Source organism: Cupriavidus sp. PET2-C1, assembly GCF_054515855.1.
Map to the genome: position 1 here is coordinate 1,017,826 of NZ_CM137259.1, position 450,776 is coordinate 1,468,601.

Sequence of the window (450,776 nt, forward strand, 5' to 3'; positions counted from 1 at the left end):
CGATGGTGGGCCGGTCGAGCGTGCGCGGCCTGTGGCTCAATATCGGCCACGGCGCGCTTGGCTTCACGCTGGCCATGGGCAGCGCGGGTTTGCTGGCCGATGGCCTGGCCGGGCGCAAGCCGGCCATCGATGACACGGATTTCGCCGCGATGCTGGCTTGATGGGCAGCGTTCCGGGGCAGTTTTTTCGTTTGCATTACCGCTGAGCAACACCGCTTCACGACCAGGCAGTACCTCGAGCCATTCCCACCCAAGGAGAAAACGATATGAAATCGCACGTCCCCTCCAACCGATTCTCCCGCTGCCTGCTGGCGGTTGCCATGCTGGCTGGCACCGCCGGCGCTGTCAGCAACGCGCACGCCGCCGACGGCGATACGCTGCGCAAGATCAAGGAAACCGGCGTGATCTCGCTGGGCTACCGCGAGTCCTCCATCCCGTTTTCCTATACCAACGGACGCGATGTGATGGGCTACTCGCACGAGATCCTGCTGCAGATCGTCGACAAGGTGAAGGCACAACGGCAAAACCCCAAGCTTGAAATCAAGCTGGTGCCGATCACATCGCAGAATCGCATTCCGCTGATGCAGAACGGCACCATCGACATCGAGTGCGGCACCACCACCAACAACCTGGAGCGGCAGAAGCAGGTCGCGTTTTCCAACAGCCTGTTTGTCTACGGGCTGCGCATGCTGACCAAGAAGGATTCGGGCGTGAAAGATTTCCCGGATCTCAAGGACCGCAACGTGGTGACCACCGCCGGCACCACGGATGAGCGCCTGCTGGTCAAAATGAATGGCGAGAAGACCATGAACATGAACCTGATCAGCGCCAAGGACCACGGGCAGTCCTTCCTGATCCTGGAGACGGGGCGCGCGGTGGCCTTCGTGATGGACGAGCCGCTGCTCTACGGCGAGCTGACCAAGGCCAAGAGCGCCAATGACTGGACCGTGGTGGGCACGCCGCTGCAGACCGAGAACTACGCCTGCATGTTCCGCAAGGACGATCCGTCCTTCAAGGCGCTGGCCGACGGCGTGATCGCCGACCTGATGACCAGCGGCCGTGCCGAGCAGTTGTACAAGAAGTGGTTCCAGTCGCCGATTCCGCCGCGCAACATCAACCTGAACTATCCGCTGTCAGCCGACATGAAGGATCTCTACGCCCATCCTAACGACAAGGCGTTCCAGTAAACAGGGCGGGGGCAGGGCAGGGCAGGGCGAATCGTTATTGCTGTTCGACGCGAAATTGCGCTAGGCTAAAAGCCGGCTTGCGCGCTTGGCGGACCAACGCCGGGCCAACGCTTGCCGGACCGTTGCGGACGCCGTTGGCGTCGGCTGTGCTGACTGGAGAACATATGCGATCGCTTCGTACTGGCTGTCTCAACGTCCTGTTCGCCGTTTCGCTGCTGGCGGCCGGCGCCGCCGCGCAGGCCGCCGACCTGCTCGATGCCGTCAAGCAGGCCGGCGTGCTCAAGATCGGGCTGGAAGGCACCTATCCGCCGTTCAACTACCGCGGCAGCAACAACCAGCTGGAAGGCTTCGACGTCGATGTGGCGAAGGGCGTGGCGGCCAAGCTGGGCGTCAAGCCGGAGTTTGTCACCACCGAGTGGAGCGGCATCATTGCCGGGCTGCAGGCCGGCAAGTTCGACGTGATCGTCAACCAGGTCGCGGTAACGCCGCAACGCAAGCAGGTCCTGGATTTCTCCACGCCTTACGTGTATTCGGCGGCGCAGCTCATCCAGCGCAAGGATGACAACCGGCAGTTCAAGTCCCTCGATGACCTGAAAGGCAAGAAGCTCGGCGTGAGCCTGGGCAGCAACTACAACGAACTGGCCAAGTCGGTGGCCGGCATCGACGTCAAGACCTATCCGGGCGCGCCCGAGTACCTGCGCGACCTGGCCGCGCAGCGCGTGGATGCCGCGCTGAACGACCGCCTGATGATCGGCTACCTGATCAAGACGTCAAACCTGCCGCTGCGGCCCGGCGCGATTGTGGAAGGCGGCAGTTCCGAGGTGGCGATCCCCTTTCGCAAGGACAATCCGAAGTTTGCGCAGGCCATCGACCGCGCGCTCGACGAGATGCGCAAGGACGGCAGCCTTGGCAAGCTGTCGGCGAAGTGGTTCGGCAGTGACGTGACCAAGCCGGCCAGATAAACGCGGGCACGCCTCCCGCCAGGGCTTTCCATGTCCGCTCTCCAGCTCGTTGCCGCATCGCTGCCCGTGCTGCTGCAGGGCATGCTGCTGACCATCAAGTTCGCGCTGCTGTCGATGATCTTCGGGCTGCTGATCGGCACCGTGGTGGCGTTGATGGGCATCAGCCACCAGCCCGTGCCGAAGGCCGTCGCGCGGGCCTACGTCAGCATCATGCGCGGCACGCCGCTGCTGGTGCAGATCTTCGTGGTGTATTACGGCCTGCCAGGCATCGGCATCGCGCTGGAACCCACCCCGGCGGGCGTGTTGACGCTGAGCCTGAACGTAGGGGCGTATCTCTCGGAGAGCATGCGCGGCGCCATCCTCGGCATCCCGCGCGGGCAGTGGCTGGCGGCTTACAGCCTGGGCCTGACGCAAGGCCAGACCTTGCGCTACGTGGTCGGCCCTCAGGCGCTGCGGCTGGCGGTGCCGAGCCTGTCGAACAGCCTGATCAGCCTGATCAAGGACACCTCGCTGGTGTCGGTGATCACGGTGACCGAGCTGCTGCGCACGGCGCAGGAGGTGATTGCCGCGACCTACCAGCCGTTACCGCTTTATCTTGCTGTGGCTGCTATTTACTGGATGCTTAGTACGGCGCTGGCGCATGTGCAGCGGTTGTTGGAGAGGCGGCTTTCGTTGCCGGGGAGGCATTAAGGGTGTGGGGGGGGATAGGTGGTTTTTGATTTGGGCGATGTTGGTTTTTGGGCCCAAGGGCCATGCGACATTGCGCTGCTGGGTTGGTTGCTGTTTATTTCAGCGGCGATGGTTTTTGGACCCAAGGGCCATACGACATCCCCCTGCGGGGGCTGCCGGTCACTCTTCTTTGCGTCGGCAAAGAAGACTAACGAGAAGAAAGCCGGTACGACTCACTCACATAGGTGACACTTGAGTTCAAGCACATAGGTGACAGTTTTCTACCCTGCATGGGCGAGCCTGGAAGGAGACGCCCATGCCCTGGAGCGAGCTGAGACCCATGGACCAACGAATTCTGTTCATCGCCGATCATCTGCGGCAGCTCGAGAGCGTCAGCGCCCTGTGCGAGCGTTATGGCATTAGCCGGAAGACCGGCTATAAGTGGATAGAACGGTACGACAGCGAAGGGCTGGAAGGCCTCGCCGAGCGCGGGCGCAATCGGCATTGCCAGGAGCGGTTGCCGGATGGGATTCGCCAGGCGATTCTGGAGCTGCGCACGCAGGGCGGCCTGGAGCAGGGCCCGAAGAAGATCCAGAAGCTGCTGGAAGGGCGTTTTGGCGCCGAGGCCGTGCCGTCGCGCACGACCATCTACAACGTGCTGAAGCAGGCTGGACGAATTGTCTCGCGGCGCGTGCGCCGCCGGGTGATGCCGCACGGCGGGGTGCTGAGGTCGGCGCACGAGCCCAACGGGCTGTGGAGCGCGGACTTCAAGGGGCAGTTTCTGACCGGGGATGGGCAGTGGTGCTATCCGCTGACGGTGATGGATCATGCGAGCCGTTATCTGCTGAGCTGCCAGGGCCTGCGCGGTACGCAGCTGGTGCCGACGCAGGCGGTGTTCGAGCGGTTGTTTCGCCGCTATGGGTTACCGGACCGGCTGCGCACGGACAACGGCGTGCCCTTTGCGAGCATCGGCTGTGGCGGGCTGTCGCGGCTGTCGATCTGGTGGCTGAAGCTGGGGATCATGCCGGAGCGCATAGCCCGCGGGCATCCGGAGCAGAATGGGCGGCACGAGCGGATGCATGGCACGCTCAAGCGCGCCACGGCCCAACCGCCTGCCACTACGTTGCGGGCACAGCAGCGGCGGATGGACGAGTTCCAACGTTTCTACAACGAGCAAAGGCCGCATGAAGCGCTGAACCAGAGCACACCGCAGAGCCGCTATGTGGAGTCAGGCCGAGCGTATCCAAAGCGGCTGATGCCAATGGAGTATGCGAGCTACGTCGAGCCCCACAAGGTGACGAGTGGTGGTTTGATCTACAAGGCTGGCAAGATCATTTATGTGGGGCATTTGCTCTATGGCGAAACGGTCGGACTGGAAGCAATAGGCGAAGGATTGTGGCGTGTCTACTTCGGCCCAATGGCATTGGGCCAAGTCGATGAACGCCAGGCCAGAAAAGGCTATCTAACCCTCAAAGTGTTACCTATGTGAGTGAACTCGTTTGTTACCCATGTGGTTGACTCGTACAGCCGACCCTGCCGGGCGCAGAGCAATAAGGCTATCTGGGCCTCGGTGGTTGCGTCGTACGGCCCTGAGTGCCGGCGGGCATCTGCCGGTACCGACTTGACCGGCCACGAACCGGCCAGCTTCCGGGATTCGTGGTGCGGCCCCCGGTAGCGGACATCACTTGCCTCAAGCCGTCTGTCGCTCGCGGCGTGACCGGCCACGAAGTTGCAAGCGCACCGGTTCCGTCGTGGGCGCGGTGGCACCGGGTTGATATGCCCGAGGCCCAGGCCACCGCGCCCGCCCCACCACGAAACCATTGACGGTCGATGTATCGTGGTGGTCCGCACCGGTAACGGCAGATTGGCGAACGGGCAAGGATTCCGCTACCGGGGGCCGCACCACGAATCCCGGAAATTGGCAGCGTAGTGGCCCTTCAAACCGGCACCGGCAGATGCCAGCAGAACTGCGGCCATACGACGAAACCAGCACCCCTAGCACCCGCGATTGCTCTGCACCCGGCAGGGTCGGTGTACGAGTCAACCACATGGGTAACAAACGAGTTCACTCACATAGGTAACACTTTGAGGGTTAGATAGCCTTTTCTGGCCTGGCGTTCATCGACTTGGCCCAATGCCATTGGGCCGAAGTAGACACGCCACAATCCTTCGCCTATTGCTTCCAGTCCGACCGTTTCGCCATAGAGCAAATGCCCCACATAAATGATCTTGCCAGCCTTGTAGATCAAACCACCACTCGTCACCTTGTGGGGCTCGACGTAGCTCGCATACTCCATTGGCATCAGCCGCTTTGGATACGCTCGGCCTGACTCCACATAGCGGCTCTGCGGTGTGCTCTGGTTCAGCGCTTCATGCGGCCTTTGCTCGTTGTAGAAACGTTGGAACTCGTCCATCCGCCGCTGCTGTGCCCGCAACGTAGTGGCAGGCGGTTGGGCCGTGGCGCGCTTGAGCGTGCCATGCATCCGCTCGTGCCGCCCATTCTGCTCCGGATGCCCGCGGGCTATGCGCTCCGGCATGATCCCCAGCTTCAGCCACCAGATCGACAGCCGCGACAGCCCGCCACAGCCGATGCTCGCAAAGGGCACGCCGTTGTCCGTGCGCAGCCGGTCCGGTAACCCATAGCGGCGAAACAACCGCTCGAACACCGCCTGCGTCGGCACCAGCTGCGTACCGCGCAGGCCCTGGCAGCTCAGCAGATAACGGCTCGCATGATCCATCACCGTCAGCGGATAGCACCACTGCCCATCCCCGGTCAGAAACTGCCCCTTGAAGTCCGCGCTCCACAGCCCGTTGGGCTCGTGCGCCGACCTCAGCACCCCGCCGTGCGGCATCACCCGGCGGCGCACGCGCCGCGAGACAATTCGTCCAGCCTGCTTCAGCACGTTGTAGATGGTCGTGCGCGACGGCACGGCCTCGGCGCCAAAACGCCCTTCCAGCAGCTTCTGGATCTTCTTCGGGCCCTGCTCCAGGCCGCCCTGCGTGCGCAGCTCCAGAATCGCCTGGCGAATCCCATCCGGCAACCGCTCCTGGCAATGCCGATTGCGCCCGCGCTCGGCGAGGCCTTCCAGCCCTTCGCTGTCGTACCGTTCTATCCACTTATAGCCGGTCTTCCGGCTAATGCCATAACGCTCGCACAGGGCGCTGACGCTCTCGAGCTGCCGCAGATGATCGGCGATGAACAGAATTCGTTGGTCCATGGGTCTCAGCTCGCTCCAGGGCATGGGCGTCTCCTTCCAGGCTCGCCCATGCAGGGTAGAAAACTGTCACCTATGTGCTTGAACTCAAGTGTCACCTATGTGAGTGAGTCGTACCTCGGCTTTCTTCTCGTTAGTCTTCTTTGCCGACGCAAAGAAGAGTGACCGGCAGCCCCCGCAGGGGGATGTCGTATGGCACTTGGGTGCAAGCGCCATCGCCGCTCAAAGAAACTCCGACCAACCCCGCAGAGCGACGTCGTACGGTTTTCGGATACCAGACGCCAACGCCAATCAAATCCAGAAAGCAAGAAAGCCAGCCGACGAGGCTGGCTTTCTTGTTTACCGCAAGGCCATCCAACTCACCCCTGAGCAATCCTCTGCTCAATATGCGCCAGCGCCTCCTCCACCTGATCCACCAAAATCAAGCAAAGATCCCCCGGCTGCAAATGCGACAACGCAGTATCGATAGCAAGGAACTCCCCGCGGATCTCTTCCACCGCGCTGGCGCGCTTTGCGCCCTCCAGGCCTTCGCGCAGCAGGGCCAGCACTTCGCCGTCCTCGCGTCCGCGCTGGCACTGGTCCTGGTACAGGATCACTTCGTCGAACACATCGCCAAGGATCTCCGTCTGGCGGCGGATATCGACGTCGCGGCGGTCGCCGGCGCCGCTGATCACCACCGAGCGGCGCTTGGCCGGCATGCCTTCGATGGCGTTGCACAGCGCCTGGATCGCATCCGGGTTGTGGCCGTAGTCGGCGATCAGCGTCGCGCCCTTGTAGTCGAACACGTTGAAGCGGCCGGGGGCGGTGGCTGCATCGTTGACGAAGGTCGCCAGGCTGCGGCGGATCACTTCCCAGTCGATGCCCAGTGCCCACGCCGCCGCGGTGGCGGACATGGCGTTCTCGACCTGGAAGCCGATCGAGCCGCCGCGCGTCAGCGGAATGCTCGACAGCGCGATGCGCACCTGGTTCTCGCCTTCGGCGGCCACGATATGGCCATCCTCGACGTACACCACGCGCTTGCCCTGCGCGCAGTGCGTGGCCATCACGGGGTTGTTGAGGTCGGCCGCGAAGAACGTCACGGCGCCCGGGCAGGCGTCGGCCATGCGCACCACCATGGGGTCCGCGGCATTGAGCACGGCCATGCCGTGCGGCGCCACATTCTGCACGATGACGCTTTTCAGCACGGCGAGGTCTTCCACGGTGCTGATAAAGGACAGCCCGAGGTGATCGCCTTCGCCCACATTGGTGACCACCGCCACGTCGCAGCGGTCGAAGGCCAGGCCTTCGCGCAGCAGGCCGCCGCGCGCGGTCTCGAACACGGCGGCGTCCACGTCGGGGTGCATCAGCACATTGCGGGCGCTGCGCGGGCCGCTGCAGTCGCCGGTGTCGATGCGCTCGCCCTTGATGTAGACCCCGTCGGTGCCGGTCATGCCGATGCGCAGGCCGCTGCCGGCCAGCAGGTGGGCAATCAGGCGGACCGTGGTGGTCTTGCCGTTGGTGCCGGAGACCGCCACCACGGGAATGCGGCCATCGTCGCCGTCACCGAACATCGTGGAGATGATGGCCTCGCCCACGGCACGGCCCTTGCCGTAGGAGGGTTGAAGGTGCATGCGCAGGCCCGGCGCCGCATTGACTTCGACGATGCCGCCGGCTTGTTCCTCGAACGGCTTGAGCACGGTCTCGCAGACCGCGTCGACGCCGCAGATGTCCAGGCCAACCATGCGCGCGGCCGCCACGGCGCGGGCTGCCATGTCGGGGTGCACATCGTCGGTGACGTCCGTCGCGCTGCCGCCGGTGGACAGGTTGGCGTTATTGCGCAGCACCACGCGAGTGCCCTTGGGCGGCACCGCATCCGCGGTGAGATGCTGCTTGGCCAGCGTGGCCAGCGCGATATCGTCAAAGCGGATCTTGGTCAGCGAGGTGGCGTGTCCCTCGCCGCGGCGCGGGTCGCGATTCACTTCCTCGACCAGTTGGCGCACGGTGTGCTTGCCATCGCCGGTGACCTGGGGCGGATCGCGGCGGGCTGCGGCGACCAGGTGGTTGCCCACCACCAGCAGGCGGAAATCGTGGCCGGGAATATAGCGCTCGACGATCACGTCGGAGCTGATCTCGGCGGCGACTTCATAGGCGGCGATGACTTCCTCGCGGGTGCGGATGCGCACCGCCACGCCCTTGCCCTGGTTACCGTCGCGCGGCTTGACCACCACCGGCGCATCGATTTCCTGCGCGGCGGCCCAGGCTTCGTCGGGGTCCGAGACGGAGCGGCCCATCGGCACCGGCACGCCGGCGGCATGCAGCAGCTTCTTGGTGAGCTCCTTGTCCTGCGCGATCGATTCCGAGACCGCGCTGGTCATGTCGGTTTCGGCCGCCTGGATGCGGCGTTGCTTGCTGCCCCAGCCGAACTGGACCATGCTGCCTTGCGTCAGGCGGCGATACGGAATGCCGCGTGCCACGCCCGCGTAGACGATGGAGCCGGTGCTCGGCCCCAGGCGCACGTCTTCGTCGAGCTCGCGCAGGCGATGCAGCGCATCGGCCAGGTCGAACGGCATGTCGTCGCGCGCGGCGCGGCACAGCGCGGCGGCCAGTTCCAGCGCCAGCCTGCCGACTTCTTCCTCGCTGTACTGCACTACCACCTGGTAGGTGCCGGGTTCGACGGTGGGTGCGGTGCGGCTGAAGCTGACCGGGCAGCCGGCCTCTGCTTGCAGGCGCATGGCCGCGCATTCGAGCGCGTGCGCCAGCGACACCACGCCTTCGTTGTCATCGGGCCGCAGCGGGCCGACCTCGGGAAAGCGCGCGCGCAGGCGCTCTTCAAAACCGGGCAGCTGTGCCAGCGTGTGGGCCTCGTCGGAGCATGAGACGATGGCTTCGATGGCGGTGTGGCGGCACCACAGGTTAGGGCCGCGCAGGGCCCGGATACGTGAGACTTCCATGAAATCAGTTTCCTTGCGGATCAGGCGCGGCGGCCCGGTTGGCCCATCCACTGGTGCACCAGGTCGATCGTCGGCAGGGTCGTCGCCTCATCGCATTGCAGGACCAGCAGGTCGCCTGCCACTACTTGCGCGAGCGCGGCCTCGATCGCCTGGCGGCGCGAGCCCTCGTCGATGATCTTGGTCACGCGGCGGCCTTCGTACAGGCCCTGCTTGAGCAGTGCGCGTGCCTCGGCGTCCGGCAACGCGCGCTTGACCGAGGTGTCTTCGCACAGGAAGACGCGGTCGAACGCGGCGCCCAGCACCTTGCCTTGCTTGACCATGTCTTCGTCGCGGCGCGGCGCGCCTGCGCCGTACACCACCACCCGGCGCTCGCTCGGGAAGCGTTCCAGCGATGCCACCAGCGCTTCCAGCGCGGGTGCATTGTGGGCATCGTCGATCACCACGATGGCACCGTTGCGCTCGAACAGCGTGAAGCGTCCGGGCACATCCACCTGGCCCACATCGAATGTCACCACGCCAGCACGGATCAGGTCGTTGGAGATGCCCAGCGCCCAGCCGGTGGCCACAGCCGCCAGCACGTTCTCGACCTGGAAGGCCACGCGGCCCGCATAGGTGAGGGGGATCGCGGCCACATCGGCCAGCGGCACCTCGCGGCTGCCGGTGGCGAGCACCACCTTGCCGTCGCGCACATAGACCGCACGGCGCCCCGCCGCGCGATGCGCGGCAATAGCGGGCAGGTCAGCCGTCATGCCGAAGAAGATCACGTCGCCATCGCACAGCTCCGCCATCTCCACGACCAGCGGGTCGCGCGCGTTGAGCACCGCCACGCCGCCGTCCAGCACCACGTCGACTTGCGTGCGCAGCACGTTGTACATCTTCTCGACTTCCTCGACGTAATACTGGCCAAGGTGGTCGGGCACATCGATATTGGTCACCACGCCGACCTGGCAACGGTCGTAGGCGAGGCCTTCGGACAGGATGGCGCCGCTGTCGTTCTCGAGCACGGCGGCATCCACCGCGCGGTTCATCAGGATGCGGCGGGCCGCGTCCCAATTGGCGCGGTCGCCGCCCTGCACCTGGCGGCGGTCCAGGTAGAGGCCGTCGCTGCAAGCCAGGCCGGTGTGCTTGCCCGAGAGCTGCAGCAGGCGCGCGACCAGCTTGGCCACCACGGTCTTGCCGTTGGTGCCGGTGATGCCGACCACGGGGATGCGGCCGTTGTCGTCGCCTTCGCCAGCCGGGAACAGGTGATCCACCACGGCACGGCCCACCGGACGGGCTTCGCCGTTGGAGGGCTTCAGGTGCATCAGCAGGCCGGGGCCGGCATTGACCTCGACAATGGCGCCGCGCTGCTCGGCGAGCGGCCGCGAAATGTCCTGCGCCACCAGGTCGACGCCGGCGATGTCCAGGCCCACGATGCGGGCGGCCAGCGAGGCATGGGCGGCCACGCTCGGGTGCACGCGGTCGGTAACGTCGAAGGCCACGTTGCCGTTGCGCTGGATCAGCACATGCTTGCCCTCGGGCGGCACGGACGTGGCGTCGAAGCCCTGGCGCTTGAGTTCCAGGCGGGCGGCCGAATCCAGCCGCACCTTGTTGAGCGGGTGGTCTTCGGTGCTGCCGCGGCGCGGGTCGGAATTGATCTGCGACTCGATCAGCTCGTCGATGGTCGACTTGCCGTCGCCGGTCACGCTGGCGGTCTCGCCCATGGCGGCGGCCACCAGGCGGCCGCCCACCACCAGCAGGCGGTGTTCGTTGCCCAGCACAAAGCGCTCGACGATGACGCCGCTGCCTTCATCGATGGCGACGCCGTAGGCGGTCTCGACTTCTTCGCGCGTGGTCAGGTTGGTGAACACGCCGCGGCCGTGGTTGCCGTCATAGGGCTTGACCACCACCGGCAGGCCGATGTCTTCGGCGGCGTCCCAGGCGTCGGCGGCACTTTCCACCAGCCGGCCTTCGGGCACGGGCACGCCGCAGGATTCCAGCAGGCTCTTGGTCAGGTCCTTGTCGCGCGAGATGCTCTCGGCGATGGCGGCGGTGCGGTCGGTCTCGGCGGTCCAGATGCGGCGCTGGCGGCTGCCATAGCCGAGTTGCACCAGGTTGCCCTCGGACAGGCGCAGCGCCGGGATGTCGCGGTCGTCGGCTGCGTCGACGATGCAGGCTGTGCTCGGACCCAGGCAGTGCTTGTCCACCAGGCGTCGCAGGTGATCCACCGTCTCCTTGACGTCGTAGGGACGGTCCTCGATGGCGGCCATCACCAGGTCGCGGGCGGCGAACAGGGCGGCACGGGTGACATCCTCGTGCCAGGCCCGCACGATCACCTTGTAGACACCCCGGATCGGGGTCTCGCGCGCCTTGCCGAAGCCACCGGGCATGCCGGCGAGGTTCTGCAGCTCAAGCGTGACGTGTTCCAGGATGTGGCCAGGCCACGTGCCTTCCTTGAGCCGCTGCAGGAAACCGCCGCGCTCGCCGATGCTGCAGCGATGCTCGACCAGCGAGGGCAGCCATGCCGACAGGCGCTCGTAGAACCCCGGAATCGTGTTGGAGGGAAAATCCTCCAGTTCCCCGATATCGACCCACGCCTCCAGCACAGGCCGATATGTCCACATATTCGGGCCGCGCAGCGACATGACATCGAAAATCTCAATGTCCTTCTTTTTCATTGATTTAGCTTGAGGCAGTGGGCGAGTGCCCGAGAAATAGAAGCCTAACCTTTCAGTAACGTTACAACGGTCAGCCGGTTGACTTTCTTGATTAAAAAGCGATTGTGCAATGCATCAGGGACGCCCGTGTGTTTGGCCTTATGTATACTGCGGGCAAATCGGCGGGCCGCCAGGGCGCGCCCGCGCTAAATTGTTTCAAGTTATGTCCATAGCCCAAGGACGCAGCATGCCGTACCAACGATGACCCAACCTTCCTTGCCCGTGATTGACAGCGACGCCCAGAACGAGCCGTGGCGTAACGAACTCGGCACCCGCCTGCAACCTGGCGAAGCCGTGCTTGCCTGGCTCGAAGTCGACCTTGATGCAAAGCTGCATTTTACCCAAGGCTGGGTACTTGTGACGGATCGTCGCTTGCTGGCGCGCATGCCGGGGCAAAAAGACTGGCAGGAATGGGCGATCCAGCCCGGATTATCGCTGCATCACGCCGATCATGCGGGAGTCGGCACGCTGGAGTTGCAAGACAACAGGCGATTGCTGGCCAGTTGGCGCTACACGCTGGGCCACAACCCGGCCGCGCTGCGCCTGATCGACCAGTTTCACGCACAGCGCGACCTGTCGGCCTCGGGCCGGGCGGGGCAGCTGGATCTGGATGCCGAAGCGGTCTGCCCGACCTGCAAGGCCCCGCTGCCCCCGGACGACGACCAATGCCCGCAATGCAGCCGTGACCTGGAAACGCCGTCGTCGACCTGGGCGCTATTGCGCCTGTGGCGGTTTGCCCGGCCGTACCGCTTCCAGTTGCTGGCCGGTTTCCTGCTGACGCTGTTGTCCACCGCCGCGACGCTGGTGCCGCCGTACCTGACCATGCCGTTGATGGACAACGTGCTGATTCCCTACCAGAACGGGCTGCCCATCGATTACGACCGGGTCAAGCTGTACCTGGCCGGCCTGCTGGGCGCGGCGCTGGTGGCGTGGAGCCTCGGCTGGGCTCGCACCTATCTGCTGGCGCGGGTGTCCGAGCGCATCGGCGCGGACCTGCGCACCACCACCTACGAGCACCTGCTGCGGTTGTCGCTGGAGTACTTCGGCGGCAAGCGCACGGGCGACCTGATGGCCCGCATCGGCTCGGAAAGCGATCGCATCTGCGTGTTTCTGTCGCTACATCTGCTGGATTTCGCCACCGACGTGCTGATGATCGTCATGACGGCGGCCATCCTGATTTCGATCAATCCGTGGCTGGCGCTGGTGACCTTGGTGCCGCTGCCCTTCATCGCGTGGATGATCCACCTGGTGCGCGACCGGCTGCGCCACGGCTTCGAGAAGATCGACCGGATCTGGTCGGAGATCACCAACGTGCTGGCCGATACCATTCCGGGCATCCGCGTGGTCAAGGCCTTCGCGCAGGAAAAGCGTGAAGTGGAGCGCTTCCGTGAAGCCAACCGGCACAACCTGGCCATCAATGACCGCGTCAACGCGGTGTGGTCGCTGTTCACCCCGACCGTCACGCTGCTGACCGAGATCGGCTTGCTGGTGGTGTGGATCTTCGGCATCTGGCAGGTCTCGCACAACGCGATCACGGTCGGCGTGCTGGTGGCCTTCCTCACCTATATCAGCCGCTTCTATACGCGCCTGGATTCGATGAGCCGCATCGTCTCGGTCACGCAGAAGGCGGCCGCCGGCGCCAAGCGCATCTTCGATATCCTCGATCACGTCTCGAGCGTGCCGGAACCCACGCGGCCGGTGCACCTGGAGCGTGTGGAGGGCGCCATCGAGCTGCGCGACCTGGGCTTTCGCTACGGCAACCGTGCCGTGATCCGCGGGCTTAACCTGTCGATCGCACCGGGCGAGATGATCGGCCTGGTGGGACACAGCGGGTCTGGCAAGAGCACGCTGGTCAACCTGATCTGCCGCTTCTACGATGTCTCCGAAGGCGCGATCCGGCTGGATGGTGTCGATATCCGCTCACTGCCGGTATCGGAATTCCGCAGCCATATCGGGCTGGTGCTGCAGGAGCCGTTCCTGTTTTTCGGCACGATTGCCGAGAACATCGCCTACGGCAAGCCGGGTGCTTCGCGTGAAGAGATCATCGCCGCGGCGCGTGCCGCCCATGCGCACGAGTTCATCCTGCGCCTGCCGCACGGCTACGACTCGCTCGTGGGCGAGCGCGGGCAAGCGCTGTCCGGCGGCGAGCGCCAGCGTATCTCCATCGCTCGCGCGCTGCTGATCAACCCGCGCATCCTGATCATGGACGAGGCCACCTCGTCGGTGGATACGACGACGGAGAAGGAAATCCAGAAGGCGCTGGACAACCTGGTGCAAGGCCGCACCACCATCGCCATCGCCCACCGCCTGTCCACGCTGCGTAAGGCGGACCGCCTGGTGGTAATGGATCGCGGACAGATCGTGGAAGTTGGCAACCACGATGAGTTGCTGGCGCGCGAAGGCGCCTACTACAAGCTCTACCAGGCGCAGGCCCGCAATGTCGATGCCGACGCGGATCTCACCTCCGCCGATGCGGTCAACGTGCAATAAGGATGGGAGCTCACATGCAGCAAGTCGATTTCAAGCTCTCCCGCAATGCCCTTGGCCGCCTGGTGATGACCACGGCGGATGGCGTTGTGCATGATGGTGTCGTTCCCGTGCGCGCCTTCCCCATCGCCGCGCCCGACGATGGCGTTGGCCTCGTCAGCACCGATGGCCGCGAGCTGGCCTGGCTGCCCCGCCTGGATACCTTGCCCGCCCCGGTGCGCGAGATGATCGAGGCCGAGTTGGCCAGCCGTGAGTTCATGCCGGAGATCCGCCGCATCCGTTCGGTGTCGACCTACGCCACGCCCAGCACCTGGGAGGTGGAGACGGATCGCGGCCTCACATCGCTGGTGTTGCGTGGCGAGGAAGACATCCGCCGCCTCGCCGGCTCCACGCTGCTGATCTCCGACAGCCACGGCATCCACTACCTGGTGCGCAACCTGGCCAGCCTGGACAAGGGCAGCCGCAAGATCCTCGATCGCTTTCTCTAGGCTGCGCTTCAGAGCTTGCCGGTGAAGATCACCCCGACCTGGCGGTCGGGGCGCATCGCAAACAGATAGATCTGGCCGGGCGTGGGCAAGCTGTGCGTGGTGGTGGGGTCGTAGTAGGCGATGCCGGTCATGGGTGTGTTCGCGTAGCGGCAGCTCGGCCCAGTCAGCTGCAAGGCGACGTTGTAGACCTTGCCCTGGCGCCGTGGCGTGGCGGTCCCGGTAAAGCTGCAGCCCGAGCCGCTGCCGTCGAGCGTGAAGCTGCCGCTGGCGTCGATGGTCAGCCTTACCGCGCCCGCTGTGATCCCGGTCGTGTCAATGACGTTCGACGTTCCGTAGTAAGTCCCCTTCAGGCCGTCGGTGGTCGCGATGAAGTTGTAGTCGGTGCTGTAGGTGGCTTTGACGACCGCGCTCTTGCCGTTGCGGTAGGTGACCTGCGCCTGGATCGACTTGCCGGGCACGTAGGCCGCCATCAGGTTCGCTGCAGTCAGGCTGTAGCCCGCCGCTTCCTGATTGAAATCCAGCCCGTTGTTATTGGTGGTGAGCGCGCCGCTGCCCGAACTGTAGTTGCCGGTCAGGACCCCGGTCGATACGTCCGGTATGCCCGCCGTCGCGTAGAAGGCGTAATAGACGTTCTCGTCCAACACCAGGATGTTGAACCGCTCGTTGGCGGCAGACGTGCCGATGTAGAAGCCAGAGCCAAGCGCGATGGTGTCGGGTGCCGCCGGAATCACTGGGGTCGTCGGGGTCGTCGGAGCCGTGGGTGTCGTGGGTGTGTCGGCGGGAGGAGTGCGCACGATCGCCAGCCCGTCACTGTTGTCGCCCGATCCGCCACAACCTGCGAGGGCCAGCGCAATGCTTGCAGCCCCAATCAGTTTCTTCATTTGTACTTTGCCCGTTCCGATGCGCATGGGCGCCTCTGGCGCCGCTTTTCGGTTGCCGAAAAAATCTCGACTGTAACAGATCATTACAATTTGCTGATGACCCTGCGCCTGGTGACCGGGCTGAGCGTGTTCGAGCGCGCAAAAAAAAGACGCCCACACAGGACTGGGCGGGCGCTGGAGGGCAACTCCGGACGTGAAGCACGAAGGCCCACGTCGGGAAGTCTGCCTCTGCAGAGGCAGCTTATGCACATGATGCAGGCTTGGGGGTGTTATGTGAATCGGACAAATCTTAATTCGGCGGAAATTGCCTGCCTTTCCCGCATTTTTTTGGTAGTGGGGGGGGCATTGCGCCGCCCTCATTATCAAAGCCGGAAAAAAGAAAACCCCGAGGATGTTTATCCTCGGGGTTTCGGTAGTCCCGGAAGTAACCGGGCCTGAATATTGGTGGAGCCGGCGGGAATCGAACCCGCGTCCGCAAGCCCTCCACAGAGAGTTCTACATACTTAGTCCTGCCATTTGATTTAACCGGTGCATCGCGGACGGACACGCTCTACAACGGCGAGTCACTAAATTTTCGTCCCTAGGTCCGTGACAAACTCAGGGCTTATCTGGCGTTAATGACCTCGCGTAGTCTTGCGACTCTAGCCCGCCAGCGAGCCAGTGCGAGGACGGCCGCAATTAAGCGGCCAGTGCGTAACGTTCGTCGTTAGCAGTTATTGCATTCCCATTGATTAACGAGGTGACGGGTCCTCGGTATGCCCTCCACTGCTTTGTAACCCACGTCGAAACCAGGTCGGCCCCTGCGTGAACTGTGTGAACAGTGTCAAGAAGATAGATTGTACCCCGTTGGCGGCTCCAGGTGTAAATGCCTGCCGTGCCGCCTCGCGCGTCAGCGCCGTGCGCCGGGGGCCAGCAGCGCGATCAGCTCGCTGGGATGGCGCACCAGGTAGTCGGCGCCCCATGCCTCGGGCGGTTCGCCATCGCCGCAGTAGCCGTAGGCAGCGGTGATGGTGATCATGCCGGCAGCCTTGCCGGCCTGGATATCGCGCACGTCATCGCCAACGTACACGCAGCGCCCGGGCGCCACGCCGCTGACTTCGGCGGCATGCAGCAGCGGTGCGGGGTGGGGCTTGGCATGCGCCGTGGTGTCGCCGCTAACCACGGCCGAGGCGCGCGGCGCCAGCCCGATGGCGGCGACCAGCGGCGCGGTGAAGCGCGTGATCTTGTTGGTGACGATACCCCACCGGATGCCGGCGGTTTCCAGCGCGTCCAGCACCTCGGCCATGCCATCGAACAGGCGCGTATGCACTGCGATGTCGGCCTCGTAGTAATCGAGGAAGGTGTCGCGCAGGGAGGGGAACTCAGGGTCGGCCGGGCTCTTGCCGAAGGCGGCGCCAATCAGGCCGCGCGCGCCGTGCGAGGCCACCGGGCGGAGTTTCTCGTAGTCCACGGGCGGCCGGCCATGCTCGGTGACGAGCCGGTTCGCGGCTGCGGCCAGGTCGGGGGCGGTGTCGGCGAGCGTGCCGTCGAGATCAAAGAAGACTGCGTCGTAGGTGCGCATGTTCAGGCGGGCCGGCGAAATGCCATCATATAGTTCACATCGGTGTCCCGGCCCAGCGAGTAGACCTGGGTCAGCGGGTTGTAGGTCATGCCGCGCATCTCGACCAGCTCGAGTCCGGTGTTGCGGGCGTAGCGGGCAAGTTCGGACGGCGTGATGAACTTGTCGTAGTCATGCGTGCCGCGCGGCAGCATCTTGAGCACGTATTCGGCGCCGACCACGGCCAGCAGATAGGCCTTGAGGTTGCGGTTGATCGTGGAGCAGAACACATAGCCGCCCGGGCGTACCAGCGTGGCACAGGCGCGCAGGATCGATTGCGGGTCGGGCACGTGCTCCAGCATTTCCATGCAGGTCACCACATCGACGCTGGCGGGCATGCGCGCCGCCAGCGCTTCGGCAGCGATTTCTTCGTAGGTCACGGTCACGCCGGACTCCAGGCTGTGCAGGTCGGCGACCTTCAGTGCCTTGGTGGACAGGTCGATGCCGCGCACCGTGGCGCCGGTGCGCGCCATGCTCTCCGCCAGGATGCCGCCGCCGCAGCCGATGTCGACCACGTCCTTGCCCTTGAGGCTGGCGATGCCGTCGATCCAGCCGAGCCGCAGGGGGTTGAGCTCGTGCAGCGGCTTGAACTCGCTTTCCGGATCCCACCAGCGATGGGCCAGCTCGCTGAACTTGTCGATTTCGCGCGCGTCGGCGTTCTTGCCGATCAAGGTGGTTTCAACGGTCGGATGGAGCGGGGAGGATATCTGCGTCATGGAGTTTGGCGCGCCACCAGGGCGGCAGCGTGAAGGCGGAGGGTATGCTGCGACTGTATCAAAAAAAAAGCCCAGCTTGCGCTGGGCTTTCTTTCATCGGAAAGGTTCCGATTAACGTGCGCTGCGGGTGCCGACCACTTCGACTTCCACGCGACGATTCGGCTGCTGGCACGAGATTTGTGCCTTGCGATTGCCCTTGCACGACTTCGGGTCAACCTTCAGCTGACGCTTGCCCTTGCCTTCCGTGTAGACACGGTTGGCTTCCACGCCCTTGCTGACCAGATAGGCCTTGACGGCTTCAGCACGGCGGATCGACAGGCGATCGTTGTACTTGTCCGAACCGAACGAGTCGGTGTGACCAACTGCGATAATCACTTCCAGGGTGATACCCGACAGCTTGGAGCTCAGGTCGTCCAGCTTGGCCTTGCCTTCCGGCTTCAGCACAGCCTTGTCGAAATCGAACAGGGTGTCAGCAGCGAAAGTGACCTTTTCGCTGGAAACAACCGGAGGAGCAACCGGTGCCACCGAGGGGGCAGCCGGAGCGACCGCCGGAGCCAGGGCGCCGTCGCACAGGGCGTTGGCGGTGGCCGGGGTCCACGAGCTGTCGCGCCAGCAGAGCTCGTTCGTGCCATTCTTCCACACGTACTCGCTCGTACCGTTGCCCCAGTTATCGTTCACAGCCTTCTTTTCGTAGGGGACGGACTGGGCTTGAGCGGATGCAGCCATTACTGCGGTAGCTGCAACGAGCGCGAGCTTGGCAAATTTTTTCATATTTCTCCTCTCAGGATGAGATCACCGCAGGGTTACTGCGAGCAAATGGACGGAAACTAGTCATACATTCTTCGGAGTATAACATTCTCGATGCGGTGTATGCTCCACTTCGAACAATGTCTGGCTCTTCGCTGGGGAATTGTGCCACAAGGGTCGTTTCCTAAGAAGTAAATATATTCGATTCCATCAATGGGTTTTAGGCCTGTGGTGTTTGTGCAACATGGCCCTTGCGATGCCCGCAAACCCTTGTCAGGCCGTGCTTGCAGGATTTTCGACTCGGCCTTGCGGGTGCTTTCCGGGCGCTGCCGAAGCCCCTGCCAAGGGGGGCGCCGCGGCTGCGGGAGAGGGCAGCCGCGCATGTTAGAATGTCACGTTGCCCACCTGTCAGACGCCGCTTCGGCGAATGGCGATTCACCTGGGTGCCTTCTGTTTAAATTCGCCGGATAACCCACGCCGCAATGGATCAATTCGCCAAAGAAACCCTTCCGGTCTCCCTCGAAGAGGAAATGCGCCGTTCCTATCTCGATTACGCCATGAGCGTGATCGTCGGGCGCGCGCTTCCCGATGTGCGGGATGGCTTGAAGCCGGTACACCGGCGTGTGCTCTATGCGATGCATGAGCTTAACAACGACTGGAACCGGCCGTACAAGAAATCGGCCCGTATCGTAGGGGATGTGATTGGTAAGTATCACCCCCACGGCGACACTGCTGTATACGATACGATCGTGCGGATGGCGCAGAATTTCTCGCTGCGCTACATGCTGGTCGATGGCCAGGGTAACTTCGGTTCGGTGGACGGGGATAACGCGGCAGCCATGCGTTATACCGAAATCCGCCTGTCCAAGATTGCCCACGAGATGCTGCTCGATATCGATAAGGAAACTGTCGATTTCGGGCCGAATTATGACGGCTCCGAACATGAGCCGCTGATTCTGCCGGCACGCATTCCGAATCTGCTGATTAATGGTTCGTCGGGTATCGCGGTGGGTATGGCCACCAATATCCCGCCGCATAACCTTAACGAAGTGGTCGATGGCTGCCTGCATCTGCTGCGTAATCCGCAAGCTACGATTGACGAGCTGATCGAGCTGATTCCGGCGCCGGACTTCCCGACCGCCGGCATTATCTATGGCATCCAGGGCGTGCGCGAAGGCTACCGCACCGGACGCGGCCGCGTCGTCATGCGCGCCAAGACGCACTTTGAGGATATCGACCGTGGCCAGCGCCAGGCGATCATCGTCGACGAGCTGCCCTACCAGGTCAACAAGCGCACCCTGCTCGAGCGCATCGCCGAGCTGGTGACGGACAAGAAGGTCGAGGGCATCTCCGATATCCGCGACGAGTCCGACAAATCCGGCATGCGCGTGGTGATCGAGCTCAAGCGCAACGAAGTGCCGGAGGTCGTGCTTAACAATCTATATAAGCACACCCAGCTGCAGGACACCTTCGGCATGAACATGGTGGCGCTGGTCGATGGCCAGCCGCGCCTGCTGAACCTGCGCCAGATGCTGGATTGCTTCCTGTCGCACCGGCGCGAGGTCGTCACCCGCCGTACCGTGTTCGAGCTGCGCAAGGCGCGCGAGCGCGGCCACGTGCTGGAGGGCCTGGCGGTGGCTCTCGCCAACATCGATGAGTTCATTGCGATCATCAAGGCGGCGCCCACCCCCCCCATCGCCAAGCAAGGGCTGATGGCCAAGGCCTGGGATTCCAGCCTGGTGCGCGAAATGCTGGCACGCGCTGAAGGCGACACCGCCGGCGGCCGGGCGTCCTACCGCCCGGACGGCCTGCCGGCCATCTTCGGCATGCAAGCTGACGGGCTGTACCGCCTGTCCGACTCGCAAGCCCAGGAAATCCTGCAGATGCGCCTGCAGCGCCTCACGGGCCTGGAGCAGGACAAAATCGTTCAGGAATACCGTGATGTCATGGCGGTCATCTCCGACCTGCTCGACATCCTGTCGCGCCCGGAGCGCATCAGCACCATCATCACCGACGAGCTGACCGCCATCCGCGCCGAGTTCGGCGACCTGCGCCGCTCGCACATCGAGCTCAACGCGACCGAGCTCGATACCGAGGACCTGATCACCCCGCAGGACATGGTGGTGACCCTGTCGCACAGCGGCTATATGAAGAGCCAGCCGATTTCCGAGTACCGCGCACAAAAGCGCGGCGGCCGCGGCAAGCTGGCGACCACCACCAAGGAAGACGACTGGATCGACACGCTGTTCGTCGCCAACACGCACGACTACATCCTGTGCTTCTCGAACCGCGGCCGGCTGTACTGGCTGAAGGTGTACGAGGTGCCGCAGGGGTCTCGCAACTCGCGCGGCAGGCCGATCGTCAATATGTTCCCGCTGTCCGATGGCGAGAAGATCAACGTCATCCTGCCAGTGCGCCAGTTCGACGCCGAGCACTTCATCTTCATGAGCACCGCGCGCGGCACCGTCAAGAAGACGGCGCTGACCGAGTTCTCGAACCCGCGCAAGGCCGGCATCATCGCTGTCGACCTCGATGAGGGCGACTACCTGATCGGCGCTGCCGTCACCGACGGCCAGCACGACGTGATGCTGTTCTCGGATTCCGGCAAGGCCGTGCGCTTTGACGAAAACGACGTGCGTCCGATGGGCCGCCAGGCCCGCGGCGTGCGCGGCATGAATCTGGAAGAAAGCCAGACGGTGATCGCCATGCTGGTGGCCCCGGCCGAGACCAGCGAGCAGGCCGTCGCAGTGGGCAGTGTGCTGACCGCCACCGAAAACGGTTACGGCAAGCGCACCCCGATCGCCGAGTACACTCGACACGGCCGTGGCACCAAGGGCATGATTGCGATCCAGACGAGCGAGCGCAACGGCCGGGTAGTGGCTGCCGCGCTGGTATCGCCGGAGGACGAGATCATGTTGATCACGACCGGCGGCGTGCTGATCCGTACACGTGTGTCTGAAATCCGCGAGATGGGGCGTGCCACGCAAGGCGTGACCCTGATCAACGTGGACGAGGGCACCAAGCTGTCCGGCCTGCAGCGAATCGTCGAAAGCGACGCCGACAACGGTGTGGCGGGCGACGAACTCGAAGAAGGCGCTGACGCGGTGGATGCGGCGGCTCCGGCTGCCGACGGTGAGCAGGCAGGTGCGCAGGACGGCACCGGCGCCGGCACGCCTGATACAGGATCAAATTCGTAAGTTGTTGCAACATTGACCCGTTATCCGGAACTCGATTGCCGGCTGCGGGACTAAAACGGACATATTTACAAGGGAGTCACAATGCTCAAAACCTATCGACGTATCGCTGTTCTGGCTGCCTTCGTACCGGCCATGATGTTGGCCAACGCGGCACATGCCCAGGACGCCGACAAGACCGCTGCCATCAAGGAACTGCTGACCGTGATGCAAGCCGACCAGGCCGTCAAGGGCCAGGCCGAGAACTGGCAGCAAGGCGCCAAGCAGGAAGCGCCCATGGTCCTGGAGCAGGTGCTGGTCGAGAACAAGACGCTCAACGACAAGCAAAAGCAGGCTGCTGTCGAGAAGCTCAAGAAGAACGGCGCGGTGCAGCGCATGGTCGATGGCGCCGGCACGGCGTTCACCACCGATGGCTTCAAGAGCGATGCCATGAAGGCCCACTACGACGCCTTCGGCAAGTACTACAGCGCCCAGGAAATCAAGGACCTGACCACGTTCCTGAAGTCGCCGACCGGCCAGAAGTTCATGGCTAACCAGGGCAAGGCGACCCAGGAAATCTGGGGCTCGATGATGCAAAAGTACGGCCCGCAAGTCGGCAAGTCGATGCGCGACGCCGCCGAGAAGGAAATCGCCGCCGCGGCGAAGTAATTCGCCGGCGGGCAGGCCGGGCGGGCGGGGCGCTGTCCTCGCCGCCCCAATCTGGCGCGGGTTTGATGGATAATGGCTGCTTGGGTAACACCGGCAGCCATTTTTCATTTCCATCCCGATCCATGAACGAACCCCAGAATCCAGCACTTGCCGCCATGATGCAGCGCGCCGTGGCAGAGCGTGTCTATAACTTCTCGCCCGGCCCGGCGGCCCTGCCGACCGAAGTGCTGCTGCAGGCAGCCGACGAGATGCTGTCATGGCACGGATCCGGCGTCTCGGTAATGGAAATGAGCCACCGCAGCCGCGAGTTCGAAAGCATCCAGGCCGAGGCGCTGGCCAACCTGCGCGAGCTGCTGCAGGTGCCGAAGAACTTCCGCATCTTGTTCCTGCAGGGCGGTGCCATCGGCGAGAACGGCATCGTGCCGCTGAACCTGATGCGCCGCGTGGACGCGGATCGTCCCAAGGCGGATTTCGTCGTCACCGGCACCTGGTCAGTCAAGTCCGAGCAGGAAGCGCGCCGCTACGGCGAGGTGAATATCGCTGCCACCAGCACCGCGCAAAAGTTTGCCCGCATCCCCGATGTGGCTGACTGGAAGCTGTCGGACGATGCTGCCTACGTGCACCTGTGCACCAATGAAACCATCGTTGGCGTGGAGTTCCAGGACGTGCCCGACATTGGCCAGCACCGCGACGGCGGGCCGGTCGTGGTCGCCGACGTCTCCAGCCACATCCTGTCGCGCCCGGTTGACTGGTCGCGCGTGCAGGTAGCCTACGGCGGCGCGCAAAAGAACATCGGGCCGGCTGGCCTGACCATCGTGATCGTGCGCGAAGACCTGCTGGGCCATGCGCATCCCCTGTGCCCGTCCGCCTTCAACTGGCGCCTGGTGGCTGAGCATGACTCGATGTACAACACGCCGCCGACCTATTCCATCTATATCGCCGGGCTGGTCTTCAAGTGGCTCAAGGCGCAGGGTGGGGTAGGCGCCATCGAGCAACGCAATATCGCCAAGTCGCACGCGCTGTACGAGTTCCTCGACCAGAGCGCGTTCTACCGCAACGAGATCGATCCTGGCAGCCGCTCGCGCATGAACGTGCCGTTCTTCCTGGCCGACGAATCCCGCAACGACGCCTTCCTTGCAGGCGCGCGCGCCAATGGCCTGGTGCAGTTGAAGGGCCATAAGTCGGTCGGCGGCATGCGCGCCAGCCTCTACAACGCCATGCCGATCGAGGGCGTTGCCGCCCTGATCGAGTACATGCGCGAGTTCGAGCGGACCGCGGCCTGATCCTTTGTTCGCTGCGGCATCGTTTGGCGATGCCGCGGCGGTGCCGATTCGGTTTTTTTCCAGGGCCATTTCCACTGCCGTTGGCACTGCGCAATGGTGTGGCGTAGCGGATTCATACAATGACAAATCAAGACAAGCAAGGTGCGCAGGGGGAGGCGCTGCAGGACAATGGCGCGGCCGAAAAGGCGCTGGGCGTCGAGCTGACGCCGCTGCGCGAGCAGATCGACACGCTCGACCGCGAACTGCTGGCGATGCTGAACCGCCGCGCGCAACTCGCCCTCGATGTGGGCGAGGTCAAGAAGAAGTACGGCGCGCCGGTGTTCCGTCCCGAGCGCGAGCTGCAGGTGATTCGCAAGGTGCAGGGGGCCAACCCTGGCCCCCTGCTGGACGACAGCGTGGCGGCAATCTGGCGTGAAGTGATGTCGGCCTGCCGCGGGCTGGAGAAGCCGCTCGAGGTGGCCTTCCTCGGCCCGGCGGGCACCTTCTCCGAGCAGGCGCTGTACGCGCATTTTGGCCACGAGGTCAGCGGCGTACCCTGCCCCAGCATTGACGAGGTGTTCCGCGCGGTGGAAGCCGGGACCGTTGAGTACGGCGTGGTGCCGGTGGAGAATTCCACCGAGGGCGCGGTCTCGCGCACGCTGGACCTGTTCCTGCAGACCTCGCTGAAAATCAGTGGCGAGATCGCGCTGAAGGTGCACCACAACCTGATGGCGTCGTCGCCCGATATGAAGGGCGTGACCGTGGTGCGCGCGCACGCGCAGGCGCTGGCGCAGTGCCAGCACTGGCTCACGGCCAACTACCCGCACCTGGAGCGCCAGGCGGTGTCGAGCAATGCGGAAGCGGCACGCATGGCCAGCGAGGATCCCACTGTTGCGGCCATCGCCGGCGAGTCGGCGGCCAATCGCTACCACCTGCATCTGGTGCGCACGCACATCCAGGATGATCCGCACAACCGCACGCGCTTCGCCGTGATCGGCCGCTACGAGACCGAGCCCTCCGGCAGCGACCAGACCTCGATGATCCTCTCGGTGCCCAACAAGGCCGGCGCCGTCTACCAGCTGCTTGCGCCGCTGGCCGACAACGGCGTGTCGATGTGCCGGTTCGAGTCGCGCCCCGCGCGCAGCGGCGCGTGGGAGTACTACTTCTACGTCGACGTCGAAGGCCACCAGAACGATGCTTCAGTGGCGCGCGCGCTGGAAGAGCTGCGCCGCAACGCGGCTTACTTCAAGGTGCTGGGTTCGTATCCGTCCAGCCGGTAACAGGATCGGCGATCCGCTAACAACGTCTCAGAGAAGGAATGAACATGGCAGAGCAGGGCAAGCAGTTCGGTCCCGAGTATGTGCGGGCGATTTCCCCGTACGTGCCGGGCAAGCCGATTTCCGAAGTGGCGCGCGAGTTTGGCCTGGACGAGTCCACCATCGTCAAGCTGGCGTCGAACGAGAATCCGCTCGGCATGCCCGAATCGGCCCGGACCGCCATCGCTGCCGCCGTGGCTGACCTGGGCCGTTATCCGGACGCAAATGGCTTCGCCTTGAAGGGCGCGCTGTCGGCCCGCTTCGACGTGCCGGCCGACTGGCTCACGTTGGGCAACGGCAGCAACGACATCCTGGAAATCGCGGCGCATGCGCTGGTCAAGCCGGGCGAGTCGATCGTCTATGCGGAGCACTCTTTCGCGGTGTACGCGCTGGCCACGCAGGAAGTCGGCGCACGCGCCATCGAGGTCAGGGCGCGCGACTACGGCCACGATCTCGACGCCATGGCCGCGGCCATCGCTCCGGACACGCGCCTGGTCTTTATCGCCAACCCCAACAACCCGACCGGCACCTTCCTGCCGGCCGCAGGGATCGAGGCCTTCCTGGCCCAGGTGCCGGCCGACGTCGTGGTGGTGCTGGACGAGGCCTACAACGAATACCTGGACGACGCGCAGCAGTACGATTCGATCGCGTGGGTCCGCAAGTATCCCAACCTGCTGGTATCGCGCACCTTCTCCAAGGCCTATGGCCTGGCCGGGCTGCGCATTGGCTACGCCGTGGCGCAGCCCGCGCTGACCGATCTGCTCAACCGCATCCGCCAGCCCTTCAATGTCAACAGCCTGGCCCAGGCAGCGGCGGTGGCGGCGTTGGGCGATGTGGCCTTCCTGCAGCGCAGCGCCGAGCTAAACCGTGCCGGCAAGGCGCAACTGGTGGCGGCGTTCGAGCGGCTCGGCCTGCAGTACGTGCCGTCCTCGGGCAATTTCGTGCTGGTGCGCGTGGGCCAGGACGATGGCGCCGGCGCGCGCGTCAACCTGGCGCTGCTCAAGCAGGGCGTGATCGTGCGGCCGGTGGGCAATTACAACCTGCCGCAATGGCTGCGCATCACCATCGGCCTGCCTGAGGAAAACGCGGCGTTTATCGTGGCGCTGGAAAAGGCCCTCAAGTAAGCGCTGTTGCAAGCAAGGCCCCGGCCCTTCGCGGGCCGGCGCCATGCCAGCTTGCGCAAAGGCGCAATGCCGGCGCCGCCCCCCGGCGGAGAAGTTACAATATCGGATTCCCGAACTTCCTCGCCTGGCAGCGTATCCCCGTGACCGTTCCTGCGTCCGCTCCATTTTTTCCTCGTGTCGTCATTGTCGGCGTCGGCCTGATCGGCGGCTCGCTGGCACTCGCGCTCAAGCGCGCGGGTGCGGTCGGCACGGTGGTCGGCGTCGGCCGCTCGCAAGCTTCGCTCGAGCGTGCGCTCAAGCTGGGGGTGATCGACGAGGCGGCCTCACTGGAAGACGCCGCCAAGGGCGCGAGCATGATCGTGCTGTGCGCGCCGGTGGCGCAGACCTTTGCGCTGCTCCATGCACTTGAGCCGCATCTGGAGCCAGCTACGATCATCACGGATGCCGGCAGCACCAAGGCCGACGTAATCATGGCGGCCAAGACCGCGCTGGGCGACAAGGCGGCCCAGTTCGTGCCAGCCCATCCGATTGCCGGGCGCGAGCTGCATGGCGTGGAAGCGGCGCTGGACGATCTCTATGTCGGCAAGAAGGTCGTACTGTGCCCGCTGCAGGAAAATTCCCGCATTGACGTAGTGGCCGTGCGCGCCATGTGGGAGACCGCGGGCGCCCAGTGCAGCGTGATGTCGGCCGTGCAGCACGATGCCGTGTTTGCCGCCGTCAGCCATTTGCCGCACCTGCTGTCCTATGCGCTGGTGGCCCAGGTGGCCAATGCCGAAGACGCGGCGCTCAAGCTCGATTTCGCCGGCGGCGGCTTCCGGGATTTCACCCGGATCGCGGCGTCGTCGCCGGAGATGTGGCGCGATATCTGCGTTGGCAACCGCGAGGCGATGTTGAGCGAGCTCAGCACCTACCAGGCCATGCTGGCGCATCTGAAGACCCTGATCGAAAACAGCAACGGCGAGGGCCTGGAGCGTATTTTCCAGCGCGCTAGCCAGGTGCGGCAGCAATGGGGCGCGCAGCGCGCGCCGGCTGTCAACGCCGAGCCCTGATCACCCACGCAACCCGGCGCTACACGAACGCCACGTCACCAACGAAAGCGGCGCGCCTTTCATCGAAAGCCGCCCGCCAACTAGCATGCAAACCATGGAACATCTCACGCTCGGCCCCTTCACTCGCGCTTCGGGCACGGTTCGCCTGCCGGGTTCCAAGAGCATCTCGAACCGAGTCCTGTTGCTGGCGGCGCTGGCCGAGGGCGAGACCCGCGTGTGCGACCTGCTCGACTCGGACGACACGCGCGTGATGCTGCAGGCACTGCGTACGCTGGGCGTGGCATGGCGCCATGAGGATGGCGCTTGCGTGGTGCGCGGCGTGGGCGGCAAATTCCCCAATAAGGCCGCCGAGCTGTTCATGGGCAATGCGGGCACGGCCATCCGCCCGCTGACCGCGGCACTGGCGCTGCAGGGCGGAAGCTACAAGCTGTCCGGCGTGCCGCGCATGCATGAGCGGCCGATCGGCGATCTGGTCGATGGTCTGCGCCAGATTGGCGCGAGCGTCGCTTACCTTGGCACCGAGGGCTATCCGCCCTTGCAGATTTCTCCCGCGCGGATTCGCATCGATGCGCCGATCCGCGTGCGCGGCGACGTGTCCAGCCAGTTCCTGACGGCGCTGCTGATGGCCTTGCCGCTGGCCGATGCGCCTGGCGACACCATCGAGATCGAAGTGGTGGGCGAGCTGATTTCCAAGCCCTACGTGGAGATCACGCTCAACCTGCTGGCGCGCTTTGGCATCGAGATCCGGCGCGAGGGCTGGTCACGCTTCATCCTGCCGGCACGCGCGGCATACCGCTCGCCGGGCGAGATTTTTGTCGAGGGCGACGCGTCCTCGGCCTCCTACTTCCTGGCTGCGGGCGCCATCGGCGGCGGCCCGCTGCGGGTGGAGGGCGTGGGCATGGCCAGCATCCAGGGCGACGTCAAGTTTGCCGAGGCGCTTAACCGCATGGGCGCTAACGTGATGGCCGGCGCCAACTGGATCGAGGTCCGCGGCACCGAGCGCGACGATGGCCGCTTGCATGGCATCGAGCTGGACTGCAACCATATTCCGGACGCTGCCATGACCCTGGCGGTGGCGGCCCTGTTCGCCGAAGGGCCCACCACGCTGACCAATATCGCCAGCTGGCGGGTCAAGGAAACCGACCGCATCAGCGCCATGGCTACCGAGTTGCGCAAGCTGGGCGTCGAGGTGGAGGAGGGTGCGGATTACCTGAAGGTGACGCCGCCGGCCCAATCCGCCTGGCAGACCCCGGCCGCCGGCATCGATACTTACGATGACCACCGCATGGCAATGTGCTTTTCGCTGGCCGCGTTCGGTCCGCTGCCGGTGCGCATCAACGAGCCTGGCTGTGTTGCGAAGACGTTCCCGGATTACTTCGAGGTGTTCGGGGCGGTGGCGCGCTGATCACGCCGCAAGTGGCAGGCCATCGCCGCCGCGCCCGGTTTGGGGCAAGGGCTCGTGCTTCGCCCCGGGTTCGCGCCGTTCCCAGTAGCGGTCGAAGAAGTAATGCGCCACAGTGTTGACTGCCGGCTCGATGAACGTCACGGCGCCGCTGACCGCCAGATTGCCGGTCAGCGCATAAGTGACGCCAAAGGCAATGACAACGTGCATGATGCCGAACGACAGGGTCTTGGCCATGGTAGATTGCCTCGCGAAGATGTCGGTTGTTTGCTAGTTGTTTGCTGTATGGGCCTGCGATTTTGTCGGGTGCCCGTCATGAACCCCATGCTAATGATTCTCAATTGATTTAAGAAATCAATATTTTGTTCTGTCTTAATAAACAATGACTATCGTCGACGTCATCACCATCGACGGGCCCACCGCATCGGGGAAGGGCACCGTAGCGCACAAGGTGGCCGACGCGCTCAGCTTCCATTTGCTGGACAGCGGTGCGTTGTACCGTCTGGTGGCGCTCGCCAGCGAGCGTGCGGGCATCGACATGCAGGATGTGGAGGGGCTGGCCAGCCTGGCTACCCGCCTCGATGTGAAGTTCGGGCCCGACCGTGTCTGGCTGCGCGGCGAGGAGGTCAGCCTGGCCATCCGCGCGGAAGCCACCGGCAACCGTGCTTCTGCGATTGCCGTCCACCAGCCGGTGCGCGACGCCCTGACGGCGCTGCAGCGCGGTTTTCGCAAGCTGCCCGGCCTGGTTGCCGACGGCCGCGACATGGGCACCGTGATTTTCCCGGATGCCCGGCTGAAGGTGTTCCTGACGGCAAGTGTCGAGGCGCGCGCTCGCAGGCGCTATAAACAATTGATTGATAAGGGAATTTCTGCTAATATCGAAGACCTTTTGCGGGACCTTGAGTCGCGCGACCAGCGGGATCGCTCCCGCGCGGCCGCGCCTCTGCGTCCCGCAGAGGATGCGCACTTGCTCGATACCTCCGACATGACGGTGGATCAGGCGGTGGCGCAGGTGCTGCAATGGTATGGCGCGCCGGGTTCCTGACCCGCGCCAGTCCAGCCGCTGCAACACCGAAGTGCCGGCAGAGCCTGCAAACGCAGATCCGCCGGTGTTGTTCAACCTGACCCCGCTGCCCGGTGCAGACTGAGCGCGATCCACGCGCCGGCCCGAGTACTGCGGATTGATACTCAAGTTTATGTCCGACCTGCAAACTAACGAATCCTTTGCCGCACTGTTCGAGGAATCCGTCGCCCGCTCCAATATGAAGGCTGGCGAAGTGATTTCCGCTGAAGTCGTGCGCATCGACCACAATTTCGTGGTCGTCAACGCCGGCCTCAAATCGGAAGCCTTTGTGCCGGTGGAGGAGTTCCTGAACGACCAGGGCGAACTCGAAGTGCAGGCCGGCGACTACGTCTCCGTGGCCATCGACGCGCTCGAGAACGGCTATGGCGACACCATCCTCTCCCGCGACAAGGCCAAGCGCCTGGCATCGTGGCTGAACCTCGAGAAGGCGCTGGAAGACGGCGAAATCATCTCGGGCACGGTCACGGGCAAGGTCAAGGGCGGCCTGACCGTCATGGTCAACGGCATCCGCGCGTTCCTGCCGGGCTCGCTGGTCGACGTGCGTCCGATCAAGGACACCACGCCGTACGAAGGCAAGACCCTGGAATTCAAGGTCATCAAGCTGGACCGCAAGCGCAACAACGTGGTGCTGTCGCGCCGCGCGGTTGTGGAAGCGACCCTGGGCGAAGAGCGCCAGAAGCTGATGGAAACCCTGAAGGAAGGCGCCATCGTCAACGGTATCGTCAAGAACATCACGGACTACGGCGCATTCGTGGACCTGGGTGGCATCGACGGCCTGCTGCACATCACCGACCTGGCATGGCGTCGTGTGCGTCACCCGAGCGAAGTGCTGTCGGTTGGCCAGGAAATCACCGCCAAGATCCTCAAGTTCGACCAAGAGAAGAACCGCGTCTCGCTGGGCGTGAAGCAACTGGGCGAAGATCCGTGGGTCGGCATCTCGCGTCGTTACCCGCAAAGCACCCGCCTGTTCGGCAAGGTGACCAACCTGACCGACTACGGCGCATTCGTTGAAATCGAAGCCGGCATCGAAGGCCTGGTCCACGTTTCCGAAATGGACTGGACCAACAAGAACGTCGCTCCGTCGAAGGTTGTCCAGCTGGGCGACGAAGTCGAAGTCATGGTTCTGGATATCGACGAAGACAAGCGTCGTATCAGCCTGGGCATGAAGCAATGCAAGGCCAATCCGTGGGACGATTTCAGCCGTAACCACAAGAAGGGCGACAAGCTGGGCGGCCAGATCAAGTCGATCACCGACTTCGGCGTGTTCATCGGCCTGCCCGGTGGCATCGACGGCCTGGTGCACCTGTCCGACCTGTCCTGGCAAGAAACCGGCGAAGAAGCCGTGCGCAAGTACAAGAAGGGCGACGAAGTGGAAGCCGTGGTTCTGGGCATCGACGTCGACAAGGAACGCATCTCGCTGGGTATCAAGCAGCTGTCGGGCGACCCGTTCAACAACTTCATCTCGGCTAACGACAAGGGTTCCCTGGTCAACGGCACGATCAAGACTGTTGATGCCAAGGGCGCTGTCGTGCAACTGGCTGATGACGTCGAAGGCTACCTGCGCGCATCCGAAATCTCGGCTGACCGCGTGGAAGATGCTCGCAACGTGCTGAAGGAAGGCGAACAAATCACCGCCCTGGTGGTGAACGTCGACCGCAAGTCGCGCAACATCAACCTGTCGATCAAGGCCAAGGACAACGTCGAGCAGCAAGAAGCCATGCAAAAGTTCGCTGCCGACACCGGCACGGCTGGCACGACCAACCTGGGCGCGCTGCTGAAGGCCAAGCTCGGCCAGGACAACCAGTAAGCATTGGTTCTTACGCCTGCTAGCGGATGCCCATGACCAAGTCCGAGCTTGTCGAAAAACTGGCTGCCCGGTTCCCGCAGCTGTTGCTGCGGGATGCGGACATCTCGGTGAAGACGATCCTCGACGCGATGTCCGAAGCGCTGGCTGATGGCCACCGCATCGAGATTCGCGGATTCGGCAGTTTTGGTCTGAACCGGCGTCCGCCGCGCGTGGGACGCAACCCCAAGTCCGGCGAACGTGTGCTGGTGCCCGAGAAACGGGTGCCGCACTTCAAGGCGGGCAAGGAGTTGCGTGAACGAGTCGATCGCAGCCCGGCGCTGCCGCAGGCAGGAAGCGGCGGCACTGGCGCCAATGCCAACGGAAGTCACGTTGGCAACGGCAATGCGAATGGCAGCACCCATGGTGGCAGCAATGGCCATGGCGCTGCCGCTGGTGCGGGTCATGTGACCGCGCCTGGCCAGGCGAAGCCGGCGGCCGCTGCCGGCAACGCCTTGCATGATGATGGCGGGCTGAAGCTGGCCCAGTCCTGAATCCGCTGCGTCTGGCTCGTGATGTGCCTGGATAGTCAAAAAAGCGCCCCTTATCGGGGCGCTTTTTCATTGTGCGAGCATACAAGACGTTACCGTTGGCGCGAGGCGATTCCGCTACAATGCCGGGAATCCACCGAGGGGGCGCCGCCCGCCGGCGTCCGCATCACCGGAGTCCGATTCATCCCATCTGCCGCATGAAGCCCGCATGAAACTTGTCGCCTGGATCATACGCATCGTCCTGTTTGCGCTGCTGTTCGTGCTGGCGCTGCGCAATACCGCCGACGTCTCGCTGCAGCTCTTTTTTGATGCCGTATGGCGCGCGCCGCTGATCCTGATCTTGCTGGCCGCGTTCGGGCTGGGCATCCTCGCCGCGCTCGCCGCGCTGGCGCCCGTGCTGATGCGACAGCGCATGGAGGCGGGCCGGCTGCGGCGTGCGCTGGGCGAGGCGCGCAGCCAGTCGGCGGAAAGTGCGCGCGACCCACAGGCCGCGGCAGGTTCCGGCATTCCTTACAACGTAGTTGGCCCGAAAGTCTGACCCATGATTTTTGAAACCTGGTGGCTGCTGGCGCTGCCGCTCATCTTCGGCCTCGGCTGGATGGCTGCCCGCTTCGATGCGCGCCAGCTGATGAGCGAGCAGGGCGCGCTGCCGCGCTCCTATTTCAAGGGGCTGAATTTCCTGCTCAACGAGCAGCCCGACCAAGCCATCGACGCGTTCATCGAGGTGGTGCGCCTGGACCCCGAGACCACGGAGCTGCACTTTGCACTCGGCGCTTTGTTCCGCCGGCGTGGTGAAACCGAACGCGCCATCCGCGTGCACCAGAACCTGGCTAGCCGCCAGGATCTTCCCGATGCCGAGCGCGAGCACGCGCTTTATGAACTGGGCCAGGATTTCCTGCGCGCCGGCCTGCTTGACCGTGCGGAGGAATCGCTGCGCCGGCTGATGTCAGGGCCGTATGCGGCCCCGGCCAAGCATGTGCTTCTGGAGCTCTACGAAGTCGAGAAAGAGTGGAAGAAAGCCATCGATGCGGCACGCGAGCTGCAGCCGCTGGAGCAGAAGGACTACAGCGTGCAGATCGCGCAGTTCTGCTGCGAACTGGCGCAGGACGCGCTGCAGCGCAAGCAGCCCGATGACGCCATCGGCTGGCTGCAGCAGGCCGCCAAGGAAAACCCCGCCAATGTGCGTGCGCCGATGCTGCTGGGCGATGTGGCCATGGCCGCGGGCGACGCGCAAGGCGCGCTTGGCCACTGGCTGGGCATCGAGAAACAGGATGCGTCTTACCTGCCGCTGGTGGCGGATCGCGTGGTCAAGGCGTACCGCCAGCTCGGCGACGATGGCCGGGCGCTGGAGTGGCTGCGCGGCCTGCTGAAGACGAACCTGGCCGCCGAGTTGCTCGATAGTGCCTATCGCGCCGAGCTGGAGCAGCATGGCGCGCATGCCGCGGCCGTGCTGATGCGCGAGCAATTGCGCCGGCAGCCGTCGTTGCAGGCCCTGACCAAGTATTTTGAGGCGCAGGCCGCCGAGGTTGCGCAAGCCAGCGTGGCTGTCACGGCCGATGCGGCTGATGTGGCTGACGCGGCTGATGGCGATCCGGCGGGCTCCGCCCACGATATCGAACATGAGCAGGAGGTGTCGGCGATTCGCGACCTGCTGCAGCACCGCACACGTAACCTGGCGCGCTATACCTGCCGCGAGTGCGGTTTCCGCGCCCGGTTGTTCTATTGGCAGTGCCCTGGCTGCAACCGCTGGGAAACCTATGCACCGCGCCGTTCCGAGGCGCTCGGCTGATGCTGGCGCCGATGTCGATGTTATTGCTTTAGCGTCGCACGCCAATCCCTATCTGGAGTACAAGTTATGAAAGTCACCATTATCGGCAGCGGCTACGTCGGTCTAGTGACCGGGGCCTGCCTGGCCGAACTGGGCAACGATGTGTTCTGCCTGGACGTCGACGAACGCAAGATCGCGATGCTCAATGCCGGCGGCGTGCCAATCTATGAACCGGGCTTGAAAGAGCTGATCCAGCGTAATCGCGAGGCTGGCCGGCTGACGTTTTCCACCGATGTGGCGGCCAGCGTGGAGCATGCCGACGTGCAGTTCATCGCCGTTGGCACGCCGCCCGATGAGGATGGCTCCGCCGACCTGCAATATGTGCTGGCGGCTGCCCGCAATATCGGCAAGTACATGACCGGCTTCAAGGTGGTGGTGGACAAGTCCACCGTGCCGGTCGGCACCGGCGATCGTGTCGCCGAAGCCATTCGTGAAGAGCTGGCCGCGCGCGGCCTCGAGGACCTGCAGTTCTCGGTGGTCTCTAATCCGGAATTCCTGAAGGAAGGCGCCGCGGTGGAGGACTTCATGCGTCCCGACCGTATCGTGCTGGGCTGCAATGCCGACGTGGCAGGCCGGCATGCCAAGGCGATCATGCGCCAGCTCTACGCGCCCTTCAACCGCAATCACGAGCGTACGTTCTATATGGACGTGCGCTCGGCCGAGTTCACCAAATACGCCGCCAACTCGATGCTGGCCACGCGCATCTCGTTCATGAACGAGCTGGCGAACCTGGCCGATGAAGTCGGTGCCGATATCGAGCTGGTCCGCATGGGCATCGGTTCCGATCCGCGCATCGGCTATAGTTTCCTGTACGCCGGTGCCGGCTACGGCGGCTCGTGCTTCCCCAAGGATGTGCAGGCGCTGATGCGCACCGCCAGCGCGCATGGCAAGCCCATGCGCGTGCTGGAAGCGGTGGAAGCGGTCAACGACGCGCAAAAGCAGGTGCTGGCCGACAAGGTCGTGCGCCGCTTCGGCGAGGATCTCACCGGGCGCACCTTTGCGATCTGGGGCCTGGCCTTCAAGCCCAATACCGACGACATGCGCGAAGCGCCGTCGCGGGTGCTGGCGCAAGCGCTGGTGTCGCGCGGCGCCTCGCTGCGCGTGCATGATCCGATCTCGATGGCCGAGGCCAAGCATGCGCTGGCCCTCGATCTCGCACACATCGACGGTGGTTTTGCACGCGTGCATTTCAGCGACGCGCAGATGGACACGCTCGACGGTGCCGATGCCCTGGTCATCGTCACAGAATGGAAGGTGTTCCGCAGCCCGGATTTCAATCAGATCAAGCGCCGCCTGAAGGCTCCCGTCATCTTCGACGGACGCAATCTGTACGAGCCCGAAGCCATGCAGGAAGCGGGCATCGAATATCATGCGATCGGGCGGCCGACCACGACGCGCTGAAACGCAACCCAACGGGAACGAAAAGCCAACGCCCCGGCTGACGGACCGGGCTGTGTTGCCAAGGATGTCCATGAGCAAGAACCATATTCCGCAGCAACAGATCAATCAATCGCGCATCCTGGTGGCGGGCGACATGATGCTCGACCGCTATTGGTTCGGCGATGTCGAGCGCATCTCCCCGGAAGCCCCGGTGCCGGTGGTGCAGATCAAGCGCAGCGACGAACGCCTTGGCGGCGCTGCCAACGTGGCTCGCAATGCCGCCGCGCTGGGCGCCCAGGTGGGCATGCTGGGCGTGGTCGGCGATGACGAGCCCGGCCGCACGCTGGAGGCGCTGCTCAGCGCCAGCCACGTGCAGCCCTACCTGCATCGCGACCCCAGCGTCAACACCACCATCAAGCTGCGCGTGGTGGCGCACCAGCAGCAGTTGCTGCGCGTGGACTTCGAGAACGCACCGGGACATGAAGTGCTGGCTGCGGTGCAGGATCGATTCCTGGCCTTGGTCAAGGAGTACAAGGTCCTGGTGCTCTCAGACTACGGCAAGGGCGGCCTGGCCCACGTGGGCCGCATGGTCGAGGCGGGCCGCGCCGCGGGCTGCCTGGTGCTGGTCGACCCCAAGGGCGACGATTACTCACGCTATCGCGGCGCCACGCTGATCACCCCCAACCGTGCCGAGATGCGGCACGTGGTGGGCGCCTGGAAGACCGAGTCCGATCTCACCATCCGGGCCCAGAACCTGCGGCGCGAGCTGCATCTCGAAGCGCTGCTGCTGACGCGCTCGGAAGAGGGCATGACGCTCTACACCGAAGCCGAGGTGCTGCACGTGTCGGCGCAGGCGCGCGAAGTCTATGACGTGTCCGGCGCCGGCGACACGGTGATCGCCACGCTGGCGACCATGCTGGGCGCGGGCGTGCCGCTCAAGGAGGCCGTGCAGCACGCCAATCGCGCTGGCAGCATCGTGGTGGGCAAGCTGGGCACCGCGGTTGTCACCTATCCTGAATTGTTCGGCGCGCCGGCGTAATGGCCGCGCTGCCTCCTGGCTCGTTTGAGCCCACACGACCATGACCATCATCGTAACCGGCGCTGCCGGCTTTATCGGCAGCAACCTCGTCAAGGGCCTGAACGAGCGTGGCGACGACAATGTCGTCGCCGTCGACAACCTGACGCGCGCCGACAAGTTCCACAACCTCGTCGACTGCGAGATCCGCGACTACCTCGACAAGAGCGAGTTTCTCGAGCGCTTCAAGCGCGGGGAGTTCGGCAAGGTACGTGCGGTGTTCCATGAGGGAGCCTGCTCCGACACCATGGAGACCGACGGCCGCTACATGATGGAGAACAATTTCCGCTACACGCAGGCGCTGATGGATGCCTGCCTGGAGCAGGGCACGCAGTTCCTCTACGCCTCGTCGGCGGCCACCTATGGCGCCTCGCAGGTGTTCAAGGAAGAGCGCCAATACGAGAAGCCGCTGAACGTCTACGGCTACTCGAAGTTCCTGTTCGACCAGGTGGTGCGGCGCAAGCTGCCGTCCGCGTTGTCGCAGATCGTGGGCTTTCGCTACTTCAACGTGTATGGCCCGCGCGAAGCGCACAAGGGCCGCATGGCCTCGGTGGCGTTCCACAATTTCAACCAGTTCCGCGCCGATGGCACGGTGAAGCTGTTTGGCGAGTATGGCGGCTATGTGCCGGGTGGCCACACCCGCGACTTCATCTCGGTGGAAGACGTGGTGAAGGTCAACCTGTTCTTCCTGGAGCATCCGGACAAGTCGGGCATTTTCAACCTCGGCACCGGCCGCGCGCAACCGTTCAACGACATCGCCGCGACCGTCGTCAACACGCTGCGCGAGGCCGACGGCCGGCCCCCTCTGACGCTCGACGAGATGGTGCAGGAGGGGCTGGTCGAATACATCAAGTTCCCCGACGCGCTGCGCGGCAAGTACCAGTGCTACACCCAGTCCGATGTCTCGCGCCTGCGTGGCGCCGGGTACAAGGATGCTTTCTACACCGTGGAAGAAGGCGTATCGCGCTACTGCCGCTGGCTGCTGCAGAACAAGGGCTGAGGTCGCAAAAACACGCGCGCCAAGGCGCCTTTTGTACGCCTTTCGCGCGTTGTGGAGACACCTCGGTAGCGTTGAGGTGAACTTTTGTTGCGGGGTGCGCCAAGCCGGCTGCGCGCTCCTATCCTGCGTGTTGCTTCGTCCAGCCAGGGCGAAGCGACCTTCATCAACGGATAGGAGAAACTCCCATGTTCAAGCCAACTCTGACGCGCGCGTCCAGGCAGGTCCTGCTGGCCGCCGCCGTCTGGTTCTCGCTCTCGGGCGCCGCGTTTGCGGCGGTCGATGTGAATACCGCCGATGAGGCCGCGCTGGTGTCGCTCAAGGGCATCGGGCCGGCCACGGCCAGCACCATTGTCAGCGAACGCAGCCGGGGTGGTCCCTTCAAGGATGCCGCGGATCTCGCCGATCGGGTCAAGGGCCTGGGGCAGAAATCCGTCGTGCGCTTGCAGGAGGCCGGCATGACCATCGGCGCCGGCGGCGCCGCGGCGCCGAAGGCCACGGTGGCTGCGGCGGCCCCGGCCAAGAAGGACGCCAAGACGGAGAAGCCGCCGGCCAAGGCCGTTCGCTAAGGCTGCCGCGGGCGTGCTGCGTGGCGCTCGCATCCAGGCTATCCGATCGTCGAAGCCCCGGCCGAGCCCGGGGCTTTTTGCCGCTCGTGCACCAGCACGAGGCTTCGGCGCTGGTATGGCTCGTGCTAATGCCCTGTGGCTTATCACGAATGCGGCCGCGCGGTATCATGCGGACGCTGTTGCGGCCCGAGCCGGCTGCGTGGCCAACAAAATCCAAGATCGCGCCGGACCTGCCCGCATACGGGACGGCCAGGCCAATAAAAAGGGAGCTGGACAATGGGAAATAACGAGGACGCGGGATTCCTGCCCAAGTGGCGGCTAAAGACCCACGGCGTGATTGCGCCCGATGAGCGCCTGCCCGCCGGCCAGACCCTGCTGGCAGGTATCCAGCACGTGGTGGCGATGTTCGGCTCGACCGCGATCGCACCGATCCTGATGGGCTTCAATCCCAATATCGCCATCCTGTTTTCCGGCATCGGCACGCTGATCTTCTTCCTGTGCGTGCGCGGCAGGGTGCCCAGCTACCTGGGCTCCAGCTTTGCCTTCATCGCGGTGGTGATCGCGGCGACCGGCTACGCCGGCAGCGGCCCCAACCCGAATATCCCGGTGGCGCTCGGCGGCATCATCGCCGCTGGCGTGTTGTACCTGCTGATCGGGCTGGTGGTGCAGGCGGTGGGGTATCGCTGGGTGGAGCGGCTGATGCCGCCGGTGGTGACGGGTGCCATCGTCGCGGCCATCGGCCTGAACCTCGCGCCGGTGGCGGTCAAGGCCGTGAGCGGTGCGGCCTTGGATACCTGGGTCGGGCTGGCGACCGTGCTGGCCGTGGGCGTGGTGGCGGTGCATGCGCCGGGCATGCTGCGTCGGCTGCCGGTACTGGTGGGCGGGCTGTTCGGCTACGTGCTGTACTACGTTTGCACCAACGGGCTGGGCATGGGCAAAGGCATCGATTTCTCCGGTGTGGCCGCCGCGGCCTGGTTCGGGCTGCCGGTCTTCTCCACGCCGGTGTTCCAGGCCAGCGCCATGCTGCTGATCGCGCCGGTGGCCATCGTGCTGGTGGCGGAGAACCTCGGGCACATCAAGGCCATCAGCGTGATGACCGGCCGCAATCTCGATCCCTATATCGGCCGCGCCTTCATCGGCGACGGCATTGCCACCATCATTTCCGCCGGCGGCGGCGGCACGGGCGTGACCACTTATGCCGAGAACATGGGCGTGATGGCGGTGACCAAGATCTACTCCACGCTGATCTTCGTGGTGGCGGCGGCGGTGGCGCTGGTGCTGGGCTTTTCGCCCAAGTTCGGTGCGTTGATCCTGACCATCCCCGGCCCGGTGATCGGTGGCCTGACCATTGTGGTGTTCGGCCTGATCGCCGCCACTGCCGGGCGTATCTGGGTGCAGAACAAGGTCGACTTCTCCAGTTCGCGCAACCTGATCACGGTCGGCGCCACGCTGACCGTGGCGGCTGGCGACCTGACCCTGAAGCTGGGCGGCATGACGCTGGGCGGCATCGGTACCGCTACGTTTGGCGCAATTTTGCTGTACCACGTGCTGGGCAGCGGCAAGGCCGAAGCCGAAGCCGAAGCCTGACACGCCGCGTCGGCAACGCGGGATTTGCGACTGGATTACAATGTCCGCCGACATTGGAATCCCGCTCACCATGGCCTACAAGACGATTGAAGACACCATCGGCAATACGCCGCTGGTGCAACTGCAGCGCATCCCCGGCGCCGCCGGCGCCCCGCGCGGCAACGTAATCCTCGGCAAGCTCGAGGGCAACAACCCGGCGGGCTCGGTCAAGGACCGGCCGGCGGTCTCGATGATTGCCCGCGCCGAATCGCGCGGGCGCATCAAGCCGGGCGATACGCTGATCGAGGCTACCTCGGGCAATACCGGCATCGCGCTGGCCATGGCAGCCGCCATCCGCGGCTACAAGATGGTGCTGATCATGCCGGAAGACCTGAGCATGGAGCGCCGCCAGAGCATGGCGGCCTACGGCGCGGAGATCATCCTGACACCGGTCAAGGGCGGCATGGAATACGCGCGTGACCTCGCGGACTCCATGGAGCGCGACGGCCGCGGCGTGATCCTGGACCAGTTCGCCAACCCGGACAATCCGCTGGCGCATTACGAGACCACCGGCCCGGAAATCTGGCGCGACACCGAAGGACGCATTACTCACTTCGTCTCTGCCATGGGCACCACGGGCACCATTACCGGTGTCTCGCGCTACCTGAAGGAACAGAACGCAGGGATCCAGATCGTGGGCGCGCAGCCGGCCGAAGGCTCGCGTATTCCCGGCATTCGCAAGTGGCCCGAGGCGTACATGCCGAAGATCTACAATCCGAAATTCATTGACCGTACCGAGCCTGTCAGCCAGGGCGATGCCGAGCACATGGCACGTCGCATGGCGCGCGAGGAAGGAATCTTCTGCGGCATCTCGGCTGCCGGCGCGCTGTGCGTCGCGCTGCGTATCGCCGAGGAAGTGGAGAATGCCACCCTCGTGTTCGTGGTGTGCGATCGCGGTGATCGCTACCTTTCGACCGGAGTGTTCCCGGCCTGATGCTGCCTTGCCCCCGCGCATTGAAAAAGCCCCCGCGAGCTCAGTCTTGCGGGGGCTTTTTGCTTATCGCGCTGCGGATACCGGCTCAGCCCATCGCTGCCTTGACCGCCTCGCCCAGCTGGTACACGGCCAGCGCGTAGAAGAAGCTGCGGTTGTAGCGCGTCAGTACATAGAAGTTGCGCAGGCCGAGCATGTAGTCGGTGGTTTCGCCGGGCGTGGGCAGGTCCACCACCAGCACGCCGGTTTCGCCTTCGCGTGCCGGGTCGATCGGCTCGTCCACGCGCAGGCCGGCCTTGAGCAACTGGTTGAGCGTGCGGGTGGGCCATGGCTCGCCATCCGCTGCAGCGGCGGCGATGCCGCGGCTGCCCTCGTCGGCGGCGATGCGCCAGACCACCGGGCGGCCCGGTTCCCAGCCGTGCAGCTGCAGGAAACGCGCCACGCTGCCGATCGCATCGGTGGCGCTGCCGCGCAGGTCGATGCGGCCGTCGCCGTCGTAGTCGATGGCGTATTCGCGCAGGCTTGTGGGCATGAACTGCGGAATGCCCACGGCGCCCGCGAAGGAGCCCAGCACCGAGAACACATCGGTGTTGGTGTCGCGGCACCACAGCAGGTAGTCGGCCAGCTGGTTGCGGAACAGCGTGGTGCGCGCTTCGCGGTTGGGCACGTCGGGATAATCGAAGGCCAGCGTGGAGAGCGAGTCGATGACGCGGAAGGTACCCATGTCGCGGCCATAGATGGTCTCGACACCGATGATGCCGACAATCACCGAGGCCGGCACGCCGAACTCGGCTTCCGCACGGCGCAGTGTTTCGCGATTTTGCTGCCAGAAGCGCACGCCCGCGTTGATGCGGATCGGCTCGATGAAGCGCGAGCGGTAGGTGCGCCAGCTTTTGCGGCCCGGCGTGGCGGGCGGCATGATCAGGCGCACCACCGTGGATGAATACACGGCCTGGCCGAACCAGCTTTCCAGCGTCTGGCGGGCAAAGCCGTGGCGTGCCACCATCTCATCGATGAAGGCGCGGCTCTTGGGATTGTCACGGTAGCGGCCCGGCTCGATTTCTTCTTCGCGCATGCTCACGCGGCGCTTGCCGGCGGCAAGCAGGGCGGGGGAGACGCCGCACAAGCTCAATGCGGCAGCGGAAAGCGCGGCGCCCAGAAGCGGGCGACGCAGGGAGCGCTGGGAGTCGGTCATGGTGTCCTTTGCAAGTCGCTGCGAGTATAGCGGATGGTGCCCGCGCGGCAGCTCGCTGGGTGGCTGGCGCGGCATGTGCTAACGTAACGAATGGAGACCACGATTAAAGCAATAAGACATGCCCACAGGCTATTACACGCATCCCGAGTTCCTGCTGCATGAGATGGGGCCTTTCCATCCGGAATGCCCTGAGCGCCTGCAGGCCATTGAGGATCACCTGATCTCGCACGGCATGGATGGCCTGCTTGACCGGCGCGAGGCGAGCGCCGCCACCGCCGAGCAGATCGGGCGCGTGCATCTTGCGCAGTACACCGCCTCGCTGGCCGCGGCCAGCCCTGCCAGCGGCTACCACCCGATCGATCCCGATACCCTGATGAACCCGCACACGCTCGCCGCCGCCGCCCACGCGGCAGGCGCCGCGGTGGCTGCCACCGATGCGGTGATGGCGGGCGAGATCGAGAATGCGTTCTGCTGCGTGCGCCCGCCGGGCCATCATGCCGAGCCGGACCGGGCCATGGGTTTCTGCTTCTACAACAACGTGGCGATCGCCGCGCGTCATGCGCTCGCCGCGCACGGGCTGGAGCGTGTGGCCATCGTCGATTTCGACGTGCACCACGGCAATGGCACCGAAGCCGCTTTCCGTGGCGACGCCCAGGTGCTGATGTGCAGCTTCTTTCAGCATCCGTTTTATCCCTACAGCGGCACCGAGCACATTGCCACCAATATGTCGAACATCCCGCTGCCGGCCTATACCAACGGCCTGGCGGTGCGCGAAGTGGTGGAGACGATCTGGCTGCCGCGCCTGAACGAGTTCAAGCCGCAGATGTTGTTTATCTCGGCCGGCTTCGACGCCCATCGCGAGGATGACCTCGGGCAGATGGGGCTGGTCGAGCAGGACTATGCCTGGATCACCGCCCAACTGGTCGACGTCGCGCGCGTCCATGCAAAGGGACGCATCGTCAGTTGCCTGGAAGGCGGCTATAACCTGAGCGCGCTGAGCCGTAGCGTGTATGCGCACCTCAAGGTGCTGCTAGAACGATAGGAGGCCCTGGCATGGCTGAAACCGATAACCGCCCCGTGACCTCGCTGGTGAACGAAAGCCTCGACGCCCCGGGCGTGCTGCGCCTGACGATGAACCGCCCGGAAGCGTTCAACGCGCTGTCAGAGGACCTGCTGGATGCGCTGTCCGCGGCGTTTGCCCGCGCCGGCGCCGATACCTCGGTTCGCGTGGTGGTGCTGGCCGCCGCCGGCCGCGCGTTCTGCGCGGGACATGATCTGCGCGAGATGCGCGCCAGCCCGTCGCACGACTACTATCGCCGCCTGTTCGACCGCTGCACCCGCATGATGATGGCGATGCAGAAGATGCCGCAGCCGGTGATTGCGCGCGTGCAGGGCATTGCCACGGCGGCCGGCTGCCAGCTGGTGGCGATGTGCGACCTGGCGGTGGCCGCCGATGTGGCTCGCTTTGCGGTATCGGGTGTCAACCTTGGCCTGTTCTGCGCCACTCCGGGCGTGGCGCTGTCGCGCAACCTGTCGCGCAAGCATGCCATGGAGATGCTGCTGACCGGCGACATGATCGACGCGTTGCAAGCCCGCGACCGCGGGCTGGTCAACCGCGTGGTGCCCGCCGATGCCCTTGACGCCGAGGTTGCACGCCTGGCGGCCAGCATCTGCGCCAAGCCGGCCGCCGCCGTGACCGCCGGCAAGGGCCTGTTCTACCGCCAGCTGGAGATGGGCATCGAAGCGGCCTATCAGCTCGCCGGGCAGACCATGGCTTGCAACATGATGGATCCGACGGCGCTGGAAGGCGTCCAGGCCTTCCTCGACAAGCGTCCGCCCTCGTGGAGTGATACTTAAATCGCTTTTTGGTGGTTTTTGTTGGGCTATATGCCCCTGGCGTATAAAGACATCGGCAAAAAGTCGTTTCTGGTATGAAGCGGATCGCTTAAAATGCGCGCTTCGCCCAAAAAAATAAAATGCGGCAACAGTGCTAGAGACAAACTCGCCTGTTGCCGTTTTCTTTTCACATGATCGAATTGCAAGGTCTTTCGCAGCGCTTCCCCGGCGGGTCGGGTGAGGTGCATGCGCTGCGGGACGTCAACCTGTCGATTGCGGCAGGTGAGGTCTTCGGCATCATCGGCCGCAGCGGCGCTGGCAAGAGCACGCTGGTGCGCGCCATCAACCTGCTTAACCGCCCTAGCGCCGGCCGCGTCTTCGTTGCCGGCCAGGAACTGACCGTGCTCGACAGCGGCGCGTTGCGCCGGGCACGCCGCGACATCGGCATGATCTTCCAGCATTTCAACCTGCTGTCGTCGCGTACCGTTTTTGATAACGTGGCGCTGCCGCTGGAGCTGGCCGGAAAATCCCGCAGCGAGATCTCCGACACGGTGCTGCCGCTGCTGGAACTGGTCGGCCTGACGGCGCTCAAGGATCGCTATCCCGCCCAGATCAGCGGCGGGCAGAAGCAGCGCGTGGGGATTGCACGTGCATTGGCCAGCAAGCCCAAGGTGCTGCTGTCGGACGAGGCCACTTCCGCCCTCGATCCGGAGACCACGCGCTCCATCCTGGAACTGCTCAAGCAGATCAACCGCGAGCTGGGCCTGACCATTGTCATGATCACGCACCAGATGGAAGTGATCAAACAGGTCTGCGACCGCGTGGCCGTGCTCGAAGCTGGCCAGGTGGTGGAAACCGGCCGGGTGATCGACGTCTTCCTGCGTCCGCAGCATGCGGTCACGCGCGCCATGATCGGCGACGTGATCGCGCAGGAACTGCCGCAAAGCGTGCTCAAGCGCGTGGAGAGCCGCCTCGGCAACGGGCGCGACCACGTCTATCGCCTGGCCTTCACCGGCGCGGGCGTGGACCAGCCGGTGCTGGCCCAGGCGATTCGCCGCTACGGGCTGGACTTCAATATCCTGCACGGGCATATCGACGAAATCCAGGGTCAGGCCTTCGGCTCGCTGGCCATCATGGCCACAGGCGACCTGGCCGACGTGAAGGCGGCAATGGAGTATCTGCAACAAGAAGGCGTGGTGGTGGAGGAGATCGAGCATGTGGTCTGAAATGTTTGACCTGTTCCTGACCTCGTTCAACGAGACGCTGCTGATGGTGAGCATCTCGGGCGTGGTTGGCGCGCTGTTTGGCGTGCCGCTGGGCGTGCTGCTGCACCTGACCAACCGCGGCGGCGTGCTGTCGCACCCGCTGTTCAACCGCACCATCGGCGTGGTGGTCAACGCCGTGCGCTCGATCCCCTTCATCATCCTGCTGGTGGTGGTGATTCCGTTCACGCGCTTTATCGTGGGCTCGTCGATCGGCACGACCGCAGCCGTGGTGCCGCTGACCATCGCCGCGATCCCGTTTATCGCGCGCCTGGTGGAAAGCGCGCTGCGCGAAGTCGACAAAGGCCTGGTCGAGGCCGCCCAGTCGATGGGTGCGAGCACCGGCCAGATCGTGATGAAGGTGCTGCTGCCCGAGGCCATGCCCGGCATCGTGGCCGGCCTGACCATCACCTTTGTCAGCCTGGTGGGCTACTCGGCCATGGCCGGCGCCATTGGCGGCGGCGGCCTGGGCGACCTCGGCATCCGCTACGGCTATCAGCGCTACATCACCGAGGTGATGGTGGCGGTGGTGCTGATCCTGATCGTCTTCGTACAAGCGGTGCAAAGCTTCGGCGACTGGCTGGTGCGGCGCATCAGCCATAAGTAACAAGTCGGCCCGGCGATCCGCCCGGCCATCTGCAAAGACATAGAGCCATCGAGAAAAAGGAAGTCAACATGCAACGTCGTAACTTGCTGCAATGGATTGTCGGCGCCGCCCTGGGTGCCACGCTGGCCACTGGCGCCGTGGCGCAGGAAAAGCCGATCAAGATCGGCGTCACCGGCGGCCCGCACGCCCAGATCATGGAGCAGGTGAAGAAGGTCGCGGCCAAGGACGGCCTGAATATCCAGCTGGTGGAGTTCAGTGACTATGTCCAGCCGAATGCCGCGCTGGCCGCTGGCGACCTGGACGCCAACAGCTACCAGCACCTGCCGTACCTGGAAGCGCAGATCAAGGACCGTGGCTACAAGTTCACCCACGTCGCCTTCACCGTGACCTTCCCGATGGGGGTGTACTCCAAGAAGATCAAGTCGCTCGACCAGATCAAGGACGGCGCGCGCGTTGGCGTGCCGAACGACCCCACCAATGGCGGCCGTGGCCTGCTGTTGCTGCAAAGCAAGGGCTTGATCAAGCTGCGCCCGGATGCTGGCCTGAAGGCCACGCCGCTGGACATCGTCTCCAATCCGAAAAAGATCCGAATCGTCGAACTGGACGCCGCGCAGCTCCCGCGTTCGCTGGATGACCTGGACGCCGCCGCCATCAATGGCAACTACGCTGAATCCGCCGGCCTGTCGCCCACCAAGGACGCGATTGCCATGGAAGGCCCCAAGGGTCCCTATGCCAACCTGATCGCCATCCGCGAAGCCGACAAGAACAAGCCCTGGGTAGCCAAGCTGGTCAAGGCCTATCATTCGCCGGAGATCAAGCAGTACGTCCAGAGCACCTTCAAGGATTCGGTGATTACCGCCTGGTAAGTTTGAAAAAACCCTCAAAAACCGTGTGCCGCAGGGCATCCTGCGGCACAATACGGCGAGGTTTTCACATTGCCGGGCTATGCCCGGCAATTCTTTACCGATAAAATAGTACGACCGTTCGAAAAATAAGAGTGCCACCCACCCGGTGGTTATAATGGCGGGCGAACCAAATTTCTGACTATCGACTATCAGTGGAGTGAGCGCATGAAAGTACTCGTCGCAGTCAAGCGCGTGGTGGATTACAACGTCAAGGTCCGGGTGAAGTCGGACGGCACGGGCGTGGATCTGGCTAACGTCAAGATGAGCATGAACCCGTTTGACGAAATCGCCGTGGAAGAAGCGGTGCGCCTGCGGGAAGCCGGGGTGGTCACCGAGGTGATCGCCGTGTCCTGCGGCGTGACCCAGTGCCAGGAAACCCTGCGTACGGCGATGGCCATTGGTGCCGACCGCGGCATCCTGGTGGAATCGAACGAAGACCTCCAGCCGCTGGCCGTGGCCAAGCTGCTCAAGGCCCTGGTCGACAAGGAACAGCCGCAACTGGTGATCCTGGGCAAGCAGGCCATCGACGACGACTCCAACCAGACCGGCCAGATGCTGGCTGCGCTGGCGGGCCTGCCGCAAGCTACCTTCGCCTCGAAGGTGGTGGTGGCCGATGGCCGCGCATCGGTGACGCGTGAAGTGGATGGCGGCCTGGAGACCCTGTCGCTCAAGCTGCCGGCGGTGGTGACCACCGACCTGCGCCTGAACGAGCCGCGTTATGTCACGCTGCCGAACATCATGAAGGCCAAGAAGAAGCCGCTCGACATCGTCAAGCCGGAAGATCTCGGCGTGGATGTGGCGCCGCGTCTGAAGACCGTCAAGGTCGTTGAGCCGCCCAAGCGTAGCGCGGGTGTGATGGTGCCGGACGTTGCGACGCTGGTGCAAAAGCTGAAGAACGAAGCCAAGGTCATCTGAGCGCGCCAGGAGATAAAACATGACTGCACTCGTTATTGCTGAACACGACAACCAATCCATCAAGGCCGCCACGCTGAACACCGTGACGGCAGCCGCCCAGTGCGGCGGCGATGTCCACGTGCTGGTGGCCGGCGCCAACGCCGCCGCTGCTGCCGCTGCCGCCGCGAAGATCGCCGGCGTGTCCAAGGTGCTGCTGGCCGACGCGCCGCAGTTCGCCGACGGCCTGGCTGAAAACGTGGCCGAGCAAGTGCTGGCCATCGCCAGCGACTACAGCCACATCCTGGCGCCCGCATCGGCCTACGGCAAGAACATCCTGCCGCGCGTCGCGGCCAAGCTGGACGTAGCCCAGCTGTCGGACATCACCAAGGTCGACAGCCCGGACACGTTCGAGCGCCCGATCTACGCCGGCAACGCGATCTCGATCGTTCAATCGTCGGACAAGGTCAAGGTCATCACCGTGCGCGGTACCGGCTTTGACGCTGCCGCAGCCGAAGGTGGTTCGGCCGCCGTGGAAAACCTGCCCGCCGTGGCCGACGCTGGCATCTCGCAATTCGTTTCGCGCGAAGTCACCAAGAGCGACCGCCCCGAGCTGACCGCCGCCAAGATCATCGTGTCCGGTGGCCGTGGCGTGGGTTCCGGTGAGAACTACACCAAGGTGCTGACGCCGCTGGCCGACAAGCTGAACGCCGCGATGGGCGCGTCCCGCGCTGCTGTCGACGCCGGCTTCGTGCCCAACGATTACCAGGTCGGCCAGACCGGCAAGATCGTTGCGCCGCAGCTGTACATCGCCGTCGGCATCTCCGGCGCGATCCAGCATCTGGCCGGCATGAAGGACTCCAAGGTGATCGTCGCGATCAACAAGGATGCCGAAGCCCCGATTTTCTCGGTGGCCGACTACGGCCTGGTTGGCGATCTGAACACCGTCGTGCCCGAACTGGTGGCGGCGCTGGGCTGATCCCCACTGCCCGGCACGGCGTTTGACGCGCCGGGCTCGATCAGGAAGTACTAGCCGTTCCGGGCCCGCCCGAGAACGGCTTTTTTATACATACCGGAGACATCGATGACCTACCGTGCCCCGCTCAAGGACATGCTGTTCGTGATGAACGAACTGGCTGATCTTGACGCAGTCAGCAAGCTGCCCGGCTTCGAGGACGCCACACCGGAGACGGCGCAGGCGGTGCTCGACGAGGCAGCCAAATTCAACGAACAAGTGGTGGCGCCGCTCAACCGCATTGGCGACACCGATCCGAGCAGCTGGAAGGACGGCGTGGTTACCACCACGCCCGGTTTCAAGGACGCGTTCCGCCAGTTTGGCGAAGGTGGCTGGCAGGGCGTGCTGCATCCGCAGGAATTCGGCGGCCAGGGCTTGCCCAAGTTGATCGCTACCGCCTGCAACGAGATGCTGAACACGGCGAACCTGTCGTTCGCGCTGTGCCCGCTGCTGACAGACGGCGCCATCGAAGCCCTGCTGACCGCGGGCAGCGACGCGCAGAAGGCCACCTTCCTGCCCAAGCTGATCTCCGGCGAATGGACCGGCACCATGAACCTGACCGAGCCGCAGGCCGGTTCGGACCTGGCCGCCGTGCGCACGCGCGCCGAGCCGCAGGGCGACGGTACCTACAAGGTGTTCGGCACCAAGATCTTCATCACCTACGGTGAGCACGACATGGCGCAGAACATCGTCCATCTCGTGCTGGCGCGCACGCCCACGGCACCCGAGGGCGTCAAGGGCATTTCGCTGTTCATCGTGCCCAAGTTCCTGGTGAATGAGGATGGTTCGCTGGGCGCGCGCAATGATGCGCACTGCGTGTCGATCGAGCACAAGCTGGGCATCAAGGCCAGCCCCACAGCCGTGCTGCAGTTCGGCGACCACGGTGGCGCCATCGGCACGCTGGTCGGCGAGGAAAACCGCGGCCTGGAATACATGTTCATCATGATGAACTCGGCGCGCTTCTCGGTCGGCATGCAAGGCATCGCCGTGTCGGAGCGGGCCTACCAGCAGGCTGTGAATTTTGCCCGCGAGCGCGTGCAAAGCCGTCCGGTCGATGGTTCCGCGCGCGAGGCTGTGGCCATCATCCATCACCCGGACGTCAAGCGCATGCTGATGACCATGCGCTCGCTGATCGAAGGCGCGCGCGCGGTAGCGTATGTGGCCGCGGCCGCGTGCGACACGGCGCACCAGCATGCCGACGACGCGGTGCGCAAGCAAAGCCAGGCGTTCTACGAGTTCATGGTGCCCATCGTCAAGGGCTGGAGCACCGAGTTGTCCATCGATGTGACCAGCCTCGGCGTGCAGGTGCACGGCGGCATGGGCTTCATCGAGGAGACCGGTGCGGCCCAGCATTATCGCGACGCCCGCATCCTGCCGATCTACGAAGGCACGACCGCGATCCAGGCGAACGACCTCGTCGGCCGCAAGACGCTGCGCGATGGTGGCGCGGTGGCCCGTGCGATCTGCACGCAGATCGCCGAGACCGAGGCGGCGCTGGGCAAGCATGGTGGCGCGGCATTCAGCGCGGTGCAGGCGCAACTGGCCAAGGGACGCGCCGCGCTGGAGACCGTGGTGGCGTTCGTCGTGGCCAATGCCAAGTCGGACCCGAATGCGGTGTTTGCCGGCAGCGTGCCTTACCTGAAGCTCTGCGGCATCGTGTTTTCGGGCTGGCAGCTTGGCCGGGCAATGCTCGCGGCGGACGCGAAGCGTGCCGAGGATCCGTCCTTCCACGACGCCAAGATCTCGACGGCGCATTTCTTCGCGGAGCACATCCTGTCGCAGGCATCGGGTTTGCGCGATGCCATCGTGGCGGGCGCGGCGCCGGTCAATGCGTTGAGCGAAGCGCAGTTCTGAGATCTTCCTGGTCCAGGCAAGAAAAAGGCGACCCGCGGGTCGCCTTTTTTACTTCCTCGAAACCGATGCGCGGATCAGGCCGCTGCGTGGCGCGGGGCGGAGTGCGTTCTTGCTGGCTTGAGATAGCGAGCCACCGAGAGATCGTCTGCGCGGATCGCCGGCGAGGTGCCGGACACCAGGTCAGACAGCAGCTTGCCCGAGCCGCAGGCCATGGTCCAGCCCAACGTGCCATGGCCGGTATTGAGCCACAGGCCCTTGACCTGCGTGGGGCCGACGATGGGCGTGCCATCCGGCGTCATCGGGCGCAGGCCGGTCCAGAAGCTGGCGCGGCTGACATCGCCCGCGCCCGGGAACAGATCCGTGACCACATGCTCCAGGGTGCGGCGCTTGGCCGGGTCGAGCGTGCGGTCGTAGCCCACGATCTGCGCCATGCCGCCCACGCGGATGCGATCGTCGAAGCGGGTAATCGCCACCTTGAAGGTTTCGTCGAGCACCGTGGAAACGGGGCTGCGCTCCGCATTGATCATCGGCACCGTGAGCGAGAATCCCTTGAGCGGGTATACCGGGAGGTTCGACAGGCCCGGCAGGAAGTTCTTCACGAACGGTGTCGACCAGCTGCCCAACGCCACCACGACCAGATCGGCCGTGACAGGCTCGCCGCCAACCATGGCGCCGGTAACGGCATCGCCCTTGGTCAGCAGCCCGTCGATGGAGCGGTTGTATTGGAACCGTACGCCCAGGCCTTCGGCCATGGCGGCGAGTTGCCGGGTGAACAGCTGGCAGTCGCCGGTTTCATCGTTGGGTAGCCGCAGGCCGCCGGTCAGCTTGTGGCTGACGGCGGCCAGGGCCGGTTCGCTGGCGGCGAGTTCCTCGCGCGATAGCAACTGGTAGGGCACGCCGGCTTGTTCCAGCACGGCAATGTCCTTGGCGGCACCGTCGAGCTGCTCGGCGGTGCGGAAGAGTTGCAGCGTGCCTTGCTGGCGGCCTTCGTAGGCGATGCCGGTATCGGCGCGCAGGGCGACGATGCAGTCGCGGCTGTACTCGGCCAGGCGCACCATGCGTTCCTTGTTGACGGCATAGCGCTCGGCGCTGCAGTTCATCAGCATCTGCCACATCCATTGCAGCTGGAACAGCGTGCCGTCCGGTTTGATGGACAGCGGTGCGTGCTCCTGGAACATCCACTTGATGGCTTTGAGCGGCACGCCTGGTGCGGCCCAGGGCGACGCGTAGCCCGGGGAGATCTGGCCGGCGTTGGCGAAGCTGGTCCCCAGCGCGGGCGCGGCCTCCCGGTCGATCACGGTGACCTCATGGCCGGCACGGGCCAGGTACCAGGCGCTGGTAACGCCAATTACGCCACTGCCAAGAACGAGAACGCGCATAGTCGGGGGCTCGCAACCAAGAAATAGAAGGGATAGAGTATTTACATCTATACTATTTAAATCTTGGCAGTCATAGTTATTGTAATTTGCAGAGAAACAGGAATAACTAATGAGAACGAGTCGTCAGCCCGTGCGCAGCCTGGACCGGCTGGATCGGAAGATTCTGGCCATGCTCCAGGCGGACGGGCGTATGTCGATGAAGGAACTGGCGGAAGCGGTCGGCCTGACCATCACGCCATGCATCGAGCGGGTCAAGCGCATGGAGCGTGACGGCGTCATCATGGGCTACTACGCGCGCCTGAATCCCGCACTGCTCGGCAGCGGCTTGCTGGTGTTTGTCGAGATATCGCTGGGCAACAAGTCCGGAAATATGTTCGAGCAGTTCCGCCGCGAGGTGTCGCGCATCCCTGAGGTGCTGGAGTGCCATCTGGTCTCGGGCGATTTCGACTACCTGATCAAGGCGCGGATCCGCGAGATCGGCGAATACCGCCGCCTGCTGGGCGACATCCTGCTGCAGTTGCCGGGCGCCGCGCAGTCCAAGAGCTACGTGGTGATGGAAGAGATCAAGGAAACGCTGGCGATCGCGGTCGACGAGAAGGCGCCGCATGCCTGAAGCCGCGCGGTCCTGCGCATCCGGTCTAGAACAGCGACAACTGTGGCGTGGCGCTCGCCCGGGAGAAATGCTCGGTGGTGAGCGGGTGGCGCTCAGCATTGAGCCCGAAGCGCTGGCAGGCCAGCTTGAAGCGCTTGCGCAGCAGTTCGGCAAAGATGCCGGTGCCGGTCATGCGCGTGCCGAACCGCGAGTCGTAGGCTTGCCCCCCGCGCATCTGCGCGACCAGGCTTTCGACGTGCCGGGCGCGCAGCGGATGGTAGGTGGCCAGCCACTCCGAGAACAGCTGCTCCACCTCGCGCGGCAGGCGCAGCAGGATATACGCCGCGGTTTTCGCGCCGGCCTTGGCGCCGGCTTCAAGGATGGATTCCATCTCCGGATCGGTCAGGCTTGGAATGACCGGCGCCACCATCACCCCCACTGGAATGCCGGCCTCGCTCAGCGAAGCGATCGCGGCCAGGCGGCGCGCCGGCGCGCTCGCGCGGGGCTCCAGCGTGCGGGCGATCTCGTTCCTGAGCGACGTGACCGACATATGGACCCGGACCAGGTTCTTGGCCGCCATGCGCTGCAGGATGTCGATGTCGCGCGTGACTACGCCCGATTTGGTCGTGATGGCCACCGGATGGTTGAATCGCTCCAGCACTTCCAGGATGCCGCGCGTGATCTTGAGATCCCGCTCGATGGGCTGGTAGGGGTCTGTATTGGCCCCCAGCGCGATTACCGTCGGTACGTAGTTGCGGTGAGCCAGTTCGGCCTCGAGCAAGGCGGCGGCGTTGTCTTTTGCGTACAGGCGGGTTTCGAAGTCGAGGCCCGGCGAAAGCCCCAGATAGGCATGGCTGGGCCGGGCATAGCAATAGATACAGCCATGCTCGCACCCGCGGTACGGATTGATGGACGCGTCGAACGGCAGGTCTGGCGACTGGTTGCGCGAGACAATGCGTTTGGCTTTTTCCGTGAAGACAATGGTCTGGATTTGGGGTGTCTCTGGCTCATCGAAGGCTTGGGACTCGTCGGCGACCCGTTCGCGGGTCCAGGCGTCGAACCGGCTGACGCCGTTCGAGCGCGCCGCCCGGCCTTTCAGCGGGCTGGAGGAAGGTGGTCGGGTCGGCACGTTGGCGGTCCTGCGGCTACGGTTTGTACTGTATATTTATACAGTACTTCGCATAGCCCGCCAAGCGGTGTTTAAAGCGGTGCTTATTTTGGGACGGGAGGCGTGGCCTCGGGGCTATCCCAGTAGGGTGGGGAGCCGAAGCGCGCAGCAAAGAAATCGATAAACGCGTGCGTCTTCGCGGGCACCTGGCGGCGGCTGGGATAGACCGCCCAGATCGACACGGCCGGCAGCACCGGGTAATCGGCGAGCACGCGGACCAGCGCGCCGCTGCGCAGGTAAGGGCCAACATCCCAGGTCGACTTCAGCGCCAGCCCCATGCCAGCCAGGATCGCATCCCGGATGACTTCGCCGTTGTCCGTGCGCAGGTTGCCGGCGACCGCTACCGCTGTCTTGCCCAGCGCCGTGTCGAACTGCCAGGAGGACTGGTCGCCCAGCACGATGCAATTGTGGTGGCGCAACTCTTCCGGATGCCGGGGCGTGCCGTGCGCGGCAAGGTAGCCAGGCGAGGCGCAAACGGCGCGATGGCTCGGGGCCAGGGGGCGTGCCACCAGGGATGAGTCCGGCAACGCGCCCATGCGCAATGCCACGTCGACGCCGGCCTCGACCAGGCCGATCACCTGGTCGGTCAGGCGCAGGTCCAGCGTCAGGCCAGGGTAGGCGGCGAGGAAGTCAGGGATGGCCGGCGAGACGTGCTGGCGGCCAAAAGAGGCGGGCACCGTGACCCGCAGCTGCCCCTGGGGCGCCTGCGCGCCGCGGCCCACCGATTGCGCGGCCTGGCCGGCCGTGTCGAGCAATTGCGCGGCATGTTCGAGGAAGCGTTCGCCTTCGCCGGTCAGGGAGAGGCGGCGCGTGGTCCGGTGCAGCAGCCGCGTGCCGAGCTGCTGCTCGAGCTGCGCCAGGCGGCTGCTGGCCGAGGAGGTGGACAAGCCGAGATCGCGCGCCGCGGCCGAGAGGTTGCCCAGCGACGCTGCGCGCACGAACACGGCGATGTCCAGCAGGTCGAAGTGCATCGGCGCTGGGGGCTGAGCCTGGGACCCGGGGCTTACTGCGACAAGGCGCGCGCGGCTTCGACCTGGGATTCGAAGAATGTCTGAAAACTGATGGCCAGGCCCGCCATCAACAGGCCGGTGCCGATCAGCAGGGACAGGATGACCAGGATCACGACGGGCCAGCCCGAACGGGTTGGCGTGCCATGCGGGTTGAAGCGGGCATCCCATTTGTCGTCGGGGCGCAGGCCATACACGATGGCCGCCAGGAAGGCGCTGATCACCGACGTGCCGCCGGCAATGGCAAAGGTCCAGTTCAGGGCCGGCGAGCCGGCGCCCGTCTGCATCGACATGACGCCGATGACCCCGGCGAGTGCCGCCAGCAGGTGCGCCCAGGCAAATTTATCGCGCAAGCCGCCCAGGTAGAAGCGATGCAGGCCCACGGTGCCGAGCAGGAAGGCCAGTGCGACCGTGACCAGTTTGGATTTGCCCTGAAGCGGCTTGGGGGCGGCGGTGGCTGAAACTTGGGTAGCGGCGGGCATGGGGCGACAGCTAGGTTAATGGCCGGCAGGGGCGGTCGGCCGGCGCAAATCAGGTGAGTGCCAGCCAGGCTGGCGCCGGCGCTCATTGTACGCTGGCATCTACCGTGGGCGGACACCGGCGGAGCCGGGTAGGAAGCTTTGCGGGTCGGACGAGGATGCCCGCGAGAGTTCGTTTCGCGGCATATCGTCGAGGAGGGGAGCAAGTAGACAGCAGCGCGTGATTGCCGCGGGCACGGCAATCAGCCGGCGGAGACTGTGAGGAGGCGGGGGCTGGCTTGCCTAGCGGCCGCCGTCTCGTCCGCGCGCTTGCCAGCCCGGGCCCATGCCGGAGCCGCGCTGCTCGCCGCGCCCGTTGTCGCCTTGCATATTGCGATCCGACTGCCGGTTGCGTTCATCGTCGCGTTCCTGTGGAGGCAAGGGGCGGCCATTCAGGCGGTCATCGGCGCGCGCGCGGGCTTCCATGCGTTCGATCTGGGCCCGCACATGGTCTTGCCGTTCCGCGCGTACACTCGCCATTTCCCATGCGCCGTGGCCTGGCGCATTGCTCACAATCCGGCCTTCGGGCCGGCTATGTTGCCAAAACGCGACCTGTGCATGGCTGACAGCATTGAGGCCGAGCAAGGAAACGGCCAACAGGAAGCCAGCCACCGAGTCGCGCAGGAGGGTGCGGGGGAGCATGCGGAATCCCAGTATCCTGTCGCGTGGTGAGGTTGTTCAAGGTATGGGTTCATGGTACGCACGCGTCTTCGGCGCGCCTATGCTAAAGCCGTTACCGGTGTAACGGATTGTTTCTCCAACGTCCCGGGAGACGGGCTGTATCCGGCGCGCGGAAAGGGTTCAAGGCGCGTAGCGGATGCGATAGACCGCGCCCGCCATGTCGTCGCTGACCAGCAGCGAACCGTCCGGGGCAACCTGGACATCGACAGGCCGGCCCCAGGGTTTGTCTCCCTGCAGCCAGCCTTGTGCGAACACCTCTTGGCGCACCACCTGGCCGCGCTCGTTCAGCACCACCCGGACGACGCGGTAGCCGACCGGCTTGGTTCGGTTCCAGCTGCCGTGCTCGGCAATGAAAATGCTATTGCGGTATTCGGCGGGGAATTGCGTGCCGGTATAAAAGCGCATGCCGAGCGCGGCGACATGCGCGCCCAGCTTTGCGGCTGGCGGCTCGAACTCGGAGCAGGCGCGCTGCTTGCCGAACTCAGGGTCGGCGACGCTGCCGGCGTGGCAGTACGGGTAGCCGAAATGCTGGCCCGGCCGGGTCAGGCGGTTGAGCTCGTCGTCGGGCACATCGTCCCCCAACATGTCGCGCCCGTTGTCGGTGAACCAGAGCTGGCGGGTGGCCGGGTGCCAGTCAAAGCCTACCGAATTGCGCACCCCCTTGGCCACGACCTGCAAGTCGGTGCCGTCCGGCTTCATCTTCATGATGTTGGCGTAACGGTTTTCGTCGGGCGCGCAGATATTGCAGGGCGCGCCGACCGGCACATATAGATAGCCATCCGGACCAAAGGCGATAAACTTCCACCCGTGATGCGTCTCGGAGGGAAAGCGATCGCTTACCACGACGGGTTTGGGCGGGTTGTCCAGGCGGGCGTCGATATCATCCAGCCGGACGATCCGCGAAGTCGAGGAGGCGTACAGCGCGCCGTCGCGGAAGGCCACACCCACCGGCATGGTCAGGCCGGTGGCGACAGTCTTCACCTTCGGGGCGGGCGCCAGCGGGTTGCGGATCGCATACACCTTGCCTTCGCCGCGAGTGCCGATGAAGAGCGTGCCTTCCGGCGACAGGGTCATGCCACGCGCTTCCGGTACCTCCGCGCTCAGCAATTCGATGCGAAAGCCTGGCGGCAGATGGATCTGATCCAGCGGCAGGCCGGCGTTGGCATCCGGGCTGAACCAGATCGTGGCCACGAACGCCGCGAAAGTGCTCGCGAGCAGGGTCCGGAAGCTGCGAATGTGAAGGTGAAACCGCATGGCGAGCTCTCCTGTCGGGCTTTTCGCCACGATGCCTGTGGCCGGGTGTCGAGTCAATCGCTCTAAGTGTTTGTTTGGCCTCGGAATTTGGTCTATACTCTTGCGTTTCGTGTTCGAACATCAAGTTTTCTGAGGAATCAAACCCATGGTCGTAATCCGTCTGGCTCGCGGTGGCAGCAAGAAGCGCCCCTTCTTCAATATCGTCGCTGCTGACTCGCGTAATCGTCGCGATGGCCGTTTCATCGAGCGTATTGGTTTCTACAACCCCCTGGCTTCGGCAAGCGAAGAAGGCCTGCGTCTGGTGCAAGACCGCCTGACGTACTGGACCGGCGTTGGCGCCCAGCTGTCGCCGACGGTTGCCCGTCTGGTCAAGCAAAACGCCGCCAAGGCTGCAGCCTGATTGTTGTGACGCGCGTTTCGCGACGCGTGGCAAACGACACGTGACAGAACGCAAGCAAGGCGCCCCGGCGCGGCGGCCGCTCAATGTGCCGCTCGAGCCCTCGGCCCGGCGCGAGGCCGGTGAGCAGGAAAAGCCCAGTCTGAAGCGCGGTGCAACCGGGTTGCCGGCTGCGCTGGCGTATACCGATAAGCTGCCGGACGACCTGATCGAGGTCGGTTATATCGGTGCGGCTTATGGGATACGCGGCTGGATCAAGGTCCAGCCGCATGCCGACGATGCAAGCGCGCTGTTGCACGCGCGCCGCTGGTGGCTGCTGAAGCCGCCGCCAACCGGCCTGGTTGGCGCGGCAGATGCCGTGGCCTCCGAGGCCTTGTGCGTGAAGATCGTGCAGTCCCGCGAGCACAGCGGTACCGTAGTGGCCCAGGCGAGCGGCGTGTCCGAGCGCAACCACTCGGAGGCGCTCAAGGGTCGCCGTGTCTGGATTCGTCGCGAGGATTTCCCCGCGCCGGATGAGAATGAATTCTACTGGGTCGATCTGATTGGCTGCGCCGTGTTCAATGAACAGGGTGAGTCACTGGGCGAAGTGTCCGGGCTGATCGACAACGGTGCGCACCAGATCCTGCAGGTGGCGCATGCCTTGCCCGATGGCAAGGCGGGTGAGCGCCTGATTCCCTTTGTCGACGCATTCCTGCGCTCGGTCGATATCTCGGCCCGGCGCGTGGTGGTGGACTGGGGCCTGGATTACTGAGCGCCCCGAGCTGGTGAAGGCAAGGGCGCTTGGCCGGCGATAGCCGGTGGGCGAGTGGTGGGCAAGTAAAGGGAGAGGCGGATGCAGTTCGACGTGATCACGCTGTTTCCCGAGATGTTCCGCGCGCTGACCGACTGGGGCATTACCAGCCGGGCGGCAAAGCAGCAGCGCTACACGCTGCGCACCTGGAATCCACGCGACTTCACCAGCGACAACTACCGTACCATCGACGATCGCCCCTATGGCGGCGGCCCTGGCATGGTGATGCTGGCCAAGCCGTTGGAAGATGCCATCGATGCGGCGTGTTCCGCCCAGCAGGCGGCCCAGGCCAAGCCGGAGGGCCAGGAGGCGCCGGTGCGGCCGCACGTAGTGCTGATGTCGCCGCAAGGCGCGCCGCTGACGCATCAAAAGGTGATGTCACTGGCACAGCGTCCCGGCCTGGTGATGCTGTGCGGACGCTACGAAGCGATTGACCAGCGGTTGATCGAGCGGCGGGTCGATGAGGAAATCAGCCTCGGCGATTTCGTGCTGTCTGGTGGCGAGTTGCCGGCCATGGCCGTGATCGACGCGGTGGTCAGGCATTTGCCGGGTGTGTTGGGCGATGCCCAGTCGGCGGTTCAGGACAGCTTCGTCAACGGGCTGCTGGATTGTCCGCACTACACGCGGCCGGAAGAATATGAAGGTGTGCGGGTGCCCGATATCTTGCTCGGGGGCCATCATGCCGAGATCGAGAAGTGGCGGCGCCAGCAGGCGCTGGCAAATACTGCGAAGAAGCGCCCCGATCTGATCGAGGCAGCGCGCAGTCAAGGGTTGCTGAGCCGGGTCGACGAGAAATTCCTGTCGACATGGCTGGTGAAAGAAGGGCGGGAGCTCGCTCCCGCCAAGTGAAACCCCATCCTCTGCCGGGGCCCAGGCCATGCCTGGGGCATACAACGTCGGCATGATGGACAAGGAGAAGAAACGATGAACATCATCGAGCTGATCGAGAAAGACGAAATCGCGCGTCTGACCGCGAACAAGACCATCCCCGCATTCGCACCCGGCGACACCGTGATCGTCAGCGTGAACGTGGTGGAAGGTAACCGCAAGCGCGTCCAGGCTTATGAAGGCGTCGTGATTGCCAAGCGCAATCGTGGCCTGAATTCGTCCTTCATCGTGCGCAAGATCTCGTCGGGTGAAGGCGTGGAACGTACGTTCCAGCTGTACTCGCCGCTGATCGCAGCGATCGAAGTGAAGCGCCGTGGTGACGTCCGCCGCGCCAAGCTGTACTACCTGCGTCAGCGTTCGGGCAAGTCCGCGCGGATCAAGGAAAAGCTGGCATACAAGTCGGCACCGGCCAAGGCTGCTGCCAAGGCTGCTGCTGCTCAGTAAGCCGCCAGTCGTCTCGATCGGCTTGCCGGTCGAGACTGCGCAAAAAGGGCACCTTCGGGTGCCCTTTTTGCATTTCCGCATGCCGCGTTTGCCGCGTCGCAGCACAAACGGTTTGGCCGGCTTCTGTCATACTCGCAACGATTATGCGTCCTGCCTTTGATCCCGAATCCCTCCCCATCGTCGCCACCGATACCCGGCACCCGCCGCTGGCCGACGTGCGCCTGCGCCCGGACTTCATCCGCCACCGGCTCCAGTCGCCACCTGCCTGGGACCCCGAGCTGACCGATGAGTCGCGCGTCTATGACCGCAGCCTGAAGCTGCGTGATGCAGCCGTGCTGGTGCCGTTGGTGGAGCGCGAGGATGGGCTGACCGTGCTGCTGACCGAGCGCAACGCCAACCTGAGCGCGCACGCCGGGCAGATCAGTTTCCCCGGCGGCCGCCACGAAGCGTTCGATATCGACCGGACGGCCACGGCGCTGCGCGAAACCGAGGAAGAGGTGGGGCTGGCGCGCGATTATGTGGAAGTGCTGGGTAGCTTGCCCGATTACATCACCGGCACCGGCTTCCATGTGAGCCCGGTGGTGGGTCTGGTCCGCGACGGTTTCACGCTGCGGCCCGATGCGCGCGAGGTTGCCGATGTGTTTGAAGTGCCGCTGGGTTTCCTGATGGACCCGTCGCATCACGAACAGCGCCTGTTTCGCTGGGTGGACGGCGAGCGGCTGTTCTACGCCATGCCGTTCCCGCGCGAGGATGGCGGCCACCGGTTTATCTGGGGCGCCACCGCTGGCATGCTGCGCAACCTCTACCACTTGCTGGCAGCCTGAGGGCCGCCAGCGCGCTCAGGCGGCAGCCGCCGCCGTCCCGGTGCCTCCTTCCCCGATGCAGTGCGGGCAGCTTTGGCCCACCACGTAGTGCGGGCTTTGCTGTTCCTCGGCGGTGACCACGGCGCGGCAGGCAAAACACTGCTTGGGGCCAGCCGGTTCCAGGTTGGGGTTCAGCGCGGTGCGGTAGTCGAAGACAAAGCAGTCGCCCTGATAGTGGCTGCCGCCCACTTCCTCGAAGTACTTCAGGATGCCCCCCTCTAGCTGGTAGACATGCTCGATGCCGGCTTCCTGCATGTGGATGGCGGCCTTCTCGCAACGAATGCCGCCGGTGCAGAACGACACGATGGTCTTGCCCGCGAACTCCGCCTTGTGCGCGGCAATGGCCGGCGGGAAATCGCTGAACTTGGCGATGTCGTAGTCGACCGCCTGCTCGAACGTGCCGACGGCGACCTCAAAGGCGTTGCGTGTATCCAGCATCACTACCGGGCGGCCGGCATCGTCGTGGCCCTGGTCCAGCCAGCGCTTGAGTTCGACCGGCGTCACCGCTGGCGCCCGACCGGCTTCGGGGCGGATCAGCGGCATCTTCATGGTGATGATTTCCTTCTTCTCGCGCACCAGCATGCGCTTGAAGGGCTGGTTTTCCGACAGGCTCTCCTTGGGCGCGATGTCGGCAAAGCGCGGGTCGGCGTGCAGCCAGCCAAGGAAGCCGTCGATGGCCTCGCGCACGCCGGCGAGGAACAGGTTGATGCCTTCCGGCGCGAGCAGGATCGTGCCCTTGAGCCCGTGTGCTTCGCAGCGCGCGCGCATTTCCGGGCGCAAGACCGGGATATCGTCCAGTGAGACGAACTTGTAAGCGGAGATGTTGACGATCTGCATAGGTGGCGCGCGACGGGACCGCGCCTTGCGAGCGCGCGGTAACTGCCTGATTGGAAAGGCGAAATTATAGCGCCTTGCAGGCCTCGTGCCGGGCTTTTCCGAGCGCCCGGCTCAGTCTTGCCATCGGGCACGTCGCGCAAAGAAGGCAGGCGCGGACATGCCGAGCCGGTACAATTACGGCCATGTCTGCACCTCGCTTCGTTCATCTCCGTCTCCATTCCGAATACTCCGTCGTCGACGGCATCGTGCGCCTGGACGATGCCGTCAAGGCCGCGGCCGCCGATGGCATGGGCGCGCTCGCCCTGACCGACCTGGCCAATGCCTTCGGCCTGATCCGCTTCTACAAGGAAGCGCGCGGCGGCGGCATCAAGCCCGTGGTCGGCGCCGACGTCTGGTTGACCAACGCCGACGATCGCGACAAGCCAACACGCTTGCTGCTGCTGGTCCGGGACCGGATTGGCTACCTTAATCTCTGCGTGCTGTTGTCGCGCGCGTGGCTTTCCAACCAGTACCGCGGCCGCGCCGAGATCGACCCCGCCTGGTTCGACGAAGCCGGCGAAGAGGGCCAGCCACTGGCCACCGGCCTGATTGCGCTGTCCGGCGCCATGGGTGGTGACATCGGCATGGCGCTGGCCAATGGCAACGATGCGGCCGCGGCGCAGGCTGCCGCGCATTGGGCAAAGGTGTTCCCGCAGCGCTTCTATATCGAGCTGCAGCGCGCCGGCCTGCCCGGTACCGATGCCTATGTGCAGCAGGCGGTGCAGTTGGCGGCCAGGATGCGCCTGCCAGTAGTGGCAACGCATCCGGTGCAGTTCATGACGCCGGACGATTTCACCGCGCACGAGGCGCGCACCTGCATCGCCGAAGGGGAGTTGCTGGCCAACCCCCGCCGCGTGCGGCGCTTCACCACCGACCAGTATTTCAAGACCCAGGACGAGATGTGCGCGCTGTTCGCCGACATCCCGTCCGCGCTGGAAAACGCCGTGCAGATCGCGCGCCGCTGCAACCTGACGCTGGAACTGGGCAAGCCGCGCCTGCCGTTGTTTCCTACGCCCGATGGCATGTCGCTCGACGACTACCTTGTGCACCTGGCCAAGGAAGGCCTGGAAAAGCGCATGGCGGTGCTGTTCCCCGACGAAGCCGTGCGCGAGGCCAAGCGCCCCGAGTACTACGCGAGGCTGGAGTTCGAGACCGGCACCATCATCAAGATGGGCTTCCCCGGCTACTTCCTGATCGTGGCGGACTTTATCAACTGGGCAAAGAACAACGGCGTGCCGGTTGGGCCGGGACGGGGCTCTGGCGCCGGTTCGCTGGTGGCCTATGCGCTCGGCATTACCGATCTGGACCCGCTCAAGTACGCGCTGCTGTTCGAACGGTTCCTGAACCCGGAACGGGTTTCGATGCCCGACTTCGACATCGACTTCTGCCAGCAGGGACGTGATCGCGTTATCACGTACGTGAAGGAGAAGTACGGCCACGCCGCGGTATCGCAGATTGCTACCTTCGGCACCATGGCCGCCAAGGCCGCGGTGCGCGACGTGGGCCGCGTGCTCGACCTGGGCTATGGCTTTGTCGACGGCATCGCCAAGCTGATTCCTTTCAAGCCGGGCAAGCTCGTCACCATCGAGGAAGCCAAGAAGGAAGAGCCGCTCCTGACCGAGCGCGAGAAGAACGAAGAAGAAGTGCGCCAGCTGCTGGAGCTGGCGCAGCGCGTGGAAGGCATGACGCGTAACGTCGGCATGCACGCCGGCGGCGTGCTGATCGCCCCGGGCAAGCTGACGGATTTCTGCCCGCTCTACACCCAGGGTGCGCAGAACGATGGCATGAGCGGTGTGGTCAGCCAGTACGACAAGGACGACGTGGAAGCCGCCGGCCTGGTCAAGTTCGACTTCTTGGGCCTGACCACGCTGACCATCCTGGACTGGGCCGAGCGCTATATCCGCAGGCTCGATCCGTCCATGGCGGACTGGAACTGCAGCCACATCCCGCTCGACGACAGCAAGGCATTCGACATCCTCAAGACGGCCAACACGGTCGCAGTGTTCCAGCTGGAAAGCCGCGGCATGCAGGGCATGCTGAAGGACGCCAAGCCTGACCGCTTTGAGGACATCATCGCGCTGGTGGCACTCTACCGCCCGGGCCCGATGGACCTGATCCCCAGCTTCTGCGCCCGTAAGCACGGCCGCGAGAAGGTGGAGTACCCCGACCCGCGCGTCGAGCCGGTGCTCAAGGAGACCTATGGCATCATGGTCTACCAGGAGCAGGTGATGCAGATGGCCCAGATCATCGGCGGCTACTCGCTGGGCGGCGCCGACTTGCTGCGCCGCGCCATGGGCAAGAAGAAGGCCGAGGAAATGGCCCAGCACCGCGAGCTGTTCCGCGAGGGCGCGGCCAAGAACGGCCTGACCGCGGAGAAGGCGGACGATACCTTCGACCTGATGGAGAAGTTCGCGGGCTACGGCTTCAACAAATCGCACGCGGCCGCTTACGCATTGCTGGCCTACTACACGGCCTGGCTCAAGGCGCACCATCCAGCCGCGTTCATGGCAGCGAATATGTCGCTCGCCATGGACGACACCGACAAGGTCAAGATCCTCTTTGACGATTGCAAGCTCAACAAGCTCCAGGTGCTGCCGCCTGACGTCAACGCCAGCGAATACCGCTTCGCGCCGACCGATGCCAAGACCATCCGCTACGGCCTTGGCGGCATCAAGGGCTCGGGGCAGGGCGCCATCGAGGACATCCTGCGCGCCCGCGAGGAAAAGCCCTTTGCCGACCTGTTCGATTTCTGCGAGCGCGTCGACCGCCGGCAGGTCAACCGCCGCACCATCGAGGCGCTGATCCGCGCCGGCGCCTTCGACAGCCTCAACGCCAATCGCGGCCAGCTGCTGGCCTCGGTGTCGCGCGCCATGGAAGCCGCCGAGCAGAAGGCCGAGTCGGCCAACCAGGTGTCACTGTTCGACCTGATGGCCGACGCCGGCGAATCGCACCGTCCCGCGCTGGTCGACGAGCCGGCCTGGGCGCCCAAGCGCATGCTGCAGGAAGAAAAGCAGGCGCTGGGCTATTACTTCTCCGGCCACCTGTTCGACGCCTATCGGGACGAAGTCGGCCGCTTCCTCAAGGGCACGCTGGCCGGCCTGGAAAAGGAAGTGCAAGGCAATGGCGGCGGCTACGGCCGCGACGTGCGAGGCAAGGTCATCGCCGGTGTCATCACCGGCATGCGCACCCAGATGACGCAGCGCGGCAAGATGCTGATCGTCTTGCTTGACGACGGCACCGGGCAGGTCGAGATGACGGTGTTCAACGAATTGTTCGATGCCAACCGCCATATGTTCCGCGAGGACGAGATGGTGATCGTGCAAGGCAACGCCCGTCACGACACCTTTACCGGTGGCGTGCGCTTCACCGCTGAATCGGTGATGGACCTGGTGGCGGCGCGCGCCAAGTACGCCGAGGCGGTCGGCCTGGCGTTCAACGGCAATGCCTCCACGGAACTGCTGCGCGAGTTGCTCACGCCCTACCTGGCGAGTGTGGCCAATGCGCCAGGCGTGCCGGTGCGCGTGAGCTACGCCACCACCGGCGCGCGCTGCGAGGCGGAGCTGGGACGGCAGTGGCTGGTCACGCCGTCCGACGATGCCTTGGCAAGCTTCCGCGCGGCCCTGTCGGGCGAGAACGTCCGCATGCTCTACGGCTGACCCGGGCTTGCCGGTCTGGGCGGCAACGGCATTGCGCCGCCCAGACCGGCATTGCTGCCGTCCATCCCGTCTTTTCATGGATTACACAAGCCCCGCATGGCCAAGCAACGCATCCTCTTCCACCTGACCCACTTCCTGCGCGGCGGCATCGAGACCTCGCTGGTGTCGCTGCTGGCCTCGCTGGATCGAGAGCGCTTCGAGATCGGCCTGACGCTGACCTATCCGACCGAAGCGCTGGAGACGCACTTCCGCGCCATGCTGCCGCCGGACGTCAAGATCCATATCCTCGCGCCGGAGGCCTGGCTCTCGCGCTGCCGGCAACTGAAAAAAGCCGGCAAGCTGGGCCCGTTGGGCAAGATTTATGAAGAAGTGCTGCTGCCGCCGCTGCGCAAGCCGCTGGTCAACCGGCGCTTTCGCGGCATCGCGCGGGACTATGACCTGGTGATCGACTACGACATGTCGCTGTCGCGGCTGACCGGTCGCCTGCCGGTGCCGATGATCGGCTACCAGCATTTCAGCGTGGCGCACCTGGAGCGCGAGAACCGCCGCAAGCTGCGCAAGCTGCGACGCCAGTGCCGTGAGCACTATGACCGCATCGTGGTGCTCAACGACAGCATGCTGGCCGACGCGCGGGCGCTGATTCCCGAGGCCGCCGGCAAGTTCATCCGCCTGTACAACGCCACCGACCTCGATCGCATCCGTGCGCTCGGCAAGGCGCCTTTCACGCCGCCGGCCCATCCGTACATCGTTTCGGTGGGGCGGCTGGAAGAAAGCCAGAAGGATTTCACCACGCTGCTGCGGGCCTACGCGGCGCTGGTCAGGGGCACGGGCTTGTGCGAGCGGCTGGTGCTGGTCGGCGACGGCGCTTCTCGCGGGCGCCTCGAAGCGCTCGCGCGCGAGCTCGGCATCAGCGAGCGCGTCAGCTTTGCCGGTTTCCAGGCCAATCCCTATGCATGGATCCATCATGCGCGGCTGATGGCGTTCAGCTCCAAGATGGAGGGGCTGCCCAATGTGCTTCTCGAAGGCATGGCGCTGGGCCAGCTGGTGGTGAGCACCGATTGCCCGGTGGGCCCGCGCGAGATCCTGGCCGAGGGCAAGGCCGGCCTGCTGACGCCGGTTGGCGATGTGCCCGCGCTGGCGGAGGCGATCCGCCGCGGGCTCGAGGACGCGCCGCTGCGCGCCAGGCTGCTGGCCTACGCGGCTGTCCACATCGAGCAGATGGGCTTTGGCCCTACCTCCGCGGCCTTCAGCGCTTGCGTCGACGATCTGCTGGGCGCGCCTCAGGCAGGGGCGGCAGCCCCTACCGTAGGGGCGTCTGCTGTTCGCTCTTCTGCTGCAGGTACCACAGCTTGATGTACTTGTAGTAGCTGGCCTGGCCATTCATCAGCGCCACACCGAGCCCCTGCGCGCCGTCCAGGAAACCGCGGCGCAGCAGGTAAGTGCGCAGGAACGCCCAGGCGCCATGCAGCACGGCGCTGGCGGGCGACGCCGTCTTGCCGCGCGCGAGGCCCTGCTGGGCGCCGAGGCTGGAGTATTTGTCGATCTTTTGCAGCACCTGCGAGAAATCGTCGTAGGTGTAATGCAGCAATGGCGAATTGAGCCTGCCGACTGGTGCATCGGCTACCACGCGCTCGTGCACGAGATCGTCGGTGAAGCGGGCGTGGCCACGGCGGAACAGCCGTGTGACGTAGTCGGGGTACCAGCCGCCGTGGCGGATGAAGCGGCCGCAAAATCGCGACAGCCTAGGTACCTCGTACGCATCGGACTGGCCGGACGCCACTGCGGCGAGAATTTCGTCGCGCAGCTCGGGGGTGACCCGTTCGTCCGCGTCGATGGAGAAGATCCAGTCGCCGTCGGCCTTGGATACCGCCAGGTTTTTCTGGACGCCGAAGCCAGGCCAATGCTCGGTTTCGAAGACCTCCGCGCCCAGGCTCCGGGCCAGCTCGACCGTGCCGTCCCGGCTACCTGAATCCACTATAATCGCGCGGTCGCACCAGGACACGCTTTCCAGGCACTCCCGGATGTTGTGTGCCTCGTTTTTTGTAATCAGTACGACTGAGATTTTCATAGAGCTTGTTTATGATGTTTCGTGCCGGAAAAGTGACCGCTTTTACCAATGCGCTAGTTCTGGCATTTCCAATCCTGCTGCTCTGCGTGCCGAAAGGCGCCGGTATTTTCCTGGGCGCCATCTTGCTGCTGGCGCTGATTGTCCATCGCGGCTTGAGGCCCATGTTTGCGCAATATCGCGCCACGCTGTACCCCATCGGGCTCGCTATTCTAGCTTTGGTGCTTGTCTTCCTGGGTTCCAAGCTCCATTTCAACGTTCCCTGGAACGTGATGGATAACCCTTCTCGCATTCTCCTGTTGTTGGTGACATGCCTGGTTATCCTCAAGATCGCGCCAGACCCGCGGCGGCTCTGGAGTGGCATCACAATCGCTTTGGCGATTAGCCTGGCGGTTGTCCTGTTCCAGCGCTGGGTTCTCGACGACCCACGGCCGTCGGCGTGGACCCAGGCCATCGCCTTCGGGAACATGGTTGCCGCATTGGGGTTGATTGGTTTCGTGCGGCCTGGGATCAGCCGCAAGGCGCATCTGATTGCCTGGCTGGATCTGGCGCTCGCCGGTTCGGTGCTGATTGTGAACGGCACGCGCGGAGCGTGGCTGGCCTTGTGTATCACGATGATCCCGCTGCTCTTTGTTCGTTACCCGAGCATGAGGCCGGGGAAGTTCTTTGGCGCCGTGGCGCTTATCGCCGCCTTGGCTGCGGGACTCTATCTGGCGCCTGGCAGCCCCGTCGCGCAGCGGGTTGACCTTGTGCGGGGACAGTGGGAGCAGTTCCAGCAGGGGAACACCGAGACTTCGGTAGGGGCACGGCTGAAGCTCTGGCAAATGGCGGTGGAATTGATCCACTTGCATCCCTGGCTCGGTGTCGGGGTCGGACAGTTTGCGCGGATTCCCCAAGCTTCCATCTTCTGCAAGGAGCATGGGTCGTCTGACGTTTGCACCCTTGAGCATGCGCACAACGATGTGCTCGAAGCGGCGGCGACAATGGGCATGCCCGGCATGCTGGCTTTGCTGGGCCTGTTCCTGGTTCCTGGTGTCCTGTTCTGGCGGCTGCTGCGCGTATGCTGCCGCAATGCCAACTCACTTGGCGTCAGCGTGTGCGCTTCCGGCATCGGCGTCGTCATGGCCAGCCTGATCAGCGGCCTGACCCAAGTGACGATGGCGCACCAGGCAAATATTGTTTTTTATGCCGGCGTCATCGGGCTGTTGCTCGGGCTGGCCGCGGTACAAGCAAAGTATCCCCGCGCCGACGGGGTGGAGAAAACGTGAAAGCCCAAGAACAAAATGCGCCCCCGGCACAGGAAGCCGACACCCTGAAGCGAGTCTGGTCCTACCTGCGTCCGGAAATGCGCGTCTTCATCGTTGCCATTATCGCGATGGCGGCTGTGGCTGGCGCCGAAGGGATCATGCCCAAGGTCGTCAATGACCTGCTCGACAACGGTTTCGGCGGCGCATATGCCGGCAAGCTCTGGCACGTGCCGGCCCTGCTGGTTGGCGTGGCACTGATACGCGGGGTGGCGCAGTTCGCCTCCGGCTACCTGCTCGCCCTGATCTCCAACCGGGTGCTGCTGAAAATGCGTATGCAGATGTTCGAGCGCATGCTGCATGCGCCCGCGCTGTTCTACCATCGCAATACTGCGGCGTCCCTGATCAATGCGGTGATCTTCGAAGTCAACCAGGTCATGCAGATCCTGACCGGCGTGCTGATCACACTGGTGCGCGATTCGCTCACCGTGTTGGCGCTGCTGGTCTATCTGTTCTATACCAACTGGAGCCTGACGCTGGTGGTGGCTGTGATCCTGCCGGTGATCGGTTTTGTCATGGCCAAGGTCAATCGCCGCCTGCGCCGCCTCAATCGCGATCACCAGGCGCTGACCAACACCGCGGCCTACGTGGTCGAGGAAGCAGCCGGTGGCTACAAGGTGGTCAAGCTGCATGGCGGCGAGGCTTACGAGACGTCGCGTTTCGCGGCCATGGCCGAGCGCCTGCGTGGCTATTCCATGCGCATGGCAGTGGCAGGCGGGCTGAATCAGCCCGTCACGGCATTCCTGGCGGCGCTGGCGCTTTCTGTCATCCTCACCATAGCGATGATCCAGTCGCAGACCAACCACACCACGGTGGGCAGCTTCACCGGCTTTGTGATGGCGATGCTGCTGCTGGTCTCGCCGCTCAAGCACCTGACCGACCTGAACCAGCCGCTGCAGCGCGGCCTGACTGCGGCCGAGATGATCTTCGGCCTGATCGATGAGCCGATCGAGCCGCAAGACGGCGGCCTGCCGCTCGAGCGCGCGCGCGGCGAACTGGTGTTCGAGAAGGTGGGCTTCCGCTACGGCGAGGCCGCCCGCCCGGCATTGGACAACATCAACTTCCACGTCAGCGCCGGTGAAGTCGTCGCGCTGGTGGGGCCGTCGGGCAGCGGCAAGACCACGCTGGTCAACCTGGTGCCGCGCTTCTTCGACCCGACCGAGGGCCGCATCTTGCTGGACGGCAAGACCATCGACGCGTTCTCGCTGCATGACCTGCGCCGCCAGATTGCTTTTGTCAGCCAGGACGTGGTGCTGTTCAACGACACGGTTGCCGCCAACGTGGCCTATGGCGTGCATCCGGCGGCGCAGATCGACATGGCGCGTGTCGAGCGCGCGCTGGCCGCCGCTTACCTGACCGATGTGATCAAGGGCCTGCCGCAAGGGCTGGAGACCAATATCGGCGACAACGGCATGAAGCTGTCCGGCGGCCAGCGCCAGCGCATGGCGATCGCGCGCGCGCTGTACAAGGACGCGCCGATCCTGATTCTCGACGAAGCCACCTCGGCGCTCGACTCCGAATCGGAGCGCCAGGTGCAGGCCGCGCTGGAAGCCCTGATGGTTGGCCGAACCACGCTGGTCATCGCGCACCGCCTGTCCACCATCGAGAACGCCGATCGCATCGTGGTGCTCGACCACGGGCGCGTGGCGGAGCATGGCACCCACGACGAACTGCTCTCGGCCGAGGGACTCTACGCCGGGCTGCACAGGATCCAGTTCGCCACGCAGTAAGACGGCGCAGCCGGCCAGATTTCCGCTGCCCGCGGCAGCTAGCGCGGGCGGTTCATGCGCAGTGCAAAGAGGGGAGCACCCCCGAAGGAGACCACCATGACCGCATCGCCGCCACTCAGCCGTTACCCGGTTCCCGCCATCGCTGATCTGCCCGAGGACATCCGGGCTCGCATCCTGGAAGTCCAGGACAAGGCCGGCTTCGTGCCGAACGTGTTCCTGACGCTGGCCCACCGGCCGGATGAGTTTCGCGCCTTCTTCGCCTACCACGATGCGCTGATGCTCAAGGAGGGCGGCCTCTCCAAGGGCGAGCGCGAGATGATCGTGGTGGCCACTTCGGGCGCCAACCAGTGCCTGTACTGCGTGGTGGCGCACGGCGCCATCCTGCGCATCTACGAGAAAAAGCCGACGCTGGCCGACCAGGTAGCCGTCAACTACCGCAAGGCCGACATCACGCCGCGCCAGCGCGCCATGCTCGACTTCGCCCTCAAGGTTTGCGAGGCCTCGGCCGAGGTTGGCGATGCCGATTTCGCGGCGTTGGCCAAGCATGGGTTCAGCCACGAGGATGCCTGGGACATCGCGGCCATCACCGCCTTCTTCGGCCTGTCCAACCGCATGGCGAACACCATCAGCATGCGGCCGAACGAAGAGTTCTACCTGATGGGGCGCGTGCCGAAGGCTAAGTAGCGCCTCTGGATGCGCACCCGCCTCCTTGTTCCACTTCTCTCGATCCGCCCGTCGCCTTGAATCCCGTCTCGCTCTTTTTTGCCCAGGCCTGCCTGGTGGTCGGTACACCGTTCATCCTGTGGCGCGGGCTGCGCATCGGCAGCATCGTGCCGCTGGTGGCCATGCAGATCGTGGGCGGCATCCTGCTCGGGCCGTCCCTGCTTGGCGCACTGTGGCCGCAAGGCTGGCAGGCCCTGTTCGGGCCGGCGCAGCTATCCGCGCTCTCCGGGCTGCAATGGCTGGCGGTGGTGCTGTTTGCCTTCCTCTCCGGCTTGCACATCGGCGGCGCGCAGCAGCCAGGGATACGGCGCATTGCGATGGCGGCCGCGCTGGGCAGCGTGCTGGTGCCGTTCGCGCTCGGCACGGCAGCCGGCGCCTGGCTGGCCTACGCCACGCCGGAAGCCGTAGGGCACGCGGCATCCGCCTGGCAATTCGCTTTCGCCGTGGGGGTTTCCATGGCGGTGACGGCGCTGCCGGTGCTGGGGGCGATCCTGCGGGAAATGAAGCTGTCCGACTCCGTGCCCGGCCAGCTGGCGGTCGGCTGCGCCGCCTTCAGCGATGCGGCTATCTGGCTGGTGCTGTCGGCCATCCTTGCCAGCGCGGGCCGTTCCTCAACCTATGACTTCCTGCGGCTGGCTTGCCTGGGCCTTGCCTACGTCGGTGCGATGCTGTGGCTGGTACGCCCGCTGCTGGCGCGCATGCTGCCACGGATGGCCGCCGTTGATGCGCGCCTGGCGCTGGTCGCGGTGCTGATCTTCGGCTCGGCGCTGATTTCCGAATCGATCGGCCTGCATTACATCCTCGGCGGCTTCCTCGCGGGCGTCGTGCTCCCGCGCGATGCGGCCGGCGAGCTCCGGCGCCAGCTCGAGCCCGCCACCGTGGTGGTCCTGATGCCGTTCTTCTTCCTGATGACCGGGCTGCGTACCGACATCGCCATCGGTGGCCAGGCGACGCTTCTGGTGTTCGCCCTGAGCACCATGGTCGCGGTGGCCGGCAAGGTGGTCGGGACCGCATTGCCGGCGCGCCTGGCCGGCCTGCCGCGGCGTGAGGCCTGGATGCTGGGCGCGCTGGTCCAGACCAAGGGGCTGATGGAAGTGGTCGTGCTGGGGATCTTGTTCGAAGCCGGGCTGATCGGCATGACGGCCTTCTCCGGCCTGCTGCTGATGGCGCTGGCCACCACCGTGCTGGCCAAGCCGCTGACGCGCGCGCTGTCGCGCCTGCGCGAGCGCTGAGCCGCGCTTGCCGTCAAGCGCCAGGCAGCGCTAGCGGATCTGCGCGCATGCGCCGCTGCGCGGATCGAACAGCACCGGCCACGCCTGCTCGTAGATGCCCGGGGTGCAATGCTGTTCGCAATGCGCATGCGCCAGCGTAACGCGCCGCGGGTCCTGCCAGACCATCAGCGTGCAGCCGCTGCCATCAATCGCTTGCAGTTCGATATGCGGGGTCTTGCGCACCTGGCGGAACTCGGTGAGATCGAAATGGCAGGAGCCATGCCGGCCCACCCACAGCTTCCAGCTCAGGCTGCGCACATCGTTGCTGGCCACCCGCATATGGGCATCCTCGCGAAAGCCGTCTTCCTCCGTGCGCTGGCAATCGGCGGCGATATCGATGTCGTGCGGGGGAATGGGCGTGGCGCGTTCCCGCGCCACGGGGCCGGGGGCCTTTTGTGTCTCGGGTGCGCGCGCAGCCGGCGGGGAGGGCGGAGGCAATGTCACCGTGCATGCCGCCAACGCGGCAGCTAACGGCCACAACAGCAAGCGCTTCTTCTTCATGGTGACTCCTTGCGCCCGGTGCCCGCGAGGCAATCTGACTGCCAGCACCTGTCTCCATATTTATAGAGGATGGGGCAAGGAAGGCGAGCACAAAGCGTGCGGACGCACACCGCACTCGCTACTTCGGCGCGGCGCCGCTGCCCTCCGAGGCAAGGGGGCCGGCAAGCGCGAGCTGACGGCGAAGCGCTTCCGTGGTGTGGCCCTGTCCGTCGGGGCGCCATCCGGGCGGCAGGAGGAGAAAACCGAGCATCGCACCCAGGCTGCGCGCTTGCGCCAGGTCCCGTCCAAGGTCGAGCCACTGCTGGAACTCGACACGCAGCGGATTGCGCGAGCGCATCGGGGTGACCAGCCCATAGCGGCACGGCACGTCGTCGCGCTCGGCCACGTAGGTGCCGAAGAGCCTGTCGAAGACGATCAGCACGCCGCCGAAGTTGGCATCCAGGTATTCGATATTGGCAGCGTGATGAACCCGATGCGCGGACGGCGTGTTCAGGACATATTCCAGCCAGCCGAGCCGCGGGATCCAGGCCGCGTGAATCCAGAATTGGTAGAGCAGGTTCAGCGACAAGGTCGCGATCACCACCTCGGGCGGAAAGCCCAGCCACACCAGGGGCGTGAAAAACAGCGTGGTGCCTGTCAGCTTGCCGGTCCAGCCAAGGCGGTAAGCCGTCGACAAGGTGAGCTGGTTGGGCGAGTGATGGACGGCGTGCGTGGCCCAGAAGAAGCGCACGCGGTGCGCCGCGCGGTGGTACCAGTAGTAGCAGAACTCCTGGCCGAAGAACAACGCCAAGCCCAGCAGCCAGCTATTGAGCACGATGGTTTGCAAGCGGTGTTCCCAGGCTAGCGCGAATACGGGCGCCGCCAGCGACAAGGGCAGGAAGACCAGGATCTTGCGCCCGGCCAGGTCTACCAGTGACAGCCACGCCTCATGCCAGTCGAACGTGCCGGGCTTGCGCCAGTGCAGCACCAGCGCTTCCATCAGGGACGCGCCGACCACCACCGGCAAGGCATAAAGCTGAAGGATTTCAAGACGGGTCATGACCGCTCCCGGAGCATGGGGGGATAGTATGCGGATGATTATATGAGCTAGTATCAGGTTTGCTTACTCGCGTTCCGGAGTCCCCGCCATGACCCTGCAAACCCGTGAAGACAACAGCCCTAAGCGGCGCCGGCCGATGCAAGCGCGGTCCCTGGAGAAGCTGGAACTCATATTTGAGTCGACCATCCGCCTCCTGGACAAGGAGGGGCTGGAGGGGTTGAGCACCAACCGGATCGCCGAGGTGGCCGGCATCAGCATCGGCACGCTCTACCAGTACTTCTCGAACAAGCAGGAAGTGATGGAAGCACTGGGGCGCCGGGAGATCGAGAGCGTGATGGAGCGCCTGGGCCTCTTGCTCAGCACGCCCGGCACGGCCGACCCCACGGCGCGCGCCAGGCTACTGGTGCGTGCATTGCTAAGTGCATTTGGCGGCCGTCACCGCGTACGCAAACTCTTGCTGGAGGTAGCGCTGGCTTCGGGCAGCAGGCACGCGCTGGAAGGCTCCGCGGCGCAGGTCGCGCAGTGGCTCAGCTCGGGCCATGCCGTCGACGTCGAGAACCGCGCGCTTGTCATGCGGCCGATGGCCGCCTTCGTCCTGACGCAGGCCGTCATGGGCGTGATGCGCAGCGCGCTGGCGGCGGACGAAACCCTGCTGGCCGATCCTGAACTGGAGGCCAACCTGGTGCGCTTGATCCGGGGATTCCTGAATGAGGGTGCTGCGCGGCATCAGGCAGCCGCGGGGGATGCCTGATGCCGTTGCTGATTACATCAGAATGATGTCGTACTGTTCCTGGTGGAATGTCGATTCCACCTGCAGCGAGATTGGCTTGCCGATGAAGTCGCCGAGCATGGCCAGATGCTGGCTTTCTTCTTCCAGGAACAAATCGATCACGTGCTGCGAGCCAAGGATGCGGAACTCGCGCGGGTTGAACTGGCGCGATTCGCGCATGATCTCGCGCAGGATGTCGTAGCAGACCGTGCGCGGCGTCTTGACCTGGCCCTTGCCCGTGCATACCGGGCACTGCTCGCACAGCACGTGCGCGAGAGACTCGCGCGTGCGCTTGCGGGTCATCTCCACCAGCCCCAGCTGCGAGAAGCTGTTGACGGTGATGCGGGTGCGGTCGCGCGACAGCGCGCGCTTGAGTTCCGAGAGCACCTGGTCGCGGTGCTCGGTGTTTTCCATATCGATGAAATCGATGATGATGATGCCGCCCAGGTTGCGCAGCCGCAGCTGGCGCGCGATGGTATGCGCCGCTTCCAGGTTGGTCTTGAAGATCGTGTCGTCGAAGTTGCGCGCGCCGACGTAGCCACCGGTATTGACGTCGATGGTGGTCATGGCCTCCGTCTGGTCGATCATCAGGTAGCCGCCGGACTTCAGGTCGACCCGGCGCGACAGCGCCTTCTCGATCTCGGCGTCGATATTGAAGAGGTCGAAGACGGGGCGCTCGCCAGTGTAGTGCGACAGGCGTGGCAGCACCGCGGGGGTGTACTCCTGGGCAAACTCGACCAGCTTCTGGAAGTTCTCGCGCGAGTCCACCTGGATCACGTTGGTGGCATCGTTGACGAAGTCGCGCAGCACGCGCTGGGCCAGGTTGAGGTCCTGGTAAAGCAGGTTGGGCGCGGGCAGCGTGGTGGCATTCTGGCGGATCGAAGCCCAGATCTTGCGCAGGTAGGCGATGTCGTTGCCGAGTTCTTCGTTGCTGGATTCTTCGGCGATGGTGCGCACGATGAAGCCGCCGCGCTCATCCGCCGGCACCAGCCCTTGCACGCGGGCGCGCAGCGCTTCGCGGTCGACCTCGCCCTCGATGCGCTGGGAGATGCCGATGTGCGGGTCCTGCGGCAGGTAGACCAGGGTGCGCCCCGCGATGCTGACCTGCGTTGACAAGCGCGCGCCCTTGGTGCCGATCGGGTCCTTGATGACCTGGACCATCAGGGCCTGGCCTTCGTAGAGTGTCTTTTCGATGGCAAGCGGCGCGGCGTTGGCGTTCTTGTCCGGATCGCGCGGGTGCCAGATGTCGGCGACGTGGAGGAAGGCGGCGCGCTCCAGCCCGATATCGATGAAGGCGGACTGCATGCCGGGCAGCACGCGCACGACCTTGCCGAGGTAGATATTGCCGACGAGCCCGCGCGACAGCGTGCGCTCGACGTGGAGTTCCTGCACGGCGGCCTGCTGCACGATGGCCACGCGTGTTTCCTGCGGTGTGATGTTGACGAGGATGTCTTCAGTCATAGTGGATGAAACTCGTCGCCGGCTGACCGGCCAGGTGGTTGTCCGCATTGTGCTGCCATGCTTCCCGCGGGCGCTGCCGTGGCCAGGGTGGCAGCAGCTTGAAGCGCGAACGGATGGGCGGCGGCGGGGTTCTCAGAACCGCAGATGGGCCTGTCTGAGCAGCGAAGCCGTCTCGAACAGGGGCAAACCCATGATACCCGAATAGCTGCCGTCGATTCGCTCGACGAACTCGGCGGCGCGGCCCTGGATGCCATAGGCACCGGCCTTGCCGGCGGGTTCGCCGCTGGCAACGTAGGCGGCAATCTCGTCGGCGGCCATGGTGCGAAAGCTCACTTCGGAAACCGACAGCGCGTGGCGCTGGCCGAGCGCGGAAACCACGGTTACCGAGGTCAGCACGCGGTGGGTGCGCCCGGACAGGGCGGCCAGCATGCGGGCGGCATCGGCGTCGTCGGCGGGCTTGCCGAGGATTTCGCCGTCCAGGCAGACGGTGGTGTCCGAGGTCAGGATGGGGGCGTCGGGCAGGGCGCGCCGCTCGCGCCGGCGCAGCGCGGCTTCGGCCTTGAGCGCGCATACGCGCTGCACGTAGTCGTCCGGGCTTTCACCCGGCAACACGACTTCCAGCGCCTCGGCGTCTTCATCGCCGTCGGCCAGCAGCAGTTCGTAGGCGACACCAAGCTGGGTCAGCAGCTCGCGCCGGCGCGGGCTCTGGGAGGCGAGATAGAGGAAGGTATGGGTCACGGCAGGGCAGTGGGGGTAGGGCATGCCAAATGCGGCTGCGGCGCATGCGCCGCTTCGGTCGCATTGTACCCTCGGCCTCGCCCGGCGCGCGACACGGGTGCGCCTGGTTTCAGGCGCGGTGGTAGGGGTGGTTCTGCGTGACCGACCAGGCGCGGTAGAGCTGCTCAGCCAGCAGCACGCGCACCATGCCGTGCGGCATGGTCAGGCTGGACAGGCGCAGCAGGGTTTGCGCGCGGGCCTTCAGGGCGGGATCGAGGCCATCGGCGCCGCCGATCAGGAAGGCGACATCGCCGCCTTCGCGCTGCCAGTCGCCCAGCTGGGCGGCAAGCTGCACCGTGGTGAGGTCGCGCCCGCGCTCGTCCAGCGCCACGATGCGGCATTGCTTAGGCAGCGCCGCCTCGATGCGGGCCGCCTCGCGTTGCATCACGGTGGTGGCGTTATTGCTCGACGAGCGCGTCTCGGGCTTGATCTCGCGCAGCTCGATGCGCAGCTCGGGCGGCATGCGCTTCGCGTACTCCGCGAATCCGGTCTCGATCCAGCCGGGCATCTTGTGGCCAACGGCCACGATCAGCAACTGCATGGCGGGAAGCGGGCCGGTCCGGCTCAGGCCGAGCGCGTGGCGCGCTTGCGCGCGACCGGTGCCTTGGCGGCTGCCGTCTTGGCCGGTGCCTTGGCGGCAGTCTTGGTCGCAGCCGTCTTGGTGGCGGTCTTGGTAGCGGTCTTGCGTGCCACGCCGGTGCCGGCTGCGGTCTTGCGCGGTGCGGCCGTCTTGGCCGGTGCCTTGCGTGCCGGCGCCGAGCCCAGCGCGCTGGTCAGGCGTTTTTGCACGGTCGGGGCGCGGTTGGTGGCGATGGCGTCCGGGTCCGTATCTTCGTGGCCAAGCGGCGGCGAAGGCTCTTTCATGCCTTCAGGCAGACGGGCCAATGCCGGGCGCAGGCCGGTGGCGCGGCGCGCGGTGCGCACGACCGGAGCCTCGTCTTCGTCCTCGCCGTCAATCGGCTCGCTGGCCTTGGCCAGGCCCTTCTTGGCCGTGGACAGCTTCAGACGTACCGGCTTGTCACCCCAGAGTTCTTCCAGGTTGTAGTACATGCGCAGCTGCGGCTGCATGATGTGGACGACGGCGTCGCCGCAGTCGACCAGCACCCATTCGCCCGTTTCCAGCCCTTCCACCGCAACGATATGGCCGCCGGCTTCCTTGACGGTGTCGCGGACCGAGGCGGCCAGCGCCTTGGTCTGGCGGTTCGAGCTCCCGCTGGCGATCACCACCCGGTCGAACAGCTCGGTCAGGTGGGTGGTGTCGTACACCTTGATGTCCTGCGCTTTGACATCTTCGAGGCCGTCGACGATGGCGCGTTGCAGTTTGCGAATATCCATGGTGCTTTTTTCAGTTCAGCTGAGATCGGTTTGGGGGCGGGCCGGGATGGGCAGATCCGACTGCGTCGGCCGATACAGGCCGCGGCTCGCGATGTAGTGTGCCACGCCGGACGGCAGCTGGTCATCTGCCTGTTGTCCGGCAGCCAGGCGTTGGCGTAGGGCGGTGGAGGAGAGGTCGACGGCGAGCGTCTGGTCGATCCACATGCGGCCGGAGGGCATGGATTGTATCAGGTCGGTGGACGCACGCCGTTGCGCGAGCTCCTGGCGCACCGGACCGTCCAGTTCCGCGAGGTCGAAACCGGGCCGTGTCGCCACGCAAAGATGGACGTGCGCAAACAGGGCTTGCCAGCCATGCCAGGTGTGCAGGCGCAGCAGTTGGTCGGCGCCCATGAGCCACGCCAGCGAGGCATCGGGGCCATAGTGCTCGCGCAGTTCATGCACGGTATCGACGGTGTAGCTGGGGCCGGCGCGGTCGACTTCCATGCGGCTGGCATGGACCAGCGCGCGCGTGTCGGACAACGCCTGCGCGGCCAGTTCGGTCATGGCGAGGCGGTCGGCGGCGGGGGTGACGTCGTCGCCTTTTTGCCACGATTGGCCGGTCGGGATCCAGACCAGCTCGTCGAGTTCGAGATGTTCGATGCAGAGGCGGGCGAGCGCCACGTGGCCGATGTGGGGCGGATCGAAAGTGCCGCCGAGAATGCCGAGGCGGTAGGGGCGGTTGTTCTTGGTCGGGCCTGCTGCGTCTGCCGCGTTGGCGGTGAGCGATCGTGCGATGTCGTGTGCCATGGGGTTGCCGTCAGGCCCACTCGCGCACGGGCAGGAAGTCCGTGTACAGCGCGGCCTCCGCGCTGCCCGGTTCCGGCTGCCAGTCGTAGCGCCAGCTGGCCAGCGGCGGCATCGACATCAGGATCGACTCGCTGCGGCCGCCCGATTGCAGCCCGAAGTGCGTGCCGCGGTCGAACACCAGGTTGAACTCGACATAGCGGCCGCGCCGGTAGGCCTGGAACTCCCGCTCGCGCTCGCCGTAAGCCGTGTCCTTGCGCGCTTGCAGGATCGGCAGGTAGGCGTCCAGGAAGGCGTCGCCGACCGATTGCATCATGGCAAAGCTGCGCTCGAAGCCGAGCGCGGAGAAGTCATCGAAGAAGATGCCGCCAATGCCGCGCGCTTCGCCGCGGTGCTTGAGGAAGAAATACTCGTCGCACCATTGCTTGAAACGCGGGTAGAGGTCATCGCCATAGGGGGCGAGGGCGTCGCGGCAGGTGGCGTGGAAGTGTGCGCAGTCGCCAGCGTCGCCGTAGTACGGCGTCAGGTCCATGCCGCCGCCGAACCACCACACCGGCTCGGCGCCCTCCTTCACCGCCATCAGGCAGCGCACGTTCATATGCACGGTAGGGACAAAGGGATTGCGCGGGTGGAACACCAGCGACACGCCCATTGCCTCGAAGCCCCGCCCGGCGAGCTCCGGCCGGTTGGCGGTAGCCGATGGCGGCAGCGCATCGCCCTGCACATGCGAGAAGCCCACGCCGGCCCGCTCCATCACGGCGCCGCCTTCCAGGATACGGGTGCGGCCGCTGCCGCGCAGGCGCTCGGTGGGCGGCTTCTCCCAGGCATCGGTCGAAAACGCCTTGCCGTCGATGGCGGCGACAGCGTCGGTGATACGGTCTTGCAGACCGAGCAGATAGGCACGGACTGCCTGGGAATCGATCATGGTATGCGGGCGGGTGAGCCGGAGCGGTGACGGCCGGGCAGGTCAGTCAACCTGCCCGGCCGTCATAGCGATGTCATGATTGTACTGGCTGAGGCAACGCCTGGCCGGATTCGGCAAATTCAGCACGAACCACCGTAAAAGGCGAAGAAACCGGAGCGAGCGGCCCATGGCAAGTACCGCAGGGCTCGCCATGGGTCGCGCGGTAGATGGATTCGTCCTTTACCGTTTGATGGCTCGGTAGCCGATGTCGGTACGGTACTGCATGCCGTCGAAGTGGATCTTCTCGGCCGCGCCATAAGCCGCGCGCTGTGCCGCCTTGACGGTATCGGCCAGCCCGACCACGCACAATACGCGTCCGCCCGTGGTCAGCAGCGTGCCGTCCGTGAGCGTGGTGCCGGCGTGGAAGGTCACGCTGTCGTCGGTCTCGGCCGGGATGCCGGTAATGGCATCGCCCTTGCGCGGCGCATCGGGATAGCCAAAGGCGGCCATCACCACGCCCAGCGCGGTGCGGCGGTCCCAGTCCAGTTCGATCTCGTCGAGCTTGCCGTTGACGGCGTGCTCCATCACATCGACCAGGTCGGTCTTCAGGCGCGCCAGGATCGGCTGGGTTTCCGGATCGCCCATGCGGCAATTGAATTCCAGCGTCTTCAGGTTGCCGTCGGCGTCGATCATCAGGCCGGCGTAGAGGAAGCCCGTGTAGGTGATGCCGTCTTTTTCCATGCCACGCACGGTCGGCATGATGATCTCGCGCAGCGCGCGGGCATGCAGCGCGGGCGTGACCACCGGGGCCGGCGAGTACGCGCCCATGCCGCCGGTATTGGGGCCGGCGTCGTGATCGAGCAGGCGCTTGTGGTCCTGGCTGGTGGCGAGTGCCAGGACGTTCTTGCCGTCCACCAGCACGATGAAGCTGGCCTCCTCGCCCTCGAGGAATTCCTCGATAACCACGCGTGCGCCGGCGTCGCCAAGGCGGTTGTCGGCCAGCATCATGTCGACCGCGGCGTGCGCTTCTTCCAGCGTGGCAGCAACCACCACGCCCTTGCCGGCGGCCAGGCCGTCCGCCTTGATCACGATCGGCGCGCCTTGCACGTCGATATACGCGTGCGCCGCGGCGGCGTCGTTGAAGGTCTGGTAGGCGGCGGTCGGGATGCCGTGGCGCTGCATGAAGGCCTTGGCGAAATCCTTGGAGGATTCCAGCTGGGCCGCCGCCTGCGTCGGGCCGAAGATGCGCAGGCCCTTGGCACGGAAGATATCGACGATGCCGGCCGCCAGCGGCGCCTCGGGGCCGACCACCGTGAAGCTCACGCCTTCGCGCTCGGCGAAGGCCGCGAGCACTTCCGGATCGGTCAGGGGAACGTTCTGCAGCCGCTTGTCGAGCGCGGTGCCGCCATTGCCCGGCGCCACGTACACCACCTGCACCTTGGGCGACTGGGCCAATTTCCAGGCCATCGCGTGTTCACGACCACCCGAGCCGACAACCAATACTTTCATGATCTACTGCCAGAAAAAATGACGCATGCGAAATGCGAAAAGCGGCAGCCATGGCTCATCGAACCGCGCTGCCGCCGTGAGGCGAGGCCTTACCCGATCCCCGCCTTACTCCTCGATCACCGCGTTGGTGAAGACTTCCTGCACGTCGTCCAGGTTTTCCAGGGCGTCGAGCAGCTTTTGCATCTTGATGGCGTCGTCGCCGGTAAAGCTGACTTCGTTTTGCGGCTTCATCGTGACATCGGCCATCTCGGCCTTGAAGCCCGCGGCTTCCAGCGCGGCCTTGACCGTGCCGAAATCATTGGGCGGGCACAGCACTTCGATCGAGCCGTCGTCGTTGGTGACCACGTCGTCGGCGCCGGCTTCCAGCGCGGCTTCCATCAGCTTGTCCTCGGGCGTGCCGGGGGCAAACAGGAACTGGCCGCAATGGGTGAACATGAACGCCACGGAGCCTTCCGCGCCCATGTTGCCGCCGTTCTTGGAGAAGGCATGGCGCACTTCGGCGACGGTACGGGTACGGTTGTCGGTCAGGCAGTCGACGATGATCGCCGCGCCGGCAAGGCCGTAGCCCTCGTAGCGGATTTCTTCGTAGTTGACGCCTTCCAGGCCACCCACGCCGCGCTGGATGGCGCGCTGGATGTTGTCCTTGGGCATGTTCGCATCCATTGCCTTGTCCATGGACAGGCGCAGGCGCGGGTTGGAATCGGGGTCAGCGCCGCCGAGCTTCGCGGCGACGGTGATTTCCTTGATCAGGCGGGTCCAGACCTTGCCGCGCTTGGAGTCAGCCGCGGCCTTCTTGTGTTTGATATTGGCCCATTTTGAGTGACCGGCCATGATTCTCTCCGAAGCGGAAAATGTTTGACGTGCGCGCCTTGGCTTTGCGCGCCGGCTGTGCCGGGCGGGCAACGGGTGCTCGCTGGCGGCGCGCCGGGTGGTTTATGTGTCTGTGAGCCGGCCTGGGGGCTGGCATAATCAGCCCAGCATTTTATCACGCGGCCCCGCCGCCGCCGGCCTCCCGATCACGGGAGCCGCCGGGAAGGGCGGGGACGGTCGCGGCGAAAGCGCCGCGCGGCTTGCCAACCAGAGAGACCATGGCCGAACCCATCATCATCGCCAAGAACGCCGAGCTGGAACTTGCCCTGCTGCCTGAGATGGGCAACCGGCACGGCCTGATCACCGGCGCCACCGGCACCGGCAAGACCGTGACCCTGCAAAGCCTGGCCCAGGGCTTCTCCCGGCTGGGCGTGCCGGTCTTCATGGCCGACGTCAAAGGTGACCTGACCGGCATTTCCCAGCCGGGCAAGCTCTCCGACAAGCTCAAGGCCCGCCTGGCCGAGCTCGGCCTGCCCGAGCCGGTGTGGGGCGCCTGCCCCACCACCCTGTGGGATGTGTTCGGGCAAAAGGGCCATCCCGTGCGCGCCACGGTCTCCCATATGGGGCCGCTGCTGCTGTCGCGCATGCTGGAACTCAACGACACCCAGCAGGGCGTGCTCAACCTGGTTTTCCGCATCGCCGACGCCAACGGGCTGCTGCTGCTCGACGCCAAGGACCTGCGCGCCATGCTGCAGTACGTGGGCGACAACGCCGGGCAGTTCACCACCGAATACGGCAATATCTCCGCGGCCTCGATCGGCGCCATCCAGCGCGGGCTGATGGCGCTGGAGTCGCAAGGCGCCGACGTGTTCTTCGGCGAGCCCATGCTCAACCTGGACGACTTCATCCAAACCGAGAACGGGCAAGGCGTGGTGAACATCCTGGCCGCCGACAAGCTGCTGAATTCGCCCAAGCTCTACGCCACTTTCCTGCTCTGGCTGTTGTCGGAGCTGTTCGAGAAACTGCCCGAGGCGGGCGATCTCGACAAGCCCAAGCTGGTGTTCTTCTTCGACGAGGCGCACCTGCTGTTCAACGACGCGCCCAAGGCCCTGCTCGACAAGATCGAACAGGTGGTGCGGCTGATCCGCTCCAAGGGCGTTGGCGTGTATTTCGTCACGCAGAATCCTGTCGACATCCCCGATACCGTGCTGGGCCAGCTCGGTAACCGTGTGCAGCACGCGCTGCGCGCCTTCACGCCGCGTGACCAGAAGGCCGTCAAGGTGGCGGCCACCACCATGCGGGCCAAGCCGGGGCTGGACCTGGAGAAGGCCATCGGGGAACTCGGCGTGGGCGAGGCGCTGGTGTCGTTGCTGGACGCCAAGGGCATTCCCGGCATCACGGAGCGCGCCTGGGTGCTGGCGCCCGGCAGCCGGATCGGCCCGATCACCGACGACGAGCGCAAGCAACTGCTGGCGAACTCGCTGGTGGCCGGCACCTATGAGCAGACCATCGATCGCGAGTCGGCCTACGAGAAGCTCAAGGGCCGCGCCGCCGCGCCTGGGTCTGCCCCCGCCGCTGGCGGCGGCGTACCCGCGCCCGTGCCCACGATTGGCCAGCCCGAAGCCCCGCCCGCGCAGGGCGGCGGCTGGCTGGAACAGGCGGGCGAGATCTTCGGCGGGCTGACCAAGGGCACCGGCAAGACCGGGCGCGGCGATTCCATCCTGGAGTCGATGGCCAAGTCGGCCGCGCGCACGGTAGGCTCGCAGGTCGGGCGCGAGCTGATTCGCGGCGTGCTGGGCAGCTTGCTGGGTTCGGGCAAGAAGAAGTAGGGACGCTGCCCCTAGGCGGCTCCGGCGGGCCACGCCCGGCGAGACAGGCGGGCGTGGCGCATTGCCACAGCATGGTATCGGCCAGCCGGTCCGTCAGCCGGTCCGTCAGCGATAGCGCCAGTGAGAGGGGCTCGCGCCTTAGCGGCGTTGCGCCGCTGCCTCGTCTTCCCGCATCTTGCGCAGGAACAGCCGGGTGAAGAACCAGCCCATGCCGATGATGAAGGCGATGACGGCCAGGCTCATCAGCCCGGTGGGGGTCGAAAACAGGATCTTCAAGGCTGCCATGTGGGTCTCCCAGTTCAGGCGAGGCACACCGGACGGTGTGCCGCTGCCGATAGTCTAGGGAGCGCCGCGGCCGGCGGGATTGAGGCCGGTCAAGCCGGGCGCAGACAGTGCCCGGCTTGCCAGGAAAACTCAGTTCTTGGTGCCGAACAGCCGGTCGCCCGCATCGCCCAGGCCCGGGATGATGTATGCGTGCTCGTCCAGGTGGCTGTCCAGCGAAGCCACGAACAGCTTCACGCCCGGATGTGCCTTCTGGAACACCTCCACGCCTTCCGGCGCGGCTACCAGCGCCACGAACGTGATCGCATCGTCCTTGACGCCGCGGCGCTTGAGCACATCCACCGCGTGCGCGGCGGAGTAGCCGGTGGCGACCATCGGGTCGCACAGGATAAAGCTGCGGTCTTCCACGTCGGGCAGGCGCACCAGGTATTCCACCGGACGGTGCTGGTCGTCGCGGTAGACGCCGATATGGCCAATGCGGGCCGAGGGAATCAGCTCGACCAGGCCGTCGCTCATGCCCACGCCGGCGCGCAGCACCGGCACGATGGTGAGTTTCTTGCCGGCGATCACGGGTGCGTCCAGCTCCACCAAGGGCGTCTCGATGCGGCGCGTGGTCAGCGGCAGGTCGCGCGTGATTTCATAGCCCATCAGCAGCGTGATCTCCCGCAGCAGCTCGCGGAACGTGCGCGTGGAGGTGTCCTTGTCGCGCATATGGGAGAGCTTGTGCTGGATCAGCGGGTGATCGAGGATGTACAGCTTGGGGAAACGCGGATCTTGCTTCATGGCGGGTAGTCGGCAGGAGTGGGCGCGAGGGCCCGTTGCAGCCGGATTGTAATGGATGCGGCGCCGCGCCCCCCGGCGATCCTCCCGCCGCAAGCGCGCAGCGCCGCATGCGCTCAATCCACCGTGATGCTGGCGCTCTTGGCAACCTTGCCGAATTTCTCGTACTCGGACAGCGTCAGCGACTGCAGGTCAGCCGCGCTCGAGCCCTTGGGATTGAAGCCCGCCTGCCCGAGTTTGTCCTTCACGTCGGCATTGCCCAGCGCCGCGAGAAAGGCGGCATTGAGTGCCTGCACCACCGGCGCGGGTAGCCCGGCCGGACCGTAGACGCCGAACCAGGGCTCGATGGCATAGCCCGCCAGGCCGGCCTCGGCCAGCGTCGGCACGTTCGGCAGCGCCGGCGAGCGGCTCTTGCCGGCCACCGCCAGCGCGCGCAGCTTGCCGCCCTGGATGTGCGGCAGCGAGGCGGGCAGGTTGTCGAACATCACCTGCACGTGGCCGCCCAGCATGTCGTTGATGGCTGGGCTGCTGCCCTTGTATGGCACATGGGTCAGGCCCGTTTGCGTCATCTGCGCGAACATCGCGCCCGCCAGGTGCATGGACGTGCCGGTGCCCGCGGTGGCGTAGGTCAGGCCGGGGTGGGCCTTGGCATAGCTGACCAGTTCGGCCACATTCTTCACCGGCAGGCTGTTGCTGACTTCCAGCACGATGGTCGAGGTGCCAAGCAGGCTGACCGCGGTGAAATCCTTGCGCGGGTCGAACGGCACGTGCTTGTAGATATGCGGGTTCAACGCATTGGTCGAGATGGCGCCGAAGCCGATGGTGTAGCCGTCCGGCGCGGCCTTGGCGACCGCCTCCATGCCGATATTGCCGCCAGCGCCGGGGCGGTTCTCCACGACCACGGGCTGGCCGAGTTTCTCCGCCACCTTCTGGCCGACCGTGCGCGCCACGAGGTCGGTGGTGCCGCCAGCGGCGTAAGGCACGATGAAGCGGATTGGCTTGACGGGGTAATCGGCCGCGTTGGCGGCCGAGGGCAGCCAGCCGCTTGCGAGCATGGCAACCGCGGCGGCTACCAGCAGCGGGCGGGCGGCGGTCTGCTTTTTGACTGGAACGGGAATGCGCGAGGAAAGAATATCGTGGGGTGCTGCCGTCATGAATGCTCCTGGTTTTTCTTATGCGGCGCGCGTTTGACGCGCCGACCGGCGAGCTTACGGCAGTTTCAGGCTGGCTGCCAGGGTTGCCAGTCAGGCAGGCTGGCTAGCCGGGCAACGGCATGGCGGCTAGATATTCTGCCCGCGCTGCGCCGCTGGCAGCGCCGGGCGCCCGAGCAGGCCGCGCACGCGCTGGGTATTGCGCTCGAACACCCAGTAGACGGCAAAGGCATAGGCATAGCAGCCCAGCAGGATCAGCGCGCCCAGGCCCAGGCTGCCAGCGCCGACAGGCAGGCGGACCTTGACCAGGGCCGCGGCGATGAACAGGGTCAGCGGGAAATGCGTCAGGTAGAGCGAGTACGAAAACCCGGACGCCAGCGTAGCCAGGTGCGACAAGCCGGCGTGGCCGATACGGATGCGGGTCGACAGCACGGCCAGCAACAGCACGAAGAAGCCCAGCGCAACGGCGGCATCGGCGTACGGCTTGTGCTTGGTCAGTGCAATGGCGGCCAGGAACACCAGCAGCGCCGGCAGCACCAGCCACTTGCGCCGCGCGATCGCTGCGATCTGCGCCAGCCTTGCTTCCAGGGCTTGCGCCAGCACACCCAGCAGCCAGAACAAGAAGCCTTCGACCAGGCCATGGAACAGGCCCATCGTGACCAGCGCCGCCAATAGGCACAGCAACGCCTGCGGCGTGCGGCGCAGGTGCCAGGCGCCGTATAGCGCAGGGAACCAGAGGTAGTACCAGAATTCGTTGGCCAGGCTCCACAACGGCCCGTTGGAGCCATAGGTCTGGCAGGCAAGGGTTTGCAGGAACGCCGCGTTGCAAACCAATCCCGCGACGCCGAGGTGATGCGAGATATCGATCTGCTGGGCCGCGTTGCCCTCGGTGCCCTGGTAGAACGGCCCCCACGCCAGGTGGATCCCGGCACTGTCCCAGAACAGCCCGAGCAGCAGCGCGGGCAGCAGTACGATCCATAGCCGCGTCATGCGGTCAGCCAGGTAGCTGCGCCAGGACCAGTCGCCACGCGTCATCTTGCGGCGCACGGTGCCGCCCACCAGGTAACCCGAGAGCAGGAAGAACACGATCACGCATTCGTGGCCGACGCTGCAAAGCGCATAGAACAACTGCAGCGCCACGCCGGCCGCGCCGCCATGCGGCCCGCTCGCGGCATAGTCGACGATGACCAGCGCCCGGACATGGCCAAGGCAGACCAGGCCCGCGGCCAGCGCCCGGATCAGGTCCAGTACATCGTATTGCTTGCTGCGGTCCGTGCCATCCACGACCAGTCTCCCGGTTCCGGCTCGCCAGGGCTGCGGTGGACACAAGGCGGCACGCAGCGCGGGACTCTCCTTGGCAGAGCTTAGCCGTGCGGCTACGGCGTGAAGGTGCGCCGTCCCACATAGCGAAAACCCGCGAAAGCCAGCGAAAGCCGAGGCACGGGAAGCAGGCGCCGCCGCCATCGGCACGGCATAGGTTGGGGCACGCGGGTTGGGGCACGGCGCCCAACACCTGTGCGCAGCACAATGTGCCTCGGATGCAGTTGCTTCTTTTCGAATACAATGGCTCGCGTCCCTGGCGGCCAGCCCGCGCCCAGCGGCGCGCGGCCCCACTATCCGGCTTCTCCCTTGTCTGCATCCCAACTTTCCCGCACCGTGCCTGCCGCCGAGCCGGCATCGCAGCGCGCCGGCCTGGCCGTGGCTGCCGTCGGCGCCGTCCTCTTTTCTGGCAAGGCGATCGTCGCCAAGCTGATGTACCGCTACCAGGTCGATGCGGTCATGGTCATCACCCTGCGCATGCTGTTTGCCGTGCCGCTGTTCATGGCGATCGGCTGGTGGCAGTCGCGGCGCCTGCCGGCGCTGTCCTGGGCCGATCGTGGCCGCATCGTGTTCCTCGGCATCATCGGCTACTACCTGTCCAGCTTCCTCGACTTTCTCGGCCTGCAATACATCACGGCCGGGCTCGAGCGGCTGATCCTGTTCCTGACGCCGTCCTTCGTGCTGCTGGCCAGCGCCGTGCTGTTCAAGCGGCGCATCAGCCTGCGGCAGTGGCTGTCCCTGGCGCTGGCCTATATAGGCATCGTGCTGGTTTTCGCGCATGATCTCGACGTGAGCGGCGGCCAGGTGTGGCTCGGTGCCGCGCTGGTGCTCGGCAGCGCACTGACCTACGGCATTTACCTGATCGCGTCAGGCGAATTGGTGCAGCGCATTGGTTCGTTGCGGCTGGTGGCCTATGCGATGTGCGTTTCCACCGCGTGCTGCGTGGTGCAATATCTGGTGCTGCGCCGGCCGCTGGCGGAGCTGCTGCAGCCGGCCCCCGTGATGTGGCTTTCGCTTGTCAATTCTGTGTTTTGCACGGTGCTGCCGGTGTCGCTGACGATGGTGGCGGTGGCGCGCATCGGCGCGCCGATGGCATCGCAGGCGGGTATGCTCGGACCGGTTTCCACTTTGTTCCTGGGCTTCTGGCTGCTGGGCGAGCCGATCACCGGCGTGCAGCTCGCCGGCAGCGCGCTGGTGATGGGCGGGATATATTTGCTGTCGGCGCGCAAGGTGGCCAAGAGCGGGGCTGCGGGCAAGGCCCGGGCTGCTCGTCGCGGCGGCAAGGCGATGGATACGCTGGACAACAAGCAGGCGGGTGGCCGCCTCGATGACACAAGGAGTCGATGAGATGGATCTAGGATTGCGCGGCAAGCATGCGCTGGTGTGTGGCGCCAGCAAGGGCCTCGGTTTTGCCTGCGCCGACGCGCTGGCTGCCGAAGGCGTGGATGTGGTGATCGTGGCGCGCGGCGCCGAGGCGCTGGAAAAAGCTGCGGCGGACCTGCGCGCGCGCCACGGCCGGCGCGTGATGGCGGTCGCCACCGACATCACGACCCCGGCTGGGCGAAAGCTGGCGCTGGACGCCGTCGCCAAGCTGGGCGACCTGGACATCCTCGTCAACAATGCCGGCGGCCCGCCGCCGGGCAATTTCCGCGACTGGGACCGCGACGCCTGGCTGGCAGCGATCGACGCCAACATGCTGACCCCGATCGAGCTGATCAAGGCCACGGTGGACGGCATGATCGCGCGCAAATGGGGCCGCATCGTCAACATCACCAGCGGCGCCGTGAAGGCGCCGATCGATGTGCTCGGCCTGTCCAACGGCGCGCGCTCGGGCCTGACCGGCTTTGTCGCCGGCCTGGCGCGCGAAGTGGCGCAGCACGGCGTGACGGTGAACAACCTGCTGCCCGGCCCGTTCAATACGGATCGCCTCTACAAGACCATGGAAGGCGGCGCCAGGCAGGCCGGCCTGTCGATCGAGGAAGTCTCCAAGCGCCGCGCCGCGCAGAACCCGAGCCGCCGCTTTGGCGAGCCGGCCGAGTTCGGCGCCACCTGCGCCTTCTTGTGCAGCCGCCACGCCGCGTACATGACCGGGCAGAACGTGCTCCTCGATGGCGGCGCCTACCCCGGCACGTTCTAAGAGGCCATTTCAAAAAGATTCTGGCGTCGTTGCGCGGCCTTGGCCGATCCAGTTGTACTGTCTGCGGCCGCGCGCCTAGCCAGAACCGCTTCGCTTCATTTTGAAACAACCTCTAAGCTGCTGCCGGACCCAACCCGCGGCGCGTGCGCGGCCTGGCGGCCGTGCCGGCGCCGCGGGCGTTTTCCGGCCGGGCCATGCCGGCCCGGCCTTTCTCTGATTGGCCAGGATGATGCCGATGACTCCCCCTCGTATTGCGCTGATTGCGCACGACCACAAGAAAGACGACATCGTGGCTTTTGCTGGCCGCCATCGCGATTTCCTGTCGCGTTGCGAACTGCTGGCCACCGGGACCACGGGCGGCCGCCTGAGCGACGAAATCGGCCTGACGGTGACGCGCATGCTCTCCGGCCCCTGGGGCGGCGACCTGCAGATCGGCGCGCAACTGGCCGAAGGCCGCGTGGGCGTGGTGATTTTCCTGCGCGACCCCATGACGCCGCAACCGCACGAACCCGATATCAATGCGCTGGTGCGCGCCTGCGATGTGCACAACGTGCCCTGTGCCACCAATGTGGCCACCGCGGATCTGTTGATCGCGGAGCTGCGGCGGATGTACCCGGAGTAAGCCGCGTCGGCCCGACGTATTTTCGGCATCAACACATAGCAACAGCTACCAACACATGGCAACACCCAGCAACTGGAAAAGGAGTGAGACATGAGCAAGGCTATCCGCATTTTCGAGACCGGCGGCCCCGAAGTGATGCAGTGGGTTGATGTCGAGGTGGGGGATCCCGGCCCCGGCGAGGTGCGCGTGCGCCACGAGGCGGTTGGCCTCAACTACATCGACGTGTATTTCCGCAGCGGGTTGTACAAGCAGCCGCTGCCGGGTGGCCTCGGCATGGAAGGCGCCGGCGTGGTGGAGGCGGTTGGCGCCGGCGTGGGGCACCTGAGCGTGGGCGACCGTGTTGCTTATGCCGGCCGTCCCACGGGCGCCTATGCGCAGGTGCGGGTCATGCCGGCCGATATCGTGGTGCGCCTGCCGGACGCGATCTCGTTCGAGCAGGGCGCGGCGATGATGCTGCAGGGCCTGACCACGCAGTACCTGCTGCGCGACAGCTACCGCGTGCAGGCAGGAGACACCGTGCTGCTGCACGCCGCCGCGGGTGGCGTTGGCCTGATCGCCAGCCAGTGGCTCAAGGCGCTGGGCGCCACCGTGATCGGCACCGCCGGCAGCGATGAAAAGGCCGCGCTGGCACGCGCGCATGGGTGCGACCACACCATCGTCTACACGCGTGAGTCCTTCGTCGACAAGGTCAAGGAAATCACCGGCGGCAAGGGCGTCGCCGCGGTCTACGACTCGGTCGGCAAGGACACCTTCAACGGCTCGCTGGATTGCCTGAAGCCGCGCGGCACCATGGTGGTGTTCGGCAATGCATCCGGCCCCGTGCCGCCGTTCGATCTGTCCGTGCTGGGCAACAAGGGCTCGCTGCGCATCACGCGGCCCACGCTGATGACCTATGTGGTCCATCGCGAACTGCTGGAGCCGATGGCGGCCGAGCTGTTCGAGATGGTGACCAGCGGCCGGGTGAAGATTGAAGTCCGCCAACGTTACGCGCTGGCGGATGTAGCGCAGGCGCATCGCGACCTGGAAGGCCGCAAGACTACTGGCACGACCGTCCTGCTGCCTTGAAGCGGCAGCCTGGTGCGAGCCGCCTGGCCTGCTAGCGGGCTCGTACCGTCTGGGCGCCGGCGCGCGCCTCGGCCTGCCGCAACACGTGCGCGGGCAGGCGCCTGAGGATGAAGTGCACCGCCAGCGGGATCAGCACCACGTCGTCGATCAGGCCCAGGCCGGGGATGAAGTCGGGAATCAGGTCAATGGGCGAAATGGCGTACAGCACCAGGCCCAGCGCGGCCGGCTTCAACCAGCGCGGGGCGTCGGGATGGCGCAGCGCGTACCACAGCAGGCGGCCGTCGCGCCGCACCAGGGTCCACAGTGCCGAAAATCGTTTCCACATGAGAGGCCTCCTTCACTTTCCACAAATGCCAAGCGGCGTGGCCGATTGCGCCACTCGCAGATAGCTTGGGCCAATCTTCGTCGCTTCAAGTTCCGCGGGGAGTTAAGGCGGGGGAGGGGGGCGCGAAGGACACCCAGTGGCGGACATCCAGTGACGGACGTGCAGGGCAGATGGCGAGGCGCGAGACGCACCACTCCACCGTGCCGGCAGCGCTGCGAGCGCAGGCTGCCGGCAACCGCTGAACCGGTGCTGGCGATCAGCCCGGGATCTTGCCTTCCACGCCTTCGACGTAGAACTTGATGCCGTGCAGGAAGCCGTCGTCGGCTGCCTGGTCCTTGGCCAGCTGTTCCTTGCCGGTGTTGTCCTTGAGCGGACCCTTCCAGATCGGAGCCGAGCCATCGGCGATGCCCTTCTTACGCTCTTCCACCAGCGCCTTCACGTCATCCGGCACCACGGCATTGAAGCCCTTCAGGTCGATCATGCCTTCCTTGACGCCCCACCACGTGGTGCCGTTCTTCCACTGGTTAGCCAAAACGTCGCCGACCACCTTGTTGTAGTACACGCCCCATGAGATCACCGAGGCGGCCAGGTGGGCCTTCTCGCCGAACTTGCTCATATCGCTGTCCCAGCCGAATGCGTACACGCCCTTTTCCTGCGCGGTCTGCACCACGGCGGCGGAGTCGGTGTTTTGCATCAGCATGTCCACGCCCTGGCCGATCAGCGTGGTAGCGGCTTCGCGCTCCTTGCCCGGATCGAACCACTTGTTCACCCACACCACCTTGACGGTGGCCTTGGGATTGACGCTGCGCGCGCCGATGGTGAACGAGTCGATGTTGCGGATCACCTCGGGGATGGGCACCGATGCCACCACGCCCATCTTGCCGGTCTTGCTCATCTTGCCGGCGACCACACCCGCCAGGTATGCGCCTTCATAGGTGCGCACGTCGTACTGGGCCAGGTTGTCGGCGTTCTTGAAGCCGGTGGCGTGCTCGAACTTCACGTCCGGGAATTCCTTGGCGACCTTGAGCATCGATTCCATGTAACCGAAGCTGGTGCCAAAGATGACCTTGTTGCCTTGCGCGGCGAGATCGCGGAACACGCGTTCGGCATCGGCGGCGGATTCGGGCACGTTCTCGACGAAGGACGTCTTCACCTTATCGCCGTATTTCTCTTCCACGGCCTTGCGGCCGGCATCATGGGCGAAGGTCCAGCCTGCATCGCCGACCGGGCCGATGTAGACGAAGGCGACCTTGAGCGGCTCGGCCTTTTGCTCGGCGACGGGAGCGGAGGCCGGAGCCGCGCTTTCCGCCGGCTTTTCGGCTTCTTTCTTGCCGCAGCCCGCGAGAGCCAGCACGGCGGTGGCAGCCAGTGCGGCAAGGGTTTTCCTGCGCGTGACGATCATGATTTCTCCTTGTAATGACCGGGGTACCGAGTACCGATGTTTTAACTAAGGTTGCAACTGTGGCTCTGAACAACGAGGGCTTTAAGCCTGAAGTCTCTGACGGACTTTATTAAAGCGAAACAAAAACGGAAAACACGGCGCAGCGCCGGGCAGGTTCGGCAACGGGATCGGTCAGGCGGCACCCGGGCGGAACGGCTTGCCCAACGAGGCCGGCATGTTCAGGCGGATCCACGCCGGATTGCGCGAGATCAGCGCCAGCACGACGATGGTCGCCGCATAGGGCAGCATCGACAGGATCTGCGAAGGCACCGATACGCCAATGCCCTGCAGGTAGAACTGCAGGATGGTGACGCCGCCGAACAGCCAGGCGCCGGCCCAGACGCGGCCCGGGCGCCAGGTGGCGAAGGTGGTCAGCGCCAGCGCGATCCAGCCACGGCCGGCCACCAGGTTCTCCACCCACATCGGCGTGTACACCAGCGACAGGTAGGCGCCGGCCAGCCCGCAGCAAGCGCCGCCGAACAGCAGCGCGCCAAATCGGATCAGGCGCACCGGATAGCCCAGCGCATGCGCGGATTCCGGCGATTCGCCGATCGCGCGCAGCGTCAGCCCGGCGCGCGTGCGGAACAGGAACCACATGATCGCGCCGCACAGGAACAGGCTGAAATACACCATCCAGTGCTGCTGGAAGAAGGCCGGCCCGAAGAAGGGAATATCGGCCAGGAAGGGAATCGACTTGGCCTGCGACGGCATGGCGAAGCCGACGAAGCGCTGGCCCATGAAGGCCGACAGCCCGGTGCCGAAGATCGACAGCGCCAGGCCGGTGGCCACCTGGTTGGTGGCCAGCACCAGCGCCAGCCACGAGAACAGCGTGGCCATCAGCATGCCGGCCAGCGCGCCGGCGGCAAAGCCGATCAGCGGCGACTGGGTCTGGTAGCCGACCATGAAGCCGAACGCGGCGGCGACCAGCATCATGCCTTCGGCGCCCAGGTTGAGCACGCCGGCGCGTTCGTTGATGAGCAAGCCAAGCGCCGCCAGCAGCAACGGCGTGCCGGCGTTGATCGCGGTGGCGATAAGAGGGGCGAGTTGTTCCATGTCTTGGGGGCTCCGCTCAGGCGGCCTTGGCGCGCCAGCGCAGGCGGTTGTCGATCAGCGTATCGCTGGCCAGCAGGAAGAACAGCAGCATGCCCTGGAACACCGAGCCCAGCGCCGAAGGCAGGCCCAGGCGCGACTGGGCCATTTCGCCGCCGATATAAAACAGCGACATGACGATGCCGCCGAACACGGTGCCCACCGGATGCAGGCGGCCCACGAAGGCCACGATGATCGCGGTGAAACCGTAGCCCGGTGAGATCGAGGGCAGCAGCTGGCCGATCGGGCCGGTCACCTCGAACGCGCCCGCCAGGCCGGCGGTGCCGCCGGAGATCATCAGCGCGCTCCACAGGGAACGGCGCGCCGAGAAGCCGGCATAGCGCGCCGCGGCCGGGGCGGTGCCGCCCACCTGCAGGCGGTAGCCCGCGAAGCTGCGGAAGATGAAGACGGTCATCAGCACCACCAGCACCAGCATCACCACAAAGCCCGCGTGCAGGCGCGAGCCCGACATCAGGTTGGGCAGCAGGAACTCGCTTGAGAACACCTTGGACTGCGGGAAGTTCATGCCGTTGGGATCCTTCAGCGGCCCGTTGACCACGTACAGCATCAATTGCTGCGCGATATAGGTCAGCATCAGCGACACCAGGATCTCGTTGGCGTTGAACTTGTCCTTGAGCACGGCGGTGAGAGACGCCCAGAACATGCCGCCGACCACGCCGGCCAGCGAGGCCAGCACCAGCACCACGGTGCCGTTCACGCCATTGCCGGGCACGTCGAAGTACAACACGGTGGCGCCGGCGAAGATGCCGCCGACGATGAGCTGGCCATCCGCGCCGATGTTCCAGATATTGGCGCGATAGCACACCGAAAGCCCGAGCGCGCACAACACCAGCGGCACGGTCTTGAGCAGCACCTCGCCGATGGCGCGGCGGTCCTTGAGCGGGTCGACCAGGAACACTTTGAGCGCGGCCACCGGATCCTTGCCGAGCAGCAGGAACAGCAGCGCGCCGAAGGCCAGCGTCAAGGCCAGCGCGATGAAGGGCGAGGCATAGGCCATGCGGCGCGAGGGCAGCCCGCGCGGTGCCAGCGACAGCGGCGAGCGAAGGAGGAAATCAGCCATGGAGCACCGCCTCCTCTTGTTCGCGCCGGCCGCCTGGCCCGCCTTCCCAAAGACCGCTCATCCACAGGCCCACCTGCTCTCGCGTGGCGTCCTGGGTCGGAATCGACGGCGACAACCGGCCCTTGGCGATCACGTGCAGGCGATCGCAGATGGCGAACAGTTCGTCCAGTTCTTCCGACACCACCAGCAACGCGCAGCCGGTGGCCTTGAGCGCCAGCAGCTCGTTGTGGATCTGCGCCGCGGCACCCACATCCACGCCCCAGGTCGGCTGGGCCACGATCAATACCTTCGGGCCGCTTTCGATCTCGCGGCCGACGATGAATTTCTGCAGGTTGCCGCCCGACAGGCTCTTGGCCAGCGCGTCCGCCCCGCTTGCCTTCACGCGGAAGCGCCCGATCACGGCCTGCGCCAGGCCGGCGGCGGCCTTGGGCGAAATCATGCCGCGCTGCACATAGGGCGCGGACTGGTGCGAGAGCAGGATATTCGCGGCCAGGCTCATGCCCGGCACGGCGCCACGGCCGAGGCGTTCCTCGGGCACGAAGGCCAGTCCGGCGCGGCGCCGCTGGCGCGCGTCCAGCTTGCCCACCGGCTTGTTATCCAGCGCGATGGCACCGCGCGCGGCGCGCACATCCTCGCCCGACAGCGCCGCCAGCAATTCCTGCTGGCCGTTGCCGGACACGCCGGCGATGCCAACGATCTCACCGGCGTGCAGGTCCAGCGAGATGCCGTCAAGCTCCGTCGCGAACGCATGCGAGCGCGGCAGCGAGAGTTCGCGCACCGCCAGCCGGCAGGCGCCGGGTTCGGTCTGCACGCGCGCCTCGCGCGGCGGCTCGCCGCCGATCATCAGGCGCGACAGCGAGGCCGCGCTTTCCTGGCGCGGATCGCACACGCCGGTGACACGGCCCATGCGCATCACGGTGGCGCTATGGCAAAGCTCGCGGATCTCGTCGAGCTTGTGGCTGATGTAGAGGATGCTGGTGCCTTCCGCCGCGAGCTGGCGTAGCGTGATGAAGAGGGTTTGCACCGCTTGCGGTGTCAGCACGGAAGTCGGCTCGTCCAGGATCAGCAGTTGCGGCTTGGCCAGCAGCGCCCGCACGATTTCCACGCGCTGGCGCTCGCCTACCGACAAGGTGTGCACATGGCGGTTCGGCTCCAGCGGCAGGCCATAGCGCTGGGCGGTTTCGCGGATCTGGTCGGCCAGCTGCTTCATATTGGTGCCCGCATGCGGGCTGCCGGCGGCCGCCTTGCCGCCCCGGGGCAGGCCAAGGGCGATGTTCTCGGTCACGGTCAGCGTATCGAACAGCGAAAAGTGCTGGAACACCATCGCAATGCCCAGGTTCCGGGCATCGTGCGGATTGTGGATCGCGGCGCGTGCACCGTTGAAGTGCATGTCGCCGGCGTCCGGCTTGACCGCGCCAAAGATGATTTTCATCAGGGTGGATTTGCCGGCGCCGTTCTCGCCGAGCACGGCGTGGATTTCGCCGGGGGCGACGACGAGGGACACGTCATCGTTGGCGGTCACGCCGGGGTAGCGCTTGCTGATATGGGCAAGCGCCAGCCTTGGGGTTGTGCTTAAGGTCACTGAGGCGGCTCGAGTTGTTATGGCAGCAACGTGGGTCAATGTTCGTTAATGTTTGTATCGGGCAGCACCTGCTGCAGTGCGTGGGGCAGGATCGCCGTTACGCATTGCAGCAACCATCACTGGGCGGTGATGCCGTTTATTAACCGTGGATTATATAAGTGTGTGGGGTTCGGACGACCTGATCAGGCCAGTTTTCTCGGCCCCACAACGGATACAAGCAGGTTGCAAGTCGCATGCCGGGCATTTGGGGCGGGTGAGCGGGCGGCCGGGCTGGCGGGGGGCGGCCGGCTTGGCCGATTGGCGCGAAACTGGCGTGAAGTTTGCGAAATGCGGGGAGTAGGGCGGGAGAGAGCGAGGGGCCGGGGCGGGGCGCCGCGGCCAATGCCGGAACGGGAGCGGCGCGATGCCGCCCCCGATGGCTCACAGCGTGTCAGGCGTCGTGGCTGACCGCGATCTGGTTGAAGCGGCCTTCGCGGAAATCAGCCAGGGTCTGGTAGATCTCCTCCTGGGTGTTCATCACGAACGGCCCATATTGCGCGATCGGCTCGCCCAGCGGCTTGCCCGCGATCAGCAGGAAGCGCGCATCGGCCGTGGCCGTGACATTGACCCCGTCGGCGCCGGCGGCGTTGTCCAGCACGCCCATGCGCTGCGCTTCCAGCACGGCGGCGTTGTTGCCCGCGCCGACCGCGATCTCGCCGCGATAGGTGTACAGGAAGGCGTTATGCCCTTGCGGCAGCGCTTGCGAGAAGGTCTGCCCCGCCGGCAGCGAGACGTCCAGGTAGAGCGGCTCCGTGACCGGGCGCGTGACCGCGCCAGCCACCCCGTGCGAGGCGCCTGCCAGCACGCGCACGGTGGCGCCGCCCGGCAGCGCCACCGTGGGCACGTCGGCGGCCGGCAGGTCGCGGTACCAGGGCGCCGTCATCTTGTCCGCGGCGGGCAGGTTCAGCCACAGCTGGAAGCCTTCCATGCGGCCGTCTTCCTGCTCGGGCATCTCGGAGTGCACCACGCCGGCGCCGGCCACCATCCACTGGGCGCCGCCGTTCTCCAGCAGGCCTTCGTTGCCGGCGCTGTCGCGATGGCGCATGCGGCCGGCCAGCATATAGGTGATGGTCTCGAAGCCGCGGTGCGGGTGGTCGGGGAAGCCGCCGATATAGTCGTCGCGGCTATCGGTGCCAAACGCGTCCAGCATCAGGAACGGGTCCAGGCGGCGCTGCAGGTTCTGCGTGAGCACGCGGGTGAGCTTGACGCCGGCGCCGTCCGAGGTGGCGATGCCGCGCACCACGCGGTCGACCGCGCGCGAGCGCTGCACGGTCTCCGTAGCGGTGGCCGGGACGGTGGGGGTGGTAGGGGTGGCAGTGCGTTGTTCCATGATCGATCTCCTGTTGGCTGGGGATGGCGGCAATGGCGCGCGGCCCCAAAGGCTACCCTCGTAATTTAAGGGTTTGGGCCAGAACCGGTAGAGGCCATCCGGGCAAAAGATTGTTCTGCCCATGGCACGGCCAGGCCCTTGCGATGCCTCAATTCTGGAACAACGAGAGTGACGCCGGAATGCCGGGCGAAGCCTGATAGATACGGCCAGAAAGCGGCGCGAAAGTGTGGAGAAAGCGTGATAGTGACAAGATCGCTGTAATTGGGTATAATAGCGCTCTCGTTGTCATCCGATGCTGCGTAATCAAGTCGGGTTGGCAGGGTCCGGGCAGGCGTGTTTGAGTGCCGCCCCATCCCCTTGCTTCCCCAAGCGTGGCACCGGCCGATTGATCCGGCGGCGCGTCGGAACCACCAAATTTGCGCTGCCACTGGCCTCCCGTTCCTGCACCTTGCAGCGGGTTGCGCCGCTCCCGGGACGCCCGCCCTTACCGGCACGGTGTCCTTTCAATTGGGTTTCCCGCTCTCCAGCGTGAAGCCCGGCGCCCGTCCACCGGCTCATCTGCCGGTCATGGCGGGCAAGGCAATCTAGTCAGGGCCGGCGGGCCCCCATTTGCACCCGCCTGAGCCCACTTTGTTCGTCCGTCAATCCGGATGTGGTTTCTCGTGCCCACATCTGGCATGCGGACAGAGGGGAATATGTCCAAGCAATCCGTACAGGCGCTGGCCTGGGGATGTCTCACGCTCGCCGCGCTGGCCGCTCTGGTCACCTGGATCGGCGTCGATGTCATCCTGCAATATCAGGACCGCCTGTGGTACGACGTTGCCGACCACCTGCGCCTGGTGGCGTGGTCGATGGCGCTGGCGCTGGTCACCGGCATCCCGGCAGGCATCGGCCTGAGCCGTCCGTGCATGCGCCGCTGGGCCGACCGCCTGATGCAGGTCTTCAATATCGGCAATACCGTGCCATCGCTGGCGGTGCTGGCACTGGCCCTGGCCGTGCTCGGCATTGGCGAGCGGCCCGCCATCCTGGCGCTGTGGCTGGCTTCGCTGCTGCCGATCGTGCGCAATACCTGCGAGGGCTTGCTCGGCGTTTCCCCGGCACTGACCGAGGCCGCGCGCGGCCTTGGCATGACCGCCATGCAGCGCCTGTTCCGGGTCGAACTGCCCAACGCGCTGCCGGTGATCCTGGCGGGCGTGCGCATCAGCCTGGTGATCAATGTCGGCACGGTGCCGCTGTCCTTCCTGATCGGCGCCAACAGCCTGGGCGAATTGATTTTCCCTGGCATCTACCTGAACAACCAGCCCCTGCTGTTGCTGGGCGCCGCGGCCACCGCGCTGCTGGCACTCGCCCTCGATGGCCTGTTTGCCGCTGCCGGTTATTGCTACCTGCGCCGCCGCGGGCTGGCGCGCTAAGGCGCGCAAGGGCGCACCGAACATGAAGGAGAACCCGATGCATTTCATCACAAGCGCGCTGGCTCGCGCGGGCCGCGCGGCCCGCGGCCAGGCACGCATGCTGGCGAGTGTCGCCGTGCTTGCCGCAGTGGCAGCCATGGCGCTGCCGGCGCACGCCGACACCGTTCGCGTAGGCGGCAAGAATTTCACCGAACAGCTGATCCTGTCGTCGATGACCACGCAGTACCTGCAGGCCAAAGGCCTCACCACCGAGCTCACCGCCGGCCTGGGCAGCACGCTGATGCGCCAGGCCATGGAAAGCGGCCAGCTCGACGTGGTGTGGGACTACACCGGCACGGCGCTGATCGTGTTCAACAAGGTCGAGGAAAAGCTCGGCGCCACCGAGAGCTACGAGCGCGTCAAGACGCTCGACGCCGCGCGCGGCCTGATCTGGCTCGATGCCTCAGGCATCAACAACACCTATGCGCTGGCGATGCCGAGAAAGCGTGCCGAAGCCGCTGGCGTGGCCACGTTGTCGGCCTTCGCCGAGAAGATGCGCGCCGCCGGCGAGGGCACCGCCCATCCGTTCGCGGTCGACATGGAGTTCGCCGCGCGTCCCGACGGGCTGGAACCGCTCAAGGGGCTCTACAAGCTGCCGTTCTCGCGCCGCGACGTGATCCAGCTCGATCCGGGCCTGGTCTACACCGCGCTGAAGAACGACCAGGTCGAACTGGGCCTCGTCTATACCACCGATGGCCGCGTCAAGGGCTTCGACCTGGTGCTGCTGGAAGACGACCAGCACTTCTTCCCCGCCTACAACGCAGTGCCCGTGGTGCGCAAGGCAACGCTGGACGCGCATCCCGAGCTCGCCGGCTTGCTCAACGCGCTGGCGGCCCAGCTCGACAACGCGGCCATGACCGAGATGAACTACAAGGTCGATATCGACCAGCAGCCGGTCGACAAGGTGGCGCAGGAATTCCTGCGCGGCCACGGCCTGATCTGAGGAGGGCCGCATGGACTTGCTGACTTACCTCCAACACAGCTGGCCGACATTGCTCAAGCTCACCGGCCAGCATCTGGCGCTGGTGGGTTCCGCGGTGGGCCTGGCGATCGTCGTCGGCGTGCCGCTGGGCATCCTGTGCGCGCGCTTCCGTTTTCTCGCCACGCCGCTGCTGACGCTGGCCACCATCGTGCTGACCTTGCCGTCGATCGCGCTGTTCGGGCTGATGATCCCGATCTTCGCGCGCTTCGGCCACGCGCTGGGCTACGTGCCGGCGGTGACCGCGGTGTTCCTGTATTCGCTGCTGCCGATCATGCGCAATACCTGCGTGGCGCTCGCCAATGTCGACGACGGCATCCAGGAAGCCGGCCGCGGCATCGGCATGACCACCTGGCAGCGCATGCGGCTGGTGGACCTGCCGCTGGCCGTGCCCGTCATCCTCGGCGGCGTGCGTACCGCCGTGGTGATGAACATCGGCGTGGCCACCATTGCCGCCATCATCGGCGCGGGTGGCCTCGGGGTGCTGATCCTGCAAGCGATCAGCCAGAGCAACATGAGCAAGCTGGCGATCGGCGCGGTGCTGGTCAGCGTGCTCGCCATCGTGGCCGATGCCTGCCTGCAGTGGTTGCAGCGGGCGCTGACACCGAAAGGAATTCGCTGAACATGATTGAACTCGACCAACTCACCAAGACCTTCAGGCAAAAAGACGGCGCCGAAGTGCGCGCCGTCGATGCGGTTTCGCTCACCGTGCCCAAGGGCGAGATCTGCGTCTTCCTCGGCCCCTCGGGCTGCGGCAAGACCACCACGCTCAAGATGATCAACCGCCTGATCCAGCCTAGCTCCGGCCGGGTGCTCATCGGCGGCGAGGACACCACCCGCCTGGACGAAGTCACGCTGCGCCGCAAGATCGGCTACGTGATCCAGCAGATCGGCCTGTTCCCCAACATGACCATCGAGGAGAACATCATGGTGGTGCCGCGCCTGCTGGGCTGGGACAAGAAGCGCAGCCGCGAGCGCGCGCGCGAGCTGATGTCGATGGTGCAGCTCGATCCCGGCAAGATGCTCACGCGCTATCCGCGCGAGCTCTCGGGCGGGCAGCAGCAGCGTATCGGCGTGATCCGCGCGCTGGCGGCGGATGCACCCGTGCTGCTGATGGACGAGCCGTTCGGTGCGGTGGACCCGATCAACCGCGAGAGCATCCAGAACGAGTTCTTCCTGATGCAGCGCCAGCTCGGCAAGACCGTGATCATGGTCTCGCACGACATCGACGAGGCCATCAAGCTGGGCGACCGGGTGGCCGTGTTCCGCGGCGGCAAGCTGGTGCAGTTCGACCATCCCGACGCACTGCTGGCGCGTCCGGCCGACGATTTCGTGCAAGCGTTCATCGGCCACGACAACACGCTCAAGCGCCTGCTGCTGGTGCGCGCCGGCGATGCCGCCACCATGGCGCAGACCTGCAGCCCTGGCATGCCGCTGGCGCAGGCCTTCGCCATCATGGACGAGGCCGACGTGCGCCACCTGCCGGTGGTGGACGATGCGCAGCGCGCGCTAGGCTACGTCACGCGGCGCGATGCGCGCGCGGGGCAGGGCATGTGCGCGGATGCGATGCGGCCGTTCGTGGCGACCGCCGCGTTCGACGAGCACCTGCGCATCGTGCTCTCGCGCATGTACCAGCACAACACCAGCTGGCTGCCGGTGGTCGATGCCGATGGTGTCTACCTGGGCGAAGTCACGCAGGAGTCGATCGCCGACTATCTCAGCTCGGGCCGCTCGCGCGGGAATGCACCGGTGATCCAGCCGCCGCAGGCGCCGGCTGCCATCGAGCGCATTGCGGCGTAATGTCCAGCTAGCCTGAGATGAAAAAAAGGGCCGGAATTTCCGGCCCTTTTCCATGCGCGCGCGAATTCAGTCGCGGGCCAGTTGCCCGTCGGTGAGGCGCCACACGTTCAGCGGATTGCCATCCTGCAGCGCGGGCGGCAGCAGTTCCGCCGGGACGTTCTGGTAGCACACCGGGCGCAGGAAGCGCTCGATGGCCGATGCGCCCACCGAGGTGGCGCGCGTGTCGGACGTAGCCGGGAACGGCCCGCCGTGCACCATGGCGTACGACACTTCCACGCCCGTCGGATAGCCGTTGAACAGTACGCGCCCCGCCTTGCGCTCAAGCACGGTCAGCAGGCTGCCGGCCTCGGCACGATCCCCCGCATCCGCTTGCACGGTGGCGGTCAGCTGGCCTTCCAGGCGGCGCGCCACCGCCAGCATCTCCTCGTGGTCGCGGCATACGACCAGTACCGAGGATGGGCCAAACACTTCGGCTTCCATGCGGTGGTCCGCAAGGAAACGCGCGGCCGTGGTTTCGAACAGCGCGGGGCGGGCCTGGTTGGGGCCGCTGGCGGCCTGGCCGCTGCCGATGCGGCGCAGCCCTTCGATATCGCTGAGCTGGGCCACGCCATTGTCGTAAGCCTGGCTGATTCCGGGCGTCAGCATGGTCGCCGCCGCCTTTTCCGCCAATGCCGCAATCGCGCCTTGGCGGAACACGTCCAGCGCCGGGCTTTCCACCGCCAGCAGCAGGCCGGGGTTGGTGCAGAACTGGCCTACGCCCATCACCAGCGAATCCACCAGGTTGCGGGCGATCTCCGCGCCGCGGGCGGCCAGGGCTGCCGGCAGCAGGAACACCGGGTTGATGCTGCTCATTTCCGCATAGACGGGGATCGGCTGGGGACGGCTGTTGGCCGTCTGCACCAGCGCCAGGCCGCCGCTGCGCGAGCCCGTGAAGCCCACGGCCTGGATCGACGGATGCGCGACCAGGGCCGTGCCCACGGCAACGCCCGCGCCCACCAGCAGCGAGAACACGCCTTCGGGCAGGCCGGCATCGGCCACGGCCTTCTGGATCACGCGCCCGACCAGCTCGGAGGTGCCGAGGTGGGCAGAGTGCGCCTTGACGACGACCGGGCAGCCGGCCGCCAGCGCGGATGCGGTATCGCCGCCCGCCACCGAAAACGCGAGCGGGAAATTGCTGGCGCCGAACACCGCCACCGGGCCGACCGCGATCTTCTGCAGGCGCAGGTCGGGGCGCGGCGGCGTGCGCTCGGGCAGGGCGGAGTCGAGCGTGGCGGCTTGCCAGCGGCCATCGCGCAGCACGCTGGCGAACAGGCGCAACTGGCCGGCGGTGCGGGCACGCTCGCCCTGCAGACGCGCAACAGGCAATGCGCTCTCGGCGTGGGCGCGCTCGATCAGCGTATCGCCCAGGGCTTCCAGGCCGCTGGCGATCGACTCCAGGAACTGGGCGCGGGTTTCCGGCGAGGTGTTGCGGTAGGTGTCGAACGCGGCCTCGGCCAGCGCGCAGGCACGCTCGGCCTCGGCGGCGCCGCCGCCGTGGAATGCCGGTGCCAGAACTTCACCCGTGGCGGGGTTGGTGGCATGGAGGATCTTGGTGGTGCCGCGCACTGCGCTGGCGCCGATCAGCATTTCGCCGGTGATGGTCATGAGCGTTTCCTGCTTTTCAACTGCGATCAAGTGGGCGCGCGCCGTAGCTTGCGCTTGAGGCGGCGGGGATGTGGCCCCGGGCTAACACGCGGGACGCATCAATGGGGATACAGCTACATCATCGTTTATTGTAAGACATCCTACAACATAGGCCGCTTGTCGGGCAAGCAGGAATTCCCGGATCCCGCCGGGATGCGCCGGCAGGCCGGCCCTAGCCGGCTTCCACCGCCGCCGACGCCTTGCGCAGGCGCTCGCGGCTGTTGGTCAGGTGCATGCGCATGGCGGCCTTGGCGCCTTCGGGGTCGCGCCGCTCGATGGCGTCAAAGATGTTCTCGTGCTCGATATTGACGCGCTCGAGGTACTGCTCCCGCTCCTGCGCGCTGACATGCAGCCGGCTGCGCGGGATCACCATGGTGCCGAGGTGGCCCATGATGTCCGTGAAGTAGCGGTTGCCGGTGGCGCGCGCGATCAGCAGGTGGAACTCGAAATCGGCACCAACGGAATCCTCGCCGCCCGCCGCCGTGCGCTTGAGCTCGTCGAGCGCGCCACGCATCGCCGTCAGTTGCTCATCGCTGCGCCGCGATGCCGCCAGGCTGGCCGCCTCGGCCTCCAGGCTGACGCGGAATTCCAGCATGGCCAGCACGTCCATGGCAGTGCCCATGGTGGCGGGGTCGATGCGAAAGGGCGAGCCGTTCTCAGCGCTGCGCGCCAGCACGAAGGTGCCGATGCCGTGGCGGGTTTCCACCAGCCCGCTGGCCTGTAGCCGCGACAGCGCTTCGCGTACCACGGTGCGGCTGACGCCGAGCGCGGCCATGATTTCGGACTCGGTCGGCAGCTTGTCGCCCGGCTTGAGCTGGCCTTGCTGGATGCGCTCGCTCAGGTTGCTCACCGCCTCTTCGGCAAGCGTACGGCCGCGCCGCCGCAGCGGGGGAGTGGAGGCAAACATCGGGTTTGACATGGTGATGGGCTGGGGCTTGACCGGATCGCAATAGGCTCATTATACTGCGTCGTAAGTTATATGACGACAGATAACAGGTGTCTCCCGCTGCATGGGCTGTAGCAGCCGCGTCGGGACCTGGCAAGCACCGCACACAAGGATCCGGCAGCAGCCGGCGCATCCAACCCGAGACAACCCGCAAGGGCCGGCAGCCAACGCGGCGAGCCGCTCTTCCTGCTGGAGTTCAACATGACCCAATCATCCCTTTGCGCCGCGCCCATGGCAGGCACGCCCGTGATCACCGAGCTGACCGTCGTGCCGGTGGCCGGCCACGACAGCATGTTGATGAACCTGTCCGGCGCGCACGGTCCGTTCTTCACCCGCAATATCGTCATCCTGAAAGACAGCGCGGGCAATACGGGCGTAGGCGAGGTGCCCGGCGGCGAAGCGATCCGCCAGACGCTGGAGGATGCGCGCGAACTCCTGGCCGGCCAGTCGATCGGCAACCACCAGGCGCTGCTCAATCGCGTGCGCACCGCTTTTGCCAGCCGCGACGCGGGTGGGCGTGGCCTGCAGACCTTCGACCTGCGCATCGCCATCCATGCGGTCACCGCGCTCGAGGCCGCGCTGCTCGACCTGCTGGGCAAGCATCTGGGCGTGCCGGTGGCCGCGCTGTTGGGCGAAGGCCAGCAGCGCGATGCCGTGGAGATGCTGGGCTACCTGTTCTATATCGGAGACCGTAACCGCACCACGCTCGGCTATCGCAGCGAGCCCGAGGCGGACAACGACTGGTTCCGCTTGCGCAATGAAGCCGCCATGAATGCCGAGGGCGTGGTACGCCTGGCGCAAGCTGCCTATGAGCGCTATGGCTTCAACGATTTCAAGCTCAAGGGCGGCGTGCTGCGCGGCGACGAAGAGATGGAAGCCATCCTGGCGCTCGCCGAGCGCTTCCCCAAGGCGCGCATCACCCTGGATCCCAATGGCGCGTGGTCGCTGGCCGAAGCCGTGCGCCTGTGCCGCGACAAGCATGGCGTGCTGGCCTATGCCGAAGATCCTTGCGGCGCGGAAGAGGGCTACTCGGGCCGCGAGGTCATGGCCGAGTTCCGTACCGCCACCGGCCTTCCCACCGCCACCAACATGGTCGCGACCGACTGGCGCCAGATGGGCCACGCGGTGCGCCTGCAATCGGTGGACATCCCGCTGGCCGATCCGCATTTCTGGACCATGCAGGGCTCGGTGCGGGTGGCGCAGATGTGCGCCGAGTGGGGCCTGACCTGGGGTTCGCATTCGAACAATCACTTCGATATTTCGCTGGCGATGTTCACCCACGTGGCCGCCGCCGCGCCGGGCCGCGTCACTGCCATCGACACCCACTGGATCTGGCAGGACGGCGAGCGCCTGACCAAGGCGCCGCTGAAGATCGAGAACGGCAAGGTGGCCGTGCCGACGGCGCCGGGCCTGGGCGTGGAACTCGATATGGAGCAACTCGCGCTGGCGCACGAGCGCTACAAGAACATGGGGCTGGGTGCGCGCGACGACGCCGTCGCCATGCAGTTCCTGATCCCGGGCTGGACCTTCAACAACAAGGCGCCCTGCATGGTCCGGTGAGCCGCATCTGCGGCCCCCCACGAATAAAAGAAAACCACCAAGAACCAGGAGACAACCATGAACAAACCTGATGGCCGGCCAGCTGCCGCGGGCACGCTTGCCGCACCCGCGCGGCGCAAGTTCGGCCGGCTCGCCGCGGCCATGCTCGCCGCCACGACGGCACTGGCCGCCGCAGGCGCCGTGACCAGCGCCGCGGCCGCCTCGCCGGCATGGCCCCAGAAGGCCGTATCCGTGGTGGTGCCATTCCCTGCGGGCGGCTCCACCGACACCATCGCGCGCATGCTGGCGGTGCCGCTCAATGAAAAGCTGGGCCAGCCGTTCGTGATCGACAATCGCCCCGGCGCCACCGGGGCCATCGGCGCGACCATGGTCAAGCGCGCACCTGCCGATGGCTACACCTTGCTGGTGGCGTCGATCGGCGTCTATGCCGTGAACCCGTTCCTGCAAAAAAACCTGGGCTATGACCCGGCCAAGGACTTCGACCTGCTGACGGTGGCCGTGCGCGCGCCCAACGTGCTGGTCACCAAGCCGGATTTCCCTGCGAAGAACTTGCAGGAGCTGGTCGCGTACATGAAGAAGAATCCGGGCAAGGTGGCCTTCGCCAGCTCCGGCGCCGGTTCGTCCGACCATTTGACCGCCGCGCTGTTCTGGCAGAAGTCCGGCACTGACGGGCTTCACGTCCCCTACAAGGGCGGGGCGCCGGCCATCTCCGACCTGCTCGCAGGCCAGGTGGACGTCTCGTTCCAGAACGTCAACGCGGTGCTGCAACATATCCGCAGCGGCAAGCTCAAGGCGCTGGCCGTGACCGGCGACAAGCGCTCGGCGGTGCTGCCGAACGTGCCCACCATGGCGGAGGGCGGCGTGAAGGACGTGGACGTGTATTCGTGGCAAGCCGTGGCCGCGCCGCGCGGGCTGCCGAAGGACGTCAAGGCCAGGCTGCATGCCGCGCTGGTCGGTTCGCTCAACGAGCCGCAGATGCGCCAGAAGCTGGCCGAGAACGGTTTCGAGGTGGTCGCCAATACGCCGGAGCAGTTCGAGCAGTTCGAGAAGCAGGAGCTCCAGCGCTGGAAGGGCGTGATCGAGGCGGGCAAGATCAGCATCGATTAGGCACGCGCGATCCATTCAGGCATTGCTCTTTGCCCCGCCAAAAGCGGGGCGTTTTTGTTTTGGCAGGCAGGTTTGGACGAGGGCCCGCGCGACCTGATAGGCTTGGGAAATCACGCTTGGACACGCCCATGCGCGTCCTGTGCTATCGCACCGCTGTCGCCCGCCATGATCCGCTTCTGCAAATCGCCCCTCTGCCTGCTGATCGAGACCAAGTCCCGCTGGCTGATTCCGCGCGGGTTCGATGGCTTCGCGCCGGGACCGCTGATCCTGGTGCGGCCCGGCGTGAGCCACGCGCTGATCGAGCATGAGAAGGTGCATGTGCGCCAGTTCTGGCGCTGGTGCGGCCTGATGGGCGTGCTCTACCTGGCGAGCCCGCGCTGGCGGCTGCGTTTCGAGCTGGAGGCCTACCGCGAGCAATTGAGGCACAGCGAGCCGGACGCCGCGCATCACTTCGCGCGCATGCTGGCCCGGCACTACCGGCTGGATATTACGCAGGAGCAGGCGTATCGCTTGCTGACGGCGCCGGTCGAGCCAGGCTGAGCCGGGCAGCGCGGACCGCTTCAGCCGAGATGGCTGCGCTTGTGGGTGATCAGCGCGAGCGCCACGATGCAAGGGTCATTGCGAGGAGGCCTGGCACTGCGGCGCCGTGCGGCGATGTCTTGAGGGGGGCTGTCAATCTAGTGCGTAACGGGGTGCGGTAATTTGGGGAAGCGTCTGAATCGTTGTGAGGATAACTCCGCACGCGTAACGAAGCGCCGGCTGTGCCGTGGAGAAAAGTCTGGCGGAAGCGGTGACCGCGAGAATTCAGGCCAGTGCAATCCAATCAAATATTAAAAAATTACTTAAATCAATTTATTGTCAAATATGTTAATGGTTGTCGGATTGGAGCCGGGGCCCTTCATATTCCACCAACCCGTTGTTTGCCGAGATGGTGCGCGATATCGTCGGGCTGTACCTGACCCCTCCGCTCAAGGGCATGGTGTGGGGAAGCATGGCGTGCCTGCTCCGCCACAATCGGGTGTCGCGGTAATCGCCAGCCACGTGGAAGTCACGGCGAGTCATGTGGCCGTGACGCCCTTGGCGATCACGACGGAGCCTAACGTGCATCAGGCTGGATCGTAAGGCCCTATAGGCCGAGGCTGCTCGTCCGTTTGCCTCGTTATCAACGTTCTTGGTGCTCTTTGATCACTTCTTGCGCTCGTGCAGCACGGAGGCATGGACGTGCCATTCATTGGGAGACACGCAACGTGAAATATGGGTTCGTGGGCGGGACCAATGGCGACGGCCGGCACACCGCAGCCGGTGGCTGTCTGAAATTCGCGACGTGCTGGACAAATATCCTGTCGGCCCGTACGAATGAGTGGCGGAGGCACACACAAATTGCTAAATTAAGCAGAGTCCGTCCGGAAGCACACATTAAAATTAGCCGGAAGAACTGGAATACAAAAAAATAAACGTACTTCGGGGTCAATCATGGGTCAGTCTTCTTGCCGAGAGCCGGCAGGCGCGTTGGTTGGTGCGCGTTTGTTTATCGCCGGTGAACCGAGGACGGCAACGGCTTTGCGCATGGTCAGCGCACAGTTGGGATTCACGCTGATTGAAGTGATGATCACGGTGGTCATCATCGCGATCCTTGCGGCCATCGCTTATCCCTCGTACACCCGATACGTGATCCGGAGCAACCGCTCCGCCGCCCAGAGTTTCATTCTTGGGGTGGCCAACCAGCAAGAGCAGTACAACCTCGACGCACGTCAATACGCTACCACCATGACGGCGCTCGGCTATGCCACCGTTCCCACGGAAGTCGCGAAGAACTACAACGTCACCGTGGCAGCCAGCAACGCTGCTACCCCGCCGACCTATCTCGTGACCGCCACGCCGACCGGCGCGCAGGCTACCAACGACACCGGATGCATGAATCTCACCATTGACCAGACTGGCGCCAAGGGGATCAGTGGCAGCGGCACCGTTGCCAGTTGCTGGTGAGTGTGGATCATGGAGGGAAAAATGTTGCCCAGCTTGGCAGAAGCGCGGCACGCGCGAAGGCACCCGCAACGGGGGTTCACCTTGATCGAACTGATTACCGCAGTGACGATCATCGCCATTCTGGCGGCGATCGCCACCCCGTATTTTCGAGATTTCATATTGGGGCAGCGGATCCGGGCGGCTGGCTATGATGTCGTCTCAGCACTGATCTACGCTCGCAGCGAGGCTATAAAACGCAATAGCGGTGTTACCGTCGCTGCAGCGACGGGCGGCTGGCAGAACGGCTGGACGGTCACAAGTGGCACCATCACGCTCAGCCAGCACGAGGCGTTGCAGGGGCTGACCATGACGGGCCCTGTGGCCGGGCTCGTCTACAACGGCAATGGCCGCCTCGCTGCCACGGTCAGTTCTTTTGGCATCAGTGCAGCCAGCTCCAGCGCACCGCAGCGCTGCATCAACATCGATTTGAGCGGGCTGCCAAGCAGCCAGGCAGGGAGTTGCTGATGCGCAGGCCGCCGCCAGAAGACCGCCAGTCGGGATTCAGCCTGATCGAGGCTCTCGTTACGCTGATCATCCTGCTGGTCGGACTGCTGGGCCTTGTGGGCCTGATGTTGACCAGCCAGCGCGCCGAGGCCGAGTCGTACCAGCGTACCCAGGCCCTGATTCTGCTGCAGGACATGATCGGCCGCATCAATGCCAACCGGTCGGTCGCCGGCTGTTATGCCTTCACCACCGATCCGGTCAACGGGCAGCCCTATCTTGGGACTGGCGCGGCCGCCGCGCCGGCGTGCTCCCTTGGTACCGTCCAGGCCTACACCATGGCCAACGGGGATCTTGCGACCTGGAGCAACCTGCTCGCCGGCGCGGCTGAAACCAGTGCCAGTGGCAGCGTCGGCGCCATGATCGGCGCGCGCGGCTGCGTCAGCTATGACAGCGTCAGCGGCGTCTATCTGGTTAGCGTGGCCTGGCTGGGCATGGGGAAGACGGTGGCGCCGGGCGCGGGCCTTGGCTGCGGCAAGGGGCTGTACGCTGACGAAACGCGGCGGCGGGTGGTCAGCGCAACGCTGCAGATTGCCAACCTGAACTGAGGCTCGACACATGGCAAAGTCAACCGCCTCACTACGATTGCGCTCCCGCCACGCGGGCTTTTCGCTGGTCGAACTGATGATCGCGATCGTGATCGGCCTGTTCCTGATGGCAGGTGTCGCGGCGCTGATCAGCCAGCAGAGCAGCACCCGCACCGAGCTCGACAAGTCCGCCCGGCAGATTGAAAATGGTCGCTATGCATTTACGCTGCTGGAGGACGATATCCAGCATGCCGGCTACTATGGCCAGTTTGGCGGCACGTTTGCGGCCCTGTCTGCCTTGCCGGATCCGTGCGCAATCGACACGACCAGCATTGGCAATGCCTTCGCCTTGCCCATGCAGGGTTACGACGCTCCAGCCACCGTACCGGCTCCGCTGTCGGCCTGCCTGCCGAATGCAAATCACGTAGCAGGGACGGATATCCTGGTGGTGCGCCGCCTGGAAACGAGCGACACCCTCCCAACGCTTGCCACTGCCGTAGCGGGCCAGGTCTATGTGCAAACTACCCCCACCGGTACGCCGGTGACGGCCGTCGGTCCGGACCCCACACCGGCAACCCCTTCCGTGTACACCCTGGTGCAAAACGACGGCGTCACGCCGGCCGCGCTGCGCCGTTACATCGAGCATATCTATTTCATCAGCCCGTGCAACATCTTGGCTGCTGGCGCCACCACCTGCACCGCGGGCGCGGATGGCGGCAAGCCGGTGCCGACGCTAAAGCGCCTGGAAATCGCAGTAGCTGGCGGCACGTCGAGTTGGGTCACGACGCCACTGGTCGACGGTATCGAGAACCTGCAACTGGACTATGGCGTCGACGCCGTTGGCGCGGGCGCGCCAGCCGTTCCCTTTATAACCACGCCAGCGCTGGCCGACTGGCCCAATGTCATGGCCGTGCAGGTCAACTTGCTGGCGCGCAACACGCAAGTGTCCGCCTTCGTCGACAGCACGTTGGCGGCGAAGACCTACAGCATGGGAGTGGCCGGCTCAGTAGGCCCCTTCTCGGACAATTTCAAGCGGCACGTCTACACCGGCGTCGTGCGCGTCATCAACCCCAGCAGCCGGAGAGAGTGAAGATGAGGCTTCGATCATTCCAGGGCAGGCTTCGCCAGGCTGGTATGAGCCTGGTGGTGGGGCTGGTCATGTTGATTGTCCTGACACTAATGGTGGTCTCGGCCGTGCGCATGAGCAAGACCAACCTGAAAGTTGTGGGCAACCAGCAAGCCAAAATCGAGGCTACGGCCGCCGCGCAGCAGGCGATCGAGAGAATCATCGGCTCGGTCAGCAATTTCTACACGCCCGCCGCGCAGACTTTCAGCATCGATATCAATAACGACGGCACGGCGGACTACACCGTCCAGACTGCTAAGCCGGCTTGCTTGCAGATGACCGCGGCGGACGGTTACAGCGTCGATTTCGCCGACTCTGCGCCGAAGGATACCTATTGGGATATCAGTGCGGTTGCAACCGACAATCGAACCGGCATCTCCGTCACGGTGCATCAAGGCGCCAGGGTGCGGATGAATTCGACGGCGACCTGTCCCTAGACAACAACTTGTATCGCCCCGGGGGGCCACCGTGAATATATTGAGACTGCTGAAGCTCATTCTGCTGGCCTCGCTGGCGCTAGTGTCGATCACCGGCCGCACAGATGACACCGATATCTTCAACCAGCCGCCAGGCGTGAAATCGCCGGCGCCGAACATCCTGTTTATCCTGGACAACACGGCCAACTGGTCGAAGGCCTCGCAGAAGTGGGTCGGATCGCCAACGCAGGGCCAGGCGGAACTGACGGCCATCAAGAACTTCGTGGCTGGCCTGACGAAGCCGGCCAATGTGGGCCTGATGATGTTGTCCCTGGCAAACAAGCGCGATGGCGGCTACCTGCGCTATGGCATACGCGATATGAGCGTGGCCGCCAATAACACTGCGTTGCAGAACATCGTTGGCGGCATCGATGTCAATGCTCCGGATGAAAAGATCGACCAGGCTTCCGGTGACTACGCCAACGCCTTGTACGAAGCCTGGCTCTATCTCAATGGTTCCAACAGTTGGGCGGGCATGGATCCGCTTGCGGATTACTCCGGCAACGCCGGAACCAGCAAGGATAATCTGACAACCTCCGCCACCGGCGGCTTGTCCTCGGGCTACGCCTACAAGGGCTCCGCCAATGGCTCGGCGTACAACAGCCCGATTGGCAGCAGCGGCTGTGCGCACACCTATATCATCTTCATTGGCAACAACCGACAGGGCCAGTTGCCGCCCGTGCCCGCCAGCACGGACCCGGCCGCTACCACGCTGGCGAAATACCCTGGGTATTCCACGATCTCGAATGTCCAGGCCGCCTGGGCACGCTTCCTGAAATTGCGCCCGGACCTCGGCGCCGGTAGCGCGGCCGCTGCGAATGGATCCGTGACCACCTTCACCATCGACGCTTACAACGCGCAGCAAAATACCGATTTCACGGCCATGATGAAGAGCGTCGCCGGCAATGGCGGCGGCGACTATTTCCAGGCCGGCAGTGATACCGCTCTGGCGGCGGCGTTGAGCAATATCCTGGCTCAGATCCAGGCGGTGAACTCAGTTTTCGCGTCGGTTTCCCTGCCGGTGTCGGTAAGCGTGCGTGGCACCTATCTGAACCAGGTGTACCTGGGCACGTTCCGCCCGGACGCCTATGCCAAGCCGAACTGGGTTGGCAACCTGAAGCAGTACCAGCTGGCTGTGGACTCGACCGGCAACGTGTATATGGCCGATAGCGTTGGCGCGAAGGTGCTGAGCAGCACAACGGGCTTCGTCAACCCAAATGTGATCAGCTTCTGGACCAATCCTTCAACCTTCTGGGATCCTAATTACTACGTGGATTCGCAGGGCGTGGGAGGCAGTTCGGATTCACCTGACGGCGACCTGGTGGAAAAAGGCGGCGTGGGGCAATACCTGCGCACCGCGTTTGCGAATAATCAGGCGAGCCGCAACGTCTATACCTGCACCGGCAGTTGCACGTCGGGTTCTTCCCTGTCTGGCACGCCATTCAGCACCAGCAATTCCTCGATCGTGGCCACAATGCTCGGCCTGTCGAGCGGGGCCAACACCGAGCCTGTCATCAATTGGGTGCGAGGGGGCAATACCCTGGCGGACGATCCCCTTGTCGCCAATCCTTCCGCCTCGCCTGTCTACAATATTCGTGGCTTCGCGCATGGCGACGTGCTGCACTCCCGGCCGGCTGTGATCAACTACAACCGCACTGCCGACGATATCGTGGTCTTCTACGGTGCCAACGATGGCATGTTGCATGCTGTCAAGGGTGGTCAGAGCAGTGCCGGCGGAACGGAGTTGTGGAGCTTCATCCCGTCCGAGCATTTCCCGAAGTTCGGCAGGATGTATAACCACTCGCCGTCGATTTCGAGTTCGGCGCCGAAGCCATACTTCGTGGATGGTTCGTCAACGGCCTATACGGAGTCGGACCCCACCACCGGGGCGGTCACCAAGGCTTATCTGTTCCTGACCATGCGTAGGGGCGGGAACTTCATCTATGCCCTGGATGTGACCAACCCAACCGCACCGAAGCTGCTGTGGAAGCATGGCGCCAGCGATACGGGTTTCGGTGAGTTGGGGCAGACCTGGTCGGACCTGCGCATCGCGAAGGTGAAGGCCAATCAGGGCAATCCAGTCGTTGTTTTTGGCCTGGGCTACGATACCGCCGCCAACGACACCATCGTGCAAGGCACCGCTACCCAGGGCCGCGGCGTGATGGTGCTGGATGCGGCCACCGGCAATCTGGTCTGGCAGGCCGGCCCGGCCGCGGCCACCGGCTCATCGGGCTTGAACGTGCCGGGTATGACCTACGCTATTCCCTCCAATGTCGCGATCTACGATTCCAACCGCGACGGATATATCGATCGTCTATACGCCGCCGATACCGGCGCCAACATCTGGCGGATCAACATCGGCGACGCCTCGCCGGCGAACTGGACCGTGACCAAGCTTGCCTCGCTCGGAGGAAGCAGTGCCGCTGCGCGCAAGTTCCTTTACGCGCCTGACATCGTGCCCGCCACCGCGCTGAACCCGACCGATAGCCTGCTGATCGGCTCCGGTGACCGAGAGCACCCGTTCGACACGACCATCCAGAATCGGTATTACATGATCAAGGATGACCACAGCCTGAATGCCGTGCGTTCGACCCCCATCACTGAAGGAGTGGCCGGCGCCACGACCGGCGTTGCCGGTCAGCTCTATGACGCCACCGCCGATCTGGTGCAAGTCGGCACCCCAGCCCAGATCGCTGCCGCCAAGCAGGCGCTATCGACGGCAAGCGGCTGGTATGTCACGCTCGGTGCGGGGGAGAAGGTTGTCAGCGGCTCCACTACACTGTCCGGCACGGTCATGTTTACCACCAACACCCCGGCTACCGCGGCTACCAATTCGTGTACGGGAAACCTCGGGGAAGCGCGGTACTACATGATGAACTATCTGACCGCCGCTTCCACCAGTGATCTCACGGGCGACGGTGGCTTGACGGCCGCAGATCGCTATCTAGTGCTAACCGGCGGCGGCTACGCGCCCACGCCGGTCCCGATCTCGGTCCAGATCGGCGGCAACACGTACCAGGCGGCCGTCAGCGGCACCAATGTATTCACGCCGTCCGGACCTACGTTGGGTCGTCGCTATCGTACTTACTGGCGGGGGATTATCGACTAGGGGCGGCGCTTGGCGCAGGTGGTCGGCTGTCGTACCCGAGTGCTCTCAGGCCCCGTTGTGATCTGCTTCCAGACCGACCCAGCGGCGGCCGAGCGGCAAGTTCGGTCGTCCGATATGTTTTCGGACGACGCCAATTTCAATCAAGCGGCGGGTTTTTATGGGCCCAATGGGAGCCGTTGCGGTCTTAGAGCCCGTTTGAAGCTTTCTGCGGATGTGGTTGAACGGTCGAACGTGGAAAAAAGCACATCGAGAGCGGCAAGATGATGTCATGCCAAATGGCAGCCAAATGGCTAAAAAAAGCCATTTAAAATCAATGATCTGGTCTGCAGAATTGGCGGAAGCGGTGAGATTCGAACTCACGGATGGGTCACCCCATCGGCAGTTTTCAAGACTGCTGCCTTAAACCACTCGGCCACGCTTCCGGAAAGGAATGGCAGGCATTGTAGCGCGAAGCCGGGAGATTCCGGCCCGAGCGGCATGCTGCCTTGGACGCCGGCACGACGGCCAGCGCCGCGCATTATAGCAAGTGCGGGGACGCGCGGCAGTATGCGGCGTGCAAAGTTGTTTTGTCGGTGTTCGTCGGACGCGATGGAACCTTCATTTCGTCCGACCGATCCTAATATGCGTGAGGGGGCGCATGCCGATGCGCCGCGCTCCCTCGTTCCACGCATTTGCAATCACTTGAGGAGAACAACTGATGAACGGCAAGACTCTGTTGAGCGTGGCGGCGGCCGCCGCGGTGGCTGGCTTGGCGGGTTGCGCGGCGCCCGGTGGTGGCTACGGCGGCGGCTATGGCGGTGGCTACGGTGCGCCGCAGCAAGCGGCGTACCAGGCACCGCCCCCGCCCCCAGGCACCAATACCTACCAGGCACCCGCGAATTCGGTGTTCTACGGCCGGGTGGAATCGATCGAGCCGGTGACGACGCAGCAAAACAGCTCGGGCCTGCTCGGCACGGTGATCGGCGGCGTGGCCGGCGGTTTGCTGGGCCACCAGATCGGCGGGGGCACCGGCAATACCATTGCCACCATCGGCGGCGCGGTGGCGGGTGGCGTGGCGGGCAACCAGATCGAGAAGCGCGCAGGCAGCAGCACCGATACCGTGTATCGCGTCAACGTGCGGCTGGACGATGGCCGCATGGCTACCGTGACGCAGCGCAACGTGAGCAATCTGCGCATCGGTTCCCGCGCCCAGGTGGCCAACGACATGGCGACGCCGTACTGACCGGCGTGCCTTCGCGCCGCGCACGCGAGCAAACGGCCACCCTCGGGTGGCCGTTTTGCTTGTGGCGGCGTGGTATCGCGATCAACCTTTCAGGAACATCTCCTGCAGGTCGTTCAGGAAGCGCCGCCCCAGTTCTGTTGGCTTGATGGTCGCAAGATCCGCTTCCAGCAGCCCTTTCTTTTCGGCGGCGGCCAGGTCGCGGCTGATGGTGTGCAGCGGCAGCCCGGTGTGGTCGAAGAACGTGCTGGCTGGCACGCCGTCAGTCAGGCGCAGCGCGTTCAGCATGAACTCGAAGGGCAGCTCGGCTGCGCCGACATCGTGCTGCTCCTGCACCGCGTTGCCGGCCATGGCCTGCGCCATATACGTGGCGGGATGCTTGTGGCGCATCTGGCGCAGCACCCGGTGCGGGAACGACAGCTTGCCGTGCGCGCCGGCCCCGATGCCCAGGTAGTCGCCGAAGCGCCAGTAGTTCAGGTTGTGGCGCGCTTGCCGGTGCGGCCGGGCGTAGGCCGAGGTTTCGTAGTGGACGTAGCCTGCCTGCGCGGTGCGCGCTTCGATCAGGTCCTGCATTTCATACGCGCTGTCGTCATCCGGCAGCGCCGGCGGGAACTTGGCGAACAGCGTGTTGGGCTCCAGCGTCAGGTGATAGAGCGACAGGTGCGTGGTGTTGAACGACAGCGCCGTCTCCAGGTCCTCGGCGCATTCCGCCAGCGTCTGGCCGGGCAGCGCGTACATCAGGTCCAGGTTGACGTTGTCGAAGTTGTCCAGCGCGATGCCGATCGCCGCGCGGGCCTCCGCGCCGCCGTGGATGCGGCCGAGCGCGGCAAGATGGCGGTCGTTGAAACTCTGGATGCCGATGGACAAGCGGTTGATGCCGCTGGCGCGATAGCTGGCGAAGCGCTCCGCCTCGAAGGTGCCGGGGTTGGCCTCCATCGTGATCTCCGCGTCGGCGTCCAGCGGCAACAGCGCGCGGATATCCGACAGCAGCCGGTCCATGCCTGCGGCCGACAGCAGGCTGGGCGTGCCGCCGCCGATGAAGACCGTGTGCACCTGGCGGCCCCATACCAGCGGCAGCGATTGCTCCAGGTCGGCGCGCAGCGCGTCCAGGTAGGCGTCTTCCGGGATGTCGTGGCTGTCCGCGGCGCCGGGCACGGCATGCGAGTTGAAATCGCAGTACGGGCACTTGCGCACGCACCACGGGATATGCACGTAGAGCGACAGCGGCGGGGAGCCGGGCAGCGCGAGCTGGCCCGGCTGCAGCCACAATGACTTGGTATCGGCGGGGGCGCTGGCGCCCGCGGACGCCAGGGGAACGATCGGGATCATGGGCAGCCAGTCCCGGGGCTGTCGGCCTGCAGGCGCTCGGTCAGCGCCCTGAGCGCGAGCGCGCGGTGGCTGACGGCGTTTTTTTCCTCGGCGCTCAGCTCGGCCGCGGTCTTGCCCAGGTGCGGCAGCAGGAAGTGCGGATCGTAGCCAAAGCCGGCGTTGCCGCGCGGCGTGTCGACTACCTCGCCGGCCCACACGCCCTCGGCGATCACCGGCCGCGGATCCTCGGCATGGCGCACCAGCACCAGCACGCAGTAGTAGTAGGCGTGGCGGTTGAGCTTGCCGGCCAGCTGCGAGATGAGGTGGGCGTTGTTGGCGGCATCGGACTTGGGCTTGCCCACGAGTTGCGCATAACGCGCGGAGTAGACGCCCGGCGCGCCATCCAGCGCGTCGACGCAGATGCCGGAGTCATCCGCCAGCGCGGGCAGGCCGGCCAGGCGGCTGGCGTGGCGCGCCTTGGTGAGGGCGTTCTCGACGAAGGTGGCGTAGGGCTCCTCGGCCTCGGCAATGCCGAGCTGCCCCTGCGGGATCACCTCGAAGCCGAGCGGCGCCAGCAGCGCGCCAAACTCGCCGAGCTTGCCGGGGTTGTTGGAGGCGAGGACCAGGCGTTGCATGGCGTTCACCGTATCAGGCCAGGCCTAGCGCGCGGCGCTGGTGCGCCACCAGTTCGGCAATGCCTTGCTCGGCGATGCGCGTCATCGCATCGAGATCGGCACGGCTGAACGGCACGCCCTCGGCGGTGCCTTGCACTTCGACAAAGCCGCCGCTGCCGGTCATCACCACGTTCATGTCGGTGTCGCAGCTGCTGTCCTCGGCATAATCCAGATCGAGCACGGCCACGCCATCCACCATGCCAACCGACACGGCGGCAACGAAGTCGCGGATCGGGCTGGCCTTGATCTGGCCGTTGCGCAGCATGGCGGAAACAGCGTCATGGGCGGCCACGAAGGCGCCGGTGATGGCCGCGGTGCGGGTGCCGCCATCGGCCTGCAGCACGTCGCAGTCCAGGTGGATGGTGAATTCGCCCAGCGCGGACAGATCGAACACCGAGCGCATCGCGCGGCCGATCAGGCGCTGGATTTCCTGCGTGCGCCCGGTCTGCTTGCCGCGGGCGGCTTCACGGTCCGAGCGCGTGTGGGTGGCGCGCGGCAGCATGCCGTACTCGGCGGTGACCCAGCCTTCGCCGCTGCCCTTCTTGTGGGGAGGCACCTTGGCCAGCACGCTGGCGGTGCACAGCACCTTGGTGTCGCCAAAGGCACTCAGGACAGCGCCTTCGGCGTGGCGGGTGTAGTGGCGGGTCAGAGCAATAGGGCGCAGCGCATCGGCTGCGCGTCCGCTGGGTCGCATGTGGAGGTTTTCTCGGAAATCGATTCAGGACCCGGATTTTAACGCCGCCGGGCTGCGCGTGCGCGTCCTGCCCCAACTCCTCCCGCGGGGGGAGTGCCAATTCCCGCGCCATTGCGGCGCGGGCGGTACTTTGGCCCGGGTTCAGCGCATGAAATTGCTGGTCTTGTCGATCGCCGCGCGAATCTCGGCGATGGAGCGCTCGATCTCCTCCTCCGAGAGCAGGTCGGTATCGCCGCCGTTGTTCTCCAGGATCGAGGTGGTGAACGTGTTGAGCGGCAGGGTCTCGGTGGCGACTGAGTCCTCGTTGGACAGGTGGGCGTCGAGCTCCCACATCATGGCGATGGCTGTCGTGTTGTCGGCGCCGTCGCCGGCGTTGTGCAGCGCCTGCTCGATCAGGTCCGGGATGGCATGCACCACGGACAAGTTGGTGACTTTCTCGACCAGCAGTTGCTCTTCGATGCTGCCCCACAACCCGTCGGAGCACAGCAGCGCCACGTCGCCCGGCTCCAGCCGCAGCGGGCCGCCGATATCGATCAGCGGCAGGTTGGGCGAGCCCAGGCAGTTGTAGAGCTTGTTGCGCTCGGGATGGTTGGCCACTTCCATTGGCAGCACGCGCTCCTGCTGCAGCAGGTTCTCGATCTTGGAGTGGTCGCGCGTGCGGGTCAGCAGGTTGCCCTTGCGCACCAGGTAGAGGCGCGAGTCGCCGGCGTGGGCCCAGTGGATCTGGCCGTTCTGGACCAGGCAGCAGACCACGGTGGTGCGCGGGACGTCGGCCAGCTGGTTGGCTTCGGCGTAGCGATGGATTTCCCGGTGGGCCAGCATGATGGTGTCCTGCAGGAAATCGGCAGGATTGCGGATCGAAGGCCGGGCCTGGGCCTGGAACTGGCGCGCCAGGGTCTGCAAGGCTTGTTGCGCGGCGACTTCGCCCAGCGCGTGGCCGCCCAGGCCATCGGCCAGCACCATCAGCAGGGCATCCCGCGTAAAGCAATAGCCCATGCGGTCCTGGTTGATGCGGCGGCCGCCTTTTCTGCTTTCCTGGTAGACGGAGAATCGCATGGTGGCTGTAGGAGTCGGTTCTTGAGAGACGGCGTCATCATCTGCGCGCTCCACCGGCACAGCGTGCGGGCGTGGCGCGAGGCGACGGTTCTCATCATAGTTGCAAATGGTGGCAGAAGGGGCGCACGGAAGGGGGGGGCACACGGCGCGGGGATGGCGCCATTTTGTTATTTATTCGCCGCTTGCGCCGGACTCCTTGGCCTGGATTGCCGCGGCTGGTTCCTCGCGCTTGCGCAGCAGCGTCAGGAACCGGCTTGCCAGGGGGCGCTCGGCGGCCGCGGCTGCGGGCGCGGCGGCCTGCTCGCCTAGCGCATTGGTTTGTTCGCGCAACTCCTTCTGCAGCCGGAACACGCTCTGCGGCCGCTCGGAAGGGGGCAGCCGCAGGCACCATTCGACCAGGTCCACCAGTCCGTTGGTATAGCTGGCGCGCAACCGCGTGATGGAGTCCGCCATGCGGTCGTCCTTTTCGCGCTGGTTGGCCTCCTGGGGCGGCATGCCGGCCATGCAGGCGTAGAGCGTGGCGCCAAGGCTGTAGATGTCGGTCCACGGGCCCAGCTCGGAATGCTTGCCGTAGAGCTCCGGCGCGGCAAAGCCCGGCGTGTACATGGGCTGGAAGCGCGCCGCTTCCATGGTCAGGATCTGGCGGGCGGCGCCAAAATCGAGCAGGATGGGCGATTCGTCTTCGCGCAGGTAGATGTTGCCGGGCTTGATGTCCAGGTGCAGCAGCTTGTGGATATGCACTTCGCGCAGGCCGCTCATCAGGTCGTGGAAGACCTTGCGGATGAAGTGTTCGCGCAGCACCTTGGCGCGGCCTTGCTGGCGCGCGTGCAGGATGTGTTCCTGCAGCGTCTTGCCCAGCTCGTAGTTCATCACCATGTAGACGGTGGAATTCTCGCGGAAGAAATTCACCACGCGCACCACGCTGGGATGCGAAATCTTCGCCAGCGAGCGGCCTTCCTCGAAGAAATACTTGAGTCCCAGCCGGAACGACGCCGCGCTTTCCTCGGGCACCACGGGGATCAGCTCGCCGGGCTGGCGGCGTGCCAGGGACGACGGCAGGTACTCCTTGATCGCGACAGGGGAGCCGGTCTCGTCGGTGGCAAGGTAGACGAAACTGAACCCCCCACTGGCCAACTTCTTTACAATACGGTAGTTGGACAGCAGCGTGCCGATGGGCAGCGGTGCGCTCTTTGGAGGTGATGCGCCCTTTGGCTCTGTCATAGGATTCGGGACCTTGATTGCCTCAGGATTGTCCTGACTAATCGAAGACTTGTAAAGAACACAATAGCGGCCATTTTGGCCTCTCTTTTCGGCGTTCAACCAGCCTGGTTGCGGGGCTGCCGGCTCCCCGGGCTGTTTGAACCCATGCGGCCAGATGGCCATTTCGCGAGACTACTTAATGATCCACAGCATGACAGGCTACGGCCTGGCGACGCGCCAGGCGCCGCTGACGGACGCGCAAGGCGCGCCCACCGGCAGGACCGCATCCGTTTCGGTGGAGTTCCGCACAGTCAATTCGCGATTCCTCGACCTGTTTTTCCGGGCTCCCGAAGAATGCCGCGCCTTCGAGCCGGCGCTGCGGGAAATGCTCATGGCGAAGCTGTCGCGCGGCAAGCTGGAATGCCGCATTAACCTGCAGCGCGCCGATGCCGGCGCCGGCGGCACCACGCTGGCGCTCAACGACGCCTTGCTGGCGCAGATCCGCTCGATCGAGGCCACGGTGGCAGCCACCTTCACGCAAGCCGGCTCGCTGCGCATGGGCGAGATCCTGCGCTGGCCCGGCGTGCTGGTGGAGCCCGAGTTGTCGCAGGACGCCCTGCGCGAGGCCGTGACGGGCGCTGCCAAGGAAGCGCTGGGCCAGTTGCTGGAAGCGCGCCGCCGCGAGGGCGACGCGCTCAAGGCCACGCTGGACGAGCGCATCGAAGCCATGCTGGCCATCGTCGAGCGCCTCACGCCCACCATCCCGCAGCTGATCTCCCATCACCAGGACAAGCTCACCGAGCGCCTGCAGGAGGCCTTCAACCTGGTCGCGCCCGGTGGCATGCCCTCGATGAGCCGTGACGAAATCGGCGAGCGCATCCGCCAGGAAGCCACGGTCTACGGCATCCGCATCGACATCGCCGAAGAGCTGTCGCGCCTGCAGGCCCACCTGAACGAAACCGGCCATATCCTCAAGAAGGGCGGGCAGGTTGGCAAGCGGCTCGATTTCATGATGCAGGAGCTCAACCGCGAAGCGAACACGCTGGGCTCCAAATCAGCGGCCAAAGAACTGGCCGATGCCGCCATGGAACTCAAACTGCTGATCGAGCAGATGCGAGAACAGATTCAGAACCTAGAATAATCATCATGAGTGAAACGTCGTCCCACGTCGCCATCGACACCGCCTACCCCGGCAACCTGTTCATGGTGGTGGCGCCTTCCGGCGCCGGCAAGTCCACCCTGGTCAACGCGCTGCTGGCGCAGGACCAGGCCATTCGCCTATCCATCTCGCACACCACCCGCGCGCCGCGTCCCGGCGAGCAGGATGGCCGCGAATACCACTTCACCACCGTGGACGCGTTCCGCGCGGCGCGCGATCGCGGCGAATTCCTCGAGTGGGCGGAAGTGCACGGCAACTACTACGCCACCTCGCGGGTGTGGATCGAGCAACAGATGGCCCAGGGCAACGATGTGCTGCTGGAAATCGACTGGCAGGGCGCGCAGCAGGTGCACAAGCGGTTTTCCAACGCCATGGAGATCTTCATCCTGCCGCCGTCGCTGCAAGCGCTTGAAGAACGCCTGAACAAGCGGGGCCAGGACGAGCCGAAAGTGATCGTGCGCCGCCTGCTGGCGGCAGGCAGCGAGATGGCCCATGCGTCCGAGTCGGACTATGTCATCATCAACGAGGTTTTCGAGCAGGCGCTCGAACAGCTTCGCAGCGTCATCCGCGCTACCCGTCTGCGTTTTTCATCACAAAAAGCGCGTCACGCCGACCTCTTCATCGAGCTCGGTATTCATTGATCCGGAGCGCGGCGGGAACGTTTCTTGCCGCGTGCTGTAAAATAGCCGGCATCGCATAAGGTTTTGTCCCGAGGTGGATTACATATGGCGCGTATTACCGTCGAAGATTGTCTGAAACACATCCCGAATCGCTTCGAGCTCGCGCTCGCGGCAACGTACCGGGCCCGTCAGCTGGTGCAGGGTCACACTCCCAAGGTCGAGGCCAAGGACAAGCCCACGGTTGTGGCGCTGCGCGAGATCGCCTCGGGCCAGATCGGCATCGAGATGCTCAAGAAGGTACCGACCTGATTTTCGGGCGGCGGTGGCCAGTCCTAGCAACGCGTACCTTTGCATTGAGACTCTGCTAACGTACCTGTTCGCGTACTTGCTTAACCAGCCAGATTACAGAAGCCGCCCACATGTCTTCCTCCCAGCCTTCCTCCCCTGTCGCGACGGCCAGCCCCACGGCCACGCCGGCGCGATCGCGCGGAGAAGCCACTGGTGACGCGAGTGGCGATGCAGTGCCACCCGTTCAGCGCAAGCGCGCCGTGCCCGGTCAGTCGACCGTGACGGCGCGTACCGGCGCTCCCAATCTTCCCGATCCGCTTGGCAACGATGTCGTTGGCGAGCGTGCCGTTGCCCCCGCAATGGGCGCAGGCAAGGCAAGAGCCGCCCAGGCCGCCGCCGAAAGTGAGCTGAGCGAGGCGCCGCAGGGCGCGGCGCCGGGCGATGCGCTCTTCATCGACGCGGTGCTGGCGCAGTCCTATCGTCACTTCTTCGGCCCGACCTCGCAACCCGCAGTGCCCCCACGCCAGCAGGTGATCTCGATCACCCGGCTGATGGAGAAGCTCGCTTATCTCAAGCCGGCGGATCAGGCGCACGTGCGCGAAGCCTTCCAGTTCTCGGACGAGGCTCACCTTGGCCAGTATCGCCAGAGCGGCGAGCCCTATATCACGCATCCGGTAGCGGTGGCCGAACTGTGCGCCGACTGGAAGCTCGATGTCCAATCCATCATGGCGGCGTTGCTGCACGATGTGATGGAAGACCAGGGCATCACCAAGAGCGAGCTGGCGGAAAAATTCGGCCCCAAGGTGTCCGAACTGGTCGATGGCCTGACCAAGCTGGACAAGCTCGAATTCCAGAGCCGCGAGCAGGCGCAGGCGGAGAGCTTTCGCAAGATGCTGCTGGCGATGGCGCGCGATGTGCGGGTGATCCTGGTCAAGCTGGCCGACCGCACCCACAACATGCGCACGCTTGATTTCGTGCCGCCGGAAAAGCGGCGCCGGATCGCGCTCGAGACCATGGAGATCTACGCGCCGATCGCGCATCGGCTCGGCCTCAACACCACGTACCGCGAACTGCAGGAGCTGTCCTTCAAGGTGGGTTCGCCGTTCCGCTATGCCACGCTGGAAAAGGCGGTCAAGGCTGCGCGCGGCAACCGGCGCGAGGTGGTCAAGCGCATTCTCGAAACCGCGCAGAAGGCGCTGGGCGACGCCGGCATCGTGGCGGAGCTGTCGGGGCGTGAAAAAACGCTCTACAGCATCTACCGCAAGATGCACGACAAGCAGCTGTCGTTCTCGCAGGTGCTCGACGTGTATGGTTTCCGCGTGGTCGTGGAAACCCAGATGCACACCTATATGGCGATGGGCGCGCTGCACGGGCTGTACAAGCCCATGCCGGGCAAGTTCAAGGACTACATCGCCATTCCCAAGATCAACGGCTACCAGTCGTTGCATACCACGCTGGTGGGCCCGTTCGGCACGCCGGTGGAGTTCCAGATCCGCACCCGCGACATGCACCAGATCGCGGAAGCCGGCGTGGCCGCGCACTGGATGTACAAGCATCAGGCCGACCAGGCCAACGATATCCAGCAGCAGGCGCACCAGTGGTTGCAGTCGCTGCTCGATATCCAGAGCCAGACCGGCGATTCGCAGGAATTTCTCGAGCACGTCAAGATCGACCTGTTCCCGGATGCGGTCTATGTGTTCACCCCCAAGGGGCATATCCGCGCGCTGCCGCGCGGCGCCACCGCGCTCGATTTCGCCTATGCCGTGCACAGCGACCTCGGCAACCAGTGCGTGGCGGTCAAGATCAACAACGAGCTGCTGCCGCTGCGCACGGAGCTCAAGAGCGGCGATATCGTCGAGGTGGTGACGGCGCCGTACTCCAAGCCCAATCCGGCGTGGCTGGCGTTCGTGCGCACCGGCAAGGCGCGCGCGGCCATCCGCCACTATCTCAAGACCACCCGGCTCGACGAAGCCATCCAGCTTGGCGAACGCCTGCTGGAGCAGTCGGCGCGACAGCTCGGCATCGAGCTCAAGGCGCTGCCGCAGTCGGTGTGGGACCGCATGGTGCAGTGGACCGGCAACAAGCACAAGGAAGACATCTTTGCCGACCTGGCGCTGGGGCGGCGCGTGCCGGCCGTGGTGGCCAAGCGCATGGAGATCCTGCTGCAGGAGCTGTCCGGCGATGTCGACAGCGCGCTGCTGGCGGCCGTGCAGACCTTCGCCGGCGAAGAAGCCCCCGCGGTGCCGATCACCGGCGATGAAGGCATGTCGATGATCTTCTCGTCATGCTGCCGGCCGATTCCCGGCGATTCCATCGTCGGCTACCTGGGCAAGGGCGAGGGTTTGCAGATTCACGTCCAGGATTGCAAGATAGCCAAGCGCCTGCACAGCAAGGACCCGGAGCACTGGATCGATGTGATGTGGGCGAAGAAGACAACGCGCTCCTTCGATGTGTCGATCAAGGTGATGGTGCGCAACGTCAAGGGCATCGTCGCCCGCGTGGCGGCCGACCTGACTTCGGCCGACGCCAACGTCGCGCACGTGGCGATGGAGCAGCAGGAGGGCGGCCATCAGGAGGCCACCTACATGCAGTTCATCATCCAGGTGCAGAACCGCCTGCACCTTGCCAACGTGATGCGGGCGCTGCGGCGCAACCCCGACGTCATCCGCATCTTCCGCGACCGCAACGACGGCTGACGCAGTCTTCCCGCACGCAAGCACTGAGCCCGGCCGAGCCGGGCTCAGTGCTTTTCCGGCTGCGCGGCGGCGATCGGTTCCGCCTGCTTCGTGGGATAGCTGACTTTCAGGATATCGATCTGCTCCACCCCGGCTGGCGTGCGCAGCGGCACCGTATCGCCTTCGCGCGCCTTGAGCAGCGCGCGCGCGATCGGCGAGATCCAGCTCACGTGGTTGCTGTCGAGGTCGACCTCGTCGGTGCCGACAATCGTCACGGTGGTTTCCTCGCCGGCCTGGTCGGCATAGGTGACGGTGGCGCCGAAAAAGATCTGGTCGTTGTCGCCCTGCAGGGACGGGTCCACCACCTCGGCCTTCTCCAGGCGCTTGGTCAGGAAGCGGATGCGGCGGTCGATCTCGCGCAGGCGCTTCTTGCCGTAGTGATAGTCGCCGTTCTCGGAGCGGTCGCCGTTGGATGCGGCCCACGAAACGATCTGGACCACCTCCGGGCGCGCCGTGTCGATCAGGTGCATCAGTTCATCGCGCAAGCGCTGGTAGCCTTGCGCCGAGATGTAGTTCTTGGTGCCAGGTGGCAGCGGGGTGGCGCCTTCGGGAAGGTCGTCGTCCTCGTCGCCGGGTGACTCTTTGACAAATGCCTTGTTCATGATCCGATCACATCTGCGGGGCTGTCATTATAGGAAGCGGCGGCCTGCCGGAGGGAAAAGCAAAAAAAGTGGGGCAGGGGGGTTCCCAAATTTCAAAAGTACGTTATAATTTCTTTCTCGAGTGCGGCTGTAGCTCAGTTGGATAGAGTACTTGGCTACGAACCAAGGGGTCGTGGGTTCGAATCCTGCCAGCCGCACCACTCATTGCGAAAAGAGCTTCCAGAAATGGAAGCTCTTTTTTCATTTGGGCTTCCGCCGTCGCCGTCGCTCTCGGTTCCTGGTCCGCCTGCTTCCAGATGCGGATCTGCTCATTCTACGGCGTTCCGCCGCGCGTCGACGGTAATCGCCGCGATTGAGACTTGTCTCATCGTGCGCCGAGCTTCCTCTCGCTAATCTCTATTCCGGTGCGCATTCTCGCGCGTTCATAACCGGATCGCTCTCTTGTTGCTGCTTCCCGATCTGCCGGGCCGAGCGATTGCGCTTTCCTCTGGAGCGTCTTGCGATGCGATCGTTGCCATGGTTTGTCTGTGCCGCCGTGCTCGCCGTCGTGGCCAGTGCCGCATGCCGTTGGCGCAAGCCGGGCGTGCCGCCAGCCGTGTTGCGGCCAGCGGCGGAGCGCGGGCCGGGCTTGCAAGCCCGTGTCCGTAGCCAGGCGATCGAGGGCAAGTCTGCGTCGGCCGCCGGCGAGCGCACGTGCAGTCTGCTGGTGGGCTTTTTGCACGACGCGCGGTTGACCCTTGATGTCAGCAACCTTGCCACCGGTGTGGACCCGCGCACACAGGCGTGCGTGCTGGCTACCGACTGGCATATCCATACGGCCGGCGAGGCGCGGGGCACGCTGGCGTGGCTGCTGGAGGAGGGGCATCGCGCGTTGTATCCGCAGGTCTGCCGGATCTTGTTCTCGGTGCCGCGCACGGCGCGCGAGCGTGAGATCGTGCTGCTCGATGATCGCTTCGATCCGGTGCGTCTTGCCCAATGCATCGACAATCTCGAGCGCGCCATGCCGGAACTGCGCGCGAGTCGCCTGCTCGGCTCGCGGGTCGATCTTGCGCGTGGCGTGCTGGCCTGGGACATGAGCCGCGCGATTCATGTCGCGCGGGCCGCCTACGACTGTGGCATGCAAACCGAGGCCCAGGCCTGGGCCGTGATCGAGCAGGCAGCGTCGCAGGTCTTCGCGCAGATGGCGTCCTGGCAGGAGGTCGCGGTGAGCTATCTGCTGGGCCGGGCCTGGTGCCGGTTTGCAGCGGCAGCTGGCGTTTGTCCGGCATTGCCTCGACGATTCGGATAGCCCCATGCGCGAGGTGCGCTATCACGCTGTGCACCATGGCGTGTAGGTGCGCGCCGTCTTGCGGGGCCGGTGCTGGCGGCCTAGGCTGGTTCAGGAGCGTGCGGGGGGCGCAAGCGCTATGCTTCTTGCTTGCGGCAAGAACCATGGGAGGATCCAATGAGCAATGCGGACTGGCGGGTGGAAGCCTATCGGGGCATGGACGTCTATGTCCTCGTATCGAAGCCGGGCGACGGCGGCGTCCCGGCTTTGGGCAAGGTTGCCCAGTGGGGGTACGAGGTGCGCGTCTGCCAGGAGGGCGCGGATCCCTCCGATGCCGGCGACATCGAGCGCTTGTCGGGCGACGGCGCGCAGTTTGCTACCCGGCACGCTGCCGAAGTCGCCGCGTTCGCTGCGGCCTATCAGCTTGTGGACAAGCTGGTGGGGCCGGTGACGGACTAGCGGGCAGTCGTCTTTGCCGTGCGGGAAATGCGGGAGTGCGCCATGGCGCGTGCTGCCGCGTGCCGGCGAAGGCGCCGCTGTGCGGGTGATTGTGAGATGCGCAATGTCGCATATCATGCTGTGATATGCCTTCTTCATCCATCTTTTGTTGTCGATAACGGTATCGAATGTCCTGCGGATCTACTCTGAAGCTGAAGCGCACGGCCTGTCCGGCGCGCGCGCAGCAAGAGGTGCATCATGTTGGCGTTCAACGGCTACAAGATCCGCCAGGAGGTTCAGTCCCTGCCCGAGGGCAAATGGGCCATCGTTATCGAGAGCATGCGCGCACGGGATGGCGCGCCCGATGGCGGGTTTTTCACGATGACGTCACAAAGCGATTGCAATGCGCGGCGGGATCCACCATAATCCGGCCTCTCGGACGCGGGGTGGAGCAGTTGGCAGCTCGTCGGGCTCATAACCCGAAGGTCGCAGGTTCAAGTCCTGCCCCCGCAACCAAAGACCTTTCTGGTCTCCGAAGCTAGTCTCCGGGCCGTCCTGGCCAAGTTCTGCAAATTCCCAAAAATACGAAACCCGAGCATTGCGCGGGACTGTTTTGCATTGCGTGCGCCATGGGTTCGCGCTGATCAGTGCCGCCAGCGGCCACCTCCGCTGCGGCCGCCTCGCGCGCCTCCCGCTCCCCTACCTCCCCAGCCACCGCCATGGTAGTAGCCGCGCGCCATGCCGGAGTGATAGTGATAGCCACCGTAGTATCGCGGCCCGCCCGCGTGGTAGCCGGGACCGCGATAGTAGCCATAGGCGCGATAGCCGCGATCGCGGTGATAGCCGCCGTAACCGTAGTAGAAGGCGGGGCCGTAGAAGCCGCCATAGTAGGGCAGCGCGTAGTCGTACCCATACCCGTAGGCGTAAGTGCCAGGGGGATAGGCTATGCCACCCTCGTAGAACCCGTAGGGATCGTAGGGGCTGTAGGGGTTGTAGCTGTCGTAAGGGTCGTAGTAAGGGTAGCCGGCGCATGCGCTCACGCACAGCACTGTCACTGCTGACAACAAGCGGGGCAAGGCGCGGTGCATGGGGCTCCGGGTTCGCCAACGGATCGCGCCCGGCGGGCGCCGGGCGATAACAATGAGAGACTGCGATCCGCTGAGCGGTTCAGTGTCGCGCTGGCTGGCGCCCGCACGGCGCCTGCCAGAGATTCAGGTGGGCGCCCGGGCCAGTTCGGCCGCGCGCGAAAACGTGTCTCGCACTTGCGGCTGGCCTTCGCGCGCCGCTGCCTCGGACCTGGCCGTCAAGCGCTCGATCAGCACGCTCAGGTTATTCCCCTGCGGGGCGGTCTTGCTTGCACCGCACTGACCGACGGCCTCGCGCACAACCTGTCCCAGTTCCTCGTTCACGTCCGCGCCATCGAAGGCGCTGATCGACAGGGCGGAAATCTGCTCGAGGTAGAGATTGACCAACGCTTCGTCGTGTACCGGTTCGGGCATTTCCGTCTCCTTGGCATTATGGACTGGGTCCAATCCATTGTAGTAGGCCGCATGCCTGACGCATGTCGGCACAAGGCCTACAGGGCGGCTCCCCTCCGCAGGGCTTGCGTCAGGTCAAGGCCAGTTGATACTGATAATGATTCCCATTTGTGTGATCAATGGCTTTCTCTTACAATCGGCGCTCGTCTGGGGCACGGCAAGGTGTCCCGGGCCAACCGTCTTGCCGAGGTAATCGAAATCATGATGCTGCAGATCCCCGATGTGCTGACAAAGGCGCAAGTTGCCCAATGCCGCGCCTGGATGGACGCGGCTGAGTGGACCGACGGCAACGCCACTTCCGGGCATCAGTCGGCACTGGCCAAGCGCAACCTCCAACTGCCCGAAGGCTCGCCGGTAGCGCGCCAGGCAGGCGACCTGATCCAGGATGCGCTGGGCGCCAATCCGCTCTTTATCTCGGCCGCGCTGCCGCTCAAGGTCTATCCGCCCTTGTTCAACCGCTACGAGGGCGGGCACGCGTTCGACAATCATATCGACAACGCGATCCGCCACCTGCGCGGCACCAACTTCCGCGTGCGCAGCGACCTCTCGGCAACGTTGTTCCTGACGGAGCCGGAAGACTACGACGGCGGCGAGCTGGTGGTGGAGGATACCTACGGGCAGCAACGCGTGAAGCTGCCGGCGGGGCATATGGTGCTGTACCCAGCCACCAGCCTGCATCACGTCAGCCCGGTTACGCGCGGCGCGCGCGTGTCGTCATTTTTCTGGATCCAAAGCATGGTGCGCGACGAGGGCCAGCGTTCGGTACTGTTTGAGCTCGATACGCAGATCCAGCGGGTCGGCCAGTCACTGGGACACAAAGACGCGGCCGTGGTGGGGCTTACCGGCGTGTATCACAACCTGCTGCGGCGCTGGGCCGACGCCTGAGCGGCGGCGTGGGCAATGAGGGGAACTGGGGAGGGAGCGAAGCGGGGAGGGGATGTTGAGGCAGGGTGCTTTGGCTTGATGCTTCAGCCTGATGCTTTGGCTTGATACTCGCGAATCGCCGGCATTGGCCAGCGATTCGCGATGCAGGGTGCAGCGAGGCTAACGGCGATCCCGGTGCTGCGGCGGCAACGGGACCATGGCTACACGTCGTCGCGCGGGCTTGAGCGCGCGCTGCATCGGCCAGAACACGTATTGGGTATGCGGATCCATCGGCTTGCCGAAGTAGGACACCCACACCTGCACGCCCTGTTCGGTTTCTGCAACGATGGCAGCCACTGCGCGGGCTGCGACTGCGGGAGATTTGAGCAAGGTGGCCAGCGCTTCGACACCTTGGACCACGTGGTGCTTGACACCACTGAACCATGCGTATTGACGCATGGCTGACAACAAACGCTCGGTCATGAACTCTGGTGTTTGGTTGGAAGTAAAGATCAGACCGGAGCTTACACGCTTTGTTCAGTGCTGATTGATGGGACCTGTCTATCGCTTACCCTGAGTCATCGGATGTCCCTGTCCCTGCCGGGTCCGGTGCCTTTCGTCATCGCGTCATTGCGTCAATGCGCTAGTGCCGATCGGCCGCCACATTGACAACGCAAGGGCCGAGGATTAGCGTCATCAACAGGACCATCCGACCCTTGAAGCCTTCCTGGGAGCTTGCCGATGACCGAAGACATGCTGCTGCAACTGATGGTGGAAGTCGAGAAGGAAGACCCCATCGACTATGCCGACCTGCCCTTCGACGACGCCACGCTGCGCGCGCTGGTGTGCCGCCTGGTGGCGCAGCGCTCCAGCGCCATGGAGACGGCCGGCATGCCGGTGGACGCGTTGCTGGCGACCATGTGGGCTTCCACCGCCAAGCTGGTGCTGGAGAACATGGTGCTCAACGCGCGCCTGCTGACGCTGCAGGGCTTGCCGGACGACGCCAACGCGCTGATCGAACGCATCGCCCGGCAATCCCGCGGCACGCCGTGAGGCGAGGCCGCCCTCCGGCCTCTTAGGCCGCTTGCGCCGCCGATCCTGAGCGATGGATCGGCGTGTGGCGTATCGCTATCATTCAGCAGGGCGCCTCCCATTTCGATACACTACGGGTTTTCGCCCCCGACACCGTCGCGTTGCCCGCGTATGCAACTGCGCGCGGTACTGCTGATATGGAGGATTTCGGGTGATCAAGTGGATAATCGTCGCGGCGTACCTGGGAGCGATCCTGTACGTGCATTTCCGTGGCAAGGTGAGGCTGCGCATCTGGCGCCAGTTGCTCGACCATTCGGCCCTGGTGGCCCCGGTCAACTGCTTCATGTATGTATTTTCCGGTGTGCCGCGCACACCCTACATCCCCGTCGAGCGCTTTCCCGAGCTGGAGAAGATCCGCGCCGCGTGGCCGGAGATCCGCGACGAAGGCCTGGCCCTGGCTGCCATGCGCAAGATCAAGGCGGCCGACAAGAACAACGATGCCGGTTTCAACTCGTTTTTCAAGTACGGCTGGAAGCGTTTTTACCTGAAATGGTATGAAGCCCGCCACCCGTCGGCCGAGGTCCTGTGCCCGCGCACGGTGGAGCTGCTGCGCGGCCTGCCGAGCGTGAAGGCGGCGATGTTCGCCGAGCTGCCGCCTGGCGGCAAGCTCAACCCGCACCGCGATCCGTTCGCGGGCTCGCTGCGTTATCACCTGGGCCTGGCCACGCCTAACGACGACCGCTGCTTTATCGAGGTCGACGGCGAGCGCCATAGCTGGCGTGATGGCGAGGGCGTGGTGTTCGACGAGACCTACCTGCACTGGGCGGAGAACAAGAGCGACAGCAACCGGCTGATCCTGTTCTGCGACATCGAGCGTCCGATGCGCTTCGGCTGGGCCGGCAAGGTCAACCGCTGGCTGGGCCGCAAGGTCATGACCGCGGCGAGCTCGCCCAACGAAGAGTCCGACCAGACCGGCATGATCAACCGCCTGTTCCGCTTTGTCTGGATTTGCGGCCAGTATCGCCGGCGTTTCAAGGCGTGGAGCCGGCCGGCTTACTACGTGGTCAAGTTCGGCCTGATCGCCGCCGGCGTGGCGCTGATCGTGTACCTGTAACGATCGAAAGCTCGAAAGCTGGAGAGCACGAATACAGAAGAAGAAAGGGCCGGCTGATGCCGGCCCTTTCTCTTGCCCATCGGCGAGGCCTATTGGCGGCGCCGCTCGCGCTCGTCGTCGAGCGCCTCGTAGTGGGCGCGCTTGGCCTGGTACATGCGGGCGTCGGCCAGCTTGACGGCGTCGCTCAGGCGGTCCGTTGCGCTGCAGCTTGCGGTGCCGATCGACAGGCTGAGCGCGGTGCCCGGATAGAACTGGTTGTTGAGCTCCACCACCTGGTGGATCTGCTCGACCACTGTGGCCACGCTGCGCTCGTCGCGCGCCGGCAGCAGCACCATGAACTCGTCGCCCCCGACCCGTGCCACGCAGACCTGGTCGCCCACGGCCTTTTTCAGCGCCTCGCCGGTGCGGCGCAGGAGCGCATCGCCGTCGCCGTGGCCGAGCTGGTCGTTGACCTGCTTCAGGCCGTTCAGGTCGACCGCGATCACGCTGACCGGCCACGGGCCCTTGCGGCCCAGCCGCGCGAGCTCGTCTTCGTAGTAGGCGCGGTTGTAGAGCTTGGTCAGTACGTCGTGCTTGCCGAGGAATTCGACATAGGCCTCGGCCTTCTTGCGCGCGGTGATGTCGGTCAGCGACACCAGCACCTGGTCCCATTCCGCCTCGTGGCCGGGAAACACCGACCACTGCATGAACACGTCCACGGCCCGGCCATCCAGCGCGTAGTTGATGACTTCGCGCTGCTGCCGGAGTTTCTCGTTCCAGAGGTCGATCAGCTGCTCGGCGAACTGGATGCGCATATTGTCGCGAAACACGTCGCCCAGGCGCGAGAGCAGCTCTTCCTTGGTCGACGCGCTGAACATCAGCAGGGTTTGCTGGTTGACGTCGAGCACGCGGATTTCCTGCATGCAGCGCGAAATGAAATCCGGATGCACGTTGAGGAAGGTGCGGAAATCCGAGATGCCCGCGCCGCGGACTTCATCGAGCAGCACCTTGACCGCGCTGAAATCCTCGACCCACAGCGAGACCGGCGAATGCTCGAACAGGCCCAGCGCGTATTGTTCGCTGCGGCGCAGCTCGCGTTCGGTGGCCACGCGCGCGGTGATGTCCTCGATCGACAGCAGCACGCGTTCCCAGGTGGCCTCATGGCCGGGCATGACGGTGGCATTCAGGCGGATGTCCAGCCGCTTGCCTTCCAGCGTGTAGTTGACGGTCTGGCTTGAAAAGCGCAATTCGCCGTCCCACAGCTGGCCGAGCTCCTCGACGTGCTGGTCGAACATTTCGTCGCGAAAGACGGTGTCCAGGTTATTGACGAGGTCGGTGAGGTCGGCGGCGCGGAAGAGGTCCAGCGTGCGCTGGTTCACGTCCAGCACGCGGATCCGTGCCGAGCAATGCGCGACTTCCTCCGGATTGGCGCGCAGGTGGCTGCGCAGGTCGGTCACGCCCCGCGCGCGCAGGGCCTGGAAGTGCTCGCGCACGGCGCTGAAGTCTTCCAGCCACAGCGAGACTGGCGCCAGCTGGAACAAGGCTCTGTATTCGTCGTCGATCCGCGGCGTGTCGGTCGTTGCTATCAGTGCGTCTTTTCCCAATCCCTATCCCCATCCCAATCCTGTTCGGCGCGGGCCAGTGGCTGGCACGCGTGTGGCACGGCTGGCTTTGTGCCGCCTCGGATTTACCGGGGCCGCCGCCATGCTCGCTACGAGCGATAGCATAGGGCAGCAGGGGAGGGAATGGGTGATGTGTGGCGTAAATACCCACACGTGGCGCAGGCCGTCGCGTCAGGCCTGGCGGGAGAGCTCGGCGATGCGCGCGGGTGCGTACCGGTGCTGCGTGTTCTCTTGCTCGGCGATCAATTGCAGCGTCGCCGCCTGCAACAGCGAGCCGGCGGTCAGGTGCGAGGCCAGGGTGCGCAGTTCATCGAGCTTGCCGCTGGCAGCGGAGTTGGCATGAGTCATCTCGGTCAAGGTCTGGACAGGAACCCGGCCGATGGTATCGGCAAGCCCGGGGGGCCTGCTTTGTCCCTGGTCATGCTCCGTGCGTGCGGCGTTGTCTTTGGTGTCCAGGCCAGCCCTGGCATCGGTGCGCGCCAGGCGATGCGCCGGGTCGGCGCGGCGGGCGGTGCAAAGGCGCAGGGCGGAGCCCACGGTGTCGATGGCGAGCGGAAGGGAGGGATGTGGCATCTGGTTCTCCTTGGGAGCGCGGCCTGCCGGTTTCGGCAATGTTCGCAAGAATGCCGGGCCGGTCCGCCGCTGCCTAGCGCGCTGCGATGAACGGCGCGATGCCAGGAGCGAATGGTGGCGCGAGGCGACGGATGTGGCGCGCCATGCCCGTCGCCTGCCATCCACCATCGGCCGCTATGGCCGCTATGGCGGCTACGGCTGGTCCGCCAGGCGCGCCACCACCGCAGCGAGCGTGCGCAACGCGCGCTCGATCTCTGGCGTGACCGGCGTGCCGCAATTGAGCCGCAGGAAATGGTCGAAGCGGTTGGAGTTGGAGAACATCACGCCGGGCACGACGCGGATGCCCGCCGCCATGGCCTGGTCGAACACAGCTTCGGACGGGACCGAGCCCGGCAGCTCGACCCACAGGTGCAGGCCGCCGTTCGGGTTGGAGGCACGCGTGCCGGCGGGAAACTCGGCGGCAATCGCCTGTGCCACCTGCGCACGCTGGCTGCGCAATTGCTCGCGCAGGCGCCGCAGGTGCCGCTCGTACGCGCCGGAACCCATGAACTCGGCCGCCGCCATCTGCGCCAGCAACTCGTTGGGCCGCGACTGGCTGTACTTGAGCATTTCCACGCGCGCCTGCCACTTGCCCGCGGCGATCCATCCCAGCCGCATGCCGGGCGCCAGGATCTTGTGCAGCGAGGCACAATGGATCACGCCGCCGCTGCGGTCCCAGGCCTTGAGGGCGGCCAGCGGCGCGTCCCCGTCCGCCAGGGCGGAGAAGCAATCGTCCTCGATCAGCGCGATGGCGCGCGCATCACACCAGGCCACCAGCTGCGCCTTGTTGGCGTCCGGCATGATGCTGCCCAGCGGATTCTGCAGGTTCGGCACCACCACCACGGCGCGGATGTTGTCGTAGGTCTGCGCGGCCAGCTCCAGCGCTTCAAGCGAGATGCCGGTCTGCGGGCTGCTGGGAATCTCCAGCGCGCGCATGCCCAGGCTCTCCAGGATCTGCAGCAGGCCGTAGTAGGTGGGCGACTCCACGGCAATCACGTCGCCGGGCTGTGCCACCGCGCGCAGGGCGAGGTTGAGCGCCTCGGTGCAGCCGTGGGTCACCAGGATGTCTTCCGGCGCGACCGTGATGCGCGAGAGCAGCGCGTTGCGCGCCAGCACGGCGCGAAAGGCCGGATGGCCGCCGGCGTCGGCTGCGCTGCCAAACAGCTGGGGGTGCAGGCGCAGCGCGCGCGCCGCCGCATTGCGCAGGCCTTGCGCCGGGTACAGCGCGGGCGCGCCGCAAGCGCCAGCAAAATTCACCGTGACCGGTTGCTGGCGCCCGCGCGCGGTGATGGCGGAGATGCGCTCATGGATGCCCACGTATTGCGCGGGGTCGGGCAGCGTGGCGGCAGGCTCTTCGATTGGCGCCAGCGGCTTGTGCCGGCGGTGCCGCACGAAGTAGCCCGAGCGCGGCCTGGCCTCGAGCAGGCCATCGCTTTCCATCTGCCGGCAGGCCTGCAGCGCGGTCGACAGGCTCACGCCGTGCAGCTCCATCAGCGTGCGCACGGAGGGCACGCGGTCCCCCGGCTTCAAAACGCCCGTTTCGATGGCGTGCAGGTAGTGATGGGCAAGTTGGCGGTAGAGAGGGGTGGATTCCATGCAGCATGGTGGCGCGGCGGCGGCCGGCGCAACAGATACAGATCAGGGTCTTCTGTATCGTAACAGATGGCCTGTTATGCCTCTGTTACGGTTCACAAGCTAGAGGCGTGTGCCTGTTTCGGCCCGATCTGCGTCGGTAGTCTGGAACCCTGTCAAAGCCAGGGAGCCGGCATCATGCAAGACTATCGTTCAGACCCGATCATCCCCACTGTCCAGAACGTCCAGCACGTCCAGCCCACGCGCGCCAAGCTGGCTGGCGCTGAGCCGCAGGCGCAGGTGCTCGACCTGGAAAGCGGCCGCGTGCTGCGCTTCCATGCCAAGGCCGGCACGACCCTGTGCGTGCTGGAGGGCGAAATCGAACTCACCGAGGCGCCGCGCTGGCTGGCCGGCACCGTGTGGCGGCAGCCGCGCCGCCTGCCTGCCGGCAGCGAGGTGGCGCTGTCGGCAGGCTGGGTGGAAATGCTGGCCTGGCAGGCGGCCACGCTGGGGCTGCAGGCACCCGCGGCCGGGCCCTGGTGGACCCGCTGGCTGCGGCCGGCGCAGGCATGAACAGAGGGCGCGCTACGAAGGGGATGAGCCAGCGCAGGCCTCGCGCGCACCTGGCCGGGACGGCCGCCCCGGGGTGGTCAGTCCTGCTGGCCGTGCGCGCTCAGCATGGCATGGGCCACCAGGTCCAGGGCGGGCCGCGTGTCGCCGTTCTTGTCGGTCCAGACCTTGGGCGTGAGGCTGCCTGACAGCGCGACCGATTCGCCATCCTCCAGCGCCAGCAGCCCTGCGCGCACCTTGTCGGCAAACGCGATGACATTGACGATGACGGTGTCGCCATCGTTGATCGCTGCCTTGAGCTTGGCGGTCACGTACTGGCTGCCGCCCTGGCCGGAACGTTCGCTGGCGTGGCCGTGGAGCCGGCCGCTGACTAGTGCGTCGATCATCTTTCTTCCTTGCTGGTTATCTTGCCGGGGTGCGGAAGATCTCACAATTTCGCGCGCTCGTGGCAGAGAATGCGGACCCTGGCGCTAAAAACGATAAAATTGCGGTCCGGCCAGCCCGACGCTCAACCAGAGTGCAGTCCGCGCCCCTTCCAGGGCCGACCCACCGGCCGCAGAATTCCAGGTTCCCATGCTACGTCTAAGTGAAGTCAAACTCCCGCTCGACCACGCCGAGAGCGATCTCAAGGCCGTGGTCCTCGCCCGCCTCGCCGAACTCGGTGTCAAGGCCGATGGCCTGACCGGGTTCACCGTGTACCGCCGCGCGCACGATGCCCGCAAGCGCTCCGATATCAAGCTCACCTACATCCTCGATATCGCGGTGAAGGACGAAGCCGCGGCGATCAAGCGCATGGCCGGCAAGCCGAACTGGAGCGTGACGCCGGACATGGCTTACCGCTTTGTCGCACAGGCGCCCGCACCGGGCACCACGCTGCGCCCGGTGGTGATCGGCATGGGCCCGTGCGGCTTGCTCGCCGGCCTGATCCTGGCGCAGATGGGCTTCAAGCCCATCATCCTGGAGCGCGGCAAGGAAGTGCGCGAGCGCACCAAGGACACCTTCGGCCTGTGGCGCAAGAGCGTGCTGAACCCCGAGTCGAACGTGCAGTTCGGCGAGGGCGGGGCGGGCACGTTCTCCGACGGCAAGCTCTACAGCCAGATCAAGGACCCGAAGCACTACGGCCGCAAGGTGCTCGACGAGTTCGTCAAGGCCGGCGCGCCGGAGGACATTCTCTATCTCGCGCGCCCGCACATCGGCACCTTCCGCCTGGTCAGCATGGTGGAGAAGATGCGCGCCGAGATTTTCGCGCTGGGCGGCGAGGTCCGCTTCGAGACCCGCGTCGAGGACGTGGATATCGAGGGCGGCAAGATGCGCGGCCTCAAGCTGTCCAACGGCGAATACCTGCAGGCCGACCACGTCGTCCTGGCGGTGGGCCACAGCGCGCGCGATACCTTCGAGATGCTGCATGAGCGCGGCGTGTTCATGGAGGCCAAGCCGTTCTCGCTGGGTTTCCGCATCGAGCATCCGCAGGGCATGATCAACAGCAGCCGCTTTGGCAAGTTCGCCGGCAACAAGCTGCTGGGCGCCGCGGACTACAAGGTGGTGCACCACGCCAGCAATGGCCGCGCGGTCTACAGCTTTTGCATGTGCCCGGGCGGCACGGTGGTGGCCGCGGCCTCGGAGCCGGGCCGCGTGGTGACCAACGGCATGAGCCAGTACATCCGCGCCGAGCGCAATGCCAATGCCGGCATCGTGGTGGGCATCACGCCGGAGGATTTCCCCGGCGGCCCGCTGGCCGGCATCGCCTTCCAGCGCCATTGGGAAGAGCGCGCCTTCGAACTTGGCGGGCGCAACTACAACGCGCCGGCGCAGCTGGTGGGCGACTTCATCGCGCGCCGGCCGTCCACGGCGATGGGCACGGTCGAGCCCTCTTACAAGCCGGGTGTCACGCCGACTGACCTGTCCACCGCGCTGCCCGACTACATCATCGAAGCCATCCGCGAAGCGCTGCCCGAACTGGACAAGAAGATTGCCGGCTTCGCCATGCATGACGCGGTGCTGACCGGCGTGGAAACGCGCACGTCGTCGCCGCTGCGCATCCGCCGCAAGGACAATTACCAGAGCATGAACGTGGAAGGGTTGTACCCGGCCGGCGAAGGCGCTGGCTATGCGGGCGGCATTTACTCCGCGGCCATCGATGGCATCGAAGTGGCCGAGGCGGTGGCGTTGAGCATCGTCAACGGCAAGCCAGCCTGAGCGAGCCCAGGCTGGCTTAGCGCCCGGCAGCCCGGGTTGCTTCGAGCCAGGCCGCCGCTCCCAGCCCGGCCGCGCGCCCGCTGGCAAAGCACGCGGTCAGCAGGTAGCCGCCGGTGGGCGCTTCCCAGTCCAGCATCTCGCCGGCGCAGAACACGCCCGGCACGGCGCGCAGCATCAATTGCGCGTCCATCGCCTCGAACGCGACGCCGCCCGCGCTGCTGATCACTTCATCGATCGGGCGCGCGCGCAGCAGGCGCAGGGGCAGCGCCTTGAGCGCTGCCGCCAGCCGCGCGGGGTCGGCAAATTCTTCCTTTGACAAGCATTCGCGCAGCAAGCCGGCCTTGACGCCGGTGATGCCCAGCTTGCTCTGCAGGTGGCTCGATAGCGAGCGCGCGCCGCGCGGGCGCTGCACCGCTTCGGCCACGCGTTCGGCCGGCAGGCCCGGCGCCAGGTCGAGATGGATCGTGGCCTCGCCGGTGGTTTCGAGCAGGTCGCGCATTGGTGCGCTCAGCGCATAGACCAGGCTCCCCTCGATGCCGCCGGCCGTGATGACGAACTCGCCCTGGCGATAGTGCTCCACGCCATCGCGCTCGCGCAGCCCGATGGCCACGGCCTTCAGCGGGTGGCCGGCAAAACGTGTGCGGAAGTGCTCGCTCCAGGCGACATCGAAGCCGCAGTTGGCGGGGCGCAACGGGGCGATGTCCACGCCGCGCGCTGCCAGCAGCGGCACCCATGCGCCGTCGGAACCCAGGCGTGCCCAGCTGCCGCCGCCAAGCGCCAGCACCGTGGCATTGGCCTGGACCAGCAGCTCGCCCTCGGGCGTGGCAAAGCGCAGCTGGCCCGACGCATCGTCCCAGCCCAGCCAGCGACGGCGCATATGGAACTGCACGCCGGCCTCGCGCAGGCGGTGCAGCCACGCGCGCAGCATTGGCGCGGCTTTCATGTCGGTGGGAAAGACGCGGCCCGAGCTGCCGACGAAGGTCTCGATGCCGAGGCCGTGCACCCAGCCGCGCAGCGCTTGCGGATCGAAGCCGGCCAGCAGCGGTGCGATTTGCGCGCTGCGCTTGCCATAGCGCCCGAGGAAGGGCTGCGCCGCTTCGGAATGCGTGAGGTTCATGCCTCCGCGCCCGGCCATCAGGAACTTCCGGCCCACCGAGGGCATGGCGTCATACACGTCCACGCGAAACCCGCGCGCGGCCAGTACCTCGGCCGCCATCAGGCCTGCGGGGCCGCCGCCGATCACGGCGACGCTGGCGGCGGGGAGGGAGGCGGCGGGTGCAGACATGGGTTGGATCCGGGGCAAGGCGGTCGATCACGCAAAGGGGCGCAAGGCAGGGTGCGGCGGATCGGATTATATAGGGCAGGGGCAACTGCTAAGATCGCCCCTTCCCTCGTGCCACTGGTCTCCCGCGCCTCTCATGCCCTTGCCGTCCCGCTTGTCGTTGCCTCTTCCCGCCGCGCGGGCCTTGGTTCTGGTCTTGCTGGTCGTGCTGGGCCTCGTGGCCGGCGTGCACCCGGCGCTCGCGCAGGAAACCGCGCAGGGGTTGCAGGAAAAGGCGATGAAAGGCGATTTCCTGTCCCAGCGCAACCTCTCGTACTGCCTGCAGTCCGGCTGCCTCGGGCTGGAGCGCGACCGCGTCAAGGCCTGCATGTGGCGCAAGGTGATCGTGCTGTCCGGCGAGCGCCACGTCACCGACCTGGACACCGCCAACCTGGAGTACGTCTGCGCAAAGCTGAGCACGGCCGAGCGCGATGCGGCCATGCGCCAGGCCGAGGCGCTGGCCAGGCAGATCTACGGGGCGCGCCGCTAAGCCCCTTTGCCCTTTGGCCTTTGGCCCGCCGGGGCGGGGGGGTAAAATGGCGGTTTAGCGCAGTCACGCATCGCCATGCCCACCGCTTCGACATCCACCCAGTCCATCGTAGGCGCCACCCAGCAATGGCTGGAGCGCGCGGTGATCGGCCTCAACCTGTGCCCCTTCGCCAAGGCGGTGCACGTGAAGCGGCAGATCCGCTATACGGTGAGCGATGCCACCGACACCGAGGGCGTGCTCGCCGATCTCGAAACCGAGTTGCGCACGCTTGCCGATGCCGACCCTGCCGAGATCGATACGACCCTGCTGATCGTGCCACGCGCGCTGGCCGAGTTTCTCGACTACAACGATTTCCTCTATTTCGCCGAGCGCTTGCTCAAGAGCCTGCGCCTGGCGGGCATCCTGCAGATTGCCAGCTTCCATCCGCATTACGAGTTCGGCGGCAGCGAGCCGGACGACATCGAGAACTACACCAACCGTGCGCCTTACCCCATCCTGCACCTGCTGCGCGAGGACAGCATCGCGCGGGCCGTGGCGGCTTTTCCCGATGCGTCGGATATCTACGAGCGCAACCAGGAAACCATGCGCCGGCTCGGCCACGACGGCTGGCGCAAGCTGATGACCGAGGCCGGCGGGACATAAAAAACGCGCCGTCGAAGCGGCGCGTTTCAGCTTGTGGACAGCAGCGCGCCGTTGGCATGGCGCGAGTCAGATTCAGCCGGCGGCAGCCGGCTCCTGCGTATAGAAGCGCGCTTCCATCTCTTCCAGTCCCAGCGTGCGCAGCACTTCGTTCAGCCGCTCGGCCGGGCGGCGGCGCGGCAGGTCCTTGTACTGCGCGATGATGAGCTCGTTCTTCATCGAATGCTCCCAGCCCACCAGCTCGGTCACGCTGACCTGGTAGCCGTGCGCCTCCAGCTGCAGGCAACGCAGCACGTTGGTCACCTGGCTGCCGAACTCGCGCGTATGCAGCGGGTGGCGCCAGATCTCGGTCAGCGGATTGCCGGCCAGCAGCTTGCCCTTGTTCTTGCGCAGCACGCCGGCCACCTCGGCCTGGCAGCACGGCACCACCACGATGTACTTGGCGCGCTTTTCCAGCGCGAAGCGGATCGCATCGTCCGTGGCCGTGTTGCAGGCGTGCAGCGCGGTAACGATATCGATGGTGGGCGGAAGCTGGTCAGACGTGATCGAATCCGCGACCGACAGGTTCAGGAACGACATGCCCTTGAAATCCAGCCGGCTGGCGAGCTCTTGCGAGCTGCGCACCAGTTCCTCGCGCGTCTCGATGCCGTAGATGTGCGACTGGTCGAGCTGCGCCTTGAAGAACAGGTCGTACAGGATGAAGCCGAGGTAGGACTTGCCAGCGCCGTGGTCGACCAGCGTCACGTCGGGGTGATCTTGCTTGAGGTCCTGCAGCAGCGGCTCGATGAACTGGAACAGGTGGTAGACCTGCTTGAGCTTGCGGCGGCTGTCCTGGTTCATCTTGCCGTCGCGCGTGAGGATATGCAGCGCCTTGAGCAGCTCGATGGACTGGCCGGGACGGATTTCGTGGGGGCTGGGCGCCGGTGCGGCGGGCGTCTTGGACGCCGGGGACTTCTGGGCCATCTGGGATGTCTGGAACCTGGGGAAAAGCGGTGAGGCGTGCGCCAAAGCCGGACGACGCTGCGCCGGTACAGCGGCAGTTTACCGAAAGTCGCGCCTGGCCGGGCGAGTGGTGCAACCGGCGCATGCCGGCGCCGCCTCGCCAGGCCCCCTGAACAGCCCCCTAAACAGAGCCCCCTAAACAGAGCCCACTAAAGCAGGCAGTAATCCACAGGTACGAGCGGCGGCGGCAGCGCGGTCTCGCCCAGCGCTTCCTTCATGGCGATTTCGATGGTGCGGCAGAGCGCATCGAGCGGCAGGTCGTTGGCACTGGTGCCGAACGGTTCTTCCAGCTCATCGCCCAGCGCATCCAGGCCGAAGAAGGTGTAGGCCACGATGGCCACCACGACGGGCGTGACGAAGCCGATGGTATCCACCAGGCCGAACGGCAGCAAAAAACAATACAGGTAGGCGGTACGGTGCAGCAGCAGCGTGTACGAGAACGGGATGGGCGTGTTGTGGATGCGGTCGCACGCCACCGCCGTGGCCATCATGGCCGACAAGGTGTCGTCGATGCCGGCGGCGAGGCAGGGCTCGACGCGGTGCTGCCGCACGCACTGGCCCAGGTCTTCGCCCATGCGCATCATCAGCAAGGCGGGCGCATTGGTGCTGCGCTGCAGGTCGGCGAGCTCCGCCGGGCGCAGCCACGCGGGGTCCAGGCCGGTGGCGGCGCTGGCGCCGCGCAAACGGTTGCGCAGCGTGTACGCGTAGGCAATCGTGCGGGAGATCATGCGCACGCGCGCGTCGCTCAGGCCCGCCGGTTTATGGCCGGCGCTGTCCGGCACGTTGTCCGCGATCAGGCTGAGGCATTGCCGTGCCAGGTTCTGGCTGCGCACCACCAGCTCTCCCCACAGCTTGCGCCCTTCCCAAAAGCGATCGTAGGCGGCGGTATTGCGAAAGCCCAGGAAGATGGCCAGCGGCAGGCCGATCAGCGTGAAGGGGATGGCCGTAAGCGTGACCTTGTGCTCGAAGAACGCGCCGTGGCTGAGCGTGACGGCGACCGCTACCAGCAAGTTCACCAGCAGCACGCGCCAGATGCGCGACAGGATCGAGCCTCGCAGGACCAGGAACAACCTCAGTCCCGATGGGCGGTCTCGCACAATCATCTGTGATCCTCTGGCATTGCGGCACGGCGTTCCGTCGATGGGCAGAAGTGTACATTTTTCGCCATGGCGGTGGGTTGCTGGCGGTGCTGCGGCTCAAGTTTCCGGCGAATCGGCCGATGGTGTTGTGTGCGCCAAAAGGGACCGAGATCCCGCAGCGCATCAATGACATCCCCGGCTTCAAGGGCCTGCCTGGCAGGCCACGGGCACCGGGCGGCCGCGCCATGGCGCAGCGGCGGCGCGGCACTGCCGAGGCCGGGATTGCGGACGACCCCGAGGACGGGGCGGAGCCGTCCGGACACGATCCATCATGGGAACAACCGAATGGAAAACCGGGGACAAGACACAGAGGCCGGCGGCTTGCAGATTAGCCTGGACGACAGCGCGCGGCAGCTGCGCGCGGCATATGCTGCCATGCCGGGCCGCATGGCGCCGGACCGCGCCGCGCTGCAAGAGGCGCTGGCCAGGGGCGGCTGGGCGGAGGCGAAACTGGATACCGCCGCAATCGGCGCCTTTCTCGCGCAATGCCAGCGCGCCATCGAGGGGACGCCCGTGGAGGCGCTGATTGGCGAACTGACCGACGGCTACTTCGATCTCAGCGTCAGCAGCGACAATCTGAGCGTGCGGCTCAACCTGCTGCCGCCGCAGGGCGGGCGCGAGGTGACACGGGACGATATCCGTGCCGCGCTGGCCGAGCGCGGCGTCAAGGCCGAACCGGACAGCGCGGCACTGCGTGGCGCGGTCGAGGCCGGCTATTGCGACGGGCTTGAGATTGCCACTGGACGCGCGCCGCTGCCTGGCACGCCAGCGCGCTTCGAGAGCCTGCTGGCCCCTCCCAAGCCGCTGGTGGCCGAGGACGAAAGCGGCCGCATCGACCTGCGCGACCTGGGCACGCTCTTGCTGGTGAATCCCGGCACGCCGCTGATGCGGCGCATCCCGGCCCGCCAGGGCAGCGACGGCATCGATGTCTTCGGCAAGGTCGTGCCCGCCGTGCCGGCCATCGATCCGCCGTTTGCGGACGGCCTGACCGGCGTGGCGCCGGATCCCGCCGATCCCGAGGTACTGGTGGCGGCGATCTCCGGCTCGCCGGCCGTGTTGGCGCAGGGCGTGTCGGTGAGCCCGGTGGTCGATGTGGAAGCGGTGGACATGCACTCCGGCAACGTCACCTTCGACGGCACGCTGCGCGTCAACGGGGATATCAGGACCGGCATGACAGTGCGCGTGACCGGCGACGTGATCGTCAGCGGCACCATCGAGGCTGCCCATGTGGAGGCGGGCGGCAATGTGGTGGTGAAAGGCGGCATCATTGGCAAGGCCGAGGGCACACATCAAGGCGCACATCAAGGATCACATCAAGGATCACATCAAGGCGCCGAGGGTGTCGCGCTGGCGCGGGTGACCTGCAAGGGCTCGCTGCATGCGCGCTTCATCGAAAGCGCGGTGGTCGAGGCCGGCACCGAGGTCAAGGTGGAAAGCGGCATCCGCCAGAGCGATGTCTCCGCCGGGCGCAGCATCATTGCCGGCAGCCCCAAGGGTGGCCAGGGCAACATCACCGGCGGGCGCTGCCGTGCGCAACTGGCTGTGCGTACCGCCACCCTCGGCGCCTCCGCCGGTACCGCCACGACCGTGCAGGTGGGCACCAATCCCTATGCCGAAGCCGAGAAGGCCGAGCTCGAGGCCCAGCGCCGCCAGTTGGAGGCGGAGCAGGCCAAGGTGCAGCAACTGGTCAGTTTTTTCGCCAAGAATCCCGAGAAAGCGGTGGGCGACCTGCGCGAGAAGGCGCGCGCCACGCTGTTCAAGCTCACCCGCGACTCGATTGCGCTCGATGCCAGGCTCGCCAAGCTTGCCGAGCAGCTTCGCCCGTCTCCCGAGGCGGTGATCGAGGTGAGCCGGCGCATTCACGGCGGTTGCAGCCTGCATATCGGGCAGAAGTCGATGAAGATCATGGAGGACAAGCCGGGCGGCCACATCCGGCTGGTGGAGGACCGCATCGCGCTGGTCTGAGTCCCCCTGCGTCCCGTCGCACGCCGGCCGCCGCGCTCTTGCGCGGCGGTTTTGCATGTGCCGCACGGAACACAATACGGAGCACGATGCGGAACACGTTACGTGACGCGTAACATGCCCTGGCCCCGCCCGGGCCGCGGCGCCCGAGCCTCCGCGCAAGCGCCAATCCCTTGCTCCACAAGGCGCAGCGGCCAGCCCGGCTCCGCCAGGCAGCCCGCGCCGGCGGCTGGCACGTGCCTTGCAAAGTAGCCTGTCAGGCGTCCCCGCTGGCGCCGTTCCAGAGAAAAACAACAGGAGGGATCATGGACATGGCACTCACCAGCCGGGCAGGCGTAGACAGCATCACCTCGCGAGGCATCTCGCCGGTCGTGCCATCGGCCATGTCGGCGCGGCAGGTTGCCAGGCTGCCGCTAGCGTCGCACGGCACGGCGCCGCTCAGGGCGGTGGTGATCGACGAATGCGCGCTGCTGCGCCTCGGCCTGGCCCGCATGCTGGAGAGCATGCCTGGCGTGGAGCAGGTGGACGGCGTGGATCCCGATGATCTCTCCATGCACGGGACGACGATCCGCGAGGCTGGCTTGCTGGTGTTTGGCATGCCGCAGGACGTGACCAGCGGCTGGCGCCTGCTGCGCAAGCTGCGCAGCATGCTGCCCGCCCAGCGGGTGCTGCTGCTGTCGGACAATATGTGGCTGCACATGCCGCCGCCGGAGATGGGCTACGGCATCTGCTGCTGCCTGCCCAAGACAGCAGCCCTTGTGACGCTGGAAGCCGCCATCAGCAGCATGCTCGAGGCCGAGGTGCTGGCCGCCTGAGCCGTGCTTCAATCCACTCCGGCTGCATCTGCCACGGCGGCGATCCTCTCCCGTAGCCAGAGGATTGCCGGATCGGCATGGTTGCGCGGATGCCAGGCCGCGAACAAGGAAAACCCGTTCGCCTCGACGGGCAGCGCAAAGGCGTCCAGCCGGTCGCCATAGCGTTGCGCCAGCCGGCGCGGCAGCGTGGCCACATAGTGGCTGTGGCTGAGCAGTTCCGGCACCAGGGTGAAGGTCTGCACCGATAGCACCACCTTGCGCCGCCGCCCCAGCGCCTCCAGTTGCTCATCCATGTAGCCGTGGAAGCTGCCGCCGCTGGTGGATACCAGCACGTGCTCCAGCGCGCAATATGCATCCAGGTCCAGCGGGCGCATGCCGCGCGGATGGTGCTTGCGCTGGACCATCACGAAGCGCTCGTCGAGCAGCTTCCTCGCTTTCATCGACGGCGCCACCATCCGCTCGGAGCCGATCAGCAGGTCCACTTCGCCCAGATCCAGCCTGGCGCCGATGGTGGCGGGATCCGCTGCCACGAATGCCATCTGCACGCCCTGGCCCGCCACCCCCGACAAGGTCTCCATCAGCCGTAGCCCGAGCACGGCAATGGCGTTGTCGCTGGCCGCCACCACAAAGCGCCGCGTATCGGTCAGCGGGTCGAACGCCGCCCGGTGGCGCACCACGGATTCCAGGTTCTTCAGGGCCGCATGCAGCGGCTCGGCCAATGCGTTGGCCAGTGCGGTTGGCGTCATGCCGCGGCCCGTTTCCGTGGGGATGAGCAAGGGATCGCCAAAGACATGCCGCAAGCGCGCGAGCTGGGTGGAAACGGCGGGCTGGGTCAGGTGCAGGCGCGCCGCGGCCCGCGTGACATTACATTCCGCCAGGAGCGTGTCCAGCGAGACCAGCAGGTTCAGGTCGATGCCTCTGAGATCAATCATGTTGATACGTCGGATATCAGTAATTGATTTCAAAGATAGGTGGGCGCTGCCTAGAGTGCAATCGTGCTCGCACATCGGCGCGCCATCTCATCGGAGGAGAACGACATGGAAATGAACACGGACATGAACCTGAACACGAGCATGAAGGCCTGGATGCTCGACCAGCCCGGACAAGCCCTGGCATTGCGCGACGTGCCTGCGCCGCAGCCGCGAGCAGGCGCAGTGGTGGTGCGGATGGAGGCGGTGCCGCTCCTGAGCTATACCCGTGCGTACCTGCAAGGCGCGCTGCCCTACGCCTATCCGCCGGGGCCTTTCAGCCCCGGCACCAACGGCATCGGGCGGATTGCCGCGGTGGGCGAAGGCGTGCAATCGTTGCAGGTTGGCCAGCGGGTCGCCGTGAATCCGCTCTGGCGCAGTAGCGAAGCCGGCCCGGAGCCCGAACAGGCCCTGATCGGGCTGACCGGCATCAGTGCTGGCAGCGCCGCCATGCTCGCCGCTTTCCCTCACGGCACGCTACGCGAGCTGGCCGAGATGCCGGCCTCGACATTGATTCCGCTGCGCGGACTCGACCACCTGAGCTCCGCGCGGCTGGCGGCGCTGGCCAAGTTCGTCGTGCCATTCGGCGGCCTGCGCCGCGGCAGGCTGCAGGCGGGCGAAACGGTGGCCATCAATGGCGCCAGCGGATACTTTGGCAGCGCGGCCGTGATGGCGGCGCTTGCCATGGGTGCTGCCAGGGTCGTCGCGCTAGGGCGGCGCGCCGCCTCGCTGGAACGGCTGGCCGCGCTTGGCGGCGGCCGGGTGACGCCGGTGATCCTGCACGGCGAAGCCGACGCGGACGCCGAGGCGATCCGCGCAGCCGCGGGCGGCCGGCTGGACCTGGCCTTTGACATGGTCGGGCAGGCGAGCGATGCCAGCGCCACGCTCGCCGCACTCAAGAGCCTGCGGCGCGGCGGTCGGCTGGTGCTGATGGGCAGCATGACGGTGCCGCTGCCGATTCCCTATGGCGAGATGCTGCGCAACAACTGGGAGCTGATCGGCCATTTCATGTACGAGAGCGCCGACTACCTTGCCTTGGTGGCACTGGCAGCTTCGGGTCAGCTAGCGCTGGATGCGGTGCGGTTGGAAACCTTTGCCTTCAGCGAACTGGAAAGTGCGATCGATGCGGCGGGGCGCATGGATGGGCTGGCATGCACGGTTGCGCTGCTTGGGGCGGGTGGGGTGTGACTGGGGGGCGGAGCGTCAACGCGTCAATGCGTCAATGCTACCGACAGTCAGAGAGGCATCTTGCAGCACTCCCAAGTATGAACCACGTTCACTTGTCTGTAAATCCAGACATGTAGCTATTCAGTATCGCAAATGGCAAGTCTATGTTGATCCTTCGTCACAACCGCTCCCCATCGGCAGCGGTTGCGGCGATCGACGAGGGAAGCGTCGATTTTCTGAAGCCTCAACATAAGACAGGAAGAACATGCCACAAACTGCTCACGAAGCGGTGACCTCGCCTATGGACCCGGCCGGCACCCGCTCCACGCCAACCCGGCTCAGCGCCATCGCGCTCGCCTCTCTGGCGCTGACCCTGGGCGCCTGCGGCGGCGGCGACGATCCCGTTGCCACCACCCCGGCGTCAACGACCCCGATAGCGGTCGCGGGCTGCGAACTGAACGGCACCACCGGCGGCGAAGCCGTGGTGCTGCCGGGCGACCCCAACGCGCCGGAGATCGCCACCGGCTATGCGCCCAAGAATACGGTCTATGCCAAGACCTATATGGCGGTGACCAACAACCCGGTCTCGACCAAGGCTGCCTGCGACGTGCTGAAGAACGGCGGCACGGCGGTGGACGCCGCAGTCGCGGCGCAGATGGTGCTGAACCTGGTCGAGCCGCAATCCTCCGGCATCGGCGGCGGCTCCTTCATCATGTACTACGACGCGGCCACCAAGCAGGTCACCGCTTACGACGGGCGCGAGATGGCGCCGGCCGCCGCCGACGGCAACTATATCCAATGGAAGTCCGCCGCCGACCAGACCACGCCGGCGCCTAACGCGACGCACAGCGGCCGCTCCATCGGCACGCCCGGCACGTTGCGCGTGCTGGAGCTGGCGCACGGCGAGCACGGCAAGCTGGCCTGGAAGGACTTGTTCTCGCCCGCCATCAAGCTGGCGACCGACGGGTTCCCGATTCCGCCCCGCATGGCTGCCGCGATCGCCTCGGCGGTCAGCAACCCGACGACGGCCCCGAGCATCAAGCGCGACGCCGAGATGGCCGGATACTTCCTCAATGCCGACGGCACCCCGCGCGCCGTCAACACCATCATCAAGAACCCGGCGCTGGCCAATGTGTTCACCTCGGTCGCCAGCGGTGGCGCGGATGCGTTCTACAAGAACGGCCCGATCGCCCAGGCTATCGTCGCCAAGATCCAGAACACTTACGGCGGCACCGCCACGCCGGGCCTGACCACGCTGGCCGACCTGGAGAGTTACGTCGCCAAGAAGCGCAAGGCGGTCTGCACGACCTATCGCGAGTACGAGATCTGCGGCATGCCGCCGCCGTCGTCCGGCGGCATCGCGGTGGCGCAGATCCTGGGCATCGTCGAGAACTACGAGATGTCGCGCTATGCGCCGTCGAACTTGGACAAGAACGGCGGCCGCCCGAACGTGCTCGGCGTCCACCTGATGGCCGAGGCAGGCAACCTGGCCTATGCCGACCGCAACAAGTATGTGGCGGACACCGACTTCATCGGCCTGCCGGGCGGCAGTTGGGAAAGCATGCTGAACAAGCCTTACCTGCGCAAGCGGGCGGACCTGATCAGCACGGTGGGCTCCATGACGCTGCCGGTCGCCGCGGGGGACCTCGGCGCTGTGCCGCTGGCCCCGTCGGTCATCAACGAGCACGGCACCACGCACCTGTCGCTGACCGACAAGTACGGCAACGTCGTCTCCATGACCACCACCATCGAGGCCGGCCTCGGCTCGTATCACTTCACCAACGGCTTCCTGCTCAACAACCAGCTGACCGACTTCAACGCGGCACCGGCCGACGCCGGCGGCGTGCCGATCGCCAACCGCGTGCAGCCGGGCAAGCGCCCGCGCAGCTCGATGGCGCCCACGCTGGTGTTCAAGCGCAATGCCGACGGCTCGCGCGGCGACTTCTACATGACCACCGGTTCGCCGGGCGGCGCCAGCATCATCCAGTACGTAGCCAAGACCCTGGTGGGCGTGCTGGACTGGAAGATGGACGCGCAGCAGGCCGTGTCGATGATCGACTTCGGTGGCTCAAACAGCGCCACCAGCGGCATGATGGTCGGCGGCGAGCATCCCAACGTGGATGCCACCAAGCCGGCCGGCGGCCTGGCCGGCGACAACGATCCGCTGGTCAAGGGCCTGCGCGGGCTCGGCCACGTGGTCAACGTGACGGCGCAGTCGAGCGGCTTGAGCGCGATCATCCGCACCACCGTGGGCGGGTCGACGGCGCTGGTCGGCGGGGCCGATCCGCGTCGTGAAGGCGTGGTGCTGGGCGATACGTTCAAGCCATAAGCCGGGGCGCAAGTGTTTGCGGAAATTTCTCCACATGCATTGGGAAGTGGCTGGTAGGCCGATGCGAGTTCGCTCGCTACAGTAACCACTTACCGCTCTCTCCCCGGGGGTGGTTTTCCCGAGAGGGCCTAATCCCTTGGTCCTCCTTCCGTGGCGCTGCATGCTCTTGCATGCGGCGCTTTTTTTTCCTCGCCTTCCCCACCGTCCCACCACGGCTTTCGCCTACCAGACCCGGATCTTGATCTGCAGCGAGATGCAGCCATCCACCTTCCCCCGCATCGTCGGCACGTAGATCAGGTTCGCGCCCACACGCCCATACTCGATGCTGATAACGGGTGCCGCCATCGGCGACCATCCACCGTTATTGACATCCGGATACCCCCGCACCGCGCCCGCCGCGGCACCGATCCGCACCGGGCCAAGATGCAAAGGCTGCCAGGTGACGGTCGCATAGGTGGAGTGAAAGCGCATGCTGTTGCGGTACTCGCCGGCCGACAAAGTGAAATCCTCGGTGATGCGGACATCCGCGCCGAAGCCCCAGTTGGCCGCGTTGTAGTGCGCCGCATGATTGAAGTGGTAAGAGAAAAACCCGGCGTTCAACCAGACCTGGGGGCTGAAGGCGGGCGCCGGCGTAGCCTGTGCCGAATCTGCCGGGGTGTCTGGCGGCGTGCTGTCATCCGCGCGAGCGGTGACGGCCCACAGGGATGCGCCTAGCGCAAACACCATCAGGAGCTTGCGCGGAAAAAGGCGATACCTCGCCGCGCCAGGAACTGGATAAGCATCCATGGCCGCTTCCTTGTCGATTGTCTTGGCTGGGAGCTGGCTGGACGCGACGCGAATCGGCGTGCGGGCGCAGCCATCCTGCGCGAGTCCGGCGTGGCGCCGGCGGCCCTAGGTGGCGGCGATGTGCATGATGTTCCCCGGTTGCGTGGCAAGTGCGAACGCGTGCCGCGTACTGCGCGGCCGCTTCGTCATCAGTCCCGGCGGCCATTGGATCGGCGGGCCGGTTTTGTATTTATCGTGTTACCAGTCTGGTGCTTCGGCGCGTGGGATTCAATCAATCGAAAGCCGTAAGCCTATCGAGGGGATTGGAGGGCAGCGGATATCAACCTTCCGGAAAAAACGGGACATTGCGCGAGCTTGCGCAGGCAGGCGGGGGCGGGAGGGTTGGTATGCCGCTGGCGGCTGCCAGGCGGCAGCGCCAGGGCATGGCGCAATCAGGCAAACACGCGTTTGACGATGCGGGCAGGCGAGCGCCGCGACAGAGGCTGCGGCGCTTGGGTCATACCGGAGACGCGCTGACGGAACTAGCCGGGCTGTGCGTCATCGCGCGCCAGGCCAGGTGCGCGGTGCCGGCGGGCGGCGCCGCACGCATGGCTTGCGCGCGCACATCCGGAAAATCCGATGGGTCGAGCCAGACCGACAGGAAGGCGCCCATCGCATCGAGCAGCGTGTCCGAGTTGATGCCGGTCGGCCCGCCCACCTTCGGGCAGATGACCAGGTGGGTGCCCTCGTGCGAATACACGCGCAGCGTCTTGACGAGATCCGCCGGCTGCAGGCGATGCTCCGTGCAGGGCACGCCCTGGAAGCCGAACGCCAGCAGGAATTCCTCTTCCTCGGCCTGCCCTGTGCAGAGAATCACCTTGGGACGCATGCGCTGGCGCTGCGCCGCGATAAAGCGGAAGCGCCCGCCCTGGCGGCAGAATTCCACATAGCGCCAGTTCGGGCTGAGGCACGGATTGCGGCGAAAGGTCTCGATCTGCGACAGGTCCATCTGCTGCGGCTTGGGCAGGGGGTAGAGATTGATCTTGAACTCCCAGCCACGCGGCGCGTAGAGGTATTGGTCGAAGTAGCTGCGCCAGTCCAGCCCCGGCATGGTTTCACGCAGCGTGGCCGCGCGCGTCGCCGCCATGATGCGGGCGAGGCGCTGGTGCGTTTGCCAGCGCGGCATGTCGTGCCGGTGGCGCTCGCGGAATGCGCTGTCCCAGGCAGGCGGCTCATGCACAGGCGCCAGCGAGGCACCCGGCGAAGACGCAAGCAGGTGCGGCTCCTTATCGCATATCCAGACAGCCGCGCCGATGTTCCCCCCCTCCATGCCGGCGTACGACGAGAAATACGCGTCCAACTCCTCGCTGCTGAAAACTGATGTCATTTGATCTCTCATTCGTCGTGGCCCGTCATGCAAGTCCCTGCCGGCGCGCGCGGCGCGCGACAGGGCTCCCCGAGTGGCAGCGGCATGGCGCCGCGCGCCCGCGCGTGAATGACAAGGACTAGCGCAATCGCCGTGCCATCTGGCCGAAGGCGCTAGCCGACGCGGCGCAGTGGTGGCGAGGGGCGGATGCGATCAGGTTGGAAGCCGCGCCAGATAAGGGGTTGCGGGCGATTTGCCTATGACGGGGAATAGGGCGGATGCCGTGGGACGCTGCGCGGGGGATGGCGCGGCAGTGTTACGCCGCTGTTACGCGTTACGTAACGTGGGCGGTGTGGGGGAACGCGGAGGGTATCTTGCGTATTGCGAGAACGCGTCGTCGTACGGCGTGGGATGACCGGGGTTCTATGGCTGTGCGCTGGTGGAGTCGATGGTGGCGACCGGGTATTTTCTGGCGTCGCGGAGGCGGGTGCCGCAGGGGAGCCGGTTCCGGGGCTTGTGCTGAATGCGCGGTCCCCGCATCGCCGGAAACAAAAAACCCGGAGAGCCTTTGTGGCTGTCCGGGTTTTTAACAATGCTGGTCAAACTTTGGAATTCTTATGGGAAGAGAGGAATCGAAAAACTTCCATAATCCGGCATGAAATAAGGGATCTAGTGGCGATAGGTGCGATTCATACCCCGTTGCATACCCCCAATTTCACGCAGTACCCCATAACGAGTGATTCTTTCGCCACTGTTGCCAAAGGTTGGCAAGGCGCCGTCAAACCCGAAGAGGGGCCGCGGGTGAAACACCTTTGCCAGAGGCATCGGACCGGGCTAGTTCTTGGAATGGGCAGCGGAAATTCGTGTCTAACTGCTCAGGCGCGCCAGGAGGCCGCGATGAGCACATGTATCAGAAACCTCACAATCTGCGTGGCCTTATTGCTGACCGGTTGCGTGGTAGTGCCTGCTTATGATGGCTATGGCTACCCGGCCTATGGCGCCTATCCCTACGAGCCTTACTATCCAGCCTACCCCTATGGCCCCTATTACAACTACGGTTGGTGGCCTGGAATTTATGGCGGTGCGGTTTTCTTCGGCGGCGGTGGCCATGGCGGGGGACGCCACGGCGGGCGCGGAGGTGGCCGCGGTCGCTGAGCCGTGTCGCTTCATTTCTTGCACGTCGCCATCACCCGCTCGTTCACGCCCAGCCGGTACAGCCTCGCGCCCACCTGAGTCAGTAAGGCCCGTCCCCTCGTTCTCCTGATCCGTTAACCGCTTCACCTGCTCCGCAGCGCGCTCGTCACGCCGGGTGCCCCTCAGATTTGAGGCTGCCGCTCCCCGCGGATATGATGGCGACTGAGGTGGCGGCGCTCTCGCCACGACGGATGGCGCCATGACCGCATCCCAGATGGAATCAACCGCGACTTCACAATGAAAACCCTCGGTATCGCTTTCTATTTCCTCGCTACTGCCGCGCTATCCGCTCAAGCAGTTGAAGCGCCTGACAGCCAATGGCAGCGCGTTGGGTTGTCGCTATCTGAGCTTGTTGGACGTGGTTACGGCATTGCCGCGGTTACGAGCGACTCGTCTCCAAATGGGGTATCAACCGAAACGTTCTTCCTTCAAAGGGGCGAAAGCGCATACAAATGCATCGAGGTTCATGCCATTGATTTCAAGGCAAAAAAGTCTGCAGCGCTTTTTGATTGCTTTGAACTCGTTACGCCCTACGCAACGCCTCGCGCCAAGTGAGGCGAGTACGCGGGACGGTGCGGGCCGTCTTGCGTCACCCTACGCGGCCTACCTGGACGCCCCCATCGCCGCCTTCAGCCTGACCTCATGCCCGGCGAGCAGCGCCAGCTCGGCCAGCGCCGCCATCACCATAGATTTGACGCTCTCACACATGGCCCGCGCGGATGGTGAGGGCCGTGCAGGCGGTGCCCCTACTTGAGACGGCCCGATGAATTGCCGTGTGCTCATCCTCTTCGCGGTTGCTCTCATCTCTGCTTGTACGGGGCCACCGGCGCCAAGTCTCTGTTCACCACAGAGGGATGCGCTGGGCAGGATCACCCGTAGCCATACGGCCGTCGCGGAATTCAAGCGGCTCAATCCCTGTCCGGCCAACGGCGTCCGCTCTGGGCCATGCCCGGGGTACGTTGTCGACCACGTCATCCCCCTCTGTCATTGCGGGACCGACGCGCCAAGCAATATGCAGTGGCAGACGGTCGAAGAGGCCAAGGTCAAGGACAGATGGGAGCGCACTATCTGCAGCGCGCCATCGTCGGCGCGCTGACGCCACTCCAGAAGGTCTGCCCTCGGCTGCAACCCCTCTGGGCCGGGCACGTCCCAAATGGGCCTGTTGCCCCGATGTCAGCGTTTCCAGACTATCGGCGCGGAGGCAGAGCAGGCGGCCACCTTGCCGGACCAGCTCCTGCTGGTAGTGAGCTTGATGAGCTGTTCGTTGACCGGCTCGATCTGCCGTTGCCGGCGCTCGGCCAGGCTGTTGGCCACGGTGGTAAGCGCTGCCTTGCACGCCGTCTCCGCCGCGCTAGATCGCACGGTGAACTGCTGATAGCGATAGTTGACCATGAGGGTGAAGCCGTCCGGAACGTATTCAACCGTGTATTCGGTGTCCATGTCATACGTCGACATCTGTCGGCTAGCAGATGGCGCGGGGGTAGTGCAAGCCGCTGATACCAGGCAGGCCATTGCTGCCAACACCTTCTTGTATTTCACAGCATGATCTCCATGGATTCCGTTGCAGGAAGCGAAGCGCATCTTGGCTTGTGTGCGAGTCTGGGGCTGGATGGTACCAAGGAATGGCGGCGCAGGAAGCCGGACGGATATGGGGGCGGCATGTTCCTGCAATGGCGGCTGGCGTCACCGCGGCATACCCGCTGTTAGACAATAGACGGAACTAGAGGAATCCAGAAACCGGCTACTGGATTGGGTTTGACGGTGATCCCGAACAATGAATCGCGTAAGACACGAGTGTCTAATAGGAGGGTGACGCGGTCGGGTCGCGTGGAAAAGAGACAGCAAGTTCACGCGCCGCGCCGGTTGTGCTCATGCGCCTCCCGGGGACCTGAATTTAGGCGTGTCGATTTGAGAATTTCAGTGAAAGGCCTCATAGAATCGCGCCCAGGCTGTACGAGGCAGCGCCTCTACGCCGAGATGGCCCGCACAACCGGTGCGGTTCCTCCATGGCGCTCGAGATTGAATGCCGAAACTGAACACGATCTATACGTCTTCCGGCCCGATACTAACCACCAAGAACAAGCCGGCGCGCAGAGCTGCCGTTGCGCAGCATAGCGAAGCCCAACACCAAGCCGCCACAAATGAGGCCAAGCCACCCGAGGCGCAATCCCAGGGGATTGTCTTGCTGCGGGATGGCTTCTCCCGTTTCAAGCAGCTCCAGCCGTTCCTGCCGGTCAGCCGCGAGACGTGGCGGAAATTGACCCGTGACGGCTTGGCGCCGGCACCCCAAAAATGGGGTGGACGCTGGGCAAAGTTTGCAAACGGCGGGCAACAAAAAACCCAGAGAGCGTTACGCTGTCTGGGTTTCTAGGCAATGCTGGTCAAACTTTGGGATTCTTATGGTGCCGAAGAGAGGAATCGAACCCCCGACCTTCTCATTACGAATGAGCTGCTCTACCGACTGAGCTACTTCGGCCCACCATCCGTCAACAACTGGATGAAGCCCGCAATCATAGCAGCGTTTTTTTTTGCTGGGAAGCCCCGGTGCAGAATTTTTGCCGGGAATCCCCGCGGGCGCGCCGCCGGGTGGCGGCGCGGTCATTTAGGCGGCGTCGTTGGCGGGCAGTGGCGCGGGCTCGGTGCGATGGCGGAACCGGAGCAGGTAGGCCACGCTGAGCACCGCCAGGAAGGGGATGCCAGTGAGCAGCGTCATGCGGAAGGCTTCGGTGAACAGGGTGGTCAGCATGATGGCCAGCAGCATGCCTGCGCCTAGCAGCGTGAGCACGGGGAAGCCGCGCATGCGGAAGGCCAGGGGGCGGTTGCCTGCGGCAGTCCATTGGCGGCGGAAGCGGTAGTGGGTGACGAAGATCATGAACCAGGTGAAGAGGGCGCCGAACATGGAGATGGCCATCATCAGCAGGAAGGCGTCGCCGGGGTAGAACACGTTGAGCCCGGTGGCCAGCGCGATGCCGATGCTGGAGAGCAGCAGCGCGCGCACGGGGATGCCGCGCTGGCTGACTTCGCCGAAGCTGCGTGGGGCTTGTCCTGCGCGGGCCAGGCTGAACATGGTGCGGGTGGTGATGTAGAGCTGGCTGTTCATGGCGGACAGCGCGGCGATCAGCACGACGAAGTTGATGATGGCGGCGGCGCCCGGCACGTGGATGGCTTCCATCACCTGGACGAAGGGGCTTTTTTGCGCGCCGGCCTGGTTCCAGGGGACGATGGCGAGCATCAGTGCGAGCGTGAGCAGATAGAACAGGCCGAGCCGGATCATGGTGGAGCGGAAGGCTTGCAGCACGGCGCGCTCGGGGTCCTGGGCTTCGCCGGCGGCGACCGCGATCATCTCGATGCTGAGGTAGCTGAAGATCGAGACGATCACCGCGACCCACATGCCCCACAGGCCGTTTGGCAGGAAGCCGCCGTGCGCCGTGTAGTGGTGGAAGCCGGCGCCGGCCGCGCCGCTGCCGGTGCTGCCGGGCGCGCCAAAGACGATGTAGGCGGCCACCAGGATAAAGGCGACGATGGCGATGATCTTGACCATCGAGAACAGGTATTCGACGGCGCCGAAGATGCCTACGCCGACCAGGTTGATCAGGATCAGCGCGGCGGAGAACGAGACGATCCAGAACCAGGCGGGCACCTGCGGGAACCAGTAGCCCATGTAGAGCGCCACGGCGGTGACTTCGGTGCCGACCGCGAGCACGATGGAGGCCCAGTAGGCGTAGCGCACCAGGAAGCCGGCGAGCGGGCTGACATAGTGCTCGGCGTACGCGCCGAAGGAGCCGGAGGTGGGGTGGGCTACCGTCATCTCGGCCAGGCAGCCCATCAGCAGCAGCGTGACCAGCGCGCCGATGGCATAGCTGAGCAGCACGCCGGGGCCGGCGAAGCCGATGGCAAAGCCGCTGCCCATGAACAGGCCCGTGCCGATGGCGCCGCCAATGGCGATCATCGCCAGCTGGCCGGGCTTCAGGGTGCGGTGCAGGCCTTTCTCGCGTTGGACAATTTGCTGGAAGCTGCTTTCCGCGCTCCCGCGTCCGTGGATCTGATTCATGTCTCCTCCTTGGTTTTTTACGCCGCGGCCGTGTTGCCTGGCAGTGTTGGCGACATTTCTCTCGTTCGGGTTTGCTGCATCCGCAGTCTAAGCCACGCGGGAGCGCGCTACGCAGGGAAGCGTCGCGCCAACGGTGCGGAAATTTCGCAATTTGTGCCTTCAGCCGTGCGCAGCGAGGTCACCGCCGAGCCCGAAGAAGCTTGCGGCATTGCCGCCGAGCAGGCGACGGCGGGCGGCCTCGGCAAGATCGCTCTCGCGGATCAGCGCGCCGACCTGTTGCTCGCCGAGCGGATAGGGGTAGTCAGAACCCAGCATCACCCGGTCCTCGCCCATCACGTCGACCAGCAGCTTGAGCGCGCGCGGGTCGAACACGGCGGAGTCCACGAAGAAGCGGTTGACATACGACGAGGGCGGGTGCGGGCAGTCTTCACGCACGATGTCGCGATGGCGCCAGGCGTTGTCGACGCGGCCGAGCAGGAAGGCGAAGCTGCCGCCGCCATGCGCGAAGCACAGCTTGAGCGAGGCCGGGATGCGCTCGAACGCGCCGGACAGGATCAGCGACAGGATGCCGAGCTGCGTTTCCGCCGGCATGGACACCAGCCACGGCAGCATCCACTTTTTCATGCGCGGGGCGCCCATCATGTCCCACGGGTGTACCAGTACGGGAATGCCTTCGTTGGCGCAGTGGATGAGGAAGGTGATCAGGCCTTCGTCGTCGAGATCGCGGTCGCCGAGGTGGTTGCCGATCTGCACGCCGACATGGCCGCCGGCCTTGGCGCGCGAGGCTTCGCGGCAGGCGGCGTCGATATCCTGCAGCGGCACCTGGGCCAGTGCCTTGAGCCGCGCGGGACGGTGCGCGCAGAGTGCCAGCGCGTAGTCGTTCATGCGCTGCGACCAGGGCACCGCGACGTCCGCCGGATAGCGGTAGCCGAACATCACGGGCGTGGCGCACATCAACTGGATGTCGACACCGCAGCGGTCCATTTCCTCGATGCGGCGCGCGGGGTCCCACAGCGCCGAGTAGACCGGGCGGAACGGCTGGTCGCCGGTCATGATCATGGCCGTGTCAGTGCCATTGGTCTGCAGCCAGGGCGCGGCGACGGGGTCAAGCGCAGCGGCCTCCTGGCGGGTGATGGGCGGGAAGAAGTGGCTGTGGATATCGACCACGAAACGGGCGCTCATTGTTGCGGCTCCTTGCTGGCCGGTGCTTGCGCGGCCGGTGCCGAGGCCCGGCCCGGATGCACCGTGCCGCATTGCCCGCAGCGGCGCAGCGCTGCGTTGTCGTAAAAGCCGGCAAACAGCGGCGGCAGGTCGGTGACGATGCTCTTGAGCTGCACCTCCACGCGGTGCACCAGCGCGCTGCACGCGGGGCAATACCATTCGAAGCCGTCCACCATGCCTTCGGGGCGCTGGCGCTCGATCACCAGGCAGCGGCTGTCGGCCTCCGGGCGTTGCGGGGAATGCCGCACGTGCGCGGGCAACAGGAACATGTCGCCCTCCTTGAGGTCGACGCGCTCGCGCTTGCCGCGGTCCATGATGTCCAGCCAGGCATTGCCCTTGAACTGGTAGAAAAATTCTTCGAGCGGATCGTCATGGAAATCCGTGCGCTGGTTGGGGCCGCCCACCACCGTGACGATGGTGTCGGCGTCCTGCCAGACCTGCTGGTTGCCCACGGGCGGCTTGAGCAGGTGCGCGTGCTCGTCCAGCCAGCGCGGGAAGTTGAGGGGCATGCCGTAGGTGAACATGGCGCGAGTCTCTTGTGCGGGTGAGGTTGCGGTTGCGATGCCGGGCTTGTCAGTGCATCAGCGCATCAATGCATCAATGCATCAGCGCGGCAGCGGCTGGTAGGCCACGGCCTTGATCTCGATGAGCAGATGCGGGTGCGGCAACTGGTGCACGGCTACGGTGGTGCGGGTCGGGCCGTCGTAGTCGAAGTAGTCGCCGTAGACCTCGTTGTAGCCGCCGAAATCGTTCATGTTGACGAGAAAGGTGGTGATCTCCACCAGGTCGGACAGATCGCAGCCGACGCTTTGCAGGATCTCGCGGATATTGAGGATCACGGCGCGCGTCTGCTCGCGGATGTCGAGCGCGGTCACGCCCATGGCGTCGGCGCTGGCGCCGGCGAAGCTGTTGTCCGCACGGCGCGAGCTGGTGCCCGAGACAAACAGGAAGTCGCCGGCCCGCTTCACGTGCGGGAAGCGGCCGCGCGGGATGGCCTTGCCGGTCAGGACTTTGGAAAGCGTGGTCATGCGTGGTCTCCGGTGGTCAGCGTGTGCTCAGTTCGACTTGCCCCAGCCCGCTCACGCGGGTGCGCACGTGGCAGCCGGGACGCAGCGGCTCGGCCGCGGTGGCAGCGCCGGCCATGATCAGCGAGCCGGCCGGCAGCACCATGCCGGCCTGCGCCAGCAGCTGCGAAGCCTGCACCAGCGCGCGCAGCGGGTTGCCGAGGATGGCCGCGGTGGTGCCGAGCTGCGCCGCGCGGCCATCGATCTCGAGCTGCACGCCGCGGTTGGCCAGCGTGCAGTCCGGGCGCGACCACGGCCCCACCACCAGCGCGGCGGACGAGCAGTTGTCGGCGACCACGTCGGCCAGCGAGAACTTGAAGTCGCGATAGCGCGAGTCGATGATCTCCATGGCCGGGGCCACCGCCTCGATGTAGCCGCCGGCATCGAGCAAGGTGAGCGGGCCGGCGATATCGCGCGATGTCAGGAAGCACACCTCGGGCTCGATGCGCGGATGGATAAAGGCATCGAGCGCGAGCACGGCGCCTTCCTCGCACAGCATGGCATCGGTGAGCTGGCCCCAGATCAGGCTGTCCACGCCCATCTGGACCATCTTGGCGCGGCTGGTGAAGCCGAGCTTGATGCCGATCGGTTGCTCGCCGCGCGCGTGGCGCAGCGCGATGGCGCTGGCCTGGATGGCGTAGGCGTCGGCGATGGAATAGGGCGTGGCTCCACCTGGCGGGTCGATGGCTTCACGCTGGCGCGCGGCGTCGTCGAGGCGGGTGGCGTACTGGGTAATCTGATCGGCAATCATGCGGCACTCGCGATCGGGTTGTTGGTGGGATCGGCGGCGGGATCGCGCTGGCGCAACAGGTCCAGCGCCACGTCCACGATCATGTCTTCCTGTCCGCCGACCATGCGGCGGCGTCCGAGCTCGACCAGGATGTCGACGGTGGCGATGCCGTAGCGCGCCGAGGCCGCCTCGGCGTGGCGCAGGAAGCTGGAGTACACGCCGGCATAGCCCAGCGCCAGCGTTTCGCGGTCGACGCGCACGGGGCGGTCCTGCAGCGGGCGAACCAGGTCGTCCGCGGCGTCCATCAGTGCGTAGAGGTCGGTGCCGTGCGGATACCCCGCGCGGTCGATCGCCGCGATAAAGACTTCCAGCGGTGCGTTGCCCGCACCCGCGCCCATGCCGGCGAGCGAGGCGTCCACGCGGTCGCAGCCGTGCTCCAGCGCCACCATGGAGTTGGCTACGCCGAGCGACAGGTTGTGGTGGGCGTGCATGCCGGTCTCGGTGGCGGGATCGAGCATTTGCTTGAACGCATCGAAGCGCTCGGCCACGTCGCGCATCGACAGCGCGCCGCCGGAGTCCACCACGTACACGCATTGCGCGCCGTAGGACTCCATCAGCCTGGCTTGCCGCGCCAGCGCCGCCGGCGTGGTCATGTGCGACATCATCAGGAAGCCCACGGTATCCATGCCGAGCTTGCGCGCGTACTCGATATGCTGGCGCGAGATGTCGGCCTCGGTGCAGTGGGTGGCGACGCGCACGGTACGCGCACCGGCATCGTAGGCCGCGCGCAGGTCGTGGATGGTGCCGATGCCGGGCAGCAGCAGCGTGGCCACGCGTGCGTGCTTGAGCTCCGCTGCCACCGCGGCGATCCATTCAAGATCGGTGTGCGCGCCAAAGCCATAATTGAAGCTCGAGCCGTTGAGGCCGTCGCCGTGGGCCACCTCGATGCTGTCCACGCGTGCCGCGTCCAGCGCGCGGGCAATGGCCACGGCTTGCGGCAGGCTGTATTGATGGCGGATGGCGTGCATGCCGTCGCGCAGCGTCACGTCCGACACGTAGACTTTCTTCATGGCCTTGCCTGCGGGATGTTGTGCTGCGGTCATTGCGTTGCTCCTTGCGCACGCGCCAGCTTATGCTCGGCCACGCGCTCGGCGGCGGCCAGCGCGGCGGACGTCATGATGTCGAGATTGCCGGCGTAGGCCGGCAGGTAGTGCGCGGCGCCTTCTACTTCCAGGAACACCGAGACCTTGAGGCCGGCCAGGCGGCCGATGCCCGGCAGCGTGAGCGGGCGGGCCGGGTCGATGCGCTCGAACTGCACTTGCTGCTTGAGCTGGTAGCCGGGCACATAGGCGGCCACCTGCGCCACCATGCGCTCGACCGAAGCGCGGATGGCGTCCTGGTCGGCATCGGCCGCGGTCAGGCAGAACACCGTGTCGCGCATCAGCAGCGGCGGCTCCGCCGGGTTCAGCACGATGATGGCCTTGCCGCGCGCGGCGCCGCCCACTTCCACGATCGCGTTGGCGGTGGTCTCCGTGAACTCGTCGATATTGGCGCGCGTCCCCGGGCCGGCCGAGCGGCTGGCGATGGACGCGACGATTTCAGCGTAGCGCACCGGCGCGACTTGCGACACGGCACGCACGATGGGAATCGTGGCCTGCCCGCCGCAGGTGACCATATTGATGTTGGGCGCGTTGAGGTGGGCGTCCAGGTTGACCACCGGCACCACATACGGGCCGATTGCCGCCGGCGTGAGGTCGATCACCTGGATGCCGTGCTTCTGCAGCACGGCATTGTGATGCATATGGGCGCCGGCCGAGGTGGCATCGAAGGCTACGCGGATGTCCGCGAAGCCGGGCATGCCAAGCAGCCCTTCGATGCCTTCATGCGTGGTGGGCACGCCGAGGCGCTGCGCGCGGGCGAGGCCGTCGGAGGCGGCGTCGATGCCGACCATGGCGCCGACTTCCAGGTGCCGGCCGTGGCGCAGGATCTTGATCATCAGGTCGGTGCCGATATTGCCGGAGCCGATGATGGCTGCGCGCAGGCGCGTCCGGGATGGCTTGCTTATGCTCGTGCTCATGCGGAGGGCTCCTTGTTGGCCGGGGCGAAGCGCGTGGACAGGCGTCCCAGCCCTTCGATCTCCAGGTCGAAGACGTCGCCGGCGGCAACCGGCACCATCGGGCCCAGCGCGCCGGTCATGACGATGTCGCCGGCTTGCAGCGGACGGCCCACGCGCACCATGGTGTCGGCCAGCCACAGCGCCGCGTTGAGCGGGTTGCCGAGGCAGGCGGCGCCGGTGCCGAGCGAAACCTGTTGGCCGCGGCGCTCCATCACCATGCCGCAGCCGATGAGGTCCAGGTCCGCCAGCTTGACGGGGCGCGAGCCGAGCGCGAACAGGCCGCTGGATGCGTTGTCGGCAATCGTGTCGGCCAGGCGGATATCCCAGCTGGCCACGCGGCTGCCGACGATCTCGGCAGCGGGCAGGGCGTAGGCGGTGGCGCGGATCAGGTCGGCGATGGTGTGGCGCTCATGCGGGAGCGGATGCGCCAGCACCAGCGCGATCTCGGCTTCGATCTTGGGCTGCAGCACACGGCGCAGGTCAATCTCCTCGCCCTCGGCCACGGCCATGTCGGCGAACAGCATGCCGAAATCCGGCTCGCCCACGCCCAGCTGTTGCTGCACGGCGCGCGAGGTCAGGCCGATCTTGCGGCCCACCAGGCGGCGGCCTTCGGCGAGCCAGCGCAGCGTGTTGATCTCCTGCACCTGATAGGCCGCCTGCGGATCGGTCTCGCCGATCAGCGTGCGCACCGGCGCGCACGGCGCATGCCTGGCATGCGCCTGCCACAGCAGGTCGGCGGCGGCGCGGATGGCGGCGCTGGCGTTGGATGATTGCTTGGTCTCGTTGGTCATGGCTCAGAGCTTGATGCAGATGTTCGCCACTTCCGAGTAGAAGTCGAGCGAGTGGCGGCCGCCTTCGCGGCCCAGGCCCGAGAGCCCGACGCCGCCGAAGGGCGTGCGCAGGTCGCGCAGGTACCAGGTGTTGACCCAGGTCAGGCCCACGCGCACCTGGCGTGCCACGCGGTGGGCGCGTGTCAGGTTGGTGGTCCACAGCGCGCAGGCCAGGCCATAGGCGCTGTCGTTGACGCGCGCGACGACTTCCTCTTCGCTGTCGAAGGGGGCGATATGGCAGACCGGGCCGAAGATTTCCTCGGTGACGCAGCGCGCGCTGTCGGGCAGGCCGGTCCAGATGGTGGGCATCACGTACGCGCCTTCGTCACGCGCATCGCCGAACAGCGGCACGTTGCCGCCGCAGACCACGGTGGCGCCTTCTTCCACCGCGAGGCGGAAATACGACGCCACCTTGTCGCGGTGGCCGCGCGAGATCAGCGGACCCATGTCCACGCCATCGTCGCCGGGGTAGCCGAGCTTGAGCGCTTGCGTGCGTGTCTTGAGCGCTGCCACGAAGGCGTCGAAGATCGGCCGCTCGACAAACACGCGCTCGGAGCACAGGCAAACCTGGCCAGCGTTGGTAAAGGACGAGCGCAGCACGCCCGCCACCGCGGCGTCGAAATCGGCGTCGGCGAACACAACCGCGGCGTTCTTGCCGCCGAGCTCGAAGGAGATTTCCTTCACGCCATCGGCCACCGCACGCATGATGGTGCTGCCGGTCCTGGACTCGCCGGTGAACGTGATGGCGTCGATGCCTTCGTGGCGGGTGAGGAATTCGCCGGAGGAGCCGCCGCCGAAGCCGTGCAGCAGGTTGAACACGCCGTGCGGCACGCCGGCCTGGTGGATGACCTCGGCCAGCAGCGCGGCTGAGGCCGGGGTCTCTTCCGATGGCTTGGCCACCACGGTGTTGCCGCACGCGAGCGCGGGCGCCACCTTCCAGGTCAGCAGCAGCAGCGGCAGGTTCCACGGCGAGATGATGCCGACCACGCCCACGGGCTTGCGCACCGTGTAGTTGAGCGCGCCGGCGCCATCCGCCGTGGGCGTCTCGTACAGTTCGTTGCCGGCGGTCTTGGCGAGGTCGGCGAAGGTGCGGAAGTTGGTGACGGCGCGCGCTACGTCCAGCGTGCGGGCCTGGTGCTCGGGGCGGCCAGTGTCTTCCACCTCCGCGGCCACGAACGCGTCGAAGCGGGCTTCGATGCCGTCGGCGATGCGGTGCAGCAGCGCGGCGCGCTGTTGGACGTCGAGTTGTCCCCAGGGGCCTTGCAGCGCGCGCCGCGCGGCTTGCACGGCGCGGTCCACGAGCGCCGCATCGGCTTCGCACACGTTGGCGACAAGGTGGCCGTCGACCGGGCAGGTGTCGGGAAAAGTGCCGGCGCTGGCGACGAACTCGCCGTCGATGTAGTGCCGGATGAGTGGAATGTTTTGCTTGGGCACGGGTTGGTCTCCGTGCTGCGCGGGGTGGGGGAAGGGTGCGCAGCGAGGACCAGTATATGGAGCGCCCCCCGGCCTTGCATAATGAAGAAGAAGGCCCCTGGTATTCCAAAATGGCATGTCTGGAAGCGGCCAGGGTGGCCGGCTTCGGGGCGCTCAGCGCGCTTGCGGCAGTGCGGCGGCTTCACGCAGGCAGGCGATGAAATGGGCGGCGGCGGGTGCGGGCGCGCGGTCCGTGCGCACCGAATAGCCGATGGTGCCAAAGCGCCCGATATCGCCCAGGTCGAGGATGGCCAGCAGCCCGAGGCGCACGAAATGATCGGCCACATCGCGTGCCATCAGGCCGATGGCGCCGAGATCCTGCATCAGGCCGATATTGGTCAGCAGCGAGAGCGACTCCACCAGGTTGGCGGGCACCTGCAGGCCGGCGTCGAGGAACAGGCGCTCGGCGGCCAGGCGCGCGGGGGATTCGTTCAGCGGCAGGATCCACGGATGCGCGGCCAGTTCGGCCAGGCGCAGGCCGGCGCTGGTGGCCAGCGGGTTGTCGCGCGCCACCACCACGCACATGGCGGTGTCGTACAGCGGGGTGTGCGTGAGCGCGAACATGCGGGCGAGCGGCAGGTCGCTCTCCGGCAGGCGGCCGATGACCAGGTCGAGCTCGCCGGTGGCAAGGGCGGGGAAGAGGCGGTCGGTGGGGGCTTCGCGCACCGTCACCAGGATGCCGGGGCGGCGCGTTTTCATCAGCGCGATGGTGCGCGGCAGCAGCCGGGCCGAGGCCGAGATCAGCGTGCCGACGATGACGTTGCCGGTGTCGCCCGAGCGGAAGCTGTTGAGCTCGTCGGTGAGGTAGCGCAGCTCGGCGATGACCGACTTCACGCGCTCGCCCAGCAACAGGCCGTAGCTGGTTGGCACCACGCCGCGGTTGGTGCGCTCGAACAGGGGAACTTCGAGATCTTCTTCCAGCTCCTGGATCGCCTTGGTGACGGCGGGCTGGGTCAGGCTCAGCTCGCGCGCTGCCCGCACGATGGAGCCGGACTGCAGCACGCGATCGAAGATCAACAGGGGCTTGAGCTTGAGGCGGCGCAGCATCACGTCGCTCAAGGTAACGGTGGGACGGCTGGACATGAGGCACATTGCTTTGACCGCCTGGTGGGGCGGAAGACCATGCGCCGATTATAGGGTGGGCACCGGTGCCGCCATATTGAGGTTTACCGCCGGCGCGGCTCGCGGGCCGCGCCGGTGTGCTTGCCGCCGCTTGCCGCTTACTCCGGCTGGATGCCGGCCGCTTCGATCACCGGCTTCCACTTCTTCTGGTCCTGCTTGATGCGCTGGGCGAATGCTTCGCGCGTCTCACCCAGCGGGAGGATGCCGGCCTTCTCCAGGTGCGCGCGGAATTCCGGCTCGGCGATGATCTTCTTCGCCTCGGCGCCAATCTTGTCCACGATCTCGGGCGGCATCTTCGAAGGGCCGACCAGGCCGTTCCACGTATCCACCTGGTGGCCGGGATAGTTCTCGGCGATGGTGGGCAGCGACGGCAGCTGCGCCAGGCGCTTGTCGCTGGACACGGCGAGCAGGCTGAGCTTGCCGGTGCCCGCGTACGGCATCACCTCGGACACGCTGGCGCTGTACAGGTCGATCTGGCCAGCCAGCACGTCGGCCAGCGCGGGCGCGCCGCCGCGGTACGGCACCATGGTGGCCTGCACGCCGGCGCGGCTCAGGAACAGCAGCGCGGAGAGCTGGGTCAGGCCGCCGTTGCCGGCGTGGCCCACGTTCAGCTTGCCGGGGTTTTCCTTGCCATAGCGCACCAGGTCCGCCACCGTCTTGAAGTTGTGCCGGGTGCTGGCGGCGAGGATGAAGGGGTTGCCGCCGACGTTGACGATGGGCACGAAGTCCCGCACCGGGTCGTAGCGGATCTTGTTGGTCATCGGGGCGGTGACGATCTGCGTCATCGTCGACATGAACAGCACATAACCATCGGCCGGTGCGCGCGCGACATACTCCGCCGCGATCAGGCCGCCCGCGCCGCCGCGGTTGTCCACCACGAAGGGCTTGCCAAAGGTCCTGCCCAGGCGCTCCGCAAGCAAGCGCGCAATCATGTCGGTATTGCCGCCAGGGGCGAACGGCACCACGATGGTGACCGGACGCGCGGGCCAGGGCTCCTGCGCGTGGACCACCGCGGGCAGGGCAGCCGCGAAGGCCAGCGCCAGGCTCGCGGCAAGGCGGCCGCCGAATTTGCCTGCGATGCCTCCGCGCGCCTTTGCCGTGCTGGCGGCTTGTGCGGGCAGCGCGCCCGCTGCCCGTTGCGTCCATGCGCAGTGGACGCTGTGTGTCTTCATCATGGGTCTCCTCCGTGGTGATTGCCGGCGTTCTTCGCTGGGGGAAGCGCCGCGCGGATTATTGTCGGAAATCTACTCGATGCGGCAGGCCTGCCCAAACGCGAGGCGGGGCAGCCGTGGGAACAGGCGCGCCGGGTCGCCCCGGCCGAGGTTGCACAGGAAATTCACGCGCCAGCGGCCATCGGGGAAGAAGGCCTGGTTGACGGCCCCGGCGTCGAAGCCCGAGAGCGGCCCGCAGTCCAGCCCCAGCGCGCGGGCGGCCAGGATCAGGTAGCCGCCCTGCATGGCGCTGTTGCGCATCGCGGTCTCCTGCGACAAGGCCGCGTTGTCGGCGAACATCTCGTACATCGCCGGGCGGTGCGGGAACAGGACCTCGGCCAGCGCATGGAACTGCGTGTCGTAGGCAACGATGGCGGTGACCGGCGCCTGCACGACCTTGTCCACATTGGCGGGCGCCAGCGCCGGCAAGAGCTTGGCCTTGGCCTCGGGCGAGCGCGCGAACACCAGCCGCATCGGGCAGCAGTTGGCGCTGGTCGGGCCTTGCCGCACGAGCGCGTACAGGCGCTCCAGCGTGGCGTCGCCGATGTCGCCCTCAAGCCAGCCGTTGTGGCTGCGGGCCGCCATGAACAGCGTGTCGAGCGTGGCGGTGTCGATCATGCGGCCTCCTCGCCGCGCCATGCGGTGGCGGTGATCTCCACGCGCATGTCCGGATGGGGCAGGGCGGCCACCGCCAGGCATGTGCGCGTGGGCACGGTGGCGGGGAAGTGGCGCGCGTAGGCGGCGTTGAAGATGTCGTAGTCGGCCATGTCGATGAGGTAGCAGGTCATGGCCACGCAATCGGCCAGGCCCATGCCTTCGCTGGCGAGCGCGCGCTCGATCTTGCCCAGCACGCAATCGGTCTGCGCGGCAACGTCGTACACGCGCGTGCCGTCGGCGGCCATGCTGACGCCGGCGCAGCCATCGGCCGTGCGTGCGCTCATGCCGCTGACATGCACATGCCGCCCGGCGCGGCGGCTGGCCGTGTAGCGCGCCAGCGGTGGCGGGTCCTGCTGCACCGGCGCGTTCATGCCGGCTGCGCCACGCCGCGCAGGGCCGGCATGGCGGTGGCCATGGCTTGCGAGAGCTGCAGGGCGGCATCGGCCGCGAGCGGCACCAGCGGCGGGCGCACCTGGCGCCAGCCCGTATCGCCCGCCAGCAGCGACAAGGTGTGCTTGACGGCAGCCACCATGGGGAAGCGCTCCGCGGTCTTGCGCACCGCGGTGATGCTGTCGTTCAGGCGCGCGGCCTCGGTCACCGAGCCATAGGCCAGCGCGATATCGCGCGCGTTGATGTTGTTGGTGGCGGAGATGCAGCCGGCGGCGCCCAGCGCCAGGCTGCGCAGCATCAGGATTTCCGAAGCGGGGAAGATCGACAGCATGGGGAAGCGCTCCAGCATCGCCACCACGTTGTCCCAGTCGCCGCTGCTGTCCTTCACGCCGGCGATATGCGTGGGGAAAGCCGCCACCAGCCGCTCGATCAACGGCAAGGTGATGGGCACGCCCGACATGGCGGGGATGTGATACAGCACGACGCGCAGCGCGGGATCGTCCACGCGCTGGATCAGCTCGCGGTAGTAGGCGAACACGCCGTCCTCCTGCACGCTCTTGAAAAAGAACGGCGGCAGCACCAGCACGCCCGCGCAGCCGCGGTCGATGGCATGGCGGGTCAGCGCTACGGCGTCTCCAATGGCGCAGCAGCCCGTGCCGACCAGCACGCGCTCACCGGGGATGCCGGCGTCGATCACGGCGTCGACCAGCGCCATGCGCTCCTCGAAGGTCTCCGAGCAGGCTTCGCTATTGGTGCCGGAAATCGCCACGCCCGCGCCGTCGGCCACCAGGCGCTGGCAGTGCGCGACGAAGGCCGGCAGGTTGATCGAGAGATCGTCATTGAAGGGCGTGACCACAGGCGCGAACACGCCGCGCAGTTTGTCTGCTGCCATGGGAAAGTCTCCTGTCTTGCTGTTTGTTATTTCTGTTTGTTATTTCGAGGCGGCGCGGTGCGTGACGACGGATTCGATGAAGCCGCTCAGCGCGTCGGCCAGCGCGGTATCGGCGCTGCCGAGATGCGCCACCACGGACGTATGGTTGTGGTGCTGCACCTGGACCACGCGCGGCGCGCGCCGCTGCACCTCGGCGACGCGCGCGGCGTACTGCAGGGCGTAGAGGTCGAGGTAGGGATTCTCATGCTCGGCAAACACCACCATCAGCGGCGCCGTCAGCCGCGGCGCAAACGCCATCGGCGCGCGTTGCTGCTGCAGCGCGCTGTCCGCGCCGTAGTAGGCGATGACGCCGCCGGCGTTGGGGTTGTCCGGCAACGTGTCGGCCTGCAGGCGCGCGCTGACCAGCACCGCGCCAGCCACGCCCGCGGCTTCGCCGTCGAACAGCGGATCGCTCAATGCGCTGGCCACGTGGCTGCCGCCGGCCGAATGGCCGATGAGCACGATGCGGTGAGCGTCGCCGCCGTAGGCGTCCACCGATGCGCGCAGCCATGCCAGCGCCGCCAGCACATCCTGCGCGCCGGCCGGATAGGGCGCCTGCGGCGCAAGCCGGTATTCCAGGTTCACGCCGACATAGCCTAGGCGCGCGAACAGGCGTGGCACGTTGGCGTAGATGTAGGGGCTGGCGTCCTTGTTGCCGCGCAGGAAGGCGCCGCCGTGCACGAACACCACCACGGGCAGCGCGCTGGCCGGCGTGGCATCGGGCGACAGGTAAAGATCGAGCTGCTGGCGTGGATCGCTGCCATAGGCCAGGCCCGCCACGCGCTGCACACCGTCGGCGGGCAGCGCTGCGTGGACAGCGTCATAGATCTCGCAGACCTGCTTGCGGTTGCCCTGGATGTCACGCGCCCAGTCACGCCCCAGCGCGCGCATGGCATCGCGCTGCGCGGGCGAGAGGCCTGGCAGGGCCTGGTCACTCAGCCGGCTCGGCGGACCCGCCGGGATGGCAGCCTGGCTCACGGCGCGTCTGCGGCTTGCGGGTCCGCGGGCTGGTCTTCGTCCTTGGCCGGTTGCTTGCCGTGCTTGGCGGCGAGCATGGCGGCGGGCGGGGTCACCACGAAGTGCGCAAGGCGATGGCGGTCGAAGGATTCGAGGTTGCGTTCCCAGGTCTGCGGCTCGTGCGCGGTGCCGGTGGCGATGCGCTCCATGTCGGTGTAGATCTCGACGTTGTTGCCGTCCGGGTCCTTGAACACCAGGAACCAGTTGCCGCCCGGCCCGTGCTGGCCGATGCCGCGCTCGATCACCACGCCGTGGCTGCGCGCCACGTCCACCGCGCGTTTCATCTCGTCCAGGGACTCCACGTAGTAGGAGAAATGCTCCAGGCCGGGGCGTGTGTAGCGCGGCAGGTCGTCGCGCTCGGCGCTGTCCTCGGGCAGGCGCGAGAGCGCCAGGTCGTGGTGGTCCTCGCCGGCGCGCAGGAAGACCATCTGGTCGGCGATGCGGTCCGAGACCTTGAGGCCCATCACTTCCGTATAGAAGCGGGTGGATTGTTCAAGGTCGCGCACCATCAGCACCAGGTGGCCCAGCTTGCGGGTACGTATCGGGTTCATGCCAGTCTCCTCCAGGTCGCCGTGGCGATGCGTGTGGGCGCAGTGTGCCTGCGCCGCCCGCGCATTGCCACGGCGGTGGTGTTCAACGCGCCGCCAGCGCCTCTTGCGCCTCTAGCGCCACTGCGTTCTCGATCGAGCCAATGCCTTCGACCCAGGCCACCATGTTGTCGCCGGGTTTCAGGAACACGCCGCGTCCCATGCCGACGCCATCCGGCGTGCCGGTGGCGATCAGGTCACCCGGCTGCAGCGTCAGGATGCGCGACAGGTAGGCGATCTGCTCTGCCACCGAGAAGATCATCTGCGAGGTATTGCCATCCTGCATGGTTTCGCCGTTCACGCTCAGCGACATGCGCAGGTTCTGCGGATCGGCGATGCAGCCCGCCGGCACTACCCACGGGCCCATGGGGCCGAAGGTGTCGAAGCTCTTGCCGCGGAACCAGTCGTGGGTGAAGGGATAGTCGGTGCGGCGGTTGAGGTCGCGCGCGCTGATGTCGTTGAAGACGGTATAGCCGGCGATGACCGATAGCGCGTCTTCCACCGATACGTGGCGGCAGCGCTGGCCGATCACCACGCCAAGCTCCACTTCCCAGTCGAGCTTGGCGGTTTCCGGCGGCATCAGCACGGTCGCGCCGGTGGGGATCACGCTGGTTTCCGCCTTCATGAAGGCATAAGGCTGGCTCTCACTGCGCGCCGCCAGCTTGGTGCCCATCTCATCGGCGTGGTCGTAGAAGTTCGACGCCACGCCAAAGATGCGGCCCGGCTGGTAGGGCACGGCGTAGGTGGCGGCCGCATCCACCGCGGCGAGCTTGCCGCTGGTTGCCAGCTGGGCCGCGCGGCCGGCCATGTCGGCCAGCAACGGAGCGTGTCGCGCCCACTGCGCAAACACCTGGTTCATGTCGCCGGGCAGGCTGGCGGGATCGAGCTCGCAAGCGCGTCCGAGCGCGGCCAGGTCGTACAGGGTATCTGCGACTACCAGGCCGGCGCGCTTGGCGCCGGCGAGTTCATAGGTTGCGAGGCTGTGCCAGTTCACCTTGTCTCCTTGTCATTTGTGTTCAGGATGGCGGAATGCACCGTTTTTCATTGCCATGCATTTCGATCTATGTGGATACTTTAAGTGTTACGTGTATACACGTCAACGCCTTCGTGATAATTTTGTTCAACACCGCTTCCAGGCGGATTCGAAGACGGAGGAGAAGAGAAGATGGCTAGCGGATTGCAGGGTGAACAACAGGCACTGGAGCAGATACTGGTGTTGACGCGACTGGCGCTGGACGCCGCGTGGCTGGCGGCGCAGGCCCCGCGCTATCGCTTCATGGCGTGGCACGAAGCCGGCGACGGCGCGCGTGCCAGCGCGCGCGCCGTGCTGACCAATGGCTCGACCGGCTTGTCGGCCGCGGAGCTGGCGGCGCTGCCGGCGCTGGAGCTGGTGGCGAGTTTCGGTGCTGGCTACGAGAACATCGACCTGGCCGCCGCAAGGGCGCGCGGCGTGCGCGTGTGCCATGCCCCCGACACCAACAGCCAGGTGGTGGCCGACCACGCGCTTACGCTGATGCTGGCGCTGTCTCGCGGGATTGCCGCGCTCGATCGCGGCGTCAAGTCAGGCCAGTGGGAAAGCCTGCGCGCGCCGCGCCCGGGCGTGCGCGGCAAGACGCTGGGCATCGTCGGGCTGGGCAATATCGGCGGCAAGCTGGCCGTGCTGGCGCAGGCCATGGGCATGCAGGTGGCCTACCTGCGGCGCAGCGCCCCGGCCGCAGCGCACTACACGCCGTATGCCGATCCGATTGCGCTGGCGGCCGCAAGCGATGTGCTCGCGCTGACCTGTCCGGGCGGCGCGGCCACGCATCATCTGGTCGACGCGGCGGTGCTGCGCGCGCTGGGGCCGCGCGGCCTGCTGGTGAACGTGGCGCGCGGCAGCGTGGTGGATACGCTAGCGTTGGTCGAGGCGCTGGCGCGCGGGGAAATCGCCGGTGCCGCGCTCGATGTCATCGAGACGGAGCCATCGGTGCCGGCGGCCTTGCGCGAGATGGACCAGGTCATTCTGACGCCGCACCTGGCCGGCCGCTCCCCGGAAACACGGGTGGCGCAGCACACGGCGCTGGCGGGCAATCTCGATGGCTGGTTCCTGCAAGGCGAGCCGATGCATCCGGTGGCGTTGCCAGCCTGAGCGCGTCCCCGCGGCGCGGGGACGCAAACGTTGCGGCGAGGCGCTTACAGGCCTTCGCGATCCGCCTTGAGGTCCGGGTTGCGCAGCGCCGGGCCGGCGTCGCCGCCGCTGCCTTCCTTGGAAGCGCCGCCCCAGCCGTGATCGGTCAGGTCGATGATGATGTCATGCGGGTCGCGGTACTTCACCTCGTAGAAGATGTTGCCCTTGACCGGCACTTCGCCCATGTAATAGCGGCCACCCGCTTCTTCCACGGTCTTGCGCGCCTCGGCGATGTCATCGACCCACACGCCGATGTGGTGCAGGCCGACGAAGTCCTTGCCGCGCTCTTCTCCGGCAGCCTCGTCGCTTTTGTAGTTCAACAGCGCAATGCTCATGGTCCCGTCCGTCAGGTAGACCCCGCGCGCTAGCGAGGAGTCGGTCTCACCGACTTTGCGAAAGCCGAATGCCTTTTGGTAGAACTCGGCCGCGGCCCAGGGATCGGGGACGGACAGGGCAATGTGGCGCAGTTTGCTGGTCATGTTTGTGCTCCTCGTTTGGCGATGGATTATCGGCACGGCGTAATTGCCGCTGGCCAATATGTATACACTCAATGCAAAGTGTATTCAATAGAAGTTGTGGGGAACATTTTTGGCGCTGCTTGATGAGGTGAAGGGCGTGCCGCGTATAATTGCGCCCATATCCGGGGCAATGGCTGCTTTGCGATGCCCCGAACCGGGGGCTCGCCATGCCGAACGCTTCGATCAAGGAACAGGACACAAGGACAACAGTGACCACCATTGCCGCCCAAATCAGCCAGAAGCTTGCCGATGAAATCATCGCCGGCACCTTGCCGCCCGGCGAGAGGCTCGAGGAACCCGCGCTGGCGGAGCGCTTCCAGGTGTCGCGCACGCCGGTGCGCGAGGCGCTGCGCCTGCTGGACGCGCGCGGGCTGATCGAGCTGGTGCCGCGGCGCGGCGGCGTGGTGGCCAATGTGGGCGCCGGGCAGCTGGCCGACATGCTGGAGGCGCTGTGCGAGCTGGAGTCGCTGTGCTGCCGCATCGCCACGCAGCGCATGAGCGCCATGCAGCGCCGCCAGCTGGAGCTGCTGCACGAGCAGACCGAGGCCGTGGGCGAGCGCCGCGATGCGCAGGCGTACCTGGAGCTCAACCACCGCTTCCACCAGCTGATCTGCCAGGGCACGCAGAACGAGACGCTGATGGCCGCGGTCGAGAACCTGCGCGACCGGCTGGCGCCGTTCCGCGCCGCGCAGTCCGGCGTGGAGCGCCGCTTCGAGACCTCGCACCGGGAGCACCAGAAGATTGTCGAGGCGATTCTCGCGGGCCAGCCGGAGGAAGCCTACCTGGCGATGCGCAGCCACACGACGCGCCTCACGCTCAACGTGATGGAGCTGATCGAGGCGCAGCGCGCCGGCGGTGCGGCCAAGCGCAGCTAGGCGCAAGCAGGCGCAGGCAGGCCGGCACCAAAGGCAGCAGAAAGGGCGCACCGCATCGTGCGCCCTTTCTTTATGCAAGACGGCCGCGCGCGGCCTTGCTTCAGAACTTATGCGTGATCCCCAGCCCCACGCCGGTGGCGGAGTCGCCCGGCCGCAGGCCCGGCACCGAATTGCCAGAGAGGTTGTAGCGCGCGGTCGCATGGTTCACCAGGCGCGTCCATGCCGCCCACAGTTCGGTCCGCTTCGACAGTGTGTACCCGTAGCCCAGCGCAACCTGCCAGGCGCCGGAATCCGTGCCCGGCAGGCCGATGCCGCCAATCGCCGCCTTGCTGTTGCCGTGGGCGTTGCCGCCCGCGGTGTACGACGCGCGGAACTCATGCGCGCCGATGGCATGCGTGGCCGCGACCTGCCACGCATCGCGCCGCACCGATTGCCCCGGCGCCGGCTCGTACGAGAGCCGTTCATAGGCGCCGCGCAGCCTGGTGCCGCCAAAGGCGTACACCACGCCGAGACGGTCCGCGTGGTCGCGCGAGCCGTTATAGAAGTAGTCGCCGTGATACTCATGCCCCCACGCCACGTACCAGCTCTTGTCCTCATAGGACAGCAAGCCGGACCAGGCGATCGGGTTGGTGGTGGGGGTGCGGTCCTCGGGCATCGACAGGGCCAGCCGTGCGGAGACGCCGCCCCAGTGCGGCGTGCTGTATTGCACCAGGTTTCTCTGGCGGCGGTCGAACGACTCCGGCGCGGCGCCGTTGGCGCCTGTGGTGAAGCCGTTGCCCATGATGGAGTTCGAGGCAAAGATGCCTGCGGTGAACGGGTCCACCTTGTACACGGAGACAAAACGCAGCGGCATTTCCCACTGCCCCATCAGGATCTGGCCCCACGGGCTGCGCAAGCCTACGCCGGTATTGCGGTCGCCGATCTGCGACGTGCCGGTGCCATCCATGCGCAGGTTGGTCTCGATCTGGAAGAAGGCCTCCAGCCCGCCGCCAAGCGACTCGCGGCCACGAAAACCCAGCACTGACAGATCGTTCGACAGGCGCGACACCGAAGCCGTACGGCCGTTGCCCGAGAGCCGCACCTGTTCCACGTTTTCCTTGATGAAGCCGTAAATCTGCACGCTGTCGCTCTGTGCCCGGGCGAGTTCGGGAAAAGCACCGGCAAGGGCAGCCAGCGCGGGCAGGGCGGCAAAGCGAGAGATGGCGCGCGCGGCGCGCCGGCCAGGGCAGGGCGTGGTCATGGTGTCTCCTTATTGTTGAAGTACAAATACTATCTGTTTGTAAACATACTGTAATATGTGTATACACTTAGTGATAAGTGAGTGCAAAAGAGTAAAAAGTGTGTGGTGGGGCGCATTGCTTGTGCGTAGCGCTATCAATGCGATGACAGCGGCATGGCTGTGGCTGTGGCGCGCGGAAAGAGAAAGAAAGAGAAAAGAAGGAGAAAGGAGAGGGCGAAGCAGGCAGGGGAGCAAGCGGGCAGATTCGCGCTTGCGCCGGACCCGGGCGAGTGTCATTCGCACTCGCCGGAGCGCGCCGGCGCAACGTGGATTTTTCAGCGTAAACGAGGCTGTTTTCTCATCGCATCGAGGCGGTGCGGAGGCACTCGTTCCGCCGTTTCCGGCCATAAATTAAAGGCATCCCGGAGGCGGAATATTTCATTTTCGCCGCATGCCAGCCCTCTCCATACTGCGGCTGAACACTGCGCAAGAAAGGCCCCGAACAAGTGGGTCGCGCATGACCAGGGCACCGGCAAGAGCCAGCCGGTGCAGCCAGCGCGCATGCCCACAGGCAAGTGCAGCGCGACGGCCAACCACAAAAGAGAAAGAGGAGAGGAGAGGAAATGAGAAGAGCTGACAAGGTGTCGTATGCCCGGGCCATGGTGTCCTGCGCGCTGGCAGTGGGGGGCGCGCAAGTCTGTGCCGAGGAGTCCTGGGTCAGGCTGTCAGGCTTCGTCGACATCAGCGTGGAGCGCCTCGCGCAGTCGGGCAAGGGGGGCTCGGTGTATCGCGTGTCCAGCGGCCAATTGAGTTCGTCGCGGATCAACTTCAGCGGGCAGGAAGTGCTCAGCAGCGACCTGAAGGCCATCTTCACCTACGAGCCGCAATTCTCGGCCGATACCGGCACGGCGGCGGCGCAGGCGCGCCAGTCATTCGTCGGGCTGCACAGCAACAAATACGGCGTGCTGACCATGGGCCGCCAGAACACGCCGTCATACTGGATCGCCGGCTATGCCGACCCAAGCTTCTCGGCGGACTACAGCATGGTCAGCAACATGCAGTTCTTCTACGCTGCCTACCGCGTGGACAATGCGATCCAGTACAACACGCCGCGCTTCTACGGATTCATGGGGCGCTTCATGGTGACCACCGGCCTGGAGGACACCACCCGGGCTGGCCGCTACCTCAGTACCGGCATCGAGTACCGCGACGACAAGCTCTACGCGGGCTTCGTCAGCGACCTGCGCTATACGCGCAATATCAACAACGCCGGCAGCGTGCCTTCGGCGCGCGACAACTACGCCTCGCTGGCCTACAAGTTCGGCGATTTCGAACCGACGCTGGTTTATCACACCTACAACGGCTACTACGCGTATCCGCCCTATGCGGACTTCCAGTCCAAAGGCTGGGATATCCAGATTGGCGCGCGCTATAGGCTCAACCCGTCGAACCGTTTCTACGCCAGCTTCGTCCATCGCAAGGACGACAACAATACCAAGCTGTCGGACGCCAACGGCTTCGTGCTGGGCTACATCTACAGCCTGTCCAAGCGCAGCGAGATCTACGCCACGTACGCCCACGTGCAGCACAAGCATGACAGCCCGATCCGCTATCCGGTCACGTTCTCGGCCTCGCCTACCAGCCAGCAGAACCCGTCCGGCGTGGCCATCGGCATTCGCCACGCGTTTTGAGCGCCCGGCCTGGACATGATGCGGCGGTCTTGGTCCGGCGGGTTGCGCCCTGCGATGGGCGCCGGCCGCGGCGGGCGAGGGCATTGTTAATAGAAAAGGGAAAAGGAGGAAGCCATGCTTCGAATCAGAACGTTCAGATCAATCCTGGCAACAGGGACAGCTTCAGCGGCCATATGCATGATGGCCTGCGCAAACGCGGACACGGTGCAGGCCACGGCGGCGCCTGGGGCATCCTCAACGAAGGGAGCGCAGGGAGCGCAGGGAACACCGGCAACGCCAGGCACGCCCAATGTGCAGGACCCCTATCTCGCCGCCTGGCTGCGGCTCACGCCCGATCGCTCCCCCGCGCCGCTCAAGCCGGGTGTCGACTACGGGATGGATCCGGCCACCGGACAGTTCGTCTGGCCGAAAGCGACGCCCGAAGTGCACAAGGGGCAGCGCTTCCCCGGTGAAATGACCACATGGGACAAGAAGAGCTTTGCCAAGAACGTGGAGGTTCTGGCCTTCTATCCCGCCGTGGGCTCACCCTTCCATGCCTGGAACAACATCGCCGACTTCGAGGGGCGCCGTTACCTCTACATTCATGACCGGGACTATCTGCGGATCATGGACATCACCGATCCCGCCCATGGCAAGGTGGTCTATTCCAAGGGCGGTGTCTGGGGACCGAAAGGGTCGAGTGAGAATTACGATCCGCGCAACGTCGACGACTACCTGGGTGGCGCGACCATTGCCTGGAGCAAGACACTGGGCAAGCCGGTGCTCGTCGCGTCATTTGAAATCGGACGCTATGGCCTGATGACTGACAAGACCCAGCAGCCTGACCAGGTCGCGGCGCAGCGTCGCTACAATTCGCTGAAAGGGTTCAAGGTCTTCGCCATGGATGGCCCGCTGCCAAGTCAATGGCGGCTGCTGGCAACCCGTACCACCGACTACAAGCATCCCGATGCGCCGATCGGGCAACAGCAGGGGTCCGGGTCGCTCGATTCGCCTGAATACCATGGCGGCAAGTACATGATCCTGGCGTCGGCACCGGATGACACGTATGGCCTGACCGAGTATCCCAATTATCTTTACTCGCCCGGCTATCAGGTCTGGGACATGTCCGATCCTGCGAATCCGACCTTTGTTTCCCAGATCTCGGTACCGGGGCAGATCCTCGGAAACGAAGCCCACGAGCAGGCTTATCTGATGAACCAGCGGGCTGGCAACCGTACCTCATGGATGGGAGCGCGCATTCCAATCTTCCTGCCCAAGCCATTGGAAGACGGCGGCAAGATCGGCTTCGGCGCGATGGGTGGCCTCGGTCTCTACTCGTTCGACCTTTCCGACCCGGCAAAGCCGAAGGTGCTCGGCAACGTCAATACGCCGCCCAGCTTTGCCGGTACCGAATACGACAACGCCGATGTCAGCCAGTATGCGCGCACGGGCTATGTCCTGACCGGCGGCTATCCGATGAACCGCGATTGCTATGAGCCATACAAGGACATTTTCGTCGTCGACGCACGCGATCCGTCTCACTTGAAGGTGGCCGGCAAACTGCCGCAGCCGAAGGTGCCGGAGGGTGCGGCATTCACGAGCTTCTGCCAGCGTGGCGGCAATTTCGGCCCGAAGCGGGCGAACTCCATCGGCCAGCCCGGCCAATGGCGTCAGGGCATCGTTCCCTATTCTTTCTACAATGCTGGCGTGCAGATTTTTGACGTCAGCCATCCGGAAAAGGCGACGATTGCGGGCTATTTCGTGCCCGCGCTGGCGGACGAGACGGAGTTGCCGAATTACACGCTCGGCAAGGGCGTATTCGCGATCTACACGGAGTACGACCGCAATATCATCTGGGCCTTCACCGAGAACGGCGCCTACGCGTTGTCGACGCCCCTGCTCGGCAAGCCGGTCCTGGGCGCGTCCGCTACGCCCTGGCCGTCGCGCAAAGTTGCCGCACGGGCGCGTTGAGCTGTTGCCAGCGCTCTGAGGCGCGCGTGAAGCGCTCCGACGAAACCGTAATAGACGCCATAAAAAAAGGGACGCCGCGGCGTCCCTTTTTTTTGTCGGTTCGATGAAGCCGCCAGCGATCAGCCGGCCGCTTTCTCTTCCTGGTGGTAGCGCGTGGCGCGTTCCACTTCATTCTTCGAGCCGAGGATCACCGACACGCGCTGGTGCAGCTTTTCCGGCTGGATGTCGAGAATGCGCTCATGGCCGTTGGTGGCCGCGCCGCCGGCCTGCTCGATCAGCATGGCCATGGGGTTGGCTTCGTACATCAGGCGCAGCTTGCCGGGTTTTTCCGGCTCGCGCTTGTCCCACGGGTACATGAAGATGCCGCCGCGCGTGAGGATGCGGTGCACGTCGGCCACCATCGAGGCGATCCAGCGCATGTTGAAGTTCTTGCCGCGCGGGCCTTCGTCGCCGGCCAGGCATTCGTCGATATAGCGGCGCACGGGCGGGGCCCAGTGGCGCATGTTGGACATGTTGATCGCGAATTCCTTGGTGTCTTCCGGGATCTTTACGTCCGACTGCGTCAGCACGAAGCTGCCGGCCTCGCGGTCCAGCGTGAACATGTGCACGCCGTTGCCAACGGTCAGCACCAGCGTGGTCTGCGGGCCGTACACGGCGTAGCCGGCGACGACCTGGCGGCTGCCGGCCTGCATGAAGTCGGTTTCAGTGACGGTCTGGCCCGGCTTGGGCATGTGCAGCACCGAGAAGATGGTGCCGATCGACACGTTCACGTCGATGTTGGACGAGCCGTCGAGCGGATCGAACAGCAGCAGGTATTCGCCCTTGGGATAGCGGTTCGGGATCTCGTAGATGCTGTCCATTTCCTCGGACGCCATGGCGGCGAGGTGGCCGCCCCATTCATTGGCGTCGAGCAGGACCTCGTTGGCGATCACGTCCAGCTTTTGCTGGGTCTCGCCTTGCACGTTGCCGGTGCCGGCCGAGCCGAGGATGCCGGCGAGGGCGCCCTTGCTGACGGAGTTGGAAATGGCCTTGCAGGCGCGCGCCACCACTTCGATCAGGAGCCGCAGTTCGGGCTCGATCGTGTTGTGCTTGCGCTGCTCCTCGACCAGGTAGCGGGTGAGGCTGATGCGACTCATGGGGATTCTCCTTGAATGGCCGCAATTCTACATGGGCGCCAGCCCGCCAGGCCAATGCCACCGGCCTGTGGGGTACTGTCGGCGGGGCCGGGGCGCGCTGCTGCCGGCCGCGCCCCGGCCAGCCCGGCGCTGCCTTACGGCGCCAGCGCCTTGCTCACGATCTCACGCACATCGCGGGACAGGTCGCTGGCCGCCGCCACCTGTTCCAGCGCGGCGCGCATGCGGTCGCGCAGCGGCAGGGCGTACTTCTGCCAGCGATCCATTACCCGCGCCAGGCGCGATGCCACTTGCGGGTTGATGGCGTCCAGCGCCAGCACCTGCTCGGCCCAGAAGGCGTAGCCCGAGCCATCCTCGGCATGGAACTGGGCCGGGTTGGCCGCGCAGAAGCTGAAGATCAGCGAGCGCGCGCGGTTGGGGTTGCGCAGGTTGAAGGCGGGGTGCTGCATCAGCGCGCGCACGGTGTCGATGGTGTGCTTGCCTTTGTGGCCGGCGCTTTGCGGCCCCACGGTGCCGCGCTGCGTGCCTTGCAGCGAGAACCATTTGTCGATCACCAGCGGGTCTTGCTCGAAGCGCTGGTAGAAATCGGCCAGCGCGGCCTCGCGGCCGGGGGCAAAGGTGTTGACCATGGCGCTGAGCGCGGCGAAGCGGTCCGTCATGTTGTCGGCGGCCTGGTACTGCGCTTCGGCCAGCGCCTGCATGGCGGCGTCGCCGCTGTCGGCCAGGTAGCCCAGCGCCAGGTTGCGCAGCGCGCGCTTGCCGGCGGATACCGCATCGGGGCTGTAGGCACCCGGCGTGGCGTTGGCCTCGAACGCGGCCAGCCAGTCGGCCTTGAGCGCGCGTGCCAGCGCCTCGCGCATGAACTGGCGGGCGCGGTGGATGGCGGCCGGATCGGCCACGCCCATGCGCTCGGCGAGGTAAGCCTCGGCCGGCAGCGTCAGGGCCTGCTCGCGGAAAGCGGGGCTGAGCTGCTGGTCGTTGAGCACGGTGCGCAGCGCGGCCACCAGCGCCGGGTCGAGCTCGAGCTCGCGGCCGGCCTGGCTCTGGGCCACCAGTTGCAGCAGCGCGCGCGTGGTCAGGCGCTGGCCGGCCTCCCAGCGGTTGAACGGATCGCTGTCGTGCGCGAGCAGGAAGGTCAGCTGCGCTTCGCTGTACTCGGCGTCGATGATGACCGGCGCGGAGAAGTCGCGCAGCAGCGACGCCAGCGGCGGCTCGGCGCCGCGCGGCAGGTTGACGAAGCGGAAGGTCTGCTCGGTCTCGGTGAAATCCAGCACGCGCGTGGTGGCGTCGGGCTGGCTTTCCCCCTCGAGCTGCAGCGCAAGGTCGGCGCCGCTGGCGTCGATCAGGCCAAGGGCGAAGGGAATGTGGAAGGGCAGCTTGTCCGGCGTGCCGGGGCGCGTCTCGATGCCGACCTTGGGGCTCGTTTGCGACAGCGTCAGCGCCAGGGTGCCGGTGGCCGCATCCCACGCGGTGCGCACCGCGACCACCGGTGTGCCGGCCTGGCTGTACCAGCGGCCGAACTGCGTCAGGTCGCGGCCATTGGCATCGGCCATGGCGGCGCGGAAGTCGTCGCAGGTCACGGCCTGGCCGTCGTGGCGCTGGAAGTACAGGTCCATGCCCTTGCGGAAACCGTCGCGGCCTAGCAGGGTCTGGTACATGCGCACGACCTCGGCGCCTTTCTCGTACACCGTCACGGTGTAGAAGTTGTTGATTTCCTCGTAGCTGTCGGGGCGCACCGGATGCGCCATGGGGCCGGCATCCTCGGGGAACTGCACCTGGCGCAGCATGCGCACGTCCTCGATGCGCTTGACCGCGCGCCCGGATTCGGAGCCCATCATGTCGGCCGAGAATTCCTGGTCGCGGAACACCGTCAGGCCTTCCTTGAGCGAGAGCTGGAACCAGTCGCGGCAGGTCACGCGGTTGCCGGTCCAGTTGTGGAAGTACTCATGCCCGACCACGGATTCGATATTGCCGAAATCGGCATCGGTGGCGGTCTCCGCGTTGGCCAGCACGTACTTGGTGTTGAAGATGTTGAGGCCCTTGTTCTCCATCGCGCCCATGTTGAAGTCGCCCACGGCGACGATCATGAAGCGCTCGAGGTCCAGCTCCAGGCCAAAGCGCTGCTCGTCCCAGCGGATCGAGTGGATCAGCGAATCCATGGCATGGCGCGTCTTGGGCAGATCCTGCGGCTCCACCCAGACCTGCAGCAATTTCTCCTTGCCGGAGGCGGACCGGATCCGCTCCTCGATGCATTCCAGCTTGCCGGCCACCAGCGCGAACAGGTAGGCGGGCTTCTTGAACGGGTCTTCCCAGACGGCTTCGTGGCGGCCGTCGGGCAGCTCGCGCTCGCTGATCAGGTTGCCGTTGGACAGCAGCACCGGGTAGGCCGCGCGCTGTGCGCGCAACGTGACCCGGAAGGTCGACATCACGTCGGGGCGGTCCAGGTAATAGGTAATCTTGCGGAATCCCTCGGCTTCGCACTGGGTAAAGAAGTTGCCGTTGGAAACGTAGAGGCCGGACAGCGACGTGTTGGCGGCCGGCTGGCAGGCGGTGACGATTTCCAGCGTGCCTTGCGCGGGCAGCTCGGGCAGCGTCAGGCTGTCGGGCGCCTGCTGCGCGCCTTCCAGCGGCTTGCCGTCGAGGCGGACCCCGACCAGCTCCAGTGCCTCGCCGGCCAGCACCAGCGGGCCGGGTGCCTGGCGCGTGAAGCGCAGGGTGTTGGTGACCACCGTGCGCGCCGGGTCGAGCTCGAGGGTGAGGTCGACGTGCTCAAAAGCGAAGGCCGGCGGAGTATAGTCTTTGCGATGGACGGTAACGGGCGTGTCGGTGCGCAGCATGAAGGGATCCTGTCCTCTGAGGGCCACTTGGGGCGGCATGGTCGCCATGGTCACGGCGGGCGGGCAGGGCGATGGCCGCTGCCGGGCCGCGTGCCACGGCACTGAAGAACCCATTGTAGCCAAGCGCGGGCGCCCCGGCGCGGGCGCGCGGCGCGGATGGCGGCGCGGGTGGCGGATTGGGGCGGAATTCCGCCGGCCCGGCCCGGTCTGAGTCACACAATGGACAACGTGGACAACGAATCGATGAGGGGCATGATGCCGAAACGATGGCTGGCGACGCTCGGGAAGCTGGCGAAGCTTGGTAAGGATTGGCGCCGGATAGCCGGCGAAGGCGGGCGTGGCGGCCGCCTGATGGCGAGCGCGGCGCTGCTCGGCGTGGCGCTGCTGTCCGGCTGCGCCAGCACCGTCACCACGGAGGTGACGGCCTTCCGCCAGGGCAACTGGCAGAACGATCCGCCGCGCACCTATGCCTTCGATCGCACCAGCGGCCAGGAGGCGCAGCTCGAGGACCAGACCTACGAGCAGTGGCTGGCGCAGGCGCTCTCCGGAATCGGCTTCGAGCAGGTGGCCCGGCCGCAGGCGCATTACCTGGTCAGCATGGAGTACGACAGCAACTCGCGGCTGATGCGGATCCAGGAGACCAACTACGCCGACCCGTGGGGCCCCGGCTTTTATCCCGGCCCTTACTGGGGGCCTTATTACCGCCCCTGGGGCCCGTACGGCTGGGGTGGCCCGGGCTACTGGCCGCCGGTGACCACGGTGCGCGATGTGCCGGTCACCCTGTCCACGCTGCGCGTATTCTTCAAGGATGCCGCCAGCGGCCGCCGGGTCTACCAGGTCACGGCGAACCACCGCGGCGAGGGTTCGTCCCTGCAGGCGGCGATGCCCTACCTGATCCGCAGCGCCTTCGTGCAGTTTCCGGGGGAGAGTGGCCGGCCACAGCGGGTGACATTGCCGCTGGACCCGAATGACAAGTAGCAACAAGTAGCAGGCAACAAGCAGCAAGCACGACATTGCCCGTGCGGCGGTAAAAACTGAATTGCCCGGCGAAAAGCCTTAAATCCCTGGATGCCCCACTGGGAGGGGCTTCGCGCCGGGCTTGGGTGAGCTAGAATGACGGCTCGATTTTTCGGCCCGAGCCGCCGGAGCCCGTCTTTGAAAGCTGCAATGGAAGATTCCGGCAAGCCACGCCGGATACGACCGGCGCGGCCTCGGCGGGCACTGGCAGGGCCACTTCCTGGACGAGCATAATGACCAGCAAGACCGGCGGTGATGCACCGCAACATGCCCCCAACAGTCCTGAAGCGCAATTGCGCCTGGCCGCGCTGGAATACCACCGCAGCCCGACCAAGGGCAAGATCCAGGTAAACGCGACCAAGGCGCTGTCCAACCAGCGCGATTTGTCCCTGGCCTACTCCCCGGGCGTGGCCTACGCCTGCGAGGAGATCGCCAAGGATCCCGCGATGGCCGCCGAGTACACCTCGCGTGGCAACCTGGTGGCAGTGATCACCAACGGTACCGCCGTGCTCGGCATGGGCGACATCGGTCCTCTGGCCGGCAAGCCGGTGATGGAGGGCAAGGGTTGCCTGTTCAAGAAGTTCGCCGGCATCGACGTGTTCGACATCGAGCTCGATGCGCACGACCCGGACAAGATCGTCGAGATCGTGGCCGCGCTGGAGCCGACGATCGGCGGCGTGAACCTCGAAGACATCAAGGCGCCCGAGTGCTTCTACATCGAGAAGAAGCTGCGCGAGCGCATGAACATCCCCGTTTTCCACGATGACCAGCACGGCACCGCCATCATCTCGGGCGCGGCGCTGCTCAACGGCCTGAAGGTGGTCGGCAAGGATATCGCCAAGGTCAAGCTGGCGGTTTCGGGCGCTGGCGCCGCGGCCATCGCCTGCCTGGACACCATGGTGAGCCTGGGCGTGACCCGCTCGAACATCTCGGTGGTGGACTCCAAGGGCGTGATCTATGTGGGCCGCGACGCCAACATGGAACCCAACAAGGCGCGCTACGCGCAGGAAACGTCCAACCGCACGCTGGCCGACATCGTCAACGGCGCTGACGTGTTCCTGGGCTGCTCGACCGCCGGCGTGCTGACCGCCGACATGGTCAAGACCATGGCCGACAAGCCCATCATCCTGGCGCTGGCCAACCCTGAGCCGGAAATCCGCCCGGAAGTGGCCAAGGCCGCGCGCCCGGACTGCATCATCGCCACCGGCCGCTCGGACTACCCGAACCAGGTCAACAACGTGCTGTGCTTCCCGTACATCTTCCGTGGCGCGCTGGATTGCGGCGCCACCAAGATCACGGAAGCCATGAAGCTGGCCTGCGTCAAGGCCATCGCCGACCTGGCCGAAGCCGAGCTGAACGACGCCGTTGCCGCCGCCTATGGTGGCCAGGAACTGAAGTTCGGCCCCGACTACATCATCCCGACGCCGTTCGACCAGCGCCTGATCGAGAAGATCGCGCCGGCGGTGGCCAAGGCCGCCGAGGAGTCCGGCGTGGCCACCCGTCCGATCAAGGACCTGGAAGCCTACCGCCAGCAGCTCACCCAGTATGTCTACCACACCGGCCTGATCATGAAGCCGGTGTTCTCGGCCGCCAAGGCCGCGCCCAAGCGCGTGGTCTATGCCGAGGGCGAAGAAGAGCGCGTGCTGCGCGCGGTGCAGACCGTGGTGGACGAAGGCCTGGCCCGTCCGATCCTGATCGGCCGCCCGCACGTGATCCAGATGCGCATCGACAAGGCCGGCCTGCGCCTGAAGGCCGGCACGGACTTCGAGCTGATCAACCCGGAAGACGACCCGCGCTACCGTGCCTACCACGAGGCCTACCACGCGCTGCGCGGCCGCGACGGCGTCACGCCAGACATGGCCAAGGTGGCGCTGCGCCGCTCCAATACGCTGATCGGCACCATGCTGATGCATATGGGCGATGCCGACGCGCTGCTGTGCGGCACCGTGGGCCGCTTCGAAGCCCACCTGGAGCATGTGCGCGACGTGATTGGCCTGGCGCCGGGCGCCAAGGTGTTCGCCGCGATGAACGCGCTGATGCTCGAGAAGTACACGCTGTTCATCACCGACACCTTCGTCAACGACGATCCCACCGCAGAGGAACTCGCCGCCATCACGCAGCTGGCCGCCGAGGAAATCGCGCGTTTTGGCCAGCACCCGAAGGTGGCGCTGATGTCGCACTCGATGTTCGGCTCGTCGGACCGCCCGTCGGCCAGGAAGATGCGTGCGGCCCAGGAGATCCTGGCCCGCGAGGCACCGCACCTGGAAGTGGAAGGCGAGATGCAGGGTGACGCCGCCCTGGTCGAGGACGTGCGCCGTCACTTCCTGCCGGGCACCAAGCTGGCCGGCAGCGCCAACCTGCTGGTGATGCCGACGCTGGATGCGGCCAATATCGCTTTCAACCTGCTCAAGATCACGGGCGGGCAAGGCGTCACCATTGGCCCGATCCTGCTGGGCGCGGCCAAGCCGGTGCACATCCTCAACCCGCAAGCCACCACCCGTCGCATCGTCAACATGACGGCGGTAGCGGTGGCGGAAGCCAACGCGGTACGCTGATCCGAGCGGCACGGCCGGCAAGCCGGCCGCCGCCCAATGAGAACGGGGCTCCTCTGGAGCCCCGTTTTTTTTGACCGGCTTGTGAAGCAGTTCCGCCGGCCCGGAAAACCTGTCCTGCGTCGATCCCGTTGCCGCTTCCCGTTGGCGCTATTGCAGCAGGTTGTACTGCTCGCGCATCACGACGATGATGGACTTGGCTGCTGCCAGCCGGGTTGGCAAATGGTCGTCCTCTTCGCGCGGGAAATCGACTTCCGCGCTCCAGTTGCAACCGGTGTGGTCGGGCTGGTGAACTCGCATGGCGTGCAGTTCGCACTCGCCGCACTCTGGATTGTTGTTGAGGAACTGGTTCAGGATGGCCATCAACTCCGACCGGGTCTTTGCATCACGCCGCATGAGTCACCTCGTCCGTTGCCGTCTTGTTGCCTGGAACCTAAATTTAGGCACGCAGGCGCAGGCCCGCCAATTGAATCGCCCTATTAAGCAGCGACTTTCGATCCCGAATTCCGGTAGTTTGTCTCTATCGCACCGCAGCAAATCCATGCCGCGTCGCGGTACCGGCGAAACCAGCGGCGTCCAATCCGGTCGAACCGCCATGGTGCGGCGCGCGCTGCCCGGCAGCGCGCGCGAGGCGTGCAACGCGCCACTGGTCCGGCGACGAGGCATCCTCTCGGCGCAAGGGCAATCTCGCGAACCTGGCGACCCCTGGCCATCCTCGCGGCCATCTCAAGGCAATCCCCAAGGCCATCCCGATGCTGAAGAATCTCTGGTACGTGCTGGGCCATTCAACGGATGTGCGTGCCGAGCCTGTCACGGTGACCGCGCTGGGCCAGAAGCTGGTGCTGTTTCGCGATAGCGCTGGCCTGGCCTGCGTGCTGTCCGACGTCTGTGCGCATCGGGGTGGCTCGCTCGGCCATGGCCGCGTGGTGGCCGGCGACGTGGAATGCCCGTACCACGGCTGGCGCTACGACGGCAATGGCATCTGCACGCATATCCCGGCCCAGCCGGGACTGCGGGTGCCCACCCGGGCGCGGGTGGACGCTTACCCGACGGTGGAACGCTTTGGCTGGGTCTGGGCCTTCCTGGGCGACCTGCCGCCGGCGGAGCGGCCACCGCTGCCGGATCTGTCCTGGGCCGAGGATCCCCGTTTCCGGCTGGTGCGCGGGCATTTCGACTGGGATGCCAGCTGGGACCGCGTGATGGAGAACGGCCTGGACTTTGCCCACGCGCCATTCGTGCATGGCACGGCTTTCGGCGACCCCGCGCATCCCGAGATCGACGACTTCGCGGTAGAGGCAGGCGACTGGCAGGGCGAAGCGCGCATGCGCATGTACCGCCCGCGGCGCCGTTCCTGGCTGGCGTGGCTCGCCCGCGGGGCAGACGGTGGCCGGGTGCCGGTCTACACCACGCCGGGCTATCACTTCTCCGGGCCGTGCACCACGCTGCGGCTACAGCCCCGTCCCGGCTGGGAGATCCGCATCGTCTCGGCGCACCTGCCGGTCGACGCCAAACGCACGCGCACCCTGTGGATGATGGGCCGTACCTTCATGAAGAGCGCGCTGCTTGACGCGCGCACCCGCCGCGGCAACCTGCGCATCTTCGAGCAGGATCACGCCGTGCTGTCCCGGGTTTGCCCCCAGCACACGCCCGACGACTGGCAGGAGGAGGTGTCGGTGCGCTCGGACCGCTTGCAGATCGCCTTTCGCAAGACGCTCAAGGCGCTCGAAGCGCGCGGCTGGGAAGTCGACCTGGCCCGCGTGGCCAGCGAGTTCGCGGGGCGCAAGGCCTGCGCGATTCCTTGCCCGGCACGGCGTGAATCGTCGGCCTGGGCCATCGCCGGCGTGCCGACCCGGGGAGGCGGCTGAGCCACACCGCCATGCAGCATGTGGACTAAATGACGAAAGCACCTACATGCTAATAATAATAACTATCATTACGATTTACAGGCCCGTATTTGTTCTGAAATAATCCAGCCCGACATCCCAGGCCACTCGCGCGCCACGTCCGCCACGTTCGCCGCCAGGGCCGGGAGGCTTATTTCTGGGTCAGCCATATGCCCTTCGCGGCATAGAGAACATCGGGAGCTTTACCTTGCCATCCGCATCACGCCGCCTGCGCCAAGCGCGCCCCGGGCGCTACCTTTGCATGCCTGCCGCAAGCCTGCGGCCCATCGTGGCGGCGCTCGCCGTTGCAGGTGGCCTGCCGTCGTTCGCGCTCGCGCAGGAGGCCGCTGCCGCAGGGAGCCTGCCGGCCGTCACCGTGCGCGCCGATGCCGCGCCCGACCAGTCGCCGCCCGCTTACGCCGGCGGCCAGGTGGCACGCGGCGGCCGGGTCGGCATCCTGGGCAACCAGGACATGATGGATGTCCCGTTCAGCATCACCGCCTACACCGCCGAGCTGATCCAGAATCAGCAGGCGCGCAGCATTGCCGATGTGCTGGCCAACGATCCGGGCATCCGCAGCAGCCTGGGCTTCGGTAATTTCTCCGAGACCTTCGTGGTGCGGGGCTTCCAGCTCACGGGCGACGATATCGGCTACAACGGCCTGTACGGCATCGCGCCGCGCCAGCTGGTCGCGGTAGAGGGGCTTGACCGGGTGGAGGTGTTCCGTGGCGCAAGTGCCTTTATCAACGGCGTATCGCCGGGCGGCACCGGCATTGGCGGCGGCATCAACCTGCAGCCCAAGTTCGCCAAGGACCAGCCGGTCACCCAGGCCACGCTGGACTACACCAGCGACGCGCAGGCAGGCGGGCACGTCGACATCGGCCGGCGTTTCGGCGACCAGAACCGCTTCGGCGTGCGCGTGAACGCCATGGCGCGCGGCGGCGACACCGCGATCGACAAGGAGAACCGGCAGCAGCGCCTGTTGACCACCGGGCTGGATTACCAGGGTGACAAGGTCAGGCTGTCGGCCGACTTCGGCTACCAGAAGCAGACCATCAACCAGGGTCGTTCGGTGGTCTACCTGAGCGGCACCACGGTGCCCGCCGTGCCGTCGCCCAGCGCCAACTATGCGCAGCCATGGAGCAACTCCATGCTGGAGGACACCTACGGCACGCTGCGCGGCGAGGTCGATATCGCGCCGCGCTGGACAGCCTATGCGGGACTGGGCGCGCACCACAGCAACGAGTTCGGCAACTACGCCTCGCCCACCGTGAACGGCTCCGGCTTCGGCGCGGCCACGCGCCTGACCGTGCCCTACAAGGCGGATACCACGTCGGAAGAAATCGGCGTGCGCGGCGCGTTCGAGACCGGTCCGGTCAAGCACCGGGTCAACCTGGCCTGGTCCGGCATGCAGGCCAGCAAGCGCGCTGCCTACCAGTTCTCCGGCAGCTTCCCCAGCAATATCTACGACGCCGTCGACGTGGCGCGGCCGCCCACCACGCTTGCGGGCGGCAACATGAATGATCCCGGCGTGACGGGCCGGACCAACCTGAGCAGCTTCGCGGTCTCGGACACGCTGTCCTTCCTGCAGGACCGTGTCTTGCTCACGGCCGGCGTGCGCCAGCAGAACATCAGCGTGCGCGGCTACAGCTACACCGGCGTGCAGACCGCGGACTACAACCAGTCCGCGACGTCGCCGGCGTTTGGCCTGGTGGTCAAGCCGATCCAGAGCGTCTCGCTGTACTACAACCACATCGAAGGCCTGGCGCAAGGGCCTACGCCGCCCACCTCCGCCATCAATCGCACGGAGGTCTTCGCGCCGATCAAGTCCAGGCAGGACGAGCTTGGCGTCAAGTGGGACGGTGGCAAGTTCGGCGCCACACTGGCGGTCTACCAGATCAAGCAACCGGTCGGCATCACCCAGGGCGGCGTGTTCTCCATCGCCGGCGAGCAGCGCAACCGCGGCGTGGAGCTGAGCGGTTTTGGCGAGCCGCTGCGCGGCGTGCGCCTCTTGGCCGGCATCGCCTATATCGACGCCAAGCTGACCAGCACCGGCACGCCGGCCAACGACGGCAACCAGGCTGTGGGCGTGCCCAACTACACGCTGAACGTCGGCGCGGAATGGGACCTGCCATTCCTCGCGGGCGCCACGGTCTCGGGCCGCTACCTGCAGACCGGCCGCCAGTACCTGGATGTGGCCAACCAGGTCAGCACCCCTTCCTGGAACCGCTTTGACCTGGGCGCGCGCTACCGTTTCAAGGCCGCGCAACAGCGCTACACGGTGCGGGCTTTGGTGGAGAACGTAGCTAACAAGGCGTACTGGGCATCCACCTACGGCGGCTACCTGACGCAGGGCGCGCCGCGTATCTTCAAGGTGGCGATGACGGTGGACTTCTAAGCGCAGCGGCCCGCGGGATCGGCAACCGCCTGACGCCCTCGTTTGCCCGGGGCGAACACCATCAGGCTGAGCAAGGCGAGGACCCACGCGCCAATCCCGCCATACAGCATCACCCAGCCAAAGCCATGGACCAGCGCCGCATGCAGCGCGGCGCCGGACGGGTCCAGGGCGGGCAGTTGCGCGAAGGCGGCACCGGGCGCATCCAGGTTGCCCGCGGCAATGCGCTGCGCCAGCGCGCGCAACTGCAACGTATCGAACGCCCCCGGAAAGGCACGCTTCAGATAGGCAGAGATCCCTGCGACCAGAATGAATCCCATCAACGCGATATTGACCGCCAGCGAGATCATCCGCGCGCTCATGTCGATGCCGGACGCCATGCCCGCGCGGCTGCTGGGGACCGAGCCAGTGGTGGTGTTGGTCACCGGCGTGTTGGTGATGCCCAGGCCGATGCCGGCCAGCAGCGAACCCGGCAGCAGGGTCAGCCAGCTTGCCTGCGCCAGGCTGCTGCCCAGCTTCATCAGCATGAAGCCCAGCCCGATCGTGAACAAGCCCAGGGGAATGACCATGCTGGCCCTGTAGCGCAGCGCAAGCCGCTCCCCCAGCGGCGGAAACAACAGCGTGGGCAGTGTGTAAGCCAGCAAGGACAAACCGGCGGCCACGCTGCCGTAGCCCAGGCCGCCGTGGAAATAAAGCGGCAGGTAAATCATGAATGGCCAGAAGCTGAAGTTCATGCCCATGGACCCAAGCAGCGCGCCCGAGAAGTCCCGGCTGCGGAACACCGAAACATCGAACATTGGATGCGGATTGAGCTTTTCCGCAAGCAGGAAGGCCACGAAGCTGGCCGCCGTCGCGGCCCCCATGCCGATCGCGGCGGCGCGGGAGACGCCGGCCTCCGGTCCCTGCGTGATCAGGTATGCCAGGCCGAAAACGGCCAGCGACAGCGTGACGATGCCCGCGATATCGAGCTTGCCCGCCTGCGGATCGCGCGACTCTTCCACGCCCGCGAATACCAGCGCCAGGGTCAGGACGGCCAGCAGGACGTGAACCAGAAACACCCATTGCCAGCTGGATACGGCAACGATCATGCCGCCAACGATGGGCCCGAAACCCAGGCCGATCCCGAACACGATGCCCCACGCGCCAAAGGCCTTGCTGCGTTCCTTGCCTTGCTGGAATTGATGCGACAGGATCGCCACCAGGCAGATCAGCATCGCGCCGCCGGCCATGCCCTGGAGAAACCGGCTGGCAATCAGCACCGCGGCGCTTTGCGCCAGGCCGCAGATCAGGGAAGCGATGCCGAACAAGGCAATGCCGAGAATGAACATGCGCTTGCGGCCAAAGCGGTCGGCCAGCGTGCCGGCCGCCATCAGCACCGTGGTGCAGGCGATGGTGTAGGCATTCATGATCCATTGCATGTCCCCGAAGCCGCCGTGCAGGACGTGCTCAAGGGTGGGCAGTATGACCGGCACACTGGAGATCTCCAGGCCGAACATCAGCGCGGCCAGGCAGACGGCGGCCAGTGCCATTTGGTTTTTACGGGAATGAGTGAGGCGCATCGATGGTGCTTTCCAGGCGAATCCGGTTGCGGGGAACGGATGGCGTCGTGTTCGACGCCGGTCTTGGCGCACATTGTGGGCGAGTCCTCGCTATGATAGAAATGATCTAATTTCTTCCGATTCATTAGCACTTATCATCAATACGGAGCCATGGATTTCGATCCGACACTGTTGCGGGCCTTTGTGGCCGTCAAGGAAACCGGCGGCTTCACGCGCGCGGCGCAGCGCCTGCACCTCACGCAGTCCGCGGTCAGCCATCAGATCCGGCGGCTCGAAGAGCAGGTGGGCCGGCCGCTGCTGTACCGCACGACACGCACGCTGACCCTGACCGAGGACGGCCACGATTTTCTCCAACACGCGGAGCAGATCCTGGCCTCGCTCGATGCGCTTTCGCGCCGGTTCCAGCCGTCTCCCGTTTGCGGCGTGGTGCGCTTCGGCGTGCCGGAGACCTTCCTGGGCGAGCGGCTGCCGCAACTGCTGTCGCGGTTCTCCCGGGCATTCCCCGCGGTGCGTCTCGATGTGAGCGTGGGCACTTACCTGGACTTGCGCGCGATGATCAAGGCCGGCGAACTGGATCTTGCCGTGGTGTTGTCGGCGCCCGGCGGGGAGGGCGGCACGGTGCTGCAGCACACGCAGTTCGTGTGGGCCGCCGCCCAGGCCTTCGAGATCGCACCGGATGCGTCGTTGCCGCTCGCGCTGTCGCCCTCGCCGTGCGTCAACCGGCAGGTAGGCGTGGCGGCACTGGAGGGCACCTCCATACCGTGGCACGTGGCGTTTACGTCGCCAAGCCAGGAGGGCATCCGCACGGCGGTGCTGGCAGGGCTCGGCGTCTCGGTGCAGATCCGCGGCGACCTCAAGGCGGGGATGAAAGTGGTGGATGGCCAGTACGGCCTGCCGCCGCTGCCGGCGGCCGATTTTGCGCTGATCTGGAGCGACGGCGAGAAGACGCCGGCTGCCCGCGAGTTCGGGCAATTGCTGGTGAGCCTGCAGGCGCCGCCGCCCAGGCAAGGTCTGCGGCACGGGAAGACCTAGTCCGGCACCTCGGGCCAGTGCCGCGCCGCCGCACAGGCGGGGCATAAAAAAACCCGCCGAAAGGGCGGGTTGGGCGGGTCGGGCGGGTCGGGCGCGTACCCGCTCCCGTTGACCAGGGGAAAGCGTCAGAACTTGTGGCGCAGGCCCACACCGAAGGTGTCGCCGTGCGACAGGTCGGTGATCTTGTCGTAGAAGTAAGCGGCGTAGACGTCGGTGCGCTTGGACAGGTTGTAGTCGTAGGCGACTGCCACCGTGTTGCGCTTGAAGTCCGCGACCGAGTTCTTGGTCTTGTCGTAGGCGTAGGACGCCAGGATATTGCCATTGCCGACCGGCACCGAAACGCCGACCTGGCCGTTGGTGTGCTTGATGTCGCCGTTGACGTTGTTGTTGATGTCGGACTTGATGTACTGGCCTTGCGCGAACAGCTTGACGATCTTGAAGTCGTAGCTCACGCCGGCCTGCACCGCATTTTGCTTGCTGAAGCCGACCAGCAGCGGGCTGGTCGACGCGGTCACGTCACCCGGCGTGCTGTCGAACTTGACTTGCTGGAAGGCCAGCGTGGCAGCGAACGGGCCGTTGAAGTACAGGACGTTGCCGCCCCACTTGTTCTGGCCGGTGGCGCCAGCTTTCTCGCCAAACGAGTAGATCACGTTGGCGGTCAGGCCGCCGAAGTTCGGCGTGGAGTACAGCAGCGAGTTGTTCCAGCCCGAATCGCCGATGATGCCCGGGTCGTTCACGCGGGCCGTGGAGGCGCCGAAATAGGTGTGGAACACCATCGGCGAGAACACGTAGGAGTCGACCAGCGGGTTGAACAGGATGGTCGAGACGAAGAAGGGCGTGGTGTTGCGGCCCAGCTTGATGGTGCCCAGCTTGTCGTTCTGCAGGCCCACGAATGCATTGCGGCTGAACATCGAGTCGCCGTTGAAGCGGCCCGAGGAGCCACTGTCGGTGCGGAAGAAGCCGTTCAGGTCGAAGATGGCCTTGGTGCCGCCGCCGAGGTCTTCGGTGCCCTTGATGCCCCAGTACGAGGTCTGCATGCCGCCCGAATTGGCGACATAGGCGCGGTTGGCGGCGCCGACGTTCTTGACGCCGCCGACGAACATGTCGGCCTGGCCGTACAGCGTGACGCTGGATTGCGCCATGGCTGCGCCGCTGAAAAGGGCTGCTGCCATCGCTGCCAGCTTGAGGGCCGGCTTGATCTGCTTATGCATTGTGGGTTTCTCCGTGGTTGATCCATTGCGTTCTTTGTGTACTGGGTCCCTGACGGGTTCTATTCGCTTTCTTTGCGCCATGAGCGCCGTGCGCTCTATGGGCTTTGTGCGTTTTATTGGTTCTGGTGCTTTTTTTGTGCCGGGCAGGCGCTGGACCTGGGCTCGGTCCGGCGCTTGCCCGTTACAGCAGCATGGGTAAGTCAGTGGTGAATCAGTGATAAATCAGTGGTAAACCAGTGATCACGCAGGGCTAACGAAACAGCTGCTTTTTTGGCTCAGCCGGATACTAAGTCGTTCAGGCGGAATTGCGCAATGCGGTGGATCTGATTGATGCAAGTTTGCAACTCTGCGGCTGGTTCGTTGTTCACGCGCCTTGCGAACTCGCCGATGATGCCGGCGCGGTCGTAGCCGCGCACCGCCAGGATGAAGGGGAAGCCGAAAGTCTCGTTGTACTGGCGGTTGAGCGACTGCAGTTGCTCGAACTCCGCCGCGGAGCACTGGTCCAGGCCGGCGCCGCTTTGCTCGCGGGTGGATTCGGCGGTCAGCTCGCCGCGCACGGCAGCCTTGCCGGCCAGCTCCGGGTGGGCGCGCACCAGCTTGATCTGGGCGGCATCGCCCGCGCCGTCCACGATGGCGCGCATGGCGTCGGCCAGCGCGGCAGCATGGGCGAAGGGGCGCTGCGTGGCGGCGGCCTGCGCCACCCACGCGGAGTGTTCATAGATGCCGCCGAGCGCCTGGATGAAGTCGGCGGCCGGCAGGGCGTTGAGTTGGTCGAGGGTGTAGGTCTGGCTCATGGTTCGGCTTATGGGTTCGGCTTATGCGTGGTTCTGTGCGGAGTAGGGATGGGTGTCGGCCCAGTGGCGCGCGATATCCACGCGCCGGCAGATCCAGACCTTGTCGTGGCCCTGCACGTAGTCGAGAAAGCGCTGCAGCCCGCGCATGCGGCCCGGGCGGCCCAGCAGGCGGCAGTGCATGCCGACCGACAGCATCTTGGGGCGGTCCAGCCCCTGCGGATCGCCCTCGGCGTAGAGCACGTCGAAGGCGTCCTTGAGGTACTGGAAGAACTGCTCGCCGGTGTTGAAGCCTTGCGGCGTGGCAAAGCGCATGTCGTTGGAGTCGAGCGTATAGGGCACCACCAGGTGCGGCTTGGTCTCGCCGTTGCTGACCTCCACCTCGGTCCAGAAGGGCAGGTCGTCGCCGTAGTAGTCCGAGTCGTACAGCAGCCCGCCGTGCTCCACCACCAGGCGGCGCGTGTTGGGGCTGTCGCGCCCGGTGTACCAGCCCAGTGGCAGCGATCCGGTCAGCTCCTTGATGATCTGCATGCCGATGCGCATGTGCTCGCGCTCGGTGGCTTCGTCCATGCCCTGGTAGTGGATCCAGCGCCAGCCGTGGCAAGCGATCTCGTGGCCGAGCTCGACGAACGCGCGGGTCAGGTCCGGATGGCGCTGCAATGCCATCGACACGCCAAAGATCGTCAGCGGCAGCCCGCGCTGCTCGAACTCGCGCAGGATGCGCCAGACGCCGGCGCGCGAGCCGTACTCGTACACGCCTTCCATGCTCATGTGGCGGTCGGGGTAAGCCGCCGCGCCGATGATCTCGGAGAGGAACTGCTCGGAGCCGGCATCGCCGTGCAGCACGTTGTTTTCGCCGCCCTCTTCGTAGTTGAGGACGAACTGCAGCGCAATGCGCGCGCCGCCCGGCCAGCGGGCGTGCGGCGGCTGGCTGCCGTAACCGATCAGATCGCGTGGATAGTTGTGGCTTGTCATCAGGGTCATGGTTCTTCAGGAAACTGTGCCGGCCGCCGCCGGCTGGACTTATTCCGTGCCGTGCGAGTTGGCCGCGGCGTTGCGCATGGCTTCTTCACGCGACTGGATGCCGTTGAAGAAGACGTTGAGCACGACTGCCACGATGGTGCCCAGCACGATGCCGCTGTGGGTGAACGGGTCGGTCCACTTGGGCAGGTACTGGAAGAAGGTCGGCGCCAGCGTCGGGATCATGCCGAAGCCGATCGAGATGGCGACGATGAACAGGTTGAAACGGTTGCGGTTGAAATCGCACGAGCCCAGGATGCGGATGCCGGTGGCGGCCACCATGCCGAACATCACGATGCCCGCGCCGCCGAGCACGAACTGCGGCACCGAGGCCACGATGTGCGCCATCTTCGGGAACAGGCCCAGGCCGATCAGGATGATGCCGCCGGCCACCGCCACATAGCGCGAGCGCACGCCGGTCACCGTCACCAGGCCCACGTTCTGCGAGAACGAAGTGTAAGGGAAGGTGTTGAACAGGCCGCCAATCACGGTGCCAAGGCCGTCGGCACGCAGGCCGCGGGTCAGGTCTTCGTTGGACAGGCGCTTGCCGGTGATGTCGGCCAGCGCGAGGAACATGCCGGTGGATTCCACCAGCGTGATCAGCATCACCACGCACATCGACAGGATGGCGGGCAGGTCGAAGGTCGGGATGCCGAAGTGCAGCGGCGTGATCAGCGCGATCGCGCTGGCGTCGTTAAGGCCTTCGAAGGAGACCTTGCCCAGCGCCATCGCCACCAGGGTGCCGATCACGATGCCAAGCAGCACCGCGCAGTTGGAGATCAGGCCGCGGCCGTACTTGCTCAGCAACAGGATCGCCACCAGCACCAGCGCCGCGATGCCCAGGTTGCCCAGGTCGCCATAGGCGAGGTTTGGCACATCCTTGACCACGCCGTCGATCACGGCACGGGTGGTGGGCTGGCCGCCGGCCGCCCAGTTGATGCCCACCCGCATCAGCGATACCCCGATCAGCGTGATCACCGTGCCGGTGACGACGGGCGGGAACAGCCCGAGCATGCGTCCCATCAGCGGCGCCACCAGGATGCCGAACACCCCCGCGGCAATCACCGCGCCGTAGATGCCCAGCAGGCCCACGTTGGGGTCGGAGCCGATGGCGATCATCGGCGCCACCGAGGCAAAGGTCACCCCCATCATGACCGGCATGCGGATGCCGAACTTCCAGAAGCCGAAAGCCTGGATCAGCGTGGCAAGGCCCGCCGCGAACAGGTCGGCATTGATCAGGAAGGCGAGCTGATCCTTGGGCAGCTTGAGCGCGCCGCCGATGATCAGCGGCACCGCGACGGTACCGGCATACATCACCAGCACGTGCTGCAGGCCGAGCGCAAGCAGCCGGCCCGAAGGCAGCCGCTCGTTGGTTTGGTCCGTTGTGACCGTGGTGCTAGCGCTAGTCATGAATGTGTCTCCTCTCCTTTGGATTTGATGGGAACGCTGCCGGGCGGGGTGGCTCTCGGTATGTGACTCCGGCTTCGCGCATCGTCGGGGACGCGTTTCTCATGAGCAGGAATCGGGCCTTGGCCGCAGATTGGCAGCGGGAACAACCTGCTAGGTGGAGTGACCCAGCACGCTGCGAAGATCGAAATTGCCCGGTTCATCGGGCTGCACGCGGTCGGCGCAGGCGCCGAGATGGTGCGCCATGCGGCTCTGGGCCAGGGCGGCATCGCCCTGTTCCAGTGCGTCGAGGATCTCTTCGTGTTCGTCGAAGGAGCAGGCGTTGTTGCCCGGCGCCTCGACGCTGGCGATCATCAGCGTGGTGCGCGACACCAGCCGGCGCATCATGGTGACCAGCAGCGCATTGCCCGAAAGCTCGGCCAGCGCGGTATGGAACTCGGCCGACAGGCGGATCCACTTGGGCCGCTCATTGGTGAGGAAGGCCTGGCGCTCGGCCTCCACCATCTTGCGCAGCGGCGCGATCACGCGCTTGACGTCGCGCATGCTGGCGAGCTTCTCCAGCACCGCGCGCTCCAGCATCTGGCGCAGCTCGAACATGTCGTGCGCCTCATCGGTTGAAGGGCTGGCGATAAAGGCGCCGCGGTTGGGCTCCAGGTCCACCATGCCGTCGGCGGCCAGGTGCGCCAGCACCTTGCGCACCGTGTGGCGCGCGGTGGCATAGATTTCGCAAAGCGAGTGCTCGGTCAGCTTGGTGCGCGGGGGCAGCCGGTGCTCCATGATCGCGTCATAGATCTCGTGATACATGCGCTCCTCGACGGAGCCCTTGCGGGCGGGCTTGATTTCGGTCGGGGCGGCGGTGTCATCGGCACCGGCGATCAGCTTGAGACTCTTGGACATCTTGGCACCAGCGTATCGGTGAGGAGGGGAGCAGCGCGCCGTCTGAGCGGGGTGAAGCAGAGTGGCGCGCCCCAAAAATTGTTGACAATTATTTGGTTAGCACGGCAATATTGTCAACAAAACCGAGCTAGGTTTTCGACAAGTCAGGGTAATTCCTGAGTTGCCATCCGGAGTGGTGCGAAGCATTGTCGCCATGCACCAGTCCAGCGCCGGGATGCGTTAGAAATACGTACCGAGCGGGCACCATTCCCACAAATGGTGCTAGTGAAGGCAGCGGCGCCTCTCACAACCCAAAGCCCTAAGGAATAACAGGATGGGACGCTTGACCACACATGTACTCGACACCGCAGCCGGCACGCCCGGCGCCGGCATGTCGATTACCCTGCATAAAATTGTCGACAATCGTAAGGAGACGCTGAAGACAGTCGTCACCAACCACGATGGCCGTTGCGACCAGCCCCTGCTGGATGGCGACACCATGGCGGTCGGGGTGTACGAACTCGAATTCGGCGCCGGCGATTATTTCCGCACCCAGGGCACCAAGTTGCCCGAGCCGGCATTCCTCGACGTGGTGACGCTGCGTTTCGGCATTGCCGACACCAGCGCGCATTACCACGTGCCGCTGCTGGTCTCCCCCTGGTCGTACTCGACCTACCGTGGCAGCTAAGCGCGGCAGCGGGCAATAAAGGAGACAAGACATGGAAGGCTATATCCTCGACTGGGCCAATCTGCTGCTGCGCTGGGTGCACGTCATCACGGCGATCGCGTGGATCGGTTCCTCGTTCTATTTCGTCTGGCTGGACAACAGCCTGACCCGTCCCGACGACCCCGACCTGCAGGAGAAAGGCGTGGGCGGCGAGCTGTGGGCGGTGCACGGCGGCGGATTCTACAACCCGCAGAAATACCTGAGCGCGCCCAAGACGCTGCCGGAGAACCTGCACTGGTTCTACTGGGAGTCCTATTCCACCTGGATGACCGGCTTCGGCCTGCTGGTGGTGCTGTACCTGTTCAACGCCAGCACGTTCCTGATCGACAAGAACGTGATGGACATGTCGCCGGGCGCGGCGATCGGGTTTGCGCTGTCGTATCTTGGCGTGGGCTGGGTGGTGTACGACTGCATCTGCCGCGTGTTCGGCAAGAGCGACCGCACCGTCGGCATCCTGGTGGCGATCTACGTGGCGCTGGCCGCGTTCGTGGCGTGCCACGTGTTCTCGGGCCGCGCGGCATTCCTGCTGACCGGCGCGATGATCGCGACCATCATGAGCGCCAACGTGCTGGTGTGGATCATCCCGGGGCAGCGCAAGGTGGTTGCCGCGCTGCGCGCGGGCGATCCGGTGGATCCGGTGCACGGCAAGAACGCCAAGCAGCGCAGCGTGCACAACACGTACTTCACGCTGCCGGTGCTGTTCGCCATGCTGTCGAACCACTACAGCATGACCTACAGCTACAAGTACAACTGGGCCGTGCTGGTGCTGATCATGCTGGCTGGTGTGCTGATTCGCCAGTTCTTCATCCTCAAGCACAAGGGCAAGATCAACGTCGCGTGGCCCGCTGCCGGCGTAGCCGTGCTGGCGGTGGTCGCGGTGATGATCGCGCCGGTGCCGCGTGAGGTGGTCGCCAGCAAGGACGGTGCAGCGCCCGCGCAGGTGAGCTTCACCAAGGTGCAGGAAGTCATCAACTCGCGCTGCATCCAGTGCCATGCCGCGGCGCCAAAGATGATGCCGAGCGCCGCCAAGGGCATCAAGCTCGATACCGCCGACGAGATCAAGGCGCATGCGCAGATGATCTACCAGCAGGCGGTGCAGCAAAAGGCCATGCCGCTTGGCAACGTCACGCAGATCACGGATGACGAGCGCGCGCTGCTGGGCCAGTGGTTCGAGGCAGGCGCCAAGACCACCAACTGATTCGATAGAGATCAACGGGCCCGGCCGAGAGGCGGGCCAATTACCGAGCATCGGTGATCGGCGGTCCGGTGGCTATGTTGTTGATGGCCGGAGGTCCGGACCGACGAGGGTTTGAGCGGGGCGAAAGCCCCGTTTTTTTGTTTACGAGTTGTGGATTGGGGGGGCTGGGGGGCATACGACATCGCCCTGCTGGGTTGGTTGCTGTTTCTTTGAGCGGCGATGGCTTTTGCACCCAAGTGCCATACGACATCCCCCTTCGGGGGCTGCCGGTCACTCTTCTTTGCGTCGGCAAAGAAGACTAACGAGAAGAAAGCCGACCCTGCCGGGCGCAGAGCAATAAGGCTATTTGGGCCTCGGTGGTTGCGTCGTACGGCCCGGAGTGTCGGCAGGCATCTGCCGGTACCGGCTTGACTGACCACGAACCTGCCAGCTTCCGGGATACGTGGTGAGCCCCCCGGTAGCGGACATCACGTGCTTCAAGCCGTCTGTCGCTCGCGGAGTGGCCGGCCACGAAGTTGCAGACGCACCGGTTCCGTCGTGGGCGCGGTGGCACCGGGTTGATATGCCCAAGACCCTGACCACCGCGCCCGCCCCACCACGAAACCATTGGCAGCCGATGTGTCGTGATGGCGCGCGCCGGTAACGGCAGATTGGCGAATGGGCACGGATTCCACTACCGGGGGCCCCACCACGCATCCCTGGCAATAGCAGATTCGTGGCCAGTCAAGCCGGTACCGGCAGATGCGAGCAGAACCGCTGGCCATACGACGAAACCAGCGTCCTGCGCACTCGCGATTGCTCTGCACCCGGCAGGGTCGGCTTTCTTCTCGTTAGTCTTCTTTGCCGACGCAAAGAAGAGTGACCGGCAGCCCCCGCAGGGGGATGTCGTATGGCCCTTGGGTGCAAGAACCATCGCCGCTCAAAGAAACAGCAACCAACCCCACAGAGCGATGCCGTATGCCCCCCAGCCCCCCCAAAAAACCTAACTAAAAATTAGCAATATAACTAGCAAGATTCTGAATATCCGCATCCGACAGCCCGCGAGCCACGCTAGTCATACTCCCCGCATCATTAGTCCGCTTGCGCGAGCGGAAGTCTTCGAGCTGCTTGACGATATAGGCATACTGTTGCCCCGCCACGCGCGGGATTTCATTCTGCCCGGCAAAGCCGCCGAGATGGCACGTGGTGCAGAGCACTTCCTCGGCCTTCTTCCTGCCGGCTTCCACTTTTTGCCCGTCGGCCTTGAACTGCGAGGCGATGGGTTTCTGCGCGGCAAAATATTCGCCCAGGTCGAGCATGTCCTCGCGCGACAGCGGCGCCGCCATCGGCGTCATCATCGGGTCGCTGCGCCGGCCTTCCTTGAAATCCTTTAGTTCCAGGTAGATGTAGCGCGCGGTCTGGCCGGCCAGCACCGGATAGAGTGGATTGCTGGCGTTGCCCATCGGGCCATGGCAGGCGACGCACGATTCGGCCTTGCGCTTGCCGGCGCCGGGATCGGCGTGCGCGTTGCCGGCGACGGCTGCCAGCAGCAGGCCCGCCAAAAGCGCCGGCCCCGGCAGCGCCAACTGCCGGGGCCGGGCCAGATAGGACAGATAGGCCAGATGGGACAGGATACGCATCCCTATTGCCCTATTACCCTATTGCAGCGCGAACACCAGCACGCTGTTGCCGCGCTTGAAGTCCAGTTGCGTATTGCCGCCGGCTGCCACCGCGATGTACTGCTTGCCGCCGACCATATAGGACACCGCTGGCGCATTCACGCCCGCGCCGCACTGGTACTCCCACAGCTTCTTGCCGGTGGTGGCGTCGAAGGCGCGGAACAGGCCGTTGCCTTCACCATTGAAGACCAGCCCGCCGGCTGTCGCGAGCACGCCGCCGATCAGCGGCTGGTCGGTCTTGTAGTCCCACACCACCTTGCCGGTATCGATGTTCACCGCGGAGAGCTTGCCCCACTGCGCTTCGCCCGGGATGGTCTTGAAGGCGCCGCCTAGCCAGAGCTTGCCGCCCGGGTAGGGCGAGGCTTCCACCTGGTACGTCATCGGCTGGTGCAGGTTGGCGGCATAGGCCATCCGCGTCTTCGGGTTGAAGGCCATCGGCGACCATTCCACGCCGCCATTGGCGCCCGGCAGCATGCGTGCGCCCTTGGCCGTGGGCAGGGTCCACATGTCTTCCTGCGGGATCATGGCTTGCGAGAAGCGGATAAGCCGGCCGTCGCGGCGGTCATGCACATAGACATGGCCGGTCTTGCCCCCGTGGATCACGCCGGGAATCATCTGGCCGTTCTTGTCGCGCACGTCGACCAGGATCGGCGGGCTGGCGGCGTCGAGGTCCCATACGTCATGGGCGACGTATTGCGAATGCCATTTGTAGGCGCCGGTATCCAGGTCCACCGCGACCATCGAATCCGTATAGAGGTTGTCTCCGGGGCGGATGGCGCCGTACAGGTCGGGCGAGGGATTGCCCACCACGAAGATCGCCATCTTGTTCTTGCGGTCGATTGCCGGTGGCATCCACACGCCGCCGCCGAGCGCCTTGTAGAAATCGCCGCCCTTGTCCGCGAGCTGTTTCTTCTCGGCTGCGATGTCGCGCTTCATGTCGCGCCCGGTGGCATCCTTGGTGGCCCACACGCCTTCATGGCCCTTTTCGGGGATGGTGTAGAAGGTCCACAGCAGCTTGCCGTCGATGGCGCTATACGCCTTGAGGAAGCCGCGGATGCCGTACTCGCCGCCATTGGTGCCGATCAGGATCTTGTCGTCCACCACTACCGGTGCCATGGTTTCCGAGTAGCCCAGTTCTGGATCGGCGATCTGCGTTTCCCACAGCAGCTTGCCGGTCCTGGCGTCCAGCGCAACCAGCTTGGCGTCGAGCGTGCCCATGAAGAGGCGGTCTGCGCTGACGGCCACGCCGCGGTTGTTCGGGCCGCAGCAGAAGGTCGTGATCGGCCCCATCTTGTGCTTGTAGTGCCAGAACTCCTTGCCGGTCACGGCATCGATCGCATAGACGTGGTTATAGGACGTGGTCAGGAACATCACGCCGTTGACCACGATCGGCGCGGTCTCCATGGATTCGAGCACGGCGGTCTGGAACAGGAACGCGGGTTTCAGCTTTGCCACATTCTTGGTGTTGATCTGGCTGCCCGGGTAGTAGCGCGTCTGCACGTAGGAGCCATTCGAAAGCACCCAGTCGTTGGCGTTGTTGCCGGCCGCGTCGAGCTGCGCCTGTGTCACTGGCGGCAAGGGCCGGGTCATGGCTGCGCCCGGGGTGGTCGCGCCGCCCTGGATGTCGTCCGCGCCGAAGGCTGCGGGAATGAGCGCGGCGGCCGCGGTAGCCAGTGCAAGTAACAGCAAGGGGAGGGGAGGGGTATGGCAGCGGGATGAGAGCATGGGAAGCTCCACTTTTGAATTTTTCGTGCCCCGGCTTTCCCAGGGCGAAAGGGCGTGCTTGTCGCACACTGTGGCGGCCCGGGTCACAAGCAGTATAGGCAAGAGTGCCGGCAAAACAACCCGCGTCGCGGCGCGCGTCAAACCGGTGTTCGCCGCGCTGCAGCATGCCTGTGGACGCGCCTTGAATTTGCGCGTCCTAACCTCCACACTTAGCTCCACATCCAGCTAGCAAAGGTGTCGCGATAGGGCTGGCAACATCGTCAACGGCAGCGGCGGGGGACGGACATGAACGGACGCACCGGGTGGCGCGCGGGGCTTGCCGCTGCGTTGCTATGCGGCATGGGAACACTGTGCCTGCCGGCCAGGGCCGAGGACGACATCAGCCTCAATGCCCGCCTGCTCGCGGCCGCGCGGGCTGGCGACATAGCGGCGGTGAGCGCGGCGCTGCAGCAGGGCGCGGCGGTGAATGCGCGCAACCGCATCGGCGATACGCCGCTGCTCACCGCGGCCAAGCGCGGGCTGACCGAGATGGCGCGCACGCTGGTCGAGCATGGCGCCGACGTCAGCCAGGCCAACGTGCAGGGCGTGACGCCGCTGATGGCCGCGGCCTTCGGCGGTTTTGATGAGATTGTGGCGATGCTGCTGGCGCGCCATGCGGAGCTGGCCGCCACGGATCGCGTCGACAAGACCGCCATGATCTACGCGGCCGGCGAGGGCCATGCCGGCGTGGTGCGGCAACTGCTGGATGCCGGCGTGGACGTCAACACCCTCTACGCCAACGGGCTCACCGCGCTGATGTGGGCGGCCGGCTACGACAAGGTCGATACGGTGCGCCTGCTGCTGTCCAGAGGCGCCCGGCCCGAGCTGCGCGACAACCGCGGGCTGACCGCTCGGGAGATCGCCGATCAGGCTGGCGCGAAGACGGTGGCCGGCTTGCTGAGCGCGCAGCATTGAAGATGCGGATTGCGGCCGCAACGGTACACGCTGTTGCGGCGTCTCGCCCTTCTCCCCCTCTTCCCCGCCTGTTAGACCAAAGTCCCATATCTGCCGTCAAGCAACTGGCATACGCTCAATCTAGCGGCGACTCAGGCCGGGTGCTGCGCTGCCTGTATGGGGAATGTCGCCATGAGCAAAGTCAAGCCCTTCGTCGCAGTGGTGGATGACGACGAATCGGTGCGCCGCGCCATCAAACGGCTTCTGCGCTCTGCCGGGCTGTCAGCGGACACGTTCAAGACCGGGGATGAGTTCCTGGATATGTTCGACGCCATACCGGCATACCGTCCGGATTGCATCGTGCTCGATATCCAGATGCCGGGCCTGAACGGGCTTGAGGTGCAACGGCGGCTCGCAGGCAGCGGCATCCCCGTCATCTTCATCACGGCACACGACGAGATCGGCGTTCGCGACCGGGCGCTGGCGGCCGGCGCAGCGGCCTATCTGCGCAAGCCGTTCGACGATGAGATCCTGATCAGGGTCGTGCGTGAGGCCATCCATCCAGCTCCCTAGCGTCGCGGCCGCCATGGCGGCTCAGCGGCTATTGGACCAAGGTCCCATTGTTTTCGTCCGTCCCGGATATCACTATGGATCAGACCCCGGAAGAATGCTCGGCGGGGCTGCGCCTTACACCATGTCGTCCTCTTATGCTTGGAGCATGCATCATGATCAAGACCCTTCGGCTCATTCTCGCGATCCCCCTCCTGCTGGTCGCGGTGGCCTGCTCAACCCAGCAGACTGCAACCGTCGGGAACAATCCGCAGCTCGAAGCCAGTGCGCGCAGTGCTCTGCAAAAGCTCAATGATACGAATCCCAAGACCAAGGATCTCCTGGCTCGCTCCAAGGGGGTTCTCGTGTTCCCGGACATCATGAAAGCTGGCTTGATCGTGGGCGCGCAAGGCGGCAATGGGGTGATGTTTAGCCCGGATGGCACGGCGCTGGGCTACTACAATGCTTCGGCGGTTTCGTATGGCCTGCAGGCGGGCGCCCAGACCTTCTCGGAGGCCATGTTCTTCATGACCGACTCAGCTCTCAACAATCTCAACGATCGTGACGGGTTGTCGGTCGGTGTCGGCCCGAGCGTGGTGGTGGTGGATGAAGGCATGGGCAAATCCCTGACTACAACCACGATGAGTTCGGACGTCTACGCCTTCATCTTCGGGCAGCAGGGGCTGATGGCCGGCATGGGCGTGCAAGGCCAGAAGATCACCAAGCTCAGCCGCTGACCCGGCAGACGATCATGCAACGCGCGCAGCGAACCGCAATTGGCCTGATGGTGTGTGCGCTGGCGTCAGCCGTCAGCGCGCAGCAGCCGATCATCTATCCCGCCAAGGGGCAGAGCCCGGAGAAGCAGAGCGCGGACACCGCGGCGTGCCAGCAGTGGGCCAAGCAGACCACGGGGGTGGACCCGGTCGCCATCGCACAGCAATCCAGCCAGCCTGGCGCGCCGCCACAGCAAGGCGGGCGCCTCAGGGGCGCGGCCGGTGGCGCAGCGGCGGGTGCGGCGATTGGCGCGATTGCCGGCAATGCAGGCAAGGGCGCCGCGATCGGGGCGGTCACCGGCACGGCGGCCGGCGGCGTGCGCCAGCGCCGCAAGAACGAGGCCGCGGCCGAGCAGCAGCAGGCGGGTCGGCAACAGGTCTCCCAGGAAATGGCGACATTCAATCGGGCGGTGGGGGCGTGCATGACCGGACGCGGATACACCGTTCAGTAGAGAACAGTAGAGAACGCAGCAGGCGTAGAAGAAAAAAGAAAAGCGCGGTCAGCTGGGGATCCAGACATGGCAACGAAACCGATTTCACCTCTGCGGATCGTAGCCGTCGGGCGTGTGCGCAGCCGCGCCTGGCTACGGTTCGCGTTTGCCAGTGCGACATTGCTGCTGCTTGCCGGTTGCCACAAACCAGCGAACGAGTTGCCGCGCCCGACCACCGAAGTGACGGTCATGACCGTCGCGCAGCGCGACACGCCGGTCGACTTCGAATTCACCGCCCAGACGCAAAGCTCGCGTGAGGTAGAGATTCGCGCGCGCGTCGACGGCTTCCTGGAGAAGCGCGTCTATACCGAGGGGCAACTGGTGCATGCCGGGCAGATACTCTTCATGATGGACGCCGCGCCATTCGAAGCGGCGCTGCAGTCTGCCAAGGGCCAGCTTGCGCAGCAGGAGGCCAGGCTCACTGTGACCAAGGCCAATCTTGCCCGCGTGGTTCCGCTCGCCGCCCAGAACGCACTCAGCCAGAAGGACCTGGATAACGCGACGGGCAACGAGAAGGAGGCGGAGGCTGCCGTCATCGCCGCCAAAGGCCAGGTGCGGACCGCCGAGCTCAACCTGAGCTACACGACGATCAAGTCCCCGCTCACCGGCTTGTCGAGCTTTGCGCGGCAGCAGGACGGCAGCTACGTGACCGCGGCGGCAACGGGCCTGCTGACCTACATCTACCAGCTTGACCCCATGTGGGTGAACTTCAGCATCTCCGAGAATGAGCTGCTGTCATACCGGGGCCAGGTTGAGAAGGGCCAGCTGCGGTTTCCTGCCGACAACGATTTCGAGGTGGCGGTCGTGCTTGCCGATGGCAGCGTGTTTCCGGCTCGCGGTCATATCAACTTCACCAACCCGGCGTTCAACACGCAAACCGGCACCTTCCTGGTACGGGCGTCGTTCGCCAACCCGCAAGGCACCCTGCGTCCTGGACAGTTCGTGCGCGCGCGGGTCTCGGGAGCGGTGCGCCCGAATGCGATCCTGGTGCCGCGCCGCGCGGTATTGCAGGGATCCAAGAGCCACTTCGTCTGGACCGTCGACAAAGACGCCAAAGGCCATCAACGGGTGGTGGAAGTCGGAGAGTGGCATGGCGATGACTGGTTCATCACCGAGGGCCTGAAGCCCGGTGAGCGGATCGTCGTCGATGGCGCCATTCGCGTGGTTGCCGATACGCCGCTGAAGATAGCCCAGGCGCCAGCCAAGAGTGCCGCCGCCGCGGAGCCGCGCAGCGAAGCGCAGAGCCTCTCGCAGCGCCGGTCTGCCCCTACCGCGACGAACTGAGCGGGCAGGCCAAATGAACATCTCTCATTTCTGCATCGACCGGCCGATCTTCGCGTCGGTCATCTCGATCGTGATCACGCTTGGCGGTGCGCTGGCCATGCTCAGCCTGCCCATCGCGCAGTATCCGGACATTACGCCGCCGCAGATCACGATCTCGGCGACGTACCCTGGCGCGACTGGCGACGTGGTTGCAAACAATGTCGCCGCGCCGATCGAGCAGCAGGTCAACGGCGCGGACAACATGATCTATATGAACTCATCGAGTTCATCGACCGGCAATTTTACGCTCAATGTCTTCTTCCAGATTGGCACCAACCCGGAGCTTGCGCAGGTCGATGTGCAGAACCGCGTGAACCTGGCGCTGCCGCAACTGCCTTCGTCGGTGCAGTCGCAGGGCATTCAGGTGCAGAAGAAATCCTCGGCGTTCATGATGGTCATTGCCATCTATTCGCCCACCGATCGCTACGATTCGACCTACATCGCCAACTACGCCAACATCTATGTGCTCGATGCGCTCAAGCGTGTGCCCGGCGCGAACCAGTCCAGCATCTTCGGCAACCCCGACTACGCCATGCGCATCTGGCTCAAGCCTGACCGCATGGCGCAGCTCGGCATCACGGCCTCCGACGTGCAGAAGGCCGTTGCCAACCAGAACCAGCAGTTCGCGGTCGGCAGCATCGGCCAGTCGCCAACCGGCGCGGCGGTCGAGCAGTCCTTTGCCGTCACCACCACCGGCCGCCTGAGCGATCCGGCCGAGTTCGAGAACATCATCCTGCGCGCGGCAAACGGCGAGGCGGCGATCGTGCGCCTCAAGGACATCGGCCGTGCCGAACTCGGCCGCAAGGACTACTCGATCCGCAGCAAGTTCCAGGGCAAACCGGCAACGGTCATTGCCGTCTACCAGCAGCCGGGCGCCAACGCGCTCGACGTCTCCAGCCAGGTGCGCAAGACGCTGGCGGAGATGAAGAAATCGTTTCCCGAAGGTCTTGAGTACAGCATCGCGATGGACACGACCGAGTTCACCCGCGCATCGATCTCGGACGTCATCCACACGTTCTTCGAAGCCCTCGTGCTGGTCGTGATCGTCGTCTTTGTATTCCTGCAGAGCTTGCGCGCCACGTTGATCCCGGTGCTGGCGGTGCCGGTGTCGATCGTCGGCACCTTCATGGGCATGCTCGCGCTCGGATTCTCGATCAACATGCTGACGTTGTTCGGCATGGTGCTGGCCATCGGTATCGTGGTGGACGATGCCATCGTGGTGATCGAGAACGTCGAGCGAAACATGAACGTCCACAAGCTGAGCCCGAAGGACGCCGCCAAACGGGCCATGGACGAGGTCTCCGGCCCTGTGGTGGCGATCGTGCTGGTCATGTGCGCGGTGTTCGTGCCGGTTGCCTTCCTCGGCGGCATCACTGGACAGTTGTACAAGCAGTTCGCTATCACCATTGCGATCTCGGTGGTGTTCTCCGGGGTGGTCGCGCTTACCCTGTCGCCGGCGCTGGCGGCATTGTTGCTCAAGCCCGGGCACCATGAAAAGAAAGGCTTCTTCAAGTGGTTCGAAAATGCCTTCGGGCGGATGACCGCAGGCTATACGCGCATGGTGAAGCTGATCATCAAGCGTCTCGTGGTGGCCCTGCTGCTGTTCGCGGGCATGATCGTGCTCGCGGTATTCATGATGCGGTCGATCCCGACTTCGTTCCTGCCGCCGGAGGACCAGGGCTATCTGCTCGGCGCGGTGATCATGCCGGATGCGGCGAGCCTGGATCGCACCAGCGCCGTCTCCCAGCACGTCACCGACTACTTCATGAAGCAGCCGGCCGTTAGCAGCGTCACGGTGGTCGACGGCTTCAGCCTGCTCGACAGCCAGAACAAGAACAACGCGGGGGCGTTCTTTATCGGTTTCAAGAGTTTCGACGAGCGCTATAAATTCGCCAACATCAAGACGCAAAATGCCCGTGCCGTGCTGATCGGCGCTTACGAAAACCTCTCCCAGGTCAAGGAGGGGATCATCCTGCCGGTCAATCCGCCGTCGATCCCGGGACTCGGTACGACCGGCGGCACCGAGATGTGGATCCAGAGCAAGGGCGATGCCAGCATTGCCCAACTCGCAGGCGTGGTGAACGACTTCATGGCCAAGGCGAAGCTGCGGCCGGAGCTCGCTCGTGTCACCTCGACGTTCAATGCGGCGTCCCAGCAGTTGCTGGTCAACGTGGACCGCGACAAGGCGGAAACCCTGGGGGTGCCGATCGAGGAAGTGTATAGCGCGATGCAGACCATGTTCGGCTCGCTGTACGTGTCGCAGTTCAACCGTTCGAGCCGGCTGTGGCAGGTCATCTTGCAGGCGGAGCCTTCGTACCGGCTCAAGCCCGAGGATATCGACCAGATTTTCGTGCGCAGCAGGACCAACAGCATGGTCCCGCTCAAGGCGGTGGTGACCACCAGCTTCGTCACCGGTCCGGACCTGGTGACGCGCTTCAATAACTTCCCGGCGGTCAAGATTACCGCTAACGCCGCGCCGGGCTACAGCTCGGGACAGGTTCTCTCCACGCTGGAATCGGTGGCTGACGAGGTAATGCCGCCCGACTACGGCGTGGGGTGGAGCGGCGAAGCCTACGAGGCCAGGCAGGCGGGCAGTACTTCGGGGCTGGTGTTCGTGTTCGGCATGATCATGGTGTTCCTGATCCTTGCCGCGCAATACGAGAAGTGGAGCTTGCCGGTCGGCGTGCTGATGGCGGTGCCGTTCGCACTCTTTGGCGCGTTGCTGGCCATCTTGCTGCGCGGCCTCGAGAACGATGTTTACTTCCAGATCGGCCTGACGATGCTGGTCGCGCTGGCTGCCAAGAACGCCATCCTGATCTTCGAGTTTGCTGTGCTCAACCGCGAGTCGGGTGAGTCGGTCTACGACTCCGCCGTCACGGCGGCGGCCGAACGGCTGCGCCCGATCGTGATGACCTCGCTTGCCTTCATCCTCGGCTGCGTGCCGCTGGCCATTGCGCTTGGCGCATCCGCCAACAGCCGGCACTCAATCGGCACCGGCGTCATCGGCGGCATGCTTGGCGCGACGGCGATCGCGGTGTTCTTCATCCCGATGTTCTACTACGCGCTCGAGTCCTTGTCGGCGCGATCCGGCGGGGGCAAGAAGACGCCGGGCCCGGAGGGCGGCGCGCCGCCGTCGGGCCCCGCCGGGGTGGGCTCGGGCGGCCCGGCGGCTACGCCGTCCGCCCGGCACGAGGGTGAATGACATGCGGATTTCGGCGCTTTCGCTCATCGCCTTGCTGACGCTAGGCGGCTGCCTGCTCGGGCCCAACTACCAGCGCCCGGCCGTCGACACGCCGCCTGCCTTCCGCTTTGCCGAGGCCGAAGCCAAGGATGTCGTCAATACGACGTGGTGGGTACAGTTCCAGGATCCCGTGCTCAACGACCTGATTACGATCGCGCTGGCCGAAAACAAGGATGTGAAGATTGCAGCGGCGCGCGTGGACCAGTTCCTCGGGCAGTTCCAGAGCACACGCTCGCAGCTGTTCCCGCAGGTCTCGGCGGGCGCCAACGCACAGCGTGAGCGCGTGCCCGCCGGCGCAGCGCTATTGCCGCCCGGGGCCGGGCCGGTCATCAACCAGTACCAGGCGACACTCTCCGCATCGTGGGAGCTCGATGTCTTCGGCAAGGTGCGCCGCCAGACGGAAGCCGCGCGGGCGAGCTTGCTGGCCAGCGAGGAGGGCCGGCGCGCCACCATCCTGACGCTGGTCGCCTCCGTTGCGTCCTCGTATGTGAACCTGCTGTCGCTCGATCGGCAACTGGAGATCGCCAAGGCGACCGTTGCCAGCCGGGCAGACTCGGTGCACGTCTTTCAACTGCGCTATGCCGGCGGGGAGGTGTCGCAGATGGAACTGGCGCAGAGCCAGTCGGAGTACGAGTCCTCGCTGTCGGCCATTCCGCAGATCGAGCTCCAGATCGCGCAACAGGAGGATGCGCTGTCCATCCTGCTGGGGCAGAATCCCCAGCCGATCCTGCGCGGCCGGGGACTGGACGACCTGGCCTTGCCCATGGTGCCGGCGGGCCTGCCCTCCGAACTGCTCACCCGCCGCCCGGATCTGCGGCAGGCCGAGCAGAATTTGATCGCCGCCAACGCGCTGATTGGCGCGGCGCGCGCGCTCTACTTCCCGTCGATCTCGCTGACCGGCGTGTTCGGCACGGCGAGCGGCCAGTTCTCGTCGCTCTTCACCGGTCCGGCCCGGTTGTGGTCCTACGCCGGTGCGGTGACGGTGCCGATCTTCACCGCGGGTAACATCGGCGGGCAGGTCAGGCAGGCCGAGGCGCAGCAGCAACAGGCGCTGTTCGCCTACCAAAAGGCGATTCAAGTGGCGTTCCAGGAGGTCGAGGACGCGTTGGCGGCGCTGCAGAAGACGCGCGAAAGGCTCGTCGTGCAGGGCCGCCAGGTCGAGGCGTTGCAGACCTACGCGCGGCTTGCGCGGCTGCGCTACGAGGGCGGCTACACGAGCTACATTGAAGTGCTGGACGCCGAGCGCAGCCTCTTCAATGCGCAACTGGGCTATGCGCAGGCGCAGGGCACGGTGTTTGCCTCGAGTGTCGCGCTCTACAAGGCGATGGGTGGCGGCTGGGTGGTCGACGCGGAACGCATGACCTCGGTGGCATATGGCGGCGGCGGCGCGCCCATGCGGCAAGGGGAGTCCGTCTCCAGATCCCGCGAGCCACAGCCATGACGACCGCGCGCCTGGTCGCCTGCCACGAGTGTGACCTGCTGCAGCGCGAAGCGGCGCTGCCGGGCGGCGCCAGCGCGCGCTGCCGCCGCTGTGGCGCGGAACTCTATCGGAGCCGGCCCGAGAGCGTAGATCGCGCGCTGGCATTCACGCTTGCGGCAATAGTGCTGTTCGTCGTGGCGAATGCGTACCCGGTGGTGGGATTGTCGGTCAATGGGGACCTTGTCCAGAGCACGCTGTTCGGCGCGGTTCGGATACTGTATCGCGACGGCATGTGGCCGCTGGCCGGTCTCGTGTTCGTCACCACGCTCATGATGCCGCTGCTGAGAATGGCGGCGATGGCGTATCTGTTGCTGCCACTGCGGCTGCATCGGCTCCCGCCGCGGCCCGACGTAGCGTTTCGCGTCCTGGAGATCGCGGCGCCGTGGGGCATGACCGAGGTCCTGATCCTGGGCATGCTGGTCGCTCTCGTCAAGCTCGCCCATATCGCTACCGTGGTGCCCGGCGTCGCGCTGTGGGCGTTCGGCGGGGTGATGCTTTTGCTTGCCGCAGCGACTGCCGCGTTCGATCCTCGCGACCTGTGGGCGCGCATGGGTGCGCAATCGGCCGAGCATGGAGAAGCCGGCGGCGTGAGCACGGCGCCGGCTGCCACTGCGGCGCGGGCGGGGCTTCTGGTTTGCCACGGCTGCGGGATGTTGTCGAAGCCGGCGCCTCATGCCCACGAAGGCAACTGCCCGCGCTGCGGTGCGCACCTGCACTTTCGCAAGCCGGCCAGCATCGCACGCACCTGGGCGTTCCTGGTTGCCGCGATGATCCTGTATATCCCGGCCAATATGCTGCCCGTCATGGACACAAGCTCGCTGTTCGGCGCGCAGCAAGACACGATCCTGAGCGGCGTGGTCTATCTCTGGACCTCCGGCGCCAAGCTGTTGGCGGCCGTTGTGTTCATTGCCAGCATCGCGGTGCCGATGCTCAAGATCATCGCGCTGCTGTTTCTCGTCATCTCGGTCCAGTTCCACTCGCCGTGGCTGCTTGAGCGCAAGGCGCGCATCTATCGGCTGGTAGAGCTGGTTGGCCGCTGGTCGATGCTGGATATCTACGTCATCACCCTGCTGGTGGCACTCGTGCAGTTCAGCGCGCTGGCGACGATCAAGGCAGGCCCGGCCGCGGTGGCGTTCGGCGCGGTGGTAGTGCTGACGATGTTTGCCGCGATGTCGTTCGACCCGCGCTTGATGTGGGACGCTGCGGAGAGGACACATGGTTGATCCTCCCGAGCGAAGCGACGAGCCGGGTCCACCGGATTTTCCCGAGGCGGTCGTCAAGCCGCGCTCGCGTTGGCGCCTGCAACTGGTCTGGCTGGTGCCGCTGATTGCGGTGATGATTGGCGGCTGGCTCGCGGTGCAGGCGGTCTTGCAAAAAGGCCCGACCATTACCATCAGTTTCAAGACCGGTGAAGGGATCGAGGCGGGCAAGACCAAGATCAAGTACAAGGACGTGGATATTGGCGTGGTCAAGAGCGTCGTGCTGTCCAAGGACCACGGCGGCGTTGTTGCAAGCGCCGAACTGGTCAAGGACGCTACCTCCCTGCTGGTCGACGACACCCGCTTCTGGGTGGTGCGGCCGCGCGTCTCCGGCGGCACCGTATCCGGGCTTGGTACCCTGCTGTCCGGCTCGTTCATCGGCACGGACGTCGGCACGCAGGCCAAGGAGCGGCGCGACTTCGTCGGCCTGGAGAGCCCTCCCGCCGTCGCAAAGGACGTCCCCGGGCGGGAGTTCGTGCTCAAAAGCGAGGACATGGGCTCGCTCGATGTAGGGACTCCGGTCTTCTTCAGGCGCTTGCAGGTCGGCCAGATTACCGCTTACACTCTCGACGCGGATGGCAATGGGGTCACCCTGCGCGTTTTCATCAATGCACCCTACGACAAGTATGTGCGGGCCGATACGCGCTTCTGGCATGCCAGCGGCGTGGACGTGTCGCTCGACACGAGTGGCGTGAAGGTCAATACGCAATCGATGGTGGCGATCCTCATCGGCGGCGTTGCGTTTCAATCGCCCCAGGATTCGGCGGACGGCACGCCGGCCGAGGCCAACACGGAATTCGATCTGTTCCACGACCGCACGGAGGCGATGAAGCGCCATGACAGGTTTTCCGATACCTACGTGCTGATCTTCAAGGAGTCGGTGCGCGGGCTGACGGTCGGTGCGCCCGTCGATTTTCGCGGCATCGTGGTGGGCGAAGTGACGGCGATCTATACACGTTTCGATCCGGTCAAGAAAGAGTTCAGCATTCCGGTCGAGGTACGAATCTATCCGGAGCGCTTCACTTCCCGCTACGAGTCGGGCAGAAAGGGCGGCAGGCTGACGGACGAACCTCACAAGCTCGCGGAGTTCCTGATCGAGCATGGTCTGCGCGGCCAGTTGCGAACCGGCAACCTACTGACCGGGCAACTCTACGTCGCGTTCGATTTCTTCCCGGCGGCGCCCAAGGCCAAGGTGGACTGGGACGCGAAGCCACCTGAATTACCGACCGTTCCCGGTGGCCTGCAATCGCTGCAGGACTCGGTGACGGATCTGATTGCCAAGCTCAACAAGGTGCCGTTCGATGGCATCGGCAAGGATCTGCGCAAGACCCTGCAGGATACGGATGGATTGCTCAAGACACTCAGTACCGAGGTGGCGCCGGAGGCGCGCGCCGCCATGGTATCGGCGCGCGCGGCGCTCGACTCGGCCAACAGCGCGCTGGCGCCGGACTCCACGCTGACGCAAAGCACCGCGGAGACGATGCGCGAGCTGTCGCGTACAGCAGCCTCGCTCAGGGCGCTCGCGGACTATCTCGAGCGCCATCCTGAAGCCTTGCTTCGTGGCAAGACGGAGGACAAAAAATGAGGCTCCCCATGCGATGGATGGCCACGGCGCTTGGGTTGGCCGTGCTTGGCGGCTGCGCGAGCTCGCCTCAGCCGACCCTCTATACGCTGACGCCCGGGCGGCCGCAGGAGCGCGCGGATGCCGACGTGCCGGTGGCCATCGCAATCGGGCCGGTGGCGGTGCCGGAGATGGTCGACCGCCCGCAACTGGTGCTGCGCGTTAGCGCGACCCAGGTCAGGCTCGACGAGTTCGCGCGCTGGGCGGAGCCGCTGAAGCGGCAGATTCCGGCCGTGCTTGCTGCCGACCTGGCACAACTCTTCCCGGGTGCGCTCGTGTCCAGCTATCCGCAGTGGGTCGAGCCCGGGGCGGCATACCTGGTGTCGGTCGACGTTCAGAAGTTCGACTCCGCGCCTGGCGATGCGGCGGCGATCTCGGTCACGTGGTCGGTGCGTCCGCCAAAGCAGGGTGCGCCGGTGAGCGGGCGCAGCGACGTGCAGGAGTCCGCCGGCGCCGCGGGGTATGACGCACTCATCGACGCGCATAGCCGGGCGCTGGCGGCTGTCAGCCGCGATATCGCTGGTGCGATACGCGCGGCACGTCGGCAGTGACCCCGTGGAAACGGCTGTAGCGCAGTTTGGTACTGCCAGCCTTCAAAGGCTTTTAGGGCTTGGTCTGACGTCGTCGCGTCGCTGTATAGAGGAGGACATGAACCACCTCGTCATCGCCTTGATCGTGTTTGCCTGTGTGTTCGGCAGTTCATTGCTGGGCATGTGGGGGCGCACCATGCTGCCCGAACACCACCTTAGCGATCAGTCCGTCAGCGTTGTCAAGATGGCGACCGGCCTGATTGCCACGATGGCGGCGTTGGTGCTTGGGTTGCTGGTATCGTCGGCGAAAGGCACGTTCGACACCGTGAGCAGCGAGCTTGTGCAGAATTCCGCCAGCGTCATTCAACTCGATCGCGTGCTGGCCAAGTACGGGACGGACGCGCAGGATATTCGCGTCTTGCTCAAGCGTGTCTACGCCGAAAGGATTCAGGTGCTCGACTCCGGGGACGCGGCGCAATTGGCAAAGCTCGGCAACGCCGAGGCAGTCAGCCAGCTGGAAGATTTTCAGCGAAAGGTCGAGTCACTTGCGCCGCGCGACGACGAGCACATTCAACTGAAGGCGAAGGCCCTTCAGATTGTCGATAGCGTGTTCGCGGCGCGGTGGCTCGTGTTGCTTCAGACCAAGGCTGCGATCCCTATATCCCTGCTGGTCGTTCTGGTGCTGTGGCTCTCCATTGTGTTCGGCACGTTCGGGCTGTTCGCCGACCACAACGGGACCATCGTTGCTGCTTTGATGATGTGCGCATTATCGACATCCGGGGCCATCTTCCTGATCGAAGAGATGAGCACGCCGCTCTATGGAATGGTCAGTGTGTCGCTTGCGCCCATGCACGACGCGTTTTCCCATCTTGGTTGGTAGCGCAGGAGGCGTCCCGGACGGCGCGATGCTGACCTACTCTTTAAGGAGGACGCGCTGGCACGCGGGGCTGTCGTGTGCAACAACGCAGAGTCGGCTGCCGGGTATAACCGGAACACGGGTAACAGCTTTACGTCCCAGAAGAATCAGAACGGCGTGACAACGACGCAGACGAGCAAGGGCGGGGAGGCGAAGACCAAGAATGGCAAGGGGGTCTATGCAAGCCCGGGCGGAAAGACCTGTGTCAAGACAGCTTGCCATCAGGGATGCAATTGACGATCGGAGGTTGGCGCGAGGCTTGCCAGGCCATGTCGTCATGTTGCCGTGGCTGTGGCGGCGCTCGGCGGCGGGTGAAGGAGCGGATGTGGAATGCCGGCCTTATCGCTGATACGCACCAGTTCGGCCAGCGAGTGCGCCTCCATCTTTTTCATCACGCGGGCGCGGTGGACTTTGATGGTCTTTTCCGCCGTACCCAGCTCACAAGCCATCTGCTTGTTCAGTCGGCCTTCGACGACCAGCGTGAGCACTTCCCGCTCGCGTGGTGTGAGGCGGTCGATGCGACTGTAGATGGCTTCGATCTCGAGGCGGCTCGCGCGTGCTTGCGAGGCGCGCCCCAACGCGGCTTCGATCGCGCTTAGCAGATCGCTGTCGCTGACCGGCTTGACCAGGAAGTCCGTCGCGCCGGCTTTCATCGCGCGCACGCTAGTCGGAATATCGCCGTGTCCGGTGAGAAAGACGATCGACAGCGGCCTGCCTGTTCCATTCAGCTCCCGCTGCAACTCTAGTCCGTTCAGGTCGGGGAGTTGCACGTCGAGCACCAGGCAGGCGTTGCAGTCGTTGGCCGCGTCGTGGTCGTGGTCGAGGAACTCGCGTGCAGTGCCGAATCCCTCGGCACGATAGCCTGCGCAGCGCAGCAGGCGGATTAGCGCCCGGCGTACCGCGTCGTCGTCATCCACCACGAAGACGGTTGGTGTGTTGTTGTTGTTCATGGGGATTCCCCCGTATGAGCGGGTTCCGTTTTCGCTGCGGCCGGCAACGTGAAACAGAAGGTGGCACCTTGGTCGCTATTATTCCGCGCCCAGATGCGTCCGCCGTGCATTTCAACAATGGAGCGGCTGATCGAGAGGCCGAGGCCCAGCCCTTCGCGCTTTGAGGTGAAGAATGGCTTGAAGATCTGCTCGAGCTTGTCCGCACTCACGCCGGGTCCGCGGTCCCGCACCGCCACGCGAACCATGTCGGCGCCTTCGCGGGTGGCGTCAACCACGACCACGCGATCTCGCGCCGGGCAGGATTCGGTTGCATGGAACGCGTTCAGCAACAGATTCAGTACAACCTGCTGCACCTGCACGCTATCGCCTAGAACGGACGGCAGCCTGGGCTCGGTGTTCAGGACCACGCGGATTCCGCGCGCGATCGCATCGCTGTGCACCAGCAGCGCTACGTCGCCGAGGACGCGATCGAGACTGAGGGGCGCGGCTTCGAGTTCACCTTTCTTGACCAGTGTCCTGATCCTGCGGATCACTTCGCTCGCGCGGTGGTTGTCTTCGACGAGGTCCTGCAAGATCTCGCGCACTTCGGCAAGGTTGATCGGCTGGGTGGACATGAAGCGCTGCGCCGCCTGCACGTTGCTCAAGATGGCCGTTAGCGGCTGATTCAGCTCGTGCGCGAGCGAGCTCGCCAGTTCCCCCAGCGTGGAGACACGCGTCAGATGGGCAAGCTCCTGCCGGTTGCGCTGCAATTCGTATCGCTCGGTCCGGTCGATGACAACGGCCAACATGAGCGGCTCCTCGTCGAACGAGGCGTCATTGACCGTGATTTCCACCGGGAACTCGGTGCCATCCTTGCGGCGCGCGAACTGGTCATGCGTGCCGCCTGCCTGCCGGGAAAACCGCACGGCCCCGGTGTCCCCCTGCAATCCTGGAACGAGCGCGTCGGCGCACGCGCCGATCAGTTCATCCCGGCAGTAGCCGAAGAGCTTTTCCGCGCCAGCATTGGCCAACAGGATCCGGCCACGCGGATCTGTCATCAGAATGGCAAACGGCAACGATGCCAGCATGTGGCGCACGCTTTCATCGTGCCGCGATTCTCGCGTGGCGTGGCGGGATCCTTGCAGTGCATCGCCGCGAGCCCCCTGCGGCCCTTCCCGTGGCTCGCGGCAGACGGCGCTGCGCTGGACGCGGCCAGGGGAGAGCATTGCCAGGCGTGCGCGTATGGGGCGCCAGCCCTGACGCCAGGACTGGCGAAACCTCGGTCCCTTGCCAGGTTGAGGCTGTCCCGCCGGCGAGTCTTCCGCCTGGTAGTCCCACGTTGCATCGGCGGTGCGGGCATGCAGGAATTCAAAACGCCTGCGCGCCGGGTGCGTCGCCCCTGCACTGGTTGCTGACGCCCCGTTGGCGCGCGTGCGCCGGAGTTGCAGCAGCAGCAACAGCAACAGCAATGCGATGAGTGCTGCCTCGAGAAGGGCTGCCGTGCGAATGATGGTCATGGCGCCGTGCTCCCAGTCAGTGGTTCGCGCGGAGTCACGCGAACCCGGCGCCGTCGGCAAGCCGGCGAGCAAATGAGCAATTCAGCGTGTATGCGGTTGCGTGAGGCGGATGCGCCATTGGTACGAGGTGCACGCCACCGCATATCCGCCCTAGGCTAATCGGCGAACCCCTCTTACATGCTTCCTTGCGGTCCGGCGCCTGGGTGGGTGAAGCGTCACTGGCAGGGCAGGCGACGCTACGGTCAAGTGGCATATAGGCAAAAAAAGTGTAGGCGCTGGCGTCCCTTTTGTAAAAGGCATAAGTCGCGCCACGCGCTCGCGCCGGTCGCGTCGCTGCCGGTGCTCGAGGTGATCTCGGGCGTGCACATCCTGACCGACCTGACGCTGGGCTTGGGGACGGTCGTTCACGACTATCTCGCCGAATGAAGTGTGCGTGGGGACCTTCATCGACATGCTGGGCGAGGCAACCATTCAGGGCGCATCGAGCGTCCCCGGGCTTTTCGGGTAGGTGACTACACCCCAGCTCAGCGCCACGCCGGCCACTTCGCGCAGCGGCTGATAGGTCCGCGCATCCACCACGTAGACGGCGTTCGAGCGGCCGCAGGCGATCAGCAGCCGCGTGTCGTCAGGGGTGAAGCTGAAGTGCCAGCAGCGTTTGCCCGTGGCGATGTTGGCGATGTTCTCATCGCTGTCGGCATCGAAGACCTGGATGGTGTCCGCCCGCGACGCGGCCACGAACAGGCGTTTGCCAGCGCGGTCGAAGGCGGCCCCGTAGGGCCCGCTGCGCGTCGGCACCGTGCGCAGGACGTGGTAGTCGGCCGCATCGAGCACCAGGAACGCGTTGGCCGACTCCAGCGTGACGATATAGCGCTGTCCGTCGGGGCTCACCTTGATGCCGCGCGGCCGCGATCCGGGAGGCGTCTTGATCAGGTTGAGGCGGTGGCCGCTGGCGCGCTCGTAGACCGAGACCGTATCGTCGCCCTCGTTGGTGACCAGCAGCAGGCGCGCGTCCGGCGAGAATTCGATGCCTTCGGTCTCCAGGCCGCTGGGGATTGCGCGCGTGACGCGCCAGTCCTTGAGGTCGATCACGGCGATCTGCGCCGGGACCGGTGCGTCGTCGCCAGCCTTGCCCGGCTCGCTGGGCTCATAGGTGACGAAAGCCTGCCCGCCGGATACGCGCACGAATTCCGGGTTCTTGCCGATCGGGATGCGCTTGACCAGTTGGCCATCGCGTGTGCCGATGACGGTGAGGTCGCCGGTTCCCTTGTTGGCGGCCAGCAGGTATCGTCCATCGGCACTGATGGCGATGCCGCGCGGGCCCTTGCCGCCGGTGTCGAGGGTGCTAGTGATTTCGAGGCGGTCGAGGTCGATCACCGCAATGCCGCCACGCTCGCTCGACACATAGGCCACGGCGGCCTGAGCGCCTCGCGGCGCCGAGCCTGGCGCGCAAGCGGCGCAGGCCAGCGCGGCGCACAGCGCCAGCATGGTCCGGCCTGGCTGGCCTGGCTGGCCACCTCCGTGTCTTGTCGCCATGCACGCCTCCCGCTTGCGTTGCTTGTGGTTGCTCGTGGTTGCTTGTGGTTGTTCCCGGCGCGATTCGATCCGGCTGCCTTTCATTCTTGGTGACGGCGCGGCAACTGCCAAGGGTTTCCTGCGCGCCCGCCGCCACTAGCGCCCGCTCCATTCATAGCGCACGCCCACCAGGAAGAGCCGCGGCGCGCCCGGTGCGGCGAAGCGCTCGATCGGCACCGCCGCGCCGGGCTGCAGCAGCGTGCCGCCGGGAAACACGTTGAGGCCCGCCTGCCCATAGGTTTCATAACGGCGGTCGAACACATTGTCGACGCGCGCGTAGAGCTGCCAGCGCGCATCGACCTGCCAGCTTGCCCGCAGGTTGAACAGCACGAAGCCGGCGGTGCGCGCCAGGCGCGGATCCTGCGCGCTCAGCGCGCCGTCTTCATTGCCGGCCACCGGGCGCGACGATGATACGACCATGGCGCCGCCGAGCGTGACCGACTCGGTTGCGCGCCAGTCACCGCTGAGCTTGAAGCTATGCAGCGGCACGCCGGCCATGCGCGTGCCGGGGCGCACGTTGACGGGCGCCGCGAACGGCGTCTGGATCTGGCCGTCCGCCTGGTAGGTGGATTGCAGGTAACTGTAGCTGGCGCGCAGCATCAGCGGGCCCAGCCGCTGGCGCAGCCCTAGCTCCAGCCCCTGGCTGCGGGTCTTGGGGAAGTTGGTGAAGTAGCCGAGCGGGCTGACCGGCGAGCGCTGGAACAGGATGTCATCGCGGTTGTCGCTGCGGTACAGCGCGAGCGTGAGGTCAGTGGCGTCCCCAGCCTTCCAGCGCCCGCCGAACTCCACCGTGCGCGATACCACCTGGCGCAGGTACGGATCCGCCTGCAGCCCGGTGGGCAGCTGGCAGGCGTTGGCCGGATCCGCGCAACCCAGCTCGATGGCGGTCGGCATGCGCGTGCCTTGCGAGGCTGAGGCAAAGACCGTGAGGCCGCTGCGCAACTGGTGCGAGAGCCCAAGCGAAGGATTGAGCTTCGAGAACGTGAAGCGTTCGTCGGACGCGTTCGGCAAGGTCAGCACCGTGTGCGTGCTCGCGGTGTTCCAGCGCGCGCTCGCGGTGAGGTAGCTGTGCGGCAGCAGCTTGACGGTATCGGAGGCATACAGGCTGACCGTGCTGGTGCGTCCGTCGAGCGAGGCGTTGGTGCTGGGCGTGGCGCCGGGGGCCGCTATTGCCACGCGATCATCGCTGAAGCTGGCGGGCTGCGTGTCCTGGCGATACGACGCGCGGCTCAGCGCAAAGGCGGCGCCCAGTACCGCGTTGTGGACGTCGCCCGTATGGGACCACTGCCCCGACAGCCCGTAGTCATGCGTGTTGATGGTCGAGGTATTGCGCACCGCGCTGGCCGGCGCGGCGCCCGGCTCGCAACCCGCATTGCCGGCATTGCCGGCAATGCGCTGGCAGCCAAGCAAGGTCTCTAGGTAATCGTCGCTGACATCGCCGGTGCTGGCCTTGGCGTGCCCCAGGCGAGCATAAGCCGTCAGCGCGACCTGGTCCTCGGCGTTGAGCTGGTGCGTGCCGTTGAGCGTGACCTGCAGCGAGCGCGTGCGGGTGAGGTCGGGCGCGGTGTAGATGGCATTGCGCTGGCCGCCATAGATGCTGTCGGGCAGCAGGCCATTGCCGGACAGGCTGCTGCTGCTGCCCAGCACGCTCACGCTCCATTGCGTATCGGTGGTCGAGCGGCCGACCTTGGCGAAGAGGTTGCCCAGGCTGTTGCCGGACAGCTGGCGCCAGCCGTCCTCGCGAAAGCCCGTACCCGCCACGAAGGCGTGCCAGCCATCGCCAAGCCTCTTTCCCGCGCTCACGTCGAGCCGCGCGCGGCCGTGGCTGCCGAGGCTCAGGTCGGCCTCCACGCCGGGATGCGTCTCGCCGGACTTGGTGGCCAGCGCCAGCGCGCCGCCAAGCGCGTTGAGGCCATAGAGCGGATTGCTGCCGGGCACCAGCGTGATGGTGCTGATGGCAGCCTCGGGAATCGTCGTCCAGTCGACCACATCGCCCAGCGCGCCATTTTGGCGTACGCCGTCCAGGTAGAGCGCGATGCCCTGCGCCGCGCCCAGGGTGGAGGACAGGCGGTAGCCGCGATAGAGAATGTCCTTCTGGAACGGGTTGCCCTGCACGTCGTTGATCACCACGCTGTCCATGGTCTCGCCGAGGAACGAGGACAGGTTGCCGGACTTGGCGCGCTCCATGTCGGCGTCCGTCGCGGTTTGCACATTGCCGGGAAACGCCTCGCGCGGGATGGAGAACGACGGCAGCGGCGCGGGCGCGACCACGGTGACCTCGCGCAGGTTGTGGACCTCGTCGCCAGGCGCGGCCTGCGGCGCCTGGGCGGCCACGCCCGCCGGTGCGCCCGCGGCCAGCACCGCCAGGGCCACCCGCGCCGCCCGCGCCACCTGTGCGCATGCGGCTGCCCTGCGCTGCTCGGCGGGCGCGAGCCTTGAGCGGCGCGGACAGGGGAGGGCGGGGGCCATTACCGTCTCCGTGGGGACAAGGACGCAAGGGCGGAGGATCGCGGGTGATGCAAGTGCTACTTACTGTAGTGCACAGGGTGGCAAGCGCCAAATCGATCACGCGGCGGCAGGGAGGCGGCGGCGCGCGCTGCATTTTTCGCCTAGAGTTTGAAGTTTGAAGGCATGCCAAGTGCACCGCACCCGCTTGCCGTGTTGCCGCACCATGAAATCTGATGTTCATCGGATCGAGGAGTCCGCCATGCCGTTTCCAGAGCGCATCGAAACCATCGACCGGCACCGCCGCCTGCTGACCGGCAGCGTGAGCCTAGCCTTGCTGGCGATGTGGCTGGGGATCTCGCCTTCGCGCTTGCGCGCGCAGACCAGCCGGGAAGGCACCCCCGTGCCCATCGGCGTGATCGGCTCGGGCCGCATCGGCGGCACGGTGGGCGGCCTGTGGGTGAAGGCAGGCCATCCCGTCCTGTTCTCCTCGCGCCACCCGGATGCACTCAAGCCGCTGGTCGAAAAACTTGGCCCGCTTGCCCGTGCGGGCACGGTGGCCGAGGCGCTGGCGTTTTCCGATGTGATTTTTCTCGCCGTCCCTTACAAGGCGCTGCCCGAGATATCGGCGGAGTATGGCAAGGCCTTTGCCGGCAAAGTGGTGGTGGATGCGACCAACGCGGTGCGCGCGCGCGATGGCGCCATCGCCGAAGAGGCGATGCGCAAGGGCATCGGCATCACCACCGCAAAGTACCTGCGTGGCGCGCGTATCGTGCGCGCCTTCAATTTCATGGGCGCCACCAACTTCGCCAATGAGAATCACCGGGCCGAGGGCCTGATCGCGGTGCCGATCGCCGCCGACGATCCAAAGGCCCTGCGCATCGGCGAGCAACTGGTGCGCGATGCCGGGTTCGAGCCGGTGGTGGTCGGCCGGCTTGCCACGGCCGACAGCTTCGCCCCGGGCGGGCCGCTGTTCCATCAGATCGGCTCGGCCGACGCCATGCGCGCGCGCATGGCGGCACAAAGCGGGAAGACGGTGGCGACGCCTAAGTAATCAGGTCGGCGCCGCCGGGCCGTCCCCGGCCACGGCGGCGCCGAATACTTCAGATGCCCAGTCCACAAAGACCCGCAGCCGGGCATTGAGATGCCTGTTCTGCGGATAGACCACGTGCAACGGATGCGTGGCGCGTGGCCAGTCGCGCAGCAGCGGCACCAGCGCGCCGCGGGCGATATGCGGCCGTGCCATGAACGAGAAGGTCTGGCCGATGCCAAGGCCGGCCAGCAGGCTGGTGAGGTGGGCGGTGCTCTCGTTTACCGCCACCGCGGTGCGGCCCAGGATCTCCAGGTGCGTGTCGCCACGCGTAAAAACCATGGGAGCGGCGCGCCCCGTGAGTGAGGAAAAATAGCCGACGAGGTGATGCGCGGTTTCCAGTTCGGCGGGATGCCGTGGCGTGCCGTTGGCCTGCAGATAGCCTGGCGTAGCGCAGGTTACGTAGTCCAGCTCCGCGATCCGCCGTGCCACGAGCGTGGAGTCCGGCAGCGCGCCGCCGCGCACCACGCAGTCCACGCCTTCCCCGATCAGGTCCACCGGCCGGTCGCTCACGCCCAGCTCCAGCTGGATCTCCGGATAGCGAACCCGAAACCCCGGCAAGGCGGGAATCAAGATGAGGTTGGCCAGCGACGAGCCAATGTCCACCCGCAGCCGTCCCCCGGGCCTGGCGCGTGCCTGCGCGGCAGCGGCGTCCATTTCCTCGACTTCGGCAATCAGGCGCGTGGCGCGTTCGTAGTACGCCGCGCCCTCGGGCGTCACCGAGACGCGGCGCGTGGTGCGCTGTAGCAGCTTGATCCCCAGGTGGCTTTCCAGACTCTGCACCAGCTTAGTCACGGTCGGCTTGGGCAGGTCCAGTGAGTCGGCCGCCTTGGCGAACGTGCCCGCTTCGGCAATCCGTACGAACACGCGCATGGCGAGGAGTTGGTCCATTGGCGTGCCTCCGGATTATTTACATACAGAAATTATAAAATGGAAAATAGCATATTTATTAGCGATTCGATTCCTTCTATCGTTCTCTCACGCACACAGCATCCCCACCGGATGCAAGCGGCCCGGAATCACTTGAATCCCTGAATCCCTGAATATCTGGAGAACGAAAATGAGCAAGACCCTCGAAGGCAAGATCGCACTCGTCACCGGCGGCACCAGCGGTATTGGGCTGGCATCCGCGCAGGCATTTGCCGAGGCCGGCGCCAAGGTATTCATCACCGGACGCCGGCAGGCCGAGCTGGATGCGGCCGTGGCGCAGATCGGCAGGGGCGCGGTGGGCGTGCGTGGAGACACCGCTAGCCTGGACGATCTGGACCGCCTGTACGCGCAGATCCAGCGGCAGTCGGGGCGGCTCGATGTGCTGTTCGCCAACGCGGGCGGCGGCGGCATGCTGCCGCTGGGCGCCATCACGCAAGAGCATTACCAGCAGATATTCGACAGCAATGTGAAGGGGGTGCTATTTACCGTGCAGAAGGCGCTGCCGTTGCTGGTCGATGGCGCATCGATCATCCTGGCCGGCTCCACCACCGGCAGCATGGGCACGCCTGCCTTCAGCGTGTACAGCGCGTCCAAGGCCGCGGTGCGCAACTTCGCGCGCAGCTGGCTGCTGGACCTCAAGCCGCGTGGCATCCGCGTCAACGTGGTCAGCCCCGGCCCGGTGCGCACGCCTGGCCTGGTGGGCCTCGCCGCTACCAAGGAGGAGCAGGAGGGTCTGCTGGCCTACCTGGCCAGCCAGGTGCCGCTGGGCCGCGTGGGCGAGCCGGCGGAAATCGGCAAGGCGGCGCTGTTCCTGGCCTCGGGCGATGCGAGCTTCATCAATGGGGTGGAACTGTTCGTGGATGGCGGCATGGCTCAGGTCTGAGCCACGCCGCCATGCGGCGGCGCTCCCGTGCGGGCTTAGCCGCGCCAGGCGCCCTTCATCCAGACCCAGCCACCGCCCTCGAAGCGCCAGACCCAGTGTCCGGGCACCCAGTAGGCGTGCGGCGCGGGGGGCGCAATCGTGATCTGTTCCACGATCACGGGCGGCATCGCCGGCACCGGCTGCTGGACCCAGCGGCCGTGCACCCAGAACCAGTCGTTGCCCTCCCACTTCCAGTGGCCTGGCACCCAGTTCCAGCCATAGGCAGGCGCGGGGCCGCGGTCTTCATGCACCGGCGGCGGCATGTTGCGGACCATCTGGTGGGGCGGCGCAGGCGGCGGCTGCCGTACTATCACGCGCTCGGTCACGCACCCGGCAAGGCTGCCGAGCACCGCCAGCGAGGCGAGCGCCGGCAGGGCGGCGCGGAGCAGGCGGCGGCGTGCGGGCGCATGGGGTTTGCTGATTGCCATTTTTTTTTGTCCTGTTGGAGCTGGTTTGCGCTCAGGCGTCGTCTAAGGGGCGGCCCCGGGTCGGGATGCGCAATGACCTTGGGACCGATACCTTGCTTAACGAGGCAAGCGCCGCGCGGCGGGACAAGTGCGCGGAAAGACTTTGTAATTGAGTATTACGCGCCCCAAAAGACAAACCGCAGCCAGGGTGGCTGCGGCAGGTGGCGGGTGATGGTGGATGATGGCCGGTTATGCCGGCACAGGCGCGTTGGCGCTGGTCTGCCGGCCGCGGAAGTCCGTCCAGCAGAGCGCCTTGAAGTCGTACAGCTTGCAGCGGCGCGCGGTATGGAAATACCAGCGCCAGGTGAAGTTCTGGATGATGATGCGGCCCGGCAGCGCATGCTCCAGCAGCGCCTGGGCGCGCTTGAGGCGGTATAGCGGCACGCTCATGTCCACGTGGTGCGCGGTGTGCTCCATGATGTGGTGCAGCGCCGCGCCGATGCCATAGCGAAAGCGCAGGTGCACGGTGGTGGAGACGAAGGGCTGGGCGCGCGCCCACATGGCCTTGGTGTCGTACCAGGCCACGCTGGTATGGGTGTGGTGCACGTAGAGCACGAAGCCCACGGTGAAATTCCAGACCAGGAACGGCAGCACGAAGCCCAGCCCGACCAGCATCGCCACCGACTGCCCGGTGGCGATGGCCAGCCACGCCAGCGCGCCGATCCAGGCCACGCCGAAGAGGGCCACCAGCGTGCAGTCCCACATGAAGACGGCGCGGCGCGTGGGCATCTGGCGGCGGCTGGGGAAGAACATCTTGAACCACCAGATCTCGACCAGGTAGTACAGGCCCGCGCCAAAGCCGGTGCGGTAGACCCGCTCCAGCGCGCGGCGCCAGCGCGGCAGGGCCTGGAATTCCTCGAGCGAGTAAGGCTGCCAGACGAAGTCGAAGCCCTTGAGGTTGGAGTAGCCGTGGTGGACCACGTTATGGCCCACTTCCCACAGGCTGTAAGGCGTGAGCGATGGCAGGAAGGTCAGCCGGCCCAGCCATTTGTTCAGGCCGCGCCGGGGCGTCAGGCTCTGGTGGCAGGCATCGTGGCCGATGATGAACAGGCGGGCGATGATCAGCCCCGTCGCCACGCTGGCGGCCAGCTTGGCGAGCCAGTGGGAGAACAGCACCACCCCGGCCAGCGCGGCCAGGAACAGCGCGGTGTCCAGCGCGAACAGCGCCAGCGCGCGCGGCGTGCTGCGCGCGCCAAGCGGGATCAGCCAGCCGCGGATGATCTTGCGCGAGGGCAGGGGGACGTCAGGGGAAATCGGCTCCGGAAAGGAAGCTTGCTGCGTGGCAATCATGCAAAAACCTTCAGTTGTCGAACGCGGGGTCGGGCTAGGCCCGAGACTGGCGATGCGCGGCCACAGGACGGGCCGATGGTGTGACAGCTTAGAAGGATTGCGTGACAGGGGTGTTGATCCGGGTCAAGCACCGGGTCAAGCCAGCAGGGCCGGACCCGGTGTCACCCAGCGGGAAGTGACGATTAGTGCGCGGCGGAGGCGGATGCGCTCGCCGGTTCGCCCATCACATACACCTCGCCAATGACGCGGTCGTCACCCAGCATGGCGAAGGCGAACAACTGTTCTTCCAGCGTTTCCGAGCGCTCGCTGCGGCGCGCGATCAGCGGCGTGGCCTGCGGGTCGAGCACGATGAAGTCGGCCTCGCAGCCGGGTGTGAAGCTGCCCACGCGCTCGCTCCAGCCCAGTGCATCGGCGGCGGCGCGGGTGGCCAGGTAGAACATGCGCAGCGCGCTCAGGTGGTAGCCGCCCATGCGCGCCACCTTGTGGGCGGCGTTCATGGTGCGCAGCATCGAGAACGAGGTGCCTCCGCCCACGTCCGTGGCAAGCGTCACGTTGAGGCGGTGCGCGTCGGACTGGTGGAAGTCATAGAAGCCGCTGCCCAGGAACAAGTTGGAGGTGGGGCAGTGCGCCACCGCCGCGCCGCTGTCGGCCAGGCGCTTGCGGTCGTCCTGGTCGAGGTAGATGGCGTGGCCGTACAGCGCGCCCGGGCGCAGCAGGCCGTAGTGATCGTAGATGTCCAGATAGCTGCGGGCTTGCGGGAACAGCTCGGCCACCCATTTCACTTCGTCGCGGTTCTCCGCCACGTGGGTCTGAATGAACGCGTCCGGGTAGGCCTTGGCCAGTTCGCCGCAGGCTTGCAGCTGTGCTTCGCTGGAGGTGGGCGCGAAGCGCGGCGTAATGGCGTACGACAGGCGGTTCTTGCCGTGCCAGCGCGAGATCAGGTCGGCCGAATCGCGCGCGCCGGACTCGGCGGTGTCGCGCAGGAATTCGGGGCAGTTGCGGTCCATCATCACCTTGCCGGTGACCAGGCGCAGGTTGCGGCGGTCGGCTTCGGCAAACAGCGCATCGGCCGATGCCGCATGCACGGTGCTCCAGGCCACGGCGCTGGTGGTGCCGTTGCGCAGCAGTTCGTCGGCAAAGAAGCCGGCCACGGCCGCCGCGTACTCCGGCTCGGCAAAGCGGCGCTCCTCGGGGAAGGTATAGGTCTCCAGCCAGTGCAGCAGGCCGGGCGAGGGCGAGGCGATGATGTCGGTCTGCGGGTAGTGCACGTGGGTGTCGATAAAGCCCGGCACGATCAGCTTGCCGCGGCGGTCGATCACTTCGGCGCCCGCCGGGATCTGGTCGGCCAGGTCGGCATGGTTGCCAACCGCGGTGACATGCCCGGCGGTGACGATCAGCACCCCGTCTTCCCAATACTGATACGCGTCGTCATGAAACTGGGGGTCGCGCAGGAAGTGCAGCACGCGGCCACGGATGGCGCGGGTGATGGATTGGGTGGGGGGCGTGGTCGTCATATCGATGTCTCGTCATGCGCCGGCGCGCGCATGGCGCGCCGGCATCTTGGTGTGAGCCGCGCTTCAGGCCGTGGAGGCCGCGGCGGGCAGGGGGGATTGCCAGAAGTGGTCGACTTCGGCGAGGAAGGCAGTCTTTTGCGAGGCGGGCAGGAACGATGCCTCGAAACTGTTGCGCGCCAGCTTGTGGCCATCGGCCGCGGTCAGCGGCATGGCTTCGAAAGTGGCTTCCCAGTTCGCGTTCATATAGCCGCCGAAATAGGCGGGGTCGTCCGAGTGCAGCGTGACCAGCACGCCGGCTTCCAGCAGGCGGTGCAGGGAGTGGTCGCGCAGGTCCGGGTAGACCTTGAGCTTCTGGTTGGACAGCGGGCATACCGTGAGCGCCACGCGCTCGCGGGCCAGCCGCTCGACCAGCGCCGGGTCGTCGATGGCGCGCACGCCGTGGTCGATGCGCTCCACCTTGAGGATGTCGAGCGCGTCGGTCACGTACTGCGCCGGGCCTTCCTCGCCGGCATGCGCCACCAGGTGCAGGCCGAGCTCACGGGCGCGGGCAAACACGCGGGCGAATTTCTCCGGCGGGTTGCCCTGCTCGGAGGAATCCAGCCCGATGCCGACGAAGCGGTCGCGGTAAGGCAGCGCGGCTTCCAGTGTGGCGAAGGCGTCTTCCTCGGAGAGATGGCGCAGGAAGCAGAGGATCAGGCTGCTGGAAAAATCGTACTGCGTGCGGGCCTGGGCGAGCGCGTCGGAAATGCCGTCGATCACTACATTGATCGGCACGCCGCGCTCGGTATGGGTCTGCGGGTCGAAGAAAATCTCGGCGTGGCGCACGTTATCGGCGACGGCGCGCTGCACGTAGGCCATCGTCATGTCGAAGAAATCGTCCTCGGTCAGCAGCACGCTGGCACCGGCGTAATAGATATCGAGGAAGGATTGCAGGTCGGTGAAGGCGTAGGCCTCGCGCAGGGCTTCCACGCTGGCGTACGGCAGCTTGACCTTGTTGTGCTGGGCCAGCCGGAAGATCAGCTCCGGCTCGAGCGTGCCTTCAATGTGGACGTGCAGTTCCGCCTTGGGCGTCTGGCGGATACGGTCTGCGAGCGCGGCATCGAGCGTCATGGGGTTCCTTTTGCGGTCTTGGTTTGCGTCGAGCTCGTCGCTTTGCCGCCGCGGCTGGCGCTCAGCGCGCCCAGATGGGCGAGGCGCTGGTCGCGAACCTGCAGCAACTGGGCGACGATGGCAACCGCAATCATAGCTGGAGCCTTGTCCGTAATGCCGCAGACGCCCATCGGGCACGTCATTTCCGCAAAGCGGGAAGGGTCAATCCCGTGCTCCGCCATGCGGTGCTCGAAGCGCGCGCGCTTGGTCTTGGAACCGATCAGGCCGAAGTAGGCGAAGTCGTCACGCCGCAGGATGCGCTCGCACAGCCTCTGGTCCAGCGCGTGGCTGTGCGTCATCACCAGGAAGTAGCTGCCGGCCGGCGCGTGGTCGACCACGGATTCGGGGATGTCAGTGGCTTCCGGGGTGACGTTGTCGGGCAGGCCGGCGGGGAACAAGGTATCGCGCTCATCCACCCAGTGCACCTGGCACGGCAGGTTGGCCAGCACCTTGACCAGCGCATGGCCCACGTGACCGGCGCCGAACAGCACCACGTGCAGCTCGTCCGGCACCAGGGTGTCGGTCCAGCCGCCGTCCGCCTGCAAGGCCACCGAGGGCAGCAGCGCCGGCGCCGCGGCGTGCTGCACCGGGCCGGTGCGCGGCACCGTGCGCATCAGCGCGCGTCCGGTGCCGAACGCGGCCTGCACCGCGTCCAGCCACGGCAGGTCGGCTTCGCCCAAGACCTCGAAGGCGAGCAGCACCACGCCGCCGCAGCATTGCCCCAGCGCCGGGCCCAGCGGGATGCGCACGATCTGCCGCGTCGCGTCGCGCTCGGCCAGCATGGTGCGCGCGATCTCCATGCCGCGCCATTCGAGATGGCCGCCGCCGATGGTGCCAACCAGTTCGTCGGCGGTCACCAGCATGCGCACGCCCGCCTCGCGCGGGGCGGAGCCTTTCACCTCGGCGATGGTGACCATCGCCACCGGCACGCCCGCGCGCACCCAGCGGGTGGCATCGGCGAAGCGGAAGGGTTTGAGGGGTGCGTCCTGCATGGTGATGCCTTTTTAGGTTGATGCTTTGGGTGAAGCGCGTTATCTCTGTCGATACTTCGTTGCGGCCTTCAGCGAGGATGGGCTGTGGGAGCCGGCGGTTTCTGCCAGCGCCCGCCCTCTCCCCCGACCCCTCTCCCGCAGGGCGGGAGAGGGGAGCGAACCGTTGGCCGGGCAAGCATCGACTGAGGCGTCGAAGCAAGCGGACCTTCTGTGTTCTCCCCTCTCCCGCTTGCGGGAGAGGGGTGGGGGAGAGGGCGGGCGCATCTGCACGGCGCTGTCTCCTACTGCACCAGCCGCACCGCGTCCACCGCATCCAGGATTGCCTCGCTCGTCGCGGGCGCCACCAGCGGCGGGTTCACCTTGTAGTCCCCCACGCTGGCCACCGCGTCGCGGATCGCGAAGAACACCGAGAACGGCAGCAGCAGCGGCGGCTCGCCCACGGCCTTGGAACGATGGATGCTGTCTTCCGCGTTGTCGTTCTCGAACAGCCGCACGTGGAAGTCTTCCGGGCAGTCGTTGACGGTCGGGATCTTGTAGGTGGAGGGCGCATGCGTCATCAGCTTGCCGTCCTTGTTCCACCACAGTTCCTCGGTGGTCAGCCAGCCCATGCCCTGGATAAACCCACCCTCTACCTGGCCGATGTCGATGGCCGGGTTGAGCGAGCGGCCGGCGTCGTGCAGCACGTCGGCGCGCAGCAGGCGCCATTCGCCGGTGAGCGTGTCCACCAGCACTTCCGAGCATGCCGCGCCATAGGCGAAGTAATAGAACGGCCGCCCTTGCAGCTTCGACTGGTCCCAGTACAGCTTGGGCGTGGTGTAGAAACCATCGGACCACAGCTGCACCCGCGCCACATAGGCTTGCCGCGCCAGGTCGCTGAAGTCCAGGCGCAGTTCGCCCGCGACCACCAGGTCGTCGCCGAACTGCACGCTGTGCGCATCCACGCCAGCCTGGCGCGCGGCAAATGCGGCCAGGCGCTCGCGGATCTGCCGCGCGGCGTCCTGCGCGGCCTTGCCGTTCAGGTCGGTGCCGGTGGAGGCGGCCGTGGCCGAGGTGTTGGCCACCTTGCTGGTATCGGTCGCGGTCACGCGCACGCGTTCGAGCCGGATGCCAAGCTCATGCGCCACCACCATCGCGACCTTGGTGTTCAGGCCCTGGCCCATCTCGGTGCCGCCGTGGTTCACCAGCACCGAGCCGTCGTTGTACACGTGCACCAGCGCGCCGGCCTGGTTGAAGTGGGCCACGTTGAAGGAAATGCCGAACTTCACCGGGGTGATGGCGATGCCCTTCTTCAGCACCGGGCTGGTTGCGTTGAACGCGCGCGTGGCTTCGCGGCGCGCGCGGTAGGCGCTGGTTGCTTCGAGCTCGTCGAGCAGTTCGTGGATGACGTTGTCTTCCACGGTCTGGCCGTAAGGCGTGACGTTGCGCTCGGTCTTGCCGTACAGGTTGGCGCGGCGCACGTCGAGCGCATCGCGGCCCACGGTGCGTGCCACGTTGTCGAGGATGTACTCCATGGCAAAGGCACCCTGCGGGCCGCCGAAGCCGCGGAAGGCGGTGTTGCTCTGCGTGTTGGTCTTGCCGCAGTAACCGTCGATCTGCACGTTCGGCAGCCAGTAGGCGTTGTCGAAGTGGCAGATGGCGCGGGTCATCACCGGGCCGGACAGGTCGGCCGAGAAGCCAGCGCGCGACACCATTTCCACCGACACGCCGTCGAGGCGGCCATCGGCATCGTGGCCGACTTCGTAGTCGAAGACGAAGTCGTGGCGCTTGCCGGTGATCATCATGTCGTCATCGCGGTCCGGACGCAGCTTGACCGGGCACAGCAGTTTCCAGGCAGCCAGCGCGGCGCAGCAGGCGAACATCGCCGATTGCGATTCCTTGCCGCCGAAGCCGCCGCCCATGCGGCGGCACTCCACCAGCACCTGGTGCGCGTGCCAGCCCAGCATATGCGCCACCGCATGCTGCATTTCGGTGGGATGCTGGGTCGAGCACCACACGTGCATGCCGTCGTTTTCCTTGGGCGCGGCGTAAGCGATCTGGCCTTCCAGGTAGAACTGCTCCTGGCCGCCCAGGCGGATGTTGCCCTTGTCCCGATGCGCGGCGGCGGCGATATGGCTGGCCGGCTCGCCGCGCGTGAGGTGCATCGGCGGCAGCACATAGCTGCCGGCCTGGTGCGCTGCCTCGGGCGACAGCACCGGCGCCAGGTCTTCATACTCGATCGCACCCAGGCGCGCGGCGCGGCGCGCGGCATCGTGCGAGGTGGCCACCACCACGAAGATCGGCTGGCCGATGAACTGGACCAGGCCATTGGCCAGGATCGGGTCGTCGTGGATGATCGGGCCGCATTCGTTGGCGGCGGGAATGTCCTCGGCGGTCAGCACCGCCACCACGCCCGGCGCGGCGCGCACCTTGTCGAGCGAGATCGACCTGACGCGGGCATGGGCGCGCGTGCTCATGCCGAGCGCGGCATGCAGCGTGCCTGCCAGTTCGGGGATGTCGTCGGTGTAGGTGGCCGTGCCGGCCACGTGCAGGTGGGCCGATTCGTGCGGGCGCGAGACGCCCACCTGCGGCGTCGAAATGGCGGTCCTGGTTTCGCTCGCGGTGTCGAGCAGGAAGGGTTCGGTTTGCTTGTTCATGCCGATCTCTCCTTACGCGGTAGCGGTAGCGATGGCCGCGCCCGCGCCGATGGCGCGGACATTGACGGCGGCGGCGGGCAGCGCGTCGGCGCGCGTTTCCAGCCAGAAGCGGTACAGCAGGTTGGCGGCGCCCCGGCTGCGGTAAGCGGCGGTGGCGCGCATGTCGGACAACGGGGTGAAATCCTGCGCCAGCGCGCTCATGGCGGCGCGGGCGGTGGCTTCCGTCCAGGGCTGGCCAAGCAGCGCGGCTTCGGCGTGCGCGCCGCGCTTGGGCGTGGCCGCCATGCCGCCAAAGGCCACGCGCGCATGCCGGATCGTGCCATCCTCGATGGTCAGTGCAAAGGCGGCGCACACCGCGGAAATGTCCTCGTCGAAACGCTTCGACAATTTATAGGTGCGCATGTGCTGAGGGCCCGTCAGCGGCACGCGCAGCGCGGCGACGAACTCGCCTTCGGCCATGGCGGTCTTCTGGTAGGCCAGGTAGAGATCCTCCAGCGGCATGGCGCGGCGCACGTCTGCGCGCTGCAGCACCACTTCGGTGCCAAGCGCGATCAGCGCGGGCATGGAGTCTCCGATCGGCGAGCCGTTGGCGATATTGCCGCCCAGCGTGCCGGCATTGCGGATCGGCAGGGAAGCGAAACGCTTCCACAATTCCTCCAGCTCGGGATGGCTGTCGTTAAGCGCGGCGTAGGCGCGCTCCAGCGAGACCGCCGCGCCGATTTCCAGGGCGCCATCGATTTCGCGGATGCCGTTCAGGTCAGCCACCTGGCCCACGTACAGCAGGTTGCCCAGTTCGCGGAACTGCTTGGTCACCCACAGCCCCACGTCGGTGCTGCCGGCCAGGATGCGCACGCCGGGCTCGGCGGCCTTGATGGCGGCAAAGGCCGAGGCGGTGCGGGGCGCGTAGAAGTGCTGGCCTTCGGCGCTGTAGTGGAAGGTGTCGTCGCGCTGCAGCGCGCGCAGCGTGTCGGCGATCTGGCGCGGGTCCAGCTTGCTGGCCTGCGGCGCCGGCAGCGCCATCATGCGCTGGCCGGCTTCGATGATGGGGCGGTAGCCGGTGCAGCGGCACAGGTTGCCGGTCAGGGCGTCGCAGATGGCCTCGCGCGCCGGGGCGCGGCCGGTGCCGGCGTCCTCGGACTTTTGCTGGTACAGCGCCCACAGCGACATCACGAAGCCGGGGGTGCAGAAACCGCACTGGGAGCCATGGCACTCCACCATCGCCTGCTGCACCGGGTGCAGCGCGCCGTCGGCCTGGCGCAGGTCTTCCACGGTGATCAGCGCGCGGCCGTCCAGCGTGGGCAGGAACTGGATACAGGAATTGACCGCCTTGAACTCGACCTGGCCGTTCTCGCCCAGTTCGCCCAGCACCACGGTGCATGCCCCGCAATCGCCTTCGGCGCAGCCCTCCTTGGTGCCCGTGCAGCGCGCGTCCTCGCGCAGGTACTGCAGCACGGTGCGGGTAACGGGGGCGTCTGCGACCTCCGTGACCTTGCCCCGGTGGTAAAAGCGGATGGTTTGCGTCTCCATGGTGTCTTCTCTCTTTGTGGATGGGGCCAAACATAGCACTGACGCCGATGATGCAATATTCGGCCCAGGTGATATGCCCCATCAAGCGGGGAGAGCGTTCAGGCGGCCGGCGAGGGCGGCGGCCACCGGATTTGACCAATGACGGGGTGCCTGACATACACTATGCGCCGTTCCCATTCCCCACGCCACCGGCCGCGAAGCGCGCCAGGCGCCCCCTCGCCATGCACGGACGCGACCATCTCGACACCTATTTGCTGCGGGTGCTGCACACCCTGCTCACCGAGCAGAGCGTGACCCGCACCGCGGTCCGCCTCGGCCAGTCGCAGCCTGCCATCAGCAATACGCTCAAGCGGCTAAGGGAAATCACGGGGGATGCCATCCTCGTGCGCGGCAAGAGCGGCATGGTGCCGACCGAACGCGGCCGCGAGCTGCTGCAGCTGGCCGAACAGAGCCTGGCGGCCATGGACCGCATCGCCCGGCCGCCCCAGCATTTCGACCCGGCCACCACTACCCGTACCTTCCACCTGGGCGCGCCGGACTACCTGGACGCCTTCTTCCTGCCCAACATCGTCGAGCGCGTGCGCCGGCTGGCGCCCGGCGCCAAGCTGTTCGTGCACCCGATGACGTCATCGAGCGACTTCCTCGACAGCCTGGAACAAGGGCAGCTCGACATCGTGGTCGGCAACTGGCTGTCGCCACCGGAACATCTGCATATTTCGCCGCTGTTCGACGATGAGGTGGTGTGCATGCTGGGGGCGCAGCATCCGCTGGCGCGCAAGGGGCTGACCCTCAAGCACTACCTGGAGATGCCGCACCTGGCGCCGGCGCCTTATGCCTCGATGCAGCGCAGCATGATCGACCAGGCGCTGGCCGAGCAGGGGTACAAGCGCAATATCCAGGTCACGTTGCCGTATTTCGGGCTGGTGCCGTATGTGTTGATGAAGACCGATATGGTGTTCACCACTGGGCGGCAGTTTGCCGCGCATTATGCGCAGTACCTGCCGCTGAAGATGGTGCCGTCGCCAGTGGCGTTTCCGCGGATGCGGTTTTATCAGCTGTGGCATGAGCGGTGTCATGCTGCGCCGGATGTGATGTGGATGCGGAGGATGATTGCGGAGGTGGCGGGGGAGTTGCCGGTATTGCCGGTTTTGGGGAGGGTGGGGGAGGAGTGATTATTGGGGGAGGGGCAAGGGTAGAACCGTTGGCTCTTGTTGCCTTGGTTGGGTTTTCTTTGTGCGGCGTTGGTTTTTGGACCCAAGTGCCATACGACATCCCCCTGCGGGGGCTGCCGGTCACTTTTCTTTGACCGGCAAAGAAAACTAACGAAAAGAAAGCCGCCCTGCCGGGGGCAGAGCAATCAGGCTTATGTGGGGCGGTGGTTGCGTCGTACGGCCCGGAGTGTTGGCTGGCGTGCCTTACCGGCCCGAAGGGCATCACAACTGCATGACCCATGGGTTACGTGGTGGTGCCCCTGATCGCTTTGCGCGGTGAGCGTTCGGGCATCTGCCGTTCGCGGTGCGTAGCACCACGATCCTGCCTGCTTTGGTGGTTTCGTGGTTTTGTCTCTGGCGGCTGGCACCGGGGTATTTGATGCCCTGCCGTACCGGCCCGAGCGGCACCTCGCTGTCACCCCCCTCTGGTTTCGTGGTGGGCACCGTGGCCCGTTCGCGAGGGTCGCGCTCGCACCTCACCGCGCTCGTCCTCCGAGACAAAACCACGAAACCAGTCACACCTGAAATGGCGCAGCACTTCGCCCCGCGAACGGCAGATGTGGGAATGGTCACCGCAAGCGAGGTCAGGGGCTGCACGACGTAACCCATGGGTCATGCAAGTTAGATGTCCTTTGGGCCGGTAGGATTCGCCAGCCAACACTCCGGGCCGTACGACGCAACCACCGACACTTGAAAGCCTTATTGCTCTGCGCCCGGCAGGGTCGGCTTTCTTCTCGTTAGTCTTCTTTGCCGACGCAAAGAAGAGTGACCGGCAGCCCCCGCAGGGGGATGTCGTATGGCTCTTGGGTCCAAAAACCAACACCGAAAAATCAAATCCAAAGCGTGAACAAGAGCCAACGGTTCTGCCCTTGCGCATAGACAAACACCCCCTCACTTCCCCTTAAAACTAGGAAAAAACAACTGCTCCCCTTCCACCCTATAAGCCGCAATCGTATCCTGCCCATCCTTAGACGTAATCCACTCCACCAGCTTCATCGCATCCGCGTAATTGGTACCAGGATGCTTGGCCGGATTCACGGCAATCACGCCATACGGATTGAACATCCTGGGATCGCCCTCCAGCAGGATCGCCAATCCGGTCTTGGCACGGTACGCGCCATAAGTGGCCCGATCAGACAACGTATAGCCCGGCATCTGCGCGGCCATGGTCAGCACCTCGCCCATCCCCAGCCCGGCATTCACGTACCACGGTTGCCCCTTGGGCTCGATCCCCGCCTGTTTCCAGTAGTCCTTCTCCATCACGTCGGTCCCGGAGTTATCCCCGCGCGAGATGAACTTGGTGCCGCCGGCGGCGATCTTCCTGAAGCCGGCCAGCACGTCCTTGCCGCCTTTTAGCCTGGCCGGGTCGCTGGCCGGGCCAACCACGATGAAGTCGTTGTACATGACGTCGCGGCGGTTGACGCCGTAGCCCGCCGCCATGAATTTGTCTTCCATCTTGCGGGCGTGCACCAGCAGCACATCGACGTCGCCCATCTCGCCCATCTTCATCGCCTTGCCCGAGCCCACGGCGATCACTTTGACGGTGACGCCGCTCTTTTGCTCGAACCTGGGCAGCAGGAATTTCAGCAGGCCGGAGTTCTCCGTGCTGGTGGTCGTGGCCAGCTTGAGTTCGCCGGCGAAGGCGCTGGTGGCGCCGGTGGCGCCGGCCACGCCAACCAGGCAAGCCAGTCCGATAGCGCACGCGGTGCGGTTCGAAATATGGCGTAAAAGGCCTTGCTTGCCGACCGCTTGCATGGATTCTCCTTGCCTTATGTTTTCAGAAACACAATTGCCACAAACTCATGAGATCGGTGAGAATGCGGAAAAATACGTGGAAATCAGCGTTTTGTATTCTCGGTGAACCACATCTCTAAAGTAAATATGAAAAGCGTTTCATATGACATTTCGCTTTGACCTGTTCCCGGTAGTCGCCGCGGACGACAATCCTCGCTCCAACGGCAAGGTGTTCCAACTGCTCAAGGCTGTGCGCGAGACGGGTTCCCTGCATCGCGCGGCGCGCGAGATCGGGTTGTCGTACCGGCACGCCTGGGGCGTGATGCGGTCTTGGGAGGAGATGCTTGGGCGCAGCATGCTCGACATGGAGCGTGGCCGGGGGGCGTCGCTGACGCTGTTTGGCGAGCGCTTGCTGCGTGCGGAGGGGCGCTTGCGCGATTCGATCGACCCGGTCGTGCAGAAGGCCATGATCGATTTCCTGGCGGACCTGGACGACGCGGCCCAGCCGCAGACCCGCATCCGCTTCTCCGGCAGCCATGATCCGGCCATGGAGGTCCTGGCGGGGGCGCTGCACGACGCGCCGGGCGGCCTGCAGCTCGACACCGTGTTCTGCGGCAGCGTGGAGGGCCTGATCTGCCTGCAGGAGCGGCAGTCCGAGCTGGCTGGCTTCTACGTCTCGCCGATCCAGAAGGCTGGCTCCGTGGCCCACGTGACGCTGCGCAAATGGCTGCGTCCGGCCGCCGTGCGCTTGATCCGGCTGGCCTGGCGCGAGCAGGGCCTGATCGTCGCGCGCGAGCTCGCGGGCGAGATCCACGGCCTGCGCGACCTGGCCCGTACCCGCGCCCGCTTCGTCAACCGCCAGCGCAGTTCCGGCACGCGCATGCTGTTCGACCAGTTGCTGGCCACCGAGGGGCTCTTCCCGGACCAGATCGTCGGCTACGAAACCCCCGAGTTCAGCAACGAGAAGGTGGCGGAAGCGGTGCACGCCGGCCATGCCGAGGTGGGGTTCGGCCTGCGCATGAATGCCGAGGCCCATGGGCTGGCCTTTGTGCCGCTGACGCGCGAGGCCTACTTCCTGGCGCTGCGCAAGAATGACCAGATCACGCCCTGGGCGCATGGCTTGCTTGCGCATCTGGCCGACCCGGCCTTCCGGCGCCGCATCGAGGCGCTTCCCGGCTACGCCATGGCCGAGCCCGATGGCATCCTGACGCCGCAGGAGGCACTTCCCTGGTATGGCCCCGACGGCAAGGAAGGCGGCTGACGCCGGCCGTGGGGGAGGGTGGGAACCCGGCTGTTTGAGCGCGCGCGTATTACACTGGTTGTATAGGCGGGGCTGCATGCCCGCCAGACAGACCCAGCAAGGAGCGCCATGCTAGAAACGGCCGCGTTGGCCGCGGGCTTGTCCTGGACCAGCGGATTCCGCCTTTACCTGGCCGTGTTCACGGCTGGCGCACTGGGCCGCCTGGGCTGGCTGCACCTGCCGCCCGGCCTGCAGGCGCTGGAATCGTGGTGGGTGATCGCGCTGGCCGCGGTGCTGGCCCTGGCCGAATTCGTGGCTGACAAGGTGCCGGGCTTCGATTCCTTCTGGGACAGCATCCAGACCTTTATCCGCATCCCCGCCGGCGCGATCCTGGCCGCCGCCGCCTTCGGGCAGCTCGATCCGCAATGGATGGTCGCCGCCGGGCTGATCGGGGGCACACTGGCCGGCACTGCCCATGCCGCCAAGGCTGGCACCCGCGCCCTGATCAACGTCTCGCCGGAACCGTTTTCGAATTGGGCTGCCTCACTGAGCGAGGACGTTGCCGCCAGCAGCGGGCTGCTGCTGGCTTTCTTCCTGCCCGTGGTGTTCCTGGTGGTGCTGGCCGTGCTGCTGCTGGTGGCGGCGTGGCTGCTGCCCAAGCTGTGGCGCGGCTTGCGCCATTTGCGTGACGCGTTGGCCAAGCGTGCTCCGGCGGCCTCGCCGGCGGGGCGTCAGCCCCGGCGCTGAGTGGCGGGATCGACCCTCGCTTTGCCCAATCCGGCCATAATCTGGCCCTGGTCCGGCGGATGCGCGCCGGGATCCACCCGCTGGTGTCCTGCCGCCGCGTCAATTGCGGCCTGCGGCCTGCCCGGCTGGCCGCCACCATGCATGTGCACGGACAAGAGATTAGAGATAAGAGATCAATGTCTTCAGAACCCGCCTCCCAGCACGTTCCCGCAGCAGCCACCGCAGCCGCAGCCACCGCAGCAACCACCACCATGGCCCTGGCATCGTCCGGCGCCCGCCCGACGCGCTTCTCGCCATGGCGCCAGGCTTTGCGCATGGCGCGGCGCGATTGGCGCGCCGGCGAGCTGAGCCTGTTGCTGTTCGCGCTGGTGCTGGCCGTGGCGGCGCTCAGCAGCGTGGGCTTTCTGGCTGACCGCATGCGCCTGGGGCTGGAGCGCGACGCGCGCCAGATGATCGCGGCCGATGTGCTGATCGTGTCCGACCAGCCGTTCGATGCCGTCTTCGCCAGACACGCCGCGCAGGCGGGCCTGGCCACCACGCAGACGGTCACCTTCCCGAGCATGGCGAGCGCGCACGCGCCGGGCAAGGCCGCCACAACGCAAGGGCAAGGGGCGGCTAGCGGGGCTCAGGCCGATGCCCCTTCGCAACTTTCGCAACTGGCTGCGCTCAAGGCGGTTGCCCCTGGCTATCCGCTGCGCGGGCAGCTCAAGGTGGCGGCCGGGCCCGGGGCGCCGGAAGCCGCCGCCACCGGCATTCCCGCCGAGGGGACCGTCTGGGTGGACGAGGCCTTGCTGGACTCGCTTGGTGTCGCCATGGGCGACACCATCCAGCTGGGCAGCCGCGCCTTTCGCATCGACCGCATCCTCACGCAGGAACTGGATCGCGGCGCCGGCTTCATGAATTTCGCACCGCGCGTGATGCTGCCGCTGTCTGACCTGGCCGCCACGGGGCTGGTGGGCTGGGGCAGCCGGGTCTCCTACCGCCTGCTCGTGGCCGGCCCCGATGCCGCCGCGCAGGCCTACCAGAAGTGGGCCGAGGCCGAGATCGACAAGCGCGCGCTGCGCAACACCCGGGTCGAGTCGCTGGAATCCGGCCAGCCGCAGATGCGCGCCACGCTGGACCGCGCCGAGCGTTTCCTGTCGCTGGTGGCGGTGCTGTCGTCGATGATCGCCGCGGTAGCCATCGCCATGTCGGCGCGCCGCTACATGCAGCGCCACACCGATGCCTGCGCTGTCTACAAGTGCATGGGCCTGTCGCGCCGCGAGATCCTGCTGGCTTTCGGGCTGGAGTTCCTGCTGCTGGGCGTGGGCGGCGCGGTGGCCGGCGTGGCGCTCGGCTACCTGGCGCACTACGGCCTGCTGCTCTCGCTGGGTAACCTGCTGACGGTGACGCTGCCGCAGCCTTCCGTCTTGCCGGCCGTGGTTGGGGTGCTGGCTGGCGTCGTCCTGCTGGCGGGTTTTGCCTTGCCGCCGCTGCTGGCGCTGACCCGGGTGCCGCCGCTGCGCGTGCTGCGGCGTGACGTCGGCGCGCCGCCGGTCTCGACCTGGGTCGCCTACGGGCTCGGCCTGGGCGCCTTCGTGGCGCTGCTGCTGGTGGCCGCGCGTGATCTCAAGCTGGGGCTGACCACCGCGGGCGGCTTTGTCGCCGCCGGCGTCGTGTTCGCGCTGCTGGCCCTGGGCCTGCTAAGCCTGCTGTCGCGGCTGATGCGTGGCGGGCGCCTGGCGCGCGGCAGCGTGGGCTGGCGCTTTGCGCTGGCGGTGCTGGAGCGCCGCCGCGGCGTGACGGTGCTGCAGACGGTGGCGCTGGCGGTGGGCCTGATGGCGCTGCTGCTGCTCGGCATGACCCGCAACGACCTGATCGCCTCCTGGCGCAACGCCACGCCGGCGGACGCGCCCAACCGCTTCGTCATCAATATCCAGCCGGACCAGCGCGCACCGCTGACCGGCATGCTGCAGCACGCCGGCATCGCCGACCTGCTGTACCCAATGGTGCGCGGCCGCCTGACGCATATCGCCGGCCAGCAGGTGCGCGCCGAGCGCTTTGCCGATGGCCGCGCCCGCAACCTGGTCGAGCGCGAGTTCAACCTGTCCTATACCGACGCGCTGCCGGCCGGCAACCGCGTGGTGGCGGGCAACTGGCTCGGCGCCGGGAAGGGCGGGGCCGGGGCCTCGGTGGAGGAGGGCATCGCCAAGACGCTGGGGATCCGCCTCGGGGACACCTTGCGCTTCGATGTGGCGGGGCAGTCGGTGGAGGCGCCGGTCACCTCGCTGCGCAAGCTGGACTGGGGCTCGATGCGGGTCAATTTCTTCGTCATCCTGCCGCCCTCGGCCATGCAAGGCTTGCCGCAAACCTATATCACCGCCTTCCACCTGCCGCCCGCGCAAGCCGCGCTGGGCAACCGCATGGTGGCGGCTTTCCCGAACATCACGGTGGTCAACACCGACATGATCCTGCGCCAGATCCAGGACGTGCTCGACCAGGTCATCGCCGCCGTCGAGTTCCTGTTCGTGTTCACGCTCGCGGCCGGCGTCACCGTGCTCTACGCGGCGCTGTCCGGCGCGCGCGACGAGCGCAAGCGCGATGCCGGGCTGCTCAAGGCGCTGGGCGCCTCCGCTGCGGTGGTGCGGCAGACCCAGTACGCGGAGTTCCTGGTGGTGGGCGGGCTGGCAGGCCTGCTGGCCAGCCTGGGCGCGATCGCGGTGGGCTGGGGCTTGTCGCAGTTCGTGTTCGATTTCCCCTACCGCTTCAACGGCTGGATCGTGCCGGCCGGTGTGCTTTCTGGCATGCTGTGCGCTTTCGCGGGCGGCTGGCTGGGCTTGCGCGAGGTGCTGCGGCAGCCCGCGCTGGCCACGCTGCGTGACGAGTGAAGCGTGAAGCGTGATACCACCTGAAGCCTGAACCATCTCTGAGTGTTTATGAGTACCGATTCCAAGCCTGAAAATGCGGCATCCACGGCATCCGATGCCGCCCCCGAAGTCACCGCCTATGCACTGATCGGCGGCGAGGCGCGCGTGCGCGAACTGGTTGACCGTTTCTATGACCTGATGGATCTGGAGGCCGAGTTCAAGGGCCTGCGTGCGCTGCATCCCGCCTCGCTCGACGGCTCGCGCGACAAGCTGTTCTGGTTCCTGTGCGGCTGGCTGGGCGGCCCCAACCACTTCATCGAGCGCTTTGGCCACCCGCGCCTGCGCGCGCGCCACATGCCGTTCGAGATCGGCACCAGCGAGCGCGACCAGTGGATGCGCTGCATGGCGCTGGCCATGCAGGACGTCGGCCTGCCCGAGGACCTGCAATTGCGCCTGATGCAGGCCTTTTTCGGCACCGCCGACTGGATGCGCAATGTGCCGCGTTGATGGCCAAGGCCACCTGACCCGCCATGGATGCCGGCCTCATGGCTGACGCGCATCCCAACCCCGCCGCGGACCTGCCTGCCGACGCCCGGCGCGTACTCGATTTCTGGTTCGGCACGCCTGGCTCGCCGGCATGGAACACAACACGCTCGGTGTGGTTCACCAAGTCCGCTGATTTCGACGCCACGGTCCGCGCTGCCTTCCTGCCACTGTGGGAAGCCACGCACGCGGGCGCGAACGCGAGCTGGGCGCAAAGCCCCGAATGCGCCTGCGCGCGCATCGTGCTGCTCGACCAGGTGCCGCGCAATGTCTTTCGCGACGGCCCGCGCAGCTTTGCCTCCGATGCGCAGGCGCTGGCAACAGCCCGGCAGATGGTGGCGAGCGGCGACGACCGCCTGCTGCCCACGGCATTCCACCGCATGTTCTGCTACATGCCGTTCGAGCATTCTGAAGCGCTAGCCGACCAGAACACGGCCGTGCAGCTGATGACGGCGCTGCGCGACCAAAGCCAGGGCGAGGTGGACGTGGTGGACTGGGCGCTCAAGCACCGCGCGGTGATCGAGCGTTTCGGGCGCTTCCCGCATCGCAACGCCATATTGGGGCGCAGGGATACGGCGCAGGAGAGCGCCTTCCTGCGGGAGCCCGGCTCGTCGTTCTGAGCCGGGCTCGCCGGACGCAGGAGGCCGGGGCGTAGCAGGCCAGCGTAGCGCAGCCGCTATCGCTATCGCGCCACGGGGAGCACCATCAGGTCTCCTCGCGTTTCTCCTGCCACTTGTCCACCAGCAAGCGCGGCGCGTTGGCGAGCTTGTCGAGGATGCCTTCGGGCGTAGGCGCCACATGCAGCAGGTCGTTGTGGACCTGCTTCAGGAAGCCTTCGTCCACGGCGTGCTGCATGAAGCCCAGCATGCTGTCGTAGAAGCCTTCCACATTGAGCAGTCCCACGGGCTTGGCGTGATAGCCCAGCTGCAGCCAGGTGAAGGTCTCGAACAGTTCCTCGAAGGTGCCGACGCCGCCCGGCATGGCGATGAATGCATCGGCGCGGTCTGCCATCATCTGCTTGCGCTCGTGCATGTTGCGCACCACGTGCAGCTCGGTCAGGCCGCGATGGCCGACTTCCTTTTGCATCAGCGCATCGGGAATGATGCCGATGGCGGTGCCGCCGTTAGCCAGCACGGCGTCGGCCACGGTGCCCATCAGCCCGACCTTGCCCCCGCCGTACACCAGTGCAAGGCCGCGCTCGGCCAGGGTCTTGCCCATGGCGCGCGCCGCGGCGGCGTACTCGGGGCGATTGCCGGGGCTGGAGCCGCAATAGATGCAAACGGACTTCACTTTTGCTCCTTTTCTGTTTGCGCCGCCTTGGCGGCGGCGTATTCCTGGGCTTGCTTGTCGAATGCCTGGCGGGCCTTGCCGCGCAGGTAAGGGGCCAGGATCGAGAAGATATGGTAGCTGGCGCCGTGCAGGTAGCCGCGGATCAATTCGGGGTCGTTGTACTGGCGCGGATGCTGCACGAACTGGAACGACAGCCAGTAGGTGGCGATCACCACGATATTGGTGCAGATGGCCTCGACCTGCTCGGCTGTGGCCTCCATCTCGCCGTCTTCCTGGAACTGCCGGCAGATCTCCATCGCAAAGCGCTTCTTCTGCTCGACGATGCGCTTGAAATTGGTTTCAAGCATGCGGTTGCGCGCCAGCAGATCATTGATGTCGCGGTACAGGAAGCGGTAGTTCCACAGGAACTCCGCCATGTACTGCAGGTAGCACCAGCTTTCGTCCAGCGTGGCCTTGTGATCGTCGGGCAACTTCAGGCGGCGCTCCATCTCCTGCTCGAACAGCACGAAGATGGAACTGATGATGTCGTCCTTGTTGCGGAAGTGATAGTAGAGATTGCCGGGGCTGATCTCCATGGCTTCCGCAATGGTGGTGGTGGTGACGTTGGGCTCGCCCACCTCGTTGAACAGGCGGAGCGAGACGTCCAGGATGCGGTCCCGGGTGCGGCGGGGACCGGCTTGCTGTTTGGGTTCCATAGGCGACCGGGCGAGCGGCAATTCGGTGAGTTGAAGGCGATTATAAGCAATCGCCGTTTGCCGCAAGGCCGCAAGCGCCTTTGGCCCCGTCCGCGCGCCGCCGTGCCGGGCTTGCGCCGGGCCTGTGCCGCTAGCCTGTCAGGCCGCCAGCGTGCGCAGCCAGGCCATCACGATCGGCCCCGCGATGGCCAGCCAGGTGCCGCCGCACAGCACCAGCGCCAGCATGACCGCCGCGCTGCCGAAGTCCTTGGCGCGCTTGGACAGGCTGTGCCGCTCCAGCGAGATCCGGTCGACCGCGGCCTCCACGCTGGAGTTGAGCAATTCCACGATTAGCACCAGCAGCAGGGTGCCCAGCAGCAGGATGCGCTCGACGATGCCGACCGGCAGCAGCAAGGCGCAGGGCGTCAGGATGACCACCAGCGTCAGCTCCTGGCGAAACGCGCTTTCTTCCAGCACCGCGTAGCGCAGGCCGGACACCGAGTTGATGCCGGCATGCCAGGCCCGCGCCAGGCCGCGGTTGCCCTTGTGGGGGTTTTGCTCAATCGTGTAGTCGCTGTTCGGCGAGTCCGGTGCCGGGGCCGGTGCCGGTGCTGAGGTGACGGTCTGCGGTGCCGGCGGGCGGTGCGGTTCGGACGGTGGGCGATGCGGTGGGCGATGCGGAGTCGGCATGTTCGGAAGAGGGGCGAGCAGTGGTGCCGGTCGTGCCGTTGGGAGTCGCGCGTACGGCCGGCAGCGGCTGCAGGTGAGTCAGGAACTGCTCGGAGGCGGCGCGCCACGAGAACCGTTCGGCATGGGCGCGAGCGGTGGCGCGGTCGATGCGCAGCGCTTCCAGGCAAGCTTCACGCAAATCTTCGTGCATCACCCCGGCGTCGCTCTGGCCGAGCACATCGATCGGCCCGGTCACCGGATAGGCCGCCACCGGCAGCCCGCTGGCCAGGGCTTCGAGCAGCACCAGCCCGAACGTATCGGTGCGGCTGGGGAATACGAAGACGTCGGCCGAAGCATACACCTTGGCCAGCTCCGGCTGGGTCAGTACGCCCAGGTAGTTGGCCGCCGGATAGCGCGCGCGCAGCGATGCCAGCGCCGGCCCGTCGCCCACTACCCACTTGGAGCCGGGCAGGTCCAGCGCGAGGAAGGCTTCTACGTTTTTTTCCACGGCGACGCGCCCCACGTAGAGAAAGATCGGGTGCGCCGTGTTGAGCACGTTGGCCTGCTGGGTGGTGAAGACATCGAGGTCGACGCCGCGGGTCCACAGCACGCCGTGGGTGATGCCAAAGCGATGCAGGTCCTGCAGCACCACCGGCGTGGGCGCCATCACGGCGCGCGCCGGGCCGTGGAACCAGCGCAGGAAGCGGTAGGTCCAGGCAAGCGGAATGCCGAAGCGTGCCTGCACGTACTCCGGAAAACGCGTGTGGTACGCGGTGGTGAACGGAAACTGCTCGCGGATCGCATAGCGGCGCGCAGCCAGCCCGAGCGGGCCTTCCGTGGCGATATGCAGCGCGTCCGGCGCGAAGGCGCGGATGCGCTCGCGGACCTTGGCGCCGGCGAACAGGGACAGTGCGATCTCCGGATAGGTCGGGCAGGGAATGGTGGTGAATTCCTGCGGCGTGATCAGCTCCACCGTGTGCCCCATCGCGATCAGTTCGCGGCGGGTGGACTTGAGCGTGCGCACCACGCCATTGACCTGCGGCTCCCAGGCATCGGTGACGATCAGGATCTTCATAGCAGCTCCTTGCGGCCAGGCCGCGTGGGTGGCCGGCCTCGGCGAGGCCACGGCCAACCCGTTGTACGGATGGCGGCGTGTGGGGCGGGTGCCGCGCTCAAGTCTCGTCAGGCCGTGGCGACGGCGCGGCGCCCAGCCGTGGCCGGCGCATCGAGCAGGGTGGTCCAGTAGACGATCTGCAATTCGCCGTCCTGCGTCTCCACCAGGGCGGAGAGGCTCTCCACCCAGTCGCCGTCGTTGCAGTAGAGCTGGCCGTCGACCTCGCGGATCTCGGCCTTGTGGATATGGCCGCAGATCACGCCATCGCAGCCGCGCCGGCGCGCCTCGTCCACCATCGCCTGCTCGAACGAATTGATGTAGTTGACCGCGTTCTTGACCTGGTGCTTCAGGTATTGCGACAGCGACCAGTAGGGAAAGCCCAGGCGCGCGCGGATGCGGTTGAAGTGCCGGTTGATGGCTAGGATCAGGGTGTAGAGCGAGTCGCCCAGGTAAGCCAGCCAGCGCGCGTGCTGCACCACGCCGTCGAACAGGTCGCCGTGCACCACCCACAGGCGCTTGCCCGCGGCGGTGACGTGGACGGCATCCTCGCGCACCGTGATATCGCCGAAGGCGAGGCCGTCGAACTGGCGCGCCACCTCATCGTGGTTGCCCGGCACGTAGATCACCTCGGTGCCCTTGCGCGCCTTGCGCAGCAGCTTCTGCACCACATCGTTGTGGCTCTGTGGCCAGTACCAGCCGCGGCGCAGCTGCCAGCCATCGATGATGTCGCCGACCAGGTAGAGCTGGTCCGATTCATTGTGCTTGAGGAAGTCGAGCAGGTAGTCGGCCTGGCAGCCGGCCGTGCCGAGGTGGATGTCGGACAGCCAGATGGCGCGGTAGTGGCGGGTGGGATGGGACGGATGGGGGGGCTGGGTGGTGGCTTCGGGGGGCGGGGCGCTGGCGGGAGAGGTGGCGCAACGCCCGGGAGGCCGTTGCTGCAAGTCGCTGGCCGGTGGCATGAAGGCGGCCAGTGCGGCAGGCAATGACATGGGCCGCGGCAGGGATTGCGACTCGGCGGTGCGGCTGCGCAGCAGTTGCGTGGCCTTGGCCAGATGTCCGCGGGCAGAACGAAGAGCTTGAACCATGGCGGCCTCGGTAGCGACGATGGCTGCATTGGGCCAGCGGCGCGTGACGAAGCCGTTAAGGAAACATGAACGTCATATGACTGTTGTGGGGAAGTTGGCTATTGCGTGGCTACTGCGTCGCTATCGCGTGGCTGGGGGGCTTTCAGCGGCTGGCGCTGTTGGCTCCTCAGGCCGCCGGCGCCACCGCTGACAACTGCGCCAGCGCCCGCAACACAGCCTGCGTGGCCACCGGATGCCGCAGCAGGCTGACATGCCCGATGCCGCTAAGCGCCACATGATGCGCTCCCTCCATCCAGGAGGTCCCCAGCGGGCCGGCAATCGAATCATGCCAACTGAAGATCGACACCAGGGCAGCGCGCTGGCGCGACGTTTCGCGCGCTGCCAGCGCGCGCAGCCAGGCGCTGGCGCAGCGCATCTGGCGGGAATTGAAGCCCCTGCCATAGCGGGCCAGCACGCAGCCGTGATGCGGCGTGCCCAGCGTGACGATGCCGCGGCAGGGCGGGGGCTTGCCGCGTCCCGCCAGCGCCGCGCGCGCGGCCAGGCCGCCCATGCTATGGCAGAGCAGCAGCGGCGGCTGGCCGGTGGTGGCGGCGATGCGCGCGATGGCAGCGCGTATTTCGAGGGCGTATTGGTCGATGTCGCCAAACACCGGGTCCAGGTCGATCGCCTCGCAGTGGTAGCCGGCCGCCGCCAGGGCAGGCTGCATGTCGAGCCAGACGGCGTGGTTGCAGCCATAGCCGTGCACCAGCAGCAGCGGCGGGCACGAGCCCGGGGCTTTGGCCGGGCGCAAGCGGCGGTGCGAGCAGAAGGGCTGCAGCCAGTTGAACATCCGGAACACGGCGGCGTATTCACGCAAGTAGCAGCCCAGCGCCTGCCATGGCGTCAACCGGGCTGGCCGCATGGCCAGCAGGGCGGGAGGGATGGGGGGGCGCGTCGCCTCGGGCTCGCCCAGGCCGAACAGCGTAAAGGCAAAGGCGCCGGCAACAGACAGCCCCAATATCGCCAGCACCACGCCAATGCCGGCCAGTAGGCCAACGGCGAGGGGCCACCCATGCAGAGCGTTGAGTTCAGCGGCGCAGCCTAGCGCCACGGCGGCCTGCAATGCCACCGCGATGCGGCGCAAGGCGGCAGCCGACAGGTTCATGGCTTGGGCGGGCGCAGGTCGGCCAGGCGGGTGCGGGCCAGGCGGTCATGCAGGAACTGCCGCCTCGGGTCGAGCAGAGCCAGCAGGATCCAAGCCAGCAGGCCAGCGCACAGTACGCCGACGAACGGGCCCTTGACCAGGCCGAGCGCGTGCCCGAGCGCCGCCGAAGGCGGCAGCCACAGCCATGCCAGCAGGTAGCGCAGCGTGGCCTGTGGCCAGCGCGGGGGCACGCCCGCGGCCGTCTCGACCCGCATGCGCCAGGTCTGCATGGCGAGCGTCTGTCCGTTGCGCTGCCAGAACCAGACGAAGTAGCAGCCCAGTATCAGGAAGCTCCAGCACTGCATCGTGAACGGGCCGTCCAGCCCAAGCTGTTGCAACGTCGGGCGCGCCAGCAGATAGACCCCCGTCGAGGCGCTGAGCACGCCGAACAGCAATACGCCTTCGTACAGCATGCAGGCGATGCGGCGGCGGATCGTCGGTGCCTCGGCCGGGCGCACGGGACTGGCCGGCGCGCCTGATGCGGCCGGCTTGGCGTTGGGTTTGGGCGTGGTCACGGCGGGCATGGCGATAAGGCGATAAGGCAATCAGGCGGTAGGGCCGGCACGCCGGAGGAAGGCAAGGCCGGGCCGCGAGAGCCGGGCCGCGAGGCAGCAAGCGAGCACGGCCGGGCCGGCGCAAGCGGCATTATGCCAAAGCACGGTTGGGGCGGGTAGCTTGCGTGGGAGGGCGCGGGGGCGAGCCAACCGGGCAACCGCGCGGCGGCTCAGCGGCGCACCGCCTCGTCAGGGTTGGCGGTAGCGCCCGTGCTGCTGGCCGTGGCCTCGGTGGCCGCCTCGCGCGGCGTGTCCACGGTCGGCACCAGTGCGCCGGCAGCGGCGCCTGGCATGGCAGCTTGGGACTCCGCCGCCGGCGTGCCGGCAGCGGGCGGGCGGGCGCGCGCGGCGGCCGACGCGGTGCCGGGTGCCTTCTTTTCCAGGTGCAGTTGCCGGGTGGTCTCGGCTGGCAGGCGCTTGCCGGAGGGCAAGGCGCTGACCGCGCCGGGGCGGCGTGGCACTTTTTCGGCAGCCGCCAGGTTCTTTTTTTGCTCTTCCGGCAGTTGCTGGTACTTGTTCCAGGCCTCGGCCTTCTTCTGGGCGGGCAGCGAACGCGTGATCTGGTAGTTTTCGCGCGCCAGGCGGCGTTGCTGGGGCGTCATCTTGACCCATTCGGTCATGCGGGTCTGCAGCCGCGCCTGTTCCGCGGGCGAGAACTTCTCGTATCGTTCCGCGATCTGCAGCCATTTGCGCCGGTTGAGTTCGGGGAAATTGTTCCACTCGCCTGCCAGCGGCGCGAGCACGCGCTGCTGGACGGCATTGAGCTCGTTCCAGTTCGGGTGCGCATTGGCGAGGCTGGCCGCGGGCGCGCCGCCGGGGTGGCCGCCCTGAGCCTGGCAAGTGGCCGGAACCAGCGACCAGATCGCGGCGGTGGCGGCCAGGCCGGCCAGCAGCAAGGCCGCCAACCGCCGGCGCGGTGCGTCGGGGATGATGTCAGCGCCGGCCATGCCTACTGACCGCGCTTGAGGAACACGTGGAAGCCCTGATCCGCGTACGCCGTCGGCGGGAGGTCGTCGAGCAGCATCGCTGCGTCCACATCCGCCAGCTCATCGACGCGCTTTTGCTGCTGCCAGTGGTAGATGCCCGCCAGCCCGGCGGCCAGCGCCACCAGCGTCCATACCAGCCCAAGGCGGCGCAGCCAGGAACCTGCACGGTGGAGTGCCGAGTCGTCCTCGTCGAAAGAGAGCGAGGGCATCCCGGCCGAGGCCAGTTGCGGCACGGCGACGGCGGCATGCGCTTTCTTGCGAGACAGCGCAATCCGCCGCGCGGCGGCAAGCCGATCGGTCACATTGTCCGGCAACGCATTCGCAGAGGCATCTAGTGCCGTGCGGATATCGTGTGCCAGGCGGCGTTCGTTGATTTCTTTTTCGTTTCTGGTGCTCATAGTCGGACCCCCCGCGCTCGCAATGCCTGCGCCAGTGTGTGCGTGGCACGGGAACAGTGCGTCTTGACGCTGCCTTCGGAGCATCCCATGACAGCAGCCGTTTCCGCGACGTCCATATCCTCCCAGTAACGCATCAGGAAGGCTTCGCGTTGACGCGTCGGCAGGCGCTGGATCTCCTGTTCGATGATGTGCATGGTCTGGGCGCGTTCCACCTTGTCGGCGCTGCTTTCCGCTGATTCGGAGCCGATTTCGGCCTCGAAAGTGTCGAGCAGGTCATTATCCTCGCCTTCGCGGTCGTCGCGCAGGTTGGAAAACAGGGTGACCCAGGTATTGCGTACTTTCTGGCGGCGGAACCAGTCGTGAATGGTGTTTTGGAGTATGCGCTGGAACAGCGGCGCGAGTTCGGCGGCGCTCTTGTCGCCGTATTTTTCGGCGAGCTTGATCATCGCGTCCTGGACGATGTCCAGGGCGGCTTCGTCGTCGCGCACCGCAAACACGGCCTGTTTGAAGGCACGCCGCTCGACGCTGGCGAGAAAGTCGGATAGTTCCTGATCGGTTGCCATGCAGGCGGGGTACAGACGGTGGGGCCTTGGCCGGTGGAAGTGCAGGGTAGGGCTTCTTGCACGTCCAAAATGGTGGGATGCTAGCAAATAACCCCCCCGGTGACCATCCTTGTTCTCTTTTGTGGTCATTCAGGCTCAGCGCGCGGCGGCGGAGTCTGAAGGGTGACGGGATGCCCCCTCGCTTAAAAAAGCCCGTAGACAAGCCCGAATCAATCCAGTATCGTCGCGGGTTCACACGACATCAGTGGTTGTCTCATTCGGCCGCTTATGAGGCGGTCTATCATGCAGACGCGCACCGCTTGAACCCGTGCCACAAGCCCGGCAGAGAGCATCCGAACAATTTTTTGCCGAAAATTGCAAAGGACTAAAATGAACATGCCCAGCGCGGAATTCCACGCAGACAGCAATTCATCCGCCGCACCCGAAATGATCGGGGCGGAGATTCTCGTTCACGCACTTGCCGAAGAAGGCGTCGAGTACGTCTGGGGCTACCCCGGCGGCGCAGTGCTGTATATCTACGACGAGTTCTACAAGCAAAAGAAGATCGAGCACATCCTGGTGCGCCACGAGCAGGCCGCGGTTCATGCCGCAGACGGCTATGCGCGTGCGACCGGCAAGGTGGGCTGCGCCCTGGTGACCTCTGGTCCCGGCGTCACCAATGCGGTGACGGGCATTGCCACGGCCTACCTGGACTCGATCCCGATGGTGATCATCACCGGTAACGTGCCGACGCACGCTATCGGCCAGGATGCTTTCCAGGAATGCGACACGGTCGGCATCACCCGCCCCATCGTCAAGCACAACTTCCTGGTCAAGGACGTCCGCGATCTCGCCGCGACCATCAAGAAGGCGTTCTATATTGCCGCAACCGGCCGTCCCGGCCCCGTTGTCGTCGATATTCCCAAGGACGTCTCGCGCAATGCCTGCAAGTACGAGTATCCCAAGTCGATCGACATGCGCTCGTACAACCCGGTGAACAAGGGCCATTCGGGCCAGATCCGCAAGGCGCTCGCGCTGTTGCAGGGCGCCGAGCGGCCGTTCATCTATGCAGGCGGCGGTGTGGTGCTGGCCAACGCCAGCGAAGAGCTGCGCCAGCTTGCCGCGCTGACCGGCCATCCGGTCACCAACACGCTGATGGGCCTCGGCTCGTTCCCCGGCACCAGCAAGCAGTTCGTCGGCATGCTCGGCATGCACGGCACGTATGAAGCCAACATGGCCATGCAGAACTGCGACGTGCTGATCGCCATCGGGGCGCGTTTCGACGATCGCGTGATCGGCAACCCGGCGCACTTCACCTCGCAGCCGCGCAAGATCATCCATATCGACATCGATCCGTCTTCCATCTCGAAGCGGGTCAAGGTCGACATTCCCATCGTGGGCCATGTCAAGGATGTGCTGCAGGAGCTGATCTCCCAGCTGCAGGCCAGCGACGTCAAGCCCAAGCGCGAGGCCCTGGCCAAGTGGTGGGAACAGATCGAGCAATGGCGTTCGGTGGACTGCCTCAAGTACGACCGCAACTCCGAGATCATCAAGCCGCAGTACGTGGTTGAGAAGATCTGGGAGCTGACGCACGGCGATGCCTTCGTCTGCTCGGACGTGGGCCAGCACCAGATGTGGGCCGCGCAGTTCTACAAGTTCAACGAGCCGCGCCGCTGGATCAATTCCGGCGGCCTGGGCACGATGGGCGTGGGCTTGCCGTACGCGATGGGCATCAAGAAAGCCTTCCCCGAGAAGGAAGTGGTGACCATCACCGGCGAAGGCTCGATCCAGATGAACATCCAGGAGCTGTCGACCTGCCTGCAGTACGACACCCCGGTGAAGATCTGCGCACTCAACAACCGCTATCTCGGCATGGTGCGCCAGTGGCAGGAAATCGAGTACGACAACCGCTACTCGCATTCCTACATGGACGCGCTGCCCGACTTCGTCAAGCTGGCCGAGGCCTATGGCCATATCGGCATGCGCATCGAAAAGACGGCCGACGTCGAGCCCGCCCTGCGCGAAGCCTTCCGCCTGAAAGACCGTACCGTGTTCCTCGATTTCCAGACCGACCCGACTGAAAACGTGTGGCCGATGGTCCAGGCCGGCAAGGGCATCTCCGAGATGCTGCTCGGCGCGGAGGACCTGTAATGCGACATATCATTTCGGTCCTGCTGGAAAATGAACCGGGCGCGCTGTCGCGCGTGGTGGGCCTGTTCTCGGCGCGCGGCTACAACATCGAGACGCTGACGGTGGCCCCCACCGAAGACGCCTCGCTGTCGCGCATGACGATCGTCACCAGCGGTTCGGACGACATCATCGAGCAGATCACCAAGCACCTGAACCGCCTGGTGGAAGTGGTCAAGGTGGTGGACCTGACCGAAGGCGCACACATCGAGCGCGAGCTGATGCTCGTGAAGGTGCGCGCGGTCGGCAAGGAGCGCGAGGAAATGAAGCGCACCGCCGACATCTTCCGCGGCCGCATCATCGACGTCACCGAGAAGACCTACACCATCGAGCTGACCGGCAACGGCGGCAAGCTGGATGCCTTCCTGGACGCCATCGACCGCGCCGCCATCCTCGAGACCGTCCGTACCGGCGGCTCGGGCATTGGCCGCGGCGAGCGCATCCTGAAGGTCTGAGCCTGATTGCAGTATCCAAGGGCGGCGCCGGTGCCGGCACTAGCCGGGCGGTGGCCGCCAACCCGACACACGAAAACGAAAGACTGAAGGAACCATCATGAAAGTGTTTTACGACAAGGACGCCGACCTCTCCCTGATCAAGGGCAAGAACGTCACCATCATCGGCTACGGCTCGCAAGGCCACGCCCACGCGCAGAACCTGAACGACTCCGGCGTCAAGGTCACCGTTGGCCTGCGCAAGAGCGGCGCATCGTGGAACAAGGCCGTCAACGCCGGCCTGCAGGTCAAGGAAGTGGCTGACGCCGTCAAGGACGCCGACGTGGTCATGATCCTGCTGCCGGACGAGCAGATCGCCGACGTGTACAAGAACGAAGTGCACGACAACATCAAGCAAGGCGCCGCACTGGCCTTCGCCCACGGCTTCAACGTGCACTACGGTGCCGTGATCCCGCGCGCCGACCTCGACGTCATCATGATCGCGCCGAAGGCTCCGGGCCACACCGTGCGCTCGACCTACGCCCAAGGCGGCGGCGTGCCCCACCTGATCGCCGTGCACCAGGACAAGTCCGGCGCCGCCCGTGACATCGCCCTGTCGTACGCTACCGCCAACGGCGGCGGCCGCGCCGGCATCATCGAAACCAACTTCCGCGAAGAAACCGAAACCGACCTGTTCGGCGAGCAAGCCGTGCTGTGCGGCGGTACCGTCGAGCTGATCAAGGCTGGCTTCGAAACGCTGGTGGAAGCTGGCTACGCGCCGGAAATGGCCTACTTCGAGTGCCTGCACGAACTCAAGCTGATCGTCGACCTGATCTATGAAGGCGGCATCGCCAACATGAACTACTCGATCTCCAACAACGCCGAATACGGCGAATACGTCACCGGCCCGCGCGTCGTGACCGAGGAGACCAAGAAGGCCATGAAGCAATGCCTGACCGACATCCAGACCGGCGAGTACGCCAAGAGCTTCCTGCTCGAGAACAAGGCCGGCGCCCCGACCCTGATCTCGCGCCGCCGCCTGACCGCTGAGCACCAGATCGAAGAAGTGGGTGCCAAGCTGCGCGCGATGATGCCCTGGATCGCAAAGAACAAGCTGGTCGACCAGTCGAAGAACTAAGCTGTACTAGACAGCTCGACGGCCCGCCGCTCCTGACGGCGCGGGCCGCAGCCGTTCAGTGTTCCGCACAATTCCCCCTCTCGAGGGGTTATTCAGGCGGGGGCTGAACGGCTTTTTGTTATCCTTGTCAGACTTTATCCACCAAGTAAGCATTGCATGAACTATCCTCATCCGCTGATCGCCCGTGAAGGCTGGCCGTTCCTGGCTGGCGCCTTTGTCATCTCGCTGCTGGTGCAGGTCAGCGCTGGCTTCTGGTGGGCCTTTCCGCTGTGGATCATTACACTGTTCGTGCTGCAGTTCTTCCGTGATCCGCCGCGGTCCATTCCCGCCCAGCCGAACGCTGTCCTGGCGCCTGCCGATGGCCGCATCGTGGTGGTCGAGAAGACCATGGACCCGTACGCGGGCCGCGAGGCGCTGAAGATCAGCGTCTTCATGAACGTGTTCAACGTACACTCCAACCGCGTGTCCGTGGACGGCAAGGTCGAGAAGGTCGAGTATTTTCCCGGCAAGTTCGTCAACGCCGACCTCGACAAGGCTTCGCTCGAGAACGAACGCAACGCCGTGGTCATCCGCCGTGCCGCGGACGGCAAGGTGGTGACCCTGGTACAGGTGGCCGGCCTGGTGGCCCGCCGCATCCTCTGCTACACCCGCGTCGGCGAGACGCTGTCGCGCGGCCAGCGCTATGGCTTCATCCGCTTTGGCTCGCGTGTCGACGTCTACCTGCCGGTGGATGCGCGCCCGCGCGTGACCATCGGCGAGAAGGTGTCGGCCTCGTCGACCATCCTGGCTGAGCTGGATTAATCCGGCGACGCCGGAACAGATCAGACCCACTGGAGAACAGGCATGGGTGCTTTCAACCGACGCAATAAGCGCGTTACCAATGGCAACGTGACCAACTTGCGTCCTTTCCGCCACAATCAGTTGCGTGGCAACGAGTCCGACAGTTTTGACGACGAAGCTGGGGACGATCACGACATCGAGTACGTGCGCCCGCGGCGTCGCGGCATTTACCTGCTGCCCAACGCGTTCACCACCGCGGCGCTGTTCGCCGGCTTCTTTGCCATCGTGCAGGCCATGAACATGCGCTTTGACAGCGCGGCCATCGCCATCTTCGCCGCGATGGTGCTGGACGGCATGGACGGGCGTGTCGCACGCATCACCAATACGCAGAGCGCGTTTGGCGAGCAATACGATTCGTTGTCGGACATGACCTCGTTCGGGGTGGCGCCGGCGCTGGTGATGTATGAGTGGATCCTGCACGACCTGGGCAAGTGGGGCTGGATTGCCGCCTTTGTGTATTGCACCTGCGCCGCGCTGCGCCTGGCGCGCTTCAATGCCAACATCGGCGTGGTCGACAAGCGCTTCTTCCAGGGGCTGCCCAGCCCGGCGGCGGCGGCGCTGGTGGCCGGCTTTGTCTGGCTGGTGATCGACAACAAGCTGCCGGTCAAGGACCTGTGGATGCCGTGGGTGGCGTTCGGCATCACGCTGTACGCCGGGCTGTCGATGGTCTCCAACGCGCCGTTCTATAGCGGCAAGGCGCTCGATGTGCGCTATCGCGTGCCCTTCGGCATGATGGTGCTGGTGCTGGTCTTGTTCGTGGTGGTCTCGACGGATCCGCCGGTGGCGTTGTTCGGCCTGTTCGTGGCCTACGCCATCTCCGGCTACCTGCTGTGGGGCTGGCATGCGCTGCACGGCAAGCCGGCCGAAATCCGCAAGGTGCGGGACGGCGGGAACGATCGATCCTGATCACAGGTTGGTAAAAAGGCGCTACGGCGCCTTTTTTTACATTTGTTTTCCAGGTTGCCGCATTGCCGTGGCGTTTGCCGTGGTTCACTGTAGCCTCGGTTGTATGTAGTCCCCCTTGTCGTCCACTTATCACATCACTGGAGGTTCTCATGGGCATGCTCGACTTCATCAAGGAAGCAGGAGAGAAACTGTTTGGCGGCAGCGCTGCACAAGCCGCTCCCGCGGCGGATCCGGCCGATGCGCCGGTGGCGGATGCCGATGCCGATGCGGCCAACCGCGCCGCCGGCGATGCCATCGAAGGCTACATCAAGCAGATGAACCTCGACGCCACCGGGTTGATGGTGCAGGTGGACGGCTCGCAGGGGCTGGTGACGGTGTTCGGCGTGGCGCCGGACCAGGCCACCCGCGAGAAGATCATCCTGTGCTGCGGCAATGTGCAAGGCGTGGACAAGGTCGACGACAAGATGTCGGTCAATGTCGACTCCACCGAATCGACCTGGCACACCGTGGTCAAGGGCGACACCCTGTGGGCGATCTCCCAGACGGCCTACGGCAACGGCGCGCTGTACACCGCGATTTTCGAGGCCAACGAGCCGATGTTGACGAATCCGGACAAGATCTACCCCGGCCAGAAGCTGCGCATCCCGCCCAAGGCCTGACGCCCGCCGCCCAGGGGGCATGGCGCTCCCTGGCCTGTTTTTCGGCTGTCGCCCGGATACGGCCTGATTGATGCATCCATATTGCACACACCTGGCTTCTCGGCTATAGTCGCTCACATGATTTCGCGCCAAGCCCTACTCGCCCGCACCATTCTAGGTGGCCTACTAGGCCGTCAGGTCGGGACGCGTTCGCGCTGAGGGAAGCCAAGCCCCTCGCGTAAAGTCACACAGGATTTATAAACGCCCCGGCCTGCATCACTGCACGCCGGGGCGTTTTGCATTCAGCACGAATACAGCAGCACAGCAAAACGAAACGGCGAATGCCGGGACATCCACCCGATTCGCCAAATACAAAAGTCAGCCCAGGAGCCCCAACCATGTCCGACAAACTCATTATTTTCGACACCACCTTGCGCGACGGCGAGCAGTCGCCCGGCGCCTCCATGACCCGCGAGGAAAAGATCCGCATCGCGCGCCAGCTGGAGCGCCTGAAGGTCGACGTGATCGAGGCGGGCTTTGCCGCCAGCTCCAACGGCGACTTCGAAGCGATCCGCTCCATCGCCCAGGTCGTCAAGGATTCGACCATCTGCTCGCTGGCCCGCGCCAACGACCGCGATATCGCCCGCGCCGCGGAGGCGCTCAAGCCGGCCAACTCCTTCCGCATCCATACCTTCATCGCCACCTCGGCGCTGCATATGGAAAAGAAGCTGCGCATGACGCCGGACCAGGTTTTCGAGCAAGCCATCCAGGCGGTGCGCTTTGCGCGCCAGTTCACCGACGATATCGAATTCTCGCCCGAAGACGGCAGCCGCTCGGACATGGATTTCCTGTGCCGCGTGCTCGAAGGCGTGATCAAGGAAGGCGCTACCACCATCAACCTGCCGGATACGGTGGGCTACGCCGTGCCGGAAGGCTACGCGGGCCTGATCCGCTCGGTGCGCGAACGCATCCCCAATTCCGACAAGGCCATCTGGTCCGTGCATTGCCACAACGACCTCGGCATGGCCGTGGCCAATTCGCTGGCGGCGGTCAAGCTCGGCGGTGCGCGCCAGGTCGAGTGCACCATCAACGGCCTCGGCGAGCGTGCCGGCAATACCAGCCTGGAAGAAGTCGTGATGGCGGTCAAGACGCGCCGCGACTACTTCGACATGGACGTCGGCGTGGATACCACGCAGATCGTGCCGGCTTCCAAGCTGGTGTCGCAGATCACCGGCTTCGTGGTGCAGCCCAACAAGGCCGTGGTGGGCGCTAATGCCTTCGCGCACGCTTCGGGCATCCACCAGGATGGCGTGCTGAAGGCGCGCGATACTTACGAGATCATGCGCGCGGAAGACGTGGGCTGGACCGCCAACAAGATCGTGCTGGGCAAGCTCTCGGGCCGCAACGCCTTCAAGCAACGCCTGCAGGAACTCGGCATCGAGCTGGAGAGCGAGGGCGAGGTCAATGCCGCGTTCACCCGCTTCAAGGAACTGGCCGACCAGAAGTCCGAGATCTTCGATGAAGACATCATGGCCATCGTTTCCGACGAGGCGCACGACGTCAACGAGCACTTCCGCTTTATCTCGCTGTCGCAGCACTCCGAGACCGGCGAGCGCCCGCATGCGCGCGTGGTGTTCAACATGGACGGCAATGAGGTGACGGGCGAAGGCGAGGGCAATGGCCCGGTCGATGCCACGCTGCACGCCATCGAGGGCAAGGTCGCCAGCGGCGCCGAGCTGGTGCTGTATTCGGTCAATGCCATCACCGCCGGCACGCAGGCCCAGGGCGAAGTGACGGTCCGCTTGTCCAAGGGCGGGCGCATCGTCAACGGCGTGGGCACCGATCCCGATATCGTGGCCGCCTCGGCCAAGGCCTACCTGGCCGCGCTGAACAAGCTGCACGACAAGGCCGTGCAGAAGATCAACCCGCAGATCTGATCCCGATCTGACCGGTAAGCCCGCGGCCTATCCGGCCGCGGGGCTTGAATCGGCCCGCCGCATTCCCATGAGGATGACGGCGGGCTTTTTGCATTTCCGTACCTTCAGCGGCGCCGGCCCGGCCCGTCCGCGAGCGGGTCTGGCGTGATCTGGGTCTGGCGCAGCACGCCGGCGTCGTCGAAATAGAAATGGAACATCGACGGCCAGTTGTCCTCATGCTTGAAGCGGTAAGACCACACTTCGCGCTTCATCAGCGGGTAATACTGCTTGGGCTCGCGCGGCTTGCCGAAGTGTTGCTCCACGTCCAGCTTGGTCCACACATCAACTTTCGCCTTGTAGAGCTCGCTGGTCTGCAGCATCTGCCGGAACATGGTCAGATGGCCGCTGCGGTCGAAGTCAGCCGCGTAGGATTGTTGCCCAAAGGGTTGCTTGGAGTAGATCCAGCGCTGCGTGCCGTCGGCTAGCTGGTAGGTATCGGTTGGCGTGCCGAAATGGGCTTGTACGGCGGCTTCTGGCGCGCCCACCATGTCCTGGCCGACTTTGACCGGTTGCAGCACCGAGCAGGCCGGCAGGACGGCTGCCGCTGCTGCTAGCACGAGCCACTGGGCAGCACGGCGCGACGATGAGGCGTTCATGACAGTTCTCTTGTTCAAATTCGTGAGGATATGGACCAAGAGTGTAGCGGCGCGCAGAAGTTGTGTGCGCCTCATGTGGCACGCGCCGGCTTTCTGAGGGTAAGCGCCGCCATGGCACCCCCATCCTCGCCCAATCTCCCGTTTTGCCGCGAATGCGATCCGATTTGCCTAGGCTGGGTCCCTGGCTTACCATGCAGCGCTTTGGCGGGAGATCACTCGATGTGGGCTAAACGATGGCTGGCGGGCTGTTTGCTGGCGGTGGCGGCGAGCGCCGGCGCGCAGGAGCCGATCCGTCTCGGCATGATCGAAGGGTTGTCCGGCCCCTTTGCCAACGCGGGCGACGCGGTGGTGCGCAACCTGCGGATCGCCATCGACCGCGTCAATGCGCGCGGTGGCGTCAAGACCGCGGAAGGCGCGCGGCCCCTCGAGCTGGTTACCTTCGATAGCAAGGGCAATGTCGACGAGAGCCTGATCCAGTTGCGCGCTCTGGTGGACAAGCGGATTCCCTTTGTCCTGCAAGGCAACAGCTCAGCGGTGGCTGGCGCGCTGGTCAGCGCGATCAACCGCCACAACAGCCGGCAGCCCGATGCCCGCGTGCTCTTCCTGAATTACTCGGCGGTCGATCCCACACTGACCAACGAGGGCTGCAGCTTCTGGCACTTTCGTTTCGATGCCAGCGCTGACATGCGCATGCAGGCCCTGACCGAAGTCATCCGTGCCGATGCCGGCGTGCGGCGCGTCTACCTGATCGACCAGGACTACAGTTTCGGCCATCAGGTGTCGCGTTCGGCACGGGAGATGCTGGCGGCCAAGCGGCCTGAGCTGCGCATCGTGGGCGATGAGTTCCACCCGATCGGCAAGATCAAGGACTTTGCCCCGTATATCGCCAAGATCAAGGCCAGCGGCGCGGATGCGGTGATCACGGGCAACTGGGGCAACGATCTCACACTGATGATCAAGGCCGCGCGCGAGGGCGGGCTGAACGCCAAGTTCTACACCTTCTACGGCAACGGGCTGGGCGCGCCGGCGGCCATGGGCGATGCCGGGGTAGGGCGTGTGCTCGCGGTGGCGGAGTGGCACCCCAACGTGGGCGGCGCGGCGTCGGACGCGTTCTACCAGGCGTTCCGTGCCCGTTACCCCGAGCCCAGGGACGACTACGTTCACCTGCGCATGCAGATGATGGTGGAGATGCTTGCCCGGGCCATCGAGCAGGCGGGCTCGACCGACGCCGTCAAGGTGGCGCGTGCGCTGGAGGGCATGCGCTACGTCAACGACTTCCATGATGCGACGATCCGCGCCGATGACCACCAGGTGCTGCAGCCGCTCTACGTGTCGGTGATGGAGAAGCAGGGCGGCGATGTGCGCTTTGACAACGAGGGGTCGGGCTATGGCTTTCGCACGGTGAGGAAGCTAAAGTCGGCGCAGACCATGTTGCCCACGACCTGCAAGATGGAGCGGTTCTAGCGGTTCCGGGCCGGCGTTGCCGCAAACGCCATCGCCGGCCCGTTTTCCGTTATAATCGCCCGCTGTCATAGCCAGCCGGTTGTCATAAACCGGCCCGGCGAGACAGTTGCCTGTATGTAAGACACGCACAAGGCACGACGCATGCGGCACATTTCGTGCTGTAGCGTTCGCAAGTGAAAAGGAAATCACCATGGCAGAAGCCCAAGTCAGCAACAAAACCGAAGTCATCAAGCAGTTCGCACGTGCCGCCAACGACACGGGTAGCCCCGAAGTCCAGGTCGCTCTGCTGACCACCCGCATCAACGAACTGACCCCCCACTTCAAGGCCAACATGAAGGATCACCACAGCCGCCGCGGTCTGCTGCGCATGGTGAGCCGTCGTCGCCGCCTGCTGGACTACCTCAAGGCCAACGATGCCGACCGTTATCGTTCGCTGATCGAGAAGCTCGGCCTGCGTAAGTAAGCAGCCAGGATCGTCCGGATGGCAGCACGAATGGATGCACTGCACGCCTTCGCGTGAGCCACTAATGCCTGCGTCAGCCTCGCTGATGCAGGCATTTTGTTTTTGCGGATGAAATGTCGCAGGTCCGGCCGCTGCCCGGTCGATGTCCGGTATTGCTGCAAGTGATTTTTGCTCTACTTGATGGTGCCATGACCCCGAGGGCTGGCACACGTTGCGCCAAGACGTGCAACGGAGTAAGTTACTGTGTTCTTTAGCTTTTTTTAGCATTTTTCAGTTTTTTTTACTGTTAATCCATACCGGAGTCGGGCAAGGAAGCGGGGCTTTGTGTCATTCCAGCGCGGTATCTGCCAAGGCAGATGCCACGTACCAGAACCAGGTATCGCACCAGGTATCGCGCTGGAATGGCATAGCACTTCCCTGTGACTGAGGCCGACGCTGATCCGGCAGTTCGCCCGCGGCTGCTAACGCGGGCGTTGCACAAGCGTGCAAGCACGAACAAAAGGAACGCTCATGACCATGTTCAACAAGATCGTCAAGGAATTCCAGTGGGGCCAGCACAAGGTGCGCCTGGAAACCGGCGAGGTTGCCCGCCAGGCTGGCGGTGCCGTGATCGTCGACATTGAAGACACCGTGGTGCTCGCCACCGTTGTCGCTGCCAAGTCGCCCAAGGCCGGCCAGGATTTCTTCCCGCTGACCGTCGACTACATCGAAAAGACCTACGCTGCCGGCAAGATCCCCGGTGGCTTCTTCAAGCGTGAAGGCCGTCCGTCGGAAAACGAGACGCTGACCTCGCGCCTGATCGACCGCCCGCTGCGCCCGCTGTTCCCGGAAGGCTTCTACAACGAAGTGCAAGTGGTCATCCACGTGCTGTCGCTGAACCCGGAAGTCCCGGCTGACATCCCCGCCCTGATCGGCGCCTCGGCTGCCCTGGCAGTGTCGGGCATTCCGTTCAGCGGCCCGGTCGGCGCAGCGCGCGTTGGCTACAAGGACGGCCAGTACCTGCTGAACCCGACCCGTTCGCAAATCGCCGCTTCGGAACTGGACCTGGTGGTTGCCGGTACCGAGCGCGCCGTACTGATGGTGGAGTCGGAAGCCCGCCAACTGTCGGAAGAGGTGATGCTGGGCGCCGTGGTCTACGGCCACGAGCAAATGCAGACGGCCATCAATGCCATCCATGACCTGGTGCGCGACGGCGGCAAGCCGGAGTGGGACTGGACCGCGGCACCGAAGAACGAAGCGCTGATCGCCAAGGTCGGCGAGATCGCCCTGCCGCTGCTGCAGGACGTCTACCAGCTGCGCCAGAAGTCGGCTCGCAGCCAAAAGCTCAAGGAAGTCTACGCCACCGTGGCGGCCAAGCTGGCCGAAGCCGGCGTGGAAGCCGACAAGGTCGAAGTGGGCAACGTGCTGTTCGACATCGAAGCCAAGATCGTGCGCAGCCAGGTGCTGTCGGGCGAGCCGCGCATCGATGGCCGCGACACCCGCACCGTGCGCCCGATCGAGATCCGCTCGTCGGTGCTGCCGCGCGCTCACGGCTCGGCCATCTTCACCCGTGGCGAAACCCAGGCGCTGGTGGTTGCCACGCTGGGCACCAAGGGCGATGAGCAGATCATCGACGCGCTCGCCGGCGAGTACCGCGACCGCTTCATGCTCCACTACAACATGCCTCCGTTCGCCACCGGCGAAACCGGCCGCGTGGGCAGCCCCAAGCGCCGCGAAATCGGCCACGGCCGCCTGGCCAAGCGCGCGCTGATCCCGGTCCTGCCGAAGGATGACGAATTTGCCTACACCATCCGCCTGGTGTCCGAAATCACCGAATCCAACGGCTCGTCGTCGATGGCATCGGTGTGCGGCGGCTGCCTGGCACTGATGGACGCAGGCGTTCCGATCAAGGCGCACGTGGCCGGCGTGGCCATGGGCCTGATCCTGGAAGGCAACAAGTTCGCCGTGCTGACCGACATCCTGGGCGACGAGGACCACCTCGGCGACATGGACTTCAAGGTCGCAGGTACCGACACCGGCATCACCGCGCTGCAGATGGACATCAAGGTCCAGGGCATCACCAAGGAAATCATGCAGGTCGCGCTGGCGCAAGCCAAGGAAGGCCGCCTGCATATCCTGGGCAAGATGCAGGACGCGATGGGCCATGCGCGCACCGAGCTGTCGGAGCACGCACCGCGCATGATCACCATGAAGATCCATCCGGACAAGATCCGCGAAGTGATCGGCAAGGGCGGCTCGACCATCCAGGCCCTGACCAAGGAAACCGGCACCACCATCGACATCCAGGAAGACGGCACCATCACCATCGCCTCGACCTCGACCGAAGGCATGGCCGAAGCCAAGCGCCGCATCGAAGGCATCACCGCGGAAGCCGAAGTGGGCAAGATCTACGCCGGCACCGTGCTCAAGCTGCTGGACTTTGGCGCCATCGTCAACATCCTGCCGGGCAAGGATGGCCTGCTGCATATCTCCGAGATCGTCAACGAACGCGTCAAGGACATCAAGGACTGGCTCAAGGAAGGCCAACACGTGCGCGTCAAGCTGATCCAGGCTGACGAGAAGGGCCGCCTGCGCCTGTCCCTGAAGGCCGCGCTGGCCGAAGAGGGCGGCAGCATCAGCCCGATCGCCAACACCAGCGAGGCACCTGCTGCTCCGGCAGCACCGGCCGCACCGACGACGCCTTCGGCTGATCAGCAACAGCAGTAAGCGTTTTACGGTGCCGGTGGAACGACGGTACCCGTAGCAGAAAAAGCGGCTGGCGATGTCCAGCCGCTTTTTTGTTTACACTCCCGCCAGTCCCACCCCATGCGGCCCGGCTGTTCGGCCCGCTGCATGGCGGGTGCCCAGATTGATCCCCCCGCCCTGCGTGCGCGAGCCCGCCGCATGCGCGAGGTCCCTAACCGCAAGGAGCAGCAATGCAAGCCATCGAAATCCGCGAGTACGGCGCCCCCGAAGTCCTGCAGCTGGCGCAACGGCCCGACCCCGTGCCCAAGGCCGGCGAGATCCTGATCCGCGTGGCCGCGGCCGGCATCAACCGTCCTGACGTGTTCCAGCGTACCGGCAACTACCCGGTGCCACCCGGCGCGTCCGACCTGCCGGGCCTGGAAGTGGCCGGCGTGGTGGCCGGCGGCGACCTGGCGCACCCCGACAACCGCTTCGGCCTGAAGCTGGGCGATCGCGTGTGCGCGCTGGTGCAGGGCGGCGGTTACGCCGAGTTGTGCGTGGCCCCCGCGGCGCAATGCCTGCCGGTGCCCGCGGGCCTGTCGGATGTCGAGGCGGCCGCATTGCCGGAGACGTTCTTCACCGTGTGGAGCAACGTATTCGATCGCGGCTACCTGGGCCGCGGCCCGCTGGGCAAGGACGAGACCCTGCTGATCCAGGGCGGCTCGAGCGGCATCGGCACGACCGCCATCCAGATCGCCAAGGCCCTGGGCCACAAGGTCTTCGTCACCGCCGGCAGCGCCGACAAGTGCCGTGCCTGCGAGGAACTGGGCGCCGACCGTGCCATCAACTACAAGGCCGACGACTTTGTCGCCGAGGTCAAGGCCCTGACCGGCGGCCGCGGCGCGGATGTCATCCTCGACATGGTGGCCGGCCCGTATCTGGCGCGCGAGCTGTCCTGCGTCGCCGACGATGGCCGCATTGTGATCATCGCGCTGCTGGGTGGCGCCAAGGCCGAGATCCCGCTGGGCGATATCCTGCGCCGCCGTATCACCGTGACGGGCTCCACGCTGCGTCCCCGCCCGGTCGCGTTCAAGGGCGAGATCGCGCAGGCGTTGCACCAGCACGTGTGGCCGCTGCTGGCCGCGGGCAAGATCAAGCCGGTGATCCACCAGACCTTCCCGGCCGCCCAGGCCGCCGATGCGCATCGGCTGATGGAGTCCAGCGAGCACATCGGCAAGATCGTCCTGACCTGGTAATGCCGCTGGTAGCGGGCTGATGGCCGAGTGTGGCCGAGTGCGGCCGGGGCCTCGCGCCCCAGGCCGATTTCGGGGCCCTTCTGTGGCGTAGGGCCTTGGCCCGCGCTACAATAGCCGGTTTGATTGAGAGGGGCGCCCTGTGAGACAAAAGCTCGTTATCGGCAACTGGAAGATGCACGGCAGCTTGGCTGCCAATGTGGCCTTGCTGGAAGCGATCAAGGCAGCGCCCGCAAGCGCGCGCCTGGCGGTATGCGCGCCGTTCCCGTATCTTGCGCAGTGCCAGGCGTTGCTGGCCGGGTCCACGGTGGCCTGGGGCGCGCAGGACGTGTCCGCCGAGGCGCGCGGTGCCTTCACGGGCGAAGTCGCGGCCTCCATGCTGGCTGAGTTCGGTGTTTCGTATGCCCTGGTGGGGCATTCGGAGCGCCGCAGCTACCATGGCGAGACCGATGCCACGGTGGCGGCCAAGGCGGTGCGCGCGCTGGAGTTCGGCATTGTGCCGGTGGTGTGCGTGGGCGAGAGCCTGGCGCAGCGCGAGGCCGGCGAGACCGAGGCCGTGGTTGGCCGTCAGCTCGGCGCCGTGCTCGAGGCCCTCTCGCTTGAGCAACTCGGCCGCATCGTGCTGGCCTATGAGCCGGTGTGGGCGATCGGCACGGGCAAGACCGCAAGCAGCGAGCAGGCCCAGGCCGTGCACGCTTTCCTGCGCGCCCAGGTGGCGGCGCGCGACGCAGGCGTGGCGGCTCGCATGGCCATGTTGTACGGCGGCAGCGTGAAGCCGGACAACGCGGCAGAACTATTTTCCATGCCCGACATCGACGGGGGCCTCATCGGAGGCGCCTCGTTGAAGTCGGACGATTTCCTCGCGATCGGCAACGCCTGAATGCCGGCCGCTCATAGGGTCTGATCAGGCAAGCGAATCGAACCAAATGGCAATTTTCAAAACTTTGTTGGTAGTGGCGCAGGTACTGTCCGCGCTTGGCGTGATTGGCCTGGTGCTGCTGCAGCATGGCAAGGGCGCTGATGTCGGCGCGGCGTTCGGCTCGGGGGCCTCGGGCAGCCTGTTCGGCGCCACCGGCTCGGCCAACTTCCTGTCGCGTACCACCGCCGTGCTGGCGACGCTGTTCTTCATCTGCACGCTGAGCCTGACGCTGATGGGCAACTACCGGCCGGCAGCTTCGCTGGGCGTGATGGGCTCCGCGCCCGCGGTGGCGCCGGCGGTGGCGGGGGCTTCGGCGCCTGCTGCTGCATCGGCTGCCGCGGCCTCGAATCCTTCTGCGCCTGCTGTACCGAAATAATCAACGAGCCTTGTGACTTATTCTTGAAGATTTTTGCTGTTGTGCATTGAACAAAACAAGAATCCTAGGTTAGAATACAAGGCTTGAAACGATCTCCCAGCGACGGGGCTCCAGCCAGGATAAAGTAGTATCCCAGCCAGAGTTCCGAAGGGTGTAAAAACCCAGGGCCCTGAAAAGCCCGGCGCGAGGCAATATTGTTTCTCCCCCAGCCGACGTGGTGAAATTGGTAGACACGCTATCTTGAGGGGGTAGTGGCGAAAGCTGTGCGAGTTCGAGTCTCGCCGTCGGCACCAAACAACTTGATCGGGGCATACATCCGGAGCGCATCCCGGATGTATGCCCCGGCCAGTCCGCAAGGCGGCGTCGTAATTTCTACGGAATGGCGCTTGGGGTGGGCAACAGGACGCCGCTTACCGCTGGTGCTGTTGACAACATTCCAGATAAGGCTGGCCGTACCTTGAATCTCGAAGCCTACTTCCCCGTCCTCATCTTCATCATCTTCGGTGTCGTGCTCGGCATTGCACTGATGTCGATTGGCCGAATTCTCGGTCCAAACAAACCTGATCCCGCGAAGCTCTCTCCGTACGAGTGCGGCTTCGAAGCGTTCGAGGACGCGCGCATGAAGTTCGACGTGCGCTACTACCTCATCGCTATTCTTTTTATCCTGTTCGATCTCGAGACCGCCTTCCTGTTTCCCTGGGGTGTAGCCCTGCGGGATATCGGCTGGCCGGGTTTCTTCGCCATGGGCGTGTTTCTGCTGGAATTCATCGTGGGCTTCGTCTACATCTGGAAAAAGGGCGCGCTCGATTGGGAGTGATGTGATATGGCAATCGAAGGCGTTCTCAATGAAGGCTTCGTCACGACTACCGCTGACAAGCTGATCAACTGGACCCGCACCGGGTCGCTCTGGCCGATGACCTTTGGCCTGGCGTGCTGCGCTGTGGAAATGATGCATGCTGGCGCCGCGCGCTACGACATGGACCGCTTCGGCGTGATTTTCCGCCCGTCGCCGCGCCAGTCGGACGTGATGATCGTGGCCGGCACGCTGTGCAACAAGATGGCCCCCGCGCTGCGCAAGGTCTATGACCAGATGGCAGAGCCGCGTTGGGTGATCTCGATGGGTTCCTGCGCGAATGGCGGTGGCTACTATCACTACTCGTATTCAGTGGTGCGTGGTTGCGATCGGATCGTGCCGGTGGATATCTATGTGCCTGGCTGCCCCCCGACGGCGGAAGCGCTGATCTACGGCATCATCCAGTTGCAGAACAAGATCCGTCGCACCAACACCATCGCGCGCAAGGGCTGACATGTCGAACCTCGATACTCTGAAGGCCGCGCTCGAAAAGGTACTGGGCAAGCGTATCCAGAAACTGGTAGAGGCGCTAGGCGAGATTACCCTTATCGTCAAGGCCGATGACTACCTGGAAAGCGCGCTGATGCTGCGCGACGATCCCGCACTGCATTTTGAGCAGCTGCTCGATGTGTGCGGCGTCGACTATTCCACCTACGGCGACGGCGCCTGGGACGGTCCCCGTTTCGCGGCCGTGACGCACCTGATCTCGATCAAGCATAACTGGCGCCTGCGCGTACGCGTGTTCGCGCCGGACGACGACGTGCCCGTGGTGCCCTCGCTGACCGACGTCTGGAACTCGGCGAACTGGTTCGAGCGCGAAGCGTTCGACTTCTACGGCATCGTGTTCGAAGGCCACAACGACCTGCGCCGCCTGCTGACCGATTATGGTTTTGTCGGCCACCCGTTCCGCAAGGATTTCCCGGTCTCGGGCTATGTCGAGATGCGCTACGACCCCGAGCAAAAGCGGGTGATCTATCAGCCCGTCACGATCGAGCCGCGCGAGGTCACGCCCCGCGTGATCCGCGAAGAGAATTACGGCGGCTTGCAGCACTGAGAACGCGCAATGGCAGACATCAAGAATTACACCCTTAACTTCGGCCCGCAGCACCCTGCGGCACACGGCGTGCTGCGCCTTGTGCTGGAGCTGGACGGCGAAGTCATCCAGCGCGCCGACCCGCACATCGGCCTGCTGCACCGTGCCACCGAAAAGCTGGCCGAGCAGAAGACCTGGATCCAGAGCGTGCCGTACATGGACCGCCTCGACTACGTGTCGATGATGGTCAACGAGCATGCCTACGTGATGGCCATCGAGAAGATGCTGGGTCTCGAGGTGCCGATCCGTGCGCAGTACATCCGCGTGATGTTCGACGAAATCACGCGCTTGCTGAACCACCTGATGTGGATCGGCTCGCACGCGCTCGACGTGGGCGCGATGGCGGTGTTCCTGTACGCCTTCCGCGAACGCGAAGACATGTTCGACATGTACGAGGCGGTGTCGGGTGCGCGCATGCACGCGGCCTACTACCGTCCGGGCGGCGTGTACCGCGACCTGCCGGACACGATGCCGCAATACAAGGCGTCGAAGATCCACAACGAGCGCGCCATCAAGGCCATGAACGAAGCGCGCTCGGGCTCGCTGCTGGACTTCATCGAGGACTTCACCAACCGCTTCCCGAAGTACGTCGACGAATACGAGACGCTGCTGACGGACAACCGGATCTGGAAGCAACGCCTGGTCGGCATTGGCGTGGTGAGTCCCGAGCGCGCGCTGCAGATGGGCTTTACCGGCCCGATGCTGCGCGGCTCCGGCATCGAGTGGGACCTGCGCAAGAAGCAGCCCTACGAAGTGTATGACCGCATGGACTTCCAGGTTCCGGTGGGCGTGGGCGGCGATTGCTACTCCCGCTACCTGGTGCGCGTGGAAGAAATGCGCCAGTCCAACAACATCATCAAGCAGTGCATCGACTGGCTGCGCCGCAATCCGGGCCCGGTGATGAGCGACAACCACAAGGTGGCACCGCCGTCGCGCGTGGACATGAAGTCGAACATGGAAGAGCTGATCCACCACTTCAAGCTCTTCACCGAAGGCATTCACGTGCCCGAAGGCGAGACTTACGCGGCAGTGGAGCACCCGAAGGGCGAGTTCGGCATCTATGCCATCTCCGACGGTGCGAACAAGCCGTATCGCCTGAAGATCCGTGCCCCGGGCTTTGCCCATCTGGCCGCACTGGATGAAATGGCCAAGGGCCACATGATTGCGGATGCGGTAACGATCATCGGTACGCAAGACATCGTCTTCGGCGAAATCGACCGCTGACGAGCTAACAAGAGCCGCCGGCCCCGGACGACGATCCGGGCGCCCCTGGCACGGACCCACAATCGATCGTGTCCGGTCACGGGAAACCCGCGGTGAGCCCAGCATGCCTTTGACATGCGGGCTGCAACGGCAGCGACGGCTGCAAACCTGCGGGATGCGCGCCATGTGGCGGCGCAGATCCGCAAATGACACGGCGTATTACAGCAACGACCATGCTATCAGCAGAAGCTCTCAAGGAAATCGATCGCGCGATCGCCAAGTATCCGGCTGACCAGAAGCAGTCGGCCGTGATGGCGGCGTTGGCCGTGGCGCAGGGCGAAGTGGGCTGGGTCTCCCCGGAAGTCATGCAGTTTGTTGCCAGCTACCTCGACATGCCGCCGGTATGGGTCGAGGAGGTTGCAACCTTCTACAACATGTACGACACCAAGCCGGTCGGCAAGTACAAGCTGACCGTCTGCACCAACCTGCCGTGCGCACTCTCCGGCGGCGAACGTGCCGGCGACTACCTCAAGCAAAAGCTGGGGATCGGCTACAACGAAACCACCCCGTGCGGCACCTTCACCCTCAAGGAAGGCGAGTGCATGGGTGCCTGCGGCGACGCACCGGTGATGATCGTCAACAATACCCGCATGTGCAGCCATATGAGCGACGCCAAGCTGGACGCGCTCGTCGACGAGCTCAAGGCCGCCGGCAGCACTGCAGCCAAGGGAGATAAGTAACATGACCTCTCTGCACGACCGCCATATCAAGCCGCTGATCCTGGCTGGCCTCGATGGCAGCAACTGGCACCTCGACGACTACGTCAAGCGTGGTGGCTACCAGCAGCTCAAGCGCATCCTGACCGAGAAGATCACGCCCGAGCAGGTGATCGCGGACGTCAAGGCCTCCGGCCTGCGCGGCCGTGGCGGCGCGGGCTTTCCCACCGGCCTGAAGTGGAGCTTCATGCCGCGTCAGTTCCCCGGCCAGAAATACCTGGTCTGCAACACCGACGAGGGCGAGCCCGGTACCTTCAAGGACCGCGACATCATCCGCTACAACCCGCATGCGCTGATCGAAGGCATGGCCATCGGTGCGTACGCGATGGGCATCACCGTGGGCTACAACTACATCCACGGCGAGATCTGGAACGAGTACAAGATTTTCGAGCAAGCCCTCGAAGAGGCACGTGCCGCCGGTTTCCTGGGTGACAACATCCTGGGCTCGGGCTTTGACTTCCAGCTGCACGCCCACCACGGCTACGGCGCCTACATCTGTGGCGAGGAAACCGCGCTGCTCGAATCGCTGGAAGGCAAGAAAGGCCAGCCGCGCTTCAAGCCGCCGTTCCCGGCCAGCTTCGGCCTGTACGGCAAGCCGACCACCATCAACAACACGGAAACGTTTGCCGCGGTGCCGTTCCTGTTGTCGATCGGGCCGGAAAACTACCTGAAGATGGGCAAGCCGAACAACGGCGGCTCCAAGATCTTCTCGATCTCCGGCGACGTCGAGCGCCCCGGCAACTACGAGATCCCGCTGGGCACGCCGTTCGCGACCCTGCTGGAACTCGCCGGCGGCATGCGCGGCGGCAAGCGCATCAAGGCAGTGATCCCGGGCGGCTCGTCCGCGCCGGTGGTGCCGGGCGACATGATGATGGCGTCCGACATGGACTATGACTCGATCGCCAAGGCCGGCTCGATGCTGGGCTCGGGCGCGGTGATCGTGATGGACGAGACGCGCTGCATGGTTCGCTCGCTGCTGCGTCTGTCGTATTTCTACTTTGAAGAATCGTGCGGCCAGTGCACGCCGTGCCGTGAAGGCACCGGCTGGCTCTATCGCATGGTGAATCGTATCGAACACGGAGAAGGGCGCCAGGAAGATCTGGACCTGCTCAATAACGTCGCTGAAAACATCATGGGCCGCACTATCTGCGCGCTTGGTGATGCGGCAGCGATGCCGGTCCGCGGCATGCTCAAGCACTACTGGAAAGAGTTCGAATATCACGTCGAACACAAGCAGTGCATGGTTCCGGCCTACTCTTAAGCGTGGCAGAACATGGTTGAACTCGAGATCGACGGCAAGAAGGTTGAGGTTGCTGAAGGCAGCCTGGTGATGGAAGCCGCCCGCCAGCTGGGCACCTACATCCCGCACTTCTGCTACCACCGTAAATTGTCCATCGCGGCGAACTGCCGCATGTGCCTGGTTGAGGTTGAGAAAGCGCCCAAGGCGCTGCCCGCCTGCGCCACGCCGGTCACCCCTGGCATGAAGGTCTTCACCAATTCGGAGAAGGCAGTCAAGGCCCAGAAGTCGGTGATGGAATTCCTGCTGATCAACCACCCGCTGGATTGCCCGATCTGCGATCAGGGCGGCGAGTGCCAGCTGCAGGATCTGGCTGTGGGCTACGGCGCATCGGAATCGCGCTACAAGGAAGAAAAGCGCGTCGTATTCCACAAGAACGTGGGCCCGCTGATCTCCATGGAAGAGATGAGCCGCTGCATCCACTGCACCCGCTGCGTGCGCTTTGGCCAGGAAGTGGCCGGCGTGATGGAGCTGGGCATGCTGGGCCGTGGCGAGCACTCCGAGATCACGACCTTCGTTGGCCAGACCGTGGATTCGGAACTGTCCGGCAACATGATCGACCTCTGCCCGGTCGGCGCGCTGACCAGCAAGCCGTTCCGCTACTCGGCACGTACCTGGGAACTGGCGCGCCGCAAGTCGGTGTCGCCGCACGATGGCCTGGGCGCGAACCTGGTGGTGCAGACCAAGAACCAGCGCGTGATGCGCGTGCTGCCGCTGGACAACGAAGCCGTCAACGAATGCTGGCTGTCCGACAAGGACCGCTTCTCGTACGAAGGCCTCAACAGCCCGGACCGTCTCACCAAGCCGCTCGTCAAGCAAGGTGGCGAGTGGATGGAAACCGACTGGCAGACCGCGCTGGAATACGTGGCCAACGGCCTCGCGAGCATCAAGCGCGACCATGGCGCCGACCAGATCGCCGCGCTGGCCAGCCCGCACAGCACGCTGGAAGAACTCCACCTGCTGGGCAAGCTGGTGCGTGGCCTGGGCAGCGACAACGTCGACTTCCGCCAGCGCCAGACCGATTTCTCGGCCGCCATCAAGGGTGCGCCGTGGCTCGGCCTGCCGATCGCCGACGTCTCCGCGCTGCAACGCGTGCTGGTGATTGGTTCCGCCCTGCGCAAGGATCATCCGCTGCTGGCCGCGCGTCTGCGCCAGGCTGGCAAGAAGGGGGCCCGCGTGGCCGTGCTCGGCGCCAGCGCCGAGGATCTGCTGATGCCGCTGGCCGCACGCATTGACGTGGCGCCGTCCGGCTGGACCGCAGCCCTGGCCGGCGTGGCCCGTGCCGTTGCCGCCGCCAAGGGCGTGGCCGCTCCGGCGGGCACCGATGGCTTCGATGGCGACGACAAGGCCAAGCTGGTAGCCGATGCGCTGCTGTCGGGCGAGCGCCGCGCCGTGTTCCTCGGCAACGAGGCCGTGCGTCATCCGCAATTTGCCGCGCTGCACGCGCTGGCACAGTGGATCGCCACGGAAACCGGCGCCACGCTGGGCTTCCTGACCGAAGCCGCGAACACCGTCGGTGGCCATATCGCCGGCGCGCTGCCGCAAAATGGCGGCGCCAATGCGCAGGCCATGTTCGACACGCCGCGCCGTGCCTACGTGCTGTTGAACACGGAACCCGAGTTCGACGCCGCCAACCCGAGCCAGGCCCTGGCCGCGCTGGCCGAGGCCGGCACCGTGGTGGTGCTGTCCGCGTTCCGCTCGGACGCCGCGCTGCAATATGCGGACGTGATCCTGCCGGTGACCCCGTTCACCGAAACCGCAGGCACGTTCGTGAACTGCGAAGGCCTGCCGCAAAGCTTCAACGGCGTCGTCCGCGCGCTGGGCGATTCGCGTCCGGGCTGGAAGGTGCTGCGCGTGCTGGGCAACCTGCTGGACGTGCCTGGCTTTGACTTCGACACCGCCGAAAGCGTGCGCGACGAAGTGCTGGCCAAGCCGGTCGCACCGCAACTGAACAATGGCACCGACGCGGCCATCCGCGTCACCGCCCAGGTGGCGGGTGGGATCGAACGCATCGCCGATGTGCCGATCTACCACGCCGACCCGATCGTGCGCCGTGCCGATTCGCTGCAACTGTCCGCAGCCGCGCGCCGCGCCATGCAAGCCGGCCTGTCTGCCGACCTGTTCGCCTCGCTGGGCGTGCAGGCTGGCGACCCGGTGCGCGTGACGCAAGGGCAGGGCAGCGTGGTGCTGCCGGCCGCCCTCGAAGCCGCGTTGCCTGCCGGCACCGTGCGCTTGTCCGCCGGCACCGTTGCCGCGACCACGCTGGGCGCACCGTTCGGCACCGTCACCGTAGAGAAAGCCATCGACCTGGCCGCCACCGCGAAGGGCGCGGCCGAGCCGGCGGCCACGGCATAAGAAGAGCGAGAAAGAAACATGATCGATTGGATTACCTCGCAAGGACAGAATCTCTTCGGCGGCGCCTGGACGCCGCTGTGGATCCTGATTCGCGCCGTGGTCATTGTGGTGCCGCTGCTGTTGTGCGTGGCCTACCTGATCCTGTGGGAGCGCAAGCTGATTGGCTGGATGCACGTGCGTATCGGCCCGAACCGGGTCGGTCCGCTGGGCCTGCTGCAGCCGATCGCCGACGTGCTCAAGCTGCTGCTCAAGGAAGTGATGATGCCCACGCAGGTCAGCCGGGGCATGTACCTGGTTGCCCCGCTGATGGTGCTGATGCCCGCCGTGGCGATCTGGGCGGTGATTCCGTTCCAGGCCGAAGTGGTGATGGCCAACGTCAACGCCGGCCTGCTGTACGTGATGGCGATCAGCTCGGTTGGCGTCTACGGCGTGATCCTGGCCGGTTGGGCCTCCAACTCCAAGTACGCCTTCATCGGCGCCATGCGCGCCGCGGCGCAGATGGTGTCCTATGAAATCGCCATGGGCTTTGCCCTGGTGACCGTGCTGATGGTGTCGGGCAGCCTGAACCTGTCGGCTATCGTCAACTCGCAGAACACCGGCTATTTCGCCAACATGGGGATCAACGTACTGTCGTGGAACTGGCTGCCGCTGCTGCCCATGTTCGGCGTCTACTTCATCTCCGGCGTGGCCGAAACCAACCGCCACCCGTTCGACGTGGTGGAAGGCGAGTCGGAAATCGTTGCCGGCCACATGATCGAGTACTCGGGCATGGGCTTCGCGCTGTTCTTTCTGGCTGAGTACATCAACATGATCGTCATCTCGACGATGACCGCGTTGATGTTCCTGGGAGGCTGGGCGCCGCCGTTCGAAAGCTTCATCACCAATGCGGTCCCGGGCTTCTTCTGGCTGGTGATCAAGGTATTTTTGCTGCTGTCGGTGTTTATCTGGATTCGTGCTTCGTTCCCGCGCTACCGCTATGACCAGATCATGCGCCTGGGCTGGAAGATCTTCATCCCGCTGACGGTGGGCTGGCTGGTCATCGTGGCGATCTGGATCCGGTCGCCCTGGAATATCTGGCATTGAACGGCCAAAGCAGGGGCGCAGCCACAACAGGCGGCGCCCTGCGGAATCATTAGGAAGCAATCGTCATGCTGCTCGCCATCAAGGACTTCTTCAACAGCCTGCTCCTGAAGGAACTCTTCAAGGGCATGGCTCTGACCGGGCGTTATCTCTTCGCCCGCAAGATCACGGTCCAGTTCCCCGAAGAGAAAACGCCGATGTCGCCGCGTTTTCGCGGCCTGCACGCGCTGCGCCGCTACCCCAACGGGGAAGAGCGCTGCATCGCCTGCAAGCTGTGCGAAGCGGTTTGCCCGGCCGTGGCCATCACCATCGAGTCCGATGCCCGCGCCGACGGCACCCGCCGCACCACGCGCTATGACATCGACCTGACCAAGTGCATTTTCTGCGGTTTCTGCGAAGAAGCCTGCCCGGTCGACGCCATCGTCGAGACGCATATCCTCGAGTACCACGGCGAGAAGCGCGGCGACCTGTACTTCACCAAGGACATGCTGCTGGCAGTGGGCGACCGCTACGAGCCGCAGATCGCCGCGGCCAAGGCTGCGGACGCCAAGTACCGCTGATAAGCGCATTACAGGGCGTGCCCGCCGAACCTGGCGGGCGTTGCCAATGCATTGTGAATCGGGCCCCGTGTGGGGCTAACGAAAAGGATGCCGCAAGGGCAGGCCACCAGGGGTGGCTTGTGCCGGAAGGCTCGACGAGGACCATGGAACTCACGACCACCATCTTCTATGTCTTTGCGCTGGTGCTGGTGCTCTCCGCACTGAAAGTCATCACCGCGAAGAACCCGGTGCACTCCGCACTGTTCCTCGTGCTGTCGTTTTTTACGGCAGCCGCGATCTGGATGCTGCTGAAGGCCGAATTCCTCGCCATCCTGCTGGTGCTGGTGTACGTGGGCGCCGTGATGGTGCTGTTCCTGTTCGTGGTGATGATGATCGATATCGACATCGAGCACCTGCGACGGGACTTCTGGACCTACGTGCCGATGGCCTCGGTGATCGGCGCGCTGATCATCGGCGAGATGGCCACCGTGCTGGTGCGTAACTTCATCGGCACCACGGTGCCGCTGAACAACGTGGCGCAGGGCCCGGACTACTCCAACACGGCAGCGCTCGGCAAGCTGATCTACACCGACTACATCTACGCCTTTGAAGTGGCGGGCATCATCCTGCTGGTGGCGATCATCGCCGCCGTCGCACTGACGCTGCGCCGCCGCAAGGACAACAAGTCGCAAGACGTGGGCGAGCAGTTGCGCACCCGCCGCCAGGACCGCGTGCGCCTGGTCTCGATGCCCAGCGAAGCCCGTGCCGGCACTCAAGCCAGCCCGGATGCCGCGGCTGCCGCTAACAAGAACTAAAGCCCGGAGAAACGCTGTGCTCTCTCTCGCCCATTTCCTCGTGCTCGGTGCGATCCTGTTCGCCATCAGCATCGTTGGTATTTTCCTGAACCGCAAGAACGTGATCGTGCTGCTGATGGCGATCGAGCTGATGCTGCTTGCGGTCAATATGAACTTCGTCGCCTTCTCGCACTATCTGGGCGACCTGGCAGGACAGGTTTTCGTTTTCTTTATCCTCACGGTGGCTGCGGCCGAATCGGCAATCGGCCTTGCAATCCTGGTCGTGCTGTTCCGCAACCTGGACACGATCAACGTGGACGACATGGACACCCTCAAGGGTTGATCCGCGCCGCTACGTTATGAATCAAGACCGTTCTCCGACCGCACACCACTAAGCGTCCTATGGCAACCACGCTCGACCCCAACCTGCTACTGGCGATTCCGCTCGCACCGCTCGCCGGTGCAGCCATCGCCGGCCTGTTCGGCACCAAGTTCTTCAGCACATTCTCCTCGGAGACACGCGCCGGCCGCACGCTGGCCCACACCGTGACGATTCTCGGTGTGGCGATTTCCTGCCTGCTGTCGATCATCGTGCTGATGGACGTCATGAACGGCGCGAGCTTCAACGCCACCGTGTACGAGTGGATGAAGATCGGCGACCTGAAGATGGAAGTGGGCTTCCTGGTCGACTCGCTGACCGCGATGATGATGGTGGTGGTGACCTTCGTCTCGCTGATGGTGCACATCTACACCGTCGGCTACATGAGCGAAGACCCCGGCTACAACCGCTTCTTCGCCTACATCTCGCTGTTCACCTTCTCGATGCTGATGCTGGTGATGAGCAACAACTTCCTGCAGCTGTTCTTCGGCTGGGAAGCTGTGGGCCTGGTGTCGTACCTGCTGATCGGCTTCTGGTACACCCGCCCGACGGCCATCTTCGCCAACCTGAAGGCGTTCCTGGTCAACCGTGTGGGTGACTTCGGCTTCATCCTGGGCATCGGCCTGCTGCTGGCCTACAGCGGCAGCATGAACTACACCGACGTCTTCGCCGCGCGCGACCAGCTCGCCACGGTGATCTTCCCGGGCACCGACTGGCTGATGATCACGGTCGCCTGCATCTGCCTGTTCATCGGCGCCATGGGCAAGTCGGCGCAGTTCCCGCTGCACGTGTGGCTGCCTGACTCGATGGAAGGCCCGACCCCGATCTCCGCGCTGATCCACGCCGCCACCATGGTGACGGCCGGCATCTTCATGGTCGCGCGCATGTCGCCGCTGTTCGAGCTGTCGGACACCGCGCTGTCGTTCGTCCTGGTGATCGGCGCCATTACCGCGCTGTTCATGGGCTTCCTGGGCATCATCCAGAACGACATCAAGCGCGTGGTGGCTTACTCCACGCTGTCGCAGCTGGGCTACATGACCGTCGCCCTGGGCGCCTCGGCCTACTCGGTGGCCGTGTTCCACCTGATGACCCATGCATTCTTCAAGGCACTGCTGTTCCTTGCGGCCGGCTCGGTCATCATCGGCATGCACCACGATCAGGACATCCGCAACATGGGCGGCCTGCGCAAGTACATGCCGATTACCTGGATCACCTCGCTGGTGGGCTCGCTGGCCCTGATCGGCACGCCGTTCTTCGCTGGCTTCTACTCCAAGGACTCGATTATCGAGGCCGTGGCCGAGTCGCATATCCCGGGTTCGGGCTTCGCCTACTTCGCGGTGCTGGCCGGCGTGTTCGTCACGGCGTTCTACTCCTTCCGCATGTACTTCCTGGTGTTCCACGGCGAAGAGCGTTTCGGCAAGGAAGACCACCACGCGCATCACGCGGGCAACCATGACGATGAGGAGGCAACGGCCGACCATCATCACGGCCTGGCCCCGGGCGAGAAGCCGCACGAGTCGCCGTGGGTCGTCACGCTGCCGCTGGTGCTGCTGGCCATCCCGTCGGTGGTGATCGGCGCGATCGCGATCGGCCCGATGCTGTTCGGCGACTTCTTCAAGAATGGCGTGGCCTTCAAGAACGTGATCTACGTGGGCGAAAATCACCACGCGATGGCGGAGCTGACCGAAGCCTTCCACGGCTGGGTGGCGATGGGCCTGCATTCGCTGACCACGCCGGTGCTGTGGCTGGCGATCGCCGGTGTGGTGCTGTCCTGGTTCTTCTACATGAAGCGCCCGGACATCCCGGCTGCCATCAAGCAACGTTTTTCGGGCCTGTACACCCTGCTTGACAACAAGTACTACATGGACGCGATCAACCAGGCCGTGTTTGCTCGCGGTGCCCGTCTGCTTGGTACCGGCCTGTGGAAGGGCGGCGACCAGGGCCTGATCGACGGCCTGGTGGTCAACGGCGCCGCGCGCGTGGTTGCCTGGTTCGCGTCGGTAAGCCGTTACCTGCAATCCGGCTACATCTATCACTACGCATTCGCCATGATCCTGGGCATGTTGATACTGCTGACGATGACGGTGTTCGGCACCTCGTTCGCCACGGTGAGCGCCAAGTAAGGAAAACAAGAAAATGGTTCTGTCTTTCGCTATCTGGCTGCCAATCTTTTTTGGCTTGCTGGTCCTTGCCTCGGGTTCCGACCGTAGTCGCGGCTACGTCCGCTGGATGTCGCTGTTCGGCTCGGTCGCCAGCTTCATCGTGACGCTGCCGCTGGTATTCCACTTCGACCGTTCCACGGCTGCCATGCAGTTCGTCGAGAAGTCGAACTGGATCGAGCGCTTCAACATCAACTACCACCTGGGTGTCGATGGCATCTCGATGTGGTTCGTGGTGCTGACCGCCTTCATCACGGTGATCGTGGTGATCTCCGCCTGGGAAGTGATCACCGAGCGCGTGGCCGAGTACATGGCCTCGTTCCTGATCCTGTCGGGCCTGATGGTCGGCGTGTTCTGCGCGCTCAACGGCATGCTGTTCTACGTGTTCTTCGAAGCCACGCTGATCCCGATGTACATCATCATCGGTGTCTGGGGCGGCCCGAACCGTGTGTACGCGGCTTTCAAGTTCTTCCTGTACACGCTGCTCGGCTCGCTGCTGACGCTGGTTGCGCTGCTGTACCTGTACAGCAAGACCGGTACTTTCGAGATCCTCGAATGGCACCAGGCCAAGCTGTCGATGAACGAGCAGATCGCGCTGTTTATCGCCTTCTTCCTGGCCTTCGCGGTCAAGGTGCCGATGTGGCCGGTCCATACCTGGCTGCCTGACGCCCACGTGGAAGCGCCGACCGGCGGCTCGGTGGTGCTGGCCGCCATCATGCTGAAGCTGGGCGCCTACGGTTTCCTGCGTTTCTCGCTGCCGATCGCACCGGACGCCAGCCATAGCATGGCCGCCTTCATCATCACCATCTCGCTGATCGCGGTGATCTACATTGGCCTGGTCGCGCTGGTGCAGGCCGACATGAAGAAGCTGGTGGCGTACTCGTCGATCGCCCACATGGGCTTCGTCACGCTGGGCTTCTTCATCTTCAACGAGATCGGCATCGAGGGCGGCATCATCCAGATGATCTCCCACGGCTTTATCTCGGGCGCGATGTTCCTTTGCATCGGCGTGCTGTATGACCGGGTGCACTCGCGCCAGATCGCCGATTACGGCGGTGTGGTGAACACCATGCCGAAGTTCGCGGCGCTGTCGGTGTTCTTCGCCATGGCCAACTGCGGCCTGCCGGCTACCTCGGGTTTCGTCGGTGAGTTCATGGTCATCCTGGGCGCGGTCAAGTTCAATTTCTGGATTGGTCTGCTGGCAGCCACGGCACTGATCCTGGGCGCCGCCTATTCGCTGTGGATGGTCAAGCGCGTGATCTTTGGCGACGTGGTGCACAAGCACGTGGCCGAACTGGTCGACCTGAACAAGCGCGAGTTCCTGATGCTCGGCCTGCTGGCGATCATGACCCTGTATATGGGCCTGTATCCGAAACCCTTCACCGATGTGATGCACGCTTCCGTGGTGAACCTGCTGTCGCACGTGGCGCAGTCGAAGCTGTAATCGGGGAGAGAAACAAACATGCAACCGTCCTCGACATTGGCACCTGTGGCGCCAATCATTTTCCTGGCGATCGCGATCGCCGCGGTCAACTGGATCGACCTTGCCCGTGGCAAGAGCCGCACCAGCGTGGCCTATCCGCTGTCGCTGCTGACCACGCTGGTGCTGACCGTGTGGTTCGGCATCAACGGCGTCGCCGGCGAGACCCACTACGCGTTCGCCAACCTGGTGGTGGTGGACCCGATGGCCAACCTGCTGTCGGCCTTCGCTTCCGCGGCGCTGTTCGTCACGCTGGTCTACACCCGTAGCTACCTGGCCGACCGCGACATGTTCAGCGGCGAGTTCTACATGCTCGCGCTGTTCACGCTCGGCGGCCAGATCGTGATGATCACCGGCAACAACTTCCTGACCCTGTACCTGGGCCTGGAACTGCTGTCGCTGGCATCCTACGCGCTGGTGGCCTTGCGCCGCGACAGCCGCGTGACCTCCGAATCCGCCATCAAGTACTTCGTGCTGGGCGCACTGGCCTCGGGCTTCCTGCTGTATGGCATGTCCATGCTGTACGGCGCCACCGGCTCGCTGAACCTCGGCCAAGTGTTCCGCGTGGTGGAATCGGGCCGCGTCAATACCACCATGCTGGCGTTCGGCGTGGTCTTCATCGTGGCCGGCATTGCGTTCAAGATGGGCGCCGCACCGTTCCACATGTGGATTCCGGACATCTACCAGGGCTCGCCGACCGCGGTGACGCTGCTGATCGCTGGCGCGCCCAAGCTGGCTGCGTTCGCCATGGCGCTGCGCCTGCTGGTGGAAGGCCTGCTGCCGCTGGCGGTGGACTGGCAAGTCATGCTGATGGTGCTGGCTGTGGCGTCTCTCGCCATCGGCAACCTGACCGCCATCGTGCAGACCAACCTGAAGCGGATGCTGGCTTACTCCACCATCTCGCACATGGGCTTCCTGCTGCTGGGCCTGCTGTCCGGCGTGGCCGACGGCAAGGCCGACGGCGCCGCCAGCGCCTACGGTTCGTCGATGTTCTATGCCGTGACCTACGTGCTGACCACGCTGGGCACCTTCGGCATCGTGCTGCTGCGCGCCGGCAAGGATTTCGAAGCCGAGACCCTGGACGACCTCAAGGGCCTGTCGCGCAAGAACCCCTGGTACGCGCTGCTGATGCTGGTGATGATGTTCTCGCTGGCCGGCATCCCGCCGACCATGGGCTTCTACGCCAAGCTGGCGGTGCTCGAAGCCGTGGTCAAGAGCGGCATGACCTGGCTGGCCGTGGTGGCCGTGCTGTTCTCGCTGATTGGCGCGTTCTACTACCTGCGCATCGTCAAGCTCATGTACTTCGATGCGCCGGCCGACGAGCGCAAGCTGGAGTCGAGCTTTGGCCTGCGTTCGATGCTGACGCTGAACGGCGCGGTCATCATTGCCCTGGGCCTGTTCCCTGCGGCACTGATGAACCTGTGCTACCAGGCGATCCGCGCCACGCTGGCGTCCTGATGCACGACGGCGGCGTAGCGATATGAGTTCATCTGCGGCGGGCTGGTTTGTCATCTTGCTGGCATTGGTCTGTGCCAACCTGCCGTTCATCAACCAGCGGCTGTTCGCGCTGATTCCGCTGCGTTTCGCCAGGAAGCCGCTGTGGATGAGGCTGGCCGAGTTGATCACCTGGTATGTGGCGGCAGGCCTGGCCGGCTTCGCCGTGGAGGCGGGACTTGGCAACGCCTTCCCGCAGGGCTGGCAGTTCTACGCCATTACCGCCTGCATGATGCTGGTGTTTGCCTTCCCGGGCTTCACCTGGCAGTACCTCGTCAAACATCGCGCGGCTTGACGGCCGGGTAGCGAAGGCGCCCGGGCCGGCCGCGTCCGGACCCGGAGCTTTCATGAGCGACAAGATTGACACGCTGGACGCTAGCGAGATCGCCGCTGGCGACGATCAAGGCCTGAAGGAAGTGTGCGTGGCGTCCGCCACGCTGCACACAGGCAAATTCCTCACTCTCAAGCAAGATATCGTCAAGCTGCCCGACGGCAAGCATGCCGGGCGGGAATATGTGCTGCATCCGGGCGCGGTGATGATGATCCCGCTGTTCAACGATGGCACTGTGCTGCTGGAGCGGCAGTACCGCTATCCGGTTGGCGAAGTGATGCTGGAGTTCCCTGCTGGCAAGCTCGATCCCCAGGAAGGCGCGCAGCGCTGCGGCGAGCGCGAGCTGCGGGAGGAAACCGGCTACAGCGCGCGGCGCTGGGATTACCTCACGCGCATCCATCCCGTTATTTCGTATTCCACCGAGTTTATCGATATCTTCCTGGCGCGGGATCTGACCGCCGGGCCGGCGCAGCTCGATGAAGGCGAATTCCTCGAGACGTTTATCGTGCCGGCAGGGCAGGTGATCGATTGGGTGCGCTCGGGGCGGATTACCGACGTCAAGACGATCATTGGGGCGTTCTGGCTGGAGAAGGTGGTGTCGGGGGTGTGGGAGGCGGGGGAGCAGGTGTTGGCGGGATAAAGGGGGGGGTGTGGGGAAGGGCAGAACCGTTGGCTTTTGTTCAAGCTTTGGATTTGATTGATGCGGCGTTGGTTTTTGGACCCAAGAGCCGTATGACATCGTCCTGCGGGGTTGATTGCTGTTTCTTTGGGCGGCGATGGTTTTTGTACCCAAGGGCCATACGACATCCCCCTGCGGGGGCTGCCGGTCACTTTTCTTTGACCGGCAAAGAAAACTAACGAAAAGAAAGCCGCCCTGCCGGGAGCAGAGCAATAAGGCTGTTTTTGCCTCGGTGGTTGCGTCGTACGGCCCGGAGTGTTGGCTGGCGTGTCCAACAGGCCCGAAGGACATCGCTACTGCATGACCCAATGGTCACGTGGTGGTGCCCCTGATCGCTTTGCGCGGTGAGCGTTCGGGCATCTGCCGTTCGCGGTGCGCAGCGCCACGATCCTGCCTGCATCGGTGGTTCCGTGGTTTTGTCTCTGACGGTGGCCGCCCGGCCATTTGATGCCCTGCCGTACCGGCGCGAGCGGCACCTTGCTATCAACTCCTCTGGTTTCGTGGTGGGCATGGCCCGGTTCGCGAGGGCCGCGCTCGCACCTCGAGGCGCTCGTCCTCCGAGACAAAACCACGAAACCAGCCACACCCGAAACGGCGCAGCACTTCGCCCCGCGAACGGCAGATGTGGGAATGGTCACCGCAAGCGAGGTCAGGGGCAGCACCACGTGACCATTGGGTCATGCAGTTGCGATGTCCTTTGGGCCGGTAGAATCCGCCAGCCAACACTCCGGGCCGTACGACGCAACCACCGCCCCACATAAGCCTTATTGCTCTGCCCCCGGCAGGGCGGCTTTCTTTTCGTTAGTTTTCTTTGCCGGTCAAAGAAAAGTGACCGGCAGCCCCCGCAGGGGGATGTCGTATGGCCCTTGGGTGCAAAAGCCACCGCAGCCGTAACAGCGTAAAATCCCATTTAACCGTGTGATCGCAGCCATACCTCGTCACCCTTTTATACAAGGCTCCCCGCCAAGGGCCCCCGTAATGGCTGCAAAAAAATTAGCACGACCGTTCACAAAATTCCGTTTCGCGGATACTATAGCTTTCGACGGGCTGGAAACATCATGAAGGTGCTCGACCTGCGCTGCGCGCAAGACCATCGTTTCGAGGGCTGGTTTGCTTCGGAGGACGATGCGCAATCGCAGATTTCGCAAAATCTCGTCCAATGTCCGGTCTGCGAAGACCATGCCATCACCCGGCTGCCCAGCGCGCCGCGCCTGAATCTCTCGGGAGCGGCCGCCGCGCCGGCGGGCAAGCCGGCCGGGGTGAAGGCCCCTGCGGCGCCGGCCACACTGCAGTCGCTTTACCTGAAGGCGGTAAAGCAGGTGCTGGCGCAGACCGAGGATGTGGGTGAACGCTTTGCCGAAGAGGCCAGGCGCATGCACTACGACGAAGCGCCGGAACGCGGGATCCGCGGCACGGCGTCGCCGGACGAAGTGCAGGCCCTTGCCGAAGAAGGCATCGATACTTTCCAGCTCGTGGTGCCGGATGCGCTCAAGCAGACGGCTCACTGAATAGCGTCCTGTGCCCAAGGCAGTGTTCTTGCCGGCGCATGACGCGCTAGCTAGAACAAACTGCCGGTCTCACACCGGCATCACTGGAGACGGGCATGGATCTCAACTATTCGGCGTCCGACGATGCCTTCCGCGCCGAAGTGCGCGGCTGGCTGGAGGCCAACCTGCCGGCGGAAATCAGCAGCAAGATTCTGAACCACCGCCGCCCCAACCGCGACGACCTGGTGCGCTGGCACAAGCTGCTGGCGGGCCGTGGCTGGTCCGCGCCGCACTGGCCGGTGCAGTATGGCGGCACGGGCTGGAACGCCACGCAGCGCCATATCTGGGACGAGGAAAATGCCCGCGTCGGCGCGCCTGGCGTGCTGCCTTTCGGCGTGGCCATGGTCGCGCCCGTGATCATGAAGTACGGCAGTGAAGCGCAGAAGAGCTACTACCTGCCGCGCATCCTGGATTGCACCGACTGGTGGTGCCAGGGTTACTCCGAGCCGGGCTCGGGTTCCGACCTGGCGTCGCTGAAGACCCGTGCCGAGCTGACCTCGGACGGCAAGCACTACATCGTCAACGGCCAGAAGACCTGGACCACGCTCGGCCAGCACGCCGACATGATCTTCTGCCTGGTCCGCACCGATTTCGAAGCCAAGAAGCAAGAGGGCATCTCCTTCCTGCTGATCGACATGAAGACCCCGGGCATCACCGTGCGCCCGATCATCATGCTCGACGAAGAGCATGAAGTGAACGAAGTGTTCTTCGACAACGTCCAGGTGCCGGTGGAGAACCGTGTCGGCGAAGAAAACCGCGGCTGGACCTACGCCAAGTACCTGCTCGGCCATGAGCGCACCGGCATCGCCCGCGTGGGCAACTCCAAGCGCGAGCTGGGCTTCCTCAAGCGCGTGGCCAAGCAACAGCAGAAGAACGGCCGCCCGCTGCTGGAAGACCCGCTGTTCGGCGCCAAGGTTGCCGCGCTGGAAATCGAGCTGATGGCGCTGGAGTTGACCGTGCTGCGCGTGGTGTCGAGCGAAAGCGCCGGCAAGGGCCCCGGCCCCGAGGCATCGATGCTCAAGATCAAGGGCACCGAGATCCAGCAGATGCTGACCGAGCTGATGGTGGAGGCCGTCGGCCCCTACGCTCAGCCGTTCGACACCGCCTACCTGGAATGCGAACACGAACACGCGGTGACCGGCTACGACGACGCCGCGCCGCTGGCCGCTTACTACTTCAACTATCGCAAGACCTCCATCTACGGCGGGTCCAACGAAATTCAGAAGAACATCATCAGCCAGATGATCCTGGGGCTGTGAGGAGACACGCGATATGAACTTCAATCTCAGCGACGAACAGAAGCAACTGGCTGACGCCGTCCACCGCTTCATCGACAAAGACTACGATTTCGAGACCCGCAAGAAGGGCATCAAGGCCGAAGCCGGCCATAGCGATGCCGCCTGGGGCGCGCTGGTCGAGCTCGGCCTGACCGCGCTGCCGGTGCCGGAAGCGCAGGGCGGCTTCTCGGGCACGCCCATCGACATGATGGTGGTGATGCAGGAACTGGGCCGCGGCCTGGTGGTCGAGCCGTACTTCGCCACCGTGGTTGCCGCCTACGCGCTCAAGCTGGCCGGCGGCCAGGACGCGCTGCTGGAGCAGGTTGCCGGCGGCGAGCTGAAGCTGGCCACCGCCTTCAACGAGCCGCATGCCCGCTATGCGCTCAACGACGTGCGCGTGACGGCCAAGGGCGGCAAGCTCAATGGCCGCAAGGTCGTGACGATTCACGGCGCGCAAGCCGGCAAGCTGGTCGTCTCGGCGCGCACCAGCGGCGCCGACGCCGACACCAATGGCATTTCGCTGTTCCTGGTGGACCCGAAGGCGGCCGGCGTCAGCATCACCGACTACCGCACCATCGACAACCTGCGCGCCGCCGATATCACCTTCAAGGACGCACAGGGCGAGCTGCTGGGCACCGAAGGCGCGGCGTTCGCGCTGATCGAGCAGGTGGCTGACTACGCCGCCGTGCTGCTGTGCGCAGAAGCCGTTGGCGTGATGGACACGCTCAACGCGGCCACGCTGGAATACGCCAAGACCCGCCAGCAGTTCGGCGTGCCGATCGCGCGCTTCCAGGCGCTGCAGCACCGCATGGTGGAGATGTTCATCCACGCCGAGCAATCGCGTTCCATCACGTTGCTGGCTGCCGCCAAGTTCGACGAGGCCAGCCCGGAAGAACGCCGTCGCTTTGCCTCGGCGGCCAAGGCACGCGTGGGCCAGGCGGCTCGCTCGGTCGGCCAGGAGGCCGTGCAGATCCACGGCGGCATGGGCGTCACCGACGAACTGCCGGCGGCGCACATGTTCAAGCGCCTGACGCTGATCAACACCACCTTCGGGGATGTCGATCATCACCTGTCGCGCTTCGCGGCACAGCCGGGCTTCCTGGAAACGGTCTGATCCAGGTTGAATCAAAGAACCGCGCCGGTTGTCCGAGGCGCGGTTTTTTGTTATGAGTTGATCTCGTATCTTTTGCCGCGATTTTCTTTGCCGCGATTTTCCCACCTCGCATCGCGCATCTCGCATTCATCGTTGACGGAGCGATTCATGTCCACCCTGTATTTCGAAGATTTCGCCGTCGGCAGCAAGCGCGAACTCGGGTCCCACCTGGTGACGGAGGAGGAGATCCTGACCTTTGCCCGCCAGTATGATCCCCAGCCCTTCCACATCGACAAGGAAGCCGCGCAAAAAAGCATCTACAAGAACCTGATCTCCAGCGGCTGGATGACCTGCTCGATCATGATGCGCCTGCTGGTGGACAACATGACCTCCAAGGCCGCCAGCATGGGCTCGCCCGGCGTGGATGAGATCCGCTGGCTCAAGCCGGTCTATGCGGGCGATACGCTGAGCGTGTCGCTGGTGGTGCTGGATGCGCGCGCTTCCTCGTCCAAGCCGGACCGCGGCGTGGTGCACACCCAATGGGAAGCCACCAACCAGCGCGGCGAACTGGTCTGCACCGTCAAGGGCATGGGCATGTACGGACGGCGGCCCGCCTGACGATTCTCAAGCATCATCCCGGCCATCCCGGCTTCTACAGATAACGCGTACAACAAGGAGACACCATGCGTACCATCGCTTCGCTCGAAGAACTGGAAAGCCTGCAGGGCCAGGAAGTGGCCATCAGCGACTGGATCGAGATCACCCAGCAGCAGGTCAACCAGTTCGCCGAAGCCACTGGCGACCACCAATGGATTCACGTCGACGTGGAGCGTGCCCGCCGCGAATCGCCGTTCGGCGGGCCGGTGGCCCATGGCTTCCTGACGTTGTCGCTGCTGCCGGCGTTCATGCACAACGCGCTCGATATGCCGGGCGTGAAGATGGGTGTCAACTATGGCCTGAACCGCGTGCGCTTTACCGCGCCGGTGCCGGTCGGCAGCCGCCTGCGCGCTCGCGTGAAGCTGCTCTCGGTGGAGCGCCTGGAGCCCCTGCCGAACGCGCCCGCGCTGGTTGGCGCCCAGTCCACCTGGGAAGTCACGGTGGAGCGCGAGGGCAGCGAGCGGCCGGTGTGCGTGGCGGAATCCATCAGCCGCCGCTATTCGTAAGCCAGACAGGCCGCGACGGCCGCCACGGCCGGCGCGGTCTGGTTGAGGTTGTTCCGCCAGGCGCGGTTCAGGCCGGCAAACGTGCGGCCGCTATGTCTTGCGGCGAGGCCGCCAGCGCCTTTGCGGAACGCTCGGGATTGATCCAGCACAAGCCAATCACGCCACTTGCCAGCAGCAGCAGGGCGTTGATCGTGAAGCCTGCTTCAAAGCCGCCGTTCATGCCATGGCGCTGCACCAGTTGCCCCACCACCGCCGGCGCCAGGATGCCGGCCAGCGTGATCAGCGCCGTGTGGATCGACAACACGCTGCCGCGCTGGCCCTCTGGCACGATCTGCGCGAGCATGGCCGGGGTCAGGGCGAACGCCACGGGCGGCAGGCATGCCGCCACGGCAATCAGCAAGCTCTTGGGCACCGGCGCCAGCGTGATCGATGCGATCGCCAGGTACACGCCGCCGCCTGCCAGCGCGGCCACCGAGATGAGCACGCCACGCGCGAGCCGCGACGATGCGCCCGCGCGCAGCATGCGCTGCGACAACCAGCTGAGGATCAGCGTAACGGGCATGGCCGAGGCCACGATGGCCGCATACCAGCGCCCGGTGGTGACCGGGTCGAAGCCCAGGCCTTTTTCCAGGTAGGCGGGCAGCCAGGTCAGCCCCAGCGCCAGCGCCCAGTATGCGCAAAAGCCGATGGCCAGGCAGGCCAGCACGGTCGGGTCGCGGAAGATGCGCCGATAGGGCAGGCGCACGGGCGTGGCCGCGGTGCCGGCGCGTGGTGCGCTTGCCTGCGTGAGCGGTCCCTCGCGTCCCACGCAGAGCCACATTGCGCTCCACGCCATGCCGATGCCGGCCAGGATCATGAAATTGGCGCGCCAGCCCCATCGGATCGTCACCAGCGGGATCAGCAGTCCAGCCAGCAGCAGGCCTACGGTGGCCCCCTGGTTGATCATCGCCACCGGCAGGTTGCGCTTGTGGTCCGGAAACCATTTGAATAGCGCGTGCACGGAGATCGGGAAGGCCGGCCCTTCGGCCGCGCCAAGCAGCATGCGGCACACCAGGATGGTCATGGCCGATCCCGCCAGCGCCAGTGGGACCTGCAGCACGGCCCACGACAAGCCCATCGCCAGCAGCAGCCAGCGCGCGGCCACGCGATTGGACAGAAAGCCGACCAGCACGGTGGATAGCGAGAACAGCCAGAAGAAGCTGCTGGCGATCAGGCCGAACTCGGCCGGCGGCAGCTTCAGGTCTGCCATCAGCGGCACGGCGACCATGCCCAGCACGATCTTGTCGAGGAAGTTGATGAGCGAAAGCCAGGTCAGCATCGAGGCCATGGCCCAGGCGCTGCGTGGCTGGTAGGACGCAAGTGGTTTCATCGGTCGGCCTTAGGATCGGTTCAACGTGTTGGCTTGGCGCTCGTTTGTCGCGGTGGTCGCTGAATCCAGGTGCTGCTCGATCAGTGCGAGCAGGCGCTCGGGCTGCTCAAGCATCACCAGGTGCCCGCTGTCGATCTCCGCGTAGCTGGCGCCGCTGATTGCCGCGGCGAGCGCGCGGCAATGCGCCGGCGGCACCATCTGGTCGTGGCGCATGCCGATCACGAGCGTGGCGGCGCGGATGCGGGGCAACAGCGGCGTGATGTCGATGATGGCGTCGAGCCCGGCCTGGCGGTCGCTGCCGGGTGCCAGGCCCGCGCCGAAGCGCCGCAGCATGCCCTCGACGGTGGCGTCGTCCATGCGCGCGATGAAACCCTCCGATACGCCATTGAGCAGGACCATGCGCGCCAGTTGATGGCGGTCCGAGCGCGCCAGCGACTGCCACAGCGTAAACAGCAGGCGCATGCGGCTATCGGTCCGCGCCCAGGCGCCGAACAAGACCAGGCGCCGCACGCGCTCAGGCATCAGCGCGGCCGCGGCGGCGGCCACCACGCCGCCTAGCGAATAACCGACCAGGTCCACGGGCAAGTCGCCCGCCAGCGCCATGCAGTCGCGCACCTGTCCGACCAGCGCATCGAGCGTCAGCGGCGCGCCGTCGTCACGGGTTTCGCCAGAGCCCGCAAGGTCCAGCGCCAGGCAGCGCCTGCGCAGCGCGAGCCCGGGCAGCAGGGCGGCCCAGTTGGTTTCCGCGCTGGAACTGGTGCCGTGTACGAGAAGAGTCGGCCGTCCGGTGCCGGCCTCGATCAGGCTGGTTCGGATAGGCTCCGACGCGATTTCCAGGCGTTGCATGTCGAACTCCCTTGGGTTCTCTTGGCGGGCTGGGTGCAGGCAGGCTTACTGGGCGGTGATGCCGCCGTCGACCGTGAACTGCGAGCCTGTGATGTAGCGGCCCTCGTCGCTGGCCAGCAGCAGGAACACGCCGACGATTTCCTCTGGCGTGGCCAGGCGGCCAAGGGGCGTGAAGGCTTCGATGCGCGCGCGTGCGGTGCCGCCACCGGCATCGCGCTGGTCCAGCGCGCCCTGGACCATCGGCGTGTCGACGAAGCCCGGGTGGATGGAGTTGACCCGCACCGGCGGCTTGAGCGTGGCGCCGTGCAGGGCGGCGGAGCGCGTGAGCAGCGTGACGCCGCCCTTGGCCGCGCAGTAGGCGGCAACCTGCGCGCCGCCCACCTGGCCGTAGACCGAGGAAACATTGACGATGGAGCCGCCCGCGCCCATCAGCGGCAGCGCGGCGCGGCAGCCCAGGAAGACGCCGGTCAGGTTGACGTCGAGCGTGCGCTGCCAGTCGGCCAGCGTGCAATCCGCCACCGAGCCGCGCAGCGCGATGCCGGCGTTGTTCACCAGCACGTCCAGTTTGCCGTGCCGTTCGCGCACCGCGCCCATGGCGGCTTCCCAGTCCGCCTCGCTGGTGACATCCAGCCTTTGGTAATGCGCCTGCACGTCTTGCGCCAGGATTTGCCCGGCGGCATCGTCGATGTCGGCGAGCACCACGCGCGCGCCGGCTTGCGCCGCCGCGCGCGCGAAGGCCGCGCCCAGGCCGGACGCGGCGCCGGTGACCATGACCACTTTGTCTTGCAGCCGCTGCATGTGAAGTCTTCCTCGAACGGTGGGTGTCAATGCAATCGATGTCGTGGATGTCGTGGATGTCGTTGATGTAGTCGATGTCGTTGATGTGGCAGGCGCCGGCGGCCGGGCAATGCTAGGGCCGCTCGCCGGCATGGCGCAGCACGAAGTGCCCCCAGTCCGGCTTGCGCGTCTTCCACCAATAGGCCGTGGCATGGCTCGACCAGTTGTTGATGACCCTGCCGCTGGCCGACTTGTACCAACTGCTGCACGAGCCTGCCCAGGCGGTCTGGCCGATGGCCGCCTGCAACGCCTGGTTGAAGCGCGTCACCACCTCCGGGCGCACCTCCATCGAGGCGAAGCGCGCCGCGCGGCAGGCCTGGATGCACTGCAGGACATAGCGCGCCTGGCACTCGAGCATGAAAATGATGGAGTTATGGCCCAGGTTGGTATTGGGGCCGTACAGCACGAACAGGTTGGGAAATCCCGGCGCCGTCATGCCGAGATACGCCTCCGGATCCTCGCGCCACTGATCGGCCAGGGTGCGTCCGTGGCGGCCGGTGATGCGGATCGGCGCGAGGAAGGAGCGGGCGTCGAAGCCGGTGGCGAAGACGATGGCGTCGGCCCGATGCCTGGCGCCGCCGGCCGTGACCACGGCGTCGGCTTCGACGCGCTCGATGCGGGCGGTCTCGACATGGACGTTCGGCCGCTTGAGCGCCTGGTAGAAATCGTCGGAGATCAGGATGCGCTTGCAGCCGATCGGGTAGTCGGGCGTGAGCTTGGCGCGCAGCACCGGGTCGGGGATCATGTGCGCGAGGTAGCGGCGCGCCAGCGTTTCCAGTTCCCGGTTGCGGCCGCTGTCCCGCTGCATGCGCCCGAAGCGCAGTTCACGCTGCAGGTAGAGGTGCCAGCGATGCAGCCGGGCCGTCCACGGGTGGCGTTCGAAGCGCGCCTGTTGTCCGGACGTATAGGCCTCGCCATTGCGCGGCAGCACCCAGTTGGCGCTGCGCTGGAATACCGTCAGCTTGCCCGCTTCCGGCGCGATGCGCGGGATGAACTGCAGCGCGCTGGCGCCATTGCCGATCACCGCGACCTGCTTGCCGCGCAGATCGGCGTCATGCCGCCAGCGCGCGGAATGGAAGGCCGTGCCGGCAAAGCGGTCCAGCCCTGCAATGTCTGGCGCCAGCGGGCGGTTGAGCTGTCCGGTGCCGCTGACGAGGATGCGCGCGGCGATGGTGTCGCCGTTGCTGGTGCTCACCCGCCACAGGCAGGCGGCGGCGTCGTAGCGCGCCTCGGTGACCTCCGTGCCGAAACGGATATGCCCGAGCAGCCCGAAGCGCTCGGCGCAGTGCTGCAGGTAGCGATGGATCTCCGGCTGGGGCGAGTATGCGCTGGACCAGTCCGGCTTGGGCGCGAACGAAAAACTATAAAGATGGGAGGGAATGTCGCAGCCGCAGCCCGGGTAGGTGTTGTCCCGCCAGGTGCCGCCCACCGTGCCGGCCTTCTCCAGCACGACAAAGTCATGGATGCCGGCTTGCTTGAGCTTGATGCCCATGCACATGCCGGCCACGCCGGCGCCGATGATGACGATCTGGTCCGCGCCGGGCGTCGTTGACGCTTTCAATGGGCTGTCTCCGTCGTGCTTTTTTATGGGTAGTCGCGGCGCGTGCGGCAACGCCGTGGCGCGCAATCGAGAGGCCACCATAGAGCCGATTGCGGATTCGGGCAAGTCACGGTGCAGCATGCGTGCCCCCATGTGCCCCAATCTGAATCAGCCGGCGGCGGCGCACAGGCTTGGTGCGTGACGCTTGCGCACTACCGTGGTGCGATGGGTGGCCTGGCGGCCTCTGGAGGCGCGCCAGGCCGTGTACACAGCCTTGTATACAAGCTTGTATGCCATGGCATGCTAGTTGCAGAAGAAGTACCCGGGGTGCGTTGTTCCTTTATCCAACACGACAATCTGGGAGCTGCAATGAAAAGACGTGACATGCTGAAGCTGTCGGCGGTAGCCGCCGCGGCCTTGTTTGCAACGGCAGGCGTGAGCCCGCTGGCATTGGCGCAGTCCAAGGAACCGATCAAGATCGGTATCCTGCATTCGCTGTCCGGCACCATGGCCATTTCCGAGACTTCGCTCAAGGACGTGGCGCTGATGACCATCGACGAGATCAACAAGAGTGGCGGCGTGCTTGGCCGCAAGCTCGAGCCGGTCGTGGTCGATCCCGCTTCCAACTGGCCGCTGTTCGCCGAGAAGGCGCGCCAGCTGATCACCAAGGACAAGGTTGCCGTCACGTTCGGCTGCTGGACCTCGGTCTCGCGCAAGTCGGTGCTGCCTGTTTATGAAGAGCTGAATTCGCTGCTGTTCTATCCGGTGCAGTACGAAGGCGAGGAGATGTCCAAGAACGTCTTCTACACCGGCGCGGCGCCCAACCAGCAGGCCATTCCCGCGGTGGAATACCTGATGAGCAAGGAAGGCGGCGGCGCCAAGCGCTTCTTCCTGCTTGGCACCGACTACGTCTACCCGCGCACCACCAACAAGATCCTGCGTGCCTTCCTGAAGAGCAAGGGCGTGGCGGACAAGGACATCGAAGAGGTCTACACGCCGTTCGGCCACAGCGACTACCAGACCATCGTCGCCAACATCAAGAAGTTCTCGCAAGGCGGCAAGACCGCCGTGATCTCCACCATCAACGGCGACTCCAACGTGCCCTTCTACAAGGAGCTGGGCAACGCCGGCCTGAAGGCCAAGGACGTGCCGGTGGTGGCGTTCTCGGTGGGCGAGGAAGAACTGCGCGGCATCGACACCAAGCCGCTGGTGGGCCACCTGGCCGCATGGAACTACTTCATGTCGGTCAAGAACCCGGAAAACGAAGCCTTCAAGAAGCAATGGGCGGCGTGGGTCAAGGCGAACAACCTGCCGGGCGGCGACAAGCGCGTGACCAACGACCCGATGGAAGCCACCTACGTGGGCATCCATATGTGGGCGCAAGCGGTCAAGAAGGCCGGCACGACCGATCCCGACAAGGTGCGTGCCGCGATGTATGGCCAGACCTTCAAGGCGCCGGACGGCTTCACCCTGACCATGGGCGAGAACCACCACCTGTACAAGCCGGTGATGATCGGCGAGATCAAGGGCGATGGCCAGTTCACGGTGGTGTGGAAGACGCCCAAGGCCGTGCGTGCGCAGCCGTGGAGCCCGTTCATCGCGGGTAACGAAGGCAAGCCGGACAAGGTGATGTAAGCAGGGCTCCCGCCTGGCGCTCTCCTGCTCTTTTGCTCTCCTGCTTGGCCGCGTGGCTGGGGAGGGCGGGGAGGGCGCCAGGCAGTGCCTTTGCCTCTTCGCATGCTGTCCGCCGCTTCGGTGCGGTGGCGGCAAATCGTCACGCCGATCAAGGTGACGCGCGTGCTTCGCCGCGCGCGACTCGCAAACCTTATGCACCGACCCTTATCGTTCTCTCTCGCTTCACGTTTGCGCGCCATGCTGGCCGCGCTGCTCCTGCTGGCCGCGTGCCCGCTGTGGGCCGCGCCGCTCACGCAGGCCGACCTGAAGCCGCTGGCCGAAGACGACTTCGACGCCAAGACCGCCGCAATCGCCGCACTGACCAAGGCGCCGGTGGCGCAGGCCGGCCCCATCCTCAAGGCCTTGCAGGACGATACGCTGCAATATGCGCCCGGCGTCGGCATGGTGCGCCAGGACGGTGACAAGCTGGTGGACGCGATCAGCGGCACGCCGGTCACGGTCAAGCCCGACGCCCTCGAAGCGCTCACCCTGAACAACAGCCTGCGGGCGATGGTGGACAGTGCCGCCAGCAGCACGCTGCTGCAATCGCCCGATGCGGCGGTGCGCACGCAGGCCGTCAATACGCTGCTGGACCAGCCGGGCAGCGCATCGCGCCCGGTGGTGGAGGCCGCGCGCAAGGCCGAGGCCGATGCCGGCCTGCGCGCCAAGCTCGATGTGATCTGGGCCAATATCGTGCTGGCCGAGGGCAACCGCGACGATCGCCTCGAAGCCATCCGCATCCTCGGGCGCGACAGCAATCCGCAGAGCCGCCAGAAGTTGCAGCCGCTGCTGGAAAAGGACGCCGCCGGCAAATTTCGCGAGCCCGACGCCGAACTGCGCGGCGCCGCGCAGCAGGCGCTCGATGCCTTGCGCGGCGACCAGCGCCGCGCCGAGCTGATCGGCAACCTCTTTGCCGGCTTGAGCCTGGGCAGCGTGCTGCTGCTCGCCGCACTGGGGCTGGCCATCACTTACGGCCTGATCGGCGTCATCAACATGGCGCACGGCGAATTCCTGATGATCGGCGCGTACGCCACGTACATGGTGCAGGGTGTGTTCCGCGCGCACTTTGCCAGCGCGTTCGACTGGTACCTGCTGTTCGCGCTGCCCGCATCGTTCCTCGCCTCCGCCGTGGTCGGCTTCGTGCTGGAGCGGCTGGTGCTGCGCCATCTCTACGGCCGCCCGCTGGAGACGCTGCTGGCCACCTTCGGCGTGAGCCTGCTGCTGATGCAGGCGGTGCGCACGCTGTTTGGCGCGCAGAACGTGGAAGTGGCCAATCCATCCTGGATGAGCGGCGGCATCGAATGGCTGCCCGGCATGGTGCTGCCGTACAACCGCATGGTCATCATCGTGTTTGCGCTGGCGGTGGTGGCGGTGGCCTGGGCTGTGCTCAACCGTACCCGCCTTGGCCTGTTCGTGCGGGCCACCACGCAGAACCGCACCATGGCGGCTTGCGTTGGCGTGCGCACCTGGAAGGTGGATAGCTACGCCTTTGCCTTTGGCGCGGGCATCGCCGGCCTGGGCGGCTGCGCGCTGTCGCAAATCGGCAATGTCGGCCCCGACCTTGGCCAAGCCTACATCATCGATTCCTTCATGGTGGTGGTGCTGGGCGGCGTTGGGCAGCTCGCGGGTACCATCATCGGTGCTTTCGGGCTGGGCCTGATCAACAAGTTCATCGAGCCGTTCTATGGCGCGGTGCTGGCCAAGATCTTTGTCCTGGTGCTGATTGTGCTCTTCATCCAGAAGCGCCCGCAGGGACTGTTCGCGCTCAAAGGGCGCAGCGCGGAGGCATGATGAAGACTTCTCTCTCGAATCCATCCACGGCGGGTTTCCGGCTGGCCGTGCCGGAGCGCCAGCCGCTGTTCTCCGGGCGCAGCTGGACGGCGTTGCTGGTGATCGCGCTGGTGGTGGGCATCGGCGTGCCGGTGTGCGCGCTGCTGGTGCCCGAAGGCCATCCCATGCATCTGTCGGCCTATGCGCTGACGCTGATCGGCAAGATCATGTGCTTCGCGCTGGCCGCGATCGCGCTGGACCTGGTGTGGGGCTATTGCGGCATTCTCAGCCTCGGCCACGGCTTGTTCTTCGCGCTCGGCGGCTATGCCATGGGCATGTACCTGATGCGCAGCATCGGCCGCGAAGGCGTCTACAAGAGCGACCTGCCCGACTTCATGGTGTTCCTCGACTGGAAGGAGATGCCGTGGTTCTGGCACGGCACCGAGCATCTCGGTTACGCGATGCTGCTGGTGGTGCTGGTGCCGGGCGTGCTGGCGTGGCTGTTCGGCTTCTTCGCCTTCCGCTCGCGCATCAAGGGCGTGTACCTGTCCATCATCACGCAAGCCATGACGTACGCCGCCATGCTGCTGTTCTTCCGTAACGAGACGGGTTTTGGCGGCAATAACGGTTTCACGGATTTCAAGCGCATCGCCGGCTTTGCCGTGGCCGCGCCGCAGACCCGCACGGCGTTGTTCGTGCTGACGTTCCTTGCCCTGCTGGCCGGCTTCATCGCCTGCCGCTACATCGTGACGTCCAAGCTCGGCCGGGTCGTGACCGCGGTCCGCGACGCCGAGATGCGCGTGATGTTCTCGGGCTACAACCCGCTTGGCTACAAGCTGTTCGTGTGGACCTTTTCGGCCGTGCTGTGCGGCATCGCCGGCGCGCTCTACGTGCCGCAGGTGGGCATCATCAACCCGGGCGAGATGTCCCCGGCCAACTCCATCGAGATGGCGGTCTGGGTGGCCGTGGGCGGACGCGGCACGCTGATCGGCCCGATCATCGGCGCCTTTATCGTCAACGGCGCCAAGACCATGTTCACGGCTTACTTCGCGGAGTACTGGCTGTTCCTGCTGGGCGCGATGTTCGTGCTGGTGACGCTGTACATGCCGGATGGCGTGATCGGCCTGCTCAAGCGCGCGCGTGCCATGCGCGCAAGCCCGCAGGCCGCGCCGGGCAACGCGGCGAATGCGCCGGCTGCCGCCACCCGCAGCGGAGGGGAAGCATGAACGCAGCACTGGGAGCACAACAGGCGGAAAGCGGCGGCACCACGGGGCTGGGCCGCGTCATGGAGCCGGGCGTCATCGACGTCTCGCACGGCCCCATCCTTTACCTGGAAGACGTGACCGTGCAGTTCGACGGTTTCCGCGCGCTGAACAAGCTCACGCTGTCGATCGACCACGGCGAGCTGCGCTGCGTGATCGGGCCCAATGGCGCTGGCAAGACCACCATGATGGATGTGATCACCGGCAAGACCGGGCCGCGCAATGCCAACGTGAGCGGGCGCGTGTTCCTCGGCCAGAGCATCGACCTGATGCGCATGACCGAGCCCAAGATCGCGCAGACCGGTATTGGCCGCAAGTTCCAGAAGCCTACCGTGTTCGAGCAGCACGAAGTGTGGGAGAACCTGGAGCTGGCGACGAAGGGCGACAAGCGCTGGTTCACTTCATTGCGCGCGCGCCTGGGCGCCGAGGGGCATCGCCGCATCGAGGAAACGCTGGCGCTCACGGGGCTGGAGGACGAGGCTTATCGCCCGGCGGGCTTGCTGTCGCACGGGCAGAAGCAGCGGCTGGAAATCGGCATGCTGCTGATGCAGCAGCCGCAGTTGCTGCTGCTGGACGAGCCGGTGGCCGGCATGACCGATGAAGAAACCATGCAGCTGGCCAAGCTGCTTAACAGCCTGCGCGGCACCTGCTCGATGATGGTGGTGGAGCACGACATGGAGTTCGTCGCCGCACTGGCCGGCGATGAGGGCAAGGTGACGGTGCTGGCCGAGGGCAGCGTGCTGGCCGAAGGCACGCTCGACGCCGTCAAGCGCGAGGAGCGCGTGATCGAATCCTATCTCGGCCGCTAGGCGCAGGGCCGGATCGCAAAAAAGGGAACGAGACTATGTTGCAGGTCAATGCACTCAACCAGTTCTACGGCGGCAGCCACATCCTGCGCAACGTCACCTTCGAGGTGCCGCAAGGCAAACTGACGACCTTGCTCGGCCGCAACGGCGTGGGCAAGAGCACTTTGCTCAAATGCCTGATGGGCGTGGTGCCGACCAAGAGCGGCAGCATCAGCTGGGCCGGGCAGGCGCTGGAAAAAAAGCCGCCGTACGAGCGCGTGGCATCGGGGCTGGCCTATGTGCCGCAGGGCCGCGAGATCTTTCCGCGCCTCACGGTGGAAGAGAACCTGCTGATCGGCGCGGCTAGCCTCAAGAGCCCGTCGGGCGTGCCGGACCGCATCTACCAATTGTTTCCGGTGTTGCGCAGCATGCGCCAGCGCCGCGGCGGCGATCTCTCCGGCGGCCAGCAGCAACAGCTGGCGATCGGCCGCGCGCTGATGAGCGAGCCGGAACTGCTGATCCTGGATGAGCCGACCGAAGGCATCCAGCCCTCGATCATCCAGGACATCGGGCGCGCGCTGCGCCTGCTGGTGGATGAGTTCGGCATGACGGTGCTGCTGGTGGAGCAATACTACGAATTCGCCCGGCACCTGGCGGATCACTACGTGGTGATGAGCCGCGGCGAAGTGGTGGCAAGGGGCGAGGGCGCGAAGATGGAAGAGGAGGGCGTGCGGGAGCTCATCGCGGTGTGATGCGACACGCGGTGCCGCATGGTCGTAGTGCTGGCGTGTTCCCCCTCTCCCGCTGCGCGGGAGAGGACGGACGCTTGCCGGCGGCCGATCGGGTGCCGTCCCGAATGTGGCTTCGAATGCCGCCTCGAATACCACTTCCAGCGCCCCCGGCCGCGCGCTATGATGCCCGCATCCAGCGCACGATGCATTGCCGGCGCCTCCGCCATTCCAACATTCATGCGTCATCCAGACTTTCCTTCGACCCTCGCCGTGCCACCCGCATGGGAGGCCAGCCTGCGCCTGCGCTTTGCCGCGCGCGCCGAGCGCAGCGTGCTGGTCGAGCGCCGCCACCAGGGGCCGTTGCTGGTGCAAAAGCCACTCTATCCGGAGGGGCCTGTCTGCCATGTGGTGATCCTGCATCCGCCCGCGGGCGTGGCCGGCGGCGACAGCCTGGACATCGACGTGACGGTGGGCGCTGGCGCGCATGCGGTGCTGGCGTCGCCCGGCGCCACCAAGTGGTACAAGTCGCTCGGCCGGGAGGCCGCGCAGCGCGTCACGCTGACGCTGGAAGCCGGCGCGCGGGTGGACTGGCTGCCGCAGGAGAACATCGTTTTCGATGACGCGCACGCGCGCCTTGCCACCACCGTGACGGTGGCGCCCAGTGCCAGCGCGATCGGCTGGGATGCGATCGTGCTGGGCCGGCAGGCCAGCGGCGAGACCTGGCGCCGCGGCACGCTGGGCATGGAGACCCGGGTGCAGGGCGGCGGCAGGCGCGCGCTGTGGATCGAGAGCGCGCAGCTGGACGCGGCTTCCGCGCTGCGCCAGGCGGTAGCCGGGCTGGACGGGCTCAATGTCATGGGCACGCTGTGGGCGGTAGGTGACGGTGCCACGCAGGAACTTGCCGAGACGCTGGCCGAGCAGCTGCCGTATCGACCGGACCTGCGCGCCGGCGTGACGCGGCTCGAGCAAGACGGCCAGTCGATGCTGCTGCTGCGCGTGCTGGGCGCGCAGATGGAAGCGGTCAGGCACTTGATGGTGACGGCGTGGAGCGCGCTGCGCGAGCCGATCCACGGTGTGCCGGCCAGGCCCCTGAGGCTGTGGGCGACGTAGGCGCCGGCGCCGGCATTATTCATCGCGCACCGCACGGACAACACAAGAAACAACGGGAATACCAGGATGGAACTCACTCCGCGAGAGAAGGACAAGCTGTTGATCTTCACCGCCGCGCTGCTGGCCGAGCGCCGCCGCGCGCGCGGGCTCAAGCTCAACTATCCCGAGGCGGTGGCCTTGATCACCGCCGCCATCATGGAAGGCGCGCGCGACGGCCGCTCCGTGGCGGAGCTGATGCATGAGGGCACGACCGTGCTCTCGCGCGAGGACGTGATGGACGGCGTGCCTGAGATGATCCCGGATATTCAAGTGGAAGCGACCTTCCCCGACGGCACCAAGCTGGTCACCGTGCACCATCCCATCGTTTGAACGAGTTTGAACAAGAGTTTGAACAAGACACGAGGTCAAGACATGAACCACTCCAACCGCTCGCGCGCCGTGAGGCTCGCCACCGTGGGCGCCTCGCTGGCATTGGCCAGCGCCGCCGCCGCCGCGCATCCGGGCCATGACGCCACCACCGTTGGCGCCAGCCTGTTTGCCGGCTTGCTGCATCCTTTCACTGGCATGGATCACTTGCTCGCCATGGTGGGCGTGGGCGTGTGGAGCGCGCTGGGTGCGCGCTCGCCGCGCGAAGCCTTGCGCATGCCCTTTGCCTTTGTGGCCTTGATGCTGGCCGGCGCGGTGCTCGGCCTTGCCGGCATGAGCCTGCCGCTGGTGGAGCCGATGATTGCCGCATCGCTGCTGGTGATCGGCTTGCTGGTGGCACTGCGCGCCAGGCTGCCGGCATGGGCGGGGATGGCCATCGTGGGTGGCTTCGCCGTCTTCCACGGCTATGCGCACGGATCGGAGTTGCCGGCCACGGCCGGCGCCTTGCCCGCGGTAGCGGCCTATGTGGGCGGCTTCAGCGTGGCCACGATGGTGCTGCACGCGGCCGGCATCGGCCTGGGCGGCGCGCTGCGCCGCCACGCGGGCTGGCTGGCACGGCTGGCCGGTGCCAGCGTGGCGCTGTATGGCGTCGGCCTGATGGTTGCCTGAGCGCACTCACCTCGACAAGGAACCCATCATGATCCCCGGTGAACTGATGCCCGCTGAGGGCGAGATCGAACTGAACGCCGGCCGTGCCACGGTCAGCGTGGCGGTGGCCAACACGGGCGACCGCCCGGTCCAGGTCGGCTCGCATTTCCATTTCTACGAGACCAACCCCGCGCTGGATTTTGACCGCGAGGCCACGCGCGGCTTCCGCCTGAATATCGCCGCCGGCACCGCCGTGCGCTTCGAGCCGGGCCAAAGCCGCACGGTGGAGCTGGTGGCGCTTGCTGGCGCGCGCATCGTCTACGGCTTCAACGGCAAGATCATGGGAGCGCTGTGATGAGCGTGAAAATCTCCAGGCAGGCTTATGCCGAGATGTTCGGCCCCACCACCGGCGACCGCCTTCGGCTTGCCGACACCGGGCTCATCATCGAGGTGGAGAAGGACTTCACCGTCTACGGCGAGGAAGTGAAATTCGGCGGCGGCAAGGTGATCCGCGACGGCATGGGGCAGAGCCAGCGCATGGCCAAGGACTGCGTCGACACGGTGATCACCAATGCGCTGATCGTCGATCACTGGGGCATTGTCAAGGCCGACATCGGTCTCAAGGACGGGCGCATCGCCTCCATCGGCAAGGCAGGCAATCCGGACATCCAGCCGGGCGTGACCATCGTCGTCGGGCCGGGCACCGAGGTGATCGCGGGCGAGGGCATGATCGTCACCGCCGGCGGCATCGACAGCCACATCCACTTCATCTGCCCGCAGCAGATCGAAGAGGCGCTGATGAGCGGCGTCACCACCATGATCGGCGGCGGCACCGGGCCGGCCACTGGCACCTTTGCCACAACCGTCACGCCCGGTCCCTGGTTCATGGAGCGCATGCTGCAGGCGGTGGAAGCCTACCCGATGAATATCGGCCTGCTCGGCAAGGGCAATGCCAGCCTGCCGGGGCCGCTGATGGAGCAGGTCGAGGCCGGCGCCATCGGGCTCAAGCTGCATGAAGACTGGGGCACCACGCCCGCGGCCATCGACAACTGCCTGAGCGTGGCGGATGCCACCGACACGCAGGTGGCGATCCACACCGATACGCTCAACGAGGCCGGCTTCGTCGAAGCCACCGTGGCTGCGTTCAAGGGCCGCACCATCCATACGTATCACACCGAAGGCGCGGGCGGCGGCCATGCGCCCGACATCATCAAGGTGTGCGGCGAGCCCAACGTGCTGCCGTCGTCGACCAACCCCACGCGGCCGTACACCGTCAATACGCTCGACGAACACCTCGACATGCTGATGGTCTGCCACCACCTGGACCCGTCGATCGCCGAGGACATCGCCTTCGCCGAAAGCCGCATCCGGCGCGAGACCATTGCCGCCGAGGACATCCTGCACGACCTCGGCGCGTTCTCGATGATCTCCAGCGATTCGCAGGCCATGGGCCGGGTTGGCGAGGTCATCATCCGCACCTGGCAGACCGCGCACAAGATGGCCGCCCAGCGCGGCAAGCTGCCCGGCGACCCCAACGACGCGCGCGGCGGGCATGACAATTTCCGCGTCAAGCGCTACATCGCCAAGTACACGATCAACCCCGCGCTCACGCACGGCATCGCGCACGAGGTGGGCTCGATCGAGGTCGGCAAGTGGGCCGACCTGGTGCTGTGGAAGCCGGCCTTCTTCGGCGTCAAGCCGAGCCTGATCTTGAAGGGCGGGATGATCGCCGCGGCAGCGATGGGCGACCCCAACGCATCGATCCCCACGCCGCAGCCGGTGCACTACCGCCCGATGTTCGGCGCCGCCGGACGCGCCCTGCACAAGTCATCGCTGACCTTCGTCTCGCAGGCGGCGCTGGCCGCCGATGTGGGCGGGCGCTACGGCCTGAACAAGGTGCTGTCGGCGGTACAAGGCACGCGCACCGTGGGCAAGCGCGACATGGTGCACAATGACTGGCAGCCGAACGTCACGGTGGATCCCGAGACTTACCAGGTGGTGGCCGACGGCCAGTTGCTGATCTGCGAGCCGGCTACCGTACTGCCGATGGCGCAGCGTTATTTCCTCTTCTGAAGGGCCGCTTTGCAAAAGATCGACAAACATCTCGCCGCCCCGCACGGCATCGCCGCCGTGCTGGTGCGCCGCGCGCCCAAGCTGGTGCTGCCTTTTTCCGAACGCAGCAAAAGCCGCCTGCGCGCCACGCTCGACAACGGCGAAGAAGTGGCGCTGTTCCTTGCGCGCGGCACCGTGCTGCGCGGCGGCGACCTGCTGGTCACCGAAGGCGGCGTCTTTGTCGAAGTGCAGGCCGCGCCGGAGTCCGTGCTGCAAGTCGGTGCCAGCGATCCACAGGCACTGATGCGCGCGGCCTACCACCTCGGCAATCGCCACACGCCGGTGGAAGTGGGCCGCGACTACCTGCGCCTGGAATTCGACCCGGTGCTCGCGGACATGCTGGCCCGCCTCGGCGTGCAGGCCGAACGCGCGGAACTGCCATTCGAGCCGGAAGCGGGCGCCTACGGCGGTGGGCACAAGCATGGGCACGATGCGACATTTGCTGAGGACTATGCCGCGGCGCAGGCAGTGTTCCATGAGCATCATGGGCATGATCACGATCACGATCATGGCCATGCGCACAGTCATGATCACGGCCACAAACATGGCCACGACCATGCGCCGCATGTGCATGACGAGAACTGCGGGCACAAGCACTGAGGCTTTGTCCCACACGCATGAGCAAGCCACCGCGCACCCAACCTCCGATGCCTGAACACCCCTCTCCCGCTTGCGTGAGCGGGGAGGAGGGTGAGCGTGTGCCGAAGCCCCAGTTCGCCAAATTGCTCCGTGCCAGCCAGACCGATGCCGAGCAGCGACTCTGGTATCGCCTGCGCGCCTATCGCTTCATGGGCCTCAAGTTCAAACGCCAGAAGCAGATCGGCCCTTTTATTGCCGACTTCGTGTGCATGGAATTGAAGCTGGTGATCGAGGCTGACGGCGGGCAACATGGTGATGCGTCCGATGTCGCGCGCGACGCGTGGTTCGAGCGCAGCGGCTATACACTCTTGCGTTTCTGGAACAACGAAGTGCTGGCGCAAACGGATGCCGTGTTGGAAAGAGTGCGTGACGTAGTTTTGGAGCTGGGGCACATGGATGCGCCCGCCCTCTCCCCCAGCCCCTCTCCCGCAAGCGGGAGAGGGGAGCAAACCGGCCGCGCATCGGAGCATGCTAGATCGATATCGTCCGCCTCGCCAACGCTCCCCTCTCCCGCTCGCGGGAGAGGGGTCGGGGGAGAGGGCGGGCGCTCGCCGAAGCCTGCGGCCTCCGAGTCCCCGGGCGACGCAAGTCAGCGCCTTATGCGGAAGCGCCCATGACCCAGCTCTCCCAACTCATCTCCCTGCTGCATCTCGCCTCGCCGGCGCTGCCGATCGGTGGCTTCAGCTATTCGCAAGGGCTGGAGGCCGCTATCGAGTGCGGCATGGTGCGCGATGCCGGCAGCGCGGAGCAGTGGGTGCGCAGCAACCTGCTGGACGTGCAGGCGCAGTGCGAAGCGCCCGTGTGGCTGCTGCTGTATCGCCAGTGGCGCGCGCTGGATGCAACGCGCCTGGCCGCATGGAACGACTGGTTCCATGCCACGCGCGAAAGCGCCGAGTTGCGGCTGGAGACGGAGCAGATGGGCTGGTCGCTGGCGCGGCTGGTGGCGCAGATGGAGTGGGGCGATGCCGCACTGCGCGCGCAGCTGGCGGCGTTGTCGCCGGTGTGCCTGCCTACTGCCTTTGCCGCAGCTTGCGTGGCGCTGGATGTGAACGAGCGCGATGGCCTGGCGGCTTATTGCTTCAGCTGGGCGGAGAACCAGGTGTCGGCGGCGCTCAAGGCGGTGCCGCTGGGGCAGGTGGCCGGGCAGCACATCCTGCGCCGGCTGCATCCCGCGGTGCAGGAGACTGTCGACGAGGCCGTGCGGCGCGCCTATGCCGAGCCGCCGCTGCTGTCCACTTTTTCCCCGATGCTCGGGCTGCTGTCCGCGCGCCATGAGACGCAGTACTCGCGGCTGTTCCGTTCCTGAAGCGAACCACGGCAGCATGCAAACGATTCCCCAAGACAAGATGTCCACCATGACCCAGGCTCGTACCAAGAAGAATCCTCCGTTGCGCGTCGGCGTGGGCGGCCCCGTCGGTTCCGGCAAGACCACCTTGCTGGAGATGCTGTGCAAGGCCATGCGCGAGCGCTATGACCTGGTCGCCATCACCAACGATATCTACACCAAGGAAGACCAGCGCCTGCTGACCATCTCCGGCGCCTTGCCGGCGGAGCGCATCATGGGCGTGGAAACCGGCGGCTGCCCGCACACCGCGATCCGCGAGGATGCCTCGATCAACCTGGAAGCGGTCGACCGCATGCTGGGCAAGTTTCCCGATGCCGACATCGTCTTCATCGAGTCCGGCGGCGATAACCTGGCGGCCACCTTCAGCCCGGAGCTGTCGGACCTGACCATCTACGTGATCGACGTGGCCGGTGGCGAGAAGATCCCGCGCAAGGGCGGACCGGGCATCACCAAGTCGGACCTGCTGGTGATCAACAAGACCGACCTGGCCCCCTATGTTGGCGCCAACCTGGAAGTGATGGAAAGCGATGCGCGCAAGATGCGCGGCGCGCGCCCGTTCGTGATGGGCAGCGTGAAGTCGGGGCAAGGGCTTGACGAGGTGATCGCCTTCATCGAGCGCCAGGGCATGCTGGGCGTGTAACGCCGGACTGCCGCAGCCGCGTACGCATGCCGCCACAACGCTGCGGCTTGTGGCATACTTGCCGCTCCATGACGTTCCAATCGCTCGCCCCTTCTTCGCTGTGCCGTACCACCGATACCGGTGGCGCTGCTGCATGCGTGGGTGCCGAGCTGCCGGTCGGGGTTGCCTCCATGTCCGGCCTGTCGTCGCTTTCCGCGTCGATTTCCTTCTCGTTCTCCATTATTCGAATTATCCGGGGTCGCTGAGCTGCGGCTTTGGCTGGTGCTCGGTGGCCCGTGGTCCCTCCCTTGCCGTGCACGGCCATAGGGCCTGCACGCGACCAACCGATTCGATGGAGAACACCCGATGTCCGATCTTTCCGACCTGCGCGCGCACGCCCGCTATCCCTCGCTGCCCGAAATCCAGAGCACCGCGCGGCGCCTGCAAGACAAGGTGCTGGAGACGCCCGTGTGGCGCTGGCAGACCGGTGCGGCACTGCAACTCGATGCCGGCACGGAGGTCTGGCTCAAGCTGGAGCTGTTCCAGATCACCGGCACCTTCAAGGTGCGTGGCGCGCTCAACAGCATCGAGCAGATGGATGCCGCTGCGCGGGCGCGCGGCGTGGTAGCGGCCAGCGCCGGCAACCATGCCATGGCGGTGGCCTATGCGGCCAAGGTGGCCGGCGTCGGCGCCAAGCTGGCCATGCCGGCCACCGCCAGCCCCGCGCGCGTGGCGGCCTGCCGAGAGGCGGGCGCCGAGGTGCTGTTGCTGCCGGACGTGCATGCCGCTTTTGACCGCGCGTTGCAGCTGGTGGCCGACGAAGGCCGCACCATGGTGCACCCGTACGACGGCCCGCTGATCGCGCAGGGCACCGCAACGGTCGGGCTTGAGCTGATGCGCCAGGTGGCTGGGCTGGATGCGGTGGTGGTGCCGGTGGGCGGCGGCGGCCTGTGCGGCGGCATTGCCGCGGCGGTCAAGCAGATCAATCCGGCTTGCCGGGTCTATGGGGTCGAGCCGGAGGGCGCCGATGCCATGAACCGCAGCTTCGAGGCCGGACGGCCGCAAGCATTGGAGCGCGTCACGACGATTGCCGACAGCCTGGGCGCGCCTTATGCACTGGACTACAGCTACGGCGTGTGCCGCCAGTTTGTCGACGGCATGGTGCGCGTTTCCGACGAGGCGATACGCGCGGCCATGCGCATCCTCTATCGCGATATGAAGCTGGCCACGGAGCCCGCTACCGCGGTGTCCACCGCGGCGCTGCTGGGGCCCCTGCGCCAGACGCTGGCGGGCAAGAAGGTCGCGCTGATCGTGTGCGGGTCCAATCTCGACGCAGCGCGCTTTGCCGAACTGCTGGCAATGGACGCGCCCGCCAGCGCCAGTTGAATCCGGCGCCGTCAGGCCTGCATGGCCCTGACGGCGATCGTGCGCGCCACCGATGCGATCACATCCTGCTCTGCATCGGTCATCAAGGCCATATGGCGCACCGTGACACGCTGTGCCGGCGTGATGTTGAACTCGGCGCAGCGTTGTTCCAGGACGAGCGCGCCGCCGCGGCCGCTGCTGTCGGCCTCGCTGAAGTTGAGCATCTCGCTGGCGTCCACGCCCAGCGTGCCGGCCAGCGCGCAGATATTGATCAAGGAGACATTGCGCACGCCGCGCTCGATACCGCTGAGGTAGGAGCGCGCCATGCCGCTTTCGAGAGCGAGCTTTTCCTGTGACCAGCCACGTTGTTTGCGCAGCTCGGCAAGGTGCAGCCCGAAGAGCTTGAGGGGATCGGCGACCATGGCTCTATACGTGATTGAGATCGGATCGAGGCTAAGGGTTTGACCTCTTTGTAGCGACGCCTTATAGTAGTACGCACTATAGGTAACTGGGCTGGCACTCATCGCACTCATCGCATGTCATCGTATGCAGTCGCACGTCGCCGGACGTCGTTGCGTGGCAGACGAAGTGCGGCGCCAACGCGTTGCCGGTAACCTGCGGATGATGCCCGCCGGCGAAGGGTAGGAACTTGTCCAAATGTTACGAATGGGTTCCGCAGCCACAAGGAACGAGGCGCTCCGCCTCGGCATCTTGTTAAGGCAGCGAGGCACCAGGCCAAAAAAGATCACGACCTCGACATAGAGGCACTCAAATCCCCGGGGAAGCGCGGCGCTGTATTTTTCCATTACGTGGAGAGTGGGTGCCATGCGCATTTTTTCGTTGTTCGACGCGCAGATGCGCGGCGAAATCCTGACAGGCGGAACCGCGTCGCAGTTGCGCGTGGGCCTGCAGGTGAGGGTGGTGCCGGAAGCCGCCGGCCTGGGCAGCAGTGGGGACTACGTCTTTTTGCGGCAAGGCGCGATGCAGGCCAGCGTTGTCACGACGCGCGCCGAGTGGTGGGCTTGCCTGCACGGCACGATCAAGGTGACTCCGGTAGGCGGCGAGCCGGTGCTGGTGTCGGTGGGCGGCGTGTATGCGCTGCGCCAGGCCGAGCGCGTGCATCTGGCGGTGCTGCAGGACACGGTATTGATCCGTGCGATCCTGGACCCGAATGCCGTCGGGTTGGTGGGGGCGGGCGTGACCAGCAGCTACGATGCCTTTGCCGTGGGCCAGGCGGATCTCTGGCAGGCCGATGGCGCACGGCGCGGCGCGGATGGCGTGCCGCGCGCGAACGCGGCTTTTGTCTCGCTGGCCGAGGGCGAGCCTGAATGGGCGCTGCGCCTGCGCGCGGGCGGGTTGAACTGGGCGGCCTGCCATGCGGGCACGCTATGCCTGCAGTGGCATTCGCCATGGCCGCACGTCGAGCGGCAGGTGGCGTACCTGCAGCCCGGCATGGTCTTCGCGCCGGATCCCGACGAGGCGTACCGGATCGAGGCGCTGCATCCCGTGGCGAGCCTGCTGTGCTGCCTGCAGGCGCCGGCGCGCGTGGCCGGCGCTGGCGAGATGCAGGTGGTTTCCCTGCATTGACCGCCTTGCGCCATGGCCGCGCGGGCGGGCTGCTCAGCGGCGCTGGTACTGCGTGGCGCCGAACAGGACTTCCCGCTCCTTGTCGCCGCTCAGCGGCTTGCGTTCCTGCGCCAGCACCGCGACGCCGCGCTTCACCGCGGGCCGCTCGGCGATCTCGAGGAACCAGCGTTTCAGGTGCGGATAGTCGTCCAGCTCCACGCCCTGGTTTTGCCAGCTGCGCAGCCACGGGAAGGTCGCGATATCCGCCACGGAGTATTCGCTGCCGGCCAGCCAGGCATGTTCCGACAATTGCTTGTCGATGACGCCGTACAGGCGCTTGGCCTCGTTGGTGTAGCGGTTGATGGCGTACTCGATCTGCTGTGGCGCATACATGCGGAAATGGTGCGCCTGGCCAAGCATCGGGCCGACGCCGCCCATCTGGAACATCAGCCATTGCAGCGCGTCGTACTTGCCGCGCACGTCCTCGGGCAGGAACTTGCCGGTCTTGCCGGCGAGGTAAAGCAGGATGGCGCCGGACTCGAACAGCGAGATGGGTTTGCCGTCCGGGCCGTCGGGGTCGACGATGGCCGGGATCTTGTTGTTCGGGCTGATCTTGAGGAAGTCCTCGCCGAACTGGTCGCCGGCGCCAATATTGATGGGGTGGACCTTGTACGCGAGGCCGCACTCCTCGAGCATGATGTGGATTTTGTGGCCGTTGGGCGTGGGCCAGCTGTAGATGTCGATCATCGGGAAGGGCTCCTGGCTGCGATCGTGCAATCGGTGAATCGCCACATCAACCACTGGCATGGCGAACCGCGCGATTTAAGCACAGAAGAAAAAAACGCGCAGACTGGCTGCGCGTTTTCCATGTTGCCAGCAGGGCCGGCAGCGAGACCAGTTGTGACAGGTTGTGGCGGATTGCGGCTCGTTGCGGCTTAGAAGCCGCGTGCCACCGGCATGCTGATGTCGTCCGAGCTTATGCCCATGTGCTTGGCCAGCTCCAGCTTGGCGATGGCGTTGCGGTGCACCTCGTCCGGGCCGTCGGCCAGGCGCAGGGTGCGCTGGTGCGCCCACCAGTTGGCCAGCGGGAATTCGTCCGAGACGCCCGCGGCGCCGTGCACCTGGATGGCCCAGTCGATCACCTTCAGCGCCATGTTGGGGGCGACGACCTTGATCATGGCGATCTCGGCCTTGGCCACCTTGTTGCCAGCGGTATCCATCATGTAGGCGGCCTTGAGCGTCAGCAGGCGCGCCATTTCGATTTCGCAGCGGGCTTCGGCGATGCGCTCGCGCGTCACGCCCTGGGCGGCCACCGGCTTGCCGAATGCGACGCGCGACAGGGCGCGCTTGCAAAGCAGTTCCAGCGCGCGCTCGGCCACGCCGATGCTGCGCATGCAGTGGTGGATGCGGCCCGGGCCGAGGCGGCCCTGGGCGATCTCGAAGCCGCGGCCTTCGCCCAGCAGGATGTTGGCTGCCGGCACGCGCACGTCCTTCAGCTCGATCTCCATGTGGCCGTGCGGCGCGTCGTCGTAGCCGAACACCGGCAGGAAGCGCTTGATGGTGATGCCCGCGGTATCGGCCGGCACCACGATCATCGATTGCTGCTCGTGACGGCCCGCTTCCGGGTCGGTCTTGCCCATCACGATATAGACCTCGCAACGGGGGTCGCCCGCGCCCGACGACCACCATTTGGTGCCGTTGATCACGTATTCGTCGCCATCGCGGCGGATGCTGCAGCAGATGTTGGTGGCGTCCGACGAAGCCACGGCCGGCTCGGTCATCAGGAAGGCCGAGCGGATCTCGCCGCGCAGCAGCGGCTCAAGCCACTTGTCCTTGAGTTCTTCCGACGCGTAGCGCTCCAGCGTCTCCATGTTGCCGGTATCGGGTGCCGCGCAGTTGAAGACTTCGGCCGACCAGGGTACCCGGCCCATGATCTCGCACAGCGGTGCGTATTCCAGGTTGGACAGGCCTTCCGGGGCACGCTTGGAATGGGGCAGGAACAGGTTCCACAGGCCGGCTTCGCGCGCCAGCGGCTTGAGTTCCTCGATCACCTTGGTCGGGACCCAGGCGTTGCCGGCCTGGCGGTTGGCCTGGATTTCGGCGTAGAAGCGCTTCTCGTTCGGATAGATGTGCTTGTCGAAGAAGGCCAGCAGGCGAGCCTGCATTTCCTTGACCTTGGGGGTGTACTCGAATTGCATGTTGTCTCCTCCACCTCTGAATGAGGCCGGCATCGGTTGGGCCGCCGCGGGTTGCGGTGGGCCGTTTCCGGCACCGGCGGACGCGGTTTGCGCCGACTGGAGAGGACTGTACCGCAATCCTGGTAATTAGAAAAATGAATTTTCTGGATTTGACAGTATCAATACCGTGCATTCCATGACAGAATGCCCGTCATGCAGCTATCCCGCATCGACCTGAATCTCTTCGTGGTGTTCGACGCTATCTATAGCGAAGGCAGCATCACGGCCGCCGCCCGCCAGCTTAACCTGACCCAGCCCGCGGTCAGCCACGCGCTGGGGCGCATGCGCATCTTGTTTGACGACCCGCTGTTCGAGCGGCGGGGGCAGGGCATGGCGCCCACGCCGCTGGCACGCTCGCTGGCAGCCGAGGTGCGCACGGCCCTGCAATCCTTTGCCCGCACCTTGCAGGACACGCCGCATTTCGATCCGGCGGCCACGGTGCGCCGCTTCACCATCGGCATGCGCGATGCGCTGGAGTCCACCCTGCTGCCGCCCCTGATGGCGCGCGTGACCGCGGTGGCGCCGCAGGTGGAGATCGCGGCGATCCGCTTTGACCGGCGCGAGATGGAGTCGGAGCTGCTGGCCGGCACGCTCGACGCGGCCGTCGATATCCTGCTGCCGGTGTCACCTGCCATCCATCACGCGCCCTTCATGGCCGACCCGATGGTGGTGCTGGCCCGCCGCGACCATCCGCTGATGAAGAAGGAGCTGACCCTGGAGCGCTACCTGGCCGCCGAGCATGTGCACGTGTCGTCGCGCCGGCGCGGGGCCGGCCTGGAAGACCAGGCGCTGCACCGCATGGGCCTGACGCGCCGGGTGCGGTTGCGCTGCCAGCATTACGCCGCAGCCTGCCGGGTGGTGAGCTGCACCGACTTGCTGGCCACGCTGCCGCTGCGCTACGCGCGCATCGCCAACGAGCCGTATGCCAACCGCCTGCTCTCGCTGCCCTTCAAGGTGCCTACGCTGGAGCTTCACCTGTACTGGCATGCCGGCGGCGAGAACGATGGCGCCAATCGCTGGCTGCGCGAGCAACTGCTGGCGGTGATCAACTCGCTTGGCGGTGGTGTGGGCGAGGTGGCGCAGGACTGAGTGCGCCCAGGCTCGTCCCCTGCGCCTACCAGGATGCGCTGTCGGGCTGGCGCTCGATGCGCACGGTGGCTGGCGGCAAGGTGCTGTCGGCCTGCACCGCGTAGGGCAGCGGCGGCCGGTATTGCGCCGGCACGGCCTGCCATAGCCGCTCGACCCACGCCCTGACCTCGGGACTGGCCGGCGCCGACGCCGTGACACGCAGCGCAAGCTGCGCCCCGGCGGCGGGCTCCGCCCCCGACGGGCCGGACAGCAGGCGCTCCACCGCTAGCTGTGGTTCTTCCCGCAAGCTCATCGTCAACGTTCCCACTCTTTGCACGCGTGCGGCAGGCGCGGGCGCGCGTGCCGCATCGGCCTGCTGCGACGGGCTGGCGCGCAGTGCCAGCCTGGGTGCATCGATGGTGGGCGCTGGCGCCGGTGGGGCGATCGGGGCAATGGGTGCGATGGGTGCGATCGGCGCGATGGCCGCGATCGGGGCTGGCGGCGCCATGGATGCCATGGGTGCCGGCGCACGTACCGCAGGCGCCGCCGCCGCGGCGGGAGGCGCGCCGGCAGAGAGTGAGCCGGTCGTGCCTACCGCGCTTTCCCTGGGTTCCGATGCACGCTGTTCTGCCAGCCGGTCCGGCTCGCGCGGCGCGGCCTTGGCCTGTACCTCGGCGGGCGGCGGGCGCAGGGGCTGTGCGTTCGCCGTGGCGGGCGGGCTGGCCTGTGCAGGCGCAGGCTGCGCGGCTTGAGCGGCTTGAGCGGCGGCCGGAGGCGCTGGCGCGTCCGCGCGCGGCGATGCTGGCTGTCCCGCGGATTCTGCTTGCGGAGTTGGGGCCGGAGCCGGAGCCGCCGGCTGCACCGCCGCTTGTGCAACCGGCTTGGCGGGCTCCGCCTGCTTTGCCGTCTTGTTTGCCGCCGTGTCCGCAGTGTCCGCCACGGGGGCCGGGGTTTGGGCTGGCAACGTGATTTCGCCGTTGCGCAGGTCAAGCTGGCGCATGACGATCTGCAGCGACAGGACGCCCACGCCGAGGGTGGCGGCGAGCGCGCCCAGCGCGGGCCACCAGCGCCGTGCGGGGCGGGCACGGGGCGGCTTGCCGGTTGGTTCTCCGCCTGCGGCTGCTTGCGCGGGCAGCGCCTGTTCACGCAGCCACGCCTGCGCAGCCTCGCTGACAGGCGCCCCAAGCACGCTTTGCGGCGCATCGCCGCGCCGGACTTCCTCCAGCACGGCATCGCGGCGCGTGGCCTGCGCCGCCTGCATCCGCGCGGCCTCCGCCATGACCGATGCCTGCAATCCCGCCGGCGGCGTGAAATCCAGTTCTTCGTCGTCCGCGGGCGCCTCGGCTTGTTCAGCGTAGGCGCGCACCTTGGCCGGCAGCGAGGCCGGCGGCAGCGGCGCTGGCGCGTTGCGCGCGGCCTGCTCCGCACGCGCCGCGGCCATCACCGAGGCCTCCAGCGAGGCGGGCGGTACAAACGCAGGCAACGCGCGCAGCAATGCCGCGAGCCGGTCCTCGCCGGCGATGAAGCGTTCGTCCGCGCTCATGGCAGCCGCTCCTGCGACGCCGTGGCCACCAGGTTCTCGCGCAGCCGCGCAAAGGCGTAGCGCAGCCGGCTCTTGATGGTCTCGAACTTCTCGCCCAGCGTCAGGGCGATGTCCTCCACGCTCATCTCGCTGAAGAAGCGCAGCACGATCACCTCGCGCTGCGCCGCCGGCAGCGCCAGCAGCGCTTGCCGCACGCCCTGCAGGTTCTGCCGCAACTGCGCCTCGGCCTCGGGGCTGAGGTCGTCGGCAGGCATGGCGAGGTGCGTCTCGTCGAGCGTGTCGCGCTGGCGCTCGTAGGCGCCGCGCAACTGGTCCAGCCAGGTATTGCGCGCGATCTGGAACAGGAAGGTGCGCAGGGCCGCGCTGGGCTGGTAGTCCGCACAGCGGGTCATCAGCTTGACCCAGGTCTTCTGGGTCACGTCCTCGGCCTCGCCGGTGTTGCCCTGGCAAAGCCAGGCCACGTAGTTGTACAGCGCCGCGTTGTGGCGGCGGAACAGCTCGGCCACCGGTTGCTCGATCAGGCCGTTGGCGACCAGCAGCATCAGGTCGGTATCCGGCAGTGCGGACAGCCCGGCAGAGGATTGGGATGGCGGGGCGCCAGGTGAGGAGGCATGCATGCGCGGGAGTATTTGACGTCCTCCCCGGCCTAAAGGCAGGGGATTCCCACACCTGGCGATGCACGTCCGCATCGGAGAATGTTCAGCGCAGCATTGGTATCACGGTCATGCACGACACCACAGCGACTACAGGTCCACTCTCTTATTCGCAGTCCTGCGATACCTTTCGGCCGCGTCGTGCTGTCTTTCGAACCGCACGCCGAACAGGACTGGGTAGAACCACTTTCGTTCACTTCCTCAAACGTGGCCCCGTGCGCAATCGCTTTGTAGCGGAGCTTGTCCCGGAAGGACGACCAGGATGCGTCGTAGACGCTCTTCGCCATCTTGGTTTTGGCAAGTTTCGAAGCCGACACGTTGCCGACTGCGATGTAATCGAAGCGCCGGACGAGATCGAGCGCGAGCTTGTGCTGGAAGTCGGCGCGGGCATTCGCCACCTTGGCATGCAGCTTGGCGATATGCCGCTTGTGCTTTCGCGCACGCTGCGCCTTGGCCAGTCTTTCGGCGGCATGCCGGCCAAACCGGTCATTGGAGAGCTTCTCGCCGGTCGAGAGCGTGGCGAAGTCCTTCAAACCAAGGTCGATGCCGACGCCAGCTTGAATCGGGCGTGCCGGCACATCAGCAACCTCTATCACGATGTTGAGAAACCAGTTCCCGCGCGAATCCTGCGCAAAGTTTGTGCCGTCCTTGATCTTGCCTTCGGGCAACAGGCGGCTGTTGAACACGCGAAAGGTATTGCCGGCAAAGCGAAACGCCTCGCCCTCTCGTTTCAGATCCCGGCCCTTCAGGGGCAACCATCCGAGGCACTTCCTGCCGCGGTATCGCAGGTAAGGACGGCGATGCTGGCTGCGCGATTTCGCGTACTGCTCGCACGTCGCGTTGACCGTGCCGGAATGGACGCCGAGCTCCTTGCTGCTGCCGGTGGTCAGCACGTTCAGATCGAACCCGCTCGGCCACTTCTTACCCCATTTGAGCGCGTGCTTCTGCGTGTCATTGCAGAAGTTCCAGACGTAGTTCACCGCTCGGCTCTGCTTGTTGAGCAGGCCGTTGAGCGACTTCACCCGGTAGCGGTAGACAAGAATCATGCCGCACATTCTAACGTGGGAATGCCACCTGGCGGCGGCGTTCCTTTCGCTCCCCGCCATGAATGGCGAGGTTTCTCGGAGCTAGTCTGATGACAGCCCCGCGCGCCGCTGCGAGGGGCTGTCCGTGCCGGGTGCGTGCGCGCGGGCAACCCGGCGGATGGTGGGCAAGGCGGCCTCAGCGTGGCGGCTCCCTGGCAGGCTCGCCGCCTTGTGCCAGCGGGGCGCGCGTCGACAGGGCCTGCGCCAGGTCGACCAGCTTGATGAATTCGCCGCGGTAGCCAAAGCGGTCGGTGCCGCGCGCGCCGAGCGCCAGGCTGCGCGCGTCGGCGTAGGTCCAGCCATTGACATGATTGCCGCCACGCAGTACCTGGCCGAAGCCGGCTACCGCGGCGGCGAAGCGGAAAGCGTCGTCGGCCTGCGCCAGCGGCCGCACCGCGCTGTCCCGCACGGGCAGGTCGATCAGCTCGCTGGCTTGCGCCTGCGGCAGCTTGTAGCGCAGCTTGATGTGGGCCAGCTCGCCAGCGGTGCCCTTGCCCGGCTGGGCGGCTGGGCTGGCCGGCTGGTAGCGCAGCGGGTCGATCAGGCCGGGCTGGCCCGCCAGCGTCAGCTCATAGAGCGCTGTCACGGTGTGGCCAGCGCCGATGTCGCCGGCGTCGAGCTGGTCGTTGTTGAAATCCTCGCGCTTGAGCGCGCGGTTTTCATAGCCGATCAGGCGGTATTCCTTGACCGTGGCGGGGTTGAACTCGACCTGGATCTTGACGTCGCGCGCCACCGTCGCCAGCGTGGAGCTGAACTCTTCCACCAGCACCTTCTGGCCTTCCATCAGGTTGTCGATGTACGAGTAGGCGCCGTCGCCCGCGTCGGCCAGCTGCTCCATCAGCTGGTCGTTGTAGTTGCCGGTGCCAAAGCCCAGCGTGGACAGCGAAACGCCGGACTTGCGCTTCTCCGCGACCAGGGCCTTGAGCTGGCGGAAGTCGGTGATGCCCACGTTGAAGTCGCCATCGGTGGCTAGCAGCACGCGGTTGATGCCGCCCGCGATAAAGCTCTGCTGCGCGGCCTGGTAGGCCAGCGCGATGCCGCTCGCGCCGGCGGTCGAGCCGCCCGCTACCAGGGAGTCGATGGCCGACGAGATGGTTGCCTTGTCGTTGCCTGAGGTCGGCGGCAGCACCACGCGCGTGCCGCTGGCGTAGGTCACCAGCGTGATGCGGTCCTGCGCACGCAGCGCGTTGGTCAGCAGCTTGAGTGAGGACTTCAGCAGCGGCAGCTTGTCGGGCGAATACATCGACCCCGACACATCGACCAGGAAGACCAGGTTGGCTGGCGGCAGGCTGTCGCGCGCCGCGTCGGCCGCCTTGATGCCGATGCGCAGCAGCACGTTGCGCGCTTGCCATGGCGCGGGCGCGGCGTCAGCGTGCACGGCAAAGGGGCGGCCGTCGCGCGGCTGCGCGTAGTCGTACGGGAAGTAGTTGACCATCTCCTCCACGCGCACCGCGTCGGCCGGCGGCAGGCGGCCGGCATTGAGCAGGCGGCGCACATTGCTGTAGCTGCCGGTGTCGACGTCGATGCTGAAGGTGGAGACAGGCGCTTGCGCTACCTGCTGCACGCCGTTCTCGTCGATGGCGCCATAGCGCTCACGGTCTGGCCCGGGCTGCGGCTGCGGGTAGGGCATGGGGCGTGCCATCAGGGTCATGGGCGCCGCAGGCATGGTGCGCATGGCAGGCGCGTATGCATTGGCCACGGCACCGGCGACCGCCTCCTTGGCGGCAGACGCGGTGTCGCGCGCCTCTGCCATGGGTACGGTGGGCACGGTGGGCACGGCCTGCACGGGAGCGGCCGGGGCAACCGGGGGTGGCGCCACCGGCTGCGTGGCTGGTGCCGCGTTGTCGGCGCGCGCGGGCAAATCCGGCGGGGTAGGGGCGGTGGTGGAATGACCACCGCAGGCGGCCACCGCAAAGGCAATGGCCAAGGCTCCCAAGCGCTTAAGCATGTTCTTTTCTCCTGAAGGGCCGCGCCGGCGATGCCGGCGGCAGGGCGCTGTCAGTGAAACGAGGCAGCCTGGCGCATGGGGTTAAGCGCGATCAAAAAAAGTCAGAACTTGCCAGGACCCGCGTGCGGGTCAGTCGAGCCTGATGTCGGCCTGCTTCACCACGGTTGCCCAGCGCGCACGCTCGGCGCTGAAGAACTTGTTGGTTTCCGGCGGCGTCATGGTCACCACTTCCGCACCCTGACCGGCGAGCTGCGCGCGCACTTCCGGCGAGCGGATGATGCGGATCAGTTCGCTGCTGATGCGTGCCACCAGCGCATCGGGCATGCCCGCCGGCGCCATCACGCCTTGCCAGGTGCCAGACTCGAAGCCCGGCACCCCTTGCTCGGCAATGGTCGGCACTTGCCCCACCAGCGGCATGCGCGTCTTCTTGGACACCGCGATCACCTTCAGCTTGCCGGCCTGCACCTGGGGCAGCGTCGCCAGCATGCCGTTCATCAGCACCTGGGCGGTGCCGCCCACGGTATCGGCCACCGCTTGCGCACCGCCTTTGTAAGGCACGTACTGCCACTTGGCGCCGGTAGCCTGCGCCACCGCCACGCCCGCCAGGTGCGGCGCGCTGCCGATGGCGGTCACGGCGAAGTTGAGCTGGGTGCGCTTGGACAGGTCCACCAGTTCCTTGAGGTTGCTGACCTGCACCGAGGGATGGACCACCAGCAAATGCGGCGAATACGCCAGCATGGAAACGCCCTTCAGGTCCTTGCCCGGATCGAACGTGAGTTTGGTGTAGACGGACGGGCTGATGGCCAGCGCGCCGACATCGCACAGCAGCAACGTGTGATTGTCGGTGCCGGCCTGCGCGACCATGGCGGCGCCGATATTGCCGTTGGCGCCCGGGCGGTTGTCCACCACGATGGGTTGGCCGAGGGCTTCGCCGAGCTGGCGGCTGATCAGGCGGGCGATGATGTCGGAGGAGCCGCCGGCGGGATAGGGGACAACCAGCCGGATCGGGCGGGTAGGCCAGTCGGCGGCTTTCGCCGGGGACGAGAGCAGCGTGCCGGCTGCGCCGAGGCTGCCCAGCGTGGCGGTTGCGCCCAGGGTCGAAAGTTGGGTCAGGAAGGTGCGGCGGCTGCTAGGCATTGGTGTTGTCTCCGGTTTTGTATTCGTCGTATGTTGTTGTATGTTGTCGTATGTGTTGGATCATAGCGGGAAGTCCTGAGCGGGTCCAGGGCATTTTTCTGGCGGGATTTCAGGCGAGATGGGTGGCAGGTCGGGTGCGTGTCGCAGTGAGGTTGTGGCCGAAAACAGGTCTACACATCATCTGATACGATAACTTGCCTCGTAAAAAAACCTCTTTCCCCACGATGGGGAAAGAGGTTTCCTGATGATCCCGGCGAAGCGCCAGATGGTTATTGCTTTGCCTTTTTTGCGTACTCCCAGCCCATTTCCGCCATCGGCCGGGCACGCTTTCCGGCATCCGCGGCCTGCGCCGAGGAAGCCGTCCCGTCCACCACGCGCTTCATGATCCCCTGCAGGATGCCGGCAATCCGGAACATGCTGAACGCCAGGTAGAAATTCCAGTCGCCGGTGATCGGCCGGCCGGTGCGTTGCTCGTAGGTGCGGCGGTACGTGGCCTCGTCAGGGATGCCAAGCCCGGCATGGTCCAGGCCAGCGATGCCGCGGAACTGTCCCGGGGCAATGTGCCAGCTCATGCAGTGGTAGCCGAAGTCGGCCATCGGGTGCCCCAGCGTGGACAGTTCCCAGTCGAGCACGGCCAGCACGCGCGGCTCGGTGGGGTGGAACATGAGGTTGTCCAGCCGGTAGTCGCCATGCACGATGGACGTGAGATCGGCATCTTCCTGCGGGATATGCTCGGGCAGCCAGGCCATCAGCGAGTCCATGGCCGGGATGCTCTCGGTCTCGGACAGCTTGTACTGCTTGGTCCAGCGCTCGATCTGGCGCGAGAAGTAGTTGCCCGGCTTGCCGTAGTCGCCCAGGCCGATGGCCTGGTAGTCGACGGTGTGCAGCGCGGAGATGACGCGGTTCATCTCGTCGTAGATGGCGGCGCGTTCAGCCGGCGTCATGTCGGGCAGCGACTGGTCCCACAGCACGCGGCCGGCGACGAACTCCATGATGTAGAAGGCGCGGCCGATCACGGCTTCGTCTTCGCACAGCGCGTACATCCTGGCCACCGGCACATCGGTGCCGGCCAGCGCGGCCATCACGCGGTATTCGCGCTCGATGGCGTGGGCCGAAGGCAGCAGCTTGGACTTGGGGCCCGGCTTGGCGCGCATCACATAGGTCTGGCCCGGCGTGATCAGCTTGAAGGTGGGGTTGGACTGGCCGCCCTTGAACTGCTCGATGGAGAGCGGGCCGGCAAAGCCGGCAACATGCTCGCGCATCCAGGCTTCCAGCGCGGCCAGGTCAAAGCGTTGCTGCTCGGCTACCTCGCGGGTGCCTTCGAAATTCGAAACGTTGGTGCTCATGCTGTCTCCGTGTTTTCGGTATGTTCCGGGTTTTCCGAGATTCGATTACGCCTATCTTGTCTGTCTTGTCTGATTTATCTCTATCTCTATCTCTATCTCTATCTCTATCTCTATCTCTGTGCGGCGTGGCTAGCTGGCCGGCCCGCGCAGGTCGCGAAAGCGCAGGTATTGATGCAGCAACACTTCCATGGTGGTGTGGCGCGACCCGCTGTGCACGGGCGTGGGCGGCGAGTAATTCATCATGCGCACCACCCAGTCCAGCGGATCGTCGCCCACGTCCAGCACATTGATGCAGCCGGCGGTTTGCATCAGGCTGCCGTAGAACACGCGGCGCCCGCAGGTGATGGCGTGGGAGAGGATGGCGCGGTTGGTGCCGCCATGCAGGACCAGCAGGGCGGTGTCCCAGTTCGGGTCGTCGCGCAGGCGGCGCAGCGCGGGCAGCACGCGGTCGAGGAATTCGCCCACGCTCTCGCCGTCGAGGAAGCGCTTGTCTTCGGGCACTTCGCCTTCAAAGGCGCCGATAAAGGCGTCGCGCAGCTTGTCGTCGCTGATGCCTTGCAGCTTGCCGCCGCGGATTTCCTGCAGCTCGGGCCAGGTTTCCATCGCGGCATCGGTCATGCCGGGCAACTCCGCCAGCACGCGCTCGGCGGTTTCCACCGTGCGCGGCAGCCCGCTGACGATGATGCGGTCGAAACGGATGTTCTCGGCGGCAAAGGCGCGGCCGGCCGCGCTGGCCTGTTCGCGCCCGGTCTCGTTGAGCGGCACCAGCTCGGGCAGCGCAGGGCGCCCGGTCTCGTCGAAGTAGGTCACCGCGCCATGGCGCATCAGGTAGACGCGGCGGCGGGGCGAGGGCGGCAATTCCATGCAAGTCTCCGGTGCTTGTGCTTCTGTGCCCGTCTGCGCGGGCATCGTTGGCGTGGCATTGCGAGGCCGGGTGCGCTCGTTGGCGAACCCGGCGGGCAGGGCGGCTCAGCGGTAGTTCGGCTTGCGCTTTTCCAGGAAGGCGCCGATGCCTTCGCCGCCATCCTTGTGATGCAGCGCGGCCACGAAATTGTCGCGTTCTTCCGCCAGGTGCTCGGTCAGGCTGGCGGTGGCGGCGTGGTTGATCAGGCCTTTGATGCGGCCCATGGCGTGCGGCGAGCGCGTGGCCAGCGATTCGCCCAGGCGCAGCGCTTCGGTCAGCGCCTGGCCGGGCGGCACCACGCGGTTGACCAGTCCGAAATGGGCCAGGCGCGCGGCATCCACGGGCTTGCCTTCCATGATCAGTTCGGAGGCGAGCTGGCGGGGCAGGGCGCGGGCCAGCTCGTACGAGCCGCCGCCGTCAGGCGTCAGGCCAACATTGACGTAGGCCATCACGAACTTGGCGTCGCTGGCGGCCACCACGAAATCGCAGGCGAGCACCAGCGAGAAACCGGCGCCCGCCGCGGGGCCTTCCACGGCGGCGATGATCGGCTTGGGAAATGCGTGCAGCGTTTCGATCCAGTGGTTCAGGACTTCGATGCTCTCGGCTTGCACCTCGCGCGGCTTGGCGCGGTTGCCGAGCAGGCGGTTGAGGTTGCCGCCGGCGCAGAACACGCCGTCGGCCCCGGTGATCACCACCGCGCGGATTTCGTCGTCGCGCGAGGCCAGCTCAAGCGCTTCCTGCGAGGCCGCGTAGATGTCCGGATGCAGCGCGTTGCGTGCCTCGGGGTTCGAGATGGTCAGCACCAGGGTGGTGTCGACGCGTTCGGATAGCAGCTGTGCGGTCATGGCGGCCTGTGCGGATGCGCGAATGCAACGATGCAACGATGCAACGCGGTGTCGGATACGAAACGACCGCAGGCCAGAAAACAGCCTGCGGTCGCGGTTTTTACTGCTCTTCGGCCAGCAACGACAAGCCAAGGCCGGCGCGGCGCCACAGCCACGGGCTGGGACGGTAGCGCATGTCGCCGGTGAGGCGTTCGAGGTTGCGCAGCACGGTCAGCACCAGGTGCGGGCCGATCACGTCGCCCAGCGCCAGCGGGCCCTTGGGGTAGCCCAGGCCGAGGTTGACGGCGAGGTCGATATCCACCGGCGTGGCAATGCGCTGCTGCGCGATGTCGCTGGCGATGTTCACGATGCAGCTGATGATGCGCTGGGCCACGAAGCCGGCCGAGTCGCGGATCACGGTCACGGGCACGCCGTCGCTGCCGAACAGGCCGTGCGCGGCCTCGCGCATGGCGGCGGTCGTGGCCGGCGTGGTCATCAGGGTGCGGCGCTTGGTGGCTTCGAACGGCAGCAGCGTGTCGATGGCCACCACGCGAGTCGGGTCCAGGCCTTCCTGCAGCGCGCAGGTGGTGGCATCCAGGCCCAGCGGCGTGACCAGGATCAGGGCCTCGGCGGAGGGTTGGTTGCCGGCTTCGGTGGTCATGCCCAGCGCACTGATCAGCTTGACGGCCATGGCGTGGCCGCGCTCGTCGGCGTGGCTGACCCAGACGCTGGCCGGGCGCGCGGTGGGCACGGCGGCACTGGCGGGCAGCTGTTTCTGGCCGTCGGCATAGCGGTAGAAACCGGCGCCGGCCTTGCGGCCGATCAGGCCGCCCACCGAGCGGATCGCCGTGATGGGCGACGGGCGGTAGCGCGGCTCCTGGTAGAACTGGTTGTAGATGGATTCCATCACCGGGTGCGACACGTCGAGCCCGGTCAGGTCCATCAACTCGAAGGGGCCCATGCGAAAGCCGGCCTGCTCGCGCATGATGGCGTCGATGTCGGCGAACCCGGCCACGCCTTCCTGCGCCACCTTCAGGCCTTCGATGTTCATGCCGCGGCCGGCATGATTGACGATGAAGCCGGGCATGTCCTTGCAGCGCACCGGCGTGTGGCCCAGGCGGCGCGACAGCGCCATCAGCGCGTCGCCCACGGCGGGGTCGCCGGACAGGCCGTCGATCACTTCGACCACCTTCATCAGCGGCACCGGGTTGAAGAAGTGATAGCCGGCGATGCGGCCAGGTTGCCTGGCGCCCACGGCGATCGCGGTGATCGACAGCGACGACGTGTTGGAGGCAATCACGGCATCCGGACGCAGGATGGCTTCAAGCTTGGCCACCAGGTCGCGCTTGACTTCGAGCTTCTCGACGATGGCCTCGAGCACCATGTCGCAGCCGGCCAGATCTTCCAGCGCATTGCAGGGCAGCACGCGGGCCAGCGCGGCGGCGCCGTCCTCGGCGCTCATCTTGCCCTTTTCGGCCAGCTTGGCGAAGGTATCCTGCAGGTATTGCCGGGCGGCGGCCACGGCCTGCGGGTTGGTATCGTACAGGCTGACGGTCAGCCCGGCCTGCGCGGCGATCTGGGCAATGCCCCGGCCCATGGCACCGGTGCCGACGATGCCCAGCGAGTCAATGGTGAAAGTGCTCATAGTGCGTCCAGAAAAGTGTGGTTAAATTAGCACGATCGTACGTTTTTTGCATCATCCGCGACAGTGGGGCGATGCAGGCGGCGTGCGCTGATCGGCCAATGCGGACCGCCAGAGTCTGTCATGGCACACAATGCCTGCTTGCCTGTGTGTGGGCAGGGTACCTTAGCCCCCGATTTCATCGCGATCCACCCGGTGGGTTGCCAATCACGCCATAACGAGGAGAGAGACGACATGCTGAAACTCTGTGGTTTTGCCGCCAGCAACTACTACAACAAGGTCAAGCTGGCCTTGCTGGAAAAGAACCTGCCGTTCGAGGAGGAGCTGGCCTGGATCGGCAAGACCGATCTCGAAGCCACGCCTCTGGGCAAGGTGCCCTACATGATCACCGATCACGGCCCGCTATGCGAGTCCGAAGTACTGGACGCCTACATCGAGGCGACCTACCCGCAAACGCCGCTGCTGCCCGCCAGCCCTTACGAGGCGGCCAAGGTGCGCGAACTGGTGACCTTCCTGGAGCTGTACCTGGAGCTGACCGCGCGCGAGCTTTACCCTGAAGCGTTTTTCGGCGGCAAGGTCAGCGACGGCGTCAAGGAACGCCAGAAGAAGCTGCTGGAGCGCTATATCCCCGCCTTTGCCAAGCTGGCGAAGTTCTCGCCCTACCTGGCGGGCGACACCTTTACGCTGGCGGACTGCGCCGCGGTGGTGCACTTTCCGCTGATCTCGTCTTGCACCAAGATCATCTACGGTACGGACATGCTGGCCGACCTGCCGGTCAAGGAGTACCTCAAGCGCATGTCGGAGCGCCCGACGGTGCAGAAGGTGAATGAGGACCGCAAGGTGAATACCGAGCTGATGCTGAGCGGCCGGAAGTAAGCGAAGGGTTTGCACAAAGCAAGGAAAAGCGCCCGCGGCATGCCGCGGGCGCTTTTTTCGCTGGCCAAAGCGGTGGCTACAGCGCCTTCAACCGCGCTAGCGCCAGCGCCAGCGTCTCTTCCTTCTTGGCAAAGCAGAAGCGCACCACGCCGGACTCGCGCGGCTGCGAGTAGAAGGCCGAGACGGGAATCGCCGCCACGCCTATCTCGCGCGTGAGCCACATCGAGAAATCCGCCTCGCTCATGTCCGAGATGGCGGAATAGTCCACGCACTGGAAGTAGGTGCCGTCCGACGGCAGCAGCTTGAAGCGCGTGGCGGCCAGCCCGGCGCGGAAGAAGTCGCGCTTGGCCTGGTAGAAGGCCGCCAGGTCCAGGTAGGGCGCCGGGTCCGCCATGTAGTCGGCCAGGCCATGCTGCACCGGGGTGTTCACCGTGAACACATTGAACTGGTGCACCTTGCGGAACTCAGCCGAGAGCGCGGCCGGCGCTGCCACATAGCCCACTTTCCAGCCAGTCACGTGGTAGGTCTTGCCGAAGCTCGACACCACGAAGCTGCGGCGCGCCAGCTCGGGGTGACGCGATACCGACTGGTGCGGCTGGCCGTCGAACACCATGTGCTCGTACACCTCGTCCGACAGCAGCAGGATGTCGGTGCCCGCCAGCAGTCCGGCCAGGCGATCCATGTCGCCGGCGCGCCAGATGGTGCCGGTGGGGTTGTGCGGCGTGTTGATCAGCAGCATCCGCGTGCGCGGCGTGATCGCGGCGGCGAGGCGGTCGAAGGGGATGTGGAAGTGCGGCGCGTCGAGGGCCACCGACACGACCTTGCCACCGGCCATTTCGATCGCGGGGATGTAGCTGTCGTAGCAGGGTTCCAGCACGATCACTTCATCGCCCGGATGCACGGCGCACAGGATGGTGGTCAGGATGCCCTGGGTGGCGCCCGCGGTGACCGTGATCTCGCTGTCCCAGTCGTAGGCATGGCCGTACAGCTTGCCGATCTTGCCGGCGATGGCCTGGCGCAGCTTGGGCACGCCCGCCATCGGCGGGTACTGGTTCAGGCCCGAGCGCATGGCGTGCGCGACGGCATCGACGATCTTCGGGTCGCAGTCGAAATCCGGGAAGCCCTGGCCGAGGTTGACGGCATTGCGCTCGGCGGCCAGCGCCGACATCACGGTAAAGATGGTGGTGCCGACCTTGGGCAGGCGCGAAGCCGGCGGCGTGAGGGGAGCAAGGGTGCCGGGCTGGGCGGAAAGGTTCGTGGGCATGGGAAGCTGCGTCAGGCTGGGCGGTCGGGATGGGCGGAAAACGATGCTGGCATTCTAGCGGGGATCGGCCGGCGCCTGTGCCGCGGCCTCCTCGCGCGTGGCCAGCCAGCTGGCGAAGGCCTGGGGCAGCAGGATATCCACGCCGCTCTGGCGGCGTAGGCGGCCCTTGAGCTTGAGCACGGCCTTGTCCTTGGAGACCAGGCAGGCGGCCTGGGCAAAGTGCGCCAGCTCGATGAACTTCTGGTCATCGGTATCGCGGCAGCGCGGCAGGCGGGCCGCCGCGATGTCGGCTTCTTCCGGGATGGCAAGGAGGGCGGTCAGCCGGTCGACCGTGGCCATGGCGGCGGGAATATCGACGCCAAAATGGGCAAATTGCGGATAAGCCAGCACTCGGCGCAACTCCTCGCGGCAATCGGCGCGGATCACCGCGGCAATGGCGCCGGTGTCCAGGGCGGCCCGGATCGGCTCGACGTGCGGATCCGCAAAGACCAGCAGGTCGACCCAGATGTTGGAGTCGAGCACGACCCGCGGTGCCAGCGGGGAATTAAGGGGTACTGCGGTAGAGTCGGGGTGCATTCGTTACAATCTGGCCTTTGTGTTTGCCGCGATTTTGCCATGCTCATCGTCTTGTCCCCTGCCAAGTCGCTCGACTACGAGACGCCCCCGCGTCTGAAGACCCATACGCTGCCCCGTTTTATCGACCGTTCGGCGGTGTTGATCGAGCGTCTGCGCAAGCTCGCGCCGCAGGATATCGGGGCGCTGATGGACGTCTCCGACAAGCTCGCGGTGCTCAACGCCACCCGCTACGGCGACTGGTCGCCGGAATTTACCGCGGCCAACAGCAAGCAGGCCGTGCTCGCCTTCAACGGCGATGTGTACGAGGGGTTCGACGCGGCCAGCCTGTCGGACGATGACCTTGGCTTCGCGCAGAAGCATGTGCGCATCCTGTCCGGCCTGTACGGCGTGCTGCGCCCGCTCGACCGGATGCAGCCCTACCGGCTGGAGATGGGCACGCGCCTGGACAACGTGGCGGGCAAGGATCTCTATGCCTTCTGGGGCGATGACGTCACGCAGTTGCTCAACGAAGACTTCAAGGCGCAGAAGGCAGACGGCAGCCCGGCCCTGGTCAACCTGGCCTCCGAGGAATATTTCAAGGTGGTGCGTCCCAAGGTGCTTGGCGCCAGGATCGTCACCCCGGTGTTCGAGGACTGGAAGGGCGGCCGCTACAAGATCATTTCCTTTCACGCCAAGCGGGCGCGCGGCTTCATGGCCCGCTACGCGGTAACGCATCGCATCACCGAGCCGGCCAAGCTCAAGCGTTTCGCCGAGCATGGCTATGCCTTTGATGCCGCGGCATCCGACGACGCCCGCTGGGTCTTCCGCCGCCGCCTGGAAGACTGACGCACGCTGCTCCGGCTACGCCCTATCGCCCCCGAACCCCGGCCAGGGATGGCCTACAGGCATCCCGGCCCGAACCCTCCGAGATGCCACATCATGAGTTCAGCCCTGCATATTTCCGCCAGCTTCGATTCGGGCGCCATTGAAGTCGAATCGCTTGCGCAAGCGAGCGACATCCGCCTGCGCATCCGGGCCGACTCGCATGCAGAGTTCCGCCAGTGGTTCCATTTCCGGCTGCAGGGCGCGGCTGGCCAGGCATGCCGCCTGCAGTTCCTCAATGCCGGCGACTGCACCTACCCCGACGGCTGGCGCGGCTACCAGGCCGTGGCCTCCTATGACCGCGCGCACTGGTTCCGCGTGCCGACCAGCTTCGATGGCAGCGCCATGACGGTGGCCTTCACGCCCGAGCATGACAGCGTGTGGCTGGCCTACTTCGAGCCGTACTCCGAGGACCGCCACCTGTCCCTGCTGGCCACCTGCCAGCGTTCGCCGCTGGCGCGGCTGTCGCACCTGGGCAGCACGGTGGACGGCCGCGACATGACCGCGGTCACGGTCGGCACGCCCGGCGACGGCAAGAAGGCCATCTGGATGATCGCGCGCCAGCATCCCGGCGAATCCATGGCGGAATGGTTCTGCGAGGGCGTGCTGCAGCGCCTGACGGGCACCGGCATGTGGGCCGGCGACCCGGTGGCGCGCTGCCTGCTGGAGCGCGCCGTGTTCCATATCGTGCCGAACATGAACCCCGACGGCTCGGCGCGCGGCAACCTGCGCACCAATGCGGCCGGCGCCAACCTCAACCGCGAATGGATGGCCCCCAGCGAGCAGACCAGCCCGGAGGTGTATCACGTGCGCCGCGCCATCGAGGCCACCGGTTGCGACATGTTCTTCGACATCCATGGCGATGAGGCCCTGCCCTATAACTTCGTCGCCGGCAGCGAGATGCTGCCCGGCTTTACCGAGGTGCAGAAGGCCGAGCAACTGCGTTTCATCGACGCGTTCAAGCGTGCCACGCCGGACTTCCAGGACGTGCACGGCTACGCTGCCAGCAAGTACAACCAGGACGCGCTCAAACTGGCCTCGAAGTACATCGGCCATACCTTTGGCTGCCTGTCGCTGACGCTGGAGATGCCGTTCAAGGACAATGCCGACCAGCCCGATCCGGCCGTGGGCTGGAACGGCGCGCGCAGCGCCCTGCTGGGCGCGGCGATGCTGCAGGCGGTGCTGGCGCAACTGGGCTGAGGGCGCAGACTGCTGACAAACCTGAAGCATTAGCCGAAGCCGCCGAACGGGCCAAAGCCCCGCCCATGACGACGGCTGTCTCTCCCTCTCCCCTCAGGGGGAGAGGGGAGCACGACAACTCAGATCCGGCTTTGTCAGCAAGCTGGGCGGCCCCTTTGGAGCCGCAGGCGCCTGGCCAGGTCTTAGTGCGCCTTCTTGGTGGTGGACTTGCCCGTGGTCTTGGTGCTGCTCTTGGCGGTCGGCTTGCTGCTGCTCGACTTGGACGAGGAGGTCGACTTGGTGGCCTTGCCGGAGCCGGACTTGCTTGCCTTGCTGCCCTTGTGGCCCTTGCTGCTGGCGGCATGGCGCGTGCTGCTGCCGCTGTGCACCGCGGGTGCTGCCGCTGGCTCGCTGATGACGGTGCCGCTGCCATCGAGCAATTCATAGGCCAGCATCATGCCGTCGGCATAGCCGCAGCGCACCTTGACCGGTTCCCACTGGGCTTCGGCGCGGCGCTTGTGGGCGGTCGCGGAAAATGTCACCACGGAGCTGACCGGCACCGCTTGCTTGCCTTGCGAGAAGCGGCCGTCCCATGGCTCGACGGTAGCCTGGCCGGCGCCGAGCGCGCCGGTGGGGATCTTCAAGGCGTCGTAGGTGGCCGAGCGGGGCACGACCCAGCTGGCGTGCGCGGCGCAATCGGCCACATCCGCGCTGGCGTTCTCGGTCTGCATCAGTTGCTCGCGCATCTGCGCTCGGTACTCGGCCAGGCTCACGCGGCCTTGCGCGGGCAGGGTCACGGTCTTGGTAGGCGGTGCGGGGGTGGCGGGCGGGGTCTGCGCGGCGCGGGTGGATGTGGAGTTGGCAGCGGCTGCCGGGGTGGCGATGCCGGGGGTCACCACGGCGTCGCGATCATTGAGCGGGGTATCGGCGCAGCCCACCAGGGCGATCGCACCTGCCACTGCAGCAGCGAACGCACACAGCCGGCTGCTGAGGAGGTCAGAGATTCGTCGGATCACGGGATCGTCTTGCTTTGGAGCGTAAGGGGTTGGCAAAGGTCTGCCATGATAGAGGAAACCCATGCGGCAAAGTTCCGAAATCTCCTGACTTAAGGGTTCTACCCGAAGTGAATGCATGCGGGATGTGCAGCAGAGTGCAGCACGGGGCATCGTTTTGCCCGGCTGCACGGGCCGCCCGGGGATGGCGGCGCGAGGGGTGATACACGAGTAAGATACGAGCGAGGCGGGCGCGGGTGCCAGTGAGGCCCACCACGCAATGCGCGGCGGGCCTCACTGGTGTTTAGCGTCCTCAAACGCGAAAACGCGGAACTTGCTCAGATTGTCTTGACGAAGGCTTTGAGGTCGTCCAGCAGCGCGTTGAGGTCTGCCTTCAGCTTGCCGAAGCCCGCGTTGTGCACCAGGCCGACTTCGTCCATGTACAGCTTGCGGTTGATCTCAAGCTGCAGGCTGTGGCGCTTTTGCGCCGGCTGGCCCACCACGCGCACGATTTCCACGCCCTTGTAGGGGTGGTTGCGCCAGACGTCGTAGCCCATGTCCTTGAGCACGCCTTCCACGCGGTCCGTGAAGCGCGTGTCGCAGGTGGTGCCGTCGCGGTCGCCCACCACGAAGTCCGGATGCTGCAGCCCGGGATGCTCGGTGGCGTACTGCGCCGCCTGGCTGGGCATCGAGTGGCAGTTGATGTGCCAGGCGCTGCCGTGCGTGGCGATGGCCTGGTCGGCCAGCTTTTGCAGTTGCGCGTAGTAGGGCAGGTAGTACTGCGTAATGCGCGCCTGCACCTCGGCCACGCTCAGCTTGCGGTCGTAGATGGCCTCGCCGGTATCCAGCACACGCCACACCAGGCCCTTGCCAAGACGGGTCTTGGAGGTTTCCTGGCGCGGGCCGGGCCAGGGCGCGTCGAGCACGGCTTCGTCGATTTCCTCGATGCCGCGGTTGGCATCGAGGTAGCTGCGCGGGAAGCCCGCGCACAGCAGCGCAATGCCGCGTGCGGGAGCGTCGGCGTACAGCTCGTCGACGAAGGTGTCTTCGGCCTGGCGCAGCAGCGGCAGGGGCAAGCCGGCCGCCGGCCGGAAATCGGCCGGGTAGCTGGTAGCGCTATGCGGCGAATCGAGAAAGAGCGGGCTGCTCTCGCCTTGCGGCAGTTGCAGGAGGTAAGGGCTGAGCCCGGTCTTTCGGTCTGCTTCCGTCATGATGTGCGTCGTTTAATCCAGGGTGATCTTGGCTGCGGCGGCGATGCGCTTGTTCTTCGCGACTTCGGACTTGATCTGCGCGGCGAATTGCGCCGGCGTGTTGCCAACCGGCACCGCGCCCAGCTTTTCCAGCTTAGCCTTTACTTCCGGCAGCGCCAGTACCTTGACGGTGGCGTCGTGCAGCTTGGCTTGCACGTCGGCAGGCAGGTTGGCCGGTGCGATCAGGCCAAACCAGGCGGCGTCGTTGACTTCAGGCAGGCCGAGTTCGGCAAACGTCGGCACGTTGGGCAGGGCCGGCACGCGCTTGGGCGAGGCCACGGCCAGGGCGCGCAGCTTGCCGCCTTCGATGAACGGCAGCGAGGACGGCAGGTTGTCGAACAGCACCTGCACCTGGTTGGCCAGCGCGTCGTTGAGCGCCGGGCCCACGCCCTTGTACGGCACGTGCAGCAGCTCGGTCTTGCTGCTCATCTTGAACAGCTCGCCCATCATGTGCGAGACGCTGCCGTTGCCGGCCGAGCCGTAGGCCATCTTGTTCGGCTGGGCCTTGGCCAGCGCGATGAAGGCCTTCATGTCGTTGGCCTTCACCGCCGGGTTGATGCTCATCACGTTGGGCACCGAAGCCAGGTTGGTGATGGTGGTGAAGTCCTTGGTGGCGTCATACGACAGGCGCGGGTACACGGCCGGGTTGATGCCGTGCGTGGATGCGGTGGCGATGCCCAGGGTGTAGCCGTCAGGCGCGGCCTTGGCCAGGTAGCCGGTACCGATGCTGCCGCCGGCGCCGCCGCGGTTGTCCACCACCACGGTCTGGCCCAGTTGCTGGCCGAGCTTGTCAGCCACGATGCGCGCCACGATGTCGGTGGTGCCACCTGCCGGGAACGGCACAACCAGCGAGATCGGCTTGGTCGGGTACGTGCCCTGGGCAGCGGCCGACAGCGACAGGCCGGCGGCGGCGGCGCCAGTGGCGGCGGCAAGGAGGCGGAGCATGTTACGGCGTTGCATGGTTCGGTTCCTGAATGGAGGGAGGAGAGGAGGAGAGAAGGAAAGCGACTAAAGCAGTGAAAGCGGGGAAAAGAACGGCTTCCCCGATTCTGCTTGTTCGTGCAGGCACACCGCAAACGAAATAAAATCGTGCGATCATTCCGTTTGGTAGTGAAGTAAGGGGTTATCTATGCGACGCTTATGTCCGTCGCTGACTGAATTGCAGGCCTTCGAGGCTGCCGCACGCTACAACAGCTTCACCACCGCGGCGCGGGAGCTCCACGTCACCCAGGGCGCCGTGAGCAAGCAGGTGCGCAGCCTGGAGGCCTTCCTCGGCGTGGAACTGTTCGAGCGCGTGCGCCAGCGCCTGATGCTGACCGATGCCGGCCAGCGCTACCTGGACCGTATCCGCCCGAGCCTGACCGAGATCGAGGCTGCCACGGTGGAACTGATCGCCAAGCAGGGCCGCGGCGGCACCCTGCATATCGCCAGCATGCCCACGCTGGGCGCCAAGTGGCTGATTCCGCGCTTGCCGCAGTTCTTCGAGAAGCATCCCGATGTCAGCCTTGAATTCGTGCCGCACGCGCAGGGCTACGATTTTTCCCAGCCCGATCTCGATGCCGCCATCCGCTTCGGCGACGGCATGTGGCCTGGCAGCCTTGCCGACTACATGACTGGCCGCGAAGTGCTGCCCGTGTGCCGCCCGGCCCTGCTGGCCGGCGAGCCGGAAGGCATGGCGCGTGTGCCCTCGGCGCTGCTGCGTTTTCCCCTGCTGCATCACACCACCGTGCCCGAAGCCTGGCCCGACTGGTTCGCCGAGCTTGGCGTGGCAACCCGCAAGGCGTGGAGCGGCGCGCGCTTCGACCAGTTCTCGCTGCTGACGCAGGCGGCGATGTCGGGGCTCGGCATCGCGCTGATCCCGCGCTGCCTGATCGAGGAGGAGCTCGCCACCGGCGTGCTGGTGGTGGCGCATCCGGCGCGGGTGCTGAGCAAGAAGGGCTACTACCTTTGCTATCCCGAGCAGAAACAGCATCTGCCGGCGCTGCAGACCTTTCGCCAGTGGGTGATGGAAGGCGTCGACGTGGTGGCGTGAGCCGCGCGCCGCCGCTGTAATCAAAACTTACGCTTTTCCGCGACGGTTTTTTCCGCCCGCCTGCGTTTAAGAGACATGACAGACATGACAAGCCTGCGTGCAAGCCGCGCCAGGCTGTGGATTGTGGACTGGAGGTTCTCATGCGCAGATCAATGCCTCTCTCAGCTAGCCTTGCCCGCCTGGGCGTCGCCGTGACGGCGGCGTTCGCGCTGGCGCCGGCATTCGCACAAACCATCGTGATCGCACCCACGGCGCCCCCGCCGATGCGCCAGGAGGTCCTGCCGCCCGCGCGCGGCGGCTATGCCTGGGATCCGGGCCACTGGCAATGGCGCAATGGCGCCTACGTCTGGGTGGGCGGCCATTGGCGCCCGGCCAGGGCGGGCTACCGCTGGGTGCCGGGGCACTGGGTGGCGCGTGGCCCGCAATGGCGCTGGGTCGAAGGGCATTGGTCGCGGTGACCGGCGCGACCGCCGCGACCGCCGCGAGCGGCATGACATTGTTCAAGTGCGATGGCAGTAACCACAGCAAGGGGTAAGCGATGAAAAGCCTTCTGATCGCGGCGCTTGTCGCCGTCACGTTGTCTGGCTGTGTGATCGTGCCGGCCCGGCCCGCTTACTACCACTATCGCGCGCCGGTTTTTGTTTACTGACGAGGCAAGCCGCGCCCGCCCCGGGGGCGGGTAGCTTGCGAGAAGGACGAACCGGCAACGCGGAACCACACCCATTGAGCGACACAAGCGACACAGATCCGGACGATGCGCTGCTGGCGCGGGTCGGCAGGCATGATGCAGCCGCGGTGCGCGAAATGGTCTCGCGCAAGCTGCCGCGCGTGCTGGCGCTGGCCACGCGCATGCTGGGCGACCGCGGCGAAGCGGAGGACGTGGCGCAGGAAGTCTTCGTGCGGTTGTGGAAGGAGGCCGCGCGCTGGCAACCTGGCCGGGCGCGCTTTGACACCTGGCTGCATCGTGTGGCCCTGAACCTTTGCTACGACCGCTTGCGCGGCGCGCGCGAGCAGGCCATGGAGCCGGTGCCCGAGCAGGCGGCGCCCGGGGCCGGGCCCGAGGAAGCGCTGGATGCGGCGGCGCAGGGCGTGCGCGTAGGCGCGGCGCTGGCGAAGCTGCCCGCGCGCCAGCGCGAGGCGCTGGTGCTGCAGTATTACCAGGAGTTGCCTAATGGCGAGGCCGCCGCGCTGATGGGCATCAGCATCGAGGCGCTGGAGAGCTTGCTGGCGCGCGCGCGCCGCAACCTGCGCGATTTGCTCATGCAAGACAGCCATCATGAGGATTTGCGATGACACCCGAGAGATTTCGCGCACTGACCGAGAGCTATGGTGCCGACCCCGCACGCTGGCCCGAAGGGGAGCGAGCCGCGGGCCAGGCCATGGCTGCCGCGCCCGGGCATCTTGGCGCGCTGGCCGAAGCCGCTGCGCTCGACCGCTTGCTGGCCGCGCATCAGGTGGCGGCCCCCGATGCGGCGTTACAGCGCCGCATTGCGGCGAGCGCGAGCGCGCCGCGTGCGCCGTGGTGGTGGTCCGGGCTGGGCCTGGCCGGCGTCGGCCTGGCCGGCACGTTGGCAGGCGCGCTGCTGGTCTCGGCCGTGCTGGCCACGGTGCCGGCGCCGGCCGCTATCGATCTGCCCTACGCCCCGACCGGCTTCGGTGGCATGGCGCATAACGGGAGCGAGGAATGAACGAGCGTACGCTGAAGCGGCTCAAGGTAGCGCTGGCGGTCTCCGTGCTGGTCAACGTGTTCCTGCTGGGCGCGATTGGCGGTGGCGGCTATCGCTGGTACGCCGTGGAGCGCCAGGCGGCCGCGCAGCCGCGCGGCCTGCGTTTTGCCGCCGACGGGCTGGAGGCCGAGCAGCGCAGGCAATTCCTGCAAGGCTTGCGCGCGGCGCGCCGTGCCGCGGCGTCGGACGTGGACGCCGCGCGCGACGGACGCCACCAGGTCGAGCAATTGCTGCGGCAGCCGCAGTTCGAACGCGACGCGCTGGCGGCGGCATTGGCCCGCACGCGCGAGGCCGATGCCGCGGTGCGTGCCCGGCTGGAAGGCAGCGTGGTGGATTTCGCCGCCACGCTGTCGCCCGAGCAGAGGCAGACGCTGGCTGACGCACTGGTCCAGCGCGGCCCGCTGCGCACCGGCCAGGCGCGGCCTGCGAAGGCGGCGCCATGATGCAGCAATCGATAACCACAACCACAACCACAACGATGGCGATAGCGATAGCGACAAGGCCAACAGGCACTTCCCAGGGGAGCGACGCATGACGAACACCGCCATGACGGCCGCGGCTGTCGCGGTCAACCGGTTCGGGCTGGGCGCGCGCCCGGCCGATCCGCTGCCGGCCGATCCGCGTGGCTGGCTGCTGGCCCAGTTCGAGCGCTACGAGGCCAGGCCCGCGGCCTGGAGCGCGCAGCCGGACTCGGCCGCGCTGGCCGGCGAGCTCGGCGCCCAGCAGCGCGAGGTGCGCCAGGCGCAGGCCGATGCGAAGACCGCGGCGCGCCAGCAATTGCAGCGCGAGACGCGCGAGGCCTATCGCGATGCCGTCGACGCGCGCGTGACCAGTGCGCTGGTGACGCAAGCGCCGTTCGTCGAGCGGCTGGTGCATTTCTGGTCCAACCACTTCGCGGTGTCGGTGGAGAAGCCGGCCGTCGCCGCGCTGGCCGGCGCCTTCGAGGCCGAGGCGATCCGTCCCCATGTGCTTGGGCGCTTCGAGGACATGCTGGTCGCGGTGGAGCGCCATCCCGCCATGCAGGTCTTCCTGGACCAGGTCCGCTCGATCGGCCCCGACAGCATGGCTGCGCGGCTGGCCGCGCAACGCGCTCCCGAGCGCCAGCTCGGATTGAACGAAAACCTCGCGCGCGAAATCATGGAGCTGCATACGCTCGGCGTGCGCAGCGGCTACCAGCAGGCCGACGTGACCGAGTTCGCCCGTGCGCTGACCGGCTGGAGCATCGGTGGCCTGGGCGCGCGCGAAGACGGCGAGCCCGGGCGCTTCCAGTTCCGCACGCGCGTGCATGAGCCTGGCACCCGCACTATCCTCGGGCGCAGCTACCCGCAGCAGGGCGAGGCGCAGGCGCTGGCCGTGCTGCACGACCTTGCGCAGAGCGAGGCCACGGCCAATCACCTGGCCACCAAGCTGGTGCGCCACTTCGTTGCCGATGCGCCGCCGCCCGCGCTGGTGGCGCGCTTGTCGCAGGCGTACCTGCGTAGTGGCGGTGCGTTGCCCGACATGTACCGCGCGCTGGTGCAGTCACCCGAGGCGTGGGCCAGCGAGCCGGCAAAATTCAAGACGCCGTGGGAGTGGACCCTTTCCTCCCTGCGCGGCTTGGGTTTGCGCGAGGCGGGCGCGCAGCACTTCGCGCCCATGCTGACCCAGCTCGGGCAGCCGGTCTGGCGGCCGGGCTCGCCAGCGGGCTACGACGACATCGCCGCTAGCTGGGCCGCGCCCGATGCGCTGGTGCGCCGGGTCGAACTGGCGCAACGGCTGGCGGCGCGCATCGGCGACCGGATCGACGCGCGCGAGCTCGGCCCCAAGCTGCTTGCGGGCACCTTGTCGGCACCAACCGCTGCCGCCATCGCGCGCGCCGAAAGCGCGCAGACCGCACTGGCCTTGCTGCTGGTGTCGCCCGATTTTCAACGGAGGTGATTGCCATGTTTTCCCGCCGAGATTTCCTCCGCGTGACGGGCGGTGCCGCCGCCATGCTTGCGTTGCCGCGCCTCACGCTCGCCAGCGTCGATTCCGATCGCCGCTTCGTCTTCGTCATCCAGCGCGGCGCCGCCGATGGCCTGAACACGGTCATTCCCTACGCCGATCCCGGTTACGCCCGCCTGCGTGGCACGCTGGCCATCGACGCGGCGCAAGCCACCAGGCTCGATGGCACTTTCGCCCTCCATCCCGCGCTGACGGAGACCGCACGGATGTACGCCGCCGGGCAGGCGTTGTTCGTGCAGGCGGTGGCATCGCCATATCGCGAGCGTTCGCACTTCGACGGCCAGAACGTGCTTGAGACCGGCGGCGCCGCGCCTTACCAGGTGAAGGATGGCTGGATGAACCGGCTGGTGAGCCTGCTGCCCAAGCGGCCCGAGAATGCCATCGCTTTCGCGCCCACGGTGCCGGCGGCGCTGCGGGGGCCGGTGGAGGTCGGCTCCTATGCGCCATCGGCACTGCCGTCAGCGCCTGATGACCTGCTCGCGCGCGTCGGGCAGCTCTACGAGATGGATCCGCAATTGCATCCGCTCTGGAACGCGGCCATGCAGGCACGCGGGCTGGCAGGCGACGCCGGTGCGCGCCAGGACCCGGCCAGCCTCGGCCGTCTCGCCGCCGGCTTCCTGGCGCGCGCGGACGGGCCACGCATTGCCATGATCGAGACCGGCGGCTGGGATACGCACAGCGCGCAAGCGCCACGCCTGGCGGCCCGCCTCAAGGCCCTGGACACCATGCTGGCAGCACTGCGCGACGGGCTGGGCCCGTCATGGGAGCGCACCACCGTGCTGGTGGCCACGGAATTCGGGCGCACCGCCGCGGCCAACGGCACCGGCGGCACCGATCACGGCACCGGCGCGGCGGCGATGCTGCTGGGCGGCGGGGTCAAAGGCGGGCGCGTGCTGGCAGACTGGCCGGGGCTGGCGCAGGGCTCGCTTTACCAGGGGCGCGACCTGACGCCGACCACGGAACTGGATGGATTGATCGCCGCGGCAGCGGCACAGAGCTTCGGGCTGGATAGCGAGCGCGTGGCGCGCACGCTGTTCGGACGCGGGGAAGGGCGGAGGGACGGGGGCGAGCAGGGGGGAATGCTGGGCGGACTGCTGCGCGCCTGAAACACAGGGGCAGCAGTCCAGACCCGGTGGCGTTACTTGGAGAGCAGGCGCATCGCCTGCTCCAGTCCGCCGAGCGTGACCGGATACATGCGCGACTTCATGATCTGGTTGATCACCGTCACCGACTGCCGGTATTGCCATAGCCCTTCAGGCTCGGGGTTGAGCCAGACGAAGCGCGGGAACTGCTCGATCAGGCGGTTGAGCCATACCGCCCCGGCTTCGGGGTTGTTGTACTCCACCGAGCCGCCGGGCTGCAGGATCTCGTACGGGCTCATGGTGGCATCGCCGACAAAGATCACTTTGTAGTCCGGCGTGTACTTGTGGATCAGGTCCCACGTGGCGATCTTCTCCGCATGGCGGCGGCGATTGTTCTTCCACACGTAGTCGTACACGCAGTTGTGGAAGTAGTAGTACTCCAGGTGCTTGAACTCGGTCTTGGTGGCCGAGAACAATTCCTCCACGCGCTTGATGTGGTCGTCCATGGAGCCGCCGACGTCCATCAACATCAGCACCTTGACCTTGTTGTGGCGCTCCGGGCGCAGCTTGATGTCGAGCAGGCCGGCATTGGCGGCGGTGGAGTGGATGGTGTCGTCCAGGTCCAGCTCGGTCTCCGCGCCTTCGCGCGCGAAACGGCGCAGGCGGCGCAGCGCCACCTTGATATTGCGCGTGCCGAGCTCGACCTGGTCGTCGTAGTCCTTGTAGGCGCGGGTTTCCCACACCTTGATGGCGGTGCGGTTGCCCTTGGACGGGCCGCCGATGCGGATGCCTTCCGGGTTATAGCCGCCGTGCCCGAACGGCGAGGTGCCGCCGGTGCCGATCCACTTGTTGCCGCCCTCGTGTTTTTCCTTTTGCTCGTCGAGCAGCTGCTTGAGCCGCTCCATCAGCTTGTCGAGTCCCCCCATGGCTTCGATCTTGGCTTTTTCCTCGGCCGAGAGCTCGCGCTCCAGCGTCTTTTGCAGCCAGTCCAGGGGGATGTCGGATTTCCAGTCGACCAGGCTTTCGATGCCCTTGAAGTAGGCGGCGAAGGTCTGGTCGAACTTGTCGAAGTGCTTCTCGTCCTTGACCAGCGTCATGCGCGACAAGTAGTAGAACTCGTCGATCGACGGCGTGATCACCTCGGCCTTGAGCGCTTCCAGCATGGTCAGGTATTCCTTGACCGAGACCGGCAGCTTGGCGTGGCGCAGCGAGAAGAAAAAATCGATCAGCATGGTGAGCTCGCTTAGAGTTTCCCGGAGCGGGTGCGGCGGTTTGCGTGCAGGTTCACGAGGCGCGCCCCGGCAGGTCCAGGCGGTATTGCAGGTGGCGCTTCACCGTCGGCCATTCGCTGGCGATGATGGAGAACACCACGGTATCGCGCAGCGAACCGTCGGGCATGCGCTGGTGGTTGCGCAGCACGCCGTCCTGCTTGGCGCCGAGCCGGGCGATGGCGGTGCGGCTCTGGTGGTTCATCCAGTGCGTGCGGAATTCCACGGCGATGCATGCCAGCTGCTCGAACGCATGCGTGAGCAGCATCAGCTTGCATTCCGTGTTCACGGCGCTGCGCTGCACGCGCTGCGCATGCCAGGTATGGCCGATCTCCAGGCGCCGGTTGGCACCGTCGACATTGAAGTAACGCGTCGCGCCCACCACCGCGCCCGGCACGCCATCGCGGACCTCGCGGATCACGAACGGCATCGCGCCCTGCTGCTCGCGCATCTGCAGCGCGGTGTCGGTCCACGCGCGCACCTGGTCCGGCGCCGGCACCGAGGTGTACCAGAGCTTCCACAGCTCGCCGTCGGCGACGGCGGCCTGTACCTCGGCCTCATGCTCGGGGCGCAGCGGCTCCAGCAGGGCGTGCTGGCCGCGCAGGGTGACGGGTTCGATAAAGCGTGCCATGGCGCGGCGCTCAGCGGTTGGCGCGGTTCATGAAGACCAGACGCTCGAACAGGTGCACGTCCTGCTCGTTCTTCAGCAGCGCGCCGTGCAGCGGCGGGATCGCGGCCTTCTTGTCCGGGCTCTTGAGCGCCTCGGGCGGGATGTCCTCGGCCATCAGCAGCTTGAGCCAGTCGATCAGTTCCGACGTGGAGGGCTTCTTCTTCAGGCCCGGCAGGTTGCGCATCTCGTAGAACGATTCGAGCGCCGCGGCCACCAGCTCGCGCTTGATGCCGGGATAGTGCACGTCGACGATGCGCTGCATGGTCTCCGCGTCGGGGAACTTGATGTAGTGGAAGAAGCAGCGGCGCAGGAAGGCGTCGGGCAGCTCCTTCTCGTTGTTCGAGGTGATGATCACCAGCGGGCGGTGGCGCGCCTTGACCAGCTCGCGCGTCTCATACACATAGAACTCCATGCGGTCGATTTCGCGCAGCAGGTCGTTCGGGAATTCGATGTCGGCCTTGTCGATCTCGTCGATCAGCAACACCACTTGCTGGTCGGCCTCGAAGGCCTGCCAAAGCACGCCCTTGATGATGTAGTTGCGGATGTCGTGGACGCGGTCGTCGCCGAGCTGCGAATCGCGCAGGCGCGACACCGCGTCGTATTCATACAGGCCCTGCTGCGCCTTGGTGGTGGACTTGATGTGCCACTGCAGCAGGGGCATGCCGAGCGCCGCGGCCACCTCCTCGGCCAGCATGGTCTTGCCGGTGCCGGGCTCGCCCTTGATCAGGAGCGGGCGCTGCAGGGCGCGGGCGGCATTCACGGCCAGCTTGAGGTCATCGGTGGCGACGTATTGCTGCGTGCCTTCGAAACGGCTTTGCTGGTTCTGGCTGGCGTTGGTGGTGTTGGACATGGGGCAACCTGAAGGGGTTTATGCGTGTCGGAATTGGCCAGTATAAAAGAGCTTTCCGGTTCGCGTGTGGCTCGCCGTGCCATGCTGGACTGCCGCGTGCAGCGTGCTGTACAATGCGGCGGTTTGACGCGCCCCCCACGTCCAAGACTCCACCCCCCTCGCTTTGTCCGCCTTGTCACTCCCGCGGTCCTTGCCGGGAGGCGGCGATGACAAGAGATGGTTACAGAATGAGGCGGAGACAACGCCGAGATGCACCGGCAGCGCTAACTACGGCGCTGCGGGTATCCGGCCTACGCTGGCAGCACCGCATCTACCCGCGGGCAGATACGGTCCGGCCGGACGCATTCTGAAGCCATTTCCGACCGGTTGGGCAGGTCACGCAGGGTTTAACACTTCCAATCAGCTACGACAATGAAAAAGCTCCTCACGATGGTGGTGCTGGGCGCGGCCGCAACGGCTGCGCAAGCCCAGGAAGTCAAGGGCAATGTGGACGCCGCCAAAAACAAGGTCGCGATGTGTATTGGTTGCCATGGGATTCCCGGCTATCGCGCCTCCTTCCCCGAGGTGTACCAGGTGCCCCTGCTCGGCGGCCAGAACGCCAAGTACATCGAAAATGCGCTCAAGGAATACCAGAAGGGCGACCGCAAGCACCCGACCATGCGTGGCATTGCCGCGACCCTGACCGACCAGGACATCGCCGACGTGGCTGCCTACTACGCGCAGCAGTCTTCCAGCACGCAAAACAACACCCAGAAGTAAGAGGACCCACCCATGAATACGCTTAAGACGCTTTCGCTCGCGATCGGCGCACTCGTGCTGGGCGCCTCGGCCATCACTGCCTCGGCTGCCGACCTCGCGCGCGGCAAGGCGCTGGTGGAGAAGGGCAACTGCGCGGCCTGCCACGGCGCCGGCCTGAATGCCCCGATCACCCCGGATTACCCGAAGCTGGCCGGCCAGCATGCCGACTACCTGTACCACGCGCTGGCTGCCTACCAGATCACCACCAACCCGCAGGTGGGCCGCTCCAACGCCATCATGGCCGGCCAGGTCAACGCCAACCCTGGCGTGACGGGCAAGGATGGCAAGCCGCGTCCCTTCACCCGGGATGAGCTGAAGGATATCGCCGCCTACATCGAATCGCTGCCGGGCGGCCTGGTCCTGAAGAAGTAAGCCAGCTGGCGCCGGCCCACGCCGCGCGCGGGCCCGGAACAAGAAAAAGCCGCTGATCCCAGCGGCTTTTTCTTTGCCCGCGCGGCCCCGTGGGCAAGCGCCCCGGGCCGCGTCGGGCGGCTCAGTTGCCGGTGCCCTTGGCCAGGCGGCGTGCCTTGACCGCGCTGGCCAGGGTTTCGAGCACCTTTACCGAATCGTCCCAGCCGATGCAGGCATCGGTGACCGACTGGCCATAGGTGAGGTCTTCCACCGGCGTGCCCTGCACGTGGTCCTGGCGGCCGCCCACCAGGTGGGATTCCACCATCACGCCGACGATGCGCTCGTCGCCCGCGGCCATCTGGCGGCCGATGTCCTCGCAGACCGGGATCTGGTTCTCGTGCTTCTTGCTGCTGTTGGCGTGCGAGGCATCGATCATCAGGCGCGCGGCCAGGCCGGCCTTGGAAATCGCTTCGCAGGCTTCCTGCACGCTGGCGGCATCGTAGTTGGGCGTCTTGCCGCCGCGCAGGATGATGTGGCAATCCTCATTGCCCGAGGTCGACACGATGGCGGAGTGCCCGCCCTTGGTCACCGACAGGAAATGGTGCGGCTGCGAGGCGGCCTTGATCGCATCGACGGCGATCTTGACGTTGCCATCGGTGCCGTTCTTGAATCCGACCGGGCACGACAGTCCGGAGGCGAGCTCCCGGTGCACCTGGCTTTCCGTGGTGCGCGCGCCGATGGCGCCCCAGCTGACCAGGTCGGCGATGTATTGCGGGCTGATCATGTCGAGGTATTCGGTACCGGTCGGCACGCCCAGTTCGCTGATGTTCAGCAGCAGTTCGCGCGCGGTGCGCAAGCCGTCGTTGATCTTGAAGCTGCCGTCCATGTGCGGGTCGTTGATCAGCCCCTTCCAGCCCACGGTGGTGCGCGGCTTTTCGAAATACACCCGCATCACGACTTCCAGCTCCCCGGCGAAACGGTCGCGCTGGACCTTGAGCAGCTTGGCGTACTCGAGCGCGGCGCGGGTGTCGTGGATGGAGCAGGGGCCGATGATCACGATCAGGCGGTCATCCATGCCGTGCAGGATCCGGTGCATGGACTGGCGCGCGCCGTAGATCACGTCGGACGCCTTTTCGGAGCAGCCGAACTCGCGGATCAGGTGCGCCGGGGGCAACAATTCCTTGAGTTCGCGAATGCGCAGGTCGTCGGTGTTCTTCAGCATGATGGCTCCGGATTTTGTAGGGTCGTGTGTTTGGGGTGTCTGGGCTAGAGCTGGGTGCGGGCCGGTATAAAAAAAGCCGCCAGGTTCGCTGGCGGCTTTTTTTGAATTCTGGAGGCACTTACGATCGTCCCTCTCCATCCGCCAGCGGTGCGAGATCGCTAAAAAAGTAAAAATAAAACTTAGCGGACATGGATGGGATGCGGCTCAAATGGCGTCGGTTATTTGCGGCAATGCGTCACGAGATGGCAGAAAATTGCGCCGGCCTTGCCAATTCCGCCGGCTGAGGCCGTTGACCATCGGGTAACGAAGCATCTTTATAGCGCGTTTTAAGGGGCTTGGCAAGCGTCCGGCATCGGCCCGGCCACAATTTCCGGCCGTTCCATGGCGGGGCCCGGATCCAGTTCCAGCCCGCGCATCACGGCGGCGGTGCGGTTTTCCACGCCTAGCTTCACGTACACATGCTGCAGGTGCTTTTGCACCGTGCGGGCGCTGATGCCGAGCATGCCCGCGATTTCGCGGTCGGTCTTGCCGTGCGCCAGCCAGCGCAGCACCTGCTGCTCGCGCGCGGTCAGCCTGGCGAGCATGGAGAGCGCCTGGCCATCCTGGCTGCGGCTGGATGTGAGCATTGCGGCGGCCTTGGGTGGCGCGCAGCTACGCAATGCTGCGTATTGGCGCCATCCCGTGCGTGAACCAACATGAATGAGGCCAGTATAGGCGTCGCCAGCGCGCACCGCAGTGCGGCGGCGGCGCCTGCACGGGTTTGCCGGGGGAAAACAGGCGAACGCGGCGTGCCGGGCAGCTCAGGCACGCGGGGCTGAGGCGAGGGGGAGGGAAGCATCATGGCGATCGATGAGGGGAGGCTAAACGCCTTCATGGGGCAGTTCGTCCAGGATCTGGGCGCGGTGATGCATGCTGCCACCATCGTGGTCGGCGATACGCTCGGCCTTTACAAGGCCTTGGCCGAGAAACCGATGACAGCGCAGGTGCTGGCCGAGAAAACCCATACCGATGAGCGCTACCTGCTCGAGTGGCTGTCCGCGCAGGCGGCCAGCGGCTATGTCGCGTATGACCCAGCCACTGATCTGTTCAGCCTGACCGAGGAGCAGGCCTTCGCACTGGCCCAGGAGGGCAGCCCTGCCTTTATTCCCGGCGCCTTCCAGATCGCCGTCGCGCAGTTCAAGGCGATTCCCAAGATCGTGGACGCCTTTCGCAATGGGCGCGGGCTGGGCTGGCATGAACACGATCCGTCACTGTTTCACGGCACCGAGCGGTTTTTCCGCCCGGGCTATGCGGCGCACCTGACAGCGGAATGGATTCCCGCGCTGGAGGACGTGCAGGCCAAGCTGCAGGCCGGCGCTCGCGTGGCCGACGTGGGCTGCGGGCATGGCGCCTCCACCATCATCATGGCGCAGGCGTATCCGGCATCGGAGTTCTACGGCTTTGACTACCACGAGCCGTCGATCCGCTTCGCCACCGAAGCGGCGGCACGCGCCGGCGTGCAGGACCGCGTGCATTTCGAGGTGGCAAAAGCCAAGGAGTATGGCGGCAAGGATTACGACCTGGTGGCCGTGTTCGACTGCCTGCACGATATGGGCGATCCGGTCGGCGCCGCCGCGCATGTGCGCGAGACCTTGCGCCCGGATGGCACCTGGATGATCGTCGAGCCTTTCGCCAACGACCGGCTCGAAGACAACCTGAACCCGATCGGGCGGGTCTTTTACTCGGCCTCGACCTTCATCTGCACGCCAGCGTCGCGCTCGCAGGAGGTGGGCCTGTGCCTGGGGGCCCAGTCGGGCGAGGCACGCATGCGGTCGGTGGTGCAGCAGGGCGGTTTTTCGCGTTTTCGCCGGGCGGCGCAAACGCCGTTCAACCTGATCTACGAGGCGCGGCCCTGAACGGCAAGGCGCCGCGCCCGACGTGCGGGACCTGCGGGACGGCAATCAGGCCGTGCCGCCTACCGTCATGTTCTCAATGCGCAGGGTCGGCTGGCCCACGCCCACCGGCACGCTCTGGCCTTCCTTGCCGCACACGCCCACGCCTGAGTCCAGGCGCATGTCGTTGCCGATCATGGTGACGTCCTTGAGCGATTCCGGGCCGTTGCCGACCAGGGTGGCGCCCTTGACCGGGGCGGTGATCTTGCCGTCCTCGATCAGGTAGGCCTCGCTGGCCGAGAAGACGAACTTGCCGTTGGTGATGTCGACCTGGCCGCCGCCGAAGTTGACCGCGTAGAGGCCGCGCTTGACGCTGGCGATGATCTCCTGCGGGTCGCGGTTGCCGTTGAGCATATAGGTGTTGGTCATGCGCGGCATCGGCAGCGCGGCGTAGCTCTCGCGGCGCGCGTTGCCGGTCACCGGCATCTTCATCAGGCGCGCGTTGAGCGTGTCCTGGATATAGCCCTTGAGGATGCCGTCCTCGATCAGTGTGGTGCACTGGGTCGGGTTGCCCTCGTCGTCGAGGTTGAGCGAGCCGCGGCGGTTGGCCAGCGTGCCGTCGTCCACCACGGTCACGCCCTTGGCCGCCACGCGCTCGCCCATGCGGCCGGCGAAGGCCGACGAACCCTTGCGGTTGAAGTCGCCTTCCAGGCCGTGGCCGATGGCCTCGTGCAGCAGCACGCCGGGCCAGCCCGGGCCGAGCACGACGGTCATGGCACCGGCCGGAGCCGGACGCGCCTCGAGGTTGACGAGCGCCGAGGCCACGGCCTCGTCCACGTACTGGCGCAGCAGCTCATCGGTGAAATAGCCGTAGGCATAGCGCCCGCCGCCGCCGGAGGAGCCGATCTCGCGGCGCCCGTTCTGCTCGGCGATCACCGTGACCGAGACCCGCACCAGCGGGCGCACGTCGGCGGCGATCACGCCGTCACTGCGCGCCACCAGTACCACGTCGTATTCACCGGCCAGGCCTGCCATCACCTGCACCACGCGCGGGTCCTTGGCGCGGGCCATGCGTTCCACGCGCTCGAGCAGCGCCACCTTTTCGGCGGCGTCCATCGAGTCCAGCGGGTCATTGGGCGAGTACAGGTTGCGCCCGCCCTGGGAGGCCATCTTGCTCGCCACCTTGACGCGGCCGCTGCCGGCGCGGCCGATGGTGCGGGTCGCGGCGCCGGCCTTGAGCAAGGCGTCCAGGCTGATGTCGTCGGAGTAGGCAAAAGCGGTCTTGTCGCCGGACACGGCGCGCACGCCAACGCCCTGGTCGATGCTGAAGCTGCCCGACTTGACGATGCCTTCTTCCAGGCTCCACGCCTCGTTGCGGGTGTACTGGAAGTAGAGGTCGGCGTAGTCGACCTTATGCGTGAAGATGTCCGCCAGCACGCGCTGCAGGTTGGTTTCGTCCAGGCCGTAGGGCGCCAGCAGCAGTTGCTGGGCGGTGGCGAGGTTGCGGATTCCGAGGTCGCCGGCGTTCATGGTTGTCCTTTTATCGTCGTGCCGCGGTGGCGAAATGGCGCCGCCGCGTAAAAATCTGGGATGCTGGCGATTCCGGGGAGTCGGCCAGGTCATTGCTTGTACATGCTACAGCACCCGATGGCGCAGCGCAGGCAGGTTCTGCCGCACCTCGTCCAGGCGCGCGGGGTCGATCAGCCCGCTCACCACGCCTTCGCCTTCCGGCAGCACCGCCATCACCTCGCCCCAGGGATCGATCAGCATCGAGTGGCCCCAGGTGCGCCGTCCGTTCTCGTGCTTCCCGCCCTGTGCGGCGGCCAGCACATAGCACTGGTTCTCGATGGCGCGGGCGCGCAGCAGGATCTCCCAGTGCGCCTGGCCGGTGGTGTAGGTGAAGGCGGCCGGCATCAAAATCAAGCTGGTGCCGCCGCTCTCGGCGAGCTGGCGGTAGAGCTCGGGGAAGCGCAGGTCATAGCAGACCGACATGGCGACCCGTCCACAGGGCGCCTCGAAGCTGACCGGGGTCTGGCCGGCCAGGATGGTACGCGATTCGTCGTAGCTTTCAGTGCCGCGCGTGAAGCCGAACAGGTGGATCTTGTCGTAGCGCGCCACGCGTTCGCCGCGCGGGTCGTAGACGAGCGACGTGTTGTAGACGCGGGCCTCGTCCTCGCACCACAAGGGCAAGGTGCCGCCGACCAGCCAGATCCGGTGGCGGCGCGCGGCATCGGCCAGGAATGACTGGATCGGCCCGTCGCCGTCGCGCTCGCGGATCGCTACCTTGTCGCCTTCGCGCAGGCCCATCATGCAGAAGTACTCCGGCAGCAGTACCAGCTCGGCACCGCCCTTGGCAGCCTGCGCGATCAGCGCGTCGGCGCGGGCCAGGTTGGCCTCGGGCGAAACCCCGCTGATGGTCTGGATGGCAGCGACGCGAAAAGGGGCCGCGCTGTGGGCCGAGCTAGGGGCCGAACTGGGTGCGGATGCGGAGGCGTTTGCGGTCATGAAGCGGTTTCCTTGGCTTGCGGCGGCTGCGCGGCGGGGCTCGGGCGGCAGGGCCAGTCGCTACGGTTATGGCGCCGGGTAGACACGATTGAACAAACTCTGCACGGGCGGCGAGTCGGACTTATTCTCCCCCACTTTGATGATCTGCGGGTTCGCCCAGCCACCGCTGATACGGAAGCGGCGGCTGAAGGCCTTGGAGAACTCGTCGGCGAACAGCAACTGGGCCGCCAGTGTGCCGATGCCGAGCGCGGGATTGATGAACGCCGCCGCCACCGAGGCGGAGGTGGCGTTGATGCGCGGCACTACCGTCACGTCCAGGTCCTGCGTTTCGTGCGGGATGTTCGCGCTGCCGGTCATCGAGGCGCGCAGCTGCCCGCCCTTGAGCGCGAAGTCCTTGGTGCTGGCCACGCCGTTCTCGATCGTGCCGGTGCCGGTGATCTCGTCGAACACCATGCCCTGGCCCGCCACGCCGCGGAAGTCGAAGGTGGCCAGCCGCATCAGGCCTTGCAGGCTAAGCACGCCCAGCAGCTTGGCCGCGCCCGGGTCCACGCTGAGGATCTGGCCGTTGTCCAGCTGCAGCTTCATCCGGCCCGACAAGGTGGGGTAGTCGATCGACAGCGGCGAGCCGCGCCATGCGATCCGGCCTTCGAAGGTGCCGTGGCCATCAGCCAGCATGTGGGGCAGGCCCATGCGTTCGAGCACCTGGCCGCCATTGCGCACGTCGAGCTTGAAGTCGAGCAGCGTGCGGCGCTCGGCGGCAGCGCCTTCGCGCACCCGGCGCGGCAAGCGCCAGCTGCCGCTGCCGGTGAATGTCGCGCCCGGTTGCTCGATGACCAGACGGTCCAGCGTCCACACAGGCTCGCCGCCGTTTTCGCTGGCGCGCGCCTTGACCTCCAGCTTGCCGAAGTCGCGGCCGTGCAGCTCAAACCGATCGGCCACCAGGTCCAGCGCGGGCAGGTCGCCGCTGTTGCCGGCGAGCGGATCGGCGGCGTTGGCGGCGTCGCCCGTGTCGGGGATGTTCAGGTGCGACAGGCGCAGCGTGAGCGCGCCCGCCGGCGTGGCGGCATCGCTGCGCCAGCGCATGTTCCCCGCCACCTGGCGGGACTCGATCTGCATGTCCCAGCCAGCGCTTTCGCGGGTGGCCTCGAGCACGACATCGTCGAGCTCGCGGCCAAAGGCGTGCAGCGTGCGCGTGCGCGCGGAAATGCGCTCGGGCAGGTAGGCGGACACCGGCGCGGCATTGCCTGCACTGGCATTGCCGGCTTCCGCCAGCAGCGCGCGCCACGCATCCAGGTCGAAGCGGCTGGCCGCAAGCGCCGCGGTGACGCCGCTGGCGGGCTGCGGCGCGGGCTGCTCGATGCCGATCCCGCCAGCCTGCACTTCCACGGCGTCGCCATTGCGGCGCAGCAGGTAGCGCGCATTGAGCACGTTGCCATACTGCGCCAGCATTTCCTCGCTGCCGGCACGGGCGGCGGCCGGGCGCAGCTCAAAGCGCGATGGCACGGCCTGCGCCGCGCTCTTGGCAATAGGCGCGGGCAGGTTCACCGCCAGCCCGGCCAGCTCCGATGCGACCGTGATCTGGGGCTGGTGATCGCGCACGCTGATCACAGCGCTGTAGGCGGTGCTGCCTTCCAGTTTCTGTACCAGCCCGGCCGCGGACGAGACGCCAAACGCCTCGCGGATGCCCTGGGCGGTAAGGTTGCCACCGGCATTGACCCGGATCGTGCCGTCGGGCTGGCTGCCCCCGCCGGCGCGAATCTCGCCGCCCAGGAAGCGGGCGCGCAGGTCGTTGAGCTGGAAGCCGTGCTCGTTGAAGGCGACCACGCCGGTGGTGCCGGCCAGCACTGGCAATTGCGGTATCAGCACCACCTCGTTGCCGGGCAGCCGGAACTGGCCGTCGACCTTGGTTGCCTGCGCGTCGGTGAGGGGCAGGTCAAGCTTGAGCCGAAGCTCGCCGTTGCCCTGGGCACGCATATCCGTCAGCACCTGGCCGGTCCAGTCGCGCACCGGGCTGGCGGCGACGAAGCGCAGGAAGCCTGCCATCGACCCGCTGGCGCTCCCGTCCAGCACCAGGCGGCCATGCTCGCCGAGGTCGGCGATGCGGCCATTGACGTCCTGCAGCGTGACGCCGGTGGCGCCTTGCACGCTGGCGCGCTGCGCGACGAACGACAGGCCGCCGCGCTCGAACAGCAAGTGGCCGCTGATGTCGGTGAAGTCAGGCCAGGCCTTGCCGCCATTGCTGGCGCTGGCGGCGCTGCCCGCCGGCGCGCTCACATGGGGCGCGATCTGGTAGCTGACATGCCGGATTGGCACCTCGACCCGGAAGTCGCCGGCGCCCTCGTACGGGCTGTGGAAGGGGAAGTGCTCCAGGTCGCCCTTGACCAGGAACTTGACGTCGCTGGCTTCGCCGCCGACCAGGGCGCCAGCCAGGTACTGGCGCGTGGAGGCGGGTATGCCCATGGGCAGGTAGCGCGGCACGCGGCTGACCTGGGCGCGGGTCAGTTCGCCGGTCAGGTCGGCAATGCCGCCGTGCCCGTCGCCACCGGCGTGCCATGTGCCTCGTACGCTGCCGGCAGTATCCGCGTTGGCGAATTGCACGCCGTCGGTGCGCACCGCCAGCTTGCCGTTGTCGCTGGTCCAGCGCACCTCGCCGTTGATCTGGTCGAACGACAGGCGCGGATCCTCGAACATGCCCGGCAGCATCAGCGCGGCGTTGTTGCCTTCAAAACGGGCGCTGCCCTGGCGTTCGTCGAAACTGAAGCTGCCGGAGATCCGCGAAAAGCCCGGCACGCCCAGATGGGGCTTGCCGTTCGCGCCGACGGGCGGGTTGGCGGGCTGGCCAAGCACCGAGACGCTGCGCAGCGTGCCCTGCACATTGAAGTGGCGCTGGCCATCGCGGCGGCTCAGCATGCCCTGGCGATCCCGGGTCCAGTTCACGTCCAGGTTGTCGACATGGCCGGAGGGCTGGAGCGCGCGCAGCTGGCGCGACAAAGCGGTGTCGAGCGGCAGCGAGGTGGCCAGCGCGCGCACGGTATTCAGGTCGAAGGTGGGTGCCTTGAGCGTGAACTTGCGCAAGGCGCCCTTGCTGTCGGTGGCCCAGCCGACCACTACCTTGCGCATGCCTTCGCGCCAGGCGCCTTCGCCGCTGGCCAGACCGGCAGCCCCGCTGGCGCCGCCGGGGGAGGCCGCGGCTGCGGAGGCCGCCTGCGCTTGCTGTGCCGGCGGCACGGCCGGCCCTTCCGCGGGCTCTGGCTGCCACAGCAGGGTGTCGATCGTGAGGATGTTGTCGCGGTCGCGCCCGGCGCGGTGCAGGACAAAGGCCTGGGCACTGGCGAGCTTGAGCGCTTCGGGCGCGCCGGAGAGCTTCAGGTCCACGCTGCTGGCGCGCAGCCGGGCCTGGCTGCGGGTGATCTGGCCACCGCGAAATTCGATGGTGCCGTCGGTGCTGAAGGTGCCGCGCGTGACCCGGTCGAAGACCGCGAGATAGCGTTGCAGCACCGGCAGCTCCAGCCGGCCAAGGTCCCAGCTGGCCTGCCCGTACCAGTTGTGCCAGTCGCCGGTGCGATGCAGGTACTCATGACGGAAATCCGCCTGCACCACGAGCGGGCGTGGTGCAAGCGTGGCCGATTGCGCTTCGAGCTTGAACGTGTGGCGCGAGCCGTGGCGCTGCACGCTGAGCTGGATATCGCCCACATCCAGTTGCGGCAGCTTGTTCTTGTCGTCGAGCCAGCGCAGCTTGCCGTCAGTGAGCTCGACCTTGCCCTGGGCCAGCAGCCAGTCGAACAGCCGGTTGTCCTGCGGCTGGGCGCCGGTGGTGTCCACGGCCATGCCGGCCACCTTGAGCTTGCCGTCGGCGGAGCGGCGGATCAGCAGGTCGGTCCGGCTGGCGGAGATCCGCTGGAACAGCACGTCCATGCTGAACAGGGAGCGCCATGACAGCTTGCCGTCAAGCTCGCCCGCCGCCAGCAGCACGCGCTGCTCGGCATCGACGGCCTTGACGTCGCGGGCATGGAAAGCGGGGTGCCAGCCATCCCAGTAGGTATCCAGCTGGCCGATGCTCAAATGGGCCGCGAGCGCCACCGAGCCGCGCTGCTCGAGCCAGGTGCGGGCGGCCGAGGCCTGCGGCCAGAGCACGAAGCGGATCAGGAGCCCGGCGAGCAGCGCCAGCAGCACCAGCGCCAGGGCCAGGCGCACCAGCACGCGTCCCAGGCCGCGCCAGACGGGATGGCGCAAGCCTGCGAGCAGGGCGCGGCCGCAAGCGCGCGCAAACGCAAGCGCGCGCGGGTTGCCTTGCTGCGATGGGGGGGAGCCTGCACCGGCGGCCCCTTCGAGTGCCGGCGTGCCGCCGGCGGTGGCGGCGGAGGGATCGGCAGGTGGGGTGGCGCGGCTGGACATGCGCAGATTATCCGACAATACTAGGCGCTCTCCAATTCGGTGCCTGACCGGCCGTGCATAACGCGCGCGCCGGCCCCGGGGCCGGCTCACGCGCTACCAAGTAACAGGAATGACTTCCACTGATCCGACGAGTTCCGCAGCCGCGCCCGCTACCGCTGCAACCGATGGCGCTGCCAGCGAACATGCGCCCGGCAACACTTCCAGCGCTGCCAGGCAGGCTGTGGCCGACATGGCCACCGGCCCGTTCGCGGTGGTAGCCGCCGTGGAACTCGTGCCGGTCGAATGCGCCGGCATGGCATTGTACTCGCCCGCCTATTCCCATTACACCCGCCGCATGGTGCAGGCCCGTCCCGAGCTGGCCGAAATCGTCGCGCTCGCGCGCGACCAGCCACTCACGCGCGCCTGGATGGAGGCACGGCTCAAGGTCCTGCATGAGCCGTCGGCCGATGTGGACGACGCCGTCAAGCGCGCGCTGCGCCGCTTGCGCGCGGAAGTGATGTGCGTGGTGATCGAGCGCGATCTGCGCGGGCAGTCGACGCTGGGCGAAGTCACCGGCGCGATGACGGACCTGGCCGAGCTCGGCATCCAGTACGGCCTGGCCATGCTCGAAGCGGACCTCGCCCCGACCTACGGCCGTCCAGTCGGGGAGGGCAGCGGGGAAGTCCAGGAGCTGGTGGTGGTCGGCATGGGCAAGCTGGGTGGCCGCGAGCTCAATGTGTCGTCCGATATCGACCTGATCTTCCTGTACGACGAAGACGGCGACACGCGTGGCGGGCAACGCAGCCTGTCCAATCACGAATATTTCATCCGCCTGGGACGGCGCCTGATCAACCTGCTGGCCGACGTGACCGGAGATGGCTACGTGTTCCGCGTCGACATGCGCCTGCGCCCCAACGGCGACGCCGGACCGCTGGCCTGCAGCTTCGGCATGCTGGAGCAATACCTGATGGTGCAGGGCCGCGAGTGGGAGCGCTACGCCTGGATCAAGGGCAGGGTGGTGTCGGCGCTGGATACCCCGCATGCGCAGCGTACCGCCGCGCAACTGGCCAGCCTGACCACGCCCTTCGTCTTCCGCCGCTACCTCGACTACGGCGTGATTGCGGCGATCCGCTCGCTGCATGCGCAGATCCGCGCCGAGGCGGCCAAGCGCAGCGGCGGGCTGGCGGCGCCAGGCGGCGGCCAGCGCGTCAACCAGCGTGCCTTCAATATCAAGCTCGGCCGCGGCGGCATTCGCGAGATCGAGTTCATGGCCCAGGTCTTCCAGCTGATCCGCGGCGGCCAGGACCCGGCACTGCGCATCCGGCCCACCCTGGAGGTGTTGACGGTGGCGGTGGAGCATGGGCTATTGCCAGCGGGCCAGGCCGAGCAACTGGCGCATGCCTACCGCTTCCTGCGCCAGCTCGAGCACCGCCTGCAGTATCGCGACGATGCCCAGACGCACCACCTGCCAACCTCGGAAGAGGAGCAGCTGGCGGTGGCGAAGATGATGGGCTGCGCCGACTGGCCGGCCTTGCTCGAGCGGCTGGCGTCGCTGCAGGATCCGGTGGCGCAGCAGTTCGAGGCCACCTTCTCGGACCCCGATGAAGCGCACGCACCGTGCGAGGCGTTGTGGCCGGCGTTGATCCAGGAAGAACAGGATGAACCGCCGTGCGAGCGCCTGGCCTCAGCCGGCTTCGGCGATTGCACCGGGCTGCTCGACCGCTTGCGCGCCATCGGCGCCTCGCTGCGCTACCGCGCGTTGTCCGAGCCCAGCCGCGTGCGCTTTGACCTGCTGGTCAACCGCGCGCTTGACCTGGCCTCGCGCCAGGAAGATGCCGACCGCACCATCGCCCGCTTTGTCGATTTCCTGGATGCCATCAGCCGCCGCGCGTCATATCTGTCGCTGCTTTCCGAGTACCCGCAGGCGATGGCGCGCGTGGCCGACACGCTGCACGCATCGAGCTGGGCCGCCGCCTACCTGACCCGCCACCCGCAACTGCTTGACGAACTGCTCGACAGCGATGCCCTGGCGGGCGCGCCTGACTGGACGGGTTTTCGCAGCCGCCTGGCCGCGCGCCTCGACGCGGCCGACGGGCAGATCGAAGCGCAGATGGACATCCTGCGCCGCGAGCACCACGCCGAGACCTTCCGCATCCTGTTGCAGGACCTGCAAGGCATGCTGAGCGTCGAGCAGATCGCCGACCGGCTGTCGGACCTGGCCGATGCCATGCTCGAGGTGACCCTGCAGGCCGTCTGGCGCCAACTGGCGACCCGGCATGCCGAGCAGCCGCGTTTTGCGGTGATTGCCTACGGCAAGCTGGGCGGCAAGGAGCTGGGCTATGCCTCCGACCTCGACATCATCTTCCTCTACGAGGACGAGCACGAGCGCGCACCTGACGTCTATGCCGCCTACGCGCGCCGCCTGATCACCTGGCTGACCAGCCATACCGCCGCCGGCACGCTGTTCGATGTCGACACGCGCCTGCGCCCCAACGGCGAGGCCGGGCTGCTGGTGACCAGCTTCGAGGGCTTTCGCCGCTACCAGCAGCGCGAGGGCGACAACACCGCGTGGGTGTGGGAGCACCAGGCCCTTACCCGCGCGCGTTTTTGCGCGGGCGACCCCGAGATCGGCGCGCATTTCGAAAGCCTGCGCGACGAGATCCTGCGCGAGCCGCGCGACGCCGCCACGCTGCGCGGCGAGATCGTCGCCATGCGCCACAAGGTGGCCGACGGGCATCCCAACCCAAGCGGATTGTTCGACCTCAAGCATGATCGCGGCGGCATGGTCGACATCGAGTTCACGGTGCAATACCTCGTGCTGCTGCACAGCCACGATCATCCCGCGCTCACGCGCAATGCCGGCAATATCGCGCTGCTGCGCACGGCCGGCGAAATCGGCCTGATCGATGCCACGCTGGCGCGCGAAGTGGGCGACGCCTATCGCCTGTTCCGTGCCCGCCAGCACCAGCTGCGCCTGGACGGGCAGGTCCACGCACGGGTAGCGCCGGCCGCGGTGGCGCCGCAGGCGGAACACGTGCGCACCCTCTGGCAAGCGGTGTTCGGCGAGCCGGTTGCCGGCGGCGGCAAATGAACGCGCAGGCGGCTGGCGCGGCGCGCCAGCCGGGATGGCCGGGCGTGCTGGCCGTATTGGCGCTCACGGCCGCCCTGGGTGCCGCTTTTACCTTTATTCCGTGGCTGCATGCGCACGGGCTCTATCTGCGCGATGCGGTCATGGGCCGCGGCGTGGCGGGCCAGTGGTGGCGGCTGCTGACGGCAATGTGGGTCCACCTTGGCTGGCAGCATTGGCTGGCGGACCTGCTGGCCGCAGCGGGCCTGTTCCTGCTGATTGGCCGCGAGGCGCGCGCCGGCGCGATGCTGGCGGTCCTGCTCGCCTGCGGCGTCGCGGTGCAGCTGGCGTTATGCCGGGTGCCGTCGGTGGGCTGGTACGGCGGGTTGTCCGGCGCGCTGCACGGGCTGGCCCTGTGGGGCGGGCTGAGGCTGCTCTATGGCAGCGGCGTGTCGCGCGTGCTCGGCGTGGCGCTCTGCCTTGGCGTGTTGGTCAAGACCTGGCTCGAGCAGTCGTGGCTCGCGCCCGTGGTGTTCGACGCGCAGTGGGGGTTCGGGGTCGTGCGTATCTCGCACGCGGCCGGCGCGCTGGCCGGCCTGGGGCTATGGCTGGTGCAGGAATGGTGGCTGCGCCGCCGGGGCGAGCCACCGGCATAGGCGCGCTGGCAAGGGGCGCGGCCGGCGCAGGCCGGACGGTGCCCCGTGGTCGCCGCCAATTCAGCGTGGTTTCAGCGCGACCGCGCCGGGTGCCGGCGGCGTCCGACCCAGTTCAGCAGCAAGCCAAGCGCGCCCAGCCCGAGCGCGAGCGGCCAGGAAATCGCGCCGCCACCACCACCCGACGAGGCGGCTGGCGCGGCGGGCGCCGGCTGGACCACCTGCGTGCCGGCGGCCACGGCGGCATTGGCATCGAGCAGGCCCGCGCCGCAGATGCCGGCATTGGCGGCGGCCGTGCAATAGGTGCCAGCCGGATGGGGCCGCGCCGAACTCTTCAAGGTGGCAAGCACCTGGGCGGGCGTGAGGGCCGGGTTCGCGGCGAGCATCAGCGACACCACGCCCGATACCAGCGGCGCGGCAAAGCTGGTGCCTTGCGAGTTGATGACGTTGTAGTTGCCAAGCGAGGTGGTGCCGTCATTGGAGAGGGTCCGGATGAACGACTCCGCCACCGTGCATTTGCCCCCCGATACCTTGGAGTTGCCACAGCCGCCGCCCGGCGCGCTCAGCGCAACCTGCGGCCCCACGTTGGCATAGCTGGCGTTCTCGCCGTCATTGGCATGTGCCGTGACGGCGACCACGCCGGTGCAGTCGGCAGGCGCCTCGACCGCGCCGGCGCTGTTGCCCGTGGCGGCAACCACCACCACGCCATTCGCGGCGAGGTCGGTCACGGCTTGCTGCTCGATGCTGGAGCAGGTCCCGCCGCCCAGGCTCACGTTGATCACGCGCGCCGGGGTGGGGTTGGCCGGCGCATTGGGTACGGAGAGGCCGCCAGCCCAGCGCATGCCATCCACGGTGTCCGAGAGCAGCGCGCCGCAGCGGCCGGAGACGCGCACCGGCTGGATGCGGGCGTTCCAGTCCACACCGGCGATGTTCACCCCGTTATTGGTGAGCGCGCCAAGCGTGCCTGCCACGCGGGTGCCGTGCCAGCTATTGTTGGTTGCGGTCGTGGTCGGCGTGGTGGTGCCTGGGCAGATGAAGCCCGCCGGCACGCCGTCGCCGGCGTCGGTGGGATCCGCGTCCCGGCCGCCGCCGTCGTTGGCGATGGACGGATCGGTAATGAAGTCATAGCCGGGCACAATGCGGCCGGCGAGATCGGGGTGCGGCAGGTAGCCGGTATCGAGCACGGCGATCACCAGGCTGCTGCTGCCGCGCGTGCGGTCCCATGCGGGGGGCAGGTTCACGCCGCCCACCACTTGGGCAGGGGTGCCGAGGTAGGGCTGGTTGAGCGCGAATTCGGGATCGTTGGGCACGGTGTCGTGCAGCCGCAGCCAGCGGTCCGGCACCACTTCCGCAATGCGCGGATCCTGGCGCAGCCGGGCGGCGGTGCCTTCCGGGTCGGCGGCATCGCTGCCGGAGACGCTCAGCAGTTGCAAGCTGCCGCCCATCTGGCGCTTGACCGAAAGCGCCACGCCGGTGCTCTGGCGCACGCTCAGCATGCGCTCGGACAAGCCGCTGGCAGCAGCGCTGTCGCTCGCGCTGGTGACGTTCGCGCCGGTGGTTGTGCTTGTGCTGCCGTCACGCCAGCGCACGATGAAGTTGCCGGTGTAATGCGGTGCGGGGCGCGCGGCGGGGTCGGGGGCCGCGCCGGCTGCGGCCGGCACACCCAGCCAGAGGGCGGTGCCCAGTGCCAGCAGCAGGGCGGCATGGGGCGCCACGCGCCGCGATTCGCCAGATTGGAATTGACGCTGTTCCTGCATGTCTACGTTCTCCCGTTGAGCCCGCTTCGGACTGACCGCGGTTACAGCATTCAACCTTCAGCTTTCAACCTTCAGCCTTCGACTTTAGCCTTCAACGTGCAAGCCATGCATTCCGACGACAGGAATCGGGCCGCGCGGGATTCAGTTCGCCGGCATGTCGCGGCCGACGGGTTGGGTGCGGTTCGGCTTGAGCACGCGGTCAGGTTCGGCCAGCTCGATGCGAGGGGTGCCGCGCAGCGTCGCAAGCGCCTGGTCCATCGTGGCATCGGCTGACGCGGAGATCGCGGTGACCAGCCACACGCCGCCCGACATGGGCCGCTTGACGACGAAGCGGATCGGCCCGGCAATCGACGCCAGCAAGCGATCGGCGTCTTCGGACACGGTGACCGGCGGCGCGGAGAACCGCACCATGATATCGCCGACGGCGCGATCGGCGCTGATGCTGTTGAGCGGTGGCGCCGACGGGCGCTGCTGCGCCTGGCAAGCGGTCAGGGCCAGCAAGGCCAGCAGGCCGCAGGCGGCGGTGATCCGCAGCGGGCGAGCCAGTGAGCGGGAGTGCGGCTGTTTGCCGAGTGACATGGGGAAACTCCTGAATGGTTACGGGCCAGGGCGCAGGCTATCAGCCTGCGCTGCGCCGCGAGCGGCGCGCCTCCCGGGCCGTGCCGGTGGTGCCGCGCAGGCCTTGCGCGAGCATCTCCTCGGCATGTTGCACTGTGGTGGCCGTCACCGTGGTCCCGCCCAGCATGCGTGCGGTTTCGACCACGCGGCCGGCGGCGTCGAGGGCACGGATGCGCGAGCGGGTGACCGAGCCTGTGCCGTCGCGCTGGCTGGTCTCCTTGCTGACCAGCAGGTGGGCGCCGGCCTGGGCGGCCACCTGCGGCAGGTGGGTCACGCACAACACCTGGCGGGCGCGGCCGAGTTCCTGCAGGCGGCGGCCCACTACCTCGGCCACCGCGCCGCCGATGCCGGTGTCGACTTCGTCGAAGATCAGGGTGGGGGTGGGCGCGGCTTCGCTGGTAATGACGGAAATGGCCAGGCTGATCCGGGCCAGCTCGCCGCCCGACGCCACTTTGGCCAGGGGGCGCGCGCTGACGCCGGCATGGCCTGCCACCAGGAATTCGACCTGTTCCAGGCCGTGGCTCTGCCCTTCGTCGAGCGGGTGCAGCGCCACCGCGAAACTGCCGCCCGCCATGGACAGGCCCTGCATGGCATCCGTCACGGCGGCCGACAGGCTTTCGGCCGCCACCTTGCGTGCGGCGCCGAGGTGCTGGGCGATGGTGAGGTAGGCGGCGCGGGCTGCGGCCTCGCGCGCCATCGCCTTGTTCAGGTCTTGGGCGGACTGGAGATCGTCCAGTTGCTGGCGGCGCGCCATCAGTTCGTCCGGCAACTGCTCGGGCGGCATCCGGTACTTGCGCGCGGTGGTGTGCAGCGCCTGCATGCGCGCCTCCACCACCTGCAAGCGTTCGGGGTCCAGGTCGATCCGGTCGACATAGCGGTTGAGCGAGTGCGCGGCCTCCTCGACCTGGACCAGCGCCGGGTCCAGCGCCGCCAGCACGTCGCCCAGCGCGGGGTCGACGTCGGCCATCTGCCGCAGGCGCTGCACCACGCTGTTAAGCCCGGACAGCACCGAGCCATCGGCCTCGGACAGCGCCTCGAGCGCGGCGCGGCTGCCCTCGATCAGCCCGGCGGCGTGCGACAGCCGGTTGTACTCGGCCTGGATGTCTTCCCATTCGCCGGGTTGCGGCGCCAGCTTCTCGAGCTCGCCGACCTGCCATTCGAGCCGCTCGCGTTCCAGCTGCATCTCACGCGAGCGGTGCTCGACGTTTTCGCGCTGGCGCACGCACGCACGCCACGAGCGCCAGGCTTCGGCCACCGCGCCGGCTTGCGCGGTGAGCCCGGCATGGGCATCGAGCAGCAGGCGCTGGGCGTCCGGGCGCAGCAGCAGCTGATGGGCATGCTGGCCGTGGATATCGACCAGGCGGTCGCCGATGCCGCGCAGCTGGCCCAGCGTGGCGGCGGCGCCATTGATAAAGGCCTTGCCGCGCCCGCTGGCGTCGACCGTGCGGCGCAGCAGCACCGTGCCTTCGTCGCCGGTGAGATCGTGTTCGGCCAGCCAGGCGTCGAGCCCGGCCGGGGTGGAAAAGGTGGCGCTGATGCTGGCCCGGGCGGCGCCTTCGCGGACCACGCCGGCGTCGGCGCGCTCACCCAGCACCAGGGCCAGCGCATCGATCAGGATCGACTTGCCGGCACCGGTCTCGCCGGTGAAGACGGTGAAGCCCGGGGAGAAGTCGAGGTCGAGGGTATCGACAATGACGAAATCGCGGATGGACAGGCTGCGCAGCATCGTGGTCGACGGGTCGGGGCTGGGTGATGTCAGGGGACGGATCTGGGCCGGATCGGTGCGGGCCGGGGCGGATCAGAGCCGGTTGTCTTCGCTCGGGTACTCGTGCCAGTGCAGCTTCTTGCGCAGCGTGGCGTAATAGTTGTAGCCGATCGGGTGCAGCAGGTTGACGGTCTTGGCCGAGCGCCGCACCACGATGCGGTCGCCGGGCAAGAGCGAGGTCAGCGACTGCATGTCGAAGTTCACGCTGGCGTCACGCGCCGTGGCGACCTCGATCGACACCTCGGCGTCGTGCGGCAGTACGATCGGGCGGTTGGACAGCGCATGCGGGGCAATCGGCACCAGCACCAGGCCCGACAGGGTCGGGTGCAGGATCGGGCCGCCCGCCGACAGCGCATAGGCGGTCGAGCCGGTCGGCGTGGAGACGATCAGGCCATCGGAGCGCTGGTTGTACATGAAGTGGCCGTCCACCGACACCGCCAGCTCGACCATGCCGGAAATGCCGGAACGGTTGACCACGACGTCGTTGAAGGCCAGCGCGGAGAAGATCACGCCATCGTCGCGCACCACCTGGGACTCCAGCAGCATGCGGGTCTCGGACTCGTAGCGGCCCGCCAGCATGTCGGGCAGCACCGAGTGCACGTCCTGCAAGGGGATGTCGGTCATGAAGCCAAGGCGCCCGTGGTTCACCCCGATCAGCGGCACCGGGTAGCCGGCCAGCTGGCGCGCCAGGCCCAGCAGGGTGCCGTCGCCGCCGAGCACCACCGCCACATCGGCATGCTTGCCGATCTCGTCGGGCGCCAGCGCCGGATAGTCGGTCAGTCCGGTGGCCAGGGCCGTGTCTCGCTCGAACACCACATCCTGGCCGTTCCTGAGGATACAGGCGGCCAGCTCTTCCAGCGGGCCCTCGATGCCGGCTGTGGCGTACCTGCCGATCAGGGCGACGGTGCGAAATGGGGCGCGCGCGGCGCCGGGCTTGGGGAGCGAAGACATGCCGGGATTAGACCATACCGCCGTGACCATTGTCAGCAGGAGGGCGCTTGGCGCCGGGCCGGATCGCCGATGAGCCGCCCGAATGGTGAAAACTTGCGTAAAATCAGGTTCATCATGGATGAACGTGCGAAAACGCTTCTCAAAACCCTCATCGAGCGCTACATCGCCGAGGGGCAGCCCGTGGGCTCACGGACCTTGTCGAAGTACTCGGGGCTCGACCTGTCTCCGGCCACCATCCGCAATGTGATGTCCGACCTGGAGGAAATGGGGTTCATTGCCAGCCCGCATACCTCGGCCGGGCGCATCCCCACGCCGCGCGGCTACCGGCTGTTCGTGGACACCATGCTGACCGCCCAGCCGCTGGATGGCGCGCTCAACCTGGCCGAGCTGACCGGCAAGATCCGGGGCCAGCTGGAGGGTCAGCAGCTCGGGCCGCAGCGGATGATCACGTCGGCGGCGCACACCTTGTCCAACCTGTCGCAGTTCGCTGGCGTGGTGATGACCCCCAGGCGCGCCCAGGCGTTCCGCCAGGTCGAATTCATGCGGCTTTCGGACAAGCGCATCCTGCTGATCATCGTCACCCCAGAGGGCGACGTGCAGAACCGCATCATCCAGACCGAGCTGCCGTATTCCCCGTCGCAACTGGTCGAAGCCGCCAATTTCATCAACTCGCACTTTGCCGGCATGAGCTTCGACAATGTGCGCGACCACCTGCGCGGCGAGCTGCGGGCGCTGCGCATGGATATGTCGCAGCTGATGCAGGCCGCGGTGGAGGCGGGGAGCAATGCCATGGCCGAGGGGGAAGACGACCATGTCTTCATCTCGGGCGAGCGCAAGCTGCTGGAGGTGGAAGACCTGTCTTCCAGCATGGAAAAGCTGCGCCGCCTGTTCGACGTGTTCGAGCACAAGACCGGCCTGCTCAAGCTGCTCGATGTCTCCAGCCACGCCCAGGGCGTGCAGATCTTCATCGGCGGCGAGAGCAAGCTGGTGCCGCTCGAAGACATGGCGGTCATCACCGCGCCCTATGAAGTCGACGGCCAGATCGTCGGCACGCTCGGGGTGATCGGGCCGACCCGCATGGCCTACGAACGGGTGATCCCGATCGTCGACATCACCGCGCGCCTGTTGTCCAGCGCGCTCAGCCAGAACTAGTGTTGGCTCGGCCCTGTCTTACAAACTGCCTGTTCCCCGCATCCTGTAAGCTCGGCGAGACCTGGCGGCCGCGCGCCCTGTGCCCGCGCCGCCCCGCCACACCGGAAATTACATGACGTTTACCCCTGAACCGGCCTACCAGCATGGCCAGGCGCCGCGCACGGCCATCCTGCTGATCAACCTCGGCACCCCGGATGCGCCAACGCCGAAGGCGGTCGGCAGCTACCTCAAGCAGTTCCTGTCCGACCCGCGCGTCGTGGAGATCCCACGCGCGGCGTGGCTGCCGCTGCTGTACGGCATCATCGTGCCGCTGCGCTCGCGCGCTTCGGCGATGAAGTACGAGTCGATCTGGCTGCGGGAGGCGCATATGACGGGTTCCCCGCTGCTGGTGCACACCGAGCGCCAGGCTCACGCCTTGCAACTGCTGCTGAACCAGCAAGGCCATGAGGTGACAGTGGCGTGCGCCATGCGGTACGGCAATCCGTCGATCGGCTCGGTGCTGGAAGCGCTGCGCCGCCAGGGGACCGAGCGCATCCTGCTGCTGCCGCTATATCCACAGTACTCCGGCACCACCACGGCGACGGGCTTCGACGAGGTGTTCCGGGTACTCAAGCAGTGGCGAAACCAGCCGGAGCTGCGGCTGGTCAAGCATTTCCACGACCATCCGGCCTATCTTGCCGCCTTGCACCAGCAGGTGGGGGCATACTGGGCGCAGCATGGCACGCCGGATTTCGCGCGGGGCGACAAGCTGATCCTGTCGTTTCACGGCGTGCCGCGCCGCACGCTGGAGCTCGGCGACCCCTACCATTGCGAGTGCCTCAAGACCGGGCGCCTGCTGGGCGAGGCGCTGGGCCTGCAGCCCGGGCAGTACCAGGTCACCTTTCAGTCACGCTTTGGCAAGGCGGAGTGGCTGCAGCCCTATACCGCGCCCACCCTGCAGGAACTCGGCAAGGTCGGCACCGGCCGGGTAGACGTGTTTTGCCCGGGCTTTCCGGCCGATTGCCTGGAGACGCTGGAAGAGATCGCCATGGAAGGGCGCTCCGAGTTCCATGTGGCAGGCGGCAAGGTGTTCCACTACATTCCCTGCCTCAACGATTCGGAAAGCTGGATTGCCGGGCTGGCGGAGATTGGCTTGCAGCACTTGCAGGGCTGGCCGCTGCGGCTGCCGTATCCGCATGAGCTGGAGGCCCGCCGCACGCACGCGCAGACGCGTGGCGCCGCGGCATGAGCGTGGCGCTGCCCAACGGATGGAGGTGACGACATGAGTGTATCTTTCGAGGCCGATGCCCGCCTGCGCATCGACAAATGGCTGTGGTGCGCGCGCTTCTTCAAGACTCGCTCGCTGGCTGCCGAGGCGGTGGACCGTGGCAAGGTGCAGGTCAACGGCCAGGCATGCAAGAATTCGCGCGAGGTCAAGCCGGGCGACACCGTCGTCCTCGAGGCGCATCAGCAGCGCTGGGAAGTGGTCGTAAAAGGCATTGCAGCGGTACGCGGCCCGGCCGCGGTAGCCCAGACGCTTTATGCGGAAACCGAGGCCAGCGAGGCGCGCCGGCGGCAGGATGCCGAGAATCGGCGGCTTAACGTGGAGCCTGCATCGAAGCTGCAGGGGCGCCCGACCAAGCGCGATCGCCGCCAGATCGACGGCGTCAGGGGGTGAGGCGGACAGCGATTCAGGCTGTACGGACTCACCCGGCCGGGTCAGCGAACGTAGGGAATGATGTAGTGTTTGAACACCGCCTTGCCACTGCCGTATTCGGTGTCTCGCGGCGTGAAGGCGCCGGAGAGGCAGATGAAGACTGTCATCACCGATAATGCGGCGAGAAGGAAGACCGTCAGAACAGGCAGCTTATGCATGGCTAACCTTTCGAGAGTGGCCCCACTTGAATTGCATCTTCGACCCCGTTATTTTTGTCATTTTTATACGGTTTCATCTTAGGGGGTGCGCTGCAGCAAAGCAATATGACCCCTATTTCCGTAGACCCCTCTTTGTAACCTTGTATTTCACTGCACCGTCGCGGTGCGCACTTGAAAATCCGGGGGCCTGCCACCAACTGCAGGCTACATTTGCCGATTGACCACCCGGCGGCCTGCGCTAGACAGGCCGCGCCTTTGTTTGATACGGATCGACATGGAAGAACAGAAGCAGACGCCATCCACCACGCCGCCGCTCACGCCAGCCAGCGAGGAGCTGAACACCGCCCCGGCCGGCCAGGCCGATAACGCCGCCACCGTGGACGTGGCGGCCCAGTTGGCCGCGCTTGAAGCCAAGGCCAAGGAAAACTACGACATGTTCCTGCGGGCTACCGCGGAAGGCGAGAACATCCGCCGCCGCGCCCAGGAAGACGTTGCCAAGGCCCATAAATTCGCTATCGAGACCTTTGCCGACTACCTGCTGCCCGTGATGGACAGCCTGCAGGCGGCGCTGGCCGACGGGTCGGGCGATATCGCCAAGCTGCGCGAAGGGGTCGAACTGACCGCCCGCCAGCTCGTCAGCGCCTTCGAGAAGGGCAAGATCGTCGAGCTGAACCCGGTTGGCGAGAAGTTCGACCCGCACCGCCACCAGGCCATTTCGATGGTGCCGGCGCCGCAGGAGCCGAACACCGTGGTCACGGTGCTGCAGCGCGGCTACACGATCGCCGATCGCGTGCTGCGCCCGGCGCTGGTCACGGTGTCCGCGCCCAAGTAAGCGCCACCTCTTTGCGGTCCGCCCGGCGGGCTGGCACAAGCAACGCCCGGTGCCGCTGGCCCGGGCGTTTTTCATTGCTGGAGATGTCCATGTCCACCGAGCCAGGCAACCCCGCCACGCCCGACACCGCCGTGGATCCGGCGGCGCACCTCGACCATCGCGCCTTCGACGCGTTCGGCATGCGCGAGGTGGACGGCGCCGGCATCGATGGCGCCATCGCTGCTGCTGGCGACGCGCTGGTCTGCGTTTTTTTCTGGGGCGTGGACTGCTTCAATTGCGAAATGGCGAAAAAAGCCATGCTGGCCAATCCAGACCCGGTGCGGGCGCTGGAGCTGCACTGGCTGCACGCCAATGTCTATGCGCACCCGGATATGGGCAAGCGATTCGGCCTGCACGGCATTCCGGTCTTCATGTTCTTCCACAAGGGCAAGAAGCTGGGGCGGGCCACCGGCTGGCATGGGCAGGGCCAGTTTGCCGCGGCGGTAGCCAATGCACGGCTGAAGGCTAGCGGCAAGCCGCTGGCCGGTTAGGCGCGTCCGCGCGTCACCGTGACAGCGCGTATCCCAGCCGGAATTGCCAAGGCAGCTTGCGGTTGTAGTCCAGCAAGCTCTCGCCATAGCCGACGAAATAGCCTGCCATCAGGTAACCCGCCGTGCCGGGGATCAGCCTGGCCAACGGATACGTCACCGATGTGTCGACGCTACCGTAATACTTCTGCGTGCCTTTGCGCAGGGTGGTGGCGAACTCCCATGAGTCCGGCTTGCCGTAGGCCAGCTTCAGGTCCATGTAGCCGCGATAGCTGGCAATGTCGGAGTTGTCGTTCTTCTCGACGTAGTAGTACAGCTTGGGCGACACACTCCAGTGCCAGTTGCTCATGTCCCCCAGGTAAAACGTGGGTTTGACAAACACCGTATTGATGCTGCGCGACTGGGCGCCATCGCGGCCATTCGACTCATGCTCCAGGCCAGCCGCAAGCGAGAGCCGGCTGATCACGCGGTTCTGCACGCCGGTATCCGACAGGTAATAGAACAGGCTCGGGCGGTAGTTGGTGTCGCGGAACGGCCGGGAGTCGCTTGACAGATCCCACAGGGAAAACTGCGTGTAGCCGAAGTACAGGTTCTCGAGCAAACCGTGCGAAGCCGGATTCTCGCCTTGGTAGATGCGGAACTTGAAGCTGAACTGGAACTTGGCGTTGGCCCCGCCGTGCGCCCCGACCATGAAGTACATCGGATCGTTGAAGGTCAGCCGGCCCTGGTCTTGCAGGTCTGCCGGGACGGGCGACGCCTGGCTGGCGGCGGCGACCGGAATGACAGGGACAACCGGCACGGACGGGGTGCTTCCTTCGGCGCTTGTAACGGGTGCCGGGGTCGCCGCGACCTGGGCCGACGGCGGATCGTCGGCGCGCGGGGCGCGATTGAGCGTGACCAGCACGGGCGCGGCGTCGATGTCCACGGGATCCAGCCGGACCACGCCGCGCAGGTTGGGCGGCAATGGCGCACTGTACTCGACTGTGCGGTGCTCGCCCTTGCGCAACTTGATTGTCGAGGGGCCGGCGCTGACACGCTGCATGCTGAGCCTGACAGGGGCCTGCAGATCGGCCGAAGCCGTGACGTCGATCGCCTGGGGGACCAGGAAGCTGCGGTTCGCACCGTCGGCGCTGAGCAACAGGGTCAGGGTCAGGGGCTTGGTGCCGTCGACCACCTTCGGCGGTTGCAGCAGCGCCACGGCAGCATGGCTCGATAGCGGCCCGGCGGCCAAGAGGGCGAGGGCGAGCAGGAGCGCGGGGGGCCTGGCCGTGGCGCGGCAGATCTCGGGCTTGAGCGTGCTGAGCAGCATGGGAGGCGGCAGCGCATCCTCGTGAAGAGGTGATGCGCACGCGGCAGGATATTGTGACGCGGTACAGCCTATCACGTGCCTATCACGCCATGCGGCAGAATCTTGTGATGATTTGTACGCAGCCCGGGCAGGGCTGGGACGTCACCTAGCGGGTAGCGCGGCGCTGGATCGAGGCAATGTATTGCTCGCCATCCGGCGGCATGCCTGTGCGTTGCGCCTGCCAGAGCATTTCGCCGAGGCATTCCATGACCTGATGCTGCGCTTCGTGCGGTGAATCCAGGCGCTGCGCCAGGGATTCGTAGGCGCGGCGGATGCCGGGGGGCTGGTCGATGGATACCTGCTCGGAGATCGACAGGTGCATGGCCAGGTGCAGGAAGGGATTGGTCTGGCCGCCTTCAGGCGTGTAGTCCTGAGCCAGCGCGCCTTCCGTGTCGGTGAGCAGGCTGTGATACTCAGGATGCTCGCCGATCCAGTCGACCGCAATGACTTCGAGCGGGGTGAGGACGCTGCCTGCGCGTTGCTTCTGCCAGGCTTCACAGAAAAAACGGCGGACTTCTTCGCGGGAGGGATTGAACATGATGGCGCTATTGTAAACGAGCGCTTCCACTGCTGCAGCGCAGCGCAAAGCGGCCCCCTCGCAAGCTGACCGAATCGGCCTGCCAGCCACTAGAATGCGGCGTTGCCCGGCGTCGCCGGGTCCATTTCCTGCCAGCGCGCCACCATGTCCGCTCCCCGTTCCTCCGCCGCCCGTGTCCGGCAGCCTCAGCAACACGCCCGCGAGCAGCTCGTGGGCGTGTTGCTGATCGCCGTGTCGGCCAGCGCCTTTGGCGCCATGGCAATCTTCGCGCGCTTTGCTTACGACGCGGGCACCGATGTCTACGGCCTGCTGGCGGTGCGTTTCGTGCTGGCCGCGGGCGCGCTGGCGCTGGCGATGCGCCAGCGCGGCGTCAGCCTGCCGGGCTGGCGCAAGGTGCTGGCGCTGGCTGCCATGGGCGGCATCGGCTATGTTGGCCAGTCATTCTGCTTTTTCACCGCGCTCAATCATGCCCAGGCCAGCCTGGTGGCCCTGCTGCTTTACCTGTATCCGCTCTTTGTCACCATCCTCGCCGCCGTTTTCCTCAAGGAACGGCTCGGCACCGCATCCGTGATCGCGCTCGTGCTGTGCTCGGTGGGGGCGGGGCTAACGGTGGGGGGTGGCCAGGGCTCGGCGCTGGGCATCGGGCTTGGCCTGGCCTCGGCCGCGATCTACTCGGTGTACATCATCGTGGGCGCGCGCGTGACGGCGGGCGTCAATCCGCTGGCCACTACCACCGTGGTGTGCAGTGCGGCCGCGGTGGTCTATGTCGTGGCTGGGGTGTTGCGCGCGGGCGCCGGCGTGCCGCCGCAGTTCCCGCAGAGCGCCGCTGGCTGGCTGGCGCTGCTGGCGATCGCGCTGCTGTCCACGGTCCTGGCGATCCTGACCTTCTTCGCCGGCTTGCAACGGCTCGGCGCGGCACGGGCTTCGATGTTGTCCACCCTGGAGCCGGTGGTGACAGTGGTGTTGGCGGCGCTTTTGCTCGGGGAGCATGTCGGGATGACGCAGGCGTTGGGCGGCGGCTTGATCCTGGCGGGCGTGCTTTGGCTGACCAGCAAGGGTTCCGGCGCACAGGATGTGCAACAGAATTGAACCCCTTGCTCAAATCGCTTGCGTGGCGAGGGCGGCGTCTTAGATACAATCCGGTTCTCACTTCTTGTTCAGGAACCGACCGCATGAAACCGATCGACCAGGTTGCAATCGCCCAGCTGTTCACCGAAGCGCGTACCCACAACGTGTGGCAAGACCGCCAAGTGGACGATGCCGTGCTTCACCAGATCTATGACGCGATGAAGTTTGGCCCGACGGCTGCCAACGGTTCGCCGGCCCGCATCGTGTTCGTCAAGAGCGCGGCGGAAAAGGCTCGCCTGGTCGAGTGCGTGTCCGCAGGCAACGTCGAGAAGACCCGCTCGGCACCGGTCACCGCCATCGTCGCCTTCGATAACGCTTTCCACGATCAGCTGCCCAAGCTGTTCCCGCACGCTGATGCGCGTTCGTGGTACGCCGGCCAGCCGGAAAAGATCGCCCGCGATGCGCTGATGAACAGCTCGCTGCAAGGTGGCTATTTCATCCTGGCCGCGCGTGCCCTCGGCCTGGATTGCGGCCCGATGGCTGGCTTCGATGCTGGCAAGGTGAATGCCGCCTTCTTCGCCGATGGCAAGTGGTCGGTCAATTTCCTCGTGAACCTGGGCTATGGCGAGGCCGACAAGCTGTTCCCGCGCAGCCCGCGCCTGTCGTTCGACGAAGCCTGCCGCATCGTTTGAGCGCAAGCACTGCCAGATAGACAGAGACCCGCCTCGCGCGGGTCTTTTTTTGCCTGTCCGTTGTGCCTTTGCTCAGATGCGCGGCGCCTCGGTCTTCTCGCGGTATTCGCACAGCGGCTCGATCGCGCAGTGCCAGCACTCGGGCTTGCGCGCCTTGCAGACATAGCGCCCATGGAGGATCAGCCAGTGGTGCGCATCGTGCATGAACTCCTGCGGCACGGTCTTGAGCAGCTTTTGCTCCACCACTTGCACGTTCTTGCCGGGCGCCAGGCCGGTGCGGTTGGCAACCCGGAAAATATGCGTGTCGACGGCAATGGTGGCCTCGCCGAACGCGGTATTGAGCACCACGTTGGCCGTCTTGCGGCCCACGCCCGGCAGCGCCTCCAGCGCGGCCCGGTCGCGCGGCACCTGGCCGCCATGCTGCTCGACCAGGATGCGGCAGGTCGCGATGACATGCTTGGCCTTGGTCTTGTACAGGCCGATGGTCTTGATGTACTCGATCAGCCCATCCTCGCCCAGCGCCAGCATCTGCTCAGGGCTGTGCGCCACGGGGTAGAGCTTGCGCGTGGCCTTGTTCACGCCCACGTCAGTGGCCTGCGCGGACAGCAGCACGGCAATCAGCAGCTCGAACGGCGAGCTGTATTCCAGCTCGGTGACCGGGGTCGGGTTGACTTCGCGCAGTGTCTCGAACAGGGCGCGGCACTTGGCAGCGTTCATGAGTCCTTGGGGGCTGGGTTGGCGCCGGGCACGGCATCCGGATCGGCCTGGCACGGTGTGGCGGTGAGGCCGGCCTTGGCGCGGCGGGCCTCGGCGGCGTCGATCTGTGCCTGCACGGCAGGGGAGACGTTCTCGGTATTGCGTGGCTGCACCGCTTGTTGCTTCAGGCGCGCCCGCTCGATGGCGGCCTGGATGATGGCCTGCTTGCGTGCCTGCGCCGAGCGTTCCTCTTCACTTTGCGGGGCTTCGGCTTGCAGCGCCTGCAGTTTGGCGGCGGCCTTGGCCGCTAAGCGCGCATCGTTCTCCTCGCGCTCGCTCACGAGCCGCGAGCGGCGGGCGAGGTAGCGCGCGTGGGCTTCGTCCGCTTGCGCCTGCGACCAGGCGGCCCAGCCGGTGCGCTGCGCGGTGACGGGAACCATGGCAATGCAGTCGACGGGGCAGGGTGCCACGCAGAGGTCGCAACCGGTGCACCAGTCCGCCAGCACGGTATGCATCTGCTTGGGCGCGCCAACGATGGCGTCGACCGGGCAAGCCTGGATGCATAGCGTGCAGCCGATGCACAGCGCTTCGTCGATCACTGCCACCGCGCGCGCCTGCTCCACGCCCCGCTCCGGGTCCAGCGGCTGCAGCGGCGTGCCGAGCAGCGCCGACAGGCGGCGGATGCCCTCTTCCCCGCCCGGCGGGCAGCGATTGCAGGCTGCTTCGCCCGCTGCCATGGCTTCGGCATAGGGACGGCAGCCGTCGAAGCCGCACTTGGTGCATTGGGTCTGCGGCAGCAGGGCTTCGAGGCGATCGGCGAGGGTCTGGGAAATGGCGGTCACGACAGCTTTTGGGGTTTGCGGGTACGGCGCGGATGCCGTTCTCTTTTTTCCTGGCCGGAACGGGCACGCGGCAGGGATTATCCCCGATTTCGCCGCAGTGCAGAAACGCGGCATGATGCGCCCTTTGCCGGGGCCGCTGCGCGCAAGTTGCCCTGTGCCATAATCCGCGCAACGATTCACCAGCCGTCGCATGCGAAACGAAACCAGAACCAAGCGGGACCCCGAGGGAACACGCCGCCGCATCCTTGATGCGGCCACCGAGGAATTTGCCAAGGGTGGCCTGGCAGGGGCGCGCGTCGACCAGATCGCGCGCCGCGCCGAGACCAACGAGCGCATGCTGTATTACTACTATGGCAGCAAGGAAGGCTTGTTCCTGGCCGTCCTTGAAAAACAATATGCGGAGTTTCGCGCCGCCGAGGAGCAGTTGCACATCGTCGAGGAGGATCCCGTTGCGGCGGTCCGCACGCTGGCTCGCTTTGTCTGGGACTGGTACTACCGCAATCCCGAGTTCATCCGCCTGGTCAACAGCGAGAACCTGCACGAGGCGCGCCACCTGAAGAAGTCCACCCAGCTGCACCAGTTGATCAACCCGGTGGTTAACGTGCTTGCGGAAATCGTCAAGCGGGGCCAGCGGCAGGGCGTGTTCCGCGACAACGTCGATGTCTCGCAGCTTTACCTGACGATCTCCGCGCTTGGCTACTACGTGCTGTCCAACCGTTACACCATCAGCGCGGTGATCGGGCGTGACGTGGCGGCGCAGGATGAGCACGAGCGCTTTGCCGAGTTGCACACCGATATGCTGCTGGCTTACCTGGAACGCCGCTGAGGCAGCTTGCAGCCCCATAAAAAAACGCCCGCGGCTTGCGGGCGTTTTTCATGGGTGCGGCATGCAGCTTGACCGCCGTGGCTCAACGATGCTTGAGCACGAAATCGCGCAGCTCCGGGTAAATCTCCTGGCGCCAGCGGCGGCCGGAGAAGATCCCGTAGTGGCCGCACTTGGCAGCCGTGATGTGTTGCTTGCGCGTTTTCGGAATGCCCGCGCAGAGCTCATGCGCGGCGGCGGTCTGGCCGGCGCCCGAGATGTCGTCCAGCTCGCCCTCGATCGTCAGCAGCGCGGTGCCCTTGATGTCCTGCGGGCGCACCGGCTGGCCATCGATCTCCCAGGTGCCGTTGGCAAGCCGGAATTCCTGGAACACTTCGCGGATGGTGTCGAGGTAGTACTCGGCGTCCATGTCGAGCACGGCGTTGTACTCGTCGTAGAAGCGCACGTGGGCTTCCGCGTCGTCGGCATCGCCCTCGACCAGGTTCAGGTAGTAATCGTAGTGCGAGGACAGGTGGCGGTCGGGGTTCATCGCCACGAAGCCAGCGTGCTGCAGGAAGCCCGGATACACCTTGCGGCCATGGCCCGGGTAGTTCGCCGGCACCGTATAGATCACATTGTTCTCGAACCACTCGAACGACTTGTTGGTCGCGAGCGAGTTCACGGCCGTCGGGCTGCGCCGTGCGTCGATCGGGCCGCCCATCATGGTCATGGTCTTTGGCGTCTTCTCGCCAGCGGATGCCAGCAGGGAGATGGCCGCGAGCACCGGGACGGTAGGCTGGCACACGGAGATCACATGCAGGTTCTCAGCGCCGATATGGCGGATGAAGTCCTGGATGTAGTGGATATAGTCCGCCAGGCGGAAACGGCCGTCCTCGATCGGGACCATACGGGCATCGATCCAGTCGGTCACATAGACCTTGTGGTCCTGCAGCAAGGTCTTGACGGTATCGCGCAGCAGGGTGGCATGGTGGCCAGACAGGGGGGCGCACACCAGCACCACCGGCTCATCCTTGAGCAGCTTGATGGTCTCCGGATCGTCCGCATAGCGCTTGAAACGCACCAGCTTGCAGAAGGGCTTTTCGATGATCGTCTGTTCGACGATCGGGATGTCCCGGCCGTTGGAGCGTACCGACTTGATATCGAATTCGGGCTTTTCGTATTCCTTGCCGAGTCGGTACAGCAACTCGTAGCCGGCAGCCAGTCGCGTGGCGCCGGGCACCAGGGACATCGGGCTCAGGGGATTGGTAAAGGTCTTGGCCGTAGCCTGCGCCCATGCGGTAAGCGGGTGCAGCATCGAGCGCTGGAATTCATGCAGCTGGTAAAGCATGACGTGGTCCCTATCAGGCTGGGGGCGAAGCTGGAATTCAACGCCTGGACAATACAAATACAACAAACACAGTTGCTAATGTGTTACCGATTATGCGCGTAATCGAACGATCGTGCGATGCAGCATATACCCTAAGGTACGCTCGCGTCGGAAAAAGACAATAGGACAAACACTGTACTTCTCGATGACAAATGCAAAAGAACGTGAAAAATTGCCATGAGATACGAAAAAGGCGACCGAAGTCGCCTTTTTGTGCACTTTTACGCGCTTTGCGTTACAGCACGGCGGCGATGGCGTTGACCACCGCATCGATGTTGCGGCTGTTCAGCGCGGCCACGCAGATGCGGCCGGTGCCCACGGCGTAGATGCCGTGCTCGTTGCGCAGCACGTCGACCTGGGCCGAGTTCAGGCCCGAGTACGAGAACATGCCGCGCTGGGACTTGACGAAGGAGAAGTCGCCCGGCACGCCCTTGGCGGCCAGCTTGTCCACCAGCGCATGGCGCATCAGCTTGATACGGTCGCGCATCTCGCCCAGTTCCTGCTCCCACATGGCGCGCAGTTCCGGGCTGTTCAGCACGGTGGCGACCACGGTGCCGCCGTGGGTCGGCGGGTTGGAGTAGTTGGTGCGGATGACGCGCTTGACCTGCGACATCACGCGCTGGGCTTCTTCCTTGCCCGTGGTGACGATCGACAGTGCGCCCACGCGCTCGCCGTACAGCGAGAAGCTCTTCGAGAACGAGCTCGACACGAAGAAAGGCAGGCCGGATTCGGCGAACAGGCGCACGGCGGCGCCGTCCGGATCGATGCCTTCCGCGAAGCCCTGGTAGGCCATGTCGAGGAACGGGATCAGGTTGCGTTCCTTGATCAGTTCCACGACTTGCTTCCACTGCTCGGCCGACAGGTCGACGCCGGTCGGGTTGTGGCAGCAGGCGTGCAGCACCACGATGGTGTTGGCGGCGTACGACTTGAGCGACTCCACCATGCCGGCGAAATTCAGGCCGTGGCTGGCAGCATCGTAGTAGGCGTAGTTGATCACGGGGAAACCGGCTGCCTCGAACAGGGCGCGGTGGTTTTCCCAGCTCGGGTCGCTGATGGCGACCTTGGCGTCCGGGTACAGGCGCTTGAGGAAGTCGGCGCCGATCTTCAGCGCGCCGGTGCCGCCGAGTGCCTGGGCGGTCACAACGCGGCCTTCGGTGATCAGCGGCGATTCCTTGCCGAACAGCAGGGTCTGCACGGCCTGGTCATAGGCGGCGATACCTTCGATCGGCAGGTAACCACGCGGGGTGGCGGTGGTCAGGCGGGCCTTTTCGGCTTCCTGCACGGCGCGCAGCAGAGGGATTTTCCCTTCGTCGGTGAAGTACACGCCAACACCCAGATTGACCTTGGTGGCACGGGTATCGGCATTGAAGGCTTCATTCAGGCCCAGGATCGGGTCGCGCGGGGCCATCTCGACGGCAGAAAACAAACTCATTTGGGATCTCGTGGTCAGCTATGTAACAAAACGGGAAGGCGTAGAATGCTCCGGACTGCGCTCGGGAGTGCGGGCGACCCCCATCTTGATACCGGGCCGCCAACCCCAAGATTCTAGCGTATCTGCCCGTTTTCCTGAGGTTTTCCCCTACCAGCTTATGTCGAATCTCGTTGAAGTCGCGCCCGCGCTGGATGAAGAGAAGTTCGCGACCTTTCCCGGCTCGCCGTTCCAGCTTTACCAGCCCTATCTGCCGGCGGGCGATCAGCCCGAGGCGATCCGCCAGCTGGTCGAGGGGGTGGAGGACGGCCTGTCTTACCAGACCCTGCTGGGGGTGACCGGTTCGGGCAAGACCTTCACCATGGCCAACGTGATTGCCCGCATGGGCCGTCCGGCCATCGTGTTCGCGCCCAACAAGACGCTGGCCGCACAGTTGTATTCCGAGTTCCGCGAGTTCTTCCCGCGCAACGCGGTGGAGTATTTCGTCAGCTACTACGACTACTACCAGCCAGAAGCCTACGTGCCGCAGCGCGACCTGTTCATCGAGAAGGATTCCTCGATCAACGAGCATATCGAGCAGATGCGGTTGTCGGCCACCAAGAGCCTGCTGGAGCGGCGCGACACCATCATCGTGGCCAGCGTGTCGGCCATCTACGGTATCGGCAACCCGTCCGAGTACCACAAGATGATCCTGACGCTGCGCACCGGCGACAAGATCAGCCAGCGCGATGTGATCGCGCGCCTGATCGCCATGCAGTACACCCGCAACGAGACCGATTTCCAGCGCGGCACCTTCCGCGTGCGCGGCGATACGCTGGATATCTTCCCGGCCGAGCATGCCGAGCTGGCGGTGCGCGTCGACATGTTCGACGACGAGATCGATTCGCTGCAGTTCTTTGACCCGCTCACCGGGCGGGTGCGGCAGAAGATTCCGCGCTTCACGGTCTATCCGTCGAGCCACTACGTGACCCCGCGCGAGACCGTGCTGCGGGCGATCGAGGACATCAAGGTAGAGCTGCGCGAGCGCCTGGACTTCTTCTATAAGGAGAACAAGCTGGTGGAGGCGCAGCGGCTGGAGCAGCGCTCCCGCTTCGACCTGGAAATGCTCTCCGAGCTCGGGTTCTGCAAGGGCATCGAAAACTACTCGCGCCACCTGTCGGGCGCCAAGCCGGGCGATCCGCCGCCAACGCTGGTCGACTACCTGCCGCAGGACGCGTTGATGTTCCTGGACGAGTCTCACGTGCTGATGGGGCAGTTCAACGGCATGTACAACGGCGACAAGGCGCGCAAGACGACCTTGGTCGACTATGGCTTCCGGCTGCCGTCCGCCCTGGACAACCGCCCCCTCAAGTTCTCGGAGTTCGAGGGCAAGATGCGGCAGGTGATGTTTGTCTCCGCCACGCCGTCCAATTACGAGAACGAGCATGCGGGCCAAGTGGTGGAGCAGGTGGTGCGGCCCACCGGCCTGGTCGATCCGATCATCCATGTGCGTCCCGCGACCACGCAGGTCGACGACCTGCTGTCCGAGATCCACCAGAAGGTCTCCGTCGGCGAGCGTGTGCTGGTGACCACGCTGACCAAGCGCATGTCCGAGCAGCTCACGGAGTTCCTGACCGAGAACGGCGTCAAGGTGCGTTACCTGCACTCGGACATCGATACGGTGGAGCGCGTGGAGATCATTCGCGACCTCCGCCTGGGTACCTTCGACGTGCTGGTCGGCATCAACCTGCTGCGCGAGGGCCTGGATATTCCGGAAGTCTCGCTGGTGGCGATTCTCGACGCCGACAAGGAAGGCTTCCTGCGCGCCGAGCGTTCGTTGATCCAGACCATCGGCCGCGCGGCGCGTAACGTCAACGGCACCGCCATCCTGTACGCGGACCGGATGACCGATTCGATGAAGCGGGCCATTGGTGAGACGGAACGCCGCCGCGCCAAGCAGATCGCATTCAACGAAGCCAATGGCATCGTGCCGCGCGGCGTGGTCAAGCGCATCAAGGACATCATCGACGGGGTCTACGACCCGGGCGAGGTCAAGGCCGAACTGCTGGCCGCGGAAGAGCGCGCCAAGTACGAGGACATGAGCGAGAAGCAGGTTGCGAAGGAGATCAAGCGGCTGGAGAAGCAGATGTTCGAGCACGCCAAGAATCTCGAGTTCGAGAAGGCCGGGCAGGTGCGCGACCAGCTGGCCAAGCTCAAGCGCCAGATCTTTGGCGCCAGCGGCGATGGGGAGCACCTGCCGCCGCCTGCCGCGGCCGCGTCCTGAGGGCGTGGGCCCTGCTTCGGCCACACGCCTGCGGGATGCAGGCGCGCGGCTTGGCTACCGCCTATAGTTGGAATCCCGGACAGTGGTGAGGAGATGGTCCATGGTCAAGCTCGCTCTGTGGGTTCCGCTGCATGCGAAGCCCGGCAAGGAAAAGGAAGTCGAGGAGTTCCTGCTCGCCGGCTTGCCGCTGGTGCAGGCCGAAACCGGCACCACGGCATGGTTTGCGCTGCGGCTCGGGCCATCCACGTTCGGCATCTTCGATGCGTTCGCCGATGAGGCCGGGCGCAACGCCCATCTGTCGGGCAAGGTGGCCGAGGCCCTGATGGCCAAGGCGCCCGACCTGTTCGCCAAGCCGCCTTCTATCGAAAAGCTGGACGTGCTGGCGGCCAAGCTGCCCTGAGCCGATTTGCCTGCTAGTCTTATCAGCCCTTCGGGGGCAGCGAGCGCAAACGCTTGTTGACTTCCAGCAGGGTGTCGCACTTGTCCGCGCTGGCGGCCTCGCGCGTGCTGATGAAGTCCACGATGGCGCGCAGCGGTTCGCGTTGCGCGGCGCATGTGGTGGCCGGCGCCAGTGCCGGTGCCGAGGCAGGGGCAGGGGCCGAGGCAGGGCAGGCGGCACCGATCTCTTTCTCCAGGCTATGCCGGACCACGGTGAGCAGGCTTTCGCAGCCTGCGCCGGAGGCGGCGTCCGCGGACGGCTCGGCGGCGTCGGCCAGGCTTGCGCAAAGCAGAAGGGGTGCCAGGAGGAGTGGGCTGAGGCGGAGGTTCACCGTGCGATTATGCGGTGGGCGGCACCTTTGCGTCATCTTTTTTGCCTGGTGGCTTCCCTGGTGGCTTCCCTGGTGGCTTCAACCGGCGTGCTGGCGCTCCCGTGAGCGTGGTCCTGCGGGCAGGGCTGTAGAATCCGGCTTCGTTGTGGCAGCCGTGCCCGGTGCGGTGGCGGCAAGCCCGTCGCGCGTGCCGCCTTTTGTCGTCTTGCTTTCGGCGCTGGATAGCGCCACACCCCTATGAAGAAATACGCCATCTTGATGTGTTGCATGGGAAACATCTGCCGTTCTCCGACCGCCGAGGGCGTGCTGCGCGCCAAGCTGGAGGCGGTCGGCCTGGCCGATCTGGTCGAGCTGGATTCCGCCGGCACGCATGGCTATCACATCGGGCGCGCGCCCGATGCGCGCTCCCAGCGTCATGCGCTGGCCCGTGGCTACGACCTCTCCGCGCAACGCGCGCGCCAGGCCGTGGTGCAGGATTTCGCCCGTTTTGACCTGCTGCTGGCCATGGACCAGGACAACCTGGCGGCGCTGCGTGCCATCTGCCCGCCTGGCAGCCAGGACAAGCTGCGCCTGTTGATGAGTTTCGCCAGCCGGCACGCCGCGGACGAAGTGCCGGATCCCTACTACGGCGAAGGCGATGGCTTCGAGCGCGTGCTCGACTATGTCGAGGACGCCTGCGATGGCGTGATCGCCATGCTCCGTGCCAAGGGGCTTGGCGGCGCTACCTGATTGCGCTCGGCCGCCCTTGCAGCCTTTCCATCACTTTCACGAGGATTCATGTTTCGTTCCCTGTTCCGCAAATGGCGCGAGTCGCGCAATGCCAGCCTGCAACTCGACGCAATCCTGGCGGCAGCGGACCCGGAGGCGCCGCTGGCCGACCGCAACGGCTGGCTGATCGAGCTGGGCTACTGGATCCGGCGCGACGGGCTGCCGGGCGCCGAAGGCGTGGCGGCCGACAAGAGCCGCCGGGAGCACGTGCGGCTGCGCTACCTGCTGCAGGTGCTTGGCCGCAATCCGGAAGTGGCCGGACGCTTTGCCCGCATGGTGCGTTCCATCGTGCGCGATAACGATCCAGTCACCCTGCTGTGCGACACCGGCGTGGCTTCCCACCCGGGCTTCTGGAGCGAGGTGCTGAACCGCCTGCAGGCGCGGTTCCTGCCGCCGCCGCCCAACCGCAGCGATATGGCGGGCCTGTTCGCACTGCTGTTTATCGATGGCAACGATGCCGACTGGGTCGAGGCGCTCGATGGCGACCTGCTCGATCGGCTGGGTGCCGTGCTGCGCGCCGACGATCCGCAAGCGCCGGGCGAAGCCGCCACGCCGCCAGAATGGGATCGTTTCGACCGCACGCTGGCCACCAGCATCCAGGTGCTGGTCAGCCAGGTGCGTGCTACCGGACTGAGCCAGGCAATTCGTTCGCGCCTCAAGGGCAAGGTGCAGGACACGCCGTTTTTCCGCCTGGACAGCGCCGTGCAAGCCTTGTGCGACGAGGAGGAGGCGGCGCACGGCGGCGAGGCTTTCGCGCACCGGCTCAACTATTTCCGCGCGCTGCTCGATGGCTGCCACCAGGCGGCTCAGCGCGTGTACGACGACCTGGAGGAGAACGGCGTCTCGGTGGAGGTGGTGTTCCAGATCGAGCGCATGAAGGTCCGGCTCGCGCGCATCGAGCTGTTGCTGGCGACCTGGGTCGAGCCGCAGCGGCGTGGCCGGCATGCCCACCTGATCGCGGCGCTGATCCGCTCCACCCAGGCGCGGCGCAGTATCGGGCACCTGGCGGGCACCTCGTTTTCGCAACTGGCGCGCAAGGTGGTCGAGCGCTCGGCCGAGACCGGCGAGCACTACATCACGCGCGATCGCCGCGAGTATCGCGAGCTGATGCGGGCTGCCGCCGGCGGCGGCTTGATCACCGTCGGCACGGTCTATCTCAAGTTCCTGATCTATGGGCTGCACCTGGACAAGTTCATCGAAGGCCTGCTGGCCTCGCTCAACTATGCGGGCAGCTTCCTGGTGATCCACTTCGCGCATTTCACACTGGCCACCAAGCAGCCGGCGATGACTGGCCCGGCACTGGCGCACCGGCTCGATGCGGTCGGCAGGCCGGAAGGCCGGGAAATCTTCGTTGACGACACCATCGCCATGATCCGCTCAAACGCCGCGGCGATTTTCGGCAACCTGGCGGTGGTGTTCCCGGTGGCGATGGGCATCCAGTGGCTTGCCAACCGCATCCTGGGCGCCAACCTGATCACCCCCGCCAAGGCGATCGCCACCATCGAGTCGTTTTCCATCCTCGGCCCCACGCCGGTCTACGCCATCTTTACCGGCGTACTCTTGTGGCTGTCCAGCCTGGTGGCGGGCTGGGCCGACAACTGGTTCGCGCTGCACAAGGTGCATGACGTGATGGTGTACAACCGCCGCCTGCGCTATGTGCTGGGTGCGCAGGGAGCCACGCGGATGGCGGACTTCTGGAAGCGCAATATGTCGGGGATCGCCGCCAATGTGTCGCTGGGGCTGCTGCTCGGGCTGGGACCGGAGATACTCAGCTTCTTCGGCCCCCACATGGAAGTGCGGCACGTCACCTTGTCGACCGGCTCGGTGGGCACCGCGATCGGCGTGCTGGGCTTCGCTGTGCTGAAGATGCCGTCGTTCTGGCTGGCGGTGGCGGGCATTGCGCTGATGGGGCTGCTCAACGTTGCTGTGAGCTTCGCGCTGGCCTTCAATATGGCGCTGGGCTCACGCAGCCTGCGCCGGGTGGATCGCCGGGCGCTGAGTTCGGCCGTGCGGCGGCGCATCCTGAAACACCCCTGGTCGCTGATCGTGCCGCCGCGCGCGCCCGTTGGCACGGCCTCGGCGGAGCAGGGGCAGGTTTGATGCGATGCGGCAGGGGTACTTGACTGAATTAGTCGACTTCTTTTATACTTGACCAAAATGATCAAGTACTCCCCAGCATCATGAGACTGACGACCAAAGGCCGCTTCGCGGTAACCGCCATGATTGACTTGGCCATGCGCCAGGATCAGGGCCCCGTTACGCTAGCGGGCATCAGCCAGCGCCAGAAAATATCCCTCTCTTACCTAGAGCAGCTGTTCGGTAAGCTGCGCCGCCACGAAATCGTGGAAAGCGTGCGCGGCCCGGGCGGCGGCTACAGTCTTGCCCGCAAGGCGGAAGACGTGACGGTAGCCGACATCATCATCGCAGTCGATGAGCCGCTCGACGCCACGCAATGCGGCGGAAAGGGTAATTGTAACGGAGATGAGGGAACCGGTCGCTGCATGACCCACGAGCTGTGGGCCACGCTGAACCAGAAAATGGTCGAGTATCTCGATTCCGTCTCCCTGAAGAACCTGGTCGACCAGCAGCGCGCCAAGTGTCCCGCGGTGTTGCACGACATGCGCGAGGAGTCGGCGGCGCAAACCGTGGCCGCGCCGATCGGCAAGGCGGACAAGCAGGAAAAGCCCGCGCGTCCGCGGGTGGTGAATTCGGTTTTCAGCCTGGCTCAGTCGTAAGACGGGCAGCCGGCGAGAGAATAGAGAGCAACGTCAAGCATAGCGGTCCCTAAAAGGCAGTCATAACGATGAGCACCCCACATTTCCCCATCTACATGGATTACTCAGCCACCACGCCGGTAGACCCGCGCGTGGCGGACAAGATGATTCCGTACTTGCGTGAACAGTTCGGCAATCCGGCTTCGCGCAGCCACGCCTACGGCTGGGATGCCGAGCGCGCGGTGGAAGAAGCGCGTGAGCAGGTGGCGGCACTGGTGGGCGCCGATCCGCGCGAGATCGTGTGGACATCGGGCGCAACCGAGTCCAACAACCTCGCCATCAAGGGCGCGGCCAATTTCTATTCGGGCAAGGGCAAGCACCTGATCACGGTGAAGACCGAGCACAAGGCTGTGCTCGACACCACCCGTGAGCTGGAGCGCCAGGGCTTCGAGGTGACCTACCTCGACGTGCAGGAAAACGGCCTGGTCGACATCGAAGTGCTCAAGGCGGCGATCCGCCCTGACACGATCCTGGTGTCGGTGATGCTGGTCAACAACGAGATCGGGGTGATCCAGGACGTGGCGCAGATCGGCGAGATCTGCCGCGCCAAGGGCATCATCTTCCATTGCGACGCGGCCCAGGCCACCGGCAAGGTGGCGATCGACCTGAACACGCTGAAGTGCGACCTGATGTCGTTCTCGGCACACAAGACCTACGGCCCGAAGGGCGTGGGCGCGCTGTACGTACGCCGCAAGCCGCGCGTGCGCCTGGAAGCGCAGATGCACGGCGGCGGTCACGAGCGCGGCATGCGTTCGGGCACGCTGGCCACGCATCAGATCGTGGGCATGGGCGAAGCCTTCCGCATCGCCCGCGAGGAAATGGCTACGGAAAACGAGCGTATCCGCATGCTGCGCGATCGCCTGTGGCGTGGCCTGTCGGGCATGGAAGAGGTCTACCTGAACGGCGACCTGGAACAACGCGTGCCGCATAACCTCAATGTCAGCTTCAACTTCGTCGAAGGCGAATCGCTGATCATGGCGATCAAGGACGTGGCGGTGTCGTCGGGTTCGGCCTGCACCTCGGCGTCGCTGGAGCCTTCGTACGTGCTGCGCGCCCTGGGCCGCAACGACGAACTCGCGCACAGTTCGATCCGCTTCACGGTGGGCCGTTTCACCACCGAGGAAGAAGTCGATTACACCGTGGAACTGCTCAAGAGCAAGATCTCCAAGCTGCGCGATTTGTCGCCGCTGTGGGAAATGTTCAAGGACGGTGTGGACCTGAATTCCATCCAGTGGGCAGCGCACTAAGCACCAAGCGCCAAGACCCACGCAAGACCCCATAAATACCGATACGCCAAGAGGTAGCCAAAATGTCATACAGCACCAAGGTTCTCGACCACTATGAAAACCCCCGCAATGTTGGCTCGTTCGACAAGAACGACGACGCGGTGGGCACCGGCATGGTTGGCGCGCCCGCTTGCGGCGACGTCATGAAGCTGCAGATCAAGGTCAACGAAGCTGGCGTGATCGAAGACGCCAAGTTCAAGACCTATGGCTGCGGCTCGGCCATCGCTTCCTCCTCGCTCGTGACCGAATGGGTCAAGGGCAAGACCGTGGATCAGGCACTGGAAATCAAGAATACGCACATCGCCGAAGAACTGGCGTTGCCGCCGGTGAAGATCCACTGCTCCATCCTGGCCGAAGATGCCATCAAGGCAGCGGTCGAGGACTACAAGAAGAAGCACGAAGGCGCCGAGCAGAAGGCCGCCTGAGTTCCGCGTTCAATCAAGGGATGAAGCAGCGATGATCACGCTTACCGAGAAGGCCGCCAAGCATGTGGCGCGCTACCTGGACCGCCGCGGCAAGGGCGTTGGCCTGCGCCTCGGCGTCAAGACCACCGGCTGCTCGGGCCTGGCCTACAAGCTGGAGTACGTCGACGACCTGTTGCCGGAAGACAGCGTGTTCGAGTCGCACGGCATCAAGGTGATCGTCGATCCCAAGAGCTTGCCGTATATCGATGGCACCGAGCTCGATTTTGCGCGTGAAGGCTTGAACGAGGGGTTTCGTTTCAACAACCCCAACGTCAAGGATGAGTGCGGTTGCGGAGAGTCGTTCCGGGTTTGAGCGTGCTGGCATCAGCACGCCGGATACGATGAAACGCAGCATTGTCGGCTTTCACCAGGACGAGGAAAACCACTGGGTGGCGGAACTCGATTGCGGGCATGGCCAGCATATGCGCCATGACCCGCCCTGGCAGATGCGTCCATGGACGCTGACGCCGCAGGGGCGGGCGGCCAGGATGGGCGAGCTGGTGAACTGCCTGAAATGTGATCGGGCGGAGCCGCCGGCGGATTGGGCGGGCAGCAGCGCGAAGCGCGCCGCCTGACCGGATCAGCCGCCACATTGCTGCGGCCTGTGCCGCGCGGTCAGCGTGCCGCTTTCACGCTGAAGGCAGTTCAAAGGGGCGGCGCAGCCGCTCCTTTTTGTTGGGGAAGGTGTTGAAAGACGATTATTTCGCGCTGTTCGGCCTGCCGGTCGGATATGCAGTCGACGAGGGGGCGCTGGACGCCGCCTACCTGACCGTGCAATCGCAGGCGCATCCGGACCGCTTTGCCAATGCCGGCGATGCGGAGCGGCGCGTGGCCATGCAATGGGCCGCGCATGCCAACGAGGCGTACCGCACGCTGCGCCAGCCGCTCAAGCGCGCGATCTACCTGCTGACGCTGCGTGGCGTGGACATCCAGGCCGAGAGCAATACCGCCATGGCGCCCGCCTTCCTGATGCAGCAGATGGAATGGCGCGAGGCCCTGCAGGAAGCGGTCGAAGAGAAAGATGTTGCGCGCCTCGATGCGCTGCTGCGTGAGCTGCGTGGCGAGAAGCGCGAGCGCCACGCGGCGCTGGGTGCGTTGCTCGATGCCGGCGATAACGCGGGTGCCGGCAGCGCGGCCAGGCAATTGATGTTCATCGAGAAAATCGAGCACGACACCAGCGAGGCGATCGACCGCCTGGAAGGCTAGGGTCCCCGAGGGACTCCAGCGCCGCCAGGCAAGTTCACCTCAGCCATGCCACAATGGCGCCCCGGCGCAAAGCCGGCCTGTGTGACGGGCCGTTTTTGCCACCGCACGATTAAAGAAGATTCATCATGGCATTGCTCCAGATCTCCGAACCCGGCATGTCGCCGGCACCTCACCAGAAGCGGCTCGCGGTCGGCATCGACCTTGGCACCACCAATTCGCTGGTGGCAGCGGTTCGCAACAGCATTCCCGAAGTCCTGACCGACGAAAGCGGCCGCGCGTTGCTGCCTTCGGTCGTGCGCTACCTGCCCAAGGGTGCGCAGATCGGCTACCGCGCGCAGGAAGAAGCGGTGCACGACCCCAAGAACACCATCGTCTCGGTCAAGCGCTTCATGGGGCGCGGCCTGCGCGACGTCGCGCATATCGAGCACAGCCCCTACGATTTCGTCGATGCGCCCGGCATGGTGCAGATCAAGACCGTTGCCGGCGTGAAGAGTCCGGTGGAAGTCTCGGCGGAAATCCTGGCCACGCTGCGCCAGCGTGCCGAGGATTCGCTCGGCGACGAACTCGTCGGCGCGGTGATTACGGTGCCCGCCTATTTCGACGACGCCCAGCGCCAGGCCACCAAGGATGCCGCGCAGCTCGCGGGCCTTGAAGTGTTGCGCTTGCTCAACGAGCCCACCGCGGCAGCCATCGCCTATGGCCTGGACAATGCTTCCGAGGGCATCTACGCGGTGTACGACCTCGGCGGCGGCACCTTCGATATCTCCATCCTCAAGCTCAGCCGGGGCGTGTTCGAAGTGCTGGCCACCGGCGGCGATTCTGCCCTGGGTGGCGACGATTTCGACCAGCGCCTGATGTGCTGGATCGTCGAGCAGGCTAACCTGCAACCGCTGTCTGCCGAGGATATGCGCCTGCTGATGGTGCGCTCCCGCGCGGCCAAGGAAGCGTTGTCGGCGGCCGATTCGACCGTGATCGATGCCGTGCTGAACAGCGGCGAGATCGTGCACCTGACGCTCTCGGCCTCGACCTTTGTCGAGCTGACCGCGCCGCTGGTGCAAAAGACCCTGTCGCCTGTGCGCAAGGCGCTGCGCGATGCCGGCGTCGCGGCGGACGAGGTCAAGGGTGTCGTGCTGGTTGGCGGCGCAACCCGCATCCCCTCGATCCGCAAGGCGGTGGGAGACTTCTTCGGCCAGCCGCCGCTGACCAACCTCGATCCGGACAAGGTCGTGGCCCTGGGCGCGGCCATGCAGGCCAACCTGCTGGCCGGCAACGGCGCCCCCGGCGAGGACTGGCTGCTGCTGGACGTGATCCCGCTGTCACTGGGCGTGGAAACCATGGGTGGCCTGGTCGAGAAGATCATCCCGCGCAACAGCACCATCCCGGTTGCCCGCGCGCAGGAATTCACCACGTTCAAGGACGGCCAGACGGCCATCGCCATCCACGTGCTGCAAGGCGAGCGCGAACTGGCGAGCGATTGCCGCTCGCTGGCGCGTTTCGAGTTGCGCGGCATCCCGCCGATGGTGGCTGGCGCGGCACGCATTCGCGTGACGTACCAGGTTGACGCCGACGGGCTGCTGTCGGTCTTCGCGCGCGAGACGCAATCGGGCGTGGAGGCGACCATCGCTGTCAAGCCGTCCTACGGCCTCGCCGACGACGAGATCGCGCGCATGCTGCAGGACAGCTTCCGCGAAGCCGAGCACGACATGAAGAGCCGTGCGCTGGCGGAGGAGCGCGTGGATGCCGCGCGCCTTATCGAAGCCACGCGCCGCGCGCTGGAACTCGATGGCGACCTGCTCTCGGACGAGGAGCGCGCCGACGTGGAGCGCCTGATCGCGGCCGCGAGCGACATTGCCGCAGGCGAAGATCACCACGCCATCAAGACGGCGGTGGAAGCGCTGTCCCGCGGCACCGACGAATTCGCTGCCCGCCGGATGGACCGCTCGATCAAGAGCGCGCTGGCCGGCCGCAAGGTGCAGGACCTGGGCTGATCCCCGAGGCCAATCGCACCCTATTTATATCCAGGACATTCCATGCCACAGATCATCGTATTGCCCCACGTCGAACTCTGCCCCGAAGGGGCCGTGTTCGAAGCCAAAGCCGGTACCAGCATTTGCGACGCGTTGCTCAGCAACGGCATCGAGATCGAGCACGCCTGCGAGAAGTCTTGCGCGTGCACCACCTGCCACGTGGTGGTGCGCGAGGGCTTCAACTCGCTGGAAGAGGCCGAAGAGAAAGAGGAAGACCTGCTCGACAAGGCCTGGGGCCTGGAGCCCAACTCGCGCCTGTCCTGCCAGGCCCTGGTGGCCGACGGCGACCTCACCGTGCAGATCCCCAAGTACACGATCAACCATGCCAAGGAAGAGCATTGAGCGCGGCGCGCTCGCTGACTTGCTGGCCTGACCAGAGCTGACCGGAGAGAATTCCCATGAAGTGGACCGACACCTACGACATCGCCGCCGCCCTGTACGACAAGTACCCGGACGTGGATCCCACCACCATCCGCTTCACCGACCTGCACCGCTGGGTCATGGAGCTGGACGGCTTTGCCGATGTCGCCGATCGCTCGGGCGAGAAGATCCTGGAAGCGATTCAATCCGCCTGGATTGAAGAAGCCGAATAAAGGCTGGAACGAAAAAAAACCGCGTCTCACGCGGTTTTTTTTCGCTGTGCGGATGCCGGCTCAGCCAGCGACCAGTTGGCCATCCTGCATGTGCACACGTTCCCCGACTTGCACGCCCGGGTCGGCTTGATACGTGAAGGTGCGGTGGCTGCCGTTGTCCATCTGCACGCGGACCTGGTAGCTGGTGTCCTTGCGCACGGTCTTCTCGATCTGGTTGCCGGCAAAGCCGCCGCCCACGGCACCGGCCACGGTGCCCAGGATACGGCCATTGCCCTTGCCGATCTGGTTGCCGAGCAGGCCGCCGATGACCGCGCCGCCGACGGCGCCCAGGCCACTGGCCGGCTTGGGCGCTTCAATCGGGGTGATGGCTACGACGCGGCCGGCATACGCGCTGCCTTGCGCCGGCTGGCGTTCGGCATAGGCGCCGTTGTCATTGCGGCTGGGCGCGGGACCATAGCCTGCATCGCGGCTGGCGCTGCTGCGCTCCTGGGAGCGGCGTGCAGCGGGTGCGGGTGCCGGTGCGGCCGGGGCGACGGGCGCTTGCGCCAGGTTCGCGGCCTCGGGCGGCCGCGTGGTGCTGCCCGGCGCCGGCAGTTGCGCGGTGTCGGCGCCATTGACGGTGGCATTGGTGGTGCCATTGGCGGCGACAGGCGCAGTCAGGGACTGCTGCGCTCCCTGCATGGCCTTGCTGGTAGGCAGCACGCCGGTCATGGCGGCGACCGCGGTCAGGCTGGCGATCACGATGGCTACCGCGGCGGCGCCGACCAGCGGATGCAGGCGGCGTTGGGTGGGCAGGGAAGCGGGCATGGCAGGCTCGTTGGATTGGTGCAAGGTCGGATTCGACATATTATTTTCCTCGCAAACGCAGCCGGTCAGCGGTACTGATGGCTAGCGGTTCGATGGACCTAGTTTGGCCCAATTCACTGCCATTTTCCGTTTGATTTTGTAAGTTTCTGTAGTCTGAAATTTTCTTTTAAATCAGAGGCTTGGCAGCGAAACTGCATGGCCTTCGCGGGCTGTGTTTGTAACAAGCTCGCAGCCACAAGCAAAAAGCCCCACCAAACATTGGTGGGGCTTTTTGCTGTGCGAGGCAGCCCGGCGAGGCTGCCGCGCCGCGTCAGTCCTCGCGGCGCAGATGCGGGAACAAGATGACGTCGCGGATGTTCGGGCTGTCGGTCAGCAACATCACCAGACGGTCGATGCCGATGCCGCAGCCGCCCGTCGGGGGCATGCCGTATTCCAGCGCACGGATGTAGTCGGCGTCGAAGTACATCGCTTCTTCGTCGCCAGCATCCTTCTGGTCGACCTGCTTGCGGAAGCGCTCGGCCTGGTCTTCGGCGTCGTTCAGCTCGGAGAACCCGTTGGCGATCTCGCGGCCGGTGATGAACAGCTCGAAGCGCTCGGTGATGCCCGGCTGGGTATCCGAGGCGCGCGCCAGCGGCGAGACTTCCACCGGGTAGTCGATGATGAACGTCGGCTCCCACAGCTGGCTTTCGGCGGTTTCCTCGAACAGCACCAGTTGCAGCGTGCCCAGGCCCGCGTTAAGGAATTGCGGGGCGCCGGTGTTGATGCCGAACTTCTTCAGCTCGGCGCGCAGGAATTCCGTGTCGGCCAGTTGCGCGTCGGTGTATTGCGGCGCGAACTTCTGGATGGCCTGCGTGATGGTGAGGCGATGGAACGGCTTGGACAGGTCCAGCTCGCGGTCCTGGTAGGTCAGCACGGCGCTGCCGCGCGCGTCGATCGCGGCCTGGCGGATCAGGTCCTCGGTGAAGTCCATCAGCCAGCGGTAGTCCGTGTAGGCCGCGTAGAACTCCATCATGGTGAACTCAGGGTTGTGGCGCGGGCTCACCCCCTCGTTGCGGAAGTTGCGGTTGATCTCGAACACGCGCTCGAAACCGCCCACCACCAGGCGCTTCAGGTACAGCTCGGGCGCGATGCGCAGGAACATCTGCATGTCCAGCGCGTTGTGGTGGGTGATGAACGGCTTGGCCGTGGCGCCGCCCGGGATCGGGTGCAGCATCGGAGTTTCGACTTCCATGAAGTCGTTGCTGGCCATGTGCCGGCGCAGCGAGCTGATGGCGTTGGTGCGGGCGCGGAAGGTGGCGCGCGTTTCCGGCGACACGATCAGGTCCACATAGCGCTGGCGGTATTTCTGTTCCTGGTCGGCCAGGCCGTAGTAGTCGCCGGGCAGGGGACGCAGGCTCTTGGACAGCAGGCGCAACTCGGTCACCGCCACCGACAGCTCGCCGGTCTTGGTCTTCATCAGCGTGCCGCGGGCCGCCACGATATCGCCCAGGTCCCACTTCTTGAAGGCGGCGTACACGTCTTCACCGATCGCATCGCGGCTGATGTAGAACTGGATGCGGCCCGAGCCGTCCTGCACGGTGGCAAAGCTGGCCTTGCCCATCACGCGCTTGAGCATCATGCGCCCGGCGATGGCGACTTCCACCGGGGTGGCTTCGAGCACGGCCTGCTCGGTCTCGCTGTACTGCGTGTGCAGCGCGGCAGCCTGGTGGGTCGGGCGGAAGTCGTTGGGGAAGGCCGGGCCTTGCTGACGCAGGGCCTGGAGCTTCTCGCGCCGTTCCGCGATGATCTTGTTTTCGTCGGCTGCGGCCGGGACGTTGGTCTCGGCGGGAGCGCGGTTGGATTCGGTCATGATGTCTTGGTGAGTCGCTCGGGCCAGGCCCGCGCGAGGTTCATGTATTGCGGATGTCGTCGAGCTCGGTGCTGCCGAAGTCAGGCCGCTGCAGGTACGCAGCGATACGCTGCGCGGTGTCGTCGGCCGAGGCCAGCTGATCGTTGTCCTTGAGGTCGCGGAAGCGCTGCACCTGTGCAAAGTCGGCGTTGCGGATGGTGGCCTGCATGCCGGTATCGACCACGCCCGGCGCCAGCGCTACCGCGCGCACGGCGCGTTCGGCCGGCGCCTGCGCGTATTCGGCGTTGATGGAGCGCACGAACATGTCCAGGCCCGCCTTGCCGGCGCAATACGCGCTCCAGCCCTCGACCGGGCGGCGCGCCGCGCCGGAGGAGATCGCCAGGATCTTGCGCGGGCAGCCAAAGCGCTCGGTGTGCGAGAGGAAGGCCGCGGTCATGGTCATCGGCGTGGCCAGGTTGGTCAGCAGATGCTGCACCACCGCCGGTTCGCGCAGGTTGGCGATGGGGCCGATCGGATCGATCACGCCCGCGTTCAGGATCAGTGTGACGCTGGCAAGCGTCTCCTCGACGACATCGAGGACGCTGCCGAGCCAGGTTGCCGACGGGCCGGCTTGGGAGAGGTCTTGCAAGTGCCAGGCTACCTTGACGCCGCTGGCGGACGCCGCCCGTTCCAGCTCGGGATTGCGGCTGCGGGACACGCACACCAGGCGGTTGCCCGGTTTGAGCAATGCCTGCGTCAGCGAGGCACCGAGCCCGCGCGAGGTGCCCGTGATGATGATCAGATGCGTTGCTGCGGTCGATGCTGCGGTCATGGTCAAGATTGTCCCGGCAGGTGAGTGGCCGCACCTGCCGCCGCCACACGCCGATCCCTGCCGGGAGCGCGTGGCGGCGGCGTGGCGCCGCTGCGTGGTTACAGCCCTTGCTTCAGGCTGGCTACGATGAAGGGATCCAGGTCGCCGTCCAGCACCTTCTGCGTGTTGGACATTTCCACGTTGGTGCGCAGATCCTTGATGCGGCTCTGGTCCAGCACGTACGAGCGGATCTGGTGGCCCCAGCCCACATCGGTCTTGGACGACTCCAGCTTGTCGGCTTCGGCCTGGCGCTTGCGCATTTCGTGCTCATACAGGCGCGACTTCAGCATCGACATGGCTTCGGCGCGGTTGCGGTGCTGCGAGCGGTCGTTCTGGCACTGCACCACAATGCCGGTCGGGATGTGCGTGATCCGCACGGCCGAATCGGTCTTGTTGATGTGCTGGCCGCCCGCGCCGGAGGCACGGTAGGTATCCACGCGCAGGTCCGCCGGATTGACGTCGACCTCGAACGATTCGTCGACCTCGGGGTAGACGAAGACCGACGAGAACGACGTGTGGCGGCCGCCCGACGAATCGAACGGCGACTTGCGCACCAGGCGGTGCACGCCGGTTTCCGTGCGCAGGTAGCCGAACGCGTACTCGCCCTCGACCTTGATCGTGGCGCTCTTGATGCCCGCCACGTCGCCTTCCGACTCTTCCAGCACTTCGGCCTTGAAGCCCTTGCGCTCGCAGTACTTCAGGTACTGGCGCAGCAGCATCGAGGCCCAGTCGCAGGCTTCGGTGCCGCCGGCGCCGGCCTGGATGTCGATAAAGGCGTTGGCCTGGTCCATTTCGCCGGAGAACATGCGGCGGAATTCCATGTCGGCGACGATGGCCTCGAAGCCGGCAACGTCGGTTTCGATGGCTTCCAGCGTGTCGTCGTCGCCTTCTTCGCGGGCGAGCTCGAACAGCTCGTCGGCGCCGCTAAGGTCGTCCGTGAGCTTGCCGAGCACGCTGACCACGCCCTCCAGCATTTTCTTTTCCTTGCCGAGATCCTGGGCCCGCTTGGGGTTGTTCCAGACCTCGGGGTCCTCGAGTTCGCCGTTGACTTCGTCGAGTCGTCCTACTTTGACATCGTAGTCAAAGATACCCCCGTAGATCTTCCGTTCGCGAACGGAGATCAGAGATGGCACCGGAGATGGCGTTGAGGCGTTCTGCTTCCATGATGTTCCTGCGCTTTCAAAACCTTGAATTATAGCGGATCGGGTGCTTTTGCCCCGGCTGTGATCGTGTCTGTTGCGCGATTTCGAACGGATTGCCCCCTGGAGGGTCTACAGTTGCGGGTGCACCATGGCAGACTCGAACGTGCTGTCGGCCCAAGGCCGGCCACCAGGCAGGCTTCAAGTTAAGGACAGGGAGGGACGATAAGTACGTGATGAAGCAAAGCAACCACGACAAGACGAGCGCGCGGCGCCGCGCGCTTGGCCTGCTGGCCGCGGCCGCTGCGGCGTGCCTGGCCGCCGGCTGCGGCACCCTGGCCAGCGAACCCGCACCGGATGGCTACTACCGGGTGCAGAGCGGCGACACCTTGTACACCGTGGCCCGGCGGCACAAGCGCGCCGTGCGCGACCTGGTGCGCTGGAACCAGCTGCCCAGCGCGGACCGGATCGAAGTCGGGCAACTGCTGCGGGTCCGCCCGCCGGCTGGCGCCAGCGCCGGCACGGGGGCCGGCAACGGCCCGGTGGCGGTCGGGGACACGCCGCGGGTGGACAACAGCGCGCCGTCGCGCGCGCCCGCCACCAGCATCCGCCTGCAATGGCCGGCCGACGGCCGCGTGACCGCCGGCTACGGGCCGCCTGCCAGCAAGGGCCTGCGCATCAACACGGCGCCCGGCAGCGTGGTGCGCGCGGCCGCCGCCGGCAAGGCCATCCACGTCGGCGACCTGCGCGGCTACGGCATGCTGGTGATCATCAAGCACGACGACAACTGGCTGACGGTGTATGGCAACCTGGACAAGCCCTCGGTCAGCGAGGGCGCGCAGGTATCCGGCGGGCAGGAGGTCGGGCGCATGGGCACGGCCGACAGCGAGCTGCATTTCGAGGTACGCAACAACGGCAAGCCGGTGGATCCGGCGGGGCTGCTGCCGTCGCGCGGCTAAGCCACCCGCTGGCCGGGCGCGCTACTGCGCGTGCTCGATCACCATCTGCACCCGTGTGATGCCGTTGAAGGTGTTGTTGTCGAGCCGGTAGGCCACCAGCGCGCTGGCGCCCAGCGAATCCGCATGGTTGAACCAGATCGCGTCGAAGCGCTGGCTGCCGCGCCCCAGCTGCAGCTTCAGGTGCTTGCCCTTGAGCACGCTCTGGCGCAGCACGTCGAACTCGCCGCAGAAGGTGGGCGCAGGGAAGCCCTGGCCCCAGACCTGCTGCTCCAGCAGCGAGACGAATTCCGGGCTGAAGCAGGCATCCTCGATATCGCCATCGGTCTCGATCACCCGCGCCAGCTGCTCGTCGCTCAGCCATTCGCGCCCCACCGCCTCGAACGCTTCCATGAACTGCCCGAAGCTGTCGGCGCAGAGGGTCAGTCCGGCCGCCATGGCGTGGCCGCCAAACTTCTTCAGCAGGCCGGGATGGCGCTTGGACACCAGGTCCAGCGCATCGCGCAGGTGAAAGCCCGGGATGGAGCGGCCCGATCCTTTGATCGTGTCTTCGTCGCCCGGGGCGAAGGTGATGGTGGGACGGTGGTATTTTTCCTTGAGCCGCGAGGCCACGATGCCGATCACGCCCTGGTGCCAGGTGTCGTTGAAGACGCTGACGGTAAAGCGCGCGGCCGGATCCAGCGCGCCCAGCGGGCCTTCCAGGATCTGCAAGGCTTCCTGCTGCATGCCAGCTTCGATATCGCGCCGCTCGCGGTTCATGCCGTCGAGTTCCTGGGCGATTTCCCAGGCGCGGTTGGCGTCGTCGGTCAGCAGGCATTCGATGCCTAGCGACATGTCGGCCAGCCGCCCTGCGGCGTTCAGGCGCGGGCCCACGCCAAAGCCCAGGTCGAAGGTGTTGGCGCGCGTGGCCTCGCGCCCGGCGGCGCGGAAGAGGGCGGCCACGCCGGCGTGCATGCGGCCGGCGCGCATGCGCTTGAGGCCCTGCGCCACCAGGATGCGGTTGTTGCTGTCGAGCTTGACCACGTCGGCGACGGTGCCTAGCGCCACCAGGTCGAGCAGAGTGTCCAGGCGCGGCTGGGTCTGCGCGTCGAACACGCCGCGGCGGCGCAGTTCGGCTCGCAAGGCCAGCAGCACGTAGAACATCACGCCCACGCCCGCCAGGTTCTTGCTCGGGAATTCGCAGCCGGGCTGGTTGGGGTTGACGATCACGGCCGCGTCGGGCAGCTGGTCGCCGGGCAAGTGGTGGTCGGTCACCACCACGTCGATGCCGAGCGCATTGGCCGCCGCCACGCCGTCGACGCTGGCAATGCCGTTGTCCACCGTCACGATCACATCCGGCTGCTGCTTGGCGGCCAGGGCCACGATCTCCGGGGTCAGGCCGTAGCCGTACTCGAAGCGGTTGGGCACGATGTAGTCGATGCGCGCCCCCAGCATGCGCAAACCGCGCACGCCTACCGCGCAGGCGGTGGCGCCGTCGCAGTCATAGTCCGCCACGATCAGCAGGCGCCGGCCCGCGGCGATGGCGTCGGCCAGGTAGGTGGCCGCGTGGTCGATGCCTTTCATGGCCGCCGGCGGCACCAGGCCGGGCAGCTCGGTGGCGAGCTCGGCCGGCTCGCGCACGCCCCGTGCCGAGAGGATGCGCGCCAGCGTGGGATGCAGGCCGATCCCGGCCAGCTTGCCGGCATATTCGGCGGAAAAGGAACGAACGGCGATTTTTGTCATTGCGGGGTCTTGCGGAAAACCAGGGGATCAGGCGGCATAGGCGAGGTCGGACAGCAGCGCGCGCCAGTCGCCGCGCTGGCCCAGGCCGCGCCAGAACTTGCGCAGGTCGGCGCGGCGCACGGTGAACTCGGCGTAGTGGTTGTCGCCGGACAGCGTCAGCGTGACCGCCTGCAACTGCCCGGCTTCAAGGGCGGCCAGGGCGGGCGCGAACCATTCAGCGTCGAGCGTGTGCATGCGCTCGATCCACAGGCCCCAGTCCTGGGCGATATGGGACTCGACGGCGTCCTCCAGCAGCACCATGGCGCTGCCCTGCATCGCCTGGATTGCCTTGAAACGCGGCGGCTGGGGCTGGCATGCCGCGCCGCCGGCCAGCGCCACGCCGCGCAGGAAGGCGTCGCTGGTCAATACCGTGTCCGCCAGGCGCGGCACCGGCTGCAGGGTGCCGCCGCCGTGGAGCCAGACCGAATTGATGGAGATCTCGCCCGCAGCTTCCCTGGCCTGGTTCACCGGATGGTCGTACCAGGTCATCTGGATTTCGTTCTGGATCCGGCGCCAGTCGCGGGCGCGCTCGCCGGCTTGCATCCACACATCGATATTGCGCCCGGTGGCGCGCAGCGGGCTGGCGGCCACAAGCGGCCCGAATACGGCTTGCGGGATGTACCAGCGCGCCGGGTGCGGTGTCTCAAGCACAATGCCGGATTCCTGCAGCAGCGCCGCCACCGCGGCGTGCAGGGCGGCGGACTCCTCGGCCCGGATATGCAGCTGGGCCGGGTCCATCAGCACCAGGTGGTCGCGCGCGGCATGGATATGCACCGGCTGCAGGCAGGCCCAGGCCTGGCCATCGTCCGCCGTGGCACCGGTGCCGGCGGCGGTCATGTCGGTCAGGCGCATGTACGGGGCGCTGGGCACACGGGCTGTGTCGAGCCCGGCGCGCCCGGCTAGCCAGCGCTCATGCGGCAGCGCGCGCAGGAAGGGGTCGTCGTGCCGCTCGCGCGGGCCGGGGCTGGCGCGCGTGAGCAACTTTCCCAGCGCCGGCAACTCCAACTGCCGCAGCAGGGCTTCGAGCATGGCGTCGTTGCCCCCGCCGTCGGCGTCGATCGCGGCGCCGGGCGGGACAGAAAAGGGCACAATCAGGGTCAGGTGCGTCATCATGGTGCCGAGATTGTAAACTTGCGGCTGGCTGGCGGCGGAAATATCGTCCCTGGCCTCGGTTGCGACAGTGGCGCCCCGGGTGTGCGGCCAGCAAGTCATCAGTGGCGTCGGCGGTGTGGCGCCGGCGTTTCTCCTTAACAACAGGAACCCTCTTGAACTTTCCTTACGAGTGGCAGATCGGTTGGCGATACACCCGCGCAAGCAAGCGTGCCAGCCGCAACACCTTTATTTCCTTTATCTCGATGATTTCCATGCTCGGCATCGCGCTGGGCGTGGCGGCGCTGATCGTGGTGCTGTCGGTGATGAACGGTTTTCAGAAAGAAGTGCGGGATCGCATGCTCTCGGTGCTGTCGCACATCGAGGTGGTCGGCCCCGGGGCGCTGCCCGACTGGCAGAAGACCGCCGCCGAGGCGATGCGCAACAAGGAAGTGATCGGTGCTGCGCCCTATGTGGCCGCGCAGGCCATGCTGACCCGCGAGGACGCCGTGCGCGGCGTGCTGCTGCGCGGGGTCGAGCCTTCGGAAGAGCCCAAGGTTTCCGATATCGGCAAGCAGTTCCGGGGCGGCAGCATGGAGCAGCTGCTTCCGGGCGAGTTCGGCATCGCCCTGGGCAATGAGCTGGCCAACGCGATGGGCGTGCAGGTGGGCGACAAGGTCACGCTGGTGGTGCCGCAGGGCACCATCACGCCGGCCGGCGTGCTGCCGAGGCTCAAGCAGTTCACGGTGGTGGGCGTGTTCTCGTCCGGCCATTTCGAGTTCGACAACGCGCTGGCGCTGATCAATATCCGCGACGCCGAAGCCATGTTCCGCCTCGCCGGGCCCACCGGCGTGCGTTTGAAGCTGACGGACATGCAGCGCGCGCCCCAGGTAGCCGACCAGCTGGCCGGCACGCTCTCGGGCGAGCTTTACCTGCGGGACTGGTCCAAGCAGAACCGCAACTGGTTTGCCGCGGTGCAGACCGAGAAGCGCATGATGTTCATCATCCTGACGCTGATCATCGCGGTGGCGGCCTTCAACCTGGTGTCCACGCTGGTCATGACCGTGACGGACAAGCAGGCCGACATCGCCATCCTGCGCACCATGGGCGCCCAGCCGAGCTCGATCACCAAGATCTTTATCGTGCAGGGCGTTGCCATTGGCTTTATCGGCACGCTGGCGGGGGTTGCCGGCGGCGCCTTGATCGCCTTCAACATCGATGTGATCGTGCCCTTTATCGAACATCTGCTGCATGTGCAGTTCCTGCCGCGCGACATCTATTTCATTAGCGAACTGCCCTCGGATCCCCGCGTGAACGACATTGCGACCATCGGTATCGTCTCCTTTGTGCTGTCCATCCTGGCCACGCTCTACCCAAGCTGGCGTGCTGCCCGCGTCAACCCGGCGGAGGCGCTGCGCTATGAGTGAAACCCTGATGCGCGCCGCACCGGCCGGCAATGCTGCTGACGCCGCTGGCAAGGCCGGCTCGGATACGCCGGTGCTGCTGGCCGAAGGCCTGACCAAGCGCTTCCGCCAGGGCGGCCTGGACGTGACCGTGCTCAAGGGCGTGGATGTCCGGGTGGATGCGGGCGAGAAGGTCGCCATCGTGGGCGCTTCTGGTTCCGGCAAGAGCACGCTGCTGCACGTGCTGGGCGGGCTCGACAACCCCGACAGCGGGCGGGTCGCCTTGAAGGGCCGGCCTTTCACCGCGCTGCGCGAGAGCGAGCGCAATATCGTGCGCAACCGCGAGCTGGGTTTCATCTACCAGTTCCACCACCTGCTGCCCGAGTTCACCGCGCTGGATAACGTGGCCATGCCGATGCGCATCCGCGGGCTGCGCCAGCCCGAGGCGCGCGCGGCGGCGATGACGGTGCTGGAGCGCGTGGGCCTGGGCGACCGGGCGCAGCACCGGCCCGGCGAGCTGTCCGGCGGCGAGCGCCAGCGGGTGGCGATCGCCCGCGCACTGGTGGGCGGCCCGGCCTGCGTGCTGGCGGACGAGCCCACCGGCAACCTGGACGACCATACCGCGGGCGGCGTCTACGACCTGATGCTGGAGCTGTCGCGCACGCTGGGCACCAGTTTTGTCATCGTGACCCACGACCTCGACCTGGCCAGCCGCTGCGATCGCGTGCTGCGATTGCGCGACGGGCATATTCACCGCGAGCGCTGAGAGCGCCCTGGCGCCAGCGGAACCCGCCATGTGGATCGATACGCATTGCCACCTCGACGCCGGCGAATTCGATGCCGACCGTGACACCGTTGCCGCCGCCGCTGCCGCGGCGGGGGTGACGGGCATCGTGCTGCCGGCGGTGGCCGTGTCGAATTTTGCCGCGGTGCGGGCGCTGGCGCATCGCCACGCTAGCTGCGTCTACGCGCTGGGGATCCATCCGCTGTGCACGCCGGGCGCGGGGCAGGCCGACCTCGACGCCTTGCGCAGCGAGGCGCAAGCCTCGCTGGCCGATCCGCGCTTCGTCGGCATCGGCGAGATCGGGCTCGATTTCTTCGTGCCCGGCCTCGATGCCGCGCACCAGGCCTGGATCTATGCCGAGCAACTCAAGATTGCGCGCGAGCTGGACTTGCCGGTGCTGCTGCATGTGCGCAAGTCGCAGGACCAGGTGGCGGCCCAGTTGCGCCGCATCGGCGTGCGCCAGGGCATTGCCCATGCTTTCAACGGCAGCGTGCAGCAGGCGCGGGGATTTATCGACCAGGGCCTCAAGCTGGGCTTCGGCGGCAACCTGACTTTCAGCCGCGCCAACCAGATCCGGCGCCTGGCGACGGAGCTGCCGCTCGACGCCATCGTGCTGGAAACCGACGCACCCGACATCGCGCCCGCCTGGCTGTCCGACGACCAGTTCGGCGAGCAGCACAAGGCGCGCAACACGCCTGCCGAAGTGGCCGGCGTGGCGCGCGTGCTGGGCGAGTTGCGCGGGCTGGATGCCGCGCCGCTGGCGCAGGCGATGTGGCGCAACTCCGTGGCCGCCTTGCCGCGGCTGGGCGCGTTCGCGTCAACCATGTTCCCCTCGGCATTGCCTGCTTTGGCCCGGGGCGAAACAATCGGCAACCAACCCGTTTCATCCTGACAAGTCTGGCGGCCGGTGACGGCCGTATAAGCAGACGCATCCGATATCCCATCTACCCGTTGGGGGAGTCCGCATGCGTCTGTTTTTGCTCGCCTTCGTGGCGGGCTGCTGGTGGCTGCAGCAACAAGGCTCGCTGCCGCGTGGCGGCGCGGCGTGGGTGTTGGCGGCTGCCGGGTTCCTGGCGGCCACGCTCGCGCTGGGCCTGCGCACGCGCCGGCCTGGCTGGGCGCGGGTGGCCTGGATCGCGTTGTCGCTGCTGGCTGGTTTCGGCTGTTCGGCGTGGCGCGCCGAGGTTCGTCTGGCAGAGCGGCTCGCGCCCGGGCTGGAAGGGGTCGACCTGCAGGTGAGTGGCGTGGTGGCCGGGCTGCCGGCGCAGGCCGCGCGCGGCCAGCGCTTCGTGTTCGCGCTCGACGATGCAGCTGGCATGCCGCCCCGCGTCTTGCTGGGCTGGGAGGATGCCCCGGCCGGCTTGCGGCCGGGCGAGCGCTACGTCTTCACCGTGCGCTTGCGACAGCCTCATGGCCTGGCCAACCCGCATGGCTTCGATTACGAGTTCTGGCTGATGGCGGCCGGGCTTGGCGCCACTGGCCATGTGCGCGATGCCATCGGCGAGCCGCGGGACGCTGTCGGCGAACGGCTGGCGTGGCGGATCGCGCGATGGCGGGCGCAGGTGCGCGATCACGTCTTGCAAAGCCTGCCAGCCGATGCCCGCTTCGCCCCGGTGCTGGCGGCCCTGGTGGTGGGCGATCAGCAGGGCATCCAGCAGCGGGACTGGACCTTGTTCACGCGCACCGGCATCGGCCACCTGATCAGCATTTCCGGCCTGCATATCACCATGATTTCCGGCCTGTTCTCCAGCTTGGTTCATTGGCTGTGGCGGCATTCGTTCGGGCTCGGGCGATGGCTGCCGCGGCCCTTGCCGCTGTGGTGGCCGGCACGCCGCGCCGCGCTGGTGGGCGCGGTGATCGCGGCCCTCGTCTACGGCCTGCTGGCGGGCATGCAGGTGCCGGCGCTGCGCACCGTGTCGATGCTGGTGGTGGCGGCGCTGGCACTCTGGAGCGGGCGCACGCCGCCGGCCTCGCTGGTGCTGGCCTGGGCGGCGTTCGTGGCGATCGGGCTCGACCCCTGGGCTGTGCTGTCGCCCGGCTTCTGGCTTTCCTTCGGCGCGGTGGGCGTGATCTTCCTGGCGGCGGCGCAACCGGCCAATCAGTCCGCGCTGACGCGTTGGCAGCGTGTTTGCGCCAGCCTTGCGCAGGCCGCGCGTACGCAATGGTCCGTCACTATCGGGCTGGTGCCGCTGACCTTGCTGCTGTTCCAGCAGGTCTCGGTGATTTCGCCGCTGGCCAATGCAGTGGCGATCCCGCTGGTCAGCCTGCTGGTGACGCCGATGGCCTTGCTGGCGGCGGCGGTGCCCGCGCCACTGGCGGGCTGGTTGCTCAGCCCCGCGCACCTGCTGCTGCACTGGCTGGTGCTGGGCCTGGAGTGGCTGTCGGCGCCGCCGTGGGCGGTGTGGCAGGCCGCGCGCGCCGGGCCGGCGGCGCTGGCGCTGGCGGTGCTCGGCGCGCTGCTGTTGCTGGCGCCCGTGCCCTGTGGCGTGCGCGCGCGCCTGCATGGCGTGGTACTGCTGTTGCCGATGGTGCTGGCGGGGCGGCAGCCAGTGGCGCACGGGGAGTTTCGCGCCACTGCGATCGATATCGGGCAGGGCACGGCGGTACTAGTGGAAACGCGCTCGCGCGTGCTGCTCTACGACGCCGGGCCGGCTTACGGCTGGGGCGCCGCGCGTGGCGAACTGGGCAACAGCGCCGGCGCGCGGGACATCGTGCCGTTCCTGCGCGGCGCGGGGGTGCGCAGGCTGGATGCGCTGGTGATCAGCCATGAAGACGCGGACCACGCGGGCGGTGCGCGCGACATCATGGCGGCGCTGCCGGTGGACAGCCTGCTATCGGGCGCGCCGCCGGGACATCGGCTGCTGGTGCCGCCGGCGAGCGCTGCGCACCTGGAGGCGCAGCCTTGCGAGGCGGGGCAGCAGTGGGAGTGGGATGGCGTGCGTTTTGCCATGCTGCATCCCTTGCCGGGCGCCGCGCAGAATGCCGCCATCGACAGCAATGCACGCAGTTGCGTGCTCAAGGTGGCGGGCAGCGCGCGCAGCCTGCTGCTGACCGGCGATATCGGCCGGCGTGACGAGGCGGCGCTGTTGGCACGCCTGTCGACGCAAGACTTGCGTGCGGACTTCCTGCAGGTGCCGCATCACGGCAGCAACACCTCATCGAGCGGCGCGTTCCTGGCCGTGGTGGCGCCGGAGGTCGCGCTGTTCCAGGTGGGCTACCGCAACCGCCACCGGCATCCTCGGCCCGAGATCTGGGACCGCTACGGTTCGCACGAGATCGCCCGCTATCGCAGCGACGAGACCGGCGCGGTCCAGCTTACGACGCGCGGCGAGTCTTACGCGCTGCAGGCTTACCGCCAGCACGCGCGGCGCTACTGGCGCGCGGCGCCGCCTGCGCCTCGCTGAGATGCGCGGGCTCGGCCTGGGCGATGCGGCGCTCGCGCAGGTGCGCTTTGGCGCGTTGCAGGCCGGCCGAGACGGTGTCTGCGCGCTCCAGGGCGACGCCTGCTGCCAGCACGTCGCCCAGTACCAGATGGCAGATGCGGGAGGTCATCGGCGTGTAGACCTCGCTGTCTTCCTCCACGTCCGAGAACACGCAGACGTCCGCCAGCGCGGCCAGCGGCGAGCCGCTGTGGGTCAGCGCCAGCACGCTGGCGCCGCTGGCGCGGGCGAGCGTGGCGGCGGCCAGCATGTCCCAGGTGCGCCCGCTGTTAGAGACCAGCACGGCCACGTCGCCGGGCCCGAGCAGCGCCGCCGACATGCTGAAGACGTGCGAGTCCGAATAGGCCACCGTGGGCATGCCAAGGCGGAAGAACTTGTGCTGGATATCCAGGGCGACGATGCCTGAGTTGCCGCAGCCATAGAACTCGATGCGCCTGGCCGCGGCGAGCAGCTGGATGCCATGTTCGATCTGGTCCGCAGAGAGCGCATTGCGCACGGTCATCAGGGTGGCGATGGTGCGGTCGAACACCTTGCCGGCGATATCGGCGGGGCGGTCCTCGGCCTTGACGTCCTGGTGCACGAAGGGCGTGCCGCCGCCCACGTTCTGGGCGAACTGGAGCTTGAACTCGCGAAAGCCGTCGTAGCCCAGCGCCGCGCAAAAGCGCGCAATGGTGGGCTGGGACACGCCCGCGCGCTCCGCCAGTTCGGGCATCGACAAACGGATCACGCTGGCGCCGTGGCGGGCGACATAGTCGGCCAGGCGGCGTTCGGAGGGGCGAAGCGTGTCATAGACGGCAAGAATTCGGTCGCGCATGGTAGGGCAGGGATGGGCTGTCTGTGCCGGGGAATTGTTCTGGCTTTGGCCCCGGAGTCCGTGGCTCGACGGATCGAGCGGCATGTAGATATTCTACATAATCAGAGGCGGGGCCATCGCGGCTTCAGCGTGGCGGCCGGGTAGGGATTTCACCTATGTGCGCTAAATATGCCATGAATAAAGCGCTTTGTGATGTATGTGCATGGTGCTTTCAATTCGGCTTTCGATATAATGTAGAAAATCTACAAACAATAGTGCCAACCGGTGCCAGCCGGCGCCCGCAAGTCCCCCAAGTCCTCCCGGATACGATCAGGCATCACGACCAGGAACTCCCCCAATGTCAAAAGCCCTCCACGCCGAAGTCCACGCCGTCACCGAGCGCGTGATCGCGCGCAGCCAGCGCAGCCGCGCCGCCTATCTCGCGCGCTGCGAACGCGCTCAGCAGGAGCTGGGCCCCTTGCGCGGGCTGTCCTGCGCCAATCTCGCCCACGGCCTGGCCGCGCTGCCCGCGCATGACAAGCTCAAGCTGCGGGTCGAGCATGCTGCCAACCTCGGCATCGTCACCGCGTACAACGACATGCTGTCGGCCCACCAGCCGTACGAGCGCTATCCCGGCGTGATCCGGGAGGCCGCGCGTGCCGTTGGCGCAGTGGCGCAGGTGGCGGGCGGCGTGCCGGCGATGTGCGATGGCATCACGCAGGGCAATGCCGGCATGGAGCTGTCGCTGTTTTCGCGCGATGCCATTGCGATGGCCACTGCGGTCTCGCTGTCGCACAACACCTTTGATGCCGCGGTCATGCTGGGCGTGTGCGACAAGATCGTGCCGGGCCTGCTGATGGGGGCGCTGCAGTTCGGCCACCTGCCGGTGGTGTTCGTGCCGGCGGGGCCGATGTCGACGGGCTTGTCCAACAAGGAAAAGGCGCGCGTGCGCCAGCTTTACGCAACCGGCCAGGTGGGCCGCGAAGCCTTGCTGGAGGCCGAATGCGAGGCCTATCACGGCGCCGGCACGTGCACCTTCTACGGCACCGCCAACAGCAACCAGTTCCTGATGGAAATCATGGGCCTGCATATGCCGGGCGCGGCCTTCGTGCATCCGGACAGCGGCCTGCGCGACGCGCTCACCGCCGCCGCGGCCCAGCGCGCGCTGGCCCTGACGGCGCGGGGCGGCGACTACCTGCCGCTGGCGCGCATCGTGGACGAGCGCGCGGTGATCAATGCCGTGGTCGGCCTGCTGGCCACGGGCGGCTCGACCAACCACACCATCCACCTGGTGGCGATGGCGCGCGCGGCCGGCATCCTGATCGACTGGGACGATTTCGACCGCCTCTCGCGCATCACGCCGCTGCTGGCGCGGGTCTACCCTAACGGCTCGGCCGACGTGAACCACTTCCACGCCGCGGGCGGCGTGGCCTACGTGATTCGCCAGCTGCTCAGCGCCGGGTTGCTGCACGAGGACGTGGAGACCGTGGCCGGGCGTGGCCTGGCCCGTTACACGCAAGAGCCCGTGATGATCGACGGCGTGCTGCAGTGGCGCGACGGCGCCGCGGTCAGCGGCGATGCCACGGTGCTGGCCACCGCGGCCGAGCCGTTCTCCGCCGAGGGCGGCCTGCGCCTGCTGCAAGGCAATCTTGGCCGCGGCATGATCAAGGTGTCGGCGGTGGCGGACGAGCATCGGGTGGTCGAAGCACCGGCCCGCGTCTTTGACTCGCAAGAGCAATTGCAAGCTGCGTTCGAAGCTGGCGAGTTCACGGGCGACATGATCGCGGTCGTGCGTTTCCAGGGGCCCAACGCCAACGGCATGCCCGAACTGCACCGCCTCACCCCGGTGCTGGGCTCGCTGCAGGACGCCGGCCACAAGGTTGCGCTGGTGACCGATGGCCGCATGTCGGGCGCCTCGGGCAAGGTGCCGGCGGTCATTCATGTGGGGCCTGAGGCACTTGCCGGCGGCCCGCTGGCGCGCGTGCGTGACGGCGACCGGATCCGCGTGGACGCCGTGGCGGGCACGCTGGAATGGCTCGGCGCCGCCAATGGCGACGGCGACCTGGACACGCGTGCTTCTGCCGTGCTGCCGGACGACGCCTTCACGAATTTCAGCGTCGGCCGGGGCCTGTTCGGGCTGTTCCGCCGCAACGCGCGGATCGCGGAAGAGGGCGGCAGCGCGCTGGACCTCTCCGAGGCCGACGCGCCCGGCGCTGTCCAAACGGGCGCAGCCGTCGCACAATAGGCAGCGCCCCTTAAATTTGTGTCATTTGTGTCTCCGGCGGTCGATGGCCGGCGGAGACGACCCCGAGCCGGCCCATGCGGGTCCTATCATGGCTTCATGGCTGAACGCTTGACCGGCGCGGGGACTACCGACAAGGATGGGAAAACCATCCGAACATGATCGTTGGAGCAGACATGATCTACATCCTGATGGGCGTTTCCGGCAGCGGAAAGACCACGGTCGGCCAGTTGCTGGCCAAGACCTTGCAATGCGGCTTCCACGACGCCGATGAATTCCACAGCGCCGCCAACAAGGCGAAGATGCACAACGGGATCCCGCTGACCGACGACGACCGCTGGCCCTGGCTGGCCGCGATGCGCGCGGCGATCGATGCGGCCCGCGCCGAGGGGCGCACCCACGTCTTTACCTGTTCCGCGCTGCGGCAAACCTACCGCGACCGCCTGACGCCCGCCGATGGCGGCGTGACCTTTGTCTACATGAAGGGCGATGCAGCGATCATTGGCGGCCGCCTGGCCGAGCGCAGCGACCACTTCTTCAATCCCGCCCTGTTACAGAGCCAGTTCGAGACCCTGGAGGAGCCGCGCGACGCCCTGGTGCTCGATATCCGCCAGACGCCGGATGCGTTGGTGCAGCGCATCCTGGCCGGTGTGCAGGCGCAACAAGGCGCGGCGATCGCTCGTTGAACCGATGCCAATGCCGGCCCGAAGCGAAGGCTGGCAAACATCTTGCTTATCCATGTTTGATGGCGCGAATGCCTGCCGCTTGCGGCTTTCGTGGTCATAGGTATCCTATAGGGACAGCACTTCGAAGCATGACGAGACGGTCCGCGGCCAAGCCGCCGGGCCTCGGGTGGTGATCTCAAGGTGCTGTGCCGGGAACAACAAGCCAATCAAAACGGGATAGCCGGCAGTTTGGGCGGCACCTAAATCATGGGGGAACGGCCATCATGGCGGCGCGGTTTTTCGACGAGATGCTCGATTGGCAAGATGGCGTGGCAGCAGCAATCCACGCGGGCGAGTCCCTGCCGGCAGGTGCCGTGCGAGGGCATTACAAGCAGTTCGCGGATTGGTTGGCGCGCCAGTCCGAAGGCACCATGGACAACAAGCGCGCCGAGGCCGACCTGATTTTCCGGCGCGTGGGCATCACGTTCGCCGTTTACGGTGAGAAAGACGAGTCCAACAGCGGTACCGAGCGGACCATCCCGTTCGACGTCATTCCCCGCATCTTCCCCGCCAGCGAGTGGGCAACGCTTGAGCGCGGCCTGCGCCAGCGGGTGTCGGCGCTGAACCGCTTCATCCACGATATCTATCACGGGCAGGACATCATCCGCGCCGGTGTGATCCCGCCAGACCAGATCTACAACAACGCGCAGTACCGCCCCGAGATGCTCGGCATCGACGTGCCCCGTGATATCTACGCCCACGTGGCGGGCATCGACGTAGTACGCGCTGGCGAGGGCGAGTTCTACGTGCTGGAAGACAACCTGCGCGTGCCCTCCGGCGTGTCCTACATGCTGGAGAACCGCAAGATGATGATGCGGTTGTTCCCGGACCTGTTCGCGCGCAATCGCGTGGCGCCGGTGGCGCACTATCCCGACCTGCTGCTCGACATGCTGCGCGGCGTCTCGCCGCAGAACATCGCCGATCCCACGGTGGTGGTGCTCACGCCCGGCATGTACAACTCCGCCTACTTCGAGCATGCCTTCCTGGCGCAGCAAATGGGTGTGGAACTGGTCGAGGGCAGCGACCTGTTCGTACAGGACGACCACCTCTACATGCGCACCACCCAGGGCCCGCAGCGCATCGACGTGATCTACCGCCGGGTCGACGACGACTTCCTCGACCCGCTGGTGTTCCGATCGGATTCCACGCTGGGCGCGGCGGGGCTGCTCTCGGTCTACCGCGCGGGCAACGTCACCATCTGCAATGCCATCGGCACGGGCGTGGCCGACGACAAGTCGATCTATCCCTACGTGCCCGACATGATCCGCTTCTACCTTGGCGAGGAAGCGATCCTCAACAACGTGCCGACGTACATGTGCCGCCGCCCGGACGACCTGCAGTACGTGCTGGACCACATGAGCGAGCTGGTGGTCAAGGAAACCCACGGGGCCGGCGGCTACGGCATGCTGGTGGGGCCTGCCGCCACGCGCGCGGAGATCGACACGTTCCGCGAGGTCGTGCGCGCGCGTCCCGAGCAGTACATCGCGCAGCCCACGCTGGCGCTTTCCACCTGCCCGACCTATGTCGAGTCGGGGATCGCGCCGCGCCACATCGACCTGCGTCCGTTCGTGCTGTCCGGCAAGGACGTGCGCATGGTGCCGGGCGGGCTGACCCGCGTTGCGCTGCGCGAAGGCTCGCTGGTGGTCAACTCCTCGCAGGGCGGGGGCACCAAGGACACCTGGGTACTGGAGCGCTGACGCGCGGCGCCCGCAGGATTGTTTGTGATTCCCGCGCTGGCCGCCGCGTTGCCGGCGGCGCGCGGGCGAACAGCGCTGTACGAGGGGACTGACCATGCTTAGCCGCACCGCCGACCATCTGTTCTGGATGGCGCGCTATACCGAACGCGCGGAGAACACCGCGCGCATGCTGGACGTGAACTACCAGACTTCGCTGCTGCCGCAATCCGCGGAAGTGGCGGAGCAAGGCTGGTGGGCCATGCTCGATATCTCCGAGCTGACCACGGTGTTCGACGAGAAGTACGGCCTGCTCACGCGCGACGACGTGATCGACTTCATGGTGCGCGACATGACCAATGTCTCGTCCATCATGAGTTGCCTGCGCGCGGCCCGCGAGAACGCGCGCGCGGTGCGCGGCTCGCTGACCACCGAGGTCTGGGAGACCATCAACACCACCTGGCTCGACGTGCAGCGCATGATCGCCGACGGCGTGCTGCGCGAGGATCCTTCGCAGTTCTTCGAGTGGGTGAAGTTCCGCTCCCACCTGGCCCGCGGCGTGCAGTTTGGCACCATGCTCAAGGACGATGCCTTCCACTTCATGCGGCTGGGCACGTTCCTGGAACGCGCCGACAATACCGCGCGGATTCTGGACGTGAAGTTCCAGGCCAGCACGGTCGACGATAGCGATCCCAATCGCGACGCCAACGATTTCTATCACTGGGCGGCTGTCTTGCGCTCGGTGTCAGGGTTCGAGGTGTACCGCAAGGTGTATCGCACCGTGATCACGCCCGAGCGCGTGGCCGAACTGCTGGTGCTGCGCCCCGACATGCCGCGCTCGCTGGTGTCCAGCATGGACGAGGTGGTGTCGATCCTGGCGCTGGTGGGCAACCACCTTTCTTCGGAGACCGAGCGCCAGGCTGGTAAACTCCACGCCGATCTGAAATATGCGCGCATCGACGACATCTTCGCCGTCGGGCTGCATGCTTACCTGACCAGTTTCCTGGAGCGCATCGGCGACCTCGGCAACGGCATCAGCCGGGATTTCCTCGTGCCGCTGCTCGCTGCCTGACCTATAAAACGTGGGGAGGTTGTGCCGGCTTCGCCACATCATGAAATACAAGATTCACCACAAGACGGTCTACCGCTACGCCGAGCCGGTCCGGCGCAGCGTGCACGAACTGCGGCTCGCGCCGCGCTCGGGTCCGCTGCAGGCCGTGCAGGAATGGCAGTTGTCCGTTCCCGGCAACCTGTCCGAGGCGCGTGACGGCTTCGGCAATATCGTGCACAGCTTCACCGTGGCCGGGCCCGCACATACGCTGGTGATCGAGGCCAGCGGCGTGGTCGATGTGACGCCGCCAGCGGATGCGAACGGGCCGTTTTTCTGCGATGCGCCGCCAGCCGGCGAGGCGCGCGTATCGCCGCTGTATTACCTTGGCGGCACGCCGCTGACCGCCGCCAAGCCGGAGATGGTGCATTTTGCCGCGCCCTACCTGGCGGCGGGGGCGACGGTGCCCGCGCTGCTGGCGCTGGCCGGCGGCATCGCCGGGCGGGTGCGTTACCAGTCAGCTAGCACCGATGTGGACACCCCGGCCAGCGACGCGTTCGCACTGGGCAGCGGGGTTTGCCAGGACCAGGCGCAAGTGATGGTGGCATGCTGCCGGGCCCTGGGCGTGCCGGCACGCTACGTCAGCGGCTATTTCTATGACCCGGCCGCGTCGGAGCTGGCCAGCCACGCCTGGGCCGATGTCTGCGTGGATGCCGGCAAGGAGTTGTGGTGCAGCATCGACGTGACCCACGGCTGCCTGAGCGACGCGCGCCATATCCGGCTGGCGGTCGGGCGCGACTATCGCATGGCCGCACCGGTACGGGGGATTCGCGAAGGGGGCAGCGGCGAGCGGCTGGCGGTCGAGATCGCCATTGCGCCGTTGCAGTGATTGAAGTGGTGCGCCGCGCACCAGAAACGGGCGCGCTGCAAGTTTCCGGGCGCACCACCGCGGCGCTAGAATGCGGCCTTGGCCCGGACGGCAGGCCTGGCGCTGCGCCGGGCGTGAATGTGCACCTGAATGTGCACCATTACAAGACAAGATCATGACGTACTGTGTAGCCATGCGGCTGGATGCCGGGCTGGTGTTCCTTTCCGATTCGCGCACCAATGCCGGTGTCGATGCGATCTCGACCGCCCGCAAGATGACCGTGTTCGAGGAGCCGGGCGACCGCGTGATGGTCTTGCTGACCGCGGGCAACCTGGCAATCAGCCAGGCGGTGCGCCAGATTCTGGCGGAGGGCCGCGACGAGAAACGCTCGCTGTGGACGGCGCGCGATATGTTCGAGGCGGCCGCCATCGTTGGCGACGCGGTGCGCCAGGTGCACAAGCACGACGCCCATGCGCTGCGCGAGGCCGGCATCGAGTTCAATGTGAGCCTGATCTTCGGCGGCCAGATCCGCGGCGAACGCGTGCGCCTGTTCCATGTGTACGCTGCCGGGAATTTCGTCGAGGCCACACCCGAGAACTGCTATTTCCAGATCGGCGAGGCCAAGTACGGCAAGCCCATCATCGATCGCGTGGTCGAGCCGACGCTGCCGCTGGGCGAGGCCGCCAAGTGTGCGCTGATCTCGATGGACTCCACGTTGAAGTCGAACATCTCGGTGGGCCTGCCGCTGGACCTGCTGGTCTACGAAAGCGATTCGCTGCGCGTGACCCGCTTTGTCAACATTGACGAGAAGAACGCCTACTTCCGCATGATCCGCGATACCTGGGGGCAACGCTTGCGCCAGGTCTTCGGCGAGATCAACGATCCCGAGTGGGATGCCGACGCGCCGGCCGAGTTTCCGCTGGCGCGCCAGGGCGCGGGCGACCGCTGGGGCCAGCCTGTGCGCGCCACGCGCGAACGTGCCGGCACACAGGATTGAGGGCGCGCTGCGAATACCCCGATGCGCGACATTCTGCATTTTTCGCATGCCAACGGCTTTCCGGTCAGCACCTACCGCAAGCTGTTCGGAACGCTGGAAGACGATTTCGAGATCCGTGCCGTGGACCGTTATGGCCACGACCCGAAATTCCCGGTCACGCGCGAGTGGCCGCACCTGGTCGATGAGCTGCTGGCTTCGATCGAGCAGAAGTACCGCGAGCCAGTGTGGCTGGTGGGGCATTCGCTGGGGGGGTTCCTGTCGCTGATGGCCGCGCTGCGCCGCCCGCAGTGGGTGCGCGGTGTGGTGATGCTGGATTCGCCCGTGATTGCCGGGTGGCGCGCCGCCTTGCTCAAGGCCGGTCAGCGCTTCGGCCTGGACGAGCGGCCCAGCCCGGCTGCCGCGACCCGGCGGCGGCGCACGCACTGGCCGGATGCCGAGGCGGTGTGGGCGCATTTCCGCGCCAAGCCGGTGTTCGCGTCGTGGGACGAGGAAGTGCTGCGCGACTATGCGATGCATGGCACGGAGCCGACCGGCAACGACGCCGAGCGCCGCCTGCGCTTCGAGCGCGAGATCGAGTACCAGATATACCGCACGCTGCCCACCAGCCTGGGCGCGCGCGTGGCGCGCGGCGCGCCGGTGCCGGTCAGCTTTGTCGCCGGCACGCGTTCGCGCGAAGTGCGGCAATGCGGGCTCGGCGCCACGCGCAAGCTGGTGGGCGAGCGCCTGCGCTTTATCGAAGGCGGGCACCTGTATCCGATGGAGCGTCCCGGGCAGACCGCCGGGCTGATCCGCGATCTGGTCGGGCAAATGCGGGACGGCGGCGCCGCCTGCGCGCGTCCGTAGCCCGGGCAGGACAGGGCGGTGGCGTGGACACGAGTCCGAAGCGGCGAAAGCGTCTCAGTGGCTGCCGGGCAAGGCGACTTGTCGCAAATGCGGCGCTGCAGCAGGCGGCCTCTCATGTATAATCCCGATTTCCCCGGCAAGCTCGGTTTATGACCAAATTCGTCTTCGTCACCGGTGGTGTCGTCTCTTCTCTCGGCAAGGGCATCGCTGCTGCTTCGCTCGCGGCCATTCTCGAGTCGCGCGGCCTCAAAGTCACCCTCCTCAAGCTAGATCCCTACATCAACGTCGATCCCGGCACGATGAGCCCCTTCCAGCACGGCGAAGTGTTCGTCACGGAAGACGGTGCGGAAACCGACCTCGATCTTGGCCACTATGAGCGCTTCGTCTCGGCCAAGATGCGCAAGTCGAACAACTTCACCACGGGCCAGATCTACGAATCGGTGATCCGCAAGGAACGCCGGGGCGAGTACCTCGGCAAGACGGTGCAGGTGATCCCGCACATCACCAACGAAATCCAGGCCTTCATCGAGCGCGGCGCGGCTGCGTCGCACGGTGGCAAGGCGGACGTTGCGCTGGTGGAGATCGGCGGCACGGTGGGTGACATCGAATCGCTGCCCTTCCTGGAAGCCGCGCGCCAGATGAGCCTGCGCATGGGCCGCAACCACGCTGCCTTCGTGCACCTGACGCTGGTGCCGTTTATTGCCAGCGCCGGCGAGCTCAAGACCAAGCCGACCCAGCACTCGGTGCAGAAGCTGCGTGAAATCGGCATCTCGCCGACCGCGCTGCTGTGCCGCGCCGACCGCCCGATTCCGGACGAAGAGCGCGCCAAGATTTCGCTGTTCTCCAATATTCCGCAAGAAGCCGTGATCTCGGTGTGGGACGTGGACAGCATCTACAAGATCCCGCAGATGCTCAACGAGCAAGGCCTTGACCGCCTGATCTGCGAGGAGCTGCGTATCGATCCGAAGCCGGCCGATCTCTCCATGTGGCAGCGCCTGGTCAATGCCCAGGAAAACCCGCAGCACGAGGTCACCATCGGCATGGTGGGCAAGTATGTCGACCTGACCGAATCCTACAAGTCGCTGATCGAAGCGCTGCGCCACGCCGGCATGCACACCGCCACCCGCGTGAACATCGAGTACATCGATTCGGAAGAACTCGAATCGGGCCACCTCGAAGTGCTCAAGCCGCTGGACGCCATCCTGGTCCCGGGCGGCTTCGGCAAGCGCGGCACGGAAGGCAAGATCCGCGCGATCCAGTACGCTCGCGAGAACAAGGTGCCGTACCTGGGCATCTGCCTGGGCATGCAGCTGGCCGTGATCGAGTTCGCGCGCCACGTGGCGGCGATGGCCGACGCCAACTCCACCGAGTTCAACCTGGAAACCGAACATCCGGTGGTCGCGCTGATCACCGAGTGGGTGGATCGCGAAGGCAAGGTCGAGCAGCGCTCCGCCGAGTCCGACCTGGGTGGCACCATGCGCCTTGGCGCGCAACGCGTGCCGGTCAAGGCCGGGACCAAGGCCAGCCAGATCTATGGCCCGGAAGTCAACGAGCGCCATCGCCACCGCTACGAAGTCAACAATCACTACGTGCCGACGCTGGAAAAGGCGGGCATGGTGATCTCGGCCCGTACGCCGACCGAAGACCTGCCCGAGATGATGGAGCTGCCGGAAAGCCTGCACCCGTGGTTCGTGGGCGTGCAGTTCCACCCGGAATTCACCTCCACCCCGCGCGATGGCCATCCGCTGTTCAAGGCCTACGTGGAAGCGGCGCTGGCCAGCCAGCAGAAGAAGGCGGGCTGAGCCCCGGCACCGCAAGCAGGAGATTAGCGATGAAACTCTGTGGATTTGACGTCGGCCTGAACCGCCCCTTCTTCCTGATCGCTGGCCCGTGCGTGATCGAGTCCGAGCAGATGGCGCTGGATACGGCCGGCGAGCTCAAGGCGATCACCAGCGAGCTTGGCATTCCCTTTATCTACAAGTCCTCGTTCGACAAGGCCAACCGCTCGTCGGGCCGGACCTTCCGCGGGCTGGGCATGGAGAAGGGTCTCGAGATCCTCGCCACCGTCAAGCGCGAGATCGGCGTGCCGGTGCTGACCGACATCCACGAGATCGACGAGGTCAAGCCGGTGGCAGCCGTGGTCGACGTGCTGCAGACGCCGGCCTTCCTGTGCCGGCAGACTGACTTCATCCGTGCCTGCGCGCAGAGCGGCCGCCCCGTCAATATCAAGAAGGGGCAGTTCCTCGCGCCGCACGACATGACGAACGTCATCGACAAGGCGCGCGATGCCGCGCGCGAGGCCGGGCTGCCGGAAGACAGCTTCATGGCCTGCGAACGCGGCGTTTCCTTCGGCTACAACAACCTGGTCTCGGACATGCGCTCGCTGGCGATCATGCGCGAGACCAGCGCGCCGGTGGTGTTCGACGCCACTCACTCGGTGCAGCTGCCGGGCGGCCAGGGCACCAGCTCGGGCGGCCAGCGCGAGTTCGTGCCGGTGCTGGCCCGCGCCGCCGTGGCGGTTGGCGTGGCGGGCCTGTTCATGGAAACCCATCCGGATCCGAGCAAGGCCATGTCGGACGGCCCCAACGCCGTGCCGCTGTCGCGCATGAAGGAACTGCTGTCGGTGCTCAAGGACCTGGACACCCTGGTCAAGCGCGCCGGATTCCTGGAAGACAATTTCGGCTGGCCGGCGGTTTGCGCCTGAGCTTGCCGTGCCACCGCGGTCATGGCCGTCATCAGGCGGCCATGATCAGCCAAGTAGAATCAACATCATAAGAACACACGGAGATACGCCATGGCCAGCGGCTATATCATTGCCCACGTCGATGTCACCGATCCCCAGCAGTATGAAGAGTACAAAGTGCTCTCCAGCCATGCCATGAAGGTGCATGGTGCCGAGGTACTGGTGCGCGGCGGCAAGACCGAGAGGCTCGAGGGCGACTGGGCCCCGACGCGCGTGGTCGTGCTGAAGTTTCCCAGCTATGACGCGGCAAAGTCGTTCCACGACAGCGAGGAATACCGCGCCGCGCGCAAGTCGCGCGAGCATGCCGCGCGCATGAACATGATCGTGGTGGAAGGCGCTTGAGCGTCAGCCAGCTCAGTCAGCTGTAGCCAGCGGTAGTCCAGGGCATGACGCCCGTGTAGTAAGAAGTCATCAAGCATCAACAGTCCAAGAGGAATCCATGAGTGCAATCGTAGATATCATCGGTCGCGAAGTTCTCGACTCGCGCGGTAACCCGACGGTCGAGTGCGACGTCCTGCTCGAATCCGGCGTGATGGGCCGCGCGGCAGTGCCGTCGGGCGCATCCACCGGCTCGCGCGAAGCCATCGAGCTGCGTGACGGCGACAAGTCGCGCTACCTCGGCAAGGGCGTGCTGAAGGCGGTCGAGCATATCAATACCGAAATCTCCGAAGCCATCATGGGCCTGGACGCTTCCGAGCAAGCCTTCCTGGACCGCACCCTGATCGACCTCGACGGCACCGACAACAAGGCCCGCCTTGGCGCCAACGCCACGCTGGCCGTGTCGATGGCCGTGGCCCGCGCCGCTGCCGAAGAAGCCGGCCTGCCGCTGTACCGCTACTTCGGTGGTTCGGGCGCGATGCAGATGCCGGTGCCGATGATGAACATCGTCAACGGTGGCGCGCACGCCAACAACAGCCTGGACATCCAGGAATTCATGATCATGCCGGTGTCGCAAACGAGCTTCCGTGAAGCCCTGCGTTGCGGCGCTGAAGTGTTCCACGCACTGAAGAAGATCCTGTCCGACAAGGGCATGTCCACGGCGGTTGGCGACGAGGGCGGCTTTGCCCCCAACTTCGCTTCCAACGAAGAGTGCCTGAACACCATCCTGCTGGCCATCGAGAAGGCTGGCTATCGTGCCGGCGAAGACGTGCTGCTGGCGCTGGACTGCGCGGCGACCGAGTTCTATCACGAAGCCGAAGGCCAGTACCACCTGGATGGCGAAGGCCTGAAGCTGACCTCGACCCAGTTCGCCGACTACCTGGCCAACCTGTGCGACAAGTTCCCGATCGTGTCGATCGAGGACGGCATGGGCGAAGGCGACTGGGAAGGCTGGAAGGTGCTGACCGACAAGCTGGGCAAGCGCGTGCAGCTGGTGGGCGACGACCTGTTCGTCACCAACACCAAGATCCTGAAGGAAGGCATTGAAAAGGGCATCGGCAACTCGATCCTGATCAAGATCAACCAGATCGGCACCCTGACCGAAACCTTCGCCGCCATCGAAATGGCCAAGCGCGCCGGCTACACGGCCGTGATCTCGCACCGTTCGGGCGAAACCGAGGACAGCACCATCGCCGATATCGCGGTGGGCACCAACGCCGGCCAGATCAAGACCGGCTCGCTGTCGCGTTCGGACCGTATCTCGAAGTACAACCAGCTGCTGCGCATCGAGGAAGATCTCGGTGATATCGCCAGCTACCCCGGCAAGAGCGCGTTCTACAATCTGCGCTAAGCGCGTGCCATGCGCCGGCCGCGCACATTGCCGCGGCCGGCGCATGACGCATGACGCCACTCCCTTTTTTCGCTTAAGCGCCAGAATCCATGCGCCTGATCTCGTTGCTGTTGTTTGTGCTGTTGCTCGCCATCCAGTATCCGCTATGGCTGGGCAAGGGCGGCTGGCTGCGTGTGTGGGAGATGGACAAGCAGGTGCAGGAGCAGAGCGCGCACAACCAGGCGCTCAAGCTGCGCAATGCCAAGCTGGAAGGGGAAGTGAAGGACCTGCAGGATGGCACCGGCGCCATTGAAGAGCGTGCCCGCTATGAGCTGGGCATGGTCAGGGACGGCGAGGTGTTCGTGCAGTTCGTGGCACCGGCCCCCAAGGTCAGCGCCACGCCTCCGCTGCCGCCTCCGGCGAACTCCCCGGCATTCAATCGCCACTAAGCGCCCGCACTAAGCGCCCGCTAGCGCCCACTAAGCGCCACTGGCTGGCGTCTTTCCCGTTTTCTGTCTCGTCGCGTCTGCCACCGTCGCCCTGCAACGGCATGGATGCGGCACGCTCGCGTCCTTGGCCGTTTGCTGCGCCAGCCTCGCCGGCGGCTTACCACCAGTACGGGTAGCCACCGTAGCCCCAGCCCCGGTATCCCGGGCTGCCGAAGCCGACTCCGCCACCCCAGTGCCCGCCGCCCCAGCCACCGTAATACAGGTTCCAGCTAGGCGAGGGATAGGCATAGTAGGTTGCCGCCCGCGCCATGGCTTCCGCCTGTTGCTGGCGGGCAATCGCGGCATCCTGTTCGCGCAGTACCTGGCGGTTCAGCTCGCCGATCTTCTGGATGTCTTCCGCGGTGACGGGCGGCGGCGGCACGCCGTTGGGCGCCAGGCGGGCAGTCGGCGGCGAGCCGTTGAGGTCGCGCGGCAACTGGGCGCAGCCACCACAGGCCAGCACGGCGCCAAGCAGCATTGCGCTGATCGTGGCGGACGGGTGAGAGGACAAAGCGGACAAGGTGGACAAGGCGGACATGATGACTCCCTGACTCTGGTGGGGCGCTGACGCTTGGACCCGGGCGCGGGGCGGAAAGGTTCCCGCCGTCGCGCTTCGCATCATGGCTCGCGCCGTCGCGCGCATCGCCGTCCCGCGAGCTGCCGCTCAGTGTTGCTGGTCCGCACCGTCGCCGGCGCCGGTAGCCACGGGGACCGGCGTGAACAGCTGCGCGCAATCGACCGGGTCGAAGTGGTATTGCTGGCCGCAGAAATCGCATTGGATTTCCACTTCGCCGCGTTCCACCAGGATGTCTTCAATCTCCACGCGGCCCAGGTTCTGCAGCATGCCCGCCACCTTGGCGCGCGAGCACGAGCACTGGAAGTGCGGGGTCAGCGGCTCGAACACACGCAGGCCGGTGGCTTCCAGGTCTTCCCAGAACAGGCGGCGCAGCAGGGTGTCCGGCGTTTCGGCCAGCAGTTCGGCGTCCTTCAGCGTGGCGCCGAGCTGGCAGGCACGGTCCCAGGTGTCGAGGTCCTGCGCGCGGGCGGTGTCCGCCAGCGGCGCGCCGGTTTCGCCGACTTGCGCGGGCTCACGCTCGGCGTGGCCTTCCAGCGTGCCACCGTAGGAGGGCAGCTTTTGCAGCAGCATGCCTGCGGCGACCTTGTCGTCGGCGGCCAGCCATAGCCGCGTGTCGAGCTGCTCGGACGTCTGCATATAGTGCTCGAGCACGGCGGTCATGGATGTCATCGGGCCATGCTTATCGGCCAGCGGCACGATGCTTTGGTACGGCTGCTGCCCGGGCAGCTTGTCCTGCGGGTCCAGCGTGATGGCGAAGCGGCCGTGGCCGCTGACGTTGACGAGATCCGCCAACGTGGCGTCGTCGGCCAGCGTCACGCCTTCGGCCAGCTTGGCCGTGGCTCGCATCGACAGGTCGGACAAGCATTCCACCACCAGCATGCGCACCGGGCCATCGCCGTGCACTTGCATCACCAGCGCGCCGTTGAACTTCAGGTTGGCCGAAAGCAGGGCGGCGGCCGACATCATTTCACCCAGCAGCCGGCGCACCGGCGTGGGGTAATGATTGCGGCGCAGCACTTCTTGCCAGGTGGCCTGCATGCGTACCAGCTCGCCGCGCACGGGGGCCGCGTCGAACAGGAATTTCTGCAGGGTGTCAGGGGTGGTGGTGTCAGTCACGATGATCCGTCGGTAAATCGGAGCCGCTGGCGCGGCGCCTTGGTCGCTTAGTCGATGCGTTTGAGTTGTGTCTTGTACATGGCCTGGCGGGTGGCGTAGGTCTCGGCGTTGCGATACAGATTGGCCACGTCCTGCTCGGTGAGCTCGCGCACCACCTTGGCCGGCGCGCCGAGGATCAGCGAGCGGTCCGGGAACACCTTGCCTTCAGTGACCACGGCGCCGGCGCCGACAAGGCACTCCTTGCCGATCACGGCACGGTTCAGGATCACCGCCTGGATGCCGATCAGCGAGCCTTCGCCCACGGTGCAGCCGTGCAGCATGGCCTGGTGGCCGATCGAGACCTTGTCGCCGATGGTCAGCGGGCAGCCGGGGTCGGTGTGGAGCACGGTGCCTTCCTGCACATTGCTGGACTCGCCAACCACGATCGGCTCGTTGTCGCCTCGAATCACCACGCCTGGCCATACGCTGGCACGTGCCTTGAGCGTCACGTTGCCGATGATGGTGGCCTCCGGCGCCACGTAGGCATCCGGATCGATGGTGGGGGCAACGTCGCCGAGCTGGTAAAGCGCCATGGGGTCTCCTGCACAAGTTCGTATGGGTATATGGGGTTTGCCGCCAGGCTTTAAAGGGTCGCGGGCAGGCCTGCTGGCATGGAGCGCCACCTGCCGGGCCCTACAATGGCGGCAAACCGGATTTTACGCTTATGCCAGCAAACCTACCCGATGCCGTCACTCCTGGCGCCCCTGACCCCGATCGCGGTGCCGCGCCTGGCGCTTTATCCGGCCTGGCGGCGCCGTCCTTGCGCCGCCAGGCGCTTGCCATCCTGTGCCTGAGCGACGCGCACGAGAAGGCCGCGGCCACGCGCCGGATGCGGCTGGCGGCCGAGTCCATGGCGCCGGAGGCCCTGGGCATCGGCGAGGCGATCGCGGCCGAACTGCCGCTGCCCGGCCGGCCGCCGCTACCCGAACTGGTGGCGCCGCAGCGGGTGGAGCGGCGGCGGTCCATCCATACGCCCGCCGGCCGCGCGGCGCTGATCCATGCGCTCGCACATATCGAGTTCAACGCGATCAACCTGGCGCTGGACGCCATCTGGCGATTCGACGCGATGCCGGTAGCCTTCTACCTGGACTGGCTGCGCGTGGCCGACGAGGAGGCGCTGCATTTCAGCCTGCTCGCGCAGCACCTGGCCACGCTGGATGCGCGCTACGGCGATTTTCCGGCGCACAACAGCCTGTGGGAGATGGCCGACAAGACTGCCGGCGATGTGCTGGCGCGCATGGCGCTGGTGCCGCGCACGCTGGAGGCGCGCGGGCTGGATGCCTCGCCGCCGGTGCGCGCCAAGCTCGCGGCCGCGGGCGATCATGAGGCCGCCGCCATCATCGACATCATCCTGCGCGACGAGGTGGGCCACGTAGCCATCGGCAACCGCTGGTACCGCTGGCTATGCGCCGCCCGTGGCCTGGACCCCGTCGCCACCTACGCCGAGCTGGCCGCGCGGTACCAGGCGCCGCGCCTGCGGCCGCCCTTCAACCTGGCAGCGCGCCGCGCGGCGGGTTTTGACGAGGATGAGCTGGCGTGGCTCGAGGGACAGGCCGCTCAGTTGTATTCCGTCACCACGATGTAGCCCCGCTTGCTGCCGCCGCCCGGGCCTGCCGCGAATTGCACTGGCTCGACAAAGGCGCGCGCGGTCGTCAGCTGGACGACCCGGCCAGGCAACAGCGGCAGGGAGGCAGACTCCGCGGAATGGGTGCCGTTTGCCGGGCAACTGACCGAGGCAGTCCCGCTCGTGCTGATTTGCGTATTGCAGGGGGGCGCGACGATGGCCCCCCGGAAGTAGATCACGCCATCCGCGGCCCACGCGGATACCGAAAGCAAAGCACTCGCCAGGGCCAACGGCAGCCGGAGCGCGAAGCGGTGGGAGGCGGCGCGGCCGGTGCTTGCAAACGTGCTCATCGTGATCTCCTGTTCGTCATTGACTTGAAGCACATTGGGAAATTTCTGCGTGCTCTTTGGGAACTTTATTTCCCAAGATTGGGAAAAACAATCAAGATAATCCGAGTTTTCCCAACCATTTTTTTTGCACTACTCTGTTAGGTCGGGTTGCGGAATACGCCGCTATCCACCGTGCAGATGCTAATGGACGGGGTATGGGAATTACCCTGATTAAAAGGGCGAAAAGGGAATGGTTCCGATTGGCATTTATATGAATAATCTTATAAATTTCTCGGAAAAAATGAGCTGGCATGGATGCCCCCCCTCCTGCGACTGGAACGTGTGGCCTGATCTGCCAAATGGGATGCGCCATTGCGATGCGCTCCGCATGTCCTTGCTAACGTCAGATTCGGCGAAAACTTGACTGCCGGGAGGGCGGCGCATCTCGATGCGCGCGATCGGTTGTCCGTGGCGCGGCAGGTTGTGCCGGCCGGACACCGGGAGGCGGGGCTTGGGGGGCGGGTTTGAGCGCCAGGAACAGGGCGGGTGCGAGCCTTGCGGCAGCACCCGCCTGCCAGTGCTACGGGTGCGCTGGCGTGGCGCGCCGGGCTTCGATCTCGCGCAGCACGCGTCGCTGGATCTTGCCGGTGGTGGTCATCGGCAACTGCGCGATGAATTCGATGATCTTGGGATATTCGTACGGCGCAAGCTGGCCGCGCACATGCTCCTGCAGCTCGGCGACCAGCGCGGCGTCGGCCTGCGCCGAACGCGCGATCGATGGCACCAGCACGATGAACGCCTTGACCACCGCGCCGCGCTCCGGGTCCGGCGAGGGCACCACCGCGCAGTTCGACACGGCGGGATGCTTGAGCAGGCAGTTCTCGATCTCGCTCGGGCCAATGCGGTAGCCGGAGGATTTGAAGACATCGTCGGCGCGCCCCTGGTACCACAGGTAGCCGTCTTCGTCGATGCGCGCCAGGTCGCCCGTGCGGCACCAGCGCAGGCCGTCGCGCTCCAGGTACTTGCCGGCGGTGGCGTCCTCGTTGCGCCAGTAGCCCAGGAAGAACACGGGGTCGGGATGGCCGTGGACGTCGGTGCTGCACACGGCCACCTCGCCGTCCTCGCCCGCCGCGCAGGGCCTGCCTTCGTCGTCGACCACGGCGATGCGATGGCCGGGGTAGGGCCTGCCCATCGAGCCCGGGCGTGCTGGCCAGCCTAGCTGGCCATCGTTGTTCTGCGCGGTGCAGTTACCCACGATGTAGTTGATCTCGGTCTGGCCGAACATCTCGTTGACGACCACGCCGAGCGCGTCGCGGCACCAGGCGAACACGGTTTCTCCCACGGCTTCGCCCGCGCTCATCAGCGCGCGCAGGTGCAGCTGGTAATGCGCGCGCGGCGCGGGGCAGGTTTTCATCATCTGCTTGAGCGCGGTGGGAAACAGGAAGGTATTGGTGACACGATAGCGCGCCATCAGCTCGAAGGCGGTTTGGGCGGAGAACCTGCCCTGATAGCCCACGATGGTCTTGCCGAAATACAGCGTGGGCATCAATGCATCCCACAGCCCGCCGGTCCAGGCCCAGTCCGCCGGGCTCCAGAACACGTCGCCGGCCTGGGGAAACCAGTTTTGCGAACAGACGAAGCCGGTGAGGTTGCCTATCAGCGCGCGGTGCGGGATCAGGGCGCCCTTGGGCGGGCCGGTGGTGCCGCTGGTGTAGATCAGCACCGCCGCCTCGTCGGCCTTGGTCTCGACCGCGGTGAACGCCGGCAGCTCGGCGGCCAGCAGCGCATCCCAATCGTGCTCCGCGCGGCCCACGGCGGCACCGGCGCCGATCACCGTGGCCAGCGCGGGGCACTCCGCGCGCGCGGCCAGCACGTTGTCGATGGAGGATTCGTCGGCAATCGCCACGCACGCCTCGCTGTGCTGGAGGCGGTACGCCAGGGCCTCCGGGCCGAACAGCATCGACAACGGCATGGCGATGGCGCCGAGCTGGTAGATCGCCATATGCGCAATCACCGTCTCGATGCGCTGTGGCATGACGATGCCCACGCGGTCGCCCCGCGCCACACCCAGCGTGCGCAGCGCCCGGGAGAGGCGATCGGCCTCGGCCTGGATGAAGGCGTAGCTATAGCTGGCGCGGCGCCCGTCCTCGTGCTCGGTGTGGACCGCGATGCGATCCATCGTGGCGGGGTCGCGCGCCCAGCGCCCGCAGCATGCGTCAGCCAGGTTGAAAAACTCGGGCACATGCCAGTGGAATTGCGTGTACAGCGCGGGATAGTCGTCGCGCCGGCTTGCTGGCAGGGCGGGTGCGGCCATGCTGGGTCTCCTGGGTTGCGTTCGGGATGCGGGCCGGGCCGGCTTGCCGCTATAATCCGCAAACGAACGATCGTTCTATTTTTAGGCTTCCCCCGTTGCCGCGGGTGAAAGCGTCCGCCACGATCAGGGAAAAGGCACCCGGGGAGACACCATGACAATAAGAGAAACCTCGCGCTCGGAATTTATCACGTTGCGCGGCCTTAACATGCACGTGCGCCACTGGGGCGAGCCCGGCGCGCCCACCCTGTTCCTGCTGCATGGCTGGATGGACGTGGCCGCCTCGTTCCAGTTCATGGTGGACGCGCTGGAACGCGATTGGCATGTGATCGCCCCGGACTGGCGCGGCTTTGGCCAGACCGACTGGCCCACGCGCTATCCCGGCACCGAGTCCTACTGGTTTCCCGACTACGTCGCCGATCTCGAGGCGGTGCTCGACCACTTCCAGCCGGACGCGCCGGTGAACCTGGTGGGGCACAGCATGGGCGCCAACGTGGCCTGCTTCTATGCCGGCATCCGTCCCGAGCGGGTGCGCCGCGTGGTCGACCTGGAGGGGTTTGGCATGACAGGCACGCGCGCCGAGCAAGCACCCGGGCGCTATGCGCGCTGGCTCGACGAATTGCGCGAGCGCCAGCCGTTGCGCGCCTATGACAGCGTGGAGGCGGTGGCGGCACGGCTGCAGAAGACCAATCCGCGCCTGCCCGATGACCGCGCCGCCTTCCTGGCCGAGCACTGGTCAGCGCGCAATGCGCAAGGCCGTTGGGAGATCCTTGGCGATGCCGCGCACAAGATGGTCAATCCGGTGCTGTACCGGCTCGACGAGGTGATGGCGATCTGGGCGCAGGCCACCGCGCCGGTGCTGCACGTGGAGGCGCGCAATTCGCAGACCCTCAGCCACATCGCCAAGGGCCAGCCGCTGGCGGAGTTCAAGCAGCGCTTCAAGGCGTTTCGCGATTTCCGCGAAGCCATTGTCGATGACGCAGGCCATATGTTGCATCACGACCAGCCGCGGGTGGTTGCCGGGCTGATCGAGTCTTTCTGCGCCTGACGCCGTGGGCCGTGCAGGCTGTCGCGCTCAGGCGTGCGTCAGCTTTTCCTTGAGCGTGGCGTTGTTGCTGGTGTGCACATGGACCAGCGCCTTTTCCGGGAAGGCATAGTGATAGGCCCGCCGCAGGGCCAGCGCAGCCTCGTGGAAGCCAGACAGGATGAGCTTTTGCTTGTTGGGGTAGAACGCGATGTCGCCCGCGGCGAAGATGCCGCGGCGGGATGTTTCGTAGGTGGTGGTATCCACCGTGATGCGCCCTGCGCGCATGTCGAGGTCCCACTGGGCGATCGGGCCGGGCTCGGAGACGAGGCCGTACAGCGCTACGAGTTCGTCGGCAGGCAGGCTGATCGTGTCGTCCCGGGTGCGAATGTCGACCCCGGCCAGCGAGCCGCCCTCGGTCTTGAGCGCGCCCAGCATGCCCACCACGAAATCCATCTCGCCGGCGGCCACGGCCGCGCGCATTTCGGCCACCGCACCGTCGGCCGCGCGAAAGCCTTCCCGGCGGTGCAGCAGCGTGACGCGCGCGGCGGTCTTGCGCAGCGCCAGCGCCCAGTCCAGGGCGGAATCTCCGCCGCCGGCCACCACCACGCGCTTGCCGGCGAAGCGCGCGGTGTCGCGCACTGCGTAATGCAGGTGGCGGTCTTCCAGCGCGGCGGCTTCGGGCAGCGCCACGCGTTGCGGGGCGAACGCGCCGGCGCCGGCGCAGATCAGCACCGCGGCCACGTCGAAGCGCTTGCCGGTGTCGGTTGTGACCAGCAGGCGGTGCGGGTGCTCATGGCCGGCTGTGGCGTGCGGTTCCGGCGGGATCTCGGCCAGGCCGTTGGCCCGCTCGTTGAAATGCATGGGAAAGGCGAACGGCGCGCATTGCTCGAGCAGGCGGTCGACCAGGTCCTGCGCCAGGCAGCCCGGCACCGCGGGGATGTCGTAGATCGGCTTTTCCGGGTAGAGCTCGGCGCACTGTCCGCCGGCGCGGTCCAGCACGTCGATGAGCTCGCACTTCAGCCCCAGCACGCCCGCCTGGAAGGCGGCAAACAGGCCGACCGGGCCGGCGCCGACGATCAGCACATCGGTGCGGATCACGTCGGCCGGGACGGTCGGGGTGCGGGAATCGGGCGTGGCGCAAGCAGGGGTTTGGGTCGGCATGGCATGGCGGGCGGCGCGCGTGGCGGCGCCTGGCAGGAGGGTCGTCAGGCCCCAACTATACCGCGCGGGGCCGGCCCTGCCGCCTACGCCAGCGTTGGCGGCAGGGCTATCGGCGCGGATGTGTGGGCCAGCCCACGCGGCACGCATCGGCGCCGGATTAAAGTCGGATTGAGGTCGGATTGACGTGGGATTAACGCGGAATTATCGCGAGAGTAGAATAGACGTATGCAAAATTCACACGCAATCAACGCAGATCTGCATTGCCATTCCACGGTGTCCGACGGCATGTTGTCCCCCGAGGACGTGGCCGCGCGCGCGCACGCCGGTGGCGTGGCGTTCTGGGCGCTGACGGACCATGACGAGGTCAAGGGCCAGGCCAGGGCGCGGGCCGCGGCCGAGGCGCTCGGCATGCGCTACGTGCCCGGGGTGGAGATCTCGGTGACGTGGGCCGGGCAGACCGTGCATATCGTTGGCTTGCAGATCGACCCGGACAGCCAGGTGCTGGTCAATGGCCTGGCAGCCACGCGCTCCGGGCGGGCCGCCAGGGCGCAGGACATCGGCGAAGCGCTGGCCGCGATCGGCATCGAGGGCGCCTACGAGGGCGCGCTGCGCCATGTCGGCAATCCCGACCTGATCTCTCGCACCCATTTCGCGCGCTGGCTGGTCGAAGAAGGGCGGTGCAAGACCATCAGCGAGGTGTTCGACGACTACCTCGGCGATGGCTGCCCGGGCTATGTCGGGCACCGCTGGGCCAGACTGGCCGATGCGGTGGGCTGGATCCAGGCCGCCGGCGGCATTCCGGTGATGGCGCACCCGGGCCGCTACAACTACACGCAACTCCAGCACGATGCGCTGTTCGACGAGTTCAAGCAGCTCGGCGGGGCCGCGGTCGAGGTGGTCACTGGCAGCCATACGCCGGAGCAGTACCGGCAGTATGCCAATGTCGCGCATCACTATGGCCTGCTGGGCTCGCGCGGCTCGGACTTCCATGGGCCGGGCGAGGGACGGATCGAGCTGGGCTCGCTGCCGCCGCTGCCGTCGTCGGTCACCCCGGTCTGGCATGACTGGTAAGCCGCGCCGGCCAACGGCCGCCCGGCGCCCAGCCCGCCCGAACCCGCCATGCGCTCCCTTCGCTTCTCTCCATCGCAGAACTGGCCCGGAATGCGCGCGGCGTTTGCGCCCATCCCGCGGCCGGTCGCCCCAGGCCCGCACATGTCCCAATACTTCGAGATCCATCCGCTCAACCCGCAGTCCCGCCTGATCAAGCAGGCCGCGCAGATCATCGGGCAGGGCGGGCTGATTGCCTTGCCCACCGACTCCAGCTACGCACTGGCCTGCCGGCTCGACGACAAGGCCGCGGTAGAGCGGCTGCGCCGCTTGCGCGGGATCGATGACAAGCACCATCTGACCCTGCTGTGCAGCGATTTGTCGGAGCTTGGCAACTTCGCGCGGGTGGACAACCGGCAGTACCGCTGGCTCAAGGGCGCGACACCCGGGCCCTACGTCTTCATCCTCGAGGCCACCAAGGAAGTGCCGCGCCGGCTCTCGCATCCCGCCCGCAAGACCATTGGCGTGCGGGTGCCCGACCATCCCATTCCGCTGGCGCTGCTGGCCGAAGTGGGCGAGCCGCTGATTTCGGCCACCCTGCAGTTGCCGGGCGACGAAGCCCCGCTCAACGAGCCGGAGGTGATCCGCGCCCGGCTGGAAAAACTGCTGGAACTGGTGATCTGCGGCGGCGCCGCGCCCGCGCAGCCGACCACGGTGATTGACCTGACCGCGGGCGAGCCCGAGCTGGTGCGGCAGGGACGTGGCGATATCGAGCGTTTTGGACTGTGATTGCCACCGAACAGTCGCTTTGCCGCGGCCCCGGTACAATAGCGACCCATGGATTCTTCTCTGATTCAGACCCTAGCGGTCTACGCCCTGCCGGTCCTGTTCGCCATTACGCTGCATGAAGCCGCGCACGGCTATGTGGCCAAGCTGTTTGGCGACAACACCGCCTATTCGATGGGCCGCGTCAGCCTTAACCCGGCGCGCCATATCGATCCCATCGGCACCATCGCGGTGCCGCTGCTGCTCTATTTCATGACCAGCGGCCAGTTTGTCTTCGGCTACGCCAAGCCGGTGCCGGTTGCCTTCGACCACCTGCGCAATCCGCGCTGGCATGGCATGTGGGTGGCGCTGGCGGGCCCGGGCAGCAATGTGCTGCAGGCCTTCCTGTGGGCGCTGGTGGCGGTCGGCCTGGTGGTGGCCAGGGTGCAGGAGCCTTTCTTTACCCAGATGGCGCAGGCTGGCGTGCTGGTCAACCTGGTGATGGCTGCGTTCAACCTGTTCCCCGTGCCGCCGCTCGACGGCGGCCGCGTGCTGACCGCGCTATTGCCGCAGCGCATCGCGCATGCGGTGTCGCGCATCGAGCCCTACGGCATCTTCGTGGTGCTGGCGCTGGTGGCGGCTGGCGTGATCACCAAAGTGTGGATGCAGCCGGTGATGGGGGCGCTCAGGAGCCTGGTGTTGCTGATGCTGCAACCCATCCTGGCGCTGGTGCAGTAAGCCGCGCCGCGGCCCTGGCGCCCATGCCGGCGCCGACCTCGAAACCGCGTACCCGTACCTGCACCAATTCCCACAAATACAGATAGACATGTTTCCCGATCGCGTTCTTTCCGGCATGCGGCCTACCGGCGCGCTGCACCTGGGCCACTATCACGGCGTACTCAGGAACTGGGTCCAGCTCCAGGCCGAATATCCCTGTTTCTTCTTCGTGGCAGACTGGCACGCGCTCACCACGCACTACGCATCGCCGGAGGTGATCGGCGAATCCGTGTGGGAGATGCTGATCGACTGGCTTGCCGCCGGCGTCGATCCCGAGCGCGCCACGCTGTTTATCCAGAGCCGCGTGCCTGAGCATGCCGAACTGTTCCTGCTGCTGTCGATGGGTACGCCGCTGGCCTGGCTCGAGCGGGTGCCGACCTACAAGGACCAGATCGAGAAGCTCAAGGACAAGGATCTTTCCACCTACGGCTTTCTCGGCTATCCGCTGCTGCAGGCCGCCGACATCCTGATCTACCGCGCCGGCCGCGTGCCGGTGGGCGAGGACCAGGTGCCGCACGTGGAGGTCACGCGCGAGATCGCGCGCCGCTTCAACTATCTGTACGGGCGCCAGCCGGACTTCGAGGCGCAGGCGCAGGAAGCCGCCAAAAAGCTGGGCGGCAAGCGCACCAAGGCTTATCTGGAACTGCGCCGCGCCTATCAGGAGCAGGGCAAGGCAGAGGCGTTCGAGGAGGGCGGCGCGCTGGTGGCGCAGTCGCAGAGCCTGGCCGCCGAAGACCGTGAATTGCTGCTGGGCTACCTCGGCGGCTCGCGCAAGACCATCCTGGTCGAGCCGCAGGCGCTGCTGACCGCGGCATCGCGCATGCCCGGGCTGGACGGCCAGAAGATGTCGAAGTCCTATGGCAACACCATCCGCATGCGCGAGGACAAGGCGTCGGTGGAAAAGAAGGTGCGTACCATGCCGACAGATCCGGCCCGCGTGCGCCGCACCGATGCCGGCGACCCGGCGCGTTGCCCGGTGTGGCAACTGCACCAGGTCTACACGGACGGGCCCACCCGCGAGTGGGTCGAGAAGGGCTGCCGCAGTGCTGGCATCGGCTGCATCGAATGCAAACAGCCAGTGATCGAGGGCATCCTGCGCGAGCAGCAGCCCATGCTGGAGCGGGCGCAAAAATACATGGACGATCCCGCGCTGCTGCGCGCCATTGTCGACCACGGCTGCGACCAGGCCAGCCAGGTGGCGCGCGAGACGATGCGTGACGTGCGCGCCGTCATCGGCCTGGGGTACCGGTGAGCACGGCGGCGGGCATCCCCCACGCGCCGCTCGGCGCACCGTCGCCGTGGGTGGTGCGCTGGGCGCACCTGGTGCGCCCGGGCGGCCGCGTGCTCGACCTGGCCTGCGGCAACGGCCGCCACGCCACCTGGTTCGCGCGCCGCGGCCATGCGGTGCTGGCCGTCGATCGCGATGCGGCGGCATTGGCCGCGCTGGCGGCTTTGCCCGAAGGCGTTGACACGCGCCCGGCGGACCTGGAGCAGGGCACGTGGCCGTTGGCGGACGAGCCGGGCTTCGACGCGATCGTGGTCACCAATTACCTGCACAGGCCGCTTTGGGCGCATTTGTTCGCTGCGCTGGCGCCGGGCGGCGTGTTTCTTTACGAAACTTTCGCGGCTGGCAACGAGACCGTGGGCAAGCCTTCGAACCCGGATTTCCTGCTGCAGCCGGGCGAGTTGCTGGATGCCGTGCACGGCATCTTGCGGGTGATTGCCTACGAAGATGGAGTGCTGGAAGTGCCTAAAGCTGCCTTTGTGCAGCGTATTTGCGCGATTCGCGAAGAGATAGGCAAAACGAGCGGCGGAGCGCCGCCGCGGTATCCTTTGCCGGGCTGAAGTGCGGCCCCGGCTATCTGCGGGCCCGGTCGGCGAGACCTGGGCTTCACGCGTTGAACCGCCTTGGGTTTTCCCCGGTCGAAGGTGCGGTCGGAAGGCCTTGGGTATCCGGTACAATCGCGGTATTCGTTTCTCGAATTCTCAAACGTTATGACACAGATTAACGGCAGCATCGTCGCTATCGTGACGCCGATGCAGGAAGATGGCAGCCTGGATTTCCCCGCGCTGCGCGCCCTGGTCGACTGGCACGTGGCCGAGGGCACTGATGGCATCGTGATCGTCGGCACCACCGGCGAGTCGCCCACGGTGAACGTGGATGAGCATTGCGAACTGATCCGCGTCGCCGTGGAGCAGGCCGACAAGCGCATCCCGATCATCGCCGGCACCGGCGGCAACTCGACCAAGGAAGCGATCGAGCTGACCGCGTTTGCCAAGCAGGTCGGCGCCGACGCGTCGCTGCAGGTGGTGCCCTACTACAACAAGCCCACCCAGGAGGGCATGTATCGCCATTTCCGCACGATCGCGGAAGCGGTGGAACTGCCTGTCGTGCTGTACAACGTGCCGGGCCGTACCGTGGCCGACATGCAGCACGAAACCATCCTGCGCCTGGCGCAGGTGCCGGGCATCATCGGCGTCAAGGAAGCGACCGGCAATATCGACCGTGCCGCGCAACTGATCATGGATGCGCCGCAGGGCTTCTCCATCTACAGTGGCGACGATCCCACGGCGATTGCCCTGATGCTGCTGGGCGGCCATGGCAATATCTCCGTCACGGCCAACGTGGCGCCGCGCAAGATGCACGAATTGTGCGTGGCTGCCCTGAAGGGCGACGCGATTACCGCGCGTCGCATCCATATGGAACTGGTTGCGCTGAACAAGGCGATGTTTGTCGAGGCCAACCCGATTCCCGTCAAGTGGGCGCTCCAGCAAATGGGCAAAATGCAGGGTGGCATCCGCCTCCCGCTTACTCCGCTGTCACCGGAATACCACGATGTGGTGCGCAAGGCGCTGTCGGCGGCCGGCCTGCTCGGCTGATCGCACTGTGTTTTGCCGTCATCCCTCAACTAGGATTGCGTGTCAATGAAACTCAAGCTTAACCGCCACGGTGCAACGCAAGTTGGCCGTGCCGCCCTGGTCTTGCCCGTGCTAGTGGCAAGCGCGATGTCCGGTTGCAGCAGCATCAACGACGCGATGGCGCCCGACAAGATCGACTACAAGTCCGCTGCCAAGCGCACCTCCACGCTGGACGTGCCGCCGGACCTGACCAAGATCGAAGGCGATCGCCGCTACTCCGTGCCGGATCAGAACGGCACGTCCACCTTGTCGACCTACAACCAGTCGAACAAGGTCGTGCAGCAGCAGGCGGGCGCCGAGAACGTGCTGCCCTCCACGCAAGGCATCCGCATGGAGCGCGACGGCAACCAGCGCTGGCTGGTGATCAGCAACGGCATGCCGGCGGACAAGCTGTGGCAGTCGATGCGTGAATTCTGGCAGGAGAGCGGTTTCCTGCTGGTGCAGGACTCGCCCGAGACCGGCATCATGGAAACCGACTGGGCCGAGAACCGCGCCAAGATCCCGCAGGATTTCATCCGCAACACGATCGGCAAGGTCTTCGACGGGCTGTACTCGACGTCCGAGCGCGACAAGTTCCGCACGCGCGTGGAGCGCTCGCAGAACGGCAACCTGGAGGTCTTCATCAGCCACCGTGGTGCGCAGGAGCAACTGACGGGCATCGACAAGTCGACCACGACCTGGACGCCGCGCCCCTCCGATCCTGAGCTGGAGGCCGAATTCCTTTCGCGCTTCGCGCAGCGCCTGGGCGTGCAGAAGGAGCAGGCCGACCGCATGGCCAAGAACCCCGCTTCGCCGGCAGCCGCCGCTGCGGGCGCCACTGCCGCAAAGGGTGCAGCGCCTAGCGCCACTGCCAACCTGACCCAGGTCAATGGCAGCCAGGCACTGCAGTTGTCCGAGCCGTTCGACCGCGCCTGGCGCTCGGTCGGCCTGGCGCTGGACCGCGTGAACTTCACGGTGGAAGACCGGGACCGCGCGCAAGGCCTGTACTACGTGCGCTATGTCGACCCGCGCGACACCGTGGACAATCGCGGTTTCTTCTCCAAGCTGTTCACCAAGACCGGCACCGAGGACAGCAAGAAGGCGAAGAAGTATCGCGTGGCACTGAAGGGTGATGGCACCGGCACGACCGTGACGGTGCAAAACGACGCGGGCCAGCCGGAAGGCACCGAAGTCGGCAAACGCATTCTGACGCTGCTCGACGAGCAACTGCGCTGACCGGGATGCGGGTCACGCAAACCACCCCGCGGCGCCCGGCCGCGCGGTGGCTCGCCGGGCTGCCGGGGGAGGCAAGCGCATGATGCGCTTCGCCTTCCTCGGCAGCGGCAGCGAGGGCAATTCCCTGTTGATCGAGTCGCAAGAGGGCACCACCACGACCAGGGTGTTGCTCGATTGCGGCTTTGGCATTCGCGAAACCGCGCGGCGGCTGGAGCGGCTCGGCATCACGCCGGATCAGCTCGATGCCGTGCTGGTTACCCACGAGCACGGCGATCATGTCGGCTCGGCCTACGCCTTTGCTTCCCGTCACGACCTGCCGGTACATACCAGCCACGGCACCTGGCTTGCCACCTCGCACATGCGCGGGGCGGACAAGGCCGATGTGCGCGTGTGTGGTGCCGACCATCCGCTGGTGATCGGCAACTTCCACATCCTCCCCTACACCGTGCCGCACGATGCGCGTGAGCCGTTGCAGTTCGTGCTAAGTGACGGTGACGCCCGCCTGGGCGTGCTGACCGATGCCGGCATGGAGACGCCTTACGTCACCGCGCGGCTGGCGGGGGTGCATGCCTTGGTGCTGGAATGTAACCACGATCGGGAGATGCTGCGCAATTCCGCCTACCCATATTCGCTGAAGCGGCGCATTGGCGGCGATTTTGGCCACCTTGCCAATGAAGTGGCGGCCGGCATCCTGGAGCGAGTGGCGCATGCGGGGCTGCAGCGCGTGGTGGCAGCGCACCTGAGCCAGCAGAACAATACCCGAGAGCTGGCCACCCAGGCGCTGGCCACGGTGCTGGGCGTGTCGTCCGACGAAATCCTGGTGGCGGACCAGCACGAAGGACTGGGCTGGCAGCCCGTCAGGGCCTGAGGCGGGGCGCAATGCGCTGGCGAAACCTGCAGACGTAAAAGCGACAGACGTAAAAAAGCCGACCCGAAGGTCGGCTTTTTTATCGATCGAGACCGATTACTGCTTAGCAGTAGCAGCCGATGCGTCAGCAGCCGGTGCCGAAGCGTCAGCGGCAGCGGCCGGAGCCGATGCGTCAGCAGCGGGAGCAGCAGCAGCCGGAGCCGATGCTTCAGCCGGAGCAGCAGCAGCCGGAGCCGAAGCTTCCGGTGCCGGAGCAGCGGCTTCTTCTTTCTTGCCGCAAGCGGCGAGAGCAACGGCGGCGAGCAGCGATGCGATCAGGAGAGACTTCTTCATTGTTCGTCCTTTAACTTTAATAACAGAAAAACAGGCGATGAATAATTACCGGTAATTATCGCTCTTGAACTGCAAAATAGAGGCTCTCCCGGGTGCCGACAAATGCAGTGGTACACAGTACTAGCCAGCCGGTGATTATATCCGCGTTTTCCCGGCTTGTGTAGCGCTGTCTTTTCCTGTTTTTGGTTGTTACGGATTATTACAGCGAGGCGGGTCCGAATTGCAGCCAGCCCTCCAGCGCCCAGTGATGGAAAGTCTCCATCAGATCCGGCAGATCCGCGCAGGCAGCCACTTCCGTGGCGCTCAGGCAGCGCTGGTCCGCCAGCAGGCGCAGCCAGCGCGCCAGCGCCGAGGGCGGCTCGTAAGCTTCGCCATTGATAAAGAAATGCGTGCGGTCATACAACGCAATCGATCCCGGCGCAAGCACGACGCCATGAGACAGGGCGAGTTTGTTGTATTTCTTCAGCGTGATTTCGGATATTTCCGCAAACTCCACGCTTGGCTTGGGCTCGGAGAGATGCGCGCCCAGAAACTCCGAAACCATGCTACCCGACCAACGGAGGGCGCTCAGCTTTTCGGTCACCGCCCGCACCATCTGGGCAGGCAGTTGGGCCGGATGTGACGTAGCCGGCTCGCCGGCATCCGCGTAGCGCCCGCTCAAATCCTCGTTGTCCTCGACCGTTTCCGACAGCCAGGCCAGGAAGTGCCCCGCCAGTTCGCGGTAGGCCGGCGCGCGAAAGCCGATCGAGTACGTCATGCACTCGCCGTCGGCCACGCCGTCGTGGGCGTACTGAGGTGGCAGGTACAGCATATCGCCTGGCTCCAGCACCCATTCTTCTTCGGCCGTGAAGTCCGCCAGGATCTTGAGCGGCAGGTCCGGGACCAGGTCGAGCTTGGTCTGGGACGAGATGCGCCAGCGGCGCCGGCCCGATACTTGCAGCAGAAAAACGTCGTAGGAATCGAAGTGCGGACCCACGCCGCCGCCGTCGGTGGCGTAGCTGACCATCAGGTCGTCCAGGCGCGCATCCGGGACGAAACGGAATTGCCCCAGCAAGTCCGCGGCTGCACTATCGTGGAGGTTAACGCCCTGCACCAGCAGCGACCATTGACGGGCTTTCAGGGAGGGCAGGTTGTCGGCGGCGAAGGGGCCTTGTTCGAGCTTCCAGCGGTTGCGAAAGTGCGACACCAGGCGTGACTCGACGTCGTCGCGGTCGGCCAGTTGGAAAAGCGACTCGCGCGATACCGGCGGCACGATTCCCGGTACGGCTTGTCGAATCAACAGGGGTTTGCGGTGCCAGATATCGCGCATGAAAGCAGCTGGCGTCATGCCACCCAGGAGGGTAATCGGCGCGTCTGGATCGACGGGGCCGGGGGGCAAGGCCTGCGCGTATAATGCGGAATCGTTCATGGAGTCAAGAATTGAAAATCGCTAAGAACACGGTGGTATCCGTGGTGTACAAGCTGTCGGATGCGCAGGGCAATCTGATCGAGGAGTCGGATGAGCCGATGGTTTACTTGCACGGCGGATATGATGGCACGTTCCCCAAGATCGAGGAAGCGCTGGAAGGCCATGAAGCCGGCTTTGAAACCCAGTTGCAGCTCGAGCCCGAGGAAGCCTTCGGCGATTACGACGCCGATATGGTCAAGGTAGAGCCGCGCGACCGTTTCCCCGAGCCGCTGGAAGTCGGCATGCAGTTCGAAGGCGTGCCTGAAGACGGCGACGACGAAGACTCGATCATCTACACCGTGACCGACGTGGCCGAAGACAAGGTGGTGCTGGATGGCAACCACCCGCTGGCCGGCATGGCGCTGCGTTTCTGGCTGCAGGTGGCGGAAGTCCGCGAAGCCACGGGCGACGAAGTACAGCACGGCCACGCGCATGGCGCCTCGGGCATCGAAGTCGTGGACGAAGACGAGGACGACGAAGGCGACAGCAGCCGCACGCTGCACTGAGTGCGCCACGCGCGCGCACCCTCGCGGAAGGTCCCACGAATAAAGCCGGCATCGCCGGCTTTTTCTTTGTGCTTGCGGGGTTGGGCTGACGCCATTCATTCCGCCTCGGGGCCATCCTTGAGCGTGACCTCAAACAGCGACGACGACCCCGGCGTGATCACCAGTTCGGTGTACTGGCCGGGCGAGCCGCCCGGCAACACCACGCGGGAGACGTTGCGCAGCGTCTTGCCGCTGGCATCTTTCAGTGGCGTGTCGATGCCGAAGCCGCCCAGGCCGGTATGCACCAGCAGGACCTGGCCCCGGTAGCGCCCGGCCAGCTCGCGCAACTGGCGCTTGAACTCCAGGAAGCCATCGCGCGCGCGCCGGCGCAGGAAGCCATCGAACAGGGAGGGCTTGCCACGCTGCTCCCAGCCGTTGCCAAACTGCGGGTCGGCATGCATGAGCAGCACGATGCCGGGCAGGTTCTGCTGCTGCGCCAGCGAAAACGCGCGCGCCAGCCATTGGCGGTTGGCCTCGCGGCGATCCTCGAACTCGCCGTTGCGCCCGCCTTCCGAGCGATAGTGATTGTTGTCGCCCGGCAGGTTCAACCCCACCAGCATGACGCGCCCGGCGTGCCAGCGCACGTTCTCCCGATAGCTGCGAAAGGTAGCCTGTTCGGACTGCCGCATCAGCGGCAGCACCCGCTGGCCCAGCGTGGTATCGGCCGGATAGAACAGCTCGCGCAGGCGGTTCAGCCGCTCCACCGCATCGAAGCGCCCGTTGGCGGCGCGAGCGCATTCCGCCCAGTCGGTTTCGCCGGGCAGGTAGACGAGCGGCAGCGGCGACTGGTCGAGTAGCCGCTGGCGAGCGGAAAGCAGGGTGTCGCCGCAGGATTCGGTATCGCCCTTGATGCCACCCAGATGGACGACAAACTCCAGCCGGCGCGCGGCCAGGTAATCGAGCAGGCGCGCGGTGCCCGCTTCGGCGGCTGGCCACTGCGGCTGGTCGGCGATCAGGGCCACGCGTATCGTTTCGGCGGCCGGAACCGGAGCCGAAGCCCGCGCACGGTTCGCGGCCTGGCCCGGCAGCGCCAGCAACACGCCAAGCATGGCCAGTCCGGCCAGGCGCAGCCAGCGCTGACGCACGATCCCGGTTGGCCTCATGCGGTGGCTACGGCATCCTTGGCGAGCGCGCGCAGCCGATAGAGCGCGTCGAGTGCGTCGCGCGGCGTCAGGCTGTCCGGGTCGAGCTCGGCCACCGCGTCCAGCAAGGCGGCCTGCTGCACGGAGATCGCATTGACCGGCTGGCCATTGCCTACGGTCCCGTCCTCGCCTTCGCCTTGTTCCAGGTAGTCGTCGTCATCGTCCGGGGGCGAGGGTGGCGCGGCGAACAGGTCCAGCTGCGGCGTGGGCGTGGCATCCGCCGACTGTTGCTCCAGCCAGGCCAGGTGCTTGCGCGCGGCGCGGATCACCGGCTGCGGCACGCCCGCCAGCTGCGCCACCTGCAGGCCGTAGCTCTGGCTGGCAGGCCCATCCTGCACGGCATGCAGGAAGACGATGCCATCGCCATGCTCGACCGCGGACAGGTGGACATTGGCCGCCTGCGTGAACTCCTGCGGCAGTTGCGTCAGCTCGAAATAATGGGTGGCAAACAGTGTATGGCTGCGGTTGTGCGCCAGCAGGTGACGCGCGATCGCCCACGCCAGCGCGAGGCCGTCGAAGGTCGACGTGCCGCGGCCGATCTCGTCCATCAGCACCAGGCTGGCCGGCGTGGCGTTATGCAGGATGCTGGCGGCCTCGGTCATTTCCACCATGAAGGTGGAGCGCCCGCCCGCGAGGTCGTCGGCAGCGCCGATGCGGGTGAAGATGCGGTCGATCGGGCCAATCACCGCGCGCCGCGCCGGTACATAGGCGCCCACGCAAGCCAGCAGCACGATCAGCGCGGTCTGGCGCATGAAGGTCGATTTGCCGCCCATGTTCGGGCCGGTGATCAGCAGCAGCTTGCGCGCCTCCGTCAACTGGCAATCATTGGCGATGAACGGCACGGATTCCGCGGCGAGCTGGCCTTCCACGACCGGATGGCGGCCCTGGGTCAGGTCGATCACGTTCTCCGCGACGCGCTCGGGCTGGGTCCAGTCCAGCGTCTGCGCGCGCTCGGCCAGCGCCGCGAGGACGTCCAGGCGGGCCAGCGCGCCGGCGACCCGCTGCAACTCGCCGATATGCGGCAGCAACTGCTGGAGCAGCGCGTCGTACAGCTGCTTCTCGCGCACCAGCGCGCGGTCCTGCGCGGACAGGGCCTTGTCCTCGAAGACCTTGAGCTCGGGCGTGATGTAGCGCTCGGCGTTCTTCAGCGTCTGGCGGCGGCGGTAGTCGTCGGGGACCTTGTCGGCCTGGCCGTTGGTCACCTCGATATAGAAGCCATGCACGCGGTTGTATTCCACGCGCAGGTTGGCGATGCCGGTGCGGGTGCGCTCGCGGGCTTCCAGGTCGACCAGGAACTGGCCGCAGTTCTCCGAGATATCGCGCAGCTCATCGAGCGTGGCATCGTAGCCACGGGCGATCACGCCGCCGTCGCGGATCACGGTGGCCGGCTCCGGCGCCACCGCGCTGGCCAGCAGGGCATGGCATTCCCAGGGCACCGCCAGCTCCGTCAGCGTCTGGTTGAGCAACGGCGCGGCGTCGTCAGCGCGCAGGCAGGCCTGCACGTCGGGCAAGGCGGTCAGCGTGTCGCGCAGCGAGGACAGGTCGCGCGGACGCGCATTCATCAGGGCCAGGCGCGCGGTAATGCGCTCCACGTCGGACAGCCGGCGCAGCGCCGCGCGCAGCGCATCGGTGCCCTGGCCGATCAGCGCGCCGATGGCCTGCTGGCGCGCCTGCGGGATGGCGCTGTCGCGCAGCGGATGGTGCAGCCAGTGGCGCAGCAGGCGGCTGCCCATGGCAGTCGCGCAGGTGTCCAGCAGCGAGAACAGGGTCGGCGACTCGCCACCGCGCAGGGTCTCGGTCAGTTCCAGGTTGCGCCGCGTGGCAGTGTCCAGGCCGACGAATTCGGATTCGCGCTCGACGGTCACGCCCTTCACGTGGCGCAGCGATTGCCCCTGGGTGGAGGCCGCGTAGTTCAGCAGCGCGCCGGCGGCGCCGAGCGCCGCGCCCAGACCGGCACAGCCAAACGGATCCAGGCTGGCCACGCCGAGCTGCTCGCGCAGGCGGCGGGTGCCGGCTTCCTGGTCGAAATGCCACTCCGGCAGCCGGGTGCGCGCGCACTCCAGCGCAGGCAGCGCGATGCCATCGGCATACAGCAGCTCCGCCGGGCGGATCCGCTCCAGTTCGCGGCCGAGTTGCGCCACCTCGCACTCCATCAGGCGCAGCTCGCCGCTAGCCAGGTTGAGCCAGGCCAGCCCGGTCTTGCTCACGCCGCGGCGCGTGGTTTGCTGGTGCACCGCCATCAGGTAGGTATCGACCTTGTCCGGCAGCAGTGCCGCGTCGGTCAGCGTGCCCGGCGTGACGATGCGCACCACCTTGCGCTCCACCGGCCCCTTGCTGGTGGCCGGGTCGCCGATCTGCTCGCAGATCGCCACCGATTCCCCCAGCTTGACCAGCCGGGCGAGGTATTGGTCCACCGAATGGAAGGGGATCCCGGCCATGCGGATTGGCACGCCGTTGGAGCTGCCGCGCGACGTCAAGGTGATGTCGAGCAGGCGCGAAGCCTTTTCGGCATCGTCGTGGAAGAGCTCGTAGAAGTCGCCCATCCGGTAGAACAGCAAGGTGTCCGGATGGTCGGCTTTCAGGCCGAGGTACTGCGCCATCATGGGCGTGTGCTTTTCCGCGCTGCCGGCCTTGGGCTCGGTCTTGGCGGACTGTCGGGGTTCTACGGACATGCAATCCTCTCGGGCGGCTTTGGCGAAGCCGCCTGTTTTCGGGTACTCCGGCGGCCCGCGGGCCTGGCGCGGCGTGCGCGGCACAGGCACCGTGGATGGGCGGGCGCGGATAAAACCGGCATTTTACTGCGAGCCGGGCCCCGAAGGGGGCGAGAAGGGGCAAGAAGGGGTCAGAAGGATGGAGGATTGGGGGATGGGGCGGAAAGGACCGGGCAAGCTGCCAAGACAGCCTTTGCCGCGTCGCGGGTTGTGCTGTGCCCAGGCGTCCTCGTAGGAGCCATGCGCTGCGCCGCGGCCCGTTCGGCCGTGGACGGCGTTTACAAAAAAAATATGCAGGCATCCGTCTCTTTACAGCATCTTTGCGGGATCCGAACTTATATGGAATCGAGATGGTCAGCGCGATACGAGATACGAGATACGCGCCGGCAGAGAAACGATCGAGGATCGAGACAACGGAAGGGGTTCGACATGCTGAGAGTTCTGGTACCCGTCAACGGCTCCGTGCACGCGCTGGATGCGGTGCGTCATGCTGCCTTCATGTTCCGGGACCGCTGTGTGTCCGAGGTGGTCCTGCTCAATGTCCAGCCACCGCTGGAATTTGGGCGTGCCTCGGCCTTCCACTCACTGGCCGCGTTGCGCAAGCTGGAGGAGGCGAGCGGCGAGGCCGCGCTGCGCGATGCACGCAGCATCCTGGACGACGCCGGGGCCAGCTATGTCGCGCAGATCAAGGTGGGCGACGTGGCGCAGACCATCGCGCAGGCCGCAGCGGCGAACGACTGCGATGCCATCGTGATGGGCACGGCCGGGCGCACGGCGGTTGGCGCGCTGCTGGCGGGCAGGCTGACCAACAAGCTGATACGCATGTCGCGCGTGCCGGTGACGCTGGTCAAGTAGGCCGCGCCATCACGCTACTTTCATTGGCAGCAGCACCATCTGCTTGCCTTGCAGGTGTAGGCGCTCCTGCAACTCGCCGGGTGTCTGGTTATGCAGCCAGGCCGTGAGGAAATTGACGTGCTGGAAGATCAGCTTGCTGGCAAAGCAGACGCTGTTCGGGTACTCGGCCGTCACCGCATCGACCAGCGTCATGAACTCGCGCACCGGGTTCGTGCCGAATGCCGCGCGCGAATCGGCCGCCAGGCCGTGGCGCTGGCAATTGGCGACGTAATAACGCAGTGACTCACCAATCGTCTGTTGAAGGCGGTGCAGCGTTTCCTGGCCCTCGTAGCTCTGCGCATCGACCTCTCCCACGGCCAGGAAGATCATGTTCTTGAAGTGTCCGGGAAACAGGCGCTCGACCCACAGCAGCGCATGCATGCTGGCGCCGCGATGTTTGCCCACCAGGACGATCGCGGTGGGCAGGCTGGGGTCGAGGGGCCGCACGCGGCTCGCATCGACCAGCGGCGGGCTGCCGGCGAAGAGGGCATCCGCCCGGGCCAGCTCGGCGCGGGTTGTCGCGTAGTGCCGCTTGATGAAGACGCACAGCGCAACCACCAGGCCCGTTACCAGCACGGTCAGCCAGCCGCCAGCGGTGAATTTCTCCACCAGCGTGATCACCAGGACCGTGGCGGTGACCGACAAGCCCAGCAGGGACAGGGCGAAGCGCACGATCCAGCGCGGCTCGCCGCGATGGCGCCACCAGTAGATGCACAGGCCGAGCAAGGAGAGGCTGAAGGTCAGGAAGACATTGATGCTGTACAGCACCACCAGCACCGCGACCTGGCCGTGCGTCCACAACAGGATCAGCAAGCTGGCCAGGCCCATGACGATGACGCCGTTCTGCCGCACCAGCCGGGCGGAGAGATCGCGGAAATGCCGCGGCACCCAGTAGTCCGCCGCCATGTTCGACAGCACCGCCGGGCCGTCCAGGAAGCCGGTCTGCGCGCCCACCAGCAGCAGCCCGGCCTCGGAGGCGAGCAGCGCTGCGAGCAGCGCTTGACGGGACCATGCCGAGCCAAAGCCAAGATGATCGATGACGCGGTCGAAGACCACGGCGTTCAGCGTTTTGCCTTCCACCGGCGCTGCGTTCCACAGCATATACAGCAGGATGATGCCGCCCGCCGTGAAGGCCAGCGAGGTCGCCATGTAGAACATCGTCCACTTGCCGTTCGGCACCCGCGGCTCGGCCAGCATGTTCACGTTGTTCGAGACCGCCTCCAGCCCGGTGTAGGTACCACCACCCAGCGAGAACGCGCGCATCAGCAGCGCCGCCACCACCACCGGCCCCATCGCCTGCGACATGCCGGAGGCCTCGCCAATGGCATTGGGCACGACCGCGCCGAGATGGTCGCCGTGCGCGGCAACGCCATAGACGATCAGCCCGAGATGCAATATCACGAAGGCCAGGAAGATGGGCATCAGCACCAGGATCGATTCCTTCATGCCGCGGAAATTGAGCCCGGTCATCATGATCACGATCACCAGTTCGGTGGCCAGCTTGAAGGCTTGGGCCCCTACCGGCAGCAGGCTGAAGAAGGCGTCGACACCACTGGCCAGCGACGTCGCGACGGTCAGCACGTAATCGACCAGCAACGCCGCGCCCGACACCAGGCCAGGACGCGGTCCCAGCAAGGCCGTGGCCACGCGGTAGCCGCCGCCGCCGGTGGGGAACAGCTCGATGACCTGGTTGTAGCCGACCGCGATGATGAATACCGTGCTGGCGGTGGCCAGGGCAAGGAAGAGTGCCAGCGGCGTATGGGTGCCAAGCGCCAGGAATGCCTCTTCGGGCCCATAGCACGAAGAGGAAAGCCCGTCGGCGCCTAATCCCACCCAGGCCAGCACCGGCACCACGGCGATCGCGTGGCGGGTTTCCGGGGCGAGCGGATCGAGCGGTTTGCCGGCCAGGTGCCTCCACCACTTCGACAATGCCGCCATGTTCGCCACCCTGGACGCGATTGCGGCGCGGCGCACGAAAGCGCGGCGCTGGAAATTGCAGCTTGCGGCGCCGCTGCCTGCGCGCCAGCACCGGGAGCTCGGCACTCCCATGGAAGTAATGTAGGCGGCAAGCAGGCCGATTCGCAAGAACGGGTTCAATGCCGCGCTACGACGCCGGCTCGCGCAGCAGCGCGTCGATCACCTGTGCCAGCCGCGCGATCAGCCCGTCGATGGCGCCGGGCGGCACGCCGGCGTAGCCGAACACGAAGCCGTTGTACTGCGCCAGCGGCGTGCCGGGCAAGCGGTAGGCGCTCAGCGGCCGCACGATCAGTCCCTGCGCGCGGGCCGCGCGGGTGACCACGGTGTCGGCAAGCGGCAGTTCCAGGCGCGCGGACAAGTGCATGCCGCCAGCGCTGGCCGATACCGTCACGCTGCCGCGCAGGTGGCGCGCCAGCGCCGCCTCCAGGGCGTCGCGGCGCTGCCCGTAGCGCTGGCGCATGCGGCGCAGGTGGCGGGCGAACTGGCCGCTGTCGATAAATTCCGCCAGCGCGATCTGCTCGGCCACGTGGCCGCGGCGGGAGATTTCGCCAAGCGTGCCGGCGATGGTCGCGGCCAGGTAGCGCGGCACCACCATGAAGCCCAGGCGCAGCGCCGGGAACATGGTCTTGCTGAACGTGCCCAGGTAGATCACTGGCGCATCCTCGCTCAGCCCCTGCACGGCCGAGAGCGGCACGCCGCCGCGGCGGAACTCGCTGTCGTAGTCGTCCTCGACGATCCAGGCGCCGGCGGCGCGGGCATCGTCGATGAGCTTGAGGCGCCGTTCCAGGCTGAGAATGGAGCCTAGTGGATACTGATGCGATGGCGTGATGTAGATCAGCCGGGGCGGCGCGTCGCGCCACTGCTCCGGGCGGGGTGCCAGCCCGTCCGCATCCACCGCCACGGGCTCGAGCACGAGGCCGGCCGACTGGAAGGCGGCCCGCGCGCCGCCGTAGCCGGGATTCTCGATCCAGGCCGTGTCGCCAGCATCGGCCAGGATATGCGCGCACAGGTCCAGGCTGGTCTGCGTGCCGTCGGTGATGAAGACCTGGTCCATGTCGCAGCGCACCCCGCGCGAGACCTTCAGGTACTCGGCGATGGCGTGGCGTAGCGCGGGCTGCCCCTCGACCTTGCCGTAGCCCAGATGGCGGGGGCCGAGCTGGCGCCAGGCGCGTTCGATGCAGCGCCGCCACGCGGCCAGCGGAAAGCCATCCAGGTCGGGCACGCCGGGCACGAACGGCAACAGGTCGTACATGCCGTCGACATCGTGCGGCAGCCCGCGCACGCGGCGTGACAACGCGGCGACGCGCTTGACCGCCCCCCCGCTGTGACCGGTCTGCACCAGGCCCACGCGCGCCACCGTGGTGCCGTGCCGCGTCGGCACCACGAAGCCTTCCGCCGCCAGGCTTTCGTAGGCGTAAATCACCGAGTTGCGTGCCATGCCGAGCTCCGCCGCCAGCGTGCGCGTGGCGATCAGCTGGCTGCCCTGGGCGATTCGCCCGTCGAGGATGGCGCCGCGCAGGCACTCGTACAAGAGCCGCTGCTGGGTGAGCTTGCGGCCATCGAGCTGGCGCGTGAAGGTTGTGACCAGCAGGCCGTAGTCCATGTTGTCGCTTCCGTGGTTCTTGTAGTTTCCGTGGTTCTAAAAATAGTGCCGTGGCTGGGTCTAGCCATGGTGCCACGAAATCCCTATCTTGGCTGCATCGCCGTGACGCAACGAGATTGCCGCGCGGCACCCACAACCCCACACCCCCCAGGACAAGGAGCCACCATGAGCCAGAAACCCATGCCGCCGAGCGAACGTACCCGCGTGCGGCGCGTTGCCGATCGCGGCCACTACGATCGCGTGACGCTGCATGCGATCCTCGACGATGCCTACCTGTGCCACCTGGCCTTCACCGACGATCACGGCACCCACTGCATTCCCACCGCGTGCTGGCGCGAGGGCGAGCACCTCTACATCCATGGCTCCAACGGCAGCCGCATGCTGAAGCTGGCCGCGACAGGCAGCCAGGTCTGCGTAACCGTGACGCACCTCGACGGCCTGGTGATGGCGCGCTCCGCGTTTCATCACTCGATGAACTACCGCTCGGCGGTGATCTACGGCAGTTTTGAAGTGGTGGCTGGCGCAGCGAAGGCAGCGGCAATGGATGCCTTCCTGGAGCGCATTGCAGCGGGGCGTTCGGGCGAAGCAAGGCCAGGGGATGCCAATGAGCTGGCGGCGACCACGGTGCTGCGCATCGGGCTGGAGGAGGCCGCCACCAAGATCCGCAGCGGCGGGCCCAAGGATGACGAGGCCGATATGGCGCAGCCGGTGTGGGCGGGCGTGCTGCCGCTGCGCCTCCAGGGGCAGCGGCCGGTGCCGGATGGCATTCAGCCCAGCGTGCCGGACTATGTGCGAAGCTGGGGGCAGGGTGTCGGTGCCGAGGCGATGGCAGAGCCGGCCGGCGAGACGATGCCGGGCAGGGCGGTCGCGGTGGATGCTTGATCCGGCAGCACGCCATGGCTATCCCAGCGCTTTCACGTCGCGACGCCATCGCGCTGCGGCTTACCTGGCGCTGACCACGGTGAACCGCGCATTGCCGGCCATGGCGACGTCGCTCGGCTTGCTGGGGGTGCCGGTGTTTGGCAGCTTGTGCTCGGCCCTGGTGCCGGGCGAACCGCTTGGGTGGCCGCTGCTGGGCGCGATGGCGATGATCGTGGGCGGCGTGGCGCTCGGCATATGGCATCCTGCCGGGGCGCCGCCGCGCCCGCCGCGCCCGTCGCGCTGAGCGCGGCCAGGCGGCCGCGCTGCGTTGTTGCCGGGATCCTTAGCGGGCCGGCTTGGCGTTGTCCACCGAGAACGGCGACAGCAGGCGCACCATCTGCGCAAACGCCTTGGGGTTGCCGGCCAGCACTTCGCCTTGTTCGAGCTGGCGCGCTTCGCCGGCGTAGTTGCCCACCAGGCCGCCGGCCTCGGTCACCAGCAGCATGCCGGCGGCCATGTCCCACGGATGCAGGCCTTGCTCGAAGAATCCATCGGTGCGGCCGCAGGCCACGTAGGCCAGATCGAGCGCCGCGGCACCCGGGCGGCGCAGGCCGGCGCAGCTTTGCGTCATCAGCGCGAACAGTTCCATGTACTGGTCCAGGCCTTCCATGTCGCGGTAGGGGAAGCCGGTGCCGATCAGGCAGTCGGCCAGCTTGTCGCGGCGCGACACGCGGATGCGGCGGTTGTTCAGGAACGCGCCGGCGCCCTTGCTGGCTGTGAAGAGTTCGTCACGCGACGGGTCGTAGACGACGGCTTGTGCCGGCACGCCCTTGTGCAGTTGGGCGATCGAGACCGCATACTGGGGAAAACCGTGGATGAAGTTGGTGGTGCCGTCGAGCGGGTCGATGACCCAGACGTATTCGCTGGTGGGTTCTTCGCCCTCGGCCCAGGACTGGCCAGACTCTTCCGCTAGAATGGCGTGATCCGGGTAGGCCGTGCGGATGATCTCGACGATCGCGGCCTCGGCGGCGCGGTCGACTTCGGTGACGAAATCGTTGTGCTGCTTGCGGGAGACCTGAACCCGGTCGACGTCCATCGACGCGCGGTTGATGACGGAACCTGCCTTGCGGGCTGCCTTGACGGCAATATTTAGCATCGGATGCATGAATCTCTCCAGGCCGGCCAAGGGTGCGCGGCCTGGCGCAAAAGGCCGGCGCGCTGCCCTTTGGGGCGGCTGACAACACAACGGATTGTAGAAGAACGGGCGCGTCGCTACCGCATAAAACGGGCGGCGCACCGAAGATGAAGCGTGAATTGTATATGAACCCGCAGAACCAGACGAGCGCCGACGCCAACGGCGCCCCAGCCGCAGCCCCCGCCACCCAGACCGGCCCGGACCTCGATCCGCCATCTGGCGCGCCTTGCCAGGCGGTTTCCGCTATCGCTCCGGAGGCTGCAGCCGATGCTGCCCTGATGGCCCCCGCTGCGTTCGCCGCGGTGCGTTTCGTGCTGGTCGAGACCAGCCATCCCGGCAATGTCGGCGCCGTCGCGCGGGCCATGAAGACCATGGGCTTCGGCGCCCTGCCGGGCAGTCTGGTGCTGGTTTCGCCACGTGAGCCGGCGGTGCGCGAGCATCCGGATGCCATCGCCATGGCCAGCGGCGCCGACGACGTACTGGCAGGCGCGGTGATCGTCGACAACATCGAGGCCGCGCTGGCCGGTACCGCCTATGCAGTGGCACTCACCGCGCGCCAGCGCGAGTTCGGGCCGCCCCGTTTGCTGCCGCGCGACGCGGTGGCGCAGGCCGGCGCCCGCATTGCCGCCCTGCAAGCCACCCCGCAAGGAGCGGAAGCCGCCGGCGCCCACATTGCCTTCGTGTTCGGTAATGAGCGCTTTGGCCTGCCCAACGAGGTGGTCGACCGCTGCTCGGCGGTCACCCACATTCCCGCCAATCCCGCCTACACCTCGCTCAATCTTGCCCAGGCCGTGCAACTGGTGGCCTACGAGATGCGCCTGGCGCTGCTGGAGGTGAGGGCGACGCCGCTCGCCGAGATCGGCTATGCTGGCGAACCGGCCACGGCCGAGCAGATCGAGGCCATGTTCGGCCATCTGCAGTCGGGGCTGGAAGCCATCGGCTTCCTGGATCCGGCCAGCCCGAAGAAGCTGATGCCGCGCTTGCGCCGGCTGCTCGCGCGCAGCGGGCTGGAGCGCGAGGAAGTCAATATCCTGCGGGGCATTGCCAAGCACATGCTGGCAGCCGCGCAAGGCCAAGGCGCCCGGGTGCCAACCAAACAGGAGAAGTGAGCAGGTGGAGATTCCGGCCTACTACATGCGTGGCGGCACCAGCAAAGGAGTCTTCTTCCTGGCTGACGACTTGCCCGCCGATCCGGGCGGCCGCGATGCCGTGCTGCTGCGCGTGATCGGCTCGCCCGATCCGCATGGCCGGCTGAGCGATGGCATGGGTGGCGCCACCGCCAGCACCAGCCATGTCGTGCTGGTGCGCCCCTCGCAGCGTCCCGGTTGCGATGTGGACTGCCTGTTCGGCGCGGTGGTCATGGGCGAGCCGCGGATCGACTGGGCCGGCAATGGCGGCGAGCTGCTGGCGGCGGCAGCGCCGTTCGCGGTCTGGCGCGGCTTCGTGCCAGCGCGCGACAGCGTCACCACCGTGCGCATCTGGCTGCCGAACGCGGGCCAGGCCGTCGTTGCCCGCGTGCCTTGCCGCAATGGCCATCCGCTCGAGGATGGCGATTTTGCCGAGGACGGCCTGCCGCTCGCGGCGGCCGGGATCGTACTCGACTACCTTGCGCCGGCTAGTGGGTCGTTGCCTTTGCGCCCCACCAGCGCGCGCCGCCTGATGACCGGCCTGGTGCACGTGCCCGAGCGATGTTGATGGCGGGCGCTGCCCGTCCCGCGGATCCGGCATGTCCAACATGTACCGCGGGGCGGCCAGCGTCATTGCAGCCAATGTCCATGGCGGCAGCAGGGCAGCAAATCTCTTACACTCCCTGATCCCGTTTTCACCGGCCAATGACCATGCCGGCGATCGCGCCAGCCCTGACCCAGGGCGCGCGGCGCACGGCGTGGCAACACGACACGATCAAGATGTTCACTCGCCTGAAGGAAGATATCGACGCCATCATGCGGCGCGACCCCGCCGCACGTAGCCGTCTGGAGGTGCTGACCTGCTATCCCGGCTTTCACGCCGTGGTGTTCCATCGCTTCGCGCACGGCTGCTGGAATGCAGGGTTTCACTGGCTGGGCCGCTGGATCTCGCACTGGGCCCGCTTTTTCACCGGTATCGAGATCCACCCTGGCGCCAAGGTGGGGCGGCGCGTGTTCATTGACCACGGCATGGGCGTGGTGGTGGGCGAGACCGCCGAGATCGGCGACGACTGCACCATCTACCAAGGCGTGACCCTGGGCGGGACCTCGCTCTACAAGGGGGTAAAGCGCCATCCCACGCTAGGTGCGAACGTGGTGGTGAGCGCCGGGGCCAAGGTGCTCGGCGGCTACACCATCGGCGACGGCGCGCGCATCGGCTCCAACGCCGTGGTGCTCAAGCCGGTGCCGCCGGGCGCCACCGCGGTCGGCATCCCGGCGCGCATCATCCTGCCGGACGCACCCAGCGGGCAGCAGGGCGCCAAGCAGGAGTTCTCGGCCTATGGCATCACGCCGAACGCGGACGACCCGGTCTCGCTGGCGCTCAAGAGCCTGATCGACAACGCGGCGCAGCAGCACGAGCGGCTGGAGACCGTGATGGCCGCGCTGGATCGCCTGGGCGAGCATCTCGAGAACACGCCGAACGACCGCTTCGACGCGAGCGAACTGCGCAAGTTGATGAAGTAGGTTGGTGAAGCAGGTTGGTGAGGCAGGTCGATGAAGCGCAGAGGGGGATCCGGCGTCAGCTGACTTGTGGCAGCACGCTGAATCCGCCCGCGTCGAGTTGCAGCACGGCGGCGCGCGGCCGCTTGCCGTCGAGGTCCCAGTCGGTCAGCACCCAGCGCACGCCTTCCGGGCTCTCGTGCCGGGCGGGGCGGTGCGTATGGCCGTGCACCAGGGCCGGCGCCTGGCTGGCGCGCAATAGCGCGGCCACGGCTTGCGGCGTGGTGTCGCCGTAGTCTGGCGGTGCGTCGCGGCGAGCCTGCGTGCGGCCCGCTTCGCTATCGGCGCGCAGGCGGCGCGCCACGCGCAGCCGCACCGCCAACGGCAGCGACAGGAATACCCGCTGCACCCAGCGCTTGCGGGTCCAGTGGCGAAACCGCATATAGCGCTCATCGTCGGTGCACAGCATGTCGCCATGGCTGAGCACCACGCGCTGGCCGGCGCAGTCGATCACGGTGGGGTCGGGCAGCAAGGTGGCGCCCGCGGCGCGCGCAAAGCGCTGCCCCAGCAGGAAGTCGCGGTTGCCGTGCATCAGGTAGACCTGGACGCCGCGTTCGGCAAGCTGGCGCAGCCTGGCGGCCACCTGCGCCGCGAAGGGGCTATCGGTTTCTTCGTCGCCAACCCAGAATTCGAAAAAATCACCCAGGATGAACAGGGCGCGCGCCTCTTGCGCCGCACGTTCGAGCACGTGCTCGAAGGAGGCCAGCGTGCGCGGCATGCCGGGGGTGAGATGCAGGTCGGAAATGAACCACGCCGGCGCTGGCACCGCGAGGGCGCCGGCGGCCGGCGTGGATGGGGTCACAGTCATGCGGTTGGAAAGAGAAGCTGGCCTGACGTCATGGTGCGACCCCGCGGGGCTCGGTGGAACGTGTCCCGGTGATGGCCCGTGGCTTATTCGACCACCACGGCCTTTTCGATGACCACGTCTTCGAGCGGCACGTCCTGGTGGAAGCCAGCGCTGCCGGTACGCACGCCCTTGATCTTCTCGACCACGTCGGTGCCGTCGGTCACCTTGCCGAACACGGCGTAGCCGAAGCCTTGCGGGGTCGGCGAGGTGAAGTTCAGGAAGTCATTGTCGACCGCGTTGATGAAGAACTGCGCGGTGGCCGAGTGCGGTGCGTTGGTACGCGCCATGGCAACCGTGTAGCGATCGTTCTTCAGGCCGTTGCCGGCTTCGTTCTCGATCGGGGCATCGGTGCCCTTTTGCTTCATGCCGGGTTCGAAGCCGCCGCCCTGGATCATGAAGTTCTTGATCACGCGGTGAAAAATGGTGTTGTCGTAGTGACCCTTGCGCACATACGACAGGAAGTTTTCAACCGACTTCGGTGCCTTTTCAGCGTCGAGTTCGATGGTGATGACACCCTGGTTGGTGTGGAGCTCTACCTTGGACATTTGCGTTCCTTTGTTCGGTGTTTGTTCGGCGGTTATTTGACGACAGTAGCCGACTCGATCACGATCGGCGTGGCCGGCACATTACGCATCGGGCCATACGAGGTGGTGGGCGCGTTCTTCATCTTGTCGACGGTATCCATGCCTTCCACCACCTTGCCGAACACGGCATAGCCGTTACCGTCCGGCGATGGATAGTCGAGACTGGAATTATCCACCACATTGATGAAGAACTGGGCGGTGGCGGAGTTCGGATCGCTGGTGCGCGCCATGGCCACCGTGCCGGCCTTGTTCTTCAGCCCGTTCTGGGCTTCCAGCGGGATCGCCGCGCGCGTGGGCTTTTGCTTCATGTCGCGGTCGAAGCCACCGCCTTGCACCATGAAGCCGTTGATCACGCGGTGGAAGATGGTGCCGCTATAGAAGCCGCTCTTCACGTACTCCATGAAGTTCGCGACAGTCTTGGGCGCGGCGTCCGGATAGACCTCGAGCGTGAACTTGCCGGCGCTGGTGACGAACTGCACCCGTTCGGTTTTCGTCTGCTGTGCCTGAGCGGCCAGCGGCGAGAGCGCCATCGCGGCGGCGGCGATGCCGGCAAGGACTAGGCGACGCGAAAAGATCATGCTTGACTCCGTGGATCGGGGAAACGATAGGGCAGGGTGGCGGCCCGGCCCGTTGGGCAAGGTAGTTAAGGCTTGGGCGCTGCGGCCGGCGCGCTGGCAGCCGCGCCTGGCTTGCTGGTGCCGCCGGCCGGCGGCTGGGTGGCCGCGGCAGGCTGCAATTGCTTGAGGCTGGCAGCGGTGCCCGCATCCTTGGGATTGCGCCGCAGTGCATTGCGGTAGGCATTCTCGGCCAGGCGGCGGTAGACGTCGCCAAGGTTGGCATAGCCCACGGCGAAATCGGGTTTGACATCGATCGCGATCAGCAATTCCGCTTCGGCGCGCTTCAAGTCCCCACGCTTGGCGTACAGCAGCGCCAGGTTGTTGTGCGGCTCGGGCAACTCAGGGAAGTCCTGGGCCATGGATTGCAATGCCGCGATGGCCTCGTCCTCCCGCCCGGCCTGGGCCAGGGCCCATGCACGCTCGAAGCGCGCCTGGGCATTGCGCGGGTTGGTGGCCAGCACGCGGTCGAAGCGGTCGATGGCCTCGCCATACTGCTTGCGCGCCGCCGCCTTCTCGGCGTCGGCCATGCCAGGGTCGGCCGAGCGCACGCCGCCTGGCGTCGTGGCCGGCACCGCGAGCGATAGCGGACCGTTCTGCGCGCGCGCAGGCCCCGCTACGGCAAGAAGGCCGGCCAGGATCGCCGCCAGGGCGAATGAGGCGGCCGCAATGCGTTGGCGCGCGGGCTGGGATGACACGGTTGCTATGGTGGGCAGGAACAGGCTCATGTATGGGCGGTCCGTTATACTCCGCGGCATTCTAGCAAAGCGCGGCCATGCCGGCCCGGGTATCGGCGCGCCGGCCTGCGCTGGCCAGGCCCGCGCCGGCTTGTCCGTGGTGCGGTGCAAGGCGGGCGACGACCTGCCGCGCCCGGGCGCTTCCGGTAAGATATGGGTCGCGCCAGGCTTTGCGTTGGCGCAAGTTGCCGGTCTCGCGAATGGCGCGACAATGGCGCCAATCCCTCATCCATTCACCTCGTTTCATGCATCCTCTGAATATCTACAACACGCTCGCGCGTGAAAAGCAGCCTTTCGTGCCAATCGAACCCGGCCGTGTACGC

417 protein-coding genes, 5 tRNA genes, 1 other RNA gene and 2 pseudogenes (2 of these 425 only partly in view) are annotated in these 450,776 nt (G+C 65.9%); 243 read left to right on the top strand and 182 right to left on the bottom strand.

The genetic code is table 11. The features are described from left to right. From ACX12D_RS04610 to ACX12D_RS04630, 5 genes are all read left to right on the top strand, one after another. A protein-coding gene (locus tag ACX12D_RS04610) for a D-amino acid dehydrogenase (RefSeq protein WP_459373099.1) crosses the window boundary here: on the top strand, window positions 1-161 show its final stretch. 1,102 nt of this gene lie to the left of the window's left edge; the window shows 161 of its 1,263 coding nt (coding positions 1,103-1,263); the start codon falls outside the window, past its left edge; it ends in the stop codon at window positions 159-161. A 158-nt stretch (window positions 162-319) separates the two neighbouring features. Next, window positions 320-1,186 carry a glutamate/aspartate ABC transporter substrate-binding protein gene (locus tag ACX12D_RS04615; RefSeq protein WP_459373929.1) on the top strand — a complete coding sequence of 289 codons (867 nt, stop codon included), beginning with the start codon at window positions 320-322 and terminating at the stop codon, window positions 1,184-1,186. Between the two features lie 164 nt (window positions 1,187-1,350). After that, complete coding sequence (locus tag ACX12D_RS04620) at window positions 1,351-2,148, top strand: transporter substrate-binding domain-containing protein (protein WP_459373100.1); 798 nt, start codon at window positions 1,351-1,353, stop codon at window positions 2,146-2,148. 30 nt (window positions 2,149-2,178) lie between these two features. Further along, complete coding sequence (locus ACX12D_RS04625) at window positions 2,179-2,838, top strand: amino acid ABC transporter permease (RefSeq protein ID WP_459373101.1); 660 nt, start codon at window positions 2,179-2,181, stop codon at window positions 2,836-2,838. Between the two features lie 295 nt (window positions 2,839-3,133). Continuing rightward, window positions 3,134-4,306: an integrase core domain-containing protein gene (locus ACX12D_RS04630; RefSeq protein ID WP_459372795.1), complete on the top strand. Its 1,173-nt coding sequence runs from the start codon at window positions 3,134-3,136 to the stop codon at window positions 4,304-4,306. A 580-nt stretch (window positions 4,307-4,886) separates the two neighbouring features. Here the strand turns inward: ACX12D_RS04630 and ACX12D_RS04635 are convergent. The 3 genes from ACX12D_RS04635 to cphA (ACX12D_RS04645) all read right to left on the bottom strand — a co-directional run bounded on the left by ACX12D_RS04635 (window position 4,887) and on the right by cphA (ACX12D_RS04645) (window position 11,619). Next, window positions 4,887-6,059: an integrase core domain-containing protein gene (locus tag ACX12D_RS04635; RefSeq protein ID WP_459372795.1), complete on the bottom strand. Its 1,173-nt coding sequence runs from the start codon at window positions 6,057-6,059 to the stop codon at window positions 4,887-4,889. Between the two features lie 332 nt (window positions 6,060-6,391). Beyond that, window positions 6,392-8,962, bottom strand: coding sequence for a cyanophycin synthetase (cphA, locus tag ACX12D_RS04640; protein WP_459373102.1), 2,571 nt, complete (start codon window positions 8,960-8,962; stop codon window positions 6,392-6,394). Between the two features lie 20 nt (window positions 8,963-8,982). After that, entirely contained in the window at window positions 8,983-11,619 is a 2,637-nt protein-coding gene (gene cphA / locus ACX12D_RS04645) for a cyanophycin synthetase (RefSeq protein WP_459373103.1), read from the bottom strand. 240 nt (window positions 11,620-11,859) lie between these two features. On the opposite strand from cphA (ACX12D_RS04645), the gene ACX12D_RS04650 reads away from it, so the two are divergent. Further along, the gene (locus ACX12D_RS04650) at window positions 11,860-14,148 is read left to right on the top strand and encodes a cyanophycin metabolism-associated ABC transporter (protein ID WP_459373104.1); all 2,289 of its coding nucleotides are present in this window, start codon (window positions 11,860-11,862) and stop codon (window positions 14,146-14,148) included. Window positions 14,149-14,162: 14 nt separating this feature from the next. Beyond that, a complete protein-coding gene (locus ACX12D_RS04655) occupies window positions 14,163-14,633 on the top strand; it encodes a cyanophycin metabolism-associated DUF1854 family protein (RefSeq protein ID WP_459373105.1) in 471 nt (156 codons plus the stop codon). An 8-nt stretch (window positions 14,634-14,641) separates the two neighbouring features. Here ACX12D_RS04655 and ACX12D_RS04660 read toward each other — a convergent pair whose 3' ends face one another. From ACX12D_RS04660 to ompA, 5 genes are all read right to left on the bottom strand, one after another. Next, complete coding sequence (locus ACX12D_RS04660; protein ID WP_459373106.1) at window positions 14,642-15,514, bottom strand: hypothetical protein; 873 nt, start codon at window positions 15,512-15,514, stop codon at window positions 14,642-14,644. A gap of 442 nt (window positions 15,515-15,956) precedes the next feature. Further along, window positions 15,957-16,315: a transfer-messenger RNA gene (gene ssrA / locus ACX12D_RS04665) on the bottom strand. Between the two features lie 88 nt (window positions 16,316-16,403). Beyond that, window positions 16,404-17,075, bottom strand: a complete 672-nt coding sequence (gph, locus tag ACX12D_RS04670; RefSeq protein WP_459373107.1) for a phosphoglycolate phosphatase — start codon at window positions 17,073-17,075, stop codon at window positions 16,404-16,406. A 2-nt stretch (window positions 17,076-17,077) separates the two neighbouring features. Beyond that, window positions 17,078-17,827, bottom strand: a complete 750-nt coding sequence (ubiG, locus tag ACX12D_RS04675; RefSeq protein ID WP_459373108.1) for a bifunctional 2-polyprenyl-6-hydroxyphenol methylase/3-demethylubiquinol 3-O-methyltransferase UbiG — start codon at window positions 17,825-17,827, stop codon at window positions 17,078-17,080. Between the two features lie 111 nt (window positions 17,828-17,938). Next, window positions 17,939-18,598: an outer membrane protein OmpA gene (gene ompA, locus ACX12D_RS04680; RefSeq protein ID WP_441640751.1), complete on the bottom strand. Its 660-nt coding sequence runs from the start codon at window positions 18,596-18,598 to the stop codon at window positions 17,939-17,941. A 458-nt stretch (window positions 18,599-19,056) separates the two neighbouring features. Between ompA and gyrA the strand changes: the two genes are divergently transcribed. The 7 genes from gyrA to aroA all read left to right on the top strand — a co-directional run bounded on the left by gyrA (window position 19,057) and on the right by aroA (window position 28,572). Then, window positions 19,057-21,771 carry a DNA gyrase subunit A gene (gyrA, locus tag ACX12D_RS04685; protein ID WP_441640752.1) on the top strand — a complete coding sequence of 905 codons (2,715 nt, stop codon included), beginning with the start codon at window positions 19,057-19,059 and terminating at the stop codon, window positions 21,769-21,771. Window positions 21,772-21,852: 81 nt separating this feature from the next. Next, window positions 21,853-22,416: a DUF2059 domain-containing protein gene (locus ACX12D_RS04690; RefSeq protein WP_459373109.1), complete on the top strand. Its 564-nt coding sequence runs from the start codon at window positions 21,853-21,855 to the stop codon at window positions 22,414-22,416. A 122-nt stretch (window positions 22,417-22,538) separates the two neighbouring features. Then, a complete protein-coding gene (serC, locus tag ACX12D_RS04695) occupies window positions 22,539-23,699 on the top strand; it encodes a 3-phosphoserine/phosphohydroxythreonine transaminase (protein WP_459373110.1) in 1,161 nt (386 codons plus the stop codon). A 119-nt stretch (window positions 23,700-23,818) separates the two neighbouring features. After that, window positions 23,819-24,958: a prephenate dehydratase gene (pheA, locus tag ACX12D_RS04700; protein ID WP_441640755.1), complete on the top strand. Its 1,140-nt coding sequence runs from the start codon at window positions 23,819-23,821 to the stop codon at window positions 24,956-24,958. Between the two features lie 44 nt (window positions 24,959-25,002). Beyond that, the gene (hisC, locus tag ACX12D_RS04705) at window positions 25,003-26,118 is read left to right on the top strand and encodes a histidinol-phosphate transaminase (protein WP_459373930.1); all 1,116 of its coding nucleotides are present in this window, start codon (window positions 25,003-25,005) and stop codon (window positions 26,116-26,118) included. A gap of 140 nt (window positions 26,119-26,258) precedes the next feature. Then, window positions 26,259-27,167 carry a prephenate dehydrogenase gene (locus ACX12D_RS04710; RefSeq protein WP_459373111.1) on the top strand — a complete coding sequence of 303 codons (909 nt, stop codon included), beginning with the start codon at window positions 26,259-26,261 and terminating at the stop codon, window positions 27,165-27,167. Window positions 27,168-27,261: 94 nt separating this feature from the next. Then, entirely contained in the window at window positions 27,262-28,572 is a 1,311-nt protein-coding gene (gene aroA / locus ACX12D_RS04715; protein WP_459373112.1) for a 3-phosphoshikimate 1-carboxyvinyltransferase, read from the top strand. On the opposite strand, the gene ACX12D_RS04720 is transcribed toward aroA, so the two are convergent. Further along, window positions 28,573-28,806, bottom strand: coding sequence for a DUF2061 domain-containing protein (locus tag ACX12D_RS04720; protein ID WP_459373113.1), 234 nt, complete (start codon window positions 28,804-28,806; stop codon window positions 28,573-28,575). A gap of 145 nt (window positions 28,807-28,951) precedes the next feature. On the opposite strand from ACX12D_RS04720, the gene cmk reads away from it, so the two are divergent. The 11 genes from cmk (at window position 28,952) to cysM (ending at window position 40,396) form a co-directional block, all read left to right on the top strand. Then, complete coding sequence (gene cmk / locus ACX12D_RS04725; RefSeq protein WP_183032074.1) at window positions 28,952-29,614, top strand: (d)CMP kinase; 663 nt, start codon at window positions 28,952-28,954, stop codon at window positions 29,612-29,614. Between the two features lie 151 nt (window positions 29,615-29,765). Then, window positions 29,766-31,460: a 30S ribosomal protein S1 gene (gene rpsA / locus ACX12D_RS04730; protein ID WP_006158411.1), complete on the top strand. Its 1,695-nt coding sequence runs from the start codon at window positions 29,766-29,768 to the stop codon at window positions 31,458-31,460. Between the two features lie 32 nt (window positions 31,461-31,492). Continuing rightward, window positions 31,493-31,990, top strand: a complete 498-nt coding sequence (locus ACX12D_RS04735; protein WP_441640759.1) for an integration host factor subunit beta — start codon at window positions 31,493-31,495, stop codon at window positions 31,988-31,990. A gap of 205 nt (window positions 31,991-32,195) precedes the next feature. After that, window positions 32,196-32,525 carry a lipopolysaccharide assembly protein LapA domain-containing protein gene (locus ACX12D_RS04740; protein ID WP_183032076.1) on the top strand — a complete coding sequence of 110 codons (330 nt, stop codon included), beginning with the start codon at window positions 32,196-32,198 and terminating at the stop codon, window positions 32,523-32,525. A gap of 3 nt (window positions 32,526-32,528) precedes the next feature. Continuing rightward, a complete protein-coding gene (lapB, locus tag ACX12D_RS04745) occupies window positions 32,529-33,776 on the top strand; it encodes a lipopolysaccharide assembly protein LapB (protein ID WP_459373114.1) in 1,248 nt (415 codons plus the stop codon). A gap of 66 nt (window positions 33,777-33,842) precedes the next feature. Beyond that, a complete protein-coding gene (locus ACX12D_RS04750) occupies window positions 33,843-35,216 on the top strand; it encodes a UDP-glucose dehydrogenase family protein (protein ID WP_183032078.1) in 1,374 nt (457 codons plus the stop codon). Window positions 35,217-35,286: 70 nt separating this feature from the next. Beyond that, window positions 35,287-36,234: a D-glycero-beta-D-manno-heptose-7-phosphate kinase gene (rfaE1, locus tag ACX12D_RS04755; RefSeq protein WP_459373115.1), complete on the top strand. Its 948-nt coding sequence runs from the start codon at window positions 35,287-35,289 to the stop codon at window positions 36,232-36,234. A gap of 40 nt (window positions 36,235-36,274) precedes the next feature. After that, entirely contained in the window at window positions 36,275-37,270 is a 996-nt protein-coding gene (gene rfaD, locus ACX12D_RS04760; RefSeq protein WP_441640763.1) for an ADP-glyceromanno-heptose 6-epimerase, read from the top strand. A gap of 185 nt (window positions 37,271-37,455) precedes the next feature. Then, window positions 37,456-37,836 carry a ComEA family DNA-binding protein gene (locus ACX12D_RS04765; RefSeq protein WP_441640764.1) on the top strand — a complete coding sequence of 127 codons (381 nt, stop codon included), beginning with the start codon at window positions 37,456-37,458 and terminating at the stop codon, window positions 37,834-37,836. A gap of 276 nt (window positions 37,837-38,112) precedes the next feature. After that, window positions 38,113-39,423: a solute carrier family 23 protein gene (locus ACX12D_RS04770; RefSeq protein WP_459373116.1), complete on the top strand. Its 1,311-nt coding sequence runs from the start codon at window positions 38,113-38,115 to the stop codon at window positions 39,421-39,423. Window positions 39,424-39,493: 70 nt separating this feature from the next. After that, window positions 39,494-40,396 carry a cysteine synthase CysM gene (cysM, locus tag ACX12D_RS04775; protein ID WP_459373931.1) on the top strand — a complete coding sequence of 301 codons (903 nt, stop codon included), beginning with the start codon at window positions 39,494-39,496 and terminating at the stop codon, window positions 40,394-40,396. 85 nt (window positions 40,397-40,481) lie between these two features. Here the strand turns inward: cysM and mltB are convergent, their stop codons facing one another. Then, the gene (gene mltB, locus ACX12D_RS04780) at window positions 40,482-41,588 is read right to left on the bottom strand and encodes a lytic murein transglycosylase B (RefSeq protein WP_459373117.1); all 1,107 of its coding nucleotides are present in this window, start codon (window positions 41,586-41,588) and stop codon (window positions 40,482-40,484) included. 118 nt (window positions 41,589-41,706) lie between these two features. Here mltB and ACX12D_RS04785 point away from each other — a divergent pair, with 118 nt between their 5' ends. From ACX12D_RS04785 to ACX12D_RS04820, 8 genes are all read left to right on the top strand, one after another. Further along, window positions 41,707-42,630, top strand: a complete 924-nt coding sequence (locus ACX12D_RS04785) for a histone deacetylase family protein (protein ID WP_459373118.1) — start codon at window positions 41,707-41,709, stop codon at window positions 42,628-42,630. Between the two features lie 11 nt (window positions 42,631-42,641). Beyond that, window positions 42,642-43,445, top strand: coding sequence for an enoyl-CoA hydratase (locus ACX12D_RS04790; RefSeq protein ID WP_459373119.1), 804 nt, complete (start codon window positions 42,642-42,644; stop codon window positions 43,443-43,445). Window positions 43,446-43,615: 170 nt separating this feature from the next. Next, on the top strand, window positions 43,616-44,650 hold the full coding sequence (locus tag ACX12D_RS04795) for a methionine ABC transporter ATP-binding protein (RefSeq protein ID WP_459373120.1): 1,035 nt from the start codon (window positions 43,616-43,618) through the stop codon (window positions 44,648-44,650). Continuing rightward, a complete protein-coding gene (locus ACX12D_RS04800) occupies window positions 44,640-45,293 on the top strand; it encodes a methionine ABC transporter permease (protein ID WP_043344505.1) in 654 nt (217 codons plus the stop codon). The genes ACX12D_RS04795 and ACX12D_RS04800 overlap by 11 nt, the downstream gene beginning before the upstream one ends. Window positions 45,294-45,361: 68 nt before the next feature. Next, window positions 45,362-46,159, top strand: a complete 798-nt coding sequence (locus ACX12D_RS04805) for a MetQ/NlpA family ABC transporter substrate-binding protein (protein ID WP_459373121.1) — start codon at window positions 45,362-45,364, stop codon at window positions 46,157-46,159. A gap of 204 nt (window positions 46,160-46,363) precedes the next feature. Further along, a complete protein-coding gene (locus ACX12D_RS04810; protein WP_006158397.1) occupies window positions 46,364-47,113 on the top strand; it encodes an electron transfer flavoprotein subunit beta/FixA family protein in 750 nt (249 codons plus the stop codon). Between the two features lie 19 nt (window positions 47,114-47,132). Further along, entirely contained in the window at window positions 47,133-48,068 is a 936-nt protein-coding gene (locus ACX12D_RS04815; protein ID WP_174423155.1) for an electron transfer flavoprotein subunit alpha/FixB family protein, read from the top strand. Between the two features lie 105 nt (window positions 48,069-48,173). Next, window positions 48,174-49,958, top strand: coding sequence for an acyl-CoA dehydrogenase (locus ACX12D_RS04820; RefSeq protein ID WP_459373122.1), 1,785 nt, complete (start codon window positions 48,174-48,176; stop codon window positions 49,956-49,958). Between the two features lie 74 nt (window positions 49,959-50,032). Here the strand turns inward: ACX12D_RS04820 and ACX12D_RS04825 are convergent, their stop codons facing one another. Next, the gene (locus tag ACX12D_RS04825) at window positions 50,033-51,337 is read right to left on the bottom strand and encodes a D-amino acid dehydrogenase (RefSeq protein WP_459373123.1); all 1,305 of its coding nucleotides are present in this window, start codon (window positions 51,335-51,337) and stop codon (window positions 50,033-50,035) included. A gap of 109 nt (window positions 51,338-51,446) precedes the next feature. Here ACX12D_RS04825 and ACX12D_RS04830 point away from each other — a divergent pair, with 109 nt between their 5' ends. Next, window positions 51,447-51,950, top strand: a complete 504-nt coding sequence (locus ACX12D_RS04830; protein WP_441639446.1) for an Lrp/AsnC ligand binding domain-containing protein — start codon at window positions 51,447-51,449, stop codon at window positions 51,948-51,950. Window positions 51,951-51,975: 25 nt separating this feature from the next. On the opposite strand, the gene ACX12D_RS04835 is transcribed toward ACX12D_RS04830, so the two are convergent. The 5 genes from ACX12D_RS04835 to ACX12D_RS04855 all read right to left on the bottom strand — a co-directional run bounded on the left by ACX12D_RS04835 (window position 51,976) and on the right by ACX12D_RS04855 (window position 56,557). Continuing rightward, window positions 51,976-53,058, bottom strand: coding sequence for a PA0069 family radical SAM protein (locus ACX12D_RS04835; protein WP_459373124.1), 1,083 nt, complete (start codon window positions 53,056-53,058; stop codon window positions 51,976-51,978). Window positions 53,059-53,141: 83 nt separating this feature from the next. After that, a complete protein-coding gene (locus tag ACX12D_RS04840; RefSeq protein WP_459373125.1) occupies window positions 53,142-54,068 on the bottom strand; it encodes a LysR family transcriptional regulator in 927 nt (308 codons plus the stop codon). Between the two features lie 32 nt (window positions 54,069-54,100). Next, window positions 54,101-54,586: an NINE protein gene (locus ACX12D_RS04845; RefSeq protein ID WP_459373126.1), complete on the bottom strand. Its 486-nt coding sequence runs from the start codon at window positions 54,584-54,586 to the stop codon at window positions 54,101-54,103. Between the two features lie 279 nt (window positions 54,587-54,865). Further along, a complete protein-coding gene (locus ACX12D_RS04850; RefSeq protein WP_459373127.1) occupies window positions 54,866-55,264 on the bottom strand; it encodes a hypothetical protein in 399 nt (132 codons plus the stop codon). Window positions 55,265-55,423: 159 nt separating this feature from the next. After that, the gene (locus ACX12D_RS04855) at window positions 55,424-56,557 is read right to left on the bottom strand and encodes a PQQ-dependent sugar dehydrogenase (protein WP_459373128.1); all 1,134 of its coding nucleotides are present in this window, start codon (window positions 56,555-56,557) and stop codon (window positions 55,424-55,426) included. 145 nt (window positions 56,558-56,702) lie between these two features. Between ACX12D_RS04855 and rpsP the strand changes: the two genes are divergently transcribed. The 5 genes from rpsP (at window position 56,703) to ACX12D_RS04880 (ending at window position 59,900) form a co-directional block, all read left to right on the top strand. Further along, window positions 56,703-56,957 (top strand): 30S ribosomal protein S16, encoded by a 255-nt coding sequence (gene rpsP, locus ACX12D_RS04860; protein ID WP_043344523.1) that lies wholly within the window; start codon window positions 56,703-56,705, stop codon window positions 56,955-56,957. A 139-nt stretch (window positions 56,958-57,096) separates the two neighbouring features. Beyond that, on the top strand, window positions 57,097-57,705 hold the full coding sequence (gene rimM / locus ACX12D_RS04865) for a ribosome maturation factor RimM (protein ID WP_459373933.1): 609 nt from the start codon (window positions 57,097-57,099) through the stop codon (window positions 57,703-57,705). An 81-nt stretch (window positions 57,706-57,786) separates the two neighbouring features. Then, entirely contained in the window at window positions 57,787-58,593 is an 807-nt protein-coding gene (gene trmD, locus ACX12D_RS04870; protein WP_459373129.1) for a tRNA (guanosine(37)-N1)-methyltransferase TrmD, read from the top strand. Window positions 58,594-58,668: 75 nt separating this feature from the next. Further along, window positions 58,669-59,076 (top strand): 50S ribosomal protein L19, encoded by a 408-nt coding sequence (gene rplS / locus ACX12D_RS04875; RefSeq protein WP_150986317.1) that lies wholly within the window; start codon window positions 58,669-58,671, stop codon window positions 59,074-59,076. Window positions 59,077-59,219: 143 nt separating this feature from the next. Further along, on the top strand, window positions 59,220-59,900 hold the full coding sequence (locus ACX12D_RS04880; protein ID WP_441639440.1) for an NUDIX hydrolase: 681 nt from the start codon (window positions 59,220-59,222) through the stop codon (window positions 59,898-59,900). 15 nt (window positions 59,901-59,915) lie between these two features. Here the strand turns inward: ACX12D_RS04880 and ACX12D_RS04885 are convergent, their stop codons facing one another. Then, window positions 59,916-60,776, bottom strand: coding sequence for a sulfurtransferase (locus tag ACX12D_RS04885; protein WP_459373130.1), 861 nt, complete (start codon window positions 60,774-60,776; stop codon window positions 59,916-59,918). Between the two features lie 182 nt (window positions 60,777-60,958). Between ACX12D_RS04885 and dnaE the strand changes: the two genes are divergently transcribed. Both dnaE and ACX12D_RS04895 read left to right on the top strand, forming a co-directional pair. After that, window positions 60,959-64,471, top strand: a complete 3,513-nt coding sequence (gene dnaE / locus ACX12D_RS04890) for a DNA polymerase III subunit alpha (protein WP_459373131.1) — start codon at window positions 60,959-60,961, stop codon at window positions 64,469-64,471. A gap of 96 nt (window positions 64,472-64,567) precedes the next feature. Further along, window positions 64,568-65,824 carry a glycosyltransferase gene (locus tag ACX12D_RS04895; RefSeq protein WP_459373132.1) on the top strand — a complete coding sequence of 419 codons (1,257 nt, stop codon included), beginning with the start codon at window positions 64,568-64,570 and terminating at the stop codon, window positions 65,822-65,824. On the opposite strand, the gene ACX12D_RS04900 is transcribed toward ACX12D_RS04895, so the two are convergent. Further along, window positions 65,772-66,539 carry a glycosyltransferase family 2 protein gene (locus ACX12D_RS04900; protein WP_441639436.1) on the bottom strand — a complete coding sequence of 256 codons (768 nt, stop codon included), beginning with the start codon at window positions 66,537-66,539 and terminating at the stop codon, window positions 65,772-65,774. The two genes, ACX12D_RS04895 and ACX12D_RS04900, sit on opposite strands and share 53 nt — an antisense overlap. Before the next feature lie 11 nt (window positions 66,540-66,550). Between ACX12D_RS04900 and ACX12D_RS04905 the strand changes: the two genes are divergently transcribed. The 4 genes from ACX12D_RS04905 (at window position 66,551) to ACX12D_RS04920 (ending at window position 71,525) form a co-directional block, all read left to right on the top strand. Further along, on the top strand, window positions 66,551-67,804 hold the full coding sequence (locus ACX12D_RS04905; protein WP_459373133.1) for an O-antigen ligase family protein: 1,254 nt from the start codon (window positions 66,551-66,553) through the stop codon (window positions 67,802-67,804). A gap of 77 nt (window positions 67,805-67,881) precedes the next feature. Further along, complete coding sequence (gene msbA, locus ACX12D_RS04910) at window positions 67,882-69,570, top strand: lipid A export permease/ATP-binding protein MsbA (protein WP_459373935.1); 1,689 nt, start codon at window positions 67,882-67,884, stop codon at window positions 69,568-69,570. Window positions 69,571-69,666: 96 nt separating this feature from the next. Next, on the top strand, window positions 69,667-70,254 hold the full coding sequence (locus ACX12D_RS04915; RefSeq protein ID WP_309408146.1) for a peroxidase-related enzyme: 588 nt from the start codon (window positions 69,667-69,669) through the stop codon (window positions 70,252-70,254). Between the two features lie 56 nt (window positions 70,255-70,310). Continuing rightward, window positions 70,311-71,525, top strand: a complete 1,215-nt coding sequence (locus tag ACX12D_RS04920) for a cation:proton antiporter (protein ID WP_459373134.1) — start codon at window positions 70,311-70,313, stop codon at window positions 71,523-71,525. A gap of 30 nt (window positions 71,526-71,555) precedes the next feature. Here ACX12D_RS04920 and ACX12D_RS04925 read toward each other — a convergent pair whose 3' ends face one another. Both ACX12D_RS04925 and ACX12D_RS04930 read right to left on the bottom strand, forming a co-directional pair. Next, entirely contained in the window at window positions 71,556-72,065 is a 510-nt protein-coding gene (locus ACX12D_RS04925) for a hypothetical protein (protein ID WP_441639431.1), read from the bottom strand. 118 nt (window positions 72,066-72,183) lie between these two features. After that, window positions 72,184-73,104: a sterol desaturase family protein gene (locus ACX12D_RS04930; RefSeq protein ID WP_459373135.1), complete on the bottom strand. Its 921-nt coding sequence runs from the start codon at window positions 73,102-73,104 to the stop codon at window positions 72,184-72,186. Between the two features lie 88 nt (window positions 73,105-73,192). Between ACX12D_RS04930 and ACX12D_RS04935 the strand changes: the two genes are divergently transcribed. Beyond that, complete coding sequence (locus tag ACX12D_RS04935) at window positions 73,193-73,855, top strand: TetR/AcrR family transcriptional regulator (protein ID WP_459373136.1); 663 nt, start codon at window positions 73,193-73,195, stop codon at window positions 73,853-73,855. 12 nt (window positions 73,856-73,867) lie between these two features. On the opposite strand, the gene rng is transcribed toward ACX12D_RS04935, so the two are convergent. The 8 genes from rng to ACX12D_RS04975 form a co-directional block, all read right to left on the bottom strand. Continuing rightward, window positions 73,868-75,334 carry a ribonuclease G gene (rng, locus tag ACX12D_RS04940; protein ID WP_043344550.1) on the bottom strand — a complete coding sequence of 489 codons (1,467 nt, stop codon included), beginning with the start codon at window positions 75,332-75,334 and terminating at the stop codon, window positions 73,868-73,870. Between the two features lie 132 nt (window positions 75,335-75,466). Next, the gene (locus ACX12D_RS04945; protein WP_459373137.1) at window positions 75,467-76,096 is read right to left on the bottom strand and encodes a Maf family protein; all 630 of its coding nucleotides are present in this window, start codon (window positions 76,094-76,096) and stop codon (window positions 75,467-75,469) included. A gap of 85 nt (window positions 76,097-76,181) precedes the next feature. Continuing rightward, entirely contained in the window at window positions 76,182-76,652 is a 471-nt protein-coding gene (rlmH, locus tag ACX12D_RS04950; protein ID WP_043344552.1) for a 23S rRNA (pseudouridine(1915)-N(3))-methyltransferase RlmH, read from the bottom strand. Window positions 76,653-76,675: 23 nt separating this feature from the next. Continuing rightward, on the bottom strand, window positions 76,676-77,446 hold the full coding sequence (rsfS, locus tag ACX12D_RS04955) for a ribosome silencing factor (protein WP_459373138.1): 771 nt from the start codon (window positions 77,444-77,446) through the stop codon (window positions 76,676-76,678). Between the two features lie 15 nt (window positions 77,447-77,461). After that, the gene (locus tag ACX12D_RS04960; protein WP_459373139.1) at window positions 77,462-78,232 is read right to left on the bottom strand and encodes a nicotinate-nucleotide adenylyltransferase; all 771 of its coding nucleotides are present in this window, start codon (window positions 78,230-78,232) and stop codon (window positions 77,462-77,464) included. Window positions 78,233-78,242: 10 nt separating this feature from the next. Continuing rightward, on the bottom strand, window positions 78,243-79,154 hold the full coding sequence (gene hemF, locus ACX12D_RS04965; protein WP_459373140.1) for an oxygen-dependent coproporphyrinogen oxidase: 912 nt from the start codon (window positions 79,152-79,154) through the stop codon (window positions 78,243-78,245). A gap of 219 nt (window positions 79,155-79,373) precedes the next feature. After that, window positions 79,374-80,642, bottom strand: a complete 1,269-nt coding sequence (gene purD / locus ACX12D_RS04970; protein WP_441639423.1) for a phosphoribosylamine--glycine ligase — start codon at window positions 80,640-80,642, stop codon at window positions 79,374-79,376. 105 nt (window positions 80,643-80,747) lie between these two features. Next, the gene (locus tag ACX12D_RS04975) at window positions 80,748-81,473 is read right to left on the bottom strand and encodes a YebC/PmpR family DNA-binding transcriptional regulator (protein ID WP_441639422.1); all 726 of its coding nucleotides are present in this window, start codon (window positions 81,471-81,473) and stop codon (window positions 80,748-80,750) included. A 257-nt stretch (window positions 81,474-81,730) separates the two neighbouring features. Here ACX12D_RS04975 and ACX12D_RS04980 point away from each other — a divergent pair, with 257 nt between their 5' ends. Continuing rightward, on the top strand, window positions 81,731-83,281 hold the full coding sequence (locus ACX12D_RS04980) for a helicase HerA-like C-terminal domain-containing protein (RefSeq protein ID WP_459373141.1): 1,551 nt from the start codon (window positions 81,731-81,733) through the stop codon (window positions 83,279-83,281). A 138-nt stretch (window positions 83,282-83,419) separates the two neighbouring features. On the opposite strand, the gene ACX12D_RS04985 is transcribed toward ACX12D_RS04980, so the two are convergent. From ACX12D_RS04985 to ACX12D_RS05000, 4 genes are all read right to left on the bottom strand, one after another. After that, the gene (locus tag ACX12D_RS04985) at window positions 83,420-83,566 is read right to left on the bottom strand and encodes a DUF3149 domain-containing protein (RefSeq protein WP_006158366.1); all 147 of its coding nucleotides are present in this window, start codon (window positions 83,564-83,566) and stop codon (window positions 83,420-83,422) included. 129 nt (window positions 83,567-83,695) lie between these two features. Continuing rightward, on the bottom strand, window positions 83,696-84,346 hold the full coding sequence (gene upp, locus ACX12D_RS04990; RefSeq protein WP_043344561.1) for a uracil phosphoribosyltransferase: 651 nt from the start codon (window positions 84,344-84,346) through the stop codon (window positions 83,696-83,698). A gap of 113 nt (window positions 84,347-84,459) precedes the next feature. Further along, window positions 84,460-85,398 (bottom strand): Bug family tripartite tricarboxylate transporter substrate binding protein, encoded by a 939-nt coding sequence (locus ACX12D_RS04995; protein ID WP_441639451.1) that lies wholly within the window; start codon window positions 85,396-85,398, stop codon window positions 84,460-84,462. Between the two features lie 225 nt (window positions 85,399-85,623). Beyond that, on the bottom strand, window positions 85,624-86,778 hold the full coding sequence (locus ACX12D_RS05000) for an acyltransferase family protein (RefSeq protein ID WP_459373142.1): 1,155 nt from the start codon (window positions 86,776-86,778) through the stop codon (window positions 85,624-85,626). A 372-nt stretch (window positions 86,779-87,150) separates the two neighbouring features. Here ACX12D_RS05000 and ACX12D_RS05005 point away from each other — a divergent pair, with 372 nt between their 5' ends. The 4 genes from ACX12D_RS05005 (at window position 87,151) to ACX12D_RS05020 (ending at window position 90,638) form a co-directional block, all read left to right on the top strand. Next, complete coding sequence (locus ACX12D_RS05005) at window positions 87,151-88,161, top strand: DMT family transporter (RefSeq protein WP_459373936.1); 1,011 nt, start codon at window positions 87,151-87,153, stop codon at window positions 88,159-88,161. Window position 88,162: 1 nt separating this feature from the next. Next, on the top strand, window positions 88,163-88,951 hold the full coding sequence (locus tag ACX12D_RS05010; RefSeq protein WP_441639418.1) for an SDR family oxidoreductase: 789 nt from the start codon (window positions 88,163-88,165) through the stop codon (window positions 88,949-88,951). A 235-nt stretch (window positions 88,952-89,186) separates the two neighbouring features. After that, on the top strand, window positions 89,187-89,573 hold the full coding sequence (locus tag ACX12D_RS05015) for a methylglyoxal synthase (protein WP_043344563.1): 387 nt from the start codon (window positions 89,187-89,189) through the stop codon (window positions 89,571-89,573). A 90-nt stretch (window positions 89,574-89,663) separates the two neighbouring features. Continuing rightward, window positions 89,664-90,638 carry a quinone oxidoreductase family protein gene (locus tag ACX12D_RS05020; protein WP_459373143.1) on the top strand — a complete coding sequence of 325 codons (975 nt, stop codon included), beginning with the start codon at window positions 89,664-89,666 and terminating at the stop codon, window positions 90,636-90,638. A gap of 31 nt (window positions 90,639-90,669) precedes the next feature. Here the strand turns inward: ACX12D_RS05020 and ACX12D_RS05025 are convergent, their stop codons facing one another. The 6 genes from ACX12D_RS05025 to ACX12D_RS05050 form a co-directional block, all read right to left on the bottom strand. After that, entirely contained in the window at window positions 90,670-90,963 is a 294-nt protein-coding gene (locus tag ACX12D_RS05025; RefSeq protein WP_459373144.1) for a YkvA family protein, read from the bottom strand. A gap of 256 nt (window positions 90,964-91,219) precedes the next feature. After that, the gene (locus ACX12D_RS05030; RefSeq protein WP_459373145.1) at window positions 91,220-92,365 is read right to left on the bottom strand and encodes a BMP family ABC transporter substrate-binding protein; all 1,146 of its coding nucleotides are present in this window, start codon (window positions 92,363-92,365) and stop codon (window positions 91,220-91,222) included. A gap of 171 nt (window positions 92,366-92,536) precedes the next feature. Beyond that, the gene (locus ACX12D_RS05035; RefSeq protein WP_459373146.1) at window positions 92,537-93,457 is read right to left on the bottom strand and encodes an ABC transporter permease; all 921 of its coding nucleotides are present in this window, start codon (window positions 93,455-93,457) and stop codon (window positions 92,537-92,539) included. Between the two features lie 16 nt (window positions 93,458-93,473). Further along, complete coding sequence (locus ACX12D_RS05040) at window positions 93,474-94,574, bottom strand: ABC transporter permease (protein ID WP_459373147.1); 1,101 nt, start codon at window positions 94,572-94,574, stop codon at window positions 93,474-93,476. Further along, window positions 94,567-96,156, bottom strand: coding sequence for an ABC transporter ATP-binding protein (locus ACX12D_RS05045; RefSeq protein WP_459373148.1), 1,590 nt, complete (start codon window positions 96,154-96,156; stop codon window positions 94,567-94,569). The genes ACX12D_RS05040 and ACX12D_RS05045 overlap by 8 nt, the downstream gene beginning before the upstream one ends. Before the next feature lie 430 nt (window positions 96,157-96,586). Further along, window positions 96,587-97,525: a pirin family protein gene (locus tag ACX12D_RS05050; RefSeq protein ID WP_459373149.1), complete on the bottom strand. Its 939-nt coding sequence runs from the start codon at window positions 97,523-97,525 to the stop codon at window positions 96,587-96,589. Window positions 97,526-98,220: 695 nt separating this feature from the next. Here ACX12D_RS05050 and ACX12D_RS05055 point away from each other — a divergent pair. From ACX12D_RS05055 to ACX12D_RS05070, 4 genes are read left to right on the top strand one after another with little or no spacing between them, the layout of a single operon-like run. Then, entirely contained in the window at window positions 98,221-98,937 is a 717-nt protein-coding gene (locus tag ACX12D_RS05055; RefSeq protein WP_174423121.1) for an ABC transporter permease, read from the top strand. Between the two features lie 37 nt (window positions 98,938-98,974). Continuing rightward, window positions 98,975-99,919 (top strand): glycine betaine ABC transporter substrate-binding protein, encoded by a 945-nt coding sequence (locus ACX12D_RS05060; protein WP_459373150.1) that lies wholly within the window; start codon window positions 98,975-98,977, stop codon window positions 99,917-99,919. A gap of 10 nt (window positions 99,920-99,929) precedes the next feature. Continuing rightward, a complete protein-coding gene (locus ACX12D_RS05065; RefSeq protein ID WP_006162433.1) occupies window positions 99,930-100,577 on the top strand; it encodes an ABC transporter permease in 648 nt (215 codons plus the stop codon). Window positions 100,578-100,579: 2 nt separating this feature from the next. Continuing rightward, window positions 100,580-101,755, top strand: coding sequence for an osmoprotectant ABC transporter ATP-binding protein OsmV (locus tag ACX12D_RS05070; protein ID WP_459373151.1), 1,176 nt, complete (start codon window positions 100,580-100,582; stop codon window positions 101,753-101,755). A 66-nt stretch (window positions 101,756-101,821) separates the two neighbouring features. On the opposite strand, the gene ACX12D_RS05075 is transcribed toward ACX12D_RS05070, so the two are convergent. Then, on the bottom strand, window positions 101,822-103,399 hold the full coding sequence (locus tag ACX12D_RS05075; RefSeq protein WP_459373152.1) for an aldehyde dehydrogenase (NADP(+)): 1,578 nt from the start codon (window positions 103,397-103,399) through the stop codon (window positions 101,822-101,824). A gap of 211 nt (window positions 103,400-103,610) precedes the next feature. After that, window positions 103,611-104,357: a FadR/GntR family transcriptional regulator gene (locus tag ACX12D_RS05080; RefSeq protein ID WP_254615405.1), complete on the bottom strand. Its 747-nt coding sequence runs from the start codon at window positions 104,355-104,357 to the stop codon at window positions 103,611-103,613. 228 nt (window positions 104,358-104,585) lie between these two features. Between ACX12D_RS05080 and gudD the strand changes: the two genes are divergently transcribed. From gudD to ACX12D_RS05125, 9 genes are all read left to right on the top strand, one after another. Continuing rightward, entirely contained in the window at window positions 104,586-105,944 is a 1,359-nt protein-coding gene (gudD, locus tag ACX12D_RS05085) for a glucarate dehydratase (RefSeq protein WP_459373153.1), read from the top strand. 141 nt (window positions 105,945-106,085) lie between these two features. After that, a complete protein-coding gene (locus ACX12D_RS05090; RefSeq protein ID WP_441639449.1) occupies window positions 106,086-107,051 on the top strand; it encodes a Bug family tripartite tricarboxylate transporter substrate binding protein in 966 nt (321 codons plus the stop codon). 165 nt (window positions 107,052-107,216) lie between these two features. Beyond that, complete coding sequence (locus ACX12D_RS05095) at window positions 107,217-107,591, top strand: hypothetical protein (RefSeq protein WP_459373154.1); 375 nt, start codon at window positions 107,217-107,219, stop codon at window positions 107,589-107,591. 933 nt (window positions 107,592-108,524) lie between these two features. Next, entirely contained in the window at window positions 108,525-109,037 is a 513-nt protein-coding gene (locus ACX12D_RS05100; RefSeq protein ID WP_459373155.1) for a type IV pilin protein, read from the top strand. An 81-nt stretch (window positions 109,038-109,118) separates the two neighbouring features. Next, window positions 109,119-109,541, top strand: a complete 423-nt coding sequence (locus tag ACX12D_RS05105; RefSeq protein ID WP_459373156.1) for a GspH/FimT family pseudopilin — start codon at window positions 109,119-109,121, stop codon at window positions 109,539-109,541. After that, window positions 109,541-110,125: a type IV pilus modification protein PilV gene (pilV, locus tag ACX12D_RS05110; protein WP_459373157.1), complete on the top strand. Its 585-nt coding sequence runs from the start codon at window positions 109,541-109,543 to the stop codon at window positions 110,123-110,125. The genes ACX12D_RS05105 and pilV overlap by 1 nt, the downstream gene beginning before the upstream one ends. 10 nt (window positions 110,126-110,135) lie before the next feature. Next, entirely contained in the window at window positions 110,136-111,194 is a 1,059-nt protein-coding gene (locus tag ACX12D_RS05115; protein ID WP_459373158.1) for a PilW family protein, read from the top strand. Window positions 111,195-111,196: 2 nt separating this feature from the next. After that, entirely contained in the window at window positions 111,197-111,667 is a 471-nt protein-coding gene (locus ACX12D_RS05120) for a pilus assembly PilX family protein (protein WP_459373159.1), read from the top strand. Window positions 111,668-111,698: 31 nt separating this feature from the next. Further along, window positions 111,699-114,815, top strand: a complete 3,117-nt coding sequence (locus ACX12D_RS05125) for a pilus assembly protein (protein ID WP_459373160.1) — start codon at window positions 111,699-111,701, stop codon at window positions 114,813-114,815. Between the two features lie 45 nt (window positions 114,816-114,860). Here the strand turns inward: ACX12D_RS05125 and ACX12D_RS05130 are convergent, their stop codons facing one another. Together ACX12D_RS05130 and ACX12D_RS05135 are read right to left on the bottom strand one after the other, a co-directional pair. Further along, window positions 114,861-115,175, bottom strand: coding sequence for a hypothetical protein (locus ACX12D_RS05130; protein WP_459373161.1), 315 nt, complete (start codon window positions 115,173-115,175; stop codon window positions 114,861-114,863). Then, window positions 115,148-115,237: transfer RNA gene (locus ACX12D_RS05135), tRNA-Ser, on the bottom strand. Before ACX12D_RS05135 ends, ACX12D_RS05130 begins: the two co-directional genes overlap by 28 nt. 275 nt (window positions 115,238-115,512) lie before the next feature. On the opposite strand from ACX12D_RS05135, the gene ACX12D_RS05140 reads away from it, so the two are divergent. Beyond that, entirely contained in the window at window positions 115,513-116,037 is a 525-nt protein-coding gene (locus ACX12D_RS05140) for an outer membrane lipoprotein (RefSeq protein ID WP_459373162.1), read from the top strand. Between the two features lie 81 nt (window positions 116,038-116,118). On the opposite strand, the gene hemW is transcribed toward ACX12D_RS05140, so the two are convergent. The 5 genes from hemW to ACX12D_RS05165 all read right to left on the bottom strand — a co-directional run bounded on the left by hemW (window position 116,119) and on the right by ACX12D_RS05165 (window position 120,987). Continuing rightward, window positions 116,119-117,363 (bottom strand): radical SAM family heme chaperone HemW, encoded by a 1,245-nt coding sequence (hemW, locus tag ACX12D_RS05145; RefSeq protein WP_459373163.1) that lies wholly within the window; start codon window positions 117,361-117,363, stop codon window positions 116,119-116,121. Beyond that, entirely contained in the window at window positions 117,360-117,977 is a 618-nt protein-coding gene (gene rdgB / locus ACX12D_RS05150; RefSeq protein ID WP_459373164.1) for an RdgB/HAM1 family non-canonical purine NTP pyrophosphatase, read from the bottom strand. Before rdgB ends, hemW begins: the two co-directional genes overlap by 4 nt. A gap of 13 nt (window positions 117,978-117,990) precedes the next feature. Then, the gene (gene rph, locus ACX12D_RS05155; RefSeq protein ID WP_441639396.1) at window positions 117,991-118,710 is read right to left on the bottom strand and encodes a ribonuclease PH; all 720 of its coding nucleotides are present in this window, start codon (window positions 118,708-118,710) and stop codon (window positions 117,991-117,993) included. 141 nt (window positions 118,711-118,851) lie between these two features. Further along, on the bottom strand, window positions 118,852-119,766 hold the full coding sequence (locus ACX12D_RS05160; RefSeq protein WP_441639395.1) for a PP2C family protein-serine/threonine phosphatase: 915 nt from the start codon (window positions 119,764-119,766) through the stop codon (window positions 118,852-118,854). 171 nt (window positions 119,767-119,937) lie between these two features. Further along, on the bottom strand, window positions 119,938-120,987 hold the full coding sequence (locus ACX12D_RS05165; RefSeq protein WP_459373165.1) for a serine/threonine protein kinase: 1,050 nt from the start codon (window positions 120,985-120,987) through the stop codon (window positions 119,938-119,940). A 178-nt stretch (window positions 120,988-121,165) separates the two neighbouring features. Between ACX12D_RS05165 and ACX12D_RS05170 the strand changes: the two genes are divergently transcribed. The 4 genes from ACX12D_RS05170 (at window position 121,166) to ACX12D_RS05185 (ending at window position 125,729) form a co-directional block, all read left to right on the top strand. Then, window positions 121,166-122,107 (top strand): YicC/YloC family endoribonuclease, encoded by a 942-nt coding sequence (locus ACX12D_RS05170; RefSeq protein ID WP_459373166.1) that lies wholly within the window; start codon window positions 121,166-121,168, stop codon window positions 122,105-122,107. 5 nt (window positions 122,108-122,112) lie between these two features. Next, window positions 122,113-122,766, top strand: coding sequence for a guanylate kinase (gmk, locus tag ACX12D_RS05175; RefSeq protein ID WP_441639392.1), 654 nt, complete (start codon window positions 122,113-122,115; stop codon window positions 122,764-122,766). An 84-nt stretch (window positions 122,767-122,850) separates the two neighbouring features. Then, window positions 122,851-123,054 (top strand): DNA-directed RNA polymerase subunit omega, encoded by a 204-nt coding sequence (gene rpoZ / locus ACX12D_RS05180; protein WP_006162413.1) that lies wholly within the window; start codon window positions 122,851-122,853, stop codon window positions 123,052-123,054. A gap of 257 nt (window positions 123,055-123,311) precedes the next feature. Then, window positions 123,312-125,729 (top strand): RelA/SpoT family protein, encoded by a 2,418-nt coding sequence (locus tag ACX12D_RS05185; RefSeq protein ID WP_441639448.1) that lies wholly within the window; start codon window positions 123,312-123,314, stop codon window positions 125,727-125,729. 44 nt (window positions 125,730-125,773) lie between these two features. Here ACX12D_RS05185 and greB read toward each other — a convergent pair whose 3' ends face one another. After that, window positions 125,774-126,370, bottom strand: a complete 597-nt coding sequence (greB, locus tag ACX12D_RS05190) for a transcription elongation factor GreB (protein ID WP_459373167.1) — start codon at window positions 126,368-126,370, stop codon at window positions 125,774-125,776. 123 nt (window positions 126,371-126,493) lie between these two features. Here greB and ACX12D_RS05195 point away from each other — a divergent pair. The 5 genes from ACX12D_RS05195 (at window position 126,494) to ACX12D_RS05215 (ending at window position 128,591) form a co-directional block, all read left to right on the top strand. Then, window positions 126,494-126,570, top strand: a tRNA-Arg gene (locus ACX12D_RS05195). A gap of 428 nt (window positions 126,571-126,998) precedes the next feature. Next, entirely contained in the window at window positions 126,999-127,658 is a 660-nt protein-coding gene (locus ACX12D_RS05200) for a DUF1266 domain-containing protein (RefSeq protein WP_459373168.1), read from the top strand. A 156-nt stretch (window positions 127,659-127,814) separates the two neighbouring features. Continuing rightward, window positions 127,815-128,096: a hypothetical protein gene (locus tag ACX12D_RS05205; protein ID WP_174427993.1), complete on the top strand. Its 282-nt coding sequence runs from the start codon at window positions 127,815-127,817 to the stop codon at window positions 128,094-128,096. A gap of 237 nt (window positions 128,097-128,333) precedes the next feature. Beyond that, window positions 128,334-128,501, top strand: a complete 168-nt coding sequence (locus ACX12D_RS05210) for a hypothetical protein (protein WP_459373169.1) — start codon at window positions 128,334-128,336, stop codon at window positions 128,499-128,501. Between the two features lie 14 nt (window positions 128,502-128,515). Then, window positions 128,516-128,591: transfer RNA gene (locus ACX12D_RS05215), tRNA-Met, on the top strand. Window positions 128,592-128,719: 128 nt separating this feature from the next. On the opposite strand, the gene ACX12D_RS05220 is transcribed toward ACX12D_RS05215, so the two are convergent. Beyond that, window positions 128,720-129,163 carry a hypothetical protein gene (locus tag ACX12D_RS05220; protein ID WP_459373170.1) on the bottom strand — a complete coding sequence of 148 codons (444 nt, stop codon included), beginning with the start codon at window positions 129,161-129,163 and terminating at the stop codon, window positions 128,720-128,722. Window positions 129,164-129,286: 123 nt separating this feature from the next. Then, complete coding sequence (locus ACX12D_RS05225; RefSeq protein ID WP_459373171.1) at window positions 129,287-129,574, bottom strand: hypothetical protein; 288 nt, start codon at window positions 129,572-129,574, stop codon at window positions 129,287-129,289. A gap of 240 nt (window positions 129,575-129,814) precedes the next feature. Here ACX12D_RS05225 and ACX12D_RS05230 point away from each other — a divergent pair, with 240 nt between their 5' ends. Further along, a complete protein-coding gene (locus ACX12D_RS05230) occupies window positions 129,815-130,498 on the top strand; it encodes a Fe2+-dependent dioxygenase (RefSeq protein ID WP_459373172.1) in 684 nt (227 codons plus the stop codon). A gap of 159 nt (window positions 130,499-130,657) precedes the next feature. Here ACX12D_RS05230 and ACX12D_RS05235 read toward each other — a convergent pair whose 3' ends face one another. Then, the gene (locus ACX12D_RS05235) at window positions 130,658-130,960 is read right to left on the bottom strand and encodes a hypothetical protein (protein WP_082054800.1); all 303 of its coding nucleotides are present in this window, start codon (window positions 130,958-130,960) and stop codon (window positions 130,658-130,660) included. A 258-nt stretch (window positions 130,961-131,218) separates the two neighbouring features. On the opposite strand from ACX12D_RS05235, the gene ACX12D_RS05240 reads away from it, so the two are divergent. After that, entirely contained in the window at window positions 131,219-131,530 is a 312-nt protein-coding gene (locus ACX12D_RS05240) for a hypothetical protein (protein ID WP_150986268.1), read from the top strand. 190 nt (window positions 131,531-131,720) lie between these two features. Beyond that, complete coding sequence (gene lpxO / locus ACX12D_RS05245; protein ID WP_441639565.1) at window positions 131,721-132,623, top strand: lipid A hydroxylase LpxO; 903 nt, start codon at window positions 131,721-131,723, stop codon at window positions 132,621-132,623. Window positions 132,624-132,712: 89 nt separating this feature from the next. Here the strand turns inward: lpxO and ACX12D_RS05250 are convergent, their stop codons facing one another. The 3 genes from ACX12D_RS05250 to ACX12D_RS05260 all read right to left on the bottom strand — a co-directional run bounded on the left by ACX12D_RS05250 (window position 132,713) and on the right by ACX12D_RS05260 (window position 136,432). Then, complete coding sequence (locus tag ACX12D_RS05250) at window positions 132,713-134,188, bottom strand: sensor domain-containing diguanylate cyclase (RefSeq protein ID WP_459373938.1); 1,476 nt, start codon at window positions 134,186-134,188, stop codon at window positions 132,713-132,715. A gap of 207 nt (window positions 134,189-134,395) precedes the next feature. Further along, window positions 134,396-134,797 carry a hypothetical protein gene (locus tag ACX12D_RS05255; protein ID WP_459373173.1) on the bottom strand — a complete coding sequence of 134 codons (402 nt, stop codon included), beginning with the start codon at window positions 134,795-134,797 and terminating at the stop codon, window positions 134,396-134,398. Window positions 134,798-134,989: 192 nt separating this feature from the next. After that, entirely contained in the window at window positions 134,990-136,432 is a 1,443-nt protein-coding gene (locus ACX12D_RS05260; protein ID WP_459373174.1) for an aminotransferase-like domain-containing protein, read from the bottom strand. Between the two features lie 174 nt (window positions 136,433-136,606). Here ACX12D_RS05260 and ACX12D_RS05265 point away from each other — a divergent pair, with 174 nt between their 5' ends. Beyond that, a complete protein-coding gene (locus ACX12D_RS05265; RefSeq protein WP_459373175.1) occupies window positions 136,607-136,981 on the top strand; it encodes a hypothetical protein in 375 nt (124 codons plus the stop codon). A gap of 77 nt (window positions 136,982-137,058) precedes the next feature. Here the strand turns inward: ACX12D_RS05265 and ACX12D_RS05270 are convergent, their stop codons facing one another. Beyond that, complete coding sequence (locus tag ACX12D_RS05270; RefSeq protein ID WP_150986262.1) at window positions 137,059-137,364, bottom strand: single-stranded DNA-binding protein; 306 nt, start codon at window positions 137,362-137,364, stop codon at window positions 137,059-137,061. 187 nt (window positions 137,365-137,551) lie between these two features. Between ACX12D_RS05270 and ACX12D_RS05275 the strand changes: the two genes are divergently transcribed. After that, a complete protein-coding gene (locus ACX12D_RS05275) occupies window positions 137,552-139,174 on the top strand; it encodes an NAD(P)/FAD-dependent oxidoreductase (protein ID WP_459373176.1) in 1,623 nt (540 codons plus the stop codon). 16 nt (window positions 139,175-139,190) lie between these two features. On the opposite strand, the gene ACX12D_RS05280 is transcribed toward ACX12D_RS05275, so the two are convergent. Continuing rightward, window positions 139,191-140,459, bottom strand: a complete 1,269-nt coding sequence (locus ACX12D_RS05280; RefSeq protein ID WP_459373177.1) for a TIGR03862 family flavoprotein — start codon at window positions 140,457-140,459, stop codon at window positions 139,191-139,193. Window positions 140,460-140,592: 133 nt separating this feature from the next. Here ACX12D_RS05280 and ACX12D_RS05285 point away from each other — a divergent pair, with 133 nt between their 5' ends. Both ACX12D_RS05285 and ACX12D_RS05290 read left to right on the top strand, forming a co-directional pair. Next, window positions 140,593-140,985, top strand: coding sequence for a hypothetical protein (locus ACX12D_RS05285; protein WP_441639559.1), 393 nt, complete (start codon window positions 140,593-140,595; stop codon window positions 140,983-140,985). A gap of 75 nt (window positions 140,986-141,060) precedes the next feature. Next, the gene (locus tag ACX12D_RS05290) at window positions 141,061-141,627 is read left to right on the top strand and encodes a DUF1415 domain-containing protein (protein ID WP_459373178.1); all 567 of its coding nucleotides are present in this window, start codon (window positions 141,061-141,063) and stop codon (window positions 141,625-141,627) included. A gap of 72 nt (window positions 141,628-141,699) precedes the next feature. Here ACX12D_RS05290 and ACX12D_RS05295 read toward each other — a convergent pair whose 3' ends face one another. Together ACX12D_RS05295 and ACX12D_RS05300 are read right to left on the bottom strand one after the other, a co-directional pair. Further along, window positions 141,700-142,587 carry a class I SAM-dependent methyltransferase gene (locus tag ACX12D_RS05295; protein ID WP_459373179.1) on the bottom strand — a complete coding sequence of 296 codons (888 nt, stop codon included), beginning with the start codon at window positions 142,585-142,587 and terminating at the stop codon, window positions 141,700-141,702. Between the two features lie 188 nt (window positions 142,588-142,775). Then, window positions 142,776-143,729 carry a bestrophin family protein gene (locus ACX12D_RS05300; RefSeq protein WP_459373180.1) on the bottom strand — a complete coding sequence of 318 codons (954 nt, stop codon included), beginning with the start codon at window positions 143,727-143,729 and terminating at the stop codon, window positions 142,776-142,778. 321 nt (window positions 143,730-144,050) lie between these two features. On the opposite strand from ACX12D_RS05300, the gene ACX12D_RS05305 reads away from it, so the two are divergent. After that, window positions 144,051-145,730, top strand: coding sequence for a DUF342 domain-containing protein (locus ACX12D_RS05305; RefSeq protein WP_459373181.1), 1,680 nt, complete (start codon window positions 144,051-144,053; stop codon window positions 145,728-145,730). A 302-nt stretch (window positions 145,731-146,032) separates the two neighbouring features. Then, complete coding sequence (locus ACX12D_RS05310) at window positions 146,033-146,542, top strand: response regulator (RefSeq protein ID WP_459373182.1); 510 nt, start codon at window positions 146,033-146,035, stop codon at window positions 146,540-146,542. A gap of 8 nt (window positions 146,543-146,550) precedes the next feature. On the opposite strand, the gene ACX12D_RS05315 is transcribed toward ACX12D_RS05310, so the two are convergent. Next, window positions 146,551-147,474, bottom strand: a complete 924-nt coding sequence (locus ACX12D_RS05315; RefSeq protein WP_459373183.1) for a LysR family transcriptional regulator — start codon at window positions 147,472-147,474, stop codon at window positions 146,551-146,553. A gap of 141 nt (window positions 147,475-147,615) precedes the next feature. On the opposite strand from ACX12D_RS05315, the gene ACX12D_RS05320 reads away from it, so the two are divergent. Next, the gene (locus tag ACX12D_RS05320; protein WP_459373939.1) at window positions 147,616-148,698 is read left to right on the top strand and encodes a zinc-binding dehydrogenase; all 1,083 of its coding nucleotides are present in this window, start codon (window positions 147,616-147,618) and stop codon (window positions 148,696-148,698) included. A 280-nt stretch (window positions 148,699-148,978) separates the two neighbouring features. Further along, entirely contained in the window at window positions 148,979-151,006 is a 2,028-nt protein-coding gene (locus ACX12D_RS05325) for a gamma-glutamyltransferase family protein (RefSeq protein WP_459373940.1), read from the top strand. A 222-nt stretch (window positions 151,007-151,228) separates the two neighbouring features. On the opposite strand, the gene ACX12D_RS05330 is transcribed toward ACX12D_RS05325, so the two are convergent. After that, entirely contained in the window at window positions 151,229-151,792 is a 564-nt protein-coding gene (locus ACX12D_RS05330; protein ID WP_459373184.1) for a hypothetical protein, read from the bottom strand. A 496-nt stretch (window positions 151,793-152,288) separates the two neighbouring features. After that, window positions 152,289-153,158 carry a transcriptional regulator gene (locus tag ACX12D_RS05335; RefSeq protein WP_459373185.1) on the bottom strand — a complete coding sequence of 290 codons (870 nt, stop codon included), beginning with the start codon at window positions 153,156-153,158 and terminating at the stop codon, window positions 152,289-152,291. An 876-nt stretch (window positions 153,159-154,034) separates the two neighbouring features. On the opposite strand from ACX12D_RS05335, the gene ACX12D_RS05340 reads away from it, so the two are divergent. Together ACX12D_RS05340 and ACX12D_RS05345 are read left to right on the top strand one after the other, a co-directional pair. Next, the gene (locus ACX12D_RS05340) at window positions 154,035-154,292 is read left to right on the top strand and encodes a hypothetical protein (RefSeq protein WP_459373186.1); all 258 of its coding nucleotides are present in this window, start codon (window positions 154,035-154,037) and stop codon (window positions 154,290-154,292) included. Window positions 154,293-154,568: 276 nt separating this feature from the next. Next, window positions 154,569-154,886, top strand: a complete 318-nt coding sequence (locus ACX12D_RS05345) for a hypothetical protein (RefSeq protein ID WP_441639550.1) — start codon at window positions 154,569-154,571, stop codon at window positions 154,884-154,886. Between the two features lie 618 nt (window positions 154,887-155,504). On the opposite strand, the gene ACX12D_RS05350 is transcribed toward ACX12D_RS05345, so the two are convergent. Beyond that, the gene (locus ACX12D_RS05350; protein ID WP_459373187.1) at window positions 155,505-155,870 is read right to left on the bottom strand and encodes a hypothetical protein; all 366 of its coding nucleotides are present in this window, start codon (window positions 155,868-155,870) and stop codon (window positions 155,505-155,507) included. Between the two features lie 484 nt (window positions 155,871-156,354). On the opposite strand from ACX12D_RS05350, the gene ACX12D_RS05355 reads away from it, so the two are divergent. Beyond that, entirely contained in the window at window positions 156,355-156,702 is a 348-nt protein-coding gene (locus ACX12D_RS05355) for a hypothetical protein (protein ID WP_459373188.1), read from the top strand. A 29-nt stretch (window positions 156,703-156,731) separates the two neighbouring features. On the opposite strand, the gene ACX12D_RS05360 is transcribed toward ACX12D_RS05355, so the two are convergent. The 18 genes from ACX12D_RS05360 to ACX12D_RS05445 form a co-directional block, all read right to left on the bottom strand. Further along, window positions 156,732-156,807 (bottom strand) — tRNA-Thr (locus ACX12D_RS05360). Between the two features lie 126 nt (window positions 156,808-156,933). Then, complete coding sequence (locus ACX12D_RS05365) at window positions 156,934-158,382, bottom strand: amino acid permease (protein ID WP_459373189.1); 1,449 nt, start codon at window positions 158,380-158,382, stop codon at window positions 156,934-156,936. A 159-nt stretch (window positions 158,383-158,541) separates the two neighbouring features. Beyond that, on the bottom strand, window positions 158,542-159,564 hold the full coding sequence (locus tag ACX12D_RS05370; protein ID WP_459373190.1) for an amidohydrolase family protein: 1,023 nt from the start codon (window positions 159,562-159,564) through the stop codon (window positions 158,542-158,544). Then, window positions 159,561-160,127, bottom strand: a complete 567-nt coding sequence (locus tag ACX12D_RS05375) for a 3-hydroxyanthranilate 3,4-dioxygenase (protein ID WP_459373191.1) — start codon at window positions 160,125-160,127, stop codon at window positions 159,561-159,563. The genes ACX12D_RS05370 and ACX12D_RS05375 overlap by 4 nt, the downstream gene beginning before the upstream one ends. Window positions 160,128-160,208: 81 nt before the next feature. Further along, window positions 160,209-160,631, bottom strand: coding sequence for a RidA family protein (locus ACX12D_RS05380; RefSeq protein ID WP_459373192.1), 423 nt, complete (start codon window positions 160,629-160,631; stop codon window positions 160,209-160,211). 16 nt (window positions 160,632-160,647) lie between these two features. After that, the gene (locus ACX12D_RS05385; RefSeq protein ID WP_459373193.1) at window positions 160,648-161,418 is read right to left on the bottom strand and encodes a 2-keto-4-pentenoate hydratase; all 771 of its coding nucleotides are present in this window, start codon (window positions 161,416-161,418) and stop codon (window positions 160,648-160,650) included. Continuing rightward, complete coding sequence (gene dmpG / locus ACX12D_RS05390) at window positions 161,415-162,500, bottom strand: 4-hydroxy-2-oxovalerate aldolase (RefSeq protein ID WP_459373194.1); 1,086 nt, start codon at window positions 162,498-162,500, stop codon at window positions 161,415-161,417. Before dmpG ends, ACX12D_RS05385 begins: the two co-directional genes overlap by 4 nt. Next, on the bottom strand, window positions 162,497-163,474 hold the full coding sequence (locus ACX12D_RS05395; RefSeq protein ID WP_459373195.1) for an acetaldehyde dehydrogenase (acetylating): 978 nt from the start codon (window positions 163,472-163,474) through the stop codon (window positions 162,497-162,499). The genes dmpG and ACX12D_RS05395 overlap by 4 nt, the downstream gene beginning before the upstream one ends. Beyond that, window positions 163,471-164,304 carry a 2-keto-4-pentenoate hydratase gene (locus ACX12D_RS05400; protein WP_459373196.1) on the bottom strand — a complete coding sequence of 278 codons (834 nt, stop codon included), beginning with the start codon at window positions 164,302-164,304 and terminating at the stop codon, window positions 163,471-163,473. The genes ACX12D_RS05395 and ACX12D_RS05400 overlap by 4 nt, the downstream gene beginning before the upstream one ends. A 3-nt stretch (window positions 164,305-164,307) precedes the next feature. Next, window positions 164,308-165,777, bottom strand: coding sequence for a 2-hydroxymuconic semialdehyde dehydrogenase (locus ACX12D_RS05405; protein WP_459373197.1), 1,470 nt, complete (start codon window positions 165,775-165,777; stop codon window positions 164,308-164,310). 153 nt (window positions 165,778-165,930) lie between these two features. Then, window positions 165,931-166,899 carry a LysR substrate-binding domain-containing protein gene (locus tag ACX12D_RS05410; protein WP_459373198.1) on the bottom strand — a complete coding sequence of 323 codons (969 nt, stop codon included), beginning with the start codon at window positions 166,897-166,899 and terminating at the stop codon, window positions 165,931-165,933. Between the two features lie 137 nt (window positions 166,900-167,036). After that, entirely contained in the window at window positions 167,037-168,113 is a 1,077-nt protein-coding gene (locus tag ACX12D_RS05415; protein ID WP_459373199.1) for a Bug family tripartite tricarboxylate transporter substrate binding protein, read from the bottom strand. Window positions 168,114-168,182: 69 nt separating this feature from the next. Continuing rightward, on the bottom strand, window positions 168,183-168,767 hold the full coding sequence (locus tag ACX12D_RS05420) for a malonic semialdehyde reductase (protein ID WP_459373200.1): 585 nt from the start codon (window positions 168,765-168,767) through the stop codon (window positions 168,183-168,185). Further along, a complete protein-coding gene (locus tag ACX12D_RS05425) occupies window positions 168,764-169,177 on the bottom strand; it encodes a RidA family protein (RefSeq protein ID WP_459373201.1) in 414 nt (137 codons plus the stop codon). Before ACX12D_RS05425 ends, ACX12D_RS05420 begins: the two co-directional genes overlap by 4 nt. Beyond that, complete coding sequence (locus tag ACX12D_RS05430) at window positions 169,174-170,088, bottom strand: dihydrodipicolinate synthase family protein (protein WP_459373202.1); 915 nt, start codon at window positions 170,086-170,088, stop codon at window positions 169,174-169,176. The genes ACX12D_RS05425 and ACX12D_RS05430 overlap by 4 nt, the downstream gene beginning before the upstream one ends. A gap of 39 nt (window positions 170,089-170,127) precedes the next feature. Beyond that, window positions 170,128-171,105 (bottom strand): alpha/beta fold hydrolase, encoded by a 978-nt coding sequence (locus tag ACX12D_RS05435; RefSeq protein WP_459373203.1) that lies wholly within the window; start codon window positions 171,103-171,105, stop codon window positions 170,128-170,130. Continuing rightward, entirely contained in the window at window positions 171,102-171,695 is a 594-nt protein-coding gene (locus tag ACX12D_RS05440) for a VOC family protein (protein WP_441639532.1), read from the bottom strand. Before ACX12D_RS05440 ends, ACX12D_RS05435 begins: the two co-directional genes overlap by 4 nt. Before the next feature lie 82 nt (window positions 171,696-171,777). After that, a complete protein-coding gene (locus ACX12D_RS05445; protein WP_459373204.1) occupies window positions 171,778-172,725 on the bottom strand; it encodes a fumarylacetoacetate hydrolase family protein in 948 nt (315 codons plus the stop codon). A 171-nt stretch (window positions 172,726-172,896) separates the two neighbouring features. Here ACX12D_RS05445 and ACX12D_RS05450 point away from each other — a divergent pair, with 171 nt between their 5' ends. Further along, window positions 172,897-173,859 carry an NAD(P)-dependent oxidoreductase gene (locus tag ACX12D_RS05450; protein ID WP_459373205.1) on the top strand — a complete coding sequence of 321 codons (963 nt, stop codon included), beginning with the start codon at window positions 172,897-172,899 and terminating at the stop codon, window positions 173,857-173,859. Window positions 173,860-173,903: 44 nt separating this feature from the next. On the opposite strand, the gene ACX12D_RS05455 is transcribed toward ACX12D_RS05450, so the two are convergent. Continuing rightward, on the bottom strand, window positions 173,904-174,377 hold the full coding sequence (locus tag ACX12D_RS05455; protein ID WP_150986235.1) for a VOC family protein: 474 nt from the start codon (window positions 174,375-174,377) through the stop codon (window positions 173,904-173,906). A 248-nt stretch (window positions 174,378-174,625) separates the two neighbouring features. Here ACX12D_RS05455 and ACX12D_RS05460 point away from each other — a divergent pair, with 248 nt between their 5' ends. Next, window positions 174,626-175,291, top strand: a complete 666-nt coding sequence (locus tag ACX12D_RS05460; RefSeq protein WP_459373206.1) for a GntR family transcriptional regulator — start codon at window positions 174,626-174,628, stop codon at window positions 175,289-175,291. A gap of 100 nt (window positions 175,292-175,391) precedes the next feature. On the opposite strand, the gene ACX12D_RS05465 is transcribed toward ACX12D_RS05460, so the two are convergent. Then, window positions 175,392-176,531, bottom strand: coding sequence for a porin (locus ACX12D_RS05465; RefSeq protein WP_459373207.1), 1,140 nt, complete (start codon window positions 176,529-176,531; stop codon window positions 175,392-175,394). Window positions 176,532-177,133: 602 nt separating this feature from the next. On the opposite strand from ACX12D_RS05465, the gene ACX12D_RS05470 reads away from it, so the two are divergent. Further along, entirely contained in the window at window positions 177,134-178,201 is a 1,068-nt protein-coding gene (locus ACX12D_RS05470; protein ID WP_459373208.1) for a porin, read from the top strand. Between the two features lie 114 nt (window positions 178,202-178,315). Then, window positions 178,316-180,151, top strand: coding sequence for an LVIVD repeat-containing protein (locus ACX12D_RS05475; protein WP_459373209.1), 1,836 nt, complete (start codon window positions 178,316-178,318; stop codon window positions 180,149-180,151). Between the two features lie 119 nt (window positions 180,152-180,270). On the opposite strand, the gene ACX12D_RS05480 is transcribed toward ACX12D_RS05475, so the two are convergent. Next, on the bottom strand, window positions 180,271-181,287 hold the full coding sequence (locus ACX12D_RS05480) for a class 1 fructose-bisphosphatase (RefSeq protein WP_459373210.1): 1,017 nt from the start codon (window positions 181,285-181,287) through the stop codon (window positions 180,271-180,273). A 134-nt stretch (window positions 181,288-181,421) separates the two neighbouring features. After that, on the bottom strand, window positions 181,422-184,121 hold the full coding sequence (pepN, locus tag ACX12D_RS05485; protein WP_459373211.1) for an aminopeptidase N: 2,700 nt from the start codon (window positions 184,119-184,121) through the stop codon (window positions 181,422-181,424). A 351-nt stretch (window positions 184,122-184,472) separates the two neighbouring features. On the opposite strand from pepN, the gene ACX12D_RS05490 reads away from it, so the two are divergent. Further along, entirely contained in the window at window positions 184,473-185,099 is a 627-nt protein-coding gene (locus ACX12D_RS05490; protein WP_459373942.1) for a DUF4136 domain-containing protein, read from the top strand. 272 nt (window positions 185,100-185,371) lie between these two features. Next, window positions 185,372-187,693, top strand: coding sequence for an NADP-dependent malic enzyme (locus tag ACX12D_RS05495; RefSeq protein WP_441639522.1), 2,322 nt, complete (start codon window positions 185,372-185,374; stop codon window positions 187,691-187,693). A gap of 147 nt (window positions 187,694-187,840) precedes the next feature. On the opposite strand, the gene ACX12D_RS05500 is transcribed toward ACX12D_RS05495, so the two are convergent. Next, window positions 187,841-188,086, bottom strand: coding sequence for a hypothetical protein (locus ACX12D_RS05500; RefSeq protein ID WP_441639521.1), 246 nt, complete (start codon window positions 188,084-188,086; stop codon window positions 187,841-187,843). A gap of 356 nt (window positions 188,087-188,442) precedes the next feature. Between ACX12D_RS05500 and ACX12D_RS05505 the strand changes: the two genes are divergently transcribed. Both ACX12D_RS05505 and ACX12D_RS05510 read left to right on the top strand, forming a co-directional pair. Beyond that, on the top strand, window positions 188,443-189,555 hold the full coding sequence (locus ACX12D_RS05505) for an aromatic ring-hydroxylating dioxygenase subunit alpha (protein WP_459373212.1): 1,113 nt from the start codon (window positions 188,443-188,445) through the stop codon (window positions 189,553-189,555). Between the two features lie 280 nt (window positions 189,556-189,835). Next, complete coding sequence (locus ACX12D_RS05510; RefSeq protein ID WP_459373213.1) at window positions 189,836-191,971, top strand: TonB-dependent receptor; 2,136 nt, start codon at window positions 189,836-189,838, stop codon at window positions 191,969-191,971. Here the strand turns inward: ACX12D_RS05510 and ACX12D_RS05515 are convergent. Continuing rightward, a complete protein-coding gene (locus tag ACX12D_RS05515) occupies window positions 191,968-193,497 on the bottom strand; it encodes an MFS transporter (protein ID WP_459373214.1) in 1,530 nt (509 codons plus the stop codon). The two genes, ACX12D_RS05510 and ACX12D_RS05515, sit on opposite strands and share 4 nt — an antisense overlap. Window positions 193,498-193,677: 180 nt before the next feature. On the opposite strand from ACX12D_RS05515, the gene ACX12D_RS05520 reads away from it, so the two are divergent. Further along, window positions 193,678-194,559 (top strand): LysR substrate-binding domain-containing protein, encoded by an 882-nt coding sequence (locus ACX12D_RS05520; protein WP_459373215.1) that lies wholly within the window; start codon window positions 193,678-193,680, stop codon window positions 194,557-194,559. A gap of 125 nt (window positions 194,560-194,684) precedes the next feature. Here ACX12D_RS05520 and ACX12D_RS05525 read toward each other — a convergent pair whose 3' ends face one another. The 5 genes from ACX12D_RS05525 to ACX12D_RS05545 all read right to left on the bottom strand — a co-directional run bounded on the left by ACX12D_RS05525 (window position 194,685) and on the right by ACX12D_RS05545 (window position 199,885). Further along, window positions 194,685-195,770, bottom strand: coding sequence for a porin (locus tag ACX12D_RS05525; RefSeq protein ID WP_459373216.1), 1,086 nt, complete (start codon window positions 195,768-195,770; stop codon window positions 194,685-194,687). Between the two features lie 275 nt (window positions 195,771-196,045). Beyond that, the gene (uraD, locus tag ACX12D_RS05530) at window positions 196,046-196,564 is read right to left on the bottom strand and encodes a 2-oxo-4-hydroxy-4-carboxy-5-ureidoimidazoline decarboxylase (protein WP_459373217.1); all 519 of its coding nucleotides are present in this window, start codon (window positions 196,562-196,564) and stop codon (window positions 196,046-196,048) included. 21 nt (window positions 196,565-196,585) lie between these two features. Then, complete coding sequence (gene puuE, locus ACX12D_RS05535; RefSeq protein WP_459373943.1) at window positions 196,586-197,536, bottom strand: allantoinase PuuE; 951 nt, start codon at window positions 197,534-197,536, stop codon at window positions 196,586-196,588. Between the two features lie 48 nt (window positions 197,537-197,584). Continuing rightward, window positions 197,585-198,991 carry a nucleobase:cation symporter-2 family protein gene (locus tag ACX12D_RS05540; protein ID WP_441639512.1) on the bottom strand — a complete coding sequence of 469 codons (1,407 nt, stop codon included), beginning with the start codon at window positions 198,989-198,991 and terminating at the stop codon, window positions 197,585-197,587. Window positions 198,992-199,141: 150 nt separating this feature from the next. Further along, entirely contained in the window at window positions 199,142-199,885 is a 744-nt protein-coding gene (locus ACX12D_RS05545; RefSeq protein ID WP_459373218.1) for a GntR family transcriptional regulator, read from the bottom strand. 313 nt (window positions 199,886-200,198) lie between these two features. Between ACX12D_RS05545 and uraH the strand changes: the two genes are divergently transcribed. Together uraH and ACX12D_RS05555 are read left to right on the top strand one after the other, a co-directional pair. Next, a complete protein-coding gene (uraH, locus tag ACX12D_RS05550) occupies window positions 200,199-200,552 on the top strand; it encodes a hydroxyisourate hydrolase (protein ID WP_043344662.1) in 354 nt (117 codons plus the stop codon). Between the two features lie 31 nt (window positions 200,553-200,583). Beyond that, window positions 200,584-201,789: a urate hydroxylase PuuD gene (locus tag ACX12D_RS05555; protein ID WP_441639511.1), complete on the top strand. Its 1,206-nt coding sequence runs from the start codon at window positions 200,584-200,586 to the stop codon at window positions 201,787-201,789. Between the two features lie 986 nt (window positions 201,790-202,775). Here the strand turns inward: ACX12D_RS05555 and ACX12D_RS05560 are convergent. Continuing rightward, window positions 202,776-203,372: a c-type cytochrome gene (locus tag ACX12D_RS05560; RefSeq protein WP_459373944.1), complete on the bottom strand. Its 597-nt coding sequence runs from the start codon at window positions 203,370-203,372 to the stop codon at window positions 202,776-202,778. A gap of 54 nt (window positions 203,373-203,426) precedes the next feature. After that, window positions 203,427-205,172, bottom strand: coding sequence for an outer membrane protein assembly factor BamB family protein (locus ACX12D_RS05565; protein ID WP_459373219.1), 1,746 nt, complete (start codon window positions 205,170-205,172; stop codon window positions 203,427-203,429). Window positions 205,173-205,457: 285 nt separating this feature from the next. On the opposite strand from ACX12D_RS05565, the gene ACX12D_RS05570 reads away from it, so the two are divergent. The 11 genes from ACX12D_RS05570 (at window position 205,458) to ACX12D_RS05620 (ending at window position 218,252) form a co-directional block, all read left to right on the top strand. After that, window positions 205,458-206,126 (top strand): ankyrin repeat domain-containing protein, encoded by a 669-nt coding sequence (locus tag ACX12D_RS05570; RefSeq protein WP_459373220.1) that lies wholly within the window; start codon window positions 205,458-205,460, stop codon window positions 206,124-206,126. A 171-nt stretch (window positions 206,127-206,297) separates the two neighbouring features. Then, window positions 206,298-206,678 (top strand): response regulator transcription factor, encoded by a 381-nt coding sequence (locus ACX12D_RS05575; RefSeq protein ID WP_459373221.1) that lies wholly within the window; start codon window positions 206,298-206,300, stop codon window positions 206,676-206,678. A 152-nt stretch (window positions 206,679-206,830) separates the two neighbouring features. Continuing rightward, window positions 206,831-207,391, top strand: coding sequence for a lipid-binding SYLF domain-containing protein (locus ACX12D_RS05580; RefSeq protein WP_459373222.1), 561 nt, complete (start codon window positions 206,831-206,833; stop codon window positions 207,389-207,391). Window positions 207,392-207,405: 14 nt separating this feature from the next. Beyond that, window positions 207,406-207,879, top strand: a complete 474-nt coding sequence (locus tag ACX12D_RS05585) for a YMGG-like glycine zipper-containing protein (protein ID WP_459373223.1) — start codon at window positions 207,406-207,408, stop codon at window positions 207,877-207,879. 66 nt (window positions 207,880-207,945) lie between these two features. Then, a complete protein-coding gene (locus tag ACX12D_RS05590; RefSeq protein WP_459373224.1) occupies window positions 207,946-209,202 on the top strand; it encodes an efflux RND transporter periplasmic adaptor subunit in 1,257 nt (418 codons plus the stop codon). A gap of 13 nt (window positions 209,203-209,215) precedes the next feature. Then, window positions 209,216-212,443 (top strand): efflux RND transporter permease subunit, encoded by a 3,228-nt coding sequence (locus ACX12D_RS05595; RefSeq protein WP_459373225.1) that lies wholly within the window; start codon window positions 209,216-209,218, stop codon window positions 212,441-212,443. A gap of 1 nt (window position 212,444) precedes the next feature. Then, on the top strand, window positions 212,445-213,923 hold the full coding sequence (locus ACX12D_RS05600) for an efflux transporter outer membrane subunit (protein ID WP_459373226.1): 1,479 nt from the start codon (window positions 212,445-212,447) through the stop codon (window positions 213,921-213,923). Beyond that, window positions 213,920-215,185: a paraquat-inducible protein A gene (locus ACX12D_RS05605; RefSeq protein WP_459373227.1), complete on the top strand. Its 1,266-nt coding sequence runs from the start codon at window positions 213,920-213,922 to the stop codon at window positions 215,183-215,185. The genes ACX12D_RS05600 and ACX12D_RS05605 overlap by 4 nt, the downstream gene beginning before the upstream one ends. After that, window positions 215,178-216,806 (top strand): PqiB family protein, encoded by a 1,629-nt coding sequence (locus tag ACX12D_RS05610; protein WP_459373228.1) that lies wholly within the window; start codon window positions 215,178-215,180, stop codon window positions 216,804-216,806. The genes ACX12D_RS05605 and ACX12D_RS05610 overlap by 8 nt, the downstream gene beginning before the upstream one ends. Further along, window positions 216,803-217,393, top strand: a complete 591-nt coding sequence (locus tag ACX12D_RS05615) for a PqiC family protein (RefSeq protein ID WP_459373230.1) — start codon at window positions 216,803-216,805, stop codon at window positions 217,391-217,393. Before ACX12D_RS05610 ends, ACX12D_RS05615 begins: the two co-directional genes overlap by 4 nt. A 97-nt stretch (window positions 217,394-217,490) precedes the next feature. Beyond that, a complete protein-coding gene (locus ACX12D_RS05620; RefSeq protein ID WP_459373231.1) occupies window positions 217,491-218,252 on the top strand; it encodes a bestrophin-like domain in 762 nt (253 codons plus the stop codon). Window positions 218,253-218,563: 311 nt separating this feature from the next. Here the strand turns inward: ACX12D_RS05620 and ACX12D_RS05625 are convergent, their stop codons facing one another. Together ACX12D_RS05625 and ACX12D_RS05630 are read right to left on the bottom strand one after the other, a co-directional pair. Next, complete coding sequence (locus ACX12D_RS05625) at window positions 218,564-219,238, bottom strand: response regulator transcription factor (RefSeq protein WP_459373232.1); 675 nt, start codon at window positions 219,236-219,238, stop codon at window positions 218,564-218,566. Continuing rightward, window positions 219,235-220,734, bottom strand: a complete 1,500-nt coding sequence (locus ACX12D_RS05630; RefSeq protein ID WP_459373233.1) for a two-component system sensor histidine kinase NtrB — start codon at window positions 220,732-220,734, stop codon at window positions 219,235-219,237. Before ACX12D_RS05630 ends, ACX12D_RS05625 begins: the two co-directional genes overlap by 4 nt. A 309-nt stretch (window positions 220,735-221,043) precedes the next feature. On the opposite strand from ACX12D_RS05630, the pseudogene ACX12D_RS05635 reads away from it, so the two are divergent. Then, window positions 221,044-221,160, top strand: a pseudogene (locus ACX12D_RS05635) (acetoacetate decarboxylase family protein); the annotation flags it as partial. 45 nt (window positions 221,161-221,205) lie between these two features. Here ACX12D_RS05635 and ACX12D_RS05640 read toward each other — a convergent pair. Both ACX12D_RS05640 and ACX12D_RS05645 read right to left on the bottom strand, forming a co-directional pair. Next, window positions 221,206-222,267 (bottom strand): beta-propeller fold lactonase family protein, encoded by a 1,062-nt coding sequence (locus ACX12D_RS05640; RefSeq protein WP_459373234.1) that lies wholly within the window; start codon window positions 222,265-222,267, stop codon window positions 221,206-221,208. A 135-nt stretch (window positions 222,268-222,402) separates the two neighbouring features. Further along, on the bottom strand, window positions 222,403-224,775 hold the full coding sequence (locus ACX12D_RS05645; protein ID WP_459373235.1) for a TonB-dependent receptor: 2,373 nt from the start codon (window positions 224,773-224,775) through the stop codon (window positions 222,403-222,405). A gap of 238 nt (window positions 224,776-225,013) precedes the next feature. Here ACX12D_RS05645 and ACX12D_RS05650 point away from each other — a divergent pair, with 238 nt between their 5' ends. Then, on the top strand, window positions 225,014-225,805 hold the full coding sequence (locus tag ACX12D_RS05650) for an NADPH-dependent F420 reductase (protein ID WP_459373236.1): 792 nt from the start codon (window positions 225,014-225,016) through the stop codon (window positions 225,803-225,805). On the opposite strand, the gene ACX12D_RS05655 is transcribed toward ACX12D_RS05650, so the two are convergent. Continuing rightward, window positions 225,806-226,732 (bottom strand): LysR substrate-binding domain-containing protein, encoded by a 927-nt coding sequence (locus tag ACX12D_RS05655; protein WP_459373237.1) that lies wholly within the window; start codon window positions 226,730-226,732, stop codon window positions 225,806-225,808. A gap of 169 nt (window positions 226,733-226,901) precedes the next feature. On the opposite strand from ACX12D_RS05655, the gene ACX12D_RS05660 reads away from it, so the two are divergent. Continuing rightward, the gene (locus ACX12D_RS05660; protein ID WP_459373238.1) at window positions 226,902-227,654 is read left to right on the top strand and encodes an SDR family NAD(P)-dependent oxidoreductase; all 753 of its coding nucleotides are present in this window, start codon (window positions 226,902-226,904) and stop codon (window positions 227,652-227,654) included. Window positions 227,655-227,689: 35 nt separating this feature from the next. On the opposite strand, the gene ACX12D_RS05665 is transcribed toward ACX12D_RS05660, so the two are convergent. The 7 genes from ACX12D_RS05665 to xdhA form a co-directional block, all read right to left on the bottom strand. Further along, window positions 227,690-228,121, bottom strand: coding sequence for a hypothetical protein (locus ACX12D_RS05665; protein ID WP_441641403.1), 432 nt, complete (start codon window positions 228,119-228,121; stop codon window positions 227,690-227,692). A 228-nt stretch (window positions 228,122-228,349) separates the two neighbouring features. Next, entirely contained in the window at window positions 228,350-229,450 is a 1,101-nt protein-coding gene (locus tag ACX12D_RS05670) for a fatty acid desaturase (RefSeq protein WP_459373239.1), read from the bottom strand. 182 nt (window positions 229,451-229,632) lie between these two features. Continuing rightward, window positions 229,633-230,964, bottom strand: coding sequence for a guanine deaminase (guaD, locus tag ACX12D_RS05675; protein ID WP_459373240.1), 1,332 nt, complete (start codon window positions 230,962-230,964; stop codon window positions 229,633-229,635). Window positions 230,965-231,027: 63 nt separating this feature from the next. Next, window positions 231,028-232,074, bottom strand: a complete 1,047-nt coding sequence (locus tag ACX12D_RS05680; protein WP_459373241.1) for an adenosine deaminase — start codon at window positions 232,072-232,074, stop codon at window positions 231,028-231,030. Beyond that, a complete protein-coding gene (gene xdhC / locus ACX12D_RS05685) occupies window positions 232,071-233,105 on the bottom strand; it encodes a xanthine dehydrogenase accessory protein XdhC (protein ID WP_459373242.1) in 1,035 nt (344 codons plus the stop codon). Before xdhC ends, ACX12D_RS05680 begins: the two co-directional genes overlap by 4 nt. Window positions 233,106-233,386: 281 nt before the next feature. Beyond that, window positions 233,387-235,738, bottom strand: coding sequence for a xanthine dehydrogenase molybdopterin binding subunit (gene xdhB / locus ACX12D_RS05690; protein WP_459373243.1), 2,352 nt, complete (start codon window positions 235,736-235,738; stop codon window positions 233,387-233,389). A gap of 12 nt (window positions 235,739-235,750) precedes the next feature. After that, window positions 235,751-237,265 (bottom strand): xanthine dehydrogenase small subunit, encoded by a 1,515-nt coding sequence (xdhA, locus tag ACX12D_RS05695; protein WP_459373244.1) that lies wholly within the window; start codon window positions 237,263-237,265, stop codon window positions 235,751-235,753. Between the two features lie 221 nt (window positions 237,266-237,486). Between xdhA and ACX12D_RS05700 the strand changes: the two genes are divergently transcribed. Continuing rightward, window positions 237,487-238,437 (top strand): LysR substrate-binding domain-containing protein, encoded by a 951-nt coding sequence (locus ACX12D_RS05700; RefSeq protein ID WP_441641410.1) that lies wholly within the window; start codon window positions 237,487-237,489, stop codon window positions 238,435-238,437. 930 nt (window positions 238,438-239,367) lie between these two features. Here the strand turns inward: ACX12D_RS05700 and ACX12D_RS05705 are convergent. Then, a complete protein-coding gene (locus ACX12D_RS05705) occupies window positions 239,368-240,231 on the bottom strand; it encodes an ABC transporter substrate-binding protein (protein ID WP_459373245.1) in 864 nt (287 codons plus the stop codon). Between the two features lie 142 nt (window positions 240,232-240,373). Between ACX12D_RS05705 and ACX12D_RS05710 the strand changes: the two genes are divergently transcribed. From ACX12D_RS05710 to ACX12D_RS05730, 5 genes are all read left to right on the top strand, one after another. Continuing rightward, window positions 240,374-241,471, top strand: coding sequence for a substrate-binding domain-containing protein (locus ACX12D_RS05710; RefSeq protein WP_459373246.1), 1,098 nt, complete (start codon window positions 240,374-240,376; stop codon window positions 241,469-241,471). Between the two features lie 108 nt (window positions 241,472-241,579). Then, complete coding sequence (locus tag ACX12D_RS05715; RefSeq protein ID WP_441640633.1) at window positions 241,580-242,197, top strand: DUF4126 domain-containing protein; 618 nt, start codon at window positions 241,580-241,582, stop codon at window positions 242,195-242,197. Window positions 242,198-242,448: 251 nt separating this feature from the next. Beyond that, window positions 242,449-245,064 carry an ABC transporter permease gene (locus tag ACX12D_RS05720; RefSeq protein ID WP_459373945.1) on the top strand — a complete coding sequence of 872 codons (2,616 nt, stop codon included), beginning with the start codon at window positions 242,449-242,451 and terminating at the stop codon, window positions 245,062-245,064. 48 nt (window positions 245,065-245,112) lie between these two features. Further along, the gene (locus ACX12D_RS05725; RefSeq protein WP_459373247.1) at window positions 245,113-245,550 is read left to right on the top strand and encodes a group II truncated hemoglobin; all 438 of its coding nucleotides are present in this window, start codon (window positions 245,113-245,115) and stop codon (window positions 245,548-245,550) included. A gap of 38 nt (window positions 245,551-245,588) precedes the next feature. Further along, the gene (locus ACX12D_RS05730) at window positions 245,589-246,206 is read left to right on the top strand and encodes a DUF924 family protein (RefSeq protein WP_459373248.1); all 618 of its coding nucleotides are present in this window, start codon (window positions 245,589-245,591) and stop codon (window positions 246,204-246,206) included. A gap of 85 nt (window positions 246,207-246,291) precedes the next feature. On the opposite strand, the gene ACX12D_RS05735 is transcribed toward ACX12D_RS05730, so the two are convergent. From ACX12D_RS05735 to ACX12D_RS05780, 10 genes are all read right to left on the bottom strand, one after another. Continuing rightward, the gene (locus ACX12D_RS05735) at window positions 246,292-246,876 is read right to left on the bottom strand and encodes an LOG family protein (RefSeq protein ID WP_459373249.1); all 585 of its coding nucleotides are present in this window, start codon (window positions 246,874-246,876) and stop codon (window positions 246,292-246,294) included. Beyond that, window positions 246,873-247,571: a TetR/AcrR family transcriptional regulator gene (locus ACX12D_RS05740; protein ID WP_459373250.1), complete on the bottom strand. Its 699-nt coding sequence runs from the start codon at window positions 247,569-247,571 to the stop codon at window positions 246,873-246,875. The genes ACX12D_RS05735 and ACX12D_RS05740 overlap by 4 nt, the downstream gene beginning before the upstream one ends. Window positions 247,572-247,709: 138 nt before the next feature. Further along, entirely contained in the window at window positions 247,710-248,114 is a 405-nt protein-coding gene (locus ACX12D_RS05745) for a diacylglycerol kinase (RefSeq protein WP_459373947.1), read from the bottom strand. Beyond that, window positions 248,110-249,294 (bottom strand): glycosyltransferase family 4 protein, encoded by a 1,185-nt coding sequence (locus ACX12D_RS05750; protein ID WP_459373251.1) that lies wholly within the window; start codon window positions 249,292-249,294, stop codon window positions 248,110-248,112. The genes ACX12D_RS05745 and ACX12D_RS05750 overlap by 5 nt, the downstream gene beginning before the upstream one ends. A gap of 107 nt (window positions 249,295-249,401) precedes the next feature. Next, entirely contained in the window at window positions 249,402-250,418 is a 1,017-nt protein-coding gene (locus tag ACX12D_RS05755) for a metallophosphoesterase (protein ID WP_459373252.1), read from the bottom strand. Between the two features lie 166 nt (window positions 250,419-250,584). Then, entirely contained in the window at window positions 250,585-251,562 is a 978-nt protein-coding gene (locus ACX12D_RS05760; RefSeq protein WP_459373253.1) for an esterase/lipase family protein, read from the bottom strand. Beyond that, window positions 251,559-252,125 carry an RDD family protein gene (locus tag ACX12D_RS05765; RefSeq protein WP_459373254.1) on the bottom strand — a complete coding sequence of 189 codons (567 nt, stop codon included), beginning with the start codon at window positions 252,123-252,125 and terminating at the stop codon, window positions 251,559-251,561. Before ACX12D_RS05765 ends, ACX12D_RS05760 begins: the two co-directional genes overlap by 4 nt. A 200-nt stretch (window positions 252,126-252,325) precedes the next feature. Next, the gene (locus tag ACX12D_RS05770; protein ID WP_459373255.1) at window positions 252,326-253,102 is read right to left on the bottom strand and encodes a DUF3106 domain-containing protein; all 777 of its coding nucleotides are present in this window, start codon (window positions 253,100-253,102) and stop codon (window positions 252,326-252,328) included. Between the two features lie 2 nt (window positions 253,103-253,104). Beyond that, entirely contained in the window at window positions 253,105-253,539 is a 435-nt protein-coding gene (locus tag ACX12D_RS05775) for a DUF3619 family protein (protein WP_459373256.1), read from the bottom strand. Beyond that, the gene (locus tag ACX12D_RS05780) at window positions 253,536-254,102 is read right to left on the bottom strand and encodes an RNA polymerase sigma factor (protein WP_006156852.1); all 567 of its coding nucleotides are present in this window, start codon (window positions 254,100-254,102) and stop codon (window positions 253,536-253,538) included. Before ACX12D_RS05780 ends, ACX12D_RS05775 begins: the two co-directional genes overlap by 4 nt. Window positions 254,103-254,471: 369 nt before the next feature. Between ACX12D_RS05780 and ACX12D_RS05785 the strand changes: the two genes are divergently transcribed. The 7 genes from ACX12D_RS05785 to ACX12D_RS05815 all read left to right on the top strand — a co-directional run bounded on the left by ACX12D_RS05785 (window position 254,472) and on the right by ACX12D_RS05815 (window position 262,158). Further along, complete coding sequence (locus ACX12D_RS05785) at window positions 254,472-256,232, top strand: acetolactate synthase 3 catalytic subunit (protein WP_150983735.1); 1,761 nt, start codon at window positions 254,472-254,474, stop codon at window positions 256,230-256,232. Continuing rightward, on the top strand, window positions 256,232-256,723 hold the full coding sequence (ilvN, locus tag ACX12D_RS05790; protein ID WP_006156850.1) for an acetolactate synthase small subunit: 492 nt from the start codon (window positions 256,232-256,234) through the stop codon (window positions 256,721-256,723). The genes ACX12D_RS05785 and ilvN overlap by 1 nt, the downstream gene beginning before the upstream one ends. 97 nt (window positions 256,724-256,820) lie before the next feature. Beyond that, window positions 256,821-257,837: a ketol-acid reductoisomerase gene (ilvC, locus tag ACX12D_RS05795; protein ID WP_043344720.1), complete on the top strand. Its 1,017-nt coding sequence runs from the start codon at window positions 256,821-256,823 to the stop codon at window positions 257,835-257,837. 156 nt (window positions 257,838-257,993) lie between these two features. Beyond that, window positions 257,994-258,638 (top strand): phosphatidylserine decarboxylase, encoded by a 645-nt coding sequence (locus tag ACX12D_RS05800; protein WP_459373257.1) that lies wholly within the window; start codon window positions 257,994-257,996, stop codon window positions 258,636-258,638. 42 nt (window positions 258,639-258,680) lie between these two features. Further along, entirely contained in the window at window positions 258,681-259,583 is a 903-nt protein-coding gene (gene pssA, locus ACX12D_RS05805) for a CDP-diacylglycerol--serine O-phosphatidyltransferase (RefSeq protein ID WP_441640621.1), read from the top strand. Between the two features lie 149 nt (window positions 259,584-259,732). Beyond that, window positions 259,733-260,242 (top strand): peptidoglycan-binding protein LysM, encoded by a 510-nt coding sequence (gene lysM, locus ACX12D_RS05810; protein WP_459373258.1) that lies wholly within the window; start codon window positions 259,733-259,735, stop codon window positions 260,240-260,242. 377 nt (window positions 260,243-260,619) lie between these two features. Continuing rightward, entirely contained in the window at window positions 260,620-262,158 is a 1,539-nt protein-coding gene (locus tag ACX12D_RS05815) for a 2-isopropylmalate synthase (protein WP_150983739.1), read from the top strand. Between the two features lie 104 nt (window positions 262,159-262,262). Here the strand turns inward: ACX12D_RS05815 and ACX12D_RS05820 are convergent, their stop codons facing one another. Next, window positions 262,263-262,793 carry a hypothetical protein gene (locus tag ACX12D_RS05820; protein ID WP_459373259.1) on the bottom strand — a complete coding sequence of 177 codons (531 nt, stop codon included), beginning with the start codon at window positions 262,791-262,793 and terminating at the stop codon, window positions 262,263-262,265. Window positions 262,794-263,012: 219 nt separating this feature from the next. Here ACX12D_RS05820 and ACX12D_RS05825 point away from each other — a divergent pair, with 219 nt between their 5' ends. The 28 genes from ACX12D_RS05825 (at window position 263,013) to ACX12D_RS05960 (ending at window position 291,524) form a co-directional block, all read left to right on the top strand. Then, complete coding sequence (locus tag ACX12D_RS05825; protein WP_441640618.1) at window positions 263,013-264,257, top strand: branched-chain amino acid ABC transporter substrate-binding protein; 1,245 nt, start codon at window positions 263,013-263,015, stop codon at window positions 264,255-264,257. A gap of 190 nt (window positions 264,258-264,447) precedes the next feature. Further along, entirely contained in the window at window positions 264,448-264,720 is a 273-nt protein-coding gene (gene rpsO, locus ACX12D_RS05830; RefSeq protein ID WP_459373260.1) for a 30S ribosomal protein S15, read from the top strand. 510 nt (window positions 264,721-265,230) lie between these two features. Beyond that, the gene (pnp, locus tag ACX12D_RS05835; protein ID WP_150983742.1) at window positions 265,231-267,426 is read left to right on the top strand and encodes a polyribonucleotide nucleotidyltransferase; all 2,196 of its coding nucleotides are present in this window, start codon (window positions 265,231-265,233) and stop codon (window positions 267,424-267,426) included. A 209-nt stretch (window positions 267,427-267,635) separates the two neighbouring features. Next, window positions 267,636-268,640 (top strand): NAD(P)H-quinone oxidoreductase, encoded by a 1,005-nt coding sequence (locus ACX12D_RS05840; RefSeq protein ID WP_459373261.1) that lies wholly within the window; start codon window positions 267,636-267,638, stop codon window positions 268,638-268,640. A gap of 172 nt (window positions 268,641-268,812) precedes the next feature. Further along, window positions 268,813-269,517, top strand: a complete 705-nt coding sequence (tpiA, locus tag ACX12D_RS05845; RefSeq protein ID WP_459373948.1) for a triose-phosphate isomerase — start codon at window positions 268,813-268,815, stop codon at window positions 269,515-269,517. Between the two features lie 46 nt (window positions 269,518-269,563). Next, entirely contained in the window at window positions 269,564-269,932 is a 369-nt protein-coding gene (gene secG, locus ACX12D_RS05850; RefSeq protein WP_150983745.1) for a preprotein translocase subunit SecG, read from the top strand. 208 nt (window positions 269,933-270,140) lie between these two features. Next, window positions 270,141-270,225: transfer RNA gene (locus ACX12D_RS05855), tRNA-Leu, on the top strand. A gap of 164 nt (window positions 270,226-270,389) precedes the next feature. Beyond that, window positions 270,390-270,749, top strand: coding sequence for an NADH-quinone oxidoreductase subunit A (locus ACX12D_RS05860; RefSeq protein ID WP_006156838.1), 360 nt, complete (start codon window positions 270,390-270,392; stop codon window positions 270,747-270,749). Window positions 270,750-270,755: 6 nt separating this feature from the next. Further along, window positions 270,756-271,238 carry a NuoB/complex I 20 kDa subunit family protein gene (locus tag ACX12D_RS05865; protein ID WP_006156837.1) on the top strand — a complete coding sequence of 161 codons (483 nt, stop codon included), beginning with the start codon at window positions 270,756-270,758 and terminating at the stop codon, window positions 271,236-271,238. Between the two features lies 1 nt (window position 271,239). After that, window positions 271,240-271,839 (top strand): NADH-quinone oxidoreductase subunit C, encoded by a 600-nt coding sequence (locus ACX12D_RS05870; RefSeq protein WP_441640614.1) that lies wholly within the window; start codon window positions 271,240-271,242, stop codon window positions 271,837-271,839. Window positions 271,840-271,848: 9 nt separating this feature from the next. Next, window positions 271,849-273,102 (top strand): NADH-quinone oxidoreductase subunit D, encoded by a 1,254-nt coding sequence (locus ACX12D_RS05875; RefSeq protein WP_006156835.1) that lies wholly within the window; start codon window positions 271,849-271,851, stop codon window positions 273,100-273,102. A gap of 212 nt (window positions 273,103-273,314) precedes the next feature. Further along, window positions 273,315-273,821 (top strand): NADH-quinone oxidoreductase subunit NuoE, encoded by a 507-nt coding sequence (nuoE, locus tag ACX12D_RS05880; RefSeq protein ID WP_006156834.1) that lies wholly within the window; start codon window positions 273,315-273,317, stop codon window positions 273,819-273,821. Window position 273,822: 1 nt separating this feature from the next. Then, window positions 273,823-275,118 carry an NADH-quinone oxidoreductase subunit NuoF gene (gene nuoF / locus ACX12D_RS05885; protein ID WP_043344740.1) on the top strand — a complete coding sequence of 432 codons (1,296 nt, stop codon included), beginning with the start codon at window positions 273,823-273,825 and terminating at the stop codon, window positions 275,116-275,118. 12 nt (window positions 275,119-275,130) lie between these two features. Continuing rightward, complete coding sequence (gene nuoG / locus ACX12D_RS05890) at window positions 275,131-277,509, top strand: NADH-quinone oxidoreductase subunit NuoG (protein ID WP_459373262.1); 2,379 nt, start codon at window positions 275,131-275,133, stop codon at window positions 277,507-277,509. Between the two features lie 18 nt (window positions 277,510-277,527). After that, window positions 277,528-278,592 carry an NADH-quinone oxidoreductase subunit NuoH gene (nuoH, locus tag ACX12D_RS05895; RefSeq protein WP_043344744.1) on the top strand — a complete coding sequence of 355 codons (1,065 nt, stop codon included), beginning with the start codon at window positions 277,528-277,530 and terminating at the stop codon, window positions 278,590-278,592. 65 nt (window positions 278,593-278,657) lie between these two features. Continuing rightward, entirely contained in the window at window positions 278,658-279,149 is a 492-nt protein-coding gene (nuoI, locus tag ACX12D_RS05900; RefSeq protein WP_267606001.1) for an NADH-quinone oxidoreductase subunit NuoI, read from the top strand. 143 nt (window positions 279,150-279,292) lie between these two features. Beyond that, window positions 279,293-279,943 (top strand): NADH-quinone oxidoreductase subunit J, encoded by a 651-nt coding sequence (locus ACX12D_RS05905; protein WP_459373263.1) that lies wholly within the window; start codon window positions 279,293-279,295, stop codon window positions 279,941-279,943. Between the two features lie 16 nt (window positions 279,944-279,959). Then, window positions 279,960-280,265: an NADH-quinone oxidoreductase subunit NuoK gene (nuoK, locus tag ACX12D_RS05910; protein WP_006156828.1), complete on the top strand. Its 306-nt coding sequence runs from the start codon at window positions 279,960-279,962 to the stop codon at window positions 280,263-280,265. 59 nt (window positions 280,266-280,324) lie between these two features. Next, window positions 280,325-282,424 carry an NADH-quinone oxidoreductase subunit L gene (nuoL, locus tag ACX12D_RS05915; RefSeq protein ID WP_459373264.1) on the top strand — a complete coding sequence of 700 codons (2,100 nt, stop codon included), beginning with the start codon at window positions 280,325-280,327 and terminating at the stop codon, window positions 282,422-282,424. A gap of 13 nt (window positions 282,425-282,437) precedes the next feature. Beyond that, on the top strand, window positions 282,438-283,904 hold the full coding sequence (locus ACX12D_RS05920; RefSeq protein ID WP_459373265.1) for an NADH-quinone oxidoreductase subunit M: 1,467 nt from the start codon (window positions 282,438-282,440) through the stop codon (window positions 283,902-283,904). Window positions 283,905-283,922: 18 nt separating this feature from the next. After that, on the top strand, window positions 283,923-285,398 hold the full coding sequence (gene nuoN / locus ACX12D_RS05925) for an NADH-quinone oxidoreductase subunit NuoN (protein ID WP_459373266.1): 1,476 nt from the start codon (window positions 283,923-283,925) through the stop codon (window positions 285,396-285,398). Window positions 285,399-285,420: 22 nt separating this feature from the next. Further along, on the top strand, window positions 285,421-285,729 hold the full coding sequence (locus ACX12D_RS05930) for a DUF2818 family protein (RefSeq protein WP_174426490.1): 309 nt from the start codon (window positions 285,421-285,423) through the stop codon (window positions 285,727-285,729). Between the two features lie 52 nt (window positions 285,730-285,781). Next, window positions 285,782-286,405 (top strand): NUDIX domain-containing protein, encoded by a 624-nt coding sequence (locus tag ACX12D_RS05935; protein WP_459373267.1) that lies wholly within the window; start codon window positions 285,782-285,784, stop codon window positions 286,403-286,405. Between the two features lie 1,097 nt (window positions 286,406-287,502). Next, entirely contained in the window at window positions 287,503-287,952 is a 450-nt protein-coding gene (locus tag ACX12D_RS05940; protein WP_459373268.1) for a DUF1178 family protein, read from the top strand. Window positions 287,953-288,047: 95 nt separating this feature from the next. Continuing rightward, a complete protein-coding gene (locus ACX12D_RS05945) occupies window positions 288,048-289,250 on the top strand; it encodes an acyl-CoA dehydrogenase family protein (protein WP_043344761.1) in 1,203 nt (400 codons plus the stop codon). A 13-nt stretch (window positions 289,251-289,263) separates the two neighbouring features. Then, entirely contained in the window at window positions 289,264-290,382 is a 1,119-nt protein-coding gene (locus ACX12D_RS05950; RefSeq protein ID WP_441633489.1) for an acyl-CoA dehydrogenase family protein, read from the top strand. 147 nt (window positions 290,383-290,529) lie between these two features. Then, window positions 290,530-290,979: a MaoC family dehydratase gene (locus ACX12D_RS05955; RefSeq protein ID WP_459373269.1), complete on the top strand. Its 450-nt coding sequence runs from the start codon at window positions 290,530-290,532 to the stop codon at window positions 290,977-290,979. 65 nt (window positions 290,980-291,044) lie between these two features. Further along, entirely contained in the window at window positions 291,045-291,524 is a 480-nt protein-coding gene (locus ACX12D_RS05960; RefSeq protein WP_459373270.1) for a MaoC family dehydratase, read from the top strand. Between the two features lie 67 nt (window positions 291,525-291,591). On the opposite strand, the gene ACX12D_RS05965 is transcribed toward ACX12D_RS05960, so the two are convergent. From ACX12D_RS05965 to ACX12D_RS05980, 4 genes are all read right to left on the bottom strand, one after another. After that, the gene (locus ACX12D_RS05965) at window positions 291,592-292,893 is read right to left on the bottom strand and encodes an MFS transporter (protein WP_459373271.1); all 1,302 of its coding nucleotides are present in this window, start codon (window positions 292,891-292,893) and stop codon (window positions 291,592-291,594) included. Between the two features lie 9 nt (window positions 292,894-292,902). Next, window positions 292,903-293,739 carry an alpha/beta fold hydrolase gene (locus ACX12D_RS05970; protein ID WP_459373272.1) on the bottom strand — a complete coding sequence of 279 codons (837 nt, stop codon included), beginning with the start codon at window positions 293,737-293,739 and terminating at the stop codon, window positions 292,903-292,905. Between the two features lie 45 nt (window positions 293,740-293,784). Next, complete coding sequence (locus ACX12D_RS05975; RefSeq protein ID WP_459373273.1) at window positions 293,785-294,537, bottom strand: SDR family oxidoreductase; 753 nt, start codon at window positions 294,535-294,537, stop codon at window positions 293,785-293,787. A 112-nt stretch (window positions 294,538-294,649) separates the two neighbouring features. Next, window positions 294,650-296,137, bottom strand: coding sequence for a flavin-containing monooxygenase (locus ACX12D_RS05980; protein ID WP_459373274.1), 1,488 nt, complete (start codon window positions 296,135-296,137; stop codon window positions 294,650-294,652). Between the two features lie 348 nt (window positions 296,138-296,485). Between ACX12D_RS05980 and urtA the strand changes: the two genes are divergently transcribed. From urtA to ACX12D_RS06055, 15 genes are all read left to right on the top strand, one after another. Next, window positions 296,486-297,751 carry an urea ABC transporter substrate-binding protein gene (gene urtA / locus ACX12D_RS05985; protein WP_459373275.1) on the top strand — a complete coding sequence of 422 codons (1,266 nt, stop codon included), beginning with the start codon at window positions 296,486-296,488 and terminating at the stop codon, window positions 297,749-297,751. Between the two features lie 192 nt (window positions 297,752-297,943). Beyond that, window positions 297,944-299,581 carry an urea ABC transporter permease subunit UrtB gene (gene urtB, locus ACX12D_RS05990; protein ID WP_459373276.1) on the top strand — a complete coding sequence of 546 codons (1,638 nt, stop codon included), beginning with the start codon at window positions 297,944-297,946 and terminating at the stop codon, window positions 299,579-299,581. After that, window positions 299,581-300,786 carry an urea ABC transporter permease subunit UrtC gene (gene urtC, locus ACX12D_RS05995; protein ID WP_459373949.1) on the top strand — a complete coding sequence of 402 codons (1,206 nt, stop codon included), beginning with the start codon at window positions 299,581-299,583 and terminating at the stop codon, window positions 300,784-300,786. The genes urtB and urtC overlap by 1 nt, the downstream gene beginning before the upstream one ends. Beyond that, the gene (gene urtD, locus ACX12D_RS06000) at window positions 300,783-301,631 is read left to right on the top strand and encodes an urea ABC transporter ATP-binding protein UrtD (protein ID WP_459373277.1); all 849 of its coding nucleotides are present in this window, start codon (window positions 300,783-300,785) and stop codon (window positions 301,629-301,631) included. The genes urtC and urtD overlap by 4 nt, the downstream gene beginning before the upstream one ends. Window positions 301,632-301,666: 35 nt before the next feature. Beyond that, a complete protein-coding gene (gene urtE / locus ACX12D_RS06005) occupies window positions 301,667-302,359 on the top strand; it encodes an urea ABC transporter ATP-binding subunit UrtE (RefSeq protein WP_006156811.1) in 693 nt (230 codons plus the stop codon). Window positions 302,360-302,575: 216 nt separating this feature from the next. Continuing rightward, window positions 302,576-303,448: an urease accessory protein UreD gene (locus tag ACX12D_RS06010; RefSeq protein ID WP_459373278.1), complete on the top strand. Its 873-nt coding sequence runs from the start codon at window positions 302,576-302,578 to the stop codon at window positions 303,446-303,448. 66 nt (window positions 303,449-303,514) lie between these two features. Continuing rightward, entirely contained in the window at window positions 303,515-303,817 is a 303-nt protein-coding gene (locus tag ACX12D_RS06015) for an urease subunit gamma (protein ID WP_441633511.1), read from the top strand. Between the two features lie 42 nt (window positions 303,818-303,859). Next, complete coding sequence (locus tag ACX12D_RS06020; protein WP_459373279.1) at window positions 303,860-304,483, top strand: HupE/UreJ family protein; 624 nt, start codon at window positions 303,860-303,862, stop codon at window positions 304,481-304,483. A gap of 28 nt (window positions 304,484-304,511) precedes the next feature. Next, a complete protein-coding gene (locus ACX12D_RS06025; protein WP_441633515.1) occupies window positions 304,512-304,817 on the top strand; it encodes an urease subunit beta in 306 nt (101 codons plus the stop codon). Beyond that, on the top strand, window positions 304,817-306,535 hold the full coding sequence (gene ureC / locus ACX12D_RS06030) for an urease subunit alpha (protein WP_183034535.1): 1,719 nt from the start codon (window positions 304,817-304,819) through the stop codon (window positions 306,533-306,535). Before ACX12D_RS06025 ends, ureC begins: the two co-directional genes overlap by 1 nt. 9 nt (window positions 306,536-306,544) lie before the next feature. After that, window positions 306,545-307,174 (top strand): urease accessory protein UreE, encoded by a 630-nt coding sequence (gene ureE / locus ACX12D_RS06035; protein ID WP_459373280.1) that lies wholly within the window; start codon window positions 306,545-306,547, stop codon window positions 307,172-307,174. Between the two features lie 98 nt (window positions 307,175-307,272). Further along, window positions 307,273-307,830: an endonuclease domain-containing protein gene (locus tag ACX12D_RS06040; protein WP_459373281.1), complete on the top strand. Its 558-nt coding sequence runs from the start codon at window positions 307,273-307,275 to the stop codon at window positions 307,828-307,830. Then, window positions 307,827-308,519 (top strand): urease accessory protein UreF, encoded by a 693-nt coding sequence (locus tag ACX12D_RS06045; RefSeq protein ID WP_459373282.1) that lies wholly within the window; start codon window positions 307,827-307,829, stop codon window positions 308,517-308,519. The genes ACX12D_RS06040 and ACX12D_RS06045 overlap by 4 nt, the downstream gene beginning before the upstream one ends. Window positions 308,520-308,568: 49 nt before the next feature. Then, window positions 308,569-309,198 carry an urease accessory protein UreG gene (gene ureG / locus ACX12D_RS06050; protein WP_150983949.1) on the top strand — a complete coding sequence of 210 codons (630 nt, stop codon included), beginning with the start codon at window positions 308,569-308,571 and terminating at the stop codon, window positions 309,196-309,198. A 345-nt stretch (window positions 309,199-309,543) separates the two neighbouring features. Next, window positions 309,544-310,563 (top strand): threonine ammonia-lyase, encoded by a 1,020-nt coding sequence (locus ACX12D_RS06055; RefSeq protein ID WP_459373283.1) that lies wholly within the window; start codon window positions 309,544-309,546, stop codon window positions 310,561-310,563. A gap of 11 nt (window positions 310,564-310,574) precedes the next feature. Here the strand turns inward: ACX12D_RS06055 and ACX12D_RS06060 are convergent, their stop codons facing one another. Continuing rightward, window positions 310,575-310,964, bottom strand: a complete 390-nt coding sequence (locus tag ACX12D_RS06060) for a helix-turn-helix domain-containing protein (RefSeq protein ID WP_459373284.1) — start codon at window positions 310,962-310,964, stop codon at window positions 310,575-310,577. 403 nt (window positions 310,965-311,367) lie between these two features. Here ACX12D_RS06060 and ACX12D_RS06065 point away from each other — a divergent pair, with 403 nt between their 5' ends. Further along, window positions 311,368-312,129 (top strand): hypothetical protein, encoded by a 762-nt coding sequence (locus ACX12D_RS06065; protein WP_459373285.1) that lies wholly within the window; start codon window positions 311,368-311,370, stop codon window positions 312,127-312,129. Window positions 312,130-312,162: 33 nt separating this feature from the next. Here the strand turns inward: ACX12D_RS06065 and ACX12D_RS06070 are convergent, their stop codons facing one another. Further along, window positions 312,163-312,855 (bottom strand): glutathione binding-like protein, encoded by a 693-nt coding sequence (locus tag ACX12D_RS06070; RefSeq protein WP_459373286.1) that lies wholly within the window; start codon window positions 312,853-312,855, stop codon window positions 312,163-312,165. A gap of 188 nt (window positions 312,856-313,043) precedes the next feature. Next, window positions 313,044-314,306: an acyl-CoA dehydrogenase family protein gene (locus ACX12D_RS06075; RefSeq protein ID WP_459373287.1), complete on the bottom strand. Its 1,263-nt coding sequence runs from the start codon at window positions 314,304-314,306 to the stop codon at window positions 313,044-313,046. A gap of 192 nt (window positions 314,307-314,498) precedes the next feature. Here ACX12D_RS06075 and ACX12D_RS06080 point away from each other — a divergent pair, with 192 nt between their 5' ends. Next, on the top strand, window positions 314,499-315,434 hold the full coding sequence (locus tag ACX12D_RS06080; protein WP_459373289.1) for a LysR family transcriptional regulator: 936 nt from the start codon (window positions 314,499-314,501) through the stop codon (window positions 315,432-315,434). 25 nt (window positions 315,435-315,459) lie between these two features. Here the strand turns inward: ACX12D_RS06080 and ACX12D_RS06085 are convergent, their stop codons facing one another. The 9 genes from ACX12D_RS06085 to ACX12D_RS06125 form a co-directional block, all read right to left on the bottom strand. Then, entirely contained in the window at window positions 315,460-316,956 is a 1,497-nt protein-coding gene (locus ACX12D_RS06085; RefSeq protein ID WP_459373290.1) for a hypothetical protein, read from the bottom strand. Beyond that, on the bottom strand, window positions 316,953-317,573 hold the full coding sequence (locus tag ACX12D_RS06090) for an RNA polymerase sigma factor (protein ID WP_459373291.1): 621 nt from the start codon (window positions 317,571-317,573) through the stop codon (window positions 316,953-316,955). The genes ACX12D_RS06085 and ACX12D_RS06090 overlap by 4 nt, the downstream gene beginning before the upstream one ends. A 29-nt stretch (window positions 317,574-317,602) precedes the next feature. Continuing rightward, on the bottom strand, window positions 317,603-318,655 hold the full coding sequence (locus ACX12D_RS06095) for an RNA-guided endonuclease InsQ/TnpB family protein (RefSeq protein WP_459373292.1): 1,053 nt from the start codon (window positions 318,653-318,655) through the stop codon (window positions 317,603-317,605). Between the two features lie 175 nt (window positions 318,656-318,830). Further along, the gene (locus ACX12D_RS06100; RefSeq protein ID WP_459373293.1) at window positions 318,831-320,642 is read right to left on the bottom strand and encodes a vWA domain-containing protein; all 1,812 of its coding nucleotides are present in this window, start codon (window positions 320,640-320,642) and stop codon (window positions 318,831-318,833) included. A 129-nt stretch (window positions 320,643-320,771) separates the two neighbouring features. Further along, complete coding sequence (locus tag ACX12D_RS06105; RefSeq protein WP_441633539.1) at window positions 320,772-321,779, bottom strand: Bug family tripartite tricarboxylate transporter substrate binding protein; 1,008 nt, start codon at window positions 321,777-321,779, stop codon at window positions 320,772-320,774. 269 nt (window positions 321,780-322,048) lie between these two features. Beyond that, on the bottom strand, window positions 322,049-323,125 hold the full coding sequence (locus tag ACX12D_RS06110) for a phosphotransferase (RefSeq protein ID WP_459373294.1): 1,077 nt from the start codon (window positions 323,123-323,125) through the stop codon (window positions 322,049-322,051). Between the two features lie 129 nt (window positions 323,126-323,254). Further along, a complete protein-coding gene (locus tag ACX12D_RS06115) occupies window positions 323,255-323,989 on the bottom strand; it encodes a histidine phosphatase family protein (protein WP_459373295.1) in 735 nt (244 codons plus the stop codon). Window positions 323,990-324,094: 105 nt separating this feature from the next. After that, window positions 324,095-324,874 (bottom strand): oxepin-CoA hydrolase, alternative type, encoded by a 780-nt coding sequence (locus ACX12D_RS06120; RefSeq protein WP_174422879.1) that lies wholly within the window; start codon window positions 324,872-324,874, stop codon window positions 324,095-324,097. Between the two features lie 100 nt (window positions 324,875-324,974). Then, window positions 324,975-326,498 (bottom strand): 3-hydroxyacyl-CoA dehydrogenase, encoded by a 1,524-nt coding sequence (locus ACX12D_RS06125; protein WP_459373296.1) that lies wholly within the window; start codon window positions 326,496-326,498, stop codon window positions 324,975-324,977. Between the two features lie 231 nt (window positions 326,499-326,729). Here ACX12D_RS06125 and ACX12D_RS06130 point away from each other — a divergent pair, with 231 nt between their 5' ends. Next, a complete protein-coding gene (locus ACX12D_RS06130; protein WP_459373297.1) occupies window positions 326,730-327,371 on the top strand; it encodes a glutathione S-transferase in 642 nt (213 codons plus the stop codon). Window positions 327,372-327,447: 76 nt separating this feature from the next. Here the strand turns inward: ACX12D_RS06130 and ACX12D_RS06135 are convergent, their stop codons facing one another. Both ACX12D_RS06135 and ACX12D_RS06140 read right to left on the bottom strand, forming a co-directional pair. Beyond that, window positions 327,448-328,635: a pyridoxal phosphate-dependent aminotransferase gene (locus ACX12D_RS06135; protein WP_459373298.1), complete on the bottom strand. Its 1,188-nt coding sequence runs from the start codon at window positions 328,633-328,635 to the stop codon at window positions 327,448-327,450. Window positions 328,636-328,689: 54 nt separating this feature from the next. Then, window positions 328,690-329,211 (bottom strand): putative toxin-antitoxin system toxin component, PIN family, encoded by a 522-nt coding sequence (locus tag ACX12D_RS06140; protein WP_459373299.1) that lies wholly within the window; start codon window positions 329,209-329,211, stop codon window positions 328,690-328,692. A 39-nt stretch (window positions 329,212-329,250) separates the two neighbouring features. Here ACX12D_RS06140 and yaaA point away from each other — a divergent pair, with 39 nt between their 5' ends. Then, on the top strand, window positions 329,251-330,036 hold the full coding sequence (yaaA, locus tag ACX12D_RS06145) for a peroxide stress protein YaaA (protein WP_459373300.1): 786 nt from the start codon (window positions 329,251-329,253) through the stop codon (window positions 330,034-330,036). Window positions 330,037-330,129: 93 nt separating this feature from the next. Then, on the top strand, window positions 330,130-331,272 hold the full coding sequence (locus ACX12D_RS06150) for a M14 family metallopeptidase (RefSeq protein ID WP_459373301.1): 1,143 nt from the start codon (window positions 330,130-330,132) through the stop codon (window positions 331,270-331,272). Between the two features lie 182 nt (window positions 331,273-331,454). Here the strand turns inward: ACX12D_RS06150 and ACX12D_RS06155 are convergent, their stop codons facing one another. The 3 genes from ACX12D_RS06155 to ACX12D_RS06165 form a co-directional block, all read right to left on the bottom strand. Further along, window positions 331,455-332,267: a BspC domain-containing protein gene (locus ACX12D_RS06155; protein WP_459373302.1), complete on the bottom strand. Its 813-nt coding sequence runs from the start codon at window positions 332,265-332,267 to the stop codon at window positions 331,455-331,457. Window positions 332,268-332,581: 314 nt separating this feature from the next. Continuing rightward, window positions 332,582-333,454: an N-formylglutamate amidohydrolase gene (locus tag ACX12D_RS06160; RefSeq protein WP_174422873.1), complete on the bottom strand. Its 873-nt coding sequence runs from the start codon at window positions 333,452-333,454 to the stop codon at window positions 332,582-332,584. 12 nt (window positions 333,455-333,466) lie between these two features. Next, window positions 333,467-334,453, bottom strand: coding sequence for a tripartite tricarboxylate transporter substrate binding protein BugE (locus ACX12D_RS06165; protein ID WP_150983798.1), 987 nt, complete (start codon window positions 334,451-334,453; stop codon window positions 333,467-333,469). Window positions 334,454-334,622: 169 nt separating this feature from the next. Here ACX12D_RS06165 and gcvA point away from each other — a divergent pair, with 169 nt between their 5' ends. From gcvA to ACX12D_RS06200, 7 genes and pseudogenes are all read left to right on the top strand, one after another. Continuing rightward, the gene (gcvA, locus tag ACX12D_RS06170) at window positions 334,623-335,525 is read left to right on the top strand and encodes a transcriptional regulator GcvA (RefSeq protein ID WP_441633559.1); all 903 of its coding nucleotides are present in this window, start codon (window positions 334,623-334,625) and stop codon (window positions 335,523-335,525) included. Window positions 335,526-335,677: 152 nt separating this feature from the next. Beyond that, window positions 335,678-335,983 (top strand): YXWGXW repeat-containing protein, encoded by a 306-nt coding sequence (locus ACX12D_RS06175; RefSeq protein ID WP_459373303.1) that lies wholly within the window; start codon window positions 335,678-335,680, stop codon window positions 335,981-335,983. Window positions 335,984-336,248: 265 nt separating this feature from the next. Continuing rightward, entirely contained in the window at window positions 336,249-336,818 is a 570-nt protein-coding gene (locus ACX12D_RS06180) for an RNA polymerase sigma factor (RefSeq protein ID WP_459373304.1), read from the top strand. Next, window positions 336,815-337,213 carry a hypothetical protein gene (locus ACX12D_RS06185; protein WP_441633565.1) on the top strand — a complete coding sequence of 133 codons (399 nt, stop codon included), beginning with the start codon at window positions 336,815-336,817 and terminating at the stop codon, window positions 337,211-337,213. The genes ACX12D_RS06180 and ACX12D_RS06185 overlap by 4 nt, the downstream gene beginning before the upstream one ends. Further along, a complete protein-coding gene (locus tag ACX12D_RS06190; RefSeq protein WP_459373305.1) occupies window positions 337,210-337,695 on the top strand; it encodes a periplasmic heavy metal sensor in 486 nt (161 codons plus the stop codon). Before ACX12D_RS06185 ends, ACX12D_RS06190 begins: the two co-directional genes overlap by 4 nt. A 103-nt stretch (window positions 337,696-337,798) precedes the next feature. Next, a pseudogene (locus tag ACX12D_RS06195) lies at window positions 337,799-339,103 on the top strand (DUF1800 domain-containing protein); the annotation flags it as partial. Between the two features lie 71 nt (window positions 339,104-339,174). Then, a complete protein-coding gene (locus tag ACX12D_RS06200; RefSeq protein ID WP_459373950.1) occupies window positions 339,175-340,341 on the top strand; it encodes a DUF1501 domain-containing protein in 1,167 nt (388 codons plus the stop codon). A 32-nt stretch (window positions 340,342-340,373) separates the two neighbouring features. On the opposite strand, the gene ACX12D_RS06205 is transcribed toward ACX12D_RS06200, so the two are convergent. The 3 genes from ACX12D_RS06205 to ACX12D_RS06215 are packed head-to-tail and all read right to left on the bottom strand — an operon-like array spanning window position 340,374 to window position 343,105. Further along, entirely contained in the window at window positions 340,374-341,549 is a 1,176-nt protein-coding gene (locus ACX12D_RS06205; RefSeq protein WP_006156773.1) for a vWA domain-containing protein, read from the bottom strand. A 52-nt stretch (window positions 341,550-341,601) separates the two neighbouring features. Then, on the bottom strand, window positions 341,602-342,216 hold the full coding sequence (locus ACX12D_RS06210; RefSeq protein WP_459373306.1) for a GNAT family N-acetyltransferase: 615 nt from the start codon (window positions 342,214-342,216) through the stop codon (window positions 341,602-341,604). 10 nt (window positions 342,217-342,226) lie between these two features. Further along, a complete protein-coding gene (locus tag ACX12D_RS06215) occupies window positions 342,227-343,105 on the bottom strand; it encodes an AAA family ATPase (RefSeq protein WP_045238101.1) in 879 nt (292 codons plus the stop codon). A gap of 411 nt (window positions 343,106-343,516) precedes the next feature. Between ACX12D_RS06215 and ACX12D_RS06220 the strand changes: the two genes are divergently transcribed. Both ACX12D_RS06220 and ACX12D_RS06225 read left to right on the top strand, forming a co-directional pair. Continuing rightward, window positions 343,517-343,864, top strand: a complete 348-nt coding sequence (locus ACX12D_RS06220) for a c-type cytochrome (protein WP_043344837.1) — start codon at window positions 343,517-343,519, stop codon at window positions 343,862-343,864. A 12-nt stretch (window positions 343,865-343,876) separates the two neighbouring features. Then, window positions 343,877-344,275 carry a c-type cytochrome gene (locus ACX12D_RS06225; RefSeq protein WP_441633577.1) on the top strand — a complete coding sequence of 133 codons (399 nt, stop codon included), beginning with the start codon at window positions 343,877-343,879 and terminating at the stop codon, window positions 344,273-344,275. Window positions 344,276-344,396: 121 nt separating this feature from the next. Here the strand turns inward: ACX12D_RS06225 and aroG are convergent, their stop codons facing one another. Continuing rightward, entirely contained in the window at window positions 344,397-345,476 is a 1,080-nt protein-coding gene (aroG, locus tag ACX12D_RS06230; protein WP_459373307.1) for a 3-deoxy-7-phosphoheptulonate synthase AroG, read from the bottom strand. Window positions 345,477-345,802: 326 nt separating this feature from the next. Continuing rightward, complete coding sequence (locus ACX12D_RS06235) at window positions 345,803-346,102, bottom strand: helix-turn-helix domain-containing protein (protein WP_459373308.1); 300 nt, start codon at window positions 346,100-346,102, stop codon at window positions 345,803-345,805. A 213-nt stretch (window positions 346,103-346,315) separates the two neighbouring features. Between ACX12D_RS06235 and ACX12D_RS06240 the strand changes: the two genes are divergently transcribed. Further along, window positions 346,316-347,371 carry a class I SAM-dependent methyltransferase gene (locus ACX12D_RS06240; protein WP_459373310.1) on the top strand — a complete coding sequence of 352 codons (1,056 nt, stop codon included), beginning with the start codon at window positions 346,316-346,318 and terminating at the stop codon, window positions 347,369-347,371. Window positions 347,372-347,416: 45 nt separating this feature from the next. On the opposite strand, the gene tldD is transcribed toward ACX12D_RS06240, so the two are convergent. From tldD to ACX12D_RS06255, 3 genes are all read right to left on the bottom strand, one after another. Then, window positions 347,417-348,877 carry a metalloprotease TldD gene (tldD, locus tag ACX12D_RS06245; protein ID WP_043344843.1) on the bottom strand — a complete coding sequence of 487 codons (1,461 nt, stop codon included), beginning with the start codon at window positions 348,875-348,877 and terminating at the stop codon, window positions 347,417-347,419. A gap of 105 nt (window positions 348,878-348,982) precedes the next feature. Beyond that, window positions 348,983-349,852 carry a carbon-nitrogen hydrolase family protein gene (locus ACX12D_RS06250; protein ID WP_459373311.1) on the bottom strand — a complete coding sequence of 290 codons (870 nt, stop codon included), beginning with the start codon at window positions 349,850-349,852 and terminating at the stop codon, window positions 348,983-348,985. A 66-nt stretch (window positions 349,853-349,918) separates the two neighbouring features. Beyond that, entirely contained in the window at window positions 349,919-354,247 is a 4,329-nt protein-coding gene (locus ACX12D_RS06255) for a YhdP family protein (RefSeq protein WP_459373312.1), read from the bottom strand. Window positions 354,248-354,476: 229 nt separating this feature from the next. Between ACX12D_RS06255 and glnE the strand changes: the two genes are divergently transcribed. Together glnE and rrtA are read left to right on the top strand one after the other, a co-directional pair. Next, the gene (gene glnE, locus ACX12D_RS06260; protein ID WP_459373951.1) at window positions 354,477-357,317 is read left to right on the top strand and encodes a bifunctional [glutamate--ammonia ligase]-adenylyl-L-tyrosine phosphorylase/[glutamate--ammonia-ligase] adenylyltransferase; all 2,841 of its coding nucleotides are present in this window, start codon (window positions 354,477-354,479) and stop codon (window positions 357,315-357,317) included. Further along, on the top strand, window positions 357,314-357,949 hold the full coding sequence (gene rrtA / locus ACX12D_RS06265; RefSeq protein WP_459373313.1) for a rhombosortase: 636 nt from the start codon (window positions 357,314-357,316) through the stop codon (window positions 357,947-357,949). The genes glnE and rrtA overlap by 4 nt, the downstream gene beginning before the upstream one ends. Window positions 357,950-358,020: 71 nt before the next feature. Here the strand turns inward: rrtA and ACX12D_RS06270 are convergent, their stop codons facing one another. From ACX12D_RS06270 to ACX12D_RS06285, 4 genes are all read right to left on the bottom strand, one after another. Continuing rightward, window positions 358,021-359,703 (bottom strand): S8 family peptidase, encoded by a 1,683-nt coding sequence (locus ACX12D_RS06270; RefSeq protein ID WP_459373314.1) that lies wholly within the window; start codon window positions 359,701-359,703, stop codon window positions 358,021-358,023. Window positions 359,704-359,844: 141 nt separating this feature from the next. Beyond that, entirely contained in the window at window positions 359,845-360,282 is a 438-nt protein-coding gene (locus ACX12D_RS06275; RefSeq protein WP_459373316.1) for a hypothetical protein, read from the bottom strand. Between the two features lie 40 nt (window positions 360,283-360,322). After that, entirely contained in the window at window positions 360,323-362,047 is a 1,725-nt protein-coding gene (gene recN / locus ACX12D_RS06280; RefSeq protein WP_459373317.1) for a DNA repair protein RecN, read from the bottom strand. 72 nt (window positions 362,048-362,119) lie between these two features. Then, complete coding sequence (locus tag ACX12D_RS06285) at window positions 362,120-363,037, bottom strand: NAD kinase (protein ID WP_174422855.1); 918 nt, start codon at window positions 363,035-363,037, stop codon at window positions 362,120-362,122. A gap of 114 nt (window positions 363,038-363,151) precedes the next feature. Here ACX12D_RS06285 and hrcA point away from each other — a divergent pair, with 114 nt between their 5' ends. The 3 genes from hrcA (at window position 363,152) to ACX12D_RS06300 (ending at window position 365,846) form a co-directional block, all read left to right on the top strand. Then, window positions 363,152-364,189, top strand: coding sequence for a heat-inducible transcriptional repressor HrcA (gene hrcA, locus ACX12D_RS06290; protein WP_441633598.1), 1,038 nt, complete (start codon window positions 363,152-363,154; stop codon window positions 364,187-364,189). A 112-nt stretch (window positions 364,190-364,301) separates the two neighbouring features. After that, window positions 364,302-365,417: a ferrochelatase gene (gene hemH, locus ACX12D_RS06295; RefSeq protein WP_459373318.1), complete on the top strand. Its 1,116-nt coding sequence runs from the start codon at window positions 364,302-364,304 to the stop codon at window positions 365,415-365,417. Between the two features lie 33 nt (window positions 365,418-365,450). Next, complete coding sequence (locus ACX12D_RS06300; protein WP_441633602.1) at window positions 365,451-365,846, top strand: RNA-binding S4 domain-containing protein; 396 nt, start codon at window positions 365,451-365,453, stop codon at window positions 365,844-365,846. A 41-nt stretch (window positions 365,847-365,887) separates the two neighbouring features. Here ACX12D_RS06300 and ACX12D_RS06305 read toward each other — a convergent pair whose 3' ends face one another. Continuing rightward, entirely contained in the window at window positions 365,888-366,043 is a 156-nt protein-coding gene (locus ACX12D_RS06305) for a hypothetical protein (RefSeq protein WP_006160162.1), read from the bottom strand. Between the two features lie 274 nt (window positions 366,044-366,317). Here ACX12D_RS06305 and grpE point away from each other — a divergent pair, with 274 nt between their 5' ends. After that, window positions 366,318-366,875, top strand: coding sequence for a nucleotide exchange factor GrpE (gene grpE / locus ACX12D_RS06310; RefSeq protein WP_043344862.1), 558 nt, complete (start codon window positions 366,318-366,320; stop codon window positions 366,873-366,875). Window positions 366,876-366,964: 89 nt separating this feature from the next. After that, window positions 366,965-367,405 (top strand): thioredoxin family protein, encoded by a 441-nt coding sequence (locus ACX12D_RS06315; RefSeq protein WP_459373319.1) that lies wholly within the window; start codon window positions 366,965-366,967, stop codon window positions 367,403-367,405. A gap of 13 nt (window positions 367,406-367,418) precedes the next feature. Here ACX12D_RS06315 and ACX12D_RS06320 read toward each other — a convergent pair whose 3' ends face one another. Continuing rightward, a complete protein-coding gene (locus tag ACX12D_RS06320; protein ID WP_459373320.1) occupies window positions 367,419-368,711 on the bottom strand; it encodes a phospholipase A in 1,293 nt (430 codons plus the stop codon). A 145-nt stretch (window positions 368,712-368,856) separates the two neighbouring features. Then, entirely contained in the window at window positions 368,857-369,288 is a 432-nt protein-coding gene (locus ACX12D_RS06325; protein ID WP_441633608.1) for a DUF1841 family protein, read from the bottom strand. Window positions 369,289-369,432: 144 nt separating this feature from the next. Between ACX12D_RS06325 and ACX12D_RS06330 the strand changes: the two genes are divergently transcribed. Together ACX12D_RS06330 and ACX12D_RS06335 are read left to right on the top strand one after the other, a co-directional pair. After that, window positions 369,433-370,377, top strand: a complete 945-nt coding sequence (locus ACX12D_RS06330; RefSeq protein ID WP_459373321.1) for a DMT family transporter — start codon at window positions 369,433-369,435, stop codon at window positions 370,375-370,377. An 83-nt stretch (window positions 370,378-370,460) separates the two neighbouring features. Next, complete coding sequence (locus ACX12D_RS06335; protein ID WP_043344864.1) at window positions 370,461-371,048, top strand: malonic semialdehyde reductase; 588 nt, start codon at window positions 370,461-370,463, stop codon at window positions 371,046-371,048. Window positions 371,049-371,120: 72 nt separating this feature from the next. On the opposite strand, the gene nth is transcribed toward ACX12D_RS06335, so the two are convergent. Both nth and rsxB read right to left on the bottom strand, forming a co-directional pair. Beyond that, on the bottom strand, window positions 371,121-371,765 hold the full coding sequence (nth, locus tag ACX12D_RS06340) for an endonuclease III (RefSeq protein ID WP_267606086.1): 645 nt from the start codon (window positions 371,763-371,765) through the stop codon (window positions 371,121-371,123). Continuing rightward, window positions 371,762-372,586, bottom strand: a complete 825-nt coding sequence (gene rsxB / locus ACX12D_RS06345) for an electron transport complex subunit RsxB (protein WP_459373322.1) — start codon at window positions 372,584-372,586, stop codon at window positions 371,762-371,764. Before rsxB ends, nth begins: the two co-directional genes overlap by 4 nt. A 190-nt stretch (window positions 372,587-372,776) precedes the next feature. On the opposite strand from rsxB, the gene ACX12D_RS06350 reads away from it, so the two are divergent. Then, window positions 372,777-373,412 carry a TetR/AcrR family transcriptional regulator gene (locus ACX12D_RS06350; protein WP_441633616.1) on the top strand — a complete coding sequence of 212 codons (636 nt, stop codon included), beginning with the start codon at window positions 372,777-372,779 and terminating at the stop codon, window positions 373,410-373,412. 82 nt (window positions 373,413-373,494) lie between these two features. On the opposite strand, the gene ACX12D_RS06355 is transcribed toward ACX12D_RS06350, so the two are convergent. Next, window positions 373,495-374,736, bottom strand: a complete 1,242-nt coding sequence (locus ACX12D_RS06355) for a polyhydroxyalkanoate depolymerase (protein WP_441633618.1) — start codon at window positions 374,734-374,736, stop codon at window positions 373,495-373,497. 274 nt (window positions 374,737-375,010) lie between these two features. Beyond that, on the bottom strand, window positions 375,011-376,207 hold the full coding sequence (locus ACX12D_RS06360; protein ID WP_459373323.1) for an amino acid aminotransferase: 1,197 nt from the start codon (window positions 376,205-376,207) through the stop codon (window positions 375,011-375,013). A gap of 157 nt (window positions 376,208-376,364) precedes the next feature. Between ACX12D_RS06360 and uvrB the strand changes: the two genes are divergently transcribed. Both uvrB and ACX12D_RS06370 read left to right on the top strand, forming a co-directional pair. Continuing rightward, on the top strand, window positions 376,365-378,467 hold the full coding sequence (gene uvrB / locus ACX12D_RS06365) for an excinuclease ABC subunit UvrB (RefSeq protein ID WP_267606093.1): 2,103 nt from the start codon (window positions 376,365-376,367) through the stop codon (window positions 378,465-378,467). A gap of 100 nt (window positions 378,468-378,567) precedes the next feature. Further along, complete coding sequence (locus ACX12D_RS06370; RefSeq protein WP_459373324.1) at window positions 378,568-378,867, top strand: putative quinol monooxygenase; 300 nt, start codon at window positions 378,568-378,570, stop codon at window positions 378,865-378,867. Between the two features lie 22 nt (window positions 378,868-378,889). Here ACX12D_RS06370 and ACX12D_RS06375 read toward each other — a convergent pair whose 3' ends face one another. Next, window positions 378,890-379,237 (bottom strand): hypothetical protein, encoded by a 348-nt coding sequence (locus tag ACX12D_RS06375; RefSeq protein ID WP_459373325.1) that lies wholly within the window; start codon window positions 379,235-379,237, stop codon window positions 378,890-378,892. Between the two features lie 237 nt (window positions 379,238-379,474). On the opposite strand from ACX12D_RS06375, the gene ACX12D_RS06380 reads away from it, so the two are divergent. From ACX12D_RS06380 to iscX, 11 genes are all read left to right on the top strand, one after another. Further along, complete coding sequence (locus ACX12D_RS06380) at window positions 379,475-379,966, top strand: low molecular weight protein-tyrosine-phosphatase (protein WP_459373326.1); 492 nt, start codon at window positions 379,475-379,477, stop codon at window positions 379,964-379,966. A gap of 48 nt (window positions 379,967-380,014) precedes the next feature. After that, on the top strand, window positions 380,015-382,105 hold the full coding sequence (locus ACX12D_RS06385; RefSeq protein ID WP_459373327.1) for a site-specific recombinase: 2,091 nt from the start codon (window positions 380,015-380,017) through the stop codon (window positions 382,103-382,105). 80 nt (window positions 382,106-382,185) lie between these two features. After that, window positions 382,186-382,740 (top strand): Fe-S cluster assembly transcriptional regulator IscR, encoded by a 555-nt coding sequence (iscR, locus tag ACX12D_RS06390; RefSeq protein WP_174422841.1) that lies wholly within the window; start codon window positions 382,186-382,188, stop codon window positions 382,738-382,740. 62 nt (window positions 382,741-382,802) lie between these two features. After that, on the top strand, window positions 382,803-384,026 hold the full coding sequence (locus ACX12D_RS06395) for an IscS subfamily cysteine desulfurase (RefSeq protein ID WP_441633762.1): 1,224 nt from the start codon (window positions 382,803-382,805) through the stop codon (window positions 384,024-384,026). 62 nt (window positions 384,027-384,088) lie between these two features. Beyond that, window positions 384,089-384,490: a Fe-S cluster assembly scaffold IscU gene (iscU, locus tag ACX12D_RS06400; protein ID WP_006160178.1), complete on the top strand. Its 402-nt coding sequence runs from the start codon at window positions 384,089-384,091 to the stop codon at window positions 384,488-384,490. A 31-nt stretch (window positions 384,491-384,521) separates the two neighbouring features. Beyond that, complete coding sequence (gene iscA, locus ACX12D_RS06405; protein WP_017229301.1) at window positions 384,522-384,842, top strand: iron-sulfur cluster assembly protein IscA; 321 nt, start codon at window positions 384,522-384,524, stop codon at window positions 384,840-384,842. Window positions 384,843-384,870: 28 nt separating this feature from the next. Continuing rightward, on the top strand, window positions 384,871-385,104 hold the full coding sequence (locus tag ACX12D_RS06410; protein ID WP_459373328.1) for a DUF3565 domain-containing protein: 234 nt from the start codon (window positions 384,871-384,873) through the stop codon (window positions 385,102-385,104). Between the two features lie 112 nt (window positions 385,105-385,216). Further along, window positions 385,217-385,735: a Fe-S protein assembly co-chaperone HscB gene (gene hscB, locus ACX12D_RS06415; RefSeq protein WP_459373330.1), complete on the top strand. Its 519-nt coding sequence runs from the start codon at window positions 385,217-385,219 to the stop codon at window positions 385,733-385,735. 125 nt (window positions 385,736-385,860) lie between these two features. Next, the gene (gene hscA, locus ACX12D_RS06420; protein ID WP_459373331.1) at window positions 385,861-387,723 is read left to right on the top strand and encodes a Fe-S protein assembly chaperone HscA; all 1,863 of its coding nucleotides are present in this window, start codon (window positions 385,861-385,863) and stop codon (window positions 387,721-387,723) included. 42 nt (window positions 387,724-387,765) lie between these two features. After that, a complete protein-coding gene (gene fdx / locus ACX12D_RS06425) occupies window positions 387,766-388,104 on the top strand; it encodes an ISC system 2Fe-2S type ferredoxin (RefSeq protein ID WP_441633639.1) in 339 nt (112 codons plus the stop codon). Window positions 388,105-388,160: 56 nt separating this feature from the next. Continuing rightward, window positions 388,161-388,355: a Fe-S cluster assembly protein IscX gene (gene iscX / locus ACX12D_RS06430; RefSeq protein WP_006160183.1), complete on the top strand. Its 195-nt coding sequence runs from the start codon at window positions 388,161-388,163 to the stop codon at window positions 388,353-388,355. A gap of 60 nt (window positions 388,356-388,415) precedes the next feature. Here iscX and ACX12D_RS06435 read toward each other — a convergent pair whose 3' ends face one another. From ACX12D_RS06435 to prfB, 4 genes are all read right to left on the bottom strand, one after another. Next, the gene (locus ACX12D_RS06435) at window positions 388,416-389,201 is read right to left on the bottom strand and encodes a glycine zipper 2TM domain-containing protein (protein ID WP_459373332.1); all 786 of its coding nucleotides are present in this window, start codon (window positions 389,199-389,201) and stop codon (window positions 388,416-388,418) included. 271 nt (window positions 389,202-389,472) lie between these two features. Then, window positions 389,473-391,011: a lysine--tRNA ligase gene (gene lysS / locus ACX12D_RS06440; RefSeq protein WP_043344898.1), complete on the bottom strand. Its 1,539-nt coding sequence runs from the start codon at window positions 391,009-391,011 to the stop codon at window positions 389,473-389,475. Between the two features lie 40 nt (window positions 391,012-391,051). Then, window positions 391,052-391,822 carry an SDR family oxidoreductase gene (locus ACX12D_RS06445; protein ID WP_441633644.1) on the bottom strand — a complete coding sequence of 257 codons (771 nt, stop codon included), beginning with the start codon at window positions 391,820-391,822 and terminating at the stop codon, window positions 391,052-391,054. A 98-nt stretch (window positions 391,823-391,920) separates the two neighbouring features. Continuing rightward, window positions 391,921-393,025 (bottom strand): peptide chain release factor 2 gene (gene prfB / locus ACX12D_RS06450; protein ID WP_441633646.1). Its coding sequence is split into 2 segments (ribosomal slippage): window positions 391,921-392,943 and window positions 392,945-393,025, totalling 1,104 coding nucleotides; the frame shifts between segments, so codons are not numbered across the junction. Between the two features lie 211 nt (window positions 393,026-393,236). Between prfB and ACX12D_RS06455 the strand changes: the two genes are divergently transcribed. Beyond that, window positions 393,237-393,959: a peptidoglycan DD-metalloendopeptidase family protein gene (locus tag ACX12D_RS06455; RefSeq protein ID WP_459373333.1), complete on the top strand. Its 723-nt coding sequence runs from the start codon at window positions 393,237-393,239 to the stop codon at window positions 393,957-393,959. A gap of 21 nt (window positions 393,960-393,980) precedes the next feature. On the opposite strand, the gene recJ is transcribed toward ACX12D_RS06455, so the two are convergent. Together recJ and ACX12D_RS06465 are read right to left on the bottom strand one after the other, a co-directional pair. Next, window positions 393,981-395,678: a single-stranded-DNA-specific exonuclease RecJ gene (recJ, locus tag ACX12D_RS06460; RefSeq protein WP_459373334.1), complete on the bottom strand. Its 1,698-nt coding sequence runs from the start codon at window positions 395,676-395,678 to the stop codon at window positions 393,981-393,983. Window positions 395,679-395,705: 27 nt separating this feature from the next. Continuing rightward, window positions 395,706-396,830: a hypothetical protein gene (locus ACX12D_RS06465; RefSeq protein WP_459373335.1), complete on the bottom strand. Its 1,125-nt coding sequence runs from the start codon at window positions 396,828-396,830 to the stop codon at window positions 395,706-395,708. Between the two features lie 152 nt (window positions 396,831-396,982). Here ACX12D_RS06465 and ACX12D_RS06470 point away from each other — a divergent pair, with 152 nt between their 5' ends. The 4 genes from ACX12D_RS06470 (at window position 396,983) to ACX12D_RS06485 (ending at window position 402,397) form a co-directional block, all read left to right on the top strand. Next, window positions 396,983-398,233: a lipoprotein-releasing ABC transporter permease subunit gene (locus ACX12D_RS06470; RefSeq protein ID WP_459373336.1), complete on the top strand. Its 1,251-nt coding sequence runs from the start codon at window positions 396,983-396,985 to the stop codon at window positions 398,231-398,233. After that, complete coding sequence (gene lolD / locus ACX12D_RS06475; protein WP_441633656.1) at window positions 398,226-398,975, top strand: lipoprotein-releasing ABC transporter ATP-binding protein LolD; 750 nt, start codon at window positions 398,226-398,228, stop codon at window positions 398,973-398,975. Before ACX12D_RS06470 ends, lolD begins: the two co-directional genes overlap by 8 nt. A 28-nt stretch (window positions 398,976-399,003) precedes the next feature. After that, on the top strand, window positions 399,004-399,885 hold the full coding sequence (locus ACX12D_RS06480; protein WP_459373337.1) for a TatD family hydrolase: 882 nt from the start codon (window positions 399,004-399,006) through the stop codon (window positions 399,883-399,885). Window positions 399,886-399,958: 73 nt separating this feature from the next. Continuing rightward, on the top strand, window positions 399,959-402,397 hold the full coding sequence (locus ACX12D_RS06485; protein ID WP_459373338.1) for a DNA internalization-related competence protein ComEC/Rec2: 2,439 nt from the start codon (window positions 399,959-399,961) through the stop codon (window positions 402,395-402,397). Here the strand turns inward: ACX12D_RS06485 and ACX12D_RS06490 are convergent. Continuing rightward, window positions 402,309-403,247, bottom strand: coding sequence for a MurR/RpiR family transcriptional regulator (locus ACX12D_RS06490; protein ID WP_150983851.1), 939 nt, complete (start codon window positions 403,245-403,247; stop codon window positions 402,309-402,311). The genes ACX12D_RS06485 and ACX12D_RS06490 overlap by 89 nt on opposite strands. Before the next feature lie 337 nt (window positions 403,248-403,584). Here ACX12D_RS06490 and edd point away from each other — a divergent pair, with 337 nt between their 5' ends. The 12 genes from edd to ftsB all read left to right on the top strand — a co-directional run bounded on the left by edd (window position 403,585) and on the right by ftsB (window position 416,522). Continuing rightward, window positions 403,585-405,471: a phosphogluconate dehydratase gene (gene edd / locus ACX12D_RS06495; RefSeq protein WP_459373339.1), complete on the top strand. Its 1,887-nt coding sequence runs from the start codon at window positions 403,585-403,587 to the stop codon at window positions 405,469-405,471. Between the two features lie 173 nt (window positions 405,472-405,644). Further along, window positions 405,645-406,154, top strand: coding sequence for a gluconokinase (locus tag ACX12D_RS06500; protein WP_459373340.1), 510 nt, complete (start codon window positions 405,645-405,647; stop codon window positions 406,152-406,154). A gap of 263 nt (window positions 406,155-406,417) precedes the next feature. Continuing rightward, complete coding sequence (locus ACX12D_RS06505; protein ID WP_267606113.1) at window positions 406,418-407,890, top strand: circularly permuted type 2 ATP-grasp protein; 1,473 nt, start codon at window positions 406,418-406,420, stop codon at window positions 407,888-407,890. 94 nt (window positions 407,891-407,984) lie between these two features. Continuing rightward, window positions 407,985-408,938: an alpha-E domain-containing protein gene (locus tag ACX12D_RS06510; protein WP_441633667.1), complete on the top strand. Its 954-nt coding sequence runs from the start codon at window positions 407,985-407,987 to the stop codon at window positions 408,936-408,938. A 40-nt stretch (window positions 408,939-408,978) separates the two neighbouring features. Beyond that, window positions 408,979-409,803 carry a transglutaminase family protein gene (locus tag ACX12D_RS06515; protein ID WP_459373341.1) on the top strand — a complete coding sequence of 275 codons (825 nt, stop codon included), beginning with the start codon at window positions 408,979-408,981 and terminating at the stop codon, window positions 409,801-409,803. 154 nt (window positions 409,804-409,957) lie between these two features. Then, window positions 409,958-410,779, top strand: a complete 822-nt coding sequence (locus ACX12D_RS06520) for a peptidase (RefSeq protein ID WP_459373342.1) — start codon at window positions 409,958-409,960, stop codon at window positions 410,777-410,779. Between the two features lie 21 nt (window positions 410,780-410,800). Further along, window positions 410,801-411,622, top strand: coding sequence for an alpha/beta fold hydrolase (locus tag ACX12D_RS06525; RefSeq protein ID WP_459373343.1), 822 nt, complete (start codon window positions 410,801-410,803; stop codon window positions 411,620-411,622). Window positions 411,623-411,771: 149 nt separating this feature from the next. Next, the gene (locus ACX12D_RS06530; protein ID WP_043344927.1) at window positions 411,772-413,424 is read left to right on the top strand and encodes a CTP synthase; all 1,653 of its coding nucleotides are present in this window, start codon (window positions 411,772-411,774) and stop codon (window positions 413,422-413,424) included. Between the two features lie 29 nt (window positions 413,425-413,453). After that, window positions 413,454-414,326: a 3-deoxy-8-phosphooctulonate synthase gene (gene kdsA / locus ACX12D_RS06535; protein WP_459373345.1), complete on the top strand. Its 873-nt coding sequence runs from the start codon at window positions 413,454-413,456 to the stop codon at window positions 414,324-414,326. Window positions 414,327-414,416: 90 nt separating this feature from the next. Then, window positions 414,417-414,707: a DUF1330 domain-containing protein gene (locus tag ACX12D_RS06540; protein WP_459373347.1), complete on the top strand. Its 291-nt coding sequence runs from the start codon at window positions 414,417-414,419 to the stop codon at window positions 414,705-414,707. 97 nt (window positions 414,708-414,804) lie between these two features. Then, a complete protein-coding gene (gene eno, locus ACX12D_RS06545) occupies window positions 414,805-416,094 on the top strand; it encodes a phosphopyruvate hydratase (protein WP_150983858.1) in 1,290 nt (429 codons plus the stop codon). Between the two features lie 89 nt (window positions 416,095-416,183). Then, entirely contained in the window at window positions 416,184-416,522 is a 339-nt protein-coding gene (ftsB, locus tag ACX12D_RS06550; protein WP_441633681.1) for a cell division protein FtsB, read from the top strand. Window positions 416,523-416,679: 157 nt separating this feature from the next. Here the strand turns inward: ftsB and ACX12D_RS06555 are convergent, their stop codons facing one another. The 3 genes from ACX12D_RS06555 to ACX12D_RS06565 all read right to left on the bottom strand — a co-directional run bounded on the left by ACX12D_RS06555 (window position 416,680) and on the right by ACX12D_RS06565 (window position 418,826). Beyond that, window positions 416,680-417,099: a hypothetical protein gene (locus tag ACX12D_RS06555; protein WP_459373348.1), complete on the bottom strand. Its 420-nt coding sequence runs from the start codon at window positions 417,097-417,099 to the stop codon at window positions 416,680-416,682. Between the two features lie 126 nt (window positions 417,100-417,225). Beyond that, entirely contained in the window at window positions 417,226-418,254 is a 1,029-nt protein-coding gene (gene hslO / locus ACX12D_RS06560) for an Hsp33 family molecular chaperone HslO (RefSeq protein ID WP_459373349.1), read from the bottom strand. 47 nt (window positions 418,255-418,301) lie between these two features. Next, window positions 418,302-418,826, bottom strand: a complete 525-nt coding sequence (locus ACX12D_RS06565) for a gamma carbonic anhydrase family protein (RefSeq protein WP_006160208.1) — start codon at window positions 418,824-418,826, stop codon at window positions 418,302-418,304. A gap of 131 nt (window positions 418,827-418,957) precedes the next feature. Between ACX12D_RS06565 and ACX12D_RS06570 the strand changes: the two genes are divergently transcribed. Next, entirely contained in the window at window positions 418,958-419,878 is a 921-nt protein-coding gene (locus ACX12D_RS06570; RefSeq protein WP_459373350.1) for a ferritin-like domain-containing protein, read from the top strand. Here ACX12D_RS06570 and ACX12D_RS06575 read toward each other — a convergent pair. Together ACX12D_RS06575 and ACX12D_RS06580 are read right to left on the bottom strand one after the other, a co-directional pair. Then, window positions 419,851-420,207 (bottom strand): hypothetical protein, encoded by a 357-nt coding sequence (locus ACX12D_RS06575; RefSeq protein WP_459373351.1) that lies wholly within the window; start codon window positions 420,205-420,207, stop codon window positions 419,851-419,853. The two genes, ACX12D_RS06570 and ACX12D_RS06575, sit on opposite strands and share 28 nt — an antisense overlap. A gap of 559 nt (window positions 420,208-420,766) precedes the next feature. Next, complete coding sequence (locus ACX12D_RS06580) at window positions 420,767-422,500, bottom strand: acyl-CoA synthetase (protein WP_459373352.1); 1,734 nt, start codon at window positions 422,498-422,500, stop codon at window positions 420,767-420,769. A gap of 151 nt (window positions 422,501-422,651) precedes the next feature. Between ACX12D_RS06580 and ACX12D_RS06585 the strand changes: the two genes are divergently transcribed. Beyond that, the gene (locus ACX12D_RS06585; RefSeq protein WP_459373353.1) at window positions 422,652-423,545 is read left to right on the top strand and encodes an alpha/beta fold hydrolase; all 894 of its coding nucleotides are present in this window, start codon (window positions 422,652-422,654) and stop codon (window positions 423,543-423,545) included. Window positions 423,546-423,572: 27 nt separating this feature from the next. Here ACX12D_RS06585 and ACX12D_RS06590 read toward each other — a convergent pair whose 3' ends face one another. After that, window positions 423,573-424,685 (bottom strand): NAD(P)/FAD-dependent oxidoreductase, encoded by a 1,113-nt coding sequence (locus ACX12D_RS06590; protein ID WP_459373354.1) that lies wholly within the window; start codon window positions 424,683-424,685, stop codon window positions 423,573-423,575. A 225-nt stretch (window positions 424,686-424,910) separates the two neighbouring features. Here ACX12D_RS06590 and ACX12D_RS06595 point away from each other — a divergent pair, with 225 nt between their 5' ends. From ACX12D_RS06595 to ACX12D_RS06630, 8 genes are all read left to right on the top strand, one after another. Beyond that, window positions 424,911-425,756 carry a 3',5'-nucleoside bisphosphate phosphatase gene (locus ACX12D_RS06595; RefSeq protein ID WP_459373355.1) on the top strand — a complete coding sequence of 282 codons (846 nt, stop codon included), beginning with the start codon at window positions 424,911-424,913 and terminating at the stop codon, window positions 425,754-425,756. Between the two features lie 141 nt (window positions 425,757-425,897). Beyond that, entirely contained in the window at window positions 425,898-426,521 is a 624-nt protein-coding gene (locus ACX12D_RS06600; RefSeq protein WP_441633700.1) for an L-threonylcarbamoyladenylate synthase, read from the top strand. A 48-nt stretch (window positions 426,522-426,569) separates the two neighbouring features. Beyond that, a complete protein-coding gene (locus ACX12D_RS06605; protein WP_174422809.1) occupies window positions 426,570-427,235 on the top strand; it encodes a site-2 protease family protein in 666 nt (221 codons plus the stop codon). 88 nt (window positions 427,236-427,323) lie between these two features. Beyond that, window positions 427,324-428,526, top strand: a complete 1,203-nt coding sequence (locus ACX12D_RS06610; protein WP_459373356.1) for a tryptophan--tRNA ligase — start codon at window positions 427,324-427,326, stop codon at window positions 428,524-428,526. Further along, window positions 428,523-429,119 (top strand): class I SAM-dependent methyltransferase, encoded by a 597-nt coding sequence (locus tag ACX12D_RS06615; protein WP_459373357.1) that lies wholly within the window; start codon window positions 428,523-428,525, stop codon window positions 429,117-429,119. Before ACX12D_RS06610 ends, ACX12D_RS06615 begins: the two co-directional genes overlap by 4 nt. A gap of 150 nt (window positions 429,120-429,269) precedes the next feature. Then, window positions 429,270-430,154, top strand: coding sequence for a 4-hydroxy-tetrahydrodipicolinate synthase (gene dapA / locus ACX12D_RS06620; protein WP_459373358.1), 885 nt, complete (start codon window positions 429,270-429,272; stop codon window positions 430,152-430,154). Window positions 430,155-430,199: 45 nt separating this feature from the next. Beyond that, complete coding sequence (gene bamC, locus ACX12D_RS06625; RefSeq protein ID WP_459373359.1) at window positions 430,200-431,408, top strand: outer membrane protein assembly factor BamC; 1,209 nt, start codon at window positions 430,200-430,202, stop codon at window positions 431,406-431,408. Window positions 431,409-431,487: 79 nt separating this feature from the next. After that, window positions 431,488-432,276, top strand: coding sequence for an MBL fold metallo-hydrolase (locus tag ACX12D_RS06630; RefSeq protein ID WP_459373360.1), 789 nt, complete (start codon window positions 431,488-431,490; stop codon window positions 432,274-432,276). A 96-nt stretch (window positions 432,277-432,372) separates the two neighbouring features. Here ACX12D_RS06630 and ACX12D_RS06635 read toward each other — a convergent pair whose 3' ends face one another. Together ACX12D_RS06635 and ACX12D_RS06640 are read right to left on the bottom strand one after the other, a co-directional pair. Beyond that, the gene (locus ACX12D_RS06635) at window positions 432,373-432,609 is read right to left on the bottom strand and encodes a hypothetical protein (protein ID WP_459373361.1); all 237 of its coding nucleotides are present in this window, start codon (window positions 432,607-432,609) and stop codon (window positions 432,373-432,375) included. Window positions 432,610-432,808: 199 nt separating this feature from the next. Next, window positions 432,809-434,017 carry a JmjC domain-containing protein gene (locus ACX12D_RS06640; protein WP_459373362.1) on the bottom strand — a complete coding sequence of 403 codons (1,209 nt, stop codon included), beginning with the start codon at window positions 434,015-434,017 and terminating at the stop codon, window positions 432,809-432,811. An 11-nt stretch (window positions 434,018-434,028) separates the two neighbouring features. Between ACX12D_RS06640 and ACX12D_RS06645 the strand changes: the two genes are divergently transcribed. Then, complete coding sequence (locus ACX12D_RS06645; protein ID WP_043344946.1) at window positions 434,029-434,562, top strand: FKBP-type peptidyl-prolyl cis-trans isomerase; 534 nt, start codon at window positions 434,029-434,031, stop codon at window positions 434,560-434,562. Between the two features lie 95 nt (window positions 434,563-434,657). Here the strand turns inward: ACX12D_RS06645 and ACX12D_RS06650 are convergent, their stop codons facing one another. Both ACX12D_RS06650 and mutS read right to left on the bottom strand, forming a co-directional pair. Beyond that, window positions 434,658-435,704 (bottom strand): hypothetical protein, encoded by a 1,047-nt coding sequence (locus tag ACX12D_RS06650; protein ID WP_459373363.1) that lies wholly within the window; start codon window positions 435,702-435,704, stop codon window positions 434,658-434,660. After that, a complete protein-coding gene (gene mutS, locus ACX12D_RS06655) occupies window positions 435,701-438,415 on the bottom strand; it encodes a DNA mismatch repair protein MutS (protein WP_459373364.1) in 2,715 nt (904 codons plus the stop codon). The genes ACX12D_RS06650 and mutS overlap by 4 nt, the downstream gene beginning before the upstream one ends. Before the next feature lie 468 nt (window positions 438,416-438,883). Here mutS and ACX12D_RS06660 point away from each other — a divergent pair, with 468 nt between their 5' ends. Next, the gene (locus ACX12D_RS06660; protein WP_459373365.1) at window positions 438,884-439,309 is read left to right on the top strand and encodes a universal stress protein; all 426 of its coding nucleotides are present in this window, start codon (window positions 438,884-438,886) and stop codon (window positions 439,307-439,309) included. A gap of 9 nt (window positions 439,310-439,318) precedes the next feature. On the opposite strand, the gene ACX12D_RS06665 is transcribed toward ACX12D_RS06660, so the two are convergent. Then, window positions 439,319-441,286, bottom strand: a complete 1,968-nt coding sequence (locus tag ACX12D_RS06665) for an APC family permease (protein ID WP_459373366.1) — start codon at window positions 441,284-441,286, stop codon at window positions 439,319-439,321. Here ACX12D_RS06665 and ACX12D_RS06670 point away from each other — a divergent pair. Then, complete coding sequence (locus ACX12D_RS06670; protein ID WP_459373367.1) at window positions 441,285-441,410, top strand: hypothetical protein; 126 nt, start codon at window positions 441,285-441,287, stop codon at window positions 441,408-441,410. The two genes, ACX12D_RS06665 and ACX12D_RS06670, sit on opposite strands and share 2 nt — an antisense overlap. Before the next feature lie 42 nt (window positions 441,411-441,452). Here ACX12D_RS06670 and pdxR read toward each other — a convergent pair whose 3' ends face one another. Beyond that, window positions 441,453-442,928: a MocR-like pyridoxine biosynthesis transcription factor PdxR gene (gene pdxR / locus ACX12D_RS06675; RefSeq protein ID WP_459373368.1), complete on the bottom strand. Its 1,476-nt coding sequence runs from the start codon at window positions 442,926-442,928 to the stop codon at window positions 441,453-441,455. A 165-nt stretch (window positions 442,929-443,093) separates the two neighbouring features. Here pdxR and ACX12D_RS06680 point away from each other — a divergent pair, with 165 nt between their 5' ends. Continuing rightward, a complete protein-coding gene (locus ACX12D_RS06680) occupies window positions 443,094-443,810 on the top strand; it encodes a pyridoxamine 5'-phosphate oxidase family protein (RefSeq protein WP_459373369.1) in 717 nt (238 codons plus the stop codon). After that, the gene (locus ACX12D_RS06685; protein WP_459373370.1) at window positions 443,803-444,093 is read left to right on the top strand and encodes a hypothetical protein; all 291 of its coding nucleotides are present in this window, start codon (window positions 443,803-443,805) and stop codon (window positions 444,091-444,093) included. The genes ACX12D_RS06680 and ACX12D_RS06685 overlap by 8 nt, the downstream gene beginning before the upstream one ends. A gap of 39 nt (window positions 444,094-444,132) precedes the next feature. Here the strand turns inward: ACX12D_RS06685 and ACX12D_RS06690 are convergent, their stop codons facing one another. Further along, window positions 444,133-444,954, bottom strand: a complete 822-nt coding sequence (locus tag ACX12D_RS06690; protein ID WP_441633731.1) for an inositol monophosphatase family protein — start codon at window positions 444,952-444,954, stop codon at window positions 444,133-444,135. Window positions 444,955-445,262: 308 nt separating this feature from the next. On the opposite strand from ACX12D_RS06690, the gene ACX12D_RS06695 reads away from it, so the two are divergent. From ACX12D_RS06695 to cysE, 3 genes are all read left to right on the top strand, one after another. Beyond that, window positions 445,263-446,093 (top strand): RNA methyltransferase, encoded by an 831-nt coding sequence (locus tag ACX12D_RS06695; RefSeq protein WP_459373952.1) that lies wholly within the window; start codon window positions 445,263-445,265, stop codon window positions 446,091-446,093. A 4-nt stretch (window positions 446,094-446,097) separates the two neighbouring features. After that, window positions 446,098-446,679, top strand: coding sequence for a PrpF domain-containing protein (locus ACX12D_RS06700; RefSeq protein ID WP_459373371.1), 582 nt, complete (start codon window positions 446,098-446,100; stop codon window positions 446,677-446,679). Window positions 446,680-446,891: 212 nt separating this feature from the next. Further along, window positions 446,892-447,635, top strand: a complete 744-nt coding sequence (gene cysE / locus ACX12D_RS06705; RefSeq protein WP_441633768.1) for a serine O-acetyltransferase — start codon at window positions 446,892-446,894, stop codon at window positions 447,633-447,635. Between the two features lie 55 nt (window positions 447,636-447,690). On the opposite strand, the gene ACX12D_RS06710 is transcribed toward cysE, so the two are convergent. The 4 genes from ACX12D_RS06710 to ACX12D_RS06725 form a co-directional block, all read right to left on the bottom strand. After that, on the bottom strand, window positions 447,691-448,479 hold the full coding sequence (locus ACX12D_RS06710; RefSeq protein WP_441633735.1) for a UDP-2,3-diacylglucosamine diphosphatase: 789 nt from the start codon (window positions 448,477-448,479) through the stop codon (window positions 447,691-447,693). An 83-nt stretch (window positions 448,480-448,562) separates the two neighbouring features. Then, window positions 448,563-449,063: a peptidylprolyl isomerase gene (locus tag ACX12D_RS06715; protein ID WP_150983882.1), complete on the bottom strand. Its 501-nt coding sequence runs from the start codon at window positions 449,061-449,063 to the stop codon at window positions 448,563-448,565. A 32-nt stretch (window positions 449,064-449,095) separates the two neighbouring features. Continuing rightward, window positions 449,096-449,680 (bottom strand): peptidylprolyl isomerase, encoded by a 585-nt coding sequence (locus ACX12D_RS06720; protein WP_006163145.1) that lies wholly within the window; start codon window positions 449,678-449,680, stop codon window positions 449,096-449,098. A gap of 65 nt (window positions 449,681-449,745) precedes the next feature. Next, window positions 449,746-450,444 carry a tetratricopeptide repeat protein gene (locus ACX12D_RS06725; RefSeq protein WP_459373372.1) on the bottom strand — a complete coding sequence of 233 codons (699 nt, stop codon included), beginning with the start codon at window positions 450,442-450,444 and terminating at the stop codon, window positions 449,746-449,748. 254 nt (window positions 450,445-450,698) lie between these two features. Between ACX12D_RS06725 and cysS the strand changes: the two genes are divergently transcribed. Continuing rightward, window positions 450,699-450,776, top strand: the 5' portion of a protein-coding gene (gene cysS / locus ACX12D_RS06730; protein ID WP_459373373.1) for a cysteine--tRNA ligase. Its footprint extends 1,311 nt past the window's final position; 78 of the gene's 1,389 nt are visible here — the first part of the coding sequence; the start codon lies at window positions 450,699-450,701; its stop codon lies off the right edge, out of view.

Excerpts from the sequence above, each read along its gene's own strand:
- ACX12D_RS06680 (WP_459373369.1), top strand. The coding sequence starts at position 443,094 with ATGAGCCAGAAACCCATGCCGCCGAGCGAACGTACCCGCGTGCGGCGC.
- ACX12D_RS05875 (WP_006156835.1), top strand. The coding sequence starts at position 271,849 with ATGGCAGACATCAAGAATTACACCCTTAACTTCGGCCCGCAGCACCCT.
- ACX12D_RS05310 (WP_459373182.1), top strand. The coding sequence starts at position 146,033 with ATGGACATGGCACTCACCAGCCGGGCAGGCGTAGACAGCATCACCTCG.
- rph (WP_441639396.1), bottom strand. The coding sequence starts at position 118,710 with ATGCGACCCAGCGGACGCGCAGCCGATGCGCTGCGCCCTATTGCTCTG.
- gyrA (WP_441640752.1), top strand. The coding sequence starts at position 19,057 with ATGGATCAATTCGCCAAAGAAACCCTTCCGGTCTCCCTCGAAGAGGAA.
- ACX12D_RS06010 (WP_459373278.1), top strand. The coding sequence starts at position 302,576 with ATGCGTCATCCAGACTTTCCTTCGACCCTCGCCGTGCCACCCGCATGG.
- ACX12D_RS06300 (WP_441633602.1), top strand. The coding sequence starts at position 365,451 with ATGAGTGTATCTTTCGAGGCCGATGCCCGCCTGCGCATCGACAAATGG.
- lysM (WP_459373258.1), top strand. The coding sequence starts at position 259,733 with ATGGGCATGCTCGACTTCATCAAGGAAGCAGGAGAGAAACTGTTTGGC.
- ACX12D_RS05865 (WP_006156837.1), top strand. The coding sequence starts at position 270,756 with ATGGCAATCGAAGGCGTTCTCAATGAAGGCTTCGTCACGACTACCGCT.
- ACX12D_RS06660 (WP_459373365.1), top strand. The coding sequence starts at position 438,884 with ATGCTGAGAGTTCTGGTACCCGTCAACGGCTCCGTGCACGCGCTGGAT.
- ACX12D_RS04630 (WP_459372795.1), top strand. The coding sequence starts at position 3,134 with ATGCCCTGGAGCGAGCTGAGACCCATGGACCAACGAATTCTGTTCATC.
- ACX12D_RS06725 (WP_459373372.1), bottom strand. The coding sequence starts at position 450,444 with ATGAGCCTGTTCCTGCCCACCATAGCAACCGTGTCATCCCAGCCCGCG.
- secG (WP_150983745.1), top strand. The coding sequence starts at position 269,564 with ATGGCAATTTTCAAAACTTTGTTGGTAGTGGCGCAGGTACTGTCCGCG.
- rplS (WP_150986317.1), top strand. The coding sequence starts at position 58,669 with ATGAACATCATCGAGCTGATCGAGAAAGACGAAATCGCGCGTCTGACC.
- ACX12D_RS04985 (WP_006158366.1), bottom strand. The coding sequence starts at position 83,566 with ATGGCAGCCTTGAAGATCCTGTTTTCGACCCCCACCGGGCTGATGAGC.
- nuoN (WP_459373266.1), top strand. The coding sequence starts at position 283,923 with ATGCAACCGTCCTCGACATTGGCACCTGTGGCGCCAATCATTTTCCTG.
- ACX12D_RS05640 (WP_459373234.1), bottom strand. The coding sequence starts at position 222,267 with ATGGCGACAAGACACGGAGGTGGCCAGCCAGGCCAGCCAGGCCGGACC.
- ACX12D_RS05785 (WP_150983735.1), top strand. The coding sequence starts at position 254,472 with ATGAACATGCCCAGCGCGGAATTCCACGCAGACAGCAATTCATCCGCC.
- trmD (WP_459373129.1), top strand. The coding sequence starts at position 57,787 with ATGCAGTTCGACGTGATCACGCTGTTTCCCGAGATGTTCCGCGCGCTG.
- cysE (WP_441633768.1), top strand. The coding sequence starts at position 446,892 with ATGTTCACTCGCCTGAAGGAAGATATCGACGCCATCATGCGGCGCGAC.
- gph (WP_459373107.1), bottom strand. The coding sequence starts at position 17,075 with ATGCGCACCTACGACGCAGTCTTCTTTGATCTCGACGGCACGCTCGCC.
- ACX12D_RS05075 (WP_459373152.1), bottom strand. The coding sequence starts at position 103,399 with ATGACCATCACCGGCGAAATGCTGATCGGCGCCAGCGCAGTGCGCGGC.
- ACX12D_RS05555 (WP_441639511.1), top strand. The coding sequence starts at position 200,584 with ATGGAAGGCTATATCCTCGACTGGGCCAATCTGCTGCTGCGCTGGGTG.
- ACX12D_RS05440 (WP_441639532.1), bottom strand. The coding sequence starts at position 171,695 with ATGAACCCGATACGTACCCGCAAGCTGGGCCACCTGGTGCTGATGGTG.
- ACX12D_RS05410 (WP_459373198.1), bottom strand. The coding sequence starts at position 166,899 with ATGTCCAGCCGTCCCACCGTTACCTTGAGCGACGTGATGCTGCGCCGC.
- ACX12D_RS05295 (WP_459373179.1), bottom strand. The coding sequence starts at position 142,587 with ATGGCCCAGAAGTCCCCGGCGTCCAAGACGCCCGCCGCACCGGCGCCC.
- gudD (WP_459373153.1), top strand. The coding sequence starts at position 104,586 with ATGACCCAATCATCCCTTTGCGCCGCGCCCATGGCAGGCACGCCCGTG.
- fdx (WP_441633639.1), top strand. The coding sequence starts at position 387,766 with ATGCCACAGATCATCGTATTGCCCCACGTCGAACTCTGCCCCGAAGGG.
- ACX12D_RS05470 (WP_459373208.1), top strand. The coding sequence starts at position 177,134 with ATGAGAAGAGCTGACAAGGTGTCGTATGCCCGGGCCATGGTGTCCTGC.
- ACX12D_RS05500 (WP_441639521.1), bottom strand. The coding sequence starts at position 188,086 with ATGCGGCGTGATGCAAAGACCCGGTCGGAGTTGATGGCCATCCTGAAC.
- ACX12D_RS06590 (WP_459373354.1), bottom strand. The coding sequence starts at position 424,685 with ATGCCGACCCAAACCCCTGCTTGCGCCACGCCCGATTCCCGCACCCCG.
- ACX12D_RS06610 (WP_459373356.1), top strand. The coding sequence starts at position 427,324 with ATGTTTCCCGATCGCGTTCTTTCCGGCATGCGGCCTACCGGCGCGCTG.
- ACX12D_RS05760 (WP_459373253.1), bottom strand. The coding sequence starts at position 251,562 with ATGAACCTGTCGGCTGCCGCCTTGCGCCGCATCGCGGTGGCATTGCAG.
- ACX12D_RS05570 (WP_459373220.1), top strand. The coding sequence starts at position 205,458 with ATGAACGGACGCACCGGGTGGCGCGCGGGGCTTGCCGCTGCGTTGCTA.
- ACX12D_RS05040 (WP_459373147.1), bottom strand. The coding sequence starts at position 94,574 with ATGGCTGATTTCCTCCTTCGCTCGCCGCTGTCGCTGGCACCGCGCGGG.
- ACX12D_RS06445 (WP_441633644.1), bottom strand. The coding sequence starts at position 391,822 with ATGACCGCAGCATCGACCGCAGCAACGCATCTGATCATCATCACGGGC.
- rpsP (WP_043344523.1), top strand. The coding sequence starts at position 56,703 with ATGGTCGTAATCCGTCTGGCTCGCGGTGGCAGCAAGAAGCGCCCCTTC.
- ACX12D_RS05520 (WP_459373215.1), top strand. The coding sequence starts at position 193,678 with ATGGATTTCGATCCGACACTGTTGCGGGCCTTTGTGGCCGTCAAGGAA.
- pheA (WP_441640755.1), top strand. The coding sequence starts at position 23,819 with ATGACAAATCAAGACAAGCAAGGTGCGCAGGGGGAGGCGCTGCAGGAC.
- rfaE1 (WP_459373115.1), top strand. The coding sequence starts at position 35,287 with ATGAGCAAGAACCATATTCCGCAGCAACAGATCAATCAATCGCGCATC.
- ACX12D_RS06635 (WP_459373361.1), bottom strand. The coding sequence starts at position 432,609 with ATGAAGAAGTCTCTCCTGATCGCATCGCTGCTCGCCGCCGTTGCTCTC.
- pepN (WP_459373211.1), bottom strand. The coding sequence starts at position 184,121 with ATGCTGCGCACCGACACGCCCGTTACCGTCCATCGCAAAGACTATACT.
- ACX12D_RS06080 (WP_459373289.1), top strand. The coding sequence starts at position 314,499 with ATGCAGCTATCCCGCATCGACCTGAATCTCTTCGTGGTGTTCGACGCT.
- ACX12D_RS06355 (WP_441633618.1), bottom strand. The coding sequence starts at position 374,736 with ATGCTTTACCAGCTGCATGAATTCCAGCGCTCGATGCTGCACCCGCTT.
- ACX12D_RS06320 (WP_459373320.1), bottom strand. The coding sequence starts at position 368,711 with ATGCTGCTCAGCACGCTCAAGCCCGAGATCTGCCGCGCCACGGCCAGG.
- ACX12D_RS04790 (WP_459373119.1), top strand. The coding sequence starts at position 42,642 with ATGGCTGAAACCGATAACCGCCCCGTGACCTCGCTGGTGAACGAAAGC.
- ACX12D_RS05605 (WP_459373227.1), top strand. The coding sequence starts at position 213,920 with ATGACGACCGCGCGCCTGGTCGCCTGCCACGAGTGTGACCTGCTGCAG.
- ACX12D_RS05515 (WP_459373214.1), bottom strand. The coding sequence starts at position 193,497 with ATGGCACTGGCCGCCGTCTGCCTGGCCGCGCTGATGTTCGGCCTGGAG.
- aroA (WP_459373112.1), top strand. The coding sequence starts at position 27,262 with ATGGAACATCTCACGCTCGGCCCCTTCACTCGCGCTTCGGGCACGGTT.
- ACX12D_RS05260 (WP_459373174.1), bottom strand. The coding sequence starts at position 136,432 with ATGGAATCCACCCCTCTCTACCGCCAACTTGCCCATCACTACCTGCAC.
- ACX12D_RS05035 (WP_459373146.1), bottom strand. The coding sequence starts at position 93,457 with ATGGAACAACTCGCCCCTCTTATCGCCACCGCGATCAACGCCGGCACG.
- ACX12D_RS05400 (WP_459373196.1), bottom strand. The coding sequence starts at position 164,304 with ATGACCAACGAGACCAAGCAATCATCCAACGCCAGCGCCGCCATCCGC.
- ACX12D_RS05585 (WP_459373223.1), top strand. The coding sequence starts at position 207,406 with ATGCAACGCGCGCAGCGAACCGCAATTGGCCTGATGGTGTGTGCGCTG.
- ACX12D_RS05950 (WP_441633489.1), top strand. The coding sequence starts at position 289,264 with ATGAACTTCAATCTCAGCGACGAACAGAAGCAACTGGCTGACGCCGTC.
- nuoH (WP_043344744.1), top strand. The coding sequence starts at position 277,528 with ATGATCGATTGGATTACCTCGCAAGGACAGAATCTCTTCGGCGGCGCC.
- ureG (WP_150983949.1), top strand. The coding sequence starts at position 308,569 with ATGACCCAGGCTCGTACCAAGAAGAATCCTCCGTTGCGCGTCGGCGTG.
- ACX12D_RS06160 (WP_174422873.1), bottom strand. The coding sequence starts at position 333,454 with ATGACGGAAGCAGACCGAAAGACCGGGCTCAGCCCTTACCTCCTGCAA.
- iscX (WP_006160183.1), top strand. The coding sequence starts at position 388,161 with ATGAAGTGGACCGACACCTACGACATCGCCGCCGCCCTGTACGACAAG.
- ACX12D_RS05205 (WP_174427993.1), top strand. The coding sequence starts at position 127,815 with ATGAGCAATGCGGACTGGCGGGTGGAAGCCTATCGGGGCATGGACGTC.
- ACX12D_RS05800 (WP_459373257.1), top strand. The coding sequence starts at position 257,994 with ATGAACTATCCTCATCCGCTGATCGCCCGTGAAGGCTGGCCGTTCCTG.
- lapB (WP_459373114.1), top strand. The coding sequence starts at position 32,529 with ATGATTTTTGAAACCTGGTGGCTGCTGGCGCTGCCGCTCATCTTCGGC.
- ACX12D_RS05030 (WP_459373145.1), bottom strand. The coding sequence starts at position 92,365 with ATGATCGTCACGCGCAGGAAAACCCTTGCCGCACTGGCTGCCACCGCC.
- ACX12D_RS06210 (WP_459373306.1), bottom strand. The coding sequence starts at position 342,216 with ATGGCACGCTTTATCGAACCCGTCACCCTGCGCGGCCAGCACGCCCTG.
- ACX12D_RS05475 (WP_459373209.1), top strand. The coding sequence starts at position 178,316 with ATGCTTCGAATCAGAACGTTCAGATCAATCCTGGCAACAGGGACAGCT.
- ACX12D_RS04690 (WP_459373109.1), top strand. The coding sequence starts at position 21,853 with ATGCTCAAAACCTATCGACGTATCGCTGTTCTGGCTGCCTTCGTACCG.
- ACX12D_RS06305 (WP_006160162.1), bottom strand. The coding sequence starts at position 366,043 with ATGCATAAGCTGCCTGTTCTGACGGTCTTCCTTCTCGCCGCATTATCG.
- ACX12D_RS05480 (WP_459373210.1), bottom strand. The coding sequence starts at position 181,287 with ATGAGTCGCATCAGCCTCACCCGCTACCTGGTCGAGGAGCAGCGCAAG.
- ACX12D_RS04930 (WP_459373135.1), bottom strand. The coding sequence starts at position 73,104 with ATGACCCGTCTTGAAATCCTTCAGCTTTATGCCTTGCCGGTGGTGGTC.
- purD (WP_441639423.1), bottom strand. The coding sequence starts at position 80,642 with ATGAAAGTATTGGTTGTCGGCTCGGGTGGTCGTGAACACGCGATGGCC.
- ACX12D_RS06150 (WP_459373301.1), top strand. The coding sequence starts at position 330,130 with ATGAGTTCAGCCCTGCATATTTCCGCCAGCTTCGATTCGGGCGCCATT.
- ACX12D_RS05415 (WP_459373199.1), bottom strand. The coding sequence starts at position 168,113 with ATGATGAAGACACACAGCGTCCACTGCGCATGGACGCAACGGGCAGCG.
- ACX12D_RS04650 (WP_459373104.1), top strand. The coding sequence starts at position 11,860 with ATGACCCAACCTTCCTTGCCCGTGATTGACAGCGACGCCCAGAACGAG.
- ACX12D_RS04765 (WP_441640764.1), top strand. The coding sequence starts at position 37,456 with ATGTTCAAGCCAACTCTGACGCGCGCGTCCAGGCAGGTCCTGCTGGCC.
- urtA (WP_459373275.1), top strand. The coding sequence starts at position 296,486 with ATGAAAAGACGTGACATGCTGAAGCTGTCGGCGGTAGCCGCCGCGGCC.
- ACX12D_RS04795 (WP_459373120.1), top strand. The coding sequence starts at position 43,616 with ATGATCGAATTGCAAGGTCTTTCGCAGCGCTTCCCCGGCGGGTCGGGT.
- ACX12D_RS05235 (WP_082054800.1), bottom strand. The coding sequence starts at position 130,960 with ATGACCGAGCGTTTGTTGTCAGCCATGCGTCAATACGCATGGTTCAGT.
- hemW (WP_459373163.1), bottom strand. The coding sequence starts at position 117,363 with ATGATCCCGATCGTTCCCCTGGCGTCCGCGGGCGCCAGCGCCCCCGCC.
- ubiG (WP_459373108.1), bottom strand. The coding sequence starts at position 17,827 with ATGACGCAGATATCCTCCCCGCTCCATCCGACCGTTGAAACCACCTTG.
- ACX12D_RS04815 (WP_174423155.1), top strand. The coding sequence starts at position 47,133 with ATGACTGCACTCGTTATTGCTGAACACGACAACCAATCCATCAAGGCC.
- ompA (WP_441640751.1), bottom strand. The coding sequence starts at position 18,598 with ATGAAAAAATTTGCCAAGCTCGCGCTCGTTGCAGCTACCGCAGTAATG.
- ACX12D_RS06275 (WP_459373316.1), bottom strand. The coding sequence starts at position 360,282 with ATGTCACTCGGCAAACAGCCGCACTCCCGCTCACTGGCTCGCCCGCTG.
- ACX12D_RS06045 (WP_459373282.1), top strand. The coding sequence starts at position 307,827 with ATGACCCAGCTCTCCCAACTCATCTCCCTGCTGCATCTCGCCTCGCCG.
- ACX12D_RS05670 (WP_459373239.1), bottom strand. The coding sequence starts at position 229,450 with ATGATTGCCACGCAGCAAGCTTCCTTTCCGGAGCCGATTTCCCCTGAC.
- ACX12D_RS05495 (WP_441639522.1), top strand. The coding sequence starts at position 185,372 with ATGACCAGCAAGACCGGCGGTGATGCACCGCAACATGCCCCCAACAGT.
- bamC (WP_459373359.1), top strand. The coding sequence starts at position 430,200 with ATGAAACTCAAGCTTAACCGCCACGGTGCAACGCAAGTTGGCCGTGCC.
- ACX12D_RS05165 (WP_459373165.1), bottom strand. The coding sequence starts at position 120,987 with ATGACAGAGCCAAAGGGCGCATCACCTCCAAAGAGCGCACCGCTGCCC.
- ACX12D_RS06455 (WP_459373333.1), top strand. The coding sequence starts at position 393,237 with ATGAAGCAAAGCAACCACGACAAGACGAGCGCGCGGCGCCGCGCGCTT.
- rpoZ (WP_006162413.1), top strand. The coding sequence starts at position 122,851 with ATGGCGCGTATTACCGTCGAAGATTGTCTGAAACACATCCCGAATCGC.
- ACX12D_RS05080 (WP_254615405.1), bottom strand. The coding sequence starts at position 104,357 with ATGTCAAACCCGATGTTTGCCTCCACTCCCCCGCTGCGGCGGCGCGGC.
- ACX12D_RS04895 (WP_459373132.1), top strand. The coding sequence starts at position 64,568 with ATGGCCAAGCAACGCATCCTCTTCCACCTGACCCACTTCCTGCGCGGC.
- recN (WP_459373317.1), bottom strand. The coding sequence starts at position 362,047 with ATGCTGCGCAGCCTGTCCATCCGCGATTTCGTCATTGTCGATACCCTC.
- ACX12D_RS06215 (WP_045238101.1), bottom strand. The coding sequence starts at position 343,105 with ATGTCCAACACCACCAACGCCAGCCAGAACCAGCAAAGCCGTTTCGAA.
- ACX12D_RS06105 (WP_441633539.1), bottom strand. The coding sequence starts at position 321,779 with ATGCCTAGCAGCCGCCGCACCTTCCTGACCCAACTTTCGACCCTGGGC.
- ACX12D_RS05750 (WP_459373251.1), bottom strand. The coding sequence starts at position 249,294 with ATGAAGATCCTGATCGTCACCGATGCCTGGGAGCCGCAGGTCAATGGC.
- ACX12D_RS04830 (WP_441639446.1), top strand. The coding sequence starts at position 51,447 with ATGAGAACGAGTCGTCAGCCCGTGCGCAGCCTGGACCGGCTGGATCGG.
- ACX12D_RS05115 (WP_459373158.1), top strand. The coding sequence starts at position 110,136 with ATGGCAAAGTCAACCGCCTCACTACGATTGCGCTCCCGCCACGCGGGC.
- ACX12D_RS05505 (WP_459373212.1), top strand. The coding sequence starts at position 188,443 with ATGCTGAAGAATCTCTGGTACGTGCTGGGCCATTCAACGGATGTGCGT.
- ACX12D_RS04785 (WP_459373118.1), top strand. The coding sequence starts at position 41,707 with ATGCCCACAGGCTATTACACGCATCCCGAGTTCCTGCTGCATGAGATG.
- pilV (WP_459373157.1), top strand. The coding sequence starts at position 109,541 with ATGCGCAGGCCGCCGCCAGAAGACCGCCAGTCGGGATTCAGCCTGATC.
- ACX12D_RS04995 (WP_441639451.1), bottom strand. The coding sequence starts at position 85,398 with ATGCTCGCAAGCGGCTGGCTGCCCTCGGCCGCCAACGCGGCCGATTAC.
- ACX12D_RS05090 (WP_441639449.1), top strand. The coding sequence starts at position 106,086 with ATGCTCGCCGCCACGACGGCACTGGCCGCCGCAGGCGCCGTGACCAGC.
- uraH (WP_043344662.1), top strand. The coding sequence starts at position 200,199 with ATGGGACGCTTGACCACACATGTACTCGACACCGCAGCCGGCACGCCC.
- ACX12D_RS04810 (WP_006158397.1), top strand. The coding sequence starts at position 46,364 with ATGAAAGTACTCGTCGCAGTCAAGCGCGTGGTGGATTACAACGTCAAG.
- ACX12D_RS06480 (WP_459373337.1), top strand. The coding sequence starts at position 399,004 with ATGTGGATCGATACGCATTGCCACCTCGACGCCGGCGAATTCGATGCC.
- pnp (WP_150983742.1), top strand. The coding sequence starts at position 265,231 with ATGACCATGTTCAACAAGATCGTCAAGGAATTCCAGTGGGGCCAGCAC.
- ACX12D_RS06600 (WP_441633700.1), top strand. The coding sequence starts at position 425,898 with ATGTCCCAATACTTCGAGATCCATCCGCTCAACCCGCAGTCCCGCCTG.
- ACX12D_RS05330 (WP_459373184.1), bottom strand. The coding sequence starts at position 151,792 with ATGGATGCTTATCCAGTTCCTGGCGCGGCGAGGTATCGCCTTTTTCCG.
- ACX12D_RS06500 (WP_459373340.1), top strand. The coding sequence starts at position 405,645 with ATGATCTACATCCTGATGGGCGTTTCCGGCAGCGGAAAGACCACGGTC.
- ACX12D_RS05715 (WP_441640633.1), top strand. The coding sequence starts at position 241,580 with ATGCTAGAAACGGCCGCGTTGGCCGCGGGCTTGTCCTGGACCAGCGGA.
- ACX12D_RS05700 (WP_441641410.1), top strand. The coding sequence starts at position 237,487 with ATGCACGGACGCGACCATCTCGACACCTATTTGCTGCGGGTGCTGCAC.
- ACX12D_RS06490 (WP_150983851.1), bottom strand. The coding sequence starts at position 403,247 with ATGCGCGACCGAATTCTTGCCGTCTATGACACGCTTCGCCCCTCCGAA.
- ACX12D_RS06515 (WP_459373341.1), top strand. The coding sequence starts at position 408,979 with ATGAAATACAAGATTCACCACAAGACGGTCTACCGCTACGCCGAGCCG.
- ACX12D_RS05625 (WP_459373232.1), bottom strand. The coding sequence starts at position 219,238 with ATGAACAACAACAACACACCAACCGTCTTCGTGGTGGATGACGACGAC.
- ACX12D_RS05665 (WP_441641403.1), bottom strand. The coding sequence starts at position 228,121 with ATGGCAATCAGCAAACCCCATGCGCCCGCACGCCGCCGCCTGCTCCGC.
- ACX12D_RS05285 (WP_441639559.1), top strand. The coding sequence starts at position 140,593 with ATGCCCTTGCCGTCCCGCTTGTCGTTGCCTCTTCCCGCCGCGCGGGCC.
- ACX12D_RS05645 (WP_459373235.1), bottom strand. The coding sequence starts at position 224,775 with ATGGCCCCCGCCCTCCCCTGTCCGCGCCGCTCAAGGCTCGCGCCCGCC.
- dmpG (WP_459373194.1), bottom strand. The coding sequence starts at position 162,500 with ATGACCGCAGCACAACATCCCGCAGGCAAGGCCATGAAGAAAGTCTAC.
- ACX12D_RS06090 (WP_459373291.1), bottom strand. The coding sequence starts at position 317,573 with ATGCATGCCTCCTCACCTGGCGCCCCGCCATCCCAATCCTCTGCCGGG.
- ACX12D_RS05970 (WP_459373272.1), bottom strand. The coding sequence starts at position 293,739 with ATGCAACGCCTGGAAATCGCGTCGGAGCCTATCCGAACCAGCCTGATC.
- ACX12D_RS05905 (WP_459373263.1), top strand. The coding sequence starts at position 279,293 with ATGGAACTCACGACCACCATCTTCTATGTCTTTGCGCTGGTGCTGGTG.
- ACX12D_RS06565 (WP_006160208.1), bottom strand. The coding sequence starts at position 418,826 with ATGGCGCTTTACCAGCTCGGCGACGTTGCCCCCACCATCGATCCGGAT.
- cysM (WP_459373931.1), top strand. The coding sequence starts at position 39,494 with ATGGCCTACAAGACGATTGAAGACACCATCGGCAATACGCCGCTGGTG.
- ACX12D_RS04845 (WP_459373126.1), bottom strand. The coding sequence starts at position 54,586 with ATGCCCGCCGCTACCCAAGTTTCAGCCACCGCCGCCCCCAAGCCGCTT.
- urtD (WP_459373277.1), top strand. The coding sequence starts at position 300,783 with ATGAACGCAGCACTGGGAGCACAACAGGCGGAAAGCGGCGGCACCACG.
- ACX12D_RS05930 (WP_174426490.1), top strand. The coding sequence starts at position 285,421 with ATGAGTTCATCTGCGGCGGGCTGGTTTGTCATCTTGCTGGCATTGGTC.
- ACX12D_RS05220 (WP_459373170.1), bottom strand. The coding sequence starts at position 129,163 with ATGCACCGCGCCTTGCCCCGCTTGTTGTCAGCAGTGACAGTGCTGTGC.
- ACX12D_RS05325 (WP_459373940.1), top strand. The coding sequence starts at position 148,979 with ATGGACCCGGCCGGCACCCGCTCCACGCCAACCCGGCTCAGCGCCATC.
- ACX12D_RS06665 (WP_459373366.1), bottom strand. The coding sequence starts at position 441,286 with ATGGCGGCATTGTCGAAGTGGTGGAGGCACCTGGCCGGCAAACCGCTC.
- ACX12D_RS05780 (WP_006156852.1), bottom strand. The coding sequence starts at position 254,102 with ATGGCAACCGATCAGGAACTATCCGACTTTCTCGCCAGCGTCGAGCGG.
- ACX12D_RS05650 (WP_459373236.1), top strand. The coding sequence starts at position 225,014 with ATGCCGTTTCCAGAGCGCATCGAAACCATCGACCGGCACCGCCGCCTG.
- dapA (WP_459373358.1), top strand. The coding sequence starts at position 429,270 with ATGACACAGATTAACGGCAGCATCGTCGCTATCGTGACGCCGATGCAG.
- rfaD (WP_441640763.1), top strand. The coding sequence starts at position 36,275 with ATGACCATCATCGTAACCGGCGCTGCCGGCTTTATCGGCAGCAACCTC.
- ACX12D_RS06690 (WP_441633731.1), bottom strand. The coding sequence starts at position 444,954 with ATGCATCCGATGCTAAATATTGCCGTCAAGGCAGCCCGCAAGGCAGGT.
- ACX12D_RS04945 (WP_459373137.1), bottom strand. The coding sequence starts at position 76,096 with ATGCCCTACCCCCACTGCCCTGCCGTGACCCATACCTTCCTCTATCTC.
- ACX12D_RS05340 (WP_459373186.1), top strand. The coding sequence starts at position 154,035 with ATGAGCACATGTATCAGAAACCTCACAATCTGCGTGGCCTTATTGCTG.
- ACX12D_RS06435 (WP_459373332.1), bottom strand. The coding sequence starts at position 389,201 with ATGTCGAATCCGACCTTGCACCAATCCAACGAGCCTGCCATGCCCGCT.
- ACX12D_RS06235 (WP_459373308.1), bottom strand. The coding sequence starts at position 346,102 with ATGCTCACATCCAGCCGCAGCCAGGATGGCCAGGCGCTCTCCATGCTC.
- ilvN (WP_006156850.1), top strand. The coding sequence starts at position 256,232 with ATGCGACATATCATTTCGGTCCTGCTGGAAAATGAACCGGGCGCGCTG.
- guaD (WP_459373240.1), bottom strand. The coding sequence starts at position 230,964 with ATGACGACCACGCCCCCCACCCAATCCATCACCCGCGCCATCCGTGGC.
- dnaE (WP_459373131.1), top strand. The coding sequence starts at position 60,959 with ATGTCTGCACCTCGCTTCGTTCATCTCCGTCTCCATTCCGAATACTCC.
- ACX12D_RS04880 (WP_441639440.1), top strand. The coding sequence starts at position 59,220 with ATGCGTCCTGCCTTTGATCCCGAATCCCTCCCCATCGTCGCCACCGAT.
- aroG (WP_459373307.1), bottom strand. The coding sequence starts at position 345,476 with ATGCTGAAGAACACCGACGACCTGCGCATTCGCGAACTCAAGGAATTG.
- ACX12D_RS04820 (WP_459373122.1), top strand. The coding sequence starts at position 48,174 with ATGACCTACCGTGCCCCGCTCAAGGACATGCTGTTCGTGATGAACGAA.
- ACX12D_RS05420 (WP_459373200.1), bottom strand. The coding sequence starts at position 168,767 with ATGATCGACACCGCCACGCTCGACACGCTGTTCATGGCGGCCCGCAGC.
- recJ (WP_459373334.1), bottom strand. The coding sequence starts at position 395,678 with ATGACAAAAATCGCCGTTCGTTCCTTTTCCGCCGAATATGCCGGCAAG.
- ACX12D_RS05825 (WP_441640618.1), top strand. The coding sequence starts at position 263,013 with ATGTGGGCTAAACGATGGCTGGCGGGCTGTTTGCTGGCGGTGGCGGCG.
- ACX12D_RS06335 (WP_043344864.1), top strand. The coding sequence starts at position 370,461 with ATGAAACCGATCGACCAGGTTGCAATCGCCCAGCTGTTCACCGAAGCG.
- ACX12D_RS06685 (WP_459373370.1), top strand. The coding sequence starts at position 443,803 with ATGCTTGATCCGGCAGCACGCCATGGCTATCCCAGCGCTTTCACGTCG.
- ilvC (WP_043344720.1), top strand. The coding sequence starts at position 256,821 with ATGAAAGTGTTTTACGACAAGGACGCCGACCTCTCCCTGATCAAGGGC.
- ACX12D_RS06595 (WP_459373355.1), top strand. The coding sequence starts at position 424,911 with ATGCAAAATTCACACGCAATCAACGCAGATCTGCATTGCCATTCCACG.
- ACX12D_RS06360 (WP_459373323.1), bottom strand. The coding sequence starts at position 376,207 with ATGAGTTTGTTTTCTGCCGTCGAGATGGCCCCGCGCGACCCGATCCTG.
- ACX12D_RS05955 (WP_459373269.1), top strand. The coding sequence starts at position 290,530 with ATGTCCACCCTGTATTTCGAAGATTTCGCCGTCGGCAGCAAGCGCGAA.
- cphA (WP_459373103.1), bottom strand. The coding sequence starts at position 11,619 with ATGAAAAAGAAGGACATTGAGATTTTCGATGTCATGTCGCTGCGCGGC.
- ACX12D_RS05815 (WP_150983739.1), top strand. The coding sequence starts at position 260,620 with ATGTCCGACAAACTCATTATTTTCGACACCACCTTGCGCGACGGCGAG.
- ACX12D_RS06100 (WP_459373293.1), bottom strand. The coding sequence starts at position 320,642 with ATGCTTAAGCGCTTGGGAGCCTTGGCCATTGCCTTTGCGGTGGCCGCC.
- ACX12D_RS06015 (WP_441633511.1), top strand. The coding sequence starts at position 303,515 with ATGGAACTCACTCCGCGAGAGAAGGACAAGCTGTTGATCTTCACCGCC.
- iscA (WP_017229301.1), top strand. The coding sequence starts at position 384,522 with ATGATCACGCTTACCGAGAAGGCCGCCAAGCATGTGGCGCGCTACCTG.
- ACX12D_RS04655 (WP_459373105.1), top strand. The coding sequence starts at position 14,163 with ATGCAGCAAGTCGATTTCAAGCTCTCCCGCAATGCCCTTGGCCGCCTG.
- ACX12D_RS05305 (WP_459373181.1), top strand. The coding sequence starts at position 144,051 with ATGGAAAACCGGGGACAAGACACAGAGGCCGGCGGCTTGCAGATTAGC.
- ACX12D_RS06255 (WP_459373312.1), bottom strand. The coding sequence starts at position 354,247 with ATGTCCAGCCGCGCCACCCCACCTGCCGATCCCTCCGCCGCCACCGCC.
- rng (WP_043344550.1), bottom strand. The coding sequence starts at position 75,334 with ATGACTGAAGACATCCTCGTCAACATCACACCGCAGGAAACACGCGTG.
- uraD (WP_459373217.1), bottom strand. The coding sequence starts at position 196,564 with ATGAGCCAGACCTACACCCTCGACCAACTCAACGCCCTGCCGGCCGCC.
- ACX12D_RS05050 (WP_459373149.1), bottom strand. The coding sequence starts at position 97,525 with ATGGAACAACGCACTGCCACCCCTACCACCCCCACCGTCCCGGCCACC.
- xdhB (WP_459373243.1), bottom strand. The coding sequence starts at position 235,738 with ATGAACAAGCAAACCGAACCCTTCCTGCTCGACACCGCGAGCGAAACC.
- uvrB (WP_267606093.1), top strand. The coding sequence starts at position 376,365 with ATGTCGAATCTCGTTGAAGTCGCGCCCGCGCTGGATGAAGAGAAGTTC.
- ACX12D_RS05940 (WP_459373268.1), top strand. The coding sequence starts at position 287,503 with ATGAAGGTGCTCGACCTGCGCTGCGCGCAAGACCATCGTTTCGAGGGC.
- ACX12D_RS05580 (WP_459373222.1), top strand. The coding sequence starts at position 206,831 with ATGATCAAGACCCTTCGGCTCATTCTCGCGATCCCCCTCCTGCTGGTC.
- ACX12D_RS05025 (WP_459373144.1), bottom strand. The coding sequence starts at position 90,963 with ATGTGGAAACGATTTTCGGCACTGTGGACCCTGGTGCGGCGCGACGGC.
- mltB (WP_459373117.1), bottom strand. The coding sequence starts at position 41,588 with ATGACCGACTCCCAGCGCTCCCTGCGTCGCCCGCTTCTGGGCGCCGCG.
- ACX12D_RS06525 (WP_459373343.1), top strand. The coding sequence starts at position 410,801 with ATGCGCGACATTCTGCATTTTTCGCATGCCAACGGCTTTCCGGTCAGC.
- ACX12D_RS05280 (WP_459373177.1), bottom strand. The coding sequence starts at position 140,459 with ATGTCTGCACCCGCCGCCTCCCTCCCCGCCGCCAGCGTCGCCGTGATC.
- ACX12D_RS06070 (WP_459373286.1), bottom strand. The coding sequence starts at position 312,855 with ATGATCGACATCTACAGCTGGCCCACGCCCAACGGCCACAAAATCCAC.
- greB (WP_459373167.1), bottom strand. The coding sequence starts at position 126,370 with ATGAACAAGGCATTTGTCAAAGAGTCACCCGGCGACGAGGACGACGAC.
- ACX12D_RS06385 (WP_459373327.1), top strand. The coding sequence starts at position 380,015 with ATGTTTCGTTCCCTGTTCCGCAAATGGCGCGAGTCGCGCAATGCCAGC.
- nuoG (WP_459373262.1), top strand. The coding sequence starts at position 275,131 with ATGGTTGAACTCGAGATCGACGGCAAGAAGGTTGAGGTTGCTGAAGGC.
- ACX12D_RS04800 (WP_043344505.1), top strand. The coding sequence starts at position 44,640 with ATGTGGTCTGAAATGTTTGACCTGTTCCTGACCTCGTTCAACGAGACG.
- hrcA (WP_441633598.1), top strand. The coding sequence starts at position 363,152 with ATGGATGAACGTGCGAAAACGCTTCTCAAAACCCTCATCGAGCGCTAC.
- ACX12D_RS05230 (WP_459373172.1), top strand. The coding sequence starts at position 129,815 with ATGATGCTGCAGATCCCCGATGTGCTGACAAAGGCGCAAGTTGCCCAA.
- ACX12D_RS04850 (WP_459373127.1), bottom strand. The coding sequence starts at position 55,264 with ATGCTCCCCCGCACCCTCCTGCGCGACTCGGTGGCTGGCTTCCTGTTG.
- ACX12D_RS06465 (WP_459373335.1), bottom strand. The coding sequence starts at position 396,830 with ATGATGACGCACCTGACCCTGATTGTGCCCTTTTCTGTCCCGCCCGGC.
- ACX12D_RS05545 (WP_459373218.1), bottom strand. The coding sequence starts at position 199,885 with ATGTCCAAGAGTCTCAAGCTGATCGCCGGTGCCGATGACACCGCCGCC.
- hemF (WP_459373140.1), bottom strand. The coding sequence starts at position 79,154 with ATGATCGATTCCCAGGCAGTCCGTGCCTATCTGCTCGGTCTGCAAGAC.
- eno (WP_150983858.1), top strand. The coding sequence starts at position 414,805 with ATGAGTGCAATCGTAGATATCATCGGTCGCGAAGTTCTCGACTCGCGC.
- ACX12D_RS06120 (WP_174422879.1), bottom strand. The coding sequence starts at position 324,874 with ATGACCGCACAGCTGCTATCCGAACGCGTCGACACCACCCTGGTGCTG.
- nuoF (WP_043344740.1), top strand. The coding sequence starts at position 273,823 with ATGACCTCTCTGCACGACCGCCATATCAAGCCGCTGATCCTGGCTGGC.
- ACX12D_RS06115 (WP_459373295.1), bottom strand. The coding sequence starts at position 323,989 with ATGGAATTGCCGCCCTCGCCCCGCCGCCGCGTCTACCTGATGCGCCAT.
- ACX12D_RS06350 (WP_441633616.1), top strand. The coding sequence starts at position 372,777 with ATGCGAAACGAAACCAGAACCAAGCGGGACCCCGAGGGAACACGCCGC.
- ACX12D_RS06670 (WP_459373367.1), top strand. The coding sequence starts at position 441,285 with ATGTTCGCCACCCTGGACGCGATTGCGGCGCGGCGCACGAAAGCGCGG.
- ACX12D_RS05705 (WP_459373245.1), bottom strand. The coding sequence starts at position 240,231 with ATGCAAGCGGTCGGCAAGCAAGGCCTTTTACGCCATATTTCGAACCGC.
- ACX12D_RS05730 (WP_459373248.1), top strand. The coding sequence starts at position 245,589 with ATGGCTGACGCGCATCCCAACCCCGCCGCGGACCTGCCTGCCGACGCC.
- ACX12D_RS05755 (WP_459373252.1), bottom strand. The coding sequence starts at position 250,418 with ATGGTTCAAGCTCTTCGTTCTGCCCGCGGACATCTGGCCAAGGCCACG.
- ACX12D_RS06055 (WP_459373283.1), top strand. The coding sequence starts at position 309,544 with ATGTCCGATCTTTCCGACCTGCGCGCGCACGCCCGCTATCCCTCGCTG.
- ACX12D_RS06205 (WP_006156773.1), bottom strand. The coding sequence starts at position 341,549 with ATGCTGATCGATTTTTTCTTCTCGCTGCGCCACGCCAAGCTGCCGGTC.
- ACX12D_RS05300 (WP_459373180.1), bottom strand. The coding sequence starts at position 143,729 with ATGATTGTGCGAGACCGCCCATCGGGACTGAGGTTGTTCCTGGTCCTG.
- ACX12D_RS06715 (WP_150983882.1), bottom strand. The coding sequence starts at position 449,063 with ATGTCCAAGGTAGAGCTCCACACCAACCAGGGTGTCATCACCATCGAA.
- ACX12D_RS04855 (WP_459373128.1), bottom strand. The coding sequence starts at position 56,557 with ATGCGGTTTCACCTTCACATTCGCAGCTTCCGGACCCTGCTCGCGAGC.
- ACX12D_RS06315 (WP_459373319.1), top strand. The coding sequence starts at position 366,965 with ATGTCCACCGAGCCAGGCAACCCCGCCACGCCCGACACCGCCGTGGAT.
- ACX12D_RS06085 (WP_459373290.1), bottom strand. The coding sequence starts at position 316,956 with ATGAGCGCGGACGAACGCTTCATCGCCGGCGAGGACCGGCTCGCGGCA.
- ACX12D_RS06695 (WP_459373952.1), top strand. The coding sequence starts at position 445,263 with ATGGCCCCCGCTGCGTTCGCCGCGGTGCGTTTCGTGCTGGTCGAGACC.
- puuE (WP_459373943.1), bottom strand. The coding sequence starts at position 197,536 with ATGACAAGCCACAACTATCCACGCGATCTGATCGGTTACGGCAGCCAG.
- ACX12D_RS04720 (WP_459373113.1), bottom strand. The coding sequence starts at position 28,806 with ATGGCCAAGACCCTGTCGTTCGGCATCATGCACGTTGTCATTGCCTTT.
- ACX12D_RS05210 (WP_459373169.1), top strand. The coding sequence starts at position 128,334 with ATGTTGGCGTTCAACGGCTACAAGATCCGCCAGGAGGTTCAGTCCCTG.
- upp (WP_043344561.1), bottom strand. The coding sequence starts at position 84,346 with ATGAAGCAAGATCCGCGTTTCCCCAAGCTGTACATCCTCGATCACCCG.
- ACX12D_RS04750 (WP_183032078.1), top strand. The coding sequence starts at position 33,843 with ATGAAAGTCACCATTATCGGCAGCGGCTACGTCGGTCTAGTGACCGGG.
- ACX12D_RS05660 (WP_459373238.1), top strand. The coding sequence starts at position 226,902 with ATGAGCAAGACCCTCGAAGGCAAGATCGCACTCGTCACCGGCGGCACC.
- ACX12D_RS05600 (WP_459373226.1), top strand. The coding sequence starts at position 212,445 with ATGCGGATTTCGGCGCTTTCGCTCATCGCCTTGCTGACGCTAGGCGGC.
- ACX12D_RS05015 (WP_043344563.1), top strand. The coding sequence starts at position 89,187 with ATGACTCCCCCTCGTATTGCGCTGATTGCGCACGACCACAAGAAAGAC.
- ACX12D_RS05720 (WP_459373945.1), top strand. The coding sequence starts at position 242,449 with ATGGCCCTGGCATCGTCCGGCGCCCGCCCGACGCGCTTCTCGCCATGG.
- ACX12D_RS06065 (WP_459373285.1), top strand. The coding sequence starts at position 311,368 with ATGCGCATTTTTTCGTTGTTCGACGCGCAGATGCGCGGCGAAATCCTG.
- ACX12D_RS05320 (WP_459373939.1), top strand. The coding sequence starts at position 147,616 with ATGAAGGCCTGGATGCTCGACCAGCCCGGACAAGCCCTGGCATTGCGC.
- ACX12D_RS04625 (WP_459373101.1), top strand. The coding sequence starts at position 2,179 with ATGTCCGCTCTCCAGCTCGTTGCCGCATCGCTGCCCGTGCTGCTGCAG.
- ACX12D_RS05765 (WP_459373254.1), bottom strand. The coding sequence starts at position 252,125 with ATGCCCGCCGTGACCACGCCCAAACCCAACGCCAAGCCGGCCGCATCA.
- ACX12D_RS04740 (WP_183032076.1), top strand. The coding sequence starts at position 32,196 with ATGAAACTTGTCGCCTGGATCATACGCATCGTCCTGTTTGCGCTGCTG.
- rdgB (WP_459373164.1), bottom strand. The coding sequence starts at position 117,977 with ATGCAACGCCTGGTCCTCGCCTCCAACAACCCCGGCAAGCTCGGCGAG.
- ACX12D_RS06650 (WP_459373363.1), bottom strand. The coding sequence starts at position 435,704 with ATGAGGCCAACCGGGATCGTGCGTCAGCGCTGGCTGCGCCTGGCCGGA.
- ACX12D_RS05140 (WP_459373162.1), top strand. The coding sequence starts at position 115,513 with ATGAACGGCAAGACTCTGTTGAGCGTGGCGGCGGCCGCCGCGGTGGCT.
- kdsA (WP_459373345.1), top strand. The coding sequence starts at position 413,454 with ATGAAACTCTGTGGATTTGACGTCGGCCTGAACCGCCCCTTCTTCCTG.
- ACX12D_RS05345 (WP_441639550.1), top strand. The coding sequence starts at position 154,569 with ATGAAAACCCTCGGTATCGCTTTCTATTTCCTCGCTACTGCCGCGCTA.
- ureC (WP_183034535.1), top strand. The coding sequence starts at position 304,817 with ATGAGCGTGAAAATCTCCAGGCAGGCTTATGCCGAGATGTTCGGCCCC.
- ACX12D_RS06020 (WP_459373279.1), top strand. The coding sequence starts at position 303,860 with ATGAACCACTCCAACCGCTCGCGCGCCGTGAGGCTCGCCACCGTGGGC.
- ACX12D_RS05975 (WP_459373273.1), bottom strand. The coding sequence starts at position 294,537 with ATGCAGCGGCTGCAAGACAAAGTGGTCATGGTCACCGGCGCCGCGTCC.
- ACX12D_RS06505 (WP_267606113.1), top strand. The coding sequence starts at position 406,418 with ATGGCGGCGCGGTTTTTCGACGAGATGCTCGATTGGCAAGATGGCGTG.
- hscA (WP_459373331.1), top strand. The coding sequence starts at position 385,861 with ATGGCATTGCTCCAGATCTCCGAACCCGGCATGTCGCCGGCACCTCAC.
- ACX12D_RS05265 (WP_459373175.1), top strand. The coding sequence starts at position 136,607 with ATGCAAGACTATCGTTCAGACCCGATCATCCCCACTGTCCAGAACGTC.
- ACX12D_RS05840 (WP_459373261.1), top strand. The coding sequence starts at position 267,636 with ATGCAAGCCATCGAAATCCGCGAGTACGGCGCCCCCGAAGTCCTGCAG.
- rsfS (WP_459373138.1), bottom strand. The coding sequence starts at position 77,446 with ATGGATATTCGCAAACTGCAACGCGCCATCGTCGACGGCCTCGAAGAT.
- ACX12D_RS05455 (WP_150986235.1), bottom strand. The coding sequence starts at position 174,377 with ATGACCAGCAAACTGCGCCACATTGCCCTGTCCGTCCCCGATCCCTGG.
- ACX12D_RS05100 (WP_459373155.1), top strand. The coding sequence starts at position 108,525 with ATGGGTCAGTCTTCTTGCCGAGAGCCGGCAGGCGCGTTGGTTGGTGCG.
- ACX12D_RS04975 (WP_441639422.1), bottom strand. The coding sequence starts at position 81,473 with ATGGCCGGTCACTCAAAATGGGCCAATATCAAACACAAGAAGGCCGCG.
- ACX12D_RS06095 (WP_459373292.1), bottom strand. The coding sequence starts at position 318,655 with ATGATTCTTGTCTACCGCTACCGGGTGAAGTCGCTCAACGGCCTGCTC.
- ACX12D_RS06140 (WP_459373299.1), bottom strand. The coding sequence starts at position 329,211 with ATGCACCCCGACTCTACCGCAGTACCCCTTAATTCCCCGCTGGCACCG.
- ACX12D_RS06575 (WP_459373351.1), bottom strand. The coding sequence starts at position 420,207 with ATGAGCACGTTTGCAAGCACCGGCCGCGCCGCCTCCCACCGCTTCGCG.
- nth (WP_267606086.1), bottom strand. The coding sequence starts at position 371,765 with ATGAACGCTGCCAAGTGCCGCGCCCTGTTCGAGACACTGCGCGAAGTC.
- ACX12D_RS05565 (WP_459373219.1), bottom strand. The coding sequence starts at position 205,172 with ATGCTCTCATCCCGCTGCCATACCCCTCCCCTCCCCTTGCTGTTACTT.
- ACX12D_RS05935 (WP_459373267.1), top strand. The coding sequence starts at position 285,782 with ATGAGCGACAAGATTGACACGCTGGACGCTAGCGAGATCGCCGCTGGC.
- edd (WP_459373339.1), top strand. The coding sequence starts at position 403,585 with ATGTCAAAAGCCCTCCACGCCGAAGTCCACGCCGTCACCGAGCGCGTG.
- ACX12D_RS04925 (WP_441639431.1), bottom strand. The coding sequence starts at position 72,065 with ATGAAGAAGAAGCGCTTGCTGTTGTGGCCGTTAGCTGCCGCGTTGGCG.
- ACX12D_RS05770 (WP_459373255.1), bottom strand. The coding sequence starts at position 253,102 with ATGGCCGGCGCTGACATCATCCCCGACGCACCGCGCCGGCGGTTGGCG.
- rpsA (WP_006158411.1), top strand. The coding sequence starts at position 29,766 with ATGTCCGACCTGCAAACTAACGAATCCTTTGCCGCACTGTTCGAGGAA.
- ACX12D_RS06200 (WP_459373950.1), top strand. The coding sequence starts at position 339,175 with ATGTTTTCCCGCCGAGATTTCCTCCGCGTGACGGGCGGTGCCGCCGCC.
- ACX12D_RS05430 (WP_459373202.1), bottom strand. The coding sequence starts at position 170,088 with ATGGCAGCAGACAAACTGCGCGGCGTGTTCGCGCCTGTGGTCACGCCC.
- ACX12D_RS06530 (WP_043344927.1), top strand. The coding sequence starts at position 411,772 with ATGACCAAATTCGTCTTCGTCACCGGTGGTGTCGTCTCTTCTCTCGGC.
- ACX12D_RS04980 (WP_459373141.1), top strand. The coding sequence starts at position 81,731 with ATGGCCGAACCCATCATCATCGCCAAGAACGCCGAGCTGGAACTTGCC.
- ACX12D_RS05870 (WP_441640614.1), top strand. The coding sequence starts at position 271,240 with ATGTCGAACCTCGATACTCTGAAGGCCGCGCTCGAAAAGGTACTGGGC.
- pdxR (WP_459373368.1), bottom strand. The coding sequence starts at position 442,928 with ATGGACTACGGCCTGCTGGTCACAACCTTCACGCGCCAGCTCGATGGC.
- iscU (WP_006160178.1), top strand. The coding sequence starts at position 384,089 with ATGTCATACAGCACCAAGGTTCTCGACCACTATGAAAACCCCCGCAAT.
- ACX12D_RS06585 (WP_459373353.1), top strand. The coding sequence starts at position 422,652 with ATGACAATAAGAGAAACCTCGCGCTCGGAATTTATCACGTTGCGCGGC.
- nuoL (WP_459373264.1), top strand. The coding sequence starts at position 280,325 with ATGGCAACCACGCTCGACCCCAACCTGCTACTGGCGATTCCGCTCGCA.
- rpsO (WP_459373260.1), top strand. The coding sequence starts at position 264,448 with ATGGCAGAAGCCCAAGTCAGCAACAAAACCGAAGTCATCAAGCAGTTC.
- ACX12D_RS04660 (WP_459373106.1), bottom strand. The coding sequence starts at position 15,514 with ATGAAGAAACTGATTGGGGCTGCAAGCATTGCGCTGGCCCTCGCAGGT.
- ACX12D_RS06285 (WP_174422855.1), bottom strand. The coding sequence starts at position 363,037 with ATGTCTTCGCTCCCCAAGCCCGGCGCCGCGCGCGCCCCATTTCGCACC.
- ACX12D_RS05365 (WP_459373189.1), bottom strand. The coding sequence starts at position 158,382 with ATGAATCAGATCCACGGACGCGGGAGCGCGGAAAGCAGCTTCCAGCAA.
- ACX12D_RS06250 (WP_459373311.1), bottom strand. The coding sequence starts at position 349,852 with ATGACCGCAAACGCCTCCGCATCCGCACCCAGTTCGGCCCCTAGCTCG.
- ACX12D_RS05680 (WP_459373241.1), bottom strand. The coding sequence starts at position 232,074 with ATGACGCTCGATGCCGCGCTCGCAGACCGTATCCGCCAGACGCCCAAG.
- ACX12D_RS05610 (WP_459373228.1), top strand. The coding sequence starts at position 215,178 with ATGGTTGATCCTCCCGAGCGAAGCGACGAGCCGGGTCCACCGGATTTT.
- ACX12D_RS05945 (WP_043344761.1), top strand. The coding sequence starts at position 288,048 with ATGGATCTCAACTATTCGGCGTCCGACGATGCCTTCCGCGCCGAAGTG.
- ACX12D_RS05615 (WP_459373230.1), top strand. The coding sequence starts at position 216,803 with ATGAGGCTCCCCATGCGATGGATGGCCACGGCGCTTGGGTTGGCCGTG.
- ACX12D_RS05655 (WP_459373237.1), bottom strand. The coding sequence starts at position 226,732 with ATGGACCAACTCCTCGCCATGCGCGTGTTCGTACGGATTGCCGAAGCG.
- ACX12D_RS06540 (WP_459373347.1), top strand. The coding sequence starts at position 414,417 with ATGGCCAGCGGCTATATCATTGCCCACGTCGATGTCACCGATCCCCAG.
- ACX12D_RS06370 (WP_459373324.1), top strand. The coding sequence starts at position 378,568 with ATGGTCAAGCTCGCTCTGTGGGTTCCGCTGCATGCGAAGCCCGGCAAG.
- ACX12D_RS05425 (WP_459373201.1), bottom strand. The coding sequence starts at position 169,177 with ATGAACGCGCCGGTGCAGCAGGACCCGCCACCGCTGGCGCGCTACACG.
- ACX12D_RS06520 (WP_459373342.1), top strand. The coding sequence starts at position 409,958 with ATGACGTACTGTGTAGCCATGCGGCTGGATGCCGGGCTGGTGTTCCTT.
- ACX12D_RS06025 (WP_441633515.1), top strand. The coding sequence starts at position 304,512 with ATGATCCCCGGTGAACTGATGCCCGCTGAGGGCGAGATCGAACTGAAC.
- ACX12D_RS05070 (WP_459373151.1), top strand. The coding sequence starts at position 100,580 with ATGATTGAACTCGACCAACTCACCAAGACCTTCAGGCAAAAAGACGGC.
- ACX12D_RS04620 (WP_459373100.1), top strand. The coding sequence starts at position 1,351 with ATGCGATCGCTTCGTACTGGCTGTCTCAACGTCCTGTTCGCCGTTTCG.
- mutS (WP_459373364.1), bottom strand. The coding sequence starts at position 438,415 with ATGTCCGTAGAACCCCGACAGTCCGCCAAGACCGAGCCCAAGGCCGGC.
- ACX12D_RS04635 (WP_459372795.1), bottom strand. The coding sequence starts at position 6,059 with ATGCCCTGGAGCGAGCTGAGACCCATGGACCAACGAATTCTGTTCATC.
- ACX12D_RS06325 (WP_441633608.1), bottom strand. The coding sequence starts at position 369,288 with ATGTTCAATCCCTCCCGCGAAGAAGTCCGCCGTTTTTTCTGTGAAGCC.
- ACX12D_RS06220 (WP_043344837.1), top strand. The coding sequence starts at position 343,517 with ATGAAAAAGCTCCTCACGATGGTGGTGCTGGGCGCGGCCGCAACGGCT.
- ACX12D_RS05010 (WP_441639418.1), top strand. The coding sequence starts at position 88,163 with ATGGATCTAGGATTGCGCGGCAAGCATGCGCTGGTGTGTGGCGCCAGC.
- ACX12D_RS06135 (WP_459373298.1), bottom strand. The coding sequence starts at position 328,635 with ATGCCCACGAACCTTTCCGCCCAGCCCGGCACCCTTGCTCCCCTCACG.
- ACX12D_RS05820 (WP_459373259.1), bottom strand. The coding sequence starts at position 262,793 with ATGAACGCCTCATCGTCGCGCCGTGCTGCCCAGTGGCTCGTGCTAGCA.
- ACX12D_RS05490 (WP_459373942.1), top strand. The coding sequence starts at position 184,473 with ATGGCGAGCGCGGCGCTGCTCGGCGTGGCGCTGCTGTCCGGCTGCGCC.
- ACX12D_RS05590 (WP_459373224.1), top strand. The coding sequence starts at position 207,946 with ATGGCAACGAAACCGATTTCACCTCTGCGGATCGTAGCCGTCGGGCGT.
- ACX12D_RS06125 (WP_459373296.1), bottom strand. The coding sequence starts at position 326,498 with ATGAGCACTTTCACCATTGACTCGCTGGGCATCGTCGGCACCGGTGCC.
- ACX12D_RS04960 (WP_459373139.1), bottom strand. The coding sequence starts at position 78,232 with ATGGCACACGACATCGCACGATCGCTCACCGCCAACGCGGCAGACGCA.
- ACX12D_RS05960 (WP_459373270.1), top strand. The coding sequence starts at position 291,045 with ATGCGTACCATCGCTTCGCTCGAAGAACTGGAAAGCCTGCAGGGCCAG.
- ACX12D_RS05060 (WP_459373150.1), top strand. The coding sequence starts at position 98,975 with ATGCATTTCATCACAAGCGCGCTGGCTCGCGCGGGCCGCGCGGCCCGC.
- tldD (WP_043344843.1), bottom strand. The coding sequence starts at position 348,877 with ATGAACGCCGGCGACCTCGGAATCCGCAACCTCGCCACCGCCCAGCAA.
- ACX12D_RS04840 (WP_459373125.1), bottom strand. The coding sequence starts at position 54,068 with ATGCACTTCGACCTGCTGGACATCGCCGTGTTCGTGCGCGCAGCGTCG.
- ACX12D_RS04805 (WP_459373121.1), top strand. The coding sequence starts at position 45,362 with ATGCAACGTCGTAACTTGCTGCAATGGATTGTCGGCGCCGCCCTGGGT.
- ACX12D_RS05370 (WP_459373190.1), bottom strand. The coding sequence starts at position 159,564 with ATGAGCGCCCGTTTCGTGGTCGATATCCACAGCCACTTCTTCCCGCCC.
- ACX12D_RS05965 (WP_459373271.1), bottom strand. The coding sequence starts at position 292,893 with ATGAAACCACTTGCGTCCTACCAGCCACGCAGCGCCTGGGCCATGGCC.
- ACX12D_RS06640 (WP_459373362.1), bottom strand. The coding sequence starts at position 434,017 with ATGAACGATTCCGCATTATACGCGCAGGCCTTGCCCCCCGGCCCCGTC.
- ACX12D_RS04900 (WP_441639436.1), bottom strand. The coding sequence starts at position 66,539 with ATGAAAATCTCAGTCGTACTGATTACAAAAAACGAGGCACACAACATC.
- lysS (WP_043344898.1), bottom strand. The coding sequence starts at position 391,011 with ATGACCGAATCCAACCGCGCTCCCGCCGAGACCAACGTCCCGGCCGCA.
- ACX12D_RS04915 (WP_309408146.1), top strand. The coding sequence starts at position 69,667 with ATGACCGCATCGCCGCCACTCAGCCGTTACCCGGTTCCCGCCATCGCT.
- ACX12D_RS05225 (WP_459373171.1), bottom strand. The coding sequence starts at position 129,574 with ATGCCCGAACCGGTACACGACGAAGCGTTGGTCAATCTCTACCTCGAG.
- nuoI (WP_267606001.1), top strand. The coding sequence starts at position 278,658 with ATGCTGCTCGCCATCAAGGACTTCTTCAACAGCCTGCTCCTGAAGGAA.
- ACX12D_RS06330 (WP_459373321.1), top strand. The coding sequence starts at position 369,433 with ATGTCCGCTCCCCGTTCCTCCGCCGCCCGTGTCCGGCAGCCTCAGCAA.
- msbA (WP_459373935.1), top strand. The coding sequence starts at position 67,882 with ATGCGCGTCTTCATCGTTGCCATTATCGCGATGGCGGCTGTGGCTGGC.
- ACX12D_RS05450 (WP_459373205.1), top strand. The coding sequence starts at position 172,897 with ATGGCTAGCGGATTGCAGGGTGAACAACAGGCACTGGAGCAGATACTG.
- grpE (WP_043344862.1), top strand. The coding sequence starts at position 366,318 with ATGGAAGAACAGAAGCAGACGCCATCCACCACGCCGCCGCTCACGCCA.
- ACX12D_RS06710 (WP_441633735.1), bottom strand. The coding sequence starts at position 448,479 with ATGACTGTGACCCCATCCACGCCGGCCGCCGGCGCCCTCGCGGTGCCA.
- ACX12D_RS05160 (WP_441639395.1), bottom strand. The coding sequence starts at position 119,766 with ATGCGATTCTCCGTCTACCAGGAAAGCAGAAAAGGCGGCCGCCGCATC.
- yaaA (WP_459373300.1), top strand. The coding sequence starts at position 329,251 with ATGCTCATCGTCTTGTCCCCTGCCAAGTCGCTCGACTACGAGACGCCC.
- ACX12D_RS05540 (WP_441639512.1), bottom strand. The coding sequence starts at position 198,991 with ATGACTAGCGCTAGCACCACGGTCACAACGGACCAAACCAACGAGCGG.
- ACX12D_RS05380 (WP_459373192.1), bottom strand. The coding sequence starts at position 160,631 with ATGACCACGCTTTCCAAAGTCCTGACCGGCAAGGCCATCCCGCGCGGC.
- ACX12D_RS06130 (WP_459373297.1), top strand. The coding sequence starts at position 326,730 with ATGCTGAAACTCTGTGGTTTTGCCGCCAGCAACTACTACAACAAGGTC.
- ACX12D_RS05395 (WP_459373195.1), bottom strand. The coding sequence starts at position 163,474 with ATGAGCACGAGCATAAGCAAGCCATCCCGGACGCGCCTGCGCGCAGCC.
- ACX12D_RS05065 (WP_006162433.1), top strand. The coding sequence starts at position 99,930 with ATGGACTTGCTGACTTACCTCCAACACAGCTGGCCGACATTGCTCAAG.
- gcvA (WP_441633559.1), top strand. The coding sequence starts at position 334,623 with ATGCGACGCTTATGTCCGTCGCTGACTGAATTGCAGGCCTTCGAGGCT.
- urtE (WP_006156811.1), top strand. The coding sequence starts at position 301,667 with ATGTTGCAGGTCAATGCACTCAACCAGTTCTACGGCGGCAGCCACATC.
- pssA (WP_441640621.1), top strand. The coding sequence starts at position 258,681 with ATGGGTGCTTTCAACCGACGCAATAAGCGCGTTACCAATGGCAACGTG.
- tpiA (WP_459373948.1), top strand. The coding sequence starts at position 268,813 with ATGCACGGCAGCTTGGCTGCCAATGTGGCCTTGCTGGAAGCGATCAAG.
- ACX12D_RS06270 (WP_459373314.1), bottom strand. The coding sequence starts at position 359,703 with ATGCAGGAACAGCGTCAATTCCAATCTGGCGAATCGCGGCGCGTGGCG.
- ACX12D_RS06165 (WP_150983798.1), bottom strand. The coding sequence starts at position 334,453 with ATGCAACGCCGTAACATGCTCCGCCTCCTTGCCGCCGCCACTGGCGCC.
- rlmH (WP_043344552.1), bottom strand. The coding sequence starts at position 76,652 with ATGCAGTTGCTGATCGTGGCCGTTGGCCACAAGATGCCCGGCTGGATC.
- ACX12D_RS05315 (WP_459373183.1), bottom strand. The coding sequence starts at position 147,474 with ATGATTGATCTCAGAGGCATCGACCTGAACCTGCTGGTCTCGCTGGAC.
- ftsB (WP_441633681.1), top strand. The coding sequence starts at position 416,184 with ATGCGCCTGATCTCGTTGCTGTTGTTTGTGCTGTTGCTCGCCATCCAG.
- ACX12D_RS05920 (WP_459373265.1), top strand. The coding sequence starts at position 282,438 with ATGGTTCTGTCTTTCGCTATCTGGCTGCCAATCTTTTTTGGCTTGCTG.
- ACX12D_RS05630 (WP_459373233.1), bottom strand. The coding sequence starts at position 220,734 with ATGACCATCATTCGCACGGCAGCCCTTCTCGAGGCAGCACTCATCGCA.
- ACX12D_RS05055 (WP_174423121.1), top strand. The coding sequence starts at position 98,221 with ATGTCCAAGCAATCCGTACAGGCGCTGGCCTGGGGATGTCTCACGCTC.
- ACX12D_RS06630 (WP_459373360.1), top strand. The coding sequence starts at position 431,488 with ATGATGCGCTTCGCCTTCCTCGGCAGCGGCAGCGAGGGCAATTCCCTG.
- ACX12D_RS05290 (WP_459373178.1), top strand. The coding sequence starts at position 141,061 with ATGCCCACCGCTTCGACATCCACCCAGTCCATCGTAGGCGCCACCCAG.
- ACX12D_RS05275 (WP_459373176.1), top strand. The coding sequence starts at position 137,552 with ATGCTACGTCTAAGTGAAGTCAAACTCCCGCTCGACCACGCCGAGAGC.
- ACX12D_RS05740 (WP_459373250.1), bottom strand. The coding sequence starts at position 247,571 with ATGGAACCCAAACAGCAAGCCGGTCCCCGCCGCACCCGGGACCGCATC.
- ACX12D_RS05375 (WP_459373191.1), bottom strand. The coding sequence starts at position 160,127 with ATGTTCACCTACGGCATGCCCCTCAACTTCCCGCGCTGGCTGGACGAG.
- ACX12D_RS05095 (WP_459373154.1), top strand. The coding sequence starts at position 107,217 with ATGATCCGCTTCTGCAAATCGCCCCTCTGCCTGCTGATCGAGACCAAG.
- hemH (WP_459373318.1), top strand. The coding sequence starts at position 364,302 with ATGACGTTTACCCCTGAACCGGCCTACCAGCATGGCCAGGCGCCGCGC.
- ACX12D_RS04735 (WP_441640759.1), top strand. The coding sequence starts at position 31,493 with ATGACCAAGTCCGAGCTTGTCGAAAAACTGGCTGCCCGGTTCCCGCAG.
- ACX12D_RS06380 (WP_459373326.1), top strand. The coding sequence starts at position 379,475 with ATGAAGAAATACGCCATCTTGATGTGTTGCATGGGAAACATCTGCCGT.
- ACX12D_RS04615 (WP_459373929.1), top strand. The coding sequence starts at position 320 with ATGCTGGCTGGCACCGCCGGCGCTGTCAGCAACGCGCACGCCGCCGAC.
- ACX12D_RS05620 (WP_459373231.1), top strand. The coding sequence starts at position 217,491 with ATGAACCACCTCGTCATCGCCTTGATCGTGTTTGCCTGTGTGTTCGGC.
- ACX12D_RS05575 (WP_459373221.1), top strand. The coding sequence starts at position 206,298 with ATGAGCAAAGTCAAGCCCTTCGTCGCAGTGGTGGATGACGACGAATCG.
- xdhC (WP_459373242.1), bottom strand. The coding sequence starts at position 233,105 with ATGCAGGACGCACCCCTCAAACCCTTCCGCTTCGCCGATGCCACCCGC.
- ACX12D_RS05255 (WP_459373173.1), bottom strand. The coding sequence starts at position 134,797 with ATGCCACATCCCTCCCTTCCGCTCGCCATCGACACCGTGGGCTCCGCC.
- ACX12D_RS04770 (WP_459373116.1), top strand. The coding sequence starts at position 38,113 with ATGGGAAATAACGAGGACGCGGGATTCCTGCCCAAGTGGCGGCTAAAG.
- rrtA (WP_459373313.1), top strand. The coding sequence starts at position 357,314 with ATGAACGCGCAGGCGGCTGGCGCGGCGCGCCAGCCGGGATGGCCGGGC.
- ACX12D_RS06075 (WP_459373287.1), bottom strand. The coding sequence starts at position 314,306 with ATGCAATTCGAGTACACCCCCAAGGTCAAGGAAATGCAGGCTCGCCTG.
- ACX12D_RS06110 (WP_459373294.1), bottom strand. The coding sequence starts at position 323,125 with ATGAGCACCAACGTTTCGAATTTCGAAGGCACCCGCGAGGTAGCCGAG.
- ACX12D_RS05240 (WP_150986268.1), top strand. The coding sequence starts at position 131,219 with ATGACCGAAGACATGCTGCTGCAACTGATGGTGGAAGTCGAGAAGGAA.
- ACX12D_RS05385 (WP_459373193.1), bottom strand. The coding sequence starts at position 161,418 with ATGATTGCCGATCAGATTACCCAGTACGCCACCCGCCTCGACGACGCC.
- ACX12D_RS05465 (WP_459373207.1), bottom strand. The coding sequence starts at position 176,531 with ATGACCACGCCCTGCCCTGGCCGGCGCGCCGCGCGCGCCATCTCTCGC.
- ACX12D_RS06555 (WP_459373348.1), bottom strand. The coding sequence starts at position 417,099 with ATGTCCGCCTTGTCCACCTTGTCCGCTTTGTCCTCTCACCCGTCCGCC.
- ACX12D_RS06175 (WP_459373303.1), top strand. The coding sequence starts at position 335,678 with ATGCCTCTCTCAGCTAGCCTTGCCCGCCTGGGCGTCGCCGTGACGGCG.
- ACX12D_RS06580 (WP_459373352.1), bottom strand. The coding sequence starts at position 422,500 with ATGGCCGCACCCGCCCTGCCAGCAAGCCGGCGCGACGACTATCCCGCG.
- ACX12D_RS06605 (WP_174422809.1), top strand. The coding sequence starts at position 426,570 with ATGGATTCTTCTCTGATTCAGACCCTAGCGGTCTACGCCCTGCCGGTC.
- cmk (WP_183032074.1), top strand. The coding sequence starts at position 28,952 with ATGACTATCGTCGACGTCATCACCATCGACGGGCCCACCGCATCGGGG.
- serC (WP_459373110.1), top strand. The coding sequence starts at position 22,539 with ATGAACGAACCCCAGAATCCAGCACTTGCCGCCATGATGCAGCGCGCC.
- ACX12D_RS05355 (WP_459373188.1), top strand. The coding sequence starts at position 156,355 with ATGCCGAAACTGAACACGATCTATACGTCTTCCGGCCCGATACTAACC.
- lolD (WP_441633656.1), top strand. The coding sequence starts at position 398,226 with ATGAGTGAAACCCTGATGCGCGCCGCACCGGCCGGCAATGCTGCTGAC.
- ACX12D_RS06510 (WP_441633667.1), top strand. The coding sequence starts at position 407,985 with ATGCTTAGCCGCACCGCCGACCATCTGTTCTGGATGGCGCGCTATACC.
- nuoE (WP_006156834.1), top strand. The coding sequence starts at position 273,315 with ATGCTATCAGCAGAAGCTCTCAAGGAAATCGATCGCGCGATCGCCAAG.
- ACX12D_RS05595 (WP_459373225.1), top strand. The coding sequence starts at position 209,216 with ATGAACATCTCTCATTTCTGCATCGACCGGCCGATCTTCGCGTCGGTC.
- ACX12D_RS05120 (WP_459373159.1), top strand. The coding sequence starts at position 111,197 with ATGAGGCTTCGATCATTCCAGGGCAGGCTTCGCCAGGCTGGTATGAGC.
- ACX12D_RS05170 (WP_459373166.1), top strand. The coding sequence starts at position 121,166 with ATGATCCACAGCATGACAGGCTACGGCCTGGCGACGCGCCAGGCGCCG.
- ACX12D_RS06485 (WP_459373338.1), top strand. The coding sequence starts at position 399,959 with ATGCGTCTGTTTTTGCTCGCCTTCGTGGCGGGCTGCTGGTGGCTGCAG.
- ACX12D_RS05335 (WP_459373185.1), bottom strand. The coding sequence starts at position 153,158 with ATGACATCAGTTTTCAGCAGCGAGGAGTTGGACGCGTATTTCTCGTCG.
- ACX12D_RS06185 (WP_441633565.1), top strand. The coding sequence starts at position 336,815 with ATGACACCCGAGAGATTTCGCGCACTGACCGAGAGCTATGGTGCCGAC.
- ACX12D_RS06190 (WP_459373305.1), top strand. The coding sequence starts at position 337,210 with ATGAACGAGCGTACGCTGAAGCGGCTCAAGGTAGCGCTGGCGGTCTCC.
- ACX12D_RS06720 (WP_006163145.1), bottom strand. The coding sequence starts at position 449,680 with ATGATCTTTTCGCGTCGCCTAGTCCTTGCCGGCATCGCCGCCGCCGCG.
- ACX12D_RS06240 (WP_459373310.1), top strand. The coding sequence starts at position 346,316 with ATGGCGATCGATGAGGGGAGGCTAAACGCCTTCATGGGGCAGTTCGTC.
- glnE (WP_459373951.1), top strand. The coding sequence starts at position 354,477 with ATGGCCACCGGCCCGTTCGCGGTGGTAGCCGCCGTGGAACTCGTGCCG.
- ACX12D_RS04905 (WP_459373133.1), top strand. The coding sequence starts at position 66,551 with ATGATGTTTCGTGCCGGAAAAGTGACCGCTTTTACCAATGCGCTAGTT.
- cphA (WP_459373102.1), bottom strand. The coding sequence starts at position 8,962 with ATGGAAGTCTCACGTATCCGGGCCCTGCGCGGCCCTAACCTGTGGTGC.
- ACX12D_RS06570 (WP_459373350.1), top strand. The coding sequence starts at position 418,958 with ATGCCAGCAAACCTACCCGATGCCGTCACTCCTGGCGCCCCTGACCCC.
- ACX12D_RS05725 (WP_459373247.1), top strand. The coding sequence starts at position 245,113 with ATGAGTACCGATTCCAAGCCTGAAAATGCGGCATCCACGGCATCCGAT.
- ACX12D_RS05775 (WP_459373256.1), bottom strand. The coding sequence starts at position 253,539 with ATGAGCACCAGAAACGAAAAAGAAATCAACGAACGCCGCCTGGCACAC.
- ACX12D_RS05270 (WP_150986262.1), bottom strand. The coding sequence starts at position 137,364 with ATGATCGACGCACTAGTCAGCGGCCGGCTCCACGGCCACGCCAGCGAA.
- urtB (WP_459373276.1), top strand. The coding sequence starts at position 297,944 with ATGCACCGACCCTTATCGTTCTCTCTCGCTTCACGTTTGCGCGCCATG.
- ACX12D_RS05510 (WP_459373213.1), top strand. The coding sequence starts at position 189,836 with ATGCCTGCCGCAAGCCTGCGGCCCATCGTGGCGGCGCTCGCCGTTGCA.
- ACX12D_RS06060 (WP_459373284.1), bottom strand. The coding sequence starts at position 310,964 with ATGGTCGCCGATCCCCTCAAGCTCTTCGGGCTGCACCTTGCCGAGCTG.
- gmk (WP_441639392.1), top strand. The coding sequence starts at position 122,113 with ATGAGTGAAACGTCGTCCCACGTCGCCATCGACACCGCCTACCCCGGC.
- hisC (WP_459373930.1), top strand. The coding sequence starts at position 25,003 with ATGGCAGAGCAGGGCAAGCAGTTCGGTCCCGAGTATGTGCGGGCGATT.
- ACX12D_RS04825 (WP_459373123.1), bottom strand. The coding sequence starts at position 51,337 with ATGCGCGTTCTCGTTCTTGGCAGTGGCGTAATTGGCGTTACCAGCGCC.
- ACX12D_RS06225 (WP_441633577.1), top strand. The coding sequence starts at position 343,877 with ATGAATACGCTTAAGACGCTTTCGCTCGCGATCGGCGCACTCGTGCTG.
- ACX12D_RS05020 (WP_459373143.1), top strand. The coding sequence starts at position 89,664 with ATGAGCAAGGCTATCCGCATTTTCGAGACCGGCGGCCCCGAAGTGATG.
- ACX12D_RS05710 (WP_459373246.1), top strand. The coding sequence starts at position 240,374 with ATGACATTTCGCTTTGACCTGTTCCCGGTAGTCGCCGCGGACGACAAT.
- ACX12D_RS05525 (WP_459373216.1), bottom strand. The coding sequence starts at position 195,770 with ATGCATAAGCAGATCAAGCCGGCCCTCAAGCTGGCAGCGATGGCAGCA.
- ACX12D_RS04935 (WP_459373136.1), top strand. The coding sequence starts at position 73,193 with ATGACCCTGCAAACCCGTGAAGACAACAGCCCTAAGCGGCGCCGGCCG.
- xdhA (WP_459373244.1), bottom strand. The coding sequence starts at position 237,265 with ATGGAGACGCAAACCATCCGCTTTTACCACCGGGGCAAGGTCACGGAG.
- ACX12D_RS04885 (WP_459373130.1), bottom strand. The coding sequence starts at position 60,776 with ATGCAGATCGTCAACATCTCCGCTTACAAGTTCGTCTCACTGGACGAT.
- urtC (WP_459373949.1), top strand. The coding sequence starts at position 299,581 with ATGAAGACTTCTCTCTCGAATCCATCCACGGCGGGTTTCCGGCTGGCC.
- ACX12D_RS06410 (WP_459373328.1), top strand. The coding sequence starts at position 384,871 with ATGAAACGCAGCATTGTCGGCTTTCACCAGGACGAGGAAAACCACTGG.
- iscR (WP_174422841.1), top strand. The coding sequence starts at position 382,186 with ATGAGACTGACGACCAAAGGCCGCTTCGCGGTAACCGCCATGATTGAC.